Annotated in this window: 425 protein-coding genes, 7 tRNA genes, 6 rRNA genes, 1 other RNA gene, 4 pseudogenes and 4 riboswitches (2 of these 447 cut by a window edge); of the genes and pseudogenes, 91 read left to right on the top strand and 352 right to left on the bottom strand. The window is 47.0% G+C overall.

Going from position 1 to position 461373, the window contains the following annotated elements:
• From AC0QUU_RS06780 to AC0QUU_RS06690, 19 genes and pseudogenes are all read right to left on the bottom strand, one after another.
• On the bottom strand, positions 1-588 hold the 5' portion of the coding sequence (locus AC0QUU_RS06780) for a Fic family protein (protein WP_474545372.1). It extends 210 nt beyond the left edge of the window; 588 of the gene's 798 nt are visible here — the first part of the coding sequence; the start codon lies at positions 586-588; its stop codon lies beyond the left edge, outside the window.
• Between the two features lie 310 nt (positions 589-898).
• Positions 899-1087: a flavodoxin gene (locus AC0QUU_RS06775; RefSeq protein WP_474545371.1), complete on the bottom strand. Its 189-nt coding sequence runs from the start codon at positions 1085-1087 to the stop codon at positions 899-901.
• 281 nt (positions 1088-1368) lie between these two features.
• Positions 1369-1770, bottom strand: coding sequence for a DUF6262 family protein (locus tag AC0QUU_RS06770; protein ID WP_474545370.1), 402 nt, complete (start codon positions 1768-1770; stop codon positions 1369-1371).
• A complete protein-coding gene (locus tag AC0QUU_RS06765) occupies positions 1727-2500 on the bottom strand; it encodes a tyrosine-type recombinase/integrase (RefSeq protein WP_474545369.1) in 774 nt (257 codons plus the stop codon). Before AC0QUU_RS06765 ends, AC0QUU_RS06770 begins: the two co-directional genes overlap by 44 nt.
• A gap of 94 nt (positions 2501-2594) precedes the next feature.
• Positions 2595-3713 carry a hypothetical protein gene (locus AC0QUU_RS06760; RefSeq protein ID WP_474545368.1) on the bottom strand — a complete coding sequence of 373 codons (1119 nt, stop codon included), beginning with the start codon at positions 3711-3713 and terminating at the stop codon, positions 2595-2597.
• Positions 3714-3819: 106 nt separating this feature from the next.
• Positions 3820-4329 carry a hypothetical protein gene (locus AC0QUU_RS06755; RefSeq protein ID WP_474545367.1) on the bottom strand — a complete coding sequence of 170 codons (510 nt, stop codon included), beginning with the start codon at positions 4327-4329 and terminating at the stop codon, positions 3820-3822.
• A complete protein-coding gene (locus tag AC0QUU_RS06750) occupies positions 4311-5180 on the bottom strand; it encodes an acyl-CoA thioester hydrolase/BAAT C-terminal domain-containing protein (RefSeq protein WP_474545366.1) in 870 nt (289 codons plus the stop codon). The genes AC0QUU_RS06755 and AC0QUU_RS06750 overlap by 19 nt, the downstream gene beginning before the upstream one ends.
• Positions 5168-5872, bottom strand: a complete 705-nt coding sequence (locus AC0QUU_RS06745; protein ID WP_474545365.1) for an L-2-amino-thiazoline-4-carboxylic acid hydrolase — start codon at positions 5870-5872, stop codon at positions 5168-5170. The genes AC0QUU_RS06750 and AC0QUU_RS06745 overlap by 13 nt, the downstream gene beginning before the upstream one ends.
• Positions 5853-6506 carry a GNAT family N-acetyltransferase gene (locus AC0QUU_RS06740; protein WP_474545364.1) on the bottom strand — a complete coding sequence of 218 codons (654 nt, stop codon included), beginning with the start codon at positions 6504-6506 and terminating at the stop codon, positions 5853-5855. The genes AC0QUU_RS06745 and AC0QUU_RS06740 overlap by 20 nt, the downstream gene beginning before the upstream one ends.
• Positions 6507-6731: 225 nt before the next feature.
• On the bottom strand, positions 6732-7010 hold the full coding sequence (locus AC0QUU_RS06735) for a hypothetical protein (protein ID WP_474545363.1): 279 nt from the start codon (positions 7008-7010) through the stop codon (positions 6732-6734).
• A gap of 212 nt (positions 7011-7222) precedes the next feature.
• Positions 7223-8032, bottom strand: a complete 810-nt coding sequence (locus AC0QUU_RS06730; protein ID WP_087150162.1) for a class I SAM-dependent methyltransferase — start codon at positions 8030-8032, stop codon at positions 7223-7225.
• A gap of 91 nt (positions 8033-8123) precedes the next feature.
• Positions 8124-8360, bottom strand: a complete 237-nt coding sequence (locus tag AC0QUU_RS06725; RefSeq protein WP_474545362.1) for a hypothetical protein — start codon at positions 8358-8360, stop codon at positions 8124-8126.
• A 492-nt stretch (positions 8361-8852) separates the two neighbouring features.
• Positions 8853-9422, bottom strand: a complete 570-nt coding sequence (locus AC0QUU_RS06720; RefSeq protein WP_474545361.1) for a hypothetical protein — start codon at positions 9420-9422, stop codon at positions 8853-8855.
• 217 nt (positions 9423-9639) lie between these two features.
• Positions 9640-10797: pseudogene (locus tag AC0QUU_RS06715) on the bottom strand (DNA cytosine methyltransferase); the annotation flags it as partial.
• 68 nt (positions 10798-10865) lie between these two features.
• A complete protein-coding gene (locus tag AC0QUU_RS06710; RefSeq protein WP_474545360.1) occupies positions 10866-11135 on the bottom strand; it encodes a DUF6103 family protein in 270 nt (89 codons plus the stop codon).
• Positions 11136-11146: 11 nt separating this feature from the next.
• Positions 11147-11389, bottom strand: coding sequence for a pentapeptide repeat-containing protein (locus AC0QUU_RS06705; protein WP_474545359.1), 243 nt, complete (start codon positions 11387-11389; stop codon positions 11147-11149).
• Between the two features lie 5 nt (positions 11390-11394).
• Positions 11395-12027: a hypothetical protein gene (locus tag AC0QUU_RS06700; protein ID WP_474545358.1), complete on the bottom strand. Its 633-nt coding sequence runs from the start codon at positions 12025-12027 to the stop codon at positions 11395-11397.
• Between the two features lie 27 nt (positions 12028-12054).
• The gene (locus AC0QUU_RS06695) at positions 12055-12957 is read right to left on the bottom strand and encodes an aldo/keto reductase (protein ID WP_474545357.1); all 903 of its coding nucleotides are present in this window, start codon (positions 12955-12957) and stop codon (positions 12055-12057) included.
• Positions 12908-13174, bottom strand: coding sequence for a hypothetical protein (locus tag AC0QUU_RS06690; RefSeq protein ID WP_474545356.1), 267 nt, complete (start codon positions 13172-13174; stop codon positions 12908-12910). Before AC0QUU_RS06690 ends, AC0QUU_RS06695 begins: the two co-directional genes overlap by 50 nt.
• 306 nt (positions 13175-13480) lie before the next feature.
• Between AC0QUU_RS06690 and AC0QUU_RS06685 the strand changes: the two genes are divergently transcribed.
• The gene (locus AC0QUU_RS06685) at positions 13481-15076 is read left to right on the top strand and encodes a potassium/proton antiporter (protein WP_474545355.1); all 1596 of its coding nucleotides are present in this window, start codon (positions 13481-13483) and stop codon (positions 15074-15076) included.
• Between the two features lie 47 nt (positions 15077-15123).
• Here AC0QUU_RS06685 and AC0QUU_RS06680 read toward each other — a convergent pair whose 3' ends face one another.
• The 12 genes from AC0QUU_RS06680 to AC0QUU_RS06625 all read right to left on the bottom strand — a co-directional run bounded on the left by AC0QUU_RS06680 (position 15124) and on the right by AC0QUU_RS06625 (position 27604).
• A complete protein-coding gene (locus AC0QUU_RS06680; protein ID WP_474545354.1) occupies positions 15124-15825 on the bottom strand; it encodes a peptidoglycan recognition protein family protein in 702 nt (233 codons plus the stop codon).
• Positions 15826-15934: 109 nt separating this feature from the next.
• Positions 15935-17698, bottom strand: a complete 1764-nt coding sequence (locus AC0QUU_RS06675) for a PEP/pyruvate-binding domain-containing protein (RefSeq protein WP_474545353.1) — start codon at positions 17696-17698, stop codon at positions 15935-15937.
• Between the two features lie 44 nt (positions 17699-17742).
• Entirely contained in the window at positions 17743-18561 is an 819-nt protein-coding gene (locus AC0QUU_RS06670; protein ID WP_474545352.1) for a M15 family metallopeptidase, read from the bottom strand.
• Positions 18562-18717: 156 nt separating this feature from the next.
• Positions 18718-19416 (bottom strand): hypothetical protein, encoded by a 699-nt coding sequence (locus AC0QUU_RS06665; protein WP_474545351.1) that lies wholly within the window; start codon positions 19414-19416, stop codon positions 18718-18720.
• Entirely contained in the window at positions 19316-20842 is a 1527-nt protein-coding gene (locus AC0QUU_RS06660) for a sensor histidine kinase (RefSeq protein WP_474545350.1), read from the bottom strand. The genes AC0QUU_RS06665 and AC0QUU_RS06660 overlap by 101 nt, the downstream gene beginning before the upstream one ends.
• Positions 20839-21498 (bottom strand): response regulator transcription factor, encoded by a 660-nt coding sequence (locus tag AC0QUU_RS06655; RefSeq protein WP_474545349.1) that lies wholly within the window; start codon positions 21496-21498, stop codon positions 20839-20841. Before AC0QUU_RS06655 ends, AC0QUU_RS06660 begins: the two co-directional genes overlap by 4 nt.
• Before the next feature lie 113 nt (positions 21499-21611).
• Positions 21612-22277 (bottom strand): ABC transporter ATP-binding protein, encoded by a 666-nt coding sequence (locus AC0QUU_RS06650; protein ID WP_474545348.1) that lies wholly within the window; start codon positions 22275-22277, stop codon positions 21612-21614.
• A 46-nt stretch (positions 22278-22323) separates the two neighbouring features.
• Complete coding sequence (locus AC0QUU_RS06645; protein ID WP_474545347.1) at positions 22324-23373, bottom strand: ABC transporter permease; 1050 nt, start codon at positions 23371-23373, stop codon at positions 22324-22326.
• Between the two features lie 46 nt (positions 23374-23419).
• Positions 23420-25273 carry a sensor histidine kinase gene (locus AC0QUU_RS06640; protein WP_474545346.1) on the bottom strand — a complete coding sequence of 618 codons (1854 nt, stop codon included), beginning with the start codon at positions 25271-25273 and terminating at the stop codon, positions 23420-23422.
• A complete protein-coding gene (locus AC0QUU_RS06635; RefSeq protein ID WP_474545345.1) occupies positions 25270-25944 on the bottom strand; it encodes a response regulator transcription factor in 675 nt (224 codons plus the stop codon). The genes AC0QUU_RS06640 and AC0QUU_RS06635 overlap by 4 nt, the downstream gene beginning before the upstream one ends.
• Positions 25945-26379: 435 nt before the next feature.
• On the bottom strand, positions 26380-27069 hold the full coding sequence (locus AC0QUU_RS06630; protein WP_474545344.1) for a DUF4367 domain-containing protein: 690 nt from the start codon (positions 27067-27069) through the stop codon (positions 26380-26382).
• Positions 27062-27604: an RNA polymerase sigma factor gene (locus AC0QUU_RS06625; RefSeq protein ID WP_474545343.1), complete on the bottom strand. Its 543-nt coding sequence runs from the start codon at positions 27602-27604 to the stop codon at positions 27062-27064. Before AC0QUU_RS06625 ends, AC0QUU_RS06630 begins: the two co-directional genes overlap by 8 nt.
• A gap of 248 nt (positions 27605-27852) precedes the next feature.
• Here AC0QUU_RS06625 and AC0QUU_RS06620 point away from each other — a divergent pair, with 248 nt between their 5' ends.
• On the top strand, positions 27853-28752 hold the full coding sequence (locus AC0QUU_RS06620; protein WP_474545342.1) for a LysR family transcriptional regulator: 900 nt from the start codon (positions 27853-27855) through the stop codon (positions 28750-28752).
• Positions 28753-28828: 76 nt separating this feature from the next.
• Here the strand turns inward: AC0QUU_RS06620 and AC0QUU_RS06615 are convergent, their stop codons facing one another.
• From AC0QUU_RS06615 to mtaB, 24 genes and pseudogenes are all read right to left on the bottom strand, one after another.
• A complete protein-coding gene (locus tag AC0QUU_RS06615) occupies positions 28829-29479 on the bottom strand; it encodes a hypothetical protein (RefSeq protein ID WP_474545341.1) in 651 nt (216 codons plus the stop codon).
• 543 nt (positions 29480-30022) lie between these two features.
• A complete protein-coding gene (locus AC0QUU_RS06610; protein ID WP_474545340.1) occupies positions 30023-30463 on the bottom strand; it encodes a hypothetical protein in 441 nt (146 codons plus the stop codon).
• A 51-nt stretch (positions 30464-30514) separates the two neighbouring features.
• Complete coding sequence (locus AC0QUU_RS06605) at positions 30515-31873, bottom strand: hypothetical protein (RefSeq protein ID WP_474545339.1); 1359 nt, start codon at positions 31871-31873, stop codon at positions 30515-30517.
• 63 nt (positions 31874-31936) lie between these two features.
• The gene (locus tag AC0QUU_RS06600) at positions 31937-33316 is read right to left on the bottom strand and encodes an ABC transporter permease family protein (RefSeq protein ID WP_474545338.1); all 1380 of its coding nucleotides are present in this window, start codon (positions 33314-33316) and stop codon (positions 31937-31939) included.
• 285 nt (positions 33317-33601) lie between these two features.
• The gene (locus AC0QUU_RS06595; RefSeq protein WP_474545337.1) at positions 33602-34276 is read right to left on the bottom strand and encodes an ABC transporter ATP-binding protein; all 675 of its coding nucleotides are present in this window, start codon (positions 34274-34276) and stop codon (positions 33602-33604) included.
• On the bottom strand, positions 34276-35652 hold the full coding sequence (locus tag AC0QUU_RS06590; RefSeq protein WP_474545336.1) for an ABC transporter permease family protein: 1377 nt from the start codon (positions 35650-35652) through the stop codon (positions 34276-34278). Before AC0QUU_RS06590 ends, AC0QUU_RS06595 begins: the two co-directional genes overlap by 1 nt.
• Positions 35653-35656: 4 nt before the next feature.
• Positions 35657-36688 carry an ABC transporter permease gene (locus AC0QUU_RS06585; protein WP_474545335.1) on the bottom strand — a complete coding sequence of 344 codons (1032 nt, stop codon included), beginning with the start codon at positions 36686-36688 and terminating at the stop codon, positions 35657-35659.
• Positions 36689-36860: 172 nt separating this feature from the next.
• Entirely contained in the window at positions 36861-37268 is a 408-nt protein-coding gene (locus tag AC0QUU_RS06580; RefSeq protein WP_474545334.1) for a hypothetical protein, read from the bottom strand.
• Between the two features lie 12 nt (positions 37269-37280).
• On the bottom strand, positions 37281-37952 hold the full coding sequence (locus AC0QUU_RS06575; RefSeq protein WP_474545333.1) for an ABC transporter ATP-binding protein: 672 nt from the start codon (positions 37950-37952) through the stop codon (positions 37281-37283).
• On the bottom strand, positions 37952-39334 hold the full coding sequence (locus AC0QUU_RS06570; RefSeq protein WP_474545332.1) for an ABC transporter permease family protein: 1383 nt from the start codon (positions 39332-39334) through the stop codon (positions 37952-37954). The genes AC0QUU_RS06575 and AC0QUU_RS06570 overlap by 1 nt, the downstream gene beginning before the upstream one ends.
• A 4-nt stretch (positions 39335-39338) precedes the next feature.
• On the bottom strand, positions 39339-40388 hold the full coding sequence (locus AC0QUU_RS06565) for an ABC transporter permease (RefSeq protein WP_474545331.1): 1050 nt from the start codon (positions 40386-40388) through the stop codon (positions 39339-39341).
• A gap of 69 nt (positions 40389-40457) precedes the next feature.
• A complete protein-coding gene (locus AC0QUU_RS06560) occupies positions 40458-40811 on the bottom strand; it encodes a hypothetical protein (RefSeq protein WP_474545330.1) in 354 nt (117 codons plus the stop codon).
• Positions 40812-40907: 96 nt separating this feature from the next.
• On the bottom strand, positions 40908-41063 hold the full coding sequence (locus AC0QUU_RS06555; protein WP_474545329.1) for a hypothetical protein: 156 nt from the start codon (positions 41061-41063) through the stop codon (positions 40908-40910).
• On the bottom strand, positions 41060-41599 hold the full coding sequence (locus AC0QUU_RS06550; protein ID WP_474545533.1) for an accessory gene regulator ArgB-like protein: 540 nt from the start codon (positions 41597-41599) through the stop codon (positions 41060-41062). The genes AC0QUU_RS06555 and AC0QUU_RS06550 overlap by 4 nt, the downstream gene beginning before the upstream one ends.
• A 191-nt stretch (positions 41600-41790) precedes the next feature.
• Complete coding sequence (locus AC0QUU_RS06545; protein ID WP_474545328.1) at positions 41791-42933, bottom strand: sensor histidine kinase; 1143 nt, start codon at positions 42931-42933, stop codon at positions 41791-41793.
• A 187-nt stretch (positions 42934-43120) separates the two neighbouring features.
• Entirely contained in the window at positions 43121-43924 is an 804-nt protein-coding gene (locus AC0QUU_RS06540) for a LytR/AlgR family response regulator transcription factor (RefSeq protein ID WP_474545327.1), read from the bottom strand.
• Positions 43925-43953: 29 nt separating this feature from the next.
• Positions 43954-45183: a peptidase U32 family protein gene (locus AC0QUU_RS06535; protein WP_474545326.1), complete on the bottom strand. Its 1230-nt coding sequence runs from the start codon at positions 45181-45183 to the stop codon at positions 43954-43956.
• A gap of 137 nt (positions 45184-45320) precedes the next feature.
• Positions 45321-45959 (bottom strand): annotated as a pseudogene (locus AC0QUU_RS06530) (O-methyltransferase); the annotation flags it as partial.
• 3 nt (positions 45960-45962) lie between these two features.
• Positions 45963-47633 (bottom strand): ribonuclease J, encoded by a 1671-nt coding sequence (locus tag AC0QUU_RS06525; RefSeq protein WP_474545325.1) that lies wholly within the window; start codon positions 47631-47633, stop codon positions 45963-45965.
• A 123-nt stretch (positions 47634-47756) separates the two neighbouring features.
• Complete coding sequence (locus AC0QUU_RS06520; protein WP_474545324.1) at positions 47757-48218, bottom strand: Fur family transcriptional regulator; 462 nt, start codon at positions 48216-48218, stop codon at positions 47757-47759.
• A gap of 55 nt (positions 48219-48273) precedes the next feature.
• Positions 48274-48534: a DUF1292 domain-containing protein gene (locus AC0QUU_RS06515; protein WP_474545323.1), complete on the bottom strand. Its 261-nt coding sequence runs from the start codon at positions 48532-48534 to the stop codon at positions 48274-48276.
• A gap of 10 nt (positions 48535-48544) precedes the next feature.
• Positions 48545-49000, bottom strand: coding sequence for a Holliday junction resolvase RuvX (gene ruvX / locus AC0QUU_RS06510; RefSeq protein WP_474545322.1), 456 nt, complete (start codon positions 48998-49000; stop codon positions 48545-48547).
• A 7-nt stretch (positions 49001-49007) separates the two neighbouring features.
• Entirely contained in the window at positions 49008-49271 is a 264-nt protein-coding gene (locus AC0QUU_RS06505) for an IreB family regulatory phosphoprotein (RefSeq protein ID WP_087151921.1), read from the bottom strand.
• Positions 49272-49368: 97 nt separating this feature from the next.
• Positions 49369-50709 carry a tRNA (N(6)-L-threonylcarbamoyladenosine(37)-C(2))-methylthiotransferase MtaB gene (gene mtaB, locus AC0QUU_RS06500; RefSeq protein ID WP_474545321.1) on the bottom strand — a complete coding sequence of 447 codons (1341 nt, stop codon included), beginning with the start codon at positions 50707-50709 and terminating at the stop codon, positions 49369-49371.
• A 114-nt stretch (positions 50710-50823) separates the two neighbouring features.
• Between mtaB and AC0QUU_RS06495 the strand changes: the two genes are divergently transcribed.
• The gene (locus AC0QUU_RS06495; protein WP_474545320.1) at positions 50824-51057 is read left to right on the top strand and encodes an HPr family phosphocarrier protein; all 234 of its coding nucleotides are present in this window, start codon (positions 50824-50826) and stop codon (positions 51055-51057) included.
• A gap of 71 nt (positions 51058-51128) precedes the next feature.
• On the opposite strand, the gene thiI is transcribed toward AC0QUU_RS06495, so the two are convergent.
• The 13 genes from thiI to AC0QUU_RS06430 all read right to left on the bottom strand — a co-directional run bounded on the left by thiI (position 51129) and on the right by AC0QUU_RS06430 (position 64848).
• Positions 51129-52331, bottom strand: coding sequence for a tRNA uracil 4-sulfurtransferase ThiI (thiI, locus tag AC0QUU_RS06490; protein WP_474545319.1), 1203 nt, complete (start codon positions 52329-52331; stop codon positions 51129-51131).
• Between the two features lie 51 nt (positions 52332-52382).
• Entirely contained in the window at positions 52383-53540 is a 1158-nt protein-coding gene (locus AC0QUU_RS06485) for a cysteine desulfurase family protein (RefSeq protein ID WP_474545318.1), read from the bottom strand.
• 23 nt (positions 53541-53563) lie between these two features.
• Positions 53564-54319 carry a 16S rRNA (uracil(1498)-N(3))-methyltransferase gene (locus tag AC0QUU_RS06480; protein ID WP_474545317.1) on the bottom strand — a complete coding sequence of 252 codons (756 nt, stop codon included), beginning with the start codon at positions 54317-54319 and terminating at the stop codon, positions 53564-53566.
• Entirely contained in the window at positions 54319-55272 is a 954-nt protein-coding gene (gene prmA / locus AC0QUU_RS06475; protein ID WP_474545316.1) for a 50S ribosomal protein L11 methyltransferase, read from the bottom strand. Before prmA ends, AC0QUU_RS06480 begins: the two co-directional genes overlap by 1 nt.
• Positions 55269-56177 carry a glycoside hydrolase family 25 protein gene (locus AC0QUU_RS06470; RefSeq protein WP_474545315.1) on the bottom strand — a complete coding sequence of 303 codons (909 nt, stop codon included), beginning with the start codon at positions 56175-56177 and terminating at the stop codon, positions 55269-55271. The genes prmA and AC0QUU_RS06470 overlap by 4 nt, the downstream gene beginning before the upstream one ends.
• Positions 56178-56280: 103 nt before the next feature.
• Positions 56281-56730, bottom strand: a complete 450-nt coding sequence (locus tag AC0QUU_RS06465) for an MOSC domain-containing protein (protein WP_474545314.1) — start codon at positions 56728-56730, stop codon at positions 56281-56283.
• 31 nt (positions 56731-56761) lie between these two features.
• A complete protein-coding gene (gene moaA, locus AC0QUU_RS06460; protein ID WP_474545313.1) occupies positions 56762-57775 on the bottom strand; it encodes a GTP 3',8-cyclase MoaA in 1014 nt (337 codons plus the stop codon).
• Positions 57776-57795: 20 nt separating this feature from the next.
• Entirely contained in the window at positions 57796-58314 is a 519-nt protein-coding gene (locus AC0QUU_RS06455; RefSeq protein ID WP_474545312.1) for a MogA/MoaB family molybdenum cofactor biosynthesis protein, read from the bottom strand.
• A gap of 15 nt (positions 58315-58329) precedes the next feature.
• Positions 58330-58866 carry a cyclic pyranopterin monophosphate synthase MoaC gene (moaC, locus tag AC0QUU_RS06450; protein WP_474545311.1) on the bottom strand — a complete coding sequence of 179 codons (537 nt, stop codon included), beginning with the start codon at positions 58864-58866 and terminating at the stop codon, positions 58330-58332.
• 18 nt (positions 58867-58884) lie between these two features.
• A complete protein-coding gene (locus tag AC0QUU_RS06445; protein WP_474545310.1) occupies positions 58885-59484 on the bottom strand; it encodes a DUF5104 domain-containing protein in 600 nt (199 codons plus the stop codon).
• 807 nt (positions 59485-60291) lie between these two features.
• The gene (locus AC0QUU_RS06440) at positions 60292-62127 is read right to left on the bottom strand and encodes an ABC transporter ATP-binding protein (RefSeq protein ID WP_474545309.1); all 1836 of its coding nucleotides are present in this window, start codon (positions 62125-62127) and stop codon (positions 60292-60294) included.
• Positions 62120-64399, bottom strand: coding sequence for an ABC transporter ATP-binding protein (locus AC0QUU_RS06435; protein WP_474545308.1), 2280 nt, complete (start codon positions 64397-64399; stop codon positions 62120-62122). Before AC0QUU_RS06435 ends, AC0QUU_RS06440 begins: the two co-directional genes overlap by 8 nt.
• Positions 64396-64848, bottom strand: a complete 453-nt coding sequence (locus tag AC0QUU_RS06430) for a MarR family winged helix-turn-helix transcriptional regulator (protein ID WP_474545307.1) — start codon at positions 64846-64848, stop codon at positions 64396-64398. Before AC0QUU_RS06430 ends, AC0QUU_RS06435 begins: the two co-directional genes overlap by 4 nt.
• A gap of 324 nt (positions 64849-65172) precedes the next feature.
• On the opposite strand from AC0QUU_RS06430, the gene AC0QUU_RS06425 reads away from it, so the two are divergent.
• Together AC0QUU_RS06425 and AC0QUU_RS06420 are read left to right on the top strand one after the other, a co-directional pair.
• Positions 65173-65595, top strand: a complete 423-nt coding sequence (locus AC0QUU_RS06425) for a MarR family winged helix-turn-helix transcriptional regulator (RefSeq protein ID WP_474545306.1) — start codon at positions 65173-65175, stop codon at positions 65593-65595.
• 17 nt (positions 65596-65612) lie between these two features.
• On the top strand, positions 65613-66215 hold the full coding sequence (locus tag AC0QUU_RS06420; protein WP_474545305.1) for a cytidylate kinase-like family protein: 603 nt from the start codon (positions 65613-65615) through the stop codon (positions 66213-66215).
• A gap of 125 nt (positions 66216-66340) precedes the next feature.
• Here AC0QUU_RS06420 and AC0QUU_RS06415 read toward each other — a convergent pair whose 3' ends face one another.
• Positions 66341-67510, bottom strand: a complete 1170-nt coding sequence (locus AC0QUU_RS06415; protein ID WP_474545304.1) for a DUF4317 domain-containing protein — start codon at positions 67508-67510, stop codon at positions 66341-66343.
• Between the two features lie 272 nt (positions 67511-67782).
• Between AC0QUU_RS06415 and AC0QUU_RS06410 the strand changes: the two genes are divergently transcribed.
• Positions 67783-69090 carry an MATE family efflux transporter gene (locus tag AC0QUU_RS06410; RefSeq protein WP_474545303.1) on the top strand — a complete coding sequence of 436 codons (1308 nt, stop codon included), beginning with the start codon at positions 67783-67785 and terminating at the stop codon, positions 69088-69090.
• 45 nt (positions 69091-69135) lie between these two features.
• Here AC0QUU_RS06410 and pflA read toward each other — a convergent pair whose 3' ends face one another.
• The 5 genes from pflA to AC0QUU_RS06385 form a co-directional block, all read right to left on the bottom strand.
• Positions 69136-69882, bottom strand: coding sequence for a pyruvate formate-lyase-activating protein (pflA, locus tag AC0QUU_RS06405; RefSeq protein WP_474545302.1), 747 nt, complete (start codon positions 69880-69882; stop codon positions 69136-69138).
• Positions 69883-70027: 145 nt separating this feature from the next.
• The gene (gene pflB / locus AC0QUU_RS06400) at positions 70028-72286 is read right to left on the bottom strand and encodes a formate C-acetyltransferase (RefSeq protein ID WP_474545301.1); all 2259 of its coding nucleotides are present in this window, start codon (positions 72284-72286) and stop codon (positions 70028-70030) included.
• 363 nt (positions 72287-72649) lie between these two features.
• Positions 72650-74977, bottom strand: a complete 2328-nt coding sequence (locus AC0QUU_RS06395) for a xanthine dehydrogenase family protein molybdopterin-binding subunit (RefSeq protein ID WP_474545300.1) — start codon at positions 74975-74977, stop codon at positions 72650-72652.
• On the bottom strand, positions 74974-75504 hold the full coding sequence (locus tag AC0QUU_RS06390) for a (2Fe-2S)-binding protein (protein WP_474545299.1): 531 nt from the start codon (positions 75502-75504) through the stop codon (positions 74974-74976). The genes AC0QUU_RS06395 and AC0QUU_RS06390 overlap by 4 nt, the downstream gene beginning before the upstream one ends.
• Positions 75505-76308, bottom strand: coding sequence for an FAD binding domain-containing protein (locus AC0QUU_RS06385; protein ID WP_474545298.1), 804 nt, complete (start codon positions 76306-76308; stop codon positions 75505-75507).
• 226 nt (positions 76309-76534) lie between these two features.
• A riboswitch (Lysine riboswitch) is annotated at positions 76535-76706 on the top strand.
• A gap of 115 nt (positions 76707-76821) precedes the next feature.
• Between AC0QUU_RS06385 and dapA the strand changes: the two genes are divergently transcribed.
• Positions 76822-77706 carry a 4-hydroxy-tetrahydrodipicolinate synthase gene (gene dapA / locus AC0QUU_RS06380; RefSeq protein ID WP_474545297.1) on the top strand — a complete coding sequence of 295 codons (885 nt, stop codon included), beginning with the start codon at positions 76822-76824 and terminating at the stop codon, positions 77704-77706.
• A 121-nt stretch (positions 77707-77827) separates the two neighbouring features.
• On the opposite strand, the gene AC0QUU_RS06375 is transcribed toward dapA, so the two are convergent.
• The 12 genes from AC0QUU_RS06375 to AC0QUU_RS06320 all read right to left on the bottom strand — a co-directional run bounded on the left by AC0QUU_RS06375 (position 77828) and on the right by AC0QUU_RS06320 (position 87010).
• The gene (locus AC0QUU_RS06375; RefSeq protein WP_474545296.1) at positions 77828-78700 is read right to left on the bottom strand and encodes a DegV family protein; all 873 of its coding nucleotides are present in this window, start codon (positions 78698-78700) and stop codon (positions 77828-77830) included.
• Positions 78701-78810: 110 nt separating this feature from the next.
• Positions 78811-80229 (bottom strand): hypothetical protein, encoded by a 1419-nt coding sequence (locus tag AC0QUU_RS06370; protein WP_474545295.1) that lies wholly within the window; start codon positions 80227-80229, stop codon positions 78811-78813.
• Positions 80230-80231: 2 nt separating this feature from the next.
• Positions 80232-80603 (bottom strand): GntR family transcriptional regulator, encoded by a 372-nt coding sequence (locus tag AC0QUU_RS06365; protein ID WP_474545294.1) that lies wholly within the window; start codon positions 80601-80603, stop codon positions 80232-80234.
• The gene (locus tag AC0QUU_RS06360) at positions 80600-81199 is read right to left on the bottom strand and encodes a thiamine phosphate synthase (protein ID WP_474545293.1); all 600 of its coding nucleotides are present in this window, start codon (positions 81197-81199) and stop codon (positions 80600-80602) included. Before AC0QUU_RS06360 ends, AC0QUU_RS06365 begins: the two co-directional genes overlap by 4 nt.
• The gene (gene thiH, locus AC0QUU_RS06355; protein ID WP_474545292.1) at positions 81192-82409 is read right to left on the bottom strand and encodes a 2-iminoacetate synthase ThiH; all 1218 of its coding nucleotides are present in this window, start codon (positions 82407-82409) and stop codon (positions 81192-81194) included. The genes AC0QUU_RS06360 and thiH overlap by 8 nt, the downstream gene beginning before the upstream one ends.
• Before the next feature lie 13 nt (positions 82410-82422).
• Positions 82423-83199, bottom strand: a complete 777-nt coding sequence (locus tag AC0QUU_RS06350; protein WP_474545291.1) for a thiazole synthase — start codon at positions 83197-83199, stop codon at positions 82423-82425.
• 31 nt (positions 83200-83230) lie between these two features.
• The gene (thiF, locus tag AC0QUU_RS06345) at positions 83231-83857 is read right to left on the bottom strand and encodes a sulfur carrier protein ThiS adenylyltransferase ThiF (protein ID WP_474545290.1); all 627 of its coding nucleotides are present in this window, start codon (positions 83855-83857) and stop codon (positions 83231-83233) included.
• 3 nt (positions 83858-83860) lie between these two features.
• Positions 83861-84058 (bottom strand): sulfur carrier protein ThiS, encoded by a 198-nt coding sequence (thiS, locus tag AC0QUU_RS06340; RefSeq protein WP_474545289.1) that lies wholly within the window; start codon positions 84056-84058, stop codon positions 83861-83863.
• A gap of 356 nt (positions 84059-84414) precedes the next feature.
• Positions 84415-84519, bottom strand: a riboswitch (TPP riboswitch).
• Between the two features lie 30 nt (positions 84520-84549).
• Positions 84550-84620 (bottom strand) — tRNA-Trp (locus AC0QUU_RS06335).
• A 126-nt stretch (positions 84621-84746) separates the two neighbouring features.
• A complete protein-coding gene (locus tag AC0QUU_RS06330; protein WP_474545288.1) occupies positions 84747-85715 on the bottom strand; it encodes a DNA/RNA non-specific endonuclease in 969 nt (322 codons plus the stop codon).
• 138 nt (positions 85716-85853) lie between these two features.
• Positions 85854-86012, bottom strand: coding sequence for a hypothetical protein (locus AC0QUU_RS06325; protein ID WP_474545287.1), 159 nt, complete (start codon positions 86010-86012; stop codon positions 85854-85856).
• Between the two features lie 215 nt (positions 86013-86227).
• A complete protein-coding gene (locus AC0QUU_RS06320) occupies positions 86228-87010 on the bottom strand; it encodes a Uma2 family endonuclease (RefSeq protein WP_474545286.1) in 783 nt (260 codons plus the stop codon).
• A 320-nt stretch (positions 87011-87330) separates the two neighbouring features.
• Here AC0QUU_RS06320 and AC0QUU_RS06315 point away from each other — a divergent pair, with 320 nt between their 5' ends.
• From AC0QUU_RS06315 to AC0QUU_RS06300, 4 genes are all read left to right on the top strand, one after another.
• A complete protein-coding gene (locus AC0QUU_RS06315; protein ID WP_474545285.1) occupies positions 87331-88020 on the top strand; it encodes a response regulator transcription factor in 690 nt (229 codons plus the stop codon).
• A 99-nt stretch (positions 88021-88119) separates the two neighbouring features.
• Positions 88120-89034 (top strand): ABC transporter ATP-binding protein, encoded by a 915-nt coding sequence (locus AC0QUU_RS06310; protein WP_474545284.1) that lies wholly within the window; start codon positions 88120-88122, stop codon positions 89032-89034.
• On the top strand, positions 89027-89860 hold the full coding sequence (locus AC0QUU_RS06305) for an ABC transporter permease (RefSeq protein ID WP_474545283.1): 834 nt from the start codon (positions 89027-89029) through the stop codon (positions 89858-89860). Before AC0QUU_RS06310 ends, AC0QUU_RS06305 begins: the two co-directional genes overlap by 8 nt.
• A gap of 45 nt (positions 89861-89905) precedes the next feature.
• Entirely contained in the window at positions 89906-90817 is a 912-nt protein-coding gene (locus AC0QUU_RS06300) for a sensor histidine kinase (RefSeq protein WP_474545282.1), read from the top strand.
• Between the two features lie 6 nt (positions 90818-90823).
• Here AC0QUU_RS06300 and AC0QUU_RS06295 read toward each other — a convergent pair whose 3' ends face one another.
• The 11 genes from AC0QUU_RS06295 to AC0QUU_RS06245 all read right to left on the bottom strand — a co-directional run bounded on the left by AC0QUU_RS06295 (position 90824) and on the right by AC0QUU_RS06245 (position 106134).
• The gene (locus tag AC0QUU_RS06295) at positions 90824-91423 is read right to left on the bottom strand and encodes a 5-formyltetrahydrofolate cyclo-ligase (RefSeq protein ID WP_474545281.1); all 600 of its coding nucleotides are present in this window, start codon (positions 91421-91423) and stop codon (positions 90824-90826) included.
• Between the two features lie 111 nt (positions 91424-91534).
• Positions 91535-92218 carry a hypothetical protein gene (locus tag AC0QUU_RS06290; protein WP_474545280.1) on the bottom strand — a complete coding sequence of 228 codons (684 nt, stop codon included), beginning with the start codon at positions 92216-92218 and terminating at the stop codon, positions 91535-91537.
• 187 nt (positions 92219-92405) lie between these two features.
• The gene (locus AC0QUU_RS06285) at positions 92406-94400 is read right to left on the bottom strand and encodes a DUF6449 domain-containing protein (protein WP_474545279.1); all 1995 of its coding nucleotides are present in this window, start codon (positions 94398-94400) and stop codon (positions 92406-92408) included.
• The gene (locus AC0QUU_RS06280; protein WP_474545278.1) at positions 94375-95277 is read right to left on the bottom strand and encodes an ABC transporter ATP-binding protein; all 903 of its coding nucleotides are present in this window, start codon (positions 95275-95277) and stop codon (positions 94375-94377) included. Before AC0QUU_RS06280 ends, AC0QUU_RS06285 begins: the two co-directional genes overlap by 26 nt.
• Before the next feature lie 268 nt (positions 95278-95545).
• Positions 95546-101299 carry a family 43 glycosylhydrolase gene (locus AC0QUU_RS06275; protein WP_474545277.1) on the bottom strand — a complete coding sequence of 1918 codons (5754 nt, stop codon included), beginning with the start codon at positions 101297-101299 and terminating at the stop codon, positions 95546-95548.
• A gap of 210 nt (positions 101300-101509) precedes the next feature.
• Entirely contained in the window at positions 101510-101863 is a 354-nt protein-coding gene (locus AC0QUU_RS06270; RefSeq protein WP_474545276.1) for an ArsR/SmtB family transcription factor, read from the bottom strand.
• Between the two features lie 196 nt (positions 101864-102059).
• Positions 102060-102680 (bottom strand): cytidylate kinase-like family protein, encoded by a 621-nt coding sequence (locus AC0QUU_RS06265; protein ID WP_474545275.1) that lies wholly within the window; start codon positions 102678-102680, stop codon positions 102060-102062.
• An 11-nt stretch (positions 102681-102691) separates the two neighbouring features.
• The gene (locus AC0QUU_RS06260) at positions 102692-103402 is read right to left on the bottom strand and encodes an ABC transporter ATP-binding protein (protein WP_474545274.1); all 711 of its coding nucleotides are present in this window, start codon (positions 103400-103402) and stop codon (positions 102692-102694) included.
• 12 nt (positions 103403-103414) lie between these two features.
• A complete protein-coding gene (locus tag AC0QUU_RS06255) occupies positions 103415-104176 on the bottom strand; it encodes an ABC transporter ATP-binding protein (protein WP_474545272.1) in 762 nt (253 codons plus the stop codon).
• Positions 104176-105240 carry a branched-chain amino acid ABC transporter permease gene (locus AC0QUU_RS06250; protein ID WP_474545270.1) on the bottom strand — a complete coding sequence of 355 codons (1065 nt, stop codon included), beginning with the start codon at positions 105238-105240 and terminating at the stop codon, positions 104176-104178. Before AC0QUU_RS06250 ends, AC0QUU_RS06255 begins: the two co-directional genes overlap by 1 nt.
• 9 nt (positions 105241-105249) lie before the next feature.
• Entirely contained in the window at positions 105250-106134 is an 885-nt protein-coding gene (locus tag AC0QUU_RS06245; RefSeq protein ID WP_474545269.1) for a branched-chain amino acid ABC transporter permease, read from the bottom strand.
• A 302-nt stretch (positions 106135-106436) separates the two neighbouring features.
• Here AC0QUU_RS06245 and AC0QUU_RS06240 point away from each other — a divergent pair, with 302 nt between their 5' ends.
• On the top strand, positions 106437-107750 hold the full coding sequence (locus AC0QUU_RS06240) for an IS30 family transposase (protein ID WP_087210550.1): 1314 nt from the start codon (positions 106437-106439) through the stop codon (positions 107748-107750).
• Positions 107751-108072: 322 nt separating this feature from the next.
• Here the strand turns inward: AC0QUU_RS06240 and aroD are convergent, their stop codons facing one another.
• From aroD to AC0QUU_RS06175, 13 genes are all read right to left on the bottom strand, one after another.
• Complete coding sequence (aroD, locus tag AC0QUU_RS06235) at positions 108073-108834, bottom strand: type I 3-dehydroquinate dehydratase (RefSeq protein ID WP_474545532.1); 762 nt, start codon at positions 108832-108834, stop codon at positions 108073-108075.
• Positions 108835-109044: 210 nt separating this feature from the next.
• Positions 109045-110214 carry an ABC transporter substrate-binding protein gene (locus tag AC0QUU_RS06230; protein WP_474545267.1) on the bottom strand — a complete coding sequence of 390 codons (1170 nt, stop codon included), beginning with the start codon at positions 110212-110214 and terminating at the stop codon, positions 109045-109047.
• 76 nt (positions 110215-110290) lie between these two features.
• On the bottom strand, positions 110291-110536 hold the full coding sequence (locus AC0QUU_RS06225) for an HPr family phosphocarrier protein (RefSeq protein ID WP_474545266.1): 246 nt from the start codon (positions 110534-110536) through the stop codon (positions 110291-110293).
• A gap of 307 nt (positions 110537-110843) precedes the next feature.
• Positions 110844-113734, bottom strand: a 23S ribosomal RNA gene (locus tag AC0QUU_RS06220).
• 385 nt (positions 113735-114119) lie between these two features.
• A 5S ribosomal RNA gene (gene rrf / locus AC0QUU_RS06215) occupies positions 114120-114237 on the bottom strand.
• Positions 114238-114488: 251 nt separating this feature from the next.
• A 16S ribosomal RNA gene (locus tag AC0QUU_RS06210) occupies positions 114489-116021 on the bottom strand.
• Together the 16S, 23S and 5S rRNA genes form the textbook arrangement of a ribosomal RNA operon.
• Positions 116022-116571: 550 nt before the next feature.
• A complete protein-coding gene (locus AC0QUU_RS06205; RefSeq protein ID WP_474545264.1) occupies positions 116572-116760 on the bottom strand; it encodes a maltose acetyltransferase domain-containing protein in 189 nt (62 codons plus the stop codon).
• Between the two features lie 35 nt (positions 116761-116795).
• Positions 116796-117863 carry a hypothetical protein gene (locus AC0QUU_RS06200; RefSeq protein WP_474545262.1) on the bottom strand — a complete coding sequence of 356 codons (1068 nt, stop codon included), beginning with the start codon at positions 117861-117863 and terminating at the stop codon, positions 116796-116798.
• A gap of 351 nt (positions 117864-118214) precedes the next feature.
• Positions 118215-121105 (bottom strand): 23S ribosomal RNA (locus AC0QUU_RS06195).
• 426 nt (positions 121106-121531) lie between these two features.
• Positions 121532-121649: ribosomal RNA gene (gene rrf / locus AC0QUU_RS06190) — 5S ribosomal RNA — on the bottom strand.
• 251 nt (positions 121650-121900) lie between these two features.
• Positions 121901-123433: ribosomal RNA gene (locus AC0QUU_RS06185) — 16S ribosomal RNA — on the bottom strand.
• 660 nt (positions 123434-124093) lie between these two features.
• Positions 124094-124876 (bottom strand): helix-turn-helix domain-containing protein, encoded by a 783-nt coding sequence (locus AC0QUU_RS06180; protein ID WP_474545260.1) that lies wholly within the window; start codon positions 124874-124876, stop codon positions 124094-124096.
• Positions 124877-124898: 22 nt separating this feature from the next.
• Positions 124899-125048, bottom strand: a complete 150-nt coding sequence (locus tag AC0QUU_RS06175) for a hypothetical protein (RefSeq protein WP_474545258.1) — start codon at positions 125046-125048, stop codon at positions 124899-124901.
• A gap of 144 nt (positions 125049-125192) precedes the next feature.
• On the opposite strand from AC0QUU_RS06175, the gene AC0QUU_RS06170 reads away from it, so the two are divergent.
• The 4 genes from AC0QUU_RS06170 (at position 125193) to AC0QUU_RS06155 (ending at position 127584) form a co-directional block, all read left to right on the top strand.
• The gene (locus AC0QUU_RS06170) at positions 125193-125693 is read left to right on the top strand and encodes a GyrI-like domain-containing protein (RefSeq protein ID WP_474545256.1); all 501 of its coding nucleotides are present in this window, start codon (positions 125193-125195) and stop codon (positions 125691-125693) included.
• A gap of 98 nt (positions 125694-125791) precedes the next feature.
• Positions 125792-126070, top strand: coding sequence for a GNAT family N-acetyltransferase (locus tag AC0QUU_RS06165; RefSeq protein ID WP_474545255.1), 279 nt, complete (start codon positions 125792-125794; stop codon positions 126068-126070).
• A gap of 147 nt (positions 126071-126217) precedes the next feature.
• On the top strand, positions 126218-126862 hold the full coding sequence (locus AC0QUU_RS06160; RefSeq protein ID WP_474545254.1) for an ECF transporter S component: 645 nt from the start codon (positions 126218-126220) through the stop codon (positions 126860-126862).
• An 8-nt stretch (positions 126863-126870) separates the two neighbouring features.
• Positions 126871-127584: a riboflavin kinase gene (locus AC0QUU_RS06155; RefSeq protein WP_474545252.1), complete on the top strand. Its 714-nt coding sequence runs from the start codon at positions 126871-126873 to the stop codon at positions 127582-127584.
• 61 nt (positions 127585-127645) lie between these two features.
• On the opposite strand, the gene AC0QUU_RS06150 is transcribed toward AC0QUU_RS06155, so the two are convergent.
• Positions 127646-128185 carry a histidine phosphatase family protein gene (locus AC0QUU_RS06150; protein ID WP_474545531.1) on the bottom strand — a complete coding sequence of 180 codons (540 nt, stop codon included), beginning with the start codon at positions 128183-128185 and terminating at the stop codon, positions 127646-127648.
• A gap of 348 nt (positions 128186-128533) precedes the next feature.
• Between AC0QUU_RS06150 and AC0QUU_RS06145 the strand changes: the two genes are divergently transcribed.
• Complete coding sequence (locus tag AC0QUU_RS06145) at positions 128534-129454, top strand: ABC transporter ATP-binding protein (RefSeq protein ID WP_474545250.1); 921 nt, start codon at positions 128534-128536, stop codon at positions 129452-129454.
• Positions 129455-129466: 12 nt separating this feature from the next.
• On the top strand, positions 129467-130252 hold the full coding sequence (locus tag AC0QUU_RS06140) for an ABC transporter permease subunit (RefSeq protein ID WP_474545248.1): 786 nt from the start codon (positions 129467-129469) through the stop codon (positions 130250-130252).
• An 11-nt stretch (positions 130253-130263) separates the two neighbouring features.
• Here the strand turns inward: AC0QUU_RS06140 and AC0QUU_RS06135 are convergent, their stop codons facing one another.
• The 6 genes from AC0QUU_RS06135 to AC0QUU_RS06110 form a co-directional block, all read right to left on the bottom strand.
• Positions 130264-130485 (bottom strand): hypothetical protein, encoded by a 222-nt coding sequence (locus AC0QUU_RS06135; RefSeq protein ID WP_474545246.1) that lies wholly within the window; start codon positions 130483-130485, stop codon positions 130264-130266.
• 66 nt (positions 130486-130551) lie between these two features.
• Entirely contained in the window at positions 130552-131214 is a 663-nt protein-coding gene (locus AC0QUU_RS06130) for an ABC-2 transporter permease (RefSeq protein WP_474545244.1), read from the bottom strand.
• Positions 131211-132062, bottom strand: coding sequence for an ABC transporter ATP-binding protein (locus AC0QUU_RS06125; protein ID WP_474545242.1), 852 nt, complete (start codon positions 132060-132062; stop codon positions 131211-131213). Before AC0QUU_RS06125 ends, AC0QUU_RS06130 begins: the two co-directional genes overlap by 4 nt.
• Before the next feature lie 3 nt (positions 132063-132065).
• A complete protein-coding gene (locus tag AC0QUU_RS06120) occupies positions 132066-132437 on the bottom strand; it encodes a GntR family transcriptional regulator (RefSeq protein WP_474545240.1) in 372 nt (123 codons plus the stop codon).
• A gap of 112 nt (positions 132438-132549) precedes the next feature.
• Positions 132550-132864 carry a PadR family transcriptional regulator gene (locus tag AC0QUU_RS06115; protein ID WP_474545239.1) on the bottom strand — a complete coding sequence of 105 codons (315 nt, stop codon included), beginning with the start codon at positions 132862-132864 and terminating at the stop codon, positions 132550-132552.
• A 132-nt stretch (positions 132865-132996) separates the two neighbouring features.
• Complete coding sequence (locus AC0QUU_RS06110; RefSeq protein ID WP_474545237.1) at positions 132997-134187, bottom strand: DUF2812 domain-containing protein; 1191 nt, start codon at positions 134185-134187, stop codon at positions 132997-132999.
• A gap of 312 nt (positions 134188-134499) precedes the next feature.
• Here AC0QUU_RS06110 and AC0QUU_RS06105 point away from each other — a divergent pair, with 312 nt between their 5' ends.
• Together AC0QUU_RS06105 and AC0QUU_RS06100 are read left to right on the top strand one after the other, a co-directional pair.
• Complete coding sequence (locus AC0QUU_RS06105) at positions 134500-134838, top strand: DUF6442 family protein (protein ID WP_474545235.1); 339 nt, start codon at positions 134500-134502, stop codon at positions 134836-134838.
• A gap of 17 nt (positions 134839-134855) precedes the next feature.
• Positions 134856-135065 (top strand): helix-turn-helix transcriptional regulator, encoded by a 210-nt coding sequence (locus AC0QUU_RS06100; protein ID WP_474545233.1) that lies wholly within the window; start codon positions 134856-134858, stop codon positions 135063-135065.
• Positions 135066-135111: 46 nt separating this feature from the next.
• On the opposite strand, the gene AC0QUU_RS06095 is transcribed toward AC0QUU_RS06100, so the two are convergent.
• The 27 genes from AC0QUU_RS06095 to spoVT all read right to left on the bottom strand — a co-directional run bounded on the left by AC0QUU_RS06095 (position 135112) and on the right by spoVT (position 170220).
• Positions 135112-135522 carry a PaaI family thioesterase gene (locus tag AC0QUU_RS06095; protein ID WP_474545231.1) on the bottom strand — a complete coding sequence of 137 codons (411 nt, stop codon included), beginning with the start codon at positions 135520-135522 and terminating at the stop codon, positions 135112-135114.
• Between the two features lie 29 nt (positions 135523-135551).
• Positions 135552-135980 carry an acyl-CoA thioesterase gene (locus tag AC0QUU_RS06090; RefSeq protein WP_474545229.1) on the bottom strand — a complete coding sequence of 143 codons (429 nt, stop codon included), beginning with the start codon at positions 135978-135980 and terminating at the stop codon, positions 135552-135554.
• A 61-nt stretch (positions 135981-136041) separates the two neighbouring features.
• Positions 136042-137418, bottom strand: a complete 1377-nt coding sequence (gene radA, locus AC0QUU_RS06085) for a DNA repair protein RadA (protein WP_474545227.1) — start codon at positions 137416-137418, stop codon at positions 136042-136044.
• A 136-nt stretch (positions 137419-137554) separates the two neighbouring features.
• On the bottom strand, positions 137555-137968 hold the full coding sequence (locus tag AC0QUU_RS06080; RefSeq protein WP_474545226.1) for an endosialidase: 414 nt from the start codon (positions 137966-137968) through the stop codon (positions 137555-137557).
• A 228-nt stretch (positions 137969-138196) separates the two neighbouring features.
• A complete protein-coding gene (locus tag AC0QUU_RS06075) occupies positions 138197-140626 on the bottom strand; it encodes an ATP-dependent Clp protease ATP-binding subunit (RefSeq protein WP_474545224.1) in 2430 nt (809 codons plus the stop codon).
• 87 nt (positions 140627-140713) lie between these two features.
• On the bottom strand, positions 140714-141082 hold the full coding sequence (locus tag AC0QUU_RS06070) for a GntR family transcriptional regulator (protein WP_474545222.1): 369 nt from the start codon (positions 141080-141082) through the stop codon (positions 140714-140716).
• A gap of 357 nt (positions 141083-141439) precedes the next feature.
• Entirely contained in the window at positions 141440-142591 is a 1152-nt protein-coding gene (locus AC0QUU_RS06065) for an IS91 family transposase (protein ID WP_474543423.1), read from the bottom strand.
• Positions 142584-143435, bottom strand: a complete 852-nt coding sequence (locus AC0QUU_RS06060; RefSeq protein ID WP_474545220.1) for a tyrosine-type recombinase/integrase — start codon at positions 143433-143435, stop codon at positions 142584-142586. The genes AC0QUU_RS06065 and AC0QUU_RS06060 overlap by 8 nt, the downstream gene beginning before the upstream one ends.
• Before the next feature lie 945 nt (positions 143436-144380).
• The gene (locus AC0QUU_RS06055) at positions 144381-145706 is read right to left on the bottom strand and encodes a sensor histidine kinase (protein ID WP_474545218.1); all 1326 of its coding nucleotides are present in this window, start codon (positions 145704-145706) and stop codon (positions 144381-144383) included.
• Positions 145703-146377 (bottom strand): winged helix-turn-helix domain-containing protein, encoded by a 675-nt coding sequence (locus AC0QUU_RS06050; protein ID WP_294470053.1) that lies wholly within the window; start codon positions 146375-146377, stop codon positions 145703-145705. The genes AC0QUU_RS06055 and AC0QUU_RS06050 overlap by 4 nt, the downstream gene beginning before the upstream one ends.
• Before the next feature lie 178 nt (positions 146378-146555).
• Positions 146556-147224 carry a phosphate signaling complex protein PhoU gene (phoU, locus tag AC0QUU_RS06045; RefSeq protein ID WP_474545217.1) on the bottom strand — a complete coding sequence of 223 codons (669 nt, stop codon included), beginning with the start codon at positions 147222-147224 and terminating at the stop codon, positions 146556-146558.
• Positions 147225-147227: 3 nt separating this feature from the next.
• A complete protein-coding gene (gene pstB / locus AC0QUU_RS06040; RefSeq protein WP_474545215.1) occupies positions 147228-147977 on the bottom strand; it encodes a phosphate ABC transporter ATP-binding protein PstB in 750 nt (249 codons plus the stop codon).
• 16 nt (positions 147978-147993) lie between these two features.
• The gene (gene pstA / locus AC0QUU_RS06035) at positions 147994-148854 is read right to left on the bottom strand and encodes a phosphate ABC transporter permease PstA (protein ID WP_474545530.1); all 861 of its coding nucleotides are present in this window, start codon (positions 148852-148854) and stop codon (positions 147994-147996) included.
• 16 nt (positions 148855-148870) lie between these two features.
• Entirely contained in the window at positions 148871-149764 is an 894-nt protein-coding gene (pstC, locus tag AC0QUU_RS06030) for a phosphate ABC transporter permease subunit PstC (RefSeq protein WP_474545214.1), read from the bottom strand.
• Between the two features lie 102 nt (positions 149765-149866).
• Entirely contained in the window at positions 149867-150763 is an 897-nt protein-coding gene (locus tag AC0QUU_RS06025; protein WP_474545212.1) for a substrate-binding domain-containing protein, read from the bottom strand.
• Positions 150764-151589: 826 nt separating this feature from the next.
• Positions 151590-153374, bottom strand: coding sequence for an aspartate--tRNA ligase (gene aspS, locus AC0QUU_RS06020; protein ID WP_474545210.1), 1785 nt, complete (start codon positions 153372-153374; stop codon positions 151590-151592).
• A gap of 109 nt (positions 153375-153483) precedes the next feature.
• Positions 153484-154749 carry a histidine--tRNA ligase gene (gene hisS, locus AC0QUU_RS06015; protein ID WP_474545209.1) on the bottom strand — a complete coding sequence of 422 codons (1266 nt, stop codon included), beginning with the start codon at positions 154747-154749 and terminating at the stop codon, positions 153484-153486.
• Between the two features lie 31 nt (positions 154750-154780).
• Positions 154781-156256, bottom strand: coding sequence for a coproporphyrinogen dehydrogenase HemZ (gene hemZ / locus AC0QUU_RS06010; RefSeq protein WP_474545208.1), 1476 nt, complete (start codon positions 156254-156256; stop codon positions 154781-154783).
• Between the two features lie 59 nt (positions 156257-156315).
• Positions 156316-156936, bottom strand: coding sequence for an MBL fold metallo-hydrolase (locus AC0QUU_RS06005; protein WP_474545206.1), 621 nt, complete (start codon positions 156934-156936; stop codon positions 156316-156318).
• Between the two features lie 10 nt (positions 156937-156946).
• Positions 156947-159250, bottom strand: a complete 2304-nt coding sequence (locus AC0QUU_RS06000) for a RelA/SpoT family protein (RefSeq protein WP_474545529.1) — start codon at positions 159248-159250, stop codon at positions 156947-156949.
• Between the two features lie 235 nt (positions 159251-159485).
• Positions 159486-161198: a single-stranded-DNA-specific exonuclease RecJ gene (gene recJ / locus AC0QUU_RS05995; protein ID WP_474545204.1), complete on the bottom strand. Its 1713-nt coding sequence runs from the start codon at positions 161196-161198 to the stop codon at positions 159486-159488.
• A 349-nt stretch (positions 161199-161547) separates the two neighbouring features.
• Positions 161548-164706, bottom strand: a complete 3159-nt coding sequence (locus tag AC0QUU_RS05990; protein ID WP_474545202.1) for a bacterial Ig-like domain-containing protein — start codon at positions 164704-164706, stop codon at positions 161548-161550.
• A gap of 257 nt (positions 164707-164963) precedes the next feature.
• The gene (gene secD, locus AC0QUU_RS05985; protein WP_474545200.1) at positions 164964-167363 is read right to left on the bottom strand and encodes a protein translocase subunit SecD; all 2400 of its coding nucleotides are present in this window, start codon (positions 167361-167363) and stop codon (positions 164964-164966) included.
• A 16-nt stretch (positions 167364-167379) separates the two neighbouring features.
• Positions 167380-168774 carry a thioether cross-link-forming SCIFF peptide maturase gene (scfB, locus tag AC0QUU_RS05980; RefSeq protein WP_474545198.1) on the bottom strand — a complete coding sequence of 465 codons (1395 nt, stop codon included), beginning with the start codon at positions 168772-168774 and terminating at the stop codon, positions 167380-167382.
• A 109-nt stretch (positions 168775-168883) separates the two neighbouring features.
• Positions 168884-169027, bottom strand: coding sequence for a six-cysteine ranthipeptide SCIFF (scfA, locus tag AC0QUU_RS05975; RefSeq protein WP_072524833.1), 144 nt, complete (start codon positions 169025-169027; stop codon positions 168884-168886).
• 86 nt (positions 169028-169113) lie between these two features.
• The gene (locus AC0QUU_RS05970; protein ID WP_474545196.1) at positions 169114-169500 is read right to left on the bottom strand and encodes a TIGR04086 family membrane protein; all 387 of its coding nucleotides are present in this window, start codon (positions 169498-169500) and stop codon (positions 169114-169116) included.
• Between the two features lie 177 nt (positions 169501-169677).
• On the bottom strand, positions 169678-170220 hold the full coding sequence (spoVT, locus tag AC0QUU_RS05965) for a stage V sporulation protein T (protein WP_474545194.1): 543 nt from the start codon (positions 170218-170220) through the stop codon (positions 169678-169680).
• 246 nt (positions 170221-170466) lie between these two features.
• Between spoVT and AC0QUU_RS05960 the strand changes: the two genes are divergently transcribed.
• On the top strand, positions 170467-171597 hold the full coding sequence (locus AC0QUU_RS05960; protein WP_474545192.1) for a glycerate kinase: 1131 nt from the start codon (positions 170467-170469) through the stop codon (positions 171595-171597).
• Positions 171598-171647: 50 nt separating this feature from the next.
• Here the strand turns inward: AC0QUU_RS05960 and AC0QUU_RS05955 are convergent, their stop codons facing one another.
• Positions 171648-173279, bottom strand: coding sequence for a Na/Pi cotransporter family protein (locus tag AC0QUU_RS05955; protein WP_474545190.1), 1632 nt, complete (start codon positions 173277-173279; stop codon positions 171648-171650).
• A 325-nt stretch (positions 173280-173604) separates the two neighbouring features.
• Between AC0QUU_RS05955 and pduL the strand changes: the two genes are divergently transcribed.
• From pduL to AC0QUU_RS05940, 3 genes are all read left to right on the top strand, one after another.
• Positions 173605-174246, top strand: a complete 642-nt coding sequence (gene pduL, locus AC0QUU_RS05950; protein WP_474545188.1) for a phosphate propanoyltransferase — start codon at positions 173605-173607, stop codon at positions 174244-174246.
• 90 nt (positions 174247-174336) lie between these two features.
• A complete protein-coding gene (locus AC0QUU_RS05945; protein ID WP_474545186.1) occupies positions 174337-174783 on the top strand; it encodes a GatB/YqeY domain-containing protein in 447 nt (148 codons plus the stop codon).
• Between the two features lie 19 nt (positions 174784-174802).
• Positions 174803-175720: an AEC family transporter gene (locus AC0QUU_RS05940; RefSeq protein WP_474545184.1), complete on the top strand. Its 918-nt coding sequence runs from the start codon at positions 174803-174805 to the stop codon at positions 175718-175720.
• Positions 175721-175900: 180 nt separating this feature from the next.
• Here the strand turns inward: AC0QUU_RS05940 and thiC are convergent, their stop codons facing one another.
• The 4 genes from thiC to AC0QUU_RS05920 all read right to left on the bottom strand — a co-directional run bounded on the left by thiC (position 175901) and on the right by AC0QUU_RS05920 (position 182301).
• Positions 175901-177205 carry a phosphomethylpyrimidine synthase ThiC gene (gene thiC / locus AC0QUU_RS05935; protein WP_474545182.1) on the bottom strand — a complete coding sequence of 435 codons (1305 nt, stop codon included), beginning with the start codon at positions 177203-177205 and terminating at the stop codon, positions 175901-175903.
• Positions 177206-177390: 185 nt separating this feature from the next.
• Positions 177391-177501: riboswitch (TPP riboswitch) on the bottom strand.
• 429 nt (positions 177502-177930) lie between these two features.
• Positions 177931-178677: a zinc ribbon domain-containing protein gene (locus AC0QUU_RS05930; protein ID WP_474545180.1), complete on the bottom strand. Its 747-nt coding sequence runs from the start codon at positions 178675-178677 to the stop codon at positions 177931-177933.
• A 263-nt stretch (positions 178678-178940) separates the two neighbouring features.
• Positions 178941-181037, bottom strand: a complete 2097-nt coding sequence (locus tag AC0QUU_RS05925; RefSeq protein ID WP_474545179.1) for a hypothetical protein — start codon at positions 181035-181037, stop codon at positions 178941-178943.
• A complete protein-coding gene (locus AC0QUU_RS05920; protein WP_474545177.1) occupies positions 181021-182301 on the bottom strand; it encodes a hypothetical protein in 1281 nt (426 codons plus the stop codon). The genes AC0QUU_RS05925 and AC0QUU_RS05920 overlap by 17 nt, the downstream gene beginning before the upstream one ends.
• A 309-nt stretch (positions 182302-182610) precedes the next feature.
• Here AC0QUU_RS05920 and AC0QUU_RS05915 point away from each other — a divergent pair, with 309 nt between their 5' ends.
• Together AC0QUU_RS05915 and AC0QUU_RS05910 are read left to right on the top strand one after the other, a co-directional pair.
• Positions 182611-183843, top strand: a complete 1233-nt coding sequence (locus AC0QUU_RS05915) for a 6-phosphofructokinase (protein WP_474545176.1) — start codon at positions 182611-182613, stop codon at positions 183841-183843.
• Positions 183844-184025: 182 nt separating this feature from the next.
• On the top strand, positions 184026-185303 hold the full coding sequence (locus AC0QUU_RS05910; RefSeq protein WP_474545174.1) for a dihydroorotase: 1278 nt from the start codon (positions 184026-184028) through the stop codon (positions 185301-185303).
• Positions 185304-186150: 847 nt separating this feature from the next.
• Here AC0QUU_RS05910 and AC0QUU_RS05905 read toward each other — a convergent pair.
• From AC0QUU_RS05905 to AC0QUU_RS05890, 4 genes are all read right to left on the bottom strand, one after another.
• A complete protein-coding gene (locus tag AC0QUU_RS05905) occupies positions 186151-186573 on the bottom strand; it encodes a bacteriohemerythrin (protein ID WP_474545172.1) in 423 nt (140 codons plus the stop codon).
• A gap of 13 nt (positions 186574-186586) precedes the next feature.
• A complete protein-coding gene (gene nudC, locus AC0QUU_RS05900; protein WP_474545171.1) occupies positions 186587-187423 on the bottom strand; it encodes an NAD(+) diphosphatase in 837 nt (278 codons plus the stop codon).
• Between the two features lie 77 nt (positions 187424-187500).
• The gene (locus AC0QUU_RS05895) at positions 187501-188004 is read right to left on the bottom strand and encodes a signal peptidase II (protein ID WP_474545169.1); all 504 of its coding nucleotides are present in this window, start codon (positions 188002-188004) and stop codon (positions 187501-187503) included.
• A gap of 24 nt (positions 188005-188028) precedes the next feature.
• Positions 188029-188679, bottom strand: coding sequence for a zinc ribbon domain-containing protein (locus AC0QUU_RS05890; protein ID WP_474545167.1), 651 nt, complete (start codon positions 188677-188679; stop codon positions 188029-188031).
• Positions 188680-188930: 251 nt separating this feature from the next.
• Between AC0QUU_RS05890 and AC0QUU_RS05885 the strand changes: the two genes are divergently transcribed.
• Positions 188931-190637, top strand: a complete 1707-nt coding sequence (locus AC0QUU_RS05885) for a S8 family peptidase (RefSeq protein ID WP_474545165.1) — start codon at positions 188931-188933, stop codon at positions 190635-190637.
• Positions 190638-190702: 65 nt separating this feature from the next.
• Here the strand turns inward: AC0QUU_RS05885 and clpX are convergent, their stop codons facing one another.
• From clpX to AC0QUU_RS05850, 7 genes are all read right to left on the bottom strand, one after another.
• Positions 190703-192169: an ATP-dependent Clp protease ATP-binding subunit ClpX gene (clpX, locus tag AC0QUU_RS05880; protein WP_474545164.1), complete on the bottom strand. Its 1467-nt coding sequence runs from the start codon at positions 192167-192169 to the stop codon at positions 190703-190705.
• A 160-nt stretch (positions 192170-192329) separates the two neighbouring features.
• Positions 192330-194288 (bottom strand): NAD-dependent DNA ligase LigA, encoded by a 1959-nt coding sequence (gene ligA / locus AC0QUU_RS05875; RefSeq protein WP_474545162.1) that lies wholly within the window; start codon positions 194286-194288, stop codon positions 192330-192332.
• Between the two features lie 82 nt (positions 194289-194370).
• Entirely contained in the window at positions 194371-195132 is a 762-nt protein-coding gene (locus AC0QUU_RS05870; protein WP_474545160.1) for a pseudouridine synthase, read from the bottom strand.
• On the bottom strand, positions 195125-196282 hold the full coding sequence (locus AC0QUU_RS05865; protein ID WP_474545158.1) for a DHHW family protein: 1158 nt from the start codon (positions 196280-196282) through the stop codon (positions 195125-195127). Before AC0QUU_RS05865 ends, AC0QUU_RS05870 begins: the two co-directional genes overlap by 8 nt.
• Positions 196283-196290: 8 nt before the next feature.
• Positions 196291-197700, bottom strand: a complete 1410-nt coding sequence (locus AC0QUU_RS05860; RefSeq protein ID WP_474545156.1) for an MBOAT family O-acyltransferase — start codon at positions 197698-197700, stop codon at positions 196291-196293.
• Positions 197701-197785: 85 nt separating this feature from the next.
• On the bottom strand, positions 197786-198271 hold the full coding sequence (locus AC0QUU_RS05855; RefSeq protein WP_474545154.1) for a DUF4358 domain-containing protein: 486 nt from the start codon (positions 198269-198271) through the stop codon (positions 197786-197788).
• On the bottom strand, positions 198268-199023 hold the full coding sequence (locus tag AC0QUU_RS05850; protein WP_474545152.1) for a GDSL-type esterase/lipase family protein: 756 nt from the start codon (positions 199021-199023) through the stop codon (positions 198268-198270). Before AC0QUU_RS05850 ends, AC0QUU_RS05855 begins: the two co-directional genes overlap by 4 nt.
• Positions 199024-199307: 284 nt before the next feature.
• Here AC0QUU_RS05850 and AC0QUU_RS05845 point away from each other — a divergent pair, with 284 nt between their 5' ends.
• Positions 199308-199793, top strand: coding sequence for a DUF5721 family protein (locus AC0QUU_RS05845; RefSeq protein WP_474545150.1), 486 nt, complete (start codon positions 199308-199310; stop codon positions 199791-199793).
• Between the two features lie 86 nt (positions 199794-199879).
• Here the strand turns inward: AC0QUU_RS05845 and AC0QUU_RS05840 are convergent, their stop codons facing one another.
• From AC0QUU_RS05840 to AC0QUU_RS05830, 3 genes are all read right to left on the bottom strand, one after another.
• Positions 199880-200380, bottom strand: coding sequence for a hypothetical protein (locus AC0QUU_RS05840; RefSeq protein WP_474545148.1), 501 nt, complete (start codon positions 200378-200380; stop codon positions 199880-199882).
• 3 nt (positions 200381-200383) lie between these two features.
• Complete coding sequence (locus AC0QUU_RS05835; protein ID WP_474545528.1) at positions 200384-201289, bottom strand: PucR family transcriptional regulator; 906 nt, start codon at positions 201287-201289, stop codon at positions 200384-200386.
• 146 nt (positions 201290-201435) lie between these two features.
• Positions 201436-202551, bottom strand: a complete 1116-nt coding sequence (locus tag AC0QUU_RS05830) for an ABC transporter ATP-binding protein (RefSeq protein ID WP_474545145.1) — start codon at positions 202549-202551, stop codon at positions 201436-201438.
• A 245-nt stretch (positions 202552-202796) separates the two neighbouring features.
• Here AC0QUU_RS05830 and AC0QUU_RS05825 point away from each other — a divergent pair, with 245 nt between their 5' ends.
• Together AC0QUU_RS05825 and AC0QUU_RS05820 are read left to right on the top strand one after the other, a co-directional pair.
• On the top strand, positions 202797-203249 hold the full coding sequence (locus AC0QUU_RS05825) for a Crp/Fnr family transcriptional regulator (protein ID WP_474545143.1): 453 nt from the start codon (positions 202797-202799) through the stop codon (positions 203247-203249).
• Positions 203250-203393: 144 nt separating this feature from the next.
• Positions 203394-203912: a peptidylprolyl isomerase gene (locus tag AC0QUU_RS05820; protein WP_474545141.1), complete on the top strand. Its 519-nt coding sequence runs from the start codon at positions 203394-203396 to the stop codon at positions 203910-203912.
• A gap of 55 nt (positions 203913-203967) precedes the next feature.
• Here the strand turns inward: AC0QUU_RS05820 and AC0QUU_RS05815 are convergent, their stop codons facing one another.
• The 4 genes from AC0QUU_RS05815 to AC0QUU_RS05800 all read right to left on the bottom strand — a co-directional run bounded on the left by AC0QUU_RS05815 (position 203968) and on the right by AC0QUU_RS05800 (position 207836).
• Positions 203968-205386 (bottom strand): CotH kinase family protein, encoded by a 1419-nt coding sequence (locus tag AC0QUU_RS05815; protein WP_474545139.1) that lies wholly within the window; start codon positions 205384-205386, stop codon positions 203968-203970.
• Between the two features lie 5 nt (positions 205387-205391).
• Positions 205392-206063 carry a DUF4956 domain-containing protein gene (locus tag AC0QUU_RS05810; RefSeq protein ID WP_474545138.1) on the bottom strand — a complete coding sequence of 224 codons (672 nt, stop codon included), beginning with the start codon at positions 206061-206063 and terminating at the stop codon, positions 205392-205394.
• Between the two features lie 68 nt (positions 206064-206131).
• Positions 206132-206860, bottom strand: a complete 729-nt coding sequence (locus AC0QUU_RS05805; RefSeq protein ID WP_474545137.1) for a polyphosphate polymerase domain-containing protein — start codon at positions 206858-206860, stop codon at positions 206132-206134.
• On the bottom strand, positions 206817-207836 hold the full coding sequence (locus tag AC0QUU_RS05800) for an anti-sigma-I factor RsgI family protein (protein ID WP_474545135.1): 1020 nt from the start codon (positions 207834-207836) through the stop codon (positions 206817-206819). The genes AC0QUU_RS05805 and AC0QUU_RS05800 overlap by 44 nt, the downstream gene beginning before the upstream one ends.
• 289 nt (positions 207837-208125) lie before the next feature.
• Between AC0QUU_RS05800 and AC0QUU_RS05795 the strand changes: the two genes are divergently transcribed.
• The 6 genes from AC0QUU_RS05795 (at position 208126) to AC0QUU_RS05770 (ending at position 212925) form a co-directional block, all read left to right on the top strand.
• Complete coding sequence (locus AC0QUU_RS05795) at positions 208126-208836, top strand: sigma factor (protein ID WP_474545134.1); 711 nt, start codon at positions 208126-208128, stop codon at positions 208834-208836.
• Positions 208837-208871: 35 nt separating this feature from the next.
• Positions 208872-209831, top strand: coding sequence for an anti-sigma-I factor RsgI family protein (locus AC0QUU_RS05790; protein WP_474545132.1), 960 nt, complete (start codon positions 208872-208874; stop codon positions 209829-209831).
• A gap of 183 nt (positions 209832-210014) precedes the next feature.
• A complete protein-coding gene (locus AC0QUU_RS05785; protein WP_474545130.1) occupies positions 210015-210920 on the top strand; it encodes a deoxyribonuclease IV in 906 nt (301 codons plus the stop codon).
• Positions 210921-211065: 145 nt separating this feature from the next.
• The gene (locus AC0QUU_RS05780; RefSeq protein ID WP_474545128.1) at positions 211066-211449 is read left to right on the top strand and encodes a GntR family transcriptional regulator; all 384 of its coding nucleotides are present in this window, start codon (positions 211066-211068) and stop codon (positions 211447-211449) included.
• Positions 211433-212131 carry an ABC transporter ATP-binding protein gene (locus AC0QUU_RS05775; RefSeq protein ID WP_474545126.1) on the top strand — a complete coding sequence of 233 codons (699 nt, stop codon included), beginning with the start codon at positions 211433-211435 and terminating at the stop codon, positions 212129-212131. Before AC0QUU_RS05780 ends, AC0QUU_RS05775 begins: the two co-directional genes overlap by 17 nt.
• Positions 212125-212925 carry a hypothetical protein gene (locus AC0QUU_RS05770; protein ID WP_474545124.1) on the top strand — a complete coding sequence of 267 codons (801 nt, stop codon included), beginning with the start codon at positions 212125-212127 and terminating at the stop codon, positions 212923-212925. The genes AC0QUU_RS05775 and AC0QUU_RS05770 overlap by 7 nt, the downstream gene beginning before the upstream one ends.
• 163 nt (positions 212926-213088) lie before the next feature.
• Here AC0QUU_RS05770 and AC0QUU_RS05765 read toward each other — a convergent pair whose 3' ends face one another.
• The 6 genes from AC0QUU_RS05765 to AC0QUU_RS05740 form a co-directional block, all read right to left on the bottom strand.
• The gene (locus tag AC0QUU_RS05765) at positions 213089-215635 is read right to left on the bottom strand and encodes a heavy metal translocating P-type ATPase (RefSeq protein WP_474545122.1); all 2547 of its coding nucleotides are present in this window, start codon (positions 215633-215635) and stop codon (positions 213089-213091) included.
• Between the two features lie 36 nt (positions 215636-215671).
• Positions 215672-215986, bottom strand: a complete 315-nt coding sequence (locus tag AC0QUU_RS05760; protein WP_474545120.1) for a metal-sensing transcriptional repressor — start codon at positions 215984-215986, stop codon at positions 215672-215674.
• A 222-nt stretch (positions 215987-216208) separates the two neighbouring features.
• The gene (locus AC0QUU_RS05755) at positions 216209-219337 is read right to left on the bottom strand and encodes an ABC transporter permease (protein WP_474545527.1); all 3129 of its coding nucleotides are present in this window, start codon (positions 219335-219337) and stop codon (positions 216209-216211) included.
• Between the two features lie 8 nt (positions 219338-219345).
• Complete coding sequence (locus AC0QUU_RS05750) at positions 219346-220050, bottom strand: ABC transporter ATP-binding protein (protein WP_474545118.1); 705 nt, start codon at positions 220048-220050, stop codon at positions 219346-219348.
• A gap of 144 nt (positions 220051-220194) precedes the next feature.
• On the bottom strand, positions 220195-221445 hold the full coding sequence (locus AC0QUU_RS05745) for an MFS transporter (RefSeq protein WP_474545117.1): 1251 nt from the start codon (positions 221443-221445) through the stop codon (positions 220195-220197).
• 99 nt (positions 221446-221544) lie between these two features.
• Entirely contained in the window at positions 221545-222366 is an 822-nt protein-coding gene (locus AC0QUU_RS05740) for a zinc dependent phospholipase C family protein (protein WP_474545115.1), read from the bottom strand.
• Positions 222367-222702: 336 nt separating this feature from the next.
• On the opposite strand from AC0QUU_RS05740, the gene ssrA reads away from it, so the two are divergent.
• The 3 genes from ssrA to AC0QUU_RS05725 all read left to right on the top strand — a co-directional run bounded on the left by ssrA (position 222703) and on the right by AC0QUU_RS05725 (position 223331).
• Positions 222703-223047: a transfer-messenger RNA gene (gene ssrA / locus AC0QUU_RS05735) on the top strand.
• Between the two features lie 96 nt (positions 223048-223143).
• A tRNA-Val gene (locus tag AC0QUU_RS05730) sits at positions 223144-223216 on the top strand.
• Between the two features lie 42 nt (positions 223217-223258).
• A tRNA-Ala gene (locus AC0QUU_RS05725) sits at positions 223259-223331 on the top strand.
• A gap of 195 nt (positions 223332-223526) precedes the next feature.
• On the opposite strand, the gene AC0QUU_RS05720 is transcribed toward AC0QUU_RS05725, so the two are convergent.
• Positions 223527-224426 (bottom strand): LysR family transcriptional regulator, encoded by a 900-nt coding sequence (locus AC0QUU_RS05720; RefSeq protein WP_474545526.1) that lies wholly within the window; start codon positions 224424-224426, stop codon positions 223527-223529.
• Between the two features lie 148 nt (positions 224427-224574).
• Between AC0QUU_RS05720 and AC0QUU_RS05715 the strand changes: the two genes are divergently transcribed.
• A complete protein-coding gene (locus AC0QUU_RS05715; protein ID WP_474545113.1) occupies positions 224575-225258 on the top strand; it encodes a DUF6198 family protein in 684 nt (227 codons plus the stop codon).
• 115 nt (positions 225259-225373) lie between these two features.
• Positions 225374-225967 (top strand): HAD family hydrolase, encoded by a 594-nt coding sequence (locus AC0QUU_RS05710; protein ID WP_474545111.1) that lies wholly within the window; start codon positions 225374-225376, stop codon positions 225965-225967.
• A gap of 60 nt (positions 225968-226027) precedes the next feature.
• Here AC0QUU_RS05710 and smpB read toward each other — a convergent pair whose 3' ends face one another.
• From smpB to secG, 3 genes are all read right to left on the bottom strand, one after another.
• The gene (gene smpB, locus AC0QUU_RS05705; RefSeq protein WP_474545109.1) at positions 226028-226492 is read right to left on the bottom strand and encodes an SsrA-binding protein SmpB; all 465 of its coding nucleotides are present in this window, start codon (positions 226490-226492) and stop codon (positions 226028-226030) included.
• Between the two features lie 66 nt (positions 226493-226558).
• Positions 226559-228673, bottom strand: coding sequence for a ribonuclease R (gene rnr / locus AC0QUU_RS05700; RefSeq protein WP_474545108.1), 2115 nt, complete (start codon positions 228671-228673; stop codon positions 226559-226561).
• Between the two features lie 182 nt (positions 228674-228855).
• Positions 228856-229101, bottom strand: a complete 246-nt coding sequence (secG, locus tag AC0QUU_RS05695; RefSeq protein ID WP_474545106.1) for a preprotein translocase subunit SecG — start codon at positions 229099-229101, stop codon at positions 228856-228858.
• Positions 229102-229319: 218 nt separating this feature from the next.
• Between secG and AC0QUU_RS05690 the strand changes: the two genes are divergently transcribed.
• A complete protein-coding gene (locus tag AC0QUU_RS05690; RefSeq protein WP_087210550.1) occupies positions 229320-230633 on the top strand; it encodes an IS30 family transposase in 1314 nt (437 codons plus the stop codon).
• A 304-nt stretch (positions 230634-230937) separates the two neighbouring features.
• Here the strand turns inward: AC0QUU_RS05690 and AC0QUU_RS05685 are convergent, their stop codons facing one another.
• The 7 genes from AC0QUU_RS05685 to AC0QUU_RS05655 all read right to left on the bottom strand — a co-directional run bounded on the left by AC0QUU_RS05685 (position 230938) and on the right by AC0QUU_RS05655 (position 240207).
• The gene (locus tag AC0QUU_RS05685; RefSeq protein WP_474545104.1) at positions 230938-231387 is read right to left on the bottom strand and encodes a hypothetical protein; all 450 of its coding nucleotides are present in this window, start codon (positions 231385-231387) and stop codon (positions 230938-230940) included.
• Between the two features lie 64 nt (positions 231388-231451).
• The gene (locus AC0QUU_RS05680; RefSeq protein WP_474545102.1) at positions 231452-232378 is read right to left on the bottom strand and encodes a tetratricopeptide repeat protein; all 927 of its coding nucleotides are present in this window, start codon (positions 232376-232378) and stop codon (positions 231452-231454) included.
• Positions 232379-235531 (bottom strand): ATP-binding protein, encoded by a 3153-nt coding sequence (locus tag AC0QUU_RS05675; RefSeq protein ID WP_474545100.1) that lies wholly within the window; start codon positions 235529-235531, stop codon positions 232379-232381.
• A 16-nt stretch (positions 235532-235547) separates the two neighbouring features.
• A complete protein-coding gene (locus tag AC0QUU_RS05670; protein ID WP_474545098.1) occupies positions 235548-238169 on the bottom strand; it encodes a dynamin family protein in 2622 nt (873 codons plus the stop codon).
• Positions 238170-238215: 46 nt separating this feature from the next.
• A complete protein-coding gene (locus AC0QUU_RS05665) occupies positions 238216-239166 on the bottom strand; it encodes a hypothetical protein (RefSeq protein ID WP_474545097.1) in 951 nt (316 codons plus the stop codon).
• A gap of 14 nt (positions 239167-239180) precedes the next feature.
• Positions 239181-239933 carry a hypothetical protein gene (locus tag AC0QUU_RS05660; RefSeq protein WP_474545095.1) on the bottom strand — a complete coding sequence of 251 codons (753 nt, stop codon included), beginning with the start codon at positions 239931-239933 and terminating at the stop codon, positions 239181-239183.
• Between the two features lie 58 nt (positions 239934-239991).
• The gene (locus tag AC0QUU_RS05655) at positions 239992-240207 is read right to left on the bottom strand and encodes a hypothetical protein (RefSeq protein WP_474545094.1); all 216 of its coding nucleotides are present in this window, start codon (positions 240205-240207) and stop codon (positions 239992-239994) included.
• Positions 240208-240429: 222 nt separating this feature from the next.
• Between AC0QUU_RS05655 and AC0QUU_RS05650 the strand changes: the two genes are divergently transcribed.
• Complete coding sequence (locus AC0QUU_RS05650; RefSeq protein ID WP_474545093.1) at positions 240430-241248, top strand: LytTR family DNA-binding domain-containing protein; 819 nt, start codon at positions 240430-240432, stop codon at positions 241246-241248.
• Positions 241238-242389 carry a hypothetical protein gene (locus AC0QUU_RS05645; RefSeq protein WP_474545091.1) on the top strand — a complete coding sequence of 384 codons (1152 nt, stop codon included), beginning with the start codon at positions 241238-241240 and terminating at the stop codon, positions 242387-242389. Before AC0QUU_RS05650 ends, AC0QUU_RS05645 begins: the two co-directional genes overlap by 11 nt.
• Here the strand turns inward: AC0QUU_RS05645 and AC0QUU_RS05640 are convergent.
• The 3 genes from AC0QUU_RS05640 to AC0QUU_RS05630 are packed head-to-tail and all read right to left on the bottom strand — an operon-like array spanning position 242370 to position 246201.
• Positions 242370-242513 (bottom strand): hypothetical protein, encoded by a 144-nt coding sequence (locus AC0QUU_RS05640; protein ID WP_474545090.1) that lies wholly within the window; start codon positions 242511-242513, stop codon positions 242370-242372. The genes AC0QUU_RS05645 and AC0QUU_RS05640 overlap by 20 nt on opposite strands.
• A gap of 18 nt (positions 242514-242531) precedes the next feature.
• Positions 242532-243311 carry a hypothetical protein gene (locus tag AC0QUU_RS05635; protein ID WP_474545088.1) on the bottom strand — a complete coding sequence of 260 codons (780 nt, stop codon included), beginning with the start codon at positions 243309-243311 and terminating at the stop codon, positions 242532-242534.
• A 10-nt stretch (positions 243312-243321) separates the two neighbouring features.
• Positions 243322-246201, bottom strand: coding sequence for a protein kinase domain-containing protein (locus AC0QUU_RS05630; protein ID WP_474545087.1), 2880 nt, complete (start codon positions 246199-246201; stop codon positions 243322-243324).
• Between the two features lie 232 nt (positions 246202-246433).
• Between AC0QUU_RS05630 and AC0QUU_RS05625 the strand changes: the two genes are divergently transcribed.
• Positions 246434-247552: a hypothetical protein gene (locus AC0QUU_RS05625; RefSeq protein ID WP_474545085.1), complete on the top strand. Its 1119-nt coding sequence runs from the start codon at positions 246434-246436 to the stop codon at positions 247550-247552.
• A 112-nt stretch (positions 247553-247664) separates the two neighbouring features.
• On the opposite strand, the gene AC0QUU_RS05620 is transcribed toward AC0QUU_RS05625, so the two are convergent.
• From AC0QUU_RS05620 to AC0QUU_RS05605, 4 genes are all read right to left on the bottom strand, one after another.
• A complete protein-coding gene (locus AC0QUU_RS05620) occupies positions 247665-247976 on the bottom strand; it encodes a hypothetical protein (RefSeq protein ID WP_474545083.1) in 312 nt (103 codons plus the stop codon).
• Between the two features lie 241 nt (positions 247977-248217).
• Positions 248218-251769 (bottom strand): pyruvate:ferredoxin (flavodoxin) oxidoreductase, encoded by a 3552-nt coding sequence (nifJ, locus tag AC0QUU_RS05615; RefSeq protein WP_474545082.1) that lies wholly within the window; start codon positions 251767-251769, stop codon positions 248218-248220.
• A 203-nt stretch (positions 251770-251972) separates the two neighbouring features.
• Positions 251973-252329, bottom strand: a complete 357-nt coding sequence (locus AC0QUU_RS05610; RefSeq protein ID WP_474545080.1) for a hypothetical protein — start codon at positions 252327-252329, stop codon at positions 251973-251975.
• A gap of 50 nt (positions 252330-252379) precedes the next feature.
• On the bottom strand, positions 252380-252787 hold the full coding sequence (locus tag AC0QUU_RS05605) for a hypothetical protein (RefSeq protein WP_474545078.1): 408 nt from the start codon (positions 252785-252787) through the stop codon (positions 252380-252382).
• A gap of 124 nt (positions 252788-252911) precedes the next feature.
• On the opposite strand from AC0QUU_RS05605, the gene AC0QUU_RS05600 reads away from it, so the two are divergent.
• Complete coding sequence (locus AC0QUU_RS05600; protein ID WP_474545077.1) at positions 252912-253124, top strand: helix-turn-helix domain-containing protein; 213 nt, start codon at positions 252912-252914, stop codon at positions 253122-253124.
• A gap of 166 nt (positions 253125-253290) precedes the next feature.
• Here the strand turns inward: AC0QUU_RS05600 and AC0QUU_RS05595 are convergent, their stop codons facing one another.
• The 26 genes from AC0QUU_RS05595 to AC0QUU_RS05470 all read right to left on the bottom strand — a co-directional run bounded on the left by AC0QUU_RS05595 (position 253291) and on the right by AC0QUU_RS05470 (position 280930).
• Positions 253291-253830 carry a tetratricopeptide repeat protein gene (locus tag AC0QUU_RS05595; protein WP_474545075.1) on the bottom strand — a complete coding sequence of 180 codons (540 nt, stop codon included), beginning with the start codon at positions 253828-253830 and terminating at the stop codon, positions 253291-253293.
• Positions 253827-253976 (bottom strand): hypothetical protein, encoded by a 150-nt coding sequence (locus AC0QUU_RS05590; RefSeq protein WP_474545074.1) that lies wholly within the window; start codon positions 253974-253976, stop codon positions 253827-253829. The genes AC0QUU_RS05595 and AC0QUU_RS05590 overlap by 4 nt, the downstream gene beginning before the upstream one ends.
• Complete coding sequence (locus tag AC0QUU_RS05585; RefSeq protein WP_474545072.1) at positions 253973-254128, bottom strand: zinc-ribbon domain-containing protein; 156 nt, start codon at positions 254126-254128, stop codon at positions 253973-253975. Before AC0QUU_RS05585 ends, AC0QUU_RS05590 begins: the two co-directional genes overlap by 4 nt.
• Positions 254129-254143: 15 nt before the next feature.
• Positions 254144-255988 carry a WG repeat-containing protein gene (locus AC0QUU_RS05580; protein ID WP_474545070.1) on the bottom strand — a complete coding sequence of 615 codons (1845 nt, stop codon included), beginning with the start codon at positions 255986-255988 and terminating at the stop codon, positions 254144-254146.
• A gap of 36 nt (positions 255989-256024) precedes the next feature.
• Entirely contained in the window at positions 256025-257932 is a 1908-nt protein-coding gene (locus AC0QUU_RS05575; protein ID WP_474545068.1) for a tetratricopeptide repeat protein, read from the bottom strand.
• Between the two features lie 115 nt (positions 257933-258047).
• Positions 258048-258632, bottom strand: coding sequence for a zinc-ribbon domain-containing protein (locus AC0QUU_RS05570; RefSeq protein ID WP_474545067.1), 585 nt, complete (start codon positions 258630-258632; stop codon positions 258048-258050).
• Between the two features lie 54 nt (positions 258633-258686).
• Positions 258687-259811 (bottom strand): hypothetical protein, encoded by a 1125-nt coding sequence (locus AC0QUU_RS05565; RefSeq protein ID WP_474545065.1) that lies wholly within the window; start codon positions 259809-259811, stop codon positions 258687-258689.
• A 14-nt stretch (positions 259812-259825) separates the two neighbouring features.
• Complete coding sequence (locus tag AC0QUU_RS05560) at positions 259826-259969, bottom strand: hypothetical protein (RefSeq protein ID WP_474545063.1); 144 nt, start codon at positions 259967-259969, stop codon at positions 259826-259828.
• Positions 259966-261978, bottom strand: coding sequence for a protein kinase domain-containing protein (locus tag AC0QUU_RS05555; RefSeq protein ID WP_474545061.1), 2013 nt, complete (start codon positions 261976-261978; stop codon positions 259966-259968). Before AC0QUU_RS05555 ends, AC0QUU_RS05560 begins: the two co-directional genes overlap by 4 nt.
• 1 nt (position 261979) lies before the next feature.
• A complete protein-coding gene (locus tag AC0QUU_RS05550) occupies positions 261980-262465 on the bottom strand; it encodes an FHA domain-containing protein (protein ID WP_474545059.1) in 486 nt (161 codons plus the stop codon).
• A gap of 110 nt (positions 262466-262575) precedes the next feature.
• The gene (gene lgt / locus AC0QUU_RS05545) at positions 262576-263535 is read right to left on the bottom strand and encodes a prolipoprotein diacylglyceryl transferase (protein ID WP_474545057.1); all 960 of its coding nucleotides are present in this window, start codon (positions 263533-263535) and stop codon (positions 262576-262578) included.
• Between the two features lie 70 nt (positions 263536-263605).
• On the bottom strand, positions 263606-264703 hold the full coding sequence (ychF, locus tag AC0QUU_RS05540; RefSeq protein WP_474545055.1) for a redox-regulated ATPase YchF: 1098 nt from the start codon (positions 264701-264703) through the stop codon (positions 263606-263608).
• A 61-nt stretch (positions 264704-264764) separates the two neighbouring features.
• A complete protein-coding gene (locus AC0QUU_RS05535; RefSeq protein ID WP_474545053.1) occupies positions 264765-265418 on the bottom strand; it encodes a thiamine diphosphokinase in 654 nt (217 codons plus the stop codon).
• A complete protein-coding gene (rpe, locus tag AC0QUU_RS05530; RefSeq protein WP_474545052.1) occupies positions 265411-266073 on the bottom strand; it encodes a ribulose-phosphate 3-epimerase in 663 nt (220 codons plus the stop codon). Before rpe ends, AC0QUU_RS05535 begins: the two co-directional genes overlap by 8 nt.
• Before the next feature lie 3 nt (positions 266074-266076).
• Positions 266077-266955, bottom strand: a complete 879-nt coding sequence (rsgA, locus tag AC0QUU_RS05525; RefSeq protein ID WP_474545525.1) for a ribosome small subunit-dependent GTPase A — start codon at positions 266953-266955, stop codon at positions 266077-266079.
• Positions 266956-266995: 40 nt separating this feature from the next.
• Positions 266996-269047: a Stk1 family PASTA domain-containing Ser/Thr kinase gene (gene pknB, locus AC0QUU_RS05520; RefSeq protein ID WP_474545051.1), complete on the bottom strand. Its 2052-nt coding sequence runs from the start codon at positions 269045-269047 to the stop codon at positions 266996-266998.
• Entirely contained in the window at positions 269044-269787 is a 744-nt protein-coding gene (locus tag AC0QUU_RS05515; RefSeq protein ID WP_474545050.1) for a Stp1/IreP family PP2C-type Ser/Thr phosphatase, read from the bottom strand. Before AC0QUU_RS05515 ends, pknB begins: the two co-directional genes overlap by 4 nt.
• The gene (rlmN, locus tag AC0QUU_RS05510; RefSeq protein ID WP_474545049.1) at positions 269784-270809 is read right to left on the bottom strand and encodes a dual-specificity RNA methyltransferase RlmN; all 1026 of its coding nucleotides are present in this window, start codon (positions 270807-270809) and stop codon (positions 269784-269786) included. The genes AC0QUU_RS05515 and rlmN overlap by 4 nt, the downstream gene beginning before the upstream one ends.
• The gene (gene rsmB / locus AC0QUU_RS05505) at positions 270806-272194 is read right to left on the bottom strand and encodes a 16S rRNA (cytosine(967)-C(5))-methyltransferase RsmB (protein ID WP_474545048.1); all 1389 of its coding nucleotides are present in this window, start codon (positions 272192-272194) and stop codon (positions 270806-270808) included. The genes rlmN and rsmB overlap by 4 nt, the downstream gene beginning before the upstream one ends.
• A complete protein-coding gene (locus tag AC0QUU_RS05500) occupies positions 272187-272891 on the bottom strand; it encodes a zinc metallopeptidase (RefSeq protein ID WP_474545047.1) in 705 nt (234 codons plus the stop codon). The genes rsmB and AC0QUU_RS05500 overlap by 8 nt, the downstream gene beginning before the upstream one ends.
• A gap of 13 nt (positions 272892-272904) precedes the next feature.
• Positions 272905-273846, bottom strand: a complete 942-nt coding sequence (gene fmt / locus AC0QUU_RS05495; protein ID WP_474545046.1) for a methionyl-tRNA formyltransferase — start codon at positions 273844-273846, stop codon at positions 272905-272907.
• Positions 273847-273849: 3 nt separating this feature from the next.
• Positions 273850-274335, bottom strand: a complete 486-nt coding sequence (def, locus tag AC0QUU_RS05490) for a peptide deformylase (protein ID WP_474545045.1) — start codon at positions 274333-274335, stop codon at positions 273850-273852.
• A 39-nt stretch (positions 274336-274374) separates the two neighbouring features.
• Positions 274375-276594, bottom strand: coding sequence for a replication restart helicase PriA (gene priA, locus AC0QUU_RS05485; RefSeq protein WP_474545044.1), 2220 nt, complete (start codon positions 276592-276594; stop codon positions 274375-274377).
• Between the two features lie 32 nt (positions 276595-276626).
• On the bottom strand, positions 276627-278099 hold the full coding sequence (locus tag AC0QUU_RS05480; protein ID WP_474545043.1) for a UDP-N-acetylmuramoyl-L-alanyl-D-glutamate--2,6-diaminopimelate ligase: 1473 nt from the start codon (positions 278097-278099) through the stop codon (positions 276627-276629).
• Between the two features lie 224 nt (positions 278100-278323).
• Positions 278324-279811, bottom strand: a complete 1488-nt coding sequence (locus AC0QUU_RS05475; protein ID WP_474545042.1) for a glycoside hydrolase family 32 protein — start codon at positions 279809-279811, stop codon at positions 278324-278326.
• 93 nt (positions 279812-279904) lie between these two features.
• Positions 279905-280930, bottom strand: coding sequence for a LacI family DNA-binding transcriptional regulator (locus tag AC0QUU_RS05470; RefSeq protein ID WP_474545524.1), 1026 nt, complete (start codon positions 280928-280930; stop codon positions 279905-279907).
• A 269-nt stretch (positions 280931-281199) separates the two neighbouring features.
• Here AC0QUU_RS05470 and AC0QUU_RS05465 point away from each other — a divergent pair, with 269 nt between their 5' ends.
• From AC0QUU_RS05465 to AC0QUU_RS05435, 7 genes are all read left to right on the top strand, one after another.
• Positions 281200-282522, top strand: a complete 1323-nt coding sequence (locus AC0QUU_RS05465; protein WP_474545041.1) for an ABC transporter substrate-binding protein — start codon at positions 281200-281202, stop codon at positions 282520-282522.
• A gap of 3 nt (positions 282523-282525) precedes the next feature.
• Positions 282526-283425, top strand: coding sequence for a carbohydrate ABC transporter permease (locus tag AC0QUU_RS05460; protein ID WP_474545040.1), 900 nt, complete (start codon positions 282526-282528; stop codon positions 283423-283425).
• Entirely contained in the window at positions 283397-284248 is an 852-nt protein-coding gene (locus tag AC0QUU_RS05455; RefSeq protein WP_474545039.1) for a carbohydrate ABC transporter permease, read from the top strand. Before AC0QUU_RS05460 ends, AC0QUU_RS05455 begins: the two co-directional genes overlap by 29 nt.
• A 4-nt stretch (positions 284249-284252) precedes the next feature.
• Positions 284253-285353, top strand: coding sequence for an ABC transporter ATP-binding protein (locus AC0QUU_RS05450; RefSeq protein WP_474545038.1), 1101 nt, complete (start codon positions 284253-284255; stop codon positions 285351-285353).
• Positions 285354-285429: 76 nt separating this feature from the next.
• Entirely contained in the window at positions 285430-286761 is a 1332-nt protein-coding gene (locus tag AC0QUU_RS05445; RefSeq protein ID WP_474545037.1) for a glycoside hydrolase family 32 protein, read from the top strand.
• Positions 286762-286853: 92 nt separating this feature from the next.
• Positions 286854-288524 (top strand): AAA family ATPase, encoded by a 1671-nt coding sequence (locus AC0QUU_RS05440; protein ID WP_474545036.1) that lies wholly within the window; start codon positions 286854-286856, stop codon positions 288522-288524.
• Complete coding sequence (locus tag AC0QUU_RS05435) at positions 288521-289003, top strand: MazG family protein (RefSeq protein ID WP_474545035.1); 483 nt, start codon at positions 288521-288523, stop codon at positions 289001-289003. Before AC0QUU_RS05440 ends, AC0QUU_RS05435 begins: the two co-directional genes overlap by 4 nt.
• Before the next feature lie 16 nt (positions 289004-289019).
• On the opposite strand, the gene AC0QUU_RS05430 is transcribed toward AC0QUU_RS05435, so the two are convergent.
• Genes AC0QUU_RS05430 through glgB form a run of 3 tightly spaced genes read right to left on the bottom strand, consistent with a single transcriptional unit; the run spans position 289020 to position 294257 of the window.
• The gene (locus AC0QUU_RS05430) at positions 289020-289748 is read right to left on the bottom strand and encodes an SWIM zinc finger family protein (protein WP_474545034.1); all 729 of its coding nucleotides are present in this window, start codon (positions 289746-289748) and stop codon (positions 289020-289022) included.
• Positions 289749-289803: 55 nt separating this feature from the next.
• On the bottom strand, positions 289804-292428 hold the full coding sequence (locus AC0QUU_RS05425; RefSeq protein ID WP_474545033.1) for a DEAD/DEAH box helicase: 2625 nt from the start codon (positions 292426-292428) through the stop codon (positions 289804-289806).
• Between the two features lie 38 nt (positions 292429-292466).
• On the bottom strand, positions 292467-294257 hold the full coding sequence (gene glgB / locus AC0QUU_RS05420) for a 1,4-alpha-glucan branching protein GlgB (protein ID WP_474545032.1): 1791 nt from the start codon (positions 294255-294257) through the stop codon (positions 292467-292469).
• Between the two features lie 236 nt (positions 294258-294493).
• Between glgB and AC0QUU_RS05415 the strand changes: the two genes are divergently transcribed.
• Positions 294494-295048: a TetR/AcrR family transcriptional regulator gene (locus tag AC0QUU_RS05415; RefSeq protein WP_474545031.1), complete on the top strand. Its 555-nt coding sequence runs from the start codon at positions 294494-294496 to the stop codon at positions 295046-295048.
• 19 nt (positions 295049-295067) lie between these two features.
• Positions 295068-295316, top strand: a complete 249-nt coding sequence (locus AC0QUU_RS05410; protein WP_474545030.1) for a hypothetical protein — start codon at positions 295068-295070, stop codon at positions 295314-295316.
• A gap of 127 nt (positions 295317-295443) precedes the next feature.
• On the opposite strand, the gene AC0QUU_RS05405 is transcribed toward AC0QUU_RS05410, so the two are convergent.
• The 12 genes from AC0QUU_RS05405 to AC0QUU_RS05350 form a co-directional block, all read right to left on the bottom strand.
• Positions 295444-296073 (bottom strand): sugar O-acetyltransferase, encoded by a 630-nt coding sequence (locus AC0QUU_RS05405; RefSeq protein ID WP_474545029.1) that lies wholly within the window; start codon positions 296071-296073, stop codon positions 295444-295446.
• Positions 296070-296459, bottom strand: a complete 390-nt coding sequence (locus tag AC0QUU_RS05400) for a DUF6483 family protein (RefSeq protein WP_474545028.1) — start codon at positions 296457-296459, stop codon at positions 296070-296072. The genes AC0QUU_RS05405 and AC0QUU_RS05400 overlap by 4 nt, the downstream gene beginning before the upstream one ends.
• 27 nt (positions 296460-296486) lie before the next feature.
• The gene (locus AC0QUU_RS05395) at positions 296487-297215 is read right to left on the bottom strand and encodes a class I SAM-dependent methyltransferase (RefSeq protein WP_474545027.1); all 729 of its coding nucleotides are present in this window, start codon (positions 297213-297215) and stop codon (positions 296487-296489) included.
• 18 nt (positions 297216-297233) lie between these two features.
• On the bottom strand, positions 297234-298820 hold the full coding sequence (gene cobA / locus AC0QUU_RS05390; RefSeq protein ID WP_474545026.1) for a uroporphyrinogen-III C-methyltransferase: 1587 nt from the start codon (positions 298818-298820) through the stop codon (positions 297234-297236).
• Between the two features lie 23 nt (positions 298821-298843).
• The gene (hemC, locus tag AC0QUU_RS05385) at positions 298844-299725 is read right to left on the bottom strand and encodes a hydroxymethylbilane synthase (protein ID WP_474545025.1); all 882 of its coding nucleotides are present in this window, start codon (positions 299723-299725) and stop codon (positions 298844-298846) included.
• Positions 299713-301284, bottom strand: a complete 1572-nt coding sequence (locus AC0QUU_RS05380; protein WP_474545024.1) for a cobyric acid synthase — start codon at positions 301282-301284, stop codon at positions 299713-299715. The genes hemC and AC0QUU_RS05380 overlap by 13 nt, the downstream gene beginning before the upstream one ends.
• Positions 301281-302330: a pyridoxal phosphate-dependent aminotransferase gene (locus AC0QUU_RS05375; protein WP_474545023.1), complete on the bottom strand. Its 1050-nt coding sequence runs from the start codon at positions 302328-302330 to the stop codon at positions 301281-301283. The genes AC0QUU_RS05380 and AC0QUU_RS05375 overlap by 4 nt, the downstream gene beginning before the upstream one ends.
• The gene (gene cbiB, locus AC0QUU_RS05370; protein ID WP_474545523.1) at positions 302327-303295 is read right to left on the bottom strand and encodes an adenosylcobinamide-phosphate synthase CbiB; all 969 of its coding nucleotides are present in this window, start codon (positions 303293-303295) and stop codon (positions 302327-302329) included. The genes AC0QUU_RS05375 and cbiB overlap by 4 nt, the downstream gene beginning before the upstream one ends.
• Positions 303296-303427: 132 nt before the next feature.
• A complete protein-coding gene (locus tag AC0QUU_RS05365) occupies positions 303428-304240 on the bottom strand; it encodes an MBL fold metallo-hydrolase (RefSeq protein ID WP_474545022.1) in 813 nt (270 codons plus the stop codon).
• A gap of 16 nt (positions 304241-304256) precedes the next feature.
• Positions 304257-306134, bottom strand: coding sequence for an ATP-dependent nuclease (locus tag AC0QUU_RS05360; protein ID WP_474545021.1), 1878 nt, complete (start codon positions 306132-306134; stop codon positions 304257-304259).
• A 68-nt stretch (positions 306135-306202) separates the two neighbouring features.
• Positions 306203-306688, bottom strand: coding sequence for an HD domain-containing protein (locus AC0QUU_RS05355; RefSeq protein WP_474545020.1), 486 nt, complete (start codon positions 306686-306688; stop codon positions 306203-306205).
• Positions 306685-307284 carry a nitroreductase family protein gene (locus AC0QUU_RS05350; protein ID WP_474545522.1) on the bottom strand — a complete coding sequence of 200 codons (600 nt, stop codon included), beginning with the start codon at positions 307282-307284 and terminating at the stop codon, positions 306685-306687. Before AC0QUU_RS05350 ends, AC0QUU_RS05355 begins: the two co-directional genes overlap by 4 nt.
• 278 nt (positions 307285-307562) lie before the next feature.
• On the opposite strand from AC0QUU_RS05350, the gene AC0QUU_RS05345 reads away from it, so the two are divergent.
• Positions 307563-307802, top strand: coding sequence for a hypothetical protein (locus tag AC0QUU_RS05345; protein WP_474545019.1), 240 nt, complete (start codon positions 307563-307565; stop codon positions 307800-307802).
• Positions 307803-307808: 6 nt separating this feature from the next.
• Here the strand turns inward: AC0QUU_RS05345 and AC0QUU_RS05340 are convergent, their stop codons facing one another.
• The 12 genes and pseudogenes from AC0QUU_RS05340 to AC0QUU_RS05285 all read right to left on the bottom strand — a co-directional run bounded on the left by AC0QUU_RS05340 (position 307809) and on the right by AC0QUU_RS05285 (position 316042).
• The gene (locus tag AC0QUU_RS05340; RefSeq protein WP_474545018.1) at positions 307809-308546 is read right to left on the bottom strand and encodes a GNAT family N-acetyltransferase; all 738 of its coding nucleotides are present in this window, start codon (positions 308544-308546) and stop codon (positions 307809-307811) included.
• Positions 308547-308557: 11 nt separating this feature from the next.
• Positions 308558-309013 (bottom strand): helix-turn-helix transcriptional regulator, encoded by a 456-nt coding sequence (locus AC0QUU_RS05335; RefSeq protein WP_474545017.1) that lies wholly within the window; start codon positions 309011-309013, stop codon positions 308558-308560.
• Positions 309014-309136: 123 nt separating this feature from the next.
• Complete coding sequence (locus AC0QUU_RS05330; protein WP_474545016.1) at positions 309137-309661, bottom strand: hypothetical protein; 525 nt, start codon at positions 309659-309661, stop codon at positions 309137-309139.
• A 38-nt stretch (positions 309662-309699) separates the two neighbouring features.
• Positions 309700-309954 (bottom strand): annotated as a pseudogene (locus tag AC0QUU_RS05325) (DNA-3-methyladenine glycosylase I); the annotation flags it as partial.
• A gap of 37 nt (positions 309955-309991) precedes the next feature.
• The gene (locus AC0QUU_RS05320; RefSeq protein ID WP_474545015.1) at positions 309992-310666 is read right to left on the bottom strand and encodes a DUF1287 domain-containing protein; all 675 of its coding nucleotides are present in this window, start codon (positions 310664-310666) and stop codon (positions 309992-309994) included.
• A gap of 58 nt (positions 310667-310724) precedes the next feature.
• Complete coding sequence (locus AC0QUU_RS05315) at positions 310725-311168, bottom strand: GNAT family N-acetyltransferase (RefSeq protein ID WP_474545014.1); 444 nt, start codon at positions 311166-311168, stop codon at positions 310725-310727.
• A 220-nt stretch (positions 311169-311388) separates the two neighbouring features.
• Positions 311389-311628, bottom strand: a complete 240-nt coding sequence (locus AC0QUU_RS05310) for an RDAC family protein (RefSeq protein ID WP_474545013.1) — start codon at positions 311626-311628, stop codon at positions 311389-311391.
• Positions 311629-311671: 43 nt separating this feature from the next.
• Positions 311672-312319 (bottom strand): cell wall hydrolase, encoded by a 648-nt coding sequence (locus AC0QUU_RS05305; protein WP_474545012.1) that lies wholly within the window; start codon positions 312317-312319, stop codon positions 311672-311674.
• A 349-nt stretch (positions 312320-312668) separates the two neighbouring features.
• The gene (locus tag AC0QUU_RS05300) at positions 312669-313295 is read right to left on the bottom strand and encodes an ECF transporter S component (RefSeq protein ID WP_474545011.1); all 627 of its coding nucleotides are present in this window, start codon (positions 313293-313295) and stop codon (positions 312669-312671) included.
• Between the two features lie 191 nt (positions 313296-313486).
• Positions 313487-313623, bottom strand: a riboswitch (FMN riboswitch).
• Between the two features lie 403 nt (positions 313624-314026).
• On the bottom strand, positions 314027-314560 hold the full coding sequence (locus tag AC0QUU_RS05295; RefSeq protein WP_474545010.1) for a hypothetical protein: 534 nt from the start codon (positions 314558-314560) through the stop codon (positions 314027-314029).
• Positions 314551-315210, bottom strand: coding sequence for a DnaJ domain-containing protein (locus tag AC0QUU_RS05290; protein ID WP_474545009.1), 660 nt, complete (start codon positions 315208-315210; stop codon positions 314551-314553). Before AC0QUU_RS05290 ends, AC0QUU_RS05295 begins: the two co-directional genes overlap by 10 nt.
• The gene (locus tag AC0QUU_RS05285; RefSeq protein WP_474545008.1) at positions 315191-316042 is read right to left on the bottom strand and encodes a DUF5685 family protein; all 852 of its coding nucleotides are present in this window, start codon (positions 316040-316042) and stop codon (positions 315191-315193) included. The genes AC0QUU_RS05290 and AC0QUU_RS05285 overlap by 20 nt, the downstream gene beginning before the upstream one ends.
• A 326-nt stretch (positions 316043-316368) precedes the next feature.
• On the opposite strand from AC0QUU_RS05285, the gene AC0QUU_RS05280 reads away from it, so the two are divergent.
• On the top strand, positions 316369-316932 hold the full coding sequence (locus AC0QUU_RS05280; protein ID WP_474545007.1) for a biotin transporter BioY: 564 nt from the start codon (positions 316369-316371) through the stop codon (positions 316930-316932).
• A 19-nt stretch (positions 316933-316951) separates the two neighbouring features.
• Here AC0QUU_RS05280 and trxB read toward each other — a convergent pair whose 3' ends face one another.
• The 8 genes from trxB to AC0QUU_RS05240 all read right to left on the bottom strand — a co-directional run bounded on the left by trxB (position 316952) and on the right by AC0QUU_RS05240 (position 324393).
• Complete coding sequence (gene trxB, locus AC0QUU_RS05275; protein ID WP_474545006.1) at positions 316952-317854, bottom strand: thioredoxin-disulfide reductase; 903 nt, start codon at positions 317852-317854, stop codon at positions 316952-316954.
• Between the two features lie 3 nt (positions 317855-317857).
• The gene (locus AC0QUU_RS05270) at positions 317858-320227 is read right to left on the bottom strand and encodes a ribonucleoside triphosphate reductase (protein WP_474545005.1); all 2370 of its coding nucleotides are present in this window, start codon (positions 320225-320227) and stop codon (positions 317858-317860) included.
• 213 nt (positions 320228-320440) lie between these two features.
• Positions 320441-321136, bottom strand: a complete 696-nt coding sequence (locus tag AC0QUU_RS05265) for an anaerobic ribonucleoside-triphosphate reductase activating protein (RefSeq protein WP_474545004.1) — start codon at positions 321134-321136, stop codon at positions 320441-320443.
• 97 nt (positions 321137-321233) lie between these two features.
• A complete protein-coding gene (proC, locus tag AC0QUU_RS05260) occupies positions 321234-322028 on the bottom strand; it encodes a pyrroline-5-carboxylate reductase (protein WP_474545003.1) in 795 nt (264 codons plus the stop codon).
• Positions 322029-322067: 39 nt separating this feature from the next.
• A complete protein-coding gene (locus AC0QUU_RS05255) occupies positions 322068-322340 on the bottom strand; it encodes an acylphosphatase (protein ID WP_474545002.1) in 273 nt (90 codons plus the stop codon).
• Positions 322341-322375: 35 nt separating this feature from the next.
• Positions 322376-323338 carry an SPFH domain-containing protein gene (locus AC0QUU_RS05250; protein ID WP_474545001.1) on the bottom strand — a complete coding sequence of 321 codons (963 nt, stop codon included), beginning with the start codon at positions 323336-323338 and terminating at the stop codon, positions 322376-322378.
• The gene (locus AC0QUU_RS05245; protein ID WP_474545000.1) at positions 323335-323811 is read right to left on the bottom strand and encodes an NfeD family protein; all 477 of its coding nucleotides are present in this window, start codon (positions 323809-323811) and stop codon (positions 323335-323337) included. Before AC0QUU_RS05245 ends, AC0QUU_RS05250 begins: the two co-directional genes overlap by 4 nt.
• A 72-nt stretch (positions 323812-323883) precedes the next feature.
• The gene (locus AC0QUU_RS05240) at positions 323884-324393 is read right to left on the bottom strand and encodes a hypothetical protein (RefSeq protein ID WP_474544999.1); all 510 of its coding nucleotides are present in this window, start codon (positions 324391-324393) and stop codon (positions 323884-323886) included.
• 375 nt (positions 324394-324768) lie between these two features.
• On the opposite strand from AC0QUU_RS05240, the gene AC0QUU_RS05235 reads away from it, so the two are divergent.
• From AC0QUU_RS05235 to AC0QUU_RS05220, 4 genes are all read left to right on the top strand, one after another.
• Positions 324769-325029: a TM1266 family iron-only hydrogenase system putative regulator gene (locus AC0QUU_RS05235; protein ID WP_474544998.1), complete on the top strand. Its 261-nt coding sequence runs from the start codon at positions 324769-324771 to the stop codon at positions 325027-325029.
• Positions 325030-325042: 13 nt separating this feature from the next.
• Positions 325043-326101: a [FeFe] hydrogenase H-cluster radical SAM maturase HydE gene (gene hydE, locus AC0QUU_RS05230; protein ID WP_474544997.1), complete on the top strand. Its 1059-nt coding sequence runs from the start codon at positions 325043-325045 to the stop codon at positions 326099-326101.
• 119 nt (positions 326102-326220) lie between these two features.
• Positions 326221-327642 carry a [FeFe] hydrogenase H-cluster radical SAM maturase HydG gene (gene hydG, locus AC0QUU_RS05225; protein WP_474544996.1) on the top strand — a complete coding sequence of 474 codons (1422 nt, stop codon included), beginning with the start codon at positions 326221-326223 and terminating at the stop codon, positions 327640-327642.
• A gap of 417 nt (positions 327643-328059) precedes the next feature.
• The gene (locus AC0QUU_RS05220; RefSeq protein WP_474544995.1) at positions 328060-328311 is read left to right on the top strand and encodes a helix-turn-helix domain-containing protein; all 252 of its coding nucleotides are present in this window, start codon (positions 328060-328062) and stop codon (positions 328309-328311) included.
• 160 nt (positions 328312-328471) lie between these two features.
• Here the strand turns inward: AC0QUU_RS05220 and purD are convergent, their stop codons facing one another.
• From purD to AC0QUU_RS05105, 23 genes are all read right to left on the bottom strand, one after another.
• Complete coding sequence (gene purD / locus AC0QUU_RS05215) at positions 328472-329743, bottom strand: phosphoribosylamine--glycine ligase (RefSeq protein WP_474544994.1); 1272 nt, start codon at positions 329741-329743, stop codon at positions 328472-328474.
• A 105-nt stretch (positions 329744-329848) separates the two neighbouring features.
• Complete coding sequence (purN, locus tag AC0QUU_RS05210) at positions 329849-330493, bottom strand: phosphoribosylglycinamide formyltransferase (RefSeq protein WP_474544993.1); 645 nt, start codon at positions 330491-330493, stop codon at positions 329849-329851.
• Complete coding sequence (gene purM / locus AC0QUU_RS05205) at positions 330487-331512, bottom strand: phosphoribosylformylglycinamidine cyclo-ligase (protein ID WP_474544992.1); 1026 nt, start codon at positions 331510-331512, stop codon at positions 330487-330489. Before purM ends, purN begins: the two co-directional genes overlap by 7 nt.
• 14 nt (positions 331513-331526) lie before the next feature.
• Complete coding sequence (gene purE / locus AC0QUU_RS05200) at positions 331527-332039, bottom strand: 5-(carboxyamino)imidazole ribonucleotide mutase (protein WP_474544991.1); 513 nt, start codon at positions 332037-332039, stop codon at positions 331527-331529.
• Positions 332027-334120 carry an aminopeptidase gene (locus tag AC0QUU_RS05195; protein WP_474544990.1) on the bottom strand — a complete coding sequence of 698 codons (2094 nt, stop codon included), beginning with the start codon at positions 334118-334120 and terminating at the stop codon, positions 332027-332029. The genes purE and AC0QUU_RS05195 overlap by 13 nt, the downstream gene beginning before the upstream one ends.
• 1 nt (position 334121) lies before the next feature.
• Complete coding sequence (locus AC0QUU_RS05190) at positions 334122-334493, bottom strand: DUF6142 family protein (protein WP_474544989.1); 372 nt, start codon at positions 334491-334493, stop codon at positions 334122-334124.
• Positions 334468-334944 (bottom strand): VanZ family protein, encoded by a 477-nt coding sequence (locus AC0QUU_RS05185; protein ID WP_474544988.1) that lies wholly within the window; start codon positions 334942-334944, stop codon positions 334468-334470. Before AC0QUU_RS05185 ends, AC0QUU_RS05190 begins: the two co-directional genes overlap by 26 nt.
• Before the next feature lie 131 nt (positions 334945-335075).
• Positions 335076-335225 carry a hypothetical protein gene (locus tag AC0QUU_RS05180; RefSeq protein WP_474544987.1) on the bottom strand — a complete coding sequence of 50 codons (150 nt, stop codon included), beginning with the start codon at positions 335223-335225 and terminating at the stop codon, positions 335076-335078.
• A 13-nt stretch (positions 335226-335238) separates the two neighbouring features.
• The gene (pyrE, locus tag AC0QUU_RS05175) at positions 335239-335919 is read right to left on the bottom strand and encodes an orotate phosphoribosyltransferase (protein ID WP_474544986.1); all 681 of its coding nucleotides are present in this window, start codon (positions 335917-335919) and stop codon (positions 335239-335241) included.
• Between the two features lie 264 nt (positions 335920-336183).
• Positions 336184-337449 (bottom strand): C40 family peptidase, encoded by a 1266-nt coding sequence (locus AC0QUU_RS05170; RefSeq protein ID WP_474544985.1) that lies wholly within the window; start codon positions 337447-337449, stop codon positions 336184-336186.
• A 119-nt stretch (positions 337450-337568) separates the two neighbouring features.
• Positions 337569-338471, bottom strand: a complete 903-nt coding sequence (locus AC0QUU_RS05165; RefSeq protein WP_474544984.1) for a dihydroorotate dehydrogenase — start codon at positions 338469-338471, stop codon at positions 337569-337571.
• The gene (locus AC0QUU_RS05160) at positions 338471-339256 is read right to left on the bottom strand and encodes a dihydroorotate dehydrogenase electron transfer subunit (protein WP_474544983.1); all 786 of its coding nucleotides are present in this window, start codon (positions 339254-339256) and stop codon (positions 338471-338473) included. The genes AC0QUU_RS05165 and AC0QUU_RS05160 overlap by 1 nt, the downstream gene beginning before the upstream one ends.
• Positions 339257-339354: 98 nt before the next feature.
• Positions 339355-340281 carry an orotidine-5'-phosphate decarboxylase gene (pyrF, locus tag AC0QUU_RS05155; protein ID WP_474544982.1) on the bottom strand — a complete coding sequence of 309 codons (927 nt, stop codon included), beginning with the start codon at positions 340279-340281 and terminating at the stop codon, positions 339355-339357.
• 214 nt (positions 340282-340495) lie between these two features.
• Complete coding sequence (locus AC0QUU_RS05150) at positions 340496-340942, bottom strand: DUF2752 domain-containing protein (RefSeq protein WP_474544981.1); 447 nt, start codon at positions 340940-340942, stop codon at positions 340496-340498.
• Between the two features lie 87 nt (positions 340943-341029).
• Positions 341030-341887 (bottom strand): CD225/dispanin family protein, encoded by an 858-nt coding sequence (locus AC0QUU_RS05145; RefSeq protein ID WP_474544980.1) that lies wholly within the window; start codon positions 341885-341887, stop codon positions 341030-341032.
• 77 nt (positions 341888-341964) lie between these two features.
• On the bottom strand, positions 341965-344784 hold the full coding sequence (locus tag AC0QUU_RS05140; RefSeq protein ID WP_474544979.1) for an NYN domain-containing protein: 2820 nt from the start codon (positions 344782-344784) through the stop codon (positions 341965-341967).
• Between the two features lie 109 nt (positions 344785-344893).
• A complete protein-coding gene (locus AC0QUU_RS05135) occupies positions 344894-345139 on the bottom strand; it encodes a FaeA/PapI family transcriptional regulator (protein WP_474544978.1) in 246 nt (81 codons plus the stop codon).
• Positions 345140-345171: 32 nt separating this feature from the next.
• A complete protein-coding gene (locus AC0QUU_RS05130) occupies positions 345172-346194 on the bottom strand; it encodes an AlbA family DNA-binding domain-containing protein (protein ID WP_474544977.1) in 1023 nt (340 codons plus the stop codon).
• A 33-nt stretch (positions 346195-346227) separates the two neighbouring features.
• Positions 346228-350793 carry an NACHT domain-containing protein gene (locus AC0QUU_RS05125; RefSeq protein WP_474544976.1) on the bottom strand — a complete coding sequence of 1522 codons (4566 nt, stop codon included), beginning with the start codon at positions 350791-350793 and terminating at the stop codon, positions 346228-346230.
• 16 nt (positions 350794-350809) lie between these two features.
• Positions 350810-351994: a restriction endonuclease subunit S gene (locus tag AC0QUU_RS05120; RefSeq protein ID WP_474544975.1), complete on the bottom strand. Its 1185-nt coding sequence runs from the start codon at positions 351992-351994 to the stop codon at positions 350810-350812.
• Positions 351987-353645, bottom strand: coding sequence for an N-6 DNA methylase (locus tag AC0QUU_RS05115; RefSeq protein ID WP_474544974.1), 1659 nt, complete (start codon positions 353643-353645; stop codon positions 351987-351989). The genes AC0QUU_RS05120 and AC0QUU_RS05115 overlap by 8 nt, the downstream gene beginning before the upstream one ends.
• A gap of 16 nt (positions 353646-353661) precedes the next feature.
• The gene (locus tag AC0QUU_RS05110; RefSeq protein ID WP_474544973.1) at positions 353662-356709 is read right to left on the bottom strand and encodes a DEAD/DEAH box helicase family protein; all 3048 of its coding nucleotides are present in this window, start codon (positions 356707-356709) and stop codon (positions 353662-353664) included.
• A 455-nt stretch (positions 356710-357164) separates the two neighbouring features.
• Complete coding sequence (locus AC0QUU_RS05105) at positions 357165-358064, bottom strand: polysaccharide deacetylase family protein (protein ID WP_474544972.1); 900 nt, start codon at positions 358062-358064, stop codon at positions 357165-357167.
• Between the two features lie 224 nt (positions 358065-358288).
• Here AC0QUU_RS05105 and AC0QUU_RS05100 point away from each other — a divergent pair, with 224 nt between their 5' ends.
• A complete protein-coding gene (locus AC0QUU_RS05100; RefSeq protein WP_474544971.1) occupies positions 358289-358918 on the top strand; it encodes an HAD family hydrolase in 630 nt (209 codons plus the stop codon).
• Positions 358919-358924: 6 nt separating this feature from the next.
• Here AC0QUU_RS05100 and AC0QUU_RS05095 read toward each other — a convergent pair whose 3' ends face one another.
• The 4 genes from AC0QUU_RS05095 to AC0QUU_RS05080 form a co-directional block, all read right to left on the bottom strand.
• Positions 358925-361075, bottom strand: a complete 2151-nt coding sequence (locus tag AC0QUU_RS05095) for a Tex family protein (RefSeq protein ID WP_474544970.1) — start codon at positions 361073-361075, stop codon at positions 358925-358927.
• Between the two features lie 202 nt (positions 361076-361277).
• A complete protein-coding gene (locus AC0QUU_RS05090) occupies positions 361278-362033 on the bottom strand; it encodes an ABC transporter permease (RefSeq protein ID WP_474544969.1) in 756 nt (251 codons plus the stop codon).
• Between the two features lie 11 nt (positions 362034-362044).
• Entirely contained in the window at positions 362045-362731 is a 687-nt protein-coding gene (locus AC0QUU_RS05085; RefSeq protein WP_474544968.1) for an ABC transporter ATP-binding protein, read from the bottom strand.
• The gene (locus tag AC0QUU_RS05080; protein WP_474544967.1) at positions 362728-363090 is read right to left on the bottom strand and encodes a GntR family transcriptional regulator; all 363 of its coding nucleotides are present in this window, start codon (positions 363088-363090) and stop codon (positions 362728-362730) included. The genes AC0QUU_RS05085 and AC0QUU_RS05080 overlap by 4 nt, the downstream gene beginning before the upstream one ends.
• 273 nt (positions 363091-363363) lie before the next feature.
• On the opposite strand from AC0QUU_RS05080, the gene AC0QUU_RS05075 reads away from it, so the two are divergent.
• Positions 363364-364155: a Cof-type HAD-IIB family hydrolase gene (locus AC0QUU_RS05075; RefSeq protein ID WP_474544966.1), complete on the top strand. Its 792-nt coding sequence runs from the start codon at positions 363364-363366 to the stop codon at positions 364153-364155.
• Positions 364156-364292: 137 nt separating this feature from the next.
• Here the strand turns inward: AC0QUU_RS05075 and AC0QUU_RS05070 are convergent, their stop codons facing one another.
• Both AC0QUU_RS05070 and AC0QUU_RS05065 read right to left on the bottom strand, forming a co-directional pair.
• Positions 364293-365705: an aldehyde dehydrogenase gene (locus AC0QUU_RS05070; protein ID WP_474544965.1), complete on the bottom strand. Its 1413-nt coding sequence runs from the start codon at positions 365703-365705 to the stop codon at positions 364293-364295.
• 23 nt (positions 365706-365728) lie between these two features.
• Complete coding sequence (locus AC0QUU_RS05065) at positions 365729-366793, bottom strand: hypothetical protein (protein WP_474544964.1); 1065 nt, start codon at positions 366791-366793, stop codon at positions 365729-365731.
• A gap of 364 nt (positions 366794-367157) precedes the next feature.
• Here AC0QUU_RS05065 and AC0QUU_RS05060 point away from each other — a divergent pair, with 364 nt between their 5' ends.
• From AC0QUU_RS05060 to AC0QUU_RS05050, 3 genes are all read left to right on the top strand, one after another.
• Positions 367158-368558 carry an alpha-amylase family glycosyl hydrolase gene (locus AC0QUU_RS05060; protein WP_474544963.1) on the top strand — a complete coding sequence of 467 codons (1401 nt, stop codon included), beginning with the start codon at positions 367158-367160 and terminating at the stop codon, positions 368556-368558.
• Positions 368559-368799: 241 nt separating this feature from the next.
• Positions 368800-368883: transfer RNA gene (locus AC0QUU_RS05055), tRNA-Leu, on the top strand.
• A 204-nt stretch (positions 368884-369087) separates the two neighbouring features.
• Positions 369088-369161, top strand: a tRNA-Val gene (locus tag AC0QUU_RS05050).
• 103 nt (positions 369162-369264) lie between these two features.
• On the opposite strand, the gene AC0QUU_RS05045 is transcribed toward AC0QUU_RS05050, so the two are convergent.
• Complete coding sequence (locus AC0QUU_RS05045; protein WP_474544962.1) at positions 369265-369861, bottom strand: TetR/AcrR family transcriptional regulator; 597 nt, start codon at positions 369859-369861, stop codon at positions 369265-369267.
• Positions 369862-369990: 129 nt separating this feature from the next.
• Between AC0QUU_RS05045 and AC0QUU_RS05040 the strand changes: the two genes are divergently transcribed.
• Positions 369991-370866: a DegV family protein gene (locus tag AC0QUU_RS05040; RefSeq protein ID WP_474544961.1), complete on the top strand. Its 876-nt coding sequence runs from the start codon at positions 369991-369993 to the stop codon at positions 370864-370866.
• Positions 370867-370940: 74 nt separating this feature from the next.
• Here AC0QUU_RS05040 and AC0QUU_RS05035 read toward each other — a convergent pair whose 3' ends face one another.
• Together AC0QUU_RS05035 and clpB are read right to left on the bottom strand one after the other, a co-directional pair.
• Positions 370941-372158: a DNA polymerase Y family protein gene (locus tag AC0QUU_RS05035; protein ID WP_474544960.1), complete on the bottom strand. Its 1218-nt coding sequence runs from the start codon at positions 372156-372158 to the stop codon at positions 370941-370943.
• A gap of 59 nt (positions 372159-372217) precedes the next feature.
• Complete coding sequence (gene clpB, locus AC0QUU_RS05030) at positions 372218-374830, bottom strand: ATP-dependent chaperone ClpB (RefSeq protein WP_474544959.1); 2613 nt, start codon at positions 374828-374830, stop codon at positions 372218-372220.
• A 285-nt stretch (positions 374831-375115) separates the two neighbouring features.
• On the opposite strand from clpB, the gene AC0QUU_RS05025 reads away from it, so the two are divergent.
• On the top strand, positions 375116-376462 hold the full coding sequence (locus AC0QUU_RS05025) for a glycosyltransferase (protein WP_474544958.1): 1347 nt from the start codon (positions 375116-375118) through the stop codon (positions 376460-376462).
• Here the strand turns inward: AC0QUU_RS05025 and abc-f are convergent.
• Positions 376459-378009, bottom strand: coding sequence for a ribosomal protection-like ABC-F family protein (abc-f, locus tag AC0QUU_RS05020; protein ID WP_474544957.1), 1551 nt, complete (start codon positions 378007-378009; stop codon positions 376459-376461). The genes AC0QUU_RS05025 and abc-f overlap by 4 nt on opposite strands.
• A gap of 568 nt (positions 378010-378577) precedes the next feature.
• On the opposite strand from abc-f, the gene AC0QUU_RS05015 reads away from it, so the two are divergent.
• Both AC0QUU_RS05015 and AC0QUU_RS05010 read left to right on the top strand, forming a co-directional pair.
• Positions 378578-379324, top strand: coding sequence for a helix-turn-helix domain-containing protein (locus AC0QUU_RS05015; protein WP_474544956.1), 747 nt, complete (start codon positions 378578-378580; stop codon positions 379322-379324).
• A gap of 42 nt (positions 379325-379366) precedes the next feature.
• Positions 379367-379837 (top strand): hypothetical protein, encoded by a 471-nt coding sequence (locus AC0QUU_RS05010; RefSeq protein ID WP_474544955.1) that lies wholly within the window; start codon positions 379367-379369, stop codon positions 379835-379837.
• Between the two features lie 284 nt (positions 379838-380121).
• On the opposite strand, the gene AC0QUU_RS05005 is transcribed toward AC0QUU_RS05010, so the two are convergent.
• Complete coding sequence (locus AC0QUU_RS05005; RefSeq protein WP_087210550.1) at positions 380122-381435, bottom strand: IS30 family transposase; 1314 nt, start codon at positions 381433-381435, stop codon at positions 380122-380124.
• 241 nt (positions 381436-381676) lie between these two features.
• Here AC0QUU_RS05005 and AC0QUU_RS05000 point away from each other — a divergent pair, with 241 nt between their 5' ends.
• The 3 genes from AC0QUU_RS05000 to AC0QUU_RS04990 all read left to right on the top strand — a co-directional run bounded on the left by AC0QUU_RS05000 (position 381677) and on the right by AC0QUU_RS04990 (position 384071).
• Positions 381677-382132, top strand: a complete 456-nt coding sequence (locus tag AC0QUU_RS05000) for a GNAT family N-acetyltransferase (RefSeq protein ID WP_474544954.1) — start codon at positions 381677-381679, stop codon at positions 382130-382132.
• Positions 382133-382315: 183 nt separating this feature from the next.
• Positions 382316-382948: a glycerol-3-phosphate acyltransferase gene (locus tag AC0QUU_RS04995; protein WP_474544953.1), complete on the top strand. Its 633-nt coding sequence runs from the start codon at positions 382316-382318 to the stop codon at positions 382946-382948.
• Positions 382905-384071, top strand: a complete 1167-nt coding sequence (locus AC0QUU_RS04990) for an MGDG synthase family glycosyltransferase (RefSeq protein WP_474544952.1) — start codon at positions 382905-382907, stop codon at positions 384069-384071. Before AC0QUU_RS04995 ends, AC0QUU_RS04990 begins: the two co-directional genes overlap by 44 nt.
• A gap of 130 nt (positions 384072-384201) precedes the next feature.
• Here AC0QUU_RS04990 and AC0QUU_RS04985 read toward each other — a convergent pair whose 3' ends face one another.
• The 3 genes from AC0QUU_RS04985 to AC0QUU_RS04975 all read right to left on the bottom strand — a co-directional run bounded on the left by AC0QUU_RS04985 (position 384202) and on the right by AC0QUU_RS04975 (position 384804).
• On the bottom strand, positions 384202-384432 hold the full coding sequence (locus AC0QUU_RS04985; protein WP_474544951.1) for a hypothetical protein: 231 nt from the start codon (positions 384430-384432) through the stop codon (positions 384202-384204).
• Positions 384433-384583: 151 nt separating this feature from the next.
• Positions 384584-384657: transfer RNA gene (locus AC0QUU_RS04980), tRNA-Pro, on the bottom strand.
• Positions 384658-384732: 75 nt separating this feature from the next.
• Positions 384733-384804 (bottom strand) — tRNA-Gln (locus AC0QUU_RS04975).
• A gap of 250 nt (positions 384805-385054) precedes the next feature.
• Here AC0QUU_RS04975 and AC0QUU_RS04970 point away from each other — a divergent pair.
• Entirely contained in the window at positions 385055-385279 is a 225-nt protein-coding gene (locus AC0QUU_RS04970; protein ID WP_474544950.1) for a hypothetical protein, read from the top strand.
• A 33-nt stretch (positions 385280-385312) separates the two neighbouring features.
• Here AC0QUU_RS04970 and dapF read toward each other — a convergent pair whose 3' ends face one another.
• The 8 genes from dapF to AC0QUU_RS04930 all read right to left on the bottom strand — a co-directional run bounded on the left by dapF (position 385313) and on the right by AC0QUU_RS04930 (position 395834).
• Positions 385313-386149 carry a diaminopimelate epimerase gene (dapF, locus tag AC0QUU_RS04965; RefSeq protein ID WP_474544949.1) on the bottom strand — a complete coding sequence of 279 codons (837 nt, stop codon included), beginning with the start codon at positions 386147-386149 and terminating at the stop codon, positions 385313-385315.
• Positions 386150-386176: 27 nt separating this feature from the next.
• Positions 386177-386725 (bottom strand): ANTAR domain-containing response regulator, encoded by a 549-nt coding sequence (locus tag AC0QUU_RS04960; protein ID WP_474544948.1) that lies wholly within the window; start codon positions 386723-386725, stop codon positions 386177-386179.
• Between the two features lie 70 nt (positions 386726-386795).
• On the bottom strand, positions 386796-388127 hold the full coding sequence (locus AC0QUU_RS04955; protein WP_474544947.1) for a glutamine synthetase family protein: 1332 nt from the start codon (positions 388125-388127) through the stop codon (positions 386796-386798).
• A 128-nt stretch (positions 388128-388255) separates the two neighbouring features.
• A complete protein-coding gene (locus AC0QUU_RS04950; RefSeq protein WP_474544946.1) occupies positions 388256-390421 on the bottom strand; it encodes an alpha-amylase family protein in 2166 nt (721 codons plus the stop codon).
• A gap of 18 nt (positions 390422-390439) precedes the next feature.
• Positions 390440-392623, bottom strand: coding sequence for an alpha-galactosidase (locus tag AC0QUU_RS04945; RefSeq protein WP_474544945.1), 2184 nt, complete (start codon positions 392621-392623; stop codon positions 390440-390442).
• 194 nt (positions 392624-392817) lie between these two features.
• Positions 392818-393660, bottom strand: a complete 843-nt coding sequence (locus AC0QUU_RS04940; protein ID WP_087150125.1) for a carbohydrate ABC transporter permease — start codon at positions 393658-393660, stop codon at positions 392818-392820.
• On the bottom strand, positions 393660-394532 hold the full coding sequence (locus tag AC0QUU_RS04935) for a carbohydrate ABC transporter permease (protein WP_087150124.1): 873 nt from the start codon (positions 394530-394532) through the stop codon (positions 393660-393662). The genes AC0QUU_RS04940 and AC0QUU_RS04935 overlap by 1 nt, the downstream gene beginning before the upstream one ends.
• Positions 394533-394550: 18 nt before the next feature.
• Positions 394551-395834 (bottom strand): ABC transporter substrate-binding protein, encoded by a 1284-nt coding sequence (locus tag AC0QUU_RS04930; protein WP_474544944.1) that lies wholly within the window; start codon positions 395832-395834, stop codon positions 394551-394553.
• A gap of 214 nt (positions 395835-396048) precedes the next feature.
• Here AC0QUU_RS04930 and AC0QUU_RS04925 point away from each other — a divergent pair, with 214 nt between their 5' ends.
• Entirely contained in the window at positions 396049-396900 is an 852-nt protein-coding gene (locus tag AC0QUU_RS04925) for an AraC family transcriptional regulator (protein WP_474544943.1), read from the top strand.
• A 13-nt stretch (positions 396901-396913) separates the two neighbouring features.
• Here AC0QUU_RS04925 and AC0QUU_RS04920 read toward each other — a convergent pair whose 3' ends face one another.
• The 14 genes from AC0QUU_RS04920 to AC0QUU_RS04855 all read right to left on the bottom strand — a co-directional run bounded on the left by AC0QUU_RS04920 (position 396914) and on the right by AC0QUU_RS04855 (position 406819).
• On the bottom strand, positions 396914-397780 hold the full coding sequence (locus tag AC0QUU_RS04920; RefSeq protein ID WP_474544942.1) for a DUF3737 family protein: 867 nt from the start codon (positions 397778-397780) through the stop codon (positions 396914-396916).
• 25 nt (positions 397781-397805) lie between these two features.
• Positions 397806-398045, bottom strand: coding sequence for a hypothetical protein (locus AC0QUU_RS04915; RefSeq protein ID WP_474544941.1), 240 nt, complete (start codon positions 398043-398045; stop codon positions 397806-397808).
• Between the two features lie 194 nt (positions 398046-398239).
• Entirely contained in the window at positions 398240-399049 is an 810-nt protein-coding gene (locus tag AC0QUU_RS04910) for a DUF6930 domain-containing protein (protein ID WP_474544940.1), read from the bottom strand.
• Entirely contained in the window at positions 398988-399557 is a 570-nt protein-coding gene (locus tag AC0QUU_RS04905; RefSeq protein WP_474544939.1) for a plasmid pRiA4b ORF-3 family protein, read from the bottom strand. The genes AC0QUU_RS04910 and AC0QUU_RS04905 overlap by 62 nt, the downstream gene beginning before the upstream one ends.
• A 20-nt stretch (positions 399558-399577) precedes the next feature.
• The gene (locus AC0QUU_RS04900; protein ID WP_474544938.1) at positions 399578-400069 is read right to left on the bottom strand and encodes a GNAT family N-acetyltransferase; all 492 of its coding nucleotides are present in this window, start codon (positions 400067-400069) and stop codon (positions 399578-399580) included.
• Entirely contained in the window at positions 400014-400571 is a 558-nt protein-coding gene (locus AC0QUU_RS04895; RefSeq protein ID WP_474544937.1) for an HTH domain-containing protein, read from the bottom strand. The genes AC0QUU_RS04900 and AC0QUU_RS04895 overlap by 56 nt, the downstream gene beginning before the upstream one ends.
• Before the next feature lie 134 nt (positions 400572-400705).
• Positions 400706-401314 carry a Type 1 glutamine amidotransferase-like domain-containing protein gene (locus tag AC0QUU_RS04890; protein WP_474544936.1) on the bottom strand — a complete coding sequence of 203 codons (609 nt, stop codon included), beginning with the start codon at positions 401312-401314 and terminating at the stop codon, positions 400706-400708.
• A gap of 158 nt (positions 401315-401472) precedes the next feature.
• Positions 401473-401976 carry a toxin-antitoxin system protein gene (locus AC0QUU_RS04885; protein WP_474544935.1) on the bottom strand — a complete coding sequence of 168 codons (504 nt, stop codon included), beginning with the start codon at positions 401974-401976 and terminating at the stop codon, positions 401473-401475.
• Between the two features lie 47 nt (positions 401977-402023).
• The gene (locus AC0QUU_RS04880; protein ID WP_474544934.1) at positions 402024-402362 is read right to left on the bottom strand and encodes an LPS biosynthesis protein; all 339 of its coding nucleotides are present in this window, start codon (positions 402360-402362) and stop codon (positions 402024-402026) included.
• A 60-nt stretch (positions 402363-402422) separates the two neighbouring features.
• The gene (locus AC0QUU_RS04875) at positions 402423-403043 is read right to left on the bottom strand and encodes an NUDIX hydrolase N-terminal domain-containing protein (protein WP_474544933.1); all 621 of its coding nucleotides are present in this window, start codon (positions 403041-403043) and stop codon (positions 402423-402425) included.
• A 140-nt stretch (positions 403044-403183) separates the two neighbouring features.
• On the bottom strand, positions 403184-403507 hold the full coding sequence (locus AC0QUU_RS04870; protein WP_474544932.1) for a hypothetical protein: 324 nt from the start codon (positions 403505-403507) through the stop codon (positions 403184-403186).
• 52 nt (positions 403508-403559) lie between these two features.
• On the bottom strand, positions 403560-404162 hold the full coding sequence (locus tag AC0QUU_RS04865; RefSeq protein WP_474544931.1) for a DUF1349 domain-containing protein: 603 nt from the start codon (positions 404160-404162) through the stop codon (positions 403560-403562).
• Positions 404163-405010: 848 nt separating this feature from the next.
• Entirely contained in the window at positions 405011-405742 is a 732-nt protein-coding gene (locus AC0QUU_RS04860) for a GIY-YIG nuclease family protein (protein ID WP_474544930.1), read from the bottom strand.
• A 129-nt stretch (positions 405743-405871) separates the two neighbouring features.
• The gene (locus AC0QUU_RS04855; RefSeq protein WP_474544929.1) at positions 405872-406819 is read right to left on the bottom strand and encodes a recombinase family protein; all 948 of its coding nucleotides are present in this window, start codon (positions 406817-406819) and stop codon (positions 405872-405874) included.
• Between AC0QUU_RS04855 and AC0QUU_RS04850 the strand changes: the two genes are divergently transcribed.
• Positions 406803-408908, top strand: coding sequence for a hypothetical protein (locus AC0QUU_RS04850; protein ID WP_474544928.1), 2106 nt, complete (start codon positions 406803-406805; stop codon positions 408906-408908). The genes AC0QUU_RS04855 and AC0QUU_RS04850 overlap by 17 nt on opposite strands.
• A gap of 204 nt (positions 408909-409112) precedes the next feature.
• Here AC0QUU_RS04850 and AC0QUU_RS04845 read toward each other — a convergent pair whose 3' ends face one another.
• The 7 genes and pseudogenes from AC0QUU_RS04845 to AC0QUU_RS04815 all read right to left on the bottom strand — a co-directional run.
• A complete protein-coding gene (locus AC0QUU_RS04845; protein ID WP_474544927.1) occupies positions 409113-410846 on the bottom strand; it encodes a zinc ribbon domain-containing protein in 1734 nt (577 codons plus the stop codon).
• 21 nt (positions 410847-410867) lie between these two features.
• A complete protein-coding gene (locus AC0QUU_RS04840) occupies positions 410868-411185 on the bottom strand; it encodes a hypothetical protein (RefSeq protein ID WP_474544926.1) in 318 nt (105 codons plus the stop codon).
• Between the two features lie 226 nt (positions 411186-411411).
• Entirely contained in the window at positions 411412-411921 is a 510-nt protein-coding gene (locus AC0QUU_RS04835) for a zinc-ribbon domain-containing protein (RefSeq protein WP_474544925.1), read from the bottom strand.
• A gap of 56 nt (positions 411922-411977) precedes the next feature.
• Positions 411978-415487: a lipase family protein gene (locus tag AC0QUU_RS04830; protein ID WP_474544924.1), complete on the bottom strand. Its 3510-nt coding sequence runs from the start codon at positions 415485-415487 to the stop codon at positions 411978-411980.
• A 73-nt stretch (positions 415488-415560) separates the two neighbouring features.
• Positions 415561-415809, bottom strand: a complete 249-nt coding sequence (locus AC0QUU_RS04825) for a hypothetical protein (RefSeq protein WP_474544923.1) — start codon at positions 415807-415809, stop codon at positions 415561-415563.
• Between the two features lie 21 nt (positions 415810-415830).
• Positions 415831-417708, bottom strand: a complete 1878-nt coding sequence (locus tag AC0QUU_RS04820; RefSeq protein ID WP_474545604.1) for a hypothetical protein — start codon at positions 417706-417708, stop codon at positions 415831-415833.
• 30 nt (positions 417709-417738) lie between these two features.
• Positions 417739-417804, bottom strand: a pseudogene (locus AC0QUU_RS04815) (zinc-ribbon domain-containing protein); the annotation flags it as partial.
• Positions 417805-418044: 240 nt separating this feature from the next.
• Here AC0QUU_RS04815 and AC0QUU_RS04810 point away from each other — a divergent pair.
• The 6 genes from AC0QUU_RS04810 to AC0QUU_RS04785 all read left to right on the top strand — a co-directional run bounded on the left by AC0QUU_RS04810 (position 418045) and on the right by AC0QUU_RS04785 (position 422856).
• Positions 418045-419685: a hypothetical protein gene (locus tag AC0QUU_RS04810; protein ID WP_474544922.1), complete on the top strand. Its 1641-nt coding sequence runs from the start codon at positions 418045-418047 to the stop codon at positions 419683-419685.
• On the top strand, positions 419682-420713 hold the full coding sequence (locus AC0QUU_RS04805; RefSeq protein WP_474544921.1) for a sensor histidine kinase: 1032 nt from the start codon (positions 419682-419684) through the stop codon (positions 420711-420713). The genes AC0QUU_RS04810 and AC0QUU_RS04805 overlap by 4 nt, the downstream gene beginning before the upstream one ends.
• Positions 420710-421333, top strand: a complete 624-nt coding sequence (locus AC0QUU_RS04800; protein WP_474544920.1) for a response regulator transcription factor — start codon at positions 420710-420712, stop codon at positions 421331-421333. The genes AC0QUU_RS04805 and AC0QUU_RS04800 overlap by 4 nt, the downstream gene beginning before the upstream one ends.
• Positions 421334-421347: 14 nt before the next feature.
• Entirely contained in the window at positions 421348-422112 is a 765-nt protein-coding gene (locus AC0QUU_RS04795) for a hypothetical protein (RefSeq protein WP_474544919.1), read from the top strand.
• 209 nt (positions 422113-422321) lie between these two features.
• On the top strand, positions 422322-422564 hold the full coding sequence (locus AC0QUU_RS04790; RefSeq protein ID WP_474544918.1) for a hypothetical protein: 243 nt from the start codon (positions 422322-422324) through the stop codon (positions 422562-422564).
• Entirely contained in the window at positions 422551-422856 is a 306-nt protein-coding gene (locus AC0QUU_RS04785) for a DEAD/DEAH box helicase family protein (RefSeq protein ID WP_474544917.1), read from the top strand. The genes AC0QUU_RS04790 and AC0QUU_RS04785 overlap by 14 nt, the downstream gene beginning before the upstream one ends.
• Positions 422857-423776: 920 nt before the next feature.
• Here AC0QUU_RS04785 and AC0QUU_RS04780 read toward each other — a convergent pair.
• From AC0QUU_RS04780 to AC0QUU_RS04700, 17 genes are all read right to left on the bottom strand, one after another.
• Positions 423777-424436 (bottom strand): GPP34 family phosphoprotein, encoded by a 660-nt coding sequence (locus AC0QUU_RS04780; RefSeq protein WP_474544916.1) that lies wholly within the window; start codon positions 424434-424436, stop codon positions 423777-423779.
• 64 nt (positions 424437-424500) lie between these two features.
• Positions 424501-424920: a transcriptional regulator gene (locus AC0QUU_RS04775; RefSeq protein ID WP_474544915.1), complete on the bottom strand. Its 420-nt coding sequence runs from the start codon at positions 424918-424920 to the stop codon at positions 424501-424503.
• Positions 424908-425030, bottom strand: coding sequence for an HAD hydrolase family protein (locus tag AC0QUU_RS04770; protein ID WP_474544914.1), 123 nt, complete (start codon positions 425028-425030; stop codon positions 424908-424910). Before AC0QUU_RS04770 ends, AC0QUU_RS04775 begins: the two co-directional genes overlap by 13 nt.
• 7 nt (positions 425031-425037) lie before the next feature.
• Positions 425038-425571 carry a dihydrofolate reductase family protein gene (locus AC0QUU_RS04765; protein ID WP_474544913.1) on the bottom strand — a complete coding sequence of 178 codons (534 nt, stop codon included), beginning with the start codon at positions 425569-425571 and terminating at the stop codon, positions 425038-425040.
• Complete coding sequence (locus tag AC0QUU_RS04760; protein ID WP_474544912.1) at positions 425568-425738, bottom strand: hypothetical protein; 171 nt, start codon at positions 425736-425738, stop codon at positions 425568-425570. Before AC0QUU_RS04760 ends, AC0QUU_RS04765 begins: the two co-directional genes overlap by 4 nt.
• Position 425739: 1 nt before the next feature.
• Positions 425740-426336: a hypothetical protein gene (locus AC0QUU_RS04755; RefSeq protein WP_474544911.1), complete on the bottom strand. Its 597-nt coding sequence runs from the start codon at positions 426334-426336 to the stop codon at positions 425740-425742.
• Positions 426337-426712: 376 nt separating this feature from the next.
• A complete protein-coding gene (locus tag AC0QUU_RS04750) occupies positions 426713-428026 on the bottom strand; it encodes an IS30 family transposase (protein ID WP_087210550.1) in 1314 nt (437 codons plus the stop codon).
• Positions 428027-428495: 469 nt separating this feature from the next.
• Positions 428496-428873 (bottom strand): nucleoside phosphorylase-I family protein, encoded by a 378-nt coding sequence (locus AC0QUU_RS04745; RefSeq protein ID WP_474544910.1) that lies wholly within the window; start codon positions 428871-428873, stop codon positions 428496-428498.
• Positions 428874-428879: 6 nt separating this feature from the next.
• Positions 428880-429590, bottom strand: a complete 711-nt coding sequence (locus tag AC0QUU_RS04740; protein ID WP_474544909.1) for a GNAT family N-acetyltransferase — start codon at positions 429588-429590, stop codon at positions 428880-428882.
• 209 nt (positions 429591-429799) lie between these two features.
• On the bottom strand, positions 429800-430057 hold the full coding sequence (locus tag AC0QUU_RS04735) for a VOC family protein (RefSeq protein WP_474545521.1): 258 nt from the start codon (positions 430055-430057) through the stop codon (positions 429800-429802).
• 7 nt (positions 430058-430064) lie between these two features.
• Complete coding sequence (locus tag AC0QUU_RS04730) at positions 430065-430403, bottom strand: hypothetical protein (protein WP_474544908.1); 339 nt, start codon at positions 430401-430403, stop codon at positions 430065-430067.
• Between the two features lie 34 nt (positions 430404-430437).
• Positions 430438-430971: a flavodoxin domain-containing protein gene (locus AC0QUU_RS04725; protein ID WP_474544907.1), complete on the bottom strand. Its 534-nt coding sequence runs from the start codon at positions 430969-430971 to the stop codon at positions 430438-430440.
• 68 nt (positions 430972-431039) lie between these two features.
• On the bottom strand, positions 431040-431222 hold the full coding sequence (locus AC0QUU_RS04720; RefSeq protein WP_474544906.1) for a hypothetical protein: 183 nt from the start codon (positions 431220-431222) through the stop codon (positions 431040-431042).
• A 5-nt stretch (positions 431223-431227) separates the two neighbouring features.
• Positions 431228-431758, bottom strand: coding sequence for a flavodoxin domain-containing protein (locus AC0QUU_RS04715; RefSeq protein WP_474544905.1), 531 nt, complete (start codon positions 431756-431758; stop codon positions 431228-431230).
• 247 nt (positions 431759-432005) lie between these two features.
• Positions 432006-433727, bottom strand: coding sequence for an ABC transporter ATP-binding protein (locus AC0QUU_RS04710; RefSeq protein ID WP_474544904.1), 1722 nt, complete (start codon positions 433725-433727; stop codon positions 432006-432008).
• Positions 433724-435529, bottom strand: a complete 1806-nt coding sequence (locus AC0QUU_RS04705) for an ABC transporter ATP-binding protein (RefSeq protein WP_474544903.1) — start codon at positions 435527-435529, stop codon at positions 433724-433726. The genes AC0QUU_RS04710 and AC0QUU_RS04705 overlap by 4 nt, the downstream gene beginning before the upstream one ends.
• A gap of 220 nt (positions 435530-435749) precedes the next feature.
• Positions 435750-436367, bottom strand: coding sequence for a TetR/AcrR family transcriptional regulator (locus AC0QUU_RS04700; protein WP_474544902.1), 618 nt, complete (start codon positions 436365-436367; stop codon positions 435750-435752).
• A gap of 181 nt (positions 436368-436548) precedes the next feature.
• Here AC0QUU_RS04700 and AC0QUU_RS04695 point away from each other — a divergent pair, with 181 nt between their 5' ends.
• Complete coding sequence (locus AC0QUU_RS04695) at positions 436549-436869, top strand: type IV toxin-antitoxin system AbiEi family antitoxin domain-containing protein (protein ID WP_474544901.1); 321 nt, start codon at positions 436549-436551, stop codon at positions 436867-436869.
• A gap of 70 nt (positions 436870-436939) precedes the next feature.
• Here AC0QUU_RS04695 and AC0QUU_RS04690 read toward each other — a convergent pair whose 3' ends face one another.
• The 10 genes from AC0QUU_RS04690 to yedF form a co-directional block, all read right to left on the bottom strand.
• Positions 436940-437176: a putative Se/S carrier protein gene (locus AC0QUU_RS04690; RefSeq protein WP_474544900.1), complete on the bottom strand. Its 237-nt coding sequence runs from the start codon at positions 437174-437176 to the stop codon at positions 436940-436942.
• 2 nt (positions 437177-437178) lie between these two features.
• On the bottom strand, positions 437179-437382 hold the full coding sequence (locus AC0QUU_RS04685) for a sulfurtransferase TusA family protein (protein WP_474545520.1): 204 nt from the start codon (positions 437380-437382) through the stop codon (positions 437179-437181).
• 90 nt (positions 437383-437472) lie between these two features.
• The gene (yedE, locus tag AC0QUU_RS04680; protein WP_474544899.1) at positions 437473-438570 is read right to left on the bottom strand and encodes a YedE family putative selenium transporter; all 1098 of its coding nucleotides are present in this window, start codon (positions 438568-438570) and stop codon (positions 437473-437475) included.
• A gap of 14 nt (positions 438571-438584) precedes the next feature.
• A complete protein-coding gene (locus AC0QUU_RS04675; RefSeq protein ID WP_474544898.1) occupies positions 438585-439724 on the bottom strand; it encodes an aminotransferase class V-fold PLP-dependent enzyme in 1140 nt (379 codons plus the stop codon).
• Positions 439725-439866: 142 nt separating this feature from the next.
• The gene (locus AC0QUU_RS04670) at positions 439867-440457 is read right to left on the bottom strand and encodes a LysR substrate-binding domain-containing protein (protein WP_474545519.1); all 591 of its coding nucleotides are present in this window, start codon (positions 440455-440457) and stop codon (positions 439867-439869) included.
• Positions 440408-440728 carry a LysR family transcriptional regulator gene (locus AC0QUU_RS04665; protein WP_474544897.1) on the bottom strand — a complete coding sequence of 107 codons (321 nt, stop codon included), beginning with the start codon at positions 440726-440728 and terminating at the stop codon, positions 440408-440410. The genes AC0QUU_RS04670 and AC0QUU_RS04665 overlap by 50 nt, the downstream gene beginning before the upstream one ends.
• On the bottom strand, positions 440729-442744 hold the full coding sequence (gene selB, locus AC0QUU_RS04660) for a selenocysteine-specific translation elongation factor (RefSeq protein WP_474544896.1): 2016 nt from the start codon (positions 442742-442744) through the stop codon (positions 440729-440731).
• On the bottom strand, positions 442741-444309 hold the full coding sequence (gene selA / locus AC0QUU_RS04655; protein ID WP_474544895.1) for an L-seryl-tRNA(Sec) selenium transferase: 1569 nt from the start codon (positions 444307-444309) through the stop codon (positions 442741-442743). The genes selB and selA overlap by 4 nt, the downstream gene beginning before the upstream one ends.
• Positions 444310-444553: 244 nt before the next feature.
• Positions 444554-445594: a selenide, water dikinase SelD gene (selD, locus tag AC0QUU_RS04650; RefSeq protein ID WP_474544894.1), complete on the bottom strand. Its 1041-nt coding sequence runs from the start codon at positions 445592-445594 to the stop codon at positions 444554-444556.
• Positions 445595-445643: 49 nt separating this feature from the next.
• A complete protein-coding gene (gene yedF / locus AC0QUU_RS04645) occupies positions 445644-446267 on the bottom strand; it encodes a sulfurtransferase-like selenium metabolism protein YedF (protein ID WP_474544893.1) in 624 nt (207 codons plus the stop codon).
• Positions 446268-447127: 860 nt separating this feature from the next.
• On the opposite strand from yedF, the gene AC0QUU_RS04640 reads away from it, so the two are divergent.
• Both AC0QUU_RS04640 and AC0QUU_RS04635 read left to right on the top strand, forming a co-directional pair.
• Positions 447128-447883: an AzlC family ABC transporter permease gene (locus AC0QUU_RS04640; RefSeq protein WP_474544892.1), complete on the top strand. Its 756-nt coding sequence runs from the start codon at positions 447128-447130 to the stop codon at positions 447881-447883.
• Positions 447870-448178, top strand: a complete 309-nt coding sequence (locus tag AC0QUU_RS04635; RefSeq protein ID WP_474544891.1) for an AzlD domain-containing protein — start codon at positions 447870-447872, stop codon at positions 448176-448178. Before AC0QUU_RS04640 ends, AC0QUU_RS04635 begins: the two co-directional genes overlap by 14 nt.
• A 72-nt stretch (positions 448179-448250) precedes the next feature.
• On the opposite strand, the gene AC0QUU_RS04630 is transcribed toward AC0QUU_RS04635, so the two are convergent.
• Entirely contained in the window at positions 448251-449543 is a 1293-nt protein-coding gene (locus AC0QUU_RS04630) for a sensor histidine kinase (RefSeq protein ID WP_474544890.1), read from the bottom strand.
• Positions 449533-450222, bottom strand: a complete 690-nt coding sequence (locus AC0QUU_RS04625; protein WP_474544889.1) for a response regulator transcription factor — start codon at positions 450220-450222, stop codon at positions 449533-449535. The genes AC0QUU_RS04630 and AC0QUU_RS04625 overlap by 11 nt, the downstream gene beginning before the upstream one ends.
• Positions 450223-450381: 159 nt before the next feature.
• On the opposite strand from AC0QUU_RS04625, the gene AC0QUU_RS04620 reads away from it, so the two are divergent.
• Genes AC0QUU_RS04620 through AC0QUU_RS04605 form a run of 4 tightly spaced genes read left to right on the top strand, consistent with a single transcriptional unit; the run spans position 450382 to position 454214 of the window.
• Entirely contained in the window at positions 450382-450885 is a 504-nt protein-coding gene (locus tag AC0QUU_RS04620; protein WP_474544888.1) for an LptM family lipoprotein, read from the top strand.
• A gap of 5 nt (positions 450886-450890) precedes the next feature.
• Positions 450891-452114 carry an ABC transporter permease gene (locus tag AC0QUU_RS04615; protein WP_474544887.1) on the top strand — a complete coding sequence of 408 codons (1224 nt, stop codon included), beginning with the start codon at positions 450891-450893 and terminating at the stop codon, positions 452112-452114.
• Between the two features lie 3 nt (positions 452115-452117).
• Positions 452118-453560 (top strand): ABC transporter permease, encoded by a 1443-nt coding sequence (locus AC0QUU_RS04610; RefSeq protein ID WP_474544886.1) that lies wholly within the window; start codon positions 452118-452120, stop codon positions 453558-453560.
• A gap of 18 nt (positions 453561-453578) precedes the next feature.
• Complete coding sequence (locus tag AC0QUU_RS04605; protein WP_474544885.1) at positions 453579-454214, top strand: ABC transporter ATP-binding protein; 636 nt, start codon at positions 453579-453581, stop codon at positions 454212-454214.
• Positions 454215-454773: 559 nt separating this feature from the next.
• Here the strand turns inward: AC0QUU_RS04605 and AC0QUU_RS04600 are convergent.
• The 3 genes from AC0QUU_RS04600 to iorA are packed head-to-tail and all read right to left on the bottom strand — an operon-like array spanning position 454774 to position 458411.
• Positions 454774-456006 (bottom strand): phenylacetate--CoA ligase family protein, encoded by a 1233-nt coding sequence (locus AC0QUU_RS04600; RefSeq protein ID WP_474544884.1) that lies wholly within the window; start codon positions 456004-456006, stop codon positions 454774-454776.
• Between the two features lies 1 nt (position 456007).
• Positions 456008-456595 carry an indolepyruvate oxidoreductase subunit beta gene (locus AC0QUU_RS04595; RefSeq protein ID WP_474544883.1) on the bottom strand — a complete coding sequence of 196 codons (588 nt, stop codon included), beginning with the start codon at positions 456593-456595 and terminating at the stop codon, positions 456008-456010.
• Positions 456588-458411: an indolepyruvate ferredoxin oxidoreductase subunit alpha gene (gene iorA / locus AC0QUU_RS04590; RefSeq protein ID WP_474544882.1), complete on the bottom strand. Its 1824-nt coding sequence runs from the start codon at positions 458409-458411 to the stop codon at positions 456588-456590. Before iorA ends, AC0QUU_RS04595 begins: the two co-directional genes overlap by 8 nt.
• A 190-nt stretch (positions 458412-458601) precedes the next feature.
• Between iorA and AC0QUU_RS04585 the strand changes: the two genes are divergently transcribed.
• Together AC0QUU_RS04585 and AC0QUU_RS04580 are read left to right on the top strand one after the other, a co-directional pair.
• On the top strand, positions 458602-459459 hold the full coding sequence (locus AC0QUU_RS04585; protein WP_474544881.1) for a class I SAM-dependent methyltransferase: 858 nt from the start codon (positions 458602-458604) through the stop codon (positions 459457-459459).
• A 71-nt stretch (positions 459460-459530) separates the two neighbouring features.
• Positions 459531-460073 (top strand): putative ABC transporter permease, encoded by a 543-nt coding sequence (locus AC0QUU_RS04580; protein WP_474544880.1) that lies wholly within the window; start codon positions 459531-459533, stop codon positions 460071-460073.
• Here AC0QUU_RS04580 and AC0QUU_RS04575 read toward each other — a convergent pair.
• Together AC0QUU_RS04575 and AC0QUU_RS04570 are read right to left on the bottom strand one after the other, a co-directional pair.
• On the bottom strand, positions 460060-460788 hold the full coding sequence (locus AC0QUU_RS04575; protein ID WP_474544879.1) for an NAD-dependent protein deacylase: 729 nt from the start codon (positions 460786-460788) through the stop codon (positions 460060-460062). The two genes, AC0QUU_RS04580 and AC0QUU_RS04575, sit on opposite strands and share 14 nt — an antisense overlap.
• Before the next feature lie 34 nt (positions 460789-460822).
• Positions 460823-461373, bottom strand: the 3' portion of a protein-coding gene (locus AC0QUU_RS04570) for an HD domain-containing protein (RefSeq protein WP_474544878.1). The gene runs 61 nt beyond the window's last position; the window shows 551 of its 612 coding nt (coding positions 62-612); its start codon lies off the right edge, out of view; its stop codon occupies positions 460823-460825.

Genomic DNA, 461373 nt, shown 5'->3' with positions numbered 1-461373 from the left:
ATTGATCAGTTGCTGATTAATGATCATCCTCCCGGTTCTTCCGTTCCCATCTGCAAAAGGATGGATCCGTTCAAACCGGATATGATTGGCTGCAATTTTTTCAAAAATCTCTTTCACTGTCACCGATTCTATATTTGTTTCTCTGATCCAGCTTTTCATAAGTTCCGGAATATCCTCCGGATCTGGCGGATAGTATACAGCTTCCGACAAATTGCCAATATAAACCGTGGTGTCTCTATACTCTCCCTGCATATGTCTGATATAGCCATTCGCCTTCTGGATCCACTCTTCATCAATGACTGCCTTTGCAAAGGGAAGCAGCATTTTCTGAATTGCATAGTACACATTTTTGGCGTCTGTATATTCTGAATAAGTATGGTTCGATCTTACTTCATCGTAATCGATCACTGCAATTGTTTCTTCCAGCGACAGTGTATTCCCCTCGATTGCATTTGTACTCCAGGAAAATCTCTTAGCAAAATCTTCGACAAACGGCTGACTGATCAGCGGATTTTCCATTAGCTTAAAAATTTCCTCTTTTTGTGTTTCAATCTGTAAGATTCTATTTTTGTTGTCAAATAATGGCATGGTATCTGCCTCCTAATATATAATAAAATGAGTGGTTTCTGCTTTTCTGATATTATCCTGCTCACAAAAGAAACAGCCTTTGTCCTGTGCATTCCTAGCTTCTTTTTCCACATAGTATATCATAGAATCATAGTGATATCTATCAGAATATCAGCATAGTTATTGTTCCTCAAAATAAGTGAATTATCTTTTTACTTATTTTTAAGAAATTCAAAGTGCCATTTAAAAATACCTTCCGGCACTTTAAACGGCACATAAAAGGCAGGATATCCAATACCCTGCCTGTTTCCAAAATATTCTATTTTTGCAATTACAGTCCCAGTCCATTCACCCAGTCCTGGACATCTGCATCATCCACTCCTGACCGGAATCTCATGCCGTCCTGCCAGTCGCCGGTTCCTGCCATATCCGCCAGAAGCTGTCCGCTGTCCCCGATATCTGAGGAAGAGGAAGTACAGAACGGAATCACTGTCTTGCCGGTAAAGTCATTGTTCTCCACGAAGGTATCCACCGGCCATGCGGCGATGCCCCACCAGATCGGATATTAAAATGTAGCCCGTCCTCTCCAGCCCTTGAAAACACTGGGCTTAACTGCTTACACAAGTGTGTTTTCTGTTCTTTTTTAATAGCATATTGCTCCGACCTTTCCCATTTATTGTACTCTGGTTCACCCGTTTATACAAATACCTATGTTTAATGCTTTTCCATACGTTTTGTGAATGATAAGAGACAGCGGTTGGTTGATCCGCTGTCTCTATGTATTTTCCTATATTTTATTTTTTACAGGTTTCGAAATTCACTCCGGCTTCTCTTGCTGATAATCTTCTGCAATCTCTGATTTTCAGCATGGAGTGCCTGATTTTCCTGCCGGAGTCGGAAAATTTCTTCTTGAAGGAGATCGATCCGTCCTTCCATTGCTTTGTCTAAAATGCCTCTGCGGGGATTGATGGTTCCGGCCTGCTGTTCCATAGCCCGGTCAATCTCAACCCTCACGATGGGATTCTTATAGAAGAATCCTCTGGAAGCGCCTGTCATTTTTACGAGCTGCGGAACCGATACCCTCTCTCCCTGATCCAACAGTTTGCGGATTGCCAGTTTCGCCGCAGCAATCTTTTCATCGCTTCGTTCCCGGTTCATTTCAATCATCCTGTCGTATTTGTTCATATTCTTCACCCCATCCATCTAAATTTGCGAGCAGGATTCTGGTCTGTTGTTCCCGTGCTTTTCGGGTTTCTTCAGCCAGAAGTTGATTGCTCATTTTTCTGTAATGCTTTACTGCGCTTATGTTTTTATGCCCCAGAAGTTTTGCAATCGTCCAGTCATCCAGATGCATTTCTGTCAACTTAACTCCGTAAGACCTCCGGAACATATGGGAACTGAATTTAAACAGTTTCCCATCATCATCCCGCAGATCTTCACTTTTTATCAACCGCAGCACCTTGTGCTTTATGGTTGTATATTGAAGCGGGCGGCTGGGAGCTTTGGCATCCACGAAGTCATCGCTGTTTCCTCTGCCGGATGAACCATTGGTGTTGATATAGACAAGATATTCTTCCAGCAGATCCCGGTCAACATCGGCGCAGGAATTGATCTTTACGCCTTTCTCCATCAGGTATCCGGAAAACTTCCGGATGGAAGTCAGCTCCCGTTTCACGGTTCCGATTTTTTCATATTTTATATGCAGGAAAATTGCCTGTTTCACTTCCTCCCTTAGACCTTCCTGCAAGATTCCGGTAAAATCCAGAGTTTCCGTTTTATAAATCGGATTTTCTTTAATAGGGATATCCAGTTTTTTCAGAGCCCATATATCCTTTTCCCGCTCCGGTCGCATATCCTCCGGCTGAATGAAACGCAGGAAGCGTTTCAGGTGCTGAAGCACAGGAGCATCCGTCCGGCTTATCGTTCCATACAAAGTTTCCTTCTCTTTATAAAATGGGATACCATTCTGCAGCATCCATATCTTTAATAGTTCGATCCATTTGGATGGCTGCCAGCCGAGGAAGCTGTCAGGTATGTTTTTTCAGACGATAGTTTCCCTCAATGCCTGCGCTATCATGGTCGAGGCAGGTGACCACGGTATCGATCTGCGGATTCATTTTCAGGATATGGGTGGCTCCATAAGTGGCTGTGGAACAGAGAGCCACATAGCTGTGTTCCTGCCAGTTACCGAGTTGATATTGAGCGAAAGCATTTCCTTGATCCGCTGCCTTGGTAAACCAATGTAGCGCCGCTTTCGCATCCTTAGGGATACCTTCACCGGCCAGATAGAGTTTTCCGAGAAGATATTGTGCGTACTCATGATCCTGCTCAGCGGCTATCGTCAGATAGAGGATGGCTTTGGGGATGTCCTTCGGGAGCAGCTCTCCATTGGAGAAGACCTTCCCCAGCAGATACTGCGCTGCGGAGAATCCTTGATCCGCAGAGAAAGTAAGCAGCTCCATGGCTCTTGGAAGATTCTGCAGAAGAACGGTTCCTTCCAGCAGTGCTTTTCCCAAGGCATACGCCGCATAAGGGTTGCTGCGTGCCGCTGCTTTTTCCAGAAGGGAAACCGCACGGGGAATGTCCTGGGGAAGATCCACACCTTGAAGCAATGTTTTCCCCAAGAGGTATTCCGCATAGGGATTCTCTTTCTCCACGGCTTCTTCCAGCCAGCGCAGAGCGTACTCCGGATTCTTAGGGATCTCTTTTCCCTCCAGGAACAACTTGCCGAGAGTGTACATGGCATAATCATGGCCTTTCCCCGCTGCAGCCATGAGATAGTCGATTGCTTTTTTCACATCCCTGCCAGAGAAATCTCTGCTCAGATACAGTTTCCCCAGGCCATAGGTTTTCTGGTTCAGGATCTCATGGGCATTGTCCTCTATGGCACGGGTAATAAATTCAGAGGCAGCTCCCACAGTCTTTTCTCTCTGGTAGTCCTCATACTCCAGCATCGCAGCGCTATCTGGAAAATCCCGCAGGATCTTTTCAATGAGCTTTTGGTGTTTCACGGTTGCTGGAGCCAGCTTGAAAGACTCATCGATCTTCTCCACACCTTCACGGGTGGCGATGTAAGTGGCGTACCCATCAATGGGCTTTTCCTGATCTGGTTTCAGGTACTTGAATTTGGTGACCAGACGGGCCATGGGAAACCTCCTTCCGTTTTAGAGTAAAGAAAAAGCAGGAGACCTCACATAAAAGATTTCCTGCTGGATGCGAATCATATTCTGTTCTATATCATTTGATGGCGGATCAGAGGATTGCTGTAATCACTCCCACTGCAAGACAAGCTGGCAGTCCAAGAAGCATACCAATACAGGACTGCCTGATATGAAAACGATATTCCTTATATTCTTCCATATTCTCTGTGCCTGGTATCCTGACTTTTTTTGAATGACAAAACCAGATGCAGTCAAGAACAAGAGCGTCATACCAATCAATGATCAGCCAGATCAGGTAGGAATCCCGAAACCCTTTCCAGAATGTATTTGCTCCATTAAACTGTTTCAGGACAACAGCGAAGATGAACACAAAAGCAAGCAGAGAGATTCCCTTTCGGAGGATATCTGCCCTGGTGAAGCGTTGTTCTCTTTTTTCGATCAAGCCTAATTCCATACATTTCTCCCGTATGGCCGGGGGATAATCTCCCACTGAGGTAAGGGGATTTTTCAGCATCAGTGACACAATCAGGATTGTGAATAACAAGACACCAATCAGACTTTCTATCATGACCGCCATATTCGCTACACCTCCGATATCCATTTTACCGTTTTGCGAAAGGCATCTTCACGGCTATGCCGGCAGTCCTCCGGATATTGTCTCTCAATTTTAAACATTTTCAGCTTAGGCGGATTTAATGGGACAAGAATGTGGCTTGCTCTTTCATATTCCAGGACATCCACCCGGAATGTAAACCGGTGCTTTTCCAGGCGGTTTACCATATATGCCACCGCCTCTTTGCTGGGCCACATGAGATCTTCCTTTGCGTAAATAAATAAAATGTTTCCTTGGATGTTCTCCACACGGATGGCTGTATCCTCATCAAAATGTTTCAGCGGTTCTTCGTAGATGTAGGATAACTCGAACTGCTGATGGAGGATGAGGTTCCGGATTGCCGGCCCATATTTCAGATGCGCTGTCATACACGGAAAATCTTTTCCCCTGTATGTGAATTCGGAAGCAGATGAAAAAGTTTTCGATGCCATGCTTTGATTCCCGTGCATGCCTCCCCATATACAGTGGATCGGGGAAAGTGCAACAACGCCGCAGATATCCGGCATAAGAGAAGCGCAAAGCAGCGCCAGTTCAGCGCCTTTTGAAATGCCGTACAGGATAATCTTTTCATATCCTTTGTTTTTCAGCCACTGGATCGCTTTTTCAAATGGATCGACAGGCACCCGAACCAATTCTTTCGGCAGCCCGTCTACGTTCCAGTAACAAATGCCTAACGCGGCGATGCCGCACCTGGCAAACATAGCGCCCACATTCATCGGGATATTTTCATTCCCTTCACTTCCGCCTACTACGATGACGACCTTTTTTGGATCATGATCCTTAACAGGGACGTGATAAAGTCCATAGAAACCCTCCTGTGCAACCGTTACATATTCCACTTTCCCAGCCCTCCCTGTTTTTGCAGCTTGGATTGCTGTCCGTATTTTCTTTCTTTATCCCATTTAGAGTCCTTTTTGCAAACATAGAAATCACACTTTTCTGCTCCCTCTGCAAGTGTACCTGTCCGGTACAACACGCCGTCCATGAGATCGACAGAAATAAAATCCATGGCACACATATAGGGTATCAGTTCTTCCAAATGCTCCTGTTTTCCAAGCGCACACAGGCCGCACCTGTGATAGTTGATGGTGTATTCGTCTGCATCCCTTCCTGGGATCGTCTCCGTCATCCAGTTGAATTCACTGTCAGACATCGTATTTGCAACTCTGTCCTTCTCGACTTTCCTTTTTTGATATTCTGTATCGAATGGATTTTTACTCCCAAAAGCTTTTTTAATGAGCGGCGCCTGCATCGTGGCTGTCACCATTTCCCCGAACTGCTCATGGCTAATCGCCCCATTCATTGCCTTATAAACTGCCATCCAGACAATGCCCCCGGAAAGACAGAGCCGCAGAGGATTTTTCGTAAAACCGCCTATGTCAGGTGTCCTCGCCAACATATCTTCAAAGTTTTTACGCGATTTCTTCTTCACTCTGGATGTATCCGTATTTTTGCAATGCGCTGCGATATATTTGAAAATAGCAGGTGTCATCGCTGACCACATCAGTTTTTCACAGATGGTGTTTTTCATATTCATGCTCCTTCAAAACGTACTCATAGACGAGGGACTGATTGCCGGAGCTATCCTGAAAAGGCTTCTCTGCCACTTTCTTAAATCCACGTTTTTCATAAAACTCCCACGATGCAAGAGTGTTTGTAAAAAGCCGCACACGATCCGCTCCATCGCCTTTTGCCCGTTTCATAAACTGTGTAACCAATGCGGTTCCCAACCCCTTTCTGTAATTCCTTCTGGACGAAAGGGCAACGAGTTCCAGATCGCATTTCCCAAAGCTTTCCTTATCCCTTTCCTGTAACTGGCGGAAAAAGGCATCAAACTGCTTCTGGAATGGTACTGACATTTTATATCTTTTCAGATAGAACTTGAGAAACATTTTACACCAACGGCCATAGTGCCTTTTTGTTTCATACTGAGCTGACAGGGCCTTGCTGAAATGTTTATCATATTTTCCACAGATAAATCCTACGACCTGATGATCCTCCGCTTCCGCAACATAGGTAAAATTACATTTTTCAATCAGGATCTGTGCGTAATCACACAGAAGTATTTTATCGTTCTGATCCACAGGGCATGAAAAGAATCCTTCGTAAAAGCAATTCCCGCAGGCCGCAGCATCTTCTTTCTTATATGGACGAACAGTAAACATAGATGTACCCTCCTATACACAATCAGGTTAGCAGCAACTAACTAATACTATATCAGGAGACGTATAGGACTGCAATTCATTTTTTACCTGTTAATCATTTGATAGTGACATGGCGGGTCATGAGAAACCTCCTTCCATTTTAGAGTAAAGGAAGAGCAGGAGACATAGTAAGAGATTTCCTACTGAATGCGAATCATATTCTGTTTTATATCATTTGATGGCTGATCAGAGGATTGCTGTAATCACTCCCACTGCAAGACAGGCGGGCAAGCCAAGAAGCATACCAATACAGGACTGCTTAATATGAAAACAGTAATCCTTATATTCTTCCATATCCTCTGTGCCTGGTATCCTGACTTTTTTCGAATGGCAAAACCAGATGCTATCGAGTACAAGAGCATCATACCAATCAATGATCAGCCAGATCATGTAGGAATCCCGAACCCCTTTCCAGAATGTATCCGCTCCATTAAACTGTTTCAGGATAACAGCGAAGATGAACACAAAAGCAAGCAGGGCGATTCCTTTCTAGATGATATCTGACCTGGGAAACGTTGTTCTCTTTTTTCGATTAATCCTAATTCCATACATTTCTCCCTTATGGCCGGGGATAATCTCCCACTGAGGCAAGGGGATTTTTCAGCGTCGGCGACACAATCAGGATTGTGAATAATAAGATACCAATCAGACTTTCTATCATGACCACCATATTTACATTACCTCCACTCCAGATGGATCATTTTGAGCATTCCAAATCGATCTGAAATATCCATACTGATTTTTGTAATGATTTTTAATCCATCTCGTTTGATAAACTTGTAATATGGTTCATCCGCCAATACTTTGACACCTCTACCTAGTGTGGTAACCAGATCTTCAGCCGAATTCACATAAAAAAACATTCGGGCATTTTCATGTCCCATCTGCTTCATATATTTCTTCTGCAACATTTTCATGCCGCTTTTATTTACCGTATCAAACACAAGCTCTATATTCCCGAAACCTTCCAGCATCTGCAGAAGGCCAAAAACTTTTTCCTCTTGAAAGTAATGGAACAAACCTCCTGCAGTAACCAGAAGAGGCGTATCAGGCATGTTCCTTCGGATCTGCCTGAGCCATCCGTCTGAAAAAGCATCCCCTGAAAGATAAGTTTCCTTCTCAGGTTCCGGGAGCAAACTGCGCCGGTATTCGATTACATTCGGAAGGTCTACAGCATACCATTGGGTTTGCCCATTGTCATTGCGATCATATGTTGTCTCCAGTCCGCAGCCCAACTGTATGACAACACCATCCGGCTTACGTTTCAGGAAGTTCTGGATATGCCGATCCATATTAGCGGAACGGGATGCAGAAGCCAGTAGCGTGTATTGACTTTGATTTCCTGTTTCCAACAGTGCGGATGGCAGCTTTTCTTTTAATGAAAGTGCTTTTTTATCATATAAAATACCCGGAAACTTTTCGCTGGCGTAAATCCTTCCCACCATAGGAATAAACATTGTATCTTCTACTATACCAAATTCGGACATGGCTATCTATCCTCCTATATGCAAATGAGTTAGTAATATCTAACCATTATTATATCAAGAGGAACCGGGGATTGCAATTCGTTTTCAATTGCTACTCGTTTTCTTCCCATCCTTTCTGCCAGCTCACCGCATCATCAAAAGAGAAGGAGCCATTCAGCCTTTTGACTTCCTTGACACATTCTCCCCGCAGGCGTTCCAGTAACACCGGATCGATGTTGTTATTCGCTGCGACCACATTCATCATGACCGCCAGCTCCACGGTGGACGGTCTGATCCAGAGCTGGAAGCGGCGTTTGATTTCTTTCTTTTCTGCCTCTGTATCCTGCATGTCTGAAATCCTCCTTCTTATTCATAGGAACCTGCCAAAGCACCGCATCATTCGTTGAAACTTCTGGGCCTTGCGGGAGTTGAAGCACCTGTCCAGGAACCTTTTGCCCAAATCCGGCACCGTAATGCCATTTCTTTCAGAAGCGGCGGAAAGCCTTGAAGCGGCCGGCTCTGCCGGACGCAGTGAGCTGGGGCGGGGCCGCCATGCGGCACCGTCCCTTTCTCCTGCTTGATTTTCGACCCTGTATCCTCACGGGCAACCGTTGCATTCCCACGAGCGGAGCCTGCCTTCGCACGGGCCGCAAACACCTCGCAAACAGGTGGGGAGGGATACTTCCCCGACCTTGCCCACAAAATCGCAACACGGGGCCGACAGGCGGCTCACAGGGGCGCTCTTTCTTCCGTCACATCTCCTGAACCGGCGGTGTTGTTTCTTCTGCTGTATCGGGAGACTGCCAGTCAATCTCCCGGTCCCGTAATGCTTCTTCAAAAATCAGTTCCCTCGCATCCATCGGAATGCTTGGCTTGATTTCCGTTCTGCACGGTAGACCGCAGTAGAAACATCTTTCAGACGGTAAGCCCGCCACTCTGGATCGCCTTGCTCTTTTACACTGATGACGCCCTCATCAAAATCAAATTCCAGGAGGGCTGTGATACGCTCATCATGTTCCATGGCATCGCACAGGACAGAGAAGGTCAGGTCATCAATGGGCTGATGCTCTCCGAAGGAAAGAGCCAGACTGTCCAAGGTCAGCCTGCCCTCATTCTCACGCATATAATTTCGATAGAGATAAGCTGCGCTGTAGAAGTTATTCCGCAGGTCAGAAGTGAAATGAAAGTCATCACCGTCCTCATGGAAATGGATCACTGCAAACCGTCTGGTGGCTTCAGCTTCTTGCTGTGCCTGTGCTTCTTCCTGACGGATCAACGTTTCGATTTCCTCACGTTTTTCTTCCGGGACGAGAGACGCATAGGTTTCTTCAAAACATTTTCGCAGTACACCTTCGATAGTACGCCCCTGATCGTTCAACACTTCATCCAGAGCAGCGAGCCGATGCTCCATCAATCAAAGTCCAGCCATCCAGGAAACCCTGCAGCCGCTCACACTCCAGAGGAGTGAGACGGCGGATCAGGTTTCTGTCCGTTTCCGGCTGGCAGACCAGGTCGGTGGCGTCTTTATATTGTCTGGCACACTCCGTGCTGGCAATGTTGTTTTCCTGGAAAGAACTCCTGCATTGCCGGGTGTAGACTGCGTGGCGGTCTGTTGTATTCAGGGTATAGCTGATATTTTTCTGATAGCCAAACCCATTCCCGCCATTTTTACTCTGCCGGTCAATGATATTTCCGGCAATGCAATAGCTGTCCGGTTCCTCCGCAATCAACGGAAGATTGTTACCGCCCGTGCCGCTTCTGGCTGACAATGTCGGGGATACCTGCAGCGGTCCGGTATAACGTCCATCGATCCCATGGTTCTCAAACAAAACCAGGGATTGTGTGTTGCCGCCCATCCCATAGGATGCGGTGACCGCCTGCGCCTTTTCCACGGGGCCGGTGAACCGAAGATCCTGCCCGTGGTTATCAAAGACCAGAGGAGGATGGCCGGACATCTGTGCCCGGAGTGTTCCTGTCACATCTATACTGCAGTCCATCACTTGGCCGCCCTGGTCATTGAGGCACATAACGGAACTTATTTCAGCCCCGCCTGAATTTCCAGCGCTTCTTTGAGTTTCTTCGGAAGTTCCTTGCCCCGTTCTGCTGACCTCCGCAGGATACCCAGGCAGGCTTTCCTGCTTAAATAATATTTCCGGGGCGGATGTTCCTCCAAAATCTGCGACAAGAAAGATTCTCTTACGTCTTTGGGGGACTCCCCAGTATTGAGCATCCAGGACTCGCCAAGCAAGGGAGAATCCAGATCCCAGTATGGTCCCAGCAGGTTTCCACCTCCCGGCCGGAGGTCGAGGAACAGACAGGGAGCGGTCTGCGATCCGGCATGTTTCTTCCAGGACAGCCCGAAAGTCTTCTCCTTTAGAGGATGAGAAAGCTCCGGGGACGTTTTCCCACACCATGAATCGGGGAATAATTCCGCAAGGGTTAGCTGTTTTACTTCCTCGTTTTCTTTTGGCATCGGTCTGTCTCATCTCCTTTATGATCCGGATCTGCTCCATAAAAAGACCGGAACGCTCACCGGCAAGCCCGGCGCGTTTTCCGGCGATGCTGAGATCCTGGCAGGGAGAACCGCCCGCGATCACATCCACGGGCGGCAGATTGGCGCCATCCAGTTTTGTAATATCTCCCACATGGAGCATAGCCGGGAAATGTTTTTTCGTTACCTCTATGGGGAATGGCTCGATCTCACTGGCCCATACTGGACGGATTCCGTTTTGGACAGCGGCCAGTGGAAATCCGCCAATCCCGTCAAACAGACTGCCAAGCCGCAGCGTGTTTCCGCAAGAAACTGCGGTTATTGAACTTTTCGCATGTCATATCACCTCTCTGATCGGTTATTTTAAGGATGGGACGGAGGCATTTCCAGCTTTGCAGGTGTCTGTTCTTTTTTCTCCGGCCTGGGCCGCCTTGCCCTGGGCGCGGGATCTGCCGGTTCGCCGGAGCGCATCTCAATAAATTCCCGCACACCTGCCGGGACATGTTTGCCATAGAATCCTTCCATGGCTTTGGTCAGTTCATCTTCAAGCTGCAGATCTTTCTGCTCCATATAGAGCCGGAGCGCAGTCAGTTTTTCCTCATCAAAGGAAATGGTTACATTGGTTTTCTTCATCGGTTCCTCCTTCACATGGAAAGAGCAGGCCCGGAGTCCTGGCTCCAGTCCTGCTCATCCTCACTTACATGATTCATTTTTGCCTGCCCCATGGGTGTCTGATGGAACACGGTACTGTCTGTGCAGCAGTTCGTCCAGTCGGTCTGTTCCATGCGGCAGCTCTGGATCAGTGCGCCGGAAAAGTTGCTGTGAGTGAAAATAGCTCCCCGGAAAGTACAGCCATCAGCCACCATCTTTTTGAAGCATGTTTTCATTGTTACTATTGTCGGTTTCGCCGCCCACAGGCTGTATCCGCGCCGGGACGGTAAATCAGGGCAAACGCATTGTACCCCCGTCTGGCAAGTTCCAGCGCCTGGGGAAAACTGTCATGCATGGCGGCAACATAGACAAAACCGCCTCCTGCATTTACAACAGCCGTCTTTGCCCCCGGTTCACCCCTGAAAAAGAACAGACCTGTATCCTCCTTTTCCGGATCTTCTTCCTTTTCTTCATCTGTGTAAATATCATAGAAGATCTGTTCTCCGGAAGTCACCTGATTTTTCATATAATTTACGATTTCAACTGTTCTTTCCGGATTTACATTGTTATACCAGATCAGGATATCACCCACATCCTGAAGTTCCAGACCGCCGTCGATACTGCGGTCCACCGGGAAAATCAGTCTGCCGTAGTCCTCAAAGGCCGGATCATTTATCACATCCGTCACTTTTGTAGTCAATGTATATTCTCCTTCTTCCGTCTCCTCCGGCTCCCCGGTCTTCCCGGTTCCGGAATATGTTTGTGTATCTGCCTGTCCTCTGCCGCATCCCGCAAGAACTGATGTCAGCAGCAGCACAAGAAACAGTACGGCAGGAAGCGCCATATTCCCGGTTATATTTTTTAAGCTTATCATCCGGCTTTCGTCTCCTTCTTTTCCTGCTTATTTCTTCGTCTCTACCTTCGATCCGCCGAATACGCCGGACATAGGCACTGTATCCAGCATCCGGTCAAGATCTTCTACTTCCTGACGGCTCAGACTTACCTCTGCCGCCTGCGCGTTTTCAATCAGGCGTCCGTATTTCCTTGTCCCGGGAATCGGCACAATCCATGGCTCTTTTGCCAGCATCCATGCAAGAGAAATCTGTGCCGGAGTCGCGTTCTTTTTATCTGCCATCTCTTTAATATACCGGATCATCTCTTCATTTTTATCGAAAGCTTCCGGAGTAAACTGAGGCATTGCGCTGCGGTAATCCGTTCCTTTTTCAAACTTTGAATCCTTATTATATTGTGCCGAAAGAAGTCCGTTTGCCAGTGGTGAAAAAGCGACAAAGCCGATCTGCAGCTCTTCCAGAACCGGAAACAGCGCTTCATAATCACGGTACATCATAGAATACCGGTTCTGCACTGCAGTGACCGGGCAGACTTTATGGGCGCGTCTCAATGTCTCTTCGTCTGCCTCTGAAATTCCCCAGTGTGTGATCTTTCCCGCCTCAATCAGCTCTTTCATGGCTCCTGCCGTCTCCTCAATCGGAACATTTCTGTCGATCCGGTGAATGTAATACAGATCCAGATGATCTGTCTGAAGCCGCTGCAGTGAGCCGTCAATAGATTTTCTGATCGTCTCCGGTCTTCCGTCCGGAATCAGCGGTTTATTTACTGCTGTGGAAGTCTCGTCAAACCGGATTCCGCACTTGGAAGCAAGAACGATCCGGTTCCGGTACGGCTTCAGTGCTTCTCCCAGCAGTTCTTCATTATCATGAGGATTCTCCGGTGTGCCGTAAACTTCCGCTGTATCAAAAAAGGTATAGCCTCTGTCCACTGCTTCGGAGAGCAGTTCTGTCATCTGTCGGGCACTGATGCTCCGTCATCTCCATTTCCCACAGATCTTTGTCTGTCTTTGCCTGGGCTGCCACAATCTTGCAGCAGTCAATAACAGAACCGCCGCCGTAGGCAAGCATCACATTCTGTCCATATCCGGAAACCGCTTCTGCCAGATGTTCTTTTGCCGCGCCTTCTCCGAAATAAACTTTTGTCGCGTACTCATATACAAATTTCTGCATTGTAGATCTCTCCTTTCTTTCTGACTGTAATTATACCCTTGTTTCCCGTCCGATTGAAGAAACAATAAGTTCCCGGGTATAAACCGACAGGTTTTATCAGAAAAATTCCCCCTTGAACGCCGCCGTAAAATAGTGTATACTTTTTATTGTGAATGGAGAATTGAGGGAATGGGCCCATATCATCTGAGGCTCATTCTTTTTTATTATCCGGAATTCTACTGTCATTTTTCTTTCTGCAGATTTTTATCTTCTATAGATTTTATCTCACGAAAAACCCGTTTTATTATTTCAGAGGAGGTAATGTGTATGGCTTTTGCCCTTTTAATGTGTTCCGCAGTTATCGTGCTTTGTATTCTGACCAACCGGTTTCTCAAACGTTTCGGCATTCCGGCCGTTCTCATCTTTATCGGACTGGGTATGCTGTTCGGAAGTGAAGGCATTGTGAAAATTCCCTTTGATAACTTCCAGATGGCTGAAACCATATGCTGCACTGCCCTGATCTTTATTATGTTCTACGGCGGATTCGGCACCTCCTACAGGGAAGCAAAGCCGATTCTTCCAAAGGCAGTTCTTCTCTCTACCGTTGGCATTCTTATTACCGCAGGACTGACCGGCCTGTTCTGTTACTATGTGGTGGGAATGAGCCTGCAGGAAGGACTTCTTGTAGGGGCCGTCTTAAGTTCTACGGACGCGGCTTCCGTATTTTCCATTCTCCGCTCCAAGAAGCTGAATCTGAAGGAAGGCACCGCCTCTCTTCTGGAAGTGGAAAGCGGCAGCAACGATCCATTTGCCTATATGCTGACAATTATCATTCTGAACTGGATGGCCGGAGACGGAGAAAATATTGTCCTTCTCGTCGTGGAAGAAGTAGGCCTGGGACTGCTTTTCGGCGCAGGTCTGGGACTGCTGGCCGTAAAAATTCTGAAAAATGTAGAACTGGAAGCCGGCGGAATCGACACCATTCTCATGATTGCTTTTGTACTGTTCTCTTACGCCGCTCCGGTGCTGATCGGAGGAAACGGTTATCTGAGCGTATATCTCTTCGGATTTATCGTCGGAAATGCCCGCTTTAAATCCAGAGTTTCCCTTGTCCACTTTTTCGAAAGTATTGATCATCTGGCTCAGATGCTCATTTTCTTTCTGCTGGGACTTCTGGTCTTTCCATCCATGCTCCTTCCGATTCTGGGAACAGCAGTGCTTGTATTCCTGGGACTGACCTTTATTGCAAGACCTGTGGCTGTCTTTCTCGTAATGACGCCCTTCCGGTCTTCCTGGCGCCAGCAGGCCCTGACCGCGTTTGCCGGCCTGAGAGGCGCCGCCTCAGCCGTGTTTGCCATTATTGCTGTAGTCAGCCCCGGCTACGCCGGATACAATGTATACAATATTGTGTTCTGTGTCGCCATAATCTCTGTCGCCTTTCAGGGGCTCCTGCTGCCCTTTGCCGCAGAAAAGCTGGATATGGTGGACGACAGCCAGAATGTTATGAAAACATTCAGTGATTACCAGGATGATCAGGAAATGCAGCTCATCCAGATCCGGTTAACCCCCGGCCACAGATATATCGGGAAAAGGCTGAAAGAGCTGAATATGGGAGACGTGCTTGTGGTGCTGATTGAACGGGGAGATGAAACGATCATACCCCGGGGAGACGTTCTGCTTCGGCAGGGAGACGTACTTGTTCTCAGCGGCGAGACATATCGCGGAGACGCCGATACGATTCTGGATGAACTGACCATAGAACCGGGGGATAGCCGCATCGGCAGACGGGTCCGGGATATCCGGGATCTCGGCGATTCGCTGATCGTGCTGATCCGCCGTAAAGACGGGAATACCGTAGTCCCCAGAGGAGACACCCGGATCCAGGAAGGAGACGTTCTGGTCATGAATACACTGGAACAGTAATATAAAAATCCCCGGGGATGCCGTTTTCAGCATCCCGGGGATTTTTATCAGCTTCCTTTCGCGATTGCTCCCGCTACATCTTTTTTAAACTGATCCCACGCTTCTTCATTCTCTACAAAATATTTCGGACAGTTCTTGCCTGTTACATCGTAGTGACGGATCACCTGATCTTCTGTCAGATTAAATTTTACACAGAGCCATGCTGTCAGCTGAACAAGAGACCGGTATGTCTCGTCTGTAAACTTTCCTGTCTCATCCGGATGGCAGCACTCAATGGAAACGGTATCAATATTTCTGGAATTTGACGCATATGCCATCTCCCACGTAGGAACGCACTGGATAATTTCTCCGTCCAGCCCTACGATAAAATTGCTGCTTGCCTCTGTCTCATGAGAGTCTTTCAGACCGTTAAAATAATCTCTGTTATTCTGCGCCGTACTTCCCGGGTTCGCCGTATAGTGAACCACAATCCCGGTAATCTCTTCTGTCTCTGTTCCCGGCCTGGAATAGGGATTCACGTCCAGCAGCTGCACATCAATCTCCGGCTGGGAAGCATCCACGTCAGCGAGAGTGTATGCTCTTCCCGTACCGGAAGCACAGCTGTATATTCCAAGCACTGCCGTCAGGATCAGTAAGACCGCAATTCCTGACCGGATATACAGTGCCTGCTGCCGGGCACGTCGGCTGCTGCCTCCAGATCGGCCTTTCCTCCTGCCGTTATATCTGCCGTACCCTCTTTTTCTCTTCATCTTCCGTCATCTGGCCTGCCCTTTCTTTTATCACTTTTTAAATAATAACACAGATTGCCGGCGGAAATATGAACAAAATCTTATGAAAAACGAAAATTTCTATTCCATATCATACTTTTGAAGCCGGCGCTTTCTCCGCCTGCAGCTGTCGGCCGCATAAGGTTTCCCCGGCCTGTTCGTTATTCCAGTACCACAGATCTTCCGGTTCCGTCACCCGGAACATGCCGGCCAGTTCTTTCCGGTCCGGGCAGATCTTTTCAAAAAGATCCGGCAGTTTTTCAAAAAATGTTCTGTCATATTTCACTGTCCTGTCATCTCCCCACAGGGCGCAGTAGAAAATTCCCGCTTCTACCAGATCCTGGAACATATGGCTTCCGTAGCTGAGCTCCGGCATATATCCTGCCCGGCTGTCGGACACTTCGCAGATCCCCCGGAATCCGGATATCTGGGCAAAGCTCACCGGCACGCCCAGTTCCGGAGAGGAAGTTCCTACTCTTCCCGGCGTCATCAGAAGAAGGTTTTTCCCTTTTCCCCTGTAATATGCGTTCACCGCCCCCACCGTTTCCGCGGCACGGGGTTTCAGCGCGTAAGGGTACTCATAGTAGGCCTTTGCGTCAATCTCCACAACCACATCGATCTTCACTTTCTCCGAGCTGCCCACAGCCGAATCCTTCAGCCGGAAAAAGACGTCCTTTTCCGGAAGCTCCGGAATCTCCGTATCTGTCCCCCGCCCGCCTGTATAGAGAGGCCGGCACTGGAGCAGATTCACTACAAAGGCGCCCTGCTCATCCAGATTTACCGTATATTCAATATCCACCGGATTGCCGTATACCCGGTCCAGAGTTTTCAGGACTTTCTGCATCAGCCCTGTAAAGTTCCGATTCTCCAGAAGTCCCTGACAGTCGGCAAACCACACCTCCCGCCGGCGGTTCATTCTTTTCAGCGCGCTTTCCGCGTCATAATCTCTTTCCATAACAGCCTTTTTAAACCACAGCGGCAGACTTTCAAGAAGAGAGTCGATCTCTATAGCGGTCAGTTCATTTTTCCCGGTATCAAGCACATCCATAATCCGCTGGGAAAAACGGTGCCTCTCTGCCGCGCTGTTCTGCATATGTACATCCGGACGGTCCAGATTGGCCAGGCGGGGATAGTCGTGATCCGGACGATCCACGGCCCGGGTTCCAAGCCCGGTCACAATCCGCAGAAGTCCCGCCCCAGGATCCATATATTTATTCCACCGGTATGAGCTGTAACTGTATCCTACGCCTGCTGCCGTCGGGAAAAACAGATCGCCGTGATAGGACCCGGATACCCGCTGGACAAGAACCGCCATCTGCTCATCCGTGTGCTGCAGCCCCCGCTGCTTTCTGTACTCCAGCGCCGAGATGTCCATTGTGCTGGCATAAACAGTCCGCACTGCCTCTTCAAAGGCTTCCAGCCTCTCCTCCGGAGATCCCTGATTGACGTGGAAAACCGATTCATATTTTCCTGCAAAGGCATTGCCGAACCCGTCCTCCAGAAAGCTTGAGGAACGGACAATAATCGGACTCTGGCCGAAATATTCCAGCACGGTCCGGAACTTCTCCCGGATATCCGGCGGGAAGCTTCCCGAAAGCAGCGCCTCCTTCAGCGCGCCTGCCTTTGAAAAATACCCTTCCTCCGTGCGCTGGGCAATCCGCGTCTCCCAGCAGTTGTTTGACACAATATACGTATAAAATACATCCGATCCGATATAGAAAGAATCGTGAGGTTCAAAATAACTTCTGTACTCCGGCAGCTCTGTATGTATGATCTTCCTGGCCAGAAGCATGCCGCAGGCCTTGCACAGCGCCTCCGCCATTCTTTTTTCGTCTTCCACAAGCAAAAGTCTCATATCGGCACCTCCTGCCTTTTATTTTACCAGGAAAGATTGAAAATTCATTGAAAAACAGAATCCTGCGCCAGATATTCTTCCAGGCACAGATTCTTCCTGTACATTTCTTTTGCCGCTGCCTTTCCCACATACCGGTAGTGCCAGGGCTCATAAATAATCCCTGTGATCTCGCTTTTCTCTGTAGGATAGCGGAGAACAAATCCATATTTCCAGCTGTTCTCTATAAGCCATCTCTGTACCGGCGTATTCTCCTGCTCTATGTCAAGCTGCTGGTATCCCATGTCCACAATATCCACTGCCAGCCCGAGCTGGTGCTCGCTTGTACCGGGCAGGGCCACTGTTTTTGCCGCTTCTTCATCTGCCTTATCTTCCGGACATCCTTCCGCAATAACACGCTGCTTTTTATCTTCAAAAAGTTCCTGCTGTTTCTCCATCGTGCGGTAGGACGCGCAGATCAGAGGATTAAGGCCCTCCGCCCTGCAGTCGTCCATCATCTGCTGAAGCTGTGGATAGCATCTCGCATCAATAGCCTGATTGTTTCTCAGCTGAGTCAGATTCACTTCATACCCGTCCGGGATCTCATTCCATGGATTTACAAGAACCAGATTCCAGTCATCCGGCTGATATGAGACCTGCCGCTGGTCTTCTTCCGCCTGTGAGCTGTCCTGCCGTTCTTCTTCCTCTGCCTGATCGGCAGGAACGACAGCTGTTTCATATTTTTCACTGTTCCGAGACAGCATCCTGAGCAGACTTCCGCCTGCCCGGTAAAGCTCCACACTGCCGAAAAGCAGAAGCACTGCGCCCGCTATTGCCGCGGCTGCTGCCATTCCTGCTTTTATAAGCGCAATTTTTTTTCGTTTCATCCTGTTTGTTCCATATCGTTTTGGTATTCTTGTACGGCCTTCTGCCGTTCTTCTGTAAGACATGCTGTTCACCCCGCTGTTGTTTTCTGAACAGCATTGTATCCCGGCATGTCTTACTTCCGGCAATCTTCCGGCATCAGAACAGCATCATTTTCATTAACTCCACCAGCAGGCTTTCATCCATGGATCCAGTGAAAAATGAAGGGTAATTCTGCTTCCTTTTTCATCAATAAATGATACCTGTGCAGAAGGGACACTAACGTAATCCGTATCTTCTTCGTATTCTCCTCCGATTGCCTTTAATCCGTAGTAATCCTCGCAGAACTGACGCATCTTTTCTGCCTCTGCTCCTATATCCCCAGTGCCTGACTCATTCACCGGCGTCGCATCGCTGCTTCCATAATACAGAAACTCAAGCATTTTCCCGCTCTCATCGTCAATAATGACGGTCATTCTGACCCCGTATTCGTCTGACAGTGTACATCTCCAGAGCAGCGCAACATCCAGATTTTCCGACGAAACAGCCATAAAAGGGGCTGCCGAGCGTTCTTCGCAGGATACAGGATCCACAATTCCGTAAAGGGCCAGCTCCTCTGTTATTTTGTCCGCAATCTGTTCCGCATCGCCGCGCTCAAGTATGGTTCCGTCTGCCACATCAACATACATCTCCTGGTCATAGGCATCCGCAAGCCTGAGACGGTCCGTCAGACTGAAGGAAGACACCGTGCCCGTCTCAAATTCTTCCTGTTTGTTTTCACTCTGCCTGTCCGCAATCCGCACCGCGGCTTCCGGCATCAGAACTCCCGCCGCCAGAATCACGCAGAGAAGCAAAGCAGACAGGCTTATTATTTTCATTCTCTTTTTCACAGCGTCCTCCTTTCAGCTCAGCCGTCACTTTTGTACCTCTCCCTTCCTCACTTTCAAAAGAGAGCTCCCCATTGTGAAGCTTCACGATTTTCTCACACAGAGTCAGTCCCAGACCTGCGCCGCCCTGTTTTCTTGACCTGCTCTTATCCACCCGGTAAAAGGCTTCTGTCAGATGTTCCCTGGCCTCTCCGGGAATTCCCGGCCCGTCGTCTTCCACGCAGAGCCGGCATCCCGCATCGGTCATCCTTACGGTCACCCGGATATGTCCCCGGGATCCCAGTGCCTTCCCGGCATTGTCTACAAGATTCAGCACCAGAGAGCGAAACAGATCCGGATCCAGCATGCAGGTTCCTTTCTCACACCGTGCAGTCAGTACAATCCCCCGTTCCTGCAGCCCCGGCCTGAGATGATCCGCTATATCCTCCACAATTCTTCCGGGGCTGTGCGGTGACAGGGAGCCCTCGGTCTGCTCCGCCGCATAGATATCCAGCAGTTTCAGGGACAGACGCTCCAGCCGCTTTCCCTCCCGGAAGATATAGTCCGCCGCTTCCCGTCTCTCCTCGTCGCTTAACTCCCGGCTCCGCAGCAGATCCGCGTATCCGATTACCGAAGTCATAGGCGTCTTCAGTTCATGGGTAAAGTTCCCCACAAATCGTTCCTGACGCGCTACCGCCTCTCTCAGCTCCCGGACATTTTTTTCAATCTGTCCCGCCATACGGTCAAAATCCCTGGACAGGCTGCCCACCTCGTCGTCTGAGCGCACCCGGGAGCGGAAAGCGAAATTACCTTTTCCGATCTCCCGGGCTCCCCTGGCCAGCCGGGACAGAGGGGCTGTCAGGAACAGAGCCATACTGTAGGCCAGAACAGCACACAGCAGCATCAGAACGGCAAATACAATCCGGTACACTTCCTGCATCCGGTTCCGGTTGCGATACAGATCCGAAATATCCCGGGCCGCCGTCAGAGAGAACTGCCGGTCCCCCGCTGTAAATGTGCCTGCCGCGCAGAGGTTATTTTCCCCGCTGCCATCCCGGACCGATACAATGATCCCTGTCCCTTCTTCCGGATATATCCCCTGCTCTGCAAAATCCTGTATTCTTAAAAAGTCTGTCTCTTTTCCTCTGCTGTATATCTCCTTCCCGTCTGCCGTCAGCAGGATATCGTCCCAGTACCCTCCGTTCTGTCTGATGCTCTGTCCGATCACATTCCGGATATCGCCGGTCTCTGAGAGAAGTTTCTGAACTCCGGATATCTGCAGCGTATACTGAAGCATTTTATAAGTATTCTCCGCCGTCACCTTCTCCTGCTCCATCGTGTCCTGAAAAGAACTGACAATCAGCACGCTGCCTCCGATTCCGAACAGAATGCTCAGAAGAGCCAGCATGCAGAAGGTAATCTTCAGCCTGAATTTCATCCTTTCACCTCCAGCCGGTATCCCACTTTATTTACCGCCTGCAGCTCCCGGATCCATCCTACTTTTTTCCGCAGTCTCTGGACATGCAGGTCCACCGTCTTGCTGCCATATTCGAATTCCCCGCCCCACACTCTCTCATAGATGGTCTCCCGGTACAGGGCCGTATTCGGATTGCGGGCGAAAAACAGAAGAAGCTCATACTCCTTTCTGGTAAGGGCAATCTCCTGTCCCTCCCTTGTCACACGCATGGAACGGGTGTCTATATCCAGTCCGCAGATATGGATCTCTTCTTCCGAAAGCCGGTATCTCCGCAGGACTACGTCCACCCGGGCCAGCAGCTCAACAATCTCAAAAGGCTTTACGATATAGTCCTCCGCCCCCATCCGCAGTCCTTTTACACGGTCGCTTACCGCATTCTTCGCCGTAAGGAAGATCACCGGAATTCCCAGCGGCCGGATGTATTCCATCAGCTCAAATCCGTCAATCTCCGGAAGCATCACGTCCAGCAGAATCAGATCATAAGCCTTTGTGCCGATCTTCTCCGCCGCTTCTTCCCCGTCAGACACACATTCGCACAAATATCCCGCCTTCTTCAGACTCAGCTTCACCAGATTCGCAATGGGCGCCTCGTCTTCTGCAATAAGTATTCTGATCACCTTTTTCTCCCCTTTACTCTGATCTGTTACACAGCAAAAACAGCCCGTTTTCCGGTATGAAAACGGACTGTTTTTATATTATCATATTCAGGCATCAAAATGGCATCCTGTTTTTACACATTCGCCCCGTCTTTCAGATAAACGATCCGGTCGCAGTACTCCGCCACCTTGCTGTCATGGGTGACGATAATGATGACCCGGTTCTTCATCTTCAGTCTCTGAAAAAGCTTCATCACATCATTTCCCGTATCTTCATCCAGCGCGCCGGTAGGCTCGTCGGCCAGGATGATCTTCGCGTTTTTTACAAGAGCTCTGGCTATGGCCGCCCTCTGCTGCTGGCCGCCGGAAAGCTCACCGGGATAGGACTTTGCCTTCTCCTCAATCCCCAGATTGCGAAGCATCTTTGTGGTCCTCTGTCTGATCTTTGCTCTCGGGATTCCCTGGTATCTGAGAGGCAGGGACACATTTTTATATATGTTCATATCATCAATGAGGGCGAAATACTGAACCACAAATCCCACTTCCCGTCTCCGGTAGTTAAGCAGATATTTCTTTTTACGGAAATCCACCTTCTTTCCGCCTACCCGCAGCTCGCCTTCATCCATGGTCATCAGGCCGCCCAGGATATTGAGCAGGGTGGACTTGCCGGAACCGCTCTTTCCCATAACCGCTACCATCTCTCCCTTGTCCACCGACAGAGACGCTCCCCGGAGTGCGTGCACCGCGGCATCCCCTTTGCCAAATGTCTTATGAATATTTTTCGCTTCGATATATGCCATTATTCCTCACCCCTTATGATCTCTTTAATATCAACCTTCATCAAAATCACGCCCTTTTCAGAGAGATCTTCCTGCTCCCGATACGGAAGGTCAGGCCAGCCCCCGCAATCAGCATTTCACCAACTAAGATGCCGCAGACAACAAGCAGAAAATCTGTCAGTTTCAGCGCCACCACCAGACGGCACAGGATCAGCACGCCGATCAGCGCTCCCGCCGCAGCCAGAGCGGCCAGCGCAATCTTCAGATATTCAGTCAGCACCGAGAGCAGGATCTTCGGAGAAGAAAATCCCAGCATTTTCCCCACCTGGATCCGCTGTGCCGTATGTCTTCCCCAGTACGTTCCAGCCAGTATCATGTTAAGAATAAAAGAAAAGATAATGGCCAGATATATTTTTTCGATTACATTATTGTTTCTTTCCGGGAAGGAGGATTCCACCGCCTTGCCTTCATCATTCATCACTTTGATTTCCATCGTCCAGTCCGGCTCCATTACTTTTTTCAGCAGATCCGCGTTATTTTCCACCGCCGCCTCGGTCTTTCCGTCCACAACATACTCGCCTTCCGTCCCGGCAAGTTCCGCAGCCACGGCCATAGGGATCCACTTCATACTGTCCAGACGGGTGGCCTGAGCGCTTCCAAGCACTCCTACAACCTCAAACTTCTCTCCCAGGATGTCGATATACCGGCTGCCTCCCTCGTCATAAGCATCCTTTTCAAACCGCTGTCCGATCATGGCTTTCTTCTCATTCGAGGCAGCTTCATCTTCTGTAAAGTACCGGCCGGAAATCAGCGGCAGCTTTTTAAAATCTCCTTTATAAAACACACCTCTGGTATCCGCTTCCATCTCCAGATCTTTTTTAAATACGATTCCATTATTCCACTCATCTCCCAGCAGGATATCCCGGATCTCCTCCCAGCCGCTCTCCTCGTTGATCAGGTAGGACGCCCGCTCCGAATAAAAGCCTCGTTTGCTCTCATCCAGTTCCGTCCTGGCCTGCATATTCACAAGCACCAGAAGCGCCGAGACCAGCACAAGCACCATGTTGAAAAATAAGAGAACCGCGCTCCTGCTTATCCTGCGCCGAAACAGTTTCATACGCCGCACCTCCTCTCTGCCGCACATGATATAAAATCTGTCCCTGTTACTTCTTTTTCTCTGCTGTCACTCTTACCCCCTCTTCTGTGTTTTCCACCTTCAGTCCCACGCCGTGGAGGGCGAAGATCTGACGCGCCAGGTAAAGCCCCATGCCCAGATGCTTCTCCCGGCCTCCTCTACTCTGATTTACCGTATAAAACATCTCGCACACATGAGGCAGATGTTCCGGCGGTATAGTGTCTCCTGTATTCTCTATGGTACAGACTCCCTTCCTCAGAACAATCCGGATACGGCCTTCTTCCCGGTTATAGGAGACGGCGTTGGAGAGGATGGCAAAAAACGCCTGTTCCAGCAGTTTCCGGTCCGCCGGAAGCATCCAGTCATCCTCGCACTGAAGCGTTACCTTCAGCCGTTTCTCCTCCGTCTGCACTTCCAGCCGTTCCATCTCATCTTCAATTACACTTCTCACAGATATCAGTACATCCCCGATCTTTACCTGCTTCCAGTCCACTGCTTTGGAAGTAGTAATCATCTCTTTGACAAGGCTGTCCACTTCCTCTGTCTGACGGATGATCTGCTCCAGATAATACTCCCTCTTTTTCGTCTCCGGATTCTCTTTTATATTTTCCGAAAAGCCCCGGATCACACTGAGCGGGGTCTTGATCTCATGGGCCATCACATTGATAAAGTCTCTCCTCTGTGCTTCCAGCCGTTCTCTCTGCCGGTAAGTCCGCTCCGTGATCCAGAGCGTAAACGCCGCGCAGGCTGCAAGGAAAAGAAAACTTCCCAGCAGGATATATTTCAGGCTGTCCAGCGCCGCTATCCAGGGATGATTTTCTATCCGCAGTACCAGGGCATATCTCTCATATGGTTCCGACTGATACGGCGGGGTAATCGACCTTCTGATCTCATAACGGCTGCCGCTGCCGGTCTGATCCACAAATCCGGATACTACCCCAAGCTCAGGCTCATATTGCTCCAGGTCAATCTTTTCCGGATAATCCTGAAAAAACGAATCGTACATCCACTTCTCCCAGGTGTGATATCCGGCGTACATCCCCGGCATATGCATATACGCCTGCTGCCATTCTGCGTCTGCCGGCGGGACGGCCGGATTTTCCCATCTCCACACCTCTTCTTCACCCACGTTGACGCTGAGCGTTATCATGCCGTCCCGGTCTGATGAAGTGATGATTTCGTTCCCGTCATCCGGATCAGATGAAATACTGTCTCCATCTTCTTTATCCAGATCAGAATGGATTTTTTCCAGCATTTCCTCCTTTTCTTCCTCCTGCCCTGTATAAGTCTTCCAGTGTATCTGGTTCACCCTGATCTGTGCCGGTATATTTTCATCAGACAGCAGCGCCTCAAACTCATATTGCGGAACTGATATTCCTTCCTCCGATGCGTTTTCAGCATTTACCCTTTCAAAATCCGCCAGCTGCATGATCTCGTCCTCTGTCAGCAGCTCGTCCAGGTTCACATCTGTGTAGGGCAGCACTTCCCCTTCTGCCATAACTTCTAGATAATTTGAACTCTGCATCAGCAGATTTCCTTCTGCGTCATATACGGCTCCTGACATCAGATAGTGACCGGACTGATCCGATGTCCCGCATGACCTCAGCGCGTCCGCCAGGTACACTTCATTATATTCCGGGCCTGTGGGAGTTGAGACTCTGTACCCTTCTTTTTCATAAACAAAACTGTAATCTTCAAAAGCCTCCACTGCATGAATATAGGTCTGATCATACTCTCCTTCTATGTCCTGCTCCTCACTCCAGATCACAAACGACATGCTGGCCATATACACGGCGAGGAAAACGGAAACAATACTCAGGCAGACTTTCTTTCCCATATACAATTTTTTTGTCCTCTTTGCTGTCCCCTCTTTCCTTTTCACGGCTCCACCTCCATCCGGTATCCGGTCTTCCTCGCAGTCTGTATCATGCATCTGCTGCCCTGCAGGAACTTTCTGAGTTTCTTGATATGGTTGTCCACCACCCGCTCATTTCCTTCGAAATCATACCCCCAGAACCGGGTCAGAAGCTGATCTCTTGTAAAGATCCGATCCGGATTTTCCAGAAAGAACCTAAGCAGTTCATATTCCTTAGGCGGCATCTCACACTTCTGCCCGCAGATTGACACCTGTCCTGTGCGAAGATCCATCTCCACCCCGCCTTTCTTCAGTTTCTCCAGCGGCCGTTCGCCCCGGAGCCGCGCCATCATGGCCATAATCTTGGCGTACAGCACCGGAAGCGAAAAAGGCTTTGTAATATAATCGTCCGCTCCCGCCGCATACCCGGTCAGCTCATCCTCTTCCAGTACCCGGGCGGTAATAAAAAATATGGGAATATCGCTGTTCTGCCGGATCTTCCGGCATGCTTCAAAGCCGTTCATCCCCGGCAGCATCACATCCAGCAGAATCATCTGGTAATTGTCCGCCTCCACCTTCTCCACAGCGGTCACGCCGTCGTGAACCTGCTCCGTTTCCCATCCCTTTCCTTCAAAATAATCACTCACTGCCTCCGCAAGAAGCAGATCGTCTTCCACAATCAGAATTTTCAGTTTCATGTCTCTTTCCCCTTAGATGTAAGAATTCTTCTATCTGTAATAATACAGAAAAATTATATCCTTTCTGTATCCCCCGACACAATACGCAAAAAACTTGCGTGTCAGTCTGCCATATGCTATATTATACATAGAAAAGGGAAACCAGAAGCGGCTTACCCCGAACAATAAACTACCGCCCTAACGGGCAGCCGTCACTATTGGGAGTAGTGGCGGCCTATTTTTTTTCCCTTGAAAATCTCGTAACAGAGACCAACAAGGGCGACAATGAAAATTAACAACTGGATCAAGTCCGAATATGTAACATTCACTGGCATCCCCCTCCTTTCTTTTATACGGAGGGGCTGTCCCTCCGGAAAGATCAGAGGGTAAGCCGCCCGGCTCTGGTTTCCCTGTATTTCATTTTAGCATATACGCATTTCGCATTCAATATATTTATCAGTAAATCCAGTTTGTATAAATCTCTTCTATCTCTTCTGCGCTTAACTGCTCCGCTTCCACTGTATACGCACAGTTTTCATACACACAGTATGAATAGCTGGAACCATCTTCATACCAGTATATTTCTATCAGAGCCCCTTCCAGCTGTACGGATTCTTTTCTTCTGAAATCCGAACCCGGAGCTACTGTACTACCCGTTATTTCCGTCTCCTGTCTCAGTGTACAGATTATCCCCATATCATTTTCATAGACCATCTCATATGAGGTTGCATCTTCCTGCTCCGAAACGAGACGGTAGCCATCCGGCATACAGGCCGGGGATTTCTCCAGGAAATCTGCCCCGGCTCCCTGATTTTCCCGGACCGGAGCTGAGCCTGCTTTATCCCCGCTTCCCTGCTGTCCCATCAGAACCCCCGTCAGGATCAGTAGAACGGCGCAGGCCGCGGCCGCAGCCATATAACCTGCAGACATTCTGACGCTCTGCATCAGGCGGCCTGTAAATGCCTTCCATCTGCCTTTTTGCGCGTCCCTGTTTTCTCTGCGGATCAGCTGTTCCATCTTTTTCTCAAATTGTTCCGAAAACTGATATTCATAATCCGTGCTGTCCTCAATTCCCCGGATCAGCGCTTCATCCACAACAGGCATGTACTGATACAGCCAGTCGTCTGTTACTTTCATATTACTCATTTTTCATTTCCTCCAGCCGGTCAAGCGCTTCCTGTATCAGAACCTTTCCTCTGGCAATCCGCTGACGCACCGTTCCTTCCGGAATATCCAGAATGCCGGCAATGTCTTTATTCTCCATCCTTGCCGAGTACTTTAACAGAAAAATATCCCTGTATCTGCCGGGCAGATTTTTCAGAATATCCAGCACATCATTGTCAGCGTCCGACTCCATATACGCGGCGGGCTCAATGCGGATATCCAGATCCTCCACAGACATCTCTCGGTCAAACTGTTTCTTTCTCTTCCGGTATATGTCCACCGCCGCGTGTTTTGCCGTAACCGCCAGATACCGTTTCGTGCTCAGCGATCCGGTTTCCCCCACTTTGTCCATATTCACGGCAATCTTCATAAACGCTTCATGTACGGCATCTTCCGCAAGATAAGCATCTTTCAGTATATCCAGCGCGATCTTCATCATAAAGTGCCGGTATGTTTCATACAGGATTACAAACTTCCGTCTGTCCTCCCCGGAATCTATCATCAGCAGATATATCATCACTTTCTCCTGTCCGTTTTTCTAATACAGGGCCATATCTTCCCCGTTACTTTATATAACGGAATACGACCAGGAAAACGTTACGTTTTCTCCTTAGTTTATATTAACATAAATGCCATGTCAGTATCCTGTATTATTATTTTTTATGTACAGTGATTTTACATAGGAAATTATTATCTTTATATTGTCCCCTGCTCTTTCAGGATATATAATAAAATTCAGCAGACAAAACCGAAAAGGAGGCCTCTATGGAATTACGAGTCCTGAATTATTTTCTTGCTATTGCAAGAGAACAAAGTATTGTGCGTGCGGCGGAATCCCTGCACCTCTCTCAGCCTACTCTCTCCACGCAGATCAAAAATCTGGAAGAAGAGCTGGGCAAACAGCTCCTTATCCGGGGAACGAAAGGTTCCCGTAAGGTTACACTGACCGAGGAAGGCATGATTCTGCGGAAGCGTGCGGAAGAGATTCTGGAGCTGGTCCGTAAAACAGAAAATGAAATCACAACAAGCGATGATATCATCATAGGCGATATCTATATCGGTTCCGGAGAGACCGACGGCATCCGTCTCATCGCAAAAGCCGCAAAAGTTCTGCAGAACCGTCATCCGGGCATCCGATACCATATTTCCAGCGGCAATTCCGCACTTGTATCAGAGTATCTTGACAAGGGTCTGATCGATTTCGGTGTTGTTTTCGGAGACGTGGATCTGACAAAATACAATGCTCTGGAAACATCCTGTTCTGATGTATGGGGCGTGCTGATGCGCAGGGATTCGCCGCTGGCACAAAAAGAATCCGTCACCCCGGAAGATCTGCTGGATAAGCCTCTTATCCTCTCCCAGCAGGAGGCCCGGGGCGGAAGTCTGATCCGCTGGATCGGACAGGAACCGGAAAAACTGAATATCGCCGCTACCTACAATCTGCTTTTCAACGCCTCTCTCCTGGTAGACGAAGGACTTGGCTACGCTGTCGGTCTTGACAAAATCATCAACACCACCGGAGAGAGCTCCTTATGCTTCCGGCCTCTGAAGCCGGAACTGGAAAACCGGATGAGCATCATCTGGAAAAAATATCAGATTTTCTCCAAGCCGGCGGAAAAATTTCTGGAAGTACTCAGGAAATCACTGGAAACACCGGAAACCTGAAAACAGAATACAAAGGGGAAACCGTCATACTCCGGTTTCCCCTGCAGTTTATTATACTATACACACATTCAGAGCATTACCCGGGATCTGCCTCGCAGCCACCCCACTCTACTACAGTAAATCCTGTTCTGGCCGGAGCGTCCAGTTCCTGTTCCGGAATCTCCTGCCGACTGTCTGTCGGCTGATACGCCATAAATACACGGATTACCGTATCCGGCTTCGGTTCAATGACAAGTCCGGCATGCTCCGTATAGGCCTCTGTCTGGAAAGAAATCAGGTTATACGCATTGGCTTCCAGCCTGGGCAGCCAGTATACAATAAACTCATTGGCCTCCCTTCGGGTAAGTCCCAGCTTTGCAAGCGCTTCTTCCAGGAACTGTGCGGAATCTTCTCCCGCGACACAGAACCCTTCCGAGAAATCATACTCCCAGTCGGATGTTCCTTCCCAGTACAGATAATTGTATTCCGTTCCCGTCCGGTCTGTAAGCCTGCCGTCCGGTTTCGCCGTCACTGTCCAGCCATCGTTGTACTCCGGATAAGTGCAGGTCAGATCTCCGTCATAATCCAGCCGTACCGACACTTCCTGTTCCTGTTCAGGATACAGATAAATAACCGGCTTTTCTGCTTTCACAGACGTACTTGACATCAGACTGCCCAGAAGGAGCAGCAGCCCGACAGCGGCCGCGATACAGATTCCCCATAAAATAACAGAATAAAATTTTTTCACAGCATTCTTCCTCCTTTCATATACAGAGCTTCGTCCTTCAGAGCCCCGTGCGGAATTTCTGTCAGTTTTCACTGATAAAAATCCATGGTTTCCTTCTTACTCTATATAACGAATTTCAGGTGAAAGAACGTTACAAATTTCTTTATTTTTCTTCAAAACCAAGATAGTCCGCCGCAAACTGTTCTGCCGACTCCGCCCGGGCAGCCGCCCTATGCCACTGACTCAGAATATCGGTATTCTTTTCCTTAAGAATTCTTGTCCTTACATCTTCCGGAACTGTTCCGATATCCTCCAGAAGTTCCAGTATAAACTCTGCCTTTCCACGCGATCTGTAAAATCCGCCACTTCTTCTTTCGGAACATTCATCCGCAGCAACAATACTGATTATATCCGATCTTTTATATTTATAATACGCATTATGTATATATCGTACAAGTATTTTCTCATACGTTTCACATTAAATGCTCCTTCGGATATAATTCAGGGACCGGATAAGAGCAGTCTTATCCGGCCCCTGGATAAAAAGGGTAGGAACATCTTATTCTATCTGGCAAAGCTGCCAAATGCATCCCGAAGCTCTGCTGAAACCTCCCCGGTCGCTATCATGACATACTTCCCGTTTACAGTTTCAGCTGAAATGGGGTCCGTATTATCAAAACCTATGCTTCCACCCACAGCCAGCGCGTCGTATACAGAAGAGCCCGGGGCAAATTCATAAATTTCAACATTAGAATCTTTATAGGCAAATCCAGCTTCCGCCATAATCTTTTCTGCATCTACTTCTGTTCTCTTTCCGGACAGGACCCCCTGTTCAAGAAGATATGACTCCAGATCATCCAGTGTAGTTTCCTCTATGTTTTCGTTTTCCTGCACTGTCCCACCTGTGTTTTGGATCTCCAGCTTTTCTTTCGTATTGCTTTCGCAGGCTGACAGCGCCATTCCCAGCAGGAATGCAGCAAATAATAATAGGATCTTTCTCTTCATAATGCTTCCCTTCTTTCTTTTCAAAATTCCGTGTTTTCCCCACCGGCAGTCCTACTCTCCGTTCCTTATAATCTCCTCAATATCTATCTTCCGCAGTTTCCATGTAAAAACAGCCGCGACAATCAGCACCGACAGAAACGCCATTCCCAGAATCACCCATAGGAACATCAGATTCCACCGCATCAGATCTGTATATTTCCATATGTTAAATGCCATAGCCGCAGCAATCACAAAGAAAATTTCCGTCAGAAAAGCTCCCATGATCGGACCCGGAGACTGGCCGTTCATAAGCTCGATCCCATATCGGTGCAGATTCCGGTTCAGCTTGGCAATCACGCTCATACAGATACCGGAAATACTGAGCGCGCCCATTAAAGTGCTGGCTCCCAGCAGGATCCGCATAGTTTCCCGGGATTCTGTTTTAAAAACACGCACGCCGTAAGTACTTCCTGAAACTGTAACCGGATAGATTCCGTTTTTAGTAAATATCTCACACAGCTCTTTTTCCATCTCAGACACTTCAGACCGGGGCGTATCTCTGTCAACAGTGAGAATGCCATCCTGACGGCTCCCTTCATAATTTGCTCTCAGAAAATATGCTTCGTCCTCTGTCCGCGGTGCGTCTGTCATCTCAAGATATGGTATCAGTGCCGCATTATCCAGAATCAGCGGTGTCCCATATCCATCTTCATCCACACCCGAAATCATCTGGTCAGTCAGCACAGACGTGCCTTCCTCCAGTATGCCCGCAACCCGGAACCGGCACTGATAACCAAGAAGATAATTGTCAAGCGTATCTCCTGCCTCCAGGCAGCCTGCGAAATCATGCCCCAGAAGAATCGGAATCTCCTCTTCCCAGCTGTGGGCAAAATCTTTCTCTGTCAGAAGTTGTCCTTCTGACACCTGAAAATTAAAATGTGTTTCCGCCGGATAGTCAAACTGATAAAGATTCATGAATTCGCACACCTCTCTTCCATCCATGGCAGGGGAGTTAAACCTTTCCGACAACAATACCTGCTGTTCCTGACTGTCAAATGTATCCGGCAGACTGTCGCAGTAGATCTGCACAGACATTCCCCCATATCCAAACGCCATAAAATTCAGATCCGGATTCCCGTAAATTTCGCTGAATGCCTTAGCCAGATTCGCTCCGAAATCCGGGTCTGCGGCTTCATTCCTGAAAAATGCCTCTTCATCTTCATTGATGAAATTAATCCCGTCTACAGAATAATAATCATAATCTCCGGACGCACTGTCAAAGCCGCCTCCCGGACCGGCCGGCATCTCAAGAAAATAGCTGGATATTATGGTGCCCTGCCAGAAAAAGACAGCAAACTGAACGATCAGGATCAAATTAACAAAAAGCCCGGTTTTCAGATTAAATTTCAGTTCTTCCAACATACTTCTCATAAAATCTGCCCTCCTTTTCGCCATCATCTCTTCTTTATTTCTTTGCCTTCAAAGTACATACCGCTATTCCTCACTCCTTATAATCTCTTCGATATCAACCTTCAAAAGTTTCCGGATAAATATTACCGATACGATCAGCACAGAAAACAGCGCCAATGCCAGGATCACCAGCAGGAACACCGGATTCAACCGGATCAGATCCATAAATTTCCATACGGTAAACATCATGGCGGCAGCGATTACAAGCAGGATTTCCAGCAGAAAAGCTGCCAGAATCGTGCCAACGGACTGACCGTTCATAATTTCAGTGCCGTACCGTTTCAGATTCCGGTTCAGTTTTGCAATGATGCTCATACAGATTCCGGAAATGGTAAGCGCGCCCAGCAGGACACTTGCCCACAGCAGAATCTCCAGTGTTTCCTGAGACTCTGTCCGGAAAATGTCAAGTCCATATGTGCTGATCACCGTAGACACCGGATATAATCCGTTCTTTACAAAGATCTGACTCATCTCTTTCTCGATCTCATTTACCTCTGACCTGGGAGTATCCGCATCTACTGTAATCATACCGCCCTGAAATGCCTGTCCATAATTCGCTTCTGCCAGAAATCTTTCGTCTTCATTTCGCGGTGGATCAGTAATATTAAAAAATGGAAGGATAATCGTATAATCCAGGGACCAGGGCTCGCCTGTCGTCGAAAAAATTGTGTCCGTCAAAATCGCCGTATCCGCTTTCAGAATTCCAACCACCTCCAGCTGCAGAGCTGTACCGTACATATCAGCGTCCAGTCTGTCCCCGATATCAAAACCGCTGCCATACGCATTTCCTACCAACACAGGGACTACTTTCTGTTCCCAGCTAAAATTACAATCCGCTTCCTCCAGCAATCTTCCCTTTTCAACCTGAAAATTGAAATGCTTTATTGCCGGCAGATCAATCCTGCATACCTTTGCCTCATAACTTGTAGTAACTTCCTCAATATATGACGGAGCGGTCAGCATCTCCGGAGATGTATCTGTCGGATTGTAATATCCCGGGTATTCTGAATTACAGAAAAAGTCCAGAAGTTCCTGATCAGTAAATCTTTCGCGCAGGGTCTCGTATTCCACTGGGATAGCCGCATCACGAAATGTCATAAAATGCAGATCCGGATTTGCGTGCAGTTCACCGTATACTTTCGCCTGATTTGAAATATAGTCCGGATCACTGCTCTCATTGACAGCAGCTGCCTTTCCTTCATCATTTGAAAAGGAATATCCCAGACTATAGTATGCCGTATTACCCTGTATATTTCCTGAAATTTCGTCCAGAGGCATATCCAGAAAATAACTCAGAATCATGGTACTCTGCCAGAAAAACAGAATAAACTGAATAATCAGGATCACATTAATGAATACGCTGTTCTTTATGTTATGCCTGAGTTCATCAAATACATTACTCATAACCTCCCCCCTTTCAGCGGCATCTCTCTATATCTGCAATAATACAGAAAAAATATATCCTTTTTATATCCTTTGCCGCAATCCCTCACTCATCTCGCGGCATTGCCGCTCAGTGACCGTTGCCCGTCGGATGTCCGCTTGTGCAAGCACGGCGGACGCCCTACGGGCGTATCGCACAAAAAAAGATCGGGAGTCCGCTCAGGGATTCCCGGCCCGGTAAAGGTTCTTATTTATTTTTATTAAAATTCTTAAATACGCCCGTCAGCTCCTGCAGCGATTGTAAAATTACTCCGTCTGAACATTTACCCCGTCTCTCAGATACACAATTCTGTCACAGTACTCTGCCACTTTGTTGTCATGGGTTACAATAATAATCGCTCTGTCCTTCTTCTTCAGACGCTGGAACAGCTTCATCACATCATCACCGGTGCCCTCATCCAGCGCCCCGGTGGGCTCGTCCGCCAGGATAATTCTGGCATTTTTAACAAGCGCCCTTGCAATCGCCACCCGCTGCTGCTGACCGCCGGACAACTCGCCGGGATAAGCCTTTGCCTTTTCTTCAATTCCAAGATGCTGAAGCATTTTCGTCGTTCTCTGCTTAATCTTCGCCCTCGGAATTCCCTGGTATCTCAGAGGCAGAGAAACATTCTTGTACACGTTCATATCATCAATCAGAGCGAAGTACTGAACCACAAATCCCACTTCTCTGCGGCGGTAATTAAGAAGGTATTTCTTTTTCCGGAAATCCATCTTCTTCCCGTCCACATACAGCTCGCCTTCATCCATTGTCATCAGACCGCCCAGGATATTGAGAAGCGTAGACTTGCCGGAGCCGCTCTTTCCCATAACGGCTACCATCTCGCCCTTGTCCACGGAAAGAGACGCTCCCCGGAGCGCATGGACTGCGGCATCTCCTTTACCGAACGTTTTATGAATTCCTTTTGCTTCTATATATGCCACTATTCCTCACTCCTTACGATCTCTTCAATATCTACTTTCAAAAGTTTCCTTGTAAAAACGGCTGAAACAATCACGACAGACAGCAGTGCCAGCGCCAGAATCACCCACAGGAACCTCATATTCAGCATAATCAGATTACTGAACCTCCATATCGTAAACATCATTGCCGCTGCAATGATCAACAATATTTCTAACAGAAATGCAGCCATAATCGGATAAACCGACTGTCCGTTCATAATTTCAATTCCATACCTGTGCAGATTCCTGTTCAGCTTTGCCGTCACATTCATGCATATGCCGAAAATACTGAGCACGCCCATAATCGCGCTGGCCCCCAGCAGAATCTGCATGGTCTGTTCCGATTCCATCTTAAAAATATCCACACCATAGGAACCGCCTATTGCAGTAATCGGATACAGTCCGTTTTTCACGAATATATTGTTCACTCTTTTTGCAGCTTCGTTTACCTCAGAACGGGGCGCGTCCGCATCCACTACGATTGTACCCTGAAGCGCTGATTCATAATTAAATTCAGCAAATGTCTGTTCCGCTTCTGTCCGGGGAACATAATTTATATAGAAAAAGGGATAAACAATCGAGTAATCTAGCGTAGCAGGCTGCCCTTCCGTCTCAAGAATCTGATCCGTGGCGATCACCGTATTTTCCTCTAAAATTCCGACCACTTTCAGCTCATACATCTGTGTATAGATGGCCACTCTCAGCGTGTCCCCCACCTGAAGCCCTTTCGCATAAGCGCTTCCGAGCAATACCGGTATCTCTGTCTGCCCCTGATTAAAGATGAAATCCTTTTCTTCAAAAAGCCGGCCATCTGACACCTGTAAATAAAAATGTTCCATTGCCGCCTGATCAATTTGCTTTGCCTGGGCATCAAATACTCTCGCTATTTCCCCCGAACTATACTCATACATAATTTCTTTCAGACTTATGTCATCCGGGTTATAATATCCGGGATATGCTGAATCTACATAAAAATCCAACAGTTCTTCATCCGTAAAAACTGAACTGATTTCCTCATAATCCAGCATAGCCGATTCCTCGCGCAGCGCCATGAAATGGCATTTCGGATCTTCATGTACTTCGCTGTATACGTTTCCCAGGTTGGTCAGGAAATTCGGATCATTTGAATCTGCCATCTGAGTCTCCATCTCCTCTTCGCTGGATACTGAATAAAACAAAGAATAATAGGAAGAATCCCCTCTTATATTGTTCGAAGAAAAAGTTATCGGAATATCCAGAAAATAGCTGGATATTGTAGTGCTTATCCAGAAAAACAATACAAACTGCAAAATCAGCGCCAGATTTACAAAAGCGCCGCTTTTTATATTGTACCTCAGCTCATCTAATACATTTCTCATATCATCACGCTCTCTTTAATCCGATCTTTCTGCTGAAGAAATAAAAGGAACCGGGAACTCCGATAACAACAAGTTCCCCGAAGACAATGCCGGCAGATACAAGGCAGAAATCCTGCCATCTGATCGCAACAACAGCATGGCACAATATAAGACCGCCGATCAATATCCCGGATAAAATGAGCGCTGCCGCTGCGATTTTTATATAGTCTGCAAATACCGAGGCCAGTACTTCTTTCGCTGAAAATCCAAGAAGTTTTTCCACCTGTATTTTCTGCTTCTTGTATCTGATCCAGTAACTGCCGGAAAAAAACATATTAAGAACAAATGCGGCAATAATCGCAAAATAAATTTTCTCAATCAGAGCCGGCGTTTTGTCCGGCAGAGCCCAGTCGTCAAATACATCTTCCTTCATGTTCACGTCTTCATCCATTACCTCCCAGAGCAGCTTTGTATTATTACGTATTTCCTTTTCCGAATTTCCATCTAAAACGTAACTCCCCTCTGCTCCGGTCAGTTCTGCGGCTGCTTTCAGGGGAATCCATTTCATACTGTCCAGTCTCGTAAGCTGAGCGCTTCCCAGCACTCCGATAACCTCAAACTTCTCCCCCATTATATCAATATACCGTCTGTCTCCTTCTTCATAAACATCTTTTTCAAACCGCCGCCCTATCATAGCTTTGCGATCGTCGCTGCGAACCTCTTCCCCGGAAAAATATCTGCCGGATATAAGAGGAAGTTTTTTTAAATTCCCTTTATAAAACACCCCTCTGATATCCTCCGCCATTTGCAGATCCTTCTTATAGAGAATGCCGTTGTTCCAGTCGTCTTTCTCCAGAATATCTTCAATTGCATTCCAGTCATTTTCTTCATTAACCAGGTAGGACGCATTTTCTGAATAAAACCCTCTTTTGCTTTCCTCCAGTTCATTCCTGCTTCTGATATTTACCAGTACAAGAACAGCTGCTGTCATTACCAAAATCATATTCAGTAAAAACAGCCACGTGCTCTTACTGATTCTGTGATATGCCCATTTCATAATACACCTCCTTCTATCTGTAATAATACTGAATATTTATATCCTTTTTGTATCCTCACGGATAATCCACAGAAAATCTGTTCATACCAGCAGGGGCATGTCTTCCTCCCGACAGATTTTCCAGTCAAAAAGGCCGGAAATCCGCTCATGGATTTCCGGCCAGGTAAGGAACTTATCTATTAAAATTTTTAAATGCGTCTACAAGTTCCTGTGATACTTCCCCTGTTGCAATCAGGACATATTTCCCATTTACTGCCTTTGCCGAAAAAGGACCTGCGTTGTCAAATCCTATGCTTGCTCCTGTTGCCAGACTGTCATATGTATCAGAGTTTTTATCGTACTCATAAATCTCAACGCCACAGTCCGCATACTTTATCCCGGCCTCCGCCCGCATCAGTTCCGCATCTGCGTCCGTTTTTTCCCCGGACAGGACGCCTTCATCCAAAAGATAAGACTCCAGATCTTCCAGCGTGGTATCGTCTTTTTGACTGCTGTCCGCCCCTTCGGAATCATTCCCACAGGCTGCAAGCAGCACGGCCAGCATAGATACTACAAGCAGCATAATCCATTTCTTTTTCATCGTGACATCCTCCTATCTATTCGCATTCATTCCGTCCCTTAAATACACGATTCTGTCGCAGTACTCAGCCACCTTCTTGTCATGGGTTACAATAATAATCACCCTGTCTTTCATCTTCAGACGCTGGAATAACTTCATCACGTCATCCCCGGTTCCTTCATCCAGAGCCCCGGTCGGCTCATCAGCCAGGATGATTCTGGCATTTTTGACAAGCGCCCTGGCAATCGCCGCTCTTTGTTGCTGTCCGCCGGAGAGTTCCCCCGGATAGGCCTTTGCCTTTTCTTCTATCCCCAGATTGCGAAGCATTTTTGTAGTTCTTTGCTTAATCTTCGCTCTGGGGATACCCTGATATCTCAGGGGCAGAGACACATTCTTATACACGTTCATATCGTCTATCAGGGCAAAATACTGAACCACAAATCCTACTTCTCTGCGGCGGTAGTTGAGAAGATATTTCTTTTTCCGGAAATCAACCTTCTTCCCTCCTACATACAGCTCGCCTTCATCCATTGTCATCAGGCCGCCCAGAATATTGAGCAGAGTAGACTTGCCGGATCCGCTCTTTCCCATAACTGCTACCATCTCGCCCTTGTCCGCTGAAAGAGACGCCCCTTTGAGTGCATGGACTGCGGCATCTCCTTTTCCAAATGTTTTATGTATTCCTTTTGCTTCTATATATGCCACTATTCCTCACTCCTTATGATCTCTTCAATATCAACTTTCAAAAGTTTCCGGATAAAAATTGCCGATACAATCAGCACGGAAACCAACGCCAATGCCAGGATCACCCACAGGAACACCAGGTTCAACTGGATCAGATCCATAAATTTCCATACCGTAAACATCATAGCCGCGGCGATAACCAGTAGGATTTCCAACAAGAATGCTGCCAGAATCATGCCAACGGACTGCCCGTTCATAATCTCGGTGCCGTACCGCTTCAGGTTCCGGTTGAGTTTGGTGATGGTGCTCATACAGATTCCGGAAATCGTAAGCGCACCCACCAGGACGCTTGCCCCCAGCAGAATCTCCAGTGTCTCCTGGGACTCTGTCCGAAAAATTTTTACTCCATAAGTACTTGCCACCATGGAAACGGGATATAACCCGTTCTTGACAAAGATCTGGTTGATTTCTTTCTCGATCTTATTCACCTCTGACTTTGGCGTATCCGCGTCCACCGCAATCATTCCTTCCTGAAATGCCTCATCGTAATTGGCGTCTGCCAGAAATTCCTGATTTTCATTTTCAGGCAGATCAGTAATATAAAAAAATGGCAGGATAATTGCATAATCCAGGGAATAAGGTTCGCCTGTCAGCGTATAGATCGCATCTGTCAGAATCACCGTATTCTCTTTTAAAATTCCAACTACCTCAAACTGCACGCCTGTCCCGTACATATCAGCGTCCAACCTGTCCCCAATATCAAAACCGCTGCTATAAGCGCTTCCCACCAGAACCGGGATTACTTTCTGGTCCCAGGTATAATTAAAATCTTCCTCTTCCAGCAGCCTTCCCTCTTCAGCCTGAAGTTGAAAATGCTCCATTGCCGGCATGTCCATCCTGCATATCTTTGTGTCATACTTTGCAAAAGATTCCCCCTCATAAGACGGAATAGTCAACGTTTCTGGGGGCATCTCTGTCGGATTATACTCTCCCGGGTATTGTGAATTACAGTAAAAGTCCAGAAGTTCCTGGTCTGTAAATCGTTTGCGCAGCATCTCATATTCCACTGGTATGGCTGCCACATTACTGAATGTCATAAAATGCAGATCCGGATTCGCATGCAGCTCATCGTATACTTTTGCTTGGTTTGAAATATAGTCCGGATCACTGCTCTGGTTTGCAGCAGCTTCCTTTCCTTCGTCAGTTGAAAAAGAATATCCCAGACTGTAATATGCCGTATCCCCCTGTATATTATTTGAAGTTTCATACAAAGGCATGTCCAGAAAATAACTCAAAATCATAGTGCTCTGCCAGAAAAACAGAATGAACTGGATAATCAGGATCAGGTTGATAAATGTACTGTTTTTTATATTATATCTAAGTTCATCTAATATATTTCCCATAACTTCACACCCTTTTCAGCGATATCTTTCTGCTCCAGATATACCGCACTAACCCTACACATACGATTACAAATTCACCGGCAATAATAATTCCCGCCGCCGCTGCAAGCTGGATCCACCCCGCTGCTGTGACGATCCGGGACAGGACGCCGATGAAGATCAGGATACAGGCCAGAACCAAAGAAGCACACGCGATCTTACAATACTCTGCCAAAACCGACAACAGGATCTGCCCGCCGGAAAAGCCGGACATTTTTTCCACCTGGATCCGCTGTGCCGTATGCCTTCCCCAGTAGGTTCCGGCCAGGATCATGTTGAGAATAAATGAAAAGATAATGGCCAGATATATTTTCTCGATTACATTATTATTTCTTTCTGGATATGAGGATTCCACCGGCTCCCCTGCATCATTCATCACTTTGATTTCCGTCGTCCAGTCCGGTTCCATCACCTGTTCAAGCAGGCTGGAATTATGCTCGATCAATGCTTCCGACTTTCCGTCCACGATATAGTCCCCTTCTGCACCGGCAAGCTCTGCCGCCGCTTCCAGAGGGATCCACTTCATACTGTCCATTCTGGTGGCCTGCGCGCTGCCGAAGATCCCGATGACCTCAAACTTCTCCCCCAGTATGTCAATATACCAGGCGCCCCCTTCTTCATAGATATCTTCTTCATATTTCCGCCCCAGCATAGCTTTCCTGGAATCACTGCCCACCTCGTCTTCCGTAAAATACCTTCCCTCAATAAGAGGCAGCTTCTTGAAATTCCCTTTATAGAATACTCCTCTGGTATCCGAATTCATCTCCAGGCCTTTTTTATAAACAATCCCGTCATTCCAGTCATCCCCCTGGAGAATCTCTTCTACAGCATCCCATCCGCTTTCTTCATTGATCAGATAGGAAGCCTGCTCAGAATAAAATCCTCTCTTACTGTCCTCCAGTTCCCTTCTGGACTGTATATTAACCAGAAGCAAAAATGCGGCTGTAATCACAAGAAATATATTAAATCCCAGCAGAAGAGTACTTTTGCTGATTCTCCAGTGAAATAGTTTCACAGCGCACCTCCATTCTGTAAAATAGTATCCATAGATGCATAGTCATATGCATTTATGGATATATAAAAACTACTTCTTATCTTCTGGACCACAGTAGTATAATCCACCTACTACATCGGCATGATAGCCTGATGCAATACTTCGAGTTGTACTGCCTGTAAAATTAATTGTTCTCCACTGATCATCTTCACCTATTATTGCTACTCCTGCACCCAGATATGCATTGATTCCATACCCTCTATCATCATAGGCACTTCCGCCTGTTGTAACTGCTTGTTTTAATTTGCTGTTAGTTGGATTTGTCACTAGACGGCCGGAATTATATGCATAAGTAGCCGCCTGCGCCGGCAGTAAAAACGATACCGCAAGAATCATGGCAAAAAGAACACCGGTAAATCTTTTAACTGTATTTTTGATCTTCATAACTTATTTCTCCTTTCAAATTTCTTAATTTTCTCCTCTGTTTCTCTTCTATTATCCTTTTACAATTCAAACCATTGAACTCACCTCTCCTTTCTCCTAATCCCGATCCTTGTCTTCCTTGCATCTCTTAAGCAATTCTTCCAGTCGATCCGGCTGCTCCACTTTATGTACACAAAGTGGAGCACTCTTTCCCACACTTCTCTCAGCCGTATAAACTGCAATGTTTTCAACAAGTTTTGTTAATTTCTTCATCCTTTCGCCCTCCTGACTAAAGTAATTCCTTCCAGGAAAACAGATAAGATAAGAATTCCGCCCCAGTACCGTCCCAGCATCATTCCTGCTCCGAATAATCCGTTTACAAGAAGCAGCGCCTTTATTTTCGCTCTCCTCCACGCTTTGCTGTCTTTCTGGTTCTCATAATACTCATCGTAGGGAGCAAAGCCCAGATACAATACCTCTGAAATAAGAGGCAGCACGCTATATAAGATTGGACAATGCATCAGAAAGCCCGTGCCAAATGCCGATGCGAAAACGATTGCACCTGTTATAAAGAAACACCCTGTATCGCTTCTGGCATGGGCGCCGCCCGCACACTTTCTTAAAGCGGCAAATACAGCAATCGCAGTCACGACTTCCAGCGTCTTTCCAAGAAGTGTTCCGATCAAAATATAAATAACCGCCTTGAGCAAAGAGTTCAGAATCAGTTCAATTCCATATGTAACGACAATCTCCTTCTCTTTAGAGTAATTCTCTATTCTGCTCATTTTCCTGCCAATCACGCTGGACAATTCATGCGTATAATCTTTCATAACTTTACTGTTTCCGTACCGGATGAACTTCTCTCCTCTGTTCCTTCTATGCTTTCTATTTTACAGTCTGTTCTGTCATTTTCAACGCTTTTGCATGAACGTAGCGATTTACGACATGAACGTTAAAAAACGCTGCGAAATTTCCCAAAAAATCTCACAGCGTTTTACTTTTAGTTATTTTCAATCTCCAGCCTCTGTATCACCCGGTCATTCTCAATCCTGCATTCGTGATACAGTTCTTTATGTTTGTGAATCTGTTCTTTCACCCAATACAGACCTCTGCCCCTGCCTTCTCCTTTTGTAGACCATCCTTTTTCATACATTTTCGACAGCTCCGGCTTTTCTTTGTATGTATTTTCGATCTGGAACATTGCTCCTCTGTCTGTTTTCTCCAGCCGGATATACACCGCCCCTGCCGGGTTGCAGTCTTTTGCTGCTTCAATGGCATTATCCAGAAATACTCCCAGGATCCGTACCAGTTCCTTCATATCTTTGCAGCATACTTCTATATCCCTGGGAATGTCTACCTGCACCACGATATTCCCGCACATGGCCGTCAGCACCTTCTCATAAAGAAATCCTTTTAGCTCCATGGGCCTTACATTTCTCAGAGAACTCCATGCCTGTCCTTTACTCTCCTTATCCGGCGCGGCGTCCTGAATCTGATTTTCAAAAAATACCTTCAGTTCTTCTATCCGGTTTTCATGGATATATCCTGCCATTGTGGAGAGTATATTTTTATAATCATGGCGAAAAGCGCTCATCTCATCCACCATATATTCCAGTCCGGATATGTAGCTTTTGGTTACTTCCTGCTGCCGCATCTGTGCTTTCATATTTTCTTCGCTTTGTATGGTCTTTATGCATCTGACGATCAGAGCGCTGCTGGCAGTCAGAGATATAAAAAAGAGTACACAATTCAGCACAATGGCTCTTGTACTGTATCCGGCCCCCTGTCCCATTGAGATAAGGATCAGAAATACCACCATATACAGAAACAGATTTCCCAGCAGGCCATAAGCGATCGTACTTCTTCCCTCCAGGTATTCGAGCATATGGAGTTTCTGGTATAAAAGAAGTCTTAACAGCCCCATAAACAAAAAAAGTACAATCAAAAAAGCCGCGTAAAACCAGAGAACATAGCTGCTGATCAGTTCCGCAACGCTGATCCCATACAGGAACGCAACAGCTGCCAGCAGAACATTATTCAGGAAAACCTCCATCAGATAACCCGTACAGGCCAGACATATATTCTCCACCCGGTATTTTTTCACCATCAGGGCAAGCAGCGCCAGGGCTCCCGGGATTATCAAAAGCCCGACAATATGTCCGCCTTCTGGTCCTGCCAGAGCAGCACATATCGATATATATGCGATCAATAAGATATACTGCCAGCATTTTAGTTTTTCCGTCAACAACACTGTCAGACTCACAGTATTAAAAAATCCTGACGCCAAATATGATATAAGCGATTCCATATTTCTTTTCTCTCCTCCGCTGCTACAGAAGCCCACACACTTCTTTCACCTTTCTGTAGGAAATCTCGATCTTCTTTCCGTTTGTCATAATCGCCATCCTGTTTTTCCGGTCTATTTCCCGGATTTTGTTTTTGAATATGATACAGGACTTATTCACATATATAATTCTGTCGTCCAGCATTTTTTCAATCTCTTTTAGAGACATCTGGGTGGTAATCATTCCATTTTCCGTAATAATTTCCAGCTGATGTTTGCCCTTTATTGCCTCTATACTTATAATATCCCTTCTTTTTACCCGAACCATCCGGCTTCCGCTTTCCACGAGAATGCAGTCATCTTTTTCCTTCTCCTTCAGGCTGATCCGTCGAAAAATTCTCTCCAGCCGCTCTTTCATCCTGGTGCTCAGCTCTTTACTTAAATATTCCGCCGGATCTTTTACAATATAATCCAGCACCTCAAAAGGATACTCAAACGCTCTGTATGCCCACTCGCTCTTTGAAGTCAGATATACGATGTAAGCGTCGGCGTTTCGTCTTTTCACTTTCTCCGCCAGCCCGAATCCGTCCATCCCGGAGCTGCTTAGCCGGATGTCGATGAAAAACAGCCGAATACTTCCAACGCCGTTTTCATGATCATATCCTGAAAGAGCCTCCGAATTTCCCGCGCCTTCCCTGCCGCGGCTTTCGTCTTCCAGCGTCTCTGCCGGACTGGTCCGCGCCGAGACGATACGGGCTTTAGTCCCGCTTTCCTCAATATAACGGCCAAGCCAGCTTTTCAGATGGTTCAGCTGCTCTTTTTGATCTTCACACAGATAAATATCAATCATAGCAATCTTCTCCCGCCGCTGCAGCTGTTCTATTCCTTCTCGCTTCTTCTGAGGATATCGTACTTCTCCGGCACTTCCGTAAGCCCCACGTACAGCACCTGCTTAGAATGCGGCGCGCTCACCTGCTCCTGCCCGTCCTCATTTATGATCCGCTTTACTTCTGCTTCAATGTTTCTTCCGTCCGGCTTCATAATCTCTATAGTCTCTCCCACTGAAAATTTGTTGCGCTGTTCGATCCTGCACAGACCGTCCTTTACCTGTCCGACGATTCCAAGGTAAGTATACTCCTTCCGGTAGGTATTGCTGTCGTAAATCTGAGTCTTCTCATCCGGCTTTCCGAAGAAAAATCCCGTGGTAAACTGACGGTACGTACAGTTGGAGATCTGGTCCAGATACCAGGGCATATTTTCCCGGTACAGCTTCGGATCTCTCTGATAGTCGTCAATGGCCTTCCGGTAGGTCCGGGCCACAGTCGCCACATAAAGGGCAGTCTTCATACGCCCCTCGATTTTGAAGCTGTCGATTCCCGCGTCGATCAGTTCCGGGATGTATTCGATCATGCACAGATCTTTGGAGTTGAAAATATAGGTGCCCCTCTCATTTTCGTAGACCGGCATGTACTCCCCCGGCCTTGTCTCCTCCACTACCGCGTATTTCCAGCGGCAGGGGTGGGTACATGCGCCCCGGTTGGCGTCCCTGCCGGTAAAGTAATTGCTCAGCAGGCACCGGCCGGAGTAGGAGATGCACATAGCCCCGTGGATAAAGGTCTCGATTTCCAGATCCCCCGGGATATGCTCCCGCAGTTCTCTGATTTCTTTCATGGACAGTTCCCGGGCGGACACCACCCGGCTTGCCCCCTGGCGGTACCAGAAGTTATATGTGCCGTAGTTGGTATTGTTTGCCTGGGTGCTGATATGGCGGTCGATCTCCGGGCAGATCTCCTTCGCAATATCAAAGACTCCCGGATCCGCGATAATCAGAGCGTCCGGCCGGAGCTCCTTCAGTTCCCGGAAGTACTCCTGCACGCCCGCCAGATCTTCATTGTGAGCCAGAATATTTGCCGTTACATACACTTTTACATCATGGGCATGGGCAAATTCGATTCCTTCCTTCATCTCTTCCATGGAAAAGTTTTTTGCCTTCGCCCGCAGGCCGAATGCTTCCCCGCCGATATAGACCGCGTCCGCGCCGAATATAACCGCCGTTTTCAGAACTTCCAGACTGCTTGCCGGAATCAGTAATTCGGGATGTCTGCTCATTGTTTTTCTCCTTCCTTTTCTGTCTTCTGATGCTGCTCCTGCTCTTCCTGCCGCGCCGGAGCCTGCTCTGCCTGGCTCCCATCTTTCTGCGCCGGAATCCGTTCTTCCTGATATTCCTCACTCTGCCGGGCTCCGGTCTGTTTTACGCTTATTGCCGCGCCGTCGCCCAGGGGCAGGATCGCTGTCTCCAGAAGGGGATTGTGCTTCAGCTCATACAGGTATTCCCGCATTCTCGCGTGAATGGTCCGGTTGCGGCGCTCCACCGCGAAGCGGGACTGGATCACGTCCCCATCCTGCATCACATTGTCGGAGACAAGACAGCCCCCCTCCGGGAGAAGCCGCAGCACATGGGGCAGATAGTGGATATACTGGCCTTTGGCCGCATCCATAAAGATGAAGTCGTAAGTTCCTTCCAGCTTTTCCAGCACTTCTGCCGCGTCTCCCTCGATCAGCGTGATCACGTCTTCCTTCCCTGCCCGTGCGAAATTACTGCGGGCAATGGGAATCCTCTTTTCATAATTCTCAATTGTTGTAATTCTGCACTCATCCGGTGCGTATTCACTCATCAATAACGCAGAGAAACCTATGGCAGTTCCGACCTCCAGAATGCGCATAGGTTTTTGGAGCATAAGGAGAACCTTGAGGAGGCTCTGCATCTCCCGCCGGATCACCGGCACATCCGAAGCATGAGCCTCTTTCTCAATCTCCTCAAGTATTCTGCTGTTCTCTGTATCCAGAGAATTGATGAATGTGACGATACGTTCATCTACTATCATATATTACACATCCACATCCATAATAATCGGAATTACCATAGGTTTCCGTTTTGTCTTTTTCCAGATATAATCGTTCATGGCATCGCGGATCACCAGTTTGATCCGGTTCCAGTCCGTATGTCTGCCGGTCAGGCATTTATCAAGGGCGTCGCTGACCGCCTTTTTCGCCTCTCCCATGAGCTGCTCGGACTCACGCACATATACAAATCCGCGGGACACAATATCCGGTCCTGCAAGCAGACGGTTTGTTCTGCGCTCCAGAGTCAGCACTACGATAATGATACCGTCCTCGGCCAGATGCTGTCTGTCCCGGAGTACAATATTTCCCACATCGCCCACGCCCAGGCCGTCCACAAGGATGGCGCCGGTGTGTACCTTGTCTACTACTTTCGCGGAGTCTTTATCCAGCTCCAGCACGTCTCCGGACTGGATGATAAAGATATTTTCCTTCGGAATGCCAAGAGATCTGGCAACTCCCGCATTCGCCTTTAAGTGGCGGTACTCGCCGTGAACCGGGATGGCGTACTTCGGTTTCACAAGGGAATAGATCAGCTTCAGTTCCTCCTGGCAGGCATGTCCCGACACATGGGCGTCCTGGAAGATGACTTCCGCGCCTTTCGCGGACAGCTCGTTGATTACTCTGGAAACGGATTTCTCATTTCCGGGAATGGGGTTAGAGCTGAAGATAATCGTGTCGTTCGGCTGGATCGTCACCTTCCGGTGCACGTCCGCCGCCATTCTGGACAGAGCCGCCATGGACTCGCCCTGGCTTCCGGTTGTGATCAGCACCATCTTCTCCGGCGGATAATTCTTCATCTGGTCAATCTCAATCAGCGTGTTGTCCGGCACGTTCAGGTAGCCCAGCTCTGACGCTGTGGAAATGATGTTGACCATGCTCCGGCCTTCCACTACAACCTTACGGCCGTACTTGTAAGCAGAATTGATGATCTGCTGCACACGGTCCACGTTGGATGCGAAGGTGGCAATGATCAGCCTGGTATTCTGATGCTCTGCGAATATGTGGTCAAAGGTAATGCCCACGGTCCGCTCGGACTGGGTAAATCCTTTTCTCTCCGCGTTGGTACTGTCGGACATAAGGGCGAGAACGCCTTTCTTTCCGATCTCGGCAAACCGCTGCAGATCAATGGCGTCGCCGAATACCGGCGTGTAATCTACCTTAAAGTCTCCGGTATGGACCACCACGCCCGCCGGTGAATAGATAGCAAGCGCGGAAGCGTCCTGGATACTGTGGTTTGTCTTGATAAACTCAATCCGGAACTTGCCCAGATTAATGGACTGTCCGTGCTGCACGACCTTGCGCTTTGTACTGCGCAGAAGATTGTGCTCTTTTAATTTATTTTCAATAATTCCCATTGTCAGTTTTGTAGTATAAATGGGAAGATTAATTTCCTTCAGAACATAGGGCAGAGCGCCGATATGATCCTCATGGCCGTGGGTGATGACAAATCCCTTCACCTTGGACGCATTGTCCTTCAGATAAGTGACATCCGGGATTACAAGGTCGATTCCCAGCATGTCATCCTCCGGGAATGCCAGACCACAGTCCACCACAACAATACTGTCTTCGTACTCAAAGGCAGTAATATTCATACCGATCTGTTCCAGCCCGCCCAGAGGTATGATACGCAGTTTTCCGTTTTTCTCTTTTTTCAAATTCTGAAACACCTCCATTTTAATTATGTATTTCCGCCGTTTTTGTATGATTCCGACAGAACTTCACTTACTTCCGGGCACAAAAAGAACAGCAGTTTTGTGAACTGCCCGTTGAAAAAAGAACTATGCCTTTTTCCCCCTGCATTCTCTGCATAATCCGTAGAACTTTAATTCATGGTCAAGAACATGAAATCCGGTTGCTTCCTCAATGTGATGCTCCAGATCATCCAGCAGATCATCAGCAAAAGGAATCACCCTGCCGCACGCTCTGCATATGAGATGATGATGGTTGTGTTTCGCATCTCCCTTAATCAGATGCCCGATCTCGTACCTTACACACCCGTCATCCAGATTGATCCTGTCCACAAGCTGAATCTCCCAGAGGAGCTGCAGTGTCCGATACACTGTCGCCAGCCCGATCTCCGGGCACTCCTGAGACACCAGCTCATAGACGTCCTCTGCGGTCATATGCACGCCGCTGTTCTGTTCCAGCACCGACAGAACCTTAAGCCTCTGGTGTGTGACCTTCAGCCCTTTTTCCTTTAACTTCTCTTTCAGCAGATCTTCTGTTTTTTTCTGTTCCATCAGTGTTCTTTCGTCTCCCTGCAGTAAATAAATTTATTGTAAACATCCGAAGATATTACATTTCTATACTTACATCTTCCAGCAGTTCTTCAAAAACCTTTGACACTGCCGCAAGCTCGGTTTCGTCTTCCACGATCTCATAGACGCTTTCCGGCTGGGACTCTTCTTCCACTTCTTTTAAAATGAGACATTCGCCGTCATCGTCCTCGGAGTCTGACACAAGTATGTATGCCGCTCCGTTTATCTTCGTCTCTTCCAGAACAAAGAACTCATCCTCGCCGCTTCCGTCCCGGAAGACAAATTTTACTTTTTCCATATAAAACCCCTTATAAGCTGTCCGCGTCCGGCTGCTCCTCCTTCTGCATGCCGATATAATCCAGATATCCCTGCAGAATAAACACCGCCGCGATCTTGTCGATATACTTCTTGCGGTTTTCCCGGCGGACGCCGCTTTCAATCAGCGTCTGCTCCGCCGCTACTGTGGTGAGACGTTCATCCCACATCACCACTTCCAGGCCTGTACGCCTTGTAAGCATATCCCGGAACTCCAGGCTCTTTTCCGCCCGTTCCCCGATGTCACTGTTCATATGCTTCGGAAACCCGAGTACAATCTTTTCCACGCCGTATTCCCGGATAATCTCTTCAATCCGGGCGCAGGTTCTCCTCAGCTTGTTCTCTTCTTTGCGTTCAATCGTTTCCAGTCCCTGAGCCGTAATCCCCAGGGGATCGCTCAGAGCCACGCCTACGGTTTTCGTGCCGTAGTCCAGTCCCATAATTCTCATAATGAAATTATTCCCATGAATTATGTTCGATATACGCTTTTAACAGTTCCTCTACCAGCTCGTCTCTCTCTACTTTCATCACAAGACTTCTTGCGCCGTTGTAGCTGGTAATATAGGTCGGATCTCCCGACATAATGTATCCCACGATCTGATTGACCGGATTGTATCCCTTTTCCTTCAGTGCCTTGAACACGATCTCAAGAATATCTTTTGCTGAAATCTGCGGTCCCGGCTCTACCTGAAAGAATTGAGTATTGCTTAAATCACTCATTGTTATATCCTCCTTAAACGTCATGATGCTGTTTAACTGTTCCTCTGGCAAGCCCCAGATACCCTATTTACAATTCTAATATAATACCCTGCAAAATTCAATGAATAATTTGTAAATCATTATCAACTCGAACCTTTACAATGGTATTTTTCAGGCTCTTGTCTCCTTCAAAAGCAATCCGGATATACTCTTTCGTATGTCCGGTCTGCATAGGTCTCCCCTCAATCACAGCTTCCTCTTCCACCAGCACTTCTACTTCTTTTCCCAGGAAACTCTGTTCGTAAGCCTTCCGTTTCTTCTCCCCCAGTTCGATGAGGACGGCGCTGCGCCGGGCTTTCTCCTGCTCGCTGACCTGATTTTCCATAGCAGCGGCCCTGGTGCCCTCCCGCCTGGAATATTTGAATATATGGGTTTCATAAAAATTAACTTTATCTACAAAATCCCTGGACTTCTGAAACTCTTCTTCCGTCTCTCCCGGAAATCCCACAATCACATCTGTAGTCAGGGCCGGATTGTCAAAATACCGGCGCAGGATACAGCATTTCTCATAGTACTCTTCGCTGGTATACCTGCGGTTCATCCGTTTCAATGTGTCGTCGCATCCGCTCTGCAGAGACAGGTGAAAATGGGGACACATCTTCGGAAGTTCCGACAGCGCCCGGGCAAATTCATCTGTAATGATTCCCGGCTCCAGAGAGCCAAGGCGGATTCTCCGGATGCCCTCAATCTGATGGACAGCCTGAATCAGGGAAAGAAGATGCCGGTTTCCGTCAAAATCAATGCCGTAAGAGCTCAGATGGATTCCTGTCAGCACCACTTCCTGATAGCCGTTTCCGGCAAGAGTCCGCACTTCATCCAGCACATCCTCCACCGTTCTGCTGCGGACCCTTCCTCTTACATAAGGGATAATGCAGTAAGTGCAGAACTGATTGCAGCCGTCCTGCACCTTGATGTAGGCCCTTGTATGTTCTCCGGGCTTCGTCAGATGAAGTTTCTCATACTCTTTTGTCTGTCCGATTTCTTCAATATCCTGAATATTCTTCTGAACATCTGATTTTTCTGCCGCATCTGCAGATTCTTTCTGAGCTGCTTTTTTCGCTTCGTATTCCTCCAGCACTTTTATGAGATCCTTTTTATGATTGTTTCCCAGGACAATATCAATACACGGATCTGTATTTTCTCTGGTATTCTGTGCCTGTACATAGCAGCCTGCCGCCACTACCACCGCGTCCGGATTCATCTTCCTGGCGCGGTGGAGCATCTGCCTGGATTTCCGGTCCGCGATATTGGTCACAGTACAGGTATTGATGATGTAAACATCCGCCCCTTCTCTGAAGGGAACGATCTCATATCCGGCCTTTTCCAGCATTTCCTGCATGGCCTCTGTTTCATAGGCATTTACCTTGCATCCCAGATTGTGCAACGCCGCTTTTTTCATGGGTTTTTACCTCTTTTTTCCTTATTGTTTCTTGACTTTTACCATCCCATCCCGTAGAATATACGTAGGGTTAAGGCCCTTACTTTATTGTATAATTCAAGGAGGGAATTTAAAATGAAAACAGTACAGATTTCATTAAACTCAATCGACAAAGTTAAATCTTTTGTCAACGAAATTACAAAATATGACAATGACTTCGATTTAGTATCCGGAAGATATGTTATAGATGCCAAATCAATCATGGGAATTTTCAGTCTTGACCTTTCCAAACCGATCGACCTCAACATACACGCTGACGGCAATGTTGACGACATCCTTGCAGCTTTGGATTCCTACATTATCAAATAAATAGAAAAACCGCGAAGCTGCCTGAACCAGACAGCTTCTTTTTTTGCTGTAAAACTTACCGGGGCAGACTCTTAAAAAGAGTCTGCCTCTTTCTGTCCGATGATAATTGTCTCTGTCGTATCCAGAGCCGTCTGCATCAGTTCATCAATCTTCTCTGTCAGATTCAGCTCGGATTTTTCGATCCGCTCAAGATTCGGCTTTGTAACAGGATGTTTTGCTACAAAGATCGTACAGCAGTCCTCAAACGGCTGTATGGATACTTCGTAGGTGCCGATCTTCTCTGAGATCTCCACAATCTCCCTTTTGTCAAATCCCACAAGGGGACGGTATACCGGGAGCGTACACACCGCATTTGTAGCCGCAAGGCTCTGCATGGTCTGGCTGGCCACCTGGCCGATACTTTCCCCGGTAATCAGACCCAGACATCCGTCTTTCTTCGCGAAATGCTCCGCGATCCGCATCATATACCGGCGCATGATAATCGTCAGCTCTTCGTGGGGACATTTTTCATAAATATAAAGCTGGATATCTGTAAAATTTACCACGTGGAGCTTAATCGGCCCCGAATAAACGGAAACAAGTTTTGCCAGATCCATAACCTTTTCTTTCGCACGCTCACTTGTATACGGCGGAGCATGGAAATATACCGCTTCAATCTCCACGCCTCTCTTCGCGATCATATATCCTGCCACAGGGCTGTCGATTCCGCCGGAGAGAAGAAGCATTGCGCTTCCGTTTGTTCCCACCGGCATTCCCCCCGGACCGGGGATAATCTCGGAGTACAGATAGACTTCCTCCCGGATTTCCACATTCAGACGTACATCCGGATTGTGGACGTCTACTTTCATATCCGGAAACGCGTCCAGCACAGCCTCTCCCAGCGCGCAGTTGATCTCCATGGAGTTCATAGGATACCGTTTATTGGCGCGTCTTGCTTCTACTTTAAAAGTACAGTTTCCTTCCGGGTACATCTCGCCCATATAGGAAACCACGTCCTTTTTCAGCTCTTCTATTTCCTTTACTTCTTTTCGTACAACCGGGCAGATGCCCACAATACCGAAGACACGGGAAATATGCTCCACAGTCTCCTCATAGTCATATTCTCCATTGCAGTCCACATATACTCTTCCGTGACATTTGTGGACATAGAAATCTCCGTCCACATCTGAGAGCGCATAGCGGATCTGGCGGACAAGAGCGTCCTCGAACATATATCTGTTCTTTCCCTTGATTCCGATTTCCCCGTATTTGATCAAAAACGAATGAAATTCCATGTTTTTCTCCTTTTTCTGTATATCACAGGCGGCCGGCTGTATATTTTCTGGTCAGTGCCGCGTATATTTTCGAAGTGTCGGTACACAATTATATAGTGTTTCCAGTGTATAGTCAATTTCTTCTTTTTTTGTAAACTCTGACATGCTGAAACGCAGGGTGGCATCCAGGTATTCTCTGGCCGCTCCGATTCCTTTGAGCACGCCGCTCACCGACGGATGGTTGGAGGAGCAGGCCGATCCGGAAGAAACATAAATTCCTTTTTCCTCCAGTGTGTGAAGAAGAACTTCACTCCGGATTCCCGCGATTCCCACACTGATAATGTGAGGCGCGCTGCCCTCATCGGTCAGGCCGTGCACCACTGTATTGTCAATCTTTTTTATTCCTTCCAGAAACCGGCCTTTGAGTTCCCGCATCAGGGCAGTTTTCATCTCCAGATCCCGGTAAATCATTTTCGATGCAAGAGCCAGTCCTGCTATGCCCGGAACATTCTCTGTACCGGAGCGGATATTTTTCTGCTGCTCCCCGCCGAACAGAATGGGTCTGATCTTTACATTTGGTCCGATATAAAGGAAGCCCACGCCTTTCGGACCATGGATTTTGTGGCCGCTGGCGCTCAGAAGATCGATGCCCATGCGCTTCGGCCAGATCCGGTACTTGCCGAAGCCCTGAACCGCGTCTGTGTGAAACAGAATCGACGGATTGTACTGTTTGACAATCTTTGCCGCCTCGGCGACCGGCTGAACCGTTCCCACTTCATTGTTCACATACATAATCGATACAAGTATTGTCTCGGGGCAGAGCGCATCTTTTAACGCATCCAGTTTTACTCTTCCTGCCGCGTCCACCGGCAGATAAGTCACCCGGAATCCTTCCTCTTCTTCCAGATACCGCATGGTATTGAGGATTGCCGGATGTTCAATGGATGTGGTAATCAGATGATTCCCTCTCCTGCGTCCTGCTCTGGCACATCCGATCAGAGCCAGGTTGTCGCTTTCGGTGCCTCCGGATGTGAAGAAAATCTCGCCGGGATTTACTTTCAGCAGTTTTGCCAGCGTCTCCTTCGCGTCACGGATATAATGCTCCGCCTGCACTCCTTTTCTGTGCATGGACGATGGGTTGCCATAGTCCTGACACATTACTTTATATACCAGTTCTCCCACTTCCGGATAACACATGGTCGTGGCAGAATTGTCCAGATAAACTTCCATTGTTCCTTTCCTTTTCTCTTTTCTTACTTTAAATTATGTCCCTGGCTCTCAAGATGATACATCAGAATCGAAAGGGCTGTAACTCCCGCTGTCTCTGTCCGCAGAATCCTGGAACCCAGGGAGACCGGCCGAGCTCCCGCCGCTTTTGCTTTCTCTACTTCCTCCGCGTCAAAGCCGCCTTCCGGTCCGATAAAGATCCCCACAGACTGTCCCGGCCGGATATTCCGGATAATCTCCGCCGTCTCTTCCATCCCACGCTCCAGTTCATACGGAATCAGAATCACATCCAGCTCTGACGCCTGTTTCAGAGCTTCCGCAAAGGAAACCGGGCGGCTCACCTCCGGTATAACGGCGCGTCCGCACTGTTCTGCCGCACTTCTGGCTATGGCCTGCCACCGGGCTGTCTTTTTCTCCGCCTTTTTCTCGTCCAGACGCACAACGGATCTTCCCGCCGCGAAGGGGATAATTCCGGCCGCTCCCAGCTCCACGGCTTTCTGCACGATCCACTCCATCTTATCTCCTTTGGGAAGCCCCTGAAAAAGATAAAGGGCGGAAGGCAGTTCCGTATCCGCGGCTTTTGTCTCAAGAATCTCCAGAACCGCTTCTCTGTCCTCATATCCGGAAATACGGCAGGTATAAGTAATACCCAGTCCGTCCTGGATCTGCACCTGCTCTCCCGGCTTCATGCGGAGGACATTTTTCATATGGTTTACATCTGCGCCGGACAGACGGATTATCCCGTCCTGTACCGACGATATCTCTACAAAAAAATTCTGCATCAGTTCTTCCTCGCTGTCACGCAGACCCACTCGCCCTGGTATGTCACATCCAGCACTTCCAGTCCTGCATCCTTAACAGCCTTTACAACTGTATCTTCCTTATCGTCAATAATGCCGCTGGTAATGTAAATGCCGCCTTTTTTCAACTGATGAACGATCACCGGCGTCAGTTCCACCAGCACATCAGCCAGAATATTTGCCGCCACGATGTCGTAACACTCATATCCCACTTTATCCTGCACATCCCGGTCGTCAATGATATTTCCGATCATAACCTCATACTTGTCCTGAGGGATTCCGTTTACCGCCATATTTTCCCGGGTGGCGTCAATGGCACAGGGATCCAGATCTGTTCCCACAGAATACGCGGCTCCGAATTTCAGGGCAAGCATACCCAGAATGCCGCTTCCACAGCCTACGTCCAGAATCTTTGTATCCGGCTTTACATATTTTCTGATCTGGCGGATACACAGCTGGGTAGTTTCATGCATTCCGGTTCCGAACGCCGTGCCCGGATCAATGTGAATTACCATTTTTCCGCTGTCTTCCGGCTTTACTTCCTCCCAGGAAGGAATGATCAGAATGTCGTCTACATAGAACTGATGGAAATACTGTTTCCAGTTATTCACCCAGTCCACGTCCTCGGTCTGAGACTCTTCAATCAGGCACTCGCCTACATCCACATAGGCGGACATGTCCTTTAACTCCTGTCTTACCTGACTTAAAATACTGTCTTTATCGTCATCCTCTTCCAGATAAAAACTTAAGTACGCCACGCCGTCATCCGGCTCTGTCTCCGGCAGAATATCTACAAACATCTGCTCCTTATCTGACTGGGAAAGAGGAATCTTATCCTCAATCTCCACTCCCTGAATCCCCAGTTCCATCAGCATACTGCTTACGATATCCTCTGCCTGGGTCGTTGTCTTTAACCGGAATTTATTCCACTTCATTCTTCTTCATCCTCCTGAAACCATAGGTTTAAATTTACACCGCCGGTAATCCCCGGCACCTCTCCTGTCTCACTGTACTGCCAGATCTTATATTTATACGGGCACTGGGGCACCGCGTGATAATCTGCATACCAGAAATCATAATCTGTAAGTTCTTCCATAATAAGCGTACGGGCCATCCATTTCATATTGGAATAGATCATCGGTTCATAGCCGCCCGACTCGATTGTATCGCAGAAAACCTTACAGTAATTGGTAAACTCCTGTCTTGTATTTCTGTCTGTCCGGGCATCACTATATTCAATGTCTTCTGTATCATATACTACCGGCCCGTCTATATCATAGCCGCGGATATGTTTCAGAACATACTCCGCTTCCTCCACCGCCTCAGCAGGGCTGATGGCCTGAGAGAAAAAATATACTCCCACCTCCAGGCCGGCATCCTGCGCTTCTTTTACATTTTTTTCATACATGTCGTCCATTACCAGTTCTCCGTTCTCGCCGTAGGCCCGATATCCCAGACGGATAATCACAAATTCTACCCCGCTGGCTTTTACTTTCTTCCAGTCAATCTCTTCTCCCTGGAATTCGGAAACATCTATTCCCACTCTGGAAGACACTCCGTTTTCTTCATCTGTGTAATGTTTATAGCCTGTTTTTTTATCTGTCTTAAGATAAGAAAAATCATAGGTGCATCTGGGAACATCAGCCAGCAGTTCCGCCTCATACTGTCTGCCTGCCTTGTCCTCAAATGAATAAACTTCTTTTCCGTCTTTCTCCTCAATGTCAATTCCTTTCAAGTCATCTTTCTCTGTCCCGGTTGCTTCTCCCTGCATCCGGCACCCTGCCAGAAACAGCGCCATGCAAAAAGCCAGTACTGCAGCTCTGTATTTTTTCAGCGTCATCTGTTCAAAACTCCCGCAATTATTTTCTTTCCGTTTCAATCCGCACACAGTGTGCTTACAGCAGAAATTCTTCCGTTTTGCGTTCAAATCAAAACTCACCTATTTAAGATACAACGATTTTCCTTTCCATGCAAGTCATCTCATCGCCCGGGCATATTTTTCCTCCCCGGATTACTTTCGCGAATACGCCCTCCCGGGGCATAATGCAGTCGCCCATCTGCTGAAAAATGGCGCATCCGTGGTGGCATTCCTTCCCGATCTGCGTGATTTCGAGAACAACGTTGCCGCAGGCAAGCCTTGTGCCCACCGGAAGAGCGGAAAAATCAATTCCTTCCACCACCAGATTTTCTCCAAAAGCGCCGTTTTCCACCCGGGCTCCCCGCTGTCTGAACGCTTCTATTTTATCATAGGAAAGAAGACTGACCTGGCGGTGCCATTTTCCCGCGTGAGCATCCCCTTCAATCCCGTAATCTTCTATAAAATTCCCTTCTGCCGCAGCAGTCTTCTGTGTGCCTTTTTCAGGACTTGTGCAGACTGCAATTACTTTTCCCATATATATGCCTCACTTTTCCTCCGGATTTCTGTCAGCCGCCGATCCGGGACATTTCTCTGTTTTCCCGCTGTCCGCCTTCCCCATTTTCATCTTCATTATCTTCTTCGCTGAAATGATGACAGGCGGGCTTGCTGAGAACCGTCTGTATGACGGCCTCCTGTATCTGTTTATCCGATGCTCCTCCCCGAAGCAGAGCCTTTATGTCAGTTGCTGTTCCGTACTGAAGGCAGGGCTTAAGCATTCCTTCTGAGGTAAGCCTCAGACGGTTGCATGTGCTGCAGAACTTGTGGCTGAGCGCGCTGATAAAACCGACTCTGCCCCGGAAGCCCGGAAAGAGAACATACTCCGCCGGTCCGTTCCCCAGCAGTTTCTCATATGGCTGCGAACTTCCGAACTGTCTTTCCAGTATTTCTTTTATATCTGTGTTGCTTCTTCCGGCAGACTCTTTCCCCGGTCCGAAGGGCATCAGCTCAATAAAACGTACGTCCACCGGATATTTCCGGGCCAGCTCCGCCAGACGGAGAAGATCGTCGTCTGTCCCGTCCTCCAGAGGCACGCAGTTGATTTTCACCGGAAGCCCCGGACACCTGAGAGCCGCGTCCAGACCTTCCAGCGCCTTGTCCAGACTGCCGACACGGGTCACCTGATGATACCGTTGCGCGTCCAGTGTGTCAAGACTGATATTCACGGCATCCAGACCATTGGCTGCCAGATCCCGGATCTGTTCCTTCAGCAGTGTTCCGTTTGTTGTCAGCGTTACCTGTTCCACTCCCGGAATATGCTTTAATTTTCCCAAAAGAAAAGGAAGCCCCCTGCGTACAAGGGGTTCTCCACCTGTCAGTTTAATGCGGGATATTCCCAGCTCTGCTGCTATCCGGCAGAACCGCTCTATCTCGTCAAATGTCAGAATCTCGCTGTGGGGAACGGCCGGCACCCCTTCCTGCGGCATACAGTAAATGCAGCGCAGATTGCAGCGGTCTGTAACGGACACTCTGATATATTCAATTTTTCTGCCGAACTGATCCTGCATATTTTTCTTGCGCATGAATTTCCTTTCTTTTTAAATTATTTTATTTCATCCGATTCATGTCCGCATTCTCCTGCTCTTCCTTTCAGGATCGCCAGACCGTGATCCAGAGAAGGAAGCACCGCTTCCAGATTCTCTCTGGCCGCTTTCGGACTTCCCGGCAGGTTGATAATCAGTGTCTCGTTCCGGATCACCGACACGCCCCTGCTTAACATAGCTCTGGGCGTAATCTGCAGAGATGCCAGACGCATGGCCTCCGCGATTCCCGGGACATTCCGCGCAGCCACCGCCAGCGTAGCCTCAGGCGCGCAGTCTCTGGGCGATAATCCCGTACCGCCTGTTGTAAAAACTATATCAACTTTTATCTCATCACATAATTTACAAAGACACTCTTTAATTTCTCCCATCTCATCCGGAAGAAGCATCGTTTCCACCACTTCATAACCGGCCTGTCTAAGCATATCACAGATAAGAGGACCGCTTTTATCCTCCCGTTCTCCTGCGTATCCTTTATCGCTCAGTGTTACAACCGCTGTTCTCCATCTCTTCTGCTCCATTTCTTCCGCCTCTTCCTACATCAGTTCAATTTCCCTTCGGCCGGACTTCTTTTGCCCCTGCCGTTCTCTGCCGCTGTGCCGGCCATTATATACATTTCCGCTCTTTCCGCCTGTTTTTTTCACCAGATAGATCTCACTGATCTCCATTGTCTTGTCCAGCGCCTTGCACATATCATAAATCGTCAGCAGAGCCACACTTACACCTGTCAGCGCTTCCATCTCAACTCCCGTTTTTCCTGTCACTTTCACCGTACAGGTACAGGAAATCGAGTACTCATCCTCATCCATGTCAAATGTAATTCTGCAGTTGGTCAGAGGAAGAATGTGGCACATGGGAATCAGTTCCCAGGTCCGCTTTGCTCCCATAATTCCTGCCGTGGCCGCCACGCCGAGAACGTCTCCTTTTCCTATGGTTCCTGCTCTGACCGCCTGAAATACTTCCCGGCTGACCAGTATTTTCCCGGTGGCAGACGCTTCCCGGAGCGTTTCCTCCTTGCCGGTCACATCCACCATAACCGCTTTGCCGTTTTCATCAAAATGCGTGAAGCCCATACTGTATCTTCCCCTTTATTATACTTCTGACCCGGACTGTTCCTGCAGATCTTCTGCGTCATTCAGAAATCCGTTTGTTCCGATCCACACTTTTTCGTCCATGTTAAGCAGCTCAGCCTCAATCCAGTGCAGTCCTTCCATAGAAGGATCTTCTTTATCTGTAATCTTCCATCCGTACGCTACTTTATAATATCTGACCGCATCCCGGCCGTCCTCCTCTTCCGAAGCAACCTGCACTTTTACATAGGGAATCTGGGGCCTGACCGTCCAGTCTGTAATCTCACCGGACTCGATGGACTGGCCGCCCGATGCAGAATCTTCAATATCAGCGGAAAGATATACATCACATTGAACAAACTCCATCAGCTCTTCTATCTGCCCGTCAAGCTCTTCATTTTCCTTTACTCTGTCGCAGAACAGTTCTTTCAGCCCTTCCCTGTCATGCTCCGTCAGGCAGCGGATAATTTCCTCCGACATAGGATGAATTTTCTCCGCCTCTTCTGACATCATCCCCGTCAGCTGCAGCGCCCGCAGCTGGGAACAGGACGTCAGGCACAACATTGCAGACAACGCCAGAAACACCGACGCCGCTCTTTTAAAAATGCACTTCCTGTTCATAGAAACACCGCCCCTCTCACCGGTATAAAACACACGCCCGGGAAAGCCTTTCCCGGCCCATACACTATAACGATCATACCACATCCGGGGGAAGATTTGTAGATGTGAAATTCGAAATTATAGGCGACATGGTACTGAAGAAGAGTCCGAAAACGCCAGAATACTAACAACCAGTAAATCGTATTTGGAGAACGGCTGCGGGGCATTTCAGCTCCGTTCCGCGGAATAGTAAAACTACAAAACCCCTGACACAGGCTAAAAGCAGGATTTTCAATGGAAACTCACGTTCCGCTCGAACAATTCCATTGAAAATCCTAACGCCTGCATCCGGGGTTTTAAGTTTTACTAGATCCCGCTCCAAGTCACTGAACTGCCCCGCAGCCGTTCTCCCAAAAGTTCATTTTGCCGTCCGTATTCCGACATTTTCTGCTTTCATCCAATCGGCACTGTCACCCATAATTCCAAATTCAGCAGACAGAAAAAACCGAAGACAGAACTTCATTCACTTACATTCCTCCGAATCCTGCCCGTTGTTCTGAAACAGGCTATTTCCATTTTCAATAAACCGGTCGGAAAACAGATACCCTCAGGCAAAAAAGTTCCGGTTTCTTTTGTTTTGGCGGGAATCGAAATCTGACGGGAATACCGCTGCCCGGATGCGCGCAGAAAACAGCGGAATCCAGACGGATGGATGCGCCTTTCGGAGTTCAGAATTTCCGCATCTGATCTCCGAATACGTTTCTCGCCGGTTCTGTATTCTGATGTTTTCGGACCTCATCCGACATCCATATCCCGTCAGTTCCCGATTTACGCGCAGCTCTGATCAGCGGATTCGAACTGGGAGTTATAGAGATCCGCGTAGAATCCGCCTTTTGCCAGGAGTTCTTCGTGTCTTCCCTGTTCTACGATATCGCCGTCTTTCATAACCAGGATCAGATCCGCGTCGCGGATGGTTGACAGTCTGTGGGCGATGATGAAGCTTGTGCGTCCTTTCATCAGATTATCCATGGCCTTCTGAATAAGCACTTCGGTTCTTGTATCTACGGAGCTGGTGGCCTCATCCAGAATAAGGATTTTCGGATCCGCAAGAATGGCTCTTGCAATGGTAAGAAGCTGCTTCTGTCCCTGAGAGACATTGCTTGCCTCTTCGTTCAGCTCCATGTTGTAGCCGCCGGGCAGGGTCTGTACAAAGCGGTGTACATGGGCAGCTTTCGCGGCCTGGATGACTTCTTCGTCTGTGGCGTCAAGTCTGCCGTAGCGGATGTTTTCCATAATTGTTCCGTGGAACAGCCATGTATCCTGGAGCACCATTCCGAACATTTCCCTTAAGTCACTGCGGTTAAACTCTCTCAGATCGTGTCCGTCGATCCGGATGGATCCGCTGTTTACGTCATAGAACCGCATGAGCAGTTTGATCATGGTTGTTTTTCCTGCTCCGGTAGGACCTACGATAGCAATCTTCTGGCCTTCTTTTACATTTGCGGAAAAGTCATTAATGATGATTCTGTCCGGGTTGTAGCCGAAATGTACGTGATCAAACTGTACATTTCCCTCCAGTCCTTCTGTCGATACCGGATCTGGAACTGTCTGTTCCTCTTCGTCCTCTTCCAGGAACTCAAATACTCTTTCCGATGCCGCCGCCGTGGACTGAAGCATATTGGCGACCTGCGCCACCTGCTGAATGGGCTGAGTAAAGTTTCTGACATACTGGATAAAGGACTGGATATCGCCGACTTCGATTGTATTCCGGATTGTCAGATATCCGCCCAGTATGGCTACCGCCACATATCCCAGGTTGCCCACAAACTGCATAACCGGCATCATCATACCGGAAAAGAACTGGGATTTCCATGCGGAGTTATACAGCTTCTCGTTTGTCCTGTTGAATTCTCCGATTACGTCTTCTTCTTTATTAAATGCCTTTATAATGCTGTGGCCGCTGTAGATTTCTTCTACCTGTCCGTTTACATTTCCAAGGTATTCCTGCTGTCCCCGGAAATATTTCTGGGAATGCTTCATTACAAATGAAATCAGCAGTACCGACACCGGAAGCAGAAGAATCGCCACCAGCGTCATCAGCGGGCTGATAGAAAGCATCATGATAAGAACGCCGATGATTGTTGTCACAGATGTGATCAGCTGAGTCGCGCTCTGGTTCAGGCTCTGCCCCAGTGTATCCACATCATTTGTCACACGGGAGAGCACTTCGCCAACCGGCTTTGTGTCAAAGTAATTCATCGGCATGCGGTTGATCTTTTCGGAAATCTCTTTCCGCAGCCGATAGGTGGTCTTCTGTGATACTCCTGTCATAATGATTCCCTGTATGAAGGAGCATAGCGCGCTGATCACATACAATCCCAGCGTAATCAGAAGGATTCTCCCGATCTTGCCGAAATCCATGCCGCTTCCGCCGGAAACCGTGCTGACCAGGCCATTGAAGATCTCTGTTGTGGCCTGGCCCAGAATCTTCGGTCCCGCAATGTTGAATATCGTACCGCATATGGCAAAAACAGCGACAAACAACATATGGACTTTAAACGCGCCCATATACCGGAACAGTTTTTTTATTGTGCCTTTGAAGTCCTTAGCGCTCTCCCCTGCCGTTCCGCCATGCATTCCTCTTCCCATTGGTCCTCTAGCCATTGCACTGCACCTCCTTTTCTCCTGCGCCGTCTGTTATCATTTTGCTGCTGTCTCTGCTCTTCCCCTGGTTTTCCAGTTCCGATTCAGACAGCTGCGACGCGGCGATCTGACGGTATACTTCGCAGGATTCAAGAAGCTCCTGATGGGTTCCCATTCCTGCGATTTTACCCTCATCCAGTACAATAATCTGATCGGCATTGAGAATTGTACTGATTCTCTGTGCTACAATCAGCACGGTACTGTCCTTTGTTTTTCTGCGGAGAGCCTTCCTCAGCGTAACATCTGTCTTAAAGTCAAGAGCGGAAAAACTGTCATCAAAAATGAATACTTCCGGGTGTTTTGCGATAGCTCTGGCAATCGACAGTCTCTGTTTCTGGCCTCCTGATACATTAGAGCCGCCCTGGGCGATGGGGCTCTTATAGCCCTCCGGCTTTTCTTCAATAAATTCTGCCGCCTGGGCAATCTCTGCCGCTTCCTTCATCTCGGCTTCACTTCCGTGAGGATTGCCGAACAGAATATTTGAAGCAATATCTCCCGAGAAAAGCACGCCCTTCTGGGGTACAAATCCAAGCCTTTCTCTGAGTTCATGCTGGCTTACCCGGCGGATATCCGCTCCGTCCAGTGTAATGGAACCTTCCGTCACGTCATAGAAGCGGGGAATCAGATTTACCAGCGTGGATTTTCCGCTTCCGGTACTGCCGATAATCGCGGTAGTTTTCCCCGGTTCTGCCGTAAATGTTATATCATGAAGAACATTTTCATCTGCCCCCGGATACCGGAAGGACACGTGGCTGAATGTAAGGACACCTTTCTTCCGGCCGTCAAATGTTGCCGGATGCTCCGGATCATGAATCACAGTCTGGCTGGACAGCACTTCCTCCACACGGTCTGCCGCCACTGCCGCTCTGGGCAGCATAATGGAAAGCATGCACAGCATAAGGAATCCCATGATAATCTGCATGGTGTACTGAATAAATGCCATCATATCTCCCACCTGCATCTGACCTTCGCTTATGCCGTGGGCTCCATTCCACATAATAAGAACAGAAATACCGTTCATTACCAGCATCATGACCGGCATCATAAAGGTCATGGCGCGGTTAACAAACAGGTTTGTCCGGGTCAGATCCCGATTGGCCTGATCGAATCTCTCCTCCTCATGCTTCTGTGTGCTGAAGGCGCGGATTACAGACAGTCCGGTCAGAATCTCACGGGTAACGAGGTTCAGTTTATCTACAAGATTCTGGAGAATCTTAAATTTCGGCATGGCCACAACAAAGAGCACCAGGATTACCAGCGCGATCAGGATTACGGCAAGAGCAATAATCCAGGACATGGATACATTTGTCTGGAACACCTGAATAATTCCGCCTATGGCCAGAATCGGTGCATAGAGCACAATCCGCAGAAGCATTACCGTAAGCAGCTGAATCTGCTGGATATCATTGGTGCTTCTTGTAATCAGAGAAGCGGTGGAGAAATGATCAAACTCATTGTTTGAGAATCCTACGACCTTGTGGAACACTCTGCTTCTCAGATCCCGGCCTGTAGCCGCGCCTACACGGGACGCCAGAAAGCCGACAAGAATACTTGCCGCCATTCCGAGAAAGGCCAGCCCTACCATCTTACCGCCTGTCACAATCAGGTAGTTTATCTGAATGCTGTCCATATCCAGCCCCAGCTCTTCATACGCGGACTGAACATATGCCACCGCTGCCTGTTCCAGAATCGTATCCGGCAGATCAGCCATCTGTTCGTCCATTCCCTGCAGCATGGCTGCCCGCTGTTCTTCCGGAAGCATTTTCAGAAGATCGAAGACGGACATGTCCCCGGTCTCTGTCTGAGCCGGCATATTTGCCTTCATCTGTTCTTCAATCTGCTTTGTCATATCACTGCCGGATTCAAATCCCGCTGTCAGCATCATGGGCCCCTGGAGAATTCCGCTGATTTCTTCTTTTTTTTCGGCGCTGTCCGATACTGAATCTTTCAGCACGTAGGCTTTCATATCATACGTGCTGTCATCTTCCTCATAGGCGTCAAGCACTGTATCCTGATCCCCGGCCGGTACAAACAGAAGCAGTTTCTCCATCTCATCCGCGGAAACAGCCTCTGGGATCTGATCCTCTATGCCGCCCTGCTGAATTCCCACATTTACAATATCAGATGTGTACGAGGGCAGTGACAGATCACAGTATGCCTGTATGAACAATATTACAATGATCGCAATCAGAGCTTTCCAGTGCTCCGCCGCATATTTGAATAAGTTTTTCATACCTCTTCTTTCCTTTCATATTTTTCCAGATTATCTTTAACCTGCAGTATCAGTCTTCGAAACAGAAGCTGTTCCTCCAGGCTCATGCCTCCCTGGATGATCTCATCCATTCGTTCTCCGACATTTTTGACCGACTGAATACAGGCCTTCCCCCGCTCCGCCAGGGTAAGCCGCATCACACGCTGATCCGATTTGTCTGTTTCCCGGGTGATATATTTCTCCCGTTCCATCTTCTGAATGGCTGAAGTAATAGACGGAGCCGTCATATTCAGCTCCCTGGCCAGCTCTTTCTGAGAGATTGACTTTCTGCGGTGAAGAGTAAAAAGAATTGCCGCCTGACTGCGGTTCAGATCAAATTCCTGATACATTCCCTTCGCCGTATTTAACATCTTATGCAGCACAATGCCCATAATCCCCATCAGAGGAATATCATTTGTTTCGCAATTCATCTGCTTCCCTCCATAATATTTTCTATAGTCTTTCCGCAGATCCGGCAGCTGATCTGCCGGGAACAGAAAACGTTTAGTTAGGCAACTAAATATTAGACTAGTATTATTGCATAAAAAAAGCAAGTAAAAAAATATAATTTCACATTTTTTTCATACTTTTTACACAAATTTAGTTTTATAGCCGAATCATTTATTTAAATATCGCCTCTTCATTTGTTGATATAAACCAAAAACGCCGTCAGAACTGTCCTCCCCCGCCTGTTGACATCACAGCCTGTATGGTGGTATATTATCTCATAGTATGAGATATAAAGGAGATACAGTATGGATTACCGTAATCGTGCAGAATATTTCCTTCACTATATGAGACAGCTGAACCGTACGGCAATGATCCGTGATCTGACCAGCCTGGCCTCAGGGGAACAGGCTGTCCTTTATTATCTTGCATTTCAGCATGACGGTGCTTCCGCCGGGGAACTGACCTCTGCATTTGATATCAGAAGTTCCCGGACTGCGGCTATTCTGAATACGCTGGAAAAGAAAGGATTCGCCCGGCGTCTGCAGAATCCTCAGGACAAACGGCAGGTTCTGGTATATATCACCGAAGCAGGAAAGCAGGAGGTAAAGGGAAGATACGAAGATGTGATCAGCCGCATGGCTGAATTTCTGGAACTTCTGGGGCCGGAGGACTCAGAGGAATTTATCCGGATTGTACGGGATGCTGTTCTCAGAAATATCGGAAAGTAAGAAAGGAGTTTTGTTTTATGAAATCACTTGCAATCGAAAGGGAATTTGGCAGCGGAGGCCGTGAAATCGGAAAAAGGGTGGCAGAAAAGGCAGGCATTTCCTGCTATGACGGCAGCCTGATAGCTCAGGTGGCTGAATCAAAAGGACTGTCTCTTGATATGCTGAAAGAATATGATGAAAAAAGAACAGGAAATGTCCTGTACAATATCGGGCTTCTGGCAAGTTACAACTATAACCGCAATAATTCACAGGCATTTGAACTGTACTATGAGCTGCAGAAAACAATAAAAGCCCTGGAAATGCAGGGTCCCGCCGTGTTTATCGGCAGAAGTTCCACAGAAATTCTCAGGGATAATCCCCGTACAGTCAGAGTATTTATTTATTCCTCCGACATGGATAAACGGATCGACCGGATCGTCCGCACAGAAAACGTAACTCCGGAACAGGCAAAGAAAATGATGGAAAAGAAAGAGCGGGAACGGAGGGACTATTTTAAATTCTGGACAGACAAAGACTGGTCAGACAAGAAAAATTATGATATGGCGCTGAATACTTCTGTTCTCTCACCCGATGAATGCGCCCGGATTCTGCTCTGCGCGATTGACGCTCCGTCCGCATAGGACGTCCGGCACAATCCGGTTCTGCTCTCACAGATCCCGGCCACAAATTTTACATAAAAGTAATCCCGGGCTGCACCGCGTGCGATTCCAGAGATGAAACGCACAGGATACGGTCCGGGATTTTTCTATTCTGAAGCAGAGGATTCTTCTTTGCCGGGCTCCGGTCTTCGGGAAATCGTTCTGACGCTGATGCCGTTTACTTCTATATGATCATCTACCGGAATAACCAGGCACTGTCTTCCGTCAATAATCCTTGTCTCCACCAGATCTGCTCTGTCCGGATTTACCTTGATAATCACATCCGGCGTCTCAATATTGAACTTCTTCGTCTCCGCAATGTTGGAGGCCTGCAGCTGCCCTTTCTCTCCCGCGTTTTCCGCGAAATTTTTCTCAAAAGTCTCCATCTTTTCATTCGGGACTCCGCTCTGCTCAAATATTTTCTTCACATCTGTACAGTCAAGTGTCAGCGGCTCCGGCTCTTCTTTGTGCTCCTCCATCAGATCCGCGAGAGTTTCATGGATATTCCGCACAGTCTCATAATCCCCGTCCTCACCCAGAGTGTCCTCGATAATCGTCTGAAAAGTCTCCTTCTGGGTATCCGCCGACATGGGCGTGGCAGCTCCAAGAAGCTGTTCGATCATCTCCGGCTGAAGATCCTCGGATTTTTTCGTATAATACAGAACACTGTGCAGATCTGTTCCTCTGTCATTAAAGGCAGGGAAAAGGAATCCTTTGTCCGGCATATCCACAATCCAGTCCCGGATCCGGTCCTGAATCCGGTTATCCTGAGCGTTATAGCTGAGTCCTGCTTTTGACAGGACAACCGGACAGATGCTCATCAGCAGGTATTCGTACACTTCATCTGACGCGTCAAACATCTCCATGCCGTCTGAAGCCTTGCCCGGAATATCATACATTGCGTGGATCAGAATTATGTAATAGTTTTCTCCATAATCATAGGCTGCAATGACCTTATCATAAAATTCTTCCAGAAGCATATCGTCCTGCAGCTTGCTGTCCCGGAGCTTAAGCAGGAATTCCTGGGCGCCACCGGGCATCTCCGCATCCAGCGGAAACTCCAGATTCAGCATATTTTTCCCCACTGTTCCCGAGAGTGTCTTTTTAAAGATATCAAAATATTTGAACGCCTCTTCTTCCGGGAGGGAAAGAAACGCGTCCTTTGACTCCATCTGTTTTACTTTTTCATGATCCACATAGCACCCACATATTCTCGTTATGGCACAGTTACGGGGCGTAAATTGTTTTCGGATCTCCAGTATTTCCTTCTTGTTCATGTCATATCCTCCTCGCATATCCTCTTACCCGCGCACAGTCATACACGAATATTCTACACCTGATTTCCCGCAAAAAAAAGGTTTGATTTCCCTTTATTTCTGTGATACTATAGCGAAGGACTTAAAGCACATAGTTCACATTTTATAAAGACTATGCCTGTTCCTGCCGCCGGGCAGGAACTGTACAGTGCATTCATCCCGCGCCGTCAGGCCACAGCAGGAGCGGGTATGAATGCCTTTTTTATTCTATTACAGGAAAGGAACAAAAAATTATGAGTATTGCACCTACAGAAAAGATTTTCCCTGTTTTTCTGAAATATGTGTCTGCCAATGTTCTTGGAATGATCGGCTATTCCTGCTATATCCTGGCTGACACCTTTTTTATCGCGAGAGGAATCGGTGCCGACGCGCTGGCCGCGCTGAATCTGGTTCTTCCGGCCTACAGTCTGATGAACGGCACCGGCCTGATGATCGGTATGGGCTCTGCCGCCCGCTATACATTGTCCGCTGCGGGATCTGACAATAAAATCCACCGTACAATTTTTACACATGCGTTGTACCTGGGTATCCTGGCGGCCATAATTTTCAGTTCTGCCGGAGCGCTGTTTCCCTCACAGATAGCATCTTTCCTCGGAGCAGACGCCGATACGGTCGGATATGCCGCAGACTATATCCGCATCCTCCTCATATTTTCCCCGCTCTTCCTGGGAAATAATATTCTGCTGTGTTTTGTCAGGAATGACGGCTCTCCCCGCCTGTCCATGACGGGAATGATCGTGGGAAGTCTGACAAATATTGTGCTGGATTATGTATTTATCTATCCGCTTGGCATGGGTATGACAGGAGCCGCCATAGCCACGGCAACCGCCCCTGTTGTAAGTATGTTGATTATGTCTCAGCATTTTATCCGAAAGAAAAATAACTTCCGCCCTGTCCGGACGAAAGTTTCCCTGATCCGCTGGAAAGATATCTGCGGTCTGGGAGTATCTTCCCTGATTACAGAAATGTCTTCCGGCATTGTAATTATTGTATTTAACTTCCTGATTCTTGGACTGAGCGGCAACACCGGAGTCGCCGCCTATGGAATCCTGGCAAATATCGCTCTGGTGCTGGTATCTATCTTTACAGGAATCGGCCAGGGTATCCAGCCCGTTGTCAGCTGGTATGCCGGAGAAACCGGCCGGCACCAGCGAAACAGACTGCGCAGGTATGCCCTTTGCGCTTCTCTGCTTCTGGCGTTTCTGGCCTATGGGCTGATCAGTATATTTGCCGTTCCCATCGCAGAACTGTTTAACCGGGATCACACCCCGATCCTTACGTCAATCGCTTCAGAAGGCATGCGGATCTATTTTATCAGCCTGTTCTTCTCAGGGATCAATATTGTTGCCGCAGCCTTCCTCAGCTCGGCTGACCGGCCAAAAGAAGCATTCGCCGTGTCCATCCTGAGAGGATTTGTACTGATCATTCCAACTGCCTGGCTTCTGTCAGCCCTTCTGGGCCTGACCGGCATCTGGATGGCAGTTCCGGTAACAGAAGCACTGGTCTGTATTCTGTCAATTATATTTATTTTCAGAAAATAAGAAGAAAGGGGGACGGACCCCTTTCGCTGATATTGTCAGAATATTTCAGCGTGAGGAGTCCGTCCCTTTATCTGTATGCAGAATCTCATTTGCATTTCTGATCCGCTCTTTTGCCGGCGGTTCGATTCCCGCAAGCGGATACTCATACCCCAGCTCTTTCCACTTATATTCACCCAGAGTATGATATGGAAGCACTTCAACTTTTTGTACATTATTTAATGTCTTTATAAAGCTATAAAGTTTTTTAAGATACTTATCTGTGTCATTTCTTTCCGGCACAAGCACATGCCGTATCCAGACCGGCTTTCCTATATCAGACAGATATTCTGCCATGTCCAGAATATTTTTATTGCTCCGTCCGGTCAGGATCTTATGCTGTTCATCATCGATATGTTTTATATCAACCAGCAGAAGATCTGTATATTTCATCAGTTCATTAAATTTTCCGAAAAAAGGCTCTTCCCTTGTAAAAGGCGCGCCGCTTGTATCTATAGTGGTATGAATCCCCTGTTCTTTGGCCTTCCTGAAAAGCTCTGTCAGAAAATCAATCTGCATCAGCGGTTCTCCGCCGCTGACCGTAATTCCTCCACCGTCTTTCCAGTAGGTCCGGTAGCGGAGAGCATTCTTTATCAGCTCATCCGTACTGCGCAGCTCTCCGTCCGTCATATTCCATGTATCCGGATTGTGACAGAACTGACAGCGCATGGGACATCCGCTGACAAAAATAACAAACCGTACGCCCGGCCCGTCTACAGAGCCGAAACTTTCGGTAGAATGAATGTATCCTTGCATTTTTTCTCCTTTCGGGAACGCAGCGATCCGCGGGCCGCCCGCGGCGCTGCCCATAGTCTGTGTCTGCTCTTACAGCAAGACAGGCGGCACTTATCGTTCCGCCTGTCTCTGTTCATTCAATATCGGTCAGATGTATCCGCTATTCTTACATTCTGTCATGGCAGGTTCTTGCGATTACGTCAAGCTGCTGCTCTCTTGTCAGGTCGATGAATTTTACGGCATAACCGGATACACGGATTGTGAAGTTTGCGTACTCTTCTTTCTCCGGATGCTCCATTGCGTCGATCAGCTTCTCTGTGCCGAATACATTTACATTCAGATGATGCGCGCCCTGATCGAAGTAACCGTCCAGTACATGTACCAGATTGTTCTTTCTTTCATCGTCATCATGTCCCAGCGCTCCCGGGCTGATTGTCTGTGTATTGGAAATTCCGTCAAGCGCCTGCTCGTACGGCAGTTTTGCGACAGAGTTCAGGGAAGCAAGAAGTCCGTTCTTCTCTGCGCCGTAAGACGGGTTTGCTCCCGGAGCCAGCGGCTCGCCGCCTTTTCGTCCGTCCGGAAGAGATCCTGTAGCCTTACCGTATACAACGTTGGATGTAATAGTAAGGATAGAAGTTGTAGGCTCGGAATTTCTGTATGTATGGCATTTTTTCAGCTTGCTCATAAATGTGCGGAGCAGCCATACTGCAATTTCATCTGCACGTTCGTCGTCGTTTCCGTATCTCGGGAAGTCACCCTCCACCTCATAGTCAACAGCAAGTCCATCGTCATCACGGATTACTTTTACCTTTGCATACTTGATTGCGCTTAAGGAGTCAACTACATGTGAGAAACCTGCGATACCCGTTGCAAATGTACGTCTTACATTGGTGTCGATGAGTGCCATCTCAGCTGCCTCATAGTAGTATTTGTCATGCATATAGTGGATCATGTTCAGTGTATCTACATACAGTTTGGACAGCCACTCCATCATCTGATCGTATTTCTCCATAACCTCATCATAGTCAAGGTACTCGGATGTGATCGGTCTGTACAGCGGAGATACCTGCTGTTTTGTCTTCTCGTCAACACCGCCGTTGATCGCGTACAGAAGGCATTTTGCCAGGTTCGCGCGGGCTCCGAAGAACTGAATTTCCTTTCCTGTCTCTGTTGCGGATACGCAGCAGCAGATGGAGTAGTCATCGCCCCATACCGGACGCATTACATCGTCATTTTCATACTGGATGGAACTTGTCTTAACAGAAATATACGCCGCATACTTCTTGAAGTTCTCCGGAAGGTGTGAAGAATAAAGCACAGTCAGGTTCGGTTCCGGTGACGGTCCCATGTTCTCCAGTGTGTGAAGGAAACGGTAGTCGTTCTTTGTTACCATATGACGCCCATCCATTCCGATTCCCGCCATTTCCAGTGTTGCCCATACCGGATCGCCGGAGAACAGCTCGTTGTAAGACGGAATTCTGGCAAACTTCACCATACGGAACTTCATAACCATATGGTCAATCAGCTCCTGTGCCTGCTCCTCTGTCAGCGTTCCGTTCTCCAGATCTCTCTGGATATAAATATCAAGGAATGTGGACACACGTCCCACGCTCATCGCGGCGCCGTTCTGTGTCTTGATTGCGGCAAGGTATCCGAAATACAGCCACTGAACTGCCTCTTTCGCGTTCTTTGCCGGCTGGGAAATGTCATAACCGTAGGACTCTGCCATTTCTTTCATTCCCTTAAGGGCGCGGATCTGGTCTGCGATCTCCTCACGAAGACGGAAATCTGTTCCCTTCATTCCGTGTCTCTCATACTCGACAAAATCAGACTGTTTTTTCTCAATCAGGTAATCAATACCATAGAGAGCCACACGGCGGTAATCGCCGACAATACGCCCTCTTCCATATGTATCCGGAAGACCTGTAATGATTTTGTTGTGACGTGCCTTTTTCATCTCAGGTGTATAGATGTCAAATACAGCCTGATTGTGTGTTTTATGATATACTGTAAAGATTTCATGCAGTTTTTCACTCGGCGTATATCCGTATGTCGTACAAGCCTGCTCAGCCATCTTGATTCCGCCGTAAGGCATAAACGCTCTCTTCAGCGGCTTGTCTGTCTGAAGACCTACAACCTGCTCCAGATCCTTCATATCCTCATTAATGTAGCCCGGGCCGTAAGCTGTCAGTCCGGATACCACCTCTGTCTCCATATCAAGAACGCCGCCCTTCGCGCGCTCTTCTTTCTGAAGTTTCTGCAGTTCTCCCCATAATTTATCTGTTGCTTCTGTCGGGCCCGCAAGGAAAGACTCATCTCCGTCATACTGAGTATAGTTATTCTGGATGAAGTCACGAACGTTAACTTCTTCTTTCCAGAGCTTTCCGTTAAAGCCTGCCCACTGGTCAAAATTTGCTTTTGCCATTTTCTGAAAACCTCCTCCGTGAAATCTTTTTCCTGTTAATAATAATGAATCGGTGCCGGGTCACCCCTCTCACCTGTCATGCGCTAGTATAACATCACGTTAAAAAAAAGACAAGCCCTATTTCGATAATCATTCTCAGAAACAGCCTTGTATTTAATTTTATACAATATACACGGTATCAAACAGTAACTTTTTCGTATATCTTGTGTTTTTCTACTGTACTGCTCACTGTATATTGTTGTATTCATAGCTCTTCGGTTCCTGTATTTTTCCCGGAACAATATCCGGCAGACAGCATAAAAACGGCGCGGAGCCTTATACAGGTCATAGAACTCCGCGCCTGAAATTCATCTTATTTATTATTTATAAAGAAACCTTATTTTTTTCATTCTCCTGCATACCCCGGTACACTTTCTCAGCGGTAATCGGAAGTTCACGCACAATCACGCCCGCCGCATTCTGAACAGCGTTTGAAATAGCCGGCGCCGGAGTATTAATTACAATTTCTCCGATAGACTTTGCGCCAAAAGGTCCCGTAGGTTCATAACTGCTCTCAAATTCGACACGGATTTTTCCCACATCCAGCCGGCTGGGAATCTTGTACTGCATGAAAGAATTGCTGTAGTTCTTTCCCTTTTCGTTATATACAATATCCTCAAACAGAGCCATGCCGATTCCCTGCGCGATACCGCCTTCCACCTGAACACGTGCCAGAGCCGGATTGACTACCGTGCCGCAGTCTACAACCGCCGCGTAGTCCACCATCTCCACTGTTCCGGTTTCCTTGTCGATCTCCACCTCCGCGATGCCTGCCATAAACGGCGGCGGCGAAGTCGGGGAAGAAAATGCCTCGCTGGCAGAAAGTGCTTCATTGCTGAAACACATCACTTTATTTCCGATTTCTTTCCGGGAGATGGACTCTCCGGTCTTCAGGTTCGTCACATTCACACCGTCAAACTGAACATCCTCCACGGAACATCCCAGATAACCGGCCCCTGTGGCGCATATCTTCTCCCGCAGTGTCTCACAGGTCTTTACTACTGCCATACCCGTAACGTAGGTAGTACTGGACGCATAGGATCCGGTATCATAAGGCGAAATATCCGTGTCAACTCCGTGGACAATTATATCATCCATGCTGCACTCCAGGCATTCCGCCGCCATCTGCGCCAGAATTGTATCGCAGCCGGTTCCCATATCCGTAGCGCCGACCATCAGGCTGTAAAATCCATCGTCATTCACCTTGATGGCAACGGACCCGGTATCTACATGGGATATTCCGGAGCCCTGCATGGCCATAGCGACTCCCACGCCTCTGACTTTGCCGTTTCCACAGTCATAGCATGGATATTTTCTGTCCCAGTCAATCATTTCCTTTGCCCGGGCAAGGCACCGGTCCAGGGCGCAGCTGTCTGTTCTCTCGTTATAATAAGCAGGCATCACCTGTCCCTCACGGACCAGATTTTTCTCCCGCAGCACGGTCGGATCCATGCCCATCTTCTCCGCCAGCTCATTAACCGCGGACTCTACCGCAAAAATCCCCTGGGTAGCGCCATATCCCCGGTAAGCGCCGGAAGACATTACATTGGTATAGACCACATCATAAGTAAACCGGAAAGCGTCCGTCTTCCCGTAAAGCGGGATAGACTTGTGACCTGACAGCCCGACAGTAGTCGGTCCGTGCTCTCCGAAAGCGCCGGTATTGGACAGAGTATGAAGGTCGATTCCACGGATTCTCCCTTCCTTATCCGCTCCCACCCGGACATGCATCTCCATCTCATGGCGGGGCGAAGAGGCGGTAAGAGACTCTTCCCGCGTAAAGATAATCTTCGCAGGGCGTCCGGTCTTCCATGTTACTATGGCCGGATAAATCTCCGATACAGACGTCTGTTTCGCGCCGAATCCGCCTCCGATTCTGGGCTTGATCACACGAATCTTATGTTTTGGAATATCCAGGGCATTGCCCAGAATGCGCCTTATGTGAAAAGGTACCTGTGTGGAGGACACTACATTCAGTCTGCCGTATGCGTCCAGATAAGTATAGGTCCGGAATGTCTCCATCATCGCCTGCTGGTTCGCCTTTGTATGATACACACGGTCAACCACGTAATCGCAGGAATCAATCACCGCGTCGATATCCCCTTCCCCGCATTCGCCATGAGCGCAGAGATTCCGCTTATTGTCCGCGCCTACGTTGCACAGGCTTCTCCAATTATCTTCCGGGTGGACCAGGATGGGATTATCCTTTGCTTTACGGAAATCCAGCACCGGCTCCAGAACTTCATATTTGATGCGCACAAGCTTTACAGCTTTTTTAACCGCCTCTTCAGAAACACCTGCCACAATAGCGGCCGCGTCTCCCACAAAGCGCATCCGCCGGTCCAGAATCAACCTGTCATAGGGACTTGCCTCGGGATATGTCTGACCTGCCAGGGTGAATCGTTTATCGGGACAGTCTTTATAAGTCAGAACGCATACGATTCCCGGAACAGCCTCCGCCCGCGCCGTGTCAATCTCCTGAATCAGTGCATGGGCATGGGGACTTCTTACAAGCTTTACGATCAGACAGTCTGAAGGGGCAAGGTCATTGGTATACACGGCCTTTCCGGTGACCAGAGACTCAGAGTCCACCTTCGGAACCGGATGGTTCACATAACTTAAATCCGATAATTTTTCACAGGATCCGCTCATGCCCGCACCTCCTTCTTCTCCGGCACATTTTCTTCTGCCGTTTTTCTCTCCGCCATATAATTCTGTATTGCGCGAAGCTGTCCCATGTACCCGGTACAACGGCACAGATTTCCCGCCAGATATTCTTTGATTTCCTCTACATCCGGGACGGCGTCCGATGCTCTGCCGGATTTTTCCGCCTTTTCTTCATATTCCCGCATCATTGCAAGCACATTCATAATGAATCCCGGGGAACAGAATCCGCACTGCTCCGCTCCCTCTTTTGCCAGGAAACGTCCGAACTCTTCGGCTTCCTGTTCCACGCCTTCCAGCGTTGTCACCTCATGTCCTTCCACGCCGGCTGCCAGCACCGAACAGGACAGGCGGGATTTTCCGTCGATCCAGACGGTACAGAGCCCGCAGTTTGTTGTCTCGCAGCCGCATTTCACACTCTTGCACCCCAGATCTCTGAGCACATTCATCAGAACCGCATCCGGAGCAGCGTCCACGGCAACCTGTTTCTGATTTAATATAAACCGAACTTCCATCTATTTATCCTCCGTTAACATAGAGCTTATGGATCTGCGCAGCAGAACCTCGGCAAGATGCTGCCTGTACTCTGCGCTGCCCCGCATATTTGTTCCATAATCGAATTCCGCAGCTATTTCTTTTGCGCATGCCGCGATGGCTTCTTCTGTTTCATCCGGCTTAAGCTTCCATTTTCTCTCCGTCAGCGCCGCTTTCATCGGCCTCGCGCCCACAGAGAAATACCAGGATTCCTCTCCATGAACAATCCCGGTAACTACCGCGCAGGCGATGACAGGAAAATCTGTCTTTGTCCGGCGGACAGATGAATAACGGAATTTCCTCTTTCCTTTACGGATAATAATGGACACCAGTATGTCTCTGTCCGGTTTGCGGTTTACAAATTCTGACAGACGGATAATGCCGCCGTCGTACAGTTCCACAAAAGTATCAAGAGCCAGTAACGCGGTCAGCACATCCGAGAATCCGAACCTTCCGTAAATACTTCCTCCTACCGTTGCCTGATTGCGGAACTGCACCCCCACAATATGGCGCACAGCTTCTGCAATTCCGTCCCCATACTCTTCTCTGAGCCTCTCACACTGTTCCAGCTGCCGCAGCGTACACATGGCTCCTATCTTGAATACCTTGTCCGTTTCCTCAATCTGGTCCAGTCCGAGACCGGACAGATCAATTACGGTCTTTACCTTCGCGTTGCTCAGCCGCATCCACATCATTCCGCCCATCACGCGGCTGCTGCGCGCCTGATTCAGTTCATACGCTTCCTCCAGCGTCTTCGCCTTTACATAATTACTGATCGTAAGCACAATGGCTCTCCTTTCCTGGCTTTTTTTCTTTCTATTGTATTGTAAAACCGGGCGGGTAAAAGTGCAATTACATTTTCTCTTATCCGACAATTTTTGCAGAATTTCAGCTATTCTTTCCGGTTATACCAGTTTTTCGCTCTCCTCATATTATTTTCGACTTTTGAAGTCCGTATCTGGAAACTGGTTGACATCCCCTGATGCCGATGGTATCATTTCTTTATACAGAAACGTAGATAGAGGTCGCATTTTTTATAAGTAAGATGAAGGATGTATCAGGAGCAGAAGAGCTCATCTGAAAGGAAAGGATGCCGAAAGAGGAAGGTGCCTGAGGCCTTGTTCTTGGGCATGGCGTGAAAAATGCCATGACTGTCATCGCAGGATGGAGAGCTATCTGGATATATACAGCTTTTCAGAGAGGTATATTGGAGACGGCGCATCTTGCCGTTTCTTTTATTGTTCACCAGAGTGCAGAGGAGTCTCCGAAAGCGCTCACCATTTAAGGAGGAGAAAAGAATGGCAATTTTTACAGGCGCAGGTGTAGCGATTGTTACACCCATGAAAGAAAATCTGGAAATCAATTATGACAAACTGGATGAAATGCTGGAAGAGCAGATCGCAGGAGGCACAGACGCAATTATCATCTGCGGCACCACCGGCGAATCCGCGACCATGACAGAAGAGGAACACAGCGAGGCAATCCGTTTCACTGTAGAACGGGTAAAACACAGAGTTCCTGTTATTGCCGGAACCGGTTCCAACAGCACTGCTACAGCGGTTCAGCTTTCAAAAGGGGCTATGGAAGACGGCGCCGACGCACTGCTGCTTGTAACCCCGTACTATAACAAAGCCACCCAGAACGGACTCATAGCACACTATACAAAAATCTGCACAGAAGCGCCGCTCCCGGCAATTCTTTACAACGTACCCAGCCGTACAGGATGTTCCATTCAGCCGAAGACACTGGCGCATCTTGTAAAAAATGTAGACTCTATTGTCGGTGTGAAAGAAGCATCCGGCAATATCGGAAATGTTGCAGAAATAATGCACCTGTGCGATGGAAATATTGATCTGTATTCCGGAAACGACGATCAGGTTGTACCCCTTCTCTCCCTTGGAGGAATCGGAGTAATCTCTGTTCTGTCCAATGTGGCGCCGAAATATGTTCATGATATGGTTATGAAATATCTGGAAGGGAACGTAAAAGAAAGCGCAAAGATGCAGCTTGATGCAATTCCGCTGTGCAACGCTCTCTTCTGTGAAGTAAACCCGATCCCCGTAAAAGCTGCTCTCAATATGATGGGCAAAAATGTAGGTTCTCTCCGCGCTCCGCTGACAGAAATGGAAGACGCGCATAAAGAGACCCTTCGCCAGGCGATGAAAGATTTCGGGTTGCTGTAAGATTTCCACAGCATTCTCTGAAATCATATATGATTCAGCCGGCAGATAAAAATAAAACTGCAGAAACAGCTGCGGATGAAAAATCCGTACAGTTTCTGCAGTTTTTATGTTTCATTTTCTGTTATGAACGCTTTTTGCCGTAAAATACCAGTCCCACCACACCCGGTCCGGCATGTGTTCCGATACTGGGGCTCACATCGTTGATCACAACATTGGTAAATCCAAGGCCTTTTACCATATCCGCCACAATCTGCGCCTCATCCAGACAGTCTCCGTGAAGCACGGCAACCATGCGGTCTTTTCCGTATGCATCCAGATCAAGAGCATCTTCCATCCTGGACACCAGTGTTTTCAGGGACTTCTTTCTTCCCCTCACCGTACCGTCCGCCTTCAGTTTCCCGGATGCCGTTACAGTCAGTATCGGCTTAATATTTACAAGGCTCCCCACTACTGCAGTAGTCTTCGATACCCTGCCGCCTCTCTGCAGATGATTCAGGTCATTTACAGTAAAGGATACATTAACGTGATCCTTTTCTTCCGTCAGTATATCGTACACTTCTTCCATGGACTTTCCGGATTTCCACAATTCCACTGCCCGGTATACGGACACGCCCTCGCCGAGGGATGCATTCAAAGAATCAAATACCATGATCTTTCTGTCCGGATACTCCTCGGTCAACTCATTTGCCGTCATTACCACGTTATTGCAGCTTCCGCTCAAAGCGCTTGAAAAGGCAATATGCAGAATATTTTTCCCGTCTCTTAGCAGCTTTTCAAATTTCTCACGGATTACCCCGGGATTATTAGCCATCGATTTCGGCATTTCCCCTTTCCGCATGGTTTCGTAAAACTCATGTGGCTCCATATTGAGCTGATCACCGTAAACCGTATCCCCGAACGCATAATACTGAGGGATGATCGTCAGATTGTTCTCCTTTATAAATGCCGGAAGAACATCTGAATTGGAATCTGTTGTAATTACATAATCGGACATGATCCTTCCTCCTGTCTGTATTTATTTTCCGTATTCCGCCACGACCAATTATAGCATAAAACAGAAGGGAAAGGAAAGAAAAAGTCCGTTCCTGCCCGAGCCGTATCCGCTTATTCCGACAGCATATCCAGCCACCGCTCCGTCTCCTGCGGATCCCGGCTGTTCGCGAATACCGTCATATCATCCAGACGTATTTCCAGAACCGGAGTACAGTCATTATATAGAAACATCATACACTTTCCTGTCTCTCTTCCACGGAAATGCCCGATATTAACCTTTTCCGTGCTTCCACCGTTCGTTCGTGTGAACCGCTCATCCGGCAGCTCGTCAATCAGCTTCACCGACTGAATATCATTTCCTGAAAATTCGTACTCATATCCCGCCGCTTCAAACCGATACACTTCACCTTCTTCCTGAAAAAGAACCTGTACATTTTCAAAAGCTGCCAGAAGAGAAAACGTCCAGATTACGATTCCCGCCACAGCCGCCGCCAGGATTCCCAGGATCACTTTTACCGCAGGTCTCCCGAAATTAAAAGAATAATTCATGCTGTTAAACCTGTCCTGTACAAGAATGTGACGGTCATTCGGATTGTTATACCATCCGTATTTCCAGTATACATCATCGTCCACATAACAGGGCGCCTGATCCGCGTCCAGAATTTCCTTTCTCTTTCCCACTGCCAGTCCGAGAGGTACAAGCAGGGCCACTGCCGAAACCATGAGAAAAAATGCATAGACGCCATAGCAGCCGGCCGGCAGATCCGGACCGGATATAGATCCGCAGAACGCCAGGAAAATCCACGCCCCGCCGCTGATCCAGGAAGCCGACACCAGCCCCTGAGACCAGGCGCGTTTCATCAGCCGGTTAGCGGCAAGATTGATCTCCGTATTTTTGCTGTACACCCGGTTTGCCTGCCGTACAATTCCGACATGCAAGGCAAGAAAAAGAAGACAGGTGAACACTCCGGACACATACATCACCCATTCTGCCGTCATTTCCCCGGAACTCAGCCGGTATCTTTGCTCCATATTGTGCAGAAGAAGCGCTGTGGCCGACGTCAGAAGCACAGGCGGCAGATGCCATTTCCAGTCAAGCGCCATTTTCCCGGAAAACGCCGACACAGATGTATCGATGCGCACGGCATGCATACTCGACGCATCCAGCCAGCCCCGTTTGAGTTTCAGACGATACATCTGCCGGTGAGGAACAACAATCAGCCAGTAAAGCCCTGCTACATATCCTGTCAGCCACACGGACCATACAATAATAAACAGGGTAAAATTATAAAAGCACAGGAAACAGATAAGCATACTCAGCAGCAGGCTGATCTGATGAAAGCGTTTCCATTGCTTCTGCGTTCTGCCGCAGATCCTGGTCACTTCAGGATCTTCCACCGCATGGGCCGGAATATGAACTCCCATTACCATTCCTTCTCTGTACTCACTCTGATTCCCGTAAGAGAACCAGCAGATCGGTACAATTATCAGGTCACAGATCAGAAAGATAAAAAACAGAACCACGTCCATATCTATGCCTCACTTTCTGCCGGATGCATGCTCATAAACATTTCCTCGCAGATTCTGAGGAACTCCTCTTTCGGCATCCCTTTTATACAAGCCTCCGCAGACAGAATCTCCAGCTCTGCCTCCAGCTTCTCCCGGAACCGGCCCTCTGTCTTCTGCACCGGGCGTACGGTGGCGCCTTTCCTCCTGTCAATCTCAATAAACCCTTCCGTCTTCAGAATCTGATAGGTTTTATTTACCGTCATACTGTTGATTCCCGCATCCCGGGCCATCTGACGGACAGAAGGAAGAGATTCGCCGGCCTTCAGTTCCCCTTTCCCGATTCCGGTAACGATCTGATTTCGCAGCTGTACGTAGATCGGTATATCGCTGCTCATATCTGCATGGCCTCCGACATTACACACACTCCCGCCGCTCCTGCTGCCATTGCCTCTTCCGCCTGCTCTTCGGTATGAATACCTCCGATCGCATAGACAGGAATTTCTGCTGCTTCACACACGGACCGAAGAAAAGGCAGCCCTCTCGGAGGAAGCCCCTTTTTGCAGTCTGTTGCAAATATATGTCCTGCCGTCATATAGGAAGCACCCAAAGCCGCGGCCTCTTCCGCCTCTTCTCTGGAATGAACGGATGTGCCGATTTTTCCAAATTCTGTCAGAATCGGCCGGCCGGCATACTTTCTCAGAAGATGGAGGGGAAGATGGATCATTTCAGCCCCGGCGCTGCAAGCCTCATCAATAAAGCTGTGATAAATACACGGAACATGATGACTGCGGCAGATATCATATACTCTGGCAGCCAGATGAGCATAATCTTCCCGTGTCAGATCTTTTTCCCTTATAAGAACAGCCCGGGGATGCCGGATGCAGATTCTTTCGATCTGTTCCAGATATGGTCTTGCTGACAGCCTGCGGTTTGTCACTGCGATCACATTGCTCCACATGATTTCATTCATCATTGTTCTTCCTTTACACATAAATATAATCCGCCATTACAGGCTGGAGATGATTCTCTGTAAGCGCGTCGTAAACCTCGTCTACTGTACGTCCGTCCGAAATTTCAAACTGTTCGTCGCCCTTATCCTGCACTTCTTCCCCGTGCTCGCCGATGCCCGTACTGACTCCGGCAGAAATCTTGGTTGCCGCGATCTGAACCAGATTATCCCGGACCCTCGCGCATTCCCGGCTGGAAATCGTAATGCTGGCAAAAGGCATGAAAAGGCGGTAAGCACACACAACCTGCAAAAGCTGGGCTTCATGCACGTCCATAGGATTGATCTTATCATTGTTAATAATAGGCCGAAGTCTTGGACAGGAAAACGCGATCTCCGCATGGGGATATTTTTTCTGAAGCAGGTATGCATGCATTCCCGTTGCAAACGCATCTTTGCGGAAATCATCCAGTCCCAGAAGCGCCGCAAGTCCGACGCCCCTCATTCCGCCCATGAGCGCTCTCTCCTGGGCATGGAACCGATAAGGGAACACCCGCTTATGTCCGGCCAGATGAAGGGTTTCATATTTGTCCGGATTGTAGGTTTCCTGGAAAACCGTTACATAATCCGCTCCGCATTTATGGAGATATGCATATTCGTCAGAATTCATAGGATAGACTTCCAGACCGATGACTCGGAAATATTCCTTTGCAATTTTTACAGCCTCACCGATATATTCCACAGTTGATTTCTTCCGGCTTTCTCCCGTCAGAATCAGGACCTCCTGAAGCCCAGTCCTGGCAATGGCCGCAAACTCCCGGCGGATTTCTTCTGTATTGAGCTGGGCTCTGCGGATGTGGTTGTGGCAGTTGAAGCCGCAGTAAATGCAGTAGTTTTCACAATAATTTGCAATATATACGGGAGTAAACATGCTGACGGAATTCCCAAAATATTTCTGCGTCTCCGCCTGGGCCTGCTGTGCGATCTCTTCCAGGAAAGATCCGGCCGCAGGGGATAACAGAGCCTGGAAATCCCGCAGAGACTTCCGTTCCTGCCTGAGCGCGTGTCTCACGTCATCCGCCGTAAATGCGTCATAGTCATACGCTGCAGTCTCTGCAAGAACCTGATCCAGCATCTCAGAACCGATATTCTCCATATCCGGCAGATAGGCCATGTGGTCTGTCCGGTTCTCTTTCTGATGCTCCCGGATCTCATCGTTTAAAATACTTTCATTAATATGCTGATCTGTACTCATTTTTTGTTTCCTCCTAATCCCGCAGATATCCTGTCAGTGGCGAAGATGCACTGCCTCCTCTGGCCCTGGTCTGACCCAGACCTGCAAGATATGCCGTACGTCCTGCCTGAACCGCCTGTCCCATCGCGCCTGCCATAGCTTTCACATCTCCTGATGAAGCAATTGCCGTATTGGCCATCACGGCCGCCGCTCCCATCTCCATGGCTTCGCATGCCTGGGAAGGTCTTCCGATTCCTGCGTCCACAATGATCGGCAGGTCAATCTCATCGATCAGAATCTGGATAAATTCTTTTGTACACAGTCCTTTATTGGAACCGATCGGGGCGCCAAGAGGCATGATACAGGCAGCGCCGGCGTCCGCCATATCTCTTGCCATATTCAGGTCCGGATACATGTAGGGCATTACCACAAATCCCTCTTTTGCCAGAATTTCCGTAGCTTTGATTGTCTCATAATTATCCGGAAGAAGATAACGAGTATCCCGCATAATCTCAATTTTGATAAATTCACTGCCGCAGACTTCTCTTGCCAGGCGGGCAATCCGGACCGCTTCCTCTGCATTTCTTGCTCCGGATGTATTCGGAAGAATGGTTACGTTTTCAGGGATATAATCCAGAATATTAGCCAGTCCGCCTTCATTTGCCCGGCGAAGCGCCATAGTAACAATCTGGGCGCCGGCGTTTTCAACAGCCGCCTGTATCAGCTCCAGGGAATATTTCCCTGATCCCAGAATAAATCTGGATGTAAATTCATGGTTTCCTAATTTCCAGGTATCCTTTTCTGTGTTCATGTTTTTTCTCCTTTTTGTTTCTCTTTTTCTTTTATTCATTTTCAAGTATCAGGCTTACAATCATATTTGCCTGATGAGCCGCGCAGAGCGCCGCCCGGGCCGCAGTCAGACAGATTCCTTTCTCTGCATCGGAAGTCTCATCGCCGCAGAGATAGAAATGCTCCGTCACTTTTCTGGTACGGATCCGGTTGCTGTCACCAAATCCCGCCATGCCGCTGGCGGCCACCAGATATTTTTCCGGAAAATGTTCCAGAACCGCATTGACCAGCATTGCCTTATTCTCTGCTTTGTCGAAAGCTTCACAAATATAGCGGTCTTCCGCCAGAAGTTCCCTGACATTGCTTTCTTCTACTTTCACGCAGTCTGTGCGTATCTCCAGATAGGGATTGATCTGCAGCAGATTTTCTTTCAGCGCCTCTGTCTTCTTCATACCGATCTGATGAATGAAATACTGCTGTCGGTTCAGGTTTGTTATATCCACACAATCAAAATCAATCAGATGCAGATATCCGATCCCTGTCCGCGCAAGACTGAAGGCAATATTGGAGCCCAGTCCTCCCAGACCTGCAATGGCGGCGCCTGACCGGGCCAGAATTTCCTGCGTCTCCCGGCCGTGTCTTTCTGCCAGTGCTTCCTTCAGTTCCTCTCTTGTAACCATTTTTCAGCCTCCTCCCACAAAGCTGACCACTTCCAGACTGTCGCCGTCTTTTATCACAGTACTTTCATAGGCGCTCTTTGGAACGATCTGCCCGTTTTTCTCCACGGCGATCCGGTTTGTGCGGTATCCTTTTGCACTGACATATTCCATAACTGTCATTTCTTCGGAATAAGCTTCTTCTGTTCCATTTACACGTATCACGATATCCTGCCTCCCTTCCCGGCCGGATGCAAAGAGTAATTTTATTCTCCGGAAGAGTACAAAGTACTTCCAGGGAAATAAATCACCTGAAGTGCCAAAAGGCACATTCCGGGATTGTAAGCGTTCACCAGGGTCCCGGGCAAACCCGGACTTTGGCTCATCGCCAGTACAAAAAGAGGTTCACGAAAGAATACACCCGCGGTGGTGCACCCCTTCGTGAACCTCTGGTTCACTCTATGTCCGGCAATATTCGTTTTTCATATTAGCAGACAACCCGCATAGCCTCTGAATCTTCCAAGGCATCCGCCGGCCGTCTCTGTAAACAAAAAAATCGGGAAATGGATATGCCATTTCCCGTACATTAACGAAATCATCCCTACGTTGGCATTATCCAAATCAGGTTTCGGGTCGAAGTTCTTAACTTCCTCTCAGCCTGTATACAAGCTCCCCATTTTTCAATTTACAGTTTTAAAGTTATAAAACTTTAAAAGCAGGGGATGAGAGAATCGAACTCCCACCAAAGGTTTTGGAGACCCCTATCATACCATTTGACCAATCCCCTGTATAAAGCCTGCTCTTCGCAAGACACTTGTATATTATACTGGGCAATATAGGATTTGTCAACATTTTTTATGAGAAATTTGAAATTGTGGATGGAAGAAAGTTTCCGCCGAAAAATTCAAATCGCCTACGGCTTGCACCTCCCACACGGCTCATACCCTTCTGACAGAAGCTCTTCTCTTGTTCCTGTATACTCTTCCCGGTTCTTTTCCTTTATATCTTTTGCTCCGGAGCAGTCCGGATTATGAAATCTGCGGGTATTGGTATTCAGTATGTATGTCTGTTCTTCCGCCGGCTGATTTCCGCTTTCACTGCTCTTCGCTTCATCTCCCGGTCCGGAAAACCAGTTGTCGCCTGTGGAATAATTAATGGTAATCTCCGGCTGGACGTTGTATACATATACATTAAAACAGATGCCCTTTCCGTCATCTTCCACAGACTCTGCCTCCATCTGAACACCTGACGCCACCAGATCGTCTCCCTGAAAAACCGGCGTTACCCGGTACATAACATGATTCTCTGTCTTGTGTACATAGTCTGCCACCATATTTTCAAAAGGAAGCATTCCTTCTGTATTCATATACCGCGTCCCTGTAATCAGATTTTCTTCATTTGCATTTTCCCCGGAGAGCTGGTAGCCGATCAGATGACATCTGTTATAGAGGTACTTCCCATCCACATTGTCATAGGCTTTGTTCTCCCATCCGGTAGGCTCAACCTGACTGATCGGTTCCCGTTCTTCAGTGGGCATGAGATCTTCGCCGATACATGCCTCCGCTTCTCCGCAGCGGCCCAGCTCATCCAGTTCACTGTACTCTTCATAAGAGACCGTAACCAGTTCCTGCTCTTCAAACTCCGGCTGGTTATCATTGATCTCCACATACGGCTCGCCGCTGTATTCCGGCACATCCTGGACGGAATCATAATTTTCTGCCTGCGTGGTTTCTTCCTGAGCAGATGATACTGTGGTTTCTGAAGATTCCGGCTGCGCGCCGCCGCATGCTGTAAGAAGCAAAGCGAACAGAACAGACAGGATCAGCTCTCTGCCGGAATATTTTTCCCTCTGATTTTCATTTCTTCCTTTTGGTTTTCTCATTTTCTCATTCTCCCCGTTTCCCGAAAAATCCGCCGCAGCCGCAAAAATGCCGCCGGCATCGCCCGGACGTGCGCCTCAGCTCATATAGTTCTGCACTGCGCACGCCGCGGCATAAGCGGCGGCATTCTGGGTTTTCTGCTATCTTCTGTTCATGTTTCTTTCATCCTGTCCCTGAACCGGAACCCGAACTCTCTGAGGTTCCCGGATCAGGCCCGGGAAAAGGCTGTTCAGGATATCCTTCAGCTTCTTTCCCATGTCAGTATATAAAATAAACATATAAAAATATTCTTTCAGCATCTTTCATGTCCTCCTGAATCCATATTGAAACCTGTTTGTTTCTGGGATGTATTTTAACAGAAGGATTTCGCGCTGTCACCGCTTTTGCCAGTTATTTTATAATAATTTATACTTCGTTTATTAAGTTGAAAATTCTGTGTCCTTCGGAATATTCGTCATTTTTCTGAGCCTGCCCTGAAGGATACCCGTCCGTACCGGCCGGGCCCCTGAGCCACTCATTTCTTCCGTTCATACAGGAAACGGATATGTTCATATAATTCCGGGAAACTGATCTGACATTCCCCGTTCCATATCCTGACGGGAATCTCCGCGTCAAATCCATATATAATCGGATATTCTTCATTTTCAAAATCATACACTACAACTGTCTTCCGTTCCGGATCAATCATCCAGTACTCTCTCACTCCCGCGTTCATATATTTCTGAAGTTTGATGACAGAATCTTTCTTTTTGGTTGACTTTGAAAGCACCTCAATAACAAAGTCCGGCGCGCCGTAAACACAGCGGTTAATGATCTTATCTCTGTCGCACACGATAATGACATCCGGCTGCACCATAGTCTTATTGTCACAGTCCAGCTGGACATCCAGAGGAGAGATCATCGGAAGACATTCCCCCTTTTTCTCCAGAACATGTCCCAATAGTTTACTGTAAATAAATCCTGCGATCAGCTGGTGGGCCGACGTAGGAGCCGTCATATCATAGATCACTCCGTCAATCAGTTCCACCCGCATATCATCCGGAATCAGATAATAATCATCCAGCGTGTAGTCGCCCTGGCTTTTTGTCAGATAAGCGCTTTTCGGTTCTCTCAGGAACATTCCCTCGCTTTCTCCCAGCACCTGCTCCAGAGCCATCAGCGTCTCATACCGGGGCGTTGTGGTAATTCCGCCAAGCACTTTCTGCACGGTGCCCAGAGGCACTCCGGACAACTCCGCAATCTGAGAATAGGTATACCCCAGTTCCTTCTTCCTTTCCCGCATTTCCTGTACAGTCATATTTCATCCTCCTGTATCCGGTCATATCGCTTTTCCTGTTCCTGCCGCAATTCTTACCCCGGATTCAAAAAACTGTCGTCCCTGCCATTGGTTTCTGAGAAAATCATATCACGCAGAAATCCATTTTTCAACACTTCTTTCAAATAAATTTCCATTTTATTTCCATTTGGTGTTTTTCCGGAGATGTTCAGACTGATTTGCCGGAATCCGGTTGCATTCATCTGTCCCATCGACTAAAATAGGCATGAAAAAACGCGTAAATCTGGTCATCCATTCTGAAATTTCAGAAACATTTATTAACAACAGCGGAGGTGTTTTACTTGAAAAAAATTATGATTGTTGACGATGACGTCTGTATCGGCGATATGCTGGAAGAGCTGCTGGCAAAAGAAAACTACAGCACTGTAAGGGCGTATTCCGGAACCGAGGCGCTTCTGTACCTTTCCTCCCACAGACCGGACCTGATCCTGCTGGATCTGATGCTCCCGGGTTTAAGCGGCGAGGAGCTGCTGCCCCTGATCCGGAATATTCCGGTTATTGTCCTGAGTGCGAAGGCGGCTGTAAGCGACAAGGTAGAACTGCTGCTGGGCGGCGCTTCGGACTATATTACAAAACCCTTTGACCGCAGCGAACTTCTGGCGCGCATTGCCGTACAGCTGAGGAAAGCCGCTGCTGCCGTGGAGGATTCCCCGGTCTTTACTTTTGACGGCATCCGGCTTGATACGGCCTCCCGGACAGTTACAGTATCCGGTCTGCAGGTCCGTCTTACGAAAACCGAGTATGCCATACTGAAGCTCCTTATCCGGAATCCGTCCCAGGTGATCACCAAATCGCTCATGCTGGACCGGATCAGCGAGGACACTCCGGACTGTGTGGAAAGTTCACTGAAAGTCCACGTAAGCAACCTGCGCAGGAAACTGAAAGAGGTCAGTGGAAAGGATTATATTGAAGCTGTGTGGGGAATCGGCTTTAAACTGAATGAAGATCTTGCCGCGGAAAACGAATCTTAACTGTTTCTTTACCCTTTTCTTTACCGGTTTCTTAACCCCTGCCGGATAGAATACTTTCCATAATCAAATTTACAAAACAACTGACAGGAGGCTTGAATTATGGACTATATTCTGACAGCAGACGCGCTTTGCAAGCGCTATCGGCACTTTCAGGCTCTGGACGACTTTTCCATCCATGTGCCCAAAGGAGCCATTTACGGATTTATCGGGAAAAACGGAGCAGGGAAAACAACGCTGATCCGTCTTATCTGCGGACTTCAGGAGCCCACATCCGGCAGTTATGCTCTGTACGGAGCGCGCAATACCGAACCCGGCATCGCAAAACACCGCAGGAGAATGGGCGCGGTGGTAGAAACACCCTCCATCTATCTGGACATGACCGCGGAAGATAACCTAAAGGAACAGTACCGGATTATCGGACTTCCTTCCTTTGACGATATTCCTGAGCTTCTGGAACTGGTAGGGCTGGCTGACACAGGACGGAAAAAGGCAAAGAATTTTTCTCTTGGAATGCGGCAGCGTCTCGGCATCGCCATCGCGCTGGCAGGCAATCCGGATTTCCTTGTGCTGGATGAACCCATCAACGGCCTGGATCCTCAGGGCATTATAGAAGTCCGGGAACTGATTCTGAAACTGAACCGGGAAAACGGCATCACTTTTCTTATATCCAGCCACATCCTCGACGAACTGGGAAGGCTGGCCACCCACTACGGATTTATTGAAAGAGGTCACATGGTAAAAGAAATGAGCGCAAAAGAGCTGGATGCGGCGTGCCGCAAATGCATCCGGGTCCAGGTGTCCGACATCAGCGCATTTTCCCGGGTTCTTGATGAAATCGGGCTGGAATACAGAATTTTCTCCGATACAATGGCAGACATTTACGGGAAGATCAACATCACCCGTCTTGTTCTTGCTCTCGACAGAGAAAACTGCGACGTAATCTCGCTGACCGAGCGGGAGGAAAGTCTGGAGAGCTATTATGTCAATCTGATTGGAGGGAAGAAAAATGAGTAGATTATTAAATGCGGGTTTCTCACGCCTGAGGAAAAGCAAATGTTTCCAGGGCTTTATGATCTTTATGTTTCTCTTCGGCGGGTATATTAAGATCGCTGAATTTTACAACCAGGAGAAATATAACACATCCATTCCCCTGGACAGCGGATTGTTTGTGTACGTTACTGTAATCGGGATCCTGCTGGCAGCATTTATCAGCCTGTTTATCGGCACCGAATACAATGACGGCACGATCCGGAACAAACTGGTCATCGGACATACCCGGAGCGCTATCTATCTGTCAAACCTGATCGTGTGCCTTGCAGCTGGTCTGCTGATGTGTCTGTCCTTCCTGTGCGCGTCTCTTCTGATCGGCATACCGCTCTTAGGCCCCTTTTCCATAAATGTACAGGATATTGCAGTTATGGTGCTGGTCAGCTTTATGATGAGCTTTGCGTTTACAGGTCTTCTTACCCTGACCGCAATGATCTGCCAGAGCCGGGCTGTTACCGCGGTAATCAATATACTGGCTGTATTTTTCCTGCTTCTGGTTTCCATGGTAATCACATCCGGTTTAAATCAGCCGGAAGTATGGGAGAGTTACAGCTATATCGATGACTCCGGAAACGAAATCACTGTTCCCGCTGAGCCAAACACAGACTACCCAAGGGGTGCCGTGCGGGATGTGATGGAATTCTGCAATGACTTTCTGCCCACCGGACAGGTCATGCAGCTCTCCATGATGTCAGTAGATGAACCCGGGCTGCTCTCCGTCTACTCTGCCGGAATTCTTCTGGTGACTACGGGGGCCGGCATATTTATTTTCCGAAAGGAAAACATCAAATAAAAGATTCAGGAGGGCGTAACAGCCCTCTTTCTCTGGAGGTAATTTATGATATTCTGGTTATGGCTTCTGATCGGCATACTTGTCCTGATTCTCCTTTTTCTGGGGATCAAAATCTGTCTGCTCAAGAAAACAGCGAGAGAAATCGGTGAAAAATTTGCCGACCGTGTCGCCTCGGATACCAACACGCTCATAGACATCGGAAGCCGCGACCGGGATATGAAATATCTTGCCAAAGAAATAAATATACAGCTAAAACAGCTTCGAAATGACCGTCTGCGCTATCAGCAGGGGGACTGGGAACTGAAAGACGCGGTTACAAATATTTCCCATGATCTGCGCACGCCCCTTACAGCGATCTGCGGATATCTGGATCTTCTGGAAGACGAAGAAATGTCCGGAAATGCCGTCCGGTATCTGAAAATCATCCGGGGCCGCACAGAGACTCTGAAACAGCTGTCGGAAGAACTGTTCCGCTACTCTGTATTTACTACTGTATCAAACGGAACGGGAAACGAACCGGTTGTTTTAAACCGCATCCTGGAAGACAGTGTATCCGGCTTCTACGCCGCCCTGCGCTCCCGGGGAATTGCTCCCGTCATTAAAATGCCGGATACAAAAATCCGCCGTATGCTGAACCGGAACGCCGTCTCCCGGATCTTTGGCAATCTGATCGGCAATGCGCTGAAATACAGTGACGGTGATCTGATCATAGAACTTAATGAATCCGGAGAGCTGCTGTTCGCCAACCACGCATCCGGACTGGATGAGATCGAAACCGGACGACTCTTCGACCGTTTCTACACGGTAGAAACCGCCTCTGCCGGATCCACCGGGCTGGGGCTGTCTATCGCCCGGGCTCTGACAGAACAGATGGGTGGAAAGATCTGGGCCGTGTATGAAGAAGGGATGCTGAAAGTAAGGATAACATTTCCGGAGAAAGAGGATGGCGAGGCATAACAGCTTCTACGCCGAATATACACACCTTTCCGTAACCACTTTATCCATCCCGAGATCCCACTCCTGAGCCGGGATTTCTTCCTCCAGCATTTTCTCCCGGCACAGAGCAATTTTTCCGCATGTGGTCTGTATCAGATACCGGTCATAATATCCCCCGCCGTATCCAAGTCTTCTGCCGTCCCTGCTGCATGACAGGCAGGGCACAAATGCAAGATCAATCTCTTCCGGACGGATCAGGGCGCACGACTCTTCCGGCTCCAGTATACCGTACATGCCTGGCTTCAGCTGTTCCAAATGCGTTACCATGCGTACTTCCATAATTGCTTTTCCGATACATCTGGGAACCCCCAGCCGTTTTCCGTCAGAAAGAATGCGTTCGAGCACAGGCCGGGTATTGATTTCTTCTTCCGTACCTGCATAGCAGAAGATCGTTTCCGCGGCCCGATACTCCGGCAGAGAAATGGCACGCCGGAAGATCTGTCTGTCGGCGTCTTTTTTATATTTCTCCGTCAGGTTGCTTCTGCGCTTCTTCAGTTGTTTTCGCAGTTCTCTTTTCCGTTCTGCAGCTGTTACGTCCATATTTTCCTTTGAAGATCTATTATCCACTGTACTTTTCCTCTCCGTTTTTCCTGGTTCCCGTTTCTATTTCCCGCTCTTTTCCTCAGCCTTTTATCCGCTCTTTCTGCATTCTTTGCCGAACTCTCTGATTCGCCTTTCCTACTCCTCCGCCTGCGCGTCTTCAATCAGAAGGGAATCCAGAAAATCCATATCCTCCTGATCCGCCTCAAAAGAAGTCATGCCTGTCTTTTCCACGTGCACGGAAACATCCTTCACTTCGCCATAAAGGGAGCCTTTATCCAGTGCTTCCCGAAGGACGTCATAATAAATCTCATATACCCTGCTCTGCATCTCTTCATCTGTGGGCATCTCGTTTCCCTGCATTACGCTGTCTGTAACCTGATCCGCATACTCCTGGGCTTTCTGCTGAAATGTATCATAGGTGTCGGAAAACAATGTAATCGGCTTCACCATCACATTGACAGTATAGCTTCCATCTTCCTGCCGTTCCGGTTCTTCCACCGTATAGCTTACACTTTCAGCAAGTTCGGCAAAAAGTTCCCGGTACCGGGGTTTCAGTTCCTCCGGCATAGCCGTAGTCTCAAATCCCTCCATTGTGGCGTCCAGATTGTCCGCAAATATATTTTCCGCCTCCTCCTGGGAAACTCCGGTAATCTCCATATATGCTTCCGCTTCTCCCTTATAGGAAACATCCAGCACAGCTTTTACATAATCTGCCGCATTATACCGGTTTATGTAAGCATAGACGCCTCCTGCTGCCGCCGCGGCAAGTACAGCAAATACAACAAGACAGATAATCAGCTTTTTCTTTCTCTTTGTCATGGTTCTTCCTCCTCTTTCTGTGCAGGAAAGCAGAACCGCTCCGCACCGGACCGGGACAAAATCAGTTCCGTGTGCCGGACCTTCGGCAGAAGCACCGCATTTCCTGCTGTAATCTGCCACAGTATAGCACGTCCTCAGGAGGAAAAATGAAGAATTCTGTCACAGAGCACAAATTATGCCCGGCTTTTTATTCCACCGTCTTCATTACACAGTCTATCTCCATTGTGGAATTTGTCTCTGTATCTTCCACGACAGCCCTGACCTCCTTATAATCCAGCGGGCACAGCAGCGGCTGAAGATCAAATATTGCCGGAACAAGACGGGGCTGCCACTGAGCGATATCTTCTGGTGTATCATAGTACTTCCAGCTTACGCCGCCGCTTGTATTTGCAGGGACCGCATATGACTCATACATTTCGACCGAGATTACCGGATAATCCTGTATTCCTTTTTCCGTCTGCACACCATATTTTTCAAGAAGTCTGCAGGTCTGTTCAAAGAAAGGATATACCGGCATCTCCCAGGACTGATTCTGTTCGCCTGACGCGATCTGAAGGAAACCCAGAGGAAGCACATCTGACAGATCTGCCATCTTCATGGAAGACCGGTCGGATATATATGCTGCCGCCAGAGCCTCTTTTTCATCTGCCGTAAATTTCATATCCGTCTCTTTTATACCGTCATACCAGGAAAAGCGTGCCTGCCCTGTTTCATCCTCCTGAGGAGCCGGATAGGCAGTCTCTTTATATTCTTCTGTCTCATACACAAAAGCAAATGCCTCGAAATCCGCACGTGTCAGCGGGTATGTACGGTAATGTTCACTCCCGTTCTTCATATAATAGCACACTGTCACATTGGTATATACATTTTCCGGATCCGGCGCTGCGGATCCAAGCAGACTCTGCAGCCATGCCAGCGCCGCGGTACGGCCCTCCCCTTCCAGCCGGTACTCCGTCAGCTGAAGATCTGTCTGGTAAGTATCGCCGCTCTGAATCTTGTACTGATAGCTGCTGTGGTCCATGCCCAGGCCGTCTATACTGACCCCCACAGCTTCCGCTTTGCCCTCTTCAGGAAAATATCTGTCAAAGGAACCCGCTCCGATCAGAAAAGCTCCGCAGATACACACTCCCGCAAGTGTCTCTGCAGACAGCTGAAGTTTTCTCCGGAAGATACGGCGCACCCCGCTTTGAAATTTCCATTCAAGCAGACAATGCACGGCCAGGACTGCTGCCGCGCAGGACACAATAGCCAGAACTCCTGCTCCCAGAGTATTCTTCCCGGTCAGACCGCTTATATCAAGAATGAACGCCGCGAACCAGGTTCCGGCAAAAATCCCAAGAACGGCTTCTGCCGCGCATTCTCCCCTCGGAGACATAAAGTCTCTCCCGGTCCGTTCCGTCTTCCGTTTTTTTATAGCCGAAGAAAAGATCAGAAGCGCAGCCAGAATCCAGATCAGCGCCGCCCAGATATAGACGGGCTTAGGGGCAAAAGCCAGGACCTCATTTTTTTCATAAAGCCAAGATCCTGTCAGATATCCTGCCAGACTCAGCGGAGAGAGAATTTCCGCCAGCCTTTCCAGCAGCGGGAGCCGGTAATATGTCTGAAAACAGTTCCTTGCAAATACGTCACATACATTCTGCAGAAAAAGATCGCCAAAGCTCAGGAAAACTCCACAGCTCAGGACAGCCGAAATAATATTTCCGCAGACGGTAAGACAGACCACACCCAGATGATAAAAAATCAGGAACACTGCTGCCGCTGTCAGAATACTTTTCCCCGTATAGCTTACTGAAACTTTCAGGAACTGTATATCCAGAGATCCTTCATAAATACCGCAGACCACCAGGACAAGAATAAGAGGAGCCAGAAAATGCACCAGACCATGGACATATCTGCTCCAGAAGATCATACTTTTACTCACCGGAAGACTGTAATAAAGATCCTGCTTCCTGGACTGCAGCAGATAGAAGAATTCAAAAAACGCCAGAAGAATCCCGAGCCCTGCGCAGATCCAGACCAGTTCCATACTCCCGATTCCAAAATAGGTAAAGTCCGTATCAAAACTAAGCCGGGTAAGCATGGTTATGCCATATATAATGAGAATTCCCCAGGACAGAAACGCGCTCAGGTGTCCTCTGCCCGCCTCCTTAAACCAGTTACTGAAGCACTTTACGGATGTCATAGCCTTTCCCCTCCATCTCAGCAATAAATGTTTCTTCCAGTGTCATGGGAGCTTCTTTAAAAAATACAGGATTCCAGGTCCGGATCATCGCCTCTGTAATCTGGCCTTCTCCTTTTATCACCAGTGTTACAAAATGTCCGTCACACACACATTTAACCGTTTCCTCCCGGGCACTCAGCGGACTGATATCTGTACCTTCCGGAAAGATACACTGATATTTATGAATTTCGCCTGCACTCTCCTTCATGTCCCGGGCAGTTACAAGCCCGCCCTTGTGCAGGATTCCAATACTGCCGCAGATATCTTCCAGATCATTCAGTTTATGGGAAGCTACGGCAACGGTAAATCTTCTCTCCTGCATCTCCCGGCGGAACAGATTTTTCATTACTTCCGTGACAATAGGGTCCAGCCCGTCAAACACTTCGTCACAAAGCAGGTATTTTGTTCCGGCACACAGTGCCAGAATCAGAAAAGCCTGACGTTTCATTCCTTTTGAAAAAGTCCTGAGCGGCCTGTGCATATCCAGATCCAACGATTCTGCCATCCCGGACACTCCCGGCCTATCCATCTCCGGATACTGCCCGGCGTAAAATTCCGTCATTTCTTCCAGTGTGGCGTTTGGGAAATAGTAGGGTGTATCCGGCAGGAAAAACAGATTCTCCTTACAGCTCCGCTTATAAATCTGTTTCTCACCATCGATACAGATGGTTCCGGAATCAGCCTCAAGAATCCCGGCAAGAATACGCAGCAGAGTTGTCTTTCCCGCTCCGTTCGTTCCCAGAATTCCGAACATGATACCGTCAGGAATATTAAGTGAGATATCATTGACTGCACAGATACTGTCGAAATGTTTTGTAAGATTATTTATTTCAATCATAGATTATCTCCTTCTGTAAGATAGGAATATTATAACATTATTACAATATTATTACAATAATTGTGTATATTTAATATTTTCTTAATATTTGATTGAGAACGCTCTTATCCGCCGTGCTGCTGAAACAGACTTGCCGATTCAGCCCGCTTTCAAAAAATACCCGCTGAAATCATGCCGTATCACAGACATAATTCCAACGGGTATTATAAATTGTTTTATCTATTCTAATCAGTCAGACCTTCTATACTTTCGCCTTTCTGTATTAGAATCACTTCCGGTTTTTCCGAACTCTTTTATAAAGAACAGCTCCGCCTGTACCTGCTGCAAGTACCATAACAATCACTATTCCTGCAATTCTTCCTGTGCTAAGCGTATCACCGGTCTGCACAGCTTTGTCGCCGTCCTGTTTTCCGGAATCTCCGGATCCTGTTCCCGGCTTATTCGGATCTTCTCCCGGAGTTGTTCCCGGTTTATCCGGATCTTCTCCCGGAGTTGTTCCCGGTTTGTCCGGATCTTCTCCCGGATCTGTTCCCGGCTTATCCGGATCTTCTCCTGTAGCCGGCTCAAGTGCATCAATCGCTGCTTTCAGGTCTGCAGCTGCATTATCTACAGCTTCCTGAGATGCATCGTGTTCAGCATCAACTGCAACCGCTGATCCCAGTGCTTCCTGAAGCGCACGCCATGTTTCTGCAGTATAATCGGATTCTTTCAGTCCGTTTGCCTGAGCAATCAGTTCCTGAAGTGCCCCCTTATCAGCTACACGTACCAGCGCATCACAAGCATTATTCAGCGCCTCTGTTGCCTCGTCAACTGCGGCCTGATCTGCATTTTCATCCTCATACAGTGCTTTTGCCGCATCCAGCGCTTCGTACAGCTTCTCCAGACTTACTGTAGTATACTCAGTATCGTCAATTGCAGAAGCTTTGTCGATCGCTGCTTTCAGAGCTGTCTTATCAACATCTTTTCCTGGTTCTTCACCTGAAATTTCCTCAAGTGCTTCAATCGCTGCTTTCAGGGCTTCTGCGGCGCTGTCCACATCTTCCTGAGTCGCGTCATGCTCAGCGTCAACTGCAACGGCCGCTTCCAGAGCTTCCTGAAGCGCATTCCATGTCTCTGCTGTATAGTCAGACTCTTCCAGCTTGTTTGCCTGAGCAATCAGATCCTGAAGCTGGCTCTTATCTGATACGCGTACCAGAGCGTCATAAGCACTGTTCAGATTCTCTGCCGCAGTATCTACTGCTGCCTGTTCTGCATTTTCGTCCTCATATACGCCTTTGGCTGCTTCCAGGGCTTCATAAAGTTTTTCAAGGCTTGCTTCTGTGTACTCGCTGCTGTTAATCTCGGAAGCTTTGTCGATCGCCTCTTTCAAAGCTGTCTTATCAACATCTTTCACCGGCTCTTTCTCAGTAAACTGCCAGGACTGAACTTCCATCAGCTCATCCTTTCCTTCACCGCTGTATACGAAGAAGAGTGTATGCTCGCCTACTGCGTTTTCTACAGAGCAGGAAAGAGCAGTAAATTCATCACCATTTCCGCTCTTTACATCCAGAGTGCCGATCAGTTCACCGTCCGGGCTGTCAAGACGCAGCTCGATTGATCCGCCGGCCAGTCCGGCAATCTCAGCTTCAAAAGTCTCAGCGCCGTTCTCACCAAAATCTACACCGCCAATGGCAACCCAGTCTCCATTGTTAATGGAAGAAAGCACCATGTTATTGTCGCCAAGATCTCTCGGCGCAATACCGAAATTCCATCCGATCGTTGTTCCGGCCACTTCACTGTACGGTGAGAAAGCTTTCAGCTGTGAAACGCCTTTCATATCCGCATCAATCGGTTTGATTGATCCGTCTTCATAGTATTCTACCTCATTGATATGAGTAGAACGATAACCTTTTTCAATTCCCAGAGCTTTTCCAAGTGTCTGAGCATGATATGTAATATAAGTTGTTCCGTTAAACTCAAAGAGTGCATGATGATTGTTTCCGCCTACATTAAAGTAATAGGACGGATTCTGAAGGATTTCTCCTACGTACGTATACGGTCCCATTGGATCATCGCTTACCATGCAGCAGATAATTCCGTATCCCGGGTAACCCTCAATTGCTGAGTGATCTCCTGAGAAGTTAGAGCAGTATGTATAGTAATATTTTCCGTTGGCCTTGTGAATACCGCCGTCCTCAAACATACATGGTGCATCGATCATCTGCGGAATTCCGTCTTCATCATCAGCCAGACTGGTCATATTATCTGCAAGCTTAACAATTCTCGCGCTCTTCGGATTCAGATCCTGTCCTGCCGGCACACCGCCGCCGAATGCCAGATAACCTGTTCCGTCATCATCAACCATAACTGCCGGGTCAAAAATCCACGGTACACCCTGTACACCCGGAGTGCTTCCGTCAATCAGGGCTTTTCCGTTCGGGTCTCTCCACGGTCCGACAGGTGAATCACCTTCCAGAACACCGATTCCTCCGCCGCTGTTGCAGAAGTAAAGGAAGAACTTGTCCACACCGTCAATCTGCTTATAGGCAATTGCCGGAGCCCAGGAGAAGTTCGCCCATTTTGCAACCCCATCCGGACCAGCAACCTGGATAAATCCATGATCCGTCCAGTTCACCATATCGTCAGAAGATATAACATGCAGCCTGTTGATGTACGAATAATCATTATCAATTACATTTCCGTTCGTATCATACTGAAGCTTGTCTGCCGTCATATACAGGTAAACGCGTCCGTCATAGACAAGGGCAAACGGGTCAGCGCCGTAATCGTAGTCAATCAGCGGGTTGGAATTTCCAAGCAGTTTCGCAACCGCATTATTTTCCGGTTTTACAATAGACACATTTGCTGTTGCATTTCCGACACTGAAAGCTGCATTCGCGCCTTCTGCTGTTACATAATCCACTCTCAGAGTAACTGTAGTATTTTCTGCCACGTAATTATTCAGTTTCAGCTTCAGCGTCGCGAACAGACGGTCGCCGCTGTTGTCGGCATACCCTGTATCTTCGCCTGTCACGCTGAGTTTCAGCTGATGGTTCGCGAATGTCCAGGAAGAAGTTCCACTGACATTTTCTCCGTTAAATTCTACATCAGCCACATCAAGGATTGACGGAATATTGATGGAAGCCTCCATACTGTCTGCTGTTCCTTCCGGCAGACCGTCAATGTAAAGCGGCACTTCCAGTTCTGTGTTGATTATACCTGACACATCCTGTACATCGGCCATATTCACTTTCAGGTTTGTCTGCTCTGTATCAGCTCCGTCATTTACATGGAAATAATCCACATCCACATATCCGCCTGTTGACTGTGTCGCGTAGTTGAATATCGCGAAGCGGTAACCCATAAAGTGCGGAATTGTATAGGACATATTCAGAGTATTTCCGATCTTGTTCCATGTAGTTCCGTCCAGACTGTAGTAAAAGTCAGCGTCATCTGCATGCTGATAGAAGTTGAAGTCTGCCCGTAAGTATACACGATCCTGGTCGATGGGAATATTCTCTATTTCCTGAGCCTTACCGCCGTCTGCATTTACCATTACAATGGACTTCTGTCCATTTTCCATCTTAACGCCTACATAGCCGTAATTCGCCTGAAGGGCTGCAAGTCCTGCTACATCGCCGTTCTTCATGTTGGCCGTCTCAATGGCAATATCGCCGGAACATGTCGGGCCATATGTTCTCTGTGTCAGTGTATTTCTTGCATCCAGAAGACCTGTCGCCTTATTTGCAGTTGTCAGACGAAGATATCCGTCTCTTTCTGTCAGCGACCAGAACTTATTGTTCGGATTATGATTCCACTGCCACTCCAGCTTCAGATTGGAGCCGTTATAGTCATTTTCTCCCTTCTGAACTGTCTCCGGATTAGCAAGTTTCTTCAGAGAGATATCATCTGCATAGAAGTCAAACAGATCATTATTCTCGTCCGGATTTGCCGTCCATGCCGTTTCAATAAAGATACGGCTGGAAGACATATCCGCATCATTTGGAATAGTAAATTTACCTTCTATGGTTGTCCATTCACCTTTTTTGACATTTGCAGATGCGGCTACTTCAATACCTCTCCAGTCTCCGTTCTGGATACAGATATTAAATGTCTTATTGTCAGGGCCTTCATTATACTTCACCTTTGCAGATACCTGTACAAGCTGTCCCTGTGCAATCTTTCCTGTAATATCCTGCATCGGTCCGGAAGCAGTAGCAGTTCTGTCCGTTATCTTTGCTGCCATGTTTCCGCTGGCATGTTCTTCCGTCACTGCAGTGATTGTTCCGGGATCCTGAGTTGCCCAGTTTTCTATTCCGTCCTCGAAATCCCCGTTGACAATGAGTTCATCAGGATCAACATAGTCCTCGGCAAGAATAGACACATCATCCAGATAGAAGTCCATGAGATCATTTTCCGGATCCTGCTCAGCTGTCCAGGACGTCTCTACAAATACAAGCACTCTGGAAAGATCTGCATCCTGCGGAACTGTATAATCGGCTTCAATCGTATTCCACTCGCCTTTTGTTACATCCACATACCCTGCCGCAGGATCTGTGCCCGCGAAATCATTTGTCCCGTACTGCATCGTAACGTTAAATTTTCTGACGTCAGGACCTGTAGTGTATTTTACCTTTGCACTGATGTGAAGTTTCTGTCCCGGCTGTACTTTTCCGGTCAGATCCTGCATGGGGCCTGACGTTGTATTTGCCTTGTCATATACCAGAAGACTGCTCTCGCCGGATGCCTTATCGTCCGAAGTTGCTTTCATAGAGGCAGTTCCATTAAATGTCCGGAGTTCCCAGCCGTCCGTACCATTTTCAAAGCCGCCGTTTACAATCAGCTCTGTTGTTTTCTTTGTTTCCGGTGCGGCAGTTACAGCAGCCTGTGCCGAAAGTGCGGACACTTCTGCTGCTTCTGAATTTGCTGCAATATCAGACTCAGTATTCAGATATGGAGCTTTCTCCTCACCGTTATAAAACTCGTCTGAAACTACAATACTCTTTGTATCCTGTCCGCTTACAGGCATATCCATAGTAGGATCAATGGAGAATACCGGCCAGTCATCCTCCCATGTAACTTTGGCCAGCATAGGGATACGCCCTACTGCACCATGATCCTGGAACAGCGGCGCATACCAGTCGCCATCCGGAGTATCAACGATACCGCCCTGAGCAACACCTGCACCGTCCATCTGTCCGTCTACTACAATTCCTGTATCCAGCATCAGTTTGCACTCCCAGCCTTCTGTAAGAGAGTCAGAACGCCAGCAGATCTCCTGACGCTGGCCGCCGTTCGGCCACTGAATCATAAAGATATAGTATTTGCCGTTGATCTTGTAAGCGTGAGCGCCTTCCGCTTTGAGATTAATGTCCTCCCCATAATTTGCGTTCTCAATGATAGTCTGATTCAGACCGCCGTCTTTATATGTAACATTACCTTCTGCATCTTCCTGCAGTTCTCTTACATGCACGGAACCGGAGCCTGTAAACATATAAATGTGAGTCCCGTCCTCCTGATCGTCAAAAAGAAGGGACAGGTCGTGATTATAACCGTCCAGAACCGATTTCTTCCACACACCATTCTCAATGTCTGTGGTTGAGAATACATAGGTTTTCCCAGTTGTCTGGCTGGATGCAGATACATAGAATTTGCCGTCATGATACTTGATGCTTGCGGCCCATGTTCCGTCTCCATATGCTTCTTTTCCGTTTCTGAGGGACAGCTCATCGCTGTCATCCAGAATGTCGTAACAGTAGTTTACGATTTCCCAGTTTACCAGATCTTTGGATTTCATAATCGGCATACCGGGTGACAGATGCATGGTTGTACTAACCATGTAATAATTGTCCTCCACCCGGATTACATCCAGATCCGGCACATCCGAATAAATTACAGGATTGGTAAAAGTACCGTCTCCATTATCGGATGAGGTGCTTCCTGCAGCCTGCACCGGAACCGGCAGCATGCACGCCGCCAGTACGATCGCAGCTGCCGATCTCATAAACCGGCGGAAGCTGCTTTTCCATTTTCTTCTTTCCATAATACTTTTTTCCTTTCTTTTTCCTCTCGTTTTTGTTTTTTACATTTTAAACCGAATCACATACCATGCATATAATACGTCTGATTCCAGTTCTTATGGCATGACCTCCTTTCATTTTTCAGACTTTAAAACATATTATCACATTTTGACAAGAAATTCAGTTGATTTTTTTACTGAATATGTATGATTTTTTTTGATATATTACTCATATCATCCTTCTCCACTTCGATCCGGAAGGTTCCTCAAAATATTTTTCACACTTTGTAAATATGTTATCAGCTGGTCTGTAACTACATTGTCCATCTCAAGATAATAATATATATATGTACCTTCTTTCCGGGTTTTTACGATTCCGGCTTCAATAAGTACTTTCATATGATGCGAAACAACCGAGCGGGATAAATTAGCCTCCTGAACAAGATCAGCAACCCGAAGCCCGTTACTGTTCATCATTAAAATCATACACAGTTCCTGTCTGGACTCATTTCCCAGCGCATGCAGCGCTTTCCTGCACTTTTGAAATCTCTGCCTGTGCTGTTCTAATTCTTTATCTGTAACCTGCATATATATTTCAGTCTCCAAACGCATTATTTTGTATTATATCATAGTTTAATCGGTCTTGATTAAACGTATGGAAAATCAAGACGAATATCTTTCTTTATTACGATCTGCTTAATTTGCCCGTAAAGCGGATAAAAAAACGCCGCAGAAATATTTCTGTAAAAACATCTCTGCAGCGTATGTATTCTTGTGCCGTCCTCTATTTAAACCTTATCTTCATATATGAACGAATCTCTTCCACACATTTCTCAAATCCGAGTTTCGCACTGTTAAGCGACAGATCGTAGTTTCTCGCATCTGCCCATTTATGGCCGGTGTGATATTCATAAAAGTCCGCCCTGTACCGATCTGTCTTCTCAATGTATTTCTGCATTTCTTTTTCTGTCATACTGTGACGTTCCATAGACCTGGCCAGACAGAACTTTCTGTCCGCATGAATAAACACACTGACAACATTCGGATAATCCTTCAGAACATAATCCGCGCACCGGCCGATAATAACACATGTTTCTTTTGAAGCCAGCTCCTTGATTACCTTCGCCTGATAATTGAAAAGATTATCATCTGATACAAAATCTCTGTCTTCCGGCGGAAGCAGCTGTCCCTCATAAGGTCTGTTCAATATCCGGAACCATCCGGCTTTCCGGATTTTCTCATCCGACATACCGAACAATCTCTCATTGATCCCGCTGTCCTCTGAGGCCATGCGCAGGATCTCCCGGCTGTAACAGTTTACTCCAAGTTCCTTTGCCAGCATGGCGCCTATTGTTTTACCCCCGCTTCCATACTGCCTTGAAATTGTAATCACGATATTTTCCATGCCAAATCCCCCTATTCACCCAGATAAGCTTTCTTAATGGAATCATCCTCCAGCAGATCTTTTGCCTTTCCTTCAAGGGTAATATTTCCTGTTTCCAGGACATAGGCTCTGTCTGCAATAGAAAGAGCCTTCTTCGCGTTCTGCTCCACAAGGAGCACGGTAGTGCCGCTCTCGCTTACAGACCGTATAATATCAAATATTTCATTTACCAGAATAGGCGATAACCCCATGGACGGTTCATCCATAAGGATGATGCCGGGCTTTGACATCAGCGCCCTTCCCATTGCGAGCATCTGCTGTTCACCGCCGCTTAAAGTTCCCGCCATCTGGTTCTTTCTTTCCTCCAGACGCGGAAATCTTTTATACACACTTTTCAGGCTGTCTTCAATCTCTGCCTTGTCGGTTCTTGTATATGCGCCCATTTTCAGATTCTCATATACACTGAGTTCCGCAAATACACGCCGTCCCTCCGGAACATGCGCCATACCCATAGATACAATTTTATGAGCCGGAGTCTTCGTAATATCTTTGCCCTGAAAGATTACACTTCCTTTTTTCGGAGAAAGCAGGCCTGTAACTGTGTGAAGGATTGTGGTTTTTCCCGCGCCGTTTGCACCGATCAGCGCAATAACCTCTCCCTTTTCCACATGGAATGACACTCCTTTGATGGCCTGAATCACTCCGTAATATACTTCCAAATCTTTGACTTCAAGCATTGCCATCGCTGTTTCCTCCTATTCTCCAAGATATGCGGTAATTACCTGAGGATCATTCAGCACCTCTGCCGTTTTTCCCTGAGCAAGCACCTCGCCGAAATTGAGCACCGTCAGCTTCTCGCAGATTCCGCTCACCAGTTTCATATCATGCTCGATAAGGAGAATTGTCATATGGAATTTCTCCCGTACAAACTGGATCATTTCCATCAGACTTCCGGTTTCATTCGGATTCATACCCGCGGCAGGCTCATCCAGAAGGAGCAGCTTCGGATCTGTGGCAAGTGCCCTTGCGATTTCCAGTTTTCTCTGTTCTCCGTAAGGAAGATTGGAAGCCAGAGTCTCTGCATGCTTCTCCAGTTCAAATACTTTCAAAAGCTCCATTGCCCTTTCGTTCATTTCCTTTTCCACCTTAAAATACCGTGGAAGTCTTAAGACGCCCTCAATGGCAGAATATTTATGATGGTTGTGAAGCCCTACTTTTACATTATCCAGAACACTGAGCTGTTTGAAAAGACGAATATTCTGAAAAGTTCTGGCAATTCCGGCCTTACTGATATCAATTGTCTTTTTGCCGGTAATATCTTTCCCGTCAAGTATTATCTTCCCGGTGTCCGGTTTGTACACTCCGGTAAGAAGATTAAATACAGTTGTCTTTCCGGCTCCATTGGGACCGATCAGGCCATACAGTTCTCCTTGTTCAATGGAAATATCAAAACCGTTTACCGCGCGGAGACCGCCAAATGAAATACCAAGATTTTTTACATCCAATAACGCAGCCATTATTTTACAGCCTCCTTTTTCTTTCTTCCAAAGGAAAGATATTTTTCTCTCCACTCGATTGCCTTCGGAGCCCAGTTAAAGAGCATCATCACAATCAGCACGATTGCATAGATAAGCATTCGATAATCAGACAGGCCTCGAAGCAGCTCCGGAAGAAGTGTGAGGATTACCGCCGCAATCATGGAACCTCTGATATTTCCGATTCCGCCGAGAACAACAAATACAAGTATCATAATAGACTGGTTGTACCCGAAGTTATTTGTTGTAGCCGTCAGGGTAGACAGGTTATGCGCGTAAAGCACTCCCGCCGAGCCCGCCAGAGCCGCAGACACGGTAAATGCCATCAGTTTGTATTTCGTTACATTGATTCCGATTGACTCTGCCGCAATCCGGTTGTCGCGGATAGACATGATTGCCCTTCCGGATCTGGAATTTGTCAGGTTAATTACAATAAACAGAGTAATCAGGACAAGTATAATGCCAATCAGAAATGTAGCGTCTCTCGGTGTTCCCGTAATTCCCTGAGGGCCGCTTATAATCATTGTGCCGTCTGCGTCCAGCTCCATCACATCCTGCGTGGAAATATGAAATCCGCCGGAGTCCTTTCCGATGTAAAGTACATTTACCAGATTTTTAATAATCTCACCGAACGCCAGTGTAACGATAGCCAGATAGTCGCCTTTCAGGCGCAGTACCGGAATACCGATCAGGAGACCGAACAGTGCGGCCGCTGCAACTCCGATCAGAAGCGCCAGGAAAAATCTCAGGCCGTCAGACTCCATTTCTCCCCTCATGCACTTGGAGAAAAACGCGCTGGCAAAAGCACCCACACACATAAATCCGGCATGACCCAGACTCAGTTCACCGAGAATGCCTACAACAAGATTCAGAGAAACCGCCAGTATTGCGTAAATGCACAAAGGCACCATCAAACCTTCCATAAGACTGGAAATGCTTCCGGAATTAATCATTGTCTGGACAATAATACAAGCCAGAATAACAATTCCATAAGTTATTATATTGCTTCTTGTCTGTCTGCTTATTTTTTTCTTTGTTTTTGCCATGTCGTCCACCTACACTTTCTCCTGAATCTTTTTCCCTAAGAGTCCCGTAGGCTTCACCAGAAGCACAACAATCAGAACGGCAAATACAATTGCATCTGCCATCTGGGAAGAAATATACGCTCTGCCCAGAATCTCGATCACTCCCAGAAGCAGGCCGCCGATAAATGCGCCCGGTATGGAACCGATCCCTCCGAATACAGCTGCGACAAAGGCTTTGATGCCCGGCATGGCTCCCGTATACGGTGTCAGTGTGGGGTATGCAGAACACAGCAGCACACCTGCGATTGCCGCCAGAGCAGATCCGATCGCGAAAGTAAGAGCAATCGTTCCGTTTACATTAATTCCCATAAGCTGCGCGGCACCTCTGTCTTCCGAAACCGCACGCATTGCCTGACCCTGCTTTGACTTCTGTACAAAGGTCATCAGAACAATCATAATAAGAATACATGCTCCAATAGTTACAATCGTCTCACCGGATATATTTAACTTTCCCCCGGCAAGAGAAACTCCGTCCCACTTAATTACAGACGGAAATGTCTGTGCGTTCGGTCCGAATATAAGGAGCGCTATATTCTGAAGCAGATAGCTGACGCCGATAGCCGTAATAAGCACTGCCAGCGATGAAGATGCATTTCGGAGCGGCCGGTAGGCAACGCCCTCAATCACCACACCAAGCACAGTACAGACAACTACTGCAATCAGTACGCCTATAACAGGAGATAACCCTGTCTGTGATATTGCGATCAGCGCCGTATAGGCTCCGATCATAATTACATCTCCATGGGCAAAGTTCAGCATCTTTGCGATTCCATAGACCATTGTGTAGCCCAGGGCAATAATCGCATATACGCTTCCGAGACTCAGCCCGTTAATTAAATACGATATAAAACTCATACTCATTCCCTTCCATCTGTTTATCGTTTTCTGTAAAATAGCAGGTTTCTTTTCCGAAACTCATACTACTTGCTGAAAGACTCCGCACATCCACTGTATCTGTCAGCTGAGGGTAATTATATCACACAAGATACAGTCTTATCAATACAGAAAACGAGTCCACTCTGTTTCCTAAAATGAAATTTTAAATTCCACCCCTCTAAGGGACAGTAGAGTTTACTTCTGCACAGTTGATATTTACTCTTTCATATATTCATGGTATGGTTATCTCTCCTTCTGACAGCAGTAGAAGGAGGCACATGATGAGTAAATATATTCCTGGTAACCAGAAACATCTTACCCTCGAAGACCGTATCTATATCGAAAATGAACTGAACAAAGGCACATCCTTTAAAGATATTGCCAGGTTCCTGTGCAAGGACCCTACCACAATCTCAAAAGAAGTCAGGGCTCACCGGCTCTCGGATTGGTATCATAAAGGGACTTTCTATAATGCCAAAAACTTCTGTACCCACCGCTATCACTGCAGGAAGACAAATGCCTGCGGAAAGATTGTCCTGTGCGGCATCAAATGCGCATCCTGTCCTACCTGTAACCAGACCTGCAAAGACTTCGAAAAAGAACGCTGCTCAAGGCTTGACCGGGCTCCCTATGTCTGCAACGGCTGTACGAAAAAAATCAGTCACTGCACGATCGCCCACAAATACTCTTATAACGCCAGGTTTGCTGACAGGAAGTATCGGGAAACACTTCGGGATTCCAGAACAGGGATCAACATGACGAAACGGGAACTTCACGAAAAGGATCTGATCGTTTCCCCTCTGATCGAACAGGGACAGTCCCCTTATCATATCCTGACAAACCATCCAGAACTGGATATGTCCGTCCGTACGATGTATTCCTATCTTGATCAGGGACTCTTTACGGCACGTAACATAGATCTGAAGCGGAAGGTCCATTTCAAGCCAAGGAAGTGCCATAAAACACAGATCACGGACAGAGCCGTCTTCACCAACCGGTTATATCGCGACTTTTGTTCCCTCGGTCTAACAGACTATGTTCAAATGGATACCGTACATTCGTCCAGGGAATCAAAAAAGACCTTGCTGACTATGTTTTTCACCAAAGAGAAGCTCTTCCTCGCCTTTCTGATGAACCGATGCACGAAAGGCGCTGTCCGTCTTGTTTTTGACCGTCTGGAAAAGCGTATGGGAACTTTTGAATTCGCTTCCGTGTTTGAATATATCCTGACGGACCGGGGCTCTGAATTTGGTGACCCGGATGCTTTGGAGACCGGTGTAAACGGAATACAGCGTTCCAGCATTTATTACTGTGACCCGATGCAGAGCGGGCAGAAGGGCGGACTGGAGCAGACACACACGATGCTCCGGATGGTTCTGCCGAAAGGCACCAGCTTTGAGTTTCTCACACAATGGGATGTCAATCTGATCGTGAACCATATCAACTCTACTCCCAGGGAAAGCCTGGATGGAAGAACGCCATACAGCGTTGCATTGGAAACGCTGGGAGGAGAGGTCTTAAACGCATTTCAGCTTAGGCCGATTGCCCCGGATGAGGTAAATCTGACACCTAAGCTGATCCGCTTTAATCACTAATCAACTGATCGAAATCTGCTGTCAGACTGGAAGTAAACATTTCACATTTTTTAGATGTGACCGGTGGAATTCAGTCTCGCACACTATTTTTCAGCGGTCCGTTTCCTATGCCCAGAAATCAAGTATTTTTCGATGAGTTGAGCTAATTATAGCAGAAAAGAGGATATTTTGCTCAAAAATCTTCTGCAAAATCGGCAAAAAACAAAGTGTGGTGGAATTTAACTCTGCACTGGAATTTAAAATTTCAAGTTAGCGTCCACTCTGTTTTTGTTCAACAATTCAGCTATACAGCAGAAAAGACACGAAGAATTGTATTTCAGAACTACAGTCCTCTGTGAATCAGCGCCAGACCCTCTGCCAGATCTTTTACATCCATCTGTCCCGGAGCTGAAGTCTGCCCCGCTGCTCCAAAAGTCAGAGCAGAGCCAAAAACCTCCCCGCACAGCCGGCTGATACTGCCAATTCCCGACATAGACATGGTAATAATCGGTCCGTCAGCGTAATTGCTAAACATTTCTTCTGTTGCCGCAAGAAGCGTAAGCACATCCTTTCTGTTACGGGGCATTACTGCAATTTTCGGAATATCAGCTCCAAGTTCCTGCATCTTCCTCAGGCGGAAAACAATTTCTTCCCGCGGCGGGGTTTTTTCAAAATCATGACTGGAAACCACAGTTCTCACACCATATCTGTGAGCTGTATCTATAATTTTTTTTACTGCTTCATCTCCGGTGAAGAGTTCAGCGTCCAACAGATCAATCAGCCCGGTTTCCGCTGCATTCTGATTTAATTTTATATAATCCTCTGAATTTATCTGTTTTTCGCCTCCTTCCTTAAGAGTTCGGAATGTAAAAAGAAGCGGCATTTCCCCCAGTACGTCTCTCATCTCTTCCAGCGTTTCCTTTATTTTACTGAAATCAGATGCGTCTTCATACCAGTCCACACGCCACTCCGCGACCTGTGCTTTCGTTTCAGTTATTCTGCCGGCAGCTTCCAGAACCGCCTTTTTCGTCTTCTCTACAATAGGAACACAGATTTTCGGTATTCCTGTGCCGATTTCGAGATTTCTTACTTTAACCGGATTCATATCTTTCCCTTCCATTACACATTTTTATTTAAGAATGCCACAATTTCCTGTAAATTTCTATACTTTATTTTTATGAGATCTGAATTCCGTCCCTTTTCAGAGGCGCCGGAACTGAATCAAGGAATCGCAGGACATAAAAAATCCCGGTTTCTCTGCTCTTTATACCGAGTCGAAAAACCGGGAATATCTTATACTTTATAATTCTGATTATTACTCAAGAACTTTATATTTTCCGCCCTCAACCTGAACAACGATCGGGTCCTTTGACGGCTCGCCGTCTGAAGTCCAGCTGATCTGTGTTCCTGTAAGTCCGTCAACTGTAATCTCAGTCATGGATGTTTTAAGTGCGTCACAGATATCGGAAATGCTCATATCCGGAGTAACGTCCGCCTTCTCCATTGCTTCCTTCATTACATAGAGGCAGTCATATGCATCTGCCGCGAACTGAATCGGAGTATCACCAAATGCTGCTTCATAATCAGCAACGAAAGTCTGAGTCTTTTCATCTTCGGAATCAGCAGTAAACGGCGTCAGGAACATAAGTCCCTCTGCCAGAGATGCATCAAATCCGTCCAGATTAAGAATTCCGTCCATTCCGTCAACGCCGAACCAGATCGGATCAAATCCTGCATTGTTTGCCTGCGCAAGAATAAGAGATGCTTCCTGATAGTAAATCGGAAGGAATACAAGTTCTGCGCCTGCATCTTTTGCTTTCTGAATCTGAACAGAGAAATCTGTCTTGCTGTCTGCGGTAAATGCCTCAGAAGCTACAATATCCAGTCCCAGTGACTCTGCTTCTTCTTCAAATTTCTGACGAATACCTGTAGAATATGTGTCAGAGCTGTTGTAAATTACAGCAATTTTTGTTGCAATGCCGTTCTCTGAAATATAATCTGCAGATGCCTTACCCTGATCCGGGTCAGAGAAGCACATACGGAATGCATTATCATACTGAATACTCTCTACTGCTGTTGCAGACGGTGTGAACTGGAACATATTGTCCGCATGAGTCTCTTCAACTACTGCAACACAAGGTGTAGATGTAACTGTTCCTACAAGCATCTGCATGCCCCAGTCTTTCAGTGTATTGTAGGCATTTACAGACTTTTCTGCGTCACTCTGATCGTCCTCAAAGCTGTACTCGATCTGATACCCGTTGATTCCTCCGGCCTCATTGATCTCATCCACTGCAAGCTGGATACCGTTCTTTACGGCTGTTCCATAAATTGCATTGTCGCCTGTTGTAGGTCCGATTCCGCCAATATAGAATTTATCAGCGTCTCTGGAACCTGATCCACCATTATCACTTCCGCAGGCTGCCATAGATACGACAAGCGCTGCCGCGAGAGCGACACTGGCTGCTTTCTTTAACATTTTCATAATAAATCCTCCTCCCTGAAATGCTAATGTTACTATCGTACTCTTGAAGGAGGTTTTTGTCAAGTAAAAGCAGCGTTTACGCCTGATATGCCGTATTAATCGCATATCGCTGGAATATCTCAAAGGCTCTGGGATCATCTGTCACAGCATTCAGTACAAGCGGTCCGGAAAGATCCAGGCTGAAAATTCCAAGAAAAGATCTTGCATCTACCACTCTTCGTCCTGATACCAGATCGAATTCTCCTCTGACATCTGCAATTTCTCTGATAAACCTTTCAATCATTTCATAGGATTTAAACTGAATGTTCATTGTTCTTCTCATAAGATCGCCTCCCGTAAAAAAAGAGACAATAAACATGCCGTCCGTCATCGGACAAACCTATTTATTGTCTCGCGCATTCTGCTGATATAAATACATAAATTATAATATCAGATTATTCTGTATTGTGCAACTGTTTTCACTGAATATTCCTGTTTTTCTGATAAAAGCAAAAACATTTCCCGTATACGCAAAAACACCCGAAAGATTATTCTTTCAGGTGCTTCCTCTCATTCCCGGTATATATTCATGTACCTTCAAAACTACATACAAAGAATCAATCTATCATCCATCTTCACCTATTCCCGCTTTGGTTATGCCCTCGACCGATTAGTAACAGTCAGCTCCATGCGTTACCGCACTTCCACCTCTGCCCTATCTACCTCGTCGTCTTCAAGGGGTCTTACTAACTTGTCGTTATGGGATATCTCATCTTGAGGGGGGCTTCACGCTTAGATGCCTTCAGCGTTTATCCCTTCCCGGCTTGGCTACTCTGCTATGCTCTTGGTAAAACAACAGATACACCAGCGGCCAGTCCATCCCGGTCCTCTCGTACTAAGGACAGCTCCTCTCAAATATCCTACGCCCACGCCGGATAGGGACCGAACTGTCTCACGACGTTCTGAACCCAGCTCGCGTACCGCTTTAATGGGCGAACAGCCCAACCCTTGGGACCGACTACAGCCCCAGGATGCGATGAGCCGACATCGAGGTGCCAAACCACTCCGTCGATGTGAACTCTTGGGAGTGATAAGCCTGTTATCCCCAGGGTAGCTTTTATCCGTTGAGCGATGGCAATCCCACTTTATACCACCGGATCACTAAGTCCTACTTTCGTACCTGCTCCACCCGTCGGTGTCGCAGTCAAGCTCCCTTCTGCCTTTGCACTCTGCGAATGGTTTCCAACCATTCTGAGGGAACCTTTGAGCGCCTCCGATACCCTTTCGGAGGCGACCGCCCCAGTCAAACTCCCCACCTGACATTGTCCCCCAGCCGGATCACGGCTGCTGGTTAGAAACCCAGTACTGCAAGGGTGGTATCCCAACATTGGCTCCATGGCAACTGGCGTCACCACTTCTTAGCCTCCCACCTATCCTGTACATGCAATACCGAATCCCAGTATCAAGCTGGAGTAAAGCTCCATGGGGTCTTTCCGTCCTGGCGCAGGTAACCAGCATCTTCACTGGTATTTCAATTTCACCGGGTGCATTGTTGAGACAGTGCCCAAATCATTACGCCTTTCGTGCGGGTCGGAACTTACCCGACAAGGAATTTCGCTACCTTAGGACCGTTATAGTTACGGCCGCCGTTTACTGGGGCTTAAGTTCAAAGCTTCGCTTGCGCTAACCTCTCCCCTTAACCTTCCAGCACCGGGCAGGCGTCAGCCCATATACCTCACCTTTCGGTTTCGCATAGACCTGTGTTTTTGCTAAACAGTTGCTTGGGCCAATTCTCTGCGGCCTCTCTCGAGGCACTCCTTCTCCCGAAGTTACGGAGTCATTTTGCCGAGTTCCTTAACAATGCTTCTCCCGTCGGCCTTAGGATTCTCTCCTCATCCACCTGTGTCGGTTTACGGTACGGGTACCCTGCAAACAATAGCGGCTTTTCTTGGCAGTCAGCTCACGTGCTTCCCTACTTCTTTTCGGTCCGCGTCACGTCTTCGGATTGTGTACCGGATTTGCCTGATACACTCCTACCTCGCTTGCACCGGTCTTTCCATTCCCGGCTCACGCTCTCTGCCTGCGTCCCCACAGTTCTGTTACAGGATAGTACAGGAATTTCAACCTGTTATCCATCGACTACGCCTCTCGGCCTCGCCTTAGGTCCCGACTTACCCAGGGCAGATCAGCTTTACCCTGGAAACCTTAGATATTCGGCCGGAAGGATTCCCACCTTCCTCTCGCTACTCATTCCGGCATTCTCTCTTCTTAACCGTCCACGGCTCCTTCCGGTACCGCTTCGTCCAGTTAACAATGCTCCTCTACCGATTTACATTCGTAAATCCCTGAGCTTCGGCAGTGTGTTTCAGCCCCGGACATTTTCGGCGCAGGACCTCTCGACTAGTGAGCTATTACGCACTCTTTTAATGGATGGCTGCTTCTAAGCCAACATCCTAGTTGTCTTCGAAATCCCACATCCTTTTCCACTTAACACACATTTTGGGGCCTTAGCTGCAGGTCTGGGCTCTTTCCCTTTTGACCACCCAACTTATCTCGGATCGTCTGACTCCCATGCATCATCTACACGGCATTCGGAGTTTGATATCCCTTGGTAAGCTTTGACGCCCCCGCAGGAATTCAGTGCTCTACCTCCGTAAGATTAACATGAGGCTAGCCCTAAAGCTATTTCGAGGAGAACCAGCTATCTCCGGGTTCGATTGGAATTTCTCCCCTACCCACACCTCATCCCCACCCTTTTCAACGGATGTGGGTTCGGTCCTCCATTGCCTTTTACGGCAACTTCAACCTGGACATGGGTAGATCACCCGGTTTCGGGTCTGCTCCGACTGACTGTGGCCCTATTCAGACTTGGTTTCCCTTCGGCTCCGGACCTGAAGTCCTTAACCTCGCCAGCCAGCGCAACTCGCCGGACCGTTCTACAAAAAGTACGCGGTTCATCATATAAAGATGTTCCACAGCTTGTAAACATATGGTTTCAGGTTCTTTTTCACTCCCCTCCCGGGGTCCTTTTCACCTTTCCTTCACAGTACTATGCGCTATCGGTCACTAAGGAGTATTTAGCCTTACGGGGTGGTCCCCGCGTGTTCAGTCAAGGTTCCACGTGTCTCGACCTACTCTGGATCCCGCCATGTCAACTCGCCTTTCGCTTACGGGGCTTTCACCCTCTCTGGCCGGCTTTCCCAAAACCGTTCTGCTAGGCTTATTGAATCAATTCCGCGGTCCGAACCCCAGGATGCACGCACCCTGGTTTGGGCTCTTCCGTTTTCGCTCGCCGCTACTCACAGAATCACATGTTGTTTTCTCTTCCTCCGGCTACTTAGATGTTTCAGTTCACCGGGTTCCCTTCCCTGAGTTATGGATTGGCTCAGGGACGACTGAGGTTTGCTCAGCCAGGTTTCCCCATTCGGATATCTCCGGATCGATGGGTATTTGCCCCTCCCCGAAGCTTTTCGCAGCTTATCACGTCCTTCATCGGCTCTTAGTGCCAAGGCATCCACCATACGCTCTTATCAGCATAACCAAACGATTCAGATCCACGGGAATGGATCTTCCTCTACACATGTATAGCGTTACATATGTTGGCAATAGGCCAATTTATTTTAAGTCTGTTTTCTTCAGACTGTATTGTTAATGTTGTTAAATAACATTACCTCGGATGTCTTGTATAAGATATATAAGATCTTATATCATTGATTTTTCTCTGTATGCAGTTTTCAAGGTACATTTCTGACTGATTGTTTATCAGTCATCAGAACTCAAAACTTCTTTTGAACTCTGATCACTGGTAAACCCAGCGTTAACAGCACTGCCCTGCTGATTGGGTTGGCCCGACGGATTGTTGTCCGCCCATACCAGTATTTATGTTCAACTTCGATGGCGTTTCCATCTTAGTTTCTTTTCTTTAAATTTGGCGGCCACCTACTCTCCCACACCGTCTCCAGTGCAGTACCATCGGCCGTCCGGGTCTTAACCATCGTGTTCGGGATGGGAACGGGTGTTGCCCCCGGGCGCATCGCCACCAAAAAAGCCTGAGTTCTTAGCGAGGTCTTTTCGAGCTTAGAACCAGGCTTGTTCGCCGCGCTTGGTGAGGTCCTTTCGAACCTGGCAAGGCGAACCCTTCTGTTCTTATGCTCTTTCCTCGACTTGATAACTCGACAATAGACAACAGCTCTTTACTTCTTCTTCCGTTTTAGTTAGATTGCTCCAGGCGGAAAAAGTTATTTCCTCCGTTTTAGTTGGATTGCTCCGGACGGAAAAAGTTATTTCTTCCTTAGAAAGGAGGTGATCCAGCCGCACCTTCCGATACGGCTACCTTGTTACGACTTCACCCCAGTTATCGGTCCCACCTTCGGCAGCTCCCTCCTTTCGGTTGGGTCACTGACTTCGGGCGTTACCAACTCCCATGGTGTGACGGGCGGTGTGTACAAGACCCGGGAACGTATTCACCGCGACATTCTGATTCGCGATTACTAGCGATTCCAGCTTCATGTAGTCGAGTTGCAGACTACAATCCGAACTGAGACGTTATTTTTGAGATTTGCTCGGCCTCGCGGCTCTGCCTCCCTTTGTTTACGCCATTGTAGCACGTGTGTAGCCCTGCCCATAAGGGGCATGATGATTTGACGTCATCCCCACCTTCCTCCAGGTTATCCCTGGCAGTCTCTCCAGAGTGCCCGGCCTGGCCGCTGGCTACTGAAGATAAGGGTTGCGCTCGTTGCGGGACTTAACCCAACATCTCACGACACGAGCTGACGACAACCATGCACCACCTGTCTCGAATGTCCCGAAGGAAAGGTGACATTACTCACCGGTCATTCGGATGTCAAGGGCAGGTAAGGTTCTTCGCGTTGCTTCGAATTAAACCACATGCTCCACCGCTTGTGCGGGTCCCCGTCAATTCCTTTGAGTTTCATTCTTGCGAACGTACTCCCCAGGTGGACTACTTATTGCGTTTGCTGCGGCACCGACAGGCTTTGCCTGCCAACACCTAGTAGTCATCGTTTACGGCGTGGACTACCAGGGTATCTAATCCTGTTTGCTCCCCACGCTTTCGAGCCTCAACGTCAGTTACTGTCCAGTAAGCCGCCTTCGCCACTGGTGTTCCTCCTAATATCTACGCATTTCACCGCTACACTAGGAATTCCACTTACCTCTCCAGCACTCTAGATAAACAGTTTCCAAAGCAGTCCCGGGGTTGAGCCCCGGGCTTTCACTTCAGACTTGCCTATCCGTCTACGCTCCCTTTACACCCAGTAAATCCGGATAACGCTTGCACCATACGTATTACCGCGGCTGCTGGCACGTATTTAGCCGGTGCTTCTTAGTCAGGTACCGTCATTTTCTTCCCTGCTGATAGAGCTTTACATACCGAAATACTTCTTCGCTCACGCGGCGTCGCTGCATCAGGGTTTCCCCCATTGTGCAATATTCCCCACTGCTGCCTCCCGTAGGAGTTTGGGCCGTGTCTCAGTCCCAATGTGGCCGGTCACCCTCTCAGGTCGGCTACTGATCGTTGCCTTGGTGGGCCGTTACCTCACCAACCAGCTAATCAGACGCGGGTCCATCCCATACCACCGGAGTTTTTACCCCTGCACCATGCGGTGCTGTGGTCTTATGCGGTATTAGCAGTCATTTCTAACTGTTATCCCCCTGTATGGGGCAGGTTACCCACGCGTTACTCACCCGTCCGCCGCTCAGTCACAAAACTTTTCAATCCGAAGAAATCAAAGTAAAGTGCTTCGCTCGACTTGCATGTGTTAGGCACGCCGCCAGCGTTCATCCTGAGCCAGGATCAAACTCTCGTTAAAAATGTTTGTTCCAAGTTCAGAACTAACTACTAGCTAATTCTTCCCTTTTTACTGTGTTTGGCATTGAACACTTGATGAGGTCTTTCACGAATCTGGTGTGAAAGCCGTTCGACGGAGTCGAACCTCATTGTTCAATGACGTTCTTAGAAATTTTCTCTTCAAAGAAATTTTCAAGGGTTGTTGTCTATTGTTCAGTTATCAAGGTTCCTGTCGTTCTTTTTCTGCGACAGCTTTGATATTTTATCAAATCCGTTCCGCTTTGTCAAGAACTTTTTTATTTTTCTTTTCTGTCTCATCCGCTTTCCTTTCGGTCAGCTTCAAGCGACAGCCTTTATATATTATCACATCAGCAAGGCGTTGTCAACAGTTTTTTTCATCTGTTTTTTCAGCACTTCCGGCTCCTTTTTTCCACTCTCACATCCCCGGCTGTTCCGCCTCCGCGTCTCCGGCTGACATGATTTTCTGTGGCTTTTTTAAGGCCCCGTCATCAGCGACAGGTGCTATCTTATCACCCCCGGCAGTAATTGTCAATGTTTTTTCTCTTTTTTATTTATTTCAGACAATTCATGCAATTCTGACACGTTTCTATCAGCAGAGCTTCTCTTTTCTTTCCCTCAGTCGGACGGGTCTTGTTATAATCGTAAAGACGATCCAGGCGCTTTGTCTGATCTTCCATAATTTCCGTGTCTCCCGGAAGATAAAGTTCGCCTGTATGCATTTTTTCTTTCATACTGCTCATCGTTCTCCTCCTGTAATATTACATATCCCAGATCTCTATAAAAGATGTTTTGCTCTTTCCAGCACATCTATCCACTGTACTTCGCTTAAAAACTCAGGCCGATCAATTCCGTCCAGCCCGTCTGCTTTCAGCCCGAGTTCTTTTGCTGCTCTGATCGCAGCTTCTCTCAGTGTCATTTCAGACTCTGTTGTCTGAGACATTACATTATCGTAATTTACAAACGTGTGATCGTGGTCAAACAAAGGACAAAAACCAGTCAGTTTTCCGGTCTCATTTTCCATCAGGAATCCCCAGTTCTGTTCGTGCCTGTCATTATTATTCAGAATGTAATCCGCTATGTGCATTTTCAGGTAAAACTCTCTGTCTATTTTTTCCGCTTCTGAATATGGATTCATCCCATAATGAGAGCAAAAAATCTGAAACTCTTCAAAAGTCACCAGAGATATCTTCTCCGAAGTAAAAAGTTCCGAATTGACCACTGCCTCGCCTACACCATCTATCCAGGCTTTTCTCTCTTCCGTAAGATAAGTGGCAATCTCTTCTTCCGTAGAAATATGATAATGAATATGCGGAATATCAAGTGCGGTCAGTATCTGATCCGCGGGAATTTCATACTTTCCTACTTTATGGAGAAATAGTCTGTCGCCTCGTCTGATCCATCCTTTTGCACTCGCCCCCAGGGTAGTCAGCTCCGGGGTATGGATATTGCGGCGTTCTTCAGCATTCATTGAATAATGAATATTTGTTCCCGATAAGGATATCTCTGTTACAAAAAGAGACAGCGGATTATGAAACAGATTGACCTCTTTCCATGTTTTTTTGTCACCATCCTGCCTGATCCAGTATGAATCTTCCAGGCTCAGCCCCCTGCATGCCTTGCACACAGCAAACCTGTTTGTCTGTGACAGCCGCAGTGAATTTAATATTTCTTTTGCGTAGCTGCGTCCGATCGACAGAGTCCGGTTTGATGCCCATTCGATAAAATCAACAAATGTAATGTTCTCTTTTCTCAGGGCAAACGGAAGTCTGTCAAAATCAAGTATCCTGCATGTTCCGTTATCCTGTATGTCCAAAATCGGTTTATCTTTTAATAATAATTGCATATCTGCATTTCCTTTCAGCAAATCACTTTGTCCGCTAATCTTATCTTATAGCACTTCGGAGCTTCTCTCAATTACTTTTTCCTCTCTTTTCCGCATAATATCCGGGAAACACAGAAGGAAGCAACAAAAGGATCCAAAATCTAACCACCGGAAGTGCCAACAGGCATGTTCCGGGATTATATACGGTCGCCATGTTCCCGGACTGGCCCGGATTTTGGGGCGTCGCACACGCAAAAAACACCCGAAAGATTATTCTTTCAGGTGCTTCCTCTCATTCCCGGTATATATTCATGTACCTTCAAAACTACATACAAAGAATCAATCTATCATCCATCTTCACCTATTCCCGCTTTGGTTATGCCCTCGACCGATTAGTAACAGTCAGCTCCATGCGTTACCGCACTTCCACCTCTGCCCTATCTACCTCGTCGTCTTCAAGGGGTCTTACTAACTTGTCGTTATGGGATATCTCATCTTGAGGGGGGCTTCACGCTTAGATGCCTTCAGCGTTTATCCCTTCCCGGCTTGGCTACTCTGCTATGCTCTTGGTAAAACAACAGATACACCAGCGGCCAGTCCATCCCGGTCCTCTCGTACTAAGGACAGCTCCTCTCAAATATCCTACGCCCACGCCGGATAGGGACCGAACTGTCTCACGACGTTCTGAACCCAGCTCGCGTACCGCTTTAATGGGCGAACAGCCCAACCCTTGGGACCGACTACAGCCCCAGGATGCGATGAGCCGACATCGAGGTGCCAAACCACTCCGTCGATGTGAACTCTTGGGAGTGATAAGCCTGTTATCCCCAGGGTAGCTTTTATCCGTTGAGCGATGGCAATCCCACTTTATACCACCGGATCACTAAGTCCTACTTTCGTACCTGCTCCACCCGTCGGTGTCGCAGTCAAGCTCCCTTCTGCCTTTGCACTCTGCGAATGGTTTCCAACCATTCTGAGGGAACCTTTGAGCGCCTCCGATACCCTTTCGGAGGCGACCGCCCCAGTCAAACTCCCCACCTGACATTGTCCCCCAGCCGGATCACGGCTGCTGGTTAGAAACCCAGTACTGCAAGGGTGGTATCCCAACATTGGCTCCATGGCAACTGGCGTCACCACTTCTTAGCCTCCCACCTATCCTGTACATGCAATACCGAATCCCAGTATCAAGCTGGAGTAAAGCTCCATGGGGTCTTTCCGTCCTGGCGCAGGTAACCAGCATCTTCACTGGTATTTCAATTTCACCGGGTGCATTGTTGAGACAGTGCCCAAATCATTACGCCTTTCGTGCGGGTCGGAACTTACCCGACAAGGAATTTCGCTACCTTAGGACCGTTATAGTTACGGCCGCCGTTTACTGGGGCTTAAGTTCAAAGCTTCGCTTGCGCTAACCTCTCCCCTTAACCTTCCAGCACCGGGCAGGCGTCAGCCCATATACCTCACCTTTCGGTTTCGCATAGACCTGTGTTTTTGCTAAACAGTTGCTTGGGCCAATTCTCTGCGGCCTCTCTCGAGGCACTCCTTCTCCCGAAGTTACGGAGTCATTTTGCCGAGTTCCTTAACAATGCTTCTCCCGTCGGCCTTAGGATTCTCTCCTCATCCACCTGTGTCGGTTTACGGTACGGGTACCCTGCAAACAATAGCGGCTTTTCTTGGCAGTCAGCTCACGTGCTTCCCTACTTGTTTTCGGTCCGCGTCACGTCTTCGGATTGTGTACCGGATTTGCCTGATACACTCCTACCTCGCTTGCACCGGTCTTTCCATTCCCGGCTCACGCTCTCTGCCTGCGTCCCCACAGTTCTGTTACAGGATAGTACAGGAATTTCAACCTGTTATCCATCGACTACGCCTCTCGGCCTCGCCTTAGGTCCCGACTTACCCAGGGCAGATCAGCTTTACCCTGGAAACCTTAGATATTCGGCCGGAAGGATTCCCACCTTCCTCTCGCTACTCATTCCGGCATTCTCTCTTCTTAACCGTCCACGGCTCCTTCCGGTACCGCTTCGTCCAGTTAACAATGCTCCTCTACCGATTTACATTCGTAAATCCCTGAGCTTCGGCAGTGTGTTTCAGCCCCGGACATTTTCGGCGCAGGACCTCTCGACTAGTGAGCTATTACGCACTCTTTTAATGGATGGCTGCTTCTAAGCCAACATCCTAGTTGTCTTCGAAATCCCACATCCTTTTCCACTTAACACACATTTTGGGGCCTTAGCTGCAGGTCTGGGCTCTTTCCCTTTTGACCACCCAACTTATCTCGGATCGTCTGACTCCCATGCATCATCTACACGGCATTCGGAGTTTGATATCCCTTGGTAAGCTTTGACGCCCCCGCAGGAATTCAGTGCTCTACCTCCGTAAGATTAACATGAGGCTAGCCCTAAAGCTATTTCGAGGAGAACCAGCTATCTCCGGGTTCGATTGGAATTTCTCCCCTACCCACACCTCATCCCCACCCTTTTCAACGGATGTGGGTTCGGTCCTCCATTGCCTTTTACGGCAACTTCAACCTGGACATGGGTAGATCACCCGGTTTCGGGTCTGCTCCGACTGACTGTGGCCCTATTCAGACTTGGTTTCCCTTCGGCTCCGGACCTGAAGTCCTTAACCTCGCCAGCCAGCGCAACTCGCCGGACCGTTCTACAAAAAGTACGCGGTTCATCATATAAAGATGTTCCACAGCTTGTAAACATATGGTTTCAGGTTCTTTTTCACTCCCCTCCCGGGGTCCTTTTCACCTTTCCTTCACAGTACTATGCGCTATCGGTCACTAAGGAGTATTTAGCCTTACGGGGTGGTCCCCGCGTATTCAGTCAAGGTTCCACGTGTCTCGACCTACTCTGGATACCGCCATGTCAACTCGCCTTTCGCTTACGGGGCTTTCACCCTCTCTGGCCGGCTTTCCCAAAACCGTTCTGCTAGGCTTATTGAATCAATTCCGCGGTCCGAACCCCAGGATGCACGCACCCTGGTTTGGGCTCTTCCGTTTTCGCTCGCCGCTACTCACAGAATCACATGTTGTTTTCTCTTCCTCCGGCTACTTAGATGTTTCAGTTCACCGGGTTCCCTTCCCTGAGTTATGGATTGGCTCAGGGACGACTGAGGTTTGCTCAGCCAGGTTTCCCCATTCGGATATCTCCGGATCGATGGGTATTTGCCCCTCCCCGAAGCTTTTCGCAGCTTATCACGTCCTTCATCGGCTCTTAGTGCCAAGGCATCCACCATACGCTCTTATCAGCATAACCAAACGATTCAGATCCACGGGAATGGATCTTCCTCTACACATGTATAGCGTTACATGTGTTGGCAATAGGCCAATTTATTTTAAGTCTGTTTTCTTCAGACTGTATTGTTAATGTTGTTAAATAACATTACCTCGGATGTCTTGTATAAGATATATAAGATCTTATATCATTGATTTTTCTCTGTATGCAGTTTTCAAGGTACATTCAGATACGAATATCTAAAACTCTTAGAGCTTCGCATCTGCTTCTGACTGATTGTTTATCAGTCATCAGAACTCAAAACTTCTTTTGAACTCTGATCACTGGTAAACCCAGCGTTAACAGCACTGCCCTGCTGATTGGGTTGGCCCGACGGATTGTTGTCCGCCCATACCAGTATTTATGTTCAACTTCGATGGCGTTTCCATCTTAGTTTCTTTTCTTTAAATTTGGCGGCCACCTACTCTCCCACACCGTCTCCAGTGCAGTACCATCGGCCGTCCGGGTCTTAACCATCGTGTTCGGGATGGGAACGGGTGTTGCCCCCGGGCGCATCGCCACCAAAAAAGCCTGAGTTCTTAGCGAGGTCTTTTCGAGCTTAGAACCAAGCTTGTTCGCCGCGCTTGGTGAGGTCCTTTCGAACCTGGCAAGGCGAACCCTTCTGTTCTTATGCTCTTTCCTCGACTTGATAACTCGACAATAGACAACAGCTCTTTACTTCTTCTTCCGTTTTAGTTAGATTGCTCCAGGCGGAAAAAGTTATTTCCTCCGTTTTAGTTGGATTGCTCCGGACGGAAAAAGTTATTTCTTCCTTAGAAAGGAGGTGATCCAGCCGCACCTTCCGATACGGCTACCTTGTTACGACTTCACCCCAGTTATCGGTCCCACCTTCGGCAGCTCCCTCCTTTCGGTTGGGTCACTGACTTCGGGCGTTACCAACTCCCATGGTGTGACGGGCGGTGTGTACAAGACCCGGGAACGTATTCACCGCGACATTCTGATTCGCGATTACTAGCGATTCCAGCTTCATGTAGTCGAGTTGCAGACTACAATCCGAACTGAGACGTTATTTTTGAGATTTGCTCGGCCTCGCGGCTCTGCCTCCCTTTGTTTACGCCATTGTAGCACGTGTGTAGCCCTGCCCATAAGGGGCATGATGATTTGACGTCATCCCCACCTTCCTCCAGGTTATCCCTGGCAGTCTCTCCAGAGTGCCCGGCCTGGCCGCTGGCTACTGAAGATAAGGGTTGCGCTCGTTGCGGGACTTAACCCAACATCTCACGACACGAGCTGACGACAACCATGCACCACCTGTCTCGAATGTCCCGAAGGAAAGGTGACATTACTCACCGGTCATTCGGATGTCAAGGGCAGGTAAGGTTCTTCGCGTTGCTTCGAATTAAACCACATGCTCCACCGCTTGTGCGGGTCCCCGTCAATTCCTTTGAGTTTCATTCTTGCGAACGTACTCCCCAGGTGGACTACTTATTGCGTTTGCTGCGGCACCGACAGGCTTTGCCTGCCAACACCTAGTAGTCATCGTTTACGGCGTGGACTACCAGGGTATCTAATCCTGTTTGCTCCCCACGCTTTCGAGCCTCAACGTCAGTTACTGTCCAGTAAGCCGCCTTCGCCACTGGTGTTCCTCCTAATATCTACGCATTTCACCGCTACACTAGGAATTCCACTTACCTCTCCAGCACTCTAGATAAACAGTTTCCAAAGCAGTCCCGGGGTTGAGCCCCGGGCTTTCACTTCAGACTTGCCTATCCGTCTACGCTCCCTTTACACCCAGTAAATCCGGATAACGCTTGCACCATACGTATTACCGCGGCTGCTGGCACGTATTTAGCCGGTGCTTCTTAGTCAGGTACCGTCATTTTCTTCCCTGCTGATAGAGCTTTACATACCGAAATACTTCTTCGCTCACGCGGCGTCGCTGCATCAGGGTTTCCCCCATTGTGCAATATTCCCCACTGCTGCCTCCCGTAGGAGTTTGGGCCGTGTCTCAGTCCCAATGTGGCCGGTCACCCTCTCAGGTCGGCTACTGATCGTTGCCTTGGTGGGCCGTTACCTCACCAACTAGCTAATCAGACGCGGGTCCATCCCATACCACCGGAGTTTTTACCCCTGCACCATGCGGTGCTGTGGTCTTATGCGGTATTAGCAGTCATTTCTAACTGTTATCCCCCTGTATGGGGCAGGTTACCCACGCGTTACTCACCCGTCCGCCGCTCAGTCACAAAACTTTTCAATCCGAAGAAATCAAAGTAAAGTGCTTCGCTCGACTTGCATGTGTTAGGCACGCCGCCAGCGTTCATCCTGAGCCAGGATCAAACTCTCGTTAAAAATGTTTGTTCCAAGTTCAGAACTAACTACTAGCTAATTCTTCCCTTTTTACTGTTTGTTTGGCATTGAACACTTGATGAGGTCTTTCACGAATCTGGTGTGAAAGCCGTTCGACGGAGTCGAACCTCATTGTTCAATGACGTTCTTAGAAATTTTCTCTTCAAAGAAATTTTCAAGGGTTGTTGTCTATTGTTCAGTTATCAAGGTTCCTGTCGTTCTCTCTCAAGCGACAGCTTTGATATTTTATCAAATCTGTTCCGCTTTGTCAAGAACTTTTTTATTTTTCTTTTCTGTCTCATCCGCTTTCCTTTCGGTCAGCTTCAGGCGACAGCCTGTATAGATTATCACATCAGCAAGGCGTTGTCAACAGTTTTTTTCATCTGTTTTTTCAGCGCTTCCGGCTCCCTTTTTTCCACTCTCACATCCCCGGCTGTTCCGCCTCCGCGTCTCCGGCTGACATGATTTCCTGCGGCTTTTTTAAGGCCCCGTCATCAGCGACAGGTGCTATCTTATCACCCCCGGCAGTAATTGTCAATGTTTTTTCTCTTTTTTATTTATTTCAGACAATTCGCACAATTACGGCAAATACCTCTATATTATTTATCTTCTATTTCATCAGCATCTGTATTCTCCCAGTACAGGATTTCAAACCTGTCCGGATCAGCACTTTTTTGCGGAAATATATATGGAAAGGAACAGCCCTGCCAGATAAACAGCCATAACCCCTGCTGCCAGCACGCTTTCTTTGCCTGTTCCCGCGCTTATCTGCATCCCGGCAAATTCAACTGCGGGATAGGTTACAAGAACAGCCGCCAGCCAGTATCTCATACATTTAATAATGCGGGGCCAGCTGGTGTTATTTATGCGGATTCCCGGAATATTCAGACGAAATACTCCGTCACTGTATGTATGAATCTTATTTTCATCATAATATGTCGGAAGTTTCTCTTTCACAAAGCACCAGAAATAGCCGGTAAATATAAGTAACATTATTTCTATTCTTATTACTGATCGGAAATCCGAAAACTGATATCTGTCTCCCATTCCTGTTATAAACCATATTCCCCCTGCAGTTTCCAGAAAAGCTGCCAGTGTACACAGCCCGAAAATAACTCTGTTCCTTCTTTTCCTCTGCCGCGCTTTTTCCGGCGTTTCTTCCGAAAGTGCCAGCGCTTTTTTTACAATAGTTTCCACCTCTTCTGTTTTTATAGAGGAGGCAGAATCTATTTTTTTCCCTTCCAGCAGCTCGGTAACAGATATTCCCAGTATATCAGATAAAGGGGCCAGCAGAGAGATATCCGGCATACTCAATCCTCTCTCCCATTTGCTGACTGCTTTATCTGAGACAAACAGTTTTTCCGCCAGTGTTTTTTGTGTATACCCTTTCGCTTTTCTCTGTTCTGCCAGAAATGCACCAAAGGCTTCTTTATCAATCTCAAACATAATGTCTCTGTGCCTCCTCGTCTCAATCTGCGTTGAAATCCGCTGCTGAATCTGATGCTATTTTAGTTCTCAGGCTCCGGATCCGCAACCGACCAGCAGTAGAATTTATTCTTTTTTCTATTCGCTTTTGAATTTCCGGCACCGAACGAAAGATATTTCTTTCTTTTTCCATATTATTATTGATGCACGTCCGTTCTTTCTGCTATTCGCCCTGCGTCCGAGCCTGAACATAAATATTTTCTGAAAGCAAAACATGACACATAGTCGTCCTCTTTTCCATGGTATAATACAGACAGATTTTACGGAGGAACAGCGCATGAAAATTGACCGCCTGATCGGCATTCTCTCAATTCTGTTACAGAAAGAAACCATTACCGCCCCGGTTCTTGCCGAACAGTTCGAAGTATCACGAAGAACAATCAGCCGGGATATTGACACCTTGTGTCAGGCAGGCATTCCCATCGTTACAAGACAGGGAATAAACGGAGGGATCTCCATGATCCGTCTTCCGGAATTCGTTACCCGGGAAGTATTTGACTGGGCTGTCCGGGAAGCCACTGAGAAGAAAAAAACGGATTTTTCCAAAGCAGAATTTTTCACGCTTCGCGAGGGGCTCTGTGTACAATGTATGCATACCGGAAGTTACGACGATGAACCTGAAACCATACAGAAAATAGACGCCTTTCTTGAAGAACAGGGCTATGAAACGGACTTTTCCGGCTGCCGGATGCATCATGAGATCTATCTGAGCGATCCCAGAAGAACCGCACCTGAAAAACTGCGCACCGTTATCCGTCTTCCCATCCGCCGAAAGTAAGAAAGGCGGACCATACCGGAAAATTTGCCCTTGCCATTCTTCCCATATAAGATACAATAACAGCAGGTACGAAATTTTTCACGGAAAGGATTGAGAATATGGATTTTACACACAAAGAAAACGAAATTGTTCTTCTTTCAGAAGAAGGCGCTCTTCTGGCTCAGATCACATTTCCCTATAAGGGGGAAGACAAAAACACAGTGGAGATCGACCACACTTTTGTTGACACCTCCCTCCGCGGCCAGGGAATCGCCGGAAAGCTTATGAAGGAAGTTGTAAATGAACTGGAAAGCAGAAATCTGAAAGCAGTGCCCACCTGTTCCTATGCGGCAGGTTGGTTTGAGAAACATCCGGAGTACTCTCATCTATTGAAATAAGCCGGACAAGTTCCGAATTGTTTCCGAATTCTGCCCTGCACATTGTTCTTCCACAGCCGGAATGCTATAATCAGCACATCCGAACAAAAGAGCACTGCACCTGAAAGGCATCTCTTTCAGGTGTATTTTTTATGTGGAGGAACCAACATGAACAGTAAAGCGAAAAGAATCACAACCATTGCCATGCTGTGCGCTATCTCCTATGCCGTTATGGCAGTCGGACGCGTACCGGTCGTTCTGTTTCTGAAATACGATCCAAAGGATGTGATTATCACACTGGGCGGCCTGATCTGGGGACCGTTTACCGCTTTTATCGTTTCCGTAATTGTATCTTTTATTGAAATGTTCTCTGTCAGTGACACAGGTATCATCGGCTGTGTTATGAATATTCTGTCCACCTGTGCCTTTGCCTGCACCGCTTCCATAATATATAAGAGGAAGCATTCTCTGGCCGGAGCCACAACAGGACTTCTTTCAGGCTGTCTGGTCATGACTTCCGTTATGCTGATCTGGAATTATCTGATCACTCCGTTTTATATGGGCTATCCCCGGGAAGCTGTGGCAGAACTTCTGCTGCCCGCTTTTCTTCCTTTTAACCTGATCAAAAGCGGGCTGAATGCAGCCTTTACTTTCCTCCTGTATAAGCCGGTGATAACAGCCTTAAGAAAAAGCGGATATCTGTCCGCCTCCGGGCAGAGTCCCCGCAGACGGCATACCGGCATGATTCTTTTTTCTGTTACCGTCGCCGTCACCTGCATCCTGCTCATTCTGTCCATGAATGGTATTCTTTAGGAGAATTTATGATGAAAAAAGAAAAGAAAGATCATCCTCTTTGCATAATAACAGGAACTGTTGTCCACGGCCGGGGTATCGGTAAATTTACGGGGACACCCACAGCAAATCTGGCCCCCGCCCTGGAAACTGTCCTGCCGGAAAATGGCGTGTATATTTCAAAAATTCTCTTAGATACACAAACATATTACGGCGCAACTCATATCGGAACCCGGCCGACTGTTGACGGCAATCCGGATATTTCCGTAGAAACGATTCTTCTGGATTTTCACAGAGAAATCTACGGCTGCAAAATAGAGCTGCAACTGTATCATAAGCTGCGTCCTGTAAAAGAATACAGTACTTTTTCTCTCCTTCACCGCCAGATCCAGAAAGACTGCGCCGCAGTGCGGCAATTCTGGGGGATTCCGTCTGCCTCTTCAAAGCCGGGGGCAGAGTTGAAAATAAACGCAGCATCCCGCACGGTATCCGTAAACGGGCAGGAAGTATATCTGTCAGCAAAAGAATTCCAGGTACTGAATCTGCTCCACGCCAATCCGGACGCAGCCTTTACAAAAGAACAGATCTATGAAGCCGTCTGGGAAGAACCGGCAAACGGCTGCTGCCACGCAGTAGAAAACACGGTGTTTCAAATCAGGAAGAAACTCCGGCCCTTTTCCGGAGAATACGGTTTTATCCGAACGCTGACAGGATATGGCTATCGTTATGATCCCTGCCGCTGACCATCCTATACATATACATGCAGAACAGGCGCCGGCCTTTCAGCCTGCACCTGTTTCCCTTTTAGAATTCATATTTCTTCAGCTCACAGTTTTTTATACCAAACTTCGCGAATTCTTCATTGCTCATGTCTGTAAAATAAGACTGTACCGCCCGTGCAACTCCATTATGTGCCACGAGAAGATAGACTTTTTCGTCTGACTCTGCTTTAATTCTGTCCAGAAGATTATAGATTCTCTGACAGAAACGGATCATGGACTCTCCCCCTTCATAACTCTGGGCAAAGCACATCTTCGCCTGCCGGAACTCCTCCCCGTCCCGTGGGGTTGACTCATATTTTCCGAAGTTCTGCTCTTTCAGCTCTGATTCCACCCTCACGGGAACCCCTATGATATCCGAGACGTGTCTTGCCGTATCCGCCGCGCGCATCAGAGGCGAACAGATAATCTCATCAATGTGTATTCCTTCATCAAGAATTTTCCTTCCAAGCTCCTTTGCCTGTTCATGTCCCTTTTCTGTCAGCGCAATATCCGTAGCGCCGCAGATTTTATTCTCTACATTCCACACAGTCTGCCCGTGACGGGCAAAATAAAAATATCCCATATCGGCTCCTTTCGTATTTCTAACCTGGTTGTTTTCATTTGCCTCATATTCTGGAACTCTTTCCGGTCTTCTCACCGGGGGAAGCGCATCCATTTTATAATTTTCTCTCTATTTTAACACAAGAACTGTGTTTGAAGGAACACCACTTCTTCATTTTTTCTGCGGCCATATAAAATCCTCCGCATCAAAAAAACAGTCTTCTCAAAAACGGTCAACGAGATATAATAAGAAATATGAATGAGAAATTTTTTACACTTCCGAAAGCCAGACAGGACCAGATCGTCAACGCCGGTTTCCGGATATTTGCACATAATAGTTATAAAATAATAATACGGAAAGGCTGCAGATATGGATATTATCACTACAGAACACCTCACAAAATCATACGGCAGAAACAGGGGGATCATTGATCTGAATCTATCGGTCAGAGAGGGCGAATTCTATGGCTTTATCGGACCAAACGGCGCAGGGAAAAGTACAACAATCCGGTTGCTTCTCGGACTGATACACCCCACTTCCGGCAAAGCCTCCATTATGAACATGGACGTACAGAAGAACAAGCGGGAAATCCTTGAAAATACAGGATATATTCCATCGGAAGCTATGTTTTATTCCGGTACAACTGTATCAGAAATACTTAATCTTTCCGCAAAGCTAAGACGAAAAAACTGCCGGGAGGAAAGCCGCAGACTCTGTGAGCGGCTTCAGCTTGATCCCGGGCAGAAGACAGATGAGCTCTCGCTGGGCAACCGGAAAAAAGTATCCATTGTGAGCGCGCTCCAGCACAGTCCAAAGCTCTATATATTTGATGAACCTACAAGCGGGCTCGACCCTCTGATTCAGAAAGAATTTTTTGAAATTCTGAAAGAGCGCCGTGCCGGAGGCGCCACCATTTTTCTGTCTTCCCACATTTTGTCGGAAGTGCAAAGATACTGCAGCCGGGCCGCAGTCATCCGCGAAGGAAGACTTGTCGCCTGCGGAGATATCGCGGATCTTGCCAGAACCAATGCCAGACGCGTCACGCTGACGCTTCCGGATTCCACGCTTTTTCTTAAACAGCTCAGAGAGCAGGCTGAACAGACAGGCGGGCATAAAGGCGTCCACAGAGGACCGGAAATACGGGATCTCAAAATTGAAGGGAGCTCTGTTTCTTTCCTTTATCAGGGTGATATGAAAGAACTGGTAGAGTTTCTGACTCAGATTGCTTTTACAGACATTACAATCACAGAACCGGATCTGAATGAAATCTTCATGCATTTTTACGAATAGAAAGGGGAAATTATGACACTTCTTAAGTTTGAAATGAAAAGAAACCGGACCTCGCTGGCAGTCTGGGCAGCGGCGATTGCGCTGCTCCTTATGATCTGCCTGATCATATTTCCAGATATGAAAGATCAGGTAAACGAACTGAACGCAGCCTTTTCTTCGATGGGCGGATTTACACAGGCCTTTGGAATGGACCGTCTGAACTTCGGAGAACTTATGGGATTCTACGGGCTGGAATGCGGCAATATTCTCGGTATCGGAGGTGCTTTCTTTGCTGCGTATATCGGTATAACCGCGCTCGCTGACGAAGAAAAAAATCATACTGCGGAGTACCTTTTCACACACCCTGTCAACCGCAGCCGCATTGTATTTGAAAAACTGCTTCGCATCCTGCTGCAGATTCTCATCCTGAATGCCGTCTGCATCCTGACCGCGCTTATTGTCACTGCTGCCATAGGCGAAAGATTTCAGATGAACGAGTTTCTTCTGCTGCACCTGGCCTATCTTCTGCTTCAGACAGAAATAGCCGCTGTCTGTTTCTGTATCTCCGCGTTCCTCAGGAAAAGCGGGATTGGTATCGGACTGGGGCTGGCCGCAGTCCTCTATTTTCTGAATATCATTGCCAATATTACAGAAGACGCAGAATGGCTCAAATACATTACTCCCTTCGGTTATGCCGAAGCGGCCGACATCCTCACGAACGCAGAGATCAGTCCGGCGCCGGCCGCTATCGGTTGCGCAGTAACAGCCGCGGGAATTGCCGCAGCATTTTTCAAATACTGCAGAAAAGACATTTACTGAATGGAATATATTTATCTGAATCTGTCTTCTATCTTTGCAAGATCTCCCCGGTCTTCCACCCATTCCTCTGCATATCCGCACTCACAGCATATATATTTTATCAGCGGAACTCTGTCGGCAAGCACCACTGATGATCTCAGATATATGTTATTTCCATTGGCATATCTGCCGTTATCCGGGATCCTCGCAATCCTGTCCGAGCTGCACTTTGGACATCTGCCCGAATTTTTCATTTACAGCGCCTCCTTCTCAAAGATCAGGTCCATTTTACGTACGCATCCGTTTCATAACATCCCACCTCAGAATTCTTTCTTCTCCATAATGCGCCTGCTGCACAAATAAGAAATAATCAGAATAACCAGGGCTGCTGTCATAACACATATCCAGATTCCCATATCGCCCAGTCCGTTGAAAAACGCAGCCGCATTTTCCGTCCAGGATTCCGGCAGATATTCTATACCGCCCATAATGAGGGTATAGATCACCAGCATTGCTATAATCGCGATCAGATTGGCATACCTGGCCTTCTCTGACTCGAACTTCAGCCGCACCGGAATGGTAAAACTGAGAAAGATGACCCCAACTGCTATATAGAGTGTTCCGCTTATAAACCAATCTGTCAGGCTTTCGTTAGGAGTTGTCCGCAGAAAATCAGCTGTGCCCACTGCCATGCCGAAGCACCAGGCAAGCAGGACACTGAGAATCCCAAACACATATTTTCCCGTCACATAGCCTTTTCTGCTTATCGGAAGAGTAAAAAGGAAAAGATATCCGCTGTCATACTCGTCATAACTGATCGTACTGGTAGTAAAAAGCGCCAGGAAAATTGTAAAATATGCTGTCAGAAAAGAAGAATTCCCATCTGCAAAAATTCCAAATGCAGCGTTCACTACAAATATGGCAATCAGTATCTTCCCCTGGTTTTTCATTAACTGAAAATCTTTAATCAGCAGTCCTTTCATAAATCCTCGCCTCCGATCATCATTGCAATTACTTCATCCAGATTTCCCCGTTCCACAACTATATCCGGATAATTTTCCCGGTAATACTGTTTCTGATCAGTCAGGCAGGCATAGCCGTAGTTCTCCCGTCTTACCTTCAGAATATATTCTTTGTCCAGCCGCGCAAACTGTTCCTGATCCGCCTTGATCAGGGCGTAATTATTCAGCAGAACGTCGGTATCCTCATGAAGCACAATCTGTCCTTCGTGTATCATATAGATATCGTCACACAGCCCCTCCAGATCTGTGGAAATGTGGGAGCTGATCAGGATACTCCTCTCTTCATTCTCTTCCATATATTCCCGGAGAAGATCCAGCACATCTCGCCGTGTTACTACGTCAAGCCCTGATGTGGGCTCATCCAGAAGAAGAAACTCTGCATTGTGGGTTACAGCCGCGATTACCTTTAATTTTGCCTTCATTCCGGTGGAGAAATCTTTGATCATCTTATTCTCCGGAACACTGAACTTTCTGCAGATATTTCTGAATTTCCCCTCATCAAAATCCGGGTACATTGCTCTGAGCACCGGGATAATATCTTTCACCCGCAGATAACCGCTGAACCCGGAATTAGTCAGGGCGACCCCCATTTTCTGCCGGTCCCGGGCTGTCAGCTCAGAAGGAGATTTCCCCATAATGGAGACCTCGCCGCCATCACTGGAAATCAATCCCAGAACAGCCTTAAAGGCAGTGCTTTTTCCAGCGCCGTTCTGACCTACCAGACCGGTGATATATCCCCGCTCCACCTTCATGGAACAGTTCAGCCTGAAATCCCCGTACGCCTTTACAAGTCCTTTTATTTCCAACATTATCTAGTCCTCCATGATCAATTCAAATAACTCCCTGATCTCTTCGTCACTCATCCCGCATCTTCTGCCTTTTCCCACTGCTTTTTCAAGTCCTTCTTCCACTTCCCGGCGCTGTTCTTCCAGCATCCGTTCCGTATTTGCAGCGGCAACATATGTACCTTTCCCGTGAACCGTAACGGTAAAACCATCCTGTTCCAGATTGTCATATGCTTTTTTTACAGTCAGTGCGCTGATTTTCAGTTCTTTTGCAAGAGTCCGGACAGAGGGGAGTATGTCATTTTCTTTCAGATCTCCGGCTGTAATCCGGGCCTTGATCTGATCCATGATCTGTTCATAAATCGGTACCATTGATGAACTGTTGATTATAATCTTCATAAGTGTCCTCCTCTTGTTAAACAGTATATAACAGTATATAACTGTTGTCAACTGTTATATACTGTTATATAAAAACCAGCCGTTAATTGACTGTTTTCTGTAAAATATATTGTCACAATCCGGATCTCACCGCATCCCCGTCCTGTATCATCCGCTTCAGCCGGTCATACTCCTCGCTTAACATTTTCTTTCCGTGGCTTGTAATAATATAAGACTTTTTCCGGCCCTCCTCGGCAGTTCTGCGTATAATTCCGGTGGCCTCGAATTTTGACAGCATAGCATACAGGGTTCCCGGGCCGACAGTTACCCGTCCCCCGGAAATATCTCTGACCTTTTCCATAATATCCACGCCGCAACATTCCTCCGTCAGCGCCAGAAGGATATAATACATAGGCTCTGTCAATGTCTGAAACTGTTCTCTTGCCATCTGTCCTTTCCTTTCCGTATTTTGATTTTATAAAAGAGGCTTTCTTTTTCCTGCCATAGTTTTTCCGCTCTGTCTGCTTCCATTCCGTATGTGCTTTTGCATCTTATCCCTGTTCTGCTGTCTTACAGATACTCAGGCTTCCTGCAGCCCCAGTCTGCTTAAAGCTGCATGAAGCTGCTCATCGGTCAGCTCATCGGATTTGTACTGCAGCACCAGAACCGCATCTTTACAGCGGATGGTTCTCTGTCCAACCGCCCGGTAAATGCGAAGATTCCCTTCCGACGACCAGCCCATATCCGCATCTTCTCTTTTCTGTGAAGACCATACCACATCCGCAACCCATGGGTGATCTGTCTGGTACAGATAGTAGGAAAACTGCACATCTTTGTCCCCTGTTTCTTCCGCCAGTACAAAACTGCCTTCCTCCACGCTGCCCAGTATGCTCTGATTCGGTTCGTTATAAGAAGTATTCTCCGGAAAAAGGATGATAAGGAACAGACTGAGCACAATGTAACTGCCCCAGCCGATTCTCCTGATCTTTCTTCCGTTTTTTCTTTTTGGCCGGAAATAGTTCTCGGCAGCCTGCAGTCCGATGAAAAACAGAACTGCAATCAATGCGATAACCGCTATTTTGTGCAGACCAAGATAATAAACCCAGACAATTAAAACAGCCAGCGCTATATTCACAAATCCATTCCAGATCCTGTATCCGATCCGCAGGCCGTATCTCACCGGTTTTCCTGAAGAAATCCTCTTTTTCCCGGTCAGATACCACTTCAGCGTGAAAATATATTGCAGAACATATTCCAGAAAATAAGCAGGAAACAGAAACAGAATAAACAGATGCAGATCAGAAAAAAGCCAGTTTTCAATCCCTGTTTTTACTGCAGTAACCGGATAATCCACAGCAAATATTCCAAATATAATTGCCGGAATCAGCATTCTCTTCCCTTCTGCCTTCCATATCTCTTCCACCCGCTCCGTCTCCGTTACAATGGGAACTGCATACTCTGATACTTTCCGGAAAACACAGAATTTTCTGTTGGCGTCAACAAATTCCCATCCGGCTGCCCGGCAGTATTCTGCATATTCTTCGGTTTCTTCCTCCGGACAGAGATCTTTCTCTCTTGCCTCTGAAAATATTTCAACGTCGTATACGACATCTTCCGGCTCTCCCTGCTCGAAAACCATTCCCCATTTCCAGCCGCGGAAATGCCATCCTTTCAGTGCCATTCTGTGAAGATATTCTGCAAATGCGCCGCGTTCCATATAACGAAAGTTCACAAATCTGTAAGTAACTTTCCTGCCTTCCTTATTACGCATATTAATCCTCCTTCCGGAACTTTATTCCCGCGAGCAACGAGCCAGGCGGACATGCCCGTATGTCCATCCGGCGACTGCCGCGAGGGTCAAATACCCCGATGCCTGCATCTGGGTATTTGACTATCGAGTATCGATATTTCTGATTTCAGTATATTATCGACACTCGATATATTCAAGTTAAATGAAAGTTAAATATATTCCGTAAAAATACCGTTCTCTATTGACAAGTATACTTGGCATATAGTATATTTAATGCAAAGAAAACTTGGCATTGTATAATATATATTTTTCCGGCTGAAAGGGGGATTTTTCATGGAAAAAGAAGATATTCTGCTGAAAAGCAAAAATGACAACCGAAAGGGCGATGAACTGCAGGTTCAGAACAAACAGAATGCCGAAATGTTCGGGTATGGAAGCGTTATGTTTGTTCTGGTTATTTTAATGATAATGGGCAGCGAACTGGTCCGCGGAGAAGTGCAGATCGGATCAATGACTATGCTGTTTGAGGATTTTATCACTCTTTTAGTTGGTCTGAGCCTGGTCTGTGAATTCGGGGCAAAATTCTACTTCACCCGCAAGTGGTGGCAGCTTCTGCTGGCGCTGTTTTTCCTTGCCGGAATTATTGCCTATTTTATCCGCTATCAATTGTAAAGGGGTCTTTCCGAATTATGAAAGAAGAACTTATACTGAAAAATCATCTGAAGGAGGCGAGGTCTGAGAAGGGTCTGTCTCAGGCTCAGCTGGCCGAGATGGTAGGTGTATCAAGAAACACAATCAGTTCTATAGAAACGGGCCAGTTTAACCCGACAGCTAAACTGGCCCTGGTACTGTGTATTGCACTGGACAAAAAATTTGAAGATCTTTTCTATTTTGACTGAATCCACTTCCTGCCGGGACAGTCTCTGCTGTCCTGCAGGACAATTTTTACAGTTCTATCTTCTGATGCAGAGACATATACGACAATGTGGCCGCTGCAAGAAGTGTCTCATTTTCATCGCGGACTTCTACCTGATATACAAGAAGATTTTTCCCTTTCTTGATCTCCCTGGATTCTGCCGTCAGTTTTTTTACATTGATTCCCGGCCGCAGATAGCGGATATCCGCATCCGCAGTCGTAACCTGCTCGCCATGAGATACTGCGGCAGAGCCGCCTGTAATGTCCGCCATAGTAAAAAGACATCCGCCGTGAACCGAACCGATGGGATTAAGAAACTCCGGCTTCACTTCAAGCTCTGTGCGGGCATAGCCCTCCCGGATCTCCACAATCCTGACTCCGGCCAGATCTCCGAACCTGTTCTGTTTATTTCTCAATTCCCGCAGTTTTTCATAATCCATAATTTTGTTTCCTGTCTTATCTCTTTCGCTTACTGGTTTTCTTTTTCCATTCCCAGCGTTTTCATTGTTTCTGTAAACTCCGGCATTTCTCTGTCAATCAAAACAGGTCTTCCGTCTTTATTCAGAAAGCAGTGTGTTGTTGTTCCATACGCGCTCAGCTCTCCGCCTTCACTCATATTGTATATGTCATAGCGAAGAGTGAATTTTACCCTGCCAAACTCCTGAAGGCTGACAACAATTTTTACCTCGTCATCGAACTTCACACTCTTCTTGTACTCACATTCCGCACGGAGTACCGGACTCATATATCCCATTTCTTCAAATCTGCGGTACGGATACCCCAGCTGGTCCAGCATATCAATGCGGGCCTCCTCCATCCAGCGGATATAATTTGAATGATGGATAATTCCCATCTGATCTGTCTCATAATATTTGGCTTTTCTTATAAATTGTCTCATTTTTCCTCCCAAAGGGGACGGACCCTTTTGCAAAGGGGTCCGTCCCCTTTCACTCATATTTTCAGAATATTCCGACTGCATCCCCGATATTTTTTACTCCGATGAGTTTGATTCCCTGAATACCTTTTACCATTTTCAGGGATACTTCCGGCAGGATGCACGTTTCAAATCCAAGTTTTTTCGCTTCTGCCACCCGCTGTTCGGGCATGCTGACCGCCCGGACTTCACCGCTCAGACCGACCTCGCCGAAAACTATTGTCTTTTCGTCTATGGGACGGTTGCGGAAACTGGAGGCAATCGCCAGAACAATACCAAGATCAATAGCCGGTTCGTTCATCCGGATTCCTCCGGCGATATTAATGTAAGCATCGCAATTTGACAGGGCCATTCCCAGACGTTTCTCCAGAACAGCCATCAGCAGGTTTACTCTGTTATAATCCGTTCCTGCTGCTGTTCTTCTCGGCATTCCAAAATTGCTGCGGCACACAAGCGCCTGAATTTCAATCAGAATGGGTCTGGTTCCTTCCATGGAACAGGCCACAACTGATCCGGACGCATTTTCCGGCTTGCCGCTGAGCATATATTCGGACGGATTTTCAACCTCTGTAAGGCCGTCCTGCCGCATTTCAAATACTCCGATCTCGTTTGTAGATCCGAAACGGTTTTTCACCGCCCGGAGGATCCGGTACGATGCATGTCGGTCCCCTTCAAAATAGAGAACTGTATCCACCATATGTTCGAGGACACGGGGACCTGCCACCGTTCCTTCTTTCGTCACATGGCCTACAATGAAAATTGAAATACACAGGCCTTTCGCGAGCTGCATAAAGACATTTGTAGACTCCCGCACCTGAGAAACACTTCCCGGCGCCGAAGAGACCTCTTCGCTGTACATTGTCTGAATGGAGTCGATGATCACAAGCTCCGGCTTTTCCTTCTCAATCACACCCTGTATGGTTTCCAGATTTGTCTCACACAGAAGCAGAAGATTGGGAGAAAATTTTCCCATCCGGTTTGCTCTGAGTTTGATCTGCGACTGCGACTCTTCGCCCGATATATATAAAATTTTCTTCATCTCTGCCATCTGCTGGCATACCTGAAGCAGCAGCGTGGATTTTCCAATCCCCGGATCTCCTCCGACAAGCACAAGCGAACCGGGAACAATTCCGCCGCCCAGCACCCGGTCCAGCTCTCCGATCCCTGTCCTGCATCTGGCTTCATCGTCCGCGCTTACATCTGTCAGAGGCACGACAGCCGCTTCTCTCACAGATTCTCTCACCGCTCTGGCGGAAACGGTGGTTCCTTTTGTAATTCCAGTGTCAATCCTTTCCTCCACAAAACTATTCCACTCTCCGCAGGCCGGACACTGCCCCAGCCATTTGGACTCTTCATGGCCGCAGTTCTGACAGAAAAACACACTTTTCCTGCTTTTTGCCATAGCATCTTATCCTTTCTTTCATTTCGTATTACATTCCGGCTTTTCCGACATTAAAACAGGGTGGACACCATCCACCCTGCAGCTTTTTTCTTCATTAATACCAGGCATAACATCTCTGCGTCTGCCCGGACTGTTATCAGCACTTGGAAACTCTGACGTCCACGCTCTGATCTGCGCTCAGCTCTACACTGACGCTGAGCTTGCCGCTGAGATTTGTAGTCATTCTGCCTGCCGAAGTGCCTCCGATAAATACTTCATACTCGCTCTCCGGCTCCAGTTCCAGCGTAAACTGCACGTCTCCGCCTGCAGATACGGAAAAAGTCACTTCTGTATCGGTCTCTTTAAAATTTTCCACCGCACTTCCCGGAACAGACTCATATACAAACATACCATTTTTTTCTAGCTTTGTTATCTCTGAAAAAGTCTTTACTTTATAAATGTCTCCTGCAAATTCGCAATTATCCTTTTTTGTCTTGGATGCAAGCGTGTAGTCTCCAAAACTAAGTGTTCCGTCACCCTCTGCACGCAATAATTCTTTCACAGCTGCCATTTTTCATTTTCCTCCTAAGTATTTCATTCAAGACGGCTCCGGAGGCCTCCGCTGAAAGCGGATAATCAGAATCCAGTTCATTTCACTGCGCCGCAGTTTTCTGAAAAAAGATTTTTGCCGCCGGAATATCTGCTATCGCTATTATATAATAAAAACTTCTGATTTGCCACTGGTTTTTGACTGACAAATTATAGTTGAACCGCCGCGCCGGCCCTGTTCCGCGTCTGTTTATTTCACGACAAAACAGATCTTTTTCTGCGATACTCCGGCCTCCACGGTATCTCCGGACTTTATTTCTCCGTTTAATATTGCGTCGGCAAGCTTATCTTCCAGTTCCGTCTGCATAGCTCTGCGCAGCGGCCTCGCGCCGTATTTTGCGTCGGTTCCTTTTTCCACAAGCAGATTTTTTGCCGACTCACGCAGCGTAAGGTGAATATTCATCTGTTCCTCCAGACGTTTTGAAAATTCTCTGCTCATCAGGACGGCAATCTTCTTCATATGCTCTTTCTCAAGGGCGTGGAATACGATAATCTCATCAATCCGGTTCAGAAATTCCGGACGGAAGATTAATTTCACCTCGTCCATTACGTTCTGTTTCATCCGCTTATAATCATCGGAAGGATTATCTTTTACCCCAAATCCAAGCTTTTTCGGATCTACAATTGCCTTCGCCCCTGCGTTGGACGTCATAATAATCACTGTATTGGAAAAATCAACCTTGCGGCCCTGCGAATCGGTAATATGGCCGTCATCCAGCACCTGAAGAAGGATATTAAATACATCCGGATGGGCTTTTTCAATCTCATCGAACAGTACTACAGAATAAGGATGGGTCCTTACCTGATCGCTCAGCTGCCCGCCTTCTTCATGTCCTACATAACCCGGAGGTGAACCGATCATTTTGGAGACAGAATGCTTCTCCATATACTCGGACATATCTACACGGATCATGGACTCTTCACTGCCGAAAAGTGCTTCTGCAAGCGCTTTTGACAGTTCCGTCTTTCCCACTCCGGTAGGACCAAGGAAAAGGAATGAGCCAATCGGCCGCTTCGGATCTTTCAGTCCCACGCGCCCTCTTTTTACAGCTCTCGCCACAGCGCTTACCGCTTCCTCCTGCCCGATCACCCGCTTATGAAGTACTGTTTCCAGTTTTTTCAGTCTGTCCGTGTCGCTCTCTGCCAGCTTCTGTACCGGAATTTTTGTCCAGACAGAAACAACATCCGCAATATCTGCTTCTGTCACGACAGGATGAGACGACTGGGTTTTTCTGCGGAATCTTTTTTTCATAGATTCCAGCTTTGTCTCTGCCTGTTCCTGTTCCTTCTGAATCAGAGAGGCCTGGTCAAAGTCTCCTCTGCGTATGTTTTCTTCCTTTTGCTGTACAAGTTCCTTAAGAGACTCTTCCAGTGCGGTAAAGTTCTCCGGAACCTTATATCCCTTCAGGCTGACTGCAGAGCATGCTTCATCCAGCACATCAATGGCTTTGTCCGGCAGATTGCGGTCTGTAATATATCTTTTGGACATCTGCACCGCCGCCTGAAGTGCGTCTTCCCCGATTTCTACACGGTGATGTGTTTCATATCTTGTCTTCAGCCCCCTCAGAATATCAAGACATTCGTCTTTTGTCGGCTCTTCCACGGACACCGGCTGGAAACGACGCTCCAGTGCTGCATCTTTTTCAATATATTTCCTGTATTCTGAAATTGTAGTTGCTCCGACCAGCTGCATTTCACCCCGGGCAAGAGACGGTTTTAATATACTGGAAGCGTCAATGGCCCCTTCCGCTCCTCCCGCACCGATCATGGTGTGAATTTCATCCAGGAAAAGAATCACATTTCCCGCGGAAATCACCTCAGAAATCAAACCTTTCATGCGTTCCTCGAATTCCCCTCTGTACTTGGAACCCGCAATAAGTCCGGGCAGATCCAGGGTCAGAATTCTTTTATCTTTCATAGACTCCGGTACCATTCCGGAGGCAATCCTCTGGGCGAGTCCTTCCACCACAGCCGTCTTTCCCACACCGGGCTCCCCGGTCAGGCAGGGATTATTCTTTGTTCTCCGGCTCAGGATCTGCATCAGACGGTACATTTCCTTTTCCCGTCCGATCACCGGATCCAGTCTGCCTTCTTCAGCCTTGCGTGTCATATCTGTACAGAACTGTTCCATCATAGTGCCGCCTTTGGCTGTCTCCTGCAGCTCATCCTGATATTCTTTCGGATCAACACCGGCGGCAGTCATAATATCTTCAAAAATCTTCTGCAGATTAATATTAAGGGTAATCAAAATCTTGGCAGCCACACAGTCCACATCCCGGATTATGGCAAGAAGAAGATGCTCTGTCCCTATCTCGGAGCAGTGAAGCCGGACCGCCTCTTTCTCGCTTCCCTCCAGAATAGACTCAAAACGGGGACTCTCCTTCGGCTTTACACTGTCCAGAACATCCCCTGAGGGAGCGATCAGTTCATCCATCAGATGAAGAATCTTTTCTTCTTCAACACCATTTTTAGCAAGGATCTGTCCTGCCACACCACTGTATTCCCTGCGCAGTCCCAACAGAAGATGCTCACTCCCTATATAGGGATGTTTCATCTCTCTTGCAGTCCTGCCCGCGGCACGGATTGCCTCATCCGCCTGTTTGGTATATGATAAACGCATAAATTCCTCCTGTTGTCTGTTTTATATTCTCATGCCAGACACTTTTTAATATAAAATCTTATTCAATCCCGCAGTCTTCATCGTTTTTTATTCGTAATCATCAAATATTTCATCAACAAGTTCATGTACTTCCTGCCGTGAAATATTCTTGCAGCATCCCCGGGCAAGAACAATTTTAAGCTGGCGTCTCATTTCTTCCAGCTCTTCCATTTTATCAATATCCAGAGCAATTACCGCGCCCCGTCTCTTGTCCAGGCTGATATATCCTTCTCTTTTCAGCACACTGTAAGCCTTATTTACAGTGTGCATATTTACACCGATCCGGTCGGCCAGCTGACGGACGGACGGAAGAGAATCTCCTTCCTGTATCACAGAAGTCGCAATTCCCATAATAATCTGATTGCAGAGCTGAATGTATATTGCCTCGTCACTGTTAAAATCAACTTCAATTAACATAACAGCAAGCTCCTTTCTCTGGCGTGTTATAGACATAATAGCACAGACATCCCCGACTGGCAAGACAATTCGTTAGGTTAGAATCGATGATGGTGTAAACGAAAAAGCAGTTTATAAACTTTACAGTAAACTGCCCCTTCGTTTGCACCATTTTCGATTTGACCTAATTGAACAAAGTAAGCGGCCGGGCAACCAGTCTCTATGGATTTTTAATCTTTTGCTTCTGACGCTGATTATACCAGGGCGCTAGAAAAGATTCCTTTTCTGAATCTACAGTAATTAGCCATTTTCTGATTAATGGGCACAACAACAAAACCTCAAACGTTGAGGCTGAAAAAATATGAAAGAATGATATACTTAACACCTTTGAGGAATTTTAAGCTGTGGTTTCCCCATGCGTCCACCGCAGACTTTACATACGCAGATATTTATGCCATAAAGCAGCTCCAATACCTCTGGCATCTCTTTATTCTTTAGTCTGGAAAGATATTTCTTGCATCCGAGGAGATTTCGGCATAAAGTAAGCTTTTTACCTTTGCTGCGGGAGCAGAGCAGTCCATAATGCCGGATCCGGACAAATCCCTTTGGAGGAACATGCATCAAAAAACGCCGGATAAACTCAACTCCTGACAGAGTCAGATCTTTCCACTTCCCTTCATTCCGGTAATCCTTCACGGAAAAAGTTACGGTTTCTTCATCCACGCGGATGATCCGATGGTTGCTGACCGCAATGCGGTGGGTATATTTCCCGAGATATTTGATTACGGATTGGGCGCCATGAAATGTCTTTTTACAATAAGGAACCCATTCTGTACCATAACAGGCATCCAGCAGTTCCCTGAAGGCATAATGGTTACGGAATTTTTCGGCAGTACCATGAAAAACCAGCTTGCTCGCTTCCCATAGCTTTTTTAGTTCTTCCAGATATTTTCCACGAAATACTTTGGAAATGATCTGGACAGGAAGGAAGAAGCTTTCTCCGTTGTCTTTCCACTGATTGTCAGAAGTCAGGCCGCCACCAAGCAGAATGGCATGGATATGAGGATGAAAGTTCATCTCAGATCCCCATGTATGGAGAATGAAAATGTATCCAGCCTTTGCACCAAGATGTTTCGGATCTGCCGTCAGATCGCGGAGCGTTGCAGACGCTGCATAGTATAAGGCGTCATAAAGGAGCTTCTGGTTACTGTAAATGACCGGATTCAGAAGATCAGGGACAGTAAAAACCAGATGGAAATAGGGAGCATCCAGGACATCCTCCCTGCGGGCATCCATCCATTTTTCCTTCGGAACCGCCTGACACATGGGACAGCAGCGGTTGCGGCAGGAATTATAATGGATATGAACAGTACCGCAGTCTTCACAGATGCTGACATTTGCGCCATATGCCCCTGTTTTGCAGTTTATGATGTTCCGGGCCACTTTTGCCTGTTCGGGAGAAGGGGTATATTTCTCAAGATATGCAGGATAAAAGCGCTGAAAAATATCCTGTACTGTCGGTTTATTCATGACCGGCACCTTCTTTCCGGTCAAAGGGGCTCTGGATCCCCAGCAGAGATTTATTGCTGACATGAAGGTATATTTCTGTGGATTTGGGGTCACGATGTCCGAGCAGCGCCTGGATGTACTGACGTTCTACTCCCTGTTCCATCAGATGGGTGGCAAAGCTGTGACGCAGGCTGTGAGGTGTAGCTTTTACAGGAATCTTGGCGTCCGATACAGCCCGGCGCATCACCTTTTCCAGGGTACCCACAGACAGATAGCTGCCGGTAAACTGATTCGGGAACAGGATGCCGCGTGGCCTGCCCTTTGCAAACCAGTATTCTGTGAGGAGATCCAGACACCGTTGGGAAAGGATCGTATAACGGTCCATCCGGTTCTTCGTATCCCTCACATGGATCTGCATATTTGTACGGGAAATGTCATTATAATGCAGATGGATCACTTCGGAAACCCGCATTCCGGAAGCGTACATGGTTGCAAACATTGCTCTGTATTTAATGTCATCAACAGCTTCCAGCAGACGGTCAATCTCATCAGATGTAAGTACAGCAGGGAGTTTCCGCTCTATAATCATACGCGGGACAATAGTATCATCCCAAAGGATGTGCAGGACATTTCGGTAAAAAAAGTGGAGTGCAGAATTGTAAAGATTCAGAGTTGTCGATTTGAGTCCGCTGTCTTTTTTGGCAAGCAGGAAATCCCTGACGTCCTGGCAGGTAAGTTCTTTCGGGCATTTGCTGGTATAATTCAGGAAATAGGAAACGTAGTTTTTATAACAGTGAATGGAACGATCTTTGAGGTTGCGGATTTTTCCGGCTTCTTCAAGCTGTGCTCTATATTTTTTATACATAATGAATCCTCCATATAAAATCAGTAGTAAATCAGGTACGCTGCTTTATATGGAGGTGCATTTGTGTCATAAAACCGCTTGCCAACCAGGCGGAGGGATGGTATTCTTTTCATAGGCAGTGGGAAGGAGGCTCCTGTTTGATTGTTTGGTGTGGTAACTTAACAATACTACTATCAGGACTTACTTTCCACTGTTTTTGGTATAGAAAACAAAAAACGCTATGCGACAGCTTGCACAGGCCATCGCGTAGCGATTTTGTTCAATTCGGATTTGTCGGAGAGCTGTGAGTGGAGAGGCGTCCGAAAACACCTGGATACCAGGAGATTGGATAATCGGATCTGGAAATGAGGGCTGTGTGCTTTTGTTTCCGTTCCGCAGATAAAGAAAAACTAAAAAACCTGACGACAGGCTAAGAGCAAAATTTACAGCAGAAAACTCGCATTCGCTCAGACAATTCTGCTGTAAATTTTAACGCCTGCCGCCAGGTTTTCTGTTTTTCTAATATCTGCTCCAAAGTCACCAAAAGCACACAGCCCTCATTTCCAAAAGTCGCATCCAATCGGCGGTATCCCGCTGTTTTTGTCTTATGAGGATCTGCGTAGGGAATTTCCGGACTGAGGAACAGAAAAACGGAAGTGCAGAAAGTTTTTTGGATGCGCCTTTCAGAAGAGGGGGACAGGGAATTCTGATGACTCTGGAATGAGTTTAGAAAAATAGGAACCTGAGAATCAGCGTCAGGATTTACGGCAGGCTCTGTCCGAGCGCATGCGAGTTAGCCCGCTGTAAATCCTGTTTTTAGCTGATTCCCAGGTTCCGTTATTTTTCTTAACTCATGGAACGGAAACAGAATTCCCTGTCCCCCTCTTCTGAATCCGTCTGCTAAAAACTTTTTTCCTTCCGAATTCTGCGTTTTTCTCCGGAGATTCCCTTCGACAAATCCGATTTTCACTTCTTATCCTTCGGAAAGAGCATTTCAATTCTGGTTCCTTTTCCGGGTACACTGTCTACACTGACTTTTGCTCCATGCAACAGCGCTCCGTGCTTGACGATTGAAAGTCCCAGTCCTGTGCCGCCCCGCTCTTTGGAGTGGCTTTTGTCTACACGGTAGAAACGCTCGAAAATACGTTCCTGATGTTCTTTTGGAATTCCGATTCCGGTGTCGGAAACACTGACTTTCGGGCCTTCCAGGGTATTACCGACCCAGACGGACACCCGTCCGCCTTCATTATTATACTTAATGGCATTTTCGCATACATTATAAACCATTTCATCCAGGATCTGCCGGATGCCATAGCATTCCACCGATTCGCCTGTCACTTCCATTCTTATGTGTTTCTGTGATACCTGAGGCGAAAGCCGGCTTACAATTTCTCTGGTCAGTTCATAAAGATCTACTTCTTCTTTTTCAAGCTCAACGGATTCTTCGTCCAGTTTTGACAGTTTAATAATATCTTCCACAAGTGTAATCAGCCTTCTGGCCTCCTTGTAAATTCTCTCTGAAAAAACCGGAATATCAGCCGGACGTACCATGCCGTTTTTCATTATCTCTGCATATCCGGAAATAGACGTAAGCGGTGTCTTCAGCTCGTGAGATACATTTGCGGAGAATTCCTTTCTCATATTTGAAACTGCTTCTTTTTCCTTATTCTGTTTATCCATTGCCACAAGAAGAGGCGTCAGTTCTTCATAAAGCGTATTTTCAAGAGGATGTTCCAGATCCAGCTCATTAATGGGCCTGATCAGTTTTTTTGTCTGCCATTTTGCGAGAAACAGAGCAAACGCTATCATCAGAACAGCCAGACCTCCTATCACCGGAAAAACATTCAGCGCTGTCATGGCAAGGTTATCCATGGATTTGGCAACACGCAGTACTGTTCCATTATCAAGAAGAACTGCGTAATAATAGAGTTCCCTGCCCAAAGTGTTCGACATTCTCACCGATTCCCCGGTACCGGAGGCCAATGCCTCTTTTACCTCCTGCCGTGCTCCATGATTTTCCATATCCTCTTCTTCGCTGGAAGAATCATAAAGCACATTTCCTGAATCATCAATCTGTGTCACTCGTGTTCCTTCATCTACCTGCGACAATTTTTCAAGATAGCCGGATCCCGAAATATTCACTGCCGTACAGATATACTCCGCCTCCTGCTTTACTTCTCTTTTCAGAAGTTCCAGATTTCTGTTATATAAAATAACAGACATAATGGCATAGAAAAGCAAAAGTGTTACAGCAAGGATCAGCATCATGCTCCTCTGTATTCGTTTTCTCATGCATCTCCCCCTACACGGTATCCTACGCCGCGGACAGTCTGGATGATTTCGCCCTTTTCTCCCAGTTTCTGCCGCAGTGTCCTGATATGCACATCCACGGTACGGGTCTCACCGTCAAAATCATATCCCCAGATTTCAGTGAGGAGCTGATCTCTCGTCAGTACGATTCCCTGGTTGCGCATCAGTTTTTCCAGAAGCTCAAACTCTTTCAGTGTAAGAGAAATCTCTTTTCCTTCAACTGTCACCTCATGCTTTTTCACATTTACATGCACACCTGATATGTCCATGTCCATACGGTCTTCAACTTTTCCGCTGCGCCGCAGAACTGCCTTGATTCTGGAAACAAGTTCCATCATACCGAATGGCTTTGTCACATAATCATCTGCACCGGAATCCAGACCGATAACCTTATCATATTCTGTTCCTTTTGCTGTTACCATAATAACCGGGATACTTTTTGTCTTCTGAGAAGATTTCAGTTTCTTCAAAAGTTCAAGCCCGTCATCGCCAGGGAGCATAATGTCAAGTAAAATAAGCTCTGGCGTATCGAACGCCAAAGCTTCCATGAAAGCAGAACCGTCTGCGAACCCCCGTGCCTTGAGTCCTGTTGTTTCCAATGTATATATCACAAGTTCCCGGATGTTGTCATCATCTTCCACGCAATATATCATCCAAACTTCTCCTTCTATTATTATCATTTCTGCAGTATGTCCGACTATACCGTCACGATCCTGCCTGTTTTTCAGATCAATACAATATCCTGTCTCAGACCGGCTGCCAATTCGGGAACAGATACTATGCATGTTTCAGCCGGGTATATCTGTTCCCTGCATATGGCAGAAAAAGCAATCAGCCCTCGTGTATAACCGCGCTGTCCTTATGCACGCCTGTAATGGAAAATTCTACCCACTCAGCGATATTTGTCGCATGATCTCCGATTCTTTCCAGATATTTGGTTACCATAATCAGATCAAAGATTCTCTTGCCGTTTTCTCCTTTTTCTTCTTTAATGAAATCAATCATCTCATCACGTACTTCCTCAAAGTACTGATCAATTTCATCATCGGCTTTCATAACGCTCTGGGCAAGCTCAAGATCTTTATTTACATAAGCTGTCACGCTGTTGCGGACCATCTTGCTTACCTCGGAAGCCATAGTTCCGATTACATGAATCTCATCAGTTGCAGCAACTCCCCTGGAGGAAATAATAATCTCCGCAATATCAGACGTCTGGTCTCCGATACGCTCCATATCTGTAATCATTTTCAGAGCCGCGGAAATTCTTCTTAAATCTCTTGCCACTGGCTGCTGCTGAAGAAGCAGTTTCAGACACAGTCTCTCAATATCTTTTTCACACTGGTCGATTTCCTCGTCTTCTTCAATAATAATTTTCGCCTGCTCGATACTTCCGTCTTTAAGCGCCTGCGTTGCTTTTGCAATGGCTGTCTCACAAAGTTCTCCCATATGTGTGAGCTGCTCTTCAAGCAGATGCAGCTGCTGGTCAAATTTATTACGCATAGTTTAACCAAACCTCCCTGTGATATAGTCTTCTGTTCTCTTATCAGCCGGTATTGAGAATAATTTTTCTGTATCATTGTATTCTACAACTTCTCCAAGAAGGAAGAAGGCTGTATTATCTGATACACGGACTGCCTGCTGCATATTGTGTGTAACCATGACTATAGTATAGTCTTTTTTCAGTTCCATCGCAAGATCTTCGATCTTAGATGTAGAGATCGGATCCAGGGCTGATGTAGGCTCATCCATCAGAAGAACTTCCGGCTCTACGGCCAGCGCTCTTGCGATGCAGAGTCTCTGCTGCTGTCCGCCGGACATGCCGAGAGCACTTGTCTTAAGACGGTCTTTACACTCATCCCAGATTGCAGCATTTCTCAGTGATTTTTCGACAATATCATCCAGTTTTGATTTGGAACGCACACCGTGAGTTCTCGGACCGTACGCAATATTGTCGTAGATACTCATGGGGAACGGGTTCGGTTTCTGGAATACCATTCCGACACGCTTCCTTAACATGTTTACATCCATGCCTTTGAAAATATTCTCTCCGTCCAGAAGGATCTCTCCGTCAATACGGCATCCCTCTACAAGGTCGTTCATACGGTTGATGGACTTCAGGAGTGTAGATTTACCACATCCGGAAGGACCGATAAAAGCAGTGATCTTATTTGCTTCAATCTCAAGATTTACATCTTTCAGGGCCTTGAAATCACCGTAATATAAATCCAGATTCTTTATACTTAACTTAGACATTTCCTTTCCCTTTCTTTTACGCTTTCGTAAGTTTTCTTGCAATAAAACTTGACAGTGCATTAATACCTACTACAAGTACAAGCAGGATTACTGCTGTTGCATACGCCTGATCCATATAAAGGCCCTCACTTGAGAGAACATACATGTGAAGCGCCAGCGTACGTCCGGATCCCATTATACTGTCAGGGATCTGTGCCACTGTTCCTGATGTATACATCAGGGCCGCTGTCTCACCAACAATACGTCCAATCGCAAGGATCACACCTGCCAGGACTCCGGGAATAGCGGACGGCAGCACGATGCGGAACACGGTGCGGAGTTTTCCTGCCCCGAGTCCGAAACTTCCTTCACGGTATGAGTCCGGAACTGCTTTCAGCGCTTCCTCCGTTGTTCTCATGATCAAAGGAAGTATCATGATTGCAATGGTAAATGCACCGGCCAGAAGGGAGAATCCCCATCCCAGAGTATTTACAAAGAACAGCATGCCGAAGAGGCCGTACACGATAGACGGAATACCCTGAAGTGTCTCTGTCGTCAGGCGGATAACCTCGACAAACTTATTTCCCCTCTTTGCATATTCCACAAGAAAGATTGCGGAAAAGATTCCGAAAGGCACCGCAATAATGAGGGATAATAATGTCATAACAATTGTATTAACAAAAGCCGGTACAACCGAAGCATTTTCTGAACTGTATTCCAGAGAGAAAAGCGACGGAGTAATGTGCGGCAGACCGTTGATCAGGATATAAGCGATCAGGAAGATCAGTACAGCAAATGTAATAATCGCCGCCAGCATCACAAGCAGCATTATAATAAGGGAACCGGGATGTTTCGCATAAGTCTTGAGTTTATCGCTGAACGTTGTCTTATTGACCATTTTTATGTCTGTCTGTTTATTCATGATCCGCCCCCCTCTTCAGTAATGCTACACTTAAGTTTATGATGAGGATGAACACGAAGAGCACAACTCCTGTCGCAATCAGTGCTTCCCTGTGAAGCCCTGTCGCATATCCCATCTCGATTACGATATTTCCGGTCAGTGTACGGATACCGTCAAGGATACTTCCGGTGAGACGCGCCTGGTTTCCGACAATCATAATAACTGCCATAGTCTCACCAATAGCACGGCCGATTCCGAGGACGATTCCTGCAATCACACCTGATTTAGCCGCCGGAATGATGACGCGGAAGATACTCCGCTCTTTCGTAGCCCCCAGTGCAAGCGAACCTTCATAATAGTGCGCCGGCACCGCACGCATCGCGCTCTCTGTTGTTCCGATAATCGTCGGCAGAATCATCATACCCAGGATAAGAGAAGCAGTCAGAATACTGTTTCCGTTGCCCGGCTTGTTTACAATCCCCGCCCTGTAAAGTGCAGTTCCGAAATCACGGATAAGCGGCACAACTACGACCAGACCAAAGAAACCATAGATAACTGACGGGATTCCCGCGAGAAGTTCTGTCGCCGCTTTCAGCGGTTTGTAAATCTGCTTCGGGCAGTACATTGCCATGAAGACAGACGTCAGGATTCCGATCGGCACACCGAAAATGATCGCGCCCGCCGTTACATAAAGACTTCCCACGATCATCGGCAGGATTCCGAACTGTTCACTGTTCGGACGCCAGATCTCGCCTGTGATAAATTTGATAAATCCGATTTCTCTCATTGCAGGGATGCCATTTGCAAACAGGAAAATGCAAATAAGCGCTACCGCAAGCACAGATGCACACGCGGCTATCAGAAATACTCCCTGCATGAATTTTTCAGTCCATGCTTTTGATTTCATTTTTTCCTCCTAATGAGCCGGGAAGACATAGCTCATATCTGCCCGGCTCATAATTTAAAAGCGGAAATCTTTTCTTCAAGAATTTCTCTGTTTGTGATTATCTTAGATAGCGTCCCATGTTGTTACATCGCCAAGGTAAATGCTCTTAACCTGATCAGATGTCAGATCGTCTGTCGGGTTGTTCTTGTTTACGATAACTGCGATACCGTCTGTAGCGATTACTGTTCCCTGAAGTTCAGCAGCTTCCTCATCTTTCAGCTCTCTGGATGCCATACCGATGTCATAGCTTCCCTCAATTGCAGATGTCATACCTGTAGTAGAGTCAGATGTCTGAAGTTCAATAGATGCGTTCGGGTTAACTTCCGCATAAGCTTCGATCAGTTTCTCCATCAGCGGAGATACAGATGAAGAACCGCCTACTACGCAGCTTCCTTCCGGAGCGCTTCCTGCATATGCCTCAACATTTGCTACCGGGATGTAACCTTCATCAGAGACAACCTGCTGTCCTTCTGTGCTCATGATGAATGCCATGAAGTCTGTTGCTACCGCATTATCTAAATCCGGTTTTACTGCTACGTTGAACGGTCTGGATACTTTGTAAGTTCCGTTTTCAATATTCTCTGCTGTAGCGTCTACTCCATCAATCTTAACAGCCTTTACAAGAGAATCATCGAGAGATCCCAGAGAGATGTAACCGATTGCGTATTCATTCTCAGATACTGTTGTCATCATAACGGATGTGCTGTTTGTAGTCTGAGCATCCAGAGTGATCATATCGTTGTCATCTTCATCAACAACACCGAACAGCTCTGTAAAAGCTCCTCTTGTGCCTGATCCTTCCTCACGTGTTACGGCTGTGATCATATTTGCCGCATCCCATGAAGAATCGGAACCGGAATCTCCACCTTCAGATGAATTGTTGTCAGAACCACATCCTGCGGCAAGTGCTGCCATCATACCTGCCATAGTTAAAACTGCAATAAACTTTTTCATTCTCATCGTTCATAATCTCCTTTTTCATATATCGATTATTATGTTCTGTGTTAACCACGGTATTCATCATAAAAGGGAAATGTTAAATGTAAAATCAGGAGTATGTTAAATCTATGTAAAATGAAAAAAGCCCGGTTTTCCGGGTTTTTGTGGAAAATCCGGATTTGTCGAAGTGAACTTCCGGTATTGAAAAAGGAAAACAGAGGACGAAGAAGTTTTTATAAGACGGATTCAGAAGAGGGGGACAGGGAATTCTGATTCCCTGTCCCCCTCTTCTGAAAGGCGCATCCAAAAACTCTCCGGACTTCCGTTTTTCTGTTCCTCAGTCCGGAAATTCCCGTCGCAGATCCTCATAAACTAAAAAAGAAAGGGGTGCTTTAACGGCGGAGACGGCAGGTGATCCAGGCAGTAGTGATGCTTTAGATCCAACCAGCTGCAGTCGGAACAGCTCCGGTTTTTTCCTGTTTTCTGAAATTCGGAATTGTCGGGGATACTGCTGACTGGATGTGCGCAGAAAACAGCGGGATACCGCCGATTGGATGCGACTTTTGGAAATGAAGGATGTGTGCTTTTGGTGACTTTGGAGCAGATATTAGAAAAACAGAAAACCTGGCGGCAGGCGTTAAAATTTACAGCAGAATTGTCTGAGCGAATGCGAGTTTTCTGCTGTAAATTTTGCTCTTAGCCTGTCGTCAGGTTTTTTAGTTTTTCTTTATCTGCGGAACGGAAACAAAAGCACACATCCCTCATTTCCAGATCCGATTATCCAATCTCCTGGTATCCAGGTGTTTTCGGACGCCTCTCCACTCACAGCTCTCCGACAAATCCGAATCTATTCTACTATTGAAAGCCCCAACTCTTCCAGCTGTTTTTCGTCTGCCGGCGTGGGCGCTTCTGTCATCAGGCAGGATGCGTCTTTGATCTTCGGAAAGGCGATTACGTCACGGATGCTGTCCTGCTTTGCCATAAGCATAACAAGACGGTCCAGACCGTATGCAAGTCCTGCGTGAGGCGGTACTCCATACTTAAATGCTTCAAGCAGGAAGCCGAACTGGCTGTGTGCCTGTTCTTTCGTAAATCCAAGCGCCTCAAACATTTTTTCCTGTATGTCGTTCTGGTGGATTCTGACGCTTCCGCCGCCGATCTCATTTCCGTTGAGAACAATATCATAAGCCTTAGCGCGTATTTTTCCGAGTTCTCCCGCATCCAGGAGTGGCAGATCCTCTTCCATCGGCATCGTAAACGGATGATGCATGGCAAGATAGCGTCCCTGTTCATCGCTCCACTCAAACTGCGGAAATTCGGTAATCCAAACAAAGCGGAATTCATTTTTGTCCAGGAGATCAAGCTGTTTCGCAAGTTCCACACGAAGCGCTCCCAGGGAATCCCAGACAACTTTGTTCTTATCAGCGGCAAACAGAAGAAGATCTCCCGCCTCTCCGTTCATAGCTTTCACCAGTGCGCTCATCTCCTCTTCGCTCATAAACTTGGCGAAGGATGATTTCAGAGTTCCGTCTTCCTGAATGGCAATATACGCCAGACCTTTTGCGCCGTAATCTTTTACAAATGCAGTCAGCTTGTCAATTTTCTTTCTCGGCATGCCGCCCTGTCCCTTTGCGTTAATGCCGCGGACAGTTCCACCGTTTTCAATAGCACCCGTAAATACTCCGAAGCCGCATCCTTTTACTACTTCTGTTACATCTGTAAGTTCCATGCCAAAACGGAGATCCGGCTTATCAGATCCAAAACGGTCCATTGCCTCCTGCCATGTCATCCGCTGGATCGGAAGGGAAACATCCACATCCAGTACTTCTTTGAACAACTTCGCAAGATATCTCTCATTTACATCAATTACATCATCTACATCCACAAAGGACAGCTCCATGTCAATCTGCGTAAACTCCGGCTGTCTGTCCGCGCGCAGATCCTCGTCGCGGAAACATCTGGCAATCTGAATATAGCGGTCGAATCCGGAACACATCAGAAGCTGCTTATAAAGCTGAGGTGACTGGGGCAGTCCGTAAAAACATCCCGGATGCACACGGCTTGGTACAAGATAGTCTCTCGCTCCTTCCGGTGTAGTCTTGCCCAGCATGGGAGTCTCGATTTCAAGGAAGCCTTCCTCACTGAAAAACTGACGTGTCAGTGTCATAACACGGCTTTTCATCATAAGATTTCTCTGAATATCCGGTCTGCGCAGATCCAGATAACGATATTTCAGACGCACCTCTTCCTTTGTCTTGCAGTTTTCCTCCACCTGGAAGGGAGGCGTCAGTGATTCGGAAAGAATCCTCAGTTCTGACGGGATAACCTCGATCTCTCCGGTAGAGATCTTGTCATTGACCGCGCCGGAACGTTTTGCCACCTCGCCTGTGATAGCGACTACGTATTCTGAGCGAAGAGAAGCCGCTTTCTCAAGAAGCGCCGGCTCCGTCTTTCCTTCTTCACATACCACCTGTATAATACCGGAGCGGTCTCTCACATCTACAAACACAAGTCCGCCCTTATTTCTGTTCTTCTGCACCCATCCCATTATCGTTACTGTCTGTCCTGCATTTGCCGCAGACAGCTCGCCGCAGCGGTGGGTTCTCTTAAGTCCCTGCATTGATTCAGCCATAATTTTCTCCTTTTTCTGACAATTTCTTTCAAAGGGGACAGACCCCTTTCCAAAAGGGTCTGTCCCCTTTCGCTGAAGTTTTCTGATAATTTTATCTTTTCTCTGCCGCCTACAGATTTTCTACGGAATCGCGGTAACACTCTGTGATGTCTGTATACCCCTGTTCTGCAAGCTGTTCCTTCTGGAACTTTTTGTTCTTTTTCATGTTGACAATCATGACCTGTTTTCCTGCCCGGCGCTCGTTTCTGGCCAGTTCCAGCACTTTGAGCATGCCTTCCTGGTGCATGTTTTTTTCTACAAGAAATGCTTTCTTTACTCTGCTGTCCGGAACCTGGTATCCTCTCTCAAGAAGCAGCATGACAATACGCTCAAATCCGATGGAAAAACCAACTGCCGGAGTGTCCTGTCCGGTAAATTTTCCGATCATTTTGTCGTATCTTCCGCCGCCGCCCACGGAACCGCCGAATTCATCCATAGAGATTTCGAAAATGGTTCCGGTATAGTAGGACATGCCTCTTACAAGGGTCGGGTCGAAGAACATTCTGAAGTCTGCTTCCTTCTGACTTTCCACACTGGTGATAATCATTTCCAGTGAATCCGCTGCTTCAGGCGCGAGATAGCCCTGTAATTTTTCTTTGCATGAACGTACACCCGCCACATCGTTCGTAATCTCTTTAAATAACTGAAGATATTTTTCCACGGATTCTTCTGCATAACCATTCTCCTTAAGCTCTGCCTCTACGCCTTCCAGACCGATCTTGTCCATTTTATCCAGAGTGATGAAAATGCTGTCATAGTCTTCCTCGGGAAATCCGCTGTATGCGGCCATAGCCTTCAGAAAACGCCTGTCATTGATTCGGATGGTGAAGTTTTTAAAATCCAGCTTTCCGAGAAGTGCCGTCGTCGCCAGAATCAGCTCAATTTCCGCCAGATTGGACGGCTCGCCCAGAATGTCAATATCACACTGCATGAACTGACGGAATCTTCCTCTCTGCGGACGGTCCGCTCTCCACACATTGCCCATCTGAAGCGCCTTAAAAGGGGAAGGCAGTTCATTTGCGTGATTTGCGTAGTAGCGGGACAGCGGCACGGTCAGATCATACCGCAGGCCTCCGTCCACCAGATCCGCCTCTTCTTTTGCCTGGTCAATTTTCAGCTTTTCCCCTCTTTTCAGAATCTTAAATATCAGTTTTTCATTATCTCCGCCCTGTTTGCTGCACAGGTTCTCAATATGCTCCACGCATGGAGTCTCAATTGAGGAAAAACCAAACGTCCTGTATGTGTCTTTAATCAGACCGATCACGTAATCCCTGATTTCCATTTCCCCGGGCATGATGTCCTTCATGCCGGTAACCGGCTTCTTCTTCAGCGCCATAATTCTTCTCCTTTCATCCTGCCTGCCGTAATTATACGGCACTGCGGTCCGCCGCTTTGGCTTTCCGCTCTATCATCTCATCAATCCGGCTGATATACTCTTCTATGTTTTTCACATTCTCCACCCGGATCAGATCTGTCTCTTTTCCATTTCCCGTACTTGTCTTTTCCGGGAGCACAAACTTTGTGGACGCGCCCGCTCCGGCTGCAAGTATGGTCTGTTTTTCTTCCATAATCAGTATATTGTATATTCCGGCTTTGTCAACCTCTGCATATCCCACATTTTCAAAATTTCCCGCTATATTTTTCTGACGGTACAGATAATAGGGAACCAGCCCCATTCTGGCGGCGCCCGCGGCAGCATCGTCAACCATCCGGGATATCTCCGTATGCAGATCCGCCGTTCTGCCTTCCTGACCCATCCGGGCTGCCCGTTTAATCGCCAGGGAATGAACGGTAAGACTGTCCGGCCGGAGTTCTTTAATCTGCTGAATGGTATCCCGCATATCCTCCGCCGTTTCTCCCGGCAGGCCCGCGATCAGATCCATATTAATGTTGGCGAACCCCAGGGCCCGCGCCATATGAAAAGCATCCGCCGTCTGCTGTACGGTATGCCGTCTCCCCACCAGATCCAGCGTCTTCTGCTGCATGGTCTGAGGATTGATGGAAATACGGCTGACCGGATATTGCTTCAGTACTGCCAGTTTTTCTTCTGTAATACTGTCCGGCCTTCCCGCTTCTACAGTAAACTCCAGAGCCCCTTCCAGATCAAATGCTTCGGAAATGCTCCCCAGCAGACGCTCCAGCTGTTCCGGTTCCAGCGTTGTCGGCGTTCCTCCGCCAATATAAACCGTATCCAGTCTCCTGCCGGCCGCCATTTTGGACAGCGCTCTGATTTCTTTGATCAGGGCATCCAAGTAAGCATCCACCCGGTCTTTCCACTTCTCCAGAGGCGAAGAACTGAAAGAACAGTAGGAACACACACTGGGGCAGAACGGAATTCCCGCATACAGACTGAATCCGTTTCTGCAGTCAAGTCTGGACAGAAGTTCCTGTTCCCGGCGCGCCACCTGATACGCCAGAACCGCCTTTTCCCTGCTGACAAAATACTCCTCCTCCAGATAGGAAACCACCCGTTCCTGAACATCCACGTCAGGATGCCCTCCGGCCTCTGTCTCCTTCTCCAGACGCTGCATGGCAAGCTTTGTGGGCCGCACTCCGATCAGCATTCCCCAGGCAAGCTTTCTGCCCGTATAATCAGAAAGAATGCGGTAAACCCGGCGGGTCACCTCTCTTTTTTCTCTCTGAATGTCCCGCACATCCCCGGCATCCGGATTTATATCTTCCGGCGCAATGGAAAAGCAAGAACCCTCCGGCATCCGGATTGCCGCCAGAGTTTCTTGCTTCCCGTTAATTTTCTGTACCACCTCCTCACCCGGAAAGAAGGCTTTTACAAGATGGTACACATTATATGCATGTTTATTTTTCTGTACTTCAATTTCTATCATAATTCTCAATTTCCTGCCGTCTCTGCAGCTCTGCAAAGGCGCTGCAGCTATTTCCGGCATCACACAAACGGATTGTATTTCTTTTCGTACCCGATAGATGTCTCATCCATATGCCCCGGATATACCTTCGTCTCATCCGGCAGTTCAAACAGCCTTTCTTTTACTGAACGGACAAGCCGGCTGCTGCTTCCCGTAGGAAAATCCGTTCTGCCGATTGACGCGTGGAACAGTGTATCTCCACTGAAGAGAACACCTTCCTTTTCTATATAATAGCAGCATCCGCCCGAAGTATGCCCGGGCGTATGGATAACCCGGACCTGCATTCCTCCAAGATCCAGGATCTGTCCGTCTTTTACATACCGGGCGCCGGAAAACGTATATTCTGTTCCCATCATGGCAGACAGGTTCAGGCGGCCGCTGTTCAGGATATCTTTCTCGTTTTCAAGAGCATAAACCGGAATATCGTATTCCTTCAGCAGCCCGTCAAGGCCCATAATATGGTCAAAATGTCCATGTGTGAGAAGTACGGCCAGTGGCTTTTCCCCTCCGGTACGGATATGGGAAGACAGCTCCGGCGGCCAGGCAGCCGGATCAACGAAAAAGCACTCCTCATTCTCCTCATTTACAGCTATATAACAGTTTGTACCCATAGGGCCAAGCACAAATTTCTCGATTTTCATATTCTGCTCCTTATCCCGCTGTACGCTCAATATCCATGACGCTCTCAATCTGACGGAGTTTCTCAATAACACTGTTCAGTTCTTCCCGCCCATGAACGATAAATCCCATATCGAGAGTAGCGGTTCCTTTTTTGCTGGTCCGGATATTCATGGATTTCACATCGATCTTTGCCTCTGTAAAGACCCGGGAGACATCCATAAGAAGTCCCTGTCTGTCTCCGGCATACATGGTAAGCTCTGCCAGATACTGTCCTCCTTCACCGGTTTCCGCAGTATCCTCCCACTCCGCGTCAATCAGTCTCTCCCGCTCTGCCGCTGACAGATGAAGGATATTTACACAGTCCGTACGGTGAATGGTCATGCCCCGTCCCCTTGTGACAAATCCCACGATCTCGTCTCCAGGTACGGGATTGCAGCATTTTGAAAAACGCACCGCCATGTCGTCAATTCCCTTGACCACAATTCCGCTCTTGGATTTGCCGATGTGAACTTTCTGACTGTTGGCTTCAGATATTTTCTCCAGAATAATCTCATCTGTAATCTCTTTTTTATGTTCCTTTTCATACTCTTCCAGAAGACGGTTTACGACCTGACCTTCTTTGAGTCCGCCATGGCCGATAGCTGCCAGCACAGCATCCCAGTCACGGAATCCGTATTTTTTCTGGACAACCTGCTGATACTTCGGCTTCAGAATATCCGGCAGATTAATGGATTTACTCTTGCAGTAAGAAGCAATCAGCTCCTTGCCTCTTATAATGTTGTCTTCTTTAAATTCCCGTTTAAACCACTGGTTGATCTTATTCTTTGCCTGGGTGCTCTTGACAATGTTGAGCCAGTCCCGGCTGGGTCCCTTGGAATTCTGCGACGTCAGAATCTCAATTCTGTCGCCGTTCTGTATTTTATAGTCAATATTGACCAGTTTTCCGTTTACTCTTGCCCCTACCATCTTATTGCCCACGGCGCTGTGAATCGCATAGGCAAAATCAACCGGCGTAGAACCGTTTGGCAGGTTCTTTACATCTCCATTCGGCGTAAAACAGTACACATCTTCCGCGAACAGATCCAGATCACCTTTGAGAAGACTTAAAAACTCCCGGTTGTCGGACATGTCTCTCTGCCATTCCAGAATCTGGCGGAGCCAGTTCAGTTTCGCTTCCTGAGCCTCCATACTTTTGGCGGCGTCTGCGCCTTCTTTATATTTCCAGTGAGCCGCAATACCGTATTCCGCCGTTTTGTGCATCTCTTCCGTCCGGATCTGGATTTCAAAAGGCTGTCCGGACGGCCCGATCAGAGTTGTATGCAGTGACTGATACATATTTGCCTTCGGCATGGCAATATAGTCTTTGAATCGTCCCGGGATCGGTGTATACATCTCATGAATCACACCCAGAGCCGCGTAACAGTCTTTGATGGAATCTACAATAATACGGACCGCAAACAGATCATAAACCTGATCCAGAGTCTTATTCTGATTGACCATCTTTTTGTATATGCTGAAGAAATGCTTTACCCTGCCATACACCTTTGCCTTGATATGTGCATTTTTCATGTGTCTGGATACTTCCGCCACAATCTGCTGCACGAACTCTTCCCTCTCGGTCTTGCGCTCATTCAGTTCTTTAACCAGATTGTAATAGACATCCGGTTTCCAGTACTTTAAAGACAGATCATCCAGTTCCGTCTTGATCTTGGAAATACCGAGCCTCTGGGCAATGGGAGCGTAAATATCCATTGTCTCCCTGGCTTTTTCCTGCTGTTTTGCCGGTGTCATAAACTCCAGCGTCCGCATATTATGGAGCCGGTCCGCCAGTTTAATAATGATAACACGAATGTCCTTTGCCATTGCAAGAAACATTTTACGGAGATTTTCTGCCTGTACTTCCAGCTTATCCTGCGCGTAACTGAGCTGTCCCAGCTTGGTTACCCCGTCCACAAGAAGAGTAACCTCTTCTCCGAACTCCTGTGTAATATCCTCCAGCGTCATATCCGTATCTTCCACTGCATCGTGTAGCATGCCTGCCACAATTGTTTCTTTATCCATTTCCAGGTCGGCCAGAATAATTCCCACCCACAGAGGATGAATAATATAGGGCTCTCCTGACTTTCTCACCTGATCTTTGTGCGCTTCCCGTCCAATGCGGTACGCCTTCTCAATCATGGAAATATCGGCGGAGGGGTGATATTTCCGCACCCTGGCGATCAGTGCGCGGTACAGTTCCTCAGGATCCTGATAATCCTCAGGCGCCTTTACAGCATGGCCGTCTACTATTTCCAGATTTTTATTAAGCTGTTCGTATTCCAGAGTGCCTGCCATATCAATTCCCCCTTTTACGTATCTTCTGTAATTCTTAGCCTGGTTCAAATATACCGTAACTCTTTCCGGTGCCGGTTCTGCCCTCACTGCCGCAGTCTGCGCCGGCGGAGTCTGATATACCAATATTACTTAGTATATCATTATTTTCAATAATTTCAAATATTAAGTTTTCCGGAATTTTGTCACAGACAGAATCACCGCCATAAAAAGAACAAAGTTTTAAAGCGCAGAAAACCTACTGATAATTTACAATAGTCAGCTGCAGGGTTTTCCTGCCCATATACTCGTTTACCGCCGGATAATATGTAAATGACATAACCGGTTTTTTCTCCATCTGAGCAAGGCAGGCTTCCACATCCCCGAAATAAACAGCCTCCATCTGATTTCCCGCTGAATCCTCCAGCCTGCACTTCAGAACATTTCTGTTTTTCCCGAAAACCGCCGGCCGGATCACCCGAAGATTCTTCTCTGCAAACAAAGGTTTCGGATTTCCCTTGCCGAAAGGTTCCAGAAGCTCCAGTTCATGGATCAGATGCTCCGTAATATATGGAAACGGAAGACGCATATCTATGGACACCTTCATCTGCAGATCTTCCTCGCTCAGATCTGCCAGAGCATTAATGGTCTCCCGGAACCTCTGTACATTTTCTTCGTCGAGAGACAGCCCGGCTGCCAGCTTATGTCCTCCGAATTTTGTAAACAGCGCCCTGCATCTGCACATCTGAGCAAACATATCGTAGGTTTCAATGGACCGTCCCGATCCCTTCACTCCTTCTTCCGCTTTCGTCAGCACAAATACCGGACGGTAATATTTTTCCTTCAGCCTTCCGGCAATAATTCCGGCAATACTCTCATGGCATTCCGGCAGATATACAACAAGCACCTTATCCTCTTTCAATGAAGTAGTCTCAATGAGCCGCACTGCTTCTTCCACACCTTTTTCCGTCATTTCCTTCCGGCTGTCGTTTAGGGCCTTCAGATCTTCCGCCAGCATAACGGCTTCCCGTCTTGTTCTGGCATTCAGCAGTTCCAGGGCCCGCCTGGCCGTATCCAGCCTGCCGCTGGCATTGATGCACGGACCTATAACAAAACCGATATGATAAGCGTTCAGACGATCTGCATTAATCCCTGTACACTCAATCAGAGCTTTCAGGCCCGGATTCCGGGTACATTTAAGCATTTCCAGGCCCTGTTTGACAAAGATCCTGTTCTCGCCTGTCAGATCCATAACGTCTCCCACTGTGGCAATCGCTACGTTTTCCATCAGATAATCCACATCTTCCGGATCACGCTGCATCACATTATACAGAGCTTCGATCAGCTTATACGCCACTGCCGCCCCGCACAGTCCCTTAAAAGGATAGGCGCATTCCGGACGATGTGGATCCACAACCGCATCTGCCGGCGGCAGAATATATTCCTTTTCTTCTGCCATTTCAATATAGGGCACCTCATGGTGGTCTGTCACGATGACGGTCAGCCCGTGCTCTTTCCCGTAGGCAATCTCATCTGCCGCCGCAATTCCGTTGTCACAGGTAATAATCGTATCAATTCCCTCGTCCAGCGCCCGATCAATAAGCATTTTATTCAGGCCGTAGCCGTCTCTGATACGGTCCGGTATGTCTGTATCCACATCCGCTCCCAGCCCGGACAGTCCTTCCTGAAGAATATAGGTGGCATTCACACCGTCAATATCATAATCGCCAATTATACGGATTCTTTTTTCTTCCCTGATTTTCTCAGCAAGAATATCTACCGCGCGGTCCATATCTTTCATAAGCATGCCGTCATAGAGATCGGCAATTGTTCCGTTGAGATAAAAATCAATCTCCTCATCCCCGATAATATCTCTGTTCCGGATCAGACGCGCCGTAATCGGCGAAATGTGATATTTCTCCGCAATTCCGTTAAAATCCGCCTTCTTCATGGCAATAAACCATTTTTCCATGTCGTCGTACCTCCTGATATCCCTGAAATATTTTCAGATGTCCGGATATATTTGCTTTCAATCTCTGAAAATATTTTTCTGTCCAATAAAACAATTATAGCAATCCTGTATGTCAAATACAATAAACACCGTTTTTTCCCGCACTCTTCTCTACAAGCATCGGCTTCGGATTTTCCTTTCCCAAAAATATCAGAAACTCCGGTCTATCAGATAGTTTTTCTCTAATATATGGAAAGCACCGCCTCAAGCCCTCAGGCCGCGGATCTTTCACGGTAATATAAAAATATCTGCCGGAACTTTTGTACAAGTTCCGGCAGATATCATAATTTACAGGATATCTGTATCTATTTTATTTTGATACTCTTCTTCTTGCCGCTGCGGCCAGCACAATGGCTGCTCCGATTCCGGCAATCGGAAGCATTACATTTGTTGTATCTCCTGTCTGTACAGCCTTCTGAACCTCATCATCAGATTTGTCCTGTCCGCTTCCGGACGGAGTCTTTGTATCGTCCTGATCTGCAGGCTGCTGTCCTCCATCCGGATCCTCCGTATCATCCGGATTTGCCGGCTGCTGCGGATCTTCCGGATCCGTGGGCTGCTGCGGATCATCTTTTGCTTTCACATTCACTGCAAATGTGACTGAGTCTCCGTTATAGGATATTGTAATCGTCTGCTCACCGATCTGCTGCGCGTCATAGCCGCTTACGGTGTAACCATTCTCACCTTCCTGCAGTTTAATGACTGAAGTATCACTGTAATGCGCTTCTACAATAATTCCGGTCAGGTCAAGTTCCTCTCCCTGGACATATTCTGTCTTGTCCGGCAGATTTGCTATCGTAATGCCGGTAAACACAGGAGAGGGATCTTCTTTCGCCGTCACATTCACAGTAAAGGATACTGACTGCCCTCCGAAAGATACGGTAACTGTCTGCTCACCGATCTGCTGCGCGTCGTAGCCGCTTACTTCAAATCCGCCGTCTGCTGCCTGGATCTGATCCGTATATCCGTTTTCATACAGAGCGTTCATAATAAGTCCTGTCAGATCGAGCTCTTCACCCTGCACATACTCAAGCTTTACAGGTGCTGATTCAAGGGTAAGATCTGTAACATTTCCTTCCGGTTCCGTTGGTTCTGCCGGTGTCGTTACATTTACCTGGGCGGTTACTTCAATCGCTCTTGAACTGTACAGCTCTTTGTTTTCCGCGGTATGAAGAGTAGCTCCGCCGTCGCCGACCCAATCATCTGCATTTGCGCTGATGGACTGCACTACACCTGTAACAGTATATGTATCCGCCTCATCCAGGTTTACGGACGACAGATCCCATACAATCGGAAGCTCAGATGTTCCCATATCATATGCCAGGTTTACTTCCGCTGTCTGCGGCAGCTGTGCCTGCAGTTCCTCTGCTGTGCTTCCTTCCGTGATTTCAACTGTTCCCAGATTCTCATTTACAGCTGACGTAGCGTCCGCATTACGGATTGCGTCATACTGAGCCTTTGTAAGAGAAATGACTCCGCCGTGCTTTGTATAGGATGTCAGGAAGTAATTGGATGCATCAAGATGATCCCATCCGCTGTCCAAATCTGTAGATACCATAGGCTGATATCCCGGAGTGGGCAGATCATCTACAAAGAGATACCATCTGTTATCCACACTGTGATCTTTAAAGGATGCCGGACCTTCTACTGCTCCGTACCAGTCCGCGCCGATCGAGGTCTGCACCCGGGTCCAGTCATAGTTTGAATCTCTGTCGCTTCCCACAAGCCACCACTGTGGTTCGTCTGTATATTCCATAATGATCTCTTCGCCGGGAGCCTGGCTCTTTGTTATATGATATGTTCTGCCGCCGTCCTGAAGAATATTGGTATCAATGCATCCGTACTCTCCGCCGTCCAGCATTACTCCGCCGAATTCCCATGTATCCTGGGTAAAATCTGTTGTTGCGCCCCACATAATATCTGAGCCGCCGTCACTCTGCGTGTGAGCCGCGTCTGAATACACGTTAGAAGACCAGTATACGACAAACGCGCCCTGTCCTTCTCCATAATAATCGTCTACCCAGGTTGCCTCCGGAGCCCACATCATGCCCAGATATGCCGCTGTATTGCCGTCTGTATCCAATGATACGTCAAGCTGACGTACATTGCTCCAGGTAATCAGGTCTTTTGACTCCCATACGTTCATCTTTGTGCTGCCCTGGCTTGCCCATGCGCCCCAGTTTCCGTTATTCCAGTCGGGATCATTTGCATTGAACACTCTCAGGTCTGTAGCAATAATATAGTAGGTCTCTGTTTCCGGGTTATATGTGATATACGGGTCTCTGGTTCCTGTTGTTCCCAGATTGGAAGCCAGAATAGGTTCTCTGCCGTTTAACGGATCCCACTGTTCCGGATTGTCTCCTCTTGAAATATCAAGATAGATTTTTTCCGCATATCCTGCGCTGTCCTCAACAAAATGTACCATCAGGTATCCGTAGGGGTCGTCCGGTCCTACCTGAGCTTTTACTGTAACCGAAACAGTAATCTCTCTGGTCAGGGTTCCGAGTGTGATAACTCCGGTCAGCGTACCTGTCAGATCATCCTCGCCGACTGCCGGTGCCTGCACTTCTGCAGTAAGGCCGTCTTCTGCAATGCTGATCGCGGACAGATCAGATGAAGTCCATGTAACAGTTCCGTTATAATCCGGCAGTGTATTCTTCCCGTTTTCCAGAGTCATGTCAGTAATACCAGCCTCAATTTCATCCATCTGCTGCTGCAGAAATGTCTCCGGAACCTGCTGAAGTATTTCTTCTGCAGTAAGAGCCCGTCCCCAGATTTTCAGGTTGTCCATGGCAATCTGCGAATATTCGCCGGCCGCCCAGTTTGCCTTTCCGATCTGAAGAATACTGTTATTCCCCAGTATATCCGTAAGAGGATAGCTGCTTGCAACCCTTGAGCTTTCCATGCCGTTTACATAAATAGCTGTATCCTCCGCACTGTGCACTACATCAATATGCACCCAGTCATTTCCGACAGTCGCGGAAGCGCTCGCCGGGCGCGACCCGGCATTATTATAACGCTCAGTGGTCAGAGTTCCATTGCTGTGCATGCATCCGATGTAATGTTCCACCTGATATTCCTGTGTAGTTGTATTCGGCGCAGCAAAAAACGCCCAGTTCGTTGTAGTTCTCTCATTCTGGATGTCATAGGAAATCGTTATCTCATCCAGCCCTGTCAGAAGGCTTGTTCCATCACTCTTTGTGACATTAAGCCACTGAGAAGAAGTGCCGTCCAGATGAAGTGCTGAACTGCCGTCATAACTCTCTGTAAGAGTATATCCGCCTGCTGCAGAAGCCGTATCTGTAGTAATTTCCGCTCCTGCCGACAACCCTTCAAAGTTAAAATCAAGAAGCAGATCTGCGTCCGAAACTTCTGCCGATGCCGGTATAGACGGAACATACGCCCCCGCCATGGCAAGGGCAAGAAAAGCGGCAAGCACCCTTTTGGTTCCCGGTTTTTTCTTTTTCATTTATTCCAGTATCCTCCTTTTCTTTTTCACAAAAATTCTTCCTCCCCGGAATATATTTTTGTATATTTTTCCACTTTTTTATCATATCATTTTTACCGGACAAAAAAAATGCATTTTTCTTCTCATTTTGTTTAACATTTTATCATATTGGTAAAAACCGGATCTCTTTCTGCCGATTGCCCGATATACTTTTGCCGTCTCTCCAGCAAAGTAAAAAGACCTGTCCGGCTGAAGCACCGGAACAGGTCTTTTTACTTTTATCTTCTGTTTTTCTTTTTCTTCTTTTTGGATTTTCCGGATTTTGTGTTCCTCTTCCGGGTTTCTCCTGAAGTCTCAGATGCATTGTCATTGTTCTGAGTGACTGCCTTCTGAGAACCGTTTCCCGCCTCCTGAAGCAGAGCTGCTTTTGCGGCAGCTTTTGCTCCTGCGCCGATTTTCGTTTTCATTACATACCAGAGCGCTCCGGTTATGCAGACGGATGTATAGGCGCCGCAACCGATACCTACCATCAGAGGTGCCGCGAATTCACGGATGGAGCTGACGCCAAGTATGAACAGTGCCACAACCATAATAAAAGTAGTCAGGTTGGTGTAAATACTTCTTGTAAGTGTCTGGGTAATACATCTGTTTACAAGTTCCTTTAAGTCAACATCTTTTCCTGCCTCTTTCAGTTCCTCACGGATACGGTCGAAGATAACGATTGTAGCATTAATTGAATATCCCACAATTGTCAGCATGCAGGCAATAAATGTATTTCCTACGGAAACTCTCGCTATCACGTAGAATGCCAGCACAACAAGTACATCGTGTACCAGTGCGATTACCGCGCTGGTCGCAAAACGGATGTCCTTGAACCGGAACCAGATATACACCAGCATGCACAGGGTAGCGATTATTACCGCGACAATCGCATCTGTTCTCATTTCAGAACTTACAGTGGAGCTGATATTTTCTGTCTTGATATTATTTGCCTCCACACCATAGTTCTCATTCATATAGCTTTCGAATTCCTGACGGGTCTCCAGATCCAGAGTCTGAGTCTTGAATACGACGTCTGTACTGTCTCTTACCGTCTGTACCTGGATGTTATTGTCTCCGGTAATCTCTTCCAGATCCGGAATCATCTCATTGTCAATCTCGTCCAGTGTATATGATTCATTAAATGTAACTGTTGTCGAACTTCCGCCGGCAAAATCCAGGCTGTAGTTCATAGCTCCGATTCCTCTTGCGTGATTAATGCCCATTCCGACAAAGCCACTGAGACACAGAACAATAGAAATAATAAAGAACACCTTTCTCTTTCCAAGGAAATCGATGGGCTTTCTGGCCGGTCTTATCTTGCCGTACACTTTCGGATTATGAATGCCGATGCCGTAGAATGCATAAATAATCAGTCGTGTAATTACAAGCGCGGTAAACATGGATACCACAATACCCAGCGCCAGTGTCTGAGCAAATCCGCGGACTGTCCCGCTTCCTCTCAGCCACAGCACGGCAGCCGCGATCAGTGTAGTCACATTTCCGTCAATAATCGCGGACATAGCCTTATGGAAACCTGCATGGAGAGCTGACTGAACAGATTTCCCTTCCGACAGTTCTTCCCTCACACGGGCAAATATAATAACGTTGGCGTCCACGGCCATACCGATACCAAGTATAATACCCGCAATACCCGGAAGAGTCAGAGTAATATCAAAGGCGTTCAAAAGGAGAAGAATCAGCCCTGTATAAATAAAGAGTGCGATACTGGAAGCAAATCCGGGAAGCAGATATACAAAACACATAAAGATGCAGACAATCACAAGTCCGATAGCGCCTGCAAGAAGGCTGGTCTGAATCGCGTCTTCCCCCAGCTGGGCTCCCACTACATTGGAGCTGATCTCTTCCAGCTCTACATTCAGGCCGCCGATGCGGATTGTAGACGCCAGGTTCTCCGCTTCCTCATAATCTGTCATTCCTGTAATCTGGGCACGTCCGTCTGTAATCGCTTCATCTACCCGGGGAACACTGACCAGCTCGCCGTCATAGTAAATAGCGATAGTCTCGCTGTTGGCCTGGGCTTCTTCTGTAGCCGCGGCAAAGGCCTGGGTTCCCTCATCTGTCAGATTCAGTTCAACCACATACTGGCTGGAACCGGTTGTCTGGTCTGAATAGTTTCCGGCGGAAGCGTCTGCCACTTCGCTCCCGGTCAGGACGATGCTTCCATCCTCCTGCAGTTCTTCAATTGTCTTATTCAGCTCATATGCAGAACCGTCTGCGTTCAGTGAATAGTTCTCGGTTCCGTCGCTGCCGTACTGCCGGATAAAATACAGGGAACCCGGCTGTCCCAGTTCTTCCAGGATCTCATTTGCGTCCTGAACTCCCGGGATCTCGATGCTCACACGGTTGTCGCCTTCCTGATATGCCTGAGCCTCTGTACTGTACTGTTCCACACGTCTCTGCATCTTGTAGACAGTATCCTGCATGTCTTCCTGAGACGGCGTGTCTCCTTTTGCCTGATATGTAATACTTACGCCGCCTTCCAGGTCAAGGCCCAGATTGATGTTTCTCGCAGCTCCCATTCCCTTGTCGTTCAGACCGTGAATGGTGGTAAAGCCAAGAAACGCAATCACGGCAGCTATAACAATCAGGCTGATTATTCCTCTGCTCTTTTTCATGTCTTACATTCCTTTCTTACTTATCTGCCAGCGCAGCTTTTATCATAATGGCACATTCCACCCGCTTGCGCTCCATCTCGCAGCTGATTTCATAGGTGTCGTTGATGCTGCCGTGGAATTTATATGCATTTGCCATGCATCCTCCGCTGCAGTAATATCTGGCGAAACATTTTCTGCAGCTTTCTTTTGAGTACACACTGCATCCCCGGAACTCTTCAGCGATCTGCGGCTTTACAATTCCTTCATCCACATTGCCCATGAGGAACTCCTCCTGCCCCACAAACTGATGGCAGGGATATAGATCTCCCCATGGCGTAACCGCCAGATATTCAGTTCCCGATCCACAGCCGGACAGGCGCTTGGACACGCATGGTCCTCCTTCCAGATCAATCATAAAATGGAAGAAATTAAAACCGTTTCCGTTTCTTTCTCTGTCCACCATAATCTTTGCAAGCCTGTCATACTCCTCAAATATTACCGGAAGATCCTCCTCCCGGATGGCATACGGGTCTGTTTCTTCCCCCACTACCGGCTCTATGGAAATCTGCCTGAATCCCAGTTCCGCGAAATGAAGCACATCCTGAGAAAAGTCAAGATTATTCCGGGTAAATGTCCCTCTCACATAATACTTTTCCTGGTTTCTGCTCTCGGCAAGTTTCTGAAACTTCGGCACAATCAGGTCATAGCTTCCTTTTCCGTTCCGGAAAGGACGCATCCTGTCGTTTACCTCTTTCCGCCCGTCCAGGCTGAGAACCACGTTATCCATCTCCCGGTTGACAAATTCCTGAACTTCGTCATTTAAAAGCACGCCGTTTGTAGTCAGAGTAAACCGGAAATGTTTGCCGTGGAGCTTTTCCTGTTCTCTTCCATAGGCAACCAGATCCTTTACCACCTGCCAGTTCATCAGCGGTTCCCCGCCGAAGAAATCAACTTCCAGGTTTCTCCGGTTTCCGGAATTGGCAATGAGAAAATCAAGGGCTTTTTTTCCTACCTCAAATGACATCAGCGCCCGGCGTCCGTGGTACTCGCCTTCTTCGGCGAAACAGTACCGGCAGGCCAGATTGCAGTCGTGAGCAATATGAAGACAAAGCGCTTTGACAACCGTCTTTCTCTGTTTTACCACATCTATAAAATCTTCATAAATATCGCGGGCAAACAGACGTCCCTGCTCTGTCAGCTCAATTACCGCGTCCAGAATCTCGGAAAGCTCGTCCCATGTATAGGTCTGTCCAAGCTTTTCCCGGAGAAAATCTGTCGTTTCCTCTGACCGGAGTGTTTCCGGTGTGTGAAATTCATTCTGCTGTTCCAGTTCCCGGATTACATCATATGCGGCCTGGTCCACAACATGGACAGCACCGCTGTTTACGTCAAGAACAATATTATATCCATTATTCTGATACTGGTGTATCACAAAGGTTTCCTCTCTTTCTGTCTTTGGTACAGACAAGGTACATGCGTAAGGCAGCGGACTTTCCGGCCCGCTGCCTTACCCCCTTGTGTTCTTTTTTAACAGAACCGGATTATTTCCGGTTTTCACAGGTCTGATTACCTACTGTGCAGGATGTCTTGCATGCTGACTGACATGAAGTCTGGCACTCGCCGCATCCGCCTTTTTTTACTGTATTGTTTAATGTCTGTGTATTCAGTGTTTTAATATGTTTCATGGCTTATCCTCCTGATCTTCCTGTGCCTTCGGCACTTTATGCTCATAACATTATAGCACAGGATTTCTCAATTTAAAAGCCCCTTTTTATGACACCATGCCGCCCAGCATTCCGCCGCCTGCGCAGAGAAGAAACGTAGTCGCCAGATTCATCAGATCAGCCTGCAGGGAATGGTACAGCCCCAGCGAAATTACAATCAGTAGGATAAAATACAGAATACCCGTGACAAGTCCCCACAAGAACTTTCTGTTTCCGGTAAGTTTTCCCATTACAAAGCCTCCGGCAAAAGAGGAAATCACATATATAAGAAGGATTCCGGCATTTACCACTTCCTCACTGAGTCCCGCTTTGTACAGCAGTAAAGCCAGTACTACAAGTAAAATTCCTGTTACGATATAGGCGCTGAGAAGGGCTTTCAGAAACCCCGCCGCCCTGCGCTCCACACTTTGCTTTCTTCCTGCATTTTTCTCCATTTTCATCTCTCCTCCCGGTTACTGATCACACGGCTTTTCCCGCAGGGATCTGCGTCCCGCCGGTCATATTTACGCTCATCTGTTCAGACATGCAGCCGGAATCCGCCGCATGTCTGAACGGATACAGTAAATCATATGATTGTCCGGAAGAATTTATGACAGGAATTTACATTTTCGTTATTCCATTTGTCTCCCCAGAAAATCCGCAGCGCTCTGGGCCACTTTCTGCTCCAGTTCTCCCAGAGTACGCTTTTCATCTCTGTTAAGCAGCACTACGGCGCCGATCACATCCCCCTCACAGATTACAGGGCTGATAGCCTGATCCTGATATACTCCCATCTCCGGCGTAACTTTGACATACCCCGACTGACCGGATTTCCCCAGTACATGGCTTCTGTCCTGCAGAACTTTTGTAAATTCCCTGCTGACAGGCTGATCCTGAAGATCCTTTTTTCCGCTGCCGGAAGCAGCCACAATCTGATCTGTATCGGTAATACAAACTGTACACCCCATTGTCTGAGACAGACTTTCCGCATAAAGCTTTGCCATAGTGCCAAGTTCACCGATAGGTGAGTATTTTTTCAGTATGATTTCACCATCCCTATCTGTAAATATTTCAAGAGGATCACTTTCCCTTATCCGCAGGGTTCTCCTGATTTCCTTTGGGATAACCACGCGTCCCAGATCGTCAATCCGCCTTACAATTCCTGTTGCTTTCATCTGATTACCTCCGTCTTAGTTCATATATGCACCGTGTTCTCTGCCGCCGCAGATTTCCGGATGCAGTCAAATTTCTTAACATTGGTACTATTATCTGTAAATGAAGGCATTATATACCTTATCAGTTTTTTATGTTGAAAAATACTGTTTCCGCATAGCGCTCCGCCGTCTTTCCCGGGCCTTATTTCTTTACTTTTTTTAAATAGAAATGTAAAATAAAAGCACTAATAAAAAGGAGCAGGAAGAATGAAAGTTGTAATTGCAATAGATTCGTTTAAAGGAAGCCTGACATCAATGGAAGCTGCCGAAGCAGTCCGAAACGGCATTCTCGCCGCAAAGCCGGACGCCCGGATTATCATAAAACCGGTGGCGGACGGAGGCGAAGGAACCGTAGATGCGCTGACCCGCGGAACAGATGCCCGGCGGATTACGGCTGAAGTTTCAGGGCCGTACAGGGAACCGGTTTCCTGTTCCTATGCCTATCTTCCTGATACATACACAGCTGTCATCGAAATGGCTGCCGCATCCGGTATTACTCTGTCAGAAAAGCGGGATCCTCTCCTGGCAACATCTTACGGGACAGGACAGCTGATCGCCCACGGGATCCGAAATGGTTTCCGGAATTTTATCATCGGAATCGGTGGAAGCGCTACAAACGACGGGGGAACCGGAATGCTCCGTGCGCTGGGCTTTCGTTTTCTCGACCGGAACGGACAGGATGCAGGCGACGGCGCCCGCGCACTGGAACAGATCCGCTCCATCGACCTGTCCGGATGTATGCCGGAACTGTCCGAATGCCGTTTCCGGGTGGCATGCGATGTAACAAATCCGCTCTGCGGAAAGGACGGGGCCACTTATGTATACGGCCCTCAGAAAGGGATGGCTGACGAACTACTGGACAAAATTGATAGGGATATGAACCATTATGCCAGCCTGACTGCCGCTGTCACCGGCAGGGACTTCGCCGCCGTGCCGGGATCCGGAGCAGCCGGCGGACTGGGCTTTGCGCTGCTCAGCTATCTGAATGCAGAGCTCTTTTCCGGCGTTGGGCTGATCCTCAACGCCACAGGCGCGGAAAAAGAGCTGGAAAACGCAGACTATGCAGTAACCGGGGAAGGACGGATTGACAGGCAGACGCCTTTCGGAAAAGTACCGGCAGGAGTAGCGGCGCTCGCCGGCAGACATAACGTCAGAGTGATCGCATTCGCGGGAAGCGTATCGGAGAACCCGGCTGTTTACGCCGCGTGCAGAAGCGCGGGAATTCATGCGGTTTTCCCTGTTATACGGGAAATAACAACGCTCCGGGAGGCTATGCTCCCGGAGCGCGCAAAATCAAATCTTACCGCATGTGCAGAACAGGTCTTCCGTCTTCTCTGAACCTTCCGCTTCACGGAAGACCTGCTCTTTTGTCTTTCAATATTATCTTATTACTGCTCCATCTCACAGTACTGCTGGGCGATGTTCAGTACATGATCTCCCATTCTCTCAAAATCTGTAAGAACCTCTGAAAATACAATGCCGCTCTGGGGCTTGCATTTTCCTTTTTTCAGTCTCTGAATCTGCTTCTTGAAATACTTGTCCCTCATATTGTCAATCTTCTGTTCCATTTTTGACGCGTTTTCAAGTACCTGCGACGCATTTTCCTCGGTCACATCCCGCACAGTGTCCAGCGATGCAATAGTCTGTTTTTTCATTTCTGAAAGTTCTTCCAGTACATTATCCGAGAAGGAAAGCTGCCACTTGTTCATATCATCCGCATATCCCGCCACATTAACCGCGTGATCGCCGATCCGCTCCAGGTTTGCAATAATGGAATAATATCCGTTGATTTTTCTGGAATCTGACATGGACATTTCGGACGCCATCAGCGATACAATATATTCAGCTATTCCTTTATTCAGATAATCGATATACTCTTCCCGCTCCAGAACTTTTTTTCTCAGCTTATCGTCATAATCTATCAGCGTGGAAAATGAATCTTCAATATTCTTTTTCACCATATCCTGCATTCTTCCCACCTCATCACGTACCTGAGACACGGCTACCGCACTGTGGCCGATAGCATAGGAAGATTCGAAAGGCCGGATATATTTCATACGCAACTCTTCATCATCTTCCTTTTTGTGATCCGGAAGGATATGTTCTGCCGCCTTCGCCATATATGATCCAAAGGGAAGCAGAATACAGGTTGTTACAATATTAAATATCGTATGCGCATTTGCTATCTGGGATACCGGATTGCCCGGAGTAAGAGATTCTACAAATGCTACATACGGCGTAACCATACAGACAACGGTAAAAATAGCAGTCCCGATAATATTAAACATCAGATGAATGACTGTTGTCCTCTTGGCATTTACTTTCATACCGATAGAGGCCAGAACCGCCGTAATACATGTTCCGATATTCTGTCCGAAAAGGATGTAAACCGCGCTGGACAGCGGAACCTGTCCGGTTGCCGCCAGTGCCTGAAGAATTCCAACAGAAGCGGAAGAAGACTGAATGATTGCCGTAAATACCGCGCCGATCAGAATGCCCAGGAACGGATTGCTGAATTTCGTCATCAGAGCGATGAACTGTGGGGAATCCTGCAGCGGCTCCATTGCCGCTCCCATCATCTCCATTCCCATAAAGAGAATACCCAGTCCGGCCAGAATACTGCTTATGTGATGAACTTTTTCATTCTTCACAAACATAATTGCCCCCACGCCGATAATTGCAAACAGCGGGGCAATCGCACCCATATCAAGAGCAATCAGCTGTCCGGTAATTGTCGTACCGATATTGGCTCCCATAATTACCCACACAGCCTGCTTCAGTGTCATAAGTCCTGAATTTACAAATCCTACAAGCATAACTGTCGTAGCGGAAGAAGACTGAATGACCGCCGTAATGCCGGCCCCTACCAGCACGCCTTTAATCCGGTTAGATGTCAGTTTCTCCAGAATTGACTTCATCTTGTTGCCCGCGGCAGCCTCCAGGCCTGTACTCATCATCTGCATTCCGTACAGGAACAGCGCCAGTCCGCCAAGCAAAGAGAGGATATCTGTTATTCCCATTCCTTTTTCTCCTTTGCATATGTGCTTTCTGCAAAATTAGTGTCTAATGTGCCTGGATTTTCAGATTTCCGCAAAAATCCGCACTACAATTAAAGTAGCATGTATCTCTCCTGCATGTCAACGAATATTTAACTTTTTCTTAACACTTTCTTTTCTTATTTTTCACCTGTTTTTTACTGTTCTTTCCCATCCTTTATCACAATGCATTGAGAAAGCATATGCCGGAGACCGCAATAAGCACTCTTTTCCCTCGGATTCCGGCTTTACAACGGCACTTTAATCTGCTAAAATTTATTGCATGGCAAAATGAAGGAGTGAACGATTCATGAGTCTGACAATTCCCATTGAAACATCTGCCAGGCATATCCATATCACACAACAGGACTTCGAAACCCTGTTCGGCCCCGGAGCAAAACCTACTTTTGCAAAAGAGTTAAGTCAGCCCGGTCAGTATGCCTGCAAAGAACGGCTGACTGTCGCCGGACCAAAAGGCCGTTTTGAAAGGGTCGTGATCCTTGGACCCTGCCGCAGTGAAACTCAGGTAGAAATTTCCGTTACGGACGCCCGGAGACTGGGCATTAAAAGTGTAATCCGCCAGTCCGGAGATCTGGAGGGAACCCCCGGCTGTACACTAATCGGACCGAAGGGAAAGATTGAACTTTCCAAAGGAGTTATCGTGGCAAAACGCCACATTCACATGACTCCTGTGGACGCCATACGTGCCCATGTAAAGGATAACGATATCGTATTTGTAATTACAACGAGTTATGAGCGTTCTCTTATCTTTTCCGATGTAGTTGTACGGGTAAGTCCTTCCTATTCTCTTGCGATGCATGTAGATACAGATGAGGCAAATGCATTTGCCAATGAGGATAATCCTACCGGTGTCATCCTGAAGCTGTTCGACGGGCACACCTACAATCTGCAGGCATGGGCGGAAGAACTCCGGGCCGGAATCCACCGATAAAAATGCACGGCGGAAATAAAAACGTATTTTTTCTAAAACGAAGCCGGACTCCCCGTTCCGGCTGTTCAAATTATACAAGGAGGAACAAAAATGAGTAAAATCGATGAAGTAAGAAGCGCAATGGTTGCTGCAATGAAGGCAGGTGACAAAGAGCGGAAAGCCGCCCTTTCTTTTCTGCTTTCATCTCTGAAAAATAAAGCCATTGACAAAAGAGCAGATCTGACTGAAGAGGAAGAAGCACAGGTGATTTTAAAAGAAATCAAACAGCTGAAGGAGACTCTCGACATGACGCCGGCTGACCGTACAGATATTATCGAAGAATGCCGGAAACGGCTGAGTGTACTGGAAGAGTACGCGCCGAAAATGATGAACGAAGAGGAAATCCGCGCTGTTGTCCTTGAAGTTCTTTCCGGTCTCGGCATCGAAAAACCGGAATCGAAGGACAAAGGCCGCATTATGAAAGAACTGATGCCCCAAATAAAGGGAAAGGCTGACGGAAAGCAGGTCAACGAAATCGTTGCTTCCATGATGCAGTAGACAGGAGCAGATATTAATTATGTTTATTTTGATCTTTGAGCAGCTTGTGAAGATGTTCTTCATTATGCTGCTCGCTATTTTGTGTTATAAAATCAAACTGGTGAATCAGGAAGGGAATAAAACCGTATCCAATCTCCTTCTTCTTGTAGTCAACCCGTTCGTTATCATTACCACATATCAGACGGATTATAAGCCGGAACTTGTGCGGGGTCTTCTTATTTCTTTCGGAGCCGCCGTACTCTGCCACATTGTGGGAATCCTTGTAACAACGCTGCTGATCCGTCCGAAAGGCAGTCCGGACGCGAACATCGAACGCTATAATGCCATGTATTCCAACTGCGGATTCATCGGCATTCCACTGATCAACAGCGTGCTGGGCAGCAACGGGGTTTTCTTTCTGTCCGCCTACATTGTTGTGTTCAACCTGTTCTCCTGGACTCACGGCGTCGTCCTTATGGAAAAAAAGTTTTCCTGGAAAAACGTACGAAAAGGGCTGATGTCTCCTATGGTTATAGCGACCATAATCGCGGTTCTGCTCTTTTTCTCCCGGATTCGTTTTCCGGAAGTGGTGCTCGACTCCATGAACTATGTAGCTGATATGAACACCCCTCTGGCCATGATGGTAGCCGGTTTTTCTGTCGCGCAGACAGACATTCTGAAGATGTGTACCAAACTGCGGGTATATTTTTCCTGTTTTCTGAAACTGGTACTGATCCCGGTTATCATGATTTTCATTCTGAAAATCATTCCGCTGCCTCAGGATGTGGCAATGACGACACTGATTGCCTCTGCCTGCCCTGCCGCCACTACCGGCACAATGATGGCAATCCGCTACAAACAGAACTATACCTACTCTTCGGAAATGTTTGCCCTGTCCACGATACTGGCTGTGGCAACAATTCCACTGATTGTACTTCTGGCGGAAACTGTTTTATAAAATTCACAGTCAGGCGAATATTCGCAGTCCGCTTCGCTGTCTGCCCGTAACCGGACAGCATATATGCAGCCATTTAAAAAAGCGTAAGTATGAATCAAAGCCATACTTACGCTTTTTATCTTTATGCAGAGCACAGTCATTCAGAAAAATCCGCTGTCCGCGCCTGCCTGTCCGCCATGCTTACAGAATATCAATATGCTCTCCTGCCAGCGCTTTGTTCATGCTGCGCACAGCACAGAATTTTCCGCACATGGAGCAGGTATCGTCATGCTCCGGTTTACGGTCATCTCGGATTTTCTTTGCAGTTTCCGGATCTATCGCACATGCCCACTGAGCCTCCCAGTCCAGCGCTCTTCTGGCGTCAGCCATTTTGTCGTCAATGTCCCGCGCCCCGCGCACTCCTTTCGCGATATCTGCCGCATGAGCCGCAATCTTGGAAGCGATAATTCCCTGCTTTACATCTTCAAGATTCGGAAGAGCCAGGTGCTCCGCCGGTGTTACATAGCAGAGAAATGCCGCGCCGGACGCTGCCGCAATTGCTCCGCCGATAGCTGATGTAATATGGTCATATCCCGGAGCTATATCTGTTACAAGGGGTCCTAATACATAGAAAGGAGCGCCGCCGCAGATGCTCTGTTGTACTTTCATATTGGCCGCGATCTGATCCATTGGCATATGTCCCGGTCCTTCTACCATAACCTGAACATCTTTCTCCCATGCCCGTTTCGTCAGCTCTCCCAGACGCACCAGTTCTTCGATCTGGCAGACATCCGTCGCATCAGCCAGACATCCCGGACGGCATGCGTCTCCCAGAGATATCGTCACATCGTACTCCCGACAGATATCCAGGATCTCGTCATAATATTCATAGAACGGATTCTCCTCTCCTGTCATACACATCCACGCAAATACAAGGGATCCTCCGCGGGATACGATATTCATTTTGCGCTTGTGATTCCGGATCTGGTCGATTGTTTTTCTCGTAATACCGCAGTGCAGAGTAACAAAATCTACGCCGTCCTCTGCATGGAGGCGAATTACATCAATAAAATCTTTTGCAGAAAGAGTATCCAGATCTCTCTGATAATGAATAACAGAATCATACACCGGCACTGTTCCGATCATAGCCGGGCACTCGCTGGTCAGTTTGCGGCGGAACGGAATGGTATCTCCGTGAGAAGACAGATCCATAATTGCATGCGCTCCCATATTTACCGCTTCCATTACTTTCTGCATTTCCACATCGTAATCCTTGCAGTCTCTGGATACTCCCAGATTGACATTAATTTTTGTACTCAGCATAGAACCTACTCCCTGGGGATCCAGGCAGGTATGATTCTTGTTTGCGCAGATTACAACTTTGCCGGATGCCACAAGCGGCATCAGCTCTTCTATACTCATATGTTCTTTTTCAGCCACTTTTGTAAGCTCCGGCGTTATAATTCCCTTTCTTGCAGCTTCCATCTGTGTCGCGTATTCTCTCATTGTGTTTTCTCCCTTCTTATTCTGAGGACATGTCACATATGCCGGAGCTGTCCTTATCTCCTGAAGCGATTTCTTCTGCAGCTTCTATAAAAAGCACTATCCCACAAAATCCGGACTCTGTTCTGTGAAATAAAAAAGAAGGCATCCTTAAAGGAACCTTCCCGCAGATCCGGCATTCAACCGGTTTTATTATGCTGGCATATGTCCCTACGTTGGCATTATCCAAATCAGGTTTGCGGGTCTAAGCGATACAGCTTACTCTCAGCCCATTTATGTGAGCTCCCCGTTTGCAGTATTTTGCCTTCCTGTATTATACTGTATAATCATCCGTTTGTAAAGAAATCCTTTCTTCCGCGCCGTATTCCTGCGGCTGGCCGGAAGCTTTCGCTGATTTTATTTGTTCCTGTTCATAATTTATTCATTTATCATTAAAAAATCTTTCATTTTAATAACATGGTTTCTTCATTTGTGTTTCATATACTATGACCATAGAAAACATTACTGAAACAGACGCCACAAGTTATTTGGAATAAACTTTTTCATAATACATGCCGGGAACCGTAAAAGCGGTTGCCCGGCATCCTCCCTTTTTTCAGATATTTCCCTCCTGAAAACCTGCCAAAGAAAAGATCCGCCTCCTGCCAGTCCGGTAAGAGACGGATCTTTTCTTAAAGTATGAAACAAGAACGCTTCTCTGATTCAGTTAATAAATTTTTTAAACAGTTTTACATAGATGTGGGATCAATATACCACTTTCCGTCAATCTTGATTACCTGAATGTCCATAGAATCTTCAAATGTCTCATCTGTCACATCTTCCATACCGACAATCAGCGTAAGCTCCAGATCTTTAGCTTCTTCTATCGTCTCATCAATTCCCGCGGATTCAAACTGATCCTGAATTTCCTGAAGGTCACTGCCTGTAATGTCTTCCTCGTCATCTACCCTGAAATCCATCTGATAGCCGCCGACTTTAACGTCCATTCCCATAGAACTGGTGAACATTTCCTCCAGCATATCAGCTATTTCAGATCTGCTGTATCCGCTCTCTTCCTCAAGACTCTTAAGTGTCCCGTCAGAAAAAGCATTCAGCATAATCTCTCCGTCCTGCTTTTCCATACCTTCTACCAGACTGTCAATCGGGTCTGTGTAGGTAGAACCGGTTTTCCCGGCGCCGTTAGAGCCGCGGAATAACTGCAGGCCGAAAATAATACCGACAACAGCCGCTACAAGAACAACGACACCGACGATAACACCTATGATAATCGGCATTTTGCCTGAGCTCTTTTTCGGGCTCTGGCCTGTACCCTGAGGATAACCGCCGGCAGGCCCCTGCTGGTATGCATAATTACCTGCGGACTGCCCGGAATTTCCCTGAGTCTGTACCGTTTCCGACTGCTGAACCGGAGTCCCACAGTTCGGACAGAATTTTTGATTGTCATTCATCTGCGCGCCGCAATTTTTGCAAAACATACTTTTGCCCTCCTCTTTTCCTTTGATGTAAAATGTATTAGCAAAAACTGCAATAACAGTTTCCGCTTTATATACCGGTTTTGCAAACAGCCGGTTTCTGATTCCGGTTTATATATACAACTGGCTGTACATATGAGCCGAAATAATTCATATAGATTATAACTGATTCAGCTCCTTTTTTCTACTTATTTTGCTAATTATATCAATTTACCTGCAGACAGATATTCGCAGGCCGCTTCGACAATATATTTTGCTCCTGGGAGTTAATGTTTTTTCCTTCCGGATATATATCTGCGAATCTTTCGCAGGCAGATATAAATAAGAACGGCAGCGGCCGGTACAGTCAGAAAGAGCAGAAAAATTTCTTTTCCTCCGCCGTCTGTTAATGATTCACTGGCAATTGTTTCCGGCATCTGAAACACTGCCGGCATAAATCCCTTTTTCCCCTTTACCTTGAATGTAATACTTTTTTCTGTAAAATTTCCCGCCAGATCTTCTGCCCGCGCAATAACCGTATAATTTCCGCTCCAGAGAATCTCATACTGGAAAATACGACTTTCATAATCAAGCCGCTGTTTTTCCCCGTTTATGTACAGGCCGCTCAGCCGTTCTCCTTTTCCTTCTACCCACACAGTCAGCAGCACGCCTTCTTCATAGACGCTCCCCTCTCTCAGTTCTCCCCAGCATATTGCCGGTCCGGTATGGTCAATGGTAAATACCGCCTCAGCGGACGCATGATTCCCTGCCTGATCCCATGCGCGTACTTCAAGAAGATACCTGCCTTCCGTTGTAATCCTGGTACCTGTAAAATATTCTCTGCCGTTCAAGTACATTCTGTAAGAATTTTCCGTAAGGTCCTGTATCATTTCTTTTCCGTAATTCCACTGAAAAAGAGGAATATGCGAACCATTCAGCTGTTCCACGTAACGGATAACCGGATCGGTCCTGTCAATTATAAAGGATATTGTTTTCTCTGTACGCCGTCCGGATGCATCTATTCCGGTTACTGTACATACATATTTCCCATCTTCTGAAAATTCCACTTCAATTCTTTTTTCCCGCACTGTTCCTCTCCAGTCTTCCGGAACCGTCTCCACGACAATCTCCGTTGTCCCGTCAATCCGCGCCCGGAAAACCTTAAGGCTGCATTCTTTCAGTATATTTTCGTCTTTCAGCGTAAACACAGCTTTCCGGCATTCTCCCGCGATCATCCCGCTGCGTACTCCGGAGATCTCTGCCTCCGGCGGATGGAAATCGAGATAAAGCCTTTCTGTCAGTACCGCTGTATTGCCTGCCCTGTCTGAAACATGAACAGTAACCGGCACAGGGGAGCCGCCCGAAGAAGACTGTGCCACTTTAAAACGCAGTGTTTCCGACAGGACCTGTTCCCCTTCATATTCCCAGGTTCTTTTTGCCACAATCTGGCGTCCCGTATAGCAGGTTACCGAACGAAGACCTGATGAAAAGCCATACGCATCTTCTCCGTCTTTCACACATACTTCCACCTCCGTGCTGTTCTGCCGCCATACAGCCGTTCCTCCTGCGATCTGTATTTCCACTGTGGGCGCATCATCCTCACAGAGTATCGGACCGGCTGTATAAGTCTCACTCTTCCTTCCTGAACAATCCTTCGCATAAGCCGATATCTTCCCCCGGTATCCCGGCGGAACAGTAATTGTTCCCCGTTCTCCCGGAATCAGCTGTTCCCTGTTTCCATCCAGACAGACATAGATTGCGTCAACTCCCGAAGCCCGGTCAGTGCACTTTACATCTATTTCCACCTCTGAAGGAAAAAAGGAACGATTTCCATCAGGATAGGAAGGAATCTTTATTTCCACCTCTCCCGGCGGTTCCAGATCCACCATTATTTCTTTTCTGAGGCAGAAAACTTCCTCTTCGTCCTCCGACGATATCATCCATACTTCAAGAATATTTTTTCCTTCTTCAAAAATATCTCCTGAAATAACATGCACAGCTGATAATTCCGTCTGTCCGTCTTCTTCCTTCAATAACTCTCCCTTTTGTTCCCCTTCTTTCTCCGCTTTTTCCTGTAAATCTTCCTGTCTTTCTGCTGGCAGATCTCCTTCCTCTGTTTTACCGGATGGCAGCGATACGCGGAACTTTGTAACTGCTTCCGGCGCTTTATGTATAATCGTAATATCCGGCCCGGACAGATACCACCCCTTTTCCCCATCCGGTTCTGTACAGTGAATCTCCGGGAATTCTGTCCGGCTTCCGCCTGGCTGATTTTCCTCTTCTTCCTCTGCAAAAATCATTAAAACCCGGAGGAAGATAAAAAGAACGAAAAACACAGGCCGCATTATTTTTCGCATTTTCTTACAATTATTCTGTCCGTCCATCTTTTTCCTCCTCTCCGGCCTCACTTTCCCCTGCCGGCTGCTCGAAAGCGTTCTCTTCCGATCCGGTTCTTTGCCTGCCGGGCTCTCCCTCCAGCTCCTGCCTGTATTTTTCCGTCAGATCAAGAATGCTCTCTGAATTTTCTGCCTTTTGCAGAGCTTTTTCACCTGTAAGTACTGCCCGGGCATATTGCCCCTGTCCGGCCTCCAGTTTCATCTTCTTTTCTGCGGCCTCTTCAATCCGGCCGGTTCCCTCTTCAATCTCCAGAAGCCGGCCATATGCAAGGATCGCTTCCTCTGTCATTTCCTGTCTTTCATAGGCTGCAGCCAGTGACCGGACCACCTCCAGTTCCAGTTCTTTTCCGAGCAGAAGAGTCTGTTCATTTCCCTCAACTGTATTCTGCAGAAGATAAGTTTTCAAAATCCGGCCTGCCGCGGTAATGTATTCCTCATCTGTCATTTCTCCGTCTGTAATCGGATCTTCCTCATGTTCGGGAAATACCGCTGTATGACTTTCTGTTTCTGCGCCCCCGGTTCCTTCCCCCTCTGCTCCCGCCGCATGCCCCTCTTCTGAATGAAATTCACCTGCCGTTCTGCTTCCGGCATCTCCTTTGCTTCCCGACAGAATCACGGCCGGAACCGCCAGAACGCCAAGACATCCTGCGGCCATAACCGCAGCTTTTTTCCATCCGGACATACCGGAAAATGGCTGCCGCTTTGCCGGCGACGGAATATCCCCTGTCACCTGCCGGATATCTCCATATCCTTTTTTCTGTAATTCTGTACACCTCTCAATAACCCTGGCCATCTTCTTTTCCTCTCTTCTGGTCAGGCAGGGAACTGCCTCTGTATAAGCAAGAACAAACTGTATTGTTCTGCCATAACCAAACAGATCCATATCTCCTTCTGCTTCCTTTTCTGTTCTGCCTCCCCTTTTTACAAAGTGTTTTCTTACGGCCTTATTCTGCATTTTCTTTATTACCGGTTCATTTTCCGGAGCTTCCAGGTTCAGCAGATATACTTTCCCGTCTTCCGATACAACAATGCTGTATGGATTTAAATACCGGTATCTCTGGCCTTTCCTGCATCTGTGGAACTGATCCAGACTGATACTGATCTGCCGGAACCAGTCGAACAAAATCTCTTTTTTCTGCCGCGGATTGTCACGCAGGCAGAAAATCAGCAGTTCTCCCCTTTCGCAGTCCATACTCTGCCGGCATTGGGTTCCATGTTCAATAAACTTAAGGACTTCATACATTTCTTCCATATTCTGTTTTCTTCAGCCGCATAATGCCTGTACAGTCCGCGCAGGCCATATATCACAGCTCCATTATCCCGATTCATGTGAAAAGTCATCAGAAACTGATGTTGAAAAAAGATTAATCCGAACGATTAAAGTATTAGTATAATACCTGAATTTTTACCAAAAGGCAACAAAAATTCTTTCGTTATTTTGACTATATATTTCATTTTTTCATTTACAAATTTGTGATTATGCACTAAACTGTTAATAGAGTCGTTTTCACAGCGGAAAATGTGATAACTTTATTATGTAAAACGGAGGTATGAAAGAATCATGAAAGGAAACGTTATTGTCGGACAGTCAGGCGGTCCCACAGCAGCAATTAATTCCAGTCTTGCAGGGGTATACCGCACAGCCAAGGACCGCGGCGCCGGAAAAGTATATGGAATGCTCCACGGTGTTCAGGGGCTTCTTCAGGAGCGCTATATTGATCTGTCAGAATATATTACCAATGAACTTGATGCTGAACTGCTTAAGAGAACGCCGGCGGCATTTTTAGGATCCTGCCGCTTCAAGCTCCCTGAAATTCACGAAGATAAAGCAGTCTATGAAAAAATTTTCGGAATTCTGGACAAACTGAATATTGAAGCATTTATTTATATCGGCGGCAATGACTCAATGGACACAATTAAAAAGTTGTCGGATTATGCTATCGTAACCGGACATCCCACCCGCTTTATCGGCTGTCCGAAAACCATTGACAACGACCTGGCCCTTACCGACCACACACCCGGCTACGGAAGTGCCGCCAAATATATCGGAACTTCTGTAAAAGAGATTATCCGCGACAGTTTTTGTCTGGAATATGAAAAGGGTCTTGTATCCATCGTGGAAATCATGGGAAGAAATGCCGGATGGCTGACAGGAGCTTCCGCGCTTGCCAAAGGAGAAGACTGCGCCGGCCCCGACTTGATCTACCTTCCCGAACTTCCTTTTGATATCGAAGCTTTCAGCACAAAAGTAAAAGAGCTTCTTTCCAGAAAATCTTCTGTTGTAGTAGCCGTATCTGAAGGAATCCGGCTGGAAGACGGACGTTATGTATGTGAACTGGGACAGAGTATTGACTTTGTAGATGCATTCGGTCACAAACAGCTCTCCGGAACAGCCAATTATCTCGCAAGTTTTATTGCCGGCGAGATCGGCTGCAAGACCCGCTCCATTGAGCTCAGTTCTCTGCAGCGCGCCGCTTCCCACTGCGCGTCCCGTGTGGATATCCTGGAAGCTTATCAGGTAGGAGGCGCCGCTGTTAAGGCTGCCGATGAAGGGGATTCCGGAAAGATGGTCGTGCTCAAACGACTGTCCGACGACCCGTATCAGAGCGGAACTGAAGTAAAGGATGTGCATAAGATTGCCAATGACGAAAAACTTGTTCCCCGCGAATGGGTAACAGAAGACGGCTCTTATGTAACAGATGATTTTGTAAGTTATGTGCGCCCGCTGATCCAGGGCGACGTATCTCCTGTCATGGTGGACGGCATACCGCGTCATCTTTACCGCCATCTGTAGGAAATAGGCCGACTGGATTTAAAGGGAGGACAGCCGGAATCCGGCATACGTCCTCCCTTTTATTTTTTTATTATCTGCAAAACTATGTTTTTTCTGATTTGCTTTATCTTCCGTTGGACGCTGACGATACAATGCGCTATACTTATGCGAAAGAGAGATTATTATTCAAGGAGGACTTGTTTATGATTATTAAAAACGGCCTGATCGCCGATCCTGCCTCACAAAAAATGTTTTCTTCCGATCTTCGGATCCGGGACGGACTCATCTGTGAAATCCGCGCCGGTCTTACTCCCTCTGAAAATGAGGAAATACTGGATGCAGAAGGACTTGTCATTGCTCCCGGTCTTATCGACACCCATGTTCATTTCCGGGATCCCGGCTTCACCTACAAAGAAGACCTGCACACCGGCTCTTTGGCGGCCGCAAAAGGAGGATTCACCTCTGTTGTATGTATGGCCAATACCTCTCCCGTAACAGACAGCGTACCCGTGTTAAATGACATTCTGTCACGGGCAGAAACAGAAAAAATCCATATCTATCAGGCTGCGGCTGTCTCACGCTCTCTGAAAGGAGAAGAGCAGACAGATATGGAAGCACTTACGCAGGCAGGAGCACGCGGCTTCACAGATGACGGTATTCCGCTTCGCAATGCCGCATTTCTGTACCGGGCAATGAAGGAAGCCCGCCGGCTGGATGTTCCTATCAGTCTCCATGAGGAGGATCCTTCTTTCATTAAAAATAACGGAATCAATCACGGCGCCGTCTCCGATCAGCTCGGCATCTACGGCTCCCCTTCTGTTGCCGAAGAATCCCTTGTTGCAAGGGACTGCCTTCTGGCCCTGCGCTCCGGAGCCCATGTCGTAATCCAGCATATCAGCTCCGGTTGCTCTGTGGAACTTGTAAGAACATTTAAAAAAATGGGCGCCAGCCTGCATGCGGAGGCAACTCCCCATCACTTCACCCTTACAGATGAGGCAGTGCTCAAATACGGAACTCTTGCAAAGATGAACCCGCCTCTGCGGACAGAAGAAGACCGCCAGGCTATTATCCGCGGTCTTGCGGACGGAACTATTGATCTGATTGCCACAGACCACGCTCCGCACAGCGCTGAAGAAAAAGCCCGGTCCATAACGGCCGCTCCAAGCGGTATTATCGGACTGGAAACTGCCCTTTCTCTTGGCATCACCGAACTGGTTCGGCCGGGGCATCTGTCTCTGCTTAAGCTGCTGGAGAAAATGACAGTAAATCCTGCCCGTCTCTATCATCTTCCGGCAGGAAAAATTGCTGAAGGAGAGGCTGCTGATCTTGTCATCTTTAATCCGGAAGAGCAGTGGACGCCGGAAGAATACGCCTCACGCTCCTCCAACTCCCCCTTCACCGGGTGGAAACTGTATGGAAAAATAAAAATGACCCTCTGCAGCGGGGAAATCATATATACAGATTCGGATTTGTCGAAATGAACTTGAATTAAGAAATACCGGAAAAAATTCAGAATTTCCTGGATAGAACGGGACGGAGATACGGGATGCGGGATCCTTGTTCCACTCCGGAATCTGAGAAAAATAAAGGATCTGAAATCTGATTAAAAGCAAGGCCCGAGATGAAAACTCACTGCGTTCGGGCAGATTCATCTCAGGCCTTAACATCAGACATCAGATCCTTTATTTTTCTGACAGACTCCTCCGAGTCACAAGGATCCCGCATCCCGTATCTCCTGTGTATTCTATCCGCAAGAAGTTCCTGAATATTTCTGCTTTTTCCCAATGCAGAAGTACCTTTCGCAATTCCTCATAAAGGGAAGAATCAGGGGAACTTTACTGGTAAATATTGCACTGTGCTGATATTCGGAAGTGATGGCTGTTCCGACTGCAGTTGCCCGGATCTAAAGCATCACTACTGCCTGGATCACCTGCCGTCTCCGCCGTTAAAGCTCCCCGCTGTTTTTGTCTTATGAGGATTGGCGAAGGGAATTTCCGGACTGAGGAACAGAAAAACGGAAGTCCGGAGAGTTTTTGGATGTGCCTTTCAGAAGAGGGGGACAGGAAATTCTGATGACTCTGAAATGAGTTTAGATAAATAGAAGACCGGGAATCAGCGTCAGGATCTGCGGCGGGCTTTGTCCGAGCGCATGCGAGTTAGCCCGCCGTAAATCCTGCTTTTAGCTGATTCCCGATCTTCGTGATTTATCTTAACTCATGGAACGGAATCAGAATTTCCTGTCCCCCTCTTCTGAATCCGTCTTATAAAAACTTCCTTCCCTTCCGGTTTGTGTCTGCTGTCCGGAAATTCCCTTCGACAAATCCGAAGTTACAGTCTCTCACTGTTGCTGTTCATGTATTTGTATTCTGCCACTGACCGGTCGAATGTCTTGATATGTCCGTAAAGCCACTCAATTACATTTCTGTTGACCTGCTCCACGAATGCATTGGACGGACCTTCCTCTTCTTCCAGCATATTATACAGATCTTTTACAACTTCACGAAGTTTGTCATGCTCTTTTTTGTGCGCCTCAATTCCCGGATATCCGATGGATTCCTGCAGTTTTTCTTCTTCGCCGAAGTGGAACTCTGTGTAATCTGCCAGATAGTCCAGAGTAGTTATGGCTACTCTTTTGTCATTTCCATTTTCGCAGCTGTCCAGAAGCCTGTTAATCTTTTCAATCAGCTCTTTGTGCTGTCCGTCAATCATCTCATTTCCCGTTACCAGGTTGTCATCAAATACTGCTCTCATACTTTTCTTCCTCCTATACTTCTCTGTTTTTAAACTTCATAATCATCTCATTAGTAAGACTGTCTCTTGACGGTCCCACCGGGATTTTTTCCCGCTCAAACCATTCTGCAAGCGCAAGTTCCTCCCGGTTAAGTATAATCTCATCCGTTCCGTCCAGATCACAGTAAAACCCCATCAGCAGTGTATCGCTGAAGGACCAGGGCTGACTCTTATAATACCGGATATTCTTCACTTTCAGTCCGACTTCTTCCATAACTTCCCGCTTTACAGTCTCCTCCAGCGTCTCGCCGATCTCTGCAAAACCTGCCAGAAGCGCATATTTTTTATAAGTCCGGCCGGCATATTTTGACATCAGTATCCTGCTGCCGTCCGTTACTCCTATAATAACTGCAGGGCAGATTTTCGGATAGACCATATTGCCGCATTCTTTGCAGCGGAGCATTCTTTCTTTCCCGTCCTGTTCCAGGAGATGTCCGCATCTTCCGCAGTACTTATGGTCTCTGTACCAGATGTAAAGCTGATAACCTGTAATTCCGGCAAAAGCGCTGTACTGCGGATCAGCGCGCCGGAAAATCTCTGTATTTTCCATCGTAAATTCCGACAGCGGCTCCCGGCTGAGCTCTTCAACCAGATAATAACGCTCTCCGTCTATGGAAAACAAATAGGTGCAGTCATTATAAATTTCCTCATTCAGACGTTCCAGATCCCGGAATTTCGGAAAAACAATTCTGTCTGCCGTACGCTTTAAAAGAGCCGCATGTTCCTCATAATACAAAGCATAGCTGTCTCTGTCCGGAGGAACCGGCCGGTACTGATTGTCATAACGATGGGGCTGTATATCCTGAATCATAGTCCTTTTCTCCCGCACAGGCCCGCAGGCGGATCAAAATTCAATTCACTGCCTGCGGGCCAGATTTCTTTCCCTGTCTATGATACCATATTTTTCTCTGATTTCCTATTTTTTCTTTTTCCTCCGGAAAAAAGTGCCGCTGCCGCAAGAATTACATTTCCGGCAAAGATAAAAAAGTCCGCCAGATTGTATGTAATTGCCGACACTTTTTCATTGCCGCACTTTATGCCAATATAATCTGCAACGCCGTCCTTCGTCCACCGGTCAAAAGTATTGCTCCAGGCGCCTGCCGAAAGAAGCGCCAGGCCATTTTTCCGGAAGAAATGTCCCTTCCGGAACAGCCCTGCCGCCTGAACTGCTGTAACCGCCAGCGCCGCGAAAGCAGAAAGCTTTTTCACCACTTCCGGCCTGTCCTGCAGAAGATTCAGACACATCCCCTTATTCTTAACTCTGCGCAGAACAATCCGGTCTGTAAGATGCTTTTCTTCTCCCGGATTCAGATTCTGCTCTGTATACAATTTCAGACTCTGATCCAATGCGATCAGGACTATACTTTCACCGATAAACCATATCTTCTTCATACTTTTCCGTCCTGCAAAAGGTTGTTAATCTTTTAATTTGTCTGCTGCTTTCTCTGCGGCCTTTTCTGCTTTTTCCGCTGCCTTTCCCGCAATATCATCTACTTTATCCGCAGCCTTTTCTGCCATCTCTGATGTCTTCTTCGCAGCTTTTTCCGCCATCTCACCCGCTCTTTTTGCAGCTTTTCCTGCTTTTTCAGCCATATTTTGGGCCGCATCCGCAGCTTTTTCTTTCATATCATCTGATTTCACGCTGTCACCTGCAGTATTTTCTTCTTCCGCTTCCCCGTCGAACACTTCGCCTTCATATACCTCTTCCTCTGCTTTTGTACCGCAGTACGGGCAGAAAGACATGCCTTTTTCTACCATTTTTCCACATGATTTGCATTCAAACGCGCCCTTAAGCTCCGCAATCTTTTTGTTGAATTTCTTCATGCTGTCCTCGCGACCGCTTATGGACCGGCACAGCTGCTCCGCCTCTTCACCGACCTCTCCTCCTTCTTTATAACTGTCATAGATCATGCGTCCCATCTCCATAAGATCAACGGCATTTTCTCTTGCGAGGCCGCGCACCTTACTTTTCAAACGCTGAATTTCGATAGCTTCACTCGCCTTATTTGTCACAGTCTCCGCTGTCTCGCCAAGACGTTTTCCCAGATCTTCAAAAAAATCTTTCATCTTTCCTTCTCCCTTCTTTTCCTTTTTCTCAAAGGAATCTATCCGACAGAAACTCCGGGTTTCATACACCTTATTATACCCCATTATGCGTCAACTTCAACAAAATCGGATTTTTTTCATACTTTTTTAAGCATCTTAATTATGCTGTTTCATTTTCAGCTGTCATAGCTGACCATATCTGTACCGGCAGAAATTCACGGCATAATCTGCCCGCAGAATTCATATATTTGAGAAAAAACAAAGAGGTAAATATGACGGATTCCGAAACATGCCGACAGCATATTCTCTCCGAAGATTACCGTGATTTTATCGGAAATCATGTGCGTACTCCTTTCTTTGAAAGTATTATGCGGGAAGGGCAGTGTGAACAGGACGCCGGTTTTGACTATAAATGTTTCTATCTGCCCGCGGAGCTTGCAGGTCCTGTTACTCTCTCCCGGTTTTCCTATAATTCCATTCCCAAATGCTTTACTCCTACCAGCATGGAGACACTGAATCAGACCGGCATTCTGCCGGTTCAGAATTACCCCACTTTTCAGCTGAAGGGGGAGGGAGTCCTGATCGGCTTTCTGGACAGCGGCATTGACTATACAAACCAGGTGTTCCGGAATATCGACGGTTCCACACGAATCGCCGCCATCTGGGACCAGACTGTGCAGAGCGGATCACCGCCGGAAGGCTTCGCATATGGGACGGAATTTACCGAAAAACAGATCAACGAGGCGCTGAACGAAGAAAATCCTCTGGCGGTGGTTCCCTCCTCGGACGATACCGGACACGGAACGTACACCGCCAGCCTGGCGGCCGGCTCCGGAAATCCTCAGGAACAGTTTCTGGGCGCGGCACCCGAAGCATCCATCGCAGTCGTCAAGCTGAAACAGGCAAAGCAGTATCTGAGAGATTACTATTTCATTCCTTCCGATGCAGTCTGTTACCAGGAAACGGATCTGATGCTGGGGCTGAAATATTTGAACGATCTGGCAGATTCCCTCAGCCTGCCACTGGTTGTCTGCATTACCGTCGGGTCAAATATGGGCGGTCATATAGGTACCCTGCCCTTCTCTTACCTGATCGAGGGTTACAGTACGAAAGCAAATCATATTACTGTAATCGGCACAGGCAATGAGGCAGATAAAAGGCATCACTATTTCAACACTATAGCCGACATGGCTGACAGGAAAAGCGTAGAAATCCGGGTAGATGAAAATGTTTCCGGCTTTTCTCTGGAACTTTGGACCGATATTCCCAATATTCTGTCTATCTCTATCCTGTCCCCTTCCGGAGAAAACACATCCCGCATTCCGTTCCGGGCAGGCGCCAGTGCAGAGGTCAGTTTTCTGTTTGAGCGGACAAAAGTTTCCATAGATTACCGACTTCTTGTAGAAAAGTCAACTTCTGAACTGGTATTTTTCCGCTTTGACACACCTGCTCCCGGTATATGGAAAATCATAATTGAACCTCTGGCTCTGGCAGACGGCCAGTTTCATATGTGGCTTCCCGTAACAGAGTTTTTAAGCGGAGAAGTATATTTTCTGGAACCGGATCCATACTATACTCTGACCAATCCCGCCGCTGCAGACAGCCCGATTGTTGTCTCCTACTATAACGGAAATACCGATGCCCTTTCCCAGTCATCCGGACGGGGCTATACCCGTTCCCGGCGGATTAAACCGGATATTGCCGCGCCGGGTGTAGACGTACCGGGGGCTCTGCCCGGGGGAAGATTTACCGTCCGGACCGGTGCCAGCGCCGCAGCCGCTGTTACCGCCGGCGCCATTGCCCTTATGCTGGAATGGCTTCTGAATTATGAAAATGTTCCCGGCATAGACTCCTATCAGATCAAAAGTCTGCTGATCCTGGGAGCCGTGAGGCCGAAAACCATGGAGTATCCCAACCGGGAGTGGGGCTACGGTCAGCTCAATCTGTACAACACTTTTGAAACAATACGGCAATTATAAAGGGATGCTGCCTTCGCAGCATCCCTCTCTGAACCGTCTCCGATCCGCTTTTCATTTCATCCTTTTTATCCGAGCCGCGGAACCGCCTGGCCTCTCAGCCGGATCACAGGGCCTCCGGTTCCTTCTATATATGCCCGTGTAATGGTCACTTCGCCTATGCTGTCATCTTTTGGTATCTCATACATGATGTCCAGCATAAACTCTTCAATAATTGCACGAAGAGCACGGGCTCCGGTGTCCTTCTCCATTGCCTTTTCCGCTATCGCTTCCAGCGCGTCATCATCAAAGTCCAGCCGCACCTCATCCAGAGCCAGAAGCTTCTGATATTGTTTGAGTATAGCATTTTTCGGCTCTTTCAGAATCTTGACAAGCATATCCTTGTCCAGTCCTTTCAGCGTAAATATAATAGGCAGACGTCCCAGGAACTCCGGAATCATGCCGAATTTTCTTAAATCTTCTACAGTCACCTTTGACAGCAGATCTTTATCATGGTCCAGTTTATCTTTCAGCTCCGCATTAAATCCCATGGAAGTCTTCTTCTGCAGCCGTTCTCTGATAATGTCTTCCAGATCCGGGAAAGCGCCGCCGCAGATAAAGAGAATGTTCTTTGTATTCACCGTCGTAAGAGGCACCATGGCGTTTTTGCTGTTTGCGCCTACCGGCACTTCCACTTCGCTGCCTTCCAGCAGTTTCAGCATTCCCTGCTGAACAGACTCTCCGCTGACGTCGCGCTGGTTTGTATTATGCTTCTTCGCAATCTTGTCAATTTCATCAATAAAAATAATACCCTGTTCCGCCCGTTCCACATCGTTATCCGCAGCTGCCAGAAGCTTTGAAACGACACTTTCTATATCGTCTCCTATGTAGCCGGCTTCCGTAAGAGAAGTGGCATCCGTAATGGCCAGGGGAACATCCAGCAGTCTGGCCAGAGTTTTTACAAGATACGTTTTTCCGCATCCGGTAGGCCCGATCATAAGCATATTGGATTTTTCAATCTCGATATCATCCATTGTGTCTGTAGCCACGCGTTTATAATGATTGTAAACCGCAACGGACATAGCTTTTTTTGCATATTCCTGTCCCACTACATATTCATCCAGCCGCGCCTTGATCTTATGGGGTGCCGGAATATTCTTTATGTCAAGCTGATGAAACTCTTTCGGCTTTTCCTTTTTCTTCTTGATCTTCTGCTGTTTCGTCTGCATATTTTCCAGATCGGACATATTGACAAACTGTACGCCGGGCATGTTCATCAGCCGGTTCAGATCCACTGCTCCGCTTGTCATAGCGTCAAAACTTCTCTGCATACAGTCCGGACACACTGTAATATTATTCGGCAGATCAATCATCTTGCCTGTAACGCTCTCCGGCCGGTGACAGATAAAACAGATTTTCTCATATTCGCTGCTATTGTCATCCTTTTTCCCGTGTTCTGAAGCAGTAAGCTCATGGCTCTTTTCTTTCTCTGTTCCGCCGTCCCTCTGCTCCTTTTTTTCTTCTTCGTCTAATATAGTGAAATCGTTATCTGACATAAATAATCCCTTCTTTAACCGTAAATTGCATGCTGCAGCACAATCTGCAGACCTGTCCATATTATAGTATACTTGTTCGGATTATACAAATGAACTTTTTCTAAAACAGTTTTCACCGGGTTTTGTTCGGAATAAATCCGCACATTCCCTGATTTTCTTACTATTTTTCCATTAATTCAAGAAATTCATCTTCCGATATAATCGGAATTCCAAGTTCTTTTGCTTTCCGGTTTTTTGAGGAAGCAGAAGCCGCGTCATTATTGATCAGATAGTTTGTCTTTGAAGTGACGCTTCCTGTCACCTTTCCGCCTCTCTTTTCGATCTCCTCCTTCACTTCACTCCGGTTGGCAAAGTGATTCACGCTTCCCGTAATCACAAAATTCATGCCGCTGAAAATCTGCTCAGCCGTTCTGCTCTCTTCCTTCGGTATGCGCACTTCGTCCAGCAGCTTCAGGAATACATTCCGGTGCCCTTCGTCTGCAAAATACTCCACAAATGTCCCTGCGATTACTCCGCCTACACCGGATATCTCACTAAGTTTTTCCACTGTTGCATTCAGAATTCTCTGCGGATCCTGATTAAGGGCACGGCAGATCAACTTTGCGTTGGCTGCCCCCACATTCGGGATGCCAAGCGCATAAATCAGCCGGGGCATTGTAGTATTTCTGGCATTTTCTATACTATTCTGCAGATTGATATAGGATTTTTCACCGAAACCTTCCATATTTTTAATCTGCTCTTCGTATCTGTCCAGATGAAAAATATCCGTAAAGTCTTTTATATAGCCATGAAGAATAAATTTTTCCAGTGTCGCTTCTGAAAGCCCTTCAATATTCATGGCGTCCCGGCTGACAAACAGGGTAAATGACTTTACGTGTTTTGCCTGGCACTGCGGATTTGTACAGTACAGCGTCTTCGTGTCATTCTCCATATGGATTTGGGTTTTTCCGCCGCATACGGGACAGACTTCCGGAATATCCTTCACACCGCTCCGCGTCAGATTCCGGGCAATCTGGGGAATAATCATATTTGCCTTATATACCTCAATCCGGTCTCCCACGCCCAGTTCCAGTTCCTCCATAATGCTGATATTGTGGACGCTTGCCCTGCTCACCGTTGTGCCTTCCAGCTCAACCGGATCAAAAATGGCAACCGGGTTGATCAGCCCTGTCCGTGAAGGGCTCCATTCAATCTCAAGAAGCGTAGTTTCTCTGACCTCATCCGCCCATTTAAAAGCGAAGGAATCCCGGGGAAATTTTGCCGTTGTCCCCAGAGACTCTCCATACGCAATGTCGTCATAGACAAGTACAAGGCCGTCAGAAGGAATCTCGTTTTCCTCAATATGCCGCGCAAACCACTGTACTTCTTCCTCGATGGTTCCGGCGGTAACCGTATGATGTTCCACTACGTCAAACCCCTGCTCTGAAAGCCATTTCATCTGATACAGACGGGAATTATGAAAGTCCGGACCCTCCGCTCTTACAAGCGTAAAAGCATAAAACTTCACATTCCGCTTTGCCGTAATCTGGTTGTTCAGCTGGCGCACGGAACCGCTGCACAGATTGCGCGGGTTTTTATATCTGGCATCCACATCTTCGATTTCTTCGTTAATTTTTTCAAAATCACAATAGGATATGACTGCCTCTCCCCTTATAACCAGCTCACCCCGATACGGGATCCGGCAGGGAAGATTCTGAAATACTTTTGCATTATTTGTGATAACTTCTCCTACTTCTCCGTTTCCTCTTGTAACTGCTTTCTGCAGTTCTCCTTCCCGATAGGTAAGCACAATGGTCAGACCGTCCAGTTTCCAGGAAATCATGGCTTTCTGACCTCCCAGAAATTCTTTCAGACGCTCTACGTCCTTTGTCTTGTCCAGGGACAGCATAGGCCGCTCATGCCGTTCTTTGGGCAGCTCGCTTAACACTTCATACCCCACATTGACGGTAGGACTGGATGCGAGGGTTGTTCCCAGCTCTTTCTCCAGACTCTGCAGTTCATCGTAAAGTCTGTCATATTCGTAATTGCTGATAATTTCTGTATCTTCCTGTTCATATGCGCGTCTTGCCCGGTTCAGAAACTCCACCAGCTCCCGCATACGTTTTCTTTTTTCTTCCATAATTTCCTCCTGTCTGATGCTCTGCCCGTTTTTACGCAGACTCTTCTTCTCCGGCAGAGCTCCGGCCCGGCAGCTCTCACAGCTATTTTCCAGATGCTGTTCCCGGAGAATTCTTGATCATATCGTACAGTTCTTCCAGTTCCTGATCTGTCAGCTTTCGGTACTCTCCCTCTTTCAGTCCGCCCAGATGAATATTCATCACCCGCACCCGTACAAGGTCCTTTACTTCATACCCCAGCGCCTGACACATCCGGCGGATCTGCCGGTTCAGCCCCTGGGTAAGTATAATGGAAAAGGTATATTTCCCGATCTGTTTTACCGCGCAGGGCCGTGTCACCGTATCCAGTATAGGCACGCCTGCAGCCATATGTTTTAAGAACTCCGGCGTAATCTCATGGTCTACAGTTACTTTGTATTCTTTCTCATGCCGGTTGGCAGCACGCATCATCCGGTTAATAATATCCCCGTTATTTGTCATAAGCAGAAGACCGCGGGAGTCCTTATCAAGCCGGCCCACATAAGTCACACGAACCGGATAATTCAGGAAACGTACAATACTGTTTCTCTCCCGTTTTTCCTCTGTGCACACAATCCCCTTCGGTTTATTCACTGCCAGAACGATCATATCGTCCTGTTTCGAGACCGTTTTTCTGCCTACCTTTACTATCTGTCCGGGTATAATACGCATTCCTGTAACAGCGGGCCGGCCGTCTACAGTTACCTTTCCGCTTTCAATGAGGCGGTCAGCCTCTCTCCTGGAGCAGACTCCCGCCTCACTTAAATACTTATTCAGCCTTACCGGCTCTCTCTTCCGTATAAATTCTTCTTTTATTCTGTTACTCACCTGCAAACACTCCACTGATATTTTTGTCTGTAAAAAATGTATTTCCGCTGTACAGTACAAGCACATCTGTAATGCGGTATGTATCCATAATTTCGTCCAGCGTCTCTGTACAGTAACAGGGGTCTACAACAACAATTTCCCGATAGAAGGGAGTCAGAAACTGGATAAAACAGTCTGCAAAAGAATCTTTCACAACAAGAATCCTGTCGCTGCTGGTAGATACTGTCTTGATATCTATGACAGAGCTGTCGCCGCCCAGGAACACATTGTACTGATCTTTTGTCTCAAGCATGGAAGAATCATAAATGGAGGTTGCTTTTCTTGCTTCATCCACATAAGTTACCGTCAGATCGTTGTCTCCCGTTGTAGGAACATAGATATCAATCTGTTCTGTCTCATCCAGAAAAACGCCGCTCCTGGAAGAGAGATCTCCGTTGAAGTCATCTGATACGGTATAAGAGACGAAATTGTCTGATACATCCTCTTCAATTCCAAGCGATGCCGCCGCTTCCTGAAAAACATAAAACGCTCCCAGCGACGTCCAGTGGGGATCTGTTTTATAATATATGTTTTCCGATCTGTGCCGGTTCAATACCGACACGGCATCAATCCAGTTTACAGAATCATCCAGCTCGTTTTTCACCATACTGATCAGCTGACTCTGATCCTCCACTCCCCCGAAAAGAGGGAGACTTTCACTTAACACACAGGCTGCATCCGGAGCCAGTATCATTGAAACCGGAATATCCGGATATCTTTCTGAAAAACTTTTTATGGCTGTAAGGTTTTCGGACATCTGTCCCTGATCCGGAACCTGAATTTCTTCAAAAAGCCTTCCGTTTTTTCCGATATAAACGCCATTTTCCATATGGCTGCCTCCCAGCCGGCTTAAAGACACCTTGACGCTGCGCAGCATATCGCGGCCCACGAACTGGTCGCTTGCATAATTTTCATACCGCTCCGCAAAATCTCTTCTCACTGCATTGCTCAATGTAATCTGCGGCTTTTCCGCTAGCGCCCGGTTCTCCGTCTCCGACACCGCCCTGTCAGGGACAAGAAGATTGATAATCATAACCAGCAGCAGCACTGCCGGGAACAGGAATCCCAGCAGGCCGTCCGCCGGCCCCTTTAGTTTTTTTCTGTTTTTCATCGTTTCACCTAAAACCTAAAATATAAAAACGGATTGTATGTATCTGTTACAAGAAATGCCACCGAAATAAAAAACATTATCATATAAACGGCTGTCTCTGTCACAGCACGGACTTTCCTGTTTGAGGAAATGCCTGTTATTCCCCGAAACAGCCGGATTCCCACTGTACCGGAACAAAGAACCGCAAGGAGATACAGAAGCCAGTGGGTAATCAGCAGAAATCCCCCCTGAGCATCCGCCAGACCTGCGCCCGCCCCGATCATGGCCATCAGATACCTCACCGAGTATCCCAGGCTGGGGCTGAAGAAAAATACCCATCCCACAAGTACAAGAATGCCGGTGTATATGCGCGCCACAACTTTCGGAACTTCGTCCAGAAAAACGCCCCATACGTACTTTTCCATAACAAGTATGATTCCATAGTATACGCCCCAGACAATAAAATTCCAGGCTGCTCCGTGCCACATGCCGGTCAGGGTCCATACAATCATTATATTAAGGACATTTCTGGCCGGAGAACACTGATTTCCTCCAAGCGGAATATAAACGTATTCCCGAAACCAGTTTGTTAAAGAAATGTGCCATCTTCTCCAGAAGTCGGCAATACTGGTTGCCGTGTATGGATAATCAAAATTTTTCCGGAATTCAAATCCGAACATTTTGCCAAGCCCGACGGCCATATCGGAATACCCGCTGAAATCAAAGTAAATCTGAAATGCAAAGGAAATACACCCGATCCATGCGGTCAGCGCAGACATACTGGAGGCCGGCCCTGCGGAAATCTGCTCGAATATAGCCCCCGCCGTATTGGCCAGTATCGCCTTTTTTGCCAGTCCTATAATAAAATACCTGCTCCCCTGTCCGATTCTGCCGACAGAAAACCTCCTCTCTGTCAGCTGCTGTTCAAAGTCCGCATAACGTACAACAGGGCCTGCGATAAGCTTGGGAAACATACAGATATAAAGAGCAAAACTGAGAATATTGTTCTGAGCCTTTACTTTCTTTCTGTAAATATCTACTACATAAGACAGGGCCTGAAATGTGTAAAAAGATATTCCGATGGGCAGCGGCAGCACCCGGTACGGAATGTCCGCAGAAAACAGTTCTGACAGCATATCCAGAAGGAACCCGTAATACTTAAAAAAACCAAGAATCAAAATATTGGCCACAACGGCAAAGATTACGCTTCGCTTTGCCCTGCGCGGATCATCTTCTCCTGCCTGAATCTCCCTTCCGCAGAAATAGTTCAGACAAACGGATAAAAGCAGGAGCGCCACATATACCGGATCTCCCCAGGCATAAAATACCAGGCTTGCAATAAGCAGAACAATATTTTTCCCCTTCGCAGGGATAATGTAATATAGTACCAGTACAACCGGCAAAAAGAAAAATAAAAAAGTAACACTGCTGAATAGCATATCTGTTTCCTCCCCGCTGTGCTTTGTCTGCCGGTCTCTGCGCGTTCCGGCTGCAGACCGTCTTCAGAGTTCTTCCGGTTCTCTGTCACAGACTGCCTGCGAACGCCTCCATATACCGGTCTGCATTCTCCGAGACAGCAAAAAAGATATAGCTCCCCCTCACACTCTGTCTGACACTTTCCAGAAGCCGCGCCTGCTCCGGCGCATATCCCTCAAATATCTGCTGACGGCTTTCCACATGTTCCTCAAGAGCGTCCGTCACCTGACTGATCTGGCTGCTGTCCGCGACCTGAATAAGCAGCACCTCTTCGGCAGAAATACCGGATGCAGATGCATAATAAAGCACCCCGGAATATTCCGAACTGTTCAGTCCGAAATTCCGCTTAAGAGCCTGACTGTCCTGTCCGGAAAGATTATTCGTATCAACCGCGCTGCTCACGGCCGCGCTCACCTCATCAAATGATTTTCTGCTCACGCCGGCAAACAGCAGCAGCAGAGCAATATATCCCGCAGTCAGCATTAATACAACATATTTTGCTACTGTGAACACATACTGTCCGACGTGTTTCATAGCGCAGCCACCTCCGCCATATTTTCCGCCCATACAGAAAAGAAGGACTCCTTAAAGTGGATCCCGTCATCCTCATAATATTGATCTTCTACAATGGCGGTATTATCAATAAATCCGACTCTCCGACTGTCGCAAAGCTGTTCGAGTGCGGCATTGTACTCCGGTACCTGCTCAAAAGCAGGTTCTTCTTCGTAAACTTTCTCCTGTGCAGGAAAAACGGAATTCACAAAGATATGTGCATTGGGGATCTCGTTCTGAAGGGTTTCCAGGAAACCGCCGTATTTTTCTATAAACTGATCAATATCTCCGTCCGCGGCAGCAATATCATTCGTCCCCAACGCCAGGAAAACAATCCGGGGATGCAATTCTTTTGTCCGTTCCACCAGACCGTCATACCGATCCAGTCCGGCTCCCGTATCTGCCACAACGCTGGAAGCATTCAGAATATTATACTCTGAAAAGCCAGAAGCAACAGAATCCCCCAGTACAACTGCCTGCGAAAACCTTTCTTTCAGACTTCGGTCCTGTCCCGATGTACCGTCCTGTTCTTCCAGCCGGCTGATTTTTTCTTCTATTGCTGCAATATCTTCCGATTCCGCATTCTCTATATACGCAATTCCCTCTGATGTATCTGCATGTCCTGCCGTGAGCCGGCCAATGCCGCGGATCAGCAGTATAATCAGCAGAAGCACTGCTGCTATACAAATTCCTATGAGAATATTTCTCTGTGTCCTTCGCTTCATTTTCTTCATAATCTATCAGTTTTACGATCCTTATAAATATCAGGCGCCGCGCAGACTTCCTCTGCGGACAGCAGCTGTTTTCTTCTGTACTGCAATATCTTTTTTCATTATACACGAAATCAGCTTTTCTGAAAAGAAATTGTTCTCTCTTCCCCGACATATGGTATCATATTGTTACGGTCTGCATATGAAGTTTACCTGACTGCTGTATTTCAGTTCTGTTCAGCAGCCAGGACTTCATCACATGGCAGAACGAAAGCAGGCGTTTAAATACAGAAACGGAGGATTCCAGAATGATATCGCTGAACCTGACAGACATTAAAAACTTTATGGCCCAGCTTCTCCTGTCAGAAACTTTTGATCATTTTTCTTTTATCGAAGGAGAAATTGTTACATTTAATACATTTAAAATCGATGGATTTATCCAGAAAGACTTTTTTGATACAGAAGAAGAACCGCCTCAGTACTCATACTGGGAAAATCTGAGAGAATACTGTTTTTCCATTATCAGGGGGAAACGCACTCCACTGAGCTTTCATCTGGTGTTCAGTCTGTCGCCCTCAAATACAGAACGCCTGATTGCCCGGAATGCTCCCTCCCTGCAGGCAAAAGATGTACAAGGTCTTTATCTTAACATCCGGTATGACGGAAAATATCTGTCCTGCATTACAGGGACGTCCTTTAAAACATTTACAATGGATAAATCCCTGGAGCATGCGTGGGACGAAATGGTACAAAAATTTTTCAGACAGAAAAAAATTGAGTTTGTACTGCAATAAAATGATCACAAATCAAAAAACGGAATTGATACAGGCAGAAAGCTGCTATTAAAAAAATGCTTTTTGCCCGTACCAATTCCTGATTTTTAATCAAGATACATTTTAGATCCCATCCACTGTTTCATATGGTCAATCATCTTTGAATCCGGCTCAATATAAATACATACATTTTTCTGATCCAAAGGCATGTGAATGGCGAATACTTTTGCCGGAGAACTGCCGGAAGAATAATCATATATCTTTGACGGATGATAGGAATTCAGCCGCGGAGACTGCTTTGGAGCAATTATCTCCGCCCCCTGAATATCTATGTTCATCAGAGATTTTCTTTTCGCTTTATTATAAATCACATCAATCTGCATATCATGATTCAGCAGAGTGTACTCATATTCCACACTCAGTCTTGGAAAAATGAAATAATAAGCCAGAATAGCTATAAGCACAGCCAAAAGGAAAGACGTCATACCGATAAACGGCATACCGCCGATGGCGACAGCTATAATCAGAAGGATTACCAAAATACGGATAACCAGATCATACGGCTTCGGTTTACGTGCTACGATCAGTTCATAAAGTGCGTCATTCATTGTTTACTGATTCCTTTCTGTATGTAAATAATTCATTACCATAGTGGCAATCTTGAATGTCATAGCGTCTTCAAAAATACGCAGATCAAGTCCCGTCCGTTTCTGAATCTGCTCCAGACGATAGATCAGGGTATTCCGGTGCATGTGCAGCTGCCGGGATGTTTCCGCAATATTAAGATTATTCTGAAAAAATCTGTTAACAGCCGCAGTCGTCTCGGCATCAAAACCTTCAGGAATGTCTTTTCCGAAAATCTCGCGCAGAAAGTTTTCACAGATAGATACCGGGAGCTGATAGATCAGCCTCCCGATTCCCAGCTCATTATAGGGAAAAATCGTCTGCTCAGAATAAAACAATTTTCCTACCTTCAGGGCCAGACTTGTCTCCCGGTATGCGCCGGAAAGATCCGACAGAGAGTCCGTAACACCGCTGTATGACAGCTGAACATGTGTCAGAGCCTCTGTATTCAGTGTATCAACCATTGTCCGCGCGATCTGTTTCATGGAATTGGAGTTTTCTCCGGATTTCAGCGGACGCAGTATGGCAATCGTGTTCCCGCTCATAGGAACCAGATACGTTTTACTGCGGGACGGAAACAGGTTTTTCAGTATCTCCACCAGTGTATCATCTGCCGTTTTTGCTTCAAGGAGAAAAAGAACCCTCTTTTCATCCGGCGTTATATGAAGGCGCAAAGCTCTCTCACCAATATCATAGGAAGGAATTCCCTCTGTCATCAGACTTTTCAGAAAATCCGATTTATTATATTTTTCTTTATAAGCAGCACAAAGGCAGCGAATCTGGGAAAGAGCCAGTTCTGTTTCCTCTGGTGTATCTGTTTTTACCGATATTGTAATTCCGGTAATACGTTTCAGTTCACTCAATGCTTTATCAAGTTCCTGTATATGCTCCATAAAACTCTCCACCATATATAAAAGGCTGCACTCTTATAAGTGCAGCCTCTCCTTTTATAACCAGCGGTAATCGGTCGTCCGGATAAACCGGCCGGCAGCGAATAGCATCTTCGCAACCGCTAAGCTGCTATCCAGATTTTAAAACATTAATTTGTAATCGTCAACTCTGTTTCTTTATCGAATACGTGGATCTTCTCCATGTCCAGAGCAAATACAGCCTTGTCACCTGTTCTCAGTGTTGTACGCGGATTAACACGTGCGGTCATCTGAGTTCCCTCTACATCAAAGTACAGGAATACTTCTGCGCCAAGCAGCTCATAGACCTTGATCGTTGATTCAATAATGCTGTCCGGAGAGTTGCTGATAAATGCTTCTGAATCATGTACGTCTTCCGGACGGATTCCAAGAACGACTGTCTTTCCGTCATATCCGCCCTCAATCAGAGCTTTCTTCTTGGAAGCAGGCACTTTCAGGACATGCTCGCCAACTGTAAGTGTAACTTCGTTGTTTGCGTTCACATTACATACAGCATCCATAAAGTTCATCTGCGGAGATCCGATAAATCCTGCTACAAACAGATTGCATGGTGTATTATAAAGGTTCTGCGGTGTATCTACCTGCTGAACAACTCCGTCTTTCATAACAACGATTCTTGTACCAAGAGTCATAGCCTCTGTCTGGTCATGTGTTACATAGATAATTGTAGCGCCCAGGTTTTCATGAAGCTTGGAAATCTCGATACGCATCTGAACTCTCAGTTTTGCATCCAGGTTGGAAAGAGGCTCGTCCATAAGGAATACTTTCGGATTACGGACAATTGCACGTCCCATAGCGACACGCTGTCTCTGTCCGCCGGAAAGAGCCTTCGGTTTACGGTCAAGCAGTTTCTCAAGATCAAGGATTCTGGCCGCCTCACGTACCTTCTTATCAATCTCATCCTTGGGCACTTTACGAAGTTTAAGCCCGAATGCCATATTATCATATACAGTCATATGCGGATACAGAGCGTAGTTCTGGAATACCATTGCGATATCACGGTCTTTCGGCTCTACATCGTTCATAACCTTGCCGTCAATTTTCAGTGTGCCTCCGGAAATATCCTCCAGACCTGCTATCATACGAAGAGTTGTTGATTTACCGCATCCTGACGGTCCTACAAAGATAATAAACTCTTTGTCTTCAATCTCAAGATTAAAATCTTTTACAGCGTGAAATCCGTTCGGATAAATTTTCTGAATGCCCTGCAGTGATAAACTTGCCATTTTTATGTAGCCTCCTTAAAAATAATTGTTTTCGTTTAATCTGGTATTAGTATAATCCCTGACACAGGCACGGACAATGTCATGAGTAACTAAAAAAGGAGAATAATAATGTACATTTCGACCATACTGCCCTACATTACAGTAATTTCACAAAATTTGCCGCTGTGCATTATCACGCGATAATGCATAGCAGTCTGATTTTTTATATAATGAAATATAAACTTAAAAATTCGGGAGGAAAAAATTTGACATCAGAAGATTTTCTTAAAAAAACACTTGGAATTTCCGATCAGACGCTGCTTTGTAAGCTTGCAGATGCAGCGGAAGAAAAACGTTTAAACCGGGGTGACTTTGTTTTACGGGAGGGAGAAGAACAGAAAGAAATTTCTTTTCTGATAACCGGAATATTACGCGGCTTTTTTATTGATCTGGACGGGAACGACGTTACAGACTGTTTTGGATTTCAGCCGGGGGATCCTGCCATGACTACTTTTGAAATCGGCACATGCTCGTCAATATCGATTGTCGCGCTGACAAAATGCCGCCTGCTTACATTCCCTGTAGACACTGCGATAAAATTCATTGAAAACGAACCGGCATTAATGTATACATACAATCATCTCTTAACCGCCGCGCTGAAAAGGCACTGGGAGATTAAAACCATGCTGTATAAAAACAAAGCCGCGGCCAGCCGATAAACGGGTTTAATCTTTCCTGCGACAGAATATGTAACGGAATTTCAAATGCGGCGGAATCCGGAACGCCTGATGATTGACTCGCAAAGAGAAATTCGTTACAATAGCTGTGTTTGAATATTACTTTAGAAAGAAAGGAATATCATTATGGCAAACCCAGTTGTTACATTTGAAATGGAAAACGGCGATATCATGAAAGCAGAGCTGTATCCGGAAATCGCGCCAAACACGGTAAGAAATTTTATCTCATTGGTAAATAAGGGATTTTACGACGGACTGATCTTCCATCGCGTGATCCGCGGCTTTATGATCCAGGGCGGATGTCCGGACGGAACCGGTATGGGAGGCCCGGGATACGCAATCAAAGGAGAGTTCTCTCAGAACGGTTTCCCGAATAACCTCGCGCACGATCCGGGGGTTCTTTCTATGGCCCGGGCAATGGATCCGAATTCCGCAGGAAGCCAGTTCTTTATCATGCACGAAAAGTCTCCTCATCTTGACGGAGCTTATGCCGCATTCGGAAAAATCATCGAGGGAATGGACGTGGTAGATAAAATCGCCTGTACGGCTACAGACTTCAGAGATCGTCCTCTGGAAGATCAGAAAATGAAATCCGTAACTGTAGAAACTTTTGGCGAAGAATATGCAGAACCGGAAACATTCTGAAATTCAAAATGGGGAAAAAGATCAGCAGGGCAGGTATTCTGCCGGCTGATCTTTTTTACTTCTGATTCTCTGTATCTTTTAAATCTTCTATTTCTCCCATATCAGGCAGCCATATTTCCGATGCATCTACCCGGTTTACCACATCCTCTTCCTGACCGGCTATTGTCGAGGGTATTTCTCCCTCAAGCTGTCCTCTTACACTTTCCGCTCTCAGAAGACAGAATGATGTAAATGTCTCCACCCCGGTGAGATAATCTTCATAAGAACAGAAGGCGGTAGGATCTTTTTTCACATAGGGAGCTATCATTTTCGTAATTTCTGCCACTTTTGTCTCAAAATGTCTGTTTTCAAAATATCCGCTGAGCAGCTCGTCAAAATATTCATGATACCGCGCAAAGTACTCTTCCGTCTTCATCAGATTATGATAAAGAGGACGATTCAGCATAACCTCACCGGAAGCAGGAGTATCTATCGGATAATTAACATAGAGTTCAGCATCATTAACAGGGTCCGGCATCCCCAGGGAATAGGTGGCATACGCCAGATTATAATCCCACGGGAGAATGCTGATAATACCGTCTTCTTCATACAGAAAATAATTATGCCCGGTATGTCCCAGATAACTGTCGAGATTAACTACAAACACCTGCACTGTAAAATACCGCAGAACTTCGTCTACATTAACGGCTGACTCCACTTCATTCCCTTCGGACTCTGCAAGAATTTTCAAGGAACGGATCAGACGCCGCTGATCTGTTTCGCTGATCTCAAATTTTGCATGGCGGAAAATATTATCGTAATCTTCCGGATTATCCGTCGTATATTTCAGCGCCACATCATTATTCTCCGCTTCCAGCGAGCGGTAGTCAGGCTTATACAGCTTCCCGTAGTCTGCTCCGAAGTTCCGGCGCGCAAATGCTTCCTCCGGTTCCTCTATTGCCAGAAACAGCCCCCAGTCTTCGCCATTCACTGTTACCCATACATAACTGCACAAAGGTGAAGGCACATCCATGAATTCCATCATATCATATGCGATGTAATTTTTCAGATATGAATTATCCTGAAAAGATGAGTCGAGAGACATCTTATCAAGTCCATAATAAGTATTTCCTTCCTGAAAATGGTCAAACTCTATTTTCAGACTGTATCTGTCCAGGCCGTATTCTTCAACAAGCCTGCGGGAATTGTTCCCTTTCGCACGCAGGCCGACAGAAGAAAAAATCTCCCCGTCAATCTTGGCGTCGCATTCTATATACTCTTCTTCCGGCGCTTCTTCGAGAAACAGCTCCCAGTTTTCAACCCGCAGATCAATATGATGCACGTAACTGTCGTCGAACAGACGTACAGAATATTCCGGAACCGATGACAGAGGAGTAATTCCCAGCTTCTCCCCCATCAGAAATACTGCCGCCCCGATACATGCTGCAACTGTAAGAATGATACAGATCCGGTCAATATATCTGTGTTTCAGCATATCAGTTACCCCATATAATCCCCGTTATAAGAGACAAGAATCACGTTGCTGACTCCTTCAATCTGTGACAGGGCGTTAACAAAAGCAGATTCTCCCTCTTTAAAGCGCACCTCATAATTCAGTTCAATACATCCCGGTGAAACAGCCTTGCTTTTCAATGACATCGCTTTCACCTGTTCACTTATATATGACTCCGCTTCCTTTTCTTTTTCTTCTGTTTCACAGTGCACCACAAGAATATACGGCCGTTCTGTATTTTTACGTCCGGAAAAAATCAAAAGGACAAGTCCGATAAATACGCTTCCGAATACAGCCAGCGGTATAAAACCTGCCGCCAGCACAATCCCTGCCGCAATACTCCAGAAAAGGAACGCAATATCCATCGGTTCTTTAATAGCCGTTCTGAAACGTACAATTGAGAGCGCGCCGACCATGCCCAGCGAAAGCACTACATTGCTTGTCACCGCAAGGATAAGAAGAGTCGTAATTAATGTCAGCGCCACAAGCGTTGCCCCGAAGGCTGCAGAATACATCAGTCCGCAGTAACTTTTTTTATATATATAAAATATGAAAAGCCCTACCGCAAAGGAAAGGATTAGCGCTGCCGCCATATCGAAAATTGAAATTGCATTTGTATTCTCTAAAAAACCCGATTTAAAAATATCCTGAAATGTCATAATATCCACCTTTTTCCCGTCTGATTTTGCAGAGACCGTTCCGGCTCTCCGGATAATAAAATCCGCCGTCAGTCATACCGTCTGCAGACAGCATATTTTGAATATGCACCTGTTTTTCTGTCCGGCACCTGTACCGCCATGCGTACAATATCCGGAAGAAATGCATCATATTTAACTTCAAGAATTGTACTGCCCGGTTCCGGCTCAAGACGATGGGCTGCTGAATTCAGAAAAACTGCCGGGGAAGTACAGGTACTGAGCTTTCTGTCCAGCGTAACCCGTACATTACCCGGCGTAAATATATACGCTTCTCTCTCATAACTCACGATTGTCCTGGGCTGCAGAAGCTCTCCCTTCATCTTACTGTACAGTTCAATCATAAGCGCGTCACCGCTCTCAAGCAGAAAACGGATATTGCCGTTTAATATACTTTCTGTCTGTTCATATGTAAGGCGGGCGCTTCGTTTGGAACAGAGCCCGCCTTTTTTTATTTTCTTCTCCAGTCTGAGAAATCTCCTGTCTGTTCCGTAATACCGGATGCGGAACTTTTCTCTTTGGTCCACGCCTGAAATCTTCTGAAGAAGCGCCTTGTCTCCCGGAGTATCAAAATAAAGACTGTTTACCCGGTATGTCCCGTCCGGGCCGGCATGACTGTCCCGCCGGAACAGCCTGCCGAGCCTTTCTGATATAATCCTGTCTTCTGCAGGAGTAATAAGATGTTTCAGTTCATGCCGGAAATGAATGGGATTTTTCTCAATCATCATAGCCCGAATCACCATAACCGGAATCATTGTCATATCCTGAGTTGCCGTCATCGTAGCCGGAATCACTGTCATATCCTGAATTGCCGTCATCGTAGCCGGAATCGCCCGACTGAGCCGCTCCGGAAGATGTTGAAGTTGACGGTTTGGATGTCGACGGTTTAGTTGTTGCAGGCTTGGATGTTGAAGCCGACGGTTTTGTAGTCGTGGTCTGTCCTTTGCTGTAATTGGAATCGCCGTCATCATAATCGGTCACACCATCGCTGTTTGTTCCATAATCCGTATTGCCGTAATTTGTATTTCCATAATTTGTATTGCCGTAATTTGTATTTCCGTAATCAGTGCTGCTGTTCTTGTTTGAAGTGCTGTTGTTTCCGGTTCCGGATGTGCCTGCAGGCTTTGCGTCATCATAATCCGTTACGCCGTCGCCGGTTGTGCCATAATCCGTATCATCATAGTCCGTTACGCCGTCATTATCCGGGCCGTAATCTGTATCACCATAACTGCTCCATCCGTATGTGCTCTCTCCGTCAACTGTAACCGGTGTGCTGATTTTCTCCGCGCTGGTATATTTCTGTATCTCCGCTACAATCATATTCAGGAAATTCTCTTCCGGAAGTACTGACCCTTCTTCGATTTCCAGAGTAATCTGATTTGTTTTTCCGTCTGTTTCTTCTACAAAATATCCTGCCTTATTAATTGCGGCTACCAGATCGCCAATCACAACCCGGCATTCCTTTCCTTCGAATCCCGTATAATCGGCTATTATTTTTTCGCCGTCATCATTGCGGGCTTCAATTCCTGTTACCATTCCCTGGTCATCGTAATGCACCGCGATCTCCGGATTCACTTTAATTGAAATTACACCGCCCTGCTTTTCCTGCTGAGTCTCCGTTCCTAAACCGGATGGTGCCGCTGTTGTCTCTCTGCTTCCACATCCTGTGAAAATTCCTCCGCAAAGAGAAAGAGATAATACTGCTGCCAGTGTCGCCATTAATTTTTTCTTTGTCATAATTCATTCACTCCTTTTTTTCTTCTGAATTTTGTTTCAGCTTTTGATGTAGAATACGGAAGCAAAATCCGGAAAACGGGGTCAGAAGAAATTTTTTTTATTTTTTTATTTCCGGTTTTTTGTATTATAATGTAGATTCACCGTCCCTGTCTTCATGTTTACAATCATTTTACCTATATCTAACATTGATTTAATATTTCAGGAATATACTGATTTTGCAATTTTCTGGTTTCAGACCCCGAAAAATAATTCCACGGTTTCGTATACTTCTTACAGGAGGGAAATTTCAATGAACGGTGGCCATGAACTTGTGGAACAGGTATACGCGGCAAAGACCGATCCTGACGCGGCTGACAGTCTTATCCGCCAGTATATGGGCTTTTTACGTGCTGAGACAGCAAAATATCTTCACCGCGCTCCCATAGAGGGACAGGATGAAGAACTCAGTATTGTTCTGCTGGCCTTTTATGAGGCGATTCTCGGATATGAAAAAAACAGAGGTGCATTTCTCGCCTATGCTTCAAGAGGAATCCGTAATCGGCTCATCGACTATTACCGCAAAGAAAAAAAACATGCAAATGTAACTTCTCTCCATGAACCTGTTCAGGAGGAAGACAGCGAAACTCTGAAAATCGATCATTTAGAGCACCCCGAGAATGAAATAGAAAAAAATCATCACCGAAGCGCGGCCAGAGAAGAAATTCAGGAATTTGAAAAGCAGCTTCTTGAATTCGGCATTTCGTTCTCTGACGTGGCAGACAACTGTCCCCGGCAGGATCGTACTTTGCAGGCCTGCAGACGGGTACTGACCGCAGCCCGGGAAAACACCTCGCTGCTTGATGATCTGCTTCGCACGAAAAAGCTTCCCATAGCGGCGCTTTCTGAAATTTCCGGAACAGATAAAAAAACCATCGAACGACACAGGAAATATCTTGTAGCTGTTCTGCTTGCCTTTACTAACGGCTATGAAATCATACGCGGACACCTGTACCATCTCTAAAGCAAACCTGATACATAGCAGAAACGGAGCTGAAAATGGAAAGAAAAGCAACTTATATGGTAGTTGAAGCACATAGTGCTTATGCAGTTGTCCTGGACAACAGCGGACGTTTTATTAAAGTGGCAAATTCCGGATATGCTGTCGGAGATATCACAGATAAAGTTATTCCGCTGATCTATCCACGGGACAAAAAGAAACGGAAAAGCACAATAATCCGGCTGGCTGCAAGCCTGGCGGCCTGTGTAGCTCTGTGCGTTTTCGGCATATATGAATATCAGTATGTATATACAGAATACGGAAGTATACATATGCAGATCAACCCGGAAGTAGAAATCTCTCTGAGCCGTTCCGGACGCGTCCTGGAAATTGAAGGAGAAAACGCTGACGGCGACGCGCTCCTGCAAGGTTACAACTATAAAGGGAAAGATAAGGAAACCGTTGTAGATGAACTGGCAGATCTTGCCATAGAACAGAACTATCTTACTGAAGGCGGCCAGATCGCTGTTTCTGTAGACGCCCGCAGCAGCGAATGGGCCGACAGAATAGAAAATGAAATACTGAATGAGCTGAACAGATATCTTCAGGAACAGAATATTACAATAGAAATCGTAATCGGTTCTCTTCAGCCGCAGGAAGAGGAAGAGACAAAAGAAGTTCTTGACGAAGCACAGACAGTTACCATACCGGTTCCTCAGGCAGCGGATGAAGCAGAACCGACAGATTCCGGATATGACAGCAATGACGACGACGGGATAACCGACTACTCCGCGCCATCAGCACCTTCTGCACCGTCATCTTCTTCGCCGGCCGCGCCGGCTCAGAACGATTCCGGATATGACAGCGGCAACAGCTCCTATAACAGCAGCAGTAATAGTTCCAGCAGCGGAAACAGCCATAATGACAGTCCTTATGACAGCAGCGGAAACAGTTCTTACAGCGATACAGATGACGGTGACAACGGTAGTTCTTATGACAACGATGATGATGACGACTGAATTCCGGTAAAACAAAACACAGATCTCTTTTCAGACCTCAGAGCAGATGAGCCTGACCATATCAGGCTCTCTGCTCTGATTTTTATTCTGATCCGGACCCCTTTATTCCCTTTATATCTTGAGAAATACCTGTTTCCATTTTATAATGTAAAATATTTTGTTGATAAGAAAAGGAGATCATCTATGAAAATCGGTTCACATGTCAGCATGAGCGGAAAAGATATGCTTTTAGGCTCTGCGAAAGAAGCTGTGTCCTACGGAGCAGATACATTTATGTTTTATACCGGGGCGCCGCAGAATACACGGCGCAAAGAAATCAGCGAGCTTAACATTGCTCCTGCCTGGGAATACATGAAAGAACACGGAATTGACGAAATTATTGTCCATGCGCCGTATATTATTAATCTGGGCAATACAGTAAAATCTGAGACTTTTACACTTGCCGTGGAATTTCTGGCAAAGGAGATTGAGCGGACAACAGCCTGCAGAAGCCATGTCCTTATCCTTCATCCCGGAGCCCATGTGGGAGCCGGAACAGAAGCCGGAACCGCACAGATCATCCGGGGACTGAATGAAGTTCTCACCACGGATACTGACTGCTTTATTGCTCTGGAAACTATGGCGGGAAAAGGATCTGAAATCGGACGTTCCTTTGAAGAACTGGCCCGCATTTATGACGGGGTAAAATATAACGATAAACTCAGAGTCTGCTTTGACACATGCCATACCAGTGACAGCGGATATGACATTATTCATCACTTTGATGAGACGATGGAGGAATTTGACCGGATACTCGGGAAAGATCAGATCGCGGTTTTTCATATTAATGACAGTAAAAATGCTCCCGGCGCTCAGAAGGACCGGCATGAAAATACAGGATTCGGACACATTGGATTTGACGCGCTGAACTATATTGTACACCATCCGGATTTCCGGACCATTCCGAAAATCCTTGAGTCGCCGTATATTCCTTCTCCGACTCTGCCGAAAAAATCTTACGCGCCTTATAAATATGAAATCGACATGCTCAGAAAAGGAACGTTTAATCCTCACATGAAGGAAGATATCATCCGGGATAACGAATCATAAACATAAAGTCCGGATATATTTTTGCCCATATATCAGTAAAAGACTTTTTTAATCATTGTTTCCACTTGACAGTTTTTTACTTTCATCATATTATTGTATTATAGATGTAATACAGTTTAATAAATATATAGAAAGAAGTGATTCAATGCCTTGGGATTTGGATAATGAACGCCCCATTTATCTCCAGCTGATGGAACGCATCCAACAGGACATTGTCTCCGGTGTTTACAAACCGGGCGAAAAGATTCCTTCTGTCCGCGATCTTGCCCTGGACGCAGCTGTCAATCCAAATACAATGCAGAAAGCGCTCTCGGAACTGGAACGCAGCGGACTTGTATACTCCCAGAGAACAAGCGGACGTTTTATCACTGAGGACGCAGGAATGCTTAAGGAGCTGAAACGCAGCCTGGCCGCCGACCATATCCGTGATTTTTTCCACAAAATGAGGCAGCTTGGCTTCAGTGACGATGAGACTTTGAATATCATACAGGAAACGATAAAGGGGGAAGATCATGAAAGCAATACTTGAATGTCAGCGGCTGACAAAGAGATACGGAAATTTTTTTGCTCTCTCGGATCTGAGCTTTACACTGGAACGGGGACAGATTATAGGGCTGCTTGGCCCGAATGGAAGCGGCAAAACGACTCTTATCAAACTTATAAACGGCCTGCTGGTGCCTTCTGACGGACAGATCGCGGTAAACGGCTGTGCGCCCGGAGTGGAATCCAAAAAGATCGTTTCATATCTGCCTGACCGGGACTGTCTTCCCAGCCAGATACGTGTAAAAGACGCACTGACTCTTTATTCTGACTTCTACAGTGATTTCAGCATGGAACGGGCAAAAAAGATGCTTGACGCACTGGAAATCGACCGGCATTCCAGATTCAGCGCTCTTTCAAAAGGTACAAAAGAAAAGGTGCAGCTTATTCTTGTAATGAGCCGGGACGCACAGCTCTATGTGCTGGATGAGCCCATCGGAGGGGTAGATCCGGCTGTGCGGGATTATATTCTCCGTACTATCCTGACAAATTACAGCGAAAATGCAACAATACTAATTTCCACTCACCTTATATCTGATATCGAAAATGTGCTGGATCATGTACTTTTTCTGAAAGCCGGACACCTTGTACTCAATGAGGCTGTAGATGAAGTACGGACAAAATATGGAAAATCTGTTGACAGTTTGTTTCGGGAGGTATTCAGATGCTAGGAAAACTTATCAAATATGACTTAAAAAATGCTGCCAGAATTTTTCTTCTTGTACACGGCATTTACCTGTTTATCTGTATTATCCTGCGGCTGCTGGTTATGAATCCGCTTGATTTCAGTGCCCCATCCAGGCTGCTCATAACCCCTTTAACTCTGATTGTCGTTTTATTTATTTTCCTGTTGACGGCAATGACACTGACAACCAGTCTGCTCATTGCACTCCGCTTTTACCGGAATCTGTTCAGCAAAGAAGGCTATCTGTCCTGGACGCTTCCTGCGGCCCCGTCAACTCACCTTCTTGCGAAATTTCTCTCCGGCTATCTTATTGCGGCAGCAGACATTATTATTATTGCGGCAGGCATACTGGTTCTTGTAACGGGATCAAATGTAGCAGATGCCTACCGGCAGATAGCTCCGGACATGGAAAAAGTATTAGGGATTACTTTAGGTTCCTATGCATTAAAACTTTTTCTATTTACAGTCATTTTTACTTTTACTTCTATTGTACAGATTTATTTCTGCATAGCTCTGGGACAGCTTTTTCAGGAACACCGGGTACTGCTTGCTATTGCCTTTTATTTTCTGGCAGGTTTTGGCGTACAGATCCTTACCACTTCGCTGCTGCTTATAACCGGACTTATCAGGCCACAGATGTTTGCTGATTCATACAGCTTCAATATGGGGCGCTATACTGACATACTTTATCTGATAACCGGAATACTCTCGATAATTCTGGCTGTTATCGAATACATGGTAACAAATTATATTATGAAGCGAAAAATCAATCTGATATAAAATACGGAATTATCGGCAGAGTTTCTGTTTTGCCTCTTCCGGGCAGCTCCGGGAATCTGCCGAATAACAAATACAAAATACCGGGATACAGGCAAAAACTTCTTTTTGTAATGTATCCCGGTATTTTTCAGCAATGCGTCAAATCAACTATTTCCGATCTGATTTACTGAATATCCATCACTTTATAATCCTGGTCTTCTACCGTTTTTTTAAGCAACTCATCCGCCACCTGGGCATTAAGCGTTAACACGGCGGTCCCTTTCTCATGGCTGACGTCCGCCCGGTCTACTTCCGGAAGGGCTTCCAGCGCCTTCTTTACTCTCGCCTCACAGTGTCCGCACATCATTCCTTCGATTTTCATTGTTTTTTCCATTGTTGTTTCCTCCTGTTTTCTTTTTGATTTGATTTTTTTATCTCTGCCTGCGTCATACAATTTAAACCAGTTGAGACGCAGTGCATTTGTCACCACGCAGAAGCTTGACAAACTCATCGCCGCCGCTCCGAACATGGGATTTAACTGAAGTCCGAAAAGGGGAATCCATACTCCCGCCGCAAGGGGAATTCCGATTACATTGTAGAAAAATGCCCAAAACAGATTTTCGTGGATATTCCGCAGGGTGGCCCGGCTCATGCGGATCGCTGCAGGCACGTCGGTAAGTCTGCTCTTCATCAGCACCACATCCGCAGCGTCAATGGCAATATCGGTTCCGGCTCCGATGGCAATTCCCATATCTGCTCTTGTCAGTGCCGGCGCATCGTTGATGCCGTCTCCTACCATGGCTACTTTTCCTTTTTTCTTCAGGCGGCGGATCACGCTTTCCTTTCCCTCGGGAAGAACGCCGGCAATAACTTCATCCACTCCGGCCTGCTTTCCAATGGCATTTGCCGTGCGCTCATTGTCCCCGGTCAGCATAACTACATGAATTCCCATGTTCTGAAGCTCTTTTACTGCTTTCGGGCTGTCTTCCTTAATTACGTCGGCTACTGCAATCACACCGGTCAGCTTGCCGTTTCTGCTGAAAAACAGCGGAGTTTTTCCGGAATTTGCAAGTGTTTCCGCCAGCGCTTTTGTCTCGTCAGGAACCTGGGCATTTTTACTGATAAATTTCAGGTTGCCGCCGGCCAGCATGTCTGTTCCCATTTTTCCGGTCAGTCCGTTTCCGGGAACCGCATGGAAATCTGTGGTCTCCAGCTCTGCACTGATCTGCTTTTCTTCCGCAAGCATGAGAATCGCATGGGCAAGCGGATGCTCGCTTTTCTTTTCCAGCGCATAGGCGCTGGAAAGGAGCTCCTCTTCTGTCACTCCTGCCGCCGGAATGAGATCCGTTACCCGGGGTTCCCCGCTTGTAATTGTTCCTGTTTTATCGAGAGCTACAATCTGCGTCTTTCCGGTTTCTTCCAGTGAAACGGCGGTTTTAAACATAATTCCGTTTTTCGCGCCGACACCGTTACCCACCATAATTGCCACAGGCGTTGCCAGTCCCAGAGCACAGGGACAGCTGATTACAAGAACGGATATCCCCCGTGCCAGGGCAAAGCCAAGGGTCTGGCCTGCTGCCAGCCATACAAGAATTGTAACAATGGCAATTCCGATTACGGCCGGGACAAAAACGCCGGACACACGGTCCGCTACTTTTGCAATAGGCGCTTTCGTTGCCGCCGCGTCGCTTACCATCTGAATAATCTGGGACAGGGTAGTATCTTCACCGACCCGGGTTGCCTCACATTTAATAAAACCGGAATGATTCAGCGTAGCTGCCGATACCTGATCGCCTTCTTTTTTGTCCACCGGAATACTCTCGCCGGTCAGCGCGGACTCATTTACCGCACTGTTTCCCTCCAGCACGATACCATCCACCGGTATATTTTCTCCCGGCCTTACTACAAATATATCACCTTTCCTTACCTGATCAATTCCTACTTCTTCTTCCGCGCCATTTCTCAGGACACGGGCTGTTTTCGGAGCAAGCTTCATCAGACTCTTCAGAGCGTCTGTTGTTTTTCCCTTTGATCTGGCTTCAAGCATTTTTCCCACGGTAATCAGCGTCAGGATCATGGCCGCCGACTCAAAATAAAACTCATGCATGTAGGACATAACGCCTTCCATATCTCCCCGCATCTGCGCGTCTGTCATGGCAAAAAGAGCATAGGTGCTCCATACAAAGGATGCCCCCGCTCCCAGAGCAACCAGCGTATCCATGTTCGGCGCCCTGTGGATCAGGCCCCGGAAACCGCTGATAAAAAATTTCTGATTAATCACCATAACAACGCCGGTAAGCAGAAGCTGCAAAATCCCCATTGCCACATGGTTATTTTCCATAAAGGAAGGGACCGGCCAGTTCCACATCATATGTCCCATTGAAAAATACATCAGCGGAATCAGGAAGCAGAGAGATGCGATCAGTCTCTTTTTCAACACAGGCGTCTCTCTGTCTTTTAACGAATCCCCGGCGGCCGCTATGGATGATCCGGCAGATCCGGCTGCTGCTGTACCTTTCCCTGCCGTTCCGGCGCCTTTCCGGGATGCGCCGTACCCGGCCTCCTCTACTGCCGCAATAATATCCGCAGGCGAGGCGCTTCCCTCCACGCCCATGGAATTTGTCAGAAGGCTGACCGAGCAGGATGTAACTCCCGGCACTTTGGAAACAGCCTTTTCCACACGGGCGCTGCAGGCGGCACAGCTCATACCTGTCACGTTATATTGTTCCATAATTTCACTCCTCCAGTCTTTTCCGGTATCTTCGCCTTATTTCATCAGCTTCTGCAGCGTTGCCACAAGCTCGTCAACGGTCTCTTCTTTCCCCGCGCGGATATCATCCGCGACGCAGGTTCTGATATGATTCGCAAGAAGGACCTTATTAAAACTGTTCAGCGCCGCGTTTACCGCAGACACCTGAATCAGTATGTCAGTACAGTAAGCATTATTCTCAACCATTTTCCGGATTCCCCTTACCTGGCCTTCAATACGGCTTAACCGGTTAATCAGATCTTTGTATTCTTTGTCTGAGCGCTCCTTTGTTTTATGGGTGCACTCCGGACAGACTTTCTTTTCTTCTGCCATAAGTTCACTCCTTTTACAGTATTTTCTTCTTTGTGTAAATTCATTCTATTATAACCCCCTGGGGGTATATATCTACTCTGTAAGTATATACCCCATCAGGGTATATTTCAAGTCTTTTTGCATAAATTTTTATATAAAAAACAGGACAGAAACAATTTGTAAAAACTGTTTCCGTCCTGTCAGTCCGCTGTTTTCTGTCTGTCGTTTTCCCGCCGCTGCAGATTACTCCACACTCTTCAGGGATTCTACCATGTCAATCTTCTTCAGTTTAAAATACATCGCTCCGTTTACAAGAAGCGAGAACAGAAATGTAAGCGCAAATCCATATATAAAACTGCTCAGATCAATATTGCGTCCGAACATTACAGACTCCACTTCTACCGTGACTATAATAAACCGGTGCAGAATCTTTCCCAGAATAATGCCGAAAACCGCTCCGAAAAGCGTAAGCAGAATATTTTCCCGGTACACATACATGGATACCTCGCTGTTATAAAATCCGAGAACTTTCAGAGTCGCAAGCTCTCTCTGCCTTTCTGTAATGTTAATATTGTTCAGATTGTAAAGTACCACAAACGCCAGCATACCCGCTGATATAATCAATACAACAATAACCGTATCCAGCGCTCCCAGCATGTTATCCACCTGTTCCCGCATATCCGTGGTATAACTGATACTTAATGCACCGGGCAGGGCCAGCGCTTCTTCTCCGATCCGCTCCGCTTCTTCCGTAGTACGGTCTGCCGTCTTATAAAAAATCGAATTGTAGTCCGGATTTTCTCCATATACTGCTTCATAAACTTCCGGAGTCATATAGAGGTAATGGCCCAGATAGTTCTCGCAGACTGCCGAAATCTTAACCGTCAGATCTCCTTTGTCTTCGTCACGTATCGTTATACTGTCTCCGGCCTTTACATCCAGCTCACCGGCCATCTTTTCCGTAATAACAGCGCCGCTGCCGTCAAGAGAATATCTCTCATCTGTAACTCTGTCTTTTAAAACAACAAAATCCTCAAATTCTTCTACATCTGCCGGAACATCCAGATATACATCATACCACTGACTGCCGTTTCCTACCGTCACCTGTGTCAGCAGTCCTTCTGTCAGGCCGGCTGTCCCGCTGTCCTTCTCAAGTTCTGATTCAATCTGATTCCGCTCCTCTTCTGTGGCGCCGCTCTCCATAATAATATTACCGTCATAAAGCTGAATCTCGCCGTACTGAATGTCCACAATAGCAAAGATGGAATCTTTCAGCCCGAAACCTACCAGCATAAGAGCCATGCAACCGCCGATACCAAAGATTGTCATAAACAGCCTCTTTTTATATCTGACCAGATTCCTCACGCTGGCTTTCCAGGAAAAGTTAAGCCGCTTCCAGATAAAACCTGCCCGCTCAAGCAGCACTCTCTGCCCCTGTTTCGGCGCAGGCGGACGCATCAGTTCCGCCGCCTGTTCCTTCAGCTCCTGATAGCAGGAAAGCACTGTGGCCAGAAGGGTACTTGCCAGGGCGGCGGCAGCGGCTCCTACTCCATAGAGCAGATTATAAGGAAGCCGGAGTTCATTCATATGCTGAAACATAATTCCATATGCGTTAATAATAATATATGGGAATACTTTCTCACCGAACAGAACACCCAACAGGCTTCCCGTAACCGTCGCCAGTAAAGCGTAGCCAAGATATTTTCCTGCTATAGAATGCCGTTCATATCCCAGGGCCTTAAGGGTTCCGATCTGTGTCCTCTGCTCTTCCACCATTCTTGTCATAGTGGTCAGACTGATCAGCGCCGCCACAAGAAAGAAAATCGCCGGGAAAACCTCGCCGATAGCTCTCATCCGGTCCGCATTTTCTCCATATCCGCTGTATTCCGGCAGATTGGACCGGTCGTATACAAGCCATTCCGGTTCTTCCAGATCCTGAATTTCCTGTTCCGCATCCGTCAGCTCCTGTTTTGCGTCTTCGATTTTCTGCTCTCCGTCCGCGATTTCCTGCCGGGCTTTTGTTTCCCCTTCATAATACTCATCCCAGCCGTCAGAGATTTCCTGCTCTGCGTCTGCCAGCTCCGCCTCCGCATCCGCCAGTTCCTGCTCCCCGGATTCAATCTCTGCCCAGCCGTTGTTAATCTCCTCCTGTGAAGATTCCAGCCGGGTCTTCGCGGCCTCAATCTGAACGTTTGCCTGACTGACGGCCTCTTCTCCCCTCTGAATTTCTTCATAAAGGGCATTCATCGCTGCAAGAGTCATCTCATCCGTCTGTCCGCCGGCCGCAAGAGCATTGTACTGTTCCTTTGCATTATTGAGCGCATCAATCTGTTCATTGAGTGTATCAATATTTGCGTTCAGCTCTTCTTCTCCCCGGTCCAGTTCTTCCTGGCCGTCTATGAGCTGCTGTCTGGAAGATTCCAGCTGATCTCTGGATGATTCCAGCTGCGCCTTTCCGCTGTCCACTTCTGCCTGCGCGTCTTCAAGCTGCTGCCTTGCGTCCGCAAGTTCTGCTTCAGCCTCTGCTTTGCCGTCTTCCAGTTCCTGCTCCGCGTCTGCCACTTCCTGCTTCGCGTCTGCGAGAGTTCTGTCTGCCTCGTCCACGATTTCATCATAACGGGCCCGCTGCCGCTCTTCTTTAATGCTCTCTACCCGATCCAGCACTTCCGCTACCCGGTTGTCATAGGCGTCTGTAAATGCAGTCAGTTCCTTAGCCCCGTCAACCTGTGCGTATATTTCCGTATAAACATCCAGAGAAAAACTTTCTTCCGGCACTACGGCAAATGCGGCCACACTGCCGTTTCCGATTGTGGCGCTTCCTCTCTGAAATGAAATATAGCAGGGACTGCTCACTGCTCCTACAATCGTATATGTATCCGTCTTAAGCGTGTCGGTAATCTCATCATCGCTGCCGCTTGAAAAAGTGATGGAATCTCCGACCTCCAGTTTTCCCTCTTCCAGATAATCCACATCTATCGCACATTCATTTTCCTTTTCCGGAAGGCGTCCCTGTTCCAGCTGTACTTCATTCATAGACGGCAGCATGGACATAACGTGCACAACGATTTTGTTCTCTCCCTCTGTACAGAGTACGTCCACAGAATATCCGCCCTCTGCCTTTTCAATCCCGTCTACATTTTCTATGGCCGTCAGGTCATCGGCTGTAAGTCCCATCGTGCTTATAACCTGGATATCCATCAGATTTTTACTGTCAAAATAGGCATCACCGGAATAGCGCATATCCGGTTCGGAAGAACGAATGCCCGAAAAGAAAGCGCAGCCGATAGCCACGATAAAAAATATAGACAGAAACCGCCCTATACTGCGCCGGATTTCCATATAAAAATCTTTTCTCAACGCTTTCTTCTTCATCTGTTTCCCTACCATTCTATCTCATCAATTGACATCGGGCGCTCATTAGTCTCCATCCGTGAAACCCGCCCGTTTTTAATGTGTATCAGCCGGTCCGCCATGGGCGCGATAGCCTGGTTGTGTGTAATTACAATCACCGTCATTCCCCGCTCCCTGCACATATTCTGAAGAAGCTTTAAAATCGACTTGCCGGTATTATAATCGAGCGCTCCCGTCGGTTCATCGCAGAGCAGGAGCTTCGGATTCTTTGCAAGCGCTCTCGCGATAGACACTCTCTGCTGCTCTCCTCCGGACAGCTGTGCAGGGAAATTATTCAGCCGGTCGCCCAGTCCTACTTCTTCCAGCACCTTGCGGGCATCCAGGGGATCCCGGCAGATCTGGAGAGCAAGCTCCACATTTTCAAGAGCGGTCAGATTCGGCACCAGATTATAAAACTGAAAGACAAATCCGATGTCCTCACGTCGGTATCCCGTAAGCTGTCTGCCAGTATATTCCGTAATATTCTGTCCGTCCACAAGAAGCGTTCCCTCTGTAGCGGTATCCATGCCGCCAAGAATATTCAGCACCGTCGTTTTTCCCGCGCCGCTGGGTCCGACAATAACGACAAACTCTCCTTTCCTGACATAAAAACTGATTCCGTCTGCCGCACGGATCTCCACTTCTCCCATTTTGTATATTTTTGTAATGTTCTGCAGTTTTACAAATTCATCCATTTATTTGCATTCTCCTGAAAAGTAATCTGATACAGAGAAAGCGGATACCATGTACCCGCTTTATTGGTTTCCTGTTTAATTATAACATGAATTTTTACCAATATGTCTGATTTCAGATTAATTTCATATTTATATGCACACTTTTTACTGTGTCTGCCGCCCTGCATTAAGCTTCGCCGAATACCGGAATAACACAAGCCCGATGAGAAACATCACGGATAACGCGCTTACGCCGATGTTAATACTTCCTGTCATCTGACTCAATACAGAAACCAGCGCTGTTCCGATAACAGATGCTCCTTTCCCGCATATATCATAAATTCCGAAAAATTCTCCCGATTTTTCCGCCGGAATAATCTTTGCAAAATAAGAGCGGGACAATGCCTGAATTGTCCCCTGGAACATACCGACAAGTACTGCCAGAAGCCAGAAATCAAATTGTGTATCCAGCCAGTATGCATAAACGGCAATACAGAAATACGCCGCAATACATATGGTGATAATCGCTTCAGGCTTTATCTTCTTCACAAGTCTGCTGAAAATCAGAACACAGGGGAAAGCAACAATCTGTGTTACCAGCAATGCCAGCAGAAGCCCTGTACTATCCAGACCCAGAGCCTGTCCGTAGGCGGTCGCCATATCAATTACTGTATAGACTCCGTCGATATAAAAGAAAAACGCAAGCAGAAAAATAAAAATATGTTTTTCTTTCGTCAGTTCAATAAAAGTTCTGCCAAGCCGTTTGAAACTGTTCCTCACTACATGGCCGTCAGCATCAGAAAAGTATTTCTGACGGTAAGAGCGCAGCAGAGGAATGGATGAACACAGCCACCAGAGTGCCGTAATAACAAAAGCCAGTATCATGGAAGTCTGCGTACCGATTCCAAGGCTGCCTGCTCCCAGAACAATACCCAGACACGCAATAAACGGAATACAGCTTCCGATATATCCCCAGGCGTATCCGTGAGAGGAAACAGAATCCATTCTCTCAGGCTCCGTCACGTCAGTCAGCATGGCGTCATAAAAAATCAGGCTGGCTGAATAACCGGTTTTCGCAAGTACAAATACACCAAGGAACCAGATCCACGAAGACAGAAATCCCAGCAGGATACAGCCAAAGACTCCGATCCCCATGGAAATGGAAAATACAATTTTCTTAAAATTCTTCGTATCGGCAATTGCCCCCAGTGTGGGGCCCAGTATTGCCACAATCAGAGTACAGACCGAGGTCGCATATCCCCAGTACGCGAGATAATCCACATCCGATATCCCCGCCCCCTCTGCAAGAGCGTTAAAATAGATGGGAAATATGGTCGATACCATCATAGTGAACGCTGAATTTCCCACATCATAGAGCACCCATTTCTTTTCCAGTGAAGTCAGCTTAAATTTCATATTATTGCTCTCTCTTTCCTTTTCTTTGATGTTCTTATTTTGTTTCTGTCACTTCTGTCTTCCGTGCTTTCTTCTGGATCTGCCGTTTCACCGGTATATCTACAGGCGAAGTTCTTCCCATTTTTCTCCCGCGCCGAATGTTCTGTGGAATCGGGAGGGCAGCTCGCCGCCCTGGAAAAGTTTTTTCTGATACTGGATAATCAGCCCTGCTGCCAGAGGAACAGCCCCGGCAAACAGACGCTTAAGAAGCCGGCAGTAGTCTCTGCACTGCGGATTCGGCTCAAGACTCATTACCATACCGTGCATGCCGTCGTAGGCGCCGATCAATTTCATGCCGCCGAAAAGCAGCTTTCTTTTTGTCTTTCCCGGAGCCAGCAGTACTTTGTGATAAAAAATCATGGATTTCATGCATTTTTCTATAATCTGGGGCGTAAGATCCTCATAAAACGGGGCAATTACCTCCCCGTTTTCTATGCTGGGATGGATATGGCCGGTTGACAGATAACGCACCGGATTGATATAGTCTTCTTTCATCAAAAGACGGTCAAACTCCATCTCAATCTCTGAATGACTGATACCGCTTGTCTGAATCATTTTTTCAATATACGGATGGCATTCGCTGTCAAGTGAAAAATGACAGATAACCCCGTAGATGTATGCTCTCGCAGCTCCGGGATTTTCTGAATTTTCAATGACCTTAACTGCGTTTTCCAAAAAAATATCTGCCATTTTGTCGTGCAGCTCATAGCCCTGCTTATTAACCGCGTTTTTTATGGCCGGTCTGTAGTAGAATAACAGATCCGGTCCGTGCAGTCCCATATCAAAAAGCTCCCTGTTTTTCTCTATCGAATTCTGAAGAGGTCTCGGCAGAGCGCTGATTACCTCTTTTCCAAATTTATAATGTGCATATGTTGTAGGCATATATACTCCTCTTTTCCGTAGCATTATCACAGACATTCAGCCAATGCTGTCCGCGAAGCCGTACTGACATGCATGACGCGGGTATGCCGCTTTTTGCACATATACACCGCCGCCTGTATTATGGCTGAACTGTCCGTTACATATTATCACATATCTGCTGTAAAAAATCCAGTTTTCACGAAACTTCGATATGTTAAATTTTTTTAACCTTTTCACGTTTCCACAATGATATTCCTTGACTTTTCCGCCGTCCGGTTCTATATTATATATTGTGCAGTCGTTGGCACATATTTTGTCCGTACAGATTATACAGCAGTTTTTCTGTACACACAACCAGGGGTTGTACTGGTTTCGACAGGGATCCTGAAGATGGAGAAGCTATCCGCAGGCTGATGCGTCAAATCGCAAATTTAAAATTAAACGCTAACGATAATTACGAATTAGCTGCAGCCTAAATGCTGCATGTCGCTCCTGACGCACTCACACATCGGGAATCCGGCATCAAACATGTGAGAAACGATGGCGGCAAAGCTTTGAGCCGTCAGGCGTAATATGAAGCTACCAAACCTGCAGGGATGTTCGTTTCCGTGCAGCAGAGGGAATCTCAAAGAACGGACTATGATAGTAGAAGTACATGGGATGGGTTTTTGGACGCGGGTTCGATTCCCGCCAGCTCCACTTACTCAAAGCCGGTCGGGTACCGGCAGCGGAGTTCGTCAGTGATCTGTCCGCTCCACTTGCGGCGCACCGGTAAGGCGCCGTTTTTTCATCGCAGGAGGAAACATAGCTCAGCTGGGAGAGCGCTCGCCTGACTAGCGGGAGGTCATGGGTTCGAGCCCCGTTGTTTCCATAGGGAAGCCGGATGAAAGACTTCCAGGATCATAAAAAATATGGGGTATTAGCGCAGTTGGGAGCGCGCCACATTCGCATTGTGGAGGCCACGGGTTCGAATCCCGTATACTCCATCAGAAAAAACCACGTATTTACGGCAGGTACTGATAATGCCGGTAAATACGCGGTTTTCTTGTTTTCTATGAATACTTGTCCTGTTTTGTTCGGATTCATATTGCCCCAGTCGGGAATACTATGGTATTCGGATCCGTCCGCGGACAGCCGTACCTATTTGTATGATGCAGTTTTTTTATATAAAAATAGAAAAACTATATACTTTTCTGCTGCTGAATTTTTTCTTCTTCAAGAACGAACTGGCGAAAATTCCGTACGCATGGCGGCATGAATACGCTGTCATCATTTACCATAAAAAGCGGCCGCTCACTTGCAGGAGAATTTATCTGTATGATTTTAACATCTAACTTTAACAGCAAATCCATATAAGGAACAACCGCAATCCCGAATCCCCGGGCTACTAATCCGGCAATAACCTGATCTTCCTCCGTTTCATAGGCGATCTTTGGTTCTATACCAATCTCGGAAAACATCTGATCTACCACGGATCGAATCCCGGAACTTTTTTCAAAGAATACCTGCGGATACGGCGCGGTTTCAGACAGATCAACCGTATGACGGGACGCAAGAGGATGGCCTTTCGGAACAATCAGAACCAGATCCTGCTTCTGGACCTGAACAGCCGTAAAATTCAGATGTGCCGGCGGCCGGGAGCAGAATATCAGATCATATTTTTTTGCTGCCAGCCCTTCAAGCAGACTCTGGGTAACTCCGGTATGAAAGGTAAACTGAACATCTGAATCGGGATTTTCTTTCAAAAAAGCGGCTGCCAGCCGTGGAATATATTCAATTCCCAAGGTCCGCAGCAGCCCCAGCCGGATCAGGCCTCCGCCGCTGGCGCTGCGCTGAAGCGATTCAATTCCCGCATCCAGTGTGGATAATGTGTACTCCGCGCAAACCAGAAATTCTTCTCCAAAACGTGTGAGGGCTGTTTTCCTCCCGCTTTTTTCAAAAAGCGGCAGTCCGAGCTCTTTTTCCATTTGTTTGATTGCATGACTTAAACTGGGCTGCGCGATACAGAGCTGCTCTGCCGCTTTTGTATAATGCTGCACGTGGGCCAGTGTGACAAAGTAACGTAAGTAAAACAGATTCATCTCTTCCCCCTCCCTGTCGTAAACATTATACGCCCGATTATAGATAAATTCTATAGTTTTATCCAAATTATTTATTTGCATGCATTCTCCGATAATACTAAGCTGAATCGGTACGAAATTTAGATATATTATGAGGAGGATTAAGGAAATGGACGAAAATGTTACCGACAGGGAAAAGCCTGTCTGCAGGGGAGAAATCGCGCTTCCGCTTGCAATCGTCATTAACAGTTTTGGAGTTGTTCTGATGTTGTATTCCGGATCCGGAATATCGGCTATCTCCAGTGTGCCCTTTGCTTTTTCTGAAGTTCTTCCGGCTCTGTCGCTCGGAACATGGACATATCTTTTTCAGGGACTTCTGATATTAAGTCTGATGTTATTGAGAAAACGTTTTGTTTTTCAGTACCTGTTCAGTTTTGCGGTAGGTTTCGTATTTGGAGAACTTCTTGATTTCCATGAACTGTGGGTCGGCATACTGCCGGACAGTTTATTATGCCGTATATTTTATTTCATTATGAGCTATCTTCTGATCAGTTTCGGAATCGCGCTCTCAAACCGCTGCTGTCTTCCCATTGTGCCAACCGATCTTTTTCCGAGGGAACTGGTACAGATCACCGGCATTCAATATCCGAAAATCAAAATATCATTTGATGTAATCTGTCTGGCCGTTACCGCCGGCTTAACGGAGATCTTTCTCGGACATCTGGACGGATTAGGAATCGGGACAATTTTCGCAGCGTTTACAATGGGAAAATGCGTGGGAATAATCGGGAACTGGCTGGATCATGGCTTCCGTTTCACTTCGTTTTTAAATAAAATTCCCGGAACCTGTTAAGCAGGGAACAGACTCTTCTGTATACAGGAAATCACTTTTCACATTTTCTGATATTATGGTAAAATATCCATGGATATTGCAAAGCGACGAATCAGCCATACAGGAGGAATATACTGTGAAATATAAAAATATTGTGTTTGATTTTGGAAATGTAATCGGAAAGTTTGACGGAAATTATATTCTGGAACAGTTCTGTTCTTCCCGGGAAGATATGGAGCTTCTCATCCCTGTCCTCTACCGCAACTGGCTGGATCTCGACGCCGGTACAGTTGATTATGAAGAAAATATCGAAACAACGGCAGCGCTGGTTCCCGCGCGGCTGCAGGCAACTGTCCGGGACTTTTTCCGAAGATGGCCGGAGTATGTCAGACCCATCCCGCAGACGTATGAACTGATTTCCCGTCTTCGGGAAAAAGGCGCGGATCTTTATCTGCTCTCAAACGCATCCACCTATTTCGCCGGTATAGCTTCCGACTGGCCCATTCTCCGGGATAACTTTAGCGGAATTATCTTTTCGGCGCCGGTAAAAATGGCCAAGCCTGATCCTGACATTTATCTTTACCTTTTCCGTACATACGGGCTGAAACCGGAAGAATGCTTCTTTATCGATGATCTGAAAGATAACATAGAAGCCGGAAGGAAACTTGGAATGGACGGGATCGTATTTACAGGAGATATAGAAGCAGTCGAAAAATATATTGAATTCTGACAATTTGAGCAAAAGGGGACGGAGCCCTATGAAAAAGGCTCCGTCCCCTTTTGCTCAAATTTACAGATTTCTTATCTTGAATTCTCTCTGTGCTTCTCTTTTCTGATCTTTTTTTGCTATATCGTTTCTCTTATCATACAGTTTTTTTCCTTTTGCCAGGCCGATCTCGACCTTTACCAGACTTCCGCTGAAATACACCTGCAGCGGTACGACTGTGATTCCCTGCTCCTTCATTTTTCCGAAGATCTTGTCGATTTCTTTTTTGTGAAGAAGAAGTTTTCTGACGCGCAGCGGATCTTTATTGAAGATATTTCCCTTTTCATAAGGTGATATGTGCATCCCGTAGATAAACACTTCCCCGGATTCTACCCGGATGAATGCCTCTTTGATGCTGCACTTTCCCATGCGCAGAGATTTTACTTCCGTTCCGTGGAGCACAATTCCTGCTTCGTACTTTTCCAGGATAAAATAGTCGTGGTATGCCTTTTTATTGTTGGCAATTAGCTTTTTTTCTGTTTTAGCCATGACAACCTCTCTTACAATCTGTTTTACTGCAACCTGTTCTGTCTTTTATAATATCATTTCTAAATTTTATGATATAATCTCAAAATTTACTGTTCTCTGTAACCTGTCCGCATCTGTCACACGGACGGCAACAGTCTGACCAAGCTTATAGGTTCTGCCTGTATGCTGACCGCAGAGTTCATAGCTCTGCTCCAGAAATTCATAGTGATCATCCCGCATATCAGCCACATGCACCAGTCCTTCCACCGTATTCGGAAGCTCCACATACACGCCCCATTTTGTCACACCGGAGATCACGCCTTCATACTCTTCTCCAATATGATTCTGCATGTATTCCGCCTTCTTCAGCCTGACGACCTCACGCTCCGCCTCATCGGCTGTTCTCTCCCGGCTGCTGCATTGAGCGGCTGTTTCGGGCAGAATTTTCCGGTAATGCTCCATTCGTTCTTCGGTAAGTCTGCCCCTCAGATCTTCCTTGATAATCCGGTGAATCTGCAGATCCGGATACCGTCGTATGGGAGAGGTAAAATGGGTATAATACTTCGCCGCCAGTCCGAAATGGCCCGCGTTGTCAGTGGAGTACCTTGCCCGTTTCATGGCACGCAGTGTAAGACGGCTGATCAGCGGTTCCTCCGGTGTTCCTTCCACTTTTCCCAGCAGTTTCTGAATTTCTTTCGGCCGCACTTCATTGCGGGTGTGAATATGATAGCCGAAATTATTAATAAATGTGCTGAGCTGCCGGATCTTTTCCTCATCCGGCTGTTCATGTGTACGGTATAAAAACGGAACCTCTCTCCAGAAATATTCCTCAGCGACAGTCTCATTTGCCAGAAGCATAAAATCTTCGATAATTTTTGTGGCGTCGTTTCTCTCATAGGGACGGATATCCGCTGCCCTGCCGTTTTCGTCCAGAATTACTTTTGTCTCCGGAAAGTCAAAATTAATGGAGCCTCTCTTGCCCCTCCGGGCGCGTACGATATCCGAAAGCTCTTTCATCATTTTTATCATGTGAACAAACGGTTCATTCTCCTGTAGCTCCTTTTCATCGCCGTCCAGCATTTTCGCCACACCGGTATAACTCATCCTTTTATCCACACGGATTACTGTCTCTGCGATCACATGATCCACCACATCTCCGGAAGAGCTGACTGTCATGATGCAGGACAGTGCCAGTCTGTCCTCCCCTGCGTTCAGGGAACAGATCCCATTGGAAAGCTTATGGGGAAGCATGGGGATCACCCGGTCCGCCAGATAGACGCTTGTCCCCCGTTTCAGCGCCTCCCGGTCCAGGGCACTTCTCTCCTGCACATAGTTTGCCACATCGGCAATATGCACGCCAAGCCTGTAATTTTCTCCCTCCCGGGTCAGAGAAACCGCGTCATCCAGATCTTTTGCATCCTCACCGTCAATGGTCACCATCTGCCACTCCCGTAAATCCATACGTCCCTGACAGTCGGCAGGACTTACGTCTTTTCCGACTCTTACAGCCTGATTCAGCGCTTTCTCCGGAAATTCCGTCTCAATTCCAAAATCCATTACAATCGAAAGGATATCCGTTCCCGGGTCATTAATGTGTCCGATAATCTCAGCCACTTTTCCTTCCGGCTTGGCATTTTCTCCGCCATAGGACGTCAGTTCTACCAGAACTTTATGACCGGTCATAGCCCCGTTTTCTTTTCCTGCGGGAATGTATATATCTTTCAGATATCTCTGATTATCCGGCCTTACAAATCCGAAATTTTTATTCTTTTCATACATACCCACAATTCTGGTAACTGTATGGGAAATAATCCGGACTATTTTACCTTCTTTTCTCTGTCCGCCCCGGGATTTTATGATTATATATTCAACCTCGTCGCCCTGAAACGCACCGTTTATATTCTCTTCGGAAATAAAAACATCTTCCTCTCCATCCGAAGGAGTTACAAAACCAAATCCTCTGGCGTTGGCCTGAAAGCTCCCGGAAAAACGCTGCGCAGCACCGCAGCTGTATTTTCCTCTTTTCGAAACAGAAATCTTTCCTTCTTCCACCAGAGCGTCCAGCACCTGCCGCAGCTCCTCTCTCTGTTCCCCCGGAATCTGAAGCAGAATAGCGATCTCTTTTATCTTCATCGGAACATAAAGGTCGTCCCGCATAAAGTCATATATCACTTTTTTTCTTTTTTCAAATGTCTGATCCATAAACCTTATCCTCCTGCTTTCCCGCCATACGGGCCGGCAGACTGTGCTCGGGCGCCGGCCGTAAGACACAGCCGCCTGAAAAAGACCGTAAGACGAGAAAAACACTCTATATCCGCATAGAGTGTTTTATCAGGTATTATCTTCCGATATAGAATATTCAATACATCCAGGTAATCCCTTGATCATTTATTCAGGAATCCCATATTAAGGACTACCGCGAGAATCATAAAGAGAATGGCAAGGAATTTTGTGGATTTCACCAGCGCGCCTTCCATTGACCTTCCTTTATTCTGTCCCCAGTATGTGTCTGCTACGCCGCTGATTGTGCCGAGTCCTGCTGACTTTCCTTCCTGAAGAAGAATAATCGCAGCCAGAGCGATGCAGTCTATAACAAAGATAATTGTCAGTACAATTCTTAAGATATCCATTGTAACACCTCCTGCGGATAAACCATAAATAGTCTAGCACAGGACGGCCCACTTTGCAAGAATTTTTATATGATTTTCCCTGCATCCTAAAATGAAATTTTAAATTCCACCCCTCTAAGGGACAGTAGAGTTTACTTCTGCACAGTTGATATTTACTCTTTCATATATTCATGGTATGGTTATCTCTCCTTCTGACAGCAGTAGAAGGAGGCACATTGATGAGTAAATATATTCCTGGTAACCAGAAACATCTTACCCTCGAAGACCGTATCTATATCGAAAATGAACTGAACAAAGGCACATCCTTTAAAGATATTGCCAGGTTCCTGTGCAAGGACCCTACCACAATCTCAAAAGAAGTCAGGGCTCACCGGCTCTCGGATTGGTATCATAAAGGGACTTTCTATAATGCCAAAAACTTCTGTACCCACCGCTATCACTGCAGGAAGACAAATGCCTGCGGAAAGATTGTCCTGTGCGGCATCAAATGCGCATCCTGTCCTACCTGTAACCAGACCTGCAAAGACTTCGAAAAAGAACGCTGCTCAAGGCTTGACCGGGCTCCCTATGTCTGCAACGGCTGTACGAAAAAAATCAGTCACTGCACGATCGCCCACAAATACTCTTATAACGCCAGGTTTGCTGACAGGAAGTATCGGGAAACACTTCGGGATTCCAGAACAGGGATCAACATGACGAAACGGGAACTTCACGAAAAGGATCTGATCGTTTCCCCTCTGATCGAACAGGGACAGTCCCCTTATCATATCCTGACAAACCATCCAGAACTGGATATGTCCGTCCGTACGATGTATTCCTATCTTGATCAGGGACTCTTTACGGCACGTAACATAGATCTGAAGCGGAAGGTCCATTTCAAGCCAAGGAAGTGCCATAAAACACAGATCACGGACAGAGCCGTCTTCACCAACCGGTTATATCGCGACTTTTGTTCCCTCGGTCTAACAGACTATGTTCAAATGGATACCGTACATTCGTCCAGGGAATCAAAAAAGACCTTGCTGACTATGTTTTTCACCAAAGAGAAGCTCTTCCTCGCCTTTCTGATGAACCGATGCACGAAAGGCGCTGTCCGTCTTGTTTTTGACCGTCTGGAAAAGCGTATGGGAACTTTTGAATTCGCTTCCGTGTTTGAATATATCCTGACGGACCGGGGCTCTGAATTTGGTGACCCGGATGCTTTGGAGACCGGTGTAAACGGAATACAGCGTTCCAGCATTTATTACTGTGACCCGATGCAGAGCGGGCAGAAGGGCGGACTGGAGCAGACACACACGATGCTCCGGATGGTTCTGCCGAAAGGCACCAGCTTTGAGTTTCTCACACAATGGGATGTCAATCTGATCGTGAACCATATCAACTCTACTCCCAGGGAAAGCCTGGATGGAAGAACGCCATACAGCGTTGCATTGGAAACGCTGGGAGGAGAGGTCTTAAACGCATTTCAGCTTAGGCCGATTGCCCCGGATGAGGTAAATCTGACACCTAAGCTGATCCGCTTTAATCACTAATCAACTGATCGAAATCTGCTGTCAGACTGGAAGTAAACATTTCACATTTTTTAGATGTGACCGGTGGAATTCAGTCTCGCACACTATTTTTCAGCGGTCCGTTTCCTATGCCCAGAAATCAAGTATTTTTCGATGAGTTGAGCTAATTATAGCAGAAAAGAGGATATTTTGCTCAAAAATCTTCTGCAAAATCGGCAAAAAACAAAGTGTGGTGGAATTTAACTCTGCACTGGAATTTAAAATTTCAAGTTAGCATTTTCCCTGCATTTTCCCTGCATTTTTCCGCGCATTTCACTGCCGGGGCTCAGACAGAGGTCCGCGGACTGTCCGGCAGGATCCCCTGTTCTCTGAGAATTTCCCGGACACGAGGATCCGCATCCGTCAGATCTCTGCACGCTGCCGCCCAGGCAAGCCGATAGCCGCCTTTGCAGTAATACCCGTCTGCCGTGCCCTCTTTCATGCCCCGGGTCAGATACAGCGAATGCCAGCTGTCATACTCACGGTCGCCGCTGTCAAATACAGGAACGTCAATCGTCAGCTCCACCACCCGGTTTCCATCACCATCGGCATACACATTCACCTTCGCCTGTCCGATTTTTTCCGTTCGTTCCTCCAGCTTTTCACTGCACAGAAAATCTGTGCAGAAGGCGTCCCTCAGATTCTCATAAGACGCAAACCGCAGCTTTATCCCGAAATCAAACTGCAGACTGCGTTCCTCCGGTGTCAGTTCTTTTTCTGAATGAAAAATTCTCATTACAGTTGTCACTCCTTCCTGTGCAATTCCAGCATGTTAAAAACCTCTTCATCAGCGCCGCAGCTCAGAAACTCAGAAGCAGAAAAAACATAATTCCCGCACACGCCGTCAGAACAACTGTCTCGCCAAATAGAATCCATTTCAGAATACCGGTTACCTTAAGGCTGTGACCGGCTCTTTTTTCTGCTTCATGCAGCATCTGCTTTAAATTCTCACACTGCATCTGAAAAAAGTGAGACTGATTCAGGAAACTTTCATTTCGTTTCTGCAGATCCTGAATATCATTTCTCTGTGCGGCTAATAATTCATTTGCACTGTTTTTGTCTTTTTGCAGACTTTGAATTGTCCGCATGTCCTGTCTGTGCTGTTCTCTGAGCTGCGCATTTTCTCCTTCATTTCTGATACAGCGCTGATTCAGCTCCCTTTCCTGTTCCTGAAACTTTTTTATCTGCCCGCCCAGCAGACTGTGTGTCTCAGCCAGTTTCCGGTACTCCTTTATATCTCTGCCCTGGGCGTCCATATTTTCCCGCATGCGGCGCAGATCAGTCTCTACACTGCTGAAAATACTTTTTTCCTGTTTTTCTTTTTCTTCCATCTGGTGCAGCTTCGTTGTCACCCGGTTGATTTCACAGGTCGCTCTTCTGCAGTACTCCTCTGCTTTCTCACAGTCTCTCGCAACAATGAAGCCGTTTTCATAAAAGAAGGCAAGGTTAAACAGCGCCTGAGGCAGATTGTACTTTGCCGCATATTCATAATACCTGAAAGCCTCTGCCAGATCTCTGGGCGCTCCCTCGCCGAACTGATAAGCGCAGCCCATGTTAAAAAAAGCCGTGGGATTGGGATTTATACATTCTGTCGTTTTCTGATACCAGTAAAAAGCTGTTTCATAGTCTTTCTGTTCATAATAGTACTCCCCAAGTTCATAGCAGGAATCTGCTTTTCCGGAATCCGCTTCTTGTTTCAGTTTTTCAAGTTCTCTATACTCAGCCATTTAAAAATCATCCACCTTCTCCCGGAAAATCTTTCTGCATAAATATTCCTTCAAATTTCTGAATATGTCCGGGCAGCGGTCTTCCAGAATACTTTCCGCACCTTCCATAACATAATTTTTAAAAAATGCCGACGAAAGCATCTGATCTGAAACAGCTTCCTCCCGCCCCAGCGCTCTGACTTCGTCCCAGATATCATAAACAAATCTGCACAGAACGGATCCCATGAAGTCCTGCGCTTCCAGCCCAATCGCCAGGCAGAGTTCCTCATATCTGCCGCTGCGCCCCCGGCTCAGATTATCTTTTTTCAGAATGTCTTTCATATTTTTATCCATGTATTTCCGGAACAGAACAGTCTCTCCCTTTTTTACAAAGCTTCCGTCCTTCTGTTCATAGTACAGAGTAAACATGCGATTCAGGAACATATGAATCATGCCCATCTCGCGCTTGCTCTTTTCAAAATACATCCGTTTCACTGCCAGGAGCGCGGTTTCAAACAGCACACTGAATCTGTCCACTCCGTCATATCTGTTCCATTTCTTCAATATAACGGTCAGATCATATATAAATTCTCCCGTCTGTTCCCTCCATCCGGCACATTCTGTCACAGCAAGACTGTTTAAATATGCCTGCATGTGTCTGCTGACTTCTTTATATATGTTTGCATCGTTTAATACAGAATTGGCAAAAAACGAATCGGAAAGCCGGTTGTCCGGCGCGTCTCCATTTCTGAACGTCGCCGCAAGTGAATACTCCTCTTTCACATCTGAGAGCAGTATTTTTACTTTGCATGGCTTCGTCATGTAATCCGTCCGTACCAGAGCCTCTCCCTGACGCAGAGAGGCGAAGCTGAGAAGGTCGTCCGGAAGCAGCATGCATGACTGCATGACCCTAATATCATTGCTGTTGTCAATCCGGTGTACAATCTTCGTCGCTGAATTTTTAATTACATCCTCCGCAAGCTTTGTAGGACTCTGATCCACAATCAGCATTCCTTCCCCGAACGCCCTGATTTCCGCCATCATATTGCTCAGTAACTCTACCAGCTGTCCCGTCGGATCCGGCCCGCCGCTTTTCTCATTCTTTTTGTTGTTTTTAAAAAGCCGATGTGCCTCCTCGATGATAATCAGATGCTCCGCCTTCTTCTTTTCTCCGCTGTCCGGAAAATGATTCTTGCGGTACTGGTAATACTGTGTCAGTATTGTTCCCATAACAAGACACTTATCCGCGTCATCCGCCAGGCCTTCCAGTTCCACAACACAGTGGTCCGTCATAAGCGCCTCATAGTCCGGGTGCGCAGTCGTATTCAGCAGAACACCTTTATACCCGTTCGCAAAGGACCGGATCCTGCTGAGCAGCGCGCCTTTATAATTGCCTTTTACTTCCTCGCTGTAGTCCGACCGTTCCAGATAATCCTGAATCTCGCTGCACAGATCTGTAAACGTAGGATAAAGATATTCTTCCGGAAGACTGTCCCTGTATATATTTACATTCCTGACAATATCCCATCCGGAATCAATGTAGATATTATACAGACACTGCTCCAGAATATTGGGCATCGCTTCTGTCAGTTCAAAAGCTGACGCAATAATTGTACGGATACTGTCTATATGATAGGCCAGGCTTGCTCCCTGAGGGAACCAGAACGGATTAATCTGCATGATACCGACATTCCCGTCTGTTTTTGCGTCCGTCTTCATTGTCAGTACTTTCAGATCCGGAAATATACTTTTCAGCGCCCGGTATTCTCCCTTTACCGGCTCTATGACACAGAACGGCAGAGACGCTCCCCGGATAAGGTGAAACATGGTATTTGTTTTCCCCCCGCCTGTCATTCCGCAGATAAAAGCATGCCTGCTCAGCGCGTCCGCGCTGAGGTAAAAAGGCGCGATCTGAAGAGAGTTATGAAGCAGATTCCCGACCTGAAACCCTTCTCCCCGGATATTTTCCGAAACAAGGGAAAACTCTTCATTCTCCTTAAAGGCAAAACCGCAGAACTCTTCAGCAGGGAAAAATAAAAGGGGAAGCACTTCTTCCTGATTCATCACAAAGCCGGTTCTGTCCGGCTCCTCATCCGACCAGAAAAGCCTCAGACCGCTGTATTCCAGTGTTCCGCTCAGAACAGACGTAAGGCTCTGAATCGTTTCTTCACTTCGGGCAGCTGCGGAAATCTGGATTCCCCATGCGGCTGTATCCAGGCTGTTCTGCAGCCTCCGCATCTCATATTCCAGCGGTTCAAGCATGTTCCAGGCATTTCTGTCCGTATCCCGCCCGCTGACCGCAATTGAAAAGGAATGATTCTCTCCTGCCTGATTCTTACCGAATACCGTATCTTTCCCTTCCCGCAGAATATTATCTTTTGGATTTCTGCTGCTGCCGAGGACTGAAGAATAATTACAGTTAAGTTCAGAATAAAATTTCAGTTTATTGTAACAGCGGGCCAGTTTCTCTCTCTGCTTTTCTACTTCATATATTCCTGCGGCGGAGAGCGGGCAGAGCCGGATGGAAACCGTAAAATCCCCGCTTGCGGGAAGCGCCTTCAGAACCGCCGTTGTCCACGATTCAAGCTTCTTAAAATCCGGCTGTTCCTTCTTCCTGTCTTTACCCGGATATATCATTCTGCCGCAGGCGTAAGCCCTGCATGGGTAAAGAGGGAACTCTCCCGCAGGCACTGTTCTGACCTGGCCATATACACTCCGGATCATAGACTCAATTACATCATCTTTCATTTCGCATGATGAAAGGACAAAATCTGTCTTCATCTGCTGATCCGCCGATACTCTGCCGGTTACCGTCAGCATAACATCTTCTTCGTACGCTGCCAGAACATGAGCCATATGCAGGGCAGCCTTCTGCAGGCTGCTGTCCTCAGAAGCTGACTTTTTATTCTGTTTCTTTCTTCCCAGCTCCTTTAGCGCCAGGCGGCTGCAGTAAGACGGGCGAGGAAGCTCAACCCGGAAATCTTTCAGCAGATTCTTCGCTTCTTCCAGAACAGGATCCAGAGATATCTTTTTCAATCCTGCATCTTCCAGATCAGCAATCGGAAAGTTATGAATAATCTGGAGGAATTCCTCCCTCCGGTCTGTATCCTCTTTCCCTGTAAATTCCGCCATATTGTCCAGGATTTTTCTTACAAATGCAGTTTCTATATTCATCTGTCAGCACCTCCGGTTACTCAAGCAGATCGTTCAGAATATTTCCTTTCAGACTCTGGAACACGCTGTCGTCCGTATACTGGCAGGCAGTGTCAAAATCCTTCTGGACAGCATTCCGGAATTCTGTTTCATATGCCGCGATTCTGTCCATCTTTTCCTTCGTCTGTTTTCCCGCGCTGTAGTTTCCCTCCGCGACTTCTTTCAGCTGCTGCGCCGTCTCTTTGAGAAGTTTTCTTATCTGTCCCCGGAGCACAAGGAAAGGTTCCTTTACGCCTTCTTTTGCGCTCTCTGTCCAACGCGTCATATTATTTGTAATCGCGCTTGTCCCTATCGTGTTTACTTCCTGAGTAATATAGTCTCTGTCGCTCTTGGAAAGCGCAAGATTAGAAAACAGCTCTCTTACACCTCCCGAACCATCAATCTGAAGATAATCCCTGGAGGAAAGAAGCGCTCCGTCCTTGACTGCGTTTCTGATATCACGGAGGACGGATTCCGTATACTTTTCAGTAATATTCTTATTAAAGTCAATGATTGCGTTAGCCGTTTCGTTCCCCGCTTCCGACAGCCTGTCCTGACTGGCTTTCAGGTTTGCCTCTATAACATCTATCTGTTTGCCCACATATGTAATCAGGCTGGTTTTCAAAGAATTCAGGGTTTCCTCCACCGAGCTGTTTCCTGCGATCTGTTTTTCATACTTCCGCAAGGCAAGACCGAGTTTTTCCGGGAAATCTTTTTTGAGGCCATTCAGCTGTCTCAGCGATTCCTTATATATCTTCTCGATTTCTTCATTAATCGCCTGAAGTATTTCCCCGTAGTTTTTGTTAATTTCTGAGACGTCGAAGGGAATTGTTCCGCACTGGGTTCTGAGCCTGCTGTAGACGTTGTAATTCTTACTGCTTTTGTCATCGATCCTTGCGCTGTTCCAGAAAAGTGAAAATTCATTAATCAGATTAATATTCTCCGTCTTGTATTCGTCAAGAGCCCTGGAAAACATCTGGAGATACCGGTCCGGCATGGAACGGAGCGCAAGTTCTGTCAGTTTTGTATCAATACTGATATGAGACATCTTGTCAAGCGCGTCTGCGATGGGTTTATCGGACGCCGCAGAAAGAGTTCCTGACAGCTCGTCAATCACATTTCCGGCAAGATGCCCCGCCGTCTCATAGCTGTCGGCCAGCGCCACGAGCGGCATTATAATATCCAGAAGCAGGCTTCTTATCTGAATAACAGCGGTCTTTGTACGTTCATATTTTCCTCTTTCCAGATATGAAGCACGAAAAAATTCCGACAATTCAGCAATGTTGGACGTATTATATTTCTTCTCCAGTCTGCTTTTTATCCGGGCAGCGGTTTTCTGCTGAATAACCTCTTCCGGCTCATCTTCAAAGTCAGCCCCGGTATCTTCATATACTCCGGCATATTTTCCGATATAATACTGGGTGCGTTCAATCGGAATGCCGCTGTACGCATATTCTCCCGCAATAGCGGAATACAGCCAGATATCTTCTGCTCTTTTCTTTACCTGAACGCTCTCAAGAATACTGAGCACTTTACTTATACTTGTCTCTTTCTGCGCAGAACCCTTCAGCAGATCCGCCTTATTGAGTACTGGAATAATTCTGTTCCCTTTATTCACAATATCCTTCAGTTTCGCGCTGCTCAGCATCTTTCTGAGCGCCATGGTGCCCACGTCTTTTACTGTATAATCCACCAGGAAAACCATAGCGTCTGACGCCTGTATCGCCTCAGTCGTAATATCGTCATGCCCTTTCAATACTTTTCCATTTACATTTTTCTCTGCCGCAAGAGCGCCCAGTCCGGGCAGATCTGTAATCACCATTCCGCATCTGAGCAGCTCACAGTCCCACTGAATCTGAACCGAATAGTTCAGGGTACCAGCCGGGAAACCGAAAAATTTCAGGGTTTCATTCCGCATCCGGTTGACTTTTTTTTCTATTTCCCGGAATTCCAGACTGTTCTGCCCCACATATACTGTCAGAAGAATCATCATGAATACCGCGATATGCTTCGGATCTTTCTCGTCAAAATAGAGAAGATCCTCCACCTTTATGGGACTTTCATTAAAAATGTCCTTCGGGGTAAAATACTGAATGTTTTCGATTACTGCTACCTGTGTCACCGCACAGGCATACTCTTTCAGTTTCTGTATATGCACACGTCCCAGATTCGCGCAGTCTATATCAAGAATCCGCTTCTTTGTATCATCATCGTTTACGGTGATCCGCACTTTATTGCCGTATATCAGCTTTGTGCTGGCGCAGGTCGTTGTCAGATTGCAGGTAGACATCAGCGGGTACCGGATCAGAGAATTGATGACGGTTGACTTTCCGCAGGACTGTTCCCCCGCAAAACCGATATTGTAGTAGAACATCTTCAGATCCTGCAGAGAATTTTTCACAGCCTCATAAGTCTCCTTGCTGTCCTGACTGATCATCCCTTCCTGTCCGAGTTCCCGCAGCATTTTCTGCCCTGCGTTATAAAGGGACGCCTGGAGAATATCTACAGCGCTGTCCCCCTGAACTTCCATCGCGCTCTGTCCGGCGCTTTTCTGATTTTCCGGATCATTCCCTGGCTTTGTTCCTTCCGGCCTTTTTGCTTTTGCTGAATTTAATCTCATAAGTCTGCTCCTTAGTATAAATAGAATTCTTTCTTTTGTACAAAATTTAAAAACTGTCCGCTATATGTCCGAAACTACAGGTTCTCTCAAAAAATACCTTCACATTTTCGTCAGAATAACTGTCGCCGGCCGCCGGCAGACCATAGCGGTCCCACATCATAAAATTTCCGTCCGCACGAAGTGTAGCCGCCGATATTTCTTTCCGCTGCCATCTCAGACAGCGCTTCTCATTTTCAAGACTGCCGGAACAGATATTTTTCATATCTGCGAAAAAATCCCAGCCGCGTTCCTCCAACGCCCTCTTAATCAGCTGCAGATGATTCTTACTTTCCGGCGCACACAGAACTTCCGGATCCTGCTGGACCCAGATCCACAGCTTATTCATTCCATAAGAGACAGGTTCAAAATCGAAATCTTCTTCCGTGCGTCCCAGCAGCATTACGGCGTCCGCCGCATCCGCCTGTTCCTGACACAGACAATCGGACAGCAGAAACTTCCAGCCCTTTTTTCTCTCTGCCATCAGATCCGCGGCTTCTTTCAGCAGTTTCTGATCTTTCGCTGCCAGGAGCCAGACCCTTTCCGTATTCAGTACCTTTTTGCACTCCTCCGCTGTATCCTTCAAAGTTTCTGAACTGTCAAAGATCACTTTGTATGGAATTTTTACATCCGCCATTATCATGTCAATCTGATGCAGGAACTGTTTCCGGTAACTCTGACGGTTTACATCGACGATTGAAATCACCCACTGCCGTATATCCGGGTTGTTCTGAAACATCATCTTATGGTACGCTTTCACCCCTCCTGAGAACGAGGTCAGAAGAACATATCTCCAGGCCTCCTGAGAATCCTCCGGATGCCGGATCCGGCATCCATTTTCGATAAATTCCCCGGAGATATCCGGATACAATACAGAGGCGCCGGTTCCCAGCAGATTTTCAATATCTTCCTTTTTCTCATAAAGCATCTGGCATTCTGAATCCACGATTACTAAATTCATCTGTACCTCCCCGTTTACTCCATTTCCTTCTGACACTGGTCAATCAGGTTTTCACTTATAGAATCCAGCCATCTGACAAGATGTCTGCTGTTGTATTTTGCCTGGTTCCCGCATACCTGTGATATGAAATTTCTCAGGCCTTCTTTCTGTTCCGCCGTGCTATAGACCTTTCTGTCCGGTTCAGACGCTATGCGGTTTATCTCGCTCTGACAGCGGAGGGCGTTTGCCGCTCCCACGCCGATAATTACAATGCCCGCCGCTTTCACCATAACAGAGACCGGTCCCATCCCCGGTATAATGATCCAGGACACCGTTTCCGCTACAGCGCCGGTGACAGCGATTCCCGCGGAAAGATTCCGTTCTCTTTTCAGGCTCTCGATCCTTTTCCTTCCGGAGGAGGCTCCGGATTTGCTTTCCGGTTTTGAAGCGCTCCGGGGTATTTCCGCGGATTCGCGCCGGCACAGTTCAACCTTCGGCATTTCTGTCTCCAGCATAACGGAGGCCCACAGTATTTCCGCCACATCCTCAGACATCCCTGACCGTACAACAAGATCTGCCGCCATCTCTTTTACTTCGCTCTTCAGAGATCTGATGTATTCATTCATGTACTTCGACTCCAGCATAATAATTGCCGAAACCACCTCTGACGGAGGCTTTTCAGATACCTGGGCTGATATTTCCCGGTATATCTTTTTCACTTCAGCATATACGTCTTTCTTCTTTTCTTCAAATGCTCTGCTGATCATATCCGGATTAAAATTTCCCATATTCTGTTCTCCTTATCTGAAAAATGTCAAAACAGCCGCTTTCCCGCAGTGTCAGGGGCTATTTCAGTCTGCTGTTTTCTTTTGCGATCTGCTCCACTTTTTCAGCCTGATGTTCCAGTTTCATGGCTGCTGTCTCCACGCCGAGTCCTTTGTTTTCCGCCTGCTTCAGCATTCTCTCTCTGAACTCGAGCTCCTTTGCTGCCCTTTCCATTTTTTTTGCTCCTTCAGCTTCTTTTTTTGCGGTTTCTACCGCTTTCATTGTTTCATATGACATAAATCTTTCCTCCCTTCTGATAATAAAAGTTACAGTCAATTTTAAACGTATTGATACCCGGCTTCAATTCATATGCGGCGAAAGTGCTGATATATGGCGGTAAAACGCAGGGTTCTCCGGTTTTTTCGGCTTGTCTTCATTCCTGGTTTTTACTATAATTGTTTTGTCTGCAGAAACGAATTCAGACTGCTGTTTTTTCAGTAAACGAAAGAGGTGAGCGCTATGGTCTATAACGGATATATTTTATGCGGCAGCACAGATACCGCAGTATGTGCCGGACTTTACCCCTCTTTCTTTCATCCGAGAGTGAAACTTCAGATATCTTCATTTGAGGCTTTTTCAGCGAAACCAGCTGGAAACGACAATGGAAATATTGATATTATTGTTGCTGAGCTCTCTCCGGAGGATCCCTCGGAGAGCTGGTTTCCGCTTCTTCTGGAACTGATAAAAAACCAGCCGTATCTGCGGATTATTTTTGTTCTTTCCGGAAATATAACCCATGACTTTTACTGTCTGAACCAGATTCCGTTTTCCTATCTTATTCCGGCCAGTCAGGCAGAGCTTCTGCTTCGTACAGGTCTGGACAAAGCAGTGGAAGAACTTGACCGCTGCAGTTCCGTCCGGCATTTTAAAAAAGCAGGCATCTCAGCCGAGTTTTTTTCCGCTGTTTTCTTTTCAACCGATAATCTTATCGGAAAAGGATCCCACGGCTGCCACGTTCACTATCCCGGCGGACGGACGGAATACACCCGGCACTCTCTGAAAAATATTCTTTCCGAACTCCCGGCAAATTTCATACAGATCCACAAAAGCTATGTGCTGAATATGAATTACTTCGGAAAGCAGCTCCGCAGATCCCGTGCCAGCGGGAAATCACGGGACGAATATGTCAGGTTGAGTCACTCGGGATATCCGGAAGACTTCCTTATCCCTGTGGGGCCAAAATACCGCAGGAATATACTGGATTACATTCTGAACAAATATTCCTATCCGTTTCTTGCGGATGAACATGGAAAGGAGGTTTCGGAAAATGAGGACTGATATTCTGGAATTCTGCCTGAACCAGCTGTCCGCGGTTATCCTGTTTACAGTTTTCTGTGTGTGCGGCATCCGTCTGCGCAGATTTTCCGCAAAGGCGACTTTACTAACTGCCGCGGCCGCTTTTTCCGTGATTCAGCTGCCCCAGATCATGTTTCCTTCCTTCTTTTTACTGTCGGCTGAAACTCCGCCGGAAAATATAAGCATGCATATTATTTACTGGGGACTTTCCATCTGCGCCCAGTATCTGGTTCTTTTTGCGCTGACAAAAAGAGAATGGCTCCGTACCCTGTTTTTCTACTCTGTGTGGGACGCGCTGACCTCGGTAATTCTCTCGGTACTGATGGCCGGAACACAGCAGCTCTTTTCCGCGTGTTCCCCTGAGACGCAGGCAGCTGGATCTTTCATGCTTTCCGCGGCGGCTGCCGCATTAAGTATATGGATTCTTCAGATCCCCGCGGTAAATCGTCTGCGTTTTCCCGCATGGATCTATACGCTTACTGTTCTGCTCTATTCCGGCGTCCGTTTTTTCAGTACGATTCTGCTCTACAGCGCAGAAGATGAAAAAGCGGCCGCAGCCAGCTCATATACTGCCCTGTTCTTCAGCATCTTCCTGCTGCTGTTTACAGCGGCCGCATATTTCTGCATGACCGCCTTTATTAAAAAACGCTGCACAGAACTGGAAGATGCTCTGCACACGTCGGCTGCCCCGGAAGGACTGTCCTATGTTCTGCACGGACTGCGCGCGGAATGCCGCAGAAGACACGTGCGTCTCAGGACACAGACCGCATTGCCGGAACAGTCTGTTCTTTTAGACGGGAGCATACTTTTCGCAGCTGTACTGATCTTTCATATTCTCCTGGACGGCAACGGCAGGACTTCCGCTCCGGAGAATATTTCCCCGGAGATCCGGTTCACTGCGCAGGAAAAGAAAGGATTTCTTATCTTTTCAGCAAGTATGCTTGTTCCGGATCCGTCCGCTGTCCGCCGGGCGCCTTTTCCGGATTTTGCTGCTTCTGTCCGCTGCTCTCTCCGCGAGATCCTGCTTAACAGCATACTTCGCAGATGTCATGGCCGCATTCAGTATCTTGACAGCGACCTGGCAGTACGGCATCTGAGAGTTATTATCCCCCTTCCTGCATAATCGGGCAGAAAGGGGGAATCATTTCTACCGGAACAGATTCATAATAAGCTGCCACAAAAACATAACTGGCACCACCTTTCTTTTTATGATGGCACCAGTTTACTCTTTCCGTTTTTAAAATCATCCAAGTGTTTTCCGTCTTCTATTCCGACAGAAGCTTCCCTGTTTCTTCCTCCATTTTCTCCTGAATCCTGCTGATCCTGCTCCAGCATTCCTCCTGTTTCTGATATGCGTCTTTCGCATCCTGCTGCCACCGGACGTCATCCGGAGCATAGGCGTCCAGACCGCTGAATACCTGGTCTGTCATATATTCCAGTTCGTTTTCTTCCAGAGCGGCCAGGAACTCATTGGTGGCATAATACATATACCGGTTCAGTTCGCTCTGCACCTGGGACATGTATTCTGCTTCAAGCTGAAAGGCATCCGCCGTCGTCTCATCTTTCAGATCTGTTTCTTCCAGATACCATTCAAACCGCTCCAAATCATCCAGATACTGCTGTCTGTCCGTTTCTCCCAGCGCACAGAGAGCGCTGAATTCTGCCGCGGACATGCCTCTTTCCTCCATAAACGCTTCTGCTTCCTCCGAGATAACAGATCCGTATTCCGCAAGTTCAGTTTCCTCGATAGCATTGTATGATTTCCGCAGAATCTCTGCCGCCTGTTCTCTCCCGCTGTCTGTGGGGAAAAGGGCATATTCTTCTATGGCTCCAAGGGCTTCTGTATACCCGGACGCCATATCATCCTGAGGAATATACATGGCTTTGAATGCTTCTGTAAATGCTTTCATCTCCTCCGATACCGCCGGACGATCCGCCCGGTCCTGCCCGGTTTCCGCCGGAGCACAGCTCCCCGCCGTCACTGCGGTCAGCAGAACTGCCAGAAGCGCCGGTATCACACCTGGACTTTTCATCTTCTCTGACATTTTTCCTCCTTTACATGCCCCCGAGACGCATCTCCCTTTCCGCGTCTTCCAGCGCCTTTTCCATGTTTTCCTTTTCCGCCCGTATCTCCTCCTCTTCCGCGCGGATTGACTGATAGAGCGGATATTCTCTGAGCATCTGTTCATATTCCTGTCTGTATGCATCCGGATAGTCGTTCAGAACCGAAGCAGTTGTCCAGTTCAGCAGCCCGGACCGGGCGTCCAGATACTCTCTGTATCTTTCCACTGCATTTTTCCTTTCATGATCCGTGTATCCGGCAGACGGATTCAGCCTGTGGGACAGACTCTGCATATACTGCGCGGCATCTTCAAATGATTTTTCCGGAAATGTATACACATCCTCCAGATCTTCCTGTTCCAGATCAAGCCGCAGGTTCTCCGCGAGCGGCAGATACACAGAGACGGATGCCTCTTCATGCAGGCGCGCATAAAACTCACAGCTTTCCATGCCGCTGAGCATCTGTTCGTTCCAGTTTCCGTAATTCTCTTCCAGCGATCCTTCTTCCAGCATATCTTCCGCCTGGTCAAGCATGTCATACTGGGTCTGTATAACAAACCATGCGCTTCCTGTTACCAGCCCCATATTTTTAATGCTGTCTTCCACTTCTGCCCTGTCATTTTCGAAAAATGGATAGGAGATCTGTGTCCAGATCATAAATCCGGCGGTTCCCGCTCCGGCACAGACTGCCAGAATCCAGCTGTTCCTTTTGAATCTCTGTCTCGCCCTGGTCCGCATATATGTCTTTTTCCGGGCTTTTCCCTGCTCTGCAAGATAAACACACAGTTCCTGATGGCTTACCGTCCATCTTCCGTCCGAGTCCGCAAGAAGCTTCAGGGTATCTGACAGCAGACGGTTTACAGCAAAATCATACCACTGCCATATATCCGGAAAAGCGCCGCGTATTCTTGCTCCATTCCGTGCATATTCGGGGAATGCGAAGAGAAAGGCCCTGTCCTGGAGAAGGCTGTAACATTTCTCCGCGGTATGCATGATTCTTTCTGTTGAAAGGCTTCCCGCTTTTTCGCATTGTGACGCGGCTGCCGGCAGAAAATGTTCCAGCGCAAATCTGGCCGCGCAATATTCATCGTCGTCCTGCAGAATGCGTTCCAGTTTTTCCTCAATACTGATAAAATACCGGTCAAACAGATCTCTGACTCTGACCGGGAAATATTCATCCGCCCCTTCCGTCCGTTCATCAGAGCTCTCAGAAGCCATAATATCAAGATACATTCCCATAAACATCCGGTTGCTCAGAAGTCTGCCTGCATCGCTTCTCTCCGGCAGAGGGATATTCTTTTCCGCACATATCCGGCGCTGCTGTTCCCTGCTTAAGCCGATCACTTCATATATCCGGAAGTCTGTACGCCATTTTCTCCCCGGGGCAGCGTTTCTCTCTGTAAGAATAACTGCTGTGCCTTTTTTCCGCGTCAGCTCCCGGATCTCATATGTAAGATGTTTTCTGTGCCCCGCTTCATCCAGCCCGTCCAGAAGGAATAGAAATTTCCCGTCGGATTCGAGCAGACGATTCAGGCAGGTCATCTCTTCTGCCTCCTGACGGCTGTCAGGCCGGAGCTTTTCCAGAATATACCGGCGGATTGCGTCTCCTGTTCCGTTATCCCCCGTGCACGCTGCCAGCGGAACATAGACCGGAACCGGCATATGCTCATCATAATATTCCGTATACCGTTTCCATATACGCAAAAGCATGCCGGTTTTTCCCGCGCCGCCTTCTCCCAGAAGGAGCACGTTTCCTTCCCCTGCCTCTTTCTCAAATGTTTCTTCATCGATCTCTTCCATCTGTTCTGTACGCAGATACATGGAACATTTATAGTTCGGCGCGCGCATCTGCTTCTCGCAGGCCAGACGCTGCCGTCTGCCCGCTTCCCACAGCGCAGCTCTGGTAATTCCGCGTCCTTCGATTCTGGCCAGCCACTCCCGGAGATCGTTTTTCAGCTCTTCACATTCCTGATATCTCACCGCAGGCGACTGGGACAGACCTCTTCCAAGTATCTGCCGCAGTTTCATGAAAGCCGTAACCGGAATATTCTCCAGACAGGGACAGTTGTCAAGCGCCCTGTTCAGCTCCTTTCTGTTCGTCTGTTCAGACCGGGTCAGTTTTCTCCCCGTCAGCAGATAAAACAGAACCGCGCATACAGAATACAGATCTGAGGCCCTCCCGAAATATTCCGTTCTTCCCAGCATTACTTCCGGCGCGGAATATCCTTCCTTTTTCCCTGTATAAAGTCCGTTGTCCCGGCTCTCTGCGGATATTTTCCATGCGCAGTTGTAGTCAATCAGAAGAAGCCGGTATTTCGTTTTCCCCGGCATTGGAATGATCAGAATATTATCCGGGCTGATATCAAGGTGAAGAAATCCTGTGTCATGAAATATTTTTACCACGTCGGCCAGCTCTTCCATAAACAGACATATTTCATGCAGTCCAGTGTGTTCCCGGTTTCTGTACTGCTCCAGCGTAATTCCTCCGTCAAACGGATACACCGTATAAATTGTCCCGTTCATATACCAGGAATTAATATTTCCGGCCGCTGCTTCGGGATGGGCCGCAAGACAGCTCAGATGGATCTCATTTCCTGTCCGGAAACTTCTTTCATGCATCCGGAAATATTCTTCCTGCTCCGGCCTGCGGCAAATGCGCCCGTCACTGCCTCTGTATATGCCTCTGTCCTGGTGCCGGGGAAACAGCTCCTTTATCAGTACATAATGACAGTATTGTTTCTCAACCCCGTCCTGATAAACCGCTTTATATACGATTGCGTTCGAACCGCTTCCCACGGCATTGATTATCCTGTATTCTGTATTCCCAAGCGTCAGCCGGCTGCCGCTGCCAAGATACTGCCTGCCATCTTCCATAAATTCTTCCTTTCATCCGGAATCCGCCGCGGCAGATCCCTCTTCAAACAAAAGATTTCACAGTGCTTTATCTGTATTATATATCCTTTTTCTCAGAAAAGCCGCACCTATTTTCCTTCCCTTCAAATCATGTTATACTGACCATAGCTGACGAAACAGACAGGACCGGAACACCGCCGTTTTCCTTGTCAGTATTTCTTCAGGAAGAGCAACGCGAAAGGAGATTTCATATATGCGTCTGGAACTTACAGATCTTTCCGAACAGACATACCGCACGATAGGAGCTGTGGGAAAAGACCCTCTCTCAGCCATCGATTTTCTTCGCTCAGATATACAGATCAGAGAATTTTATCCTTCTCTCCGGCAGCTTTATCCGGAACCAGATATAAAAGAACGTCTTGTAAATGGTTTTTCAGAAATTTCGCCTGATACGGAACGCGCGTCTGTCATCAGACGGGTTCAGAACTGGATAAACGGGAAAAACGTTCCCTCAGGCCGCGAGGATATTTTCATCATTGTCTTTTCCCTGCATCTGTCCGAGGAAGATGCATCCTATCTTCTTGGCTTTGTGTCTGATTACGGCATCCATTACCGTTCCCCTAAGGAACTTGCCTATTCCTACTGTCTGCGCACGGGCAGAACATACCCGGAAGCCGTCCGCTTTTTCCGGGTTCTTCCCCGGGATGCCGCCTGTCAGCCAGCTGGAAGCGAATCTGCTCTGCATACCGAAGACGTATACAATCTGTTCCGCAATATCCGGACTGACAGAGAGTTCCTCAGTGAATACAGAAAATATCTGCAGGAGCTTAATTCCTTTCATCGGACTTCCTACGAAGCATTCCGTACATATTACGATATTCTGTCCCAGAATCCTCCGGAAAACCAGACCTCAGCTGAAAAGAAACCCTCTGGCTCAGACTGCAGAAAACTGTCTGTCGATGACGTGGTTTCCAGCTATCTTTCTCTGGGGATGCCGTCCGGAAAAAAACGCCGCCATCTTACTCCTCTGCAGAAAATGCTGAAAAACGGATGGCCGAACACTACCGCCCTGTCCAACATACTCAACCAGAAGGAAAATCTCACCAGAAAGCTTCTTACCCTTTTGTATATTGTCACCCAGAATATTGTTGATCCGGAATATACCGAACTGGATGAAGCCTACCTGACTCCATGGCAGCGGCTCGACGAACATCGCTGGATTCTGGATTCTGTTCTTGACAGATGCGGAATGAACACGCTTGATCCGAGAAATGCATGGGACTGGCTGGTTCTTTATTCGCTTTACACAGAACCGGATGAAGATATGGACGAAAGAATGCAGATCATTATACGGTATTTATTCAGAGGATAAGCTGCCCGGCAAATGTCCTCCCATGCAGGCATGGCGGCCGCCTGCCGGGCATATCGCGCAAAAATACTGCGGGAGAAAACTGTGTCTTCACAGATTCTTCTCCCGCAGTATTTCAGTCCCATCCGGTGCCGCCGCATATCCTGCATCTCCCTGTGCCGCCGCAGGCGGTGCATACTACACTTTCACCATAGTTGCTATATGTGCCTGTACCGTAACACTGGGAACAGGAGCCTGACCCGCTGCAGCCAATGCACATCTGCGATCCGCCGCCGTCATCCCATATATTTATACCGCCTGGACTCTGCGTTGTCTGCGTCGTATCAGACCGGGATCTGCGGGACTCTTCCTGCCTGTCGCTCCAGAAAGTCCAGATCCAGATGACAACAAAAGCCGCAATTACAATTTTCCATATGTGCTTTTTCATTTTTCTTTCCCCTTTATCAGATCTTTTTCCGTTTCCTGACTGTGATTGTAATAAAGATCCCCCGGTAAAACAATCCATATGCGGCAAAACAGGCTTGCCGGCGGCGGAAAGTTCCTTCCGTTCTTTTATTGGCTTTTCTTAATATAAAAGCAGAAAGCCGCCGTCCGGCGAATACTGTTGTATTCACCGGACGGCAGCTTTTTTTATGATTCCGCCGTGCAGAATCGGTTCTGATTATATTTTACTCTGCTTTGTCTTCAGCATATACGTCTACCAGTTTCTTCAGGTATTCGTATCTCTCCATAGCCTCCTGCTCGTTGATCGCGAACAGTTTTGCAGCCTTCTCCGGATTAGATCTCTTCAGAGCATTGTAACGAACCTCGCCGTCAAGGAACGCCTGGTAATCCTCTTCCTTCGGAGCCTTGCTGTCAAGGAAGAACTTGTTGCCTTCAGCAGCCGGATTGTAACGGAAGTTATTCCAGTATCCGCACTCTACTGCAAGCTGTTCCTCAGTCTGAGCTTTGCTCATACCTTTCTTGATACCGTGGTTGATACACGGAGCGTAAGCGATGATCAGTGACGGTCCCGGATAAGCCTCAGCCTCTGTAATAGCTTTGACTGTCTGGTTGAAGTCAGCGCCCATAGCGATCTGAGCTACGTATACGTATCCATATGTCATAGCCATGCCTGCAAGGTCTTTCTTCTTCGTCTCTTTACCGCCTGCCGCGAACTGTGCTGTAGCACCTGTCTTTGTAGCCTTGGAGGACTGTCCGCCTGTGTTGGAGTAAACCTCTGTATCGAATACCATGATGTTGATGTCCTTGCCGCTTGCAAGTACATGGTCAACACCGCCGTAACCGATATCGTAAGCCCATCCGTCACCGCCGAATACCCACTGGGATTTCTTTGCGAGGAAGTCTTTGTGTTTCAGAAGTTCTGTCTTCTCCTTGCGGTCACATCCGCATTTCTCCAGAGCTGCAACGAGCTTGTCTGTTGCTGTTCCATTTGTCGCGCCGCATGTGAATGTATCAAGGTATTCCTGAGCAGCTGCCTTAACATCAGCATCTTCTGCCTCTGCCGCAAGTGTCTCAGCGTATCCTTTCATTCTGTCTCTGATGGTATTCTGAGCAAGCAGCATACCATATCCGAACTCAGCATTGTCCTCGAACAGAGAGTTGCTCCATGCCGGTCCTTTGCCTTCCGGATTTACCGTGTAAGGTGTGGACGGTGAGGAGTTGCCCCAGATAGAAGAACATCCTGTTGCGTTCGCAATATACATTCTGTCGCCGAACAGCTGTGTAATCAGTTTTGCGTACGGTGTCTCACCGCAGCCTGCACATGCGCCTGAGAACTCAAGCAGCGGCTGTTTGAACTGGCTTCCCTTTACAGTTGTCTCTTTGAACTTTGCGACAACTTCCGGTTTTACCGGGATCTCTCTTCCGTAATCGAAGTAGTCCTGCTCGCCTGCATTTGCTTCCATGTTGCCCATAACGAGAGCCTTCTCGCCTTTCTTGCCCGGACATACATTGGCACAGGAGCCGCATCCTGTACAGTCGTAAGCGGATACAGTCATTGTAAACTTCATACCCGGCATACCGATCATATCCAGAGTCTTCAGTCCTTCCGGAGCCTGAGCAGCTTCTGCTTCTGTAAGAGCTACCGGACGAATAACAGCATGCGGACATACATACGCACAGCGGTTACACTGGATACAGTTATCCGGATTCCAGATCGGGATATCCACTGCGATACCACGTTTCTCATATGCAGAAGAACCGGACGGTGTGGAACCGTCTACATAATCATTAAATGCAGATACCGGAAGTGTATTTCCCTCCTGAGCATTTACTTTTGCCTGGATATTCTTAACGAAATCAACAACATCTTTTCTTCCGTTTTCGTCTACCTTCGGAGAAGCAAGTCCTTCGTCAGCTGCATCTTTCCAGCTTTCCGGAACAGTTACTTCTACAACCTGTTTTGCACCTGCATCGATTGCATCGTAGTTCATCTGAACGATCTTATCACCTTTTCTTCCGTATGTAGCTTTGGCAGCAGCCTTCATCAGGTCGATTGCCTCTGCCTCCGGAATAATAGCGGCAAGTTTGAAGAATGCAGACTGAAGAACTGTATTGATACGTCCGCCAAGTCCGATCTCTTTACCGATCCTGATACCGTCAATTGTATAGAATTTGATGTTGTGGTTTGCGATATATGCTTTTACCTGTCCCGGCAGATGTTTCTCAAGTCCTTCCATATCCCACGGACAGTTCAGAAGGAATGTACCGCCGTCAACAAGTTCCTGAACCATATTGTACTTGTCCACATAGGACGGATTATGACAGGCTACAAAGTTTGCCTGATGGATCAGGTATGTAGATTTGATCGGCAGTTTACCGAAACGAAGGTGAGACATTGTAACACCGCCTGACTTCTTGGAGTCATAGTCGAAGTAAGCCTGCGCGTACATGTCTGTGTTGTCGCCGATAATCTTAATGGAGTTCTTGTTTGCTCCGACTGTACCGTCAGCGCCAAGTCCCCAGAATTTACAGTTGATTGTTCCTTCCGGTGTAGTAACCAGCGGCTCGTCAGCTTTCAGTGACAGGTTTGTCACATCATCCTCAATACCAAGTGTAAATACTTTCTTCTCATCATTGTGATATACAGCAACGATCTGAGCAGGTGTTGTATCCTTGGAACCAAGTCCGTAACGTCCTGTATAGATCGGTACAGCATCGAATTTGGAACCTTTGAGTGCCGCAACAACATCCAGGTACAGCGGTTCGCCCATTGCTCCCGGCTCTTTTGTTCTGTCCAGAACAGAAATTTTCTTAACTGTATCCGGAATTGCGTCGATCAGCGCCTGTGCGCAGAACGGTCTGTACAGACGTACTTTCACAACGCCGACTTTCTCGCCTGCCTTCATCAGATAGTCGATTGTCTCTTCAATTGTATCGCACACAGAACCCATAGCGACGATTACATGCTCTGCGTCCTCTGCCCCATAATAATTGAACAGTTTATAGTCTGTTCCGATCTTTTCATTTACTTTATCCATATAGTTCTGAACGATTCCCGGCATTGCATCGTAATACGGGTTGCATGCCTCTCTTGCCTGGAAGAAGATATCCGGGTTCTGAGCGGAACCTCTCTGGCACGGATGATTCGGGTTCAGTGCATGTGCACGGAAAGCATCGATGGCATCCATATTTACCAGATCTTTCAGATCTTCATAGTCCCATGTCTCGATCTTCTGGATTTCATGAGATGTACGGAATCCGTCAAAGAAGTTAATGAAAGGAAGTTTTCCTTCCAGTGCTGCACAGTGTGCAACCGGTGTCAGGTCCATAACCTCCTGAACGCTGGACTCGCACAGCATAGCCGCGCCGGTCTGACGACAGGCATAAACGTCTGAATGATCACCAAAAATAGAAAGCGCATGGCTTGCAAGAGCACGGGCAGATACGTTGAACACGCCCGGAAGCTGCTCACCTGCTACTTTATACAGGTTCGGAATCATAAGAAGAAGTCCCTGAGACGCTGTAAATGTAGTTGTAAGGGCTCCTGCTGACAGTGAGCCGTGAACTGCACCTGCCGCACCTGCCTCAGACTGCATCTCCACAACCTGTACGGTCTGTCCGAAGATATTTTCTCTTCCCTGAGTAGCCCATTCATCAACATGCTCAGGCATAACGGATGACGGTGTAATCGGGTAAATCGCTGCGACTTCTGTGTATGCATATGAGACGTGAGCAGCGGCCTGGTTACCGTCCATGGTCTTCATTTTTCTTGCCATTTTTTGTTCCTCCTTAAAAATTACATTGAAAAAAATAGTTTTATTCACATGTATTTTCATTATATCGCCAAAAATGACAAAAGTCTATAGAGGGTAGTCGGTTTTTTTGTATATTTTGGGGTGCAGACCGAACTTATATTTAATAAGCAGATGGCTGTCCGTTCCTTTGAAATGTTTTTTTATATAACCAATATTTCCGCCTCTTACAGCCTTTCCGGCTTCCCCAGCAGCCTCCCTCTCCGGTCCATTTCTATCCGGTATTTCTCTCCCTGTTCTGTTTTTATTACCAGTGAACTTTTCCCGTTCTGAAAACATGGTTCATTCATAATGCAATATCCTTCCAGGATCAGACTTGGCCTTAAATGAATATCGTAAAAGCACCCGTCAGCGAAAAAAAGCCCTTCTGAATACTGGCCCAGTCTCTGCGCCCTTTTGCCCGTTCTTCTGATATGTCCGAAACGGTCTGCAATACAGATTTCTTTTCGTTTCCCGTTTCCTCTGAGTATAACCCAATACCCATTTCTATAGGTAACTGTAGGACTGTATTTTTCTTCTGCCACATATGAGATACCGCCGGCCTTCTGAACTTTTTTCAGTGAGCCGTACTGTCTTATGCAAAATTCCTCATCATCCCGGCATTATACACAAGTCCGGTATACGTATCTCCGAACATTTCTTTTCGGATTAAAAGGAACATACCTTCTCCTATATAAGAAGTATTCTCTTTTATATATTCTTCGTAGTTTTTTTCTTCCGCTGAATCTCCATAATACCCGCTGACAAAAATATGATCCGGTCTGAGGGGATGAATCCATTCTGCATCTGAATTTACTACTCCGATCATGCTGCAGATATTTTCTGCTCCGTCATCCACCTGTTTTATTACAAGATAATAGCCATCCCCATATGCCAGAACATGGTCAAATTCTTCTGATAACAGCCAGGGATTCCTGTTTCCATATGTCAGAAAAAACATTGCGATTACAGTCAGAGAAAAAACAAAATCAGAATTTCCCATCTCTTAATCTGCTTCTCTTCTGTATCTTGTTTCTCTTTTTCTGTATGTATATCCTCTCTGCAGTTGTGGCACAATAAAGTATAGTCCGAGCCGCTGCTTCAACAATTTCCGCCAGACGAAAGTCATGGAAAACACCGCATCTTTTTCTTATGATCCCCTGTGGAATACAATGAAAGAAAAGAAAATGTCAACATATAAACTGATAAATACCTATCACTTCAACAAGGGTACTCTTTATCATCTGAAACGTGGCGACAACGTAAACATCGCCACGCTGGCGGCTCTTTGCCAGATCCTGGAGTGCAGGATTGAAGATGTTGTAAGAATTGACTATTAATTTTAATATGCAAAAATATACAGAAAAAGAGAAGCGCCTGCATTTCCAGGAATTACAATATTCCGGAAACACAGGCGCTTCTCTCTTTCTGTCTGACTTAAACCGCTGCGGATAAAGCCGGTTTTCTGTTAACCGGCAATCTGCCTGCTATTCTTTTAAATATATCCTATGGATTATAATTATAAATATTTCTTATCGGTTCCTTCGTATCCCGGTCCACAGCCGCACCGGCAACAAAGTTTCCATCCTGATAAACTTCAACATTAACGAGCCATCTCTGGCCGGCATCCCAGATAATACACAGATCCTGTCTGTCCATGTCTGAATCCACTGTAGACATCTCAATTCTGTTCTCCCGAAATCCTTCCCGGAAGATAATCCAGTATTCCTGGTCGAATGGGAATTCTTCTTCCACTTTTTCTTCTTCGACGGGGTCTTCACCGTCTAATTCGTCTTTCCTCTCCTCTTCCAGCTTTTCGATTTCTTCTCTTTCTTCTTCCGGAAGTGTTTCCTTTGCTTCTGTGATTATCTGTTTTGCTTTCTCAGTTTCTCCTGTATCAAGATAAAGATCAGCCAGTCTCACATAAGGCTCTGCTTTTTTCGGCTCGATCTCAATTGCCTCCAGAAACGCGTCTTCTGCCTTCTCATAATCCATCTCTTCCAGATACCGGTTTCCTTCTGCTACCAGAGAATTATACTGTTTCACCTTCTGCTGAGGCAGGATCCACAGGAATACCGCGGCCACGGCTGCGCGATAACAACGAGCACCGCCGCCAGTATCAGCCATATTTTTTTCCCTTTCTTTTTCTTCTGAACAGGCGGGGTCGGCGCCCCGCCTTCCATCCTTTTCATTTCCTGTCCTCCTGGATACGGCGGCACAGCGCCGGCAGTCTGACCAGGCTGTTCCCGGCCGGACTGTTCTGTTCTGTTCTCAGAGGTGTTCCGCAGGAGCCGCAGAAAGCGGCATTCTCGTCATTGTAACATCCGCAATTCGGGCAATACATTTCTCAACTCTCCCTTCACCAAAGCTGCCATTCTTCTCTTTCTCCCATTAATGGTTCCCATACTGCAGTACCGGTAGCAAGATCCACAGTAACTTCTCCTACATGACGGTTAGCCGAGGGCATTCCTCCGGCTGCAATAATCCTGTCCGCTTCCTCCTGGGGCAGTGCATACCGTACCAGGAACCAGTAACCTGTGTCCGTCTCCTGCATTTCGCTCTCTGAGATGCTGTATGATCCCTCGTCTTCTCCAAGGCTCTCATTCAGATGCTCTGCTATAGCTTCTGTAATTTCTTCAACAGACGATTCTGCTGACAGTTCGGATTCTTCTTTCTCTTCATCTTCCGTCTCGATTTCTGCGTCTTCCTCGTCTGTCAGTTCAATCACACCCCATTTGCCCTCATATTTCACCCAGCATTTTCCTTCATGCACAGGCCGGATTTCTTCAAATACTCCAGGGGCAATAACCAGATCGCCGCCGGCGTCACGCATCTCCCAGACGCCGTCTTTTACCAGGGCTACATGTCCCTCTGAGGCGGCATAGCAGAAATCCTGAGGCTCTGTATCCACAGTGCGGTACTGCGGAACATACTGTGTCCAGGACGCGTCATATTCGATTGGAATTACTACATTTCCCTGCTTGTCCACGTAGCCCCATTTTCCGTCCTGTTCTACTGCCAGCAATCCGGAAATCTGAGAGCCGCAGGCATCATATACAAAATCTGTAGCCATACTGTCCCCATAATAAATTCCGTATCCGCCCGGCAATTCGTTCAGCCATGCACCCCAGTCCTGCACACCGTTTTCCAGTGCCTCCTCCAGTGTTATATCTGAATTCTTTACCGGAATGGCATCCTCCGGTTCTGTCCATGTCTTTGTTCCGAATGCTTCTTCCCCATATGCATCAAAAATGTTATGCAGTCCGTTACTGTAATAAAACGCACCTTTAAATCCATAGACATCTCCTTCAATTCCGATTGCCGGAATAATCTCATCCTCATACAGATAATAGCTGTCCATTTCCCATCCGTACTCCGGCGCGTAGACTGCTTCCTCTCTTTTCAGCAGATAATATCCTGATCCGCTTGTAATTTCTTTGTAATCCATTCCGCCCAGAATCTCTCCGCTCATATCAATCAGTCCGTAAGCGTCTCCCTGCTTTATAACTGCATAATCAGTAAACATCTGGCGTTCCATCTCATTGTGCGGATATTTTTTCGTACCTGTTTCTTTCAGGTAATAAATATCATCGGCCTCAATTTCAGGCTCTACAGCCCAGACATACACAGAACCTTCGCCGTTCAGTTCGTCCTTCCGCTCCTCTTCCAGATTTTCGATCTCTTTTCTTTCTTCTTCAGGCAGCGCTTCTTTCGCATCTGTAATTATCTGCTTTGCTTTCTCAGTCTCACCGGTATCCAGATACAGATTAACCAGTTTCACATAAGGCTCCTCTTTCCTGGGCTCAATTGCAATTGCCTCCAGGAACACATCTTCTGCCTTTTCATAATCCATTTCTTCCAGATACCGGTTTCCCTCATCTACCAGAGCTGTATAGCGTTTTTCCTGCTGCTGCGGCAGAATCCACAGAAATACCACAGCCGCTGCCGCCGCGGCAACGACAAACACCGCTGCCAGTATCAGCCATATCTTCTTACTTTTCTTTTTTCCCGGAACCGGAGCCGCAGGCGCTGCGCTTTGCGGCCCCTGCAGACTCTGTCCGGTCCCGTTTTCTGAAAAATCCCCGTTTAGCTGTTCATTTCCCGCTCCTGTCCGTCCTTCTGTCACATTCTGCAGGGGGCTTCCACAGGAACCGCAGAAATCGGCGTCTTCCTCGTTGTAATTTCCACAATTTGGGCAATACATTGTTCTACTCTCCTTCCTCTGACCGTTCTGCTGAACTTACAGCTGTGTTTTCTCTATATCCGACAGTTCATCAAAGTATTCGTCATTCTGAGCTTCTGTAATTTCTGTTCTTGTATCTCCCTGAAAGATAAAATAATGATTTTCATCTATTTCATTTACCGCATTCGCATACGATGTATTATCCCAGCCTACCGAAAATGCCTGGGTCAGTTCTGTACCGTCCAGAACAAAGAAGCCGCTGCCTCCATACATTAAAGAGGACCGGACATCTGAATATACAATTGCTTTATATTTCGCAGAATACCGGATATCCATATAGTGATAAATATCCTGAACCATTTTTGCTTCCTGCGCTTCACTGTCATAGGCAAAAAGCAGAGTATTGGACCAGCCCGTACCGTCATCAGCGGAATGCACCATCAGCTCCGGAATCTGATCCTGGTTAATATCGAGAATCGTATATGACTCCGGGCTTGTCAGCCATTCTGATATATAATTGTTATATTCTCCACTGTCAAGCAAATTGTCATAGGCATCCTGGGCCTGAGATGCCGCTGCCTGAACATCCTGATTTTCATCTGCCTCATTTCCGTCTTCTTCCGGCTTCTGATCCGCTTCCTCACTCTGCGCATCATTCCATGTCAGCCTCAGAGTCAGCGTCACTTCACCCAGCAGATCCGTGTCCAGCGTCTCCCAGTAATCATAAGGATATGTATCCAGGTCATTTTCACCGGTAATAAGCATGAGCATCTCCACATCATCGGTAAACTCAAAGCAGCGCAGCCATGAGTCTCTGATCTGTTCTGCTTCCCCGGAAAGTCCGATTTCATCAAGAAAATCCGCCATCTCCTGCGCGTCCTGCTCCTCGCCGCTGAATTCAGATCCTATAACTGTTTCATCCGTTCCCGCCTGTTTTTCAAAGCTTTCTCCATTATAGACAGATACGAAAGAGTAGAATTTTATCCCATCTGATATAACATGAAAATATTGTCTGAGACTTCCGCATATATAGATCTGTTCGTCATATTCATGAAGGAAAATCCCGCTTGACTCTGAATCGCCATCACCGAGCACCGGACATAATGCTGAAGTCTCATCGCTCAGAACAACTTCCCTGTCACGGTACTCATACATTCTGAGCATCACCTCATTCTGGTCCACTCTCGTATAATCATATTCTCTGGCGTCATTATTCAGGCTAAGTACAAGAAGTTCATCGTTTCCGTCATTATCAAAATCCCTGATTCTCGATGTCAGAATGCCTTTTTCCGAATGTACGGGGTCAAGGCTTGTCCATGTGGAATCGGCCCAGGGCTGATTTATATACGTACAGGTGTATTCCCCTTCTTTCACCTGACCTTCTTCCGGAATCAGCACATCCTGCACGTATGTATACAGATCATATTTTTCCTGAATCTCAGGGCTGTCCGTATTTTCAGTACCTTGTTTCAAAATCTCCACAACTTTTTCCGGTTCATTCTGAGCCTCGTAAATATCAGCCAGTCTCAGGTACGGCTCCGGTTCTTTCGGTTCTATTTCTATGGCGGCAAGGTAGCTGTCTTCCGCTTTTTCGTAATCCATTTCTTCCAGATACCGGTTACCATCCGATATATGTGCTTTATAGTTCTTTTCTCTCTGCTGAGGCAGAATCCACAAAAATACCACCGCAGCTGCAGCGGCGGCAATTATCAGAACAGCCGCCAGTATAATCCAGATCTTTTTCCCTTTCTTTTTTACAGGTCCGTTATCTTCATAACCGTTGCTCTGCTGCTCCTGACCTGCCTGCATATTCTGATAATCTTGTGCGTTCTGTTCTTCCGGCTCCTGGGAAACAGTCCCCTGCTGCGTAAACTGTTCTCCTGTATTTTCTTCCAGACGTGCGCCGCAAAAACGGCAGAATCTGGCCTTTTCTTCATTATATTTTCCACAATCCGGGCAATACATTTTCCCACCTCATTTCTTCCTTTTGTATAAAACGTATAACGCAGGAAAGCGGGTATCCGGAATCCGCATTCCCGCATTATCCTGCAGTTTTCCGCAATACCCGCTTTTATACCTGTTATCCTATTTTATGTCCGCAGTTGCTGCAGAATGCGTCGCCCGGCTGCAGCGGACTTCCGCAGTAAATACAGAATTTATGCTGAACCGGTTTCATCGGACGAGCCTGCGGCCGGGGTGCGGATGCCGGTCCCGGCTGGGGGCCGGCCCCCATTTCCGGCGCAGATTCAAACGGCGGCGCCTGCTGTAAATCCGCCTGTGACGTCGGTATTGGCTCCGGCTGCGGCACGGGTACCGGTTCTGGTTGCGGTACCGGTTCCGGCTCCGGCTGCGGCACGGGTACCGGCTCCGGTTCCGGCTGCAGTACGGGTACCGGTTCCGGCTGCGGTACCGGTTCCGGCTCCGGCTGCGGTACGGGTACCGGTTCCGGCTGCGGCGCCGGTGCTGGCTGCTGAGCGGATTCTTTTTCCAGCTCATTTTTCAGATTTGTAATCCGGTCAAACAAGGGCAGAAGCTGGGGAAGGGGGTCTTCAAAACCGCCTTCATAGTACGCTTTCCCCAGCTCAGTATAAGCCTGGTCCAGAAGTCTGCCTATTTCCTCTTCTCTGTTAAAATTTACAAGAACTGTTGCATCCTGATCTCTCATAACGGGATCCTCCTTACTGTCTTATTCTGTATTTGTAGTGTCAATATACCATCATTATACCAGGGTAAAACTGTTTTCTCTGCTGCCCACATATATCTTCGTTCCTCTGGGCAGATAATACTGTCTTCCCTTTCCAAGAGGCTGTCCGCTCTCCAGAAAAACCGCGCGTTTTTCAAAAGGCTCTGCGCAGTACTCCCCATATTCTCTGATATAGTAAATTCCCGCTGCCGCCCCTTCTTCTTCGTAGGGACTGAGCACCGCATTCCCTTCTTTTATAGAAAAGAATACTTCTTTTTTATCTGTAAGAGGATAAACCTTTCCTTCATACAGTCCGCTTTCTCCTGAAATTGCCCCTGAAAAACCATCTTGTGAGACAGGATGAACCGGTTCTGCAGCAGCCCGGCCGGATAGCGGAACTTCATTCTTCTGTTCCGGCGGCGCCCATACGGAAGGCTCCTGTTCCGGATGCATCATCTCCGGATTCCGGTAATTCTGATCCGCATATGGCGGTTCCTGCCCGGGACGGGAATAATCTTCAGGCTTCTGAACATCTGCAGTCTGACGGCGGACGACTCTGTTGGGCTCCTGTTCTCTACTCCGTTTTTTCTGCTCTGACTGACGGCGGGCACGTTCTTCTTCTGCCCGGCTGATCTGTTCCAGATATACCTCTTCTGCATTTTCTTCTTTCGGTTTTCTCCACAGAATAAGGCCAATCATAGATAAAATAAACGCCAGAGCATAGACCGCAATCCACGCGAACAACGGAATATAACTGAGTTCCAGCGCCTGATCAGCAGAAATCATAATAAGCGCCGACTGAATTTCGCCGAACTTTTCTCTCAGGATAAAGAATACTGCCAGAAATGCCCCTATATTTATCAGGCTGACGATAAGCCCTGTAATGTATGCAGCCTTTTTGCGCAAAACCGCAATCAGAACCGTTTCTATGATAATAATTCCCGCAGCTCCTGCAATAAACCATGCATATGGTTCCACATAAGTCTGGATTCCGGCATAAATCATTCCTTCGAGACTGTTTTTGTCATAATATCCGATTCCCACTTTAAATACATCCACAACTGACACTCTGATTCCGGCCAGCTCAAGCACAGGAATAAAACCAACGCCAAGGGACGCGAGTGTGAGAAGCGCAACAATAAATCTTAACCCTTTTTTCAATGTTTTCACCCTCCTTATTCTGCCTCTATATTCTGCAAAAGTCTTTTTCTCTGTTTTGGAAATACTACTGCCGTTACGATCAGGCCGATCAGACATCCGACTATACCGACAGCGCCTGTTCCCGTCATTATGATTCCCGGAGTAATCTCAATCATCATTCAAGCCAGCCTCCTTCCTTAACCTGTCCGTACACATCTTCAAGCAGCTGCATCTGTGCATCTGTGTTGTTGTCCTTTACCTGCTCATGATAGAGTTCTTCCGCCTTTTCGCAATACTCGGCGAACTGCGAATAATCACGCTGCGCGTTTTCCTTCAGTTCCTGTGTATCAATTTCCAGGAAAGCATACCGCATATAAATCCGGTAATCCTCCCCGTAAGTCTCAAGCATCTGATCCACTGTCTTACGCGCCTGCTCTATTTCCCCCTGCTTTTCATACTGGATGGCCAGTGTATCCGCAGTATCAAATGTGCCCCATCCCTGATCGATAATCTGCGTCAGCACTTCTATGGCTTCTTCCCTGTACTCTTTCTTTCCGGTTGTATCCGCCAGTTCAATATCAGCCGACGCAAGTCTTTCCAGAACCTGAAGCTGTTCTTCTGCCGGCAGTTCTTCCCGTGCTTCCAGAAGAACATCTCTCCGGGACGCGTCACTGCCTTTCTCCTCATAAATATCGCTCATCATCAGATACGCTCTTGTCTTCATTTCCATATCATCTGTGATGCTGATACACTCTTTAAATTCCTGAAGCGCCGCATCCTGTCTGCCGAGAGCATTCTCAATCTCTCCCTTTGCATAGTAAACAGAGTCTTCTGTAAGTCCGTAGTCGATTGCTTCCTGCAGTACCTTCTGTGCTTCTTCCTCATCACCGGCATAAGCCAGCGTAATGGCATAATCTCTGTAATACTCTGTGTGACGTGTCCCCATATGGAAGACATCCTCATATGCGTCGGCGGCCTCTTCATACTGTTCCAGGCGGAAATAGCTGTCTGCTCTGAGATAGTACACATCTGCCATTCTGGCCTGTACCAGATCCAGCTGTTCATTCTGGCAGATATCATAATCTATAAATGAAATGCAGTCTTCAAATTTTTCCTGTTTATACAGTGAATATGCATTCTGATAATAGCTCTCCAGAGAAGAAGGCAGCAGTTCTGACGCCTCCTCAAAAACCTGCTCCTGCCCTTCATAGTCTCCTGCTTCTATCAGACTGATCTGTTCCTCAACCAGGCCGTTGTACGCATCTACTCTCTCGCTTTTTATCCGGGATATTCCATATCCGCCCAATACAATAAATCCTGCAAGAAGTACAACCAGTACAATACGCACCGCTGTCTGTCTATGAAGCAGGCTTAAATAGCGGCTGTCCTTTTTCGGAATATTTTCCAGTGCCCGGAACATGTCATACGCAGACTGATAACGCTGGGCCGGATCAATCCGCAGAGCTCTTTCAATAACCTGTGCAAATGAGTCGCCTGTAAACTGCGCCAGATACTCTGCATTAATTCTTTCTCTGTAATCACCGACCTTCTGTCCCACAGCCAGATGATACAATGTTGCTCCCACACTGTAAATATCGGTTCTTTCGTCAATATGAACGTCCCCTGCCTCGTTCTGTCCCGATTCATGGCTCAGGGCCATGATGTACTGTTCCGGGGACGTATACCCGTTTGTGTATCCCAGCACTGCCGTATCGCCCAGGTAAAAGGAAATATTAAAGTCTATCAGACAGATATCCCCCCGGGGGGTGAGCATGATGTTGGCCGGCTTAATGTCACAGTGAATCACCGGAGGATTCTGACTGTGCAGGTAATTCAGCGCGCTGCAGATCTGCATTCCCCATCTGATCAGTTCCTTCGGAGTAAATCTGTATCCCTCTGCCAGAAGCTGGGCAAAAGACTTTCCCGGCACATAGCTCATCACTGTATAGACATCTCCGTCTATCTCAAAAAAATCCAGTACCTGGGGCAGATAGGAATGATGGAGATTTTTCAGAATGTCCACCTCTCTGCGGCTACCGGTCAGCGATACCGCGCTTCTCCTGTGCTGCTTGATTACAACTTCCTGCCGCAGACGTTTATGATACGCTTTATATACGATACCGCCGGCACCTTCGCCAAGCTTATCCAGTATTTCATATGTATCTGAAAAATTCTGTATTACACTCATCTTATTTCCCCACTCTGATTGAAAACTCAAACTCCTCATCCAGTGACAGGGTAAACTTCATACCGTGTGTCAGTCTCAGAGGTTTTGTGATCTGCGTGCCGTTTACAAAGACATGGTTTGATGAGCCAAGATCTTCCAGCCAGTATCCGTCCGGCCGGATATGAATTTTTACATGTTTCCGGCTGACAGTCGGATTGTTTTTTACTACAAAATCCGCCTCAACAGATTTGCCGATAACAAATCCGTCTTTATCAACAGGCGTCTCCTCACCGGTAGATACCCTTTTTATATATGCCTGCACCTTCATATCAGGAGAAAGAAGGACTGTAGGCGCATCTCCTGTATAGATTTCTTCTTCCGGCTGCTTCTTTTCCCGGATTGGCACAACCGGCTTTCTGACAATGACTTTTTCCTGAAATCCTTCTTTCTCTCTCTCAGGAATCTGCATGTTTTCTCTGTCTTCCCATCCGTCAAAATAGTCTTTCATCCTCATTACCCTCCTGATTTTACTGGTCTTTTTGAATATACAGTTAATCTGAGTTTCTGTATCACAGATGCCAAAAGACAAAAGGCAGGCTCCGCCGCCTGCCTTCTGTTCTATTTCTCTCTGAATTTAAAAATTCTTTCCTTCTTTTTCGGCGGCTTTTTTCCTTCAATTGTATCCGGCATAGGCTCATATTTTTTTGCGCTTTTCAGCATCGGAATGCCTTTGTGATGTTTTCGTAGATACAGAAGCGCGGCTCCTGCAAATATCACAATACATCCGGCCAGAACCTGGGATACCGGGAGTCCGATTCCAGGCAGAAGAAGCTGATCTGTCCGCAATCCTTCGATCCAGACTCTTCCCAGCGCATATCCGAAAATGTACAGAAGGAACAGTTCTCCTTCGTATTTTTTATGCTTTCTGTACTGAAACAGCAGAATAAGCAGAATACAGCACCAGACAGATTCATAGAGAAAAGTCGGATGAACCTGGATATAGCTGATACCATTAATCTGCTCCATATTTTCCCGCATCAGCTCTGTCACATCTCCCGAACGCACCGCATCCAGCGGCAGACGCATGGCGAACAGACTGTCAGTATATTCCCCGAATGCTTCCCGGTTAAAAAAGTTGCCCCAGCGCCCCAGCATCTGTCCGTTAAGAAGGGCAAGCGCTATGGTGTCAAGAATCTGAAAAGGCGACAGACGTTTAATCCGCGCCAGAACAAATGTAGCTATTACCGCTCCGATTACTCCGCCGTATATGGCAAGGCCGCCTTCCCGGAGATTAAAAATATCCAGCAGATTGTCTTTGTACAGATCCCAGGAGAAAATCACAAAATAGAGTCTGGCCCCCACGATTCCGACAATTACACCTATAATTCCCATATCCAGATAATCATCCGGATTCTGTCGGGTCCGTTTTGCCTCGGAAGTCGCAATCAGGAAGCCGATCAGAATGGCGGCTCCGATAATAATACCATAATAAGCAATCTCAAATCCAAAAACGCTGACTGATTTTCCTACATGTTCCAGTTCAATTCCGAGATGGGGAAAGCTGATATCGTAATGCATGTCTTTTTTTGGCTCCCTTCTTCCAGTCTATGCATAAACGTCTGATATATTAAATCATCTGCAATGCTGTTTACACATTAAAACGGAACAACATAATGTCTCCGTCCTGCACGATATAATCCTTCCCTTCCAGACGGATCAGGCCCTTTTCTTTTGCTGCCGTATGAGAACCACAGGCCATCAGGTCGTCATAACTTACCACTTCCGCCCGGATAAATCCTCTTTCAAAATCTGAATGGATCTTACCGGCCGCCTGAGGAGCTTTCGTTCCTTTCCTGATCGTCCATGCGCGGACTTCCGGCTCTCCTGCCGTCAGATAACTGATCAGCCCAAGAAGATGATAGCTGGCTTTGATCAGCTTTTCCAGACCGGACTCTTCCAGTCCCAGATCGTCAAGAAACATTTTTTTCTCATCATCGTCCAGCTGTGAAATCTCTTCTTCGATCTCGGCACATACGACAAATACTTCACAGTTTTCCTGCTCCGCATATTTTCTGACTGCCAGCACGCCCGGATTGGATGCTCCGTCATCTGCCAGGTCATCTTCTGATACATTCGCCGCAAAAATCACAGGTTTTGCTGTAAGCAGGTTATATCCGGCAAACCAGGCCTGTTCATCCTCATCCTCGGTCACAAAGCTTTTTGCCAGTTTGTTTTCTTCCAGATGAGCTTTAATTCTGTTCAGGAGATCCAGCTCCTTTGCCGCTGCTTTATCATTGCGGGAGAGTTTCACCGTCTTTGCAATTCTGCGTTCCAGGATCTCCAGATCAGAGAATATAAGTTCCAGATTGATGGTCTCGATGTCTCTCATGGGATCAATACTTCCGTCAACGTGGACAATATTGCTGTTCTCAAAGCATCTTACCACATGGACAATGGCGTCTACTTCCCGGATATTGGCAAGGAACTGGTTGCCCAATCCTTCTCCTTTGGAAGCGCCTTTTACCAGACCGGCAATATCAACAAATTCTATAGCCGCCGGAATAATTTTCTTTGTATGATACATCTCACCGAGAACATCCAGCCTCTTATCCGGAACGGTTACAACGCCCACGTTCGGATCTATGGTACAGAACGGGTAGTTTGCCGACTCTGCTCCTGCCTTGGTCAGTGAATTAAACAATGTACTTTTTCCAACATTCGGTAGTCCTACGATTCCAAGCTTCATTTATCTTTAATCTCCTTGTGTGTATATTTGTAACGGACATTTCCGGTCCGTATGTCTGTTTTCAGTCCCTGGTCTCCATCAGGATAACCCGGCCGTAAGCGAAGGATATTTTCACCTCGTCCTCCTGGAACTCATTGCTGACACATAGACTGTCAGACGGTTTCAGGAAATGATTTTTCAGCGGATATTTTGCCCCGCTGATATTAAAGTCATCCACCGGAAGTTCCAGCGGAAACAGGGAAAAATATGGTCCGAATGCTTCCTCCCGCTTCAGCGTAATTCCCTGATTCAGAAGCCGGATCTGGTTGTGACTGTCCATAATCCTTGCATTTGCTCCTGCGTCAAGAGCAATCTGAAGGCACTGTACATTTGCCCACAAATGATCCAGACGGCTGCCCGTCCCGCCTACAATCCAGATTTCCTTTCTCCTCATATCAAGACAAAGTCTGAGCGCGATTTCCGTATCCGACGCATCCTTAACGGGGTTGAATTCCCGTATGGGCACATTTACTTCTTCCCGGTAATATGCCACAAGTCTTTCCGGCGTGCTGTCAAAATCTCCTACTATATAATCCGGCTTAATCCCGTGATCATAGAGAAATACAAGGCCTCTGTCCACCCCGATAATAAACTCCGTGTCTTCATCTTTCAGAATAGGAAGGACAAAGTCTTCCTCCAGCATACCGCCGCTTACAATTACAGTCCGTTTACTCATAATCCTTAAATATCTCCATAAACCTTTCCGTATTATCTCTGACATTTCCCCGATACACTGCAGATCCTGCCACAATTACATTTGCTCCGGCCTTCAGCACCTCTCCCACATTGGAATGATGAATGCCTCCGTCTACTTCAATATCTTTCTTAATTCCTCTCTCATCAAGCATGGATCTTAACTGTCTGATCTTCTCAATGGATCCGGGAAGAAATGTCTGCCCGCCAAACCCCGGCACCACGCACATAACAAGAAACATATCCGCCTGATCCAGATATGGCTCAAGGACATCCACCGGCGTCTCCGGCTTCACCGATATTCCTGCCTTCACACCCAGACTGTGAATACAGTCAATATCCGCCTTCAGATCTGTGCATGCTTCATAATGAACGGTGAGAATATCTGCACCGCATTTTGCGAAATCTTCCATAAGTCTGACCGGTTCCGTCACCATAAGATGAGCGTCAATTGTCTGTCCGGTCAGATTTTTTATGGAAGAAAGCACCGGCATTCCAAAGGAAATACTCGGCACAAACATGCCGTCCATTATATCGAAATGGATATACTGTGCTCCTCCCTTTTCAGTCTCTCTGATTTGTTCCCCCAAAATTTTAAAATCCGCTGAGAGAATTGACGGCGCCAGAATCTTTTTCATGCCCTAATACCTTTTCCTTTCTTCCAGTTCGTGGTACATATCCACGTAATCCCTGTATCTGATCCGGTGTATCTGCCCTGCCTCTACAGCCTCTGTTACTGCGCAGCCCGGTTCATGGATATGGCTGCAGCCGTTAAATCTGCACATTCCTTCAAAAGGCAGAAATTCGGGAAAACAATATTTTAAATCTTCTTTTTCAAGATTATCTATATAAAGGGAGCTAAATCCCGGCGTATCCATAATATAAGACTCATCTTCCAGAACAATCAGTTCCGAATGCCGCGTTGTATGGCGGCCTCTGGCAATCTTCCGGCTGACGCTTCCGGTCTCCATCCGTACCTCTGACTGAAGCAGATTAATCAGGGAAGATTTTCCCACACCGGACGGGCCGGCTATAGCTGTCGTCTTTCCTCTGAGAAGACGCTTTAAATCTTCAATATTCTTTTCTTCTCTGGCGCTGGTAAAAAGAACCGGATAACCGCAGGCCGTATATATCTCCTTCAATTCGGCAATTTCCGGGCTTTCGGCAATATCTGTCTTGTTAAAACAGAGCACTGCGGGAATCTCCCGGTTCTCCATTGTCACAAGAAACCGGTCAAGAAGATTAATATGAGGCTTTGGTTCTGTCACTGCAAACACAATCAGGGCCTGATCAATGTTGGCTACTGCAGGACGGATCAGCTCATTTTTTCTTGGGAGCAGCCTGACAATATTTCCTTCTTTTTCTTTTTCATCCAGAATCTCTATCTCCGCATCATCACCCACGAGAGGTTTTATTCCGTCCCTGCGGAAGATTCCTTTTGCTTTACATTCATAAACACCGGATCCTACTATATGAACATAGTAGAATCCGGCAATTCCTTTTACAATTTTTCCATGCATGGCAGCAATATTTTCTTTCTCTGTCCGTGTTATTCTGCTGTCAGTATCCTGTATTTTCACCTGTATCCGTACCGCTGTCCGATGTATCCGACTCACCTGAATTCTCCGATCCGACGCTGATCCAGTACTGCACTACGGTTCCTTCCGACACTCTGGTTCCCACAGTCGGAGAGATCCTGCAGATCTGACCTGCCCCGTACTCGTCACTGAAGCTTTCGCCGGCATACTCACCTACCAGACCGTATCTCGAGAGCGTCTGACTTGCCGTAGCTTCATCCATTCCGTAAATATCAGGCACATTCACAATCTTTGTCTCAGGTCCGCGGCTTACAACATAGGATACCGTAGTGCCTCGTGACACCTCAGTTCCCGGATCTATGCTCTGGGAAATTACTATGCCTTCCGCCACGTCATCACTATATTCTTCGGTTGCGCTGCCCACCAGACCGGCAGCTTTGAGAGCTGCTTCCGCATCTGCCGCGCTGCCTTCTGTCAGTTTCGGCACTGTCGCAGGCTGGGTGCCGAGACTTACGATAATCTCAACACTGCTTCCTTCATCAACTTCAGTTCCGACATCCGGATTACAGGAGATTACATAGCCTTCTTCCACATCACTGCTGTACTGGGCTTCGCCTTTTGTTACTTTCAGTCCGGCATCACGCAGCATTTGTTCCGCCTGGGACTCCTCTTTATTGACAACATCCGGCACAGCAACCGTCTCCGCCTCTTCACCGGTACTCAGTATTACTTCTATTGTGGTGTGTTTTTCTACTGTTTCATCCGGTCCCGGCGTATGACTTTTGATCTCTCCGGCCTCATATTCGTTGGAAGGCTCCTCTCCCACCACATCAAGCCCCAGCTCATACTTGCTCAGCTCATCTCTTGCCTCTTCTTCTGTCATACCACGCAGATCCGGAACTTTTACCGTATCTTCCTCACTGGATGTTCCGATCCCCGGGCCGCTGAACAAACCTACTGCGTTTCCTACCAGAAACAGAACAAGTAAGGCAATAATCACGCCGGCCACAATCATAAGAATACGCATGATTTTCTTCGTATCCGGATTTACATCCTTCTTTCTCCTGCGTCTTCTGTCATACGCGCGGCTGTCATCGTCATCCTCGTCATCGTCTTCGTCGTCATCATCATCGTAGTCATCGTCGTCATCATCATAATTCTGTTCCTGAAGCCGCCTGATCTCGTCTGTCGACATAACAACGGTCCGGTCCGAGTCATCCGGCACTGCACCCATTGCGACAAAATCACCGTCCGGATCAACAAGAGACCGTTTCAGATCCTGAAGAAGAGACGCGCAGTCGTGATATCTGCGCTCCGGATTTTTCTGAGTACATTTCATAATAATGCACTCCAGACTGTATGGAATATCCGGCACTTCCTCTGACGGAGAAACAATTTCTTCCTGAAGATGCTTCAGAGCCACAGATACTGTGGAGTCTCCGTCAAAGGGAACATGTCCGGTAATCATCTCATACATGGTAATACCAACGGAATAGATATCGCTCTTCTGGTCCACAGCTCCCCCGCGGGCCTGCTCCGGCGATGTATAGTGAACCGATCCCATAACACTGGTACTGATGGTCTGGGTTGCCGTAGTCGCCCGGGCGATTCCGAAATCCGTTACTTTTACCTTGCCTTCTTTGGAAATAATAATATTCTGAGGCTTAATATCCCTGTGTATAATATGATGATTATGGGCAGCCTGAAGTCCGGTTACCATCTGGATGGAAATACTGATCGTCTCTTTTGCCGAGAGCCTTCCTTTTTTTTCAATATAATCCTTCAGAGTAATGCCTTCCACCAGTTCCATAACCATATAGAACAGGCCTCTGTCCTGTCCCACATCATATACATTCACTACATTCGGATGCATCAGCCCGGCCGCCGCCTGGGCCTCGCTTACGAACTTCTGGATAAATACCTGATCATTACGGTAATCACTTTTTAATACTTTGATCGCCACATACCGGTTCAGCTTATGATCCTTCCCCTTATATACATCAGCCATGCCGCCGGAACCGATGCGTCCCAGAATTTCATACCTCTTTCCTAAGAAAACGCCTTCTTTAATCATAATACACTCACCTCATCCGCAAACGGTTCTACCAGTACAACACCGATATTGTCTGTACCGCCATTCTCTTTTGCCGCTGCTACAAGGGCCTGGCCGGCTTCCACAATATCTCTTCCTCCCTGCACAATATGGAACAGTTCTTCATCCTCCACCATATTGCTCAGACCGTCTGTGCACATCAGGATGATATCGCCCTTTTTCAGTCGATGCTCATAGAAATCCACATCCACATCTGCTTTTGCGCCGATTGCCCTTGTAATGATATTTTTATCCGGATGATGCTTTGCCTCCTCCGGTTTGATGCCTCCGAGACGAACCATTTCTTCTACCAGAGAATGGTCTTTCGTAAGCTGCTGAATTCCCTGGTTAATGAGATAGAGACGGCTGTCTCCCACATTTGCGAAATACATCATCTGGTTGACAATGGTCGCCGCCACCACCGTAGTTCCCATTCCCTTGAGATGGACGTCCCTGGACGCTTCTTTTATAATCTCTTTGTTGGCAGTCTTTATCGCCCCGACAAGAACCTTCTCCACGTCCTCGCCTTCGCTGTTTTTCAGCTCTCTCTGCAATACTTCCACAGTATACTTTGAAGCGTAATCTCCTGCCTGGTGACCGCCCATTCCATCCGCTACTACAAACAGATTCCGGAGGATTCCCAGCGGTTTATCTGTAGTAAAGACGTAATCCTGGTTCACTTGCCGTACCATTCCTACGTCTGTAATTGAAAATGTCCTCATAGCCTCCTCCTTCTGAGCTGTCCGCAGGCTCCGTCTATATCAGAGCCCATTTCCCTTCTTATAGTAACATTTATTCCGCTTTTTTCAAGATTATTTTTGAAATTCAGGGCATTTTCCCTGCTTGGTCTGACAAAATTCCGTTCTTTCACAGGATTGACCGGAATCAGGTTCAAATGGCAGTTCCGGTGTTTCAGAAGAGCTGTCAGTTCTCCTGCGTCTTCCGGCGTATCGTTGACGCCGTGTACCAGACTGTATTCGAAAGTCACCCGCCGCCCCGTCTTTTCAAAATATGCGTCACAGGCCGCCAGTACCTGGGACAGTTCGTATTTATTGGCAATTGGCATCAGTTTCCTGCGCTTCTCCTGGGTCGCCCCGTGCAGGGAAAGCGCCAGTGTAATCTGCAGTTTTTCTTCCGCCAGTTCCAGAATCTTCGGCACAATGCCGCAGGTGGAAACGGTCACATTTCTCTGGCTGATATGCAGGCCGTGCTCTCCCGTCAGAATGTGGATGAATTTCAGAAGATTGTCATAGTTGTCCAGAGGCTCTCCGGTTCCCATCACTACCACATTTGACACCCGCTCCCCGGTGATTTTCTGAATCTGGTAGATCTGCCGGAGCATCTCGGAAGCTGTCAGATTCCGGTTCAGGCCTCCGATGGTGGATGCACAGAAAACACATCCCATCCTGCACCCTGCCTGTGAAGAGATGCACACGGAATTTCCGTGTTTATATTTCATAAGAACGCTTTCCACCATATTTCCGTCATAGAGCCGGAACAGAAATTTGTTTGTCCCGTCCAGGGCAGAAATCTGCCGTTCTTCCATGTCCGCGGGCAGAATCTCATATTCCTGTTCCAGCTTCTCCCGGAGACTTTTGGACAGATTGGTCATTTCCGCAAAACTGCCGCAGAGCTTTACGTGAAGCCAGTCGTAGATCTGTCCTGCCCGGAAAGATTTTTCCCCGATGGATGCCATCTCCTCCTTCAGTTCTTCGTATGTAAAAGAACAGATGTCTTTTTTCATGTTCTGTCCTCCTGTTTTCTCAGTCTGGCAATAAAGAATCCGTCGCTTTTATGTACGCCCGGCAGAAGCTGGAGGCATCCGGTATCTGTACAGGCGCTCTGAAGATCCGGACAGAGACGGCTGCTTATATCTTCCGGCTCAAATTCCGGATATTCGTTTAAAAACCACTGTACATTCTCTTCATTTTCCGCATGGTTGACCGTACAGGTGCTGTACATGAGAACGCCGCCCGGTTTTACGTAAGCCTGTACGCAGCTTAAGATCTTTCTCTGAAGAGCGGCCAGCTCCCGGATATCTTCCGGGGATACCCGGTATTTCAGGTCCGGTTTTCTGCCCATTACCCCCAGGCCGGAACAGGGCAGATCGGCCAGTACAAGATCCGCTTTCCCGGTCCATTCCGGATCCGGAACAGAGGCGTCCCGGCAGACCGCCCGCACATTGGAAATGCCTGAGCGGTCAATGTTTTCCCGGATCAGCTCTGTTTTATATTCTGTCAGATCCCTCGCTTCCACCATGCCGCAGTTTTCCGGACTGCCGGAAGCTTCGGCGGCAAGGATGAGTTCTTCCGCCACATGAAGGGATTTGCCGCCCGGCGCGGCGCACACATCCAGCACCTGCGCCCCGGCCCGGGGAGCCGCAAGTTCTCCCACAAGCATGGAACTTACATCCTGCACGGCAAAAAAGCCCTCCCGGAACGTCTCAAGCCCTTCCAGGTAATCATATCCGGATATGCTCAGGGCATAAGGCAGGTAAGGATGAATCTCCGATTTCACGCCCTCTTCTTCCAGACGGCTCCGCAGTTCTTCCACGGAAATCCGGTTCCGGCAGCATCGGATTGTCAGAGGATGCTCTTCCTGCAGGGACCGAAGCATGATTTCTGTCTTTGCTTCTCCATATTCCTGCTGCCACAGATCCAGAATCCATTCCGGACAGGAATACCGGACGGACATTTCCTGTTTTCTGTCAGACGGATATGCTATGCCCGGAAGTTCTCTTGCTGCCGTTCTGAGTACGCCGTTTACGTATCCTTTCAGACCGGAAAATCCTTTTTTCACGGCCAGCTTCACTGCTTCACTGCAGACCGCCCGGTCCGGCACACTGTCCATATATTTCAGCTGGTATACGGAACTTCTCAGGATGCCCCGGATCACCGGCTTCATTTTCCGCACTTTTACTTTGGAAAACTGATCCAGAATATAGTCGATCTCGATCAGATGCTCCAGCGTTCCCTCTGTCACACGGGTGATAAATGCCCGCTCCCTTTTTTCAAGATACTGGTATTTCGCCAGTACGTCCCCGAGGATCTGGTGGCTGTAAGCCCCCTTCTCAGTCACTTCCATCAGAACCGCCAGCACAATTTCCCGTTCATTTACTGATTTAGTCATTCCTTCTTCTTCCTCCTGTCAGGATCAGCAGACGCAGAAGCTGCAGAATAGCCGACGCGGCTCCTGCCACATAAGTCAGGGCCGCCGCTCCCAGCACTTTTTTTACAGAGGAGAGCTCATCCGGATAAAGCATTCCGGAAGCCCCCAGCACGTCTACCGCTCTCCGGGAAGCATTGAACTCCACCGGAAGAGTGACCAGCTGGAAAAGTACTGCCGCAGAGAAGAGCAGGATTCCCAGATTGATCAGAAAAACAGAGGTCTCTCCGGTAATCAGAAGTCCGATCAGAATCAGGGGCCAGGCCAGAGCAGAGCCGAAGTTTGCCACCGGCACAAGGGCGCCCCGGATGGTCAGCGGCGCATATCCTCTGGCATGCTGTACCGCGTGGCCGCACTCATGGGCTGCCACACCCACAGCCGCAACAGAAGAAGACTGATATACCGTATCCGAAAGTCCCAGCGTTTTGTTGCCGGGGTTGTAGTGATCCGTAAGATTTCCCGGAATATGGATCACCCGCACATCATAGATGCCGTTCCGCCGGAGAATCTCCTCCGCCGCTTCCTTTCCGGTCAGGCGCAGTCTGCTCTGCACTCTGGAATACTTCGCGAACACCTGTCTCACCCGGGCCGACGCCGCCAGACAGATCAGGACGCCGATCAGTACAAGAATATAAGTCCAGTCATAATAGTAATAAAACATTATATCGCCTCCATTATGATTCCTGTGTTAATACGGTTCCCTCCTCAAGAGCATATCCTCTTAAAAATGCTCCGCTCTCCATTCTTTTCTTTCCCGGGATCTGCAGTTCATATACATGCAGAACTCCGTCTCCTGTCTGCACGGTGAACCGTTCCTTTTCCACTTTTATCACAGTTCCCGGAACACCCGCGCCGTTTCCTTCCCCCTCTGCTTTCGCCCGCCAGATCTTCAGGGTCTTTCCCTTCCAGTGGGTATAGGCGCTGGGCCAGGAATTCAGTCCGCGGACCAGGCGCTCGATTTTCACGGCGGACTGGCTCCAGTCAATATTTCCCATCTTCTTATCCAGCATCTTCGCGTATGCGGTAGGGGATTCTCCCTGTTTTTCAAATACCGCCGTGTGATCTTCCAGCGCTTTTATGGTTTCCACGCACAGCCGCGCTCCTGTCAGAGCCAGCTTGTCATGAAGGCTGTCCCCGGTTTCCTCCTCTGTGACGGGCACCTCGGTTTTCAGAATCATATCGCCTGTGTCCAGTCCCTCATCCATCTGCATCGTTGTAACTCCTGTCACAGTCTCTCCATTCAGGATTGCCCACTGTATGGGCGCCGCTCCCCGGTATTTTGGAAGCAGGGAAGCATGTACATTAATGCACCCGTAAGGCGTCAGCTCCAGAATACTTTTTGGCAGGATCTGGCCGAAAGCAATGACCACACATACATCCGCATGATATTTTGCCAGTTCCTCCACGCACTGAGGATCCCGGATCTTCTTCGGCTGATAGACCGGAATGCCGTGCTTTAAGGCCGCGGCCTTCACCGGGGTAGGCTGCATTTCCTTGCCCCTGCCCTTAGGCTTATCCGGCTGGGTCACTGCCAGGCATACGTCATGTCCCGCCTCTACCAGGGCTTCCAGTGTCCCCACGGAGAATTCGGGAGTTCCCATAAATATAATCCGCATTCTCTATTCCTCCGTTTCATCTTCCGGCTCATATGATACGTCATGAAGGCCGTCCTGTGTCTTATTTACATACAGTTCGCCGTGCAGGTGGTCGATCTCATGGCAGAATGCCCTTGCAAGCAGTCCTTCTCCTTCCACCTCGAAGGGCACCATATCCTGATTCAGAGCCCGGACCTTTACACGATCCGGACGGGTAACGATTCCCCACTTGCCCGGCACGCTTAAGCATCCTTCCTCCCCGGTCTGTTCTCCGGAAGTCTCTGTAATCTCCGGATTGATCAGAATAATGGGACCTTCCCCCACATCAATGACAACAATCTGTTTGAGCACGCCTACCTGAGGCGCGGCCAGACCTACGCCGTTTTTTTCATACATGGTCTCCAGCATGTCTGTGATCAGCAGTTTGGTCCGGAAGGTCATTTTTGTAACTTTTTTGCATTGTTTTGTAAGTATGTCGTCTCCGATTTCTCTGACTTCTCTGATTGCCATATTTTTCCCTCCAAATAATTTCATAAGTACTCTATTCTGTTACATCGGGTTAAAGTCAAACTGAATTCTCATTTTATCAAATCCAGAATTAATTTCAATGTATTTTTCCATCATATCTTTGATCTTCACCAGTGTATCATACCTGGGCGACTTCAGATAGATCACCCGGCGGTACACATCCCGGATCTTATCGATGCCCGGACTGGCCGGACCAATCACCTGTACCGGTACATTTCCTTTTATTCGCAGAATGTATTCTTTCAGATAATGACATCCTTTTTCCAGCAGTTCTTCATCCTCGCAGGATACATGCACTGCCGTCAGGTTCTCCGCCGGAGGATATCCCATCATCTCCCGGTAGGCGGTTTCCTGCTCATAAAACATCTCATAATCCTGAGCTGCCGCGGCTTCGATGGCATAATGGCCCGGATCGTAAGTCTGAATCACCACATCCCCCGGGCGCTCGCCTCTGCCGGCCCGTCCCGCCGCCTGGGTCAGCAGCTGAAAGGTCCGCTCGCCGGAACGGTAATCATCTGTGTACAGGGACATATCCGCCGCCAGCACTCCCACCAGCGTCACATTCGGAAAGTCGTGGCCTTTTACGATCATCTGGGTCCCCACAAGGATATCCGCCTCCTCGTTGGCAAAAGCCTCCAGAATCTTCTCATGGGCGTCCTTCTGCCGGGTGGTGTCCATATCCATCCGGAGTATTTTCGCTTCCGGGAACCGCTTCTTTACCAGATCCTCAATCTGCTGTGTTCCTGCCCGGAATTCCCCGATATAGGGAGAACCGCACTCCGGACAGCGGGTTACTTTCGGCTGTTCATAACCGCAGTAATGGCACACCATTTTCCCGCCCCGGTGGACCGAAAGAGACACATTGCAATGGGGACATTTTACCACCTGTCCGCACTCCCGGCAGGAAACAAATCCGGAATAACCTCTCCGGTTTAAGAACAGCATAATCTGCTCCTTCTTCTCCAGCCGTTCCTCCATCAGCTCCTGCAGCCTGCGGCTTAAGATTGAGCGGTTGCCTTCTTTCAGCTCTGCCCGAAGGTCGGCAATGTGAACCTGCGCCATACTCTGCATCCGGGAACGGTTTTTCATGGTAAGGAGAACGTATTCCCCTTTCCTGGCCCGGTACATGGCTTCCAGAGAAGGGGTGGCGCTTCCCAGAACCACGCCGGCCCCTTCCAGCTCCGCACGCTTAACGGCAGTTTCCCTGGCGTGGTAGCGGGGAACCTGTTCACTTTTATACGTCGGCTCATGTTCCTCATCTATGACAATCAGTCCCAGATCCGGAAAAGGAGTAAAAAGGGCGGACCGGGGGCCGATCATCACATCCACTTCTCCGGCTTTTGCCCGCATCATCTGGTCGTAGCGTTCCCCGGCGGACAGGCGGGAATTCATAATCGACACCCGCTGTCCGAAATACCGGTAAAAGCGCATTACCGTCTGATAAGTCAGGGCGATCTCCGGGATCAGAACAATAGCCTGTTTTCCCATCTGTACGACCTGCCGGATCATTTCCATATACACTTCCGTCTTTCCGCTTCCGGTAACCCCGTAAAGCAGGTACGTATTCCGTCTTCCCTCCCGGTAGTCCTGCTCAAACCGGCTGACTGCCGCCTGCTGCTCCGGTGTAAATGTAATCTTCGGCGCTTCCCTGCTGCCGCCTCGGACCGGGTTGCGGTACACCTGCTCCGACTCCAGGGCCAGCACGCCCTGTTCCTCCAGGGCGCGGATTACCGGAAGCGTAATATGCAGTTTTTTCACTGCCAGATCATATTCCAGCACCGGCTGATCCAGAAGCGCGGCCAGCAGTCTGGCTCTTGCTTTCTGATTCTTTTCCAGATAAAAGTCCAGCTTTTCCTTTCCTGCATCTTTCTCCAGAAGAAGGCGCAGATATTTCTTTACTCTGGCATTTTCCTTCTGTTTAATGGGAAGCACCGTTTTCAGGGCCTGAATCATAGTGCCTCCGTAATTCTCTTTCATCCAGGCCGCAAGGGCAATCAGCTTTGCCTCAATCTCCACGCTGTCCCTGGATATGTCTGTGATCTCCTTGACTTTTGAAAGATCATAGCTGCAGCTGTCTGTGATTCCCGTAACATAGCCTTTTACGGGCCGGTTTCCTTTTCCGAAAGGAACGATTACTTCCATGCCGGCTTTCAGCTCGTTCTCCAGTCTGTCAGGAATCCTGTACTGAAAGATTTTATCCAGTTTTTCATGTTTTATATCTATGATAATGTCTGCAAACACATTCCCACCTGTCTTCTGTGTTCTGTCCTGCTTTATGACCGTTCCTGTTTCAGCTCTTCCAGAACTTCGGCGATCAGTACCCGCTCATCCATGGGATGTTTGACACCTCTGATCTCCTGGTAGTCCTCATGGCCTTTTCCGGCAAGCACGATCACGTCTCCCGGCTGCCCGTTTGCAATAGCGTATTTAATGGCCTCTTTCCGGTCGCAGATTTCCACATATTTTCCGTCTGTTCTGCCGATTCCGATCTTTATGTCGTCGATAATGTCCTGGGGCTCCTCAAATCTGGGATTGTCTGATGTAATAATGGTCAGATCCGCAAGTCTTCCGGACACTTCTCCCATCTCATATCTTCTGTCTCTGGAGCGGTTTCCGCCGCATCCGAAGAGGCAGACGAGACGCTTCGGATTGTATTCCTTCAGCGTGGTCAGAAGGCTTTCCAGACTCATGGCATTGTGGGCGTAGTCAATCATCAGAGTAAATTCATCCGATACCTTGATCATCTCGATTCTGCCCTTTACCTTTGCCTGCTTCAGCACTTCCTTTATCTTCTCCACAGGCACCTGGAAATGACGGCACACGGCAATGGCGGTCAGTGAATTATAGACACTGAATTTGCCCGGAATATCGATCTCCACATCAAAATCCATGAGACCGGATACGTGATATGCCACGCCCAGGTACCCCGGCCGGGACACCAGCTTTACATTTTCTGCCCGCAGGTCGGCATTTTCAGAGAAACCGAAGGTCTCCACCCTGCAGGTGGCGTTCCGGAATACATCTTTGAAATATTTATCATCCACATTGGCAATTCCCAGTCTGCACTGCCGGAAAAGCAGCCCTTTGCAGCGTTTGTAATCCTCAAAATCCTTGTGCTCATTGGGCCCGATATGGTCTTTTCCCAGATTGGTAAAGATGCCGATCTCAAAAGGAATCCCTGCCGTCCGGTGAAGCATCAGACCCTGGGAAGACACTTCCATTACCACACAGTCGCATCCTGCTTCCGCCATTTCCGCGAAATATTTGTGTATGGTGTAGGACTCCGGCGTTGTATTTGCCGCCGGAATATGTTTTTCCCCGATAATGGCCTCGATGGTTCCGATCAGACCGACTTTGTGTCCCACCCCGTCCAGAATGGATTTGATCATATAGGTTGTCGTTGTCTTTCCCTTTGTACCTGTGATTCCGATAATTTTCATCTTTTCTGCCGGATAGCCGAAATACGCCGCGGACATCAGCGCCAGAGCATATCTGGTATCTTTCACAAGAATCACTGTCACATCCGCCGGGACGTCCACATTGTGCTCCACCACAAGAGCCGCGGCCCCCTTAGCCGCCACATCCGCGGCATAGCTGTGTCCGTCTGAGACAGCCCCGCTGATGCAGACAAATACAGAACCTTTCTCCGCTTTCCGGGAGTCGTTAATCAGCGTGGTGATTTCTGTCTGATCCGTTCCCTGCAGCACTTTATAGTCCAGCCGTTCCAATAATTTATCTAATCTCACAGTTTGACCTCCTTAAAGAAAAATACTGTGCAGGCATACCCATGCACAGCCATTGATATAAGAATACCACAATCATGCCTCTCTTGCAAAGGCCGCAGACATTCTTGCCATGATCGGCGTGGGACGGGGACCATTGCGGTATTCAATCACTTTACTTATGAATCCATGAAAAAAGCGGCAGGGGTCGAGGATCAGACCACTGTCGCTTTTATTCTTATGTATCGTTACTCTGATACAAGATCGTATTTTACCACATCAATCTCTGCCTTTCCGTCTGCATAGAAGGAGATCCCCTCTGCGGAAAGATCCGTATAGATTGTCGCCGTAAGCACCTGTTCTCCGTCATTTACAAATATTTCCACGCTGAAATTATCCAGAATTATGCGCAGCGTAAGTTTTCCGCCCTCCGTTCTGACAAGGCTTCTTCTCTGATGGATGATCGCCCTTCTGGAACCGGAAAATTTCCTGTCGATCTTAAGAATGGATTCATGAGGCCGGAAACTGATTGCTGTATGGCAGGTATCGTTCTGAGCGAAACGCATAGCAAACTTTCTGTACACCTCGTTGACATCACCGGGGCGCAGCGTAAGCTCCATATCGATCCGGCGGCCTTTAATTCCGTCCAGACGGATCATATCAGTAAAGGCAACATTTTCATATTCCACCCGGTTCCTGCGCATTTTTTCCAGTTCATGGATCGGTCTCTGGAGCAGCCGCCCGTCTTTTACAGAAATTTCCCTTGGCAGGCTCATCTGTCCGAACCACGGACGTTTCGGAGAGTGCAGATTACAGGTATCCCAGTTCTGCATCCAGCCGATCATGATCCGGCGGCCGTCCGGGGTCAGTATTGTCTGTGGCGCGTAAAAATCAATTCCATAGTCTATGGCCTGATTATGTTCCTCGGTAAATGTGTTTGTCTTCTCATCAAAATCTCCGATAATGCATACCGTTCCATTGCCATTATGGTACTCAAAGCCCTGAGGAAGCATATCCTGAGGGCTTACAAGCAGCACCTGCTTTCCGTCCAGCGCGAAAAAATCAGGGCATTCCCACATCCGGCCAAACCGGCCGTTGTTGCTGATCAGGATCTTTTCAAATTTCCATTTCATCCCGTCCGGGCTGCTGTAGAGAAGGATCCTTCCGTCCTTCTGCGGCGTGCAGTTGCCAACCACGCAGCGGAAAGTGCCGTCCTTCTCACGCCATACTCTGGGATCCCGGAAGTCAAAGCGGCTTCCGTCCTCCGGAAGATCCTTCTCGGTCAGTACCGGATTGCCTGAGAATTTTTCATAATCAGTTCCGTCTCCTATAGCTATGCACTGGGTCTGTACTTCACGGCTGCTGCCGTCAGACTGTGTTTCTTTCACAACCCCGGTGTACATCAGCATATGTCTGCCGGCATCCAGGGTAACAGCACTGCCTGAAAAGCAGCCGTCTCTGTCATAATCTGTATCCGGGGCGAGAGCTGCCGGAAGATAACGCCAGTGAAGCAGATCACTGCTCACAGCATGCCCCCAGTGCATCGGTCCCCAGTGTGAATCATACGGATGATACTGGTAAAACAGATGGTATTCTCCATTGTAATAAGAAAAGCCGTTCGGATCGTTGAGCCACCCTGTTCTTGTAGAAAGGTGAAATGACGGTCTTGGCTCATCTGCGATCTGTCTGTCTCTTGCCTCTTCATATCTTCTTGCATCCCTTAAAATCTGGCTCATAGGTCTTTTTCTCCTTTTTTATACATGTTAATTAGCCGATTCTCCGGCTCTGTCACTGCCGCTGAATATCAGAAAACGGGTGTTTATCCCGCATTATACCGTTGTCCCTCTCCGTATCAGAATAGGCGGAATTATTTTATGTACCGGCTCCTTTAACGGCGTCGGCCTTCTTTTTTTCCGCTCTTCCATCAGTTCAGAAAGAAGTTCCATCGCCTCACTGGCAATCACGGATATCTGCTGCCCCACAGTACTGGTAGGAATAACTGCTTCCCGGGAAATCGGCGAATTATCAAATCCTATGATCTGATAAGTTTCCGGAAGTTTTCCGTATCTCTGAAACAGAAGATTTAAAAGTACATTGGCATGTGTATCATTGGGCATGAAAATCCCCTTTTTCTTATCCGAGTATTCCCTTTCCAGATCATCTATGATCTTTGCTATGCCCTGCCGATTTTCTTCAAATGTATTTCCAAGATGTGTAAGAATCAGCCGGTAGGGAAGGTGGTATTCCTCACAGGTGTCCACAAATCCGCGAATACGCCCGTAAGCCGGAGATGTGTCCGGCAGATTTCCGTTTACATGAATAATAATGTCACAATCACTCTTTCTCAGCAGACTTGCCGCCTGTACCCCTCCCATATAATTATCTGTATTCACGCTGCAGATATACCGGTCTTCCCTTTCGATCCCGACTACAGGCACATTGTAGGAAGCGAGCTCTTCGGACGGAATCGTCGGACTTAAAATAATCATTCCTTCGATATTGTATGCCATCAGCTCTTCGATATATCTCCGTTCCACATCGGCCTTTTCATTTCCTGCGAACACAAGAAATTTGTACCCGTATTTCTCATAAGTATCCAGGATCTGGTTCAGCATCTCTGAATAATAATGCATATAAAGGTTCGGTATGATAATTCCGACAAATTCTGTTCTGCCGCTTGCAAGAATCCTTCCTACTTTATTTTCCTTATAATCAAGAGCTATAAGGGCATCTGCAACTTTCTGCTGGTTCTCCAGAGTAAGGGAGTCAGGATTGTTGAAATACCTTGAAATCGTTGTCTTGGAAAATCCCGTGTATTCCGCAATGTCTGCAAATGTCACTTTCTTTGATTTCATCAATTTCTTCCCTTCCTTTTCATAAAATAACTGTCGAGATTTATTATCTGAATGAGTATAGTATATCAGAACATATTACGATAAATCAATAAAGTAACCGGTAACAAAACCGGTTTTGTGAAATATATACAGAAATTTCAGCCCTGAAATATGACATCTGCCGAATCTGCCTTTTTCTATTGACACCGGTGCCGCAAAGGGACTATTATTGCAGTAAAGGAACCGGTTACTTAACCGGTAATATATTTTTCAAAAAAGGAGGAAATGGAATGAGAAGACGATTGCTGTACCTTACGGTAACTCTCTTCGCCGCAGCCTGTCTGTCCGGATGTCAGCAGAAAGATCCCGAGCCGGGAGACATTGCCGGATATGACGAAGGCGAAGAGTATCTTTCCATATGGGTTCACTCGATCGAGGACACAGAGGAGGGGCAGGCCTACAAGGAATCGGTGGAAACCTTTAATGAAGCCTATGACGGACAGTACTTTGCTGACATTGAGTTCGTGCCCAGAAATGACAGCGGCGGCGGTTATTCCGACAAGGTAAACGCTTCTGTCATGGCCGGCGGGCTCCCGGATGTACTTACGGTAGACGGCCCGAACATCTCAGCCTACGCGGCAAATGGTATTATTCAGCCTCTGGCAGAGCTTACAGAGGAAGAAGAGGCAGAATATCTTCCCTCTATTATTGAGCAGGGGACCGTAAACGACAAGCTGTATGCGCTGGGAGTTATGGAATCCAGCGTAGGTTTCTACTATAACAAAGACATTATCGAAGAAGCGGGAATTGAGATTCCTGACGCGGATGATCCCTGGACATGGTCGGAATTTCTTGACATTCTTGAAGAGCTGAAGCCTCTTATGGATGAGAAAAACGGTTATCCGCTGGACATGACCTTTCCGGTAGGAGAAACAAGCATCTATTACTTTGCTCCGTTTGTCTGGTCCGGCGGCGGAGAGCTTGTAAGTGACGACGGACTGACGGTAGACGGATATTTCAATTCAGAGCAGACAGCCGCCGCAATGGAATATTTCCGCACCATTGTTGAAAACGAATATATGTCCGAAGCCCCCATTGATCATCTGTTTGAGAGCGGACGCGCCGCTTTCAAATTTGACGGAGCCTGGGAAGTAAACACAGTATACACCAGTTATCCGGATATCAATCTGGGAGTTGCGCCATATATCGTAAGCGACGACTGGGACGGAGAAGCTTACACGCCTACCGGTTCCTGGGCCTTCGCGGCAACGACGGAAACAAAGGATATCGAGGGCGCCACAGAACTTGTCAAATGGATGAGCGGAGTGGAAAGCGGCATCCGGATCTGGGATATGACCAAAAACTTCCCGTCTACATATGAAGCTTTTGAAAATATAGATGTCTTCCAGACAGATGAAAACTACAGCGCTCTGTACAATCAGCTGAGCAATTACGGACATCCGAGACCGAAGACGCCTGTATATCCCCAGGTGAGCACCAGTTTCCAGGAAGTTCTGGAAAGTGTGGCGCTCAGCGGGAAAGATGTAAATGAAGAGCTTGATAAAGCTGTGGAACGGATCGACCAAAAACTGGAACGTTATACGAGGGAATAAAGGATGAAAAAGAAAAATTCAATTTTAGGAATGGCGTTTTTCGGGCCTGCACTTGTACTTCTCACTCTGTTTTTATTCCTGCCGATGCTTCTTACATTTGGTTTCAGCTTTACTGACTATTTCGCGCTGAACCCGGAGCTGACGCACTTTGTGGGACTGGAAAACTATATCAATATTTTTAAAGACGAGCTTTTTGTACAGTCATTTTTCAATACTGTAAAATTTGTAATCATTATTGTACCCCTGCAGTGCGGCGGAGCCCTTCTGCTGGCGCTGGCCATCAACAAGGCTGCCCACTGCAAGAAATATTTTAAAGTCGCGTTTTTCGTGCCGGTAGTTATGTCCCTGGCAGTTGTCTCCACACTGTGGATGCAGATCTACAGCCCGGAGGGAATCCTGAATACACTTCTGGCCCATCTCGGAATTGACGCCCAGCCGTTTATCCACAGCGCTGATCAGGCTCTTCCGTCTATCGCGATCATGAGTGTATGGCAGGGCGTCGGATACCAGATGATCATCTTCCTGGGAGGACTGCAGAACATCAACCCTGCGCTTTATGAGGCTGCCGAAATCGACCATGCAAGCGGCTGGCAGAAATTCAAGGACATTACGCTGCCGGAACTGAAACCGCTCTGTATATTTGTATTTATCACAGTCACAATCGGAGCATTCCGTATGCTGGTACAGCCAATGGTTATGACAGGCGGCGGACCGGATCACTCAACCTATACACTTGTATATGACATTTACGAAACCGGTACTGTTAACTGGGAGATGGGACTTGCGTCCACAATGGCGATCGTATTCACCGTATTTGTCGTAATCCTGACAATCATCCAGAACGTACTGACTAAGGACAAGGAGGGAAGAAAACATGTTCACAAAAAAGCAAAAGCGAATTAACTGGATTCTGGTAGCCGTGCTGCTGGTTCTTTCCATCTTCTTCCTGTTTCCGGTCATCTGGATGCTGGCCAACTCCTTTAAACCGGACGCGGCCATCACGGCAGACATGAATTCCATAGCCGCGTTTATTCCTCCGGCTTTAAGCGGGAACTTCTTTGACAACTATATATCTATTATTACAGACACGAACTTTTTAAGATACATGTTAAATACGCTCCTTTACGCGGCAATCCTCATTGTTCTGAGTATTGTTGTAAACGGACTGGCAGGATATGCTCTGGCAAAAATTAAATTTCCTTTCCGTGATCAGTGGCTTATGATCATTATCATGCTCCTGATCGTACCGACAGAGACGGTCATTACGATTCATTTCCTGATTATTGCGAAGGCCGGTCTCCTGAATACAATCGTAGGCTATATTCTGCCGCTGATCGTAAACCCGTTCAACATCTTCCTGTTCCGGCAGGTGTTCGTAAGTCTGCCGGACGATGTGTATGAGGCGGCGCAGCTGGACTACTGCGGACCTGTGAAATACTTCTTCACTATGGTTCTGCCAATGTCAAAAACAGTTGTTGCAACTGTCAGTGTATTTACTTTCCTGAATGTATGGAATGATTACCTCTGGCCGTCGCTGGTATTTACATCAAGCGATCTGCTGACGGCTCAGATCGGTCTGAACTCTATTACATCAAATGAAAATACAACGATGGGACAGACACTTGCAGTTATTACTCTGGTTACAATACCGGTCATCATCATCTACTCCCTGTTCTCGAAACAGATTGTAGAAGGTGTTACATCAACAGGTTCAAAGGAAGGATAAGGAAATGAGTTTTATAGAATTTAAAAATATATGTAAAATGTATCCCGGATCAGATAAAAATACAGTAGACAACTTCACTCTTGATATTGAGGAGAAAGAATTTATCGCATTTGTCGGCCCGTCCGGCTGCGGGAAATCCACAACACTCCGCATGATCGCAGGTTTTGAGGAGATCACAGGCGGCGAGCTCTACATAGACGGGAAAAAAGTAAATGACGTAGCTCCGAGAGACAGAGGCATCTCAATGGTATTCCAGAATTACGCGCTCTATCCTCACATGACGGTTGAGAAAAATATCGGATATGGCCTGAAAAACATGAAAATGCCGGCAGATCAGATCAAACAGAAAGTAGACTGGGCAATCAAAATCCTGGGACTGGAAGAATACCGCTACCGTAAACCGAAAAATCTTTCAGGAGGCCAGCGCCAGAGAGTCGCACTGGGCCGCGCGATTGTAAAGAATTCCAAGGTGTTCCTCATGGATGAGCCGCTTTCAAACCTTGACGCGAAACTCCGTGTCAGCATGAGAACAGAAATCAGTAAACTTCACAGACAGATCGGCGCTACTACCATCTATGTAACCCACGACCAGGTAGAGGCCATGACCATGGCTGACCGCATTGTCATTATGAAAGACGGCGTGATCCAGCAGGTCGGAAAACCAATGGAACTTTATGATCATCCGGTAAATCAGTTCGTAGCCGGATTCATCGGATCGCCTCAGATGAACTTCTTCGATGTGACAGTTGACAAAGGCACTGTAAAATTTGCCGACGGCAGCACAATGACACTGTCCGAAGGTATGATGAAGAAACTGAACGGCCGTCAGGGCGAAATGATCCTCGGCATCCGCGGTGAAGACATCAAGATGGACGCGCAGAATATGGAACTCAACAAAGGCAACGCCCAGCACGCTGTCATTACAGATACAGAGGTTATGGGAAACGAAAACAACCTCTACTTCAACTTCGGCGGTTCTCAGGCCGTAGCCCGTGTGTCCAAGTATGAGATCAGTCAGATCGGCGACCGGATCAACTTTGTATTCATGCCGTCAAAAATGCATTTCTTTGATAAAGAAACAGGAATCAACTATGCGGAATTATAAAAGAATATTATAATCATAACTGCCATGGCCTTTGTCCGGGTGACATTTCGGCCATGGCAGAATATTTGGAGGCAGTATGAAAAAACACGCATTACACTTAAAAGCGCCGGACAACTGGGTAAACGATCCCAACGGCTTTATTTACTACAAAGGATACTACCACCTTTTTTATCAGTATTTTCCCTATGAACCCCGCTGGGGCACCATGCACTGGGGACATGCCATAAGCAGAGATCTGGTTACATGGGAACACAAAGGTCTGGCCCTCTACCCTACCACACGGGCAGATTTAAACGGATGCTTTTCCGGAAGCGCCATTGAAGAAGACGGAAAACTGTACCTGGTTTATACAGGCGTCCGCTATGAAGTCGTCAATCCCGATGACCCCCACACCTGTCTCAACGAACAGTTCGAAGCTTCCCAGCTTATGATTTCTTCGGACGACGGATTCCGGTTTGACAATGAACATGACAAGGAAGTAATCATTCCTCCCGTCACAGATCCTTCCATCGGAGACCGAACCCACACAAGAGACCCGAAAATCTGGAGAGGGAAAGACGCCTGGTATCTGATCCTTGGAAGTACAATAGAAGAAAAATACGGCGAGGTTCTTTTCTACCGCAGCGAAGATCTCCATACCTGGACTTATGTAAATAAGGCATGGAAGGGGCCGGAATACGGATGGATGTGGGAATGTCCGGATTATTTTGAGACAGAAGGCGGCGGCGTTCTGCTTCTGTCGGCCATGGGCTTTCTGACAAATGGAGAAAAAGAGAAAAACCAGTCCCTCTGTTTTCCGGTATCTTTTGATGAATCAGAGTGCCGGATACAGATTCCCGATCAGTACCAGTATCTGGACTATGGCCTGGATCTGTACGCGCCCCAGACAACCCTGGATAAAGATGGCAGAAGGATTATGACAGCATGGGTTCGTATGCCAAAGGTAACAGAAGAAGGCTGGATCGGCATGTTCTGTTCTCCCCGGATGGTAGAACGAAAGGACGGACATATTTATTTCCGCATGCATCCGAATATCCGCAGTGCTTACTCCAGAATAATCCGGGATACCGCAGAGGCTTCCGAAGACGGCTACATGGCTGCTTTTGACCTGGAAGACGGCGAAACAATCGATATCGGCGGATTTCTTATCACAAGAAAAGGAAACCAGATCGTCACTGACCGCACACAAGTCTATCCCGCTAATGTTGAAGGCGCCCATCTGATTTCCGAAACGCCTGAAATCAGAGACGGCTTCCGGCTGGAAGTCCTGGTTGATCCCAATCTCATCGAGGTATATATAAACGATGGAGAATATGTGATCAGCAATGCCGTCTATGACCTTGAGAATAAGATCAGCTGCAGCAAAGATAAAGCCATCCGGCTGTCCACAACAGGAAATAACGGATAAAACCTGTTCACAGAGATCAAAAAGAATGAATCTTGCGCCTCTCTTCCAATCGTAGTAAGATTGAACTACGAATGGAAGGGAGGCGTTTCTGTATGGAATGGACACCATTGCCGGTCGGAGTGGAAAATTTTGAGGAAATTATTACAAAAGGCTATTATTATGTTGACAAAACATTATTGATAAAAGATCTGATCGATCTGCGTGGAAAAGTTAACCTCTTCACCCGGCCGCGCCGTTTCGGCAAAACACTGAATATGAGCATGCTCCGGTATTTTTTTGAAAAATCTCAGGAGGATCGTTCCCGTCTGTTTGCAGGAACGAAAATCATGAAAGCCGGAGAAAAATATCGAAAGGAAGCCGGACAGTATCCTGTAATTTCGTTGTCCCTGAAATCTATGAAACAAGGGAACTATGAATCGGCGTTTCACTGTCTGAAAGAGGATATAGCGCGGGAATTCAAAAAGCATCCGGAGATTTCCCAAAATCTGGACAGCAATGATGACCGCACAAAATATGATCTTTTGATGAATCGCAAAGCGGACGATAATGAATACCTTACATCACTGAAATTCCTCTCCGAGTGTCTGTACGCTTTCTACGGGAGGAAGACGGTCATCCTAATCGATGAGTATGACGTTCCTCTTGAGAATGCGTATTTCAGCGGTTTCTATGATAAGATGGTCCGCCTGATCCGCTCATTGTTCGAGTCGGCTCTCAAGACAAACGATACTCTGGAATTTGCAGTAGTCACAGGATGTCTGCGCATCAGTAAAGAATCCATTTTTACCGGATTAAATAATCTGAATATTGTTTCAATCATGGATACAGCCTACGCCGAACACTTCGGATTTACTCAAGACGAGGTGGATCAGATGCTTGTACATTACGGTCTTGAAGAAAATTTGAGCGCAGTCAGAGCATGGTACGACGGATACCAGTTCGGCAATACTGAAGTGTACAATCCGTGGAGCGTCATCAATTATGTAAATTCCTGCTATAACGACAAAAAAGCTCTGTTGAAACCCTACTGGTCCAATACCAGTTCCAACAGCATTGTCCGCACTCTCGTAGAACGGGCAGATATCTCGGTAAAGCAGGAAATCGAAGCTCTGATTGAGGGAAAGACAATCACAAAACCGATTCACGAAGATATTACTTACGACGATATGGACTCCACGCAGGACAACCTCTGGAACTTCCTGTTCTTTACAGGGTATCTGAAAAAGATCAGCCAACGCCAGGACGGCGAGGATATCCTTGTCGAAATGGCAATACCGAACAGTGAAGTCCGTCACATTTATAAAAACACTGTACTGCGGTGGTTTGAGGAGAAGACAAAGGAGAAGGAGCTTTCCCCTCTCTATGAAAGTATCTTAAACGGCGACTGCGATACTATGGCGCAGATCCTCTCTGACAATCTGATGGAAACAATCAGTTTTTATGACTATCAGGAGAGCTACTATCATGGTTTTCTTGCAGGGATGCTTAAAAATATCGGAAACTATATTGTACTCTCCAACCGGGAATCCGGGAACGGGCGTCCCGATATCCTGCTGAAATACCCGAGCGTCAGAGGGAAAGCTGTAATCATGGAGATCAAAATTGCCCGGACATATCAGGAACTGGAACGCAGATGTGATGAAGCGCTTAAGCAGATCGAAGACCAGAAGTATGAAGAAGCTCTGAGGCAGGAAGGCTATTCTGATATCCTGAAATATGGAATCGCATTTTACAGAAAGGAATGTATGGTAAAGCAGCCATGACAAAGTTTGAAGAATTTGAAGAAGTAATCGCCCGTCTCCGGGCTCCGGACGGCTGTCCCTGGGATCGGGCCCAGACCCATATAAGCCTGAAAAAGCCTTGTATTGAGGAGGCCGCGGAAGTCATCTGCGGCATCAATATTCTGGAGCAGACCGGGGATCCCGACAATCTGAAAGAAGAGCTGGGCGACCTGCTCATGCAGGTAGTATTTCACGCGCAGATCGCAGAGGAGGAAGGTCTGTTTACCATGGACGATGTAATCCAGACCGTAATCGACAAAATGATCCGCCGGCATCCCCATGTTTTTGGAGAAGCCACGGTATCTGATACCGGTGAAGTCCTGACGAAATGGGAAGACATCAAGAAGCAGGAAAAACAGGGAAAAGAGTGGGCAGACGAATATCTGCCCGAAGCCTTTGAGGAAGCCAAAGAACTGATCGAAGCCGCGAAAGAGCGGAAAGGGTTTAATAAACGTGAATAATTTTCTTTTTTAATACCTACAGCACTCCGAATAATGTCCCAATGTCGCCGTCATCCAGCACCCGGCTGCTTTTTCTGTCCATATTCGCAAGCAAGGCTTCCACACGATTTTCAAGGGCAACGTCAATAAATCTCCCCACATCAATTCCCCGCAGTTCAAAAAACAGGAGCGGATTTTCATCAAGCCTTGCGCCCACGCCGTACAGGGCTGCGGCAACATGCTTGCACATCAGAGCCCAGTCCGGGCAGCTGCAGTTAAAGCTGATCTCCCTCGGTTCAGGAAACAATCCTCCTTTTCCCTGAAAAAGCTCCTTCATTTCATCCGGAAAATTCCCTCCAAGCAGCGCCTCCAGATTTTCCAGTTTCTTTCCGCATCTTGAAAGGATATCCTGACATTTTTCCTCAGACAGCGGACTGATCCGTATCTCGACTTTATATGGAGTCTTACGGCTTCCCTGCACTCTTGCAAGGATTTTTCCCTTCTGGATCTTCAGATCTATAACTGAGCCGTTCCGCACATATCTCTTTCCTCTGCCCAGACGGCTCTCGTAATCTGCGTACCGTTCCAGATTGTCGCACCACGCCTTTCCCCACCATGTCTTCGCTATATTTCTTCCCTGAACCTGGACAGGCTCAAGGATCTTTCCTCTGCTCTGGGCTTTCTTTTTGCTGGCGTCGGATTTTCTTCGAAGTTCCCCTGCATCCGGCTGTTCATATCGTGGAAATTCATTCCAATACCTGCTCATACATCTTTCCTCCGTCCATTCTTACCGTCTGTTCCGTTTATTTGACCGTGCTCAACTATCTGCGTTCCAGCCGCAGCAGTGACATAAGCTCGTCGTTTCCAAGCTCAGTAATCCATTTTTCCCCGCCGGAGCCGATCACATTTTCCGCAAGCTCCTTTTTCGACTCTATAAGCGCGTTGATCTTTTCCTCTATCGTCCCTCTGCACGCCAGCTTATGCACCATCACATTCTTCGTCTGTCCAATTCTGAAGGCACGGTCTGTAGCCTGATTTTCTACGGCAGGATTCCACCACCGGTCAAAATGAATTACATGATTTGCTTTCGTCAGATTCAGTCCTGTTCCTCCCGCCTTCACTGACAAGACAATAAATGGAACATATGAATCTCCCTGAAATGCATCCACAATCTCTCCTCGCTTTGCTACCGGGGTGCCGCCGTGGAGCACATATCCGTCCGCATGAAAGATTTCTTTTAAGAAAGAGGCGAGATATTCCGTGATCTCCCTGAACTGCGTGAACACAAGCACACGCTCTCTTTTTTCATAAATTGTCTCACACAGAGATTTCAGCATCTGAAACTTCCCGCTGTCCGCCTCTGAAAATGCCTGCTGCCCCAGATACTGATCCGGATGGTTGCAGATCTGTTTCAGCTTCATAAGAACCGCGAGAACAAGCCCTCTTCTTTCTATTCCGTCTGAATTCAGAATTCTGTCTTCCATATCGGCGACAACCTTTCGGTAGAGAACAACCTGCTTTTTCGACATTTCTACATAATCAACCGTCTCAAGCTTGTCCGGAAGATCAGCTATAATACGTTTGTCTGTCTTTACTCTGCGCAGCATAAAGGGCGCCACCATTGATTTAAGGCGCGCATACTGCTCCGGATGCACGCCGAGCCCTTTCGTAAACTCCCTGAACTCTTTTGATGTGCCCAGAAGGCCTTTGTCCAGGAAATCAAATAAAGACCACAGATTTGACAGATCGTTTTCGATCGGAGTACCTGTCATAGCAATCTTCATGCGGCTTTTAAGCAGCTTTACTGCTTTGGTCTGATTTGTCAGAGGATTTTTGATCGCCTGCGCCTCATCAAGTATCACGCATTCCCACTGAATGTCCCGAAGCTCTTTTATTCTTGCGGCCATCCCGTAAGTGGTGACCGTAAGAAACGCAGATTCTTCCTTTACCTCCTGCCCCAATACGGCCGCGCCTCTGCCATGAAGAATCCTGATATCCATCCGCGGCACAAATTTTTCCGCTTCTTTTTCCCAGTTTCCGAGAAGTGATGCCGGAACGATAAGCAGTACCCGGGCATCCTTTTTCGTTTTTCTCATACGCTCCAGATATGCGAGCACCTGAAGAGTCTTTCCAAGTCCCATATCATCGGCCAGACATGCTCCGAACCCCAGCCGGTCCATATAATTAAGCCAGATATATCCGTCCTTCTGATATGGCCGCAGCTCCGCATATACAGTAGACGGAACTTTTATCCTGCGGATTTTCCCCGGATCTCTTAAATTTCTCAGAAGTCCGGAAAGCCATTTCCCGTTTGTGACAAGAGGGCCCACATCAGCATTTTTATCCTGACTGCCCATATTCATGCGCAGGGCGTCCATCAAAGTAATTTCGCCGTGGTTTTCCTCCATCTGCTTCAGCAGCTTTCTCAGCCGTTCATGATCGACTTCCACCCATTTCCCTTTCAGAAAAGCCAGTCCTTCCGTCTCTGACAAAAGCCTTCGGATATCTGCCTGAGTCAGCGGTATACCGTCAACTACCAGCCTCGGCTGCATTGAAACAATGCTGTCGAATCCCAGTACAGACGGTCTGTCTTCTCCAAGACTTACCGACATGGAAACTACCGACGCGCGCTTTCTCCACCAGTTCGGTATTCTGCACAGAATACCCGTCTTTTCTATATCTTCGATCTGCCGCAAAAATGTGTATGCCTCCTGCGTCGTCAATCGCAGAGGGTGGAACAGTTCTCCCGATTCCATAAATCCGGCAATCAGTCCCGATACCTCCGCAGCTTTATTCAGGCAGGATAAATGTTCAAGCAATTTATCTCTTTTCCCTTTATATTCAGTCAATGCATACCGCAGCGGAACATGACGTACTTTTCCGTCATCGCTTTTTGTCGCATAAGTCGCGAGAAAAGCAAACGGATAGTCGGCATCGTCCTTATTCTCCACCAGATGGAAGAAAATGCGCTCCGGCACATGCAGATCCTGATTTTTTTCTGTCAGATACAGTTCTACTGTGCCGCTGTAGCCTGCAATCTCTCTGCGGAAAATCCGGGTCAGCCCCTCAAATATATTTCTAATCCATCCTTCTGTTATATATTCTGCTCCGATAGCAAAAGGAGCACTTAATAGCAATTCTTCACACATTTCTTCTGGAACCGGCACCTGCACCTGTTCCCGCGCAAGTTCCAGTTCCGGAAGTTCAGTGAGCTGACGGAAAAATGCCGCCGCCGTTTGATAGAGGAAGCGGGCGGACTGCGTCATTTCTTTCGGAGCGGCTTGCAGACCCGTATCATAAAGAGCGGGAAGTCCGCTTTCCTTCGACCATCTTGTAATATCTTCCTGTTTCCATCCTCCGGCCGCTTCAGAGATATCCGGGCGGAAACCGTCCGGCGTAAATATAAATGATAGATTTTTATCCATATAACTGTCTTTCTGTTCCATATATGATGAAATTATTATACTAAAGACTCCGTAGTTTCTCAATCATTTATGACAACATAATATTCCGCAGAAAACGGTTTCAGCCGGAATGAGCAGCTGCCCTTATTTATCTTTACAACTTTTCTCTTCTCTTGTTCCGTACCTCCATAGCCCGGATCTTCACTGCTGAATACTTTTTTCAGCTCCTTTATGTTTTTACCCTGAATCTCAAATTCCTGATCCTGATCCGAGAAATTAAAGACCGCCATGATCCGCTCTTTTTCACTTTTTCTCTCAAATACATATACACACTTCTCCTGTGCATGGCACTCCAGCCACTGAAAGCCTTCCGTATCATAATCCATTTCAGAAAATGCCGGATGCTCCAGATAGAAGCGGTTCAGATCCTTCATAAACCGGTGGAAATCCTGATGGGCCGGATAATCCAGAAGATTCCAGTCCATTTCCCGCTTCTCATCCCACTCCCGGAAATGTCCGATCTCATTTCCCATAAAATTCAGCTTCTTCCCCGGATGAGCATACATATACATATAGAACGCCCTTGCCTGTGGAAACTTCATCTCATAATCCCCGTACATTTTCTGAAGAATCGTGGCCTTTCCGTGGACAACTTCATCATGGGACAGAGGCAGCAGATACCTTTCGTCGTAGTAATAAGACATGGAGAATGTCAGTTTATGGTAATCCCGTGTCCGGTACCCGGGAGCTGTCCGGAAATAATCCAGTGTATCGTTCATCCATCCCATATCCCACTTATAATCAAATCCCAGTCCGCCTTCTTTCGCGGATTTCGTGACTCCGGGAAATGACGTAGAATCTTCCGCGGCCAGAATTACAGACGGATGCCGTTCCTTCAGCCCCTGATTCATATATCGAAGAAATTCGACTGCATTGGAATTTACACCCCGTTCAGGCATTCCCTGCCAGTAGATAGCTCTGCTGATAGCGTCCATACGCAGTCCGTCCATATGATATTCGCTCAGCCAGTAATCCGCCGCGGACTGAAGGAAACTTCGCACTTCACCCCGGGAATGCATGAAGTTCCTGCTGCCCCACTCGCTGTTCCCCACATCCGAATGAGGATATTCGTACAGCGCCGTGCCGTCATAATTTGCCAGTGCGTAATCATCTACGGCGAAATGTACCGGAACAAAATCCAGAATAACTCCGATTTCGTTTTTGTGACAGGCATCCACAAAGGCCTTTAGCTGATCCGCTGTCCCATATCTTGATGTGGGACTGAAAAAACCGGTGCTCTGATATCCCCATGACTCATCGCAGGGATACTCATTCAGCGGCATAAGCTCCAGATAATTGTATCCGTTCTCCTTCAGATATGGAATCAGGATATCCGCCATCTCTTCATAGTTATACCACGCGTCCGGTTCCTCCGACGGCTTCTTAAATGAACCCAGATGCATTTCATAAATATTCATAGGCAGATTTCTGTGATCAGACCGCCTTTTCATCCATTTTTCATCATGAAACCGGTATCTGTCTGTTTCCCGGATAATGGACGCCGCATTCGGCCGCAGTTCCATCCCGTAACCGTAGGGATCACAATGATCAATCCATCTGCCCGTCTGATCATAAATACGATATTTGTACATCATGCCCGGCTTTGCTTCATCCGTTGCAAATTCCCAGAAATTGCCGTCATGTACGTTCTCCATGGGACTTTCTTCCCACTGATTGAACTCCCCGATCACGGAAATCCGGGATGCCGACGGAGCAAATGTGCGGAATACAGTTTTCCCCCCTTCAATATGAGCCCCGAGATATTTATATGCATCAAAAATCCTGCCGGTATAAAATCCATAAAAATCCATAATTTCCCTCCAATTTAATCGACAGCAGTTGTTTTTTGTTCTATAATCAGCTTATACGCAAAACAGGGAAAAAACTACCGGCAATTCCGGATATCTGTCGGAAAACCGACTGTTCCGCAAAAAATGTCGATTATATGGCACGCCTCATTTTGCGAACCGTCCGCCGCGAAACAATTATTAAAACATGCCTGCTGTTCCGCGGGATATTCACCATTAATATATGGGGGAAACAGGAAATGAGAAATACAGAAAAAAAGGCTGACCTGAGAATCCGGAAAACAGAAACCGCCATAAAAAATGCTTTTATCGAGCTTCGGGCAAAAAAGCCGCTGGAAAAAATCACAGTAAAAGAACTGTGTGATCTGGCGCTCATCAATAAATCCACGTTTTATACACACTATGAAGATATTTATGCGCTGTCAGAAGCCATGGAGCAGGAGACTGTCTCCTCGATTATCGGCGGTATTAATCATCTGAAGGACTACACGCCTGATAATTCCGATGCATTTACGCGTGAACTCTGCCTTGCATTTATGTCCCAGATCTCGCTCATCAAAATTCTGTTCTCCGGGAGAGGACAAAGCCATCTGGGCAGCCGTCTGGATTATGCGCTCAAAGAAGTGATCTTCCGGAAATATCCGGAATATAAAGAGGATCCGTCAAAACAGATCCTCCTCTCCTACTGTATACAGGGAACATACCATGCCTATCTGAGTAACCCCCGGACGGACACAGATACATTTGTGGAAACCGTGGAAAATATTGTAAGGTGCTTAAGGCCTTTATTGTAAAAAAGCTGAGGTGATCCAGATGATTTTGGAAACATATGATAAAGAACTGCACGATAAAACTCTGCGGCGCGAGGGGTATGAGGATGGATACAGCAAGGGAAAATCTACGGGCTATCTTGAAGGGATTAATGACGGCATCCGCCAGCTCATCTCCACTCTTCAGGAGGTTAATATTCCCCGTGAATCCACTCTTCTGAAACTTCAGGAAAAGTATGATCTTTCGCAGGAAGATGCGGAAAAATATATGACAGAATACTGGAAAGAATAAGAAATATTTCTCTGATATCTCCGGTCCATAATCACCGGAAGTACCAAAAGGCGCACTCCGGGATTACGGACGGCCGTCATCTCAGATAAGGGCTGCTGTTATATTCTTATTTCTTCCATCCGGAATTTTATCTTTCTGCACGGCTGCCGATATCCTCATCGGCAAAATATTCTTCTGCCTGCCGCGTCCAGTAATCCTTATCTTCCTGCGTGATCTTTCTTAATACTCTGCACGGATTCCCGGCTGCAATCACTCCGTCCGGAATGTCTTTCGTAACTACGGAACCGGAACCGATCACTACATTGCTGCCGATATTCACGCCGGGATTGATCACTGCATTTCCGCCGATCCAGACGTCATTTCCTATTGTTACACCCTTTGCATACTCAAGGTCCAGTCTGCGGATATCCGCGTCAATGGGATGTCCTGCCGTATAGATGCACACACGGGGAGCGATAAATACATGATCGCCGATCCGCACGTCAGCCTCGTCCAGTATGAGCAGACCGGTATTTGCATAAAAATGTTTTCCGATATAGATCTGGGTGCCTTTATCGCAGTAAAACGGCGGCACAATTACGGCGTCTTTTTCCAGATGTCCGAAAATACTCCTTAACAGCTCCATGCGCTCTTTTTCTTTCTGCCAGGGCATGGAGTTAAACTGTTCCAGAACTTCCCGGCTCTTTTCCCAGGTATTATCCCCCACTTTAAAAGGGCAGTAGATTTTTCCTGCCAGCATCCGTTCTTTTTCTGTCATATCTCGATGTCCTCCGTAAATGCGTCCAGCAGGCTGCCGTATCCGTAAAAGTTCACGACATATTTCAGGCCGTCCACTACTTCTTCTCTGGAATAGTCATGCTCTGCCAGAAATTCATCTGTCTTTCCGCTCAGTTTCTCATAGAACAGAAGAGCCATCTCAAAGTATGCCCTGTCGCCTTCTTTCAGACCGTCAATCAAAATATTCTCCGCCTCATTGATTTCCCCATCATCAATCATGGACAGCAGTTTTTTATACTGCTCTATTACTTCAAGGGATACTGGTTCTTTGTCATCTTTGTCAATATCTTTGTTAAAGATCAGCTTAATCAGTGTACGGATCCATTCATGTACGATCCGCATAATATAATCTTTATCTTCCAGCATGTCTTAAGTCCTCCGCTTTTCTACTTTTTACTGCTTTCCTGCCCGGATCATCAGCATCATAGGACGGCGCATCTCGTCTTTCATTCCCGGAACGTCCATCATCTCTCCGGATGGCCGGGCCTCTTCCAGCATATCAATCACAAATCCGCATTTCAGAAGCCCGTTTATAATCTGGGTCAGTGTGTGATGATATTTTATCACTTCACATCCAAGGAAATGTGTTTTCCTCTCCCCTGGATAAAAATAGTCATCCACCGGCCAGTACACAGGTCTGCCGCTTTCATCATAAATCCAGTCCTGTCCCACCCCTGCGGTAAAGACAGGATGTTCAATATTGAAAAGAAAATATCCGCCTTTTTTCAAAGTATGGTGTACCCGTTGAAAAACGGCTGAAATATCCGGGATATAGTGGAGCGCCAGATTTGACACCACGCAGTCCCATGCTTTCTCCGGATAGTCATACTCCTCAAGGGAAAGGGCTTCATACGTGATGCGCTCATCCTGGTTTCTCTTTTCTGCCTCGCGGATCATCCGCCGGCTTACATCAATTCCCAGAACTTTCGCTGCGCCCTGCTTCACAGCATATTTGCAGTGCCAGCCGTAGCCGCAGCCCAAATCCAATACGCGGCTGCCTTCCAGAGGCGGAAACATCCTGCGGAACTGATGCCATTCTCCCGCTCCCGCAAGCCCCTCTCTGCTTCGTGTCATCTGCGCATATTCATTGAAAAAATGCTCGTCATCATATTCGTTTTTCATATCCTGCCTACCTGTACCTTATCTGCAATTTCCGTATAACTCCACAATCTTTTCCGTCATAGCGTCCATAGACGCCTGTGCCGCAGTTTCTGTCTGCATCCCGTACTCAGCTGCCGCGCGGGCAGTCTGTTCCCCGATGCACACGGCCCGGATCCGGCTGTAATCCATCTCTCCCATAGCCCGTACAAATCCGCGGACTGTGGACGCGCTGGTAAATGTCACTGCGTCGATCTCCCCGCTCTCCAGCATATCCGTCACGGTTTCTTTCAGAACCGGATTCACCTCATACACCGTCCGGTACAGAGGAATATCCTCTGCGGTAAGTCCTGCCTCTGTAAGGGGCGGAATCAGATCTTCCGATCCTTTCTCTGCCCGGGCAATCAGCACGTGTTCTCCCGGCTGTGACAATTCTGCCAGCCTTTTCCCCAGTTCGCCGGCGCTGTATGTTTCGGGCACCGCATCGGGAAACAGGCCATGTGCTTCAAGGGCGGAAGCGGTTGCCGAACCGATCGCCCCGATCCGGACCGTTCCCCTCCCTCCCAGGACATTTCTCAGGTCTGCCTTCATTTCTTTTAATGCGTCAAAAAAGACTGCCACACCAATGGGACTGGTGAATACAAGCCATTTTCCGCAGTCTCTCTCCCTGAACTGCGCAAGCGCACATCTCAGCAGTTCATTCGGAGAAATGGGTTCCGTATGGATGGCCGGCATTTCAATCACCTGAGCGCCCAGCTCTCTCAGGCGTTTTGCAAGTGCGGAGAGGTTCTGCCTGGGCCGGGTCAACAGGAACTGACGGCCGCCTAAGATCCTGTCTTCCGCCCAGTGAAGTTCCTCCGCCAGCGCGCAGACTTTTCCCACAAGGATAATAGCCGGGGTACGGATATCCGCCCGGTCCGCTGCCTCCTTCAGAGTGCTCACTGTGGCGGTTACTCTTCTCTGCCGCGCCGTCGTTCCCCGCTCCAGCACCGCCGCAGGCATATCCGGATCCATCCCGGCATCCAGCAGTCCTCTTAATATCTTTTCCATAGAGGACACACTCATCAGAAATACAAGAGTACCATTGAGACGCACCAGAGAATCAAAATCAATACTCAGTTTGCCGTCCTTTCTGGCATGCCCGGTAATTACATGAAAAGAGGAGGTATAATCTCTGTGGGTCACCGGTATGCCCGCATAGGCCGGAACCGCCACGGAAGACGTAATGCCCGGCACTGCTTCAAAGGGAATGTCCGACTGTACAAGCATCTCCAGTTCCTCTCCCCCTCGGCCGAAGACAAAGGGGTCTCCGCCTTTCAGGCGAAGTACGTTTTTCCCTTTTTCCGCCTCCCTCACAAGAATCTGATTGATCTCTTCCTGGGGCACCGGATGCTTTCCCGCATGTTTGCCCACATAGATTGTCTCTGTATCCCGTGGAATGCGGCTCAGCAGTTCCGCGCTGATCAGGGCGTCATAGACGATTACATCTGCCCGTTCAATCAGTTCAGCAGCCTTCACTGTCAGAAGTCCGGCGTCCCCCGGACCTGCGCCGGCAAGCCATACTTTTCCGGTTCTGCCGCTGTTACCTTTTTTTCTCTTCTTTTCTGATCCATTCTGATTTACTGTCATTGTGCTGTTCCTTCCTGGATTATTTATCCCTGTTCCATCATCCGCAGCGCCAGCGTCTCTCCTGCCTGCCGCGCTTCAGATATGTCAGTCACAAAGGTGTTCACCGAGTACTCCCGGGAGTCCTCCTTATAATAGAGTCCTGTCAGTTTCAGTTCACTGCCGCTTATCTGCGCATGGGCGGCACAGGGTGAAGTACAGTCTCCTCCGGTCACCCGGATAAACTGCCGTTCCGCCTGCGCTGCTGCCCGGCTCTCCGGCGCGTCTATCCGGGCCGCCCAGCCGTAATTATCTCCTTTTCTTCCCTGTACGGCCAGAATGCCCTGGCCTGCCGCCGGGATCATTTCATCCACTGACAGATAACGGCTGATTACCGATTCCATCCTGAGCCGCTTCAGTCCTGCTGCCGCAAGCAGAGTTGCGTCGTAGCCCTCTGTCTCCAGTTTTTTCATTCTTGTCTGCACATTTCCCCGGATTCCCCGGAAGCTGCAGTCCGGCACCAGTTTTTCCATCTGTATCATTCTCCGCCTGCTGGACGTACCGATCAGAGGATGTTCCGGAAGATTGTCCAGATCCGGCCGGTACAGAAGCACGTCCCTGGGGTCTTCCCTTTTCCCGTATGCCAGGATTGGCAGCTCCGGATTCTCTTCCATAGGCATATCCTTCAGGCTGTGCACAGCAATATCAATCCGTCCGTCCAGAAGCGCCCGGTCCAGCTCTTTTACAAACAGCCCTTTTCCGCCGATCTTCGCCAGGCTTTTATCCAGGATCTTATCTCCTGTTGTTTTCATTGTAATGATCTCAACCTTCACTTCCGGATCGCACCTTAAAATCTGATCCCGGATGATCTCTGCCTGTCTTACCGCAAGCAGGCTCTCCCTGCTGCCGATTCTGATTACAGACTGCATGGCGCATCATTTCCTTTCTCTATAATCTGATAGATTCGTTCCATATCCAGGCTCTCCCGGATAATATCCGCAAGCCTGTCATACTGTTCTTCCTTATATGCTTTCCAGTCCCTCGCCTGAATCTGTGACGGGTCGTATCCTTTGCGCTTCAGAAGCGCGCTTATAAATCCTTCGGCACAGCCCGGAGCGTCAAAGATGCCATGGACATAACATCCGTAAACATTGCCCCGCTGCGCCCCGTCCGGGCGGAGCCGGCCTGCTCCGGATATATTTTCTGCCTCTGTTATATCAGTAAATTCCACAAGTGATCCGGCATGGGAACTTCCCACGGGATCTTCTCCCTGCAGAGGCGAACTTTCTCCCATATGGATCTCATATCCTTCAAATTCCATGCCGGACAGATCTTTCAGTATTCCCCGGAGTTCAAGGAAATGTCCCTGTATTCTTGTCCGTCGCTTTTCCAAGGTAAATCTGGTCCGGACCGGAAGCAGCCCCATCCCTCTGACCGTTCCTTTCTGCTCCACGCCCTCAGGGTCGGAAATCTCTGCTCCCAGCATCTGATACCCGCCGCAGATGCCGAACACAATGCCTCCTTCTGACGCGTACCGCAGTATTTTCGCTTCCAGTCCGTTCTGCCTCATCCATAACAGATCCCGGATCGTATTCTTGCTGCCCGGCAGGATCACAGCGTCCGGCTCTCCGAACTCTGCCGGAGAACTGACATATCTGACCCCTGCTTCCTCACTGGCTTCCAGAGGAGCAATATCCGTAAAGTTGGAAATTCTGGGCAGCCGGATCACGGCCACATCCACAAGCCCTGTACTCTGCTTTTTCTGAAACCGTTCCGTCAGGCTGTCCTCTTCGTCAATATCCAGATAAAAATAGGGCACCACTCCCAGCACGGGAATCCCGGCCCGCTCCTCCAGCATGGCAAGTCCCGGCTTCAGGATCGACACATCCCCCCGGAATTTATTGATGATCAGTCCCTTGATCCGCTGCCGTTCTTTTTCTTCAAGAAGCATAACCGTGCCGATCAGCTGGGCGAACACACCGCCTCTGTCTATGTCCCCGGCAAGCAGGACCGGCGCGTCAACCAGCTCCGCCAGCCCCATATTTACAATATCATCCTTTTTGAGATTGATCTCCGCAGGACTTCCCGCCCCCTCGATCACAATCACGTCATATTGCCGCTTCAGTTTCTCGTATGCTTCCATTATATAAGGAATATATTCTCTTTTATGCCGGTAGTATTCCACCGCCGGCATGACGCCGACAGGCTTCCCGTTCAGGATCACCTGGGATCCGGTATCGTTGGTCGGTTTCAGCAGAATCGGATTCATAGCCGCGGAGGGTTCTATTCCCGCCGCTTCCGCCTGCATCACCTGAGCCCTGCCCATCTCCAGACCTTCCTTTGTGATAAAAGAATTGAGGGCCATATTCTGGGATTTAAAAGGCGCCACACGATAGCCGTCCTGCTTCAGGACACGGCACAGTCCGCCTGCCAGGATGCTTTTCCCCGCATTTGACATCGTTCCCTGTATCATAATTGAGCCTTTCATCTGCCGGCCTCCTTTATTATCTTCTCAAGCGCCTGGATAAGGATCTGATTTTCCCTTCGTCCCCGGACTGCGGTCCGGTACCACCCCTTTTCCAGTCCTCTGTAATCCGAACAGTCCCGGATTAAAATATTATGCTTCTTCAGCTCATGAAACAGATCGATCCTGCTGTGCATCAGAATATAATTTGCATCCGAAGGAACATATTCAATCCCCAGCCGCTGCAGCTGCTCTTCCAGAAATCTTCTCTCCTCAGAAATAAGCCTGCCCGCTTCTCTTACCCGCGCTTCCTCGTCCAGCGCCGCAATTCCCGCTTCCTGGGCAGGAACGGACACGCTCCAAGGCTGACGCATCTGCTCCATCTTCTCTGTCAGACCAGCGTCCGATGTAATCCCGTATCCCAGCCTGAGTCCGGGCATGGCGAAGGTTTTCGTAAATGCCCGCACAACAGTAAGATAAGGACAGCGGGCCGTCTCATTCATTACGGAATGCTTCTCCGGTTCTTCCAGAAGCCCGGCGAAACATTCGTCCACTATAAGGCGTATCTGAAACTTTTCGCAGAGCCGGATCACTTTGAGAAGAAGCCCTCTGTCGATTACAGCTCCCGAAGGGTTTCCGGGTGAACACAAAAAAATAATATCTGTCTCTTCATTCAGTTCAGACAGAAATCTTTCGTCAATACAGAAAGAATCCTTTCTCTCTGTCTCATAATATTTTATTCTGCACCCCACCGTATTCAACGCCCGCTCATACTCTGAAAAAGCCGGCACGGGAAGAAGAGCCTGCTTCGGCTTTTCCGCCAGTACCAGCGTATAGAAAATTTCTGCCGCTCCGTTTCCGAATACATAATAGGCTTCCGGCAGTCCCTGACGCCGGGCCAGTTTTTTCCGCAGTTCTCTGCACTGACAGTCTGGATAGGCTCCCGCCTTCTCTATTCCCCGCTTTGCCGCCTCCGCCACATACTCTGACATTCCCAGAGGATTGACATTTACTGAAAAATCCACTACTTCTCCATATGTATATATATCTCCGCCATGACTGTATCTCATGCTGCTCCTCCCAGAAAAATCAGAGCGGCCTTTATGCCCCCGCACAGGAACAGGACCAGAAGCGCCGTCACATACATCAGTCTCTGTGTCCGCCGGATATCCTGTGGTTCAATCGGACGCAGACTGTCCCCGATAAATTCTTTTTTATATAATTTCCCAAAGTACACTGCATCCCCGGCAAGCTGCACCCGGAGAGCGCCCGCGCAGACGGATTCCGTCTGGGCCGCATTTGGACTTGCGTGTTTTTTCCGGTCTCTTCTGTATATCTTCCATGCGTTTTTCCCGTCCAGCCCGGTCAGATATGCCGCCGCGATCATAAGAAGAGCAGTAAGCCGCGCGGGAATATAATTAAAAATATCATCCATTCCGGCCGGAACGCGTCCGAAGTACAGATATCTGTCATTCTTATATCCCAGCATGGAATCCATTGTATTGACTGCCTTATAGAGGAATCCCAGCGGCGCGCCGCCGATCATCAGATAAATCAGAGGCGCTGTCACACCGTCGGAAGTATTTTCGGCCACCGTCTCCACCGCCGCTTTGGTTACCCCTTCCGCACTCAGGCTCTCCGTATCCCTTCCCACAATCATGGATACAGCCCGGCGGGCGCCGGGCAGGTCATCCTCCTGAAGCCGGTCATATACTTTTCCGCTCTCCCTGCACAGACTCCTGGCCGCCAGAATCTGAAAGCACCAGAAGGCCTCCAGCACGAACCCCAATCCCGGATGAATCCTGTATGCCAGAAAAAGAGCCCCCAGAGGGAACAGAAAAGACAGCCCTGCAATAACCAGCCAGAGAGTCCCTCCTGCCGCCGTCAGATGTTTTTCTCCGCATATCCTGCGCAGAATCCGTTCTCCCAGCTCAATCCCTTTTCCGATCATCCGGACCGGATGATAGATCCACGCCGGGTCTCCGAATATAAAATCTAAAATAAAGCCTGTCACGCAGGCCGCAAGTGAAATCATCAGTTGTGCCACATTTCTTTCCATCCTTTATCTGTCTGTGCCCCGGATACTCCGGCTATGCTGTCTATCATAACACATTGTACCCGGCCTGTGAAATGAAAGTCAGACGGATCCGCAGAAACCGTTCTGCGCTTAAAATTCCATCTCCAGTCCCACGCACAGCTGATGAACTGTGCCGCCCAGCTCCCGGGAAAGAATCCGGTAACCATTATCGCCGGTGCAGTGCCCGGTATAAATCTGCTCCACTCCTGTCTGCCGGAGCTTTTCCGCGAATGCCCGGATATAATCGTCGTCTTTATTGTGCAGATGGAACCCTCCGATCATGGCCAGAACCCGTCTGCCCGGATACTCCGCTGATACTTCTCTGATAATGTTATCTGCCCCGCCGTGGGAGCAGCTGTTCAGTATGACAATGCCATCCCCGCACTCCAGCACCAGACTCTGTTCATGCGCAAAACAGTCCGTCATCCATCCGTCATCCTGTTTCAGAAACATCTTTTCTCTTCTTCCTGCCTTTTCAAGCTGCGGCGTATGATGTGCGATAAGCCGGATGCCTTCATCCAGCTCCTGATCTCCCCGCACACAGACCAGTCTGTCCCTGTATTTCTCCAGCATGCCTTTCCGGATTCCGATATATTTCATACGGCCCTCTTTGACCCGGTAGCAGTTCTCCCGGCAGGATTCCTGCAGCCAGAGCTTTGCCCTGCTGTTTCTGTCAAGAAAAACAGACATCCCGTCTGCATGATCATAATGGGCGTGGGAAAGGACCGCATAATCCACATCTGCAAGACTTAAGCCCAGTTTATCCGCATTTTCCGCGAATATTCCCGACTGTCCCGCATCCAGAATCAGCTTCCGCCCGTGATATTCGATATAAAAACTCAGGCCCCACTCACCGGTAAGGCCGTCTCTTCCGATATTGTCTGTCAATACTGTTATTCTCATATTTTCCCCGGCACAGTCAGTCTGCGCTCTCTTTCTTCCTGCTCTCAAAATAAATAAACCGGTCGATGGAATCCAGAATATCAGCGAAATCCTCCCGCGGCGACTGATCAATGTACCGGCTGAGTATCTCCTGTTCCTGCTCTTTGTACCGGCCGTAATAAATGTCGTACAGATTGTGGCCCCGCAAGTGAATCCGGATCTCCTCCATATGGGCTTTTACATCCTCAACTGTCTCAAAATCCCGGCCCAGCACTGCCAGCAGTTTCTGTCCGCTTCTCAGCCGATGGAGATACTCTCTCCATTTCTCAAGAAAGATTTCATAAAACTGCTCCTCCGACTCTATAACCCCGATCCGGGCCATCACCTTCGGATCAAGGAAATAATTTTCAAAAGAATAATATTTCAGAATCAGCACATTCTTTTCCGTAACCCGGGGCAGACGGTCCACATCCTCCTCATTTCTCCGGGCATAATACTTACAGAGCTGGGATTTCAGTTCTTCACTGTCCTTCCCGTCGCCGTCCCGGATCATGAGAAAATTATCCCGGATATAAATCTGATTCATATATTTCAGATTTGCATAGGTCTTGATGTTGGTACAGCTGTTCGTCGTAATAATCGCGATCCGTGAAAGCTTTCCCTCACTGTCATATGTCTCTGAATAATATTTCCGGATCAGAAGCGGAAGCCGGCTCTTGTCCTGCTTACCTTCTACAATAAACACGAAATTTACATTCATCAGGTCATTGGCTGAATATCCCAGATCATCCAGAACAGCGCTGATATCTGTTTTCTCCCGCACCTCCGACATGCCGTCGTCATTTAAAAATACCTGCCGGATCTGCCTGCTGTTAAAATTGGACAGAAGATTCGGGGAATGGGTGGAAAACATGACCTGATTCTTTCTGGACAGCCGGTACAGAATATCTCCGGAAACTTTCTGAAGCTTCGGATGAAGAAAAATCTCCGGGTCCTCCACCATAATAATATCCGCATTCTGCATGCCCTCTTCTTCATAAGCTTCCAGAAGAGACAGCATATAAATACTCCTCATTCCTTTGCCCATGCTCCCTGCCGGACGTTTCTCCTGATATCCCGCCTGCCGCACTTCTGCCGTTACAGCCAGCGTCCGTTCAATATCCAGATTCATGGAGTAGACGATCTCATCCCTGCCCCCGTTTCTTCGGAAATTTTCATTGACTCTCCGGGAAAATGCGTCCAGATTCAGATTGTACAGCTTATATTCCAGCAGTTTTGCCGCCTCAAATGCATTCAGCTCTTCCGTTTTTTTCTTATGAATCAGACCGATACAGGAAAAACAGTGATTGCATTCCTTTGCCATATCAAACATACAGTACCCGGAACGCATCTGCTTGAGCAGATCATCCTCCTGCATCATCAGAAGGTCGGCCTGAAACTTCTCCAGATTCCTCTGGGTATCCATAAAATAAATATGGGGAAAGATCTGTGGAATGTAGCTGTTGTTTTTCTGATATCCGTCACTGTAACGGATCCGTCCCTCCCTGTTGACGGAAAACTCAAAAGCCAGCATGCCGCCGGACGCTTCTCCCGGTTCAAAGGAAGGCAGCTTCCTGCAGAAATCCCGGTACCATGCCTCATATCTGCGGTAGGAGCTGACCAGTCCGAATCGGTGAAACCGCTTCAGGTCTTCATCTGTAATCTGAAGTACTGACTGAATTTCCACATTCGGAAAATTTTCCCTGAAGTCCTCTTCCTGCACAGTATAGTCCCCGCCCACGGCCCGCACAGCGTCCAGGACAGCTGTTTTGCCCGTGTCGTTTTTTCCCACCAGTATAAGCGCATTTTCAATATCCCGGATATGCATGTCTCTGATGGACTTGAAATTCCGGATTCTCAGATCTGTAATCTGCATCCTTTCGCCTCCTGTCATGAATCTTCCTGCAGGCCTCTGATACAAAATAACTTCTGAAACAATACTTTTTATAATGAATAAATGGATTCCAGCATATGAGTGCCGCTCTCTGTCTTAAACACGCGTTCCCGGAACTTACATATGGCCTCATGGCTGTACTGTGATTCGTCCGCATTTACCAGATAATCCGCTTCAAGTAGAATCTGATAATCCATTCCTTCTACATTTGTATATGTATGATGGTGTGTCACCAGGTAGATAATCCGCTCTTCCATTTCTTCCGGAAGGGTAAATTCTGAAAGAAATGTCCTCAGCAGATCTTCGCTTTCCGCCTCCTGATGATTCCCGTTTGTATTTCCGTACTTCTCCCGGCAGAGCGGACAGGCAATATCATGGACAATCGCCGCGATCTCCAGTGTATCCTGAGTCTTCTCATCCAGCCCCTCCAGACGCCCGATGGTCTGCGCGTAGGCATATACTTTCAGGAAATGCCGCACGTCTGAACGGTTTCCTCTGTAAAAATCAATCATCTTATTCACAATTCTTTCTTTCATGCTTCTGCCTCCTGTCTCCATTCTGTAACACAGCTTATATCCTTCCGCGGCCGCGGCGCGGGATTTTCATCTGCATATCCCACGGCCAGCGCTACGTAAAGCGCGCCTGCATCTCCCAGCCATTCTGTCAATTCATCATATGCGAAATAAGTATCACAGATCCACAGACTTCCAAGTCCGAGCTCTGTTGCCGCCAACGTCATATTCTCTATTGCCGCTCCAACAGACTGCGCATTACAGATTTCATAAATTCTTTCCTCAGCGTCCATCTTCTCCCGGATATCTGTTCCATTTCTGTTTGTTACAAATATAATCACCGGTGCCTGTTTCATAATACTTAAAGTATATTCCGCTCCCTTCAGCAGTTTTCTGCTCTCTGGAAGCAGAGGATTTATTCTTTCCCGGTTCAGACCGTCCTCCATAACATGAAGCATCTCTTTTTTCGCCTCTCCCTGAACAACTGTAAATTTCCAGGGCTGCCTGTTCTTGGACGACGGAGCCAGCGTACCAGCTCTTAGTATTTCCTCTATATATGGCCGCGGCACTTCATCTGTCCTGTATCTCCGAATACTTCGTCTGTCCTTTATGGCATCTATCATAATAACAAAGTCTGCCTTTCCTGATCTGTATAATATCTTCTTTTCATACTGCCAGATTATTGTATCATTCTTCACAATCCAGTGTCTATACTTTTGTACAATATGACTCTGTAACACCTCGGATAGCACGTACTGCGACTTTGCGAATGGCGCGTGCCGGGTTGTTGCCTTGTTTTCCCATATCTCATAGATTATAATGAAGGTGTAATTATTGAAACGTGAACCACATAATGTTCAGGGATATCCTGACAGATCAAAAAGCAGAGGTGATCCAGATGATATTGGAAACATATGATAAAGAACTGCATGATAAAACGCTGAGAAATGAAGGTTATGAGACTGGTAAAACTGCAGGTATCTCTTCTGAACGTGAAAACGGTATTTCACGGCTTCTGTCTGCTTTACAGGAGCTGAACATTTCCCAACGGGATGCATATACAAAACTGAAAGAAAAATACAGCCTCTCAGATGAAGAGGCTGAAAAATATCTGAAAAAATACTGGGAGGTAGTGTAACTCTTCTCAGTATTTTATTCTGCCGACTATATCATCATAAACAGAACTTCCATCCAGTATGGTTCCGAATGTATCAACCCACATCGGTATATATCCGCTCCTGTGAGCAGTCCGCTGTGATCCGATATTCGTTACAGACGCAGAGTAGAACGGCACAATATCCCGTTCCGTAAGTTCATTCGTCAGCCTGCTCACAAGATAAGTTCCCACTCCTTCTCCCCGATATTTTTCTCTGACGTCAACGCCAACCTCCCAGAAAGAATCTACAGAAGTTCCTGACGCCCCGGCTATACCGATAATATCTTTTCCATCTCCTGCAATGCAGACTGCTCTTGCTACCGTGCTGCCGTCCTCTTCAAAAACCAGTGAATTGTCAAAACCTGTCAGGCCCTGCAGAGCCAGGATCTCTTCATCCAAAAGGACATCACATCTGTACCGGAAGTGTACCGATGCATACTGACAATGTCCGTAATCCGGCACATAATGGATTGTCTGCCCGTATACAAACGGCAGTTCAAATATCTCGTCCCTGCTCTTTCCCTGCAGAAGCCATCTGAGCCTGCCGGACAATTCTTCCGAAGAACAGACCGCAACGCAGTTTTTATAAGCCAGTATTTTGAGATACGGCTTCTTTGCGTCTGCCTTTACAGTGAAAACTGTCTGATTCCCCCTCAGGCAGGCTTTGCTTAAACAGAACTGACCAGAGAGCAGTTCTTCTATTTTATTTTCAATTAACTGTTTCATAACCCTTCCTCTCAATATAGCCGGTCCAGCTGCCGGGATATGCGGTATCTGACCGCAAATGCCGCGGCCTCCGCGCACACGGCAAACAGGATCACCCATCCCGGGACAGGGATTTCCAGCTGAACCCGGCATAAAATCGTAACCGCAAGAAATATTCCTGCTATAAGCTGGATAAACTCCATAATCCGTTTCCGTTTTTCTTCCAGTTCTTTCCTGCTTTTTACAATATCGGAATGAAACGGCAAGTCATTTTTTGTGAATTCTTTCAGATCCTCATCTGATATCAGTTCGTCCAGACTGACGTCCAGCTCCACTGCCAGCTTTTTCGCCATAATAAGATCCGGGCATCTGCTGCCGTTCTCCCACCGGCATACAGTCTGTCTTGATACATACAGCTTATCCGCCAGCTGCTGCTGGGTCAGTGAATGCTCCTCTCTCAGTCTTTTGATATTATCACCTAATGCCATATTACACAGCCTCCTTTTCTTTACTTCAACTATATAACACTGCATTCTGAGTGAAAAGTTCCATTCCCGATTCTGTATGTTTCCATTCCGGTAACAGTATATTCCTGCCGGTCAGACTGCCGTTTACAATCCGTACCGTTCTTTAAAGTCCTCATACTGCTGTTCCCGTAATTCTTCCACTCTCTGTTCTCTTGCCCGGTCAGCAAAATGAAGAGGTATGGATGCCACAGCCAGAATGAGCACGCCACCGATTCCCATCAGAATCAGCCAGCGGATTCCCGCGCGAAGCACAGGTCTGGTCATCATCTGATTGAGCTCATTGATATTGAGCACCTGTGCGTATCTCTTTTTCCCGCAGCAGGGACATTGGAATTTTTTTGCATAATAACTGTACTGCGGACGGTTTACAGAAGCCCCTCCCTGTATTTTCGTTCTGGTTACACTTCTGTATTTTGACATATAGCTTTTTGTAAATTCTTCAGCACTCACTTCATACTCCGTACCGCATTTTTCACATTTCACATGTCCGATAAAATCAGCCCCCGCAACTACATCCCTGCCGTGATGTATAAACTGAATACCGCAGAAAATAACCCAGGCCAGCAAAACGAGGCCCATAATTGTCAGTATAATAATTTCGGCAAACATTAGCCGATTCCTCGCCATCTATAATTTATTTACCAGTTCATCCTCTCTGTTTCCAGAATCCTCTGAATCTCTTCCTCGCCGTATGACGCTACTTTGTCAAAGCTGAAATTATCAAAACAATTTCTGAATATCTCCCTCTTCTGGATCATCATATTCCAGTTAAGCCCGCACTGCATGACTTCCATCATCAGAAATTCAAACTGCTTCCGGTCGTCATGCACCGGAACGCCCCACTCTTCATCGTGGTAACGGATCATCTTTTCATTGCACATACACCAGGGACATCGCTCCATATCTTTCCTCCATTTCCCGATCTTTCACCGGTTTCTCTTATTCACTGATGCGGTAATGCCCGATAATATCATCCCGGCTTTCAAGGATATCCTCCTCATAAGACTTCTGAAACGGGCCATTATGATGAATTACATAGGACACACCGTCATCATTCCTCTTATCAGAAACAATCCCAATATGATTCTCGAAAATTACAATATCTCCGCCCTGCCACTGATCGATATCATAAATATCTGTTGTAAGCGGGATCGCCGTATGGGCAAAATACACTTTCAGATTGTTCACTCTCCGGAAATCAATGTTAATGTCAGGCTTCTCTATGCCATAATCCTGAGGATGTGCATTTATATCTTCTTCCACCAGTTCCATAAGATCATAACCGGCGCTTCGCAATGCATTTGCCACAAGATCCGTACAGACGCCATACTCATCGTCAGGGTATCCTGTAGAATAATATTTACTTTTATAGACCGGTTTTGTGGCGATATACTCTCTTGCACCCTGGAGAATATCCGTCTGATCGTCAATCCCGTCTCCGTCCTTATCCACAGAACTGTGGATGTCGGCTATACCGAAGTCTTTATTCTCTTTCGCCTGAACCGGCGCACTGCTTGTTCCGATAAAAAAATAACGACAGCGCCAGGCAATACACCCGGCTGCAGTCAGCAGGATCAGAATAACTGCTGAAATAATGATTTTTTTCCTGGGCATAGGTTATCGCCTCCTTTTTCACAAGTTCTGACCAGAAGTTATCTCTCTATAACAACAATCAGCATATTGATCCCTTTCCTTTCCATTTCATCAGATATTCTTTCTCGTCTGTACTTTTATCTACAGTCCTGTCTATGATCTGAAATCCTTCCCGCTCATAAAATCTGACAGCGCGCTCATTCTTCCGGTATACATTCAGCGTCAGCTCCTGCTTTTTCTCCTTAACAAAATCCAGAAGCGCTTTGCCGATTCCTCCAGACCGGGCTTCTTTTCGTACAAAGATACCGGCGATATATTCCTGATCCAATCCGACAAATCCCTCAATCTCATTTTTACATTCGTCCATATAGACGTACACTTCCGCCTGAAGCAGCATTTTCTTTACCGGAAGGAAATTATTTTCCCAGTATTCTGCGGGAATAAAGTCGTGGGCGTCTCTGTTTGCATCCAGCCAGATTTGTGAAACTGTATCGATATCTGTTTTTTGTAATTCTCTTATCATATTCTATACTCCACAAATGAATGACTCATAATATAATACATTTCCCGGCATTCTATTTCCAGAATGCTTCTATATTTTCTGATTATCTGAAATACAGAGGCATTACCTGCCCCTGTATTTCTGTTTTCATTTCCTATCTTAACACGGGCAAATATATCCGTAAAGCATAAGCGGCAGCGATTATTGCCTGTATCGCTGCCACTTATATCTTATCCTGTTTTTACTTTTCCTCACACGTAAAGTACAGTCCGTCTTCTGAAAAATGGACTGCAACATTTTTCTGCCTGTAATAATCCTCAATACACTTCACAGCGTTCATTTTCCTGTCATCTGTCAGACAGCACTCTCCCGGCGGTTCTATACATCCTGTATTTTCATCTTTATAAGATACATGGTATCTGGTATCTTTTCTTTTTAGTTCGGCATTCAGAAGTACAATATCGGCATAATCAATCTTCATAGAATTCCTCCTTTTTAACCGGAAGAAAGGGTTCAGCCCCGGGTTACCGGAAGAAATGATCTCCGATCTGGTAACCGCTGCCCCCTGCGCTGAAGTAAAGGCAATCTCCTACCGGATTGCTGCCGGCAAGTGCATCTTCCGCAGCCTGCATGGCGGAATCGGTATATCCTCCGCTGGCAAGCACAGAATCCAGCCACCCTGTCATTGCCGGAGTAAACTGTCCCGACTGGTATATAACATCTGTAATTGTATCCGGATATGAACTGCTTTTTACCCGGTTCATTACGACTGCTCCGACTGCAACCTGTCCTTCATACGGCTGATTTCCCGCCTCACAGAAAATCAGCGCCGCAAGCAGTTCTTTATCCGCCTGAGCGGCGGCTTCCCGCGCTGCCTGTTCTTCGGCAAGTCGCTTCGCCTCTTCAGCTGCTTTTCTTTCTTCCTCCTGCTTCTTCAGGTAAGCGTCCTGTGCTTCTTCAGCCGCTTCTTCCGTTCTATTTAAAATTTCTGTATGGATTTCCTGCGGAATTTCTCCAAAATCCCACTCTGCGTATACCGGTTCTCCTTTTCTCATCAGAAGTGATATATGGTCACTCTCCGCGGCAAAACTTGTAAACCCTGTCAGAAGCGCTGTGCTGGCAGCCGCAAGGTACAGGGTCAGGATAAATCTCCTGTTTTTATTATATTTCATATACTCCTCCTCTTAACTTATTGCAATATCTTTATGTAGTTCTTAATTAAATATATGCATTATTTTCATTTATATTACAGATATTACAAAAATGTTACGGAGGCTATTCTAATACAAAATATTTATCTTGTCAACTTTTTTATTTCATTTTTATTTTCCCCTTTTATCGCACAAATTCAGTCCGTCTGTATTCAAATAAAAAAATCTGCAGAACACGCTTTACTATGTGGAAAAAGGAACTCTTTCTCCAAAAATAATGAAAGCTGTCGTTTTGCAGACTTTTCCAAAAAATATTTATTCCGATGCAGATATTCTAAAAACCGTCCCGGCCCATCCGGCACAAAATGAATTAACGCATTCTGAAAATCGGACTGATTTTTTTATAAATCAGGAATACAATTACAGACACCAGTATACCTTTCAGAAGATTAAATGGCGCCACTGCAAACATTACAAATGTAGAAATACCTGTAATGCCGGAGTTTACTGCCGTTCCCATCGCAACCAGTTTATCCATGGATAATCCGAATGCCACAGCATAAGTCGGAAGAAGGACGAAAGCATTAATAACACAACCGATCACTGTCATCAGCAATGTTCCTGTAATCATCCCGATAAGCGCATTTTTTCTCGTTCTGTTTCTCCGATAAATAAGTCCCGCCGGAACACAGAGAGAGCAGCCGATTATAAAATTGGCAAGTTCTCCGACCCCAGCAGTATCAGTTCCTGTAATCACGAAATTAAGCAGTATTTTAACCAGCTCAATCAAAGCCCCGGCCAGCGGACCCATGGCAAAACACCCCACCATAACCGGCACTTCACTAAAATCAATTTCATAGAAAGCCGGTGCAAATGGCAGAGGAATTTCGAAAATCATCAGAATTACGGCTACCGCTGCCAGCATTCCGATTTTTACAAGTGCTTTCACTCCGAATTTTGGCTCTGCGTGAATCATTGTTTTTGTTTCTGTACTCATTTTTCATTGCTCCTTTTCTTCCTGCTCCGCAGGATATAATATTATTTGGAAAAGGAAATCTTTCAGGAGAACCGCCTCAGGAACTTTTTCTGTGAGCTGCTGCGTCAAAAAACCCCGGACAATGAATGTCCGGGGTACTGAATCTGCTCCTTATGGCTCTGCTTACGGAATACTAAAACTCCATGTAAGTATATTCTCTTCTCTCATCCAGACTATACTGTCGGTACCGGAATTCTTTCTATCACTAAAAAGTCACCGGTTCAGCCGCCTCAAGCGGGTCGCGGACTATACCGCCGGTTGGGACTCTCACCCGACCCCGAAGATCTATTACTTTTTCCATCATTTAATATAATCCTTTCTGCTCCTGATTTCAAGTATTTTTTCTTATTATTGTACTTCCCGGCTCATCTTTTATTGCCATACCACGTTTGACTGCTTCACATTTTTTTTCACTTTTGTTCATAATCCATTCAAAACTTCATCACACTTTTTACACAACTAATTTATATACTATAATTGTTCTTAAGAAGAACACTTTTTCATAAACTTTTTCCCCCTTTGAGTCACAGAAATGTGACTCTTTCCTTTTGCAGAGAATTATTCCAGTAATAAAATATATCCCCTCAGAACAAAAACGGGCAGTTCCGAAGAACTTCCCGTTTTTCTACATAATAAACAAAGCAAGCGCCTGCCGGCGGCTTTCCTTCTGTGTGTTCCATATCAGTCGGTATTCAGTTAATTATTCTTCCGCGCATCTTTCCCCACACGTGCGCCTGAACATAATCATATGCCATGTCAAAAATAAACAGTCCGACCTGGCCTCCCGCAAGCACACCGGCCAGAACTATATCTGATATAGCCTGCGCAAAAAGAAGGTTTCGGAACACAAACACTATCGGGATATACATAATATTAAAAATCACATATTTTGAAACCCAGAAGAAAAGCTTTCTTTTCTTCATTTCGTGTCGTTTTTCCAGCCATCTCCACACCGCTTCAATTCCCCAGATATAAAATCCCATCGCGGCAAATGTAATTACATAAAATTTGTTCGGTGCTGTAATAAATCCAAGCAATACGGCGGCAATGTAAAAAGCTGCTCCAGCCCGCAGACCGAACTCACGCACAACAATTCCCACAAAAAAGGATGCCGCCGCAAGCAGAAACAGTGTACTTGTCTCAATAATGCTGCCAAGGGCCATGAAAACTACTGACAGAGCCAGAAGCAGGCCTCCGAATGCCATCGTTTTTGCTTTTACATGCATGAACAAAGATCTCCTCCCATACATTCACATAGCTGATCCGCAATACACAGGTCACAGCACATATTTCCTGTACCGCAGGAATAACCGCCTCCGTAACCTGCCCCATAGGGACTGCTCTGATATCTTCTGCTGCTGAAGTCAAGCTGATTTAAAAGCTGTCTGTACTGAAGATTATTCGGTTCCATATTCACAGCCTGAGCCGCATGGTCTCTTGCAAGAACATTATTTCCCAGTCCCGCATTTGCACATCCGCTCAGGTAATACCACATTGCCGATCGCTCCGGTATTTGATCCAGTGTATTAAGTGCTTCCCGAAACCGTCTGCTGTTGATATAGTTTACCGCTGCCTGAAGTCTGGGATCCGGTGCGCCGCTCTGAGAAGAACTTCCGCCATAAGAATAACTGCCCGAACTGCCGGAAGATGAGCCTCCATAGGAATAACTGCCTGAACTGCCTGACGAGCGTTCATGCATAATCGTGTCATATGCTTCCTGCACTTCCTTAAATTTTTCCTCTGCCAGATCGGCCAGAGGATTATCTACATTGGCATCGGGATGATATTTCCGCGTAAGGTCACGGTATGCCTTTTTTATCTCATCATCCGATGCACTGGGAGACACGCCCAGCACATCATATGGGTTTTTTGTCATTTTTCCCTTCCTCACTTTTCTTCATCTGTATCTTATTATAGCGATTCCAGACTCCATCATACAATATATTTCTCAAAATGTCCACATCTACCAGGCATGGAAGACGCTCAAATTCTGCAGTACTCTCCGCAATCATCATGCACAGAATCTGCTGCATCCGTTCCTCATAATCTTCTTTCTCATAAATTTTCTTCAAAGGATTGTATCTGCCCTTCTCCATATCATCTGGAAGATCTTCATAAGCATCCATAATATATATATATTTTCCGAGAAAAAATCCCATCTTTCTGAGACTTCGCTCCCATGCATCTTCACGGTACACGAACAGTTCTTCCATCAGCCGCCCGAAACACCCTGCCGTACGGTCAATATCTGTACTGCCGGCTTTCTCACATTCTGCCAGAGCCTTCAGTTCACGCTGAATAGCCTGGCTCTGCCTGGGATAAGCTTCCGCGATCTTCCGGGCTTTTTTCCGAAGCAGATTCCCTGTCATCAGACTGCTGACTTTCCTTTCATCTTCCCAGTCATCTTTCATATGATAATATGCCAGCAGCACATTCATTGCCGCCGCATAAGATGTAATCTCATTTCTGAGCATCCGCTGCTTTTTAACGGGATGAACCTTGCAGCGATGCATCTCTGTCTTCGTCTCTGTCTCATACAGGGAAGACAGCAGGATAACCGCAAATGTCATATCATAGGTCAGAGTCATCTGTCCCATAAAACCATACTCTTCTTTCAGAGAACGGCAAAGTCCGCAGTAATATGCCTTATATCTTTTTAAATCTTTCACCTTCAATTCTGGTTCACAGATCATAACATAGCCAAACATGGTTTTTATCTTCCTTCCCGATTACGCAGACCTTTATCCGGAGCGCTGTCTTCTGCTATTATAGCACGCATATACCGGGCCATTCATAACATTTTTATAAAATAATCTGTAGCACTTCTTTCAATCAGGGTTATTCTTTTTACAAACTCTGCCCGGGTGCCGGTAAGCCGGCTCTACAGCAATTTGTTAACCATATATATATTTTAGTTGACAATTGGTCTGCCATGCATTATATTGTCTTACAGAAAAACCGGACCATCTGAAAACACAGGCAAATTGTTCTGCCATATGTCACTGATGATCCGTTAACAAGGAGATAAAAAACTATGTCTGAATTCAGAACCGGGGGCCGCACTGCGCCATCCCGCACTAAAATGTTGACCGTTACCGGACTGATGACCGCCGTCATCTGTATCGTGGGACCTGTCTCAATCCCGATACCGGTAAGTCCTGTTCCTGTCACACTTACAAATTTTGCCGTCTGCATAGCTGTCTATGTACTCGGTCTGAAAGCCGGAACCGTAAGCTGTCTGATCTATCTCTGCCTGGGAGCTGCCGGACTCCCTGTATTTTCCGCATTCAGCGGAGGTATCGGAAAACTGGCAGGACCTACCGGCGGATATCTCGTCGGATTTCTTTTTCTTGCATTGATTCAGGGTTCCCTGATGTTTCGCTTTCCCGGGAAGAATGCCGCAGCCGTAATCGGTATGATCCTCGGAACTGCCGTATGCTATTGCTTTGGAACCGCCTGGCTGGCCGGACAGATGCATCTGTCCTTTGGCGCTGCGCTGACTGCCGGCGTAATTCCCTATCTGCCCGGAGACGCTGCAAAAATCATCCTCGCCGCTCTGGCCGGTCCGAAACTCAGTACAGCGGTACGAATAATATAAGAGAGGTTCCTCAGACACCTCACCCGATATACTTGCAGGCTGCCAGAGCCGCAACCGCGCCATCGGCAGCCGCCGTTGTAAGCTGGCGCACTTCCTTTGTCCGGCAGTCTCCTGCCGCAAAGATTCCCGGCGCAGACGTCATGCAGTCTTCCGCCGCAAGTATAAACCCGCTTCCGTCCAGCTTAACTACATCCGCAAAGATCTCATTCTTCGGAATCTGCCCTACAGCAATGAATACTCCGGCTACATCAAGTCTGAAATCTTTCCCTGTCTTTTTATTGGTCAGAATCAGCCCTTCCACCATATTGTCACCCAGGATGTCTTTCACTACGGTGCTCAGAACAAATTCAACATTTTCTTTGGCGGAAAGCCGTTTTACTATACTGTCCTCCCCGCGGAATTCGTCTCTCCGATGTACCAGATAAACTTTATTGCAGTAATTAGACAGAAATTCTGCATCCTGAAGAGCAGTGCTTCCTCCGCCGATCACAGCTACGTCCCGTCCGCGGAAAAACGCGCCATCGCAGGTAGCACAGTAAGAAACTCCTGCTCCGGTCAGCCGTTCCTCATTGGCAATTCCCAGATGTCTGTGCGTCACACCTGTTGCAAGGATAACGCTTCTGCAGGGATATACTCCCCCGGTCGTCTCTACTACTTTAATTCCATCCTCACTTCGAATCCCTGTTACCTTTTCAACCACAGTCTCCGCCCCCAGCTTCATTGCCTGATCGAGCAGATTCATGGAAAATTCACTGCCGCTTACGCTGGCAATTCCCGGATAATTTTCCACATTCGGCGACGATGTAATCTGTCCGCCGAAATTGCCTCCTTCAATAATAATCGTTCTCTTTCCGGCCCGCTGACCGTAAATAGCGGCCGTCATCCCGGCGGTTCCGCCTCCTACAATTCCGATATCGTACATAAATCAGCCTTCCTTTTCTGCATAACTTTTTATATTTGATGCATTTGCAAATTTTGAAACTTCACCGTCTTTTACCACAATCAGCGTAGGCGCCTGCATCACTCCGTACTGTTCCACCAGTTCTCTGTTTTCTTCCGCATCTACAATCTCATAAGGAATATGTGCTTTCTCAAGAGAATTTGCAGCCACACGACAGTTCGGACATGTTCTGGTCGTAAACAGAAGGGTTCTGGTTCCTTCTGATCCCGCCTTTGCCTTTGCTTCTTCCTGGGCCGCGGCCTGGGTTCTCGGACGCATATGGGAGTTTGTAATATCATATACCCGGCGTTCCCTGAACTCCTGTGTCTTTCCGTCATTCCAGTTTTTCACCGGACGGTAATATCCCGTAATACGGCTGTAAACTTCCGTCTCGGCTCCGCAGTACGGACATTTGTACTGCTCACCCGTAATATAGCCATGATCTTTACAAATCGAATAGGTGGGTGACATTGTATAGTAGGGAAGTTTATAGTTTTCTGCAATTTTTCTTACAAGAGCTGCCGCCGACTTCCAGTCAGGCAGTTTCTCGCCCAGGAATGTATGGAATACGGTTCCTGATGTGTACAGAGTCTGAAGTTCATCCTGTATATCCAGAGCTTCAAATACATCGTCTGTATATCCTACGGGCAGATGAGAACTGTTGGTATAATAGGGTGTTCCATTTTTCTCCGCTGCCGTAATAATATCCGGGAACTGTTCCACATCGTGTTTCGCCAGACGGTATGTGGTTGATTCTGCCGGCGTTGCTTCCAGGTTATAGAGATCACCGTACATCTCCTGATAATCCGACAGGCGTTCACGCATATGATTCAGCACATCTTTCGTAAACTGCCGGGTCTCCGGCGAAGTCAGGTCTTTCCGGATCCATTTTGCGTTCAGACCCGCCTCATTCATGCCGATCAGGCCGATTGTGGAGAAATGGTTGTCGAATGTACCAAGATATCTTTTTGTATACGGATAAAGCCCTTCGTTGAGAAGCTTTGTTATTACTGTACGCTTGATGTGGAGAGAACGTGCTGAAATATCCATCAGCCTGTCGAGTCTCCTGTAAAAGTCTTCCTCATTTTCCGCCAGATATGCGATTCTGGGCATATTTATTGTGACGACCCCTACAGACCCGGTGCTCTCTCCGCTTCCAAAAAATCCGCCGGATTTTTTGCGCAGCTCTCTCAGATCCAGACGCAGTCGGCAGCACATGCTCCGCACGTCGCTCGGCTCCATATCGCTGTTAATGTAATTTGAAAAATACGGTGTGCCATACTTTGCGGTCATTTCAAACAAGAGCCGGTTGTTCAGCGTATCGGACCAGTCAAAATCTTTTGTGATCGAATACGTAGGAATAGGATACTGGAATCCTCTTCCTTCTGCATCGCCCTCAATCATTGTTTCAATAAACGCCCGGTTGATCATATCCATCTCTTTCTTGCAGTCGCCGTAAGTAAAGCCCATCTCTTTTCCGCCCACAATTGCAGGAAGGTTTTTCAGATCATTGGGCACGGTCCAGTCCAAAGTAATATTGGAAAACGGCGCCTGAGTTCCCCATCTGGACGGGATATTTACGCCATAGATAAATGATTCGATACATTTTTTTACCTCGGGATAAGTCAGATGGTCTGTCTTTACAAAAGGCGCAAGGTATGTGTCAAAGGATGAAAACGCCTGTGCACCCGCCCACTCGTTCTGCATAATCCCCAGGAAATTGACCATCTGGTTGCAGAGCACGCTTAAATGCTTCGCCGGCGCTGATGTAATTCTTCCAGGGATTCCGCCCAGCCCTTCCTGAATCAGCTGCTTTAAAGACCAGCCTGCGCAGTATCCGGTAAGCATGGACAGGTCATGAATGTGGATATCCGCATTTTTGTGAGCTTTCCCGATCTCCTCATCATAGATCTCGGACAGCCAGTAATTTGCCGTAATGGCGCCGGAATTGCTCAGAATAAGACCGCCCACCGAATAAGTTACTGTGGAATTTTCTTTTACGCGCCAGTCCGTTACTTTGACATAACTGTCCACAATTTCCTTATAGTCCAGCAGGGTAGAATTAAGATTGCGGATTTTCTCCCTCTGTTTTCTGTATAAAATATAGCCTTTTGCCACATCGTCATATCCTGCCTGAATCAATACGGACTCAACACTGTCCTGAATATCTTCCACCGAAATCAGTCCGTCACTGATCTTCGGCTCAAAAGCCGCCGTTACCTTCAGCGCCAGCATGTCAATAATATCCTGATTGTAGTTCTTCTCCTGCGCCTCGAAAGCCTTCCGGATTGCTTCACTTATTTTCACAAGGTTAAATTCCGCGACCTTGCCGTCTCTCTTTTTAACCTGATACATATTCACCTTTCTCCTTTCCCTCTTCTGCATCATTATCTATTCCGTTCTCTTTCCCTTTAAAGGGCGTCTGAACTCATTCTATCATTCATGTATATTTTATGTCAACAAAAAACACCAACATCTAGTATGTTTCTTTTTTAACAAAGACTAGATATTGATGTTTTCTGCATTTTCCATATTTTGCCGCATATGCCGGCGCCGGGGGATTTCCGGTCAGTCAACTCCCCGCAGCTGTGCTCCGGGGATATATTTTCTTACAATTGCCAGTGCCTGTTCCAGAATATCTTTCGTATAGGCCCGAAGGCCCGGCTGTATCACATCCCCGGAATCCACAAAACACTGGAGATAATATTTTTCCGCTCCCCTCAGCCAGCGGCCGATTTCTTCAAAATCATCTCTTTTGTGAAACTCCCGCACCACCGTGGTACGAAACTCATAAGGCACGGCTCCTGAGATAAGATACTCAACGCTTTGAATAACATTTTCCGGATTATACTCCTTGATTCCTATAGTCATCCCATACTTCTCCGGTACATTTTTGATATCCATGGCCACATAATCAATCAGTTTCCGGTCCGCAAGATATTTCAGACGGTTCACATTGCTTCCGTTGGTATCCAGTTTGATCAGATATCCCATTTCCTTTACTTTGTCCATGAACGTCTCCAGATCCGGTGACAGCAGCGGCTCCCCTCCGGTAATGCAGACGCCGTCAAGAATTCCCTGCCTCTTCTTCAGAAAAGCCAGCACTTCCTCCCGGGAAATATCATTTGCCGGATCAATATGCGTCACAAGAGAAGCATTGTGGCAGAAAGGACAGCGGAAATTACAGCCCGCAAGAAAAACCGTACAGGCCACTCTGCCCGGATAATCTAAAAGAGTCAGTTTCTGAAGTCCCTGTATATTCATAGTCTCTCTCCTAATGGATCCTGCGTTTTTTGCTGATATCATTGTAATCGTCTGACAACTTGAGCAAAAGGGGACTGACCCCTTTTACTTTAATTGTCTATAAATTTCTGGAAACTTCAGCGCATGCTTTCATTGCCTCTATTACTGCGCTGCGCAGTCCTTTTTCTTCAAGAACCCGGACTGCTTCGATTGTTGTTCCCGCCGGAGAGCATACCATATCTTTCAGCTCGCCCGGATGTTTTCCGGTTTCAAGCACCATTTTCGCGCTTCCGTAAACTGCCTGGGCAGCAAACTGGTAAGCCTGCTGTCTTGGCATGCCTTCTGCCACTGCTGCGTCTGCCATGGCTTCAATAAGCAGAAATACATAAGCCGGAGAGCTTCCGCTTACAGCTACAACCGCATCAATCAGATGCTCCGGCACGACTTCAACTTTTCCGAAAGATCCCAGCAGTTCCAGTGCATATTTTTTTTCGTCTTCTGTAACATAGGCATTCGGGCAGGCCGCTGTCATTCCTTCTCCTACCAGAGCCGGTGTATTCGGCATAGTACGGACAATTTTAACCGGCTTCTGAAACTGCTCTCCCAGCCATTCCAGAGTCTTTCCCGGCGCAATGGTTATAACCATCTGTTCTTCCCGGATACAGTCTCTGATTTCCGCAATAGTCTGCGCATAGAACTGCGGTTTTACAGAAAGGATAAGCACTTCTGACTTTTCGGCCGCCTCTTTATTGTCCGCGGTCACGTTAATTCCGTATTCCTCCTTCACACGCTCTCTGCTCTGCGGCATAAGATCTGCGCCGATTATCTCCTCCGGGGCAATAAGACCTTTTTTAATAATGCCTCCCATAATCGCTCCTGCCATATTCCCTGTTCCGATAAATCCTAATTTCATTGTCTGTTTCTCCTCTCGTCTATTGAAAATAATGTCTGACTAGTACTTTACGTCAAAGCTGCGTTCCTCTTCCAGCGGGATTTCTTTCGTGTCCATCCATTCAATTGATATAAACCGGGAATGGTTCATTCCTGTAAGCAGCTTGTTAATCAGCTGCTCTCTTCCCTGAACTTCCATGGTTACCGTTCCATCCCAGTCATTTTTTACCCACCCGGTCAGTTCCAGGGAACGGGCAAGATATTTGGCTGTATACCGGAATCCCACTCCCTGTACACGGCCGTAAAATACGATATGTTTTCGAACTTCTGACATATACGCTTCCTCCGGAAATAAATATACGCTTTATGCTACTGCTGCGGATTTCCTTTATCGTCAGCGGCCACTTCCGTAATGGATTTGACCAGTCCCGCAATCTCCTGAATCTGGGAGGGAACAATAATCTTGGTGGCCCTGCCGTCCGCAGCTTTTTCAAATGCTTCCAGGCTCTTCAGAGTCAGAACGGCGTTATCCGCTCCCGCCTCTTTCAGGAACCGGAGGCCGTCTGCAGTTGCCTGCTGGACTTTCAGAATTGCCTCCGCTTCACCTTCTGCCTCGCGGATCATCTTCTCTTTTTCTGCCTCTGCCTTCAGAATTGCGGCCTGTTTTGCCGCCTCTGCCTCAAGGATTACGGACTCCTTCTGCCCCTCTGCCACAAGAACCGTAGATTTCTTCTCACCTTCCGCCCGGAGAATAGCCTCACGTCTCTCACGCTCTGCTTTCATCTGCTTCTCCATAGCATCCCGTATCGCCGTCGGAGGAACAATATTCTTAAGCTCTACCCGGTTTACTTTGATTCCCCAGGCATCTGTTGCCCGATCCAGTTCCGCGCGCATTTTTGTGTTGATCGTCTCACGGGACGTGAGCGTCTGGTCCAGCTCCAGATCTCCAATAATGTTTCTGAGGGTAGTAGCCGTCAGATTTTCAATAGCAATAATCGGGCTTGCCACACCATAACAGAACATTTTTGGATCCGTAACAGAATAAAAAACAACCGTATCAATCTGCATGGTTACGTTATCTTTTGTAATCACAGGCTGCGGCGGGAAATCCACCACCTGCTCTTTTAAATCAATCCGCCGCGCAACCCGGTCAATAATGGGCAGTTTAAAATGAAGCCCTGTATTCCAGGTAGTAAGGTAAGCGCCCAGACGCTCCACAACAACCGCTTGCGCCTGATGTACAATCTTGATACACGAAATCAGAATCAGTACCACAAGAACTACAAGAACTAAAACCAGAATAACCCCGATGCTGATAAATGAATAATTCATACTGTCTCCTCCTCACATTTTTCTACAATCAGTTTTACCCCTGAAACAGCCACAACTCTGGCAAGTGCGCCCGCTTCAAATATATCACTGTCATTTCGGGAACGGACCGTCCACTCCTGTCCGTCAACCACACTTTTTCCGGTCTGGTCCAGATTATCTACTTTTTCTGTAATCCGTATAACCTTCCCGATCTCTCTTTCATAATTTGTTCTGACCCGTTTTCTGTTGAGATGCTTCTCTGCCCACGGCCGGGTAAAGATAAGCAGAACAACGGAAACCGCCAGAAAGATGATGATCTGAATGATAAGATTCGCCCCCAGGACATTTGCCGCCAGCGCGGCCAGCGCCCCTGCCGCGAACCAGATCGTAGTCAGACCGACTGTGATGATCTCAATCACCAGCAGCAGGATAAACAGCCCCAGCCAGATAAGATTCAGCATGGCCGGAGAAATGTTCAGAATATCTGCTCCCATATATTATCTCCTTTTCGTAAAATATTGTTTCAGATTCGGTTTTATTCCCCCTCATCCCCGGAATAATCCACATCATAATACCCTTTGGCAGAAGCCGGAATCACAATCCCGCGCCCAACAGAAATCTCTGTTCCTTCCGGAAGGAAAACCGATTCTGTCAGCGGATTCTCCTGTATCCGGGATCTCCCTTGTTACATACTCATAGGGATCGTAATCAACATCTTCGTCATCATAGGAATCACCAAAATATGTATATGTATCAAAAACCGAGCCGGAATCTGAAGAAATATCCTGTATGACTGTCTGTACGACTTCTATTATCGTAGGCAAAAACGAGAACATTATAATCAGCAGAATAACAATTATTGTAAGGCGTCCGCTTTTTGTTTTTCTATTGTTTGCCGGACGAACCGCACGCCCCGCGCTGTAACTCCGCTGTTTTTGTTTCTGTCGGCCTTCCTCCTGTGACGCACCTCCTGAATAAGCGGTTTCCCGTTTATAAATCGTATTGTCCAGTCCGCAGAGTATACACCGTCCTTCTGACAGCTTCCCTCCACACAGACTGCATCTCCATTTTGCCATAATCACCCCTCCGGGAAAGACTTATAAAAATATATAAGCAATCCATTTTATTATATCACTTTTTTCATCCCGTACAAAATCAGTATAACAGATAACGTTCAGAATGTTTCTTAAGATTTTCCGTCTGTCATATCTGACACATCTGCCTGATTTCCTGTATTGTATATTTTCTTCCGATATGTTACACTCATTTTTAACAAGACACACGTTCTGACGGCAAAGGGCATCCTGAGTCATAAGGCGCAGATATAGATTAAGATCTGAAGGGATTTTCCCCCTTCTTTTTCCTGTCTTCGCGCCATATGGCGCTTTTTCTTCGTCTGCTTTCCCTTTCCTGCTCTGAATATGTGCCAGTTTATTTTAAGGAGACTGACAATGGATACGAGAATCGCTTTAATAGGAATTATCCTTGAATCCCGGGAATCTGTAGATGCACTGAACCACCTGCTCACTGAATTTGGTGAGTACATCATCGGACGGATGGGAATCCCCTACCGGGAAAAAGGGATTCACATTATCAGTGTGGCGCTGGATGCCCCTAATAATGTGATCAGCTCTCTTTCGGGAAAGCTGGGCATGCTGCCCGGCATCAGCACGAAAACAATTTACGGCAGAAATATCCCGTCTGCAAAGTAAAGGAGAAACAGTCATGGGTACAGATACTGATTTAAAAGTCCTGATCGACCGGCTGGAACAGACCCGGACTCTCTCCCGGGAGGAATGGAGCATACTGATCCGCGGCCGCACGCCGGAACTGGCGGAATATCTGTTCCAGAAGGCAAGAGTCATCCGCATCCGGCATTATGGCCGGGATATTTTTATCCGGGGACTTATTGAATTCACCAATTACTGCCGGAATGACTGCTATTACTGCGGCATCCGCAGAAGCAACGGATGCGCTGCCCGTTACCGGCTGACAGAAAAAGATATTCTGGCCTGCTGCGAAAACGGCTACCGGCTTGGTTTCCGTACTTTTGTCCTCCAGGGCGGCGAGGACGGGTGGTATACGGACGATCGGATGACCGATATTATTTCTTCCATCCACAGTGCATGGCCGGACTGTGCTATCACACTTTCCATCGGAGAGCGTTCTTTTGAGAGCTACCGGCGTTTTGCCCTGGCCGGAGCGGACCGTTATCTGCTCCGCCACGAAACTTTTGATGAGGCACACTACCGGAAGCTGCATCCCCCTCATATGAGTGCTGCTCACCGAAAGCAGTGTCTGTGGGATCTGAAAAGACTCGGCTATCAGGTGGGGACCGGATTTATGGTGGGATCCCCTTATCAGACCCCGGAAAATCTGGCCGATGATATGTTGTTCTTAAAGGAATTCAATCCCCAGATGGTAGGAATCGGCCCCTTTATTCCTCACCATGGCACTCCTTTTGCAGGGAAACCGGCAGGAACACTGGAGCTTACTTTGTTTCTGCTGGGATTAATCCGACTTATGCTTCCGCGTGTTCTTCTCCCCTCCACCACTGCTCTGGGCACGATTGCACCGGATGGAAGGGAACAGGGAATTCTGGCCGGCGCAAATGTAGTGATGCCAAACCTTTCTCCACCTCAGGTACGGGAAAAATATCTGCTTTATGACAATAAAATCTGTACCGGCGACGAAGCTGCCGAAAGTCTGAAAAGCCTGAACGCCCGCATGAAGTCAATCGGATACAGGCTGACCATAGCCAGGGGCGATTCGCTGAACATCTGATCTATTGCCACAGAAACATCCGGCAATGTGCAGAAATACCGCCGCACAGAATCCACCCGGTTATCCTAATCCATACAAATTCTGAATCATATAAAATAGAAAACAGGAGGAAATTTACAATGTACGATGTAAACTCGAAATGCGCAGATGATTTTATTAATCATGAAGAAATTCTGGACACGCTGGCCTATGCGGATGAAAATAAGGAAAACATAGAGCTGATTGACGCGCTGATTGAAAAAGCGAAAAAAAGAAAAGGGCTTTCCCACCGGGAGGCATCCGTTCTTCTGGCCTGTCCCATTGAAGAGAAAAACCAGGAAATCTATGCTCTGGCTGAACAGATCAAAAAAGATTTTTACGGGAACCGGATTGTTATGTTCGCTCCCCTTTATCTGTCCAACTACTGCATAAACGGCTGCACCTACTGTCCTTACCACTCCAAGAACAAACATATTCCCCGCAAGCAGCTTTCGCAGGAGGAAATCCGCCGGGAAGTTATCGCCCTTCAGGATATGGGCCACAAACGTCTGGCACTGGAAGCCGGAGAAGATCCGGTGCGCAACACAATGGATTATTACCTGAAATCTATTGAAACCATTTACAGTATCAAACATAAAAACGGCGCCATCCGCCGTGTAAATATTAATATTGCCGCCACCACTGCAGACAATTACAGACTGCTGAAAGAAGCCGGAATCGGCACATATATCCTGTTCCAGGAAACGTATCATAAAGAGAGCTATCTCGAGCTCCACCCCACCGGTCCGAAACACGATTATAATTATCACACAGAAGCTATGGACCGGGCTATGAAAGGCGGAATCGACGATGTAGGCCTTGGCGTACTATTCGGCCTTGACAAGTACCGTTATGAGTTTGCCGGGCTGCTGATGCATGCCGAACATCTGGAAGCAGCCTTTGGCGTAGGTCCTCACACAATCAGTGTACCCCGTCTGAAACATGCAGATGATATTGATCCGGATCAGTTTGATAATGGAATCGATGACGATACATTTGCCAAAATAGTGGCCTGCATCCGCATCGCCGTGCCTTATACCGGCATGATCATTTCCACAAGAGAAAATCAGGCTACAAGGGAACGGGTTCTTCACCTGGGCATTTCCCAGATCAGCGGCGGTTCCCGCACAAGTGTAGGCGGCTATTATGAGCCGGAACCGGAAGACGCCAGATCCGAGCAGTTCGACGTCAGTGACAACCGCACTCTGGATGAAGTTGTAAAATGGCTGATGGAGATGGACTATATCCCCAGCTTCTGTACAGCATGCTACCGGGAAGGTCGTACCGGCGATCGTTTCATGTCCCTGTGCAAGAGCGGGCAGATTCAGAACTGCTGCCACCCGAATGCTCTGATGACACTAAAAGAATACCTGATGGACTATGCTTCCCCCGAAACAAAAGCCATCGGCGACCGACTCATTGAAAAGGAAGTTCTCAATGTTCCAAATGAAAAGGTAAGAAATGTTGTACTCGAAAATCTCCGTCTGATTGAGCAGGACAACAGAAGAGATTTCCGATTCTGATTAAAAACAGCCGTAACAGCGGATATAAATCTCAGCCGTGAATAATTATCAGATATAAAGAGCCGTAACAGGAGCAGTTCAGCATATCATTCCCTGACCCGCTCCTGTTATGGCTTTTATTTTTTCTTCTGTCAATAAACAAACTGTGACTTTAATAAGTATTCTGAAAAAAAGTATACACAATCCAGATTATATGAGCCGTAAATACAAACGAACTGTCTGTGAATTGAAGCAGAACTCCAAGTATTCCTAAAATAATTATCCCGAAAACATACACCGCTGCTTCCATTCTCCCCTCTTTTCCTCCTATGTATATTTCATTTTGACATTTAGTAAATGTCATTTAATTCTGGTTTTAGCATATCCTGATTTTATTGACAATCAGTAAATGTCAAAATATAAAATCAAGGAGTTTCTATGTACAAGAACAAATCAATTGAAGGGAAAAATAATATCTGCGGAGAAAAACTGGCTGCACTGAGAAAGCAGGCTCTTCCGAAAATGTCCCAGAGAGCCTTTGCCGATAAACTGCAGCTGCTGGGTATCGATCTGGACAAAAACGCAATACAGAGAATCGAATGCGGAAAAAGATTTGTAACAGATATTGAGCTGAAAGCCTTCGCACAAATACTCGGAATCACAACCGATGAACTGCTGGACGAATCATAATTTAAAATTGCGATGGAAAAATTAAAACCGGAAAACCGGCGTTAAGATTCACAATGGAATTGTCCGCGCGAACGCAAGTTTCCATTGTAAATCTTGTTTTTAGCCGTTTTTCCGGTGTTTTCGTATCTTTTTTGTCCATATGTCCCAGATAATTTAAATTTTACGCTTCATCAATCGCTTTTCCGATATCGTGGCGCATGTATTTGTTTTTAAACTGCACCCACCCGGTTGCCGCGTATGCGTTTGCCCTTGCTTCTTTCAGGTCTTTGCCTTTTGCTGTTACGCCAAGCACACGCCCGCCGTTTGTCACAATTGTATCGCCGTCAAATTTTGTTCCCGCATGGAAGCAGTAGTATCCTTCATGTTTTTTAAATTCATCCAGTCCGGAAATGGGGAATCCTTTGTCATATTTTACCGGATATCCCTCAGATGCCAGTACGACGCAGACTGCCGCGTTATCTTCAAACTGCAGATCGATCTGATCCAGTGTTCCGTCAATACAAGCTTCCACTACGTCAATGATATCGTTTTTCATACGCGGTAGTACTACCTGAGCCTCCGGATCACCGAAGCGGGCATTGTACTCCAGAACCTTCGGTCCGTCTTCTGTCAGCATCAGTCCGAAGAAGATTACCCCCTTAAATGGACGGCCTTCCGCCGCCATAGCGTCAACAGTGGGCTGATAGATATATTTCTCGCAGAATTCTTCCACATCTTTTGTATAGAAGGGGCTGGGTGAAAAGGTTCCCATACCGCCGGTATTAAGACCTGTGTCGCCGTCTCCCGCGCGTTTGTGATCCTGTGCGCTTGTCATCGTCTTTATCGTTTTCCCATCTACGAATGACAGCACAGACACCTCTCTGCCCGTCATAAACTCTTCGATTACCATCTCATTTCCGGCGGAACCGAATTTCTTATCCAGCATAATTGTCTTTACGCCCTCTTCTGCTTCCTGCAGATTTTTGCAGATCAGAACGCCTTTTCCGAGGGCAAGTCCGTCAGCCTTGAGAACAATCGGAAATCTCGCCGTCTTCAGATATTCCAGAGCCTTATCCGGATCTGTAAAGTTTTCATATGCTGCTGTAGGAATGTTATACTTTTTCATCAGATCTTTGGAAAATGCTTTGGATCCTTCCAGAATCGCTGCGTTTTTCCGTGGTCCGAAAGTGCGGACGCCTGCTTCTTCCAGCACATCTACAAGACCGCCTACCAGAGGATCGTCCATTCCCACAATACACAGATCAATCTCTTTTTCTTTTGCAAATGCGGCCAGCTTATCAAACTCCATTGCTCCGATATTCACACACTCGGCATACTCTGCAATCCCTGCATTGCCAGGCGCGCAGTAGATCTTGTCCGCCTTCGGGCTTTTTGCCACACTTGAGGCAATGGCATGCTCTCTTCCGCCGCTTCCAACTATCAGTACCTTCATAAAGCATCCTCCTTTTTACTGAAAAATGCGTCTGCTCTGTCCACAGACGCATTACATTTACGCATTTTCCATGCGCCTATCTCCATATAATAATACCGTCATATTCTACTCTTCAAGAACCGTCCGGTTATCCACGACCCGCACTTTTCCGTTGGCGATCAGATCAATAGCTTTGGGAAGGATCTTCCACTCCGCCTGTTCCATCACCCTTCTCTGCAGAACTTCCGGGGTATCTCCCTGCTGAACCTCCACTGCTTTCTGTAAAATGATGGGACCGGTATCGGTTCCCTCATCCACAAAATGCACCGTAGCTCCCACTACTTTTACGCCGCGGGCAAGAGCCGCTTCATGAACCTTCAGTCCATAGTAACCTTTTCCGCAGAAGGAAGGAATCAGGGAAGGATGAATATTGATCATCCGGTTCCGGTAGCGCTCGATCATGGCCGGTGGAATCACTACAAGGAATCCCGCCAGAACAACCAGATCCGGGGAAAGCGCGTCAACAGCTTCCAGAAGCTTTTCATTAAACTCCTCTCTGGAATCATAATCCTTCGGAGAAATGTACCTGGCCGGAATGTTGTTCTCCCGGGCCCGCTCCAGCGCGTATGCATTTTTATTGTTGCTGATCACGCCGGCGATTTCCGCGTTTGTGATCTGTCCGTTTTTCACACTGTCGATAATGGCCTGAAGGTTTGTTCCGCCTCCGGATACCATTACAACAATCTTCATGGGGCCGTCCTGTCTTAACATAAGTCCACACCCTTTTCTCCGGCTTCAATCCGTCCCACCACATAGGGAGACTCGCCGGCAGCGCGGATGGCTTCCATTGTTCTGTCCACATCCGCTTCGTCAACAGCCAGAACCATGCCCAGCCCCATATTATATGTATTGTACATCATGTGCTCTTCAATACTCCCTTCTTCGGCAAGCATGTCAAAGATGGGCGGCACCGGATAGCTGTCCTTCTGAATCACTGCCCGTGTGCCTTCCTTCAGCATACGGGGCACATTTTCATAAAATCCGCCGCCTGTAATATGGCTGCAGGCCTTTACTGTAACACCGGCCTCTTTTATGCTTTTCAGAGCTTTTACGTAGATCTTTGTGGGGGCAAGCAGCGCTTCGCCCAGAGTGCAGCCCAGCTTATCATAATATGTCTCAAGAGACTCCCGGCTCATATCAAATACTTTTCTTACAAGTGAGAATCCGTTGCTGTGAACGCCGGAGGAAGCCATGCCGATGAGCACGTCTCCCGGCTTCAGATTTTCTCCGGTAATCATATCCTTCTTATCGCAGACTCCCACTGCAAATCCGGCCAGATCATACTCATCCTCTGCCATCAGACCGGGATGCTCCGCGGTCTCGCCGCCGATCAGAGCCGCATCTGACTGAAGACATCCTTCTGCCACTCCTTTTACAATCTCCGCGATCTTCTCCGGTTCATTTTTCCCGCACGCAATATAATCCAGGAAAAACAGCGGCTCTCCGCCTGCACATGCAATATCGTTTACACACATGGCCACCGCGTCTATACCGATTGTATCATGCTTATCCAGCACCATAGCCAGTTTTACCTTTGTACCGCATCCGTCAGTTCCGGACAGAAGCACAGGCTCTTCCATTTCTTTGATCTTTGCCAGAGAGAAAGCGCCGGAAAACCCGCCCAGGCCTCCAAGGACCTCCGGACGCATGGTTTTCTTTACATGCTCTTTCATCAGTTCCACCGATCTGTAGCCGGCTTCAATATCAACACCTGCGTTTTTATAATCCATTGTGTTTTCTCCTTTTATTTTCCGCTGAGATACGCCTCATATCCTACTTCTTTGAGTTTGTCTGCCTTTGCCTGTACAGTATCCTTCATTTCTTCTGAATATGCTTTCAGTTTTCCAAGGATCTCATCATCAGACACTGCAAGAATCTTCGCCGCAAGGATCGCAGCATTCATTCCGCCGTCAATGGCAACTGTGGCAACCGGAATTCCCGGCGGCATCTGTACGATTGAATAAAGTGCGTCCATACCATCCAGATTTTTGCCTGACATAGGCACTCCAATGACCGGCATGGGGAACAGTGCGGCGCACATGCCCGGAAGATGAGCAGCCATTCCCGCTCCTGCGATTATCACTTTGATTCCCCGGCTCTCTGCTGATTTTGCCCAGTCAAAAAACACATCCGGCATACGGTGTGCGGAGATAATCGTCATCTCATAATCAATTCCGAATTTTTCAAGCATGGAGGCAGCTTTGCTCATCACTTTCAGATCCGAGTCACTGCCCATTACAATTCCTACTTTTGGCATTTTATGTCCTCCTCTAATGGTTTGTTTAAAACTTCAGTTCCCGGTAAGACAAACTTTCCGTCTTTTAATAGTATAATGGCTTTCCCTTCTTTTGTCACTACACTTATTTCTTCTAACTCATCATAAGGAAGGGTTATATCTGTGTGACAGTGAAAATAGGCCTTTGATACATCTTCTTTTCTCTGAATGGAAATGGAATTATCTTTCGCAATGATTTCCTTTCCGTTCGGATTATATACCCGGATGTCTTCACTCCAGGAATAACAGGTGTCGCCCACCGCAAAATGGGGACCTGTTTTCTCCGCGATCAGAATGGGCATTTTATCTTCTATGCCGTATTTTCTGGCAGCCACATAGGCGGCAGTGTTTGTTCCGATGGCAAACTCGCCGAGGGGCAATGTATCATGATTTTTCAGTACATTGTCATAAATGTACTTCCGGTTTTCCTCTTCGCTTTCAAAATTTCCGCATGTATAGCCTGTAATTCTTCCTTCACTAAAAGTCAGTTTCAGATCACGGAACTGCAGGCCTTCCAGATAAACGCGGCTTACATGGAGCACTCCTTCAGTCCCCTCCAGACAGGGTGAGGTAAACACCTCGCCCACCGGTATATTGACATCTGCCACACAGTTTTCAAACAGAGTCTCTTTTTCCGGAACATTAAGTTTTCTTAATTTCACCCGCAAATCTGTCTGGTTCTCTCCTTTGCCCAACACACGTACATAGTCTCCCTGATCCAGAGCGTCAATAAGGTTCTGCTGCACTTTCGTATAAAGGCCGGCATCCAGAGTGTTAATCCGGATTACTTCATTAAAGATCTCCGGATAATTCTCTCCGATCTCCGGAACAGGCCAGGCGATAATGGTAAAGCTTCTCTCTTCGCCCTTGATATACTGGTTCGTCAGCTGGCCGGAACGGCTGTCGTACTCCAGAGCAAGTCCCCGCTGGCTGTCCGAATATACCGGCGCCGCCTCATTCGTCTCCGGAGAAAAGGGCTTCTCCCCGAAAGTTTCCATACAGGCCGGCCCTGCGAATCCTGCGGCCAGCTCTTTATTCTTCTCATAGACAGTTTTCGCCACTTCCAGCCTCCGCTCGATATAACGTTTATCCAGAAACAATGCCTGATCCTGTCGGTGGTCGTACTCATACTGCTGGTTTGCAATGGCGCCGTGATAACCGATTTTATACTGCTCCCTCTTTGTAACTACGCTGGACGCTGCCCGGTAAATTACCGGCTCAAGACCCATTTTTCTGAAATTTTCAATGGCAAACCGGACTACCTTCTCAAAGCCCAGGGTATAACGGATATTAACCGTCGATTTAATGGACAGATCCTTTCCGGTATTGATAAAACCGATTCGGAAGCCCTCTGTATAGACGTCCGCCATTTTTCTCAGAGTCTCTTCCGGCAGCGTCCGCAGATAATGAGCCGTGCCCAGTTCATTTTCCGTGATATATTCCCCGAAAGAGTAGAGATAATCATCTGTGTCCAGATCCGCATGTTCTATAATATCAGCCGCAAAGGAGCACTCCGGGTTAATCTGTTCTTCTATCCGGTCCGCCAGAAATACATCGCAGTAATCACTGGCATACCAGTACAAAATATCTCTTATCTCTTTCGGCTCCGGTTCTTCTGTATTTTCAAAACAGTTATACACCTCGATAAAAAGCTCATACAGGATGGTCAGATAATCCATCCTGTTTTCAAAAGCATAAGGGATGCCGCTTCGCGTCTCCGCGCAGAGCAGGCTCAGCAGCCGTCCCATTTCCAGCCCCAGCTTCTCCGCCGCATAGGCAGGGTTGGCATAGTTCTTTTTATAATGCTCTCCCAGCAGGGCGCTGTACAGAATTTCATTCAGGCTCTGCTTCTGCTTCAGGCTGTATCTCTCCCAGCTGCCGTCCGCAATTTTCCGTCTGACATTTTCCAATTCAAGAAGAAAAATCGTAACATCCTGGAAATAACTGAGATATTTTTCCGGAACCGTCTCTTCCGCTACGATTGATCTCAGCCGGTCAACCGCCAGAACATGCCTCTCACGACATGCTTCATTTCTCTGCTCTAACATTTCTTCTTTGCTCATCTCAGTTCAAGCCTCCTATAAAAACTGCCAGAAATACAAGCAGTACAACCGCATTTATCGGCAGTCCGATTTTACATGTAAGATGATTTTTCTCCCTTTCCTTAAAGCCTTGTACTGCAGAACGAATTCCGCATATAAGCAGAATAATCGCTGTCACTGCGGCGCCTCCCACAATTCCCGCAGCCGTTCCTCTTGTCAGATACGCATATCCGATACTCCCTGCAAGAATAATAAATCCTGCTCCTGCACACCAGCAGGACGCAATTCCCATACGTGAGTGTTTATAATGTCCCTGGCCGTATTTCTTTGTTCCCCGCTTTTTTTTCTCTTTATCTCTGCGCTTTTTTTCAGCGTCTTTTTTCTCTCCGAACATGATATCTTCTCCTTATCCCATTGCATATCGCAAATAATATATATCCAAGTATTCCGCCAATGGTATTCAACAGAATATCATCCACATCAAAACTGCCCACCCGCGTAACAAGCTGTACAAGCTCTACACAGAGGCTCAGACCGAAACTGCAGAACAATGTTTTGAAAAATCCCCGTCTTTCCGCTGCCATTGAAATAAAAAATCCGTATGGCACAAAAATAAGAATGTTCCCGAACAGGTTAGCAAACACCGCAAACATTCCGAGTTGTTCCCTGTATGTAATAAACCGCCTGATTTCCCTGAACAGTTCAAGATTATACCGGTAATCCTCCCCTGTTCCCGTCCTGCCGTACCACTCGGCCAGGAACAGAAAGTAAACCAGAAAAACAATATATAAAACAAACAGAACTTTGCCAAACGTTCTGATAATCCTTGCATGTCTTGTACTCAATTCTATACTCCTCAAGAAGGGCACGCCGCCGCGAAAGATACGCGATTCCTTCCGGACAGGAAGCGCTCTTTTTCCGGATAGCGCCCCTCTCAAAAGGGGACTGACCCCTTTTGAGAAGTGTCTGTCCCCCGTTAAAATGTAATACTCTTTTTATTTTTCAACAGAACCGCGCCATTTACAATGGAAAGAATTCCTGCTGTTACCCCTACAACTAAAATAATAATTCCAAGAACCAGGCTTCCGGTACCGCTTTTTTTCATCGCAAGATAAGCTTTTTCCATAAAACGCGCCTCCTTATCTGACTCCATATGTTTCATAGTATGCATCAATCGCCGCTTTTAATGTATCGTCAATCACAACTTTTCCGTGATATGGCCTGTTGTAAAGATGCTCTACGACCTCCTCCATTGTCACAATTGCCGCTGTGTCAAATCCATATAAGTCTCTGATCTCATCCAGCGCGCACTTTTCACCGCCTTTTCCTACTTCCATACGGTTCAGGGATACCATAAGTCCTACAATTGTTACATCTGCCGCGCCTCTCACTTTCGGAACAGTCTCTTCCATCGACTTTCCGGATGTAGTAACGTCTTCAATCATAATCACCCGGTCTCCGTCTTCTAATCTGCTGCCCAGAAAGCTTCCCTTATCTGCTCCATGGTCCTTTTCTTCCTTCCGGTCTGAACAATAACGGACTTCTTTCCCGTACAGCTCGCTGTATGCAATAGCGGTTACAACTCCGAGCGGGATTCCTTTGTATGCCGGTCCGAATAATACGTCAAAATCATCGCCGTATCTTTCATGAATTGCCTTCGCATAATATTCCCCCAGCTTCTTTAACTGGGAACCTGTCACATAAGCTCCCGCATTCATAAAAAACGGAGATTTTCTTCCGCTCTTTAGTGTAAACTCTCCGAATTTCAGCACATCGCTGTCCACCATAAATTCTATAAATTCCTGCTTATACTGTTCCATATCTTTCAAACCTCCTGCTTTTATATCAGCGGGTGTTCCGCCTGATTATTCTGTAAAGCGCACACATATATGATCTGCATCCGAATTTTCTCCTGTATCCGCTTAACGTTTTATCTGTAAAAAGTATGTCTTTAAATTTTTCTCAATTTTACCATAAGTTCCATATATTTTCAATTAAGGAATCCCCGCATATAGGTAAGCGAAAATATCAGGGCATATAAAACCCCCCTGCAGACAATGCTGCAGAGGGTTCTTCTTGTTTTATCACGGCTCGCGCACAAAAATCATGTTGCTCCGTACCGGACTGATCTTGACCACATCTCCTGTCTGCGGCGCATGAATCATCTGTCCGTTTCCTATATAGATGCCGCAGTGAGTTACTGTTGTGCAGATATCACCGGGCTGCGGATTACTTACCTGCGGCCAGGTTATAAAATCATAGGTTGTATATGTATGTACATACTTTCCTGAAAGCGCATAACTTACCAGTCCTGAACAGTCAAAGCTGTTCGGCCCGGCCGCGCCCCACTGATACGGAAGTCCGAGCTTGGAGTAAGCCCTGTCCACAACAGCATTCCCTGTAGATGAATCATAGGAAGGTGTACTGTTGCTGCTGCCTCCCGAAGAACTTCCTCCACCCGAGGAACTGCCGCCTGAGGAACCGCCGCCGCTATTCGAAGAATTCCCGCTGCTTCCGGAACCACTGCTGCCGGAGCCGCTGCCGCCGGTTGTTGTTCCGCTTCCTGAACTGCCGCCGCTGTTCGAAGCAGTACTGTTTCCGGAACCGCCGCTGCCGCCTGAACTACTGTCATCTGCCTCAGCTTCCTGCTGAGCCTGGGCCTGGGCTGCCGCCTGCTTCCTTGCCTCTTCTGCTGCCTGTCGCTGCTGTTCTTCCTGATACTTTCTGGCAGCATCCTGAATCATCTCATCCAGATTGGAAATATCATCTTTTTTGGATGATATCGTTGTATTCAGCTGTTCCTGCTGAATCTCATATTCAACTTCCAGGCTTTCCAGATTTGCCATTTCTGTTTCAAGAGTATCCTGCAGATTTTCTATCTCTGTTATCGTGTCTACATACTCCTGCAGCTGCTGCCTGTCATATTCATGTACCTGCTGGGCATATTCGGCCTGCGCCAGTATGCTGGTAATATCCCCGGAAGAAAATATCTTCTCCAGATCGGCAGTGCTTCCTCCGCTTTCATACATATATTTGATACGAAGCTTCATGGATTCGTACTGTACTTCTTTCTTTTCTTCTGCCGCCGTAAGATTTTCTTCTGCCTGACTGATCTCCTGTCCTGTAGAAATCAGTTTATCTTCCAGTTCTGCCGCTTTTGATATCAGCGTGTTCAGCTCTTCCTGCAGGCTGCTCAGCTCATCCTGTGCGTTTGATTTCTGATCCTCAAGATTATCTTTCTGATTCTGAATATTTTCCAGTGTATCAGGTGCTGCAAATACCGGAGTCACTGTAACTGCGCATACAAGTAATGCCGCAATGCAAGTCCGGCGCATTCTCTTTAACTTCATTTTTTCACCTGCCCTTATTCTCCGTTTACTCGTTTCATTTATACGCATAATACAACAGAAAAAAATATTTTTCAACATTATTTCCGGTCTTGGATTTTTTTGGCAGTTATTGTTTTATCTCATTTCACGCAACCTGTCATATCCTTTACAGAGTTAAAACCATACTTTTGCATATAGGCCTCAATGCCTTCTGCCACTTCCACTGCCGCTGTCGGATTATAGAAATTTGCAGTACCCACAGACACAGCGCTGGCTCCTGCCAGGATCATTTCAATGGCATCTTCAGCTGTGGCAATCCCGCCCATTCCGATAATCGGGAGGCGAACCGCATTTGCCGCTTCGTACACCATGCGCACGGCAATGGGATGAATCGCCGGACCGGATACGCCGCCTGTTTTATTTGCCAGAAGAAATGCTCTTCTGTGAATATCGATTTTCATTCCTGTTATAGTATTAATCAGTGAAATCGCATCTGCGCCTCCTGCCTCTACAGCTTTTGCCATCTCGGCAATACTTGTCACATTAGGACTCAGTTTCATAATAACCGGCTGCTTTGCATACTTTTTTACTGCTCTGGTAATCTCTTCCGCAGCTTTCGGATTCTGGCCAAAAGCGATTCCGCCTTCCTTTACATTCGGACAGGAAATATTGATTTCCAGCATATCCACGTCTTCATCTGCCAGACGTTCTACAACTTCACAGTAATCCTCTGTAGATTTTCCGCAGACATTTACAATAATCTTTGTATCATATTTCTTCAGAAACGGAATGTCTCTTTTACAGAAAAGATCAATTCCCGGATTCTGAAGTCCCACTGCATTCATCATTCCAGAGCAGGTCTCGGCCACTCTGGGAGTGGGGTTACCCTCCCAGGGGATATTTGCCACTCCTTTTGTGGTCACTGCTCCAAGTCTGTTCAGATCGACAAACTCTGAAAATTCTTCTCCCGATCCGAAGGTGCCGGAAGCTACGGTCACCGGATTTTTCCACTCCACGCCTGCAATATTTACTTTCATATTCATCAGAGCTCCACCTCCGTTGACAGGAATACCGGACCATCCTTACAGATCCGCTTATTATTTACATTGCTGTGAGAATCCTTCTCTTTTGTTTTGCACACACAGGCAAGACAGGCGCCGATACCGCAGGCCATTCGTTCCTCCAGAGAAAGATAACACTCCGCTCCCTTTTCTGCGGCATAGACCTGCAGTGCGCGGAGCATGGGAGTTGGACCGCACGCATAGATCACATCTGCCTCAAGACCGTTTTCCTCTATCGCATTCATAACATTCCCTCTGGTCCCCGCACTTCCGTCTTCCGTAGAAATATACAATTCTCCGTTCTCTTCAAACTCCTGTCTCAGGAACGTCTCCTGATCTCGATAGCCTACAATAATCTGTTTTTTCTCACAGTTCAGCTGCTTCGCCAGTTCAAGAATCGGCGGCACGCCGATCCCGCCTCCGATCAGAAAGGCCCGTTTCCCTTCTGCCCGTTCCAGAGGGAATCCATTGCCCAGAGGACCGATAACCGGGATTACATTCCCCGCTTTCATCCGGGAAAAAATCTCCGTTCCCGTCCCCGGCCCGGTAACCCGGTATACTACCCGGAGAGCGCCTTTGTCCCGGTCAATTTCGCAGATACTGATAGGACGTGGAAGCAGTCTGCTTCCATCATTTGTATACATAGAAATAAACTGTCCCGGCTTTGCCTGACAGGACGCTTCCGTCTTCAGCCACAGGCTGAAAATGCCGGAAGCGATCTCTTCCTGGGAAAGAATCAATGCATTTTCCTTTTTTCTGTTCGTCATATTATCTCCTTTTTCTGACAATTCTACCCAAAGGGGACAGACCCCTTTGCAAAAGGGTCCGTCCCCTTTGCCCGATATTATCAGAATATTCTTTATTTTTATTTTACCTCCAGAGCGCCGCTGATATCTGCTATCATGTCTTCTACTGCTGCCCGGGATGCCTCGCCGAAATTCTCTGCTCCGTATTTTGAATATGCTTCCTGTTTATAAGCTGCAATAATTCCTCTGGATGAGTTTACAATTGCCCCCAGACCATCCTCATTGAAGAAATGAACCAGATCTTTTCCTTTGCCTCCCTGTGCGCCGTATCCGGGCACCAGGATGTAGGCCTTCGGCATAATCTTCCGGAGTACTTTTCCCATCTCCGGATATGTCGCTCCCACGACCGCGCCGATGTAGCTGTATTCATCTCCCATGCATTCTGCGCCCCACTGAGCCACTTTTTCTCCCACCAGTTCATACAGCGGTCTGCCGTCAATCAGACGGTCCTGAAATTCGCCGCTGGAAGGATTGGATGTCTTTACAAGAATAAACAGGCCCTTTTTTTCCTCTTTGCATACATCAATGAAGGGATTCACGCCGTCGGATCCGAGATAAGGATTCACGGTAGCAAAATCTTCGTCAAAGGGAACGTACTCTTTTCCTCCTACTTTCACCCTGCCGAGATGTCCTGCCGCATATGCTGCCGAAGTAGAACCAATATCCCCTCTTTTAATATCTCCGATCACAACCAGATCTTTTGACTTACAGTAATCCACGGTCTTTTTAAACGCCGCAATTCCCGGCACGCCGAACTGTTCATACATGGCGATCTGCGGTTTGACAGCCGGGATCAAATCATAAGTATTATCTACGATTTCTTTATTAAACTGCCAGATTGCCTCCGCGGCTCCCTCCAGAGTTTCACCGAATTCTGCGTATGCCTTATCCTGAATGTGCTGAGGGATATAATTCAGCATCGGATCCAGTCCCACAACAATAGGCGCGCCGGTCTTTTTGATCTTTTCTACCAGTTTATTAATCATATTGTTTCCTCCGTTTTCCCAAAGGGGTCAGACCCTTTTTAAAAAGGGTCTGACCCCTTTGCCTTATATTTTCAGAATTGTTTCTCTTTTCGAATATATAATATCATATCTTTTCTTCAGAGTAAAACAAAACGGATGGAAACATGCGCCGCCGGAACCCCATTATAAAAACCGGCTTTGCTGATCTGCCGGAACAGCAAAACCGGTTTTCTTTTCAGAGAAGTATCTCCGCCAGGCCTCCCGGCGCCAGCAAAGCAAAAGGATAGAAAGGAATATTTCTGATTACTCCGTAAACAAGTACAAGAATCAATATTACTATCAGCAGTCTGACACTGATTTTTCTGTCTGTATGATTTCCGCCCGTTACCGTCCAGTCTGTTATTCTGACTGCAAAATACAGGCCAAACAGAGGAAGCAGGAGAACGAACACGGGATTATAGCAGAAGGCTTCCACAAAATAGAACTGAAGAATGGCTCTGCATGCTCTGCCTGCTCCGCATCCGGGGCAGTATAAGCCGGTAATCTCATACCAGGCGCACACAAGAGGAATCGGAAATCCGGAATAGAAATGAAAAAAGGCAGCAGCTGCCGCCAGGATTAACCCTGAGCAAAGCACAAGCATGATCCTGTATTTTCTGTTCTTTTTCAGTATCTGACCCATTCTCTGTTTATCCTGCCTCTCTTCTTTCTGAGAAATCCGTATTCCTGAAATATTCCTGATTCGCCGTTCCTATGTTCACAGAACAGATTAATAGTAATATGTCATCCGGTGGATAACATCATATATACCTCCGTAATAGCCCGCTCCTGATATAAAGATAAAAAGGAATACCACAATGTCAAAAATAATACCCACTGCAAAAGCAACAATAATCCAGATTCTTGCCGTCTTTGCGGCGCTGCGGGCTTCATCGATTTTTCCCTCAGAAACCAGGCTGTTAATTTTAACTGCATATACGATCGCTACAATACCAAACGGCACACAGCAGCAGACGGTGGAAAGGATTGACAATACCAGATACGGCACCCAGTTTACTGTTTCTCCCGTCCGGACCTGCTGATACAGCTGCTGCGGCTGCTGATATTGATATACAGGCTGTTTCTGTGCCGGCTGCTCCTGTGCCGACTGCCTGTCCGGCTGTGACGGAATCTCAGGCCCCGCACTAACCGGCTTATGTTCCGGAACCTCCGCCGGTTCTTTTGCCGCCTCCTGCGCCGGAACTTCTTCTGTTTTTTCTGACGGTTCCTGTGCAGGTTCTTCCATCAGTTCCTGCGCCGCTGCTTCTGACGGGGTCTGGCCGGACTCATTCTCCGCACCTTGTTCCAAAGTCTCTGCCTGTTCATTTGCCGGAATGTACTCCGGAGTATCCGGCCGTTCATTTACCAGAGTTTGCTCCAGAGACTCCGGCCGTTCATTTGCCAAAGGCTGCTCGGCAGACTCCGGCGCTACATATATGATCTGTTTTGCTCCACAATATGGGCAAAACTTAGTTCCGCCCGGAATTTCCTGATCGCAGTTCACACATTTCATCATCTGACTTGTTCCGCAATATGGACAGAACTTCGTTTCATCCGGAATTTCCTGCCCGCAATTTACGCATTTCATGACTTCTACCTCGCTTTCGTTATGTATTCCTGCATTTACTATAATATCATCAGTTGTAAGAAATAGTTAATCAATTTTTATTCTGTACTATTTTTCTTTTTTCCGCTCACATTTTTCCCGGATTCTTTCTTTGTATTTCCCAGCCTGATCTTCTCCAGCTCTCTTGCATCTTCCTTCTGCAGATAATCGAAAAGGTAATTTCTGAGACTGCCTTGTTTAAGATGTTCTCCTCTGAGCTCGCTTAAAGCAGCCTCCACTTCTTCTTTCAGCCCTGCTGCTGAAAGTCTGTTCGCGCCCTGGCCCAGAATAATCACCTGCTCCAGCGCGTCTGAAGTGGCAACTGTTACCTCATGGCGCCGCCCCATTTTACGCACTGTTTTTTCAATATACTGATCCGCCGTCTCGGCCTCCCTGGTATATACTACATAAATATTATGATACTTCAGAACCTCTCCGGGATTTCCTTCAACTTTATACGCATCAAACACAAGAATCAACGTACATTTTCTATACCCCTGATAATTGCAGAGAATATCCATCAGCCTGCCTCTGGCGCCGGAAATGTCTGTTCCTGCTAATTCCCTCAGCTCTTCCCATGCAAAAATGATATTATAGCCGTCAACGAGAAGATATTCCTCCCCGTCTGTTTTCCGCTTTCCCTGTCGCGCCCATTTTTCCCGGATTCTTCTGTCTTCCGCTTCCTGGGAAATCCGGCTGTCTGCTGCTTTACTGTCCCGGGGAATATTGCCGGCAGAAGAAGCGTGAACGGTAACAGCGCCCTGGCTTTGTTTCTTTCTCACCGGATCCGGCGTCGGCACATATATGGCGTCCAGTTCCTCCCGGGTAAGCTCTATCCTTGATCCCGTATATCTCTGGACAACAGGCTGATATGTTTCTTCTACTTTTTCTCCCCGGTCATAGGCACTTTCCAAATGCATATATTCTTCCACCTGATCCCAGGGCACAACGAATCCGGCTCCATGGGCACAGAATACAGAATCTGCCGGATTCTCTGTATCCGCCTCCGGAACATATCCCAGAGCCGCCGTCACTTCTTCTCCGTTATGGCAGATATCGTATCCCTTCAAAGTAAGAAAAAGTCTGCCTCTGCCCCCGGTATAGGAAGCAAATTCTGTCTGATATCCCCGCATTGCCGACACCGGAGCGCTTCCGCACAAAACAGCCTGGGTCTCCTCTGTCCGGGGCGGATCAAATGTACCGTACATTCTCTGTACATCGGTCATTGCTCTTCCCACGCATTCTGAAGGCATCTCCATACGGAATTCGTAATAGGGCTCCAGAAGCACGCTCCGGGCCTTCATCAGGCCCTGGCGCACCGCCCGGTAAGTCGCCTGGCGGAAATCTCCTCCTTCCGTATGTTTCTGATGAGACCTTCCTGACAGAAGGGTAATCTTCATATCCGTAATCTGAGAACCGGTCAGCACCCCTCTGTGAGGCTTTTCTTCCAGGTGGGTCAGAATCAGACGCTGCCAGTTCCTGTCCAGCACATCTTCGCTGCAGGCAGACGCGAACTGCATCCCGGATCCCCGTTCTCCCGGTTCCAGAAGCAGATGAACCTCAGCATAATGCCGCAGCGGTTCATAATGCCCGACACCTTCTACCGGCTCCTGAATTGTCTCCTTATAGACGATCTTCCCTTCTCCGAACTGCACGGCCACTCCGTACCGTTCTTTAATGATGCTGCGGAGAATTCCGGTCTGCACCTCCCCCATCAGACGTACCGATATCTCGCCGGTTTCTTCTTCCCATATAATATTAAGCTCCGGTTCCTCTTCCTCCAGCCTGCGCAGATTGATCAGCATCTGATGCACATCGCAGTCGTCCGGAAGCTCCAGAGAATAGGTCAGCACAGGCTCCAGAATGGGAAGTTCCGATGCTTTTTCCGCGCCAAGCCCCTGTCCCGGCCTTGTCTGCTCCGGCCCGGTTACCGCGCAGACCTGCCCGGCTCCCACTTCCTGGACAGGTTCATATTTTTCGCCGGAATAAATCCGGATCTGATTGATCTTCTCTCCCGTATCTTCCAGCACGTCTTTCACCCGCAGGCAGCCGCCGGTTACCTTAAGATAAGTCAGCCGGTTTCCCTGACCGTCCCGGGCGATCTTATACACTTTGGCTCCGAATGCATCCGGATAATGTATCTCAGGCGCAAGCTGTACAATGCCGTCCAGAAGTTCCTCTATTCCTTCCGCCCGAAGCGCGGAACCGAACCAGCAGGGAAATATTTTCCTTTCGGCGACCGCTGTTCTCAGGGTCTCTATGCAAATGCGCCCTGTATCCAGATATTCTTCCATCATTGTTTCCCCGCAGACTGCCAGATTCTCCAGTTCCTCCGGCGACGCCTGCTCCTCCGGCAGAATCCGGGTAAAATCAATACACCCTTCGCCGAACCGCTCTCTCAGTTCCCGGAGAACCGCGGACTTGTCCACCCCGTCCTGGTCCATTTTATTGACAAAAACAAATACCGGAATCTGATATCTCTTCAGAAGCTTCCAGAGCGTCTCCGTATGTCCCTGCACGCCGTCTGCCGCGCTGATGACAAGCACCGCGCAGTCCAGCACCTGCAAGGTCCGTTCCATTTCCGCGGAAAAGTCCACATGTCCCGGCGTATCAAGGAGAGTAATTTCCGTATCCTTCCAGGTAAGTACTGCCTGTTTTGAAAAAATGGTAATTCCCCGCTCCCGTTCCAGCTGGTATGTATCCAGAAAAGCGTTGCCGTAGTCCACTCTTCCCATATCCCGGATCGTTCCGCTTAAGTAAAGCATACCCTCGGATAATGTGGTTTTTCCGGCGTCTACATGGGCAAGCAGGCCCAGATTTATATGTTTTGACGTTTTTCCCGCTGATCCGTGCTGTTTATAATCAGACGTATTTCCCATAGAAAATACCCCTTTCTGTCTATAATTATGCATTCATAATCATAGCACAGAAAGGGGTATAAGTCGATAAATCATTATTTTCCGTGATTGGTGCGGACTGATCTGTTGCTTACTTTAATCTGTATCTGCGTCCTTTGTTTTTTCCTTCCGCATTTATTCTTCCTGATTTTACAAGTTCATTTACCAGAGCTCTTGCCCTTGACTCTTTTACACCGATAACTTCTGCCAATTCGCTTGTTTTATATTCCTGATCCGGAGTCATATATTCCAGAATACGTTCCAACTGCATCTCTGTTTTTTTTGTCACTTTCTTTTTATCGCCATTTTTTATCGCCGCTTTTTTAACAAATGACAATTTCAAAATGGTTCTATCTGGGCCGTATTCTTCTATAACTTCCGGCTGTTTCCCGGATTCTCCATTACGATAGAATCTGCATCTTTCCGGATCATAGTCCCTCTCGGAAAATAAAAGTCCGTATTTACAATACAGTTTGCCAAAGCTTCTCTCAATGCCTTGTGTACAGGTGTATCATCTACCCGAGTTATACCATCCAGCTTAAAAGGGATCTTCAAATCTTTTACAAGCTTTCTATAAACGCGGAAGAAAAAATCAAATAAATTTCCCGTCCAGTCGCCTGAGCTGGACTGCAGTCTGTCCGTCCAGCGGATCGTCGGATCGAGAACTTCCCTGTAGTCCAAAAAATACTCAGGAAATTCATATAAAATCTTATACTCTTCTCCAAACATAAGAAGTCCTGCAGCCGTAGGATGCAAAGTATGATCTCTGACAAACATCTTTGCAGCGCCTATCCTCTCTAAATATTCTTCATCGCTCAGCCTTTCCCATACATGTTCTGTTCTATAAGCCATGTGCCGATTGCGGTAGGCATGCACAGTCTCTGAATTAAGCACTTGAAGAGACATATCCTGCAAAATTTTCATATCTGCAGTTTCTTCCGGCTGATCCCGGAGCATTGCGAGCACCTCGCTGCGGTCACAGTGATAATCGCCCTCCCAGTTTCTGCGGAAGGTTCCACTAAACATATCTCCGTTTATATATACCGGCTTCTGTTCACGCTTTGCCTTTGGAACATGAATAACCATTATAACACTGTTGTTTTCTCCATATATCTCCAAATCATTATCTGTCAGCAGATTTACCGAAACCTTATTTTTATTATTAATCGTATCCCAAAAATCTTTTCGCAGTTTTGCCGCATTGTCCAACCCGGTCATATACCAGCTGCCGTTTTTATTTTCCTTTACACCTAGAATAATGACGCCGCCATAGCAGTTAGCGAAAGCCGAGTATGTCTCCCACAATGAATTTGGGAGTCCCCCTTTGGCTTTTTTGACTTCGCGGCGGTTATCTTCACGGTAGGAATCAAATTGGGACATATCAAAATTCACAGATTTCACCTCTCTCCATATGCAATTATCTAATCACATCTCTGTCAGTTTTTCCGTCAGATCACGGGTAATGCCGATCCTGTTTTCAAACATCAGATCCCATATATCCAGACATTGTGCCTCATACTCTTTACTTTTTTCATTATCAGTATTACAGACTTCATCATAGAGCGCAATCATCAGTTTAGGCAAATTATATTCAATAAGATAATCAGCATCCGAAACCTTTTTCTGGGCTTGGAACATACTTTTTCCTGTATCTATTATTATTTCTGCATAATCAGATAATTTTTGTCCCTTTTTTAAATAATCCATAAATACATACAGTAATTTACCGCCTACATCGGACGACATTAATTTCTTCAAGAATTCCTTATCTCTTTTCAATTCAATTCTTTCATCATAGAAAGCGCGCGCCCATGTGTGATCCAGTTCCATACTAATCCCTAGCTCAATAACATTGTATAAGGCAGCTTTTACTTTGGAATTGTATTCTTCAAGTCCCAGATATACAATAAACATTTCCAGCAATGCATTTGCCTGCTCTTTATTCAGACTTTCGATTTGATTTATAATATTTTCAAAAGCATCATATCGTAAATATATTTCTGCTATAGCATATCCAGAAATCTGTATCAGTCTTTTATCACTTGAAAAAAATGCTTTTTCCAAAAGACTTTTCATTTCCGTTTTATGCTTTTCATACTCACGTACAAATAGCCATTTACTTCCTCGGTATCCAATAGTTCTGTTATCGCTCTTAAAGACAGATAAAACATTAGATACTGTCCATGCCTTATCAATATTATAGATTGGCCATAGCGCATCAAGACTGGCAAAACGAACCGCTGTATTTTCATCCTGCATTAATTTTATAATTGTTAGTTTAAATTTTACAAATAATTCTTTTCGCTCCCACAACAGATGACCAATTGCACTTGCCGCAACGCCTCGTGTACAATTAAGTGCATCTGTTTCCAAAGTCTCTACAGAATTCATTGTTTTCGTATCATTGGATACAATACAACTTTCTCCCGGCTTAGGATTCTTATGGTTTCCGGCTATATCAATCAGCATTTCTATTACGGCATCTGACCATGATACATCTTTGCACCTTTCAATAATACGGCAAATCATTTTTGCCCTTTCACTTTCATAATCATATCCATATTTTTCAAACAATTTCTCAAGAAGCATAATATCAATCTCATCCAGATGTTCGCTATAAGCAATACCATCAAACAAAGCATTCACATACTCTTCAATAACCTCACAGTCAAAACCAAGCATATTCTGTAGGAATTCTATTGGTTTCTCAGAAACCCTTCCTCTAAAATCCGATGCAAATTCAAATACTGTACTTTCTATAAAACCACCTTTCACTTCTTTCCAATGATCCGTTCTTTCCTTTGGAATTTTCTTGTTCGTTATTATTCCTTTCCAATTTCGAAAAGATAATTTTTTACCGGTAACAGGTGACCACACGCTGCCACCATGGCCATCATTATAATGATAAGGGGAATATTTCCCCTGGATTGAACGTTGTAAAACATTTAACAAATTGCATGCCTCTCGACTCATCCTTTGACTGGGTAAAATCCCCAGCATTTCTTTCTGAAAAAATCCCCAGAACCGCCAGGTAGCAATTCCTCCATTTTTCTGCTTTTCCCGATTAAATTCAATACGTCTTTTAAGACTTCTTTTTGCGTTTGCAGAAATGAAATGAATAATTTTATATTCTATTTTTTTATAACGCTCTTCGCTGCATCTGGCTGTAATATCTCTTACCAATTCTTTACTTAACAAAAGTGAATCTCTATTTCCACTTGTATCCTCTATCATTGTTCGTTCAAGTCCAGTGCATAAATAATCCACAATATAATCCGAGTACTGGTTTGGTAAGTATTTCAGTGCATCTAAAACAATCTCATTGTGCAGATGCATGCCAGTTCCCATATATGTTTTAAGAATTTCCATAAATTCCTCGGGCTGGTTTTGCGCATATTTTCGATTCGCTTTTTTCAGAATTTCTATACACGTTCTCTCAAGCGCATATTTACTCATGTATTGTGCAGACCAAGCATATATCGTCGTTAAATCAGATTTATTTAGCGGAACACAGGGCAACAATATCGAAACAATCTCCCTGTAAGATGAATTAAATAGTTCCGTATCTTCTGAAACTAGTTTTTCCTCATACCGATAAAACGTTTTCCCGTTTCTTTTTTTCTGTTTTCCTAACATGAGTGCCAGAATACGCACCGTGCGTATCTGACATACTTTAAGCATCGATATAATATCTATGTTGTACTCTAATAAATCAGGATATCTATCATACACCTTTAAACGTAATTCAAACAACTCATCGCTGTCTTCGTCTATATTTCTTAAAAAACAGTTTCCCCATTTTATATTTTCCTTCTCTTTCAAGGCGTATTTTTCTATAAATCCTATATCAGCATTATCAAAATCTGGTGAAATGCTGGCATACAATCGAATCACCTGATCTTGCAATTCCTCATTTTCCATCCATGTATCTAAGACACCTGCATTTCTTAAAAATATCAAATATTGTTTCTTACCCAATACGACTCCATCAAGAAAATGGATCTGCCATTCTGGATTTTGTATATATTTTTTTACAAATAAAAATATCTCCTGATCAGGCTGTTCTATCTGGGATAATATCTCTATAAACACATATTTTAAATTGAATCTGATACTCCCTGAATTAAGAAGCATTTCTCCCATGCCCAAAAATTTTTCAGGCCATATTTCCTGTAACTGCTGAAAAAGCATCTGAACTTGATATCTGCGCCCGGGCGTCTGTTTTTCTTTTTCTCCGATAATTTCTTCAATACTACAATCTTTATAGACTTTTTCCAGCATATTCTGTACCAGAAAATAATCTAAAATTGACTGATGAGCCAATGAAACCACATTATCGTTCACGGCAAAAAATCTATTCGTCTGCAGAAAGTCACAAGAATCACTCGACACATTCAGCAATGCTCGTGGAACTGTTATTTTTCCATATTTATCACAAAAATTTACAAATTTATTTTTTACTTCATTTAGCTTTTCTTCTTGAATCCCGGCCTTTGCCGCTTTACTTAGCAGCTCATCCCACCATCTTTGGATCAACTGCTGCGTCGTCTGGATCTCAGAATAGTTTTTCGCTTTATCTAATTGTTCCCATATATAAAGATTGCTCGCTGTCTGCAGCAAACTTTTCAATTTTGCATGCAGAAGATTATATGTATTTCCTACAATCTTTTTTTCTTCATCAGCACTCAATTTACCTACGGCAATCTTTTCCCATTCTAAGGAAACAATTCCTTCTTCGCGTATGAATAACCTATTAATATTTCGATCATTTTCAAGATCATATGTCCGGCAGACCATAACAACAGAAATTTTCTTGTCACGCTCCAGATTAATGTTTGCCACTTCACGGATGATTTCCATGCACACTGATAGAGCTTCGCCAGAATGTGACTGTGTCCATCTCAGCGCATCCAACTGATCTAATATAAGTACACCGCTTCTCTCTTTCGCGACTGCATCCAGACAATACGAGACCGAATCCGGTAATCCTATTTTCTTTCCCCAATTGCTCGAAGTTTCCTCTGGCACTCTATGATCAAGTTTTATCGCCAGATATGGTATACTTAAGTCCTCAAAGATTTGAATAAGATTTTGTATACATCCGCTTTTACCTTCTCCTGCTTTCCCATGTAATATGACTGACTTGCCCTCTGATATCGCCTTTTGGCAATATTCTGCCTGACTGCGGGGCAGAAGCTCCTTTGAAAAGCCGAAAAAGGTATTACAATATTCTTTATTTAACTTGTCAATACGCGGCAAGATAGTATCGTCTCTTGACAAATTCCTGTAAACAATACCAGTATCATCACAAAATTTCTTGATACGCAACGCATCTATTCGCTGTCCATAGATATCCTCTGTCAATATAAATCTCAAAAATTCAGCATAGATATCTTCAGGATTTCCAACATACCTCATGCTAATCTTATCGAGAATCATTTCTTTTAACTGAGCATCAGGGATCTGACGGTAATGGCTTCGGGACAGGTAGTTTATCGCAAGTTGTATATCTTTATCCTTTTTTTCATCCAGTCCCATTACTTTACAATATTTTTCAAAAAAATCTTTTGTATTTTTCCCTGATTTTTTAATCTGATATTCATAAAAATCTTTTGGCTTAGAATTGTCAGTATCCTTTGCTTTCTGTATCAGATCTTCAAATACGGTAAACGACAATGGAGAAACTAATGCGACATGATTCTGTGGGGAAAGTTCCAACTGTTGCTTCCAATTTGCAAATATTCCTTTTGCATTGACCATACTATATGTCCATTGATCTTCATCTCCATATCGCCCTTTACACTGCTGCCCTTCACGTGTACCGTCTAAGTTTCCAATCCAAAGGTCTACACCTTTTTCATCTTCACCTATAGCTTCGATCATAACATATGAAATTTTTTCCTTCACTACATCTAGCAGATTATAGATAATCCAATTATACTCAAAGCGATTTCCATATTTATCTGCCCTTCCGCCTTTTTCATATGCCATAAATCTTCCTCCTAAGTTATTCCTTAAAGCTAACTTGTCCGTTCATCAGTAGTGGGAGTAAAAAATTTCGAAGAGATGTAAGTTCATCATTCTCTTTCTCTAAATTTAACCATATATCATATATTATTTCTGTTGCTTCATAATATTTCTTCAACACCTTGTCAGGCACGCATATAATATGCGTTTTATCAATTATTTCTTTATTAATGTGAGGCTGTTGAGCGCCTGTTCGTAATGACATATATCTATCAACTTGTGATAGTAAAAAAGGGTATAAAAAAGCTGTATGGTATTGCTCATTAGGAATTATTGCAACTACCGACTGATTAAAGCAAGCATCTATCCCCAATATTGCGGGTCTAATATAACGAGTAATCGAAAGCAAAACACTTCCTTTTGGTGCAAAGGCAGTCGCTGAATTTTCCTTGCCAAGTTCTGTTATCTTTTTTTCTGATTGCAACACCAAGGAAGATTCTAATTCCCCCGAACTCAACCACGGAATGTTCCCATTCCAAAAATCTTCCTTTTTTGTATTCGGCGTTCCTCCTAGTAATGTAGTACAGGTTTCCTCAACCTTTTTTACCTTCCACCCATCTGGAATTTCTCTTTTCACCTCTTCATTCCAAACCATCTTACCGCCCGATGATTTATAAGGTTTCCCTTTTTCATTAGGAAATTCAAATTGCAAAAACCAGTAATCATAGATTGTTTTTGCCATTACCTCAAGCTCAGAATTTATTTTATTATTAATTTCTATTTTATTATCAATACAGGAGAGAATTTGTGCGACTTTATTTTGTCTGTTTATATTTGGGAGTTGAAGTTGTATACCTGCTAAATTTTCTTGATTCAATTTAGGTTGTGCTGATCCGGTAATATATCCCCTCAAATCTAAGATACTCAGCAAATAATATATGTATCGCAAATTGTACCCTTTTTTCTTACCTAAAATATGTGCATGATTATTAACCCAGAACTTTCCTTCTACCCATGTTGCAATATTTTGCTGCAAAGATTTTAAATTATTTCCATCCTCCGCAATTAGAATATATTCACCATCAAAAATATAGTTTTCTACATAATCTATAATACCTTGTGCTCCATAATACGGGTATATTTTCTTTAATCTTTTTCTTTCTGATGAGGATAGAGGAATTCTTTTTGAATCTAAAATTTCAACACACTCTTTAAGTTCAATCATATCTTAACTCTCCTAGCCGTTCTTCAATTTCTTCTTCCAACCTTTTTCCCTCCGCAAAATACTTCTCAAGCCTGAAAGAATACGCCGCCATCCTCTGGTTAAATTCCTCCGGACTCAGCTCCACATACTCAATCTTGACTTCAAAATACTGCCCAGCCGATAAGGAATAATTCTTTCCCTGAATCTCTTCATAAGATACCTTCACACTGAAATCTTCTACAACTTCCTGATTGATAAAGGTATTCTCTATTTTTTCAACTTCCTTTTCACTTAAGACTGTTCTCTGATTCTTTCCCTCTTTTCTCTTCTCGCCAAGCTTAGAAGCATCCACAAGCATTATTTTCCCGTCTTGATTAGATTTATCTATAAAAAGCACCGAGACATTCGTTCCTGTATTTGCGAAAATATTGGACGGCATCGAAATCACACCTTTCAGCCAATGCTCGTCTACTATTCTCTGGCGCACTTTCTTTTCAATTCCTGACTGTGCCGTAATGAAACCAGTTGGAACTACAATCGCTGCCTTCCCGTCATCTTTTAAGCTCCAGAGAATATGCTGGATGAAACAGAGATAGATTGCCATAGACTCTTTCTTTTTATTTGGAATCTTCGGCACACCTGCGAAAAATCTGTCAGTATCCGACCACTTCTGTTCTATCATATCCCGTGTAGCAGAAAAATCCATTTTAAATGGTGGATTAGAAGTAATATAATCAAATTTTTTTACTCCAGATCCCGGCTCATGAGGAATATTATAATGTGCCGGAGTGTCCAGTGTATCGCCTTCAATAATATTGTCCAAAGAATTTGTCAGTCCGTTCAGCAACATATTAATCCTAAGGAAACGCGATGACTTTCCTGAGATATCCTGCGTATATACCTGCGCCCTGTCGCCAAAAGAGCCCTCTCCCAGTTCATTTGCAAGATGAAGAACTAGAGAACCCGATCCTGCTGACGGATCATATATCTCATAGATCTTGTCCTCTACCGGCGTCATATTCACCAGTATTTTCGCAATGATACTGGAAATCGCCTGCGGAGTAAAATATTCTGCATAGACCCCGCTGGCAACATTATAGTCTTTGATCAGATATTCAAAAATTGCACTGTAAAAATCAAAATTATTCTTAAAGGCTTCGCCAAAATCAAACTTATCCTGACTTATAATCCCAAATATATTCTTAGCAAAATTATTCCTCTTGGATACCTCTACATTTTCTGTAATCCTTGTAAACAATGGCTTTCTTCCGCCATCCGCTGTATCAATACTAAACTCTTCGTTCCGTGGATAATTAGATATGCGTTCCAAAGCATCATCAAAAAGACAATAAAAATCATCATTCCCTACCTCATTAATTAAACACTCAATTGTATCTTCATACCTAAACGCCACATCCCGGGGATAAGAATCATAAAAACCTGATAACTCATCTTCCTTATCATTAAGGACTTCTTCACTACTAAGCCCTATTTCATTAGCAAAATCTTTCAGATTTGCCATGAATTTATCGTTCAAGAATTTATAAAGAAACACAGATGTAATAACTACCTCTTCACTTGCCTGATTAGAAAGACCATTCGTCTGGCAGAGCCCTTTCAATTCATCAATCATCTGTTTTATCTTTGTTTCCAGCGTAAATATATCCGGCATTATTTCGTCTCCTTTATCATTTAAACAGTTGAATATTTGTATATAAGTCATTCAACAGTTGTGTATAAAATCCTTTTATCTTACCATATAATTTTTCTTTAAGCAGAGTCTTGGTCACTTTTGTTTTCACAGAATCAGCAAAATTCTTTCGCCCCTGTACAATAACGACTTCTTTATCAATCACATCTTCTATGGCGTTGTATATAAGAACCAATGTCCTTTCAATTTCCGACTTATCAGCAGGATATGTCTCTATAGCATCCTGATATGTTTTTACAAATGCATAGTTTCCACCATAAATTTTTGACAATCTTTCATTTTCGTAATTGATATTCCTTGCCCGCTCCAATGCCTCCAGCAGCTCATCTGTGATGGAATCCAGATCGTTCAGATCTGATATGGAAAGATCATTAAAAATCTTCTGCAGCAGCTCATCAAGTTTCCGTATCTTGATATCGCCTTTATTTTTGTTCTTTTTAATCTCGTTCTGTATACTTCTGACCACATCTGAAAAACGCTTAAATTTCGGATTATCCTGCGTTATCTGTCCCAAGTCCATGATAATAACTTTAACTTTAATAAACTCATATAAGATTTCTACAACTTCGTCATTAGAAATCACGTCCATCATACTAACCGTGTTTGTGGACAGATTTATAAAATCGATTCTCTCCTGTGTTACTTTCAAAAGCTTCTTGACCTTCTGCGAATCAATGTTCGCGGCATAATCCATAGCTCTGGAAAGGATAAATTCTGTATGACACTCTTTAATGCCATTTATAAGGCGTTTTATTTTGAGCAGCGTTTCTTTGTTATAATAAGTAAGCTGTTTAGAAAATCTTTCCAGATTATCCGTTGAAATAATATCTTCCAGATCATTCATATACTTATGATATTTTCTATTGATATCTTCTTTGTCTATAACAAGTCCGTTTAAGGAGCCTTCGTTTTCTCCATTATCATTAAGGTCCGCTTCCAATTCTTTAATGTACGCCTCTATCGTCTTATCGTATTCCTGCTCAATATCTACAAAATCAACGATATATCCGTACTTATATACTTTCCCGTTTTGTGATTTATAAGGTCTGTTTACTCTCGAGATTGTCTGAAGAAGAGACTGGGCATGAGGACCTCTCAGAAGATACATCTTCTTGAGACGCTTTACATCATATCCTGTCGTCAGCATCAGATTCACAATCAACATATCCGGAGTAAATGTCTCCCTAAAATCAAGCTGATTATTTTTATTGATCTTTTTCTGCTTCGGATCGTTCGTATCAGTAATAACAAGTCCCGTAACAATTTTTGAATTTGTTTGAAACCATTCGTGTACTTTTTTTGCCTGGGGATTGGTACGGCAGACAATCATTCCGCCAATAGTCGGGTCTGAATTTTGAAGGCGAAAATTCACAAAATCTTTTTCGATAAATCTCCCAAGAGCATCCACATATGCATCCGATTCGTATACATCTTTGTCTTCCAGTCTGTTATCTTCTATTTCCAGATTCTTTTTGATTTCTGATTTTGCAACAGTGTCTATATTTTCCTTTTTAATTCTGAGTGTATAGCCATCGGCAATAGACTTATCAAAAAAGTATTTATGGATATAGTCTCCGAATTTCAAATTAGACCGTTCTTTTTTCGACAACAACGGCGTACCGGTAAGAGCAATATATACACCATCTAAATCACACGTCATTAGATTCTTAAAAAATTCACCTGTAGTCGAATAGCTTCTGTGGGCTTCATCAATAAAGAAAACTCTCTGGACTTTCGCCTTATATTCATTCTTTGCTTCTGGCATTTTTCCTTCAAATTTTTGAATGTTTACGACACAGATTTCCCCTATGGATTTTGTTCCTACATTTGTAGAGAGAGATTTGTTCAATTCCTTTGTAAACCCTGTTTTGTCCTCACAATTTACCACCTTTAATCCTCTGTTCGTAAATTCGACACTTGCCTGCGTCAACAGATCCAAACGGTCAACTACAAAGAAAAATCTTGTACTCACCTTCTTTTTTGCATAGTAATCACGCACCACACGGTTGGAAAACGCTGCAAGAGCAGTTTTCCCAGAGCCCTGTGTATGCCATATAATTCCACCTTTTCCGCCAGATTCCAGCCGTTCTATTATTTTTCTTGTGGCAAAGAACTGCGGGTATCTCATAATATGTTTTTGCGGAACTTTTTCATTTATGTACATGATTCCGTATTGTATAAAATACAGAAAACGTTCTTTAGCAAATACAGATGTGATAAATCTGTTACATGGAGTCGTTGGCTTCAGATTTTCTTGAAATTCTGCTGTATCTGTTTCCATCGGATTGTAACCGCAGTCTTTCATCACAGATTTAACAGTATCATCTGTCACTTCCTGATATTGGTAATTTATATGATATAGTTCATCATCTTCTCTAAAAAATGAAAAGCTTGTATTGTTTCCGTTCGGCGTTGTATAAAATGACCCTGCCTTCACATCCTCTGCGTCATCATCTTCCTCGTATTCCATATTATTGGAAAAAGAGACAAGCTGAATCAGGTTAAAAAACTTTCTGTAATCAGGATTTTTCAGGCGTTTATTAATCATTCTGTCAAACTCAGCCTGTATACCTCCCTCATTATTCGGTTTCTTTACTTCCAGAAAAGCCAATGGCATTCCGTTGATTAATACAGTAATATCCGGCCTAAATGAACCTTCTTCAGTTCCCTTAATCACACTGAAAGGCAATTCATCCACAACAGCAAAATCGTTATTCTCTATATTCGCAAAATCGATAAGCTTTACTCTGTCCAATGGATCAATAATCCATTTGTAGAATTCCTTGCCCAGATCATTATTCTTAATTAAATTATGGATATTTACAAGGATCTCCTTAATTTCATCATAAGAAAATTTTCTGCCATTAATCTTCTCCAAAGCGGGCTTAAATCTGTTTACAAAAATTTTCGTGTTAAAGCCAATATCAATGTCATCTGTTTTTAAAGACTGATAATGATACCCTAACCTTAAATATTGAATTGTAGCAGGAATTTTCACTCTTGTATCTTCGTTAAATACATTCATTCTTTTTCTCCTTAACCGCTTTGTTACCTTCATTAATATCTTTAATATATGTAATTTAGGATATTAGATATCATTCTAACACCCTTTGTATACCTTTTATGATAATAACTTGTCCATTAAAAATACAACAGATTTTCCACCCACTGTCTGGAAAATCTTCAACCCTGATTTGTAAATCAGATTGATTTGGCTTTCCATTGTCTCACTTTGCCTGCCCTTCCGTAGGCAAGCAGGCCCAGATTTATATGTTTTGACGTTTTTCCCGCTGATCCGTGCTGTTTATAATCAGACGTATTTCCCATAGAAAATACCCCTTTCTGTCTATAATTATGCATTCATAATCATAGCACAGAAAGGGGTATAAGTCGATAAATCATTATTTTCCGTGATTGGTGCGGACTGATCTGTTGCTTACTTTAATCTGTATCTGCAGTCTTTGTTTTCCCGGCAGTCTCTCAGTTATTCACCTTATGGTGCACAACATAGCTCTCCCGGTCAATTGCCCGGAACTCATATCCGTTCTGCTGATAATATTCGATAATGGAAGGAAGGGCCTCCACTGTCTCATGTTTGGCTCCGGCGTCATGACAAAGCAGCATAATATGATTAAGCTTATCTGTCTGAGAGTTTTTAATCAGTTCATCTTTTCCTTTTCCCGCTCCGTCGCCGCTGTCAAGATTCCAGTCATAATACTGATATCCTTTTTCCTTCACCAGATTTACAAGCTCTGACATGATCCCCTTACAATACTGGGCAGAAACCAGATTGGAAGCGCCGCCCGGAAACCGGATAAAACAGGGAACAAAACCGAGCTGTTCTTTCGCTATCTCCCCTATTTTTTCCAGATCCTCAAAATACGCATCCACTGATGCATATACTTCGGAATATTTATGGGAATATGTATGAAGTCCGATCGTATGTCCTGCATCATAAGCTTCTTTAATCAGATATCTGTGGCTTTTATCTTCTCCCGTAATAAAAAATGTTGCTTTCACATTATACTTTTCCAGAATTTTCAGAATCTCTTCCGTATTCTCAGAAGGACCGTCATCAAAAGTCAGATAAACGACCTTCTCATCATCTGTCACTTCCGTTGTGCCAATCGGTACACCCGGCTGAACCGATGAAGCTTTCTTCCTTTCTTCTTCCGCTTTTCTGACTGCCGCAAGCTTCGCTTCCTCTGCCTCTTTTGCTTCTTCCTCCGCCTGCTTTTCTGCCGCGATTCTTTTCTGCTCTTTTGCCGCTTCCCGCGCATTTGCAGCCATACAGAAAATAGTGGCCACTATAACAAAAAAAACAAGTCCGCACAAAACAAGTGCGTTCCCGTTAACTCTCCTTGCTCCCCTTCTGTGCATTTTAATACTCTCCTCATCTGTATAGCTGTCTTCCGCCCTCTTTCACGGCGGAAATTCCAGACAGCTCCGTTGCAGTGCTAAAGCAATTATAGCTTTTATTCTTTAAGAAAGAGCTATCTTTTTTTTAATTTTTGTTAAGTTTTCATGTCAGCTGAACATGCTCCTGTGATATACTTGTGATAAGTAATATACAAAATGCCATAAACGGCGGAATGGAGACCATTATGAATTATACACATATTGTTTTCGATGTAGACGGAACACTTCTCAATACTGCTCATTGCATTCTTCAGGCGTTAAAAGATACACTCAAAACCGTCAGCGGAGCAACGTATGAGACGGATGAACTAAACTTTGCTCTTGGAATGACCAGTGAAAACGTTCTCCGGCACCTGAATGTAAAAGAAGAGATTATTCCATCCGTCATAGATGCCTGGGTAAAAAAAGAAGAAGAATGCTCCGATCTCATCCAGCCGTTTCCCGGTATTGAGGCCCTGCTCACACAGCTGAGAGACGCCGGGACAGGGCTTGGCATTGTCACCTCCAGAACTCACAGTGAGCTGGAACTTGTTTTCCGCCCTTTTTCCCTTCTGCGCTTTTTCTCTGTAATTATCTGCGCGGATGACACTTCCGAACATAAGCCATCACCTGCCCCGCTGCTTAAATATATGGAAAAAGCAGGCGCCGGACCGGAACAGGTTCTTTATGTGGGAGACAGCGCCCAGGATATGGAATGTGCCGGGCGTGCCGGAACCGCCGGGGCACTTGCGGTGTGGGGTACGCGTAATCACGAAATACCGGCCACATATTATCCCGCGCATCCCCTTGATCTTGGCAGGCTGATCCTGTCCTGACAGAGTTTACACGCCTTTCATGGAAAGCTGTATTCTCTTTTTCTTCAGATCTACGCTCAAAACTCTGACATCCACAATATCGCCTACGCTTACCACTTCCAGCGGATGCCGGATGTATTTCTCTGTCATCTGAGAAATATGCACCAGTCCGTCCTGATGGACACCAATATCTATGAACGCGCCGAAATCGATCACATTTCTCACAGTTCCCTTAAGCACCATACCTTCTTTCAGATCCTTCATGTCCAGCACATCAGTCCGGAGAATGGGACGCGGCATCTCGTCTCTGGGGTCTCTGCCCGGCTTCTCCAGTTCTTTTACAATATCTCTGAGGGTAATCTCACCGATTCCCAGCTCATCCGCCGTTTTTTTATAATCCCGTATGGTCATGGACAGACCGGCAAGATGATGCTCTCTGATATCCTCCGGCGTAAAGCCCTGCTTTTCAAGCAGCTTTTCCGCCGCTTCATAAGACTCCGGGTGAACGCCTGTGGCATCCAGCGGATTGGATCCATCCTGAATCCGCATAAATCCGGCACACTGTTCAAAGGCTTTCGGCCCCAGCTTCGGCACTTTCAGAAGTTCTCTCCTGTCTTTAAACCGGCCATTTGCCTCCCGGTATGCTACGATATTTTTTGCAATCGTACCGCTGATGCCTGAAATATAGGAAAGCAGCGGAGCCGAAGCTGTATTCAGATCCACACCCACCTTATTGACGCAGTCCTCCACTACACCGGTCAGGGATTCGCTGAGCTTCTTCTGGTTCATATCATGCTGATACTGTCCCACGCCAATGGATTTCGGGTCAATCTTTACCAGTTCGGCCAGAGGATCCTGAAGCCGTCTGGCAATAGACGCGGCGCTCCTCTGTCCTACATCGAATTTCGGAAATTCCTCGCTGGCAAGTTTGCTTGCGGAATAAACAGACGCCCCTGCTTCATTCACAATGACATACTGCACTTTTTCCGGTATTTCTTTTAAAAGTTCCACAATAAACTGTTCCGACTCCCTGGATGCAGTTCCGTTTCCGAGAGAAATAAGAGAAATATGGTACTTTGGTATGATCTTTTTCAGAAGATCCTTGCTTGCCTGTATCTTCTTCGGAGTAGTAGGTGCCGTAGGATAGATCACGGTAGTTCCGATTACTTTTCCTGTTTCATCCACTACCGCCAGCTTGCACCCGGTACGAAAGGCCGGATCCCATCCCAGCACAACTCTGCCCGCGACCGGAGGCTGCATCAGAAGCTGATGAAGATTTTTCCCGAACACCTGAATTGCTCCATCCTCCGCCTTCTCAGTCAGATCATTTCGTATCTCTCTTTCAATTGCCGGAGCAATGAGTCTGTGATAACTGTCTTTCACTGCCTCTTTTATCACCGGAGATGTAAAGGGATTATTCTCCCGCAGTGTTTTTTTCTCCAGCCAGGCTATAATTTCCTCCTCCGGCGCTTCTACCTTTACAGTAAGAATCTTTTCCTTTTCTCCGCGGTTAAGAGCCAGGATCCGGTGCCCTGCCAGTTTTGATACCGGCTCCTCAAAGTCATAGTACATCTCATAAACAGATTCCGCGTCCGGATCTTTTGCTGCAGAGACAACTTTTCCCTTCTTCATTGTCGTCCGGCGGATCCATGTTCTGTAATCCGCATTGTCTGATATAGACTCCGCAATAATATCCTGTGCTCCCGCAATGGCATCCGCTTCTGTCGCCACGCCTTTCTCCTCTGAAATATAGAGACGGGCAGCATTCTCAAGCGGTTCTCCCGTCTTCTGAAGCCAGATCAGTGCCGCCAGCGGCTCCAGTCCTTTCTCTTTGGCGATCGTCGCGCGGGTTCTCCGTTTCGGACGATAAGGACGATACAGATCTTCCACAGTCACCAGTGCCTCCGCTGCCAGAATCTGAGCTTTCAGTTCCTCAGTAAGTTTTCCCTGTTCTTCGATGCTGGAAAGCACCTGTTCCTTTTTTTCCTCCAGACTTCGCAGATATAGCAGGCGTTCATGGAGCTTTCTGAGCTGCTCATCGTTCAGTGACCCGGTTGCCTCTTTCCGGTATCTCGAAATAAAAGGAATCGTGTTTCCCTCATCAATCAGTTTTACGGCAGCATCAATCTGCCACCTCTTTACCCCAAGTTCCTCTGTCAGCTTCTGGTTTATATCCATACGTGTATATTCCTCTCTTTGCATTTCAGTAAATACGGACAGAAAACGTAATCCTTCTCTGCCCGATTTCCTATCATTCTATCATAAAACAGATAAAATGCACAGAATTATTCTTCTCAGCCTTTTTTATTATGCAGAAAAAACTGCCGAAAAATTTCAGGCAGTTTTTCCGTCATATATACTTTCTGTTTTATTCTGTGAATTACACACTCAGTTTTCTGTCCGCCAGCCATCCCGACACTAGAAACAGCCCTCCGCAGACAATGATATAATAAAGAATGTTCCAGATATCCCATCCAAAATATCCGGTTCCTCCTACATGCGGCAGCAAATCGGAAAAACGGTATCCCCACTCCACTGCCACATTAATCAGGAAGAAAAGAATAAAGGCAAACAGTCCTGCAAATCTGGATTTTACCAGAACGGTACGCGCGAGAATGACTGCCAGAAAACCGATCAGAATAATCAGTACCCAGGAAAGAAACAGAATAAATGCCGCTTCCACCAGAATCATCCAGTCAAAATTCGCCTCCGTAATCGTCCGCATCAGATTTTCAAATACATGTACAAGCGCTTCAATTTTTCCCGATCTCCAGACAGCGGCCATCAGGTTCAGGCTGCCTGCCGCGAAAAACAGCGCAAATACAAACAGCATCTGCAGAATCGCGGAGATAAATTTCGCTCCCAGAATCTCCCAGATCGATTTCGGGACCATAAAAAGCATGTAGCTCTGCTTTGTCCTTAAATCTCTGTTAAACACAAGCACGCTCTCCACACCTGTATAGAAAAGTACAAGAACGGCAAAGATATACAGGAAAGCCAGGCTCAGAGCCGTTACCGTATCGCTTTTAAATAAAATTCCTCCCCAGAATGCAATAATTCCGGCCACAAGCAGGCCCAGGATTACCAGCCTTGATGTGCGCTGCTTCTTCCATTCATATTTCACAAGTTTTAACATCTTTCTCCTCCTTACATAACCGACAGATAGATCTCTGCCAGGGATCTTCCGCCTGCCGCTCTTTCCTGCTCCAGGTTGACAAGCTTAACCAGTTCTCCGTTTCTGATAAATATGGCTTCTTCGATAAACGTCTCCACTTCTTCAATCAGATGGGTAGAGATAACAAAAGTTCTGTTTTCATCCGCCTCCTCAAGAATCAGAGAAATTATATCTTCTCTTGCCTTATAGTCGACGCCGTTTAACGGCTCATCCAGCATGCAGAGTCTGGAGGCTCTGGACAAAGTGGCCGCGATCCTGAGTTTCGCGTTCATGCCGCTGGAAAGATTCCTCGTCTTCAGCGAATCCTCCAGACCGAACCGCCGGACAAGCTCTTCAAATTTCTTTCTGTCAAAGTCCTCAAAAAAATCAGCATAATATTTTCCCACGTCTGCCACGTTCATATAGTCGTAGAAAAACGACTCCGTGGACATATAGGCAATCTCGCTTTTGTCTCTGTACCCCAGCAGATGCCCATTGTAAAGGATCTCTCCCTGAGTCGGCTTTGTCAGGCCTGCCGCCATCTTCATCCATGTCGTCTTTCCGCTTCCGTTTTCGCCAAGAAGCCCATATATCTTTCCTTCATCCAGACGGATACTAAGGTCTGAAACCGCCTTTTTCCCTCTGTATGTTTTTGTCAGATTCCTGCATTCCAGTATCATTCCTGTTCCTCCTTATAATCTGTAACCTGAGATATAATATCCTCTTTCCGGAATCCCAGATCTTTCATTTCCTTCATAAAATTTCTGAGAAGTTCCTCTGCCATTTCACTTTTCAAATTATCAAACATCTCTTCCTCCTCTGAAACAAATGTACCGATTCCCCGTTTCGTGTAGCAGCAGCCTTCATTTTCCATTTCTCTGTATACCCTGGCCGCAGTATTCTGATTTACTTTGAACAGTACGGCCAGATCTCTGTTTGACGGCATCTTCTGACCTGGTTTCAACTCGCCTTTTATCATCTGTTTCTTCAGCTCGCGCATAACCTGCATATAAATGGGCGCATTTGAATTATATTCCATGTCATCCCTCCTTTTTATGATTGGCTATTCCGCAGTTTTTATCTTTGCGGATAAACCATAAGAGCATCTGAAGCTTATTGCTGTACCAGTGACATAGTTGGATAGTACACTAGTTTTCTATGTGTGTCAATATTTATTTTATTGTTTTTTGAATACAAAACGCGGACACCTTCCGGGAAATTACCGGAGAGCACGCTGTTTCTGCCGAAAATCAGTAGTCATGTCTTTCTTGTAATGCTATAATAATTCAAAATATTTTATACGGAGGCTGACATGAATTTACCAGATTATAAGAATATAAAAATTGCGTTTTTTGACATAGACGGTACAATGATCGATATCGGCAGCAGAAAAATTACGCCGAATATGCTGGAAACATTATCCGGACTTCAGAGAAACGGCATCAAAATCTGCATCGCGACAGGACGCCCGCCGGCAATTCTTCCCCGTTTTCAGGGAATTGATTTTGACGCATACCTGACATTTAACGCATCCTACTGCTACACAAAAGAGGAAGTTATATTCCGCAATCCTATCCCTGCCGCCGATGTGCAGACTGTTATCAGGAATGCGGCAAAAATCCACCGTCCTCTTGCCCTGGCCGGAGCCGACCGCATGGGCGCAAACGGAAGCGACACAGACCTGGAGGATTACTTTGCCATCTCTCAGCACAATCTGGAAATCATTGAAGATTTTGACGAATTGTCAAGAGAAGAGATATTTCAGATCATGATCGGCTGCCGGAAAGAAGAATACGCAGCTGTTCTTGAAGATGTAAAAGGCGCGCGAATCACCGCCTGGTGGGACAGGGCTGCAGATATTATCTCCGCAACCGGCAGCAAAGGATATGGCATTGAAAAAGTTCTGGAATATTACCATCTGGATAGAAAACAGGCAATCGCGTTCGGAGACGGGGCAAATGATATTGAAATGCTGCAGACTGTCGGTCTCGGAATTGCCATGGGAAATGCCGGGGAAGATGTTAAAGCTGCAGCTGACCAAATATGCGGCACTGCGGCAGAGGACGGAATCTTTACTTACTGCCGTAATCACGGACTAATCTGAGAGGAACTCCATCAGAACCGGCTCCTTGCGGCTCCCTGCTCCGGAAAATCTTTCTCACAAAAAGTCATGTCGGTTCTTCTGCAATTTTTCAGAAAAACCGACATGACTTTTCTTTATTCAATTGTGTACAGTCCGCTCTATCTCAGAAATTTCTTTATCAGTTTCAGCTTTGCCTCACTGTATGGCGGATAACCCGGTGATATACTTTTTCCCGGAGGCTTCTCATAGACTGCCCGCAGATGAGTAAATGTATCAAATCCATATTTTCCATGATACCGTCCCATCCCGGAATTACCGACTCCTCCGAAAGGAAGTCTGTGATTTACCAGATGATCTACCGTATCATTTACACACACTCCGCCCGAACATGTATGTTCCAGGATCCGATCCCGCACATCTCTGTCCTCTGTAAATATATACAGAGCCAGAGGCCGCTCTCTTTTATTCACAAAATCCAGCGCTTCCTGTAATTTCTTATAGGAGAGCACAGGCAGAACCGGTCCGAACAGTTCGTCCTGCATGGAGACCGCCTGATCCGCCGCTTTTCCTGAAACCGATCCCAGATCCAGGATCGCGGGACCGACGAATCTGCCTTTCTTTGTATGCTTTCCGCCGTATACAATCCACTCTTTATCCGCTTCCAGTATGTCCGCCAGCCGGCTGTAATGCCTGTCATTTACAATCCGCCCGTAATCCGGATTATCTGCTATGTTCTTTCCGTAAAGATCCTCTGCCGCCTCTTTCAGACAGATAAGCAGCCGATCCCTGACGTTCTCATCAGCCAGTATATAATCCGGGGCAACACAGGTCTGGCCTGCGTTAAGAAGCTTTCCCCACATAATCCTTCTGGCGGTTGTCGGCAGATCTGCGCTCCTGTCCACAATAACCGGACTTTTTCCGCCCAGCTCCAGCGTTACCGGAATAAGATTTTCCGCTGCCGCTTTCATAATAAGACGTCCAATCCGCGGGCTTCCTGTAAAGAAAATATAATCAAACCGCTGTTTTAAAAGGAGCTGATTATCCACCCTGTCTCCCGCCGCGCACCAGATATATTCCGGACGGAAGGCATGCAGCAGCATACGACGGATAACCTCCGATGTATGCGGAGTCTGTTTCGATGTTCTGACTACCGCGCAGTTTCCTGCCGCTATGGCGCTTATAAGCGGTTCCATCAGAAGCTGAAAAGGGTAATTATACGGACCGATTATAAGAACTGACCCATAAGGTTCCTTCCGTATCCGGCTCCTTCCCGGCTGCATATAAACCGGCGTGGGCACGTACTCCTCCCGGGCCCATTTTTCCACATTATGCATTGCCTGTGAAATGCCTGCAAGAACAAATCCGATCTCGGTCATATACGCTTCCGCCCTATGCTTCCCCAGATCCATTTTCAGCGCCTGCTCCAGTTCTTCTTCATAGCAGCGAACTGCCCTTTTCAGATGCTTCAGAGCCTTTTTCCGAAAAGAGATATCTTTTGTAACACCTTTACTGAAAAACTTTTTCTGTCTTTGCACAATCTTTTCAATGTCAGCGTACTCACTGTCTCCCATAACGGCTTCTCCTTCCCTCATAGTTATTTTTCAATAGAACCGATTCGTCTCCGGATCAATATTGCCGCTGCGCATACCAGAGCCGCAGCTGCCGTTGCGATCTGCCGGATAATATCCGTCTCCGTTATATTATCCCCTGTTTTCGGACTTGTATATTCTGATGGAACAGATGAAACTACAGTGCTGTTTTCACCGGCCCGGTTCAGTTCAAGCCGTGAAATCTTATCCGTCATTTCAAGAGACGGCGGAAGATCCGTCCGCATCTCTTTCATTTCCACAAGAGCATACAGGCTGAACTGATCTGTTTCAAACACGGCCATGCCATCCTGTACCACGAAAGAAACCGGAGTCATTCCTCCGTCTGTACTGATGTGATAAACAGCAAGCCGGGACAGATCATATTCCTCCGGAACCGGCATCCGCACTTTTACATTTCCCCCGGGCTGTACCGGCTGCATATCGGAAAAATCCGGTAAGGAGACAGAAAAGAAACTGATATCATACACCTGAAACTGATCTGCCGCAGCCGACAGCAGCGTCTGCAGAAGATTATAGTTTTCTCCGCCGGTCAGGGGAGTTACTATCATCAGGGTACCGGCAGGGAAAACTCCTGCAGCTGCTTCCGCGCAGATTCCTGTGGCAGGATCGGTCTGGGAAAATGCCTGTTCTGCCGGCATGCCGCCTCCGTCCTCTTCGCTCTGCTGACCGCCGCCGGTATTCTGCGTTCCGTCCGTTCCGCCGTCTTCCTGTCCGCTTTCTTCCTGCGTCTGAACCGGATTCTCCTGCTTATCCTCTGATCCATTCGCTTTCTCTTCTTTTTCGTTCTCTTTCTCTCCGGCCTGTCCGGTTATTTCCGTTTCATCTCCGGGAGTCTCTTCTTCCGTAATTCCGGAGTCATTCTGCCCTTTCTGCAGGTCTTCATTCCCGCCGGACAGATCTGCCGCGGATAACTCCTGAGCCTCTTCCCGGGTATCTGCACCCGGCACGCTTTCCGCCGATGCACTCAGGGGCCGGACAGATACCATGAGCATACCGGCAAGAGCCAGCGCAGAAATGCATTTTCTCAGATATTTTTCTCTTCTTTTCATACTGCCACCTCCTGCTCCGGATTTTTTCTTATTCATTACAGTTTATCGCATATTCTCTCTGCCATGCAGATCTGCTTTTTATTATAGCACAATTCTGCCGGCTTTTGAGCCGCCCCTGCCGCTTTTTCACTTTATTTCTCCCCGGCTCCGCCGTCCTGTATATTTTCTCATTTTTCAGCAGACTGTGGCTTCTGTTCCGGTTTCTCCGCCTTTGCAGACCAGCGGCCCGGCCCGGGGCCGTCGGGGATCCCGGCTTTCCATTTTGGCCGATTCATGGTATACTTAAGCGAAGGCAGAAAAGCTGAAACTGCATACAGAGCTTTTCTCGGCACGGCCAAAAATCAACTAAGAAAGGAAGCATACTATGTGGGCTTACAATGAAACTTTTTACCAGATATATCCCATTGGATTCTGCGGAGCTCCGGTACACAACGACGGAATTACCGAACACCGTATTCTGAAAATCGGGGAATGGGCAGAATATCTTCAGGATCTTGGCATCGGTTCCATAATTCTCAACCCGATTTTCGAATCGGATAATCACGGTTACGACACAAGAGATTTTATGAAAATTGACTGCCGTCTGGGTACAAATGAAGATTTTAAAGAAGTCTGTCAGACACTGCACCGGCACAATGTCAAAATCATGCTGGACGGTGTATTCAATCATGTAGGGCGCGGATTCTGGGCCTTTAAAGACGTACAGGAAAAGAAATGGGACTCCCCGTACAAAGACTGGTTCTGCATCAACTTTGACGGAAACAGCGGCTACAACGACGGGTTCTGGTATGAAGGCTGGGAAGGACACTACGAGCTTGTAAAACTGAACCTGCGCAACCCGGCTGTAACAGACTATCTTCTCAGCTGCGTGAAAATGTGGATCGAGGAATTCGGCATCGACGGGCTTCGCCTGGATGTGGCATATTCCCTGGATCACGATTTTATGAAGTGTCTCCGGCATTTCTGCGAAGAAATCAAGCCAGGATTCGCTCTCATCGGCGAAGTACTTTTTGGCGACTATAATCTGATTGTAAATGACGAAATGCTCCACAGCTGCACTAACTATGAATGTTATAAAGGCATTTATTCCAGCTTCAACAGCATGAATATGTTTGAGATTGCGCACTCTCTGAACCGTCAGTACGGCGCGGAACAGTGGTGTCTCTACCGGGGCAAGCATCTGATGAACTTCGTGGACAATCACGATGTAACCAGAATTGCCAGCATACTGACAAACAAGAACCATCTGCCCCTGGCTTACGGCATCCTCTTCGGAATGCCCGGCATCCCCTGCATCTATTATGGCAGTGAATGGGGTGAAGAAGGCGAGAAAGCTCCGGATAATGATTATGCTTTGCGTCCCTGTTTCGAGGCTCCCAGTCCGAATGAACTGACCGATTTTATCCGGAAACTGATTGCTGTCCGCAGAACCAGCGACGCTCTGTGCAACGGCTATTACAAAAATGTAGTAATTACCAATCACCAGCTTGTCTTTGAGCGCAGAACAGATCAGGATCGTGTTCTGGTTGCAGTAAACGCATCGGATACTCCATATACTGCAGGCAGCGGGGAGCTTCAGGGAGAATATACCGATCTGCTGAATACCGATACAGGAAAAGATGCGAAAGCAGTTTCTGAAAATAAAGAATCCTCTGAAGATTCCGTTTCTTCCGGAACCGTATCTTCTGCATCCGCGGAAAAGATTTCTCTTCAGGGTCAGCTCCATATGCCGCCTTACAGTGTACAATATCTTCGTGCTGTATAGGCAGGCATTCCGGCTGTACCGGGCGATTCAATTTTATGTGACCCTCCTTATACCGGCAGACCGTCTATATCCTGTCACAGGAGAAAGACGGCCCGCCGGTATATTATCCGGTATATTATAAAGAAGCAGGAGTCAGACAGCCAGAAAATGCCGACAGAAACCGCCCGTTTCACTCTTATAAATTTTTTTTAATTTGGGGGTTTACAAATAGAATTCAATGTGATAAGATATCACTTGTCGAGCGGAAGTGGCGGAATGGCAGACGCGCTAGATTCAGGTTCTAGTGGGAGTTAATCCTGTGAGAGTTCAAGTCTCTTCTTCCGCATCAATCCCGTAATCCAGGTGATTACGGGATTTTTGTTTTATTCGCGCAAATACGCGTAAAGCGGGACCTTGATTCTGGCAGAATAATTCCGAAATACGGAATCTGTATTGCATTTCAGAATGCCGTGCGGCACGAAACACTGCGTCCGGCCGCAGCAAAAATGCATATTGAAATTCACGCCCGCAGTGCTATAATAATTTGTATGGAAGCATAGCTCAGCTGGGATGAGCGTTCGCCTCACACGCGAGAGGTCACGGGTTCGAGCCCCGTTGCTTCCATTTTATTTTCCGGACTTTTCTGTCCGGTTTTTTATTGCCCTGTTTTCATCTGTCCGGGCTTCCGCATCCTTTCCGCTCTCTTACCGGCCATGCGGAAACTTTCTCAGCGCTGTCTCTCTCCGTCCGTAAGTACAGTGGAGTGCAGCAGATCAGTCAGAAGTTCTCTCGCTTCCTGGCGGATCTTTGCCAGAGGGGTATTATCCTTGTGTGACTCATTGACAAACCCCAGCATTCCAAAGCACACAAAACCAGCGATCTTTTTGGGAGAGTACTTCAACCGGAGCCTTTTTTTCACATGAAGCGTATGCATCTCCACCGTATCGAGAATAATGCTGTACAGCCGGGAAGCCAGATATGGATTCTTCTCCGGATTCGCATGCTGAAAAAAAACAAACCGTTCATAATATAGTTCCAGGATGCTGTCCAGCATATTCACATACCCGGCCGCCAGTCTCCCGGAAGGATTGTTTTCTTTCTGTCTCCGGTAATAGTCCTCTGTCCCGATCCGCAGCATATCGTCAAATATTTCATCCAGAAGCGCATACTTGTCATTATAGTGGGAATAAAATGTAATTCTGCTGATCTCAGCCTGTCTGCACAGTTCTGTAATAGAAATGTGCTCAAAATCCTCTTTTGAAAGCATTTCAATCATAGCCGCCTTCAGACTTCGTTTTGTCTTCGTAATACGTTTATCTTCCATTTCCTTACACCTTTGGTTTTTCTGTATAAATAGCTTACATTTTACAGTTTTTGTTCATTGTTATTCTGGTATCGTTTTGCTATAATTTTAACACCTGTTAAAATAACGATCAAGCAAAGGGGGAGTATTATGTCTGGAATTGCAGTTATGACGGACAGCAACTGCGGTATTATGCCGGAAGAAGGCAGGAAACTGGGAATTCACGTCATTCCCATGCCTGTAATCATCGACGGCCGCACTTACTTTGAAGGAGTGGACATTACCGCAGAAGATTTTTACAAAAAGCAGGCCGCAGGGGCGGAAATCACTACGTCTCAGCCATCCCCCGGCGATGTCACTGCTATGTGGGATAAACTTTTGAAAGATTATGACCAGGTCATTTTTATTCCCATGTCTTCCGGTCTGAGCAATACATGTCAGACTGCTGTTATGCTTTCAGATGACGACACCTACAGCGGAAAGGTATTCGTTGTGGACAACCACCGCATTTCGGTGCCCCAGCTCCAGTCGGTATATGATGCCGGGGCCCTGGCAGAGGAGGGGAAAACAGCAGCAGAAATCAAAGAGATCCTGGAAAAGGAAGCTCTGGACGCCAGCATCTATATTGCCGTAGATACGCTGGAATATCTGAAAAAAGGCGGACGGATCACTCCAGCCGCGGCAGCAATCGGCACCGTACTCCGGCTGAAGCCGGTCCTCACCATACAGGGCGGCAAACTGGATTCCCGCGCCAAAACCAGAGGCATGAAATCAGCCTTCCGTACCATGCTTCAGGCGGTAAAAGATGATATTTATTCCCGTTTTTCTCATCTGAAGGAACAGGGTGTGCTGAAAGTAGGAATTGCAAATACTCCAATGGATCCGGATGCCCTGGAGGCGTTCCGTTCTGAGATGAAGAAAAACTTTCCGGATATGGAACTGGTTTACTCTCCGCTGACTATGAGCATTGGAACCCATATCGGGACAGGCGGTCTGGGAATCGGAGTTTTCCGCAGCCATATCTGACCTTTTTCATTATATCCATATAAAATAAAAAACCGGAGGAATCCTGCGCGTCTGCGCAGAATCTCTCCGGTTTTTCACAGATCTTTCTTCTCTGTTTTTTTCATTAAACTGGCTTTTACCACAGCCCCCTGGCCGTACCGGGCGTTCAGCTCATCCAGCGCTTTTTTCAGCTTTCTGTGCTTTTCATCCGGTTCTTCCGGGGGCACAATGTCAAAAATGGTCAGCTGCTCCGGCTCCGACTCGTCCGCCAGCTTGGACGTTCTTATCCCCAGCAGCCGCACCGGCTCCCCGGTCCATACTTCCAGAAACAGGGCACACGCCGCGTTATAAAGCACTTTTGGATCGTTGGACGGTTTCTCGAGCTGTTTCTGATGGGAAATAGTACGAAAATCATAATACTTGATCTCCATACTGACCATTCCCGCCTTCTGTCCAGCTTTTTTAAGCCGGTTTCCCACACTTGCAGCAAGTTCCCGAAAGACTGCCTCTGCTTCTTCTGCGGAAACCGCATCTTCAGAAAGTGTCGTGGAATTTCCGATTCCCTTTGCCTGTTCCGGCTCAGACTGTACTTCGGCGGTTCCGATCCCGTTCGCGAATTCCCACAGCATTTTCCCATGACTCTTCAGATGCAGAACAATCAGATCCGGATCTGCCTGAGCCAGAGCCCCTATGGTATTGATTTCCAGCTTTTTCAGCGTTTCCACGCTGGAACGGCCGGCCATGTACAGTTCCCCGATGGGAAGCGGCCACATCTTTTCCCGGATCTCCTCCGGGAACAGCGTATGTATCCGGTCCGGCTTTTCGAAATCCGAAGCCATTTTGGCCAGAAGTTTATTTGTCGATATTCCGATATTTACCGTAAATCCGAACCGGTTCTTTATCCCGTCCTTGATCTCAAGGGCGCCGTCCACCGGCGAATGGTAACGGGACGCAATGGATGTGAAATCCATGTAGCACTCATCCACACTTACCTGCTCAATCTCAGAAGTAAAGGTGCGCAGATACTCCATCAGCATCCGGCTCTTCTCCCGGTACATTTTATGATCCGGCGGTTCCATCACAAGATTGGGACATTTACGAAAGGCATTCGCAACAGGTTCCCCTGTGCGGATGCCATATCGTTTTGCAGCGGGAGATTTTGCCAGCACCACCCCGTGGCGGGACTTCTGGTCGCCGCCGATAATGGCCGGTATCCGGCGCAGATCTACTGCTGCTCCGTTCTTCAGTTTTTCTACCGCTGTCCAGCTTAAATAAGCCGAATTTACATCAATGTGAAAGATAATGGGCGTCATGCGGAATGTATTCCTTTCCTTTTCCCGATCATCTCAGCGCAGTCTGTCCGCAAATCCCGTTACTGTTCCGTTTCCACATGGACAATCTGCCCTTTAATGTCTGCTTTCAGTTTTCCGTCAGCAGCGTCGATCAGAATCGTGTCTCCCCGGCCTACATTTCCGGCCAGGATCAGTCTCGCCGCAAGGGTCTCCACATTTTTCTGCAGATACCTTTTCAGAGGCCTTGCGCCGTACATGGGATCATAGCCGCCTTCCACAATCAGATCTTTGGCCTTCTCCGTCAGCTCGATCCGCAGTTCCTTTTCCACAAGACGTCTGTTTACATCCGCTGCCAACAGATCAATAATGGCACGGATATTCTCTTTCGTCAATGGCCGGAACATAATAATTTCGTCCAGACGGTTCAGAAATTCCGGTCTGAAATGAGCCCGGAGATCATTCATCGCCATCTCCTGGCATTTACTGTCAATGGTTCCGTCGTCTTTGATGCCTTCCAGCAGATAGCCTGCTCCGATATTGGAGGTCATAATAAGGATCGTATTCTTAAAGTCCACAGTACGGCCCTGAGAGTCCGTGATTCTTCCGTCGTCCAGCACCTGAAGGAGAACATTGAATACATCCGGATGAGCTTTCTCGATCTCATCGAAAAGTACAACCGAATACGGTTTTCTCCTTACCGCCTCGGTAAGCTGTCCGCCTTCATCATACCCTACATATCCCGGAGGCGCTCCGATCAGTCTGGACACGGAGTATTTCTCCATGTACTCACTCATATCAATACGGACCATGTTATTTTCGTCGTCAAACAGACTGGCCGCAAGTGCCTTGGCAAGCTCAGTTTTTCCTACTCCGGTAGGTCCCAGGAACAGGAAGGAGCCGATCGGTTTGGACGGGTCCTTGATGCCGGCTTTGGAACGGATAATTGCCTCCGTTACAAGCTCTACGCCTTCGTCCTGGCCAATCACACGTTTGTGCAGTTCTTCTGCCAGATGAAGAGTCTTGTTTCTCTCACTCTCGTTCAGTTTTGCTACCGGAATTCCGGTCCACCGGGAAATAATCCGGGCGATTTCCTCGTCTGTCACTGCCTCATGAACAAGAGACAGGTCTTTTTCCTTTACCTTCTCCTCTTCCTCTTCCAACTGTTTCTGAAGCTGAGGCAGACGGCCGTACTGAAGTTCTGCCGCTTTATTCAGATCATATTCCCGCTGTGCCTTCTGAATATCCCGGTTGACCTGCTCGATCTCTTCCCGGATCTTCTGGACACGTTCCACGGAAGTCTTCTCATTCTCCCACTGAACTTTCTTATTCGCGTACTCATCCTTCAATTCTGCAAGCTCCTGCTGCAGATGTTCCAGACGTTCCCGGCTGAGCCGGTCTTCTTCTTTCTTCAGCGCCTCTTCCTCAATCTCCAGCTGCATGACACGCCGCCGCAGCTCATCCAGCTCTGTAGGCATGGAATCCAGTTCCGTCTTGATCAGCGCACAGGCCTCATCCACCAGGTCAATGGCCTTATCAGGAAGGAAACGGTCCGAAATGTAACGGTGGGACAGAGTTGACGCCGCTACAAGGGCGCTGTCCGTAATCTTAACGCCATGGAAAACTTCATACCGCTCCTTCAGTCCACGAAGAATAGAAATCGTATCCTCCACTGTAGGCTCATCTACCAAAACCGGCTGGAACCGCCGTTCCAGAGCCGCGTCTTTCTCAATATACTGCCGGTACTCATCCAGTGTGGTTGCGCCGATGCAATGCAGCTCGCCTCTGGCAAGCATAGGCTTAAGCATATTACCGGCGTCCATTGCACCGTCTGTTTTACCTGCTCCCACAATTGTGTGCAGCTCATCGATGAACAGAATGATCTTGCCGTCGCTGTTCTTCACTTCTTCAAGCACCGCTTTCAGACGTTCCTCGAACTCTCCGCGGTATTTCGCTCCTGCCACAAGAGCGCCCATGTCAAGAGAAAAGATTGTCTTTTCCTTCAGTCCTTCCGGGACATCCCCGCTGACAATCCGCTGGGCAAGCCCTTCTACAACTGCGGTTTTACCGACGCCCGGTTCTCCGATCAGCACCGGGTTATTCTTTGTCTTACGGGACAGAATCCGGATCACATTGCGGATCTCTTCATCTCTTCCGATTACCGGATCCAGCTTCTGCTCTCTTGCTCTCTCCACAAGATCCTGTCCGTATTTGTTCAGCGTATCATAGGTTGCTTCCGGATTATCGCTTGTAACCCGCTGGTTGCCTCTTACAGTGGAAAGCGCGTGTAAAAATCCTTCCCGGCTGATGCCGAACTCCCGGAAAAGCTGTTTCATATCTTTACTTGCATATTTTAACAGGGCAAGAAACAGATGCTCGACAGACACATACTCGTCTCCCATCTGTTTCGCCTCATCCTCTGCATGGATAAGGACATTATTGAGATCCTGTCCTACGTAAGCCTGACCGCCCTGGACTTTCGGCCGCTTACCGATGGCCTGCTCAACTCTGTTGATAAAGAGCCTGCCCTGGATACTCATCTTTTCAAGCAATTTTAAAATCAGGCTGTCATCCTGTGTCAGCAGAGCATACAGCAGATGCTCCTGCGCCAGTTCCTGGTTGCCGTTATCTGCAGCAGCCTTTTCACATTCCTGAACCGCCTGAAGTGATTTCTGCGTAAATTTATTTATATTCATGGCTTCTCCCTCCTTTTCGCCACGTGTAATTCCGTGTTCTATTAGTAATATAGCAATAATTGTTAGCCAAGTCAAGTCTCGAGTGCTAATTCAGCATAGAAATTTCTAAATAATTTCTAAACCAGATTTCCGGGACACCGTCACAGATTTTTCAATCCTGTTATAATACTTATCTATATTTATTTCTACTTAAAATGCAGATTCCATGATATAATTATCAGAACGGACGCCTGTCTCTGCCCTGCGCCCAAAAAGAATTCATTTATTTCAGGAGGCTGTTCTTCTATGAATCCAACTGTCAGCATTATCGTACCTGTATATAACGCGGAATCCAGCCTGTCCCGCTGTGTGGACAGCATTCTCGGCCAGGAATATCAGGATTTTGAACTCCTGCTTGCAGATGACGGAAGCACGGACCGCTCCGGCAGCATCTGTGACGCCTACGCGGCTTCTGATTCCCGTGTAAAGGTGATTCACAAATCAAATACAGGAGTCTCAGACACAAGAAACACCGCGATCAGCCATGCCTGCGGAACATACCTGCAGTTTCTGGACAGTGACGACTGGATTACCCCGGATGCCACGAAACTTTTTGTCCGGGCCGTGGAAAATACACAGTGCGACATGGTAATCGCGGACTTTTACCGGGTTGTCGGCGAACGAGTTTCCCACAAAGGTGATATTGACGACAACAGCGTTCTGACCCGGGAAGAATTCGCGGGACATATGATGAAAAACCCCGCTGATTTTTATTATGGCGTTATCTGGAACAAGTTATACCGGCGGGATATTGTAGAAAAATATAACCTGAGGATGAATACTGAACTGAGCTGGTGCGAAGATTTTCTTTTCAATCTGGAATATATTCTACATGCGGAAACCTTTTACGCGCTGAAAGCGCCTATCTATTATTACGTAAAAACAAAGGGCTCTCTCGTATCCCAGAGCGCTACAATTGTAAACTCTGTCCGCATGAAGCTTACTGTTTTTGAATACTATAACCGTTTTTACAAACATGTGCTGGATGAAAAAGAATATGAAAAAAACCGTTTCCAGGTATACCGGTTTCTGATCGGCGCCGCAAAAGACGGCGCTGTACCGCCCTCCATACTCCCCGGAGCCACAAAGCTCGGCAGGGAACGGACGCGCATATGTCCGGAAGCCGTAACAGGAGAAGGGATCCTGGCTTCCTCCTACCGCAGCCGCAAGCTGCTGGACCGGTATCTGGAAATTGCCGCCCTGAAATACGGGCTTTCTCTGGAGGAAATCCGGATGATTATGTTTCTGGATCATGCCCGCCAGATCAATACAAAGAAAGATCTGGCCGACTTCACAGGCATGACCATGCGCGCCCTGACACTTATGCTTCAGAAGCTGGAAGCAAAAAAGCTGATCCGGACCACGGAGCATCCCGCAGAGAAGAAAACAAAATCCGGCGCCCCCGTCCATTCTCCGCACAAGCTCCTGGATATTGTATTTCTTTCCGATTCGGAGCCCATTCTCCAGGAACTCCAGACCGTACAGAATGATTTCGATCAGGTTCGTTTTGCAGGCATGGATGATGAGGAACTGGTACAGTATGCTGTCCTCACCGAAAAAATCCGCCAGAACATCCAGGAAACTCTTCTTTAGTTCTCCCCGATATCCGCAAAATCCGTTGCCACTCTCTCCTGAAAGCGGAGGTCGTGATCAACAGCCAGCATGGTCGGGCGGCAGCGCAGCAGGAGCTGCTCAATCTGCATCCTGGAGAAAATGTCAATATAATTCAGCGGCTCATCCCAGATATACAGATGAGCCGGCGTCAGGAGTCCTGCCGCGATCAGGATTTTCTTCTTCTGCCCTTCCGAATATTCTTCCATGTTTTTGCCGAACTGGTTTCTGTCCACATCAAGTTTCCGAAGGACTGCGCAGAACAGACTTTCATCCAGGTCTTTTTCCCGGCAGAACTCAAAAATACTCCCTTTCAGGAAAGACGTATCCTGGCTCACATAGGAGATCACGAGTCCCGGCGCGGTATACAGACTTCCGCTTTCCACACAGAGCCTGTTTCCCTTCTCATTCCTTCTGTTCTCATATCCGGCCTGGCGAAGTATCATTTTCAGAAGGCTGGACTTTCCGCATCCGTTGGCGCCTCTCAGAAAGAGCCGTTCCCCCTGGCAGAGTTCGAAATTCAGATTTTCAAAGATACATTCCCCTGCCCCTTCATATCTGAGAGCCAGCTGCTCCGCCCGCACCAGTGTCTTTTTATGATGTTCCAGAGGCATAATCTTCAGGTTCTCCACCGACTCGATATCCTGCAGGAGACCTTCCTTTTCCCGGATCTCCCGCTGTATGCGTCCCTGCATCTGGCGGACTCTGCTGTTCATCTTTTTCGTCTTCGCCCCGATGTAAGACCGGGTTGCAATGGACCGGTCATGCTCCCTGACCGGATCGAATCCAATCTTCGCCCCCTCGTTTTTCTCTGCCCATCTTGTTGTCTTCTCCGCCGCTTTTTTCAATTTCCCGATTTCTTTCAGATGTTTTTCATTTTCCTTTCTGGCAAAGTCATCTTTTCTTCTTTTGTTTTCCTCCCAGCTTGAAAAATTGCCGCTCTGTACTTCAATACTGCATCGGTTCAGTACCAGCATATGGTCCACACAGGCGTCCAGCAGATCCCGGTCATGGGATACCAGAATAAATCCTTTCTTGCCCGACAGATAGGTTTTCACGCTCTCCCTGGCGTGCTGATCCAGGTGATTGGTCGGCTCATCAATCAGCAGAAAATCATTTTCCCCGGAAAAGAGCACCGCCAGCATAATCTTGGTCCGCTCTCCAAAGCTCAGAGTTTCAAAAGGACGGTATAGCGTCTCCGCATCCAGGCCCAGCTGATCCAGTTCGCACAGAATACGCCACTGCTCACATCCCGGTTTCCACTGTTCTGCCAGTTCCGCCCCGGACTGCCCCATCTCTTCCAGCCCCATCTGATATGGGAAATAGTCGAACCTCGTACTGCAGGCAATGGTGCCGCTGTACGGATACGCTCCCATCAGCAGACGCAGAAATGTGGTCTTGCCCTTTCCGTTTCTTCCTGCAAATCCCAGTTTCCAGCTGGTATCTACTGAAAATGATACATTTTCAAAAACCGTGTCCGGACTTCCCTCATAAGAAAAAGTGAGGTTGTTTACACAGATCTGTGACATACACATTCCTCCTCTCATGTGCTGTCAGAGACAGGATATATCTGTAAACTTCCTCACTTTTCGTATTCTCTGTATGACTCTTATAAGTATCCGCTCCGCCGCTGCAGACAGAAAACAATACTTTCCGGTTTTTCCACAAAAAAAGAGAGGCTGTGAAGACTTCACCTGCTTCCGGCAGCATAAAACAAATATCCCCTTCCGGGTAATATACCTGTCGTTTCACGCTTGCAAAAACAGATTATTTCTTCATCTTTTCACCTCTTCCTTCAAATCTGCATTCATTATATGCCCGGATTGTCCGTCTGTCAAACACTTTTCAGACATATCTTCATTTTCTTCCGTACGTGCCGGCTTGTGAATAAAAAGAATATTTTATATAATGGATTTGATTTTTATATGGAAAAGATTCGCTCAGAAGCGTCCTCTGCAAAACGGCTGAAAATGGACTGAGAGGCCGTTTTTCCCCGTTTTCATGCATGTGCAATCTCCGGTTGCGCATTTGCAACCGTATTTTGGTGGCCTGCAACCGCGGAAAAATGTATTCTGACAGTGAAGGGAGGAAACAAATATGACCTTTGGAGAAAAAATACAGAAACTGAGAAAAGAAGCCGGCCTGTCTCAGGAAGAGCTGGCCTGTCAGCTGGGAGTATCCCGGCAGGCGGTCAGTAAATGGGAACGGGACAGCGGATACCCGGAAACGGAAAAGATCATACACATGAGCAGACTTTTTAATGTAACCCTGGATTATCTGCTCAATGAAGAAAATTCCCGCAGGGACCAGGACAGCGCCCCGTCCCGGACAGAAGAAGAAAAAGGGGTCTATGTAAGTCTGGAAACAGCCCGGGGATTCCTTGCCTGCCAGAAAGTACGATACCGGAAGATAAGCCTGGCAGTCTTCCTCTTCATTGCAAGTCTGGCCTTCTGCTTTATGGAGGCTGAAACCGGCATTCTGATCTTCATGATTCTTATAATTGCCGGAGCAGTACTTTTATTTTCGGTAAAACTAAGCGACTACCCATACCGCAGATTATGGAGCGAACCGCTTCTGTTTGACAAAAATATTCTGTCAGAACTGACCGCCGAATACACAAATTACAGAAAAAGAGCACATACAGGAATCCTTACAGGAATCGCTCTGATCGGAATCGGCATCCTGTTTCTCCCGCTTCTCCTTCCGGCAGAGCAGGAGTTCTGGGACAGTGTTGTTCTGGGAGCTGGAATGATTCTGGCCGGAGCCGGCGCGTTTCTGTGCATCTATCTGACAGGCATGATAAAATCCTACCGGTTGCTTATCAGAAACACAGATCAGTTATAATAATATAGATTATCCTCCCCTTCAGAAAGGAGTGAGTTTTTCATGAAAATAAAGAAAACAGCAACAGCACTCTGTGCCTTAGCCGCCGTTCTCCTCTGCGGCTGCGGATCCGGTCCGGCCGTCCTGTCTCCGGACCTGCCGGATATTTCCGGGGATTCCGGAACATTTTCAAAAGCTCAGAAGATTACCATTGTCCCGGCAGACGCAGAAAAAACAGGCCGAACTATTACCGGAAACAGAGAAATCGATGCCTTCACAGTGGAAATGGAACCGGAAAACTGGAAAATAGAATCAATCCCTGAAAGCGCAGAAGAAACCGGTACTTTTCAGTTTGCCCAGGAAGAAACCATAAAGCTTGGACAAACAGAAAACAACGGCCACATGCAGACTCTGTGCGAAATAACCGTCTATGACAGTCCTTATATCAAACTGCAGCTTTCCGGATTCTATCATCCGTCTTTTTCTTTTAAAATCAGCCCGGAAGCCGCGGATTATCTGAATGGATATGTGTAAACCGACAACGTCAGTATGCAGGAGTATTCTGCTAACTTGAAATTTTAAATTCCAGTGCAGAGTTAAATTCCACCACACTTTGTTTTTTGCCGATTTTGCAGAAGATTTTTGAGCAAAATATCCTCTTTTCTGCTATAATTAGCTCAACTCATCGAAAAATACTTGATTTCTGGGCATAGGAAACGGACCGCTGAAAAATAGTGTGCGAGACTGAATTCCACCGGTCACATCTAAAAAATGTGAAATGTTTACTTCCAGTCTGACAGCAGATTTCGATCAGTTGATTAGTGATTAAAGCGGATCAGCTTAGGTGTCAGATTTACCTCATCCGGGGCAATCGGCCTAAGCTGAAATGCGTTTAAGACCTCTCCTCCCAGCGTTTCCAATGCAACGCTGTATGGCGTTCTTCCATCCAGGCTTTCCCTGGGAGTAGAGTTGATATGGTTCACGATCAGATTGACATCCCATTGTGTGAGAAACTCAAAGCTGGTGCCTTTCGGCAGAACCATCCGGAGCATCGTGTGTGTCTGCTCCAGTCCGCCCTTCTGCCCGCTCTGCATCGGGTCACAGTAATAAATGCTGGAACGCTGTATTCCGTTTACACCGGTCTCCAAAGCATCCGGGTCACCAAATTCAGAGCCCCGGTCCGTCAGGATATATTCAAACACGGAAGCGAATTCAAAAGTTCCCATACGCTTTTCCAGACGGTCAAAAACAAGACGGACAGCGCCTTTCGTGCATCGGTTCATCAGAAAGGCGAGGAAGAGCTTCTCTTTGGTGAAAAACATAGTCAGCAAGGTCTTTTTTGATTCCCTGGACGAATGTACGGTATCCATTTGAACATAGTCTGTTAGACCGAGGGAACAAAAGTCGCGATATAACCGGTTGGTGAAGACGGCTCTGTCCGTGATCTGTGTTTTATGGCACTTCCTTGGCTTGAAATGGACCTTCCGCTTCAGATCTATGTTACGTGCCGTAAAGAGTCCCTGATCAAGATAGGAATACATCGTACGGACGGACATATCCAGTTCTGGATGGTTTGTCAGGATATGATAAGGGGACTGTCCCTGTTCGATCAGAGGGGAAACGATCAGATCCTTTTCGTGAAGTTCCCGTTTCGTCATGTTGATCCCTGTTCTGGAATCCCGAAGTGTTTCCCGATACTTCCTGTCAGCAAACCTGGCGTTATAAGAGTATTTGTGGGCGATCGTGCAGTGACTGATTTTTTTCGTACAGCCGTTGCAGACATAGGGAGCCCGGTCAAGCCTTGAGCAGCGTTCTTTTTCGAAGTCTTTGCAGGTCTGGTTACAGGTAGGACAGGATGCGCATTTGATGCCGCACAGGACAATCTTTCCGCAGGCATTTGTCTTCCTGCAGTGATAGCGGTGGGTACAGAAGTTTTTGGCATTATAGAAAGTCCCTTTATGATACCAATCCGAGAGCCGGTGAGCCCTGACTTCTTTTGAGATTGTGGTAGGGTCCTTGCACAGGAACCTGGCAATATCTTTAAAGGATGTGCCTTTGTTCAGTTCATTTTCGATATAGATACGGTCTTCGAGGGTAAGATGTTTCTGGTTACCAGGAATATATTTACTCATCATGTGCCTCCTTCTACTGCTGTCAGAAGGAGAGATAACCATACCATGAATATATGAAAGAGTAAATATCAACTGTGCAGAAGTAAACTCTACTGTCCCTTAGAGGGGTGGAATTTAAAATTTCATTTTAGGGCAGGAGTATTCTCATTTCCTGTATACTGACGCTGCCGTTTTTTTATGTTATAATTTCCCTGTACATGTAAAACTTAACTGCTAAAAAAATCATTCAGGAGATCATATTATGAATATAAAGGTAATGAGAGCAACCGAGACATGGCAGCAGGCCGGAGCCTATTATGTCCGCATTCAGGCAATGGCAAAGCAATACAGTATCACACTCCGGAAAGAATTTGATGAACACGATACGCCGGACACCAAATATATCGTACTGCTGGACGGGGATTTTCCTGTCGCGACGTGCCGTCTGTACGAACTGCCGGAAGATAAGGCCGGGCTTCCCACTATGATGCTCGGCCGCATTGTCGTACTTCCGGAATACCGGAAACACGGCCTCGGCCGTCTCATCGTCACCGAAGCGGAAAAATGGGCCAGGGAACTGGGCTGCAGAAAAGCCGTGCTGGACAGCCGTGATGTGGCTGTCGGTTTTTATGAAAAGCTGGGATATACCGCTTACCCTGACAAAGTTGTAACCGGATGGACATTCACCTGTATCCATATGGAAAAAGTACTGGAATAATTCCGTTCTTAAAATCTCTGCAAAATCTGCATTGTACTATTTTTTCGGATAAAAAAGGCGAAAGAATACTAAAATTTACGCTCTTGATTTATACTACATTTGTGATATTATTGTACCTATGGCACAAAAGAGTCTTTTATTGGCTGCATATAAAAATGAGGTGACAGAATGCTACACGATACAATGTATATATGGCTGGGTTACTTATCCGGCAGCGTATTGTACGCCCGGGTATTTTCCAGACTGTTTCAGAAAGAGAATATGCTGGAACAAAGCAAGGATCATAATCCGGGAACGGCAAACGCCTTTATGTACGGCGGGTTCTGGTGCGGTCTTCTGACGCTGCTGTTTGATCTGGGGAAAGGATTTTTCCCCGTGTACCTTTTCGTACTCTACAGAGCACCGTCTCATCCTGCGCCTTTTTTAGCGGCGCTCGTTATAGCCGCTCCGGTAATCGGTCATATTTTCCCACTGTTCTATCATTTCAGGGGCGGCAAAGGGATTGCTGTTACATTCGGCTGCCTGCTCGGACTGTACCCGGTATTGCATCCGTTGTTTATTCTGGCGCTTTGTTTTATTTTCTTTTCCAGCATATTGAAAATCTCGCCGCATTTTTACCGCACTATTTTTTCTTATGCATTTTCTCTTGTGATTATGATCAGAGAAATTGACACAGACGCCATCGTGCTTGGTTTTCTTCTGATCAGCGCAGCCGTGCTTATAAAAATGCTTACAAGCAAAGAAGAGCGAGATAAACTGGAGGTGAAACTTCTTGGACGCACTAATCCTTTCCTGCGGGACAGGCGGCGGACATGACGCTGCCGGAAGCGCTGTCGCCGAGGAACTGATAAACCGGGGCCATCATGCAGTAATGCTGAACCCCTATACTTTACAGAGTGAACAGTTAGCCGAAAAGATTAACCATATCTATATATCAACCGCCCGGAAAGCACCGCTTATGTTCGGCGCGGTTTACAGAGCAGGACAGCTTTACAGACAGATGCCGTTCCGTTCTCCGGTTTATTTTCTCAATCGGCTTATGACTTCCATTATGGAGGAATACCTTACTCAGAACCATTTTGACATCATTATTACACCCCATCTGTTTCCTGCTGAAATCATAACCGCAATGAAACATAAGGGGTTATGCCCGCCGAAAACGATTTTTATTGCAACAGATTACACCTGTATTCCTTTCACCGAAGAAACAGAATGTGACGCCTATGTTATACCGGCGGCGGAACTTGCAGAATCATTTACCGGCCGGGGACTTCCTGCCGAAAAACTGTATCCTCTCGGCATCCCTGTGCACAAATGCTTTTCTCAGGGGGAATCCCGCAGCGAAGCCCGCGCACGGCTGGGATTAGATCCGGACAGGAAATATATTCTGGCAGCCGGCGGCAGTATGGGCGGCGGGGAAATCAAAAAAGCAATCTACGCGCTCACGGATCTGACAGCCGACCGTACAGATACAGAACTTATCGTCGTATGCGGCTCCAACAGCCAGCTGTATGACGAATTGAGAGCTCGGGATCTTCCAAATGTGACCGTGATCGGTTTTACTTCCGACATGGCGGGATATATGAAGGCCGCTGATCTGTTTGTCACTAAACCCGGCGGTCTGTCTTCCACAGAAGCGGCTGTATGCGGCGTTCCCCTCATACATGTCGCGGAAATACCGGGATGCGAAACTTTTAATGCACAGTATTTCAGCTCCCGGGGCATGGGCAGGCTGTGCACCACATCCGTAAACGGGCTGCAGGCTGTCTTCGAACTTCTGGATGACCCGCAGGCCCGGAACAAAATGCTGAAAAATCAGAAGGCTTTTATTCCGGCAAACGCTGCCGCTCAGATCTGTTCACTCGCAGAAGACATGGCAATGTTTCACGAAAAGGGAAATATTTCCATCCCGGAAATAATACGGCCCGCCACATCATAGAAATTTTTTACAGGAATCCCCCTCATGCAGGACATAAAAATACCAGCCTGCATGAGGGGGATTTATTCGTATGATGAATATATGATGATGCGCGAAGTACGGTACGAAGCAGTTTCCCGCCGTCCCTCGTTTATTTTGCTTCCTGACTGCCAGAACTTTCAAGCATAGCTTTGATATAATCCTCCACTTCATCGAGTGTAGTTGCGTCATCTATGCTTCCATACGCATCTCTGAAAAAAACAAGACCGTCTTCTGTCTCAAGAATCCGGTGACGCCTGCTTTCATAGATGAAACAGTGCTTGTGTCTGTTGCCCGGAATCCTTTGACAACGACTAACTATCGTTGCCAATAAAATATGCATAACATATAAAGAGCAGTTTGCGGAAGAGGTAACTTGAAAGCTTGAATGACGTCCGAAAGAGATAAACCTGCGCACAAGCGCAGCAGGTTAAAAAACAAAAGAAAAACCGCAAAGCCCGTATTTCAGACTTTGCGGTATCGCAATAAAAAAATCGGAGTGACAGGATTCGAACCTGCGGCCTCTACGTCCCGAACGTAGCGCTCTACCAAGCTGAGCCACACTCCGATTTGCAATAGAAAATATGCTCCGCATACTTTCTCTCGGGAAAAATAAGGAATCTGCCGTCCGGCAAATTCCCAGCTACGGAAAAGGGACTTGAACCCCTACTAACAGAGTCAGAGTCTGCTGTGCTGCCAATTACACCATTCCGCATCACTTCGCTTGTCTCTCGCAAGCAACATGGTTATTATATCAAACTTTGCGGAAAAATCAAGCACTTTTTTAAATTTCTTTATAATTATTTTTTACTCCGCTTTTTTCTGAATTTAATTTTCTTTTTCCAGATTTTTAAAATATTTTTACATTTTTAGTCATAGAATATTCACATATTTTCATTAGACTATATCTGGAAATGGTGGATAAAACTACCGCACCTCTATAAATGCGAAAGGAGTGTCTGCTTATGGTAACCGGAATTTTAAATGCAGGATCAAATTCGGATGTTTATATCAGGGATAACAGGAAATTCAATAATATAAGTGTCAGGTCAGGACAGTATCTCTATCTGGCCGTCCATGATTGCTGGATCCCGGTAATCATCAGATTCTCTCCCGAATCAAAAAGCTGGGTTTTTCAGAATCTTGAAAATATAAACGTCAATGGTCAAAAGGTTATGATAAAAAATTAGGATGCGGCAAACTGAAGTTTCCGCATCCGTTTTTTATTCCGGCCATTCTCCGTCAAATACTGTTTCTGCCGGTCCTGTCATATATACGGTATCATTCTCACGATCCCATCTGATATACAGATCGCCGCCCAGCAGATGGACGGTAATCTCATCTTCCGTCAGGCCGTTCAATACACACGCCACCGCCGCAGCGCAGGTTCCTGTGCCGCAGGCCAGGGTTTCTCCCGATCCCCGTTCCCACACACGCATCTCCGCAGTACGCCGGTCAAGTACTCTGACGAACTCTGTATTGATCCGCTGAGGGAACCGTTCATGATTCTCAAAAGAAGGCCCGATCTGTTCAAGAGGAAGCTCCCTGACATCCTGATCCACAAAAATTACAGCATGAGGATTCCCCATAGATACACAGGTCATGCGGTATTCTTTTCCATCTACCATCAGAGCCTCATTTACCACCCGGCTCCCCTCTGCCTGTACCGGAATCTTGTCAGGTTCCAGAACCGGTCTGCCCATGTCGACCTTGACAAGACTGACCTTTCCATTTTCCACAGTAAGATCAAGATACTTAATTCCAGCCAGCGTCTCTACTGAAATATGAGTCTTATCCGTCAGCCCGTAATCATACACATATTTTGCCACGCAGCGGATACCGTTTCCGCACATCTCGGCCCGGGAGCCGTCTGCATTGTACATCTCCATCTCAAAATCCGCTTTATCTGAAGGGTTAATCATAATCAGACCGTCTGATCCCACCCCGAAATGTCTGTCGCTGATTTTCCTTGCCATTTCCGGCGGATCGGCAATCTTTTCCTTCAGACAGTTCACATAAACATAATCGTTTCCGAGTCCCTGCATTTTTGTAAATTTCATATTACTACCAAACCTTTCCTCTCTAAATTATTCATCCAGAATCATCAGCACCATCTGTGCTGTCTCCAGCATATTAGTTCCGCTTTCCATACTGTTTTTCTGCAGATACCGGTGCGCCTCTGATTCAGACATGTGGTTTCTCTCCATCAGGAGAGCCTTTGCCTGATCAATCACGGCTTTCTCCTCTGTACTTCGTTTCCGCACAGACTCCCGGCGTTTCCGCCGTCTTCTTTCAAGAGACTGCGTCATCATTTCCAGTGTATTGACCAGATCATGTACCTTGATAGGAGACGGAAGCCCTACTACTCCGGATGGCAGATCATCCATCCATTTATCCGGCGCGGCGGTAAGCAGCATTTCAAACGGTTCCGGAAGCAGTTCTCTTAGTTCCGTGTACTGCATATCCTGCATTTTATAGCCGCAGACAACGATACCTTCCCCCAGCGTGTCGGCATACTGAAGAGCTTTTGCTCCGGTCAGGCAGACTGCAGATACATTCATGCCTGCCCGCACCAGAATGTTGCGTATATTTACTGCGTTTTCACGTTTTGAAAACACGACAATAATATTGATCAAGTCTACCTTTCACCTCCCGCTGCCTGCTCTGCATTTCTGCCGGTTTCCATGCAGATGCCATAGAAATCAGTTATACCCTGTGAAGATAGTTTGCGATTTCCCAGTCCGTCACCTGCATGGAATAAGCCTGGTACTCCTGCCGTCTCGCCCGGATAATTTTCTCTGCAAGATCTTTTCCCAGCACCTGCTGTATAAACTCATCCTTTTCCAGCTCATCTACAGCGTCTTTCAGTGTCCGCGGCAGTTCGTCTATTTTCAATTCTTCCCGCTGCTGCCGGGTCATTTTCTGAATATTCCTGTCAATACTGTCCCGGGGCTCAATCTTATTCCTGATTCCGTCCAGTCCCGCCATCAGAAGCACTGCCAGAGCCAGGTACGGATTTGCCGTGGAGTCCGGACTTCTCAGTTCAATTCTGGTATTTTCTCCTCTTCCCGATGGGACACGTACCAGCGGTCCTCTTGTCTTTGACGACCATCCGATATATACCGGCGCGTCATAACCGGGAACAAATCTTTTATACGAATTAACAGTCGGATTTGTAATACATGTGATTGCTTTTATATGCTTCATCAGTCCGCCGATAAAATAATAGCCTTCCCGGCTCAGTCCGTTTTTGTCGTCCGCGCTCTGGAAAGCGTTTACCCCGTTTCTGCTCAGAGACAGGTTGATGTGCATGCCCGATCCGTATGTCTCCGTTCTCGGCTTCGGCATAAATGTAGCATGAAGGCCATGCCGCTTTGCAATGGTTTTTACCACCATCTTAAATGTCATCAGATTGTCTGCCGTCACCAGCGCCTCGTCATACCGGAAATCGATCTCATGCTGGGCAGGCGCGATTTCATGATGCGAAGAAGTAATTTCAAATCCCATATCTTCCAGAGTCAGCACCATATCTCTTCTTGCATTCTCCCCCAGATCAAGCGGACCTACATCAAAATACCCTGCTTTTTCATGGGTAAGCGTAGTCGGCAGGCCGTCGTCATCTGTATGAAACAGGAAAAACTCACACTCCGGCCCCACATTCATGGTATATCCTTCCTCCGCTGCCTCGGCGATAGCTTTTTTCAGAACATATCTCGGATCCACTTCGTAAGGTGTTCCGTCCGGACGATAGACATCACAGATCAGACGGGCCACTTTGCCCTGCTGAGGTCTCCACGGAAAAATCTCAAAAGTCCGGGGATCCGGATACAGATACATATCCGAGTCTTCCTCACAGGAAAGTCCCTCTACAGAGGAAACGTCAAACATGCAGCGGTTATCCAGCGCTTTTTCCAGCTGGCTTACTGTTACAGCCATATTTTTCATCATCCCGAAAATGTCTGTAAACTGCAGGCGGATGAAGGCTACATCTTCCTCCTCCACAAGCTGCAGGATATCCTCTCTTGTGTAATTATGCATAAATGAAACCTCCTTTTTCATTTTGCTCCTGTTAAGACAAAAGGGCGTTCTCCGCCTATCGGAAACGCCCTTGTTTCATTTTTTCATTATATCCGCTGGCTGCGCGGTTGTCAAACCTTATTCTGGTTTCAGTCCTTCTTCAGCCACAGAAAGCTCCAGGAAGGAAGCAGTGTGCTGCGGATCTGTTCTGTCCTGCCTGTCACCAGATTCTGATAGGGCCGAACTTCCGGCATCCAGACTTCTTTGTCCTGATCGCTGAAATTAAATACGGCGTGAAGCTCCTCCCCTTCTGATTTTCTCACAATCCAGAGAATGGATGTGTCGCTGTAATCCTTTGTAAATACTTCTGCATCTGTGCTGAATACAGATTCATTTCTGCGGATTTCTTCCAGCTCGCTCAGAGCGTGGAACAACCGGCCCTGAACCGTATTTTTATCTTCAATATTCTCTACAAGATCCCAGTTGAATTTTCCTCTGTGAATATAGCGGGAATCCGGGGCTTTCTCCGGGTCATCCTTATAAGTATAATCATTGACCTGCCCCACTTCGTCTCCGCTGTAGAGCATCGGAATTCCGGACTGCGTAAACATATAGGCGTGCAGCATAACATCTTTCCTGACCGCATTGTCCATTTTCTCCCCGTTCTGCTCGAAACCTGCGCTTTCTATGCCGCACATGGACGCAGTAGTGGCACAGAATCTTGCGTCTCCTGTCACAGGATCTTCATTGTAAAGTTCACCGCGGCTGACACTGCCTTCTGTCTTACCCTGGAAATAATCATTCAGATACTTTTTATGCGGCACTTCCTGCATGCCCCACGTCTCCAGGGTATCGTAATCCAGTCCCCATCCGATATCGTCGTGGCATCTGAGATAATTCAGGAATGTATACTCTCTCGGAAGCGCGCACACAATATCCATCTGCTTTCTCAGGAGACGGACGTCCCGCGTGGCGACTGTATTCCATGTGGTAGCCATTGTTGTCACATTGTAGAGCATGTGACACTCCGGCTTCTCAACCGTACCGAAATACGGAGCCACCTTGTCCGGCTCCATAACAACCTCTCCGAGCAGCACGATTCCCGGGCAGACAATTTCACCGATCATACGCATCATACGGACGATCGTGTGTACCTGCGGAAGATTCCTGCAGTTTGTACCCAGCTCTTTCCAGATATACGGCACCGCATCGATACGGATGATATCCATTCCCTGATTAGCCAGGTACAGGAAGTTATACATCATCTCGTTGAATACGCGCGGATTGCGGTAGTTCAGATCCCACTGGTACGGATAGAATGTGGTCATCACATAGTGGCCGAGCTCCGGCAGATAAGTAAAGTTGCCCGGCGCTGTTGTCGGGAACACCTGCGGCACCGTCTTTTCATATTCCTGCGGAATGGAAGGATCTGCATAGAAGAAATACCGGCTCATATATTCCCCGTCTCCCTGGCGCGCCTTCACTGCCCACTCATGATCCTCTGATGTGTGGTTCATGACGAAATCCATACAGAGGCTGATGCCTTTCTCATGGCATTTCTCTGCCAGCTCCGACAGATCTTCCATCGTTCCGAGTTCTGGTTTCACCTTGCGGAAATCAGCCACCGCATACCCACCGTCTGAACGACCCTTCGGAGAGTCAAGGAACGGCATCAGATGGACATAATTCACATTACATTTCTCGAGGTAAGGGAGCTTCTCCTGTACACCTTTGATATTTCCGGCAAAATTGTCGATATACATCATCATGCCGAGCATATCACGCTTGCGGTACCATTCTCCCTCAGCTTCACGCTCCGCATCAAGCGTTTTCAGCTTATCATTACGCTCATCGTAATAGCGTTTCATCTGATCGCACAGCTCTGCAAACATATCATCGTTGCCGTACAGTTCCATATACAGCCAGCGGAGCTCATCATGATGGCGCTCCAGCCGCTGTGCAAAGATTCTGTCATTCTCCTCTTTCTTTGCCTCCTCGGCTGCCTTTGCCTCTTCTTCTGCTTTTCTCGCCGTCTCGGACGCTTTCGCCTCTTCTTCTGCTTTTCTCGCCGTCTCGGACGCTTTCGCCTCTTCTTCTGCTTTTCTCGCCGCCTCGGCTGCTTTCGCCTCTTCTTCTGCTGCTTTTCTCGCCGCCTCGGCCGCTTCTGCTTCTTCTGCTGCTTTCACCGCTGCCGCTGCTGTCTCTTCTTTTACCGCTTCGACAGCCGGTGCTTTCTTCACGTTCTGCGCTGCTGTTACTGTCTTTCTGTTAGCTGCTGCATGCTTCTTTCTTGCAGTTCTTGATTTCTTTGCCATGATACTATCCCCCGTATATTAATCTTCCTGGACAAAGTGCCATTGATATGCCTGATACTCTCCGTGGAGTACAGGTTTCGGCACGCCCGCTTCCCTGAGAGCTGTACTATTGTACAGTTTTCCGGTTGTTGTCTCACGGTACATTGTATTCTCTTTCAGTCCTTTGACTTTAATATAATCTACCGTCATATTTGCATGTTTCTTAATACCAACCACCTGGACCAGTGCTTCTTTCTGATCTTCTGATACAAACTCCCATGCTCCCTGGTTGTCCGTCTGAGGATTCGTAAGGCGGTAATAAAGTCCTCTCTGCACGAGAGCAGCGAACTTCTTGTACTCTGCTATCTGTCGGCGAATCTCTGCTTTTTCTTCTTCACTGAGTTCATTCAGATTCAGCTCATACCCGAAAGTACCGGCAAGAGCCACTGTTCCGCGTGTCTTCATCGGTGTCACTCTCTCGGTCTGATGATTCGGCGAAGCAGATACATGGGAACCTACGCAGGAAGCCGGATAAATAAACGATGTACCATACTGAATCTCCAGTCTGTCGATCGGATCCGTATTATCGCTGCACCAGATCTGCGGCGTATAGTACAGCATACCGGCATCAAAACGTCCGCCGCCGCCACTGCATCCTTCAATCAGAATATTCGGATACCGATTAACCAGACGCTCAAGGAAATCATAAAGTCCCAGCACATAATCATGCAGTACACGCCCCTGGCTGTCCGCTGTTGCCGAATAAACATCTGCAATACTCCGGTTCATATCCCACTTGATATATTCCACATTTCCCTGATCCAGTACCGAACAAATCTGGTTGTAAATATGATCTACCACTTCTTTTCTCGAGAAATCAAGGACAAGCTGATGTCTGGACCGATTTGGCCGGCGTCCCGGTATGACAAAGGCCCAGTCCGGATGTTCACGGTAGAGGTCGCTGTCTTCATTAACCATCTCGGGCTCGATCCAGATACCGAATTTGAGGCCCATGTCATTGATCTTCCCAATCAGCTCACCAAGTGTACAGCCCAGTTTTTCCTCATTGACCTTCCAGTCTCCCAGTCCGCGCAGTTCGCTGTCACGCTTTCCAAACCAGCCGTCATCCAATACAAACATCTCAATTCCCAGTTTTGCTGCCTCTGATGCCAGCTTAAGAAGAGACTTTCCTGTGAAATCAAAGTAAGACGCCTCCCAGCTGTTTAACAGGATAGGCCGCACAACCTCTTTATATTTTCCTCTACACAGGTGCGTCCGCATGCATCGGTGAAGATTTTGAGAAAGCCTTGCAAGACCTTCGGAAGAATAACTCATGATGACCTCAGGGGACTGGAATTCTTCACCTGCGCTGAGCGGATATGCAAACTGTTCCTCAGAAAATCCCATCAGGAGTCTTGTCTGATAATACTGATCCTGTCCGGCTTCGCTCTGAAAACCGCCACTGTAGACAAACGCCATCGCATAACAGCTTCCCGCATCTTCCGTTGCCTCATGTTCCGCCATAATAACTGCCGGATTATACTGATGACTCGACGATCCTCTCAGGCTGCCGATCTTCTGTACGCCGTGTCCGACCGGCATTCTCTGCATATTTCTCTCCATGGCATGGCGTCCGTAAAATGTAATAAAATCATATCTGCCTCCCACCATATCCAGGCATGCCGGCGCAAGCTTCTTCACGGAAATATGTCCGCTGCTCGCATTTACGATCCGCACACTTCTTGTAATGATATCATACTCCGGAAGCACACCATAGAGAAGCACCGCCCGAACTCCTGTCACGCGGTCTTCCAGCACCACCTCAAGCGTCTGAGCTTCATCGTCATCCGCATATACAGCCGGAAGCCTCTCCAGAGCATATTTACCGTCACGTATGCTATGGCTTTCATACCGGAAATCACTGCAGTAAGTATGATCCGTATTTTTAATGATACACGCCGGAGTACGGTAATCTCCAGTTCCCAGAGAAGGGAATTCCTGAGGCAGGGAATCCATGGAATACGTCTTGTCGTTTCCGGCGTCATAAGGATTTCCGGAAAAGCCTCTGTCATAATATGTCAGAAGATAGTCCATGCATCCTTCTGCGCTTTTCCCGTAATACAGGTGTAAGAGAAATCCATATTTATCTACCTGCATCTGATAAGTTGTATTTTTGGTCTGCAAAGTAATTGTCTTCTGCGCCTCGTCATATACTATGCTCATAATCTGTCTCTCCTGATCTGTGAATATTATCGATAAAGATATCGATGTCTTTACTTCAGCTTTTGAAAAGGCAACCATTCACTCACTGCCTGTCCCCACTGATGAACTGTTACGAAAAAAGGGCAGGTGAATGTACTTTTCATCGCACATAACACCCGCCCGGGTAAGACGCGCGGATGCGCATCAGGGCTCACTTATTTCACAGCTCCGTTTACCACTCCGTTGATAATATGTTTCTGGCAGATTACATAGAAGATGATAATCGGGATCAGAGCCAGCAGATAGGATGCAAACGCCAGGTTGTAGTTCGTACCGAACTGTGTCTGGAACGTCAGCTGTGCCAGAGGCAGCGTGTTTGATCCTTTTCCTGACATAATGATCAGGGGAGTCATAACATCGTTCCATACTGCCAGCGCCGTAATAACCGCAACTGTCGCATGCATGGGCTTCATGATCGGGAAGATAATCTTCCAGAATGTGCGCCATGTGCTCGCTCCGTCCACTCTCGCCGCTTCTTCAAGTGCGATCGGGATATTTACAAGGTATCCTGTGTAAAGAAGTAAATTCATCGGCATATAGAATACCACATAAAGAATGATAACGCCAGCCCAATTATCAAGATGCATCTCCGCAGTCTGTTTTGCCAGAGGCATCATCAGGATCGCGAACGGAACAAACATACCGCTTACGATAAACAGATATACCAGATTGTAAACCTTGCTGTGCGCTTTATTTCTTCCCACTGCGAATCCCATCAGAGAATGAAGCAGGATACACAGCACGACCGTACTGATCGTTACCAGTAAGCTGTTCCCCAGAGAACGCCAGAAGTCAGTCAGTTCCATTGCCTGTGCGAAGTTGCTCAGGCTCCAGTGTGCCGGCAGGGACAGGATCCCCGAGATACTGTTGGTCATCTCAGACGGCTGCTTAAATGCGATTACAATCGTCATATACAGCGGAAATGCTACTGTAATAAGTCCGATAAACAGAAGGATTGTGATTGGCCAGTTTACTCTTGCTTTCATTTTCTCATACATTATAACTGCTCCTCCTTCTTACTTGATATAGTCATCTGCGCTACAGAGATCGCCACGATTACAATGAAGAATACAACCGCGTTCGCGCTCTGATATCCGAAGCTTCCGCCTGAAAGACCGTTGTTGTATATCAGGTATGAAATAGACTCTGTGCTCTGCTCCGGACCGCCCTTTGTCATAGCCATGATCTGGTCGAATACCATCAGGAAATTCTTTACACACAGAACCATGTTGATGGTGAAGAACGGAATGATCAGCGGGAATGTAAGGTATCTGAACTTCTTCCATCCTGTGGCTCCGTCAAGGTCTCCTGCCTCATATACATCTTCCGGCACTGTCTGCAGACCGGAGATGTAGATGATCGTATTCATAGCGATAGACTGCCATGCGCAGACGATCACGATTGCGATCCATGCCGTCTTGCTGTTAGAAAGCATACTTCCCTGTAATGCCTCGATCCCGAGCGCATCGCCAAGCCCCGGCAGAATGTATGTAAAGAGGTACTGGAAGATGTAACCTACAACCAGCGCTCCGAGTACGTTCGGTACGAAGTATGCCGCTCTTAAGAATGTCTTGCCCTTGATCCTGCTGTTCAGGCCCAGCGCAAGGATCAGACTGATCACATTCGTCACGATTGTAGCCGCAACAGCCAGTTTGATCGTAAAGAGGTAGGATCCGCCGATTCTCGGATCTGTAAACAGATCCATATAGTTGCGGAAGCCTACAAAATCGTATGTACCAAATCCTTTAAAGTTCGTAAAACTGTAAATCACACCGCGGATCAGCGGCACTGTGTTAAAGCAGACAAACAGTGCAAGGATCGGTATTGTGATCAGCATATAAGTCCGCTTGCTGTCATTTACTTTTTTCATAATCTTCCCACTCCTTTCCTACTCGGCGGTACCGTGCTCTTCGTTGTATTCCTGGACTGCACGGATGATATCTCTGTTATATCTCTGCCAGCGTGTATCAAAATCTTTGAGGAATGCGTCCGCATCCTTGTTGATCAGATACGTCTGGATGAGTGCGTCTGCCGCCATCTCTGAAGGATAGTAGTGATCCTGATAGTCCGTCATGTTTCCGGACTCGATAAATGGTGTCATGCCGTCGAGCATCGGAGCAAGGTCGAAGTCTCCGTCTTTACACGGAACCGCATTCTGGTCGTCAATATATGCCTGGATGTTCTCATCCGCCATCAGGAAGTCGAGTACTTCGTATGCAGCCTCCTTGTTCTCACACTCCGCCGTTACTGCAAACATAAGATCCACGCCTGAATTCAGCGTATTCTTCGACGAATCGTCATTTCCCGGCGTCACGAATGAATCGATGTTCATCTCCGGATTTACCGAAAGGATCTGCGGTACTGCATAGCTTCCGATCGGGTACATTGCGGACTCACCGTTTGCAAATGCCGTACATGCATCGTTATAGCCGTATGCGAAGGGATCTTCAGGACCGTAACTTACCAATTCCAGACATTTCTCAGCCACTTCCACATACTCTTCTGAGAATGTTGTCTCACCTGCATTTACCTGCTGACACGTGTCTGCCGGCGCCAGATCGACTGCAAGAGAGTTCCACGGAGCCAGACAGGTCCATGTATCACGGAACCCGAAATAGAACGGCAGGATTCCTTCCGCCTGGATCTCCTCGCACAGATCGATCAGTTCACTCCATGACTCCGGAATCTCCCAGCCATGCTCCTCAAACATATCCTTATTGTAGAGAATACCCGCTGCATTCGCCACATAAGGTACGCCGTATGTGCCGTCTTTCGGCGTGATCTCAAGATTCTCCAGAATATCGATGTACGACTGCTTGACATCTGAAAGTCCCTCATAATCCGATACATCCGCCAGAATATCAGCGTCCACATAATAAGAGTAATTGATGTCCCCCCCTATGCCGATGATGTCCGGGTAATCTTCACGGATGAATCTCGTCCTCATAATCGTACTGGCATCGTTCGGTGAACTGATCGTCAGATGAATATCATCGTGGGTCGCATTGAACTGTTCTTCCACCTGATCGAAGTATGTTGCCGCCTCCGGCTTGTACTGCAGGATCTCAATCTCCGTTTTTCCGCTGTTCTCATCCGAACCGCATCCCGGAAGAATGGCTGCTGCAAGCATAGAAACCGCAAGCACCGTACTGATCACCTTTTTCTTTTTCATAGTAGTTTCAGCTCCTTCCTTTAACTATTTACGCTTATGAAATGATTATAACATTCTAAAATATTTCTAAAAATATCTATATTTTTCATATTTTATACCAAAATGCAACTTATATATAATTTTCGAAAAGTACAGTCGCATTTTGGTATAATTTAAGTTATAATCATTTCCACACCATTAAAATTTTACCTTTAAAAGAGAAAAGGAGATTCCCATGAACAATTCACTGTTTTCTGTGTTTCCAAACGAAAATTTTATAGATCTGGGACTGTATCAGTTTGGAAAGGAACAGTGTGCTCCCGCACATTCTTTCGGGCCCACATCCCGGAATCACTATCTGTTTCATTATGTCTTATCAGGGACAGGGAAACTGATGGCAGATGATTCCAAAGGCCAGACACACGAATATCAGATCCGGAGCGGGCAGGGATTTATGATTTTTCCGCGTCAGATTAACACATATGTCGCGGACCCGGTTCTTCCTTGGGAATACGTATGGATTGAATTTGACGGAATGCGGGCCAAAGAAGTTATTGAAACGGCCGGACTGACTCCTGATCATCCGGTTTATCACGCAACTTTCAAAGATCTGCGCGAAAACATGATGAACGAAATGGTATATATTGCCGAGCATGGGAAAGAGTCTCCCTTTCATCTGATCGGGCATCTTTATCTCTTTGTTGACTATCTTTCCCGTTCTGCATCATCTATGAATATTTCATCTAATGGAAAAGTACGGGATTTTTATATAAAAGAAGCGTTAAACTATATTGAACAGAACTTTCAGAATGATATTTCCGTTGAAGAGATTGCTGCGTTCTGCGGTCTGAACCGCACATATTTCGGACGAATTTTTAAAGAAACCGTAGGCAGGTCTCCGCAGCAGTTTCTTTTATCTTACCGGATGTCAAAAGCAGCAGAACTTCTGAAGCTCACAGTGCTTTCCATCAGTGATATCGGAAATGCTGTAGGGTATCCAAACCAGCTTCATTTTTCCAGAGCCTTCAAAAATGTATACGGTGTCTCACCGCGGGAATGGAGAAACAAAAACAAAAGGATTTCATAAAAAAGGGCCTGTGTCACGCACAGGCCGCTGTTTTTTTCTTCTTCTGCTCTTTCACGGTAATTTCCCCTTTTGCCTCCGGAATATCCCGGATAATCTCTCCCACAGCCGGAACTGTGATATGCCCGGATAATAGATTTTTAATACTGAATACCGGCGTAGTGATAACAGCTTCCACTTCAGAACGCTCAAAAGCCAGATCGGTATCTGTCATTTCGCAGTCGACAAGTCTGAGACCTCTGCAGTAGCAAAGAGGCTGGGTGCCGATAATCCGGCAGTTTTCGAAGGTAACATTCTCACTGTACCAGGCCAGATACTCACCTTTAACTACACTGTTTCGTACCACAACATTTTTCGCATGCCAGAAAGCATCTTTTGTATCGAACCTGCAGTTTTCAAAAACAGCATTCTCAATATACTGAAATGAATACTTTCCTCTCATATCCACATTTTTGAAATGCAGATTATCGGACCGCATCATAAAATATTCGCTCTGGACCGTGCAGTCTTCCATCTCAATTCCGCGTACGGACCACCCGAACTCAGGTGAAATAATATCGCAGTCCTTCATTTTCACCTCACTGCATTCTCTGAGAGCTTTGATACCGTGAAGACTGCTGCCGGTTATTTCAATATGATCGGAATACCAGAGAGCCGCGCGACAGAGCTCCGTCATTTCTGAGCTGCTGATTTTCAGCTTGTGATCATGCCAGAACGGATAGCGCAGATTAAAAAATCCATGCTCCACCTGTACGTCCGAACATTCTTTAAAGGCACTTTCCCCGTCGGCAGGACCGTCAAATGAACAGTCTTTTACGAATATATTCTTGCTGCCGTAAAGAGCGCGTTCTTCATCAAATGTTTTATTCTGTATTAATTCCATGATGGTTTCCTCCTTTAATTCATCTTTACTTTGCTGCCATATTTTTCTGAATCTGATAAACCAGATAATCCAGACAGTCAATTCTTTTCTCTTCGCTGTGTATCCGGTCTAAAAGCCGTTTTCTGTGTATAGAGAGAAGCTTCAGCTGCTCCTGCGTATCTCCGGTTCCCTCAAGTGTTATAAAACGTTCGGCCGTCTCTCTGTCGCATCCGGCATCCTTCAGATTCTGTATTATTTCCTGAAGAGTTGTATTCCTGTTTTCCATATTCACTCCCCGTCCCGCCGACAAAATACTATTATTTATCTTTCCATATACAGTGTACTGCCAAATACGATTGATAACAAATACTTATATTCTATGACTGTATATAGCAAAAACGAATGCAATTTTCATTGCATCCGTTTTCCGGTTAATTGAAATCTGAAAAGATCTCATCCATTCTTCTCCCTTCCTGTTTCCTAAAATCTTTTCATGCCCTCCATGAACTCTTCTACATGAGGCAGTTTTTTCATTCGTCTGAGCTTTATCCCTGATTCCTCGCATACCTGCTCCAGAGTCGCCTCAATCACCACACTTTTCACCCGTACTTCTTTCGGTGCCCCATGCTGCAATATAAACGAAAGGAGCTCCTCAGCCAAAATAATTTTTTCATCATCCTCGGGTCCTGTCAGCTCCACTGCCAGCATGAGCCCGGACTGCGCATCAGCCAACAGACAGATCCAGGGATTTGCAGGGCAGTCATACTTAACGTCCTGTACCTGTGCATTCAGCGGGACAATATCCGCTTCAAGTACTGCACTGCATTTTTCTGAATTCCGCAATTCTTCCAGCACTTCCTCGTCCGTAAGCGTAAGCACAGGGAAATTATGGCCTGTAAAGGGCAGCGGCTTTGCCTCGCCTGTCTCTTTCTTTCCTCTGACAGAATAGAAAAATGTCTCTTCGGCTTCAAATTTTACCTGAATCTGATGGTCTCTGTAATACAGAATGGCATCTTTCAGAAGCGCCAGATATGATGTCATACGGCGCACTTCATTCTGATCCATATTGTATGGGAAATACCCTTTTTTGAAGGACAGAAAATACAGCCACTGGTTTCTTCCTCGGAACTTATAGCCCAGTTCTTTGACAATCCTGCGCTGTTCTCCGGACATTTCCTCACGATTTCCCCAGTAGCAGGTCAGATTATTCTGACACGCCATCGCAAAATCAGACGGAATGTTCATATGGTCTGAAAGTGTAAGCATCATAAAATGCCGGATCAAACTCATCTGCCGTATAGCCTGTATTTTCCAGCCATTCTGCTGTCTCCTCGTACTCCTCATGAACCGGATCTTCCAGCACTTTTAGAATATGATAATATCCGTAAAGCCCGCCGCAATCCTCAAACGGACAGGCGACTTTCGCTTTCACCACAACCGGATGCATTTCATCGAAATCCGTCAGCACAGACTCCACATCTACCCGGTGCTCCCAGTCATCGCCAAAATCATAAATATATGTAAACCATTTGGTATGCTCCATAAACGGATCGATCAGAGTCTCTGCTGCTTCTTCAGCATCAGGGCCAAAAACAGTCCAGTCATCATCTGTGATTTCCTCAATCCTCATGCCAAGATCACGGAACTCAAAGGAAAACAGATGTGATCCGTTCCATCCCATAATCTCATTTAACAGTACGCCCAGCTGGGAAAATGTTATTCCCGCCGGAACAATACATCTGCGCCAGATCGGCGGATGCGCGTTTTTGATTGATACTTTTAGCTGGTACGCTTTCATATGTACTCTCCTTTTTCAGATTATTCAAGATCAGTCTCAGAGGTCAGACTCATTCTCAGATATACCATATCGACAAGCTGTCGCCCGCCCTCATAGATCGGATGGTCATAATACTCCGTGAAAAATCCTTTCACCACATGGGATCTCCGAAATCCGCAGCTTTCATAAAACGGCACCGTCAAGGGGCTGTCCCCTGTGCCGACCTGCATAATATCATAACGACCACTATAAGTGTCTGCAAGAAATCGGATCATTCGTCTCCCATATCCACGTCTCTGAGAGTCGGGCGTTACGGCAAGATTCTTGATCTCCAGTATTCCGTCTCCCTCGTCTGTCACCACGCATTCCGCTTTAATACCGTTATCGTCAAGAACGTACATAATTCCCCTCTCAAGATACCGGTCGATCATATCTTCCTGTTCATCCGCAAGCAGAAGGAGATCCAGATACTGTTTCTTATTCTCTTTGATCTCTCTGATCTTCTGTTGCTCGTCTGTTAAGTATCGGCTCATTGATTTTTTCTTTCTCCTCCGATTCCCCGCAACCTGTGATTACCCATGGTCCGTTTTCACACGTAAATCTGGGATCCCGTATAAACGTGACAAAAAGATGTGCAATGCATCTCTCGATCTGTTCTCTCTTATCGCTGTTTTCAAATGCGTTCAGCTCATCCACGCTCACTCCTGCATAGCGTGCGATCGTCTCTTTCGGAATGTCAAAGACGCGGGTCAGCTCGTCCATCAAACCACGATAGTAAGTGTCTGATACAGGCTTTTCATGCAGCAGAAGTATCAGAAATATATTAAGGTATTCTGTCCTTGAGAAATCCGATGGCAGGTTTCCGTTCAGGTATTCCTGCAGTTCCGGCTCCGGCAGTTTCGTCGCCCGGCTTATGGCGGCAAGAGGGAAACCCTCGTCTATACATCTTTTCAATAATAGCGGGAGATCATCTATCTCTCGCATTCCCGGCCCCGGTTTTACTTCTATAAACTGATCTTTCTCTTCTACATCCATCCCATTCTATCCCTCCACCTGATTACTCATACCCCACGATGATCTTCCTGCATTTCATTTCCACAATATGGACATTTCAGCATCTGCCCCTTCCCCATTTCTTATTTGTAAATATATTAATTATTTTACAAATTTTATAGCGTCCTGTAACTTTTGTCTTCAACCTGTATAACCTGCTTATCCGTGATTACTTCCAAATCCAGCCTGGAATTATATTCTTCAACTGCTTTCTCCGCCGCTTCTCCCATTTCCTCATTTCCGATATGCGGCACAATATAAAAATCCACCAGTCCCAGACCGGTATAATCCGTCAGCTCCGGCGCTTTCTCCGGGCTGTCCATACCGACGCAGTAACCAATATCCGGGCAGGCTATGATTGCTCCCGCAGATTCGCCTATATACAATTTTCCTTTATTGACTTCCTGTATTAATATTTTATCTGCCCCGGAACGTCTCAGCTCCTGTAAAAGGTAAAATGTATTTCCGCCCCCGACAAATATAATGTCATTCTTCGTCAGGGTACTTACTATCGACTCATAAGAAGCAGTGGAAACATCCAGCGCCTCAACTGTGAGCCCCAGACTTTCCAGAGTGTTTGTCTCATCCTCGATCATTCCCTCTGTCTCTTCTGCAATGCCTGCTGTGGGGATATAAGTCACTGTTTTCCCCGCCAGTTCCGGTTCAATTGTCCTTACCAGATCTGTAACCTGATAGAGCATGGATACCAGTATCAATTTCTTCATAACATCTTCACACTCCTTACTTTATGTCTCGTTTTCATAATAGAACTCTGTCCACTTTCCCCTGTAATCAGAAACTGCCTTACGCGCCCATCGTCAAGTATGTAAAAATTTTCCATAAACAAGGTTGTCTCTGCCATTTCATCACCCTCTTCTATTCATTACAGATCTTTCATCGTCAATATAGAGCCCAGAATATAACCGCACTCCCATTCCGAAAACTTCTGCGGATCTCTGAAATACGGATGCTTAAATATAACACCGAATTCTCCCAGATCATAAAGCGGCATCTCATCTTTATCAGTCTGCGTCGTCTCAAGAGCTTCCGGCAGGGCATCTCCGAACACCTCTTCGTCACTGTACAGTTCCCTGTAAAAATCCGGCAGGGCGGTAAATTTTCCACACATCAGGAAGTCAAATGTCCTAACATAAACTTTTCCGCCCTGCACTTCTCCGTCGTCCGGTATATCATGGACTTTTTCCTCCGCATGCACACGCATGGGATCAACTCCCACAGAATCGAAAAATGCTTTCTGCTCTTTTGTAAAAGCATTCACAAATCGCTCATTTACTGTCCGGTCCTCTGCGAAATCATTCTGTGCATACAGTTCCTTTGTCGCTTCTATATCAATATCCAGTGTCCACGGATAAAAATTAAATATCATATTCACCTTTTTCCTTTCACGTTTCTCTATACTGCCGGAAAGAGCTCTTAATCCTGCTGAAACTCTTTTCTCAGAACCTCTTTCGGAGGCTCGATCTCATTTGCGATCGAATGTTCCGTAAGTTCGGAAAGAAGTTTTATCTTTCTGTTGAGCAGCGGTCTCATACAATTGGGCACGTGCTCCTGATGCGCCCTGTGGATCGCCACGCACTCCTTGCAGTTGCCGTGATAGCGACAGGCCTTTTTACAGGGGCAGTGATCCTTAGCCTTATATTCCTCCCGGAATTCTGCGGCAAATTCCTCCTGCAGCCTGAGTCCCTCTTTGCGGTTCCCCTTGTGGAATTCTTTCATAGCATCAAGTTCTTTCTGATTTCCCTCAATAATCATTTCTTTTTCTTCCTTTCGTGAACAGATACTTGCCGGACAGCAAACATCCGCCTTATTTTTTCAGTCAAATAATGTTTTCCAGTTTTCGGCGGCATACGCTTCAAAACACATCTCAATCTGTTCCTTATTATTCTTTTCCTCTGCCAGTTCCGGAAGTTCATCAACGCTGAAATAGCGGCTTTCTGTCGTCTCTATATTCTCCGCAAACCTGCCGCCTTTCACGGAGCACAGAAAAAATATCTTGCACACTTTATAGGCGTAAACCGGCCGGTTGTGTTTTTCTCTGTCCTGCACGGCAATTATCAGTTCAGGCGATACGTCCAGTCCTGCTTCTTCTTTTACTTCTTTTATTACATTTTCCGTAACGGATATATCCACATCCGCCCAGCCGCCGGGAAGCGACCATCTGCCGTCCTTTTCTTTTACCAGAAGTATATTTCCGTCTCGGAAGATCGCCGCTCTTGTATCGATCTTTGGAGTCTGGTAACTAATCTCACTGCAGAACAGATCTCTGACCTTTTCGATGGGAATCTCTGATTTATAAGAGATCATTTCCGCTGCAATGGTCCGGATTCTTTCATACCTTTCCTTATCAAATTCATCTTTGCAGTAGTAAAGTCCTGCCTGTGCGATACTCTGCAGTTCCACAGCCCATTCAAGCCATTTTTCATTCTTATCCATATGTGAAATTCTCCTACACAAATAATCGGTACCACTGATATCCGATGTAATAAAATGTCTCCCTCAAAAGGACAAAATTCAGTTTTTATATAGTTTCTATTTCAGTTTTCCGCAGTCAGCTATATTCAGCTATCCTCTGTTTATAAATAACTCCAAAGACAAATTCCGTGAATAAAAGCCATAATAAACGGCCCCACCGTTCTCATTCGCTTTTTTATATATATGCCGACAATTCCATCTGCCAGCTGAACGATCAGCATTGCCAATGTAACAAGCCAAAGGAACCCGCTGTTTTTTCTGCACAATGGAATCGCGGAAATCAACACAAGCGCCAGGCTTCTCGCCATCATATACAAAGCATTTATCTTTGCTTCATCTGTTTCTTTTCTGACTGTGTGTATCGAAAACACCAAACCAAGAACAGCACTTAACAATGTTGCAAAAGCCATTATATAATAATCCAATTTTTACGCTCCTTAAATATTGCAAAATAACTCTTCTCTATTTTTCCCGGACTCACTCATCCGGCTGCTGTCCGTCATGGGCCTCCCACTGGCACGCTGTCAGCTGCATATGAGAAAACACTGCCCTGAAAGAGGAGTCCTCCGGCGAACAGGCATAGATGCCGAACCGGATCTTTTCCTTGCCTTTGTGCATATGGCAGATGCGCATCTGCCGGAAATGGACCCCGTCCTCAGAGCACTCTATACAGTAATCATCTTCTCTGCGGCTGAAACGATACCACATGGACTTCACATCAGCGCCTATGACTGTAGTTGCCCAGTCAGAATATCCTCCGTTTGTAACCACGCTTCCCAGATGCTGATACTTTTCATTTTCATACTCAATAGAACCTTTCAGCCAGTTCTCACTGTCCAGATACATCACGATACCGCACTGGTCAAACCGATGGTGACTCTCCGCGAAATCGGTCTTTACTATAAAACTGAAATATTTTTCATCTGTCTCCATCTGAAAGACAGGCGCGTTGTCGTTCCTGAAATGATAATAAGTTCGCTGCCACAGATCTGTATGCGGCTTCGTGATTATCTCCACTGTATCGTCTGTTACCGTGTAACTCTCCGGTTCTCTTGTCCATCTGAACTTACTGAAGTCCATATGCTTCCTCCTTTATCCATACACCCGGTTCACTTTCCGTATTATTCTTATGCCTGACAGATCAGCCTGGCGTATTTTCTTTCTGAATCCTCAACTGCCCTTATTGTACCAAAAACATATCTGAAAAGCTATATTCTTTCCCCTGCTCTGGCAATACGTATCTTAATCGAGTAGGAGGGAGTGATTAACTCCCGTCCTCTCACAGCACCGGACATACGGTTCACGTATCCGGCGCTTTCAATAGTTGACGTGCAGAGACTGATACGCTGTGGCTAAATCGTAGAAGCCCCAGTTTATCAGCCTTTCTTTTGTTAAAGCTCTTTGTACGATCCCGCTTCCTGCCATCCTCCATCACTCCACTTTTCAGATATCGCTTTACCATCTGTATGACCCTCTCGTGCGCTCAGCATTACCTCTCGGCAATGGTTACTCCTTTCGGAGCATTCCGCACAGACCTCCCTGGGTACCACACGTTTCTTTCCCTCCATCCATCTGCCGCATTTACTGCACATGATTCCGTGTAGCTATCGGGCTTCATCTTGTATGGCAGACTTACCCTCATGCACAGCCTTCTATACGATTTCTGTCCGTCAGACCATATTATGACGTCACACTGATAGCGGTGCGGCGTGAGAAAAGCCTCCGATTTCTCGGGGGTTTTTCTTTATTTCTGCACCAGTTTTTACTCTTATGATAGATCTTCTTATCTCATAGAGCCGCATATTTTTCGTCACAGATAGGTGGTTTTCTATTTTTGCGCCATTTCTTCAAATTTGTCTTATTCGAGCAAAATCATAAATTGGTGCAAATAAGCATAAGTCGCACGGCTTCAAATACACTCTAATATATCAGTTATACGAGTTGTTTTTACGGTATGAAATAAAATCGCTCAAAGGTTGATCTGATGCCGCTCTCCAATACGTTTTTCCATTACATGCCCCGCCGCGAATAAAGTTCGCAGCTCCGGATGGCGTATTGAATATGATGTCCCGGATAACGACCGTTCCGTCTGCGTTCAATGAATCGGCGTGCTCTTTTCTTGACTTTCGGATACTACTTTCGCTTGATGTGATTTTGGGATCTAGCATAGACCCCTCAAGAACAACATATTCGCATCCATTTTGAACTTTCATTTTACCATCTGCGACTCCATTTGAAAGATAAAAAATCTCATCGGTCTCGACAGTATAATTTCCCAGATGAGTATAGCTTTTTGAGTGAACAGGATCGCCTCCACTAGAGCTCGGTTCGTCTTCCGGGGCATTAATCTCAGCATTTTCATCCATCTCAGCAATTAGCTTCAGATAACGAAAAGCTTCTTCTGGTTTCATATTGAAAAATTCACGATTTTTGCGAATGCGCTTATCTGCTAAATCTGTAAGAATTTTATGGAGGCTAGATTCAATATAGGAATACTTGCTGCTCTTTACTGTGGCATAGATCTCAAACGGTAGCGGCACGGCAGTATTATCTAGCTCTTTTGAGCGAACATCTACAGGCCTGGAGCTTTTCCCGATTTTAACCCAGTCCTCGCGGAAGCTAGGATTCGTTAAAATATATACATATCCCTTTTCTTGCATGTTTTATTTCCCTCTCGTTTTGCGGTAAGGTATCGAATTGATAGGTTTATTGTATCACGGATAGAATACATGAAAAAAGAGCGGTCATTACTGGCCGCTCATATTTTTGGTATATAGTTTGCCGAGAGATTAGATGGAAATTTTTATCTTTTCACCATTCTTGAACTCAAAGATAAGATTCCGCGGATTTACAAGAACTCGCTCAACGAGAGAATTCCATGTCGCAGAGTCGAATGTTGGCTCCGCATTAAAGGATTCAAGCGCCTCAATAAATCGGGATAATTTTTCGCGAACACCTACGAGGCGAAGTTCCTGTTCTTGAAGTTCTGCGATATTATTCTTCTGCTGCTCAATTTGCTTCGACATCTCTTCGAATCGCTGGCGGTAAACCTGTTGATCTTGGGAGATGTAGGCGTTTTCGCGCACGAGGGCCTGGATTTTAGCCATGTCCTTTGCTAGCGCTGCCTCCGCCTTCTCGCGCTTAGAGCGCATTTTTTCGAGAGTGTCCGCTTCGTCCATCTGTGTTCTACATGCTGAGATATACTTATCTTTGTCTGCTAAAAACTCAGACAATGCTTGAAGGTAGTATTGAACCAGATCGTCCTCAGAAAGAATCGGCGTGGAACAGTTGTTGCTGCCCTGGTAGCGTCGATTGCAATACCATACATCCTTACTATGCTTTTCTTTGGCGTGATAGATTTTATGCCCATAAAATGAACCGCAATCTCCGCAGACCAACTTTGTGCAGAATGGACTGCTATTTCTGAGACCTCGGCGCATTTTAGAACGTCGCTGTAATTCAACCTGTACCAGATTGAAAACATCTTCATCAATGATTGCTTCGTGCGAATTAGTGACGTAATATTGCTTAACTTCACCATTGTTTTTCTTGACTGTTTTTGAGAGATAGTCGAGAGTATAGGTTTTCTGCAGCAATGCATCGCCCTTATATTTCTCATTGGAAAGAATGCTCCTGATTGTACTGACAGACCACACATCCTTACCACCTGGAGTTTTAATTCCACGTTCAGTAAGTTCTTTCGCAATATTACGGATGGTCATGCCATCAAGGAACATACGATATATTCCTTTTTGCTTTCCGGTATTCTATCACGGTTTAATTGCCGGGCATATACACTATAATCAAGCGGATGCGCTTAACATATTGATTTACGGAACACTTGCAGACGAAGAGAATGCTTGGCGATTCAAAGACCGTCAAGCAGCCAATAAGTATATTAGTGGAGCAGAATGTATTCCACTCGAATGTCGTAAAGAAATATTTGAACTGCCTGACAGAGATCTTCTTGCTCGTATCCAGAACTTGAAAATACAAAATATTAAAACTACCATATCTGCATTTCATGAGTTTCTGCGAAATAAGACTCATGCCAGTAAAGAAACAATTTATTCTTTAGAGAGTAGCGTGCAAGAATCAAAGGATCCATGCCAGTATTATGTAGTCGCCTTAAGAGAAGCATTATCTTTTACGAAAGTTTCAAAAGAATATATTACAACGCAGCTTAAGAACGAATTACATAACTTACATAAGAATAGCGATGTGCCAGATTTATTCCTCTTACGAGAAGAAGCTCTTAAACGAGGACTAGCGTCAATTTCCATGACGCCCGACAAGACCTTTTTGAGTAAGATAATTGGGCGAGACGAAATTGTGCAATCTATCTGCGACAGGCTAAAAAAAGAGAGGAAACACATACAACTACGCGGTATGGGCGGTATTGGAAAATCTGAAATCCTCCGTAAGGCTTATAGCTGGTTTCTCGAAAATCCTGGGGAGCACTTCTATGCTCATATAGCGTACCTTTACTATTCGGGTAATTTTAAAGCCGACCTTGATCATGCAATTGACTACCCCGGGAAAGAAGCCAGCGCCAATCCCATCGAATATCTGAAGCATTTGGCAAACACATCTAAGGTTCTGCTGTTTGTCGATGATGTCCGAAATCAGGTGCCGGATAAAAGTGGAATCTATGAGGAGGACACTTCATTTGAAGAAATAGTTGGATCGAATATTTCCATCTTATTTGCCTCGCGCATTATGCGCATGGATTTTTCGCTAGTTAGCGTAAAACCGCTCCCCATAGAATCATGCGTTGATATTTTCTTACGAGAATATAATGCCAATATCGATGACGATATTATGACGGAAAATGATGCTGGATGCTGTACTGCCGAAGCCTTAACTGCAGAAGACAAAGAGCGGCTCATTCAAATAATTGATGGACGCGCCGGACGCAATACGCTGGTTATTAACCGCTTGGGTGCAATGGCTCGAGATTATAGCTGGACGATTATGCAATTGGAAAAAGAACTCATAGATAGAAATTTCAATATTCGGCAAGGTTTATCTGAGAACAATGCAGAGTATATGGATGAGCAAACACTGCAAGATGAGCTAAACAAGCTTTATAACTGTAAAGAAATAAAAGACTCTGCTGAGCGCAGCATCTTAGAGGGTTTCGCGCTACTGGCCGATGTTCCTACGGATATCAATACTTGCGCTGAATGGTTTAGCCGAGATGCAAAAATTGACAAAGATCACTGTCGCGATGCAGTGGCGCGTTTAATGCGCCGTAGCTGGCTATTAAACTCAAGATCAACGCAAAATGGAGCCACTATCATTAATTTTTCTATGCACAACATTGTGCGTGCAGCCATAAAAGCCCAAATTAGGATTAATAGAGAGGAACACCAGGACTTAGTGATGAAAGTTTGGACTAACTTAACGATTGAAGTACGAAAAAAAGATGAGACCGAAGCCCAATGGGGGGATAGGATGTATGCAGTACCGGGAGAGTGTGTTCGATTCCGCATTGGTATCAGAAATATGAGCTCGGAAACGTTTAGGAATCTGACTCTGCGGGATGTTTTACCGACCGGGCTGTCCTATATAAATGGAAGTACTAGGATATACAATGCGAAACACCCCCAGGGGGTAACACTTAGCGATAATATCATCACAGATATGGGCGTTAATATTGGCGACTATGCCCCGGGTGCTAATGCGTGGATTTATTTCGATACGGTCACTCCCGAGATGGCGAGCAACGAAAACATAATATATAGAAATATAATTCAGGCGTGCGGCGGCTATGGCTCAAAGGAGAAGTCAGCGGATGTCATAGTGGATGCCTGCGAGGCCTAAAAATCTGAGTTTCACTCAACGCATTTTGGTTTCAAAAGAATAATTCCTTCCCATGGTTACGAAAAATCCTCAGCACCGTTGTGGGCGCTGAGGATTTTTTGTTTTTATTCTATATCAGTGAATCGAATTAGAACAGGACTGCAACAGAAAAGACCGCATTGCTACGGCCTTTTCTTTCCAGTTTTTGTCAGTATCTATGCGATTTTATATAAGTTTGTTACCGCATTTAGAACAGAATTTAGCGTCTGGAATTACTTTTGTTCCACAGGCTGGGCAGAAATTCAGCTTTTTCTCCGGCTTCTTGTCATTACCGCCCGAAGGCTGTACATTATTTTCTGCCGGCTGATTTGCATTCTGCCCTTCCTTGTCAACTTGACTCTGTTCACTCATCTGTCTTTGTTCTTCATACGCCTCTAAGTATTTCATGTTCCTGTACTGGGCACCATATGAAGCAAAGTAGAAATCAGGGAACGATATCATGCTGAGTTTTGAAGGATCGTCGCTTTTCGCTATTATTTTCTTTCCACCTAATACGTCCGCATTAAAATCAGCAGAATCCTGATCCTTTTCGTCGGTCATGGATGCACGGATTCTGGCTGCCTTTTTGAGAATCATATTTGCAAGGGTCTCCGCATCTGCATCCTTTGTATTGACATAGAGATCCACCAACCATACGGTATTTTGGTGATCCTTGTATGTTATTCTCAACGTTTCGTTGTCCAAAAACTTGACCTTATGATCATAGCCTATGGATACGATCCATTCATATCGGATGTGTCCCGCATGCGCCTTTTCCTGTCTGAGTACGGCTCGTATTCCGCGTTCTGCATATGTAAGGGCACTTGCTATCATCATAGTAGAAAGATCTCCAATGCCGATCCATCCTGCGCTTCTGTCCTTATTATACTTAGGATTGATCACAGCGATTCTATCATCTGTGACATAAAGGACATAATCACCGCAGGCTGGATCTGATATTGCTTTTGTGAATTGCTTTTCCCCTTTTTTACGCATTGAAACGGAAAGACCGGTCATTCTGATGCGCAGCACTTCACCATCTTCCGGCTCTAAGCAAAGGGTCTTATCCTCGTTGATGTTTGCGAAAATATATGGGTGAGACGGTTCCGCGCTGTTTGCCAAAAATAAAAACGGATACTCATCCACTGTCGGAAATTTTCTTCTAAGTTCTTCCTTTTCGCGGGCTTTATTCGCCTCTTCCTCTTCTAGCGATATCTGTCCGGCTGCAGTTCTTCGTTCATTCTCCGCAAGGCGTTCCTGCTTTTCCTTCGCCTCGGCCTCTTCATTCTTCACTTGCGACTCAACGATTTCGGATCTCTTCTTTTTCAAAAGCGGATTCTCATCCGCAGCAGGCGCTTCTGAACCGCCTCGCACATCAATTCCCATAGAACGCAGTACATCGGCAAGATAACAGTCCTTCAGATTTTGTTTTCTAATCTCTTCGCTCGGAGCAAGCGAATGATAACCCACAGTTTCCCATTCTTCGGGCCGCGCCATCGGCTGCTTGCATTTCCTATCTGTTGGAATTTCTCGTAACCATGTATAAGGATCGATTTCACATAATAGTTTTTCAAACGCTGTAAAAACAAGATTCATTTCCTTGCCGTAGAAGATCGGCTCTTTCAGCATATATACCTTCCATTGATCAAAGTAAAGCACGAATCGCACACAGCCCGATTCCTCCGCGGCAATCTTGATGGAATAAAAAGCGGCTCCGGAAACAGAAATGGTCATTGTATTTTCTTGGAAAAATCTGTAATCTGCACGTGCTTTTTTTAATTCACCCAGCAATGCTTTGTAATGGTTCAAAATTTGCGCTGCGCTATCTGCTCGCAACGTATATTCATACGCTTTCTCACAGTAAAATTTCTCTCTTTCCGCTGCCTGCTGATTGGCTAAAAGCTTTCTATTTGTATACATGTTATCTCCTCCCGCATTTTGTTATTTTTTAAATTCGGTTCCACCGATGTTAATCACCTTTCCCGACTGCGAAAAGGATTGCTCCCAGGTGTATTCCTGACCAAGCAGGTTATATGTGATGATGATTTGATCACCGTCGATCTGATATGTGCCGCTGGCATTGATACCAAAAGCAGACATGGTCACCTGGTCTCCGTCAAAGGTAAACGATTGGGAAATAAGACCTTGAGAGTGATATGTGCCATTGAGCTTTGAGCCTCCGCAGGCAGTCAGCATCGTGACACATAGGATGACAGTCAACAGTACGGATAATAGCCGCAGGTTTCTTTTTGTTTGCATAAAATGTCCTCCTGATTTATATCATAAATTCTTTTGTTTCTGTCATGTGAATAGTTCGTAATGGTTTCTGTCCCTTGATAGGTTGCATGTGCGGTTTTGGGAAAGCTGACCGATAGCGTTCTTTTCTCTGAAAATTTTCCGCAGGCAGTCAACATGGTGACCGCAACGCACAGTATGACAAGCAATGATATAAACTTTTTCATTTTCATCGTGAAACACCTCCTGCTTAATAATAAGAATAGAAAACCAGCAACGGGATTACATATGCCAGAATTGCAAGGATTACACTCAGAGCCGTCCATACAATTACACCAATCAGCGCGCCTTTGCCAGCCGATTTTGCTTTCAGCGGCGTTTGATCCTTCCAAACCAAATAGAGAATCAAGCCGACTATCGGGAAGAAAAAGCTGAGCGCCGTCATGCCGCCGGAGGGCGCATCCTGCACATATCCCATCTGCGGATTTACCTGCTGCTGAAATACAGGCTGCGCACCTTGTGAAGGTGTTGTGCGCTGCTTGCCGCAGACACTACAAAATTCTTCACTCTCCGACAGTTCTTTGCCACATCCGGTACAGAAAACCTTTTGTGCGGAATACATTACAGGAGCTTGCCCATACTGGTTCTTTTGATTTTTCTCAGTCGAACGAATAACCCAACGTACAAGTAAGACGATCCCTGTTACAAGAAGTAACAATACAACAATAATAATCAAAAACATAAAAAGACGTGCAGTCATAAAGAATTCCTCCTAATTTTGTTTGAATGGTTTATCTCAATATCAATAACATCATTTCATAGGTTGATATAGTCGTCTTGCTCCGTATACCCACTTTCTTTGATTACGGGGCGCTTTGTCCCACAAGCGCAGCAGAAATCCTCATCCGGTGAAAGCTCCCTGCCACAGCCGGAGCAGAAAACCTTTTGATTTGCAGCATCCGGTTCGGCCCGAGACGGTTCCGGGCGTCTAGTACCGCAGCCTGCACAAAACACCTCGTCCGGCAGCAGTTCCCGGCCGCAGCCAGAGCAGATTACTTTCTGAGCAGCATCAAAGGTGCCAACGCTCTGATAGTCTGGCTGTCCGTAAGGCTGCCCATAAGGCATTTGGTAGACAGGTCTTTCCTTTTTATACGGATGCGTCAGCCACCAACCCAAAAGGAAGGTCATAGGAATCAGGAACAGGACAGATAAACAGTATAAGTCGCTGCGCATAAAATAGATGTTTCCTACAAGATGCGCAAAGGCGATAAGGATACCGAGTATGCCAGGCAGAAACCACAGCCTGTGCAGCCCACGCTTGTGCTCACCGTTTCCGGCACACGGCGTGATCGCCATGAGGGTAAGGAGCAGATAGCATAGAATTTCCAGCACATAACAGCCGCAGATGCCGATTGCCCACATCATCGGGCCAAAATGAAGCTCATACTCATACACATCAAAAAAACCCCGGGAACTGCAGTTCAGAAGAAAGCTCACAAGCGTAAAAGCGGGCAAAAGTGCTTGAATTGCCAGTGCGCCTGCCAGAAGGCTATTTCGCTTCCGCATGAACAGCAGAACCGCCAGCAGGATCATGCTGCCGATCAGCAGAACTTGGTAGAGGATATGGAAAACAGAGTAGGTGCCGCCAAACTCTACCACCATGCGGTAGCCGATTTTACTGTCCATCCAACCGCTTCTGACCCGCAGCCGATATAAATTGGTCAGGAGACCAAAGGCCAGGATCACCGCAAAAATAGATGCGATCGGAAATTTTAGTTTTTTTGTTTCCTTCATTTTTCTTCCTCCCAGGAATGTGATTAGAACACCAAGAATCGCGACCGCAGCCAGCAAAGCAAGCTGCAACCAATTTCCTGTCCCATTGACCGGAGAGATACTTCCGTCCGGGTTGACCTTTCCGCTGATTCTGTCTCCATCCATGAGCAGCAGCTCCGGCGTCTGCGGGCCGCTTCCGGCCGAATCGGCGGCAGGCAGCTCCATGGAGAACACCTGACCGGTTTTAATCTCCACATCGGGGTATTCCGCGGCACCATAGCTTTCGCCGCTATCGTCAAAGGATACCGTGGATACCGACATTTTGCCGTCATCTGTCGCCGTAATGCGCAGGGAATACGCCTCCGGGCTGTCAAAAACAGCGATGTGCTTGGAATCCTCCACCACCATCAGCGCCACCTCCGGATTGGCGGCGAGAAGCTCCTCATCCACCTGATTGTCTGTGATCCGGCCAACGACCTCTCCGTTCTTCAAAACCTCAACATCCACGGGGCACCAGACGGATGAGCCGAAATAAGGATGCTTACACGATATGGCGCCCTCCACAATGGAACTGAGGTAATTTTCAATTAAATGATTGTCACATGAAAAAGGATTCGTCGTGTAAGGATGACCAAACTGATCAATATGTCCGAATTTTCCTTTCCCGGAATTACCGCTGGCGGTAAAGATTGGCCAGCCATTCGGGCCAAAGGTGTCATAAAAATTATAAATATTATGAATGTTTTCATATCCGTCCACAACTGAAGTTTTTACATCGATGGAGTCAATGGCACCATAGGTATATGCAAAAACATCCTCATTGGATAAGTAGTTACCCCACCACTCATACAGCGTAAAGTTGGCAGCCACAAGGTTGGCACCGGCACCGCCAAGGCTGTGACCGGTGACAAAGACCTTAAGCGGCTTATCCAGCAAATCGGGATATTTCCCGATATATTCGCTAATGCCGTCATTGATCCTCAAGTAAAATCTATACGCATAGTCATAAGCCGTATAATTGAAAAACGGATCCTTTATATTCATAGCATCCGAAAAGGCCTCATAAGGATTTGCGGTGCCTCTGGCGATGACAAACAGCACCACAGCATCCTCCCCGTTGAGTCGCATCTCCTTATGTGCAACGGCAAAGGCAAACATTTCATTTTTTTCAATATTATGGAGACCGCAGCCATCCACCCCAATTTTCTGCAAAAGATCAACAGTATCCTGTTCTGATTTTTCCACCGCACAACTTAGCATCGCGCCGAGCGTTGCCAGCTCGTTATCGTATTCATAGGCCGATTTCTCAAACAGGCTCTCTTTGAAATCTACAGTTGCTCCGGCATAACTGACCGGAATCCCTGTCTCCTCCTCTTCAGAATCACTATGCTCAGCATCCGAAACCCGCACATAGTCTCTGTCCGGCCACCAGCCGTCCGGATAATCCGTGACAATCCTGTCGTCTTTCAAGTAATGAACGATGCGGTCGGAGCCGGTGCCGTTCTGAAACGGCTCCGAAGCCGTGCTGCTGTCATCCTTGCTCCAGACGAAATCCCGGCTGTCATATTCGCCGGACGCTTCGCGGAACACATACTCACCGCGCACCTCGCTGTCGTTTGACTCCTTGACGATATACAGCTCTCCCTGAGCTCCATCGTCGTATCGGTAAGTGCCGAGCCAGTCCGCCGGGCTTATTTGCGCAGATAAATATTCAATTTGATAACCGCAGGCTTCCAGGAAATCTCCCCATCCCTGGCGAATCGCGGTAAAGGGCTGCAGAGGCATGGCGTTAAGCTCTTCTGTTGTTGCGGTACGCAGATATTCAACCTGTCCGTCCGCACTGAATGCATAGACATAGGCCAAGGCGGCATACCCGCTCGCTCCATTTGTGATAATCAGCTCCGGGTAATCGTCCCCCGCGACATTGAAAAGGCAGGCCTGCATTTCTGTGTCGTCAAAATATTCCTGTCCCATGTTCCGAAAGCGCCCGTTTAAGAGGAAATTCGCGAATTTGAGGTTCCATGGATTCGCGTCCACATCCTCCAGATATACATCGGAATCCGGTGTCATATATCCGGCAATTTCCAAGGCATCCTGTTCTACGGATGCCGGGACGTCGATTGTATACTCCACAGCGAGGAGCATCAGCTGCTGCGGCATATCGTCCCTGCTGTAAAAGGCTACAATAGATTTTTTATCGGTCGGCTGGAACAGTTCGTAAGGTTCGAAATCGCCCACACCGTAGCGATAGTCACTGTCGTAGGAATACTGGCTGATACTAAACCGGTATCCTCTGGTCTGTGCCGAAATTGCGGTTTCATCTGTGGCATCGTATAGGCCACGAGCATAAAAATTTATTGTATTGGTTCCTTCAAAGCTGACTTCTTCCCAGCTGTATTTCTCCGCAATGGAGCCTGGTATCGTAATATCAAAACCGCTGAAGATTTCTGTTTGTATGGTAACTTCCTCGGACTCAGATGCCGCCACGGCAGAAACCGGCAGACAGAGCAGCAGCATAAGCACCGCCAGAATCATGGATATTTTTTTCTTCATAGAATCCCCTCGCTTTCAGACCTTTTACGAGACACCTGGATTGTTCGCAGCAGGCTCCTCACTGGCTTGATACTCAATTTACATCGTTCTCCTCGGAAAAAATCAACTTATCTCCATCGATCACATAAGTGCCACTGGACGAGAGGCCAGTCCCTGTGTAGGTGAACGAAAAATGTGTTGCATCTATCGTATAGGTATAATCAAGCCAGCTTCCGTCCTCGGCTCTAAAATTCATCGTGCCGTCTGCATTCAATCGGATAAGATAATGGGGGACATATTCGGCGTTGGGCTGGGATATTTCCAGCGTCCATTCGCCCAGCATAGAGGTTATGTCAAATTCCGATTAATTGGTCTGCGTTGATGAATTCTCTGGAACCGCAATCCCCAGCTCATTCAGCATATTTACCATATCTATCTGGAGCGATTCCCTCATTTCTTCCTTTATGTTTTCAAAATCATCATAGTAGGCAAACTGGGTATTGGTGTAAAACTGGGTCTCCTCGCATTTTGTAAATTCCATCCCATCCGGAAGCTGGTTCATATAAAAGGCGTTGTTTTCATATTGATAGACTTCTCCAAATTCCCTATTCTCGTTGAAACCGTATAAATGAACATACACGGGATTTTGATCCAGAGAATCATATACCGGAACATACAGGTTTCCGCCATTTTGATAAAGGCAAAAGCTCATGGCAGCCTCATGAAACTCATCCCGGGTTTTTTGAGAAAAAAGCTTAACAAGCCCACCGTCCTCCACCGTAAATATTTCAATATACGGATAGATACCGTTTTCTTCCGCGGTATAGAGTATCATCAGTTCGTCAGTGCCATCCTGATTAAAATCCTTCAGGTCAATTTTGAATACGCCTTGTGCGTAGAATTCATTATCGGATCCGCCAAAGGAAAGGTTGCCGTATCTTCCTATGAAGTTCTCTACCACATCCGCATACAATGCGGTTGTATTGACTGTATCCTGATCCTCCAATGAATCCTCCGCTGAGGCGTCCTGATCGGATTCTCCAAAATAAATCATCGATCCGCCTTGTTTATCTGGTCGGAAGCAGTTATACCGATGACTGGTTGAATCATGCTGCATCCAGCATGCATCATTGGCTCCAGCATAAATCAAATCCGGGATCCCTTCAACCTCGTCAAAAATCGTTTCCTCCAGGGTTTCTGTATTGAGGAAGCGGAGGGTCATATCCTTAAAATAGTAGAGTCCATTCTCGCACAGGGTAAATCTGTTATATGTTTCCTCGTAAGATGCAAGGTTTTCTATAGATCCGTCCTCAATGTTTAACCGGTAAATATTGTCTAAATCCGCATAATACAGATAATTGCCTTTGGGAATAAAGGAGGAATATTTTCCCCTATCATCATCGTCCTCGGATAGCACTTTCCCGATTTCCTCGATCTCAGATTCTTCCGATTTTCGGTACAGGGTTTCACCCATGAGATTATTCTCGATATCGGGAACAAAGTAGTAATAGTATCCGTCATTATACGCTGCAAAGCAGGCAGGCCCCTCAAGGTCAAGAAAATCCTCCTGCCTGCACAGTTCACCGGTATTCAGATTCAGCCGGTAGAAGAAATAGCTGTTGCTGAAGATGAGATAATCATCAAAGAAGTAAATGCCTTGCGTTTGAGACAGTAGTTCGCCATATGCATTGAGCTGCTCATAGCTTACAAGGGTGCCGTTTTCCTTGCCGTCCTTGCTGAGCCAATGGATCTCGTATTCTTCTCCCTGCTCTGTGGCTTTTGTGATTTCCATAAAGCAGATTTTATCGTTCCAGAGGAAGATATTGCCCAGGGTATACTGGCTCCATCCATCGCCTTTTATTTCCTCTGATTCATAGAGAAGCTCCGGCTTCCCGCTCAGATCATTGCGAACCCGCTTAATGCAGGGCTCCCAGGATTCGGTCTCGCTTAGAAAATATGTATACTGGTCATCGTAAACAACAGAGGATCCCAGAGGGACAGAGCCGACGCTGTCGCCGTCGCCCTTTTTCCCAAAGGCAAAAATCAGGACAACCGCCAAAACAGCGATCAGCACGCCGCTAATGGACAGGCCGATTGCAAGCCCCTTTTTGGATTTTTTCCCGGATGCTTTCGCATCATGGCTTAATTCCCTACGGGAATGCTGCGCCTCCATAACCGGCTCCGGCTTCGGCGCCTGGACATTTACCGTTTCGTCCGGTATGCCTGCCGGTTGCTGCGGCACCGGCAAAGCTTCTTGCGATATCTTTACAGGCGCACCACACGCGCTGCAAAATTTCGCGTCATCCCGCAAAGGATTTCCGCATTTTGAACAGAACATAATCTCTACTCCTCTCGCTTGCCGGAGACAAACGCAGTCCCAGCTTATTTTTCCATCCCATTTTACCTGAACTGACATAAAAGCACCCCACACAATCAGGTAGTTTTCGTGAAAAAATTTAAAAACACGATGGATACTACCTTTTTGTGTGGGGCGGATTTGATCTTTCATGCTATAATATTCTTATCGTTATCTAACTGCACAGATTGGTTAGAATCATCTTTTCTAAGGGGGAATCCGATGGGCGAGCGAAAAAAATCCATTGTCCGGCTTTTTGAGGCAGCGGCGCTGTTATTTGCAGTCTCCGCATACCGGCAGCTTAGTATGCGGTACTGGCCGGAGGATTCTCTGCGGCCATATCTTGTCTGGGCGGTCTATATGCTACTCCTCTTTGGCTGGCAACATACCATTACAACAAAAATCATGCAGAAATCCATGCGCGGCCACCTGACTGCACAAAATATCGTCAGTATCCTGTATTTAACGGTCCGCTTCGTTCAGGATGCTTTCCTCTATGTCAATATTCCATGGATGCGCTTTACTGGATACTTTATCAATATCGCGGCTGTCTTCATACCACTGTTCGGGTTTTACAGCGCATTCTATCTTGGCAAGCCGGAGGATTACCAGATCAGCAAAAAGTGGTATCTGCTCCTAATCCCGGCATGTTTTCTGAGTGTGACAGCATTGAACGATAATCTGTATCATTTTTTCTATTATATCGTGCCAAATGAGCCACAGCCGAATTTATACTTTCATCCATACATCGGCACATACATCGTCCATATATGGGCGCTTAGTATGATTGCATATCAGGTATATTTCATTTATCAGCGAAATGGTACGACAAAGTCAGACCCGCTTTACAGAAAGCTGATTCCCTTCTATGAGCCGATTTTACTGCTCCTGTTCAGCATCCCCTATGCGGCAACGGCATACGTTGTTCGATTTGAGCTTGTGGAATATTCAGCGGGACTGATTTTCATTCTTGTGCTTTGCTGGGAGCTCTATATCCTGACCGGACTGATTCCCGTCAACACGCAGTACAGTGAAGTATTCCGGCGTTCTACAGTGGCGATGCAGATTCTTTCACCGACCGGTGAGCGGATTGCAGTATCGGAAAATGCGGCGGAAATCACGCCTGCTATGCTGGAAGCTCTAAAGCAAAATCAGCATTTTTCTGCTACGGAAGATATTACCATGAACCTGCACCAAATCCCGGGCGGGTATATGGTCTGGCAAACCGATCTCTCGCAGATCAATCAGGCTTTACGAGAGCTTCAGAGACTGAATGCGGAATTGGAAGAAGAACAAGATCTGCTGGCACAGGAAATTCGAATTCAATCGGATGAGACAAGTATTCAGGCACGCAATGATATTTATGACAGCCTATCCTCGGAGGTGTCTGGGCAGCTTACCTTGCTGACAGAACTTTTATCAAAAGAATCCCTTTCAGAGAACGACTGGAACCGCATTTGCCTCATCGGCACGTATATCAAGCGGTTCTGCAACTTGCGGCTCACTTATCAGGAGCAGCAGACGATTCCGATGGGTGACTTAGCCATTAGCTTGCAGGATATGGCGAAATGCATGAAGAATCTTGGAATCATGACAAGTTTGGATTTTTGCCCCACATTGAATTTAGAACCAGAGCTGATTCTTCTCATTATGAAAGCCTTGGAAGAGATTTTAGAGGAGGCAGATTTTCGTCTGACTTCTGTGGCAATCCAAATCAGCGATACGGTTTGCTTTGAGATTACCGGTACAGCCTGCGAGTTTGTTTCCCATTCTTTGGAAGGCGGATATAGCCTTCAGACAGAGAAAATTCCGGCAGGCTATCGGCTTCTACTTTTGAAAGAAGGAGAGGTGGGGCAGTCATGAAAAAGAATATGTCAGCGAAAATGATTAAAAAAGCCATCGACTCTTACCCCGGCGGAATCTGTTTCTCCGCATTGGATGGGCGGGTCATTCTTGTCAATGAGAAGATGAACAAGCTGGCGCTGGAGCTGACTGGACATACAATTCTAAACGCAAAGGCGGCATGGGATGAACTCGCACACTTTGCCAATAACGGCAAGGCGGAAAAGCTAACCCAATCCTGGCTGCCAAAAGATACGAACAATGAAAATGAAAGCACCCACCAACAGTTGTTCTTCCGCTTCTCCGACAACTCGGTCTGGCGTTTTGAGCTGAGGTTTCTTGATTCCAATATCGTTCAGGTTGAGGCAGCGGAAATTACAGAACTCTACCGGCTCAGCGAGGAACTGTACGAGAACACTATCCGGCTGCAGGAGATTCAAAAGCGGCAGAAAGCCTTGCTGGACAGTATCGTGGAAATCAATTTGAATAAAGAGATTCTTGCCGCGAAAATGCATATCCATGATGAGCTGGGGCATTGTTTGCTGGCCACCACTAAGGCGATTACGGAAGACCGTCTGGCTGAGAACGCTGATGTACTGAGGGAAAATTGGAACAGCGCCATTCATGATTTTTCCAATATCTCTACAGTATGGACGGTGCCCGATTCCTCTCTGCAGTCTGAACTGATGCAGGTTGCGGAGCTGATTGGCTGTAAGGTTACCTTCCTTGGAGAACAGCCCAAAAGCCGCAAGGCATTGCAATTACTATATGCCGCCGTTCGAGAGGCACTCACCAATGCGGTACGCCATGCGGATGCTACGGAACTGACGGTAAAAATCGAGCAAGACGAGAAAAGTTATCATATAGAGATATCCGACAACGGCGGCGTATCTGTTTCAAGTATTACCGAGGGTAATGGCCTCAGCGCATTGCGTCAGCGGCTGGAGCAGGAAGGAGCTACCCTGAAGGTACTCTGCGACAACAGTGTTTCCCTGCTTGTGGATATTCCCTTTGATTTTGACGAAGCTCAGAAAGGAGGACGAAAATGATACAGGTTTTAGTAGTAGAAGATTCCAGGATTACCCGGGACGCCATTGAAAGTCAGATTGCCAAATCAGAAAGATATGTCCTGTACGCCTCCATAGAAAATGCAGCCAATGCAGAAATTGCCTGTCTGCGTGGAAGTGTCGATTTAATCTTGATGGATGTATGTACGGCTGACGAAGAATCCGGCCTGAAAGCTGCGGCAAAGATCAAACAGTACAATCCTAAAATCAAGATTGTCATTATGACTTCCATGCCGGAGCATTCCTTTATTCAAAAGGCAAAGACATGCGGCTGTAATGGCTTTTGGTATAAGGAATATGGCAGCACTGCCTTGATGGAGGTTTGCGACCGGGTGATGAATGGTGAATTTGTTTATCCCGAGGACGCGCCGGTGATTCGTATTGGGTACAGCAACAGCGCCGAGTTTACCAGTCGTGAATTTGATATTATCCGGGAGCTGGCGCAAGGCAGAAAATACGAAGAGATTGCGGCAGATCTGGATATTACGCTAAATACAGTCAAGTACCACATCAAGAATATTTTGCAGAAAACGGGCTACCAGAACACCTTACAATTAGTGGCCGAGGTGGTAGAAAAACGATTAATTCTGCCGAAATATTGAGGAGGAGAAAAAACATGAAAAGAAAGTTTTTACAGATTTTGTCCGTTTTATTGATTATGTCGTTACTTTTAATGGGATGCTCTCAACGGAATATACAAGATTCTGAACCATCTACCAGTGATAATACGCAAGAAGAAAATACTCAGACGGAACAAACGGAACAAACAAATGAAACTACAGCTAATGCGGCATCTAAAGATTCATTAAGAGTTTGTGATACGCCTCTGTTTTCTTTTGAACTGCCAGAGGATGCGTATTACAAAGGATTTAGGGAGGAAGATGACTTCAATGGTACTGGCTACCATTCGGTTTCAGAGGACTTCTATAACGAATATGCTGAATATATGAGAAATTACTACAAAGTTGAAGACTTTGAAGACGACAACGCTACAAAAAATGATCAAATTCTGCGAGATAAAGAGCATTTGTGGTTTGATATTTATCATGGTAAATATATATACGATGCCGTTAATGAATTATCTGATCCTTATGAAATTGCAAAAGCATCATACAAGAGCTATCTTGAAACGGGTTACGCTCCCGACACAGAAGTTCGATGGTCTGAAATCATTATTGACGGTGTTACAGCCTACCGTATTGAAGTTTATCCAGATCTTTCTTATCCTTCTGAAAAATTTGGAGGAATGCCAGGAGAATCTACGGACTATATCTATTTTACTGGGCCACAAGGAGAGCCTTTCGGTATGACAATTCATTATCTGGATGAATCCGATTATGAGGCTACTCAATATCTGCTTGACCATTTTCACTTTAAATAATAAATAGAGCGTGGAGGTATTTGGCTTGTTAAGTCAAATACCTCCACACTTAGAATCTTTTATAAAAAGTTTGTCGTCAGAACACCCTGCAGTAGTAGCCGAGATAGTGGAAAAGCGATTGATTCTACCGAGATATTAACACTAGACTTCCTGCAAAATATGCCGTAAGCTATACTTCTAAAAAGGAGGGTGAGGAAATTTATCAAGACATGCAAAAGAATGCATTCTTAAAGTTCTTCTTTGATAAGAAAGAGTTCGAAAAAGACGAGAACTTCCGAAGTCTTAGTCTCGATGAACGCAAACAAAAACTCGTAGATATTCTAGATGAAAATCAATTCTATCTCAATTATGCTGAGATGAACGATGCGAAATACCATGTCAGTGACGCAGAAAAAGTTTTGACAGACCGCTTCTATCAAACTAACGAGGAAAGCGAAGATGTCGAAGAATAAAGTAAAAGTTAAGGATACTCTCGAAAACTTTCTCTTCAATCAAATTCAAAACGATCCAGAATTTATAGAGTTTGCGTCTACTTATGAAATTCCGACCTATATTACAGAAAATATTAGTCGCACTTTGCGCCCATATCAAGAGGATGCGATAAAGAGTTTCATTTTTCTATTCGAGAAAGACAAAGCACAGGCTAAGCATTTACTATTCAATATGGCTACGGGTACAGGTAAACCACGCAATGTATTATCAATGTATTATCGAGCCGAAAGGCGGACACATCCTAGAGCATGACCAATGGAAAGAGGATGCTCTTTTAGATATTCACGAGAACTCAGGAGTTTCTTATAATTCTACTAGGAAAGATACAAAAGCAGATATTGAGTTTATGGAAAAAATAAAAGCTCAAGGTTACCAGGAAGTGAAGAATATCGGACTTGTATTTTTCAATTCAGACTCAGAAGAGAACCTGTTTAAATTCGTCAACGATTTTGAAAGGAAACTTTTATAAAATAGTACAGAATAGTGTTTTTGCAGCCAACCTTTCTTACGATATTTTAAACGTTATCCAGTTTAAAGTTTTAGTAATATTTCTACTCCGATTTTTGGCTTGTCCGCTTCGCCTTTCAACTCGCAGTGCTCTGTTTACGTAAAACGATTATAAGGATTCACTCTGATCTAATAAAACGGCGACTATCAAACTTTAGTACCGCGCTCCTAGATTAATGATAAAATTAGCGCAATTTCTTATTTTCTCACGGCTTCTACTCTACATACAACCGCAAGGCAGGGCTGTGAGATTTTTGTCTAAAATTGGTGCAAAGTTTCACTTTAAATATAGGCTGAAAAAACTGGTGCATATAGATATACCGTACAGGCACGTCTGACATAATTGGTGCATACGTTTTTCGTATATCACGCAAAAGAGTTAAGCGAAAAAGCAAGCCGTGCGAAAGTTTTTCTTGTATCAAGGGTGACGTCATAAGACAGATGTTTGCCCGTGGGTTAGTAGGTTCCCCACATCCGGCTTCCTTCAGATTCCACCTCACGATCGACACCCTTGCCTTCGGCTACATCCTTCCCGCTACCGGGCGGATTTAGGACTTGCACCTTTAAGAAACGTGCGCCGCCAGGCGCACCATGAAAAAGCGGAAACCGTCTCCGGTCCCCGCCTTTTCATAACCAGCTTATTCTGTTTTTTCCACTCCGGGCAGTCAGTTTGACGTAATACTTGTAAGAAAAACATATGTTGCCATATCTTCCATATAAGTAATATAACCGATCATTTCCGCGAGTTTCTCATTCCGAGGATTCTGCTTTAACTCCTTCATCTGCTTTTTCAATTTGCGTTTCTCGTCTTTCGAAAAGAACGGATTCAGATTCCTGGACTCCTGTAAAACGCACAGGAGCGCCATATCCTGAGAAGTCATCTCTTCTTCCTCTGTAATTACGGCTTTCAGAGTCCCGATCAGTTTCTCTTTATATTTCTTTTCCGGGATATATACCTGCTTCGGTCGGAACAGACCTCCCTCTTCCTCTTTCGCAAGCCCGGCTTCCTGCAGGGATCTGCCTATCAGTTCCATAAGCTGTCTGCATCTGCTGCCCGAATGCCAGTCTGTCATTATTCTGTTTGCGTAGCGATGCTTTTCTCTCAGATATATGTACAGCGGGCGAAGATACTCAAGTTCAGCGGGCAGGTCTTTCACCACCACAGTTTTCTTCTTTTCTTCCTCAATCACTCCTGCCGCAAGAAGCTCCATAAATGCCGCCGCTGCAAGCCCTGCCCCGGCTTCCTCTCTGTTCATCGCCGGCAGCATACCGTATTTATCCGTCACTAATATGTAGTATTCCTGTGCGATTGATTTTCTGTTCATAATCTATTCCTCCGAAATTTTTCCGCTTTTGCACTCGTATATTGTAAGTCCGGATATATCTTCTCTAAGATGGCTTTACACCCAGAATCCAGAGAAAGAATAAAGATACTGCCAGAGCAATCACTCCTGCCCCGATCGCCAGAAATATTTTCTGATACCGTCTTTTCCCTTTCTCTCTGTTTTTTTCAATCTCACTGAGACTTTTTCCTTCCAGAAAAGCCTGAATTTCACGGAATGTCTGCGTGTCAAACTTCCGTTTTTCTTTTTCAACCCGGTAAGCCACGAAAATCCCCGCCTCCAGGATTATGATCCAGATCACCATTCCCACATAGGATAAAAAATGCACTAGCGGAACAGGGGTGATAAGGATCGCCAGAAACAGCACGGTAAATACGATACTCAGACGTTCAAACTCTTTCCTGCCGTCACTGCCGTTGATCTGCTCTGTCATCTTCTCCACATCTCCTTTGATTAATTGATCCAAAGAGACTTATCCCGTAATTTTCTGAGCACCTGCACTGTATCCTGAGGAATGCACCTGGTGGTATGAGAGAGCAGCGTGCCGTCTAAATCAAAGAATATCGCTTTTATCATAAATGTTCTATTCCCTCCTGACATAAACCAGTTCTGTTATCCCGTTATATGTCCTCGTATATTTCAGCTGAAGCTGTATTTCTGTTTCTCTTTTCCCGAACAGCGGGATACCGTCCCCCAGAATCGCCGGTATGATAGAAATATAATATTCGTCAATCAGATTTCCCTTAATCAGCGGCTGAATGATGCCGGCTCCTCCACAGATCCAGATATTCTTTCCCTGCATTTTTCTCAGCCTCATAATCAGTTCACAGGGATCTTCCCTGACAAATCTGATCTTCTCTGCCGGCTTCTCGTTTCTATGGGTTATGATGTAGCTTGTCAGATTTTCATAGGGCCATTTTCCAGGCGAAAGTTCCGTTATGACCTGTGCATAGGTCTTCCACCCCATTACAACAGTGTCGATGTCTTTTACGAATTCTGAATAGGTATCCACATTCTCTTCATCCGTGTCCTGGCCTGTCAGCCAGTCCACACTTCCGTTTTTGTCAGCGATATAGCCGTCAAGGCTCATGGCAATATATAAAATAGTTTTTCTCATGTTTTATTCTTTTCCTTTATGAATGTGCATGCAGCACTCTCCAAAGACTCTTCCATACTTTTCCTGTATTCATCTGCCGGAACCCGCCGTTTATCCTGAAACCAGACTGCGGCATTTTCTATTAATTCTGGCCGATTCTTTATATTTATAATCTTATAATTATCCATTTTAATGTTCCCCTGGCCTTTTTATAACTCCCCTATGAATGTTCCTCCGCATACCTGAGAAGTTCCGCGTCTTTGACCAGTATTTCACACCCCAGTTTTCAAAGTTCCATTCTTCCATATATTCATTACACTCATAGTCAACATAATAGAGAACACCTCCCTGCATGATAAAATTTGTGGGAAAATAATCAATATTTGTATTTGCTGCATACAGCAGACGGCACATCGCTTTTACCTGACGCAGGCACTCATCCAACGGCTTGTCCTTTAAGACCATTTCATAGACCGTATCCCCCTCTATATATTCTTTTACGATTCGTTCATTGTCCGTATCCACATCCAGCATCTTAGGCAAGGAGATCCCGATTTCTTGCAGCCGCCTGTAATCATTCATCTCTGCTTCTATTTTATCCCCGAACTGATAATAATCACAGGGCTCATGATGAATCTGTTTTAACACAACTTTTCCCTGATCAGATTCTGCCAGATAGGAATATCCGCCCTTACCTTTTCCCAGCAATTTCAATATCCGGTATTCTTTTCCGTTTACTTCCAATACTTTTCTAAAATCATAAGCCGCCGTAATTTTAATGTCCATCTTCTATTTCCTCTTCCACTCCTGTATTTTCGGGCAGTTTCATTTCATACTCCATTTTTACAAAACCGTATTTTTCATATAACGGACACCTCATATCTGTCGCTTGTCATTCCTTTTCTCTGGCTAACTTGAAATTTTAAATTCCAGTGCAGAGTTAAATTCCACCACACTTTGTTTTTTGCCGATTTTGCAGAAGATTTTTGAGCAAAATATCCTCTTTTCTGCTATAATTAGCTCAACTCATCGAAAAATACTTGATTTCTGGGCATAGGAAACGGACCGCTGAAAAATAGTGTGCGAGACTGAATTCCACCGGTCACATCTAAAAAATGTGAAATGTTTACTTCCAGTCTGACAGCAGATTTCGATCAGTTGATTAGTGATTAAAGCGGATCAGCTTAGGTGTCAGATTTACCTCATCCGGGGCAATCGGCCTAAGCTGAAATGCGTTTAAGACCTCTCCTCCCAGCGTTTCCAATGCAACGCTGTATGGCGTTCTTCCATCCAGGCTTTCCCTGGGAGTAGAGTTGATATGGTTCACGATCAGATTGACATCCCATTGTGTGAGAAACTCAAAGCTGGTGCCTTTCGGCAGAACCATCCGGAGCATCGTGTGTGTCTGCTCCAGTCCGCCCTTCTGCCCGCTCTGCATCGGGTCACAGTAATAAATGCTGGAACGCTGTATTCCGTTTACACCGGTCTCCAAAGCATCCGGGTCACCAAATTCAGAGCCCCGGTCCGTCAGGATATATTCAAACACGGAAGCGAATTCAAAAGTTCCCATACGCTTTTCCAGACGGTCAAAAACAAGACGGACAGCGCCTTTCGTGCATCGGTTCATCAGAAAGGCGAGGAAGAGCTTCTCTTTGGTGAAAAACATAGTCAGCAAGGTCTTTTTTGATTCCCTGGACGAATGTACGGTATCCATTTGAACATAGTCTGTTAGACCGAGGGAACAAAAGTCGCGATATAACCGGTTGGTGAAGACGGCTCTGTCCGTGATCTGTGTTTTATGGCACTTCCTTGGCTTGAAATGGACCTTCCGCTTCAGATCTATGTTACGTGCCGTAAAGAGTCCCTGATCAAGATAGGAATACATCGTACGGACGGACATATCCAGTTCTGGATGGTTTGTCAGGATATGATAAGGGGACTGTCCCTGTTCGATCAGAGGGGAAACGATCAGATCCTTTTCGTGAAGTTCCCGTTTCGTCATGTTGATCCCTGTTCTGGAATCCCGAAGTGTTTCCCGATACTTCCTGTCAGCAAACCTGGCGTTATAAGAGTATTTGTGGGCGATCGTGCAGTGACTGATTTTTTTCGTACAGCCGTTGCAGACATAGGGAGCCCGGTCAAGCCTTGAGCAGCGTTCTTTTTCGAAGTCTTTGCAGGTCTGGTTACAGGTAGGACAGGATGCGCATTTGATGCCGCACAGGACAATCTTTCCGCAGGCATTTGTCTTCCTGCAGTGATAGCGGTGGGTACAGAAGTTTTTGGCATTATAGAAAGTCCCTTTATGATACCAATCCGAGAGCCGGTGAGCCCTGACTTCTTTTGAGATTGTGGTAGGGTCCTTGCACAGGAACCTGGCAATATCTTTAAAGGATGTGCCTTTGTTCAGTTCATTTTCGATATAGATACGGTCTTCGAGGGTAAGATGTTTCTGGTTACCAGGAATATATTTACTCATCATGTGCCTCCTTCTACTGCTGTCAGAAGGAGAGATAACCATACCATGAATATATGAAAGAGTAAATATCAACTGTGCAGAAGTAAACTCTACTGTCCCTTAGAGGGGTGGAATTTAAAATTTCATTTTAGGTTCCTTTTCTCTGCAGATATATAATCTTGAATCTCTTCTCCGAATATGCTATATTTTTAATAGAAAAGGAGCAGCCGCCCACAAGGGGTTGACCTCTTAAGCAGAATAATAAGATTACCACCCGGCTACTTGGTCAAAGTTTTGAGGGTGGTTTTCTTATGCTTAATGGATTACTTCAAATTCGCAAATACGAATGTCAGCAATGCCAGTATGAACATACCAAAGGCCATCAGGTCTTTAAAATCAAATGGTTTCTTGTCCATCAGCATCACCTCCCATTCTATGTAAGAATAGAGGTCAGCCACCCTGCAACACGGTTGCTCCGTAATTCATCCTATCATAATACGCTTTGCGTATTCAAGTTCTTTTTCATGGCTATTCCGCACTCAAATGCCAGCGCCATATATTTTTCCGCCCCCATTGCCACAGCTTCCTCAAAGCCGACGACACAGGCAGGCGCGCCTACTCTCGACTGGAAAAAAGCGATCTCCGTATTCTTATAGCGGATCTTATAGACGGGCATTGCTCCGTTTGCGGTATCTAGTTCCGCGATCTGCTCTACATGTTCCATGGAAGCAAATTTCCGGATAATATTATCGGAAAATGTGGATACGCAGATCTTCGGAAAATCTTTTATCTTCTCTGTCGTATCCGCCGGATTGATCAGTGCCGGGGCAGACAGATCTGCCCTTTGAAATATGGTTTCCACAGCCATTGCTTACTACTTTCTCCAGGTACAGTCCACACCCTTTTTCATCACATAGTTTGTCAGCAATATCCCTTTTCTCTCCACCTGCTGCTCCTGCACAACCTGATAGCCTCTTTTTTCAAAAAACGGCTTCGCCGTAAGAGACGCATGCGTTGTAAATTCTGCCACGTCCGCTGTCTGCTCCAGCCTGTCACAAAGTGCTGACGCAATTCTGCGCCGCTGAAAATCTTTGTGCACATACAGCCGGTCAAGGTACCCTGTACCGTCCATGTCCGCAAAGCCCACAATCTGTTCCGCTCCATTCCCCGGATCTGACGTCATCACCGCAACCAGTGTCCTGTGCTCCCGGAAGGATCGGTCCCACGCTGACAGATTTATATTCCCGTCAGCCCACGCATCCAGCTGTTCTTCCGTATAATCCGCCGCATTGACAGTGTGTACTGTATTGTAGAAAAGTTCTGCTATCTCTTTTATGTCTTCCCTTCTGTATGCTCTGATCTCCATATCTGTACTCCGATTTTCCTCCGCTTTATTCCATCCCGGTGTTTTCAGCTTAAAGAGCCGCCGCCCCATTCCTTTTTTATGATACTTTTCCAGAAGGTACAGAGCTTTCAGTTCACACCGGCCGCTGTCCAGCTTTTTCAGTGCTGCTGTCCCAATCATATCTTCTCCGTCAAAAAGGCACCAGAAATGCTCGAAATATCCCAGAACATTCCTATACATTTTATGACGGCCGTCCGGCTCAAATTTTCTGTCTGACTGCGGCAGACATATTTCCAGAAACTGAAGCAGTCTGTCTGATATTGTGCCTCGTACTTTCGAATCATAAACATATTAGTCTCCGTCATTCGTTTTCTCATCCTCAACTTTATAACTGTCTCTGTTCAGCCGTTCCACTGCCTTCATTTCATTTTCTTTCTTCACAAGAAATATCACCGCATACATGCTTTCACAAATTTCACGGGCACATTCATCCGTTCTGCGGCCTGCTCCGGTGTCATTCCACTGTCCAGGAAACGTCTGCAGACAACTTTCATATTTTCTCCGACTTCGATAATATGCCTGTCCGGATCATAAAAGCGCACTACTCTCTGGCCCCAGGAATGTTCCTTCACCGGATGCACATATTCAACGTCACACTCTTTCAGTCTGTCTGCAAATTTGTCAAAATCATCTTCTTCAAAATATATCTCAAAATCATTGCCGCCATACTCCCTGCAGAATAAATGCGGATATTATCAGCACCGCAAGCACCCGAACGGCCATACTGATAATCTCGGTCAGATAAGAGGACTGTCTGGTTTTTTTCATTCCCCTGATAAAAGGGATATCATATCCCAGTGTAAATGCTGTGTTTATAATAATTTCAATAATAAAGAGCAGAATCAGATTATTCCTGCTCCCATAGGAGACTCCCAGGCCAATATGCGTAATAACAGATTCCGGAATATTATTCCAGTTTGCAAAAAACAGAATGCCGGTCACTGCAATCATTGCCCATGTAATATAATTTATAATTTTTTTGATTCTATCCATCACTTTCCTCGCACAACAGCAACAACACAAATTCTCAATCTTCCAGTTTCTTCACTATATCTTCCAGGCATTCCGTATCTACAAAACTGACTTTTTGTCCGTACGTCTCGATCATTGCCCGGGTATCCGCATCCTGCTCACCAACCGGCTGTTTTTTCACCTGTTCATAGAGCAGTTTCATCATCATCCTGTGTCTGAAACTCAGCTTTTCATAATCAATCCCGCCCCTCAGATGATAGAATTCCGTTTTATCAGCAAGGGCCTTCGGAATCTGTCTGAGCGCGGACGTCCTGATATTCTGTATATTTTTTTCATCAGCCGGATCGGCAAGTCCTACGGTTATTACAACAAATTTTTTACACTGATCCGCCGGGATCTTCTTCGCTGTTCTGGCCATGCCCATAACACCGCCTGCGTAAAGTCCTCCCACATAGATAATCCTTTCATATCCGACCGGTTCTTTCACCTTATCGTACGGCAATACCTCAGATTTCAGTCTCTCTGCCAGCACCTCTGCATATACTTTTGCCGTTCCATAGCAGCTTCCGTATATAATAATTGTTTCCATATGCTTTTCTCCCCGGATTTTATACTACATTCATTTTCTGTAATCGCTCTCTTTGCCAGGCAGAATGTCTACTCTGCAGACACCAGTTCATCTGAATAGTATACGTTCAGATAAGGGAGCCGGGAGGGATCTTTTTCTATAAAGAGCTCATCAAGATAATGCCCGTTCCGGATTGCGGCTGCCGCTATCATAATAATCAGAATCAGCAGCACAGCACCGACAGCTGCCGCAATTTTTCTGTTTTTTCTCATCTTTCCTATTCCTGTTTTATATAATTAATCAGCGACTCCAGATACTTTCTGTCTGTCCAGTCGCATTTCTGTCCGACCGCGCACATGAGTGCCTTCATCCAGGGCTCATATGTGGACGGATCCTTTTTCCCGACTGCCTTCTGAAGCATCCGGCACATAGTACGGTCTGTAAATGTCATGCCCTCTTCATCCCAGGCTCCCCGCCCGTAAAACATGGGAATCTCTTTTAAGTCCTCTTTCAGATTGTGCTCTTTGATCTCTCCCAGCGCCTTTTCATCATACGGAGAAGCGCCTACGCAGAACACTGCCGTCCGTTTTCCGGCAAGCATGTTTTTATTCTTCCTGAGATAAGATACCCCGGCGATTCCCGACGCATAGACCGCGCCGCACAGCACCACTGTATCATAACCGTTTATTGTGTCTGCTTTTGCCTTTTTTACTTCCATTACTTCAAAACCAGTCGCCTCTTCGAGCCACTGCGCATATTTTTTTGTACTTCCGTATTTTGACTGATAAAGAATAATACCTTTGCTCATATTTTTAATCTCCAAACGGCTCCACTTCTCCTGCGTCCGCCGTGAATTCATACTCCAGTGACGTGTCCTCTGCTACCGCTGCCGCTGCCCGCATTTTCTTCATGCCCTGCACCTCCCATCTCCGTCTCTGGGTTCATTATAATATAAAAGAGAGCATAAAAGTATATTTTCTTCCATGCTCTCTGCAATCTAACTTATTTTTTACAAAACGGTTTCCGCCCTTACGGCTTTTTCCTCCGCCAGCCGGTCATTCGGAGGGATTCATCTGCAGGTTTACCATATGGGGATAGATTTTTCCGGTTCGCATCAGTTCCTCCGGCGTCCCCTGTTCCGCAGCAACGCCTTCCGAGAGAACCACCACCTTATCTGCTCCGCTTACCGTGCGCATGCGGTGGGCGATAACAAGCACGGTTTTATCCTTTATCAGCCTTGACAGCGCAGTCTGTATCAGTGTTTCATTTTCCACGTCAAGACTCGCAGTTGCTTCATCCAGCAGGATAATCGGCGCGTTTTTAAGGAAGGCGCGGGCAATGGAAATCCGCTGTCTCTCCCCGCCTGAAAGTTCGCATCCGTTTTCTCCGATCATGCTGTTATACCCTTCCGGCAGCTTTGCGGCGAACTCTTCGCAGTTTGCCAGTTTTGCGGCCGCGATCACTTCCTCATCTGCAGCGTCCTTTCTTCCGATCCGGATATTTTCCATAATTGTGTTATTAAACAATGTTACATCCTGGAAAACAATGGAGTACAGTGACAGCAGTGTCTCGGGATCAATTTTTGATATATCCATGCCGCCTACTGTGATTTTCCCTTTGCTGATATCCCAGAATCTTGCGGCAAGCCGCGAAACCGTTGTTTTTCCGCCGCCGGAAGGTCCTACCAGAGCCGTAACTTCTCCCTGACGCGCTGTAAAAGATACGTCTTTTAAAACGCTTTCTCCGGTATTGTAAGCGAATCCCACGTGATCGAATACAATGTCATACCCCTGATTTGTCAGCGTACTGCTGCCGGTCTGAACCGGATGATACAGAATTTCATTCATACGGTTTATATTTGTCCGGGTGGAAATCACAGCCGCCAGATTCTGCAGGGCTCCCTCAAGAGGAGCGTACAACCTCGACGCTACCAGCAGAAACATGAAGAACAGCGGAACATCAATTTCTCCCCGGATGAGCAGCACAGAACCTGTAAGCGCCACTGTTGCTATCCCGAATTTTAAAATCAATGTAGATGAAACAACAAACAGCGCTGTCCCGAGTTCTGTTATAATATGTCTTTTTTCCACATTGTCTATTTTTTTATCCAGGCCTTTCAGATAGCCGGCTTCCGCATTATTTGCCTTCAGATCCTGCAGACTTTCAATGCACTCCTGTACGCCGTCCTCCAGCGCTATATTTGCCGCCGAAGCTTTGCGGTTAAAATACTCCTGGATCCGCGCGGAAAACAGTGTGATCATAAATGCCACCGGCAGAACCCACACCGCCGCCAGAGCCATGCGCCAGTCATAGGCAAACAGGCACACCGCAATCAGCGTGGTGGAAATGATGGAACCGGCCAGAGCGGGCACATAATGGGAAAATGCCGTTTCAAGGGTAGCACAGTCGCCCATAATCGAACTGGTCAGATCCGCCAGATCTTTTTTCCCGAAAAAGGACAGGGGTATTTTCCGCAGCTGCTCGGCAAGAGAGATCCTTCTGACTCCGCTTTCCACATAAGTGGCCAGATACGTGGCGTTATACTGAAACCAGGTTACAATAAATATAAGGATAAGGCAGCCGGCTGCGCCTGCGCCATACAGTACAATCCTTTTCCCGTCCACTGCCCCGTTCATCATGTCAATAACAAAGAAATACAGAAGCCCTACGGGAATCATAAGGGAGATATCCTGCGCGACACATGCAATGCATCCCTTAATCAGATCGATGGCTCCCTGCCTTGATAATGCAAACCGTCTTTGCAGCATCCTGATCATGCTCTTACCTCCTTTTCAATCTTCCATTCCGCAGCTTCGGAATAATTCTTCCACATGCGTGTAAAGATACCGTTTTTCCGGATCAGTCCGTCGTAGTCTCCGCTTTCTGCAATCTCTCCATCCCGGAGCACATAGATGCAGTCCGCGTCCGTAATCGACGACAGCCGGTGGGCAATCATAATGACTGTTTTTCCTTTGGAGAGCTCCGCCAGGGCCTTTCCTACCCGCGCCTCATTGTCCGGGTCGGCAAATGCCGTAGCCTCGTCAAGGATCAGAATGGGCGCGTTTTTCAGAACAGCACGGGCAATGGTAATCCGCTGCTGCTCGCCGCCGGACAGGTATACCCCTTTCGCGCCGATCACTGTATCGATTCCATCAGGCAGCTTTTCAATGATATCCGTACACTGGGCCGCTTCCAGCGCGCGGATGACCTCCTCTCTCATGGCCTGCGGCTTTGCCATGCGCACATTTTCCAGCACAGATGCTTTGATCAGACGGCTTTCCTGGAAAACAAAAGATACTTTATCCATCAGCGTTTCTTTCGGGATATTCCGTATATCCGTATTTCCGATTAATATTCTTCCTTCCTGGGGATCAAAAAATCTTGCAATCATCTTTGCAAGGGTGGTTTTCCCTCCGCCGGACGGGCCCACCAGCGCCGCCTTCTGTCCCGGCGCAATGGACAGCGACACATCATTGAGCGCGTTTTTCCTGCCTTCGCCTCCCGCGCCGCTCTTTCTGTCAGTATCATAGCTGTAGCTGACATGTTCAAATACAATAGAATTGTCAGACGGGGCACACTTCTCTGTGCTCCGGGGCAGGGGCTTTTCATTGAGCACTTCATCAATCCTGCTCAGGGCATCATTTACAATCATTGCGTCCTCGCTCATAAACATAATTTTTGTAAGCGTGGTACCGATTACCGGAGTGATCACAATATAGAAGATAAGATTTAAAAGCAGTCCATCCGTCACGCCGCCTCTGGAAAAAATAATGCCTCCGGCAATGAGAAAGGCAAATGTGCCGTTGATTGCCGTCGTATAGAACATCATGGGCAGCCTCAGAGCTTTCGTATATTCGATCACCCACTTTTCGTAATTATCAATGGATGCCTTGAAGCGTTTGAATGAAAAAATCGTCTGTCCGAATGTTTTTACAACCGGCACGCCTCTTACGTATTCCACCGCTTCGTTTGACATATCCGCAAGAGCATTCTGGTATTCTTCCATTTTCTGTTCCATACTCTTTCCTGTCATTTTCATCATAATCAGAAATCCCAGTACAACAGGAACAAGGCTCAGAAGACCAAGACGCCAGTCAAAAGCCAGCAGCAGAAAGAGCAGTCCTATGGGAGTGGCTATGGCGCCCGCCTTATCGGGCAGCCTGTGGGCAAGATAAGTTTCGGCCGCGCTGCCGGAAGTATTTACAATCCTGCGCAGTTTGCCGCTTCCATACTTTTCTGATGTCCCAAGGGGCAGTTCTGTTATATGGCGCATCAGTTCTTTGCGGATATTGGACGCAATACGGAAGGCGCTTAAATGAGAACACATCAGAGCCGCGATATAAACAACAACCGAGAGTACCGCAAACAATACCGCCAGCCAGCCGCAGCCTGTAATATTTTCCGCCTGAGAGAAATCCGGAGCCGCCTCCAGCACATCGTGTATAATCCGCCATATATACCAGAACGGCACCAGTGCAAGCAGAGCGCTCACCACAGACAGAATCCAGGAAAGATATGTAAGAATTTTATGCTTTCCCGCGTATCCCAGCAGACGGGATAAATTAGACTGTTTCTTCATGTAGTAAAACCTCCTTGAATTTTTTATGATATGAGGCCTGTATACATCCTCTCATATCCCTCGGATTAGCTTATACGATCTTTAATTAGTTTTAACTAACTTCGATCCAAATATATATGGAAAGCTGATGCTTTCCACATATCTGAAATACAAAGTAAACTTTCTGATTCCCTGCCCTGCGACAATATCTGCAGCATGCCGGGAAGCCGGCCATTCCGGCCTACTGTCCCATAATTTTCATCCATCCGGCCGTATAAAAAGCCCGCATCTCCTGCAGATAATACTCTGCCTCCGGGAGCGGCATCTCATGGATAATCAATTCAAAAAATGTATTGAACATGCCGGTAATTAATATATGTTCCAGCCTTTCATCAATATAAGGCGACGGTCTTCCTATTTTTTCGAGCACCGCCAGGTAATCATGGGTTCCCTGAGTCTCTATTTCCACCATTTCATCAATCATTCCTGAAAAACGGGTTCCCTCCGAGTGGCAGAGAATAAGCTTGAACTCATTCAGATGCTCATAGGCATACAGAAGCATTTCATGCATGCACTCACCGGAAACAGAACTCAGATTATCCGGCTGCTCCTCCGGCGGCAGAGCGGCGAAATCATACTGCGCCTTGCGGAAACAGTCCATAAAATAGTCATACTGCTCCCCCACCAGCGCCTCAAACAATTCCTCTTTGCTCTTATAGTATCCATAAAACGCGCCGGTCGTAACACCTGCCGTTTTCACAATATTCCGCAGAGAAGCAGACTGATATCCCTTTTCAAGGAATTCCTGCATAGCTGCTGAAAGAATCCGTTCCAGTGTTGTCTTTTCTGTTTCACTCATCGTGACGCCTCCGTTATAACAGTGTTATATACCACTGTTATATTTTATGATGCATTCAGTATAATGTCAATAGATTTTCCCACTTTGTATATATGATAAATAATCATAAATTCTCAAAAAATATCTGGATGAAGGCAGTCTGATCCGGGAAAGCCGGGGAATCTATTCTTTTGCGGACAGTATGACAGTGCCAAAGACTTATAATGTATTTTATCTAAAGGAAGAATTATTTCATGTAGAGTTCCACCGGATCAAACCGTCCTTATGGAGCATAGGAATGATGGAGATGGTCTCACCGCAAGGCGGAAAAATCATAGTCTATGACAGAGAACGGTGTATCTGTGATATGATACGGAGCCGCAAACAGACAGACCCACAGGTTTTTAGCCAAGCGGTGAAAGAATATTTTGCTTCCAAAGAGCGTGACAACATCCGATTGATGGAATATGCCAGGAAATTTCACATTGAGGAAAAAGTACAAGAGTATATGGAGATATTATGATGAAAACACCAGAACAACTAAAAGGAGCCATTCGCAATCTGGCAAAGAAGAAAGGAATCCGTCCTTCCTCTCAGAACATACACTCATGCACATCTTCCTGCTCGATCTTCCGTTCTTCCAGAACCTGCAGAATTCTGTCCCGGTCCTCCAGAGCCGCGCACCAGGCCATGCCGCAGCCTGCGGATATGCTTCTGGGAACGGGAATCAGCCTGCCGGGAGCATTGTGTTCCCGGCAGGCTTTCTCCATAGCCATTGCATCTGCAGTTGTGTGAAATGTTACAACCAGTTTTTTCTCTTTTTTTCTCATTGTTATTCAATTACCACGGCAAAACCGTCCGGAATCTCTGTCGAGGTATACTTCTTTCCCCGGTCTTTTGCCAGTTTCTCCACGTTCATTTTCTGATGAGGCTCTGTCACAAGTACTCTGACCGGCCCCTTTGTATTTTTCAGCGCCTCAGCCGTCAGCATCAGAGGCTCCGGGCAGGACAGCCCTCTAGCATCTACTTCTTTCATAATTCCGTCCTTCTTTCCGGCATGACTTAATACTGAAGTCATGCTCTGTCTGATTTTCAGTCATCCGCCGGCAAAGCGGCGGACGTTTTTTTATTTTCCTTCTGATCTTTTATTTGCAAAGGCAATGATAAAGCACACCGCAATGCAGATAATCACCGCCGCTTTTCCATAAAACGGCACTGCTCCTGCCACCACTTCCTGTGTCTCTGCGTTCAGAGCTGTACCGCTTGCAGCCAGGCCGAAATTGTGGGCCAGAGCCGCCCCGATAAACATACCGATCACCGTCATGGCAGAATCTGAAGATCCCTGTCCAGCCAGAATCAGCTGGCGCAGAGGGCATCCGCCTGCAAGCACTGCAGCGAATCCTACCGCGTACATGCCCAGGATATTCCACAGGTGCTCGGAGTGAGCGATAATTCCCGGCGTGTCAAACGCGAAAGTAAAGTTGCCTGTGGCAATGTTGTAGATCAGCATTACTACGAAAAATCCGCCGATAATGGTCAGCAGGTCAAAATTTTTCATCAGGATCACGTCACGGATACTTCCTGCCAGACACATTCTGGATTTCTGGGCAAACGCGCCGAAGATCAGTCCGCCTGCAAGCGCCAGAAGAAGGGGCGCGTGCATACTTCCCGGGCCGCTTGTGCTGCTCTTAAGCAGAGGCGTCGCTACAGCCAGTACCAGAATGCCAAGCATCAGCGCCGGAAGCACGCCGCCGCTGACACGGTTGGTCAGATGTGCCCGTCCCAGGCTGAAGCCTTTCCTCAGTGCAAATACTCCGGTGCCAACACCCAGGATGAATCCGATCAGGGCAACCCAGGCGTTCAGATCCCCTGCAGACATGCGGATAATCATGCGCAGCGGGCATCCCAGAAATACCAGAGAGCCGATGGCAAGGATCATTCCCAGGATAAAACGCACTGCCGGCGATGAGCCTGCTGTGGAACGGTACTCTTTTGTAGCCACTGAAATAAGAAAGGAGCCCAGCACCAGTCCCATAATTTCCGGTCTTGCATACTGAACCGCTTCTGCAGAGTGCAGTCCCAGCGCTCCCGCGGTATCGCGGATAAAGCAGGCAATACAAAATGCCATATTGGCCGGATTGCCGAACCAGGCCAGACATACGGCCACAAGGCCGCAGACGATGCCGGCAAAGGCCAGTTTCTTCTTTGAGTCAGATAAATTCATTGTTTTTCCCTCCGTCATTGGTCGTTTACTAATTCCTTTATCGCCTGTACGGCTGTTTCGACTTCTTCTTCCGTATTGTAGTGAGAAAAACTGAATCTTACCGCGCCCTGGCCGGTTGTCCCCAGCGCCCGGTGCATCAGCGGCGCGCAGTGGGCGCCGGGCCTTGTCACAATGCCGTATGTCACACTCAGCTCATCACTGACTTCCGAAGAGTCATAATCCCCGATATTCAGCGACACAATGGGACACCGCATGTCCGCGGAAAAGTCTCCGTATACCGTCACTCCGGGGATCCGGGAAACACCTTCATAAAACTGCCGCATTCTGCTGAGTTCAGTTTCACGCAGCACATCCGGGCCCTTCTCTTCCAGCCAGGAAACCGCCGCGCCCAGTCCGGCAATGCCGTGCCCGTTCAGGGTGCCTGCCTCAAGGGCCGTAGGCATAAGATCCGGATGACGGGGATTGTATGTATCCACGCCGCTTCCTCCGGAAAGGAGATGCCGGATAACGACGCCCGGCCGCACATACATGCCTCCTGTGCCCTGGGGCCCCAGCATTCCTTTATGTCCGGTAAAGCAGAGCACATCAATTCCCATTTTCTGCACATCCACAGGATAGACGCCCGCCGTCTGGGACGCGTCCGCCACAAGCAGAATTCCCTTTCTGCGGGTAATCTCTCCCACCCGTTCCAGGTCGATCATATTTCCGGTCAGATTAGATGCATGGGTACAGACAACGGCTTTTGTATTATCTTTTACTGCAGCTTCTATTTCCTCATATGAGATATTTCCCTTTTCATCACAGTCAAGAATGGTAAGTTCCACGCCTCTTTCCCGGCATTCATACAGGGGCCGGAGCACTGAATTGTGTTCCAGCACTGTTGTAATCACATGATCGCCCGAAGAAAAAAGTCCCTTTATGGCAATGTTCAGACTCTCCGTGGAATTGGCGGTAAACACAATACGGGAGGCATCTTCCCCGTGAAAAAACCGGGCAAGCTTTTCTCTTGTCTCATAAATTACGCGTGAGGCATTCAGCGCCGGTTCTGACGCGCCCCGTCCCGCGTTTCCGAAAGAATCCATTGCCGCAAGAACCGCCGCTTTGACCGGCTCCGGCTTGTGGATTGTGGTTGCCGCGTTATCCATGTAGATCATATTTTTCCCCCCTTCCTTTCCGTGATGATAAAGAGGTTTTTACGCCTCTTCCTGTATCTAAGTATACGTGTTTTTTACATCGGCAGTCTAATCGAAAAGCACGATAACTGCGGATTGCTTATAGATAAAATCTATAAATCAATTATCCTGTCTGTTCTGTATCAGAAAGATAAATTTCTTTTACAGTCCGGATAAATTTCTCAGCCCCGGGCAGAGACGGATAGCTCTCGTCAAACACCAGGCTGATATCTCTTTTTCCCCCTGTTTTTCCCAGTGGAAAGGCAAGAAGCCTTCCTGCGTCCACTGCATCTCTGACAGCCAGGTCAGACAGAATGGAAATCCCCATACCGTTTTCTACGGAGCGTTTGATCGTCTCCTGGTTTTCCATAATGGCGGCCACATTCAGCTCATTCATGTCCATTCCCATCTGCTGCAGAATCTTCCGTGCCTCCTGTCTTGTCCCCGAGCCTTCTTCACGCAGAATAACCGGCTCTTCCTTCAGCCATCCGGCAGCAGCGTCCGCTCCTTTTGCTCTGTATTTCTCAAAGGCAGGAGTAATTGCCACAAGTTCATCCTGATAAATGGGAACATAAGTGCAGTTTCCTTTGTCAATCTTCGCGCCCGCCAGTCCCACGTCGGCCCTGTGGGAGGCGATCATCTCCGCCACTCCTGCACTGTCTGTCTCAAATACCTTCAGCTTCTCTCCCGGATAATTTTTCCGGAACCGGACCATAATATCCGGCAGAAGATACTGGGATGGGATCGTGGAAGCCGTTCTTCTCCAGTTCCAGCATCTGTTCCGCATAAGCGTACAGCTCCTTTCCGTCATCCGAGAGAGCGACTCCCTTTGTGCTGCGTACAAACAGACAGGTATTCAGTTCCTTTTCCAGCGACGCGATATGCGCGCTTACCGTAGGCTGTGTGAGGAAAAGCTGTTTCGCCGTCAGCGAAAAACTTTTCGTCTCAGCCACCCCTGCAAATGCTTCCAGCTGCTTCAGATTCATCTATGCTTTCACCCTCTCACTCTCTGCTTTTTCCTTTTTTGTAATGCCCCTCCGGTCCGTATATTCCAGAATCAGTCTGGCATTTTTCCGGCTGGTATCAAGCAGGCCGCATACCTGAGAAATCGTTATTTTTCCTTCCCGGTCAAGGGCCTCTCTTATTTTTCTCACAGCCTGTTCCATCAGCTCCGGAAGTGTATAGAAGTCCCCCGACAGATACAGGATTTTCCCCTGAAGTTCCAGAAGCCGCAGGATCTCCATGATGTCCTCTTCCGTCTCCCGGCTCCCTGCGCTGCGGGCATCCGCTCTGCCTTTCTCCCCGACTTCAGAATTCAGTTCCCTGAGACTTAAGAAATGGTAGCCCGCCTTCTCTGCCGCTTTGGAAAATACAGTATACACTTTCCGGTATGCCGCATCTTCCTGCGGCTCATACCCTGCAGGAGCAATCAGTCTGCCTCCCGGCTTCCAGGACAGCGTCTCCGCCGGCCGGATCCTGCCGCAGTCAACACTGTCCAGAATATGCCGCTGCACAAGCCGGCTGATATAAGCGTCCGCCGCTTTTTTCAGTCTGCCCGGCGCTCCGGACTGCAGCTGTGCCTCCGGCATTCCCAGCCGGTAAGGGTACTGTTTCAGATACCGGTATATTTCCTCCAGAACTTCCTTCCGGATCCGGGATTCTGCCTTCCGGTGCAGAAAATATTCTGTCCCGTTTACATCCAGGCCGTATACCGCCCCCGTCTCTGTCAGGTCCGTCATAATCCGGCCCGCCGTCTCTTCCGAAACTCCCAGTTCAGCGGAAAGTCCGGTCAGATCCGTCAGATCCGCTCCCCGCTCTTCTGTCAGAAGATCCGCCAGTTCTTTGGACCCGGCTGTCTCTTTTCTTCGCAGCCGCTCCAGCGTTTCTCTCCGGAAACGCTTTTCCCTGGGCCTGTCTGTCTCCAGCACAATGCCTCCGCCAATGGTCTCCAGCGGAGAATAAAAGCGCAGGACAAACCGGTCTCCCCGTCTGAGCGCCGCATCGGCATCCAGCCGGAGACAGGCATATCCTTCTTCTCCCGGCAGGAGCTGATCCGTATCCAGGAGCACCACTCTGCAAAGCATCTGGGACGTGCCGCTGTAAAAATGAAGCCGGCTCTGATTTTTCACAATTCTCTGTCCCTGTTCCAGGAGCTTAATCCTGACGTTGATTCCCCTGCCGGTTTTCAGGCTTCCCGCAGGCGCCAGCACACAGCCCCTGCGGATTTCCTCTTTCTCAATCCCGGCCAGATTCAGCGCCGCCCGCTGTCCGGCCTCACAGATATCCTCCTCTTTTCCATAGACCTGTATGCCCCGCACCCGGCATGTTTTTCCTTCCGGAAATACAGTCAGCTCCTGACCTTTCTCAATCTGCCCTTCCAGCATGGTCCCGGTCACCACCGTTCCGAACCCCTGAACCGTAAACACCCGGTCCACCGGAAGACGGGCCAGCGCCTCCTTTTTCCGCGCCTCATCCGGCTTTTCTTCCTCCGTTTTCCCGGCATAGGCGCGGATCCGGCTTTTCAGCTCGTCAATTCCCTGTCCTGTACGGGCGGAAACCCGTACAACCGGCACATCACCCAGCCCGTTTTCCTGCTGCTCCTTCCAGATTTCTTCCTCCACCATCTCCAGCCATTCTTCATCCGCCAGATCACATTTATTCAGAACAATAATATAATTTTTCACTCCCAGAATCTTCAGAATATCCATATGTTCCCGGGTCTGGGGCATAATGCCCTCATCGGCGGCAATCACAAGAAGCACCAGATCCATTCCGGCCACACCCGCCGTCATGTTGTGGATAAATTTTTCATGCCCGGGGACATCAATGATTCCGGCCCGGGTTCCGTCACCCAGATCAAAGGAAGCAAAGCCCAGATCTGTTGTAATCCCCCTCTGCTTCTCCTCCGGCAGACGGTCTGTATCCTGTCCGGTCAGTGCCGTGATCAGAGCGGTCTTGCCGTGGTCAATATGGCCTGCTGTGCCGATTACAAAATGCTTCATAGACCGCTTCCTTTCTCCGGTTCTGCTTTCTGTTCCATTCCATCCGGCGCCTGGAATGTTCCGGGAGAAAACAGTTCTTCCCCGGAAAACAATTCAGCCAGATATTCCCGGTCTGTGTCGCTTACCGTCCGCATATCCACCAGGAACCGGTCCCGGACGATTCTTCCCAGCACCGGAACCGGCAGGGTTCTCAGTCTTCTCTGGAGCTCCGCCGCACTGATCTGTCCTGCGTTCTTCCCGGTAATTTGCCCTGTACTCTTCCCGGTGATCTTCCCCGGCCGGACACACAGGGCGAAACTGCCGATCTCCTCCTCCGGCAGAGCTCCTCCTCCGGCTCTGGATGTGCAAGGCTCCACAGTAACCTGTACCGGTATTTCCCTGCATTTCTCACCGTACTTTTCTAGTCTCTTTTTCCTGATCTCATCTGCCAGTATTTCCGCCTCCTGCCGCACTTCTTCCGCCGGCCGGGTCAGCATCCGAAGCACGGGAATCCGCCGGACCGCCCCGTCCGGATTCAGGTATTCCAGCAGCACCTGCTCCAGTGCCGCGGCCGTAAACTTGTCAATCCGCAGCGCTCTGGCCAGCGGATGTTTTCTCATCCGGTCCAGAAAACATTTTTTTCCCACAATAATTCCGGCCTGAGGGCCTCCCAGCAGTTTGTCCCCGCTGAAGCAGACCACATCGGCTCCGGCAGATACAGACGCCTGCACGGTGGGCTCTCCCCGAAGGCCGTACCGGCTCAGATCCACCAGCACACCGCTTCCCAGATCCTGCACCACGCAGATGTCTCTCTGTTTTCCCAGAGCACACAGATCCTCCAGGGGAACGGACTCAGTAAATCCTACAATCCGGTAATTGCTTGTATGCACTTTCAGAAGTACTTTTGTCTCTTCATTAATGGCATTTTCATAATCAGAAAGCCGGGTCCGGTTGGTTGTTCCCACCTCTCTGAGTCTGGTGCCGCTTTGTTCCATTACATCGGGAATACGGAATTTTCCGCCGATCTCCACCAGCTCGCCTCTGGATACAACCGCCTCGCCTCCCCTGGCAAGAGCGGTCAGAATCAGCAGCACGGCGGCGGCATTATTATTCACCGCAAGGGCAGCCTCGGCCCCGGTAATCCGGCAGAGCAGCCGCTCAAAATGGGAGCACCGTTCTCCCCGTTCTCCCGTGTTCAGATCCAGTTCCAGGTTGGTGTATGATCCCGTGATTTTCCCGCCCCGGAGGCCTGCCTGTTCTCCCAGCGGCGCTCTTCCCAGACCTGTGTGCAGAATGATCCCGGTACCATTTACCACGGAAATCATTTCCGGCCGGAACAGTTGTTCCAGCCGTTCATGTACCCGGCCGGGAAGCTGCTGAATCGTCTGCCCGATTACTTCCGCCCCTTCTTCTTCTCTGCCCCCGTCCGCCAGTTCTGCTGCCTTCTCCCGCAGTTCCTGCAGAATCTCCTGGAGAATTCCGACAACAGCCTGACGTCCATACTTGTCTGCAAGTTCCTGTATCTCTTTTTCTTTTAGCAGAATATCTGTCTTCGGTATCATGCGATACATTTCATTCTTATTCAATCTGTGTTTCTCCTGTTCTCACCTGTTTGTCCGCCGCTCAGAATGACGGCGGTGTTTCTTCTCCGTCCGAAGCCGGACAAAGACAGAAAACGGCAGAGAGACTTTTTCCATATCTCTCTGCCGTTATCACATTATCACAGCTTTATACAGCGGCATATCTGCCTGCCGCATACAGTCTGCTCCCGTCCCGCTGACAATATCCGTAATACCTGTCAGTAATACCGGGCAGAACTGCATTCTTCTGCTACACCAGTCGGACAAACACATCCTGCTTTTCCAGAACACGCCCGATGACGGAAACTTCGGTTTCCAGCCCGGCCTGTTCAAGACTGCGGAGAAACTCTTCTCCTTCCTCTTCAGGCACACTGAACAGAAGGCCTCCGGAAGTCTGGGGATCGCAGAGCAGGTCAATCCATACCTCCTCCACATTTCCTGTATCCAGGCCGTCTCCTGCATACTCTCTGTTCCGGTACGCTCCTCCCGGCACGAGTCCCATGCGGGCATAATCCGGCGCCTCTTTCATATAGGCCACATCCCGGATATGGATATCCAAAGTCACGCTGCTGGCTCTTGCCATCTCCATGCAGTGCCCCAGCAGCCCGAATCCTGTCACATCTGTACAGGCATGTACGGTAATATTTTCCGCAGCCTGTTTTGCCTTTTTATTCAGGGAGGACATAACACGAACCGCTTCTTTTTCCGCCTCCGGGGAAGCCATCTGAGCTTTCACCGCTGTATTCACCACTCCGCTTCCGATCTGTTTGGTCAGAATCAGCACATCTCCGGGCCTGCATCCGTAGTTCCGGTATATCCGGTCCGGATGGACAAATCCGGTTACCGACAGGCCATACTTCGGTTCGTCATCCTGAACAGAATGTCCTCCGCACAGAACCGCTCCCGCTTCCAGTACCTTGTCCGCTCCGCCTCTGAGAATCTCTGACAGAATCTCCGGATCCAGACAGTTCGGGAAGCATACAATATTAAGAGCAATCTTCGGCTCGCCGCCCATAGCGTATACGTCACTAAGGGCATTGGCCGCCGCGATCTGGCCAAAGGTGTACGGATCATCCACCACCGGGGTGAAAAAGTCCAGTGTCTGTATAATCGCAGTGTCATCCGATATTTTGTAAATTGCTGCATCATCTGATGTCTCGACTCCGACGAGCAGACGCTCGTCTGTGAATTCCGGCAGCTTGCCCAGAACCTGGGCAAGGGTCTCAGGACCTATTTTCGCCGCTCATCCGGCGGTCTTTGTCATCTGTGTCAGATGGATCTCTTTATACATGCCCGTACACCTCCTTTCTTCAGAATAAATTATTCGTCCTGTCTTGTCTTTAAGGACGGATAACTTTCCCTGCATTCTGCAGTGTTTCCACAATGCTGTACATATTTGTGACTGTTCCCACTGCCAGTTTGTCCTTTATTCCATAAAAATCAAGGCAGGTTCCGCAGGTCATAATTACAGTCCCCTGCTCCTCCATTTTCTTCAGATCTTCCAGGGACTCAGAGCCTTCCACTGTCAGCTTCGCGCCTCCGTTATAAAAGAGAATTGTCTCCGGAAACCTATCCAGCTGTGTTACGGCAAACAGAAAGCTCTTCATAAGAATCCGTCCCAGCTCATCATCTCCGTCTCCCATCCGGTCAGAAGAGACCGCCACAACGGTTCCCTTATCTGTCGCGCATTCCTCACAGCAGATTTCTGTTTCTTCCGCGCTTTCCCCGGCTTTTCCGGAACCGTCCTTCGACGGCTGAATCAGAATCCGGTACTCGCCCTCGCTCTTCTTTTCCTGTGTAACAGAAGTCCCCAGGCTCTCTGCCATCTTGGTTACATTTTTTACTGCTGTCTCATTGTCCACCAGCACTTCAACTGTATCCTGCCCTTTGTTCTCCTCCAGGGCCTTCTTCGTCTTAATAACCGGTATGGGACATGCGTCACCCATTGCATTTACTGTAATCATGGCCGTAATTCTCCTTTTTATTTCAAAACGTCTTCTTTGTCTGTACATCAGCATTTTACTCAGCGCCGCGCAGGCCGTAAAGGCCCACGCTGCGCTAAATTCAGGTTCATTATAACACTTCTTAAGTATTACGGGCAACAGACTTCTGAATTCATGACTCCTGCTTTTTGTCTCGCTTTTTTTGGCAATACAAACACAGCCGAAATGTCCTGCTTCGGAGCTGCTGTCGCTGCTGCAGCTGTGTGAATGCAGGCTCTTGTACGGTTAAAATATGATAATTCTTATTTCAACCGTAGCTTCTTTCTCCTTCCTACCGCTCAAAAGCCAATATTTCTTATTTTAACCGTAGCATCTCACTCTTTCCTACCGCTCAAAAGCCGATACTCCCCATTTCAACCGTAGTATTCCCCTCTTCTCTACCGCTCAAAATTCAATTTCTCCTGTTTCAACCGTAGTCTCCCACTCCTTCCTACCGCTCAAAATTCAATTTCTCCTGTTTCAACCGTAGTCTCTCACTCTTCCTTACCGCTCAAAAGCCAATATTCCTTATTTCAACCGTAATTTTTCCCTCCTTCCTACCGCCGAAAATTCAATTTCTCCCATTTCAACCGTACCTCCCCGCTCTTCCCTATCGCTCAGAAGCCAGCCTCCCCTGTTTCAACCGTAACACAGCCGGCATTTTGAGACTTTATACATGCAGGTACTGCTGCCGGGCTGAATTGTTATTCTTCACCACTTTGTATAGTCTCATGCAGTGACAGACTATTTTGTGTACTTTCTGTGTACAGCCCCCGGAAAACGTGGTAAAATCGTTTCGTTCGGGTTTTATTCCCACATATCAGAAAATCAGGAGAATGATCATGAATTCCATTCATACACAAAACAAACATATTAATCTGCATGCTCTGCAGGAAGGGCTGCGGGACGGCATTCCCATTGCGCTGGGATATCTTGCCGTTTCCTTTTCTCTGGGCATTGCGGCACAGGCGGCGGGCCTGACTCCTTTTCAGGGATTTCTGGCAAGTATCACGACTAATGCCTCTGCAGGTGAATACGCATGCTTCATGGCCATATCCACCGGAGCCGCCATTACGGAGCTGCTGCTTATTATGCTGATCACCAACGGCCGGTACCTGCTGATGAGCTGTTCTCTCAGCCAGAAATTTTCTCCCGGGACGCCTCTGCGCCACCGGCTCCTGGCCGCCTTTGCCATTACAGACGAAATCTTCGGAATCTCCATTGCCAGAGGCGGATATCTGAATCCGTATTACATGTACGGCGCGATTCTGATCGCTTCGCCCTGCTGGGCGCTGGGAACCGTTCTGGGCATTGTGGCCGGAAATATTCTGCCTCTCAGAGCGGTAAGCGCACTGAGCGTGGCTCTGTACGGCATGTTTCTGGCTGTTATCGTTCCCCCGGCCAGAAAGGAAAAGATCATCGGCGTGCTCATTGTAGTCAGCTTTGTATTAAGCTTTGCTTCGGAACACCTGCCCGTTGTCTCTTCCCTTTCCTCGGGAACAAGAACCATTATCCTGACCCTGGTGATTTCGGCTGCGGCCGCCGTCATCCGTCCGGTAAAACTTACAGAAGAGGAGAAGTCTGATGAGATACAGTAATTACATTTATATTTTTATCATGGCGGCTGTTACTTACGCGATCCGTGCCCTGCCGCTGACTCTGATCCGGAAACCGATTAAAAACCGCTTTCTTCAGTCTTTTCTTCACTATGTGCCTTACGTTACGCTTGCGGTTATGACATTTCCCGCCATCCTTACTGCCACACAGTCTCCTGTGGCCGGGGCCGCCGCGCTGGCGGCAGGGATTGCGGCGGCCTGGCTGGGAGCCGGACTGCTGCCGGTGGCCGCGATCTGCTGCGGAGTAGTATTTGTACTGGAGCTTTTTCTCTGCTGATGCTTCTGCGATTTCTGATCTGTCTTCTGCGCAGTATAAAGCAGGGGCGGGGACTTGCCTGATCTGATTAAATCACAGGAGGATTGTAAATGTGGCGCCTCCTCCCGGGGTGTCACTGACCTGAATCCTTCCCTTCAGCATCTTTGTCAGTTCTTCTGCTATACTGAGACCCAATCCAAAATTCGCCTTATTCGTATGCGACTTATCCCCGCTGTAAAAACGGTCAAAAATATACTTTTTGTCTTCAGCGGAAATCCCCTGCCCGTGATCTGTTATGGAAAAAGAAATCTGTTTTCCCCTGGGGGCAGCCTTTATTTCAATCAGCGAATTATTCTCCGAGTGCTGAATGGCATTATCCATAAAGATGCACAAAATCTGGAATAACCTGTCTTTGTCCGTTGTTAATGCCGGATAAGTGTCCTCTGACAGTTCCAGTTTCAGCTCAATTCCGTTTTTCAGACAAGTCTGTTCATAGGTTTCGTAAAGCGTAATCAGCAGCGTGTCGATTTCAACTTCACTCTTATGTAAGGTCCATGCCTTTGCGTCAGAAGAAGCAAGAGTCAGCATATCCTTTACTAAACGGGACAGTCTCATACACTCTGACTCTATAGTGCCCGCTGCCTGCTTTGCTGTTTCATCCAGCGACCTGTTGTCCAGAATGGAATCTGTATTTGCAATCATAACAGCCAGCGGGGATTTTAATTCGTGGGATGCCGTGGCGACAAAATCTTTCTGGCTTTTCAGGATACGTTCTGTGGGCATAAATGCCTTTCTCAGCAGAAACCGCATTATAACAAGCACACCTGCCAGAGCAAGCATCCATGCGGCAGAATACCGCGGAAGCAGTCTGACTAAAATGGTTTTCAGATCTGAAACCGGATAAATGAAAGCAGCCTGATATTCATACTGTCCCGCCGCGGCAATTGACGCAGGGATTGCGTAATAACAGTTCTGCTCTGTACCGGTTATTTCATAAATTCCGCCCTGTGACGTAACTGTGCCGTCCTCCTCTCCTTCCGGAACAATCTGCTGCTGACTGTTCTGCTCTGAAATATCCTCCAGCAGTATATCTGTCTGCGCAGGAAAAGCAAAATCACTCTGGTAGATCTCCTGTCCTTCGGTATTTTCGATTACTGCATACAGATGATATTTTTCCTCATAGGAGCGGATCGTGTTTTCCATATCCGACGGGGTATTTTCGAGCTGATAGATCAGCAGCGTAGTCATCCTCTGAAACATCGTACTTTCATTTGTTCTGTCCGTACTGACAGCACTGACCACCGCAAAGGATATCACAAAAGTAATGATCAGCATGACCGAAACAGTAAAAAGAATATAGAGTTTTTTATATAGACTATTCAGCATGGTTTTTCTCCAGTTTATATCCTGCTCCGTAAACCGTTGTTATTTTACAGAAGCTGTTCAGTTCTCTCAGTCTCTTCCGCAGAAATGATATGTAGTTATCCACATTTCCCGCTTCTACTTCTGATGAAGTGCCCCAGATTTTTAAAACCAGCTGCTCTCTGTTAAAAAGCTTTTCAGGGCTTTGGATGAGTACAGAAAACAACTCCGTTTCTCTGGCCGTAAGCTGTACGGATTTCCCATCAGAAGATAACTTTCTGTTTTCTTTGTCAAAAGTCAGATCCCCGTACTGCAGCTTTCCGGACAGCTGCAGATCCGCCGGGCGTCTTGTCAGTGCCCGGACTCTTGCAGAAAGTTCTCTGATATGGAAGGGTTTTACCAGGTAATCATCTGCTCCCCCGTCCAGGCCTTCTATTCTGTTGTCCAGGGCGTCCATGGCGGTAATAATGATAACGGGAATGCGAATTCCTTTTTTTCTCATAGCCTTAATAATCGTCAGACCGTCTATAACCGGCAGCATACGGTCGATAATCGCAAGATCGTAAGCGTACTCTGTATTCAGCGCATAAAACATGGCTGTTTCCCCGTCGCTGACACAGTCCACAATATACTTTTCTTTTTCCAGAGCTTTCTGTATCACTGAACAAAGCTCTGCATCATCTTCTACAAGAAGTATTTTCATATTTCTCAGTCCCTCTTCTTAAATTTCTCCCTATTATATCAGAAAAAGTCTGTAAAAATCCTCTAAAAAGTGTTTCGGACTTTCTCAGGATTTACAGGATTTTTAGAAAGGTTCTGTTCTAGAATAAGGCCGCATCAAAAATGAAAGGTGGAATACAGAATGAAACGAAAAATTCTCAGAAGGACAATTTTAACAGGATTATGTATCTTTGCACTGGCCGGCTGCGGACAAAGCGGCTCTGACACGCCCCGGACGCCGGTACAGTCTGACAGCGCCGGCGGCAGCTCAGGCGCCCCGGACACTTTCGCCAGTAACAGCGGCGGCAGTATCATTGACTCCGCGGCCCTGACCGGAAATGTAATCGACTTTTCAGACAGTGGCTGTTCTGTCAGTCAGGCACAAAAAATTGAAGGCGGCGCCGCTTTAAAATCGGAAGCGGAGGGGCAGGAAAATAAAGAAAACGCCGTTACTGTGAATTACAGCGCTGACTGCGAATTTCTCCTCGCTGAACTGAACACACAGGCTGAAGATCTCACGAATGTAACCCGCGGCTCAGTTTCTGATATAAAGAAGCAGTCGATAGTTTATGTGTACGGTAATTTCATCGACGCTCATAACTTAAACGCAGACAAAATTATTATTGCCCGTTTTGAACAGAGGTGACTGCTATGAAATTTTATCAGCTTGCACTGAAATATCTGCTGAGAAAGAAATCGAAAACATTTTTACTGTTTTTTGTGCTGCTGCTTGTAAACACAATGATTCTGAGCATCTGTATGATCCTGCGGGCCACAGATAAGTCCATGCAGTCCATGCAGGCAAAAATGTCCTCGAAAATCATTGCCGAAGTATCAGACGCGAATACCGGGATTACGGATGCCGAGGCGGAACAGATCCGGAATCTGCCGGACGTGGGCTTCGTAAACCGGATCGGAAGATATGAAGCATTTCCGTCAGATTTTTCGCCGGTTACCGCAAACGCTTCTTCGGAGGAAGATAACCGGAAAGTGGCCCTGCTCTCCTATGATGATCTGGAAAAGGACAGTCCGTTTTCTGAACTGCAGTATCATCTGACTTCCGGCGGATATATAACAGAAAATACAAGAGGCGCCGTTATTCATGAATCACTGGCGGCTCAGAATGGGCTGCAGATCGGAGATAAACTGGAGCTTTCCGGAGAAAACGGCGATACGGTGTCTGTTACGATTACAGGACTGTTCCGGTCCGCAGGGAGAATTGAGGATAAGCAGCCCGCCGCGGCGACAGCTGTCAACCGGATTGAAAACCAGATTTTTATTGATAACGGAACCTGTAAAGAATTGCTGAAGGACAGCAGTTTTTATCAGCTTTCCATCTATACAGAAAACCCGGAAAACATAAATTCTCTCCGGAGTCAGGTTCAGGAAATATCAGGCGGCAAAGCAGATATCCGTACGTCGGACGCTCTTTACCGGCAGATGTCTGCTCCCCTGGAACAGATCAGCCGTACAGCAAAACTTATGCTGGCGCTGACTTTATCAGCAGGTACCATCATCGTCTCTCTGCTGCTGTGTATGTGGATGAGGACAAGGCACAAAGAAATGGCCGTCTTTCTGAGTCTGGGAAAGAAAAAAAGCAAAATCATACTGCAGGTATTCTGCGAGTCCGGAATCGTTTTTCTTGTATCTGTACTCGCTGCTGCCCTGGCAGGAAACGGTGTTCAGACATTTTTGCAGGATATGATTTCCGGCCCGGAAACAGCAGATACGGGACTGACTGTCCTGCTGGGAATAAGGGATGTGGGCGCGCTGGCGGGATTGGGAACCATCCTTGTTTTCATCGCTTTATGCGTCTCGCTTATTCCGGCATTAAGAGCAAATCCAAAGGATATTTTAGCAAGAATGGAGGGATAACAGATGAACTTTTTCAAACTGGCAGAACGCTCTGTCTTAAGAAAACCGGTAAAAAGTATTCTGCTTTTACTGATTGTATTTGTAATCAGTACCCTGCTTTTGTCCGGTATGTCGTGCAGAAATGCAAGTGTAGAAGTGCAGGATAAAACCAGGCAGGCAATCGGCGCCGGTTTCCTGCTGGAAAAGAATGACGAATACAGAGCGAAACGCATTAACGAATTATCAGAAAAGCTGGGAGAGAAAGAAGGAGAGCTGGACGGCTATTATCAGAAGAAAATTGTCGTAAACGGGAGTATAAACTGGAATACGGGCACAACCAATTCTTTTGAAACACTGAATCTGAAAGATATTGAAAAAATCTCTGAAACAGAGGGAATAAGCGACTATAATATCACGACAGCCATAACCGCTGTCAACCCTGTTAATTTCCGCAGAATCGAGGACAAAGACACAGACCAGAGCGCGGACGAAGGCGGCGTAAGTCTGATCGGGAACCGGGATATGAAGATGGATACCAACGTCCTCTCCGGAAATCTCCGGATCAAAGAAGGCCGGATGGTACAGCCGGATGATACGGACGTGTGCGTAATTTCCCAGGAGCTGGCTCAGGCAGATAATCTGAAAATCGGCGATAAACTTTCGTTCAATGATTACCACGACAAAGAGAACTCGCCAGCTGCAGAAGCAGAGATTATCGGGATCTACCAGGTCAGCCAGAAAATGAGCCCGCTCATGCAGGGGGATACCTACCGCTCTGAAAATGTAATCTTTACAGATTTATACTTCCCTCAGAAAGCAGAGGGCGAAACAAGTCCTCTGTTCCAGAGAGCATATTTTAAAGTCGGAAATGTCAATGATTACGACACAGTAAAAGAAAGAATAAAAGAAGCAGATATAGACTGGCAGCAGTACGATTTAATCGATAATAATGGAAATTCCGAAACCATGTCCTCAAATTTCAATGATCTTGACAAAATCAGCGAAACAATGATTGCTGTTATTTCTGCGGCCGGCTTCTTTATCCTTATTTTCGTTTTTCTCTTCTGGATCAAAAACCGCGTACACGAAATCGGCGTATTCCTTTCTCTGGGAATCTCCAGGCCGGCAATTATCGGACAGATCTGGACCGAAGCTGTAATGACGGCATTTCTTTCTGTCCTGCTGTCCTTCGCGGTTGCTCCCGCTGTATCACGGACAGCAGCAGATTATCTGGTTGCCCGTCAGGTACAGCAGGCCGAAGAGAAAGCGGAAAATGACAGCGGAAAAGTAGCGACCGAATATACCGCCCCGCAGCAGAATGTGCAGAAAGTAAATGTAACCATTACTCCTGCCATGTATCTTGCCGACGGAGCAGGCGTACTTCTGCTTATTACTTCATCTGTCATGATATCCGGGATATCGGTATTAAAAAGGAATCCAAAGGATATTTTATCGGAAATGAGTTAACACAAGGAGGATCTGACAATGCTGGAAATAAGAAATGTATATTACGCTTATAAATCCAAAAAGAGCAAAACCATTCTGAACGGTGTTTCCGCTGTTTTTGAAGAAGGCGTTTTCTATTCAATTATCGGTGCAAGCGGGGCAGGAAAAACAACTCTTTTATCCTTGCTGGCGGGATTAGATGTCCCGCTCAGAGGCACCGTTCTCTGCAATGGAGAAAATATTCAGAAAAACGGATTAAACTACCACAGAAAACACAATATCTCTCTGGTCTTTCAGAATTATAACCTGATTGATTACCTGACTGCCGTGGAAAATGTAAAGCTGGGCGGCAGGAAAAATCCGGAACGGCTGCTCACAGAAGTCGGTATTGAAAAAGAAGACTGGAAAAGGAATGTGCTCCAATTATCCGGCGGCCAGCAGCAAAGAGTTGCCATCGCCAGAGCTCTGGCCAGCGACGCTCACGTACTGCTGGCTGACGAGCCCACAGGCAATCTTGATGAAACTACCGCAGATGAAATTATCACTCTCTTAAAAAAGACCGCCCACGAACTCGGCAAATGCGTGATCGTTGTCACACACAGCCGGCACCTGGCAGAAGAAGCCGATCAGGTGCTGGAAATAAAAAATGGTGCCGTCTCCGTCCGTTCTGAGTGATATAGATTCGGATTTGTATAATTTGAGAAGGGACGCCGGCTATATTCATATCCTGAATCCAGGCAGCAGTATCCCTCACAATTCCAAATTGCAAGAAGAAAGCAGGAGCTGTTCCGACTGCAGCTGGTTGGATCTAAAGCATCACTACTGCCTGGATCACCTGCCGTCTCCGCCGTTAAAGCACCCCTTTCTTTTTTGGTTTATGAGGATCTGCGACGGGAATTTCCGGACTGAGGAACAGAAAAACGGAAGTCCGGAGAGTTTTTGGATGCGCCTTTCAGAAGAGGGGGACAGGGAATTCTGATGACTTTGGAATGAGTTTAGAAAAATAGGAACCTGAGAATCAGCGTCAGGATTTACAGCGGGCTCTGTCCGAGCGCATGCGAGTTAGCCCGCTGTAAATCCTGTTTTTAGCTGATTTCCAGGTTCCGTTATTTTTCTTAACTCATGGAACGGAAACAGAATTCCCTGTCCCCCTCTTCTGAATCCGTCTGCTAAAAACTTTTTTCCTTCCGAATTCTGCGTTTTTCTCCGGAGATTCCCTTCGGCAAATCCGAATTTAATACCGATTATCGAATATCCTTGTGGATTTTTTCTCGCTTCTCGGCAGGTCGCCCACAGACACCGGTTTTACATGCACCAGTATACCGATTTTTGTCTTGAACGCTTTCTGGATTGCCTCTTCTGCCTGCTTTTTATCCACGCCCTTGTTTACCTCTACAAATAAGGTGCACTCATCTTTTCCGAAGAGGTGGTCCAGCATGAACTGGTATTCGCTGGACGCCTCAGGCACTTCTTTTAACATTTCCTCGATCTGGCTGGGGAAGATGTTGACTCCCTTTACTTTTACCATATCGTCGGTACGTCCGATCAGAGTATCAATCCGCGGGAATTTAGAACCGCACCTGCACTCGCCGGGGATGAATCTTGTCAGATCATGGGTGCGGTACCGGATCAGCGGCGCGCCCTGTTTCCTCAACGTCGTAATAACCAGCTCACCCACTTCACCATCCGGAACAGTTTCGCCGGTTTTCGGATCCACGATCTCAAAATACAGATAGTCATCCCAGTAGTGCATTCCGCACTCATACTCACAGCTCATGGCGATTCCCGGTCCGTATACTTCAGTCAGTCCGTAGATATCATACAGCTGTACTCCGAGCTCGGCGGCAATACGGGCGCGCATTTTGCTTCCCCATCTCTCTGAACCGATCACACCTTTTTTCAGATGAATCTTATCCGTCAGTCCTCTTTTCCCGATCTCTTCTGCCAGAAGGAGCGCATAGGAAGAAGTCGCGCACAGTACGGTTGCTTTCATATCCTGCATCATGCGAAGCTGTTTTTCCGTATTTCCCGGGCCCATGGGAATGGTCATGGCTCCCAGATACTCCGCCCCCGCCTGAAATCCGATTCCTGCAGTCCACAGTCCGTATCCCGGCGTGATCTGAATCCGGTCAAGGGCTGTAATTCCGGCCATCTCATAGCAGCGGGCAAACATCTTCGCCCAGTCTTCCACGTCCTTCCGTGTATAAGGTATAATAACCGGAATTCCTGTTGTTCCCGAGGAAGAATGAATCCGGACGATTTCCTCATCTGGTACTGCCTGAAGTCCCAGGGGATATGCTTCCCTCAGATCACCCTTCCAGGTAAAAGGCAGTTTCTCAAAGTCTTCCTGGCTCTTAATTGATTCTACGTCAATATCCTTGAATTTTTCTTTGTAAAAACAGTCCTTTGATGTAAGCTGACGCAGGTTTTCCTTGATCATCTCAAACTGCAGCTCCGTCATTTTCATATTACATTCCTCCTGCTTTCCGGCCAAGCATCAGGGCCTTTTCATTTAAAGCAATAAACTTTTCTTTCACATTCTTTCTGACCGCGTCCAGCATTTCCTCCGGCGTGATGCCGAGCACACCGCTCTGCGCCGCCGCGCCGAGGAGCGCCACATTGAGCACTTTCGGCGAACCCGCTTCCCTGCAGATCGCCTCCCCGTCAATGAGGATCAGCTTTCCTGCATGTTTCTCCAGGTAAGCAGTCATTTCTTCCGCATTATAACTGCTTCCTCCCAGACTTGCCGTTACAGGTTTGACAATCCGGCTGTCAGCAATAACAAGGCCGTCTTTTTTCAGATAAGGCAGGCATCTGACCGCTTCTCCCGGCTCAAAAGCCAGGATCACGTCCGCGCTTCCCACAGGAACCTGAGGAGAATAGATATCATCTCCAATCCGCACATGGCTGACAACGGAGCCGCCTCTCTGGGCCATGCCGATGGTCTCGGCGGTCCGCACAAAATTTCCTTTTTCCATAGCAGCATAGGCAATCAGTCTGGAAGCCAGTACAACCCCCTGGCCGCCGACGCCGCACAACAGACAGTTCTTATTCATGACAGTCCACCTCCCCGATTGCTTCAAACGGACACACAGCCGCGCAGACACCGCATCCATAGCACAGCGATGGGTCAATTTTTACCGTATCCCCTTCTGTTACAATGGCCGGACAGCCCAGCTCTTTAATGCATACCTTGCATTTCCGGCATTTCTTCTGTTTTACTTCATAACATTTTCCGGATCTGGAAACCGCGATACAGGGAGAACGGAAAATCACCGCGCGCACGCCGCTTCCCTGCGCGGCCTCTTTTACCGTATTAACCGCTTCATTCAGATTCAGGGGATCACACTCATAAATCCGCTCCACGCCGATCCCCCGAAGAATGGCAGGTATACTGATCTTTGCAGCCACATCTCCCATAATGGTCTTCCCGGTTCCCGGATGAGGCTGATGGCCGGTCATGGCCGTAGTCGAGTTATCCAGCACCACCAGCACAATATCATTTCCATTGTATACTGCATTTACCACTCCGGTTATTCCGGATGCAAAAAATGTGGAATCTCCGATAAAGGCAAAATTTACAGCGTCCGGCTCGATCACATGAAGTCCCTGGGCGATAGTCACTCCTGCGCCCATACACAGGCAGGTATCCACCATATCAAGAGGCTTTGCATTTCCCAGGGTATAGCATCCGATGTCACCGCTGAATACCGCTTTTTTACCCTTCATAGCCTTTTTCACGGCATAGAAGGAAGCCCGGTGGGGACATCCGGCACAGAGCACCGGAGGACGCACGGGAAGTTCCGGAGCATCTGAAACGACCTCTGCGGCGGATGAATCAGCCGTCGTGTCATTCCCTTTTTCCTGCAGGAAACGTGCAAGATCTTCCCGGATACTTTCTGTGCTGTTTTCGCCGGCATTTTTCGTATGCCCGGTAAGCTTTCCATATATATTTACCGGCAGATGATGCTTTCCGGCAATCTGCAGCAGCTGTCTTTCAATCATGGGATCCAGCTCTTCCAGCACAAGCACCTCATCCAGTTCTTTCAGGAACCGGACTGCCAGCTGCTCCGGGAAAGGATGAGGCGTTGAGATCTTCAGAAGAGGAGTTCCTTCCGGAAGCACTTCTCTTGTATAGGCATAGCTGATGCCCCCTGTCACAATTCCCTTCTTTTTATTTCCCTCCAGAATAAAATTCCGTTCATAACCGGACAGTATTTCCGACAGTTCCGCGTTTCTCTTTTCAATCTTTACGTGATTCAGATAGGATGTGCGCGGAAAGATAACCCAGCGCATAGTATCCTTGATAAATCCTTCCGGCTCACTCACTTCCGGCTCCGGCAGAAGCTCGATGCTGGCACATGCATGACAGACTCTTGTAGTCGGACGGAACAGAACCGGCGTCTGATATTTTTCCGAAAACTCAAACGCCTCTCCGATCATCTCATAAGCCTCTTCCGGTGAAGACGGATCAAATACCGGAAGTTTTGAGAACTGGGCAAATGTTCTGGTATCCTGTTCTGTCTGTGAAGAAATCGGGCCGGGGTCATCCGCAGAGACAATCACCATGCCTCCCTTGACACCCATATATGCCAGGCTCATCAGAGGATCCGATGCAACATTCAGCCCCACCTGTTTCATGGTAACCAGCGTCCGGGCTCCGGCGTATGCCGCGCCTGCTCCTACTTCCATGGCTGCCTTTTCATTCACGGACCACTCAACATGAATACGGCCGTCATTATGCTTTGCAATCGTTTCAAGTATTTCCGTGGACGGGGTTCCCGGATAGCCGGCCGCCATACGCACGCCTGCGCGGATTGCGCCCAGGGCGATGGCTTCATTTCCCATCACAAGTATCTTTTTACTGCTCATATGTAAAAGCGCTCCTTTTTTTCATACTATTTTCGTATTTTACCACACTAAAGTAAGAAAAGAAACAGAAAAAGAAAAATCTCTTTCCCGGAGATAGGGGGTATGGTATAATAATTGCGCTTCACGGCGCTTCCTTTTCTGCGCCGTAATATAATGACTGTGATAACATTCAGGGAAAGGAACATAAAATATGTGGATTGCAGATAACTGGTCAGACTATGAGGTTATTGACTGTTCAAAAGGGGAAAAACTGGAACGCTGGGGAGACTATATTCTCGTCCGTCCGGATCCTCAGGTCATCTGGGACACGCCCCGGAAACACAGAGGATGGAAACACCGGAACGGCCACTACCACCGCAGCAAAAAAGGCGGCGGTGAATGGGAGTTTTTCAGTCTTCCCAAACAGTGGCAGATTCATTACGGCTCTCTTACCTTTAATCTGAAGCCCTTCAGCTTCAAGCACACCGGTCTTTTCCCGGAGCAGGCCACCAACTGGGACTGGTTCTCGGAAAAGATCCAAAGCGCCGGACGCCCCGTAAAAGTGCTCAATCTTTTTGCCTACACCGGAGGGGCCACGCTGGCAGCAGCCGCGGCAGGGGCGCAGGTCACTCATGTAGACGCGTCCAAAGGTATGGTCACATGGGCCAAAGAAAATGCCGTATCCTCAGGACTGAAAGACGCGCCCATCCGGTGGCTGGTGGACGACTGTGTGAAATTTGTGGAACGGGAAATCCGCAGAGGAAATAAATACGACGCTATTATTATGGATCCTCCCTCCTACGGACGGGGACCCAAAGGGGAGATCTGGAAGATCGAAGATATGATTCATCCGCTGATTCAGCTGTGTACGAAGATCCTGTCTGACAGACCGGTCTTTTTCCTGGTGAATTCCTATACCACCGGTCTGGCGCCGTCTGTGCTGACTTACATGCTGGCTACGGAGCTGAAACCATGGAAAGGGCATGTCCGGGCTGAAGAAATCGGACTTCCGGTAACCGAATCCGGACTGATTCTTCCCTGCGGCGCCTCGGCAAGGTGGGAAGCGTAGACGCATATGCAGTCACAGACCGGCTTCTGCAGCAGAAAGCATTTTTTAAACATACAGGGGGATAAGATAAAATGAAACAACTGATACAAAAGAAAGCGGCAGAATATTTCTTTTACTTTATTCTGTATTCCTTCATCGGCTGGGTCTATGAAGTGTTTCTGGAAGTTGTAGTTTACCGCTGGGGATTCTCCAACAGAGGGGTTCTGTTCGGCCCTTACTGTATCATATACGGCGTGGGAGCTCTGATTCTCATTTTCACCCTCGGCGGATTAAAGAAAAAACGAATCTGCCTGGGCCGTCTGTGCATCACGCCGATTCTTGTTTTTATCGGAATTGTGGTAATCACAACCGTACTGGAACTGGCCGGAAGCTATATCATGGAGCTTCTCTACGGAGAGTGGCTGTGGGACTACACCCGTTTTTCATTTAATTTCCAGGGACGCGTTGCCCTCAACCCGAGTCTCCGTTTTGGTGTGGGAGGCATGATTTTCCTCTATGTATTTCAGCCTCTCTTTGAAAAACTTACAGCCCGCTGGTCTGACCGGATTCTTTATACGGTCAGTACCATACTGGCGCTTTTGTTCCTGGCAGATGTCATTTTTACACTGCTTTGATTTTACTGAATATTTCTCCGATAGGGGCGGCAATGCTCAGTTCGGCGCGGACTGTCTTTGCCGTCTCTGATTTATTAATCACAACCAGATGTTTTCCGCCGAAATAATCAATAAATCCTGCTGCCGGATACACAACAAGAGATGTGCCGCCGATAATCAGCGTATCTGCCGCGGCAATAGCCTCTACGGCGCCCTGGATTGTCTTCGGATCCAGTCCTTCCTCGTACAGAACCACATCCGGCTTAATCACGCCGCCGCATTCACAGCGGGGGATGCCGGAAGTCTTTTTTACATACTCCGCGTCGTAAAATCTGCCGCACTCCATACAGTAGTTCCGGTGGATGCTTCCGTGCAGCTCATACACATTTCTGCTGCCTGCCGCCTGGTGAAGCCCGTCAATATTCTGGGTCACTACCGCAGTCAGCTTTCCGGCCTGCTCCAGCTCTGCCAGCTTATAGTGAGCCGGATTGGGCTTTGCGTCAAGGATCATCATTTTCTCTTTATAGAAGTCATAAAATGCTTCTGTATGCTGCATGAAAAAGCTGTGGCTTACCACCTGTTCAGGGGAATACTTATACTGCTGGTGATAAATCCCGTCCGCGCTTCTGAAATCCGGGATTCCGCTTTCCGTGGAAACTCCCGCGCCGCCGAAGAAGACAATCCGGCTGCTGTCATCAATAATTTTCTGCAGTTCTTCTATTTCCTTTTCATACATGGCATATCTTCTCCTTTCATCCCTGTTCTCTGGTTTAATCTGCCTGCAAATGTCCCTTTTCGATATGTTTATCCATAATCTCCAGCATTTTCTCCCACACAATCTCCGATGTCTCAGGGATGCGCGCGTTGCGTCTGCATACCTGGGATTTGTGTACGCCGTGCTCTTCCCAGCTCTTTCCATCAGAAGCGTCATTCAGCATAAGGGGCTGGAAATTATCCAGCAGATGGGCGTATTTTGCTTCCGCCGTCTCATACGCTTCAAATTCATCCCACAGCTCCCGTAAATAAGTTCCCTGGTCTTCCGGCAGTATTCCGAAAATCCGGTCCGCGGCCTTCACCTCCCGCTCTCTCTTTGTCGCTGCCCCTTCTGTGTCGTACGCATAGGTATCACCGGCGTCAATTTCCACCAGATCGTGAATCAGAACCATTGTCATAACCCGGCCCAGATCTGCATATTCCTTCATATGTTCCTTCAGAAGCACTGCGGCCAGTGCCAGATGCCAGGAATGTTCGGCGTCATTTTCCTTTCTCTTCCCGTCTGCCAGGTAAGTCTGTCTGAAAATATTTTTTTCCTTGTCCACTT

The sequence above is a fragment of the Mediterraneibacter sp. HA8405 genome, assembly GCF_056148955.1.
This window is presented reverse-complemented; position numbering and strand designations above follow the sequence as displayed.

Bases quoted from the DNA above. Each gene is read 5' to 3' on its own strand.
- AC0QUU_RS06770 (WP_474545370.1), bottom strand. From the start codon at position 1,770: ATGGATGGGGTGAAGAATATGAACAAATACGACAGGATGATTGAAATG.
- AC0QUU_RS06760 (WP_474545368.1), bottom strand. From the start codon at position 3,713: ATGGCCCGTCTGGTCACCAAATTCAAGTACCTGAAACCAGATCAGGAA.
- AC0QUU_RS06755 (WP_474545367.1), bottom strand. From the start codon at position 4,329: ATGGATATCGGAGGTGTAGCGAATATGGCGGTCATGATAGAAAGTCTG.
- AC0QUU_RS06745 (WP_474545365.1), bottom strand. From the start codon at position 5,872: ATGAAAAACACCATCTGTGAAAAACTGATGTGGTCAGCGATGACACCT.
- AC0QUU_RS06740 (WP_474545364.1), bottom strand. From the start codon at position 6,506: ATGTTTACTGTTCGTCCATATAAGAAAGAAGATGCTGCGGCCTGCGGG.
- AC0QUU_RS06730 (WP_087150162.1), bottom strand. From the start codon at position 8,032: ATGTCCGAATTTGGTATAGTAGAAGATACAATGTTTATTCCTATGGTG.
- AC0QUU_RS06725 (WP_474545362.1), bottom strand. From the start codon at position 8,360: ATGCAGGATACAGAGGCAGAAAAGAAAGAAATCAAACGCCGCTTCCAG.
- AC0QUU_RS06720 (WP_474545361.1), bottom strand. From the start codon at position 9,422: ATGGAGCATCGGCTCGCTGCTCTGGATGAAGTGTTGAACGATCAGGGG.
- AC0QUU_RS06710 (WP_474545360.1), bottom strand. From the start codon at position 11,135: ATGAAGAAAACCAATGTAACCATTTCCTTTGATGAGGAAAAACTGACT.
- AC0QUU_RS06705 (WP_474545359.1), bottom strand. From the start codon at position 11,389: ATGAAAACATGCTTCAAAAAGATGGTGGCTGATGGCTGTACTTTCCGG.
- AC0QUU_RS06700 (WP_474545358.1), bottom strand. From the start codon at position 12,027: ATGATAAGCTTAAAAAATATAACCGGGAATATGGCGCTTCCTGCCGTA.
- AC0QUU_RS06695 (WP_474545357.1), bottom strand. From the start codon at position 12,957: ATGACAGAACTGCTCTCCGAAGCAGTGGACAGAGGCTATACCTTTTTT.
- AC0QUU_RS06690 (WP_474545356.1), bottom strand. From the start codon at position 13,174: ATGCAGAAATTTGTATATGAGTACGCGACAAAAGTTTATTTCGGAGAA.
- AC0QUU_RS06685 (WP_474545355.1), top strand. From the start codon at position 13,481: ATGGCTTTTGCCCTTTTAATGTGTTCCGCAGTTATCGTGCTTTGTATT.
- AC0QUU_RS06680 (WP_474545354.1), bottom strand. From the start codon at position 15,825: ATGAAGAGAAAAAGAGGGTACGGCAGATATAACGGCAGGAGGAAAGGC.
- AC0QUU_RS06675 (WP_474545353.1), bottom strand. From the start codon at position 17,698: ATGAGACTTTTGCTTGTGGAAGACGAAAAAAGAATGGCGGAGGCGCTG.
- AC0QUU_RS06670 (WP_474545352.1), bottom strand. From the start codon at position 18,561: ATGAAACGAAAAAAAATTGCGCTTATAAAAGCAGGAATGGCAGCAGCC.
- AC0QUU_RS06665 (WP_474545351.1), bottom strand. From the start codon at position 19,416: ATGAAAATAATAAGCCTGTCTGCTTTGCTTCTCTGCGTGATTCTGGCG.
- AC0QUU_RS06660 (WP_474545350.1), bottom strand. From the start codon at position 20,842: ATGAAATTCAGGCTGAAGATTACCTTCTGCATGCTGGCTCTTCTGAGC.
- AC0QUU_RS06650 (WP_474545348.1), bottom strand. From the start codon at position 22,277: ATGGCATATATCGAAGCGAAAAATATTCATAAGACATTTGGCAAAGGG.
- AC0QUU_RS06645 (WP_474545347.1), bottom strand. From the start codon at position 23,373: ATGAAACTGTTTCGGCGCAGGATAAGCAGGAGCGCGGTTCTCTTATTT.
- AC0QUU_RS06635 (WP_474545345.1), bottom strand. From the start codon at position 25,944: ATGAAACTGAAAATTCTGATTGTGGAAGACGATCTGCTTCTTGCGGAG.
- AC0QUU_RS06630 (WP_474545344.1), bottom strand. From the start codon at position 27,069: ATGAGTAATATGAAAGTAACAGACGACTGGCTGTATCAGTACATGCCT.
- AC0QUU_RS06625 (WP_474545343.1), bottom strand. From the start codon at position 27,604: ATGATATATCTGCTGATGATAGATTCCGGGGAGGACAGACGGAAGTTT.
- AC0QUU_RS06620 (WP_474545342.1), top strand. From the start codon at position 27,853: ATGGAATTACGAGTCCTGAATTATTTTCTTGCTATTGCAAGAGAACAA.
- AC0QUU_RS06610 (WP_474545340.1), bottom strand. From the start codon at position 30,463: ATGAAGAGAAAGATCCTATTATTATTTGCTGCATTCCTGCTGGGAATG.
- AC0QUU_RS06605 (WP_474545339.1), bottom strand. From the start codon at position 31,873: ATGAGAAGTATGTTGGAAGAACTGAAATTTAATCTGAAAACCGGGCTT.
- AC0QUU_RS06600 (WP_474545338.1), bottom strand. From the start codon at position 33,316: ATGAGTAATGTATTTGATGAACTCAGGCATAACATAAAGAACAGCGTA.
- AC0QUU_RS06590 (WP_474545336.1), bottom strand. From the start codon at position 35,652: ATGAGAAATGTATTAGATGAGCTGAGGTACAATATAAAAAGCGGCGCT.
- AC0QUU_RS06585 (WP_474545335.1), bottom strand. From the start codon at position 36,688: ATGAAATGGGCATATCACAGAATCAGTAAGAGCACGTGGCTGTTTTTA.
- AC0QUU_RS06580 (WP_474545334.1), bottom strand. From the start codon at position 37,268: ATGAAAAAGAAATGGATTATGCTGCTTGTAGTATCTATGCTGGCCGTG.
- AC0QUU_RS06570 (WP_474545332.1), bottom strand. From the start codon at position 39,334: ATGGGAAATATATTAGATGAACTTAGATATAATATAAAAAACAGTACA.
- AC0QUU_RS06560 (WP_474545330.1), bottom strand. From the start codon at position 40,811: ATGAAGATCAAAAATACAGTTAAAAGATTTACCGGTGTTCTTTTTGCC.
- AC0QUU_RS06555 (WP_474545329.1), bottom strand. From the start codon at position 41,063: ATGAAGAAATTAACAAAACTTGTTGAAAACATTGCAGTTTATACGGCT.
- AC0QUU_RS06540 (WP_474545327.1), bottom strand. From the start codon at position 43,924: ATGATTGATATTTATCTGTGTGAAGATCAAAAAGAGCAGCTGAACCAT.
- AC0QUU_RS06535 (WP_474545326.1), bottom strand. From the start codon at position 45,183: ATGAGCAGACATCCCGAATTACTGATTCCGGCAAGCAGTCTGGAAGTT.
- AC0QUU_RS06520 (WP_474545324.1), bottom strand. From the start codon at position 48,218: ATGGAACAGAAAAAAACAGAAGATCTGCTGAAAGAGAAGTTAAAGGAA.
- AC0QUU_RS06515 (WP_474545323.1), bottom strand. From the start codon at position 48,534: ATGGAAAAAGTAAAATTTGTCTTCCGGGACGGAAGCGGCGAGGATGAG.
- ruvX (WP_474545322.1), bottom strand. From the start codon at position 49,000: ATGAGAATTATGGGACTGGACTACGGCACGAAAACCGTAGGCGTGGCT.
- AC0QUU_RS06505 (WP_087151921.1), bottom strand. From the start codon at position 49,271: ATGAGTGATTTAAGCAATACTCAATTCTTTCAGGTAGAGCCGGGACCG.
- mtaB (WP_474545321.1), bottom strand. From the start codon at position 50,709: ATGAAAAAAGCGGCGTTGCACAATCTGGGATGCAAGGTAAATGCCTAT.
- AC0QUU_RS06495 (WP_474545320.1), top strand. From the start codon at position 50,824: ATGAAAACAGTACAGATTTCATTAAACTCAATCGACAAAGTTAAATCT.
- thiI (WP_474545319.1), bottom strand. From the start codon at position 52,331: ATGGAATTTCATTCGTTTTTGATCAAATACGGGGAAATCGGAATCAAG.
- AC0QUU_RS06485 (WP_474545318.1), bottom strand. From the start codon at position 53,540: ATGGAAGTTTATCTGGACAATTCTGCCACGACCATGTGTTATCCGGAA.
- AC0QUU_RS06480 (WP_474545317.1), bottom strand. From the start codon at position 54,319: ATGCAGAATTTTTTTGTAGAGATATCGTCGGTACAGGACGGGATAATC.
- prmA (WP_474545316.1), bottom strand. From the start codon at position 55,272: ATGAAGTGGAATAAATTCCGGTTAAAGACAACGACCCAGGCAGAGGAT.
- AC0QUU_RS06470 (WP_474545315.1), bottom strand. From the start codon at position 56,177: ATGACGCTGAAAAAATACAGAGCTGCAGTACTGGCTTTTTGCATGGCG.
- AC0QUU_RS06465 (WP_474545314.1), bottom strand. From the start codon at position 56,730: ATGGGAAAAGTAATTGCAGTCTGCACAAGTCCTGAAAAAGGCACACAG.
- moaA (WP_474545313.1), bottom strand. From the start codon at position 57,775: ATGCGCAAGAAAAATATGCAGGATCAGTTCGGCAGAAAAATTGAATAT.
- AC0QUU_RS06455 (WP_474545312.1), bottom strand. From the start codon at position 58,314: ATGGAGCAGAAGAGATGGAGAACAGCGGTTGTAACACTGAGCGATAAA.
- moaC (WP_474545311.1), bottom strand. From the start codon at position 58,866: ATGGGCTTCACGCATTTTGATGAAAACGGCAAAGCGGTTATGGTGGAT.
- AC0QUU_RS06445 (WP_474545310.1), bottom strand. From the start codon at position 59,484: ATGAACAGGAAGTGCATTTTTAAAAGAGCGGCGTCGGTGTTTCTGGCG.
- AC0QUU_RS06440 (WP_474545309.1), bottom strand. From the start codon at position 62,127: ATGGCTAGAGGACCAATGGGAAGAGGAATGCATGGCGGAACGGCAGGG.
- AC0QUU_RS06435 (WP_474545308.1), bottom strand. From the start codon at position 64,399: ATGAAAAACTTATTCAAATATGCGGCGGAGCACTGGAAAGCTCTGATT.
- AC0QUU_RS06430 (WP_474545307.1), bottom strand. From the start codon at position 64,848: ATGAATTGCGAAACAAATGATATTCCTCTGATGGGGATTATGGGCATT.
- AC0QUU_RS06425 (WP_474545306.1), top strand. From the start codon at position 65,173: ATGGATTACCGTAATCGTGCAGAATATTTCCTTCACTATATGAGACAG.
- AC0QUU_RS06420 (WP_474545305.1), top strand. From the start codon at position 65,613: ATGAAATCACTTGCAATCGAAAGGGAATTTGGCAGCGGAGGCCGTGAA.
- AC0QUU_RS06415 (WP_474545304.1), bottom strand. From the start codon at position 67,510: ATGAACAAGAAGGAAATACTGGAGATCCGAAAACAATTTACGCCCCGT.
- AC0QUU_RS06410 (WP_474545303.1), top strand. From the start codon at position 67,783: ATGAGTATTGCACCTACAGAAAAGATTTTCCCTGTTTTTCTGAAATAT.
- pflA (WP_474545302.1), bottom strand. From the start codon at position 69,882: ATGCAAGGATACATTCATTCTACCGAAAGTTTCGGCTCTGTAGACGGG.
- pflB (WP_474545301.1), bottom strand. From the start codon at position 72,286: ATGGCAAAAGCAAATTTTGACCAGTGGGCAGGCTTTAACGGAAAGCTC.
- AC0QUU_RS06395 (WP_474545300.1), bottom strand. From the start codon at position 74,977: ATGAGCGGATCCTGTGAAAAATTATCGGATTTAAGTTATGTGAACCAT.
- AC0QUU_RS06390 (WP_474545299.1), bottom strand. From the start codon at position 75,504: ATGGAAGTTCGGTTTATATTAAATCAGAAACAGGTTGCCGTGGACGCT.
- dapA (WP_474545297.1), top strand. From the start codon at position 76,822: ATGGCAATTTTTACAGGCGCAGGTGTAGCGATTGTTACACCCATGAAA.
- AC0QUU_RS06375 (WP_474545296.1), bottom strand. From the start codon at position 78,700: ATGTCCGATTATGTAATTACAACAGATTCCAATTCAGATGTTCTTCCG.
- AC0QUU_RS06370 (WP_474545295.1), bottom strand. From the start codon at position 80,229: ATGGACGTGGTTCTGTTTTTTATCTTTCTGATCTGTGACCTGATAATT.
- AC0QUU_RS06365 (WP_474545294.1), bottom strand. From the start codon at position 80,603: ATGAGCAGCGATATACCGATCTACGTACAGCTGCGAAATCAGATCGTT.
- AC0QUU_RS06360 (WP_474545293.1), bottom strand. From the start codon at position 81,199: ATGTGTAAAGGAAGAACAATGATGAATGAAATCATGTGGAGCAATGTG.
- thiH (WP_474545292.1), bottom strand. From the start codon at position 82,409: ATGAGTACAGATCAGCATATTAATGAAAGTATTTTAAACGATGAGATC.
- AC0QUU_RS06350 (WP_474545291.1), bottom strand. From the start codon at position 83,199: ATGAACACAGAAAAGGATACCTGGAAATTAGGAAACCATGAATTTACA.
- thiF (WP_474545290.1), bottom strand. From the start codon at position 83,857: ATGGTTACAAGAGAGGAACTGAAGGAAGCACTGGCAGAAAGACACGGC.
- AC0QUU_RS06330 (WP_474545288.1), bottom strand. From the start codon at position 85,715: ATGAGAAAACCAAAAGGAAGAAATGAAAATCAGAGGGAAAAATATTCC.
- AC0QUU_RS06325 (WP_474545287.1), bottom strand. From the start codon at position 86,012: ATGCTGAAAGAATATTTTTATATGTTTATTTTATATACTGACATGGGA.
- AC0QUU_RS06320 (WP_474545286.1), bottom strand. From the start codon at position 87,010: ATGACTGTACAGGAAATGCGGGAAAGGAAGAAGGAACTGGGGTATACC.
- AC0QUU_RS06310 (WP_474545284.1), top strand. From the start codon at position 88,120: ATGGACTATATTCTGACAGCAGACGCGCTTTGCAAGCGCTATCGGCAC.
- AC0QUU_RS06305 (WP_474545283.1), top strand. From the start codon at position 89,027: ATGAGTAGATTATTAAATGCGGGTTTCTCACGCCTGAGGAAAAGCAAA.
- AC0QUU_RS06300 (WP_474545282.1), top strand. From the start codon at position 89,906: ATGATATTCTGGTTATGGCTTCTGATCGGCATACTTGTCCTGATTCTC.
- AC0QUU_RS06290 (WP_474545280.1), bottom strand. From the start codon at position 92,218: ATGACAAAGAGAAAGAAAAAGCTGATTATCTGTCTTGTTGTATTTGCT.
- AC0QUU_RS06285 (WP_474545279.1), bottom strand. From the start codon at position 94,400: ATGACATCCGTAAAGTGCTTCAGTAACTGGTTTAAGGAGGCGGGCAGA.
- AC0QUU_RS06280 (WP_474545278.1), bottom strand. From the start codon at position 95,277: ATGATTGAAATAAATAATCTTACAAAACATTTCGACAGTATCTGTGCA.
- AC0QUU_RS06275 (WP_474545277.1), bottom strand. From the start codon at position 101,299: ATGGAAAGAAGAAAATGGAAAAGCAGCTTCCGCCGGTTTATGAGATCG.
- AC0QUU_RS06270 (WP_474545276.1), bottom strand. From the start codon at position 101,863: ATGCAGGTTACAGATAAAGAATTAGAACAGCACAGGCAGAGATTTCAA.
- AC0QUU_RS06265 (WP_474545275.1), bottom strand. From the start codon at position 102,680: ATGGAAAATATCGTGATTACAATTTCAAGGCAGTATGGAAGCGGGGGT.
- AC0QUU_RS06260 (WP_474545274.1), bottom strand. From the start codon at position 103,402: ATGGCAATGCTTGAAGTCAAAGATTTGGAAGTATATTACGGAGTGATT.
- AC0QUU_RS06255 (WP_474545272.1), bottom strand. From the start codon at position 104,176: ATGGCTGCGTTATTGGATGTAAAAAATCTTGGTATTTCATTTGGCGGT.
- AC0QUU_RS06250 (WP_474545270.1), bottom strand. From the start codon at position 105,240: ATGGCAAAAACAAAGAAAAAAATAAGCAGACAGACAAGAAGCAATATA.
- AC0QUU_RS06245 (WP_474545269.1), bottom strand. From the start codon at position 106,134: ATGAGTTTTATATCGTATTTAATTAACGGGCTGAGTCTCGGAAGCGTA.
- AC0QUU_RS06240 (WP_087210550.1), top strand. From the start codon at position 106,437: ATGAGTAAATATATTCCTGGTAACCAGAAACATCTTACCCTCGAAGAC.
- aroD (WP_474545532.1), bottom strand. From the start codon at position 108,834: ATGAATCCGGTTAAAGTAAGAAATCTCGAAATCGGCACAGGAATACCG.
- AC0QUU_RS06230 (WP_474545267.1), bottom strand. From the start codon at position 110,214: ATGAAAATGTTAAAGAAAGCAGCCAGTGTCGCTCTCGCGGCAGCGCTT.
- AC0QUU_RS06225 (WP_474545266.1), bottom strand. From the start codon at position 110,536: ATGAGAAGAACAATGAACATTCAGTTTAAATCCTATGAAATGATTGAA.
- AC0QUU_RS06205 (WP_474545264.1), bottom strand. From the start codon at position 116,760: ATGAGCAGTATGAAAGAAAAAATGCATACAGGCGAACTTTATCTTCCG.
- AC0QUU_RS06200 (WP_474545262.1), bottom strand. From the start codon at position 117,863: ATGCAATTATTATTAAAAGATAAACCGATTTTGGACATACAGGATAAC.
- AC0QUU_RS06180 (WP_474545260.1), bottom strand. From the start codon at position 124,876: ATGTTTGAGATTGATAAAGAAGCCTTTGGTGCATTTCTGGCAGAACAG.
- AC0QUU_RS06175 (WP_474545258.1), bottom strand. From the start codon at position 125,048: ATGGAAAAAGAAAGAAATATCTTTCGTTCGGTGCCGGAAATTCAAAAG.
- AC0QUU_RS06170 (WP_474545256.1), top strand. From the start codon at position 125,193: ATGAAAATTGACCGCCTGATCGGCATTCTCTCAATTCTGTTACAGAAA.
- AC0QUU_RS06165 (WP_474545255.1), top strand. From the start codon at position 125,792: ATGGATTTTACACACAAAGAAAACGAAATTGTTCTTCTTTCAGAAGAA.
- AC0QUU_RS06160 (WP_474545254.1), top strand. From the start codon at position 126,218: ATGAACAGTAAAGCGAAAAGAATCACAACCATTGCCATGCTGTGCGCT.
- AC0QUU_RS06155 (WP_474545252.1), top strand. From the start codon at position 126,871: ATGATGAAAAAAGAAAAGAAAGATCATCCTCTTTGCATAATAACAGGA.
- AC0QUU_RS06150 (WP_474545531.1), bottom strand. From the start codon at position 128,185: ATGGGATATTTTTATTTTGCCCGTCACGGGCAGACTGTGTGGAATGTA.
- AC0QUU_RS06145 (WP_474545250.1), top strand. From the start codon at position 128,534: ATGGATATTATCACTACAGAACACCTCACAAAATCATACGGCAGAAAC.
- AC0QUU_RS06140 (WP_474545248.1), top strand. From the start codon at position 129,467: ATGACACTTCTTAAGTTTGAAATGAAAAGAAACCGGACCTCGCTGGCA.
- AC0QUU_RS06135 (WP_474545246.1), bottom strand. From the start codon at position 130,485: ATGAAAAATTCGGGCAGATGTCCAAAGTGCAGCTCGGACAGGATTGCG.
- AC0QUU_RS06130 (WP_474545244.1), bottom strand. From the start codon at position 131,214: ATGAAAGGACTGCTGATTAAAGATTTTCAGTTAATGAAAAACCAGGGG.
- AC0QUU_RS06125 (WP_474545242.1), bottom strand. From the start codon at position 132,062: ATGTTGGAAATAAAAGGACTTGTAAAGGCGTACGGGGATTTCAGGCTG.
- AC0QUU_RS06120 (WP_474545240.1), bottom strand. From the start codon at position 132,437: ATGAAGATTATAATCAACAGTTCATCAATGGTACCGATTTATGAACAG.
- AC0QUU_RS06115 (WP_474545239.1), bottom strand. From the start codon at position 132,864: ATGGCAAGAGAACAGTTTCAGACATTGACAGAGCCTATGTATTATATC.
- AC0QUU_RS06110 (WP_474545237.1), bottom strand. From the start codon at position 134,187: ATGCGTAATAAGGAAGGCAGGAAAGTTACTTACAGATTTGTGAACTTT.
- AC0QUU_RS06105 (WP_474545235.1), top strand. From the start codon at position 134,500: ATGGAAAAAGAAGATATTCTGCTGAAAAGCAAAAATGACAACCGAAAG.
- AC0QUU_RS06100 (WP_474545233.1), top strand. From the start codon at position 134,856: ATGAAAGAAGAACTTATACTGAAAAATCATCTGAAGGAGGCGAGGTCT.
- AC0QUU_RS06095 (WP_474545231.1), bottom strand. From the start codon at position 135,522: ATGGATTATGAAAAACTGCGGGAATTGAGAAATAAACAGAACAGGTTC.
- AC0QUU_RS06090 (WP_474545229.1), bottom strand. From the start codon at position 135,980: ATGAGACAATTTATAAGAAAAGCCAAATATTATGAGACAGATCAGATG.
- radA (WP_474545227.1), bottom strand. From the start codon at position 137,418: ATGGCAAAAAGCAGGAAAAGTGTGTTTTTCTGTCAGAACTGCGGCCAT.
- AC0QUU_RS06080 (WP_474545226.1), bottom strand. From the start codon at position 137,968: ATGGCAGCTGTGAAAGAATTATTGCGTGCAGAGGGTGACGGAACACTT.
- AC0QUU_RS06075 (WP_474545224.1), bottom strand. From the start codon at position 140,626: ATGCGTTTATCATATACCAAACAGGCGGATGAGGCAATCCGTGCCGCG.
- AC0QUU_RS06070 (WP_474545222.1), bottom strand. From the start codon at position 141,082: ATGTTAATTGAAGTTGATTTTAACAGTGACGAGGCAATATACATTCAG.
- AC0QUU_RS06065 (WP_474543423.1), bottom strand. From the start codon at position 142,591: ATGAATAAACCGACAGTACAGGATATTTTTCAGCGCTTTTATCCTGCA.
- AC0QUU_RS06060 (WP_474545220.1), bottom strand. From the start codon at position 143,435: ATGTATAAAAAATATAGAGCACAGCTTGAAGAAGCCGGAAAAATCCGC.
- AC0QUU_RS06055 (WP_474545218.1), bottom strand. From the start codon at position 145,706: ATGAGAAAACGAATACAGAGGAGCATGATGCTGATCCTTGCTGTAACA.
- AC0QUU_RS06050 (WP_294470053.1), bottom strand. From the start codon at position 146,377: ATGATATATTGCGTGGAAGATGATGACAACATCCGGGAACTTGTGATA.
- phoU (WP_474545217.1), bottom strand. From the start codon at position 147,224: ATGCGTAATAAATTTGACCAGCAGCTGCATCTGCTTGAAGAGCAGCTC.
- pstB (WP_474545215.1), bottom strand. From the start codon at position 147,977: ATGTCTAAGTTAAGTATAAAGAATCTGGATTTATATTACGGTGATTTC.
- pstA (WP_474545530.1), bottom strand. From the start codon at position 148,854: ATGGTCAATAAGACAACGTTCAGCGATAAACTCAAGACTTATGCGAAA.
- pstC (WP_474545214.1), bottom strand. From the start codon at position 149,764: ATGAAATCAAAAGCATGGACTGAAAAATTCATGCAGGGAGTATTTCTG.
- AC0QUU_RS06025 (WP_474545212.1), bottom strand. From the start codon at position 150,763: ATGAGAATGAAAAAGTTTATTGCAGTTTTAACTATGGCAGGTATGATG.
- aspS (WP_474545210.1), bottom strand. From the start codon at position 153,374: ATGGCTGAATCAATGCAGGGACTTAAGAGAACCCACCGCTGCGGCGAG.
- hisS (WP_474545209.1), bottom strand. From the start codon at position 154,749: ATGGCGCTGAAGAAGAAGCCGGTTACCGGCATGAAGGACATCATGCCC.
- hemZ (WP_474545208.1), bottom strand. From the start codon at position 156,256: ATGATAGAAATTGAAGTACAGAAAAATAAACATGCATATAATGTGTAC.
- AC0QUU_RS06005 (WP_474545206.1), bottom strand. From the start codon at position 156,936: ATGAAAATCGAGAAATTTGTGCTTGGCCCTATGGGTACAAACTGTTAT.
- AC0QUU_RS06000 (WP_474545529.1), bottom strand. From the start codon at position 159,250: ATGGCAGGCACTCTGGAATACGAACAGCTTAATAAAAATCTGGAAATA.
- recJ (WP_474545204.1), bottom strand. From the start codon at position 161,198: ATGGAAAAATGGTTTATTGCCATGAAGAAGGCGGATTTTAACGGAATT.
- AC0QUU_RS05990 (WP_474545202.1), bottom strand. From the start codon at position 164,706: ATGAAAAAGAAAAAACCGGGAACCAAAAGGGTGCTTGCCGCTTTTCTT.
- secD (WP_474545200.1), bottom strand. From the start codon at position 167,363: ATGAAAAAGAGCAGAGGAATAATCAGCCTGATTGTTATAGCTGCCGTG.
- scfA (WP_072524833.1), bottom strand. From the start codon at position 169,027: ATGAAACATATTAAAACACTGAATACACAGACATTAAACAATACAGTA.
- AC0QUU_RS05970 (WP_474545196.1), bottom strand. From the start codon at position 169,500: ATGGAGAAAAATGCAGGAAGAAAGCAAAGTGTGGAGCGCAGGGCGGCG.
- spoVT (WP_474545194.1), bottom strand. From the start codon at position 170,220: ATGAAAGCAACAGGAATTGTAAGGCGGATTGACGATCTGGGACGCGTG.
- AC0QUU_RS05960 (WP_474545192.1), top strand. From the start codon at position 170,467: ATGAAAGTTGTAATTGCAATAGATTCGTTTAAAGGAAGCCTGACATCA.
- AC0QUU_RS05955 (WP_474545190.1), bottom strand. From the start codon at position 173,279: ATGGGAATAACAGATATCCTCTCTTTGCTTGGCGGACTGGCGCTGTTC.
- pduL (WP_474545188.1), top strand. From the start codon at position 173,605: ATGAGTCTGACAATTCCCATTGAAACATCTGCCAGGCATATCCATATC.
- AC0QUU_RS05945 (WP_474545186.1), top strand. From the start codon at position 174,337: ATGAGTAAAATCGATGAAGTAAGAAGCGCAATGGTTGCTGCAATGAAG.
- AC0QUU_RS05940 (WP_474545184.1), top strand. From the start codon at position 174,803: ATGTTTATTTTGATCTTTGAGCAGCTTGTGAAGATGTTCTTCATTATG.
- thiC (WP_474545182.1), bottom strand. From the start codon at position 177,205: ATGAGAGAATACGCGACACAGATGGAAGCTGCAAGAAAGGGAATTATA.
- AC0QUU_RS05930 (WP_474545180.1), bottom strand. From the start codon at position 178,677: ATGTTTTGCAAAAATTGCGGCGCGCAGATGAATGACAATCAAAAATTC.
- AC0QUU_RS05925 (WP_474545179.1), bottom strand. From the start codon at position 181,037: ATGGACGGACAGAATAATTGTAAGAAAATGCGAAAAATAATGCGGCCT.
- AC0QUU_RS05920 (WP_474545177.1), bottom strand. From the start codon at position 182,301: ATGGAAGAAATGTATGAAGTCCTTAAGTTTATTGAACATGGAACCCAA.
- AC0QUU_RS05915 (WP_474545176.1), top strand. From the start codon at position 182,611: ATGAAAGGAAACGTTATTGTCGGACAGTCAGGCGGTCCCACAGCAGCA.
- AC0QUU_RS05910 (WP_474545174.1), top strand. From the start codon at position 184,026: ATGATTATTAAAAACGGCCTGATCGCCGATCCTGCCTCACAAAAAATG.
- AC0QUU_RS05905 (WP_474545172.1), bottom strand. From the start codon at position 186,573: ATGAGAGCAGTATTTGATGACAACCTGGTAACGGGAAATGAGATGATT.
- nudC (WP_474545171.1), bottom strand. From the start codon at position 187,423: ATGATTCAGGATATACAGCCCCATCGTTATGACAATCAGTACCGGCCG.
- AC0QUU_RS05895 (WP_474545169.1), bottom strand. From the start codon at position 188,004: ATGAAGAAGATATGGTTTATCGGTGAAAGTATAGTCCTGATCGCATTG.
- AC0QUU_RS05890 (WP_474545167.1), bottom strand. From the start codon at position 188,679: ATGAAAGATTTTTTTGAAGATCTGGGAAAACGTCTTGGCGAGACAGCG.
- AC0QUU_RS05885 (WP_474545165.1), top strand. From the start codon at position 188,931: ATGACGGATTCCGAAACATGCCGACAGCATATTCTCTCCGAAGATTAC.
- clpX (WP_474545164.1), bottom strand. From the start codon at position 192,169: ATGTCAGATAACGATTTCACTATATTAGACGAAGAAGAAAAAAAGGAG.
- ligA (WP_474545162.1), bottom strand. From the start codon at position 194,288: ATGGAAGAAAAAAGAAAACGTATGCGGGAGCTGGTGGAGTTTCTGAAC.
- AC0QUU_RS05865 (WP_474545158.1), bottom strand. From the start codon at position 196,282: ATGAAAAACAGAAAAAAACTAAAGGGGCCGGCGGACGGCCTGCTGGGA.
- AC0QUU_RS05860 (WP_474545156.1), bottom strand. From the start codon at position 197,700: ATGCTATTCAGCAGTGTTACTTTTTTATTTTTCTTTTTGCCGGTTGTA.
- AC0QUU_RS05855 (WP_474545154.1), bottom strand. From the start codon at position 198,271: ATGAAACACGTCGGACAGTATGTGTTCACAGTAGCAAAATATGTTGTA.
- AC0QUU_RS05850 (WP_474545152.1), bottom strand. From the start codon at position 199,023: ATGAAGAAAATGAAGCGAAGGACACAGAGAAATATTCTCATAGGAATT.
- AC0QUU_RS05845 (WP_474545150.1), top strand. From the start codon at position 199,308: ATGATATCGCTGAACCTGACAGACATTAAAAACTTTATGGCCCAGCTT.
- AC0QUU_RS05840 (WP_474545148.1), bottom strand. From the start codon at position 200,380: ATGAATGACGCACTTTATGAACTGATCGTAGCACGTAAACCGAAGCCG.
- AC0QUU_RS05835 (WP_474545528.1), bottom strand. From the start codon at position 201,289: ATGGAGCATATACAGGAACTTGATAAAGCATTGAGTGAACTGAAACGT.
- AC0QUU_RS05830 (WP_474545145.1), bottom strand. From the start codon at position 202,551: ATGGCAAGTTTATCACTGCAGGGCATTCAGAAAATTTATCCGAACGGA.
- AC0QUU_RS05820 (WP_474545141.1), top strand. From the start codon at position 203,394: ATGGCAAACCCAGTTGTTACATTTGAAATGGAAAACGGCGATATCATG.
- AC0QUU_RS05815 (WP_474545139.1), bottom strand. From the start codon at position 205,386: ATGCTGAAACACAGATATATTGACCGGATCTGTATCATTCTTACAGTT.
- AC0QUU_RS05810 (WP_474545138.1), bottom strand. From the start codon at position 206,063: ATGACATTTCAGGATATTTTTAAATCGGGTTTTTTAGAGAATACAAAT.
- AC0QUU_RS05805 (WP_474545137.1), bottom strand. From the start codon at position 206,860: ATGACAATGATTCCGGTTATGGTGATTCGGGCTATGATGATTGAGAAA.
- AC0QUU_RS05800 (WP_474545135.1), bottom strand. From the start codon at position 207,836: ATGACAAAGAAAAAATTAATGGCGACACTGGCAGCAGTATTATCTCTT.
- AC0QUU_RS05795 (WP_474545134.1), top strand. From the start codon at position 208,126: ATGAACGGTGGCCATGAACTTGTGGAACAGGTATACGCGGCAAAGACC.
- AC0QUU_RS05790 (WP_474545132.1), top strand. From the start codon at position 208,872: ATGGAAAGAAAAGCAACTTATATGGTAGTTGAAGCACATAGTGCTTAT.
- AC0QUU_RS05785 (WP_474545130.1), top strand. From the start codon at position 210,015: ATGAAAATCGGTTCACATGTCAGCATGAGCGGAAAAGATATGCTTTTA.
- AC0QUU_RS05780 (WP_474545128.1), top strand. From the start codon at position 211,066: ATGCCTTGGGATTTGGATAATGAACGCCCCATTTATCTCCAGCTGATG.
- AC0QUU_RS05775 (WP_474545126.1), top strand. From the start codon at position 211,433: ATGAAAGCAATACTTGAATGTCAGCGGCTGACAAAGAGATACGGAAAT.
- AC0QUU_RS05770 (WP_474545124.1), top strand. From the start codon at position 212,125: ATGCTAGGAAAACTTATCAAATATGACTTAAAAAATGCTGCCAGAATT.
- AC0QUU_RS05765 (WP_474545122.1), bottom strand. From the start codon at position 215,635: ATGGAACAATATAACGTGACAGGTATGAGCTGTGCCGCCTGCAGCGCC.
- AC0QUU_RS05760 (WP_474545120.1), bottom strand. From the start codon at position 215,986: ATGGCAGAAGAAAAGAAAGTCTGTCCGGAGTGCACCCATAAAACAAAG.
- AC0QUU_RS05755 (WP_474545527.1), bottom strand. From the start codon at position 219,337: ATGAAGAAGAAAGCGTTGAGAAAAGATTTTTATATGGAAATCCGGCGC.
- AC0QUU_RS05750 (WP_474545118.1), bottom strand. From the start codon at position 220,050: ATGGATGAATTTGTAAAACTGCAGAACATTACAAAAATATACAAAATG.
- AC0QUU_RS05745 (WP_474545117.1), bottom strand. From the start codon at position 221,445: ATGAAATTTAAGCTGACTTCACTGGAAAAGAAATGGGTGCTCTATGAT.
- AC0QUU_RS05740 (WP_474545115.1), bottom strand. From the start codon at position 222,366: ATGCCTACAACATATGCACATTATAAATTTGGAAAAGAGGTAATCAGC.
- AC0QUU_RS05720 (WP_474545526.1), bottom strand. From the start codon at position 224,426: ATGAATCTGTTTTACTTACGTTACTTTGTCACACTGGCCCACGTGCAG.
- AC0QUU_RS05715 (WP_474545113.1), top strand. From the start codon at position 224,575: ATGGACGAAAATGTTACCGACAGGGAAAAGCCTGTCTGCAGGGGAGAA.
- smpB (WP_474545109.1), bottom strand. From the start codon at position 226,492: ATGGCTAAAACAGAAAAAAAGCTAATTGCCAACAATAAAAAGGCATAC.
- rnr (WP_474545108.1), bottom strand. From the start codon at position 228,673: ATGGATCAGACATTTGAAAAAAGAAAAAAAGTGATATATGACTTTATG.
- secG (WP_474545106.1), bottom strand. From the start codon at position 229,101: ATGGATATCTTAAGAATTGTACTGACAATTATCTTTGTTATAGACTGC.
- AC0QUU_RS05690 (WP_087210550.1), top strand. From the start codon at position 229,320: ATGAGTAAATATATTCCTGGTAACCAGAAACATCTTACCCTCGAAGAC.
- AC0QUU_RS05685 (WP_474545104.1), bottom strand. From the start codon at position 231,387: ATGAGAATTTTTCATTCAGAAAAAGAACTGACACCGGAGGAACGCAGT.
- AC0QUU_RS05680 (WP_474545102.1), bottom strand. From the start codon at position 232,378: ATGGCTGAGTATAGAGAACTTGAAAAACTGAAACAAGAAGCGGATTCC.
- AC0QUU_RS05675 (WP_474545100.1), bottom strand. From the start codon at position 235,531: ATGAATATAGAAACTGCATTTGTAAGAAAAATCCTGGACAATATGGCG.
- AC0QUU_RS05670 (WP_474545098.1), bottom strand. From the start codon at position 238,169: ATGAGATTAAATTCAGCAAAAGCAAAAAGGCCGGAAGGAACAAAGCCA.
- AC0QUU_RS05665 (WP_474545097.1), bottom strand. From the start codon at position 239,166: ATGAATTTAGTAATCGTGGATTCAGAATGCCAGATGCTTTATGAGAAA.
- AC0QUU_RS05660 (WP_474545095.1), bottom strand. From the start codon at position 239,933: ATGGGAAATTTTAATCCGGATATGATCAGCAGAGCATTTGAAGAAAAG.
- AC0QUU_RS05655 (WP_474545094.1), bottom strand. From the start codon at position 240,207: ATGTCATATGAAACAATGAAAGCGGTAGAAACCGCAAAAAAAGAAGCT.
- AC0QUU_RS05650 (WP_474545093.1), top strand. From the start codon at position 240,430: ATGGTCTATAACGGATATATTTTATGCGGCAGCACAGATACCGCAGTA.
- AC0QUU_RS05645 (WP_474545091.1), top strand. From the start codon at position 241,238: ATGAGGACTGATATTCTGGAATTCTGCCTGAACCAGCTGTCCGCGGTT.
- AC0QUU_RS05640 (WP_474545090.1), bottom strand. From the start codon at position 242,513: ATGATTTTAAAAACGGAAAGAGTAAACTGGTGCCATCATAAAAAGAAA.
- AC0QUU_RS05635 (WP_474545088.1), bottom strand. From the start codon at position 243,311: ATGTCAGAGAAGATGAAAAGTCCAGGTGTGATACCGGCGCTTCTGGCA.
- AC0QUU_RS05630 (WP_474545087.1), bottom strand. From the start codon at position 246,201: ATGGAAGATGGCAGGCAGTATCTTGGCAGCGGCAGCCGGCTGACGCTT.
- AC0QUU_RS05625 (WP_474545085.1), top strand. From the start codon at position 246,434: ATGCGTCTGGAACTTACAGATCTTTCCGAACAGACATACCGCACGATA.
- AC0QUU_RS05620 (WP_474545083.1), bottom strand. From the start codon at position 247,976: ATGAAAAAGCACATATGGAAAATTGTAATTGCGGCTTTTGTTGTCATC.
- nifJ (WP_474545082.1), bottom strand. From the start codon at position 251,769: ATGGCAAGAAAAATGAAGACCATGGACGGTAACCAGGCCGCTGCTCAC.
- AC0QUU_RS05605 (WP_474545078.1), bottom strand. From the start codon at position 252,787: ATGGGAAATTCTGATTTTGTTTTTTCTCTGACTGTAATCGCAATGTTT.
- AC0QUU_RS05600 (WP_474545077.1), top strand. From the start codon at position 252,912: ATGGAAAACACCGCATCTTTTTCTTATGATCCCCTGTGGAATACAATG.
- AC0QUU_RS05590 (WP_474545074.1), bottom strand. From the start codon at position 253,976: ATGAAAAGGATGGAAGGCGGGGCGCCGACCCCGCCTGTTCAGAAGAAA.
- AC0QUU_RS05585 (WP_474545072.1), bottom strand. From the start codon at position 254,128: ATGTATTGCCCGAATTGCGGATGTTACAATGACGAGAATGCCGCTTTC.
- AC0QUU_RS05580 (WP_474545070.1), bottom strand. From the start codon at position 255,988: ATGTATTGCCCAAATTGTGGAAATTACAACGAGGAAGACGCCGATTTC.
- AC0QUU_RS05575 (WP_474545068.1), bottom strand. From the start codon at position 257,932: ATGTATTGCCCGGATTGTGGAAAATATAATGAAGAAAAGGCCAGATTC.
- AC0QUU_RS05570 (WP_474545067.1), bottom strand. From the start codon at position 258,632: ATGAGAGATCAGGATGCAACAGTTCTTGTAAATTTTAACAGAGAAGAG.
- AC0QUU_RS05560 (WP_474545063.1), bottom strand. From the start codon at position 259,969: ATGATGATTGAGATTACTCCGGGAATCATAATGACGGGAACAGGCGCT.
- AC0QUU_RS05555 (WP_474545061.1), bottom strand. From the start codon at position 261,978: ATGAGTGTAATACAGAATTTTTCAGATACATATGAAATACTGGATAAG.
- AC0QUU_RS05550 (WP_474545059.1), bottom strand. From the start codon at position 262,465: ATGAAAGACTATTTTGACGGATGGGAAGACAGAGAAAACATGCAGATT.
- lgt (WP_474545057.1), bottom strand. From the start codon at position 263,535: ATGCATTACGATATCAGCTTTCCCCATCTCGGAATTGAACTGGAACAT.
- ychF (WP_474545055.1), bottom strand. From the start codon at position 264,703: ATGAAGCTTGGAATCGTAGGACTACCGAATGTTGGAAAAAGTACATTG.
- AC0QUU_RS05535 (WP_474545053.1), bottom strand. From the start codon at position 265,418: ATGAGTAAACGGACTGTAATTGTAAGCGGCGGTATGCTGGAGGAAGAC.
- rpe (WP_474545052.1), bottom strand. From the start codon at position 266,073: ATGAAAAAGATTCTGGCGCCGTCAATTCTCTCAGCGGATTTTAAAATT.
- rsgA (WP_474545525.1), bottom strand. From the start codon at position 266,955: ATGCATGGAAAAATTGTAAAAGGAATTGCCGGATTCTACTATGTTCAT.
- pknB (WP_474545051.1), bottom strand. From the start codon at position 269,047: ATGATTAAAGAAGGCGTTTTCTTAGGAAAGAGGTATGAAATTCTGGGA.
- AC0QUU_RS05515 (WP_474545050.1), bottom strand. From the start codon at position 269,787: ATGAGGACATTTTCAATTACAGACGTAGGAATGGTACGGCAAGTGAAC.
- rlmN (WP_474545049.1), bottom strand. From the start codon at position 270,809: ATGAAAAAAGACATCTGTTCTTTTACATACGAAGAACTGAAGGAGGAG.
- rsmB (WP_474545048.1), bottom strand. From the start codon at position 272,194: ATGACTAAATCAGTAAATGAACGGGAAATTGTGCTGGCGGTTCTGATG.
- AC0QUU_RS05500 (WP_474545047.1), bottom strand. From the start codon at position 272,891: ATGTTTTATTACTATTATGACTGGACTTATATTCTTGTACTGATCGGC.
- fmt (WP_474545046.1), bottom strand. From the start codon at position 273,846: ATGCGGATTATATTTATGGGAACTCCCGAATTCTCCGTGGGGACACTG.
- def (WP_474545045.1), bottom strand. From the start codon at position 274,335: ATGGCAATCAGAGAAGTCAGAGAAATCGGAGACGACATACTTACAAAA.
- AC0QUU_RS05475 (WP_474545042.1), bottom strand. From the start codon at position 279,811: ATGAGCCAGATTTTAAGGGATGCAAGAAGATATGAAGAGGCAAGAGAC.
- AC0QUU_RS05470 (WP_474545524.1), bottom strand. From the start codon at position 280,930: ATGAAATCAAAGAAAGTGACATTTGCAGACATTGCGGAATACACGGGA.
- AC0QUU_RS05465 (WP_474545041.1), top strand. From the start codon at position 281,200: ATGAGAAGACGATTGCTGTACCTTACGGTAACTCTCTTCGCCGCAGCC.
- AC0QUU_RS05460 (WP_474545040.1), top strand. From the start codon at position 282,526: ATGAAAAAGAAAAATTCAATTTTAGGAATGGCGTTTTTCGGGCCTGCA.
- AC0QUU_RS05455 (WP_474545039.1), top strand. From the start codon at position 283,397: ATGTTCACAAAAAAGCAAAAGCGAATTAACTGGATTCTGGTAGCCGTG.
- AC0QUU_RS05450 (WP_474545038.1), top strand. From the start codon at position 284,253: ATGAGTTTTATAGAATTTAAAAATATATGTAAAATGTATCCCGGATCA.
- AC0QUU_RS05445 (WP_474545037.1), top strand. From the start codon at position 285,430: ATGAAAAAACACGCATTACACTTAAAAGCGCCGGACAACTGGGTAAAC.
- AC0QUU_RS05440 (WP_474545036.1), top strand. From the start codon at position 286,854: ATGGAATGGACACCATTGCCGGTCGGAGTGGAAAATTTTGAGGAAATT.
- AC0QUU_RS05435 (WP_474545035.1), top strand. From the start codon at position 288,521: ATGACAAAGTTTGAAGAATTTGAAGAAGTAATCGCCCGTCTCCGGGCT.
- AC0QUU_RS05430 (WP_474545034.1), bottom strand. From the start codon at position 289,748: ATGAGCAGGTATTGGAATGAATTTCCACGATATGAACAGCCGGATGCA.
- AC0QUU_RS05425 (WP_474545033.1), bottom strand. From the start codon at position 292,428: ATGGAACAGAAAGACAGTTATATGGATAAAAATCTATCATTTATATTT.
- glgB (WP_474545032.1), bottom strand. From the start codon at position 294,257: ATGGATTTTTATGGATTTTATACCGGCAGGATTTTTGATGCATATAAA.
- AC0QUU_RS05415 (WP_474545031.1), top strand. From the start codon at position 294,494: ATGAGAAATACAGAAAAAAAGGCTGACCTGAGAATCCGGAAAACAGAA.
- AC0QUU_RS05410 (WP_474545030.1), top strand. From the start codon at position 295,068: ATGATTTTGGAAACATATGATAAAGAACTGCACGATAAAACTCTGCGG.
- AC0QUU_RS05405 (WP_474545029.1), bottom strand. From the start codon at position 296,073: ATGACAGAAAAAGAACGGATGCTGGCAGGAAAAATCTACTGCCCTTTT.
- AC0QUU_RS05400 (WP_474545028.1), bottom strand. From the start codon at position 296,459: ATGCTGGAAGATAAAGATTATATTATGCGGATCGTACATGAATGGATC.
- AC0QUU_RS05395 (WP_474545027.1), bottom strand. From the start codon at position 297,215: ATGAAAAACGAATATGATGACGAGCATTTTTTCAATGAATATGCGCAG.
- cobA (WP_474545026.1), bottom strand. From the start codon at position 298,820: ATGACAGTAAATCAGAATGGATCAGAAAAGAAGAGAAAAAAAGGTAAC.
- hemC (WP_474545025.1), bottom strand. From the start codon at position 299,725: ATGCAGTCTGTAATCAGAATCGGCAGCAGGGAGAGCCTGCTTGCGGTA.
- AC0QUU_RS05380 (WP_474545024.1), bottom strand. From the start codon at position 301,284: ATGAAAGGCTCAATTATGATACAGGGAACGATGTCAAATGCGGGGAAA.
- AC0QUU_RS05375 (WP_474545023.1), bottom strand. From the start codon at position 302,330: ATGAGATACAGTCATGGCGGAGATATATATACATATGGAGAAGTAGTG.
- cbiB (WP_474545523.1), bottom strand. From the start codon at position 303,295: ATGATTTCACTTGCGGCCTGCGTGACAGGCTTTATTTTAGATTTTATA.
- AC0QUU_RS05365 (WP_474545022.1), bottom strand. From the start codon at position 304,240: ATGAGAATAACAGTATTGACAGACAATATCGGAAGAGACGGCCTTACC.
- AC0QUU_RS05360 (WP_474545021.1), bottom strand. From the start codon at position 306,134: ATGCAGATTACAGATCTGAGAATCCGGAATTTCAAGTCCATCAGAGAC.
- AC0QUU_RS05355 (WP_474545020.1), bottom strand. From the start codon at position 306,688: ATGAAAGAAAGAATTGTGAATAAGATGATTGATTTTTACAGAGGAAAC.
- AC0QUU_RS05345 (WP_474545019.1), top strand. From the start codon at position 307,563: ATGATATTGGAAACATATGATAAAGAACTGCATGATAAAACGCTGAGA.
- AC0QUU_RS05340 (WP_474545018.1), bottom strand. From the start codon at position 308,546: ATGAAACAGTTAATTGAAAATAAAATAGAAGAACTGCTCTCTGGTCAG.
- AC0QUU_RS05335 (WP_474545017.1), bottom strand. From the start codon at position 309,013: ATGGCATTAGGTGATAATATCAAAAGACTGAGAGAGGAGCATTCACTG.
- AC0QUU_RS05330 (WP_474545016.1), bottom strand. From the start codon at position 309,661: ATGTTTGCCGAAATTATTATACTGACAATTATGGGCCTCGTTTTGCTG.
- AC0QUU_RS05320 (WP_474545015.1), bottom strand. From the start codon at position 310,666: ATGCCCAGGAAAAAAATCATTATTTCAGCAGTTATTCTGATCCTGCTG.
- AC0QUU_RS05315 (WP_474545014.1), bottom strand. From the start codon at position 311,168: ATGATAAGAGAATTACAAAAAACAGATATCGATACAGTTTCACAAATC.
- AC0QUU_RS05310 (WP_474545013.1), bottom strand. From the start codon at position 311,628: ATGAAGATTGATTATGCCGATATTGTACTTCTGAATGCCGAACTAAAA.
- AC0QUU_RS05305 (WP_474545012.1), bottom strand. From the start codon at position 312,319: ATGAAATATAATAAAAACAGGAGATTTATCCTGACCCTGTACCTTGCG.
- AC0QUU_RS05300 (WP_474545011.1), bottom strand. From the start codon at position 313,295: ATGAGTACAGAAACAAAAACAATGATTCACGCAGAGCCAAAATTCGGA.
- AC0QUU_RS05295 (WP_474545010.1), bottom strand. From the start codon at position 314,560: ATGCATGTAAAAGCAAAAACGATGGCATTCGGAGGCCTGCTTCTGGCT.
- AC0QUU_RS05290 (WP_474545009.1), bottom strand. From the start codon at position 315,210: ATGACAAAAAACCCATATGATGTGCTGGGCGTGTCTCCCAGTGCATCG.
- AC0QUU_RS05285 (WP_474545008.1), bottom strand. From the start codon at position 316,042: ATGTTTGGCTATGTTATGATCTGTGAACCAGAATTGAAGGTGAAAGAT.
- AC0QUU_RS05280 (WP_474545007.1), top strand. From the start codon at position 316,369: ATGTCTGAATTCAGAACCGGGGGCCGCACTGCGCCATCCCGCACTAAA.
- trxB (WP_474545006.1), bottom strand. From the start codon at position 317,854: ATGTACGATATCGGAATTGTAGGAGGCGGAACCGCCGGGATGACGGCC.
- AC0QUU_RS05270 (WP_474545005.1), bottom strand. From the start codon at position 320,227: ATGTATCAGGTTAAAAAGAGAGACGGCAAGGTCGCGGAATTTAACCTT.
- AC0QUU_RS05265 (WP_474545004.1), bottom strand. From the start codon at position 321,136: ATGAATATACAGGGACTTCAGAAACTGACTCTTTTAGATTATCCGGGC.
- proC (WP_474545003.1), bottom strand. From the start codon at position 322,028: ATGAAATTAGGATTTATCGGAACAGGGAATATGGCAGGAGCGATTATG.
- AC0QUU_RS05255 (WP_474545002.1), bottom strand. From the start codon at position 322,340: ATGTCAGAAGTTCGAAAACATATCGTATTTTACGGCCGTGTACAGGGA.
- AC0QUU_RS05250 (WP_474545001.1), bottom strand. From the start codon at position 323,338: ATGAATTATTCATTTATCAGCATCGGGGTTATTCTGGTTTTAGTTCTT.
- AC0QUU_RS05245 (WP_474545000.1), bottom strand. From the start codon at position 323,811: ATGGGAGCAGATATTCTGAACATTTCTCCGGCCATGCTGAATCTTATC.
- AC0QUU_RS05240 (WP_474544999.1), bottom strand. From the start codon at position 324,393: ATGGCAAAATGGAGATGCAGTCTGTGTGGAGGGAAGCTGTCAGAAGGA.
- AC0QUU_RS05235 (WP_474544998.1), top strand. From the start codon at position 324,769: ATGGATACGAGAATCGCTTTAATAGGAATTATCCTTGAATCCCGGGAA.
- hydE (WP_474544997.1), top strand. From the start codon at position 325,043: ATGGGTACAGATACTGATTTAAAAGTCCTGATCGACCGGCTGGAACAG.
- hydG (WP_474544996.1), top strand. From the start codon at position 326,221: ATGTACGATGTAAACTCGAAATGCGCAGATGATTTTATTAATCATGAA.
- AC0QUU_RS05220 (WP_474544995.1), top strand. From the start codon at position 328,060: ATGTACAAGAACAAATCAATTGAAGGGAAAAATAATATCTGCGGAGAA.
- purD (WP_474544994.1), bottom strand. From the start codon at position 329,743: ATGAAGGTACTGATAGTTGGAAGCGGCGGAAGAGAGCATGCCATTGCC.
- purN (WP_474544993.1), bottom strand. From the start codon at position 330,493: ATGTTAAGACAGGACGGCCCCATGAAGATTGTTGTAATGGTATCCGGA.
- purM (WP_474544992.1), bottom strand. From the start codon at position 331,512: ATGGATTATAAAAACGCAGGTGTTGATATTGAAGCCGGCTACAGATCG.
- purE (WP_474544991.1), bottom strand. From the start codon at position 332,039: ATGCCAAAAGTAGGAATTGTAATGGGCAGTGACTCGGATCTGAAAGTG.
- AC0QUU_RS05195 (WP_474544990.1), bottom strand. From the start codon at position 334,120: ATGAGCAAAGAAGAAATGTTAGAGCAGAGAAATGAAGCATGTCGTGAG.
- AC0QUU_RS05190 (WP_474544989.1), bottom strand. From the start codon at position 334,493: ATGTTCGGAGAGAAAAAAGACGCTGAAAAAAAGCGCAGAGATAAAGAG.
- AC0QUU_RS05180 (WP_474544987.1), bottom strand. From the start codon at position 335,225: ATGGAAAAAGCTTATCTTGCGATGAAAAAAAGCGGTACCGGAAGCCTG.
- pyrE (WP_474544986.1), bottom strand. From the start codon at position 335,919: ATGGAACAGTATAAGCAGGAATTTATAGAATTTATGGTGGACAGCGAT.
- AC0QUU_RS05170 (WP_474544985.1), bottom strand. From the start codon at position 337,449: ATGAAGTTAAAGAGAATGCGCCGGACTTGCATTGCGGCATTACTTGTA.
- AC0QUU_RS05165 (WP_474544984.1), bottom strand. From the start codon at position 338,471: ATGAATATGAAAGTAAATATTGCAGGCGTGGAGTGGAAAAATCCGGTG.
- AC0QUU_RS05160 (WP_474544983.1), bottom strand. From the start codon at position 339,256: ATGACGAACAGAAAAAAGGAAAATGCATTGATTCTTTCCCAGGAAGAG.
- pyrF (WP_474544982.1), bottom strand. From the start codon at position 340,281: ATGATTAATAAACTGGTAGAAAAGATCAAAAAGACCGGCGCGCCTATT.
- AC0QUU_RS05150 (WP_474544981.1), bottom strand. From the start codon at position 340,942: ATGGGTCAGATACTGAAAAAGAACAGAAAATACAGGATCATGCTTGTG.
- AC0QUU_RS05145 (WP_474544980.1), bottom strand. From the start codon at position 341,887: ATGAAATGCGTAAATTGCGGGCAGGAAATTCCGGATGAAACGAAGTTC.
- AC0QUU_RS05140 (WP_474544979.1), bottom strand. From the start codon at position 344,784: ATGGGAAATACGTCTGATTATAAACAGCACGGATCAGCGGGAAAAACG.
- AC0QUU_RS05125 (WP_474544976.1), bottom strand. From the start codon at position 350,793: ATGGCATATGAAAAAGGCGGAAGGGCAGATAAATATGGAAATCGCTTT.
- AC0QUU_RS05120 (WP_474544975.1), bottom strand. From the start codon at position 351,994: ATGATTGAACTTAAAGAGTGTGTTGAAATTTTAGATTCAAAAAGAATT.
- AC0QUU_RS05115 (WP_474544974.1), bottom strand. From the start codon at position 353,645: ATGCCGGATATATTTACGCTGGAAACAAAGATAAAACAGATGATTGAT.
- AC0QUU_RS05110 (WP_474544973.1), bottom strand. From the start codon at position 356,709: ATGAATGTATTTAACGAAGATACAAGAGTGAAAATTCCTGCTACAATT.
- AC0QUU_RS05105 (WP_474544972.1), bottom strand. From the start codon at position 358,064: ATGCACAGAAGGGGAGCAAGGAGAGTTAACGGGAACGCACTTGTTTTG.
- AC0QUU_RS05100 (WP_474544971.1), top strand. From the start codon at position 358,289: ATGAATTATACACATATTGTTTTCGATGTAGACGGAACACTTCTCAAT.
- AC0QUU_RS05095 (WP_474544970.1), bottom strand. From the start codon at position 361,075: ATGGATATAAACCAGAAGCTGACAGAGGAACTTGGGGTAAAGAGGTGG.
- AC0QUU_RS05090 (WP_474544969.1), bottom strand. From the start codon at position 362,033: ATGTTAAAACTTGTGAAATATGAATGGAAGAAGCAGCGCACATCAAGG.
- AC0QUU_RS05085 (WP_474544968.1), bottom strand. From the start codon at position 362,731: ATGATACTGGAATGCAGGAATCTGACAAAAACATACAGAGGGAAAAAG.
- AC0QUU_RS05080 (WP_474544967.1), bottom strand. From the start codon at position 363,090: ATGGAATATAATTCAAATGCGCCCATTTATATGCAGGTTATGCGCGAG.
- AC0QUU_RS05075 (WP_474544966.1), top strand. From the start codon at position 363,364: ATGAATTTACCAGATTATAAGAATATAAAAATTGCGTTTTTTGACATA.
- AC0QUU_RS05070 (WP_474544965.1), bottom strand. From the start codon at position 365,705: ATGGGAGACAGTGAGTACGCTGACATTGAAAAGATTGTGCAAAGACAG.
- AC0QUU_RS05065 (WP_474544964.1), bottom strand. From the start codon at position 366,793: ATGAAAAGAAGAGAAAAATATCTGAGAAAATGCATTTCTGCGCTGGCT.
- AC0QUU_RS05060 (WP_474544963.1), top strand. From the start codon at position 367,158: ATGTGGGCTTACAATGAAACTTTTTACCAGATATATCCCATTGGATTC.
- AC0QUU_RS05045 (WP_474544962.1), bottom strand. From the start codon at position 369,861: ATGGAAGATAAACGTATTACGAAGACAAAACGAAGTCTGAAGGCGGCT.
- AC0QUU_RS05040 (WP_474544961.1), top strand. From the start codon at position 369,991: ATGTCTGGAATTGCAGTTATGACGGACAGCAACTGCGGTATTATGCCG.
- AC0QUU_RS05035 (WP_474544960.1), bottom strand. From the start codon at position 372,158: ATGACGCCCATTATCTTTCACATTGATGTAAATTCGGCTTATTTAAGC.
- clpB (WP_474544959.1), bottom strand. From the start codon at position 374,830: ATGAATATAAATAAATTTACGCAGAAATCACTTCAGGCGGTTCAGGAA.
- AC0QUU_RS05025 (WP_474544958.1), top strand. From the start codon at position 375,116: ATGAATCCAACTGTCAGCATTATCGTACCTGTATATAACGCGGAATCC.
- abc-f (WP_474544957.1), bottom strand. From the start codon at position 378,009: ATGTCACAGATCTGTGTAAACAACCTCACTTTTTCTTATGAGGGAAGT.
- AC0QUU_RS05015 (WP_474544956.1), top strand. From the start codon at position 378,578: ATGACCTTTGGAGAAAAAATACAGAAACTGAGAAAAGAAGCCGGCCTG.
- AC0QUU_RS05010 (WP_474544955.1), top strand. From the start codon at position 379,367: ATGAAAATAAAGAAAACAGCAACAGCACTCTGTGCCTTAGCCGCCGTT.
- AC0QUU_RS05005 (WP_087210550.1), bottom strand. From the start codon at position 381,435: ATGAGTAAATATATTCCTGGTAACCAGAAACATCTTACCCTCGAAGAC.
- AC0QUU_RS05000 (WP_474544954.1), top strand. From the start codon at position 381,677: ATGAATATAAAGGTAATGAGAGCAACCGAGACATGGCAGCAGGCCGGA.
- AC0QUU_RS04995 (WP_474544953.1), top strand. From the start codon at position 382,316: ATGTATATATGGCTGGGTTACTTATCCGGCAGCGTATTGTACGCCCGG.
- AC0QUU_RS04985 (WP_474544951.1), bottom strand. From the start codon at position 384,432: ATGCATATTTTATTGGCAACGATAGTTAGTCGTTGTCAAAGGATTCCG.
- AC0QUU_RS04970 (WP_474544950.1), top strand. From the start codon at position 385,055: ATGGTAACCGGAATTTTAAATGCAGGATCAAATTCGGATGTTTATATC.
- dapF (WP_474544949.1), bottom strand. From the start codon at position 386,149: ATGAAATTTACAAAAATGCAGGGACTCGGAAACGATTATGTTTATGTG.
- AC0QUU_RS04955 (WP_474544947.1), bottom strand. From the start codon at position 388,127: ATGCATAATTACACAAGAGAGGATATCCTGCAGCTTGTGGAGGAGGAA.
- AC0QUU_RS04950 (WP_474544946.1), bottom strand. From the start codon at position 390,421: ATGGCAAAGAAATCAAGAACTGCAAGAAAGAAGCATGCAGCAGCTAAC.
- AC0QUU_RS04945 (WP_474544945.1), bottom strand. From the start codon at position 392,623: ATGAGCATAGTATATGACGAGGCGCAGAAGACAATTACTTTGCAGACC.
- AC0QUU_RS04940 (WP_087150125.1), bottom strand. From the start codon at position 393,660: ATGTATGAGAAAATGAAAGCAAGAGTAAACTGGCCAATCACAATCCTT.
- AC0QUU_RS04935 (WP_087150124.1), bottom strand. From the start codon at position 394,532: ATGAAAAAAGTAAATGACAGCAAGCGGACTTATATGCTGATCACAATA.
- AC0QUU_RS04930 (WP_474544944.1), bottom strand. From the start codon at position 395,834: ATGAAAAAGAAAAAGGTGATCAGTACGGTGCTTGCGGTTTCTATGCTT.
- AC0QUU_RS04925 (WP_474544943.1), top strand. From the start codon at position 396,049: ATGAACAATTCACTGTTTTCTGTGTTTCCAAACGAAAATTTTATAGAT.
- AC0QUU_RS04920 (WP_474544942.1), bottom strand. From the start codon at position 397,780: ATGGAATTAATACAGAATAAAACATTTGATGAAGAACGCGCTCTTTAC.
- AC0QUU_RS04915 (WP_474544941.1), bottom strand. From the start codon at position 398,045: ATGGAAAACAGGAATACAACTCTTCAGGAAATAATACAGAATCTGAAG.
- AC0QUU_RS04910 (WP_474544940.1), bottom strand. From the start codon at position 399,049: ATGAGTTTGATCCGGCATTTTATGATGCTTACACTTTCAGACCATATG.
- AC0QUU_RS04905 (WP_474544939.1), bottom strand. From the start codon at position 399,557: ATGAAAGCGTACCAGCTAAAAGTATCAATCAAAAACGCGCATCCGCCG.
- AC0QUU_RS04900 (WP_474544938.1), bottom strand. From the start codon at position 400,069: ATGAGCCGATACTTAACAGACGAGCAACAGAAGATCAGAGAGATCAAA.
- AC0QUU_RS04895 (WP_474544937.1), bottom strand. From the start codon at position 400,571: ATGGATGTAGAAGAGAAAGATCAGTTTATAGAAGTAAAACCGGGGCCG.
- AC0QUU_RS04890 (WP_474544936.1), bottom strand. From the start codon at position 401,314: ATGAAGAAATTGATACTGGTATCCATGCTCTATCAGGTTACAGATCTG.
- AC0QUU_RS04885 (WP_474544935.1), bottom strand. From the start codon at position 401,976: ATGATATTTAATTTTTATCCGTGGACACTGGATATTGATATAGAAGCG.
- AC0QUU_RS04880 (WP_474544934.1), bottom strand. From the start codon at position 402,362: ATGATTATTGAGGGAAATCAGAAAGAACTTGATGCTATGAAAGAATTC.
- AC0QUU_RS04875 (WP_474544933.1), bottom strand. From the start codon at position 403,043: ATGGATAAGAATGAAAAATGGCTTGAATGGGCTGTGGAACTGCAGAGT.
- AC0QUU_RS04865 (WP_474544931.1), bottom strand. From the start codon at position 404,162: ATGGACTTCAGTAAGTTCAGATGGACAAGAGAACCGGAGAGTTACACG.
- AC0QUU_RS04860 (WP_474544930.1), bottom strand. From the start codon at position 405,742: ATGCAAGAAAAGGGATATGTATATATTTTAACGAATCCTAGCTTCCGC.
- AC0QUU_RS04850 (WP_474544928.1), top strand. From the start codon at position 406,803: ATGCCATCAAGGAACATACGATATATTCCTTTTTGCTTTCCGGTATTC.
- AC0QUU_RS04855 (WP_474544929.1), bottom strand. From the start codon at position 406,819: ATGTTCCTTGATGGCATGACCATCCGTAATATTGCGAAAGAACTTACT.
- AC0QUU_RS04845 (WP_474544927.1), bottom strand. From the start codon at position 410,846: ATGTATACAAATAGAAAGCTTTTAGCCAATCAGCAGGCAGCGGAAAGA.
- AC0QUU_RS04840 (WP_474544926.1), bottom strand. From the start codon at position 411,185: ATGCAAACAAAAAGAAACCTGCGGCTATTATCCGTACTGTTGACTGTC.
- AC0QUU_RS04835 (WP_474544925.1), bottom strand. From the start codon at position 411,921: ATGACTGCACGTCTTTTTATGTTTTTGATTATTATTGTTGTATTGTTA.
- AC0QUU_RS04830 (WP_474544924.1), bottom strand. From the start codon at position 415,487: ATGAAGAAAAAAATATCCATGATTCTGGCGGTGCTTATGCTGCTGCTC.
- AC0QUU_RS04825 (WP_474544923.1), bottom strand. From the start codon at position 415,809: ATGCTGGGCGAATGGACGCTGGAAATATCCCAGCCCAACGCCGAATAT.
- AC0QUU_RS04810 (WP_474544922.1), top strand. From the start codon at position 418,045: ATGGGCGAGCGAAAAAAATCCATTGTCCGGCTTTTTGAGGCAGCGGCG.
- AC0QUU_RS04805 (WP_474544921.1), top strand. From the start codon at position 419,682: ATGAAAAAGAATATGTCAGCGAAAATGATTAAAAAAGCCATCGACTCT.
- AC0QUU_RS04800 (WP_474544920.1), top strand. From the start codon at position 420,710: ATGATACAGGTTTTAGTAGTAGAAGATTCCAGGATTACCCGGGACGCC.
- AC0QUU_RS04795 (WP_474544919.1), top strand. From the start codon at position 421,348: ATGAAAAGAAAGTTTTTACAGATTTTGTCCGTTTTATTGATTATGTCG.
- AC0QUU_RS04790 (WP_474544918.1), top strand. From the start codon at position 422,322: ATGCAAAAGAATGCATTCTTAAAGTTCTTCTTTGATAAGAAAGAGTTC.
- AC0QUU_RS04785 (WP_474544917.1), top strand. From the start codon at position 422,551: ATGTCGAAGAATAAAGTAAAAGTTAAGGATACTCTCGAAAACTTTCTC.
- AC0QUU_RS04780 (WP_474544916.1), bottom strand. From the start codon at position 424,436: ATGAACAGAAAATCAATCGCACAGGAATACTACATATTAGTGACGGAT.
- AC0QUU_RS04770 (WP_474544914.1), bottom strand. From the start codon at position 425,030: ATGATAAAAGCGATATTCTTTGATTTAGACGGCACGCTGCTCTCTCAT.
- AC0QUU_RS04765 (WP_474544913.1), bottom strand. From the start codon at position 425,571: ATGAGAAAAACTATTTTATATATTGCCATGAGCCTTGACGGCTATATC.
- AC0QUU_RS04760 (WP_474544912.1), bottom strand. From the start codon at position 425,738: ATGGATAATTATAAGATTATAAATATAAAGAATCGGCCAGAATTAATA.
- AC0QUU_RS04755 (WP_474544911.1), bottom strand. From the start codon at position 426,336: ATGGACATTAAAATTACGGCGGCTTATGATTTTAGAAAAGTATTGGAA.
- AC0QUU_RS04750 (WP_087210550.1), bottom strand. From the start codon at position 428,026: ATGAGTAAATATATTCCTGGTAACCAGAAACATCTTACCCTCGAAGAC.
- AC0QUU_RS04745 (WP_474544910.1), bottom strand. From the start codon at position 428,873: ATGGCTGTGGAAACCATATTTCAAAGGGCAGATCTGTCTGCCCCGGCA.
- AC0QUU_RS04740 (WP_474544909.1), bottom strand. From the start codon at position 429,590: ATGTATAGGAATGTTCTGGGATATTTCGAGCATTTCTGGTGCCTTTTT.
- AC0QUU_RS04730 (WP_474544908.1), bottom strand. From the start codon at position 430,403: ATGGATAGAATCAAAAAAATTATAAATTATATTACATGGGCAATGATT.
- AC0QUU_RS04725 (WP_474544907.1), bottom strand. From the start codon at position 430,971: ATGGAAACAATTATTATATACGGAAGCTGCTATGGAACGGCAAAAGTA.
- AC0QUU_RS04720 (WP_474544906.1), bottom strand. From the start codon at position 431,222: ATGAGAAAAAACAGAAAAATTGCGGCAGCTGTCGGTGCTGTGCTGCTG.
- AC0QUU_RS04715 (WP_474544905.1), bottom strand. From the start codon at position 431,758: ATGAGCAAAGGTATTATTCTTTATCAGTCAAAATACGGAAGTACAAAA.
- AC0QUU_RS04710 (WP_474544904.1), bottom strand. From the start codon at position 433,727: ATGATCAGGATGCTGCAAAGACGGTTTGCATTATCAAGGCAGGGAGCC.
- AC0QUU_RS04705 (WP_474544903.1), bottom strand. From the start codon at position 435,529: ATGAAGAAACAGTCTAATTTATCCCGTCTGCTGGGATACGCGGGAAAG.
- AC0QUU_RS04700 (WP_474544902.1), bottom strand. From the start codon at position 436,367: ATGAGTGAAACAGAAAAGACAACACTGGAACGGATTCTTTCAGCAGCT.
- AC0QUU_RS04695 (WP_474544901.1), top strand. From the start codon at position 436,549: ATGACAGTGCCAAAGACTTATAATGTATTTTATCTAAAGGAAGAATTA.
- AC0QUU_RS04690 (WP_474544900.1), bottom strand. From the start codon at position 437,176: ATGAGAAAAAAAGAGAAAAAACTGGTTGTAACATTTCACACAACTGCA.
- AC0QUU_RS04685 (WP_474545520.1), bottom strand. From the start codon at position 437,382: ATGAAAGAAGTAGATGCTAGAGGGCTGTCCTGCCCGGAGCCTCTGATG.
- yedE (WP_474544899.1), bottom strand. From the start codon at position 438,570: ATGAATTTATCTGACTCAAAGAAGAAACTGGCCTTTGCCGGCATCGTC.
- AC0QUU_RS04675 (WP_474544898.1), bottom strand. From the start codon at position 439,724: ATGATCTACATGGATAACGCGGCAACCACAATCCACAAGCCGGAGCCG.
- AC0QUU_RS04670 (WP_474545519.1), bottom strand. From the start codon at position 440,457: ATGGTCCGGTTCCGGAAAAATTATCCGGGAGAGAAGCTGAAGGTATTT.
- AC0QUU_RS04665 (WP_474544897.1), bottom strand. From the start codon at position 440,728: ATGAATCTGAAGCAGCTGGAAGCATTTGCAGGGGTGGCTGAGACGAAA.
- selB (WP_474544896.1), bottom strand. From the start codon at position 442,744: ATGAAGCATTTTGTAATCGGCACAGCAGGCCATATTGACCACGGCAAG.
- yedF (WP_474544893.1), bottom strand. From the start codon at position 446,267: ATGATTACAGTAAATGCAATGGGTGACGCATGTCCCATACCGGTTATT.
- AC0QUU_RS04640 (WP_474544892.1), top strand. From the start codon at position 447,128: ATGAATTCCATTCATACACAAAACAAACATATTAATCTGCATGCTCTG.
- AC0QUU_RS04635 (WP_474544891.1), top strand. From the start codon at position 447,870: ATGAGATACAGTAATTACATTTATATTTTTATCATGGCGGCTGTTACT.
- AC0QUU_RS04630 (WP_474544890.1), bottom strand. From the start codon at position 449,543: ATGCTGAATAGTCTATATAAAAAACTCTATATTCTTTTTACTGTTTCG.
- AC0QUU_RS04625 (WP_474544889.1), bottom strand. From the start codon at position 450,222: ATGAAAATACTTCTTGTAGAAGATGATGCAGAGCTTTGTTCAGTGATA.
- AC0QUU_RS04620 (WP_474544888.1), top strand. From the start codon at position 450,382: ATGAAACGAAAAATTCTCAGAAGGACAATTTTAACAGGATTATGTATC.
- AC0QUU_RS04615 (WP_474544887.1), top strand. From the start codon at position 450,891: ATGAAATTTTATCAGCTTGCACTGAAATATCTGCTGAGAAAGAAATCG.
- AC0QUU_RS04610 (WP_474544886.1), top strand. From the start codon at position 452,118: ATGAACTTTTTCAAACTGGCAGAACGCTCTGTCTTAAGAAAACCGGTA.
- AC0QUU_RS04605 (WP_474544885.1), top strand. From the start codon at position 453,579: ATGCTGGAAATAAGAAATGTATATTACGCTTATAAATCCAAAAAGAGC.
- AC0QUU_RS04600 (WP_474544884.1), bottom strand. From the start codon at position 456,006: ATGAAAATGACGGAGCTGCAGTTTGAGATGATCAAGGAAAACCTGCGT.
- AC0QUU_RS04595 (WP_474544883.1), bottom strand. From the start codon at position 456,595: ATGAATAAGAACTGTCTGTTGTGCGGCGTCGGCGGCCAGGGGGTTGTA.
- iorA (WP_474544882.1), bottom strand. From the start codon at position 458,411: ATGAGCAGTAAAAAGATACTTGTGATGGGAAATGAAGCCATCGCCCTG.
- AC0QUU_RS04585 (WP_474544881.1), top strand. From the start codon at position 458,602: ATGTGGATTGCAGATAACTGGTCAGACTATGAGGTTATTGACTGTTCA.
- AC0QUU_RS04580 (WP_474544880.1), top strand. From the start codon at position 459,531: ATGAAACAACTGATACAAAAGAAAGCGGCAGAATATTTCTTTTACTTT.
- AC0QUU_RS04575 (WP_474544879.1), bottom strand. From the start codon at position 460,788: ATGTATGAAAAGGAAATAGAAGAACTGCAGAAAATTATTGATGACAGC.